The organism is Pseudomonas sp. St316 (assembly GCF_018325905.1).
In the GTDB taxonomy this organism is placed as follows: domain Bacteria; phylum Pseudomonadota; class Gammaproteobacteria; order Pseudomonadales; family Pseudomonadaceae; genus Aquipseudomonas.
The window spans coordinates 6,321,374-6,777,545 of the sequence record NZ_AP021901.1; the positions used below are offsets into that span (position 1 = coordinate 6,321,374).

The 456,172-nt window shown below is 61.5% G+C and carries 410 protein-coding genes, 1 other RNA gene, 9 pseudogenes and 1 riboswitch; of the genes and pseudogenes, 188 read left to right on the top strand and 232 right to left on the bottom strand.

What is annotated here, in order from left to right:
• Window positions 1-315 precede the first annotated feature (315 nt).
• From KI237_RS30835 to tkt, 7 genes and pseudogenes are all read right to left on the bottom strand, one after another.
• A pseudogene (locus KI237_RS30835) lies at window positions 316-429 on the bottom strand (nucleoid-structuring protein H-NS); the annotation flags it as partial.
• Window positions 430-686: 257 nt separating this feature from the next.
• Window positions 687-1,751, bottom strand: coding sequence for a class II fructose-bisphosphate aldolase (gene fba / locus KI237_RS28195; protein WP_003177554.1), 1,065 nt, complete (start codon window positions 1,749-1,751; stop codon window positions 687-689).
• 275 nt (window positions 1,752-2,026) lie between these two features.
• Complete coding sequence (locus tag KI237_RS28200) at window positions 2,027-2,359, bottom strand: MliC family protein (RefSeq protein WP_212797946.1); 333 nt, start codon at window positions 2,357-2,359, stop codon at window positions 2,027-2,029.
• A gap of 56 nt (window positions 2,360-2,415) precedes the next feature.
• Window positions 2,416-2,640, bottom strand: coding sequence for a YajG family lipoprotein (locus KI237_RS28205; protein ID WP_212797947.1), 225 nt, complete (start codon window positions 2,638-2,640; stop codon window positions 2,416-2,418).
• A gap of 31 nt (window positions 2,641-2,671) precedes the next feature.
• Window positions 2,672-3,835, bottom strand: coding sequence for a phosphoglycerate kinase (locus KI237_RS28210; RefSeq protein ID WP_212797948.1), 1,164 nt, complete (start codon window positions 3,833-3,835; stop codon window positions 2,672-2,674).
• Window positions 3,836-3,859: 24 nt separating this feature from the next.
• Window positions 3,860-4,915 carry an erythrose-4-phosphate dehydrogenase gene (gene epd, locus KI237_RS28215; RefSeq protein ID WP_092204914.1) on the bottom strand — a complete coding sequence of 352 codons (1,056 nt, stop codon included), beginning with the start codon at window positions 4,913-4,915 and terminating at the stop codon, window positions 3,860-3,862.
• Window positions 4,916-5,084: 169 nt separating this feature from the next.
• Complete coding sequence (gene tkt, locus KI237_RS28220; protein ID WP_212797949.1) at window positions 5,085-7,082, bottom strand: transketolase; 1,998 nt, start codon at window positions 7,080-7,082, stop codon at window positions 5,085-5,087.
• A 271-nt stretch (window positions 7,083-7,353) separates the two neighbouring features.
• Here tkt and KI237_RS28225 point away from each other — a divergent pair, with 271 nt between their 5' ends.
• Both KI237_RS28225 and metK read left to right on the top strand, forming a co-directional pair.
• On the top strand, window positions 7,354-8,349 hold the full coding sequence (locus KI237_RS28225; RefSeq protein WP_212797950.1) for an ArsR/SmtB family transcription factor: 996 nt from the start codon (window positions 7,354-7,356) through the stop codon (window positions 8,347-8,349).
• A gap of 19 nt (window positions 8,350-8,368) precedes the next feature.
• Window positions 8,369-9,559, top strand: coding sequence for a methionine adenosyltransferase (gene metK / locus KI237_RS28230; RefSeq protein ID WP_212797951.1), 1,191 nt, complete (start codon window positions 8,369-8,371; stop codon window positions 9,557-9,559).
• A gap of 99 nt (window positions 9,560-9,658) precedes the next feature.
• On the opposite strand, the gene KI237_RS28235 is transcribed toward metK, so the two are convergent.
• Window positions 9,659-10,279 carry a LysE family translocator gene (locus KI237_RS28235; protein WP_212797952.1) on the bottom strand — a complete coding sequence of 207 codons (621 nt, stop codon included), beginning with the start codon at window positions 10,277-10,279 and terminating at the stop codon, window positions 9,659-9,661.
• 204 nt (window positions 10,280-10,483) lie between these two features.
• Here KI237_RS28235 and ligB point away from each other — a divergent pair, with 204 nt between their 5' ends.
• Both ligB and KI237_RS28245 read left to right on the top strand, forming a co-directional pair.
• Window positions 10,484-12,157: an NAD-dependent DNA ligase LigB gene (gene ligB, locus KI237_RS28240; protein ID WP_212797953.1), complete on the top strand. Its 1,674-nt coding sequence runs from the start codon at window positions 10,484-10,486 to the stop codon at window positions 12,155-12,157.
• A gap of 90 nt (window positions 12,158-12,247) precedes the next feature.
• Window positions 12,248-12,643, top strand: coding sequence for a DUF1090 domain-containing protein (locus KI237_RS28245; protein ID WP_212797954.1), 396 nt, complete (start codon window positions 12,248-12,250; stop codon window positions 12,641-12,643).
• Between the two features lie 64 nt (window positions 12,644-12,707).
• Here KI237_RS28245 and KI237_RS28250 read toward each other — a convergent pair whose 3' ends face one another.
• The gene (locus tag KI237_RS28250) at window positions 12,708-13,157 is read right to left on the bottom strand and encodes a c-type cytochrome (RefSeq protein WP_212797955.1); all 450 of its coding nucleotides are present in this window, start codon (window positions 13,155-13,157) and stop codon (window positions 12,708-12,710) included.
• A gap of 125 nt (window positions 13,158-13,282) precedes the next feature.
• Here KI237_RS28250 and mltA point away from each other — a divergent pair, with 125 nt between their 5' ends.
• Window positions 13,283-14,470 carry a murein transglycosylase A gene (gene mltA / locus KI237_RS28255; protein ID WP_212797956.1) on the top strand — a complete coding sequence of 396 codons (1,188 nt, stop codon included), beginning with the start codon at window positions 13,283-13,285 and terminating at the stop codon, window positions 14,468-14,470.
• Between the two features lie 153 nt (window positions 14,471-14,623).
• Here the strand turns inward: mltA and KI237_RS28260 are convergent, their stop codons facing one another.
• Together KI237_RS28260 and KI237_RS28265 are read right to left on the bottom strand one after the other, a co-directional pair.
• A complete protein-coding gene (locus KI237_RS28260; protein ID WP_212797957.1) occupies window positions 14,624-15,007 on the bottom strand; it encodes an MAPEG family protein in 384 nt (127 codons plus the stop codon).
• Window positions 15,008-15,058: 51 nt separating this feature from the next.
• Window positions 15,059-15,892 (bottom strand): EamA family transporter, encoded by an 834-nt coding sequence (locus KI237_RS28265; protein ID WP_212800707.1) that lies wholly within the window; start codon window positions 15,890-15,892, stop codon window positions 15,059-15,061.
• A gap of 303 nt (window positions 15,893-16,195) precedes the next feature.
• Here KI237_RS28265 and KI237_RS28270 point away from each other — a divergent pair, with 303 nt between their 5' ends.
• Together KI237_RS28270 and KI237_RS28275 are read left to right on the top strand one after the other, a co-directional pair.
• Window positions 16,196-17,356, top strand: coding sequence for an MFS transporter (locus KI237_RS28270; protein WP_212797958.1), 1,161 nt, complete (start codon window positions 16,196-16,198; stop codon window positions 17,354-17,356).
• 240 nt (window positions 17,357-17,596) lie between these two features.
• Window positions 17,597-19,540, top strand: a complete 1,944-nt coding sequence (locus KI237_RS28275; RefSeq protein ID WP_212797959.1) for a patatin-like phospholipase family protein — start codon at window positions 17,597-17,599, stop codon at window positions 19,538-19,540.
• Between the two features lie 38 nt (window positions 19,541-19,578).
• Here KI237_RS28275 and KI237_RS28280 read toward each other — a convergent pair whose 3' ends face one another.
• Entirely contained in the window at window positions 19,579-20,460 is an 882-nt protein-coding gene (locus tag KI237_RS28280; protein ID WP_212797960.1) for a formate/nitrite transporter family protein, read from the bottom strand.
• 222 nt (window positions 20,461-20,682) lie between these two features.
• Window positions 20,683-21,087, bottom strand: coding sequence for an acyl-CoA thioesterase (locus tag KI237_RS28285; protein ID WP_210641722.1), 405 nt, complete (start codon window positions 21,085-21,087; stop codon window positions 20,683-20,685).
• A gap of 192 nt (window positions 21,088-21,279) precedes the next feature.
• Window positions 21,280-21,386, top strand: a riboswitch (S-adenosyl-L-homocysteine riboswitch).
• A gap of 23 nt (window positions 21,387-21,409) precedes the next feature.
• On the opposite strand from KI237_RS28285, the gene ahcY reads away from it, so the two are divergent.
• From ahcY to rhlE2, 4 genes are all read left to right on the top strand, one after another.
• Complete coding sequence (ahcY, locus tag KI237_RS28290) at window positions 21,410-22,819, top strand: adenosylhomocysteinase (RefSeq protein WP_212797961.1); 1,410 nt, start codon at window positions 21,410-21,412, stop codon at window positions 22,817-22,819.
• A gap of 181 nt (window positions 22,820-23,000) precedes the next feature.
• Window positions 23,001-23,846: a methylenetetrahydrofolate reductase [NAD(P)H] gene (metF, locus tag KI237_RS28295; protein ID WP_212797962.1), complete on the top strand. Its 846-nt coding sequence runs from the start codon at window positions 23,001-23,003 to the stop codon at window positions 23,844-23,846.
• Between the two features lie 200 nt (window positions 23,847-24,046).
• The gene (locus tag KI237_RS28300; RefSeq protein ID WP_212797963.1) at window positions 24,047-24,823 is read left to right on the top strand and encodes a substrate-binding periplasmic protein; all 777 of its coding nucleotides are present in this window, start codon (window positions 24,047-24,049) and stop codon (window positions 24,821-24,823) included.
• Between the two features lie 266 nt (window positions 24,824-25,089).
• The gene (gene rhlE2, locus KI237_RS28305) at window positions 25,090-26,970 is read left to right on the top strand and encodes an RNA helicase RhlE2 (RefSeq protein ID WP_212797964.1); all 1,881 of its coding nucleotides are present in this window, start codon (window positions 25,090-25,092) and stop codon (window positions 26,968-26,970) included.
• A 599-nt stretch (window positions 26,971-27,569) separates the two neighbouring features.
• On the opposite strand, the gene KI237_RS28310 is transcribed toward rhlE2, so the two are convergent.
• Both KI237_RS28310 and KI237_RS28315 read right to left on the bottom strand, forming a co-directional pair.
• Entirely contained in the window at window positions 27,570-28,166 is a 597-nt protein-coding gene (locus KI237_RS28310; RefSeq protein WP_212797965.1) for a YceI family protein, read from the bottom strand.
• 32 nt (window positions 28,167-28,198) lie between these two features.
• Window positions 28,199-28,750, bottom strand: a complete 552-nt coding sequence (locus KI237_RS28315) for a cytochrome b (protein WP_212797966.1) — start codon at window positions 28,748-28,750, stop codon at window positions 28,199-28,201.
• 555 nt (window positions 28,751-29,305) lie between these two features.
• Here KI237_RS28315 and KI237_RS28320 point away from each other — a divergent pair.
• Window positions 29,306-30,525, top strand: a protein-coding gene (locus KI237_RS28320; RefSeq protein ID WP_376741864.1) for an IS3 family transposase whose coding sequence is annotated in 2 segments (ribosomal slippage) — window positions 29,306-29,651 and window positions 29,651-30,525 — 1,221 coding nt in all. Because the reading frame shifts where the segments join, the coding sequence is not laid out codon by codon here.
• A gap of 114 nt (window positions 30,526-30,639) precedes the next feature.
• A complete protein-coding gene (locus tag KI237_RS28325) occupies window positions 30,640-30,927 on the top strand; it encodes a PQQ-binding-like beta-propeller repeat protein (RefSeq protein ID WP_212797967.1) in 288 nt (95 codons plus the stop codon).
• Between the two features lie 670 nt (window positions 30,928-31,597).
• Here the strand turns inward: KI237_RS28325 and KI237_RS28330 are convergent.
• Window positions 31,598-33,358, bottom strand: a complete 1,761-nt coding sequence (locus tag KI237_RS28330; protein WP_212797968.1) for a flavin monoamine oxidase family protein — start codon at window positions 33,356-33,358, stop codon at window positions 31,598-31,600.
• Window positions 33,359-33,605: 247 nt separating this feature from the next.
• Between KI237_RS28330 and KI237_RS28335 the strand changes: the two genes are divergently transcribed.
• Together KI237_RS28335 and KI237_RS28340 are read left to right on the top strand one after the other, a co-directional pair.
• Window positions 33,606-35,012, top strand: a complete 1,407-nt coding sequence (locus KI237_RS28335) for an adenosylmethionine--8-amino-7-oxononanoate transaminase (protein ID WP_212797969.1) — start codon at window positions 33,606-33,608, stop codon at window positions 35,010-35,012.
• Window positions 35,013-35,138: 126 nt separating this feature from the next.
• The gene (locus KI237_RS28340) at window positions 35,139-35,858 is read left to right on the top strand and encodes a 16S rRNA (uracil(1498)-N(3))-methyltransferase (protein WP_212797970.1); all 720 of its coding nucleotides are present in this window, start codon (window positions 35,139-35,141) and stop codon (window positions 35,856-35,858) included.
• A gap of 153 nt (window positions 35,859-36,011) precedes the next feature.
• Here the strand turns inward: KI237_RS28340 and trhA are convergent.
• A pseudogene (trhA, locus tag KI237_RS28345) lies at window positions 36,012-36,628 on the bottom strand (PAQR family membrane homeostasis protein TrhA).
• 196 nt (window positions 36,629-36,824) lie between these two features.
• Between trhA and KI237_RS28350 the strand changes: the two are divergent.
• Window positions 36,825-37,739, top strand: a complete 915-nt coding sequence (locus tag KI237_RS28350) for a LysR family transcriptional regulator (protein WP_212797971.1) — start codon at window positions 36,825-36,827, stop codon at window positions 37,737-37,739.
• A 119-nt stretch (window positions 37,740-37,858) separates the two neighbouring features.
• On the opposite strand, the gene madM is transcribed toward KI237_RS28350, so the two are convergent.
• The 15 genes from madM to KI237_RS28425 all read right to left on the bottom strand — a co-directional run bounded on the left by madM (window position 37,859) and on the right by KI237_RS28425 (window position 57,452).
• Window positions 37,859-38,623: a malonate transporter subunit MadM gene (madM, locus tag KI237_RS28355; RefSeq protein WP_135847602.1), complete on the bottom strand. Its 765-nt coding sequence runs from the start codon at window positions 38,621-38,623 to the stop codon at window positions 37,859-37,861.
• 5 nt (window positions 38,624-38,628) lie between these two features.
• Window positions 38,629-39,021: a malonate transporter subunit MadL gene (madL, locus tag KI237_RS28360; protein WP_212797972.1), complete on the bottom strand. Its 393-nt coding sequence runs from the start codon at window positions 39,019-39,021 to the stop codon at window positions 38,629-38,631.
• 67 nt (window positions 39,022-39,088) lie between these two features.
• On the bottom strand, window positions 39,089-40,009 hold the full coding sequence (mdcH, locus tag KI237_RS28365; protein WP_212797973.1) for a malonate decarboxylase subunit epsilon: 921 nt from the start codon (window positions 40,007-40,009) through the stop codon (window positions 39,089-39,091).
• Window positions 40,006-40,626 carry a malonate decarboxylase holo-ACP synthase gene (locus tag KI237_RS28370; RefSeq protein WP_212797974.1) on the bottom strand — a complete coding sequence of 207 codons (621 nt, stop codon included), beginning with the start codon at window positions 40,624-40,626 and terminating at the stop codon, window positions 40,006-40,008. Before KI237_RS28370 ends, mdcH begins: the two co-directional genes overlap by 4 nt.
• Complete coding sequence (mdcE, locus tag KI237_RS28375) at window positions 40,623-41,426, bottom strand: biotin-independent malonate decarboxylase subunit gamma (protein WP_212797975.1); 804 nt, start codon at window positions 41,424-41,426, stop codon at window positions 40,623-40,625. The genes KI237_RS28370 and mdcE overlap by 4 nt, the downstream gene beginning before the upstream one ends.
• Window positions 41,423-42,274, bottom strand: a complete 852-nt coding sequence (locus KI237_RS28380) for a biotin-independent malonate decarboxylase subunit beta (RefSeq protein WP_212797976.1) — start codon at window positions 42,272-42,274, stop codon at window positions 41,423-41,425. Before KI237_RS28380 ends, mdcE begins: the two co-directional genes overlap by 4 nt.
• Window positions 42,267-42,566: a malonate decarboxylase subunit delta gene (locus tag KI237_RS28385; RefSeq protein ID WP_003206454.1), complete on the bottom strand. Its 300-nt coding sequence runs from the start codon at window positions 42,564-42,566 to the stop codon at window positions 42,267-42,269. The genes KI237_RS28380 and KI237_RS28385 overlap by 8 nt, the downstream gene beginning before the upstream one ends.
• Window positions 42,566-43,441: a triphosphoribosyl-dephospho-CoA synthase gene (locus KI237_RS28390; RefSeq protein WP_212797977.1), complete on the bottom strand. Its 876-nt coding sequence runs from the start codon at window positions 43,439-43,441 to the stop codon at window positions 42,566-42,568. The genes KI237_RS28385 and KI237_RS28390 overlap by 1 nt, the downstream gene beginning before the upstream one ends.
• Entirely contained in the window at window positions 43,442-45,112 is a 1,671-nt protein-coding gene (gene mdcA, locus KI237_RS28395) for a malonate decarboxylase subunit alpha (RefSeq protein ID WP_092150706.1), read from the bottom strand.
• A gap of 2,076 nt (window positions 45,113-47,188) precedes the next feature.
• Complete coding sequence (locus KI237_RS28400) at window positions 47,189-47,671, bottom strand: chemotaxis protein CheW (RefSeq protein ID WP_212797978.1); 483 nt, start codon at window positions 47,669-47,671, stop codon at window positions 47,189-47,191.
• Window positions 47,664-53,597, bottom strand: a complete 5,934-nt coding sequence (locus tag KI237_RS28405) for an Hpt domain-containing protein (protein ID WP_212797979.1) — start codon at window positions 53,595-53,597, stop codon at window positions 47,664-47,666. Before KI237_RS28405 ends, KI237_RS28400 begins: the two co-directional genes overlap by 8 nt.
• 186 nt (window positions 53,598-53,783) lie before the next feature.
• Window positions 53,784-55,847 (bottom strand): methyl-accepting chemotaxis protein, encoded by a 2,064-nt coding sequence (locus tag KI237_RS28410; RefSeq protein ID WP_212797980.1) that lies wholly within the window; start codon window positions 55,845-55,847, stop codon window positions 53,784-53,786.
• A 211-nt stretch (window positions 55,848-56,058) separates the two neighbouring features.
• Window positions 56,059-56,598, bottom strand: coding sequence for a chemotaxis protein CheW (locus tag KI237_RS28415; RefSeq protein ID WP_212797981.1), 540 nt, complete (start codon window positions 56,596-56,598; stop codon window positions 56,059-56,061).
• A 10-nt stretch (window positions 56,599-56,608) separates the two neighbouring features.
• Complete coding sequence (gene pilH / locus KI237_RS28420) at window positions 56,609-56,974, bottom strand: twitching motility response regulator PilH (protein ID WP_003206465.1); 366 nt, start codon at window positions 56,972-56,974, stop codon at window positions 56,609-56,611.
• 49 nt (window positions 56,975-57,023) lie between these two features.
• Complete coding sequence (locus KI237_RS28425) at window positions 57,024-57,452, bottom strand: response regulator (protein WP_003206467.1); 429 nt, start codon at window positions 57,450-57,452, stop codon at window positions 57,024-57,026.
• Window positions 57,453-57,676: 224 nt separating this feature from the next.
• Here KI237_RS28425 and gshB point away from each other — a divergent pair, with 224 nt between their 5' ends.
• The 7 genes from gshB to KI237_RS28460 all read left to right on the top strand — a co-directional run bounded on the left by gshB (window position 57,677) and on the right by KI237_RS28460 (window position 63,684).
• Complete coding sequence (gene gshB / locus KI237_RS28430; RefSeq protein WP_003206468.1) at window positions 57,677-58,630, top strand: glutathione synthase; 954 nt, start codon at window positions 57,677-57,679, stop codon at window positions 58,628-58,630.
• A gap of 76 nt (window positions 58,631-58,706) precedes the next feature.
• The gene (locus tag KI237_RS28435) at window positions 58,707-59,603 is read left to right on the top strand and encodes an energy transducer TonB (protein ID WP_046063244.1); all 897 of its coding nucleotides are present in this window, start codon (window positions 58,707-58,709) and stop codon (window positions 59,601-59,603) included.
• A gap of 186 nt (window positions 59,604-59,789) precedes the next feature.
• Complete coding sequence (locus KI237_RS28440; protein ID WP_024618832.1) at window positions 59,790-60,359, top strand: YqgE/AlgH family protein; 570 nt, start codon at window positions 59,790-59,792, stop codon at window positions 60,357-60,359.
• The gene (gene ruvX / locus KI237_RS28445) at window positions 60,359-60,796 is read left to right on the top strand and encodes a Holliday junction resolvase RuvX (RefSeq protein WP_003177497.1); all 438 of its coding nucleotides are present in this window, start codon (window positions 60,359-60,361) and stop codon (window positions 60,794-60,796) included. The genes KI237_RS28440 and ruvX overlap by 1 nt, the downstream gene beginning before the upstream one ends.
• 84 nt (window positions 60,797-60,880) lie before the next feature.
• The gene (pyrR, locus tag KI237_RS28450; RefSeq protein ID WP_053126217.1) at window positions 60,881-61,387 is read left to right on the top strand and encodes a bifunctional pyr operon transcriptional regulator/uracil phosphoribosyltransferase PyrR; all 507 of its coding nucleotides are present in this window, start codon (window positions 60,881-60,883) and stop codon (window positions 61,385-61,387) included.
• Between the two features lie 24 nt (window positions 61,388-61,411).
• Window positions 61,412-62,416 (top strand): aspartate carbamoyltransferase catalytic subunit, encoded by a 1,005-nt coding sequence (locus tag KI237_RS28455; RefSeq protein WP_003177495.1) that lies wholly within the window; start codon window positions 61,412-61,414, stop codon window positions 62,414-62,416.
• A complete protein-coding gene (locus KI237_RS28460; RefSeq protein ID WP_212797982.1) occupies window positions 62,413-63,684 on the top strand; it encodes a dihydroorotase in 1,272 nt (423 codons plus the stop codon). Before KI237_RS28455 ends, KI237_RS28460 begins: the two co-directional genes overlap by 4 nt.
• Before the next feature lie 122 nt (window positions 63,685-63,806).
• Here KI237_RS28460 and KI237_RS28465 read toward each other — a convergent pair whose 3' ends face one another.
• A complete protein-coding gene (locus KI237_RS28465) occupies window positions 63,807-64,235 on the bottom strand; it encodes an NINE protein (RefSeq protein WP_212797983.1) in 429 nt (142 codons plus the stop codon).
• A 249-nt stretch (window positions 64,236-64,484) separates the two neighbouring features.
• Here KI237_RS28465 and KI237_RS28470 point away from each other — a divergent pair, with 249 nt between their 5' ends.
• Window positions 64,485-65,096 (top strand): C40 family peptidase, encoded by a 612-nt coding sequence (locus tag KI237_RS28470; RefSeq protein ID WP_212797984.1) that lies wholly within the window; start codon window positions 64,485-64,487, stop codon window positions 65,094-65,096.
• A 160-nt stretch (window positions 65,097-65,256) separates the two neighbouring features.
• On the opposite strand, the gene KI237_RS28475 is transcribed toward KI237_RS28470, so the two are convergent.
• The gene (locus KI237_RS28475; RefSeq protein ID WP_212797985.1) at window positions 65,257-66,291 is read right to left on the bottom strand and encodes a type IV pilus twitching motility protein PilT; all 1,035 of its coding nucleotides are present in this window, start codon (window positions 66,289-66,291) and stop codon (window positions 65,257-65,259) included.
• A 53-nt stretch (window positions 66,292-66,344) separates the two neighbouring features.
• Here KI237_RS28475 and KI237_RS28480 point away from each other — a divergent pair, with 53 nt between their 5' ends.
• The 10 genes from KI237_RS28480 to KI237_RS28525 all read left to right on the top strand — a co-directional run bounded on the left by KI237_RS28480 (window position 66,345) and on the right by KI237_RS28525 (window position 73,390).
• Window positions 66,345-67,031, top strand: coding sequence for a YggS family pyridoxal phosphate-dependent enzyme (locus KI237_RS28480; protein WP_212797986.1), 687 nt, complete (start codon window positions 66,345-66,347; stop codon window positions 67,029-67,031).
• Between the two features lie 35 nt (window positions 67,032-67,066).
• A complete protein-coding gene (gene proC / locus KI237_RS28485) occupies window positions 67,067-67,885 on the top strand; it encodes a pyrroline-5-carboxylate reductase (protein ID WP_212797987.1) in 819 nt (272 codons plus the stop codon).
• A gap of 10 nt (window positions 67,886-67,895) precedes the next feature.
• A complete protein-coding gene (locus tag KI237_RS28490) occupies window positions 67,896-68,486 on the top strand; it encodes a YggT family protein (RefSeq protein ID WP_212797988.1) in 591 nt (196 codons plus the stop codon).
• Between the two features lie 5 nt (window positions 68,487-68,491).
• Window positions 68,492-68,785 carry a DUF167 domain-containing protein gene (locus KI237_RS28495; RefSeq protein WP_212797989.1) on the top strand — a complete coding sequence of 98 codons (294 nt, stop codon included), beginning with the start codon at window positions 68,492-68,494 and terminating at the stop codon, window positions 68,783-68,785.
• Window positions 68,786-69,031: 246 nt separating this feature from the next.
• Window positions 69,032-70,171, top strand: coding sequence for a homoserine O-succinyltransferase MetX (gene metX / locus KI237_RS28500; RefSeq protein ID WP_212797990.1), 1,140 nt, complete (start codon window positions 69,032-69,034; stop codon window positions 70,169-70,171).
• A 7-nt stretch (window positions 70,172-70,178) separates the two neighbouring features.
• Window positions 70,179-70,799 carry a methionine biosynthesis protein MetW gene (gene metW, locus KI237_RS28505; protein WP_212797991.1) on the top strand — a complete coding sequence of 207 codons (621 nt, stop codon included), beginning with the start codon at window positions 70,179-70,181 and terminating at the stop codon, window positions 70,797-70,799.
• 25 nt (window positions 70,800-70,824) lie between these two features.
• Window positions 70,825-71,259 (top strand): DUF4426 domain-containing protein, encoded by a 435-nt coding sequence (locus KI237_RS28510; RefSeq protein WP_212797992.1) that lies wholly within the window; start codon window positions 70,825-70,827, stop codon window positions 71,257-71,259.
• On the top strand, window positions 71,256-71,852 hold the full coding sequence (rdgB, locus tag KI237_RS28515; protein WP_212797993.1) for an RdgB/HAM1 family non-canonical purine NTP pyrophosphatase: 597 nt from the start codon (window positions 71,256-71,258) through the stop codon (window positions 71,850-71,852). Before KI237_RS28510 ends, rdgB begins: the two co-directional genes overlap by 4 nt.
• The gene (gene hemW / locus KI237_RS28520; protein ID WP_249410674.1) at window positions 71,849-73,048 is read left to right on the top strand and encodes a radical SAM family heme chaperone HemW; all 1,200 of its coding nucleotides are present in this window, start codon (window positions 71,849-71,851) and stop codon (window positions 73,046-73,048) included. The genes rdgB and hemW overlap by 4 nt, the downstream gene beginning before the upstream one ends.
• Window positions 73,049-73,066: 18 nt before the next feature.
• Window positions 73,067-73,390, top strand: a complete 324-nt coding sequence (locus KI237_RS28525; protein ID WP_212797994.1) for a DUF3392 domain-containing protein — start codon at window positions 73,067-73,069, stop codon at window positions 73,388-73,390.
• A gap of 165 nt (window positions 73,391-73,555) precedes the next feature.
• Here the strand turns inward: KI237_RS28525 and trmB are convergent, their stop codons facing one another.
• From trmB to KI237_RS28545, 4 genes are all read right to left on the bottom strand, one after another.
• Window positions 73,556-74,281 (bottom strand): tRNA (guanosine(46)-N7)-methyltransferase TrmB, encoded by a 726-nt coding sequence (trmB, locus tag KI237_RS28530; RefSeq protein WP_014340682.1) that lies wholly within the window; start codon window positions 74,279-74,281, stop codon window positions 73,556-73,558.
• Window positions 74,282-74,290: 9 nt separating this feature from the next.
• Entirely contained in the window at window positions 74,291-75,085 is a 795-nt protein-coding gene (locus KI237_RS28535; RefSeq protein ID WP_003177480.1) for a thiazole synthase, read from the bottom strand.
• A 54-nt stretch (window positions 75,086-75,139) separates the two neighbouring features.
• Complete coding sequence (gene thiS, locus KI237_RS28540) at window positions 75,140-75,340, bottom strand: sulfur carrier protein ThiS (RefSeq protein ID WP_018609493.1); 201 nt, start codon at window positions 75,338-75,340, stop codon at window positions 75,140-75,142.
• Window positions 75,341-75,431: 91 nt separating this feature from the next.
• Window positions 75,432-75,812, bottom strand: a complete 381-nt coding sequence (locus KI237_RS28545) for a DUF423 domain-containing protein (RefSeq protein WP_212797995.1) — start codon at window positions 75,810-75,812, stop codon at window positions 75,432-75,434.
• Between the two features lie 73 nt (window positions 75,813-75,885).
• On the opposite strand from KI237_RS28545, the gene mtgA reads away from it, so the two are divergent.
• A complete protein-coding gene (mtgA, locus tag KI237_RS28550) occupies window positions 75,886-76,608 on the top strand; it encodes a monofunctional biosynthetic peptidoglycan transglycosylase (RefSeq protein WP_212797996.1) in 723 nt (240 codons plus the stop codon).
• A gap of 302 nt (window positions 76,609-76,910) precedes the next feature.
• On the opposite strand, the gene rpoH is transcribed toward mtgA, so the two are convergent.
• The 4 genes from rpoH to ftsY form a co-directional block, all read right to left on the bottom strand.
• Window positions 76,911-77,765, bottom strand: coding sequence for an RNA polymerase sigma factor RpoH (gene rpoH / locus KI237_RS28555; protein ID WP_003177476.1), 855 nt, complete (start codon window positions 77,763-77,765; stop codon window positions 76,911-76,913).
• A 114-nt stretch (window positions 77,766-77,879) separates the two neighbouring features.
• Window positions 77,880-78,902 carry a permease-like cell division protein FtsX gene (gene ftsX / locus KI237_RS28560; RefSeq protein WP_212797997.1) on the bottom strand — a complete coding sequence of 341 codons (1,023 nt, stop codon included), beginning with the start codon at window positions 78,900-78,902 and terminating at the stop codon, window positions 77,880-77,882.
• Window positions 78,899-79,570, bottom strand: a complete 672-nt coding sequence (gene ftsE, locus KI237_RS28565) for a cell division ATP-binding protein FtsE (protein ID WP_003177474.1) — start codon at window positions 79,568-79,570, stop codon at window positions 78,899-78,901. Before ftsE ends, ftsX begins: the two co-directional genes overlap by 4 nt.
• Window positions 79,567-81,000, bottom strand: a complete 1,434-nt coding sequence (ftsY, locus tag KI237_RS28570; protein ID WP_212797998.1) for a signal recognition particle-docking protein FtsY — start codon at window positions 80,998-81,000, stop codon at window positions 79,567-79,569. Before ftsY ends, ftsE begins: the two co-directional genes overlap by 4 nt.
• Before the next feature lie 344 nt (window positions 81,001-81,344).
• On the opposite strand from ftsY, the gene KI237_RS28575 reads away from it, so the two are divergent.
• From KI237_RS28575 to KI237_RS28590, 4 genes are read left to right on the top strand one after another with little or no spacing between them, the layout of a single operon-like run.
• Window positions 81,345-82,700, top strand: coding sequence for a M16 family metallopeptidase (locus tag KI237_RS28575; RefSeq protein WP_212797999.1), 1,356 nt, complete (start codon window positions 81,345-81,347; stop codon window positions 82,698-82,700).
• Window positions 82,693-84,183, top strand: a complete 1,491-nt coding sequence (locus KI237_RS28580) for a M16 family metallopeptidase (RefSeq protein WP_212798000.1) — start codon at window positions 82,693-82,695, stop codon at window positions 84,181-84,183. The genes KI237_RS28575 and KI237_RS28580 overlap by 8 nt, the downstream gene beginning before the upstream one ends.
• Window positions 84,183-84,794 (top strand): 16S rRNA (guanine(966)-N(2))-methyltransferase RsmD, encoded by a 612-nt coding sequence (gene rsmD / locus KI237_RS28585; protein WP_212798001.1) that lies wholly within the window; start codon window positions 84,183-84,185, stop codon window positions 84,792-84,794. Before KI237_RS28580 ends, rsmD begins: the two co-directional genes overlap by 1 nt.
• Before the next feature lie 34 nt (window positions 84,795-84,828).
• The gene (locus KI237_RS28590) at window positions 84,829-85,827 is read left to right on the top strand and encodes a hydrolase (RefSeq protein WP_212800709.1); all 999 of its coding nucleotides are present in this window, start codon (window positions 84,829-84,831) and stop codon (window positions 85,825-85,827) included.
• An 807-nt stretch (window positions 85,828-86,634) separates the two neighbouring features.
• Here KI237_RS28590 and KI237_RS28595 read toward each other — a convergent pair.
• Both KI237_RS28595 and KI237_RS28600 read right to left on the bottom strand, forming a co-directional pair.
• Window positions 86,635-87,489 (bottom strand): sulfurtransferase, encoded by an 855-nt coding sequence (locus tag KI237_RS28595; protein WP_212798002.1) that lies wholly within the window; start codon window positions 87,487-87,489, stop codon window positions 86,635-86,637.
• A 33-nt stretch (window positions 87,490-87,522) separates the two neighbouring features.
• Window positions 87,523-88,194: a TetR/AcrR family transcriptional regulator gene (locus tag KI237_RS28600; RefSeq protein ID WP_003206524.1), complete on the bottom strand. Its 672-nt coding sequence runs from the start codon at window positions 88,192-88,194 to the stop codon at window positions 87,523-87,525.
• Window positions 88,195-88,342: 148 nt separating this feature from the next.
• Here KI237_RS28600 and KI237_RS28605 point away from each other — a divergent pair, with 148 nt between their 5' ends.
• The 5 genes from KI237_RS28605 to KI237_RS28625 all read left to right on the top strand — a co-directional run bounded on the left by KI237_RS28605 (window position 88,343) and on the right by KI237_RS28625 (window position 93,074).
• Entirely contained in the window at window positions 88,343-89,773 is a 1,431-nt protein-coding gene (locus KI237_RS28605; protein WP_212798003.1) for a coniferyl aldehyde dehydrogenase, read from the top strand.
• 27 nt (window positions 89,774-89,800) lie between these two features.
• Window positions 89,801-90,346 (top strand): twin-arginine translocation pathway signal protein, encoded by a 546-nt coding sequence (locus KI237_RS28610; RefSeq protein ID WP_212798004.1) that lies wholly within the window; start codon window positions 89,801-89,803, stop codon window positions 90,344-90,346.
• Between the two features lie 147 nt (window positions 90,347-90,493).
• Window positions 90,494-92,089, top strand: coding sequence for a GMC family oxidoreductase (locus KI237_RS28615; protein WP_212798005.1), 1,596 nt, complete (start codon window positions 90,494-90,496; stop codon window positions 92,087-92,089).
• Between the two features lie 115 nt (window positions 92,090-92,204).
• Window positions 92,205-92,684 carry a pantetheine-phosphate adenylyltransferase gene (gene coaD, locus KI237_RS28620; protein ID WP_003177462.1) on the top strand — a complete coding sequence of 160 codons (480 nt, stop codon included), beginning with the start codon at window positions 92,205-92,207 and terminating at the stop codon, window positions 92,682-92,684.
• A gap of 138 nt (window positions 92,685-92,822) precedes the next feature.
• Window positions 92,823-93,074, top strand: a complete 252-nt coding sequence (locus KI237_RS28625) for a YfhL family 4Fe-4S dicluster ferredoxin (RefSeq protein ID WP_003206534.1) — start codon at window positions 92,823-92,825, stop codon at window positions 93,072-93,074.
• 166 nt (window positions 93,075-93,240) lie between these two features.
• Here the strand turns inward: KI237_RS28625 and KI237_RS28630 are convergent, their stop codons facing one another.
• The 3 genes from KI237_RS28630 to KI237_RS28640 are packed head-to-tail and all read right to left on the bottom strand — an operon-like array spanning window position 93,241 to window position 95,275.
• Window positions 93,241-93,561 (bottom strand): multidrug transporter, encoded by a 321-nt coding sequence (locus KI237_RS28630; protein ID WP_212798006.1) that lies wholly within the window; start codon window positions 93,559-93,561, stop codon window positions 93,241-93,243.
• A 55-nt stretch (window positions 93,562-93,616) separates the two neighbouring features.
• Entirely contained in the window at window positions 93,617-94,429 is an 813-nt protein-coding gene (gene mutM / locus KI237_RS28635) for a bifunctional DNA-formamidopyrimidine glycosylase/DNA-(apurinic or apyrimidinic site) lyase (RefSeq protein ID WP_003206537.1), read from the bottom strand.
• A 30-nt stretch (window positions 94,430-94,459) separates the two neighbouring features.
• A complete protein-coding gene (locus KI237_RS28640; RefSeq protein ID WP_212800710.1) occupies window positions 94,460-95,275 on the bottom strand; it encodes an HDOD domain-containing protein in 816 nt (271 codons plus the stop codon).
• 191 nt (window positions 95,276-95,466) lie between these two features.
• Between KI237_RS28640 and KI237_RS28645 the strand changes: the two genes are divergently transcribed.
• The 3 genes from KI237_RS28645 to ilvD all read left to right on the top strand — a co-directional run bounded on the left by KI237_RS28645 (window position 95,467) and on the right by ilvD (window position 100,218).
• Window positions 95,467-96,663 (top strand): class I SAM-dependent rRNA methyltransferase, encoded by a 1,197-nt coding sequence (locus KI237_RS28645; protein WP_003206543.1) that lies wholly within the window; start codon window positions 95,467-95,469, stop codon window positions 96,661-96,663.
• Window positions 96,664-96,912: 249 nt separating this feature from the next.
• The gene (locus KI237_RS28650; protein WP_212798007.1) at window positions 96,913-98,118 is read left to right on the top strand and encodes an MFS transporter; all 1,206 of its coding nucleotides are present in this window, start codon (window positions 96,913-96,915) and stop codon (window positions 98,116-98,118) included.
• Window positions 98,119-98,376: 258 nt separating this feature from the next.
• Window positions 98,377-100,218: a dihydroxy-acid dehydratase gene (ilvD, locus tag KI237_RS28655; RefSeq protein WP_212798008.1), complete on the top strand. Its 1,842-nt coding sequence runs from the start codon at window positions 98,377-98,379 to the stop codon at window positions 100,216-100,218.
• A 210-nt stretch (window positions 100,219-100,428) separates the two neighbouring features.
• Here ilvD and KI237_RS28660 read toward each other — a convergent pair whose 3' ends face one another.
• Entirely contained in the window at window positions 100,429-101,484 is a 1,056-nt protein-coding gene (locus tag KI237_RS28660) for an HAD family hydrolase (RefSeq protein ID WP_212798009.1), read from the bottom strand.
• A gap of 243 nt (window positions 101,485-101,727) precedes the next feature.
• Between KI237_RS28660 and KI237_RS28665 the strand changes: the two genes are divergently transcribed.
• The gene (locus tag KI237_RS28665; protein WP_212798010.1) at window positions 101,728-103,119 is read left to right on the top strand and encodes an L-cystine transporter; all 1,392 of its coding nucleotides are present in this window, start codon (window positions 101,728-101,730) and stop codon (window positions 103,117-103,119) included.
• 106 nt (window positions 103,120-103,225) lie between these two features.
• Here the strand turns inward: KI237_RS28665 and KI237_RS28670 are convergent, their stop codons facing one another.
• Window positions 103,226-103,738 carry a dihydrofolate reductase gene (locus tag KI237_RS28670; protein WP_212798011.1) on the bottom strand — a complete coding sequence of 171 codons (513 nt, stop codon included), beginning with the start codon at window positions 103,736-103,738 and terminating at the stop codon, window positions 103,226-103,228.
• 86 nt (window positions 103,739-103,824) lie between these two features.
• Between KI237_RS28670 and KI237_RS28675 the strand changes: the two genes are divergently transcribed.
• Entirely contained in the window at window positions 103,825-105,192 is a 1,368-nt protein-coding gene (locus tag KI237_RS28675; protein WP_212798012.1) for a DUF2868 domain-containing protein, read from the top strand.
• The gene (locus KI237_RS28680; protein ID WP_212798013.1) at window positions 105,185-106,558 is read left to right on the top strand and encodes a GTPase/DUF3482 domain-containing protein; all 1,374 of its coding nucleotides are present in this window, start codon (window positions 105,185-105,187) and stop codon (window positions 106,556-106,558) included. The genes KI237_RS28675 and KI237_RS28680 overlap by 8 nt, the downstream gene beginning before the upstream one ends.
• Before the next feature lie 145 nt (window positions 106,559-106,703).
• On the opposite strand, the gene KI237_RS28685 is transcribed toward KI237_RS28680, so the two are convergent.
• Window positions 106,704-107,195, bottom strand: coding sequence for a 2-thiouracil desulfurase family protein (locus KI237_RS28685; protein ID WP_212798014.1), 492 nt, complete (start codon window positions 107,193-107,195; stop codon window positions 106,704-106,706).
• Between the two features lie 2 nt (window positions 107,196-107,197).
• Complete coding sequence (locus KI237_RS28690) at window positions 107,198-107,830, bottom strand: 2OG-Fe(II) oxygenase (RefSeq protein WP_212798015.1); 633 nt, start codon at window positions 107,828-107,830, stop codon at window positions 107,198-107,200.
• Window positions 107,831-107,983: 153 nt separating this feature from the next.
• On the opposite strand from KI237_RS28690, the gene KI237_RS28695 reads away from it, so the two are divergent.
• Entirely contained in the window at window positions 107,984-108,727 is a 744-nt protein-coding gene (locus tag KI237_RS28695; RefSeq protein ID WP_212798016.1) for a DUF2059 domain-containing protein, read from the top strand.
• Between the two features lie 100 nt (window positions 108,728-108,827).
• On the opposite strand, the gene bipL is transcribed toward KI237_RS28695, so the two are convergent.
• Complete coding sequence (gene bipL / locus KI237_RS28700) at window positions 108,828-109,775, bottom strand: phospholipase BipL (RefSeq protein WP_212798017.1); 948 nt, start codon at window positions 109,773-109,775, stop codon at window positions 108,828-108,830.
• A gap of 108 nt (window positions 109,776-109,883) precedes the next feature.
• Here bipL and KI237_RS28705 point away from each other — a divergent pair, with 108 nt between their 5' ends.
• The 14 genes from KI237_RS28705 (at window position 109,884) to KI237_RS28770 (ending at window position 120,220) form a co-directional block, all read left to right on the top strand.
• Window positions 109,884-110,459, top strand: a complete 576-nt coding sequence (locus KI237_RS28705; protein ID WP_212798018.1) for a DUF6436 domain-containing protein — start codon at window positions 109,884-109,886, stop codon at window positions 110,457-110,459.
• 402 nt (window positions 110,460-110,861) lie between these two features.
• Window positions 110,862-111,785, top strand: a complete 924-nt coding sequence (locus KI237_RS28710) for a sigma 54-interacting transcriptional regulator (protein ID WP_212798019.1) — start codon at window positions 110,862-110,864, stop codon at window positions 111,783-111,785.
• A 93-nt stretch (window positions 111,786-111,878) separates the two neighbouring features.
• A complete protein-coding gene (locus KI237_RS28715) occupies window positions 111,879-112,088 on the top strand; it encodes a type III secretion system major pilin HrpA (protein WP_003177441.1) in 210 nt (69 codons plus the stop codon).
• Between the two features lie 59 nt (window positions 112,089-112,147).
• On the top strand, window positions 112,148-113,059 hold the full coding sequence (locus tag KI237_RS28720) for a type III secretion protein (protein WP_212798020.1): 912 nt from the start codon (window positions 112,148-112,150) through the stop codon (window positions 113,057-113,059).
• A 53-nt stretch (window positions 113,060-113,112) separates the two neighbouring features.
• Window positions 113,113-113,487, top strand: coding sequence for a type III secretion system inner rod subunit SctI (gene sctI, locus KI237_RS28725; RefSeq protein WP_212798021.1), 375 nt, complete (start codon window positions 113,113-113,115; stop codon window positions 113,485-113,487).
• Window positions 113,488-113,501: 14 nt separating this feature from the next.
• Entirely contained in the window at window positions 113,502-114,389 is an 888-nt protein-coding gene (gene sctJ, locus KI237_RS28730) for a type III secretion system inner membrane ring lipoprotein SctJ (protein ID WP_212798022.1), read from the top strand.
• A complete protein-coding gene (locus KI237_RS28735) occupies window positions 114,386-114,970 on the top strand; it encodes a hypothetical protein (RefSeq protein WP_212798023.1) in 585 nt (194 codons plus the stop codon). Before sctJ ends, KI237_RS28735 begins: the two co-directional genes overlap by 4 nt.
• Entirely contained in the window at window positions 114,948-115,541 is a 594-nt protein-coding gene (gene sctL, locus KI237_RS28740; protein ID WP_212798024.1) for a type III secretion system stator protein SctL, read from the top strand. Before KI237_RS28735 ends, sctL begins: the two co-directional genes overlap by 23 nt.
• Before the next feature lie 754 nt (window positions 115,542-116,295).
• The gene (locus tag KI237_RS28745) at window positions 116,296-116,568 is read left to right on the top strand and encodes a serine kinase (protein WP_212798025.1); all 273 of its coding nucleotides are present in this window, start codon (window positions 116,296-116,298) and stop codon (window positions 116,566-116,568) included.
• A complete protein-coding gene (locus KI237_RS28750) occupies window positions 116,555-116,992 on the top strand; it encodes a type III secretion system chaperone (RefSeq protein WP_212798026.1) in 438 nt (145 codons plus the stop codon). Before KI237_RS28745 ends, KI237_RS28750 begins: the two co-directional genes overlap by 14 nt.
• The gene (gene sctC / locus KI237_RS28755; protein ID WP_212798027.1) at window positions 116,985-119,135 is read left to right on the top strand and encodes a type III secretion system outer membrane ring subunit SctC; all 2,151 of its coding nucleotides are present in this window, start codon (window positions 116,985-116,987) and stop codon (window positions 119,133-119,135) included. Before KI237_RS28750 ends, sctC begins: the two co-directional genes overlap by 8 nt.
• Window positions 119,132-119,341, top strand: a complete 210-nt coding sequence (gene hrpT / locus KI237_RS28760) for an HrpT family type III secretion system protein (protein WP_024619913.1) — start codon at window positions 119,132-119,134, stop codon at window positions 119,339-119,341. Before sctC ends, hrpT begins: the two co-directional genes overlap by 4 nt.
• Window positions 119,342-119,347: 6 nt before the next feature.
• Window positions 119,348-119,725, top strand: coding sequence for a hypothetical protein (locus KI237_RS28765; protein ID WP_212798028.1), 378 nt, complete (start codon window positions 119,348-119,350; stop codon window positions 119,723-119,725).
• A 45-nt stretch (window positions 119,726-119,770) separates the two neighbouring features.
• Entirely contained in the window at window positions 119,771-120,220 is a 450-nt protein-coding gene (locus KI237_RS28770) for a type III secretion system chaperone (RefSeq protein WP_212798029.1), read from the top strand.
• 65 nt (window positions 120,221-120,285) lie between these two features.
• Here the strand turns inward: KI237_RS28770 and KI237_RS28775 are convergent, their stop codons facing one another.
• The 12 genes from KI237_RS28775 to KI237_RS28830 all read right to left on the bottom strand — a co-directional run bounded on the left by KI237_RS28775 (window position 120,286) and on the right by KI237_RS28830 (window position 131,439).
• Window positions 120,286-120,804, bottom strand: coding sequence for a type III effector (locus KI237_RS28775; RefSeq protein WP_212798030.1), 519 nt, complete (start codon window positions 120,802-120,804; stop codon window positions 120,286-120,288).
• Window positions 120,805-120,921: 117 nt separating this feature from the next.
• Window positions 120,922-122,022, bottom strand: coding sequence for a type III secretion system export apparatus subunit SctU (sctU, locus tag KI237_RS28780; protein WP_212798031.1), 1,101 nt, complete (start codon window positions 122,020-122,022; stop codon window positions 120,922-120,924).
• 15 nt (window positions 122,023-122,037) lie between these two features.
• Complete coding sequence (gene sctT, locus KI237_RS28785) at window positions 122,038-122,835, bottom strand: type III secretion system export apparatus subunit SctT (protein ID WP_212798032.1); 798 nt, start codon at window positions 122,833-122,835, stop codon at window positions 122,038-122,040.
• Window positions 122,835-123,089 (bottom strand): type III secretion system export apparatus subunit SctS, encoded by a 255-nt coding sequence (sctS, locus tag KI237_RS28790; RefSeq protein WP_003206603.1) that lies wholly within the window; start codon window positions 123,087-123,089, stop codon window positions 122,835-122,837. The genes sctT and sctS overlap by 1 nt, the downstream gene beginning before the upstream one ends.
• Window positions 123,090-123,098: 9 nt before the next feature.
• Window positions 123,099-123,752, bottom strand: coding sequence for a type III secretion system export apparatus subunit SctR (gene sctR / locus KI237_RS28795; RefSeq protein WP_063323918.1), 654 nt, complete (start codon window positions 123,750-123,752; stop codon window positions 123,099-123,101).
• Window positions 123,749-124,855 carry a type III secretion system cytoplasmic ring protein SctQ gene (gene sctQ / locus KI237_RS28800; protein ID WP_212798033.1) on the bottom strand — a complete coding sequence of 369 codons (1,107 nt, stop codon included), beginning with the start codon at window positions 124,853-124,855 and terminating at the stop codon, window positions 123,749-123,751. Before sctQ ends, sctR begins: the two co-directional genes overlap by 4 nt.
• A complete protein-coding gene (locus KI237_RS28805) occupies window positions 124,852-125,421 on the bottom strand; it encodes a type III secretion protein (protein ID WP_249410675.1) in 570 nt (189 codons plus the stop codon). Before KI237_RS28805 ends, sctQ begins: the two co-directional genes overlap by 4 nt.
• Window positions 125,414-125,833 (bottom strand): hypothetical protein, encoded by a 420-nt coding sequence (locus tag KI237_RS28810; protein WP_212798034.1) that lies wholly within the window; start codon window positions 125,831-125,833, stop codon window positions 125,414-125,416. The genes KI237_RS28805 and KI237_RS28810 overlap by 8 nt, the downstream gene beginning before the upstream one ends.
• Entirely contained in the window at window positions 125,820-127,178 is a 1,359-nt protein-coding gene (locus tag KI237_RS28815; RefSeq protein ID WP_212800712.1) for a FliI/YscN family ATPase, read from the bottom strand. The genes KI237_RS28810 and KI237_RS28815 overlap by 14 nt, the downstream gene beginning before the upstream one ends.
• A complete protein-coding gene (locus KI237_RS28820; protein ID WP_212798035.1) occupies window positions 127,178-128,071 on the bottom strand; it encodes an FHA domain-containing protein in 894 nt (297 codons plus the stop codon). The genes KI237_RS28815 and KI237_RS28820 overlap by 1 nt, the downstream gene beginning before the upstream one ends.
• Window positions 128,072-128,227: 156 nt before the next feature.
• Complete coding sequence (sctV, locus tag KI237_RS28825; protein ID WP_212798036.1) at window positions 128,228-130,315, bottom strand: type III secretion system export apparatus subunit SctV; 2,088 nt, start codon at window positions 130,313-130,315, stop codon at window positions 128,228-128,230.
• Window positions 130,312-131,439 carry a TyeA family type III secretion system gatekeeper subunit gene (locus KI237_RS28830; RefSeq protein WP_212798037.1) on the bottom strand — a complete coding sequence of 376 codons (1,128 nt, stop codon included), beginning with the start codon at window positions 131,437-131,439 and terminating at the stop codon, window positions 130,312-130,314. The genes sctV and KI237_RS28830 overlap by 4 nt, the downstream gene beginning before the upstream one ends.
• A gap of 310 nt (window positions 131,440-131,749) precedes the next feature.
• On the opposite strand from KI237_RS28830, the gene KI237_RS28835 reads away from it, so the two are divergent.
• Both KI237_RS28835 and KI237_RS28840 read left to right on the top strand, forming a co-directional pair.
• A complete protein-coding gene (locus KI237_RS28835; protein ID WP_212798038.1) occupies window positions 131,750-132,301 on the top strand; it encodes an RNA polymerase sigma factor in 552 nt (183 codons plus the stop codon).
• Window positions 132,298-132,893: pseudogene (locus KI237_RS28840) on the top strand (GNAT family N-acetyltransferase). Before KI237_RS28835 ends, KI237_RS28840 begins: the two are co-directional and overlap by 4 nt.
• Window positions 132,894-133,154: 261 nt before the next feature.
• On the opposite strand, the gene KI237_RS28845 reads toward KI237_RS28840, so the two are convergent.
• Window positions 133,155-134,369: a cytochrome P450 family protein gene (locus tag KI237_RS28845; RefSeq protein ID WP_212798039.1), complete on the bottom strand. Its 1,215-nt coding sequence runs from the start codon at window positions 134,367-134,369 to the stop codon at window positions 133,155-133,157.
• A gap of 144 nt (window positions 134,370-134,513) precedes the next feature.
• On the opposite strand from KI237_RS28845, the gene KI237_RS28850 reads away from it, so the two are divergent.
• On the top strand, window positions 134,514-135,671 hold the full coding sequence (locus KI237_RS28850; protein WP_212798040.1) for a serine hydrolase domain-containing protein: 1,158 nt from the start codon (window positions 134,514-134,516) through the stop codon (window positions 135,669-135,671).
• A 228-nt stretch (window positions 135,672-135,899) separates the two neighbouring features.
• Here the strand turns inward: KI237_RS28850 and KI237_RS28855 are convergent, their stop codons facing one another.
• Entirely contained in the window at window positions 135,900-137,024 is a 1,125-nt protein-coding gene (locus KI237_RS28855) for a transglycosylase SLT domain-containing protein (protein ID WP_212798041.1), read from the bottom strand.
• Window positions 137,025-137,211: 187 nt separating this feature from the next.
• Between KI237_RS28855 and KI237_RS28860 the strand changes: the two genes are divergently transcribed.
• The 4 genes from KI237_RS28860 (at window position 137,212) to KI237_RS28875 (ending at window position 143,031) form a co-directional block, all read left to right on the top strand.
• Window positions 137,212-137,700 (top strand): type III secretion system chaperone family protein, encoded by a 489-nt coding sequence (locus KI237_RS28860; RefSeq protein WP_212798042.1) that lies wholly within the window; start codon window positions 137,212-137,214, stop codon window positions 137,698-137,700.
• Window positions 137,701-137,711: 11 nt separating this feature from the next.
• Entirely contained in the window at window positions 137,712-139,823 is a 2,112-nt protein-coding gene (locus KI237_RS28865) for a type III effector (RefSeq protein WP_212798043.1), read from the top strand.
• A 357-nt stretch (window positions 139,824-140,180) separates the two neighbouring features.
• Entirely contained in the window at window positions 140,181-142,586 is a 2,406-nt protein-coding gene (locus KI237_RS28870) for a penicillin acylase family protein (RefSeq protein ID WP_212798044.1), read from the top strand.
• Window positions 142,587-142,689: 103 nt separating this feature from the next.
• Window positions 142,690-143,031: a carboxymuconolactone decarboxylase family protein gene (locus KI237_RS28875; protein ID WP_014340738.1), complete on the top strand. Its 342-nt coding sequence runs from the start codon at window positions 142,690-142,692 to the stop codon at window positions 143,029-143,031.
• A 442-nt stretch (window positions 143,032-143,473) separates the two neighbouring features.
• On the opposite strand, the gene KI237_RS28880 is transcribed toward KI237_RS28875, so the two are convergent.
• The 8 genes from KI237_RS28880 to KI237_RS28915 form a co-directional block, all read right to left on the bottom strand.
• On the bottom strand, window positions 143,474-144,361 hold the full coding sequence (locus tag KI237_RS28880) for an ABC transporter permease subunit (protein ID WP_212798045.1): 888 nt from the start codon (window positions 144,359-144,361) through the stop codon (window positions 143,474-143,476).
• Window positions 144,358-145,278: an ABC transporter permease subunit gene (locus tag KI237_RS28885; protein ID WP_212798046.1), complete on the bottom strand. Its 921-nt coding sequence runs from the start codon at window positions 145,276-145,278 to the stop codon at window positions 144,358-144,360. Before KI237_RS28885 ends, KI237_RS28880 begins: the two co-directional genes overlap by 4 nt.
• Window positions 145,275-146,417 (bottom strand): ABC transporter ATP-binding protein, encoded by a 1,143-nt coding sequence (locus tag KI237_RS28890; protein ID WP_212798047.1) that lies wholly within the window; start codon window positions 146,415-146,417, stop codon window positions 145,275-145,277. The genes KI237_RS28885 and KI237_RS28890 overlap by 4 nt, the downstream gene beginning before the upstream one ends.
• 61 nt (window positions 146,418-146,478) lie before the next feature.
• Window positions 146,479-147,576 (bottom strand): polyamine ABC transporter substrate-binding protein, encoded by a 1,098-nt coding sequence (locus KI237_RS28895; protein WP_212798048.1) that lies wholly within the window; start codon window positions 147,574-147,576, stop codon window positions 146,479-146,481.
• Between the two features lie 184 nt (window positions 147,577-147,760).
• Window positions 147,761-148,873, bottom strand: coding sequence for a polyamine ABC transporter substrate-binding protein (locus KI237_RS28900; RefSeq protein WP_212798049.1), 1,113 nt, complete (start codon window positions 148,871-148,873; stop codon window positions 147,761-147,763).
• 167 nt (window positions 148,874-149,040) lie between these two features.
• Complete coding sequence (locus KI237_RS28905) at window positions 149,041-150,405, bottom strand: aspartate aminotransferase family protein (RefSeq protein WP_212798050.1); 1,365 nt, start codon at window positions 150,403-150,405, stop codon at window positions 149,041-149,043.
• 58 nt (window positions 150,406-150,463) lie between these two features.
• Complete coding sequence (locus KI237_RS28910; RefSeq protein ID WP_018610575.1) at window positions 150,464-151,822, bottom strand: glutamine synthetase family protein; 1,359 nt, start codon at window positions 151,820-151,822, stop codon at window positions 150,464-150,466.
• Window positions 151,823-151,862: 40 nt separating this feature from the next.
• A complete protein-coding gene (locus tag KI237_RS28915) occupies window positions 151,863-152,639 on the bottom strand; it encodes a gamma-glutamyl-gamma-aminobutyrate hydrolase family protein (protein WP_212798051.1) in 777 nt (258 codons plus the stop codon).
• 278 nt (window positions 152,640-152,917) lie between these two features.
• Between KI237_RS28915 and KI237_RS28920 the strand changes: the two genes are divergently transcribed.
• Together KI237_RS28920 and KI237_RS28925 are read left to right on the top strand one after the other, a co-directional pair.
• Window positions 152,918-154,294 carry a glutamine synthetase family protein gene (locus KI237_RS28920; protein WP_014340747.1) on the top strand — a complete coding sequence of 459 codons (1,377 nt, stop codon included), beginning with the start codon at window positions 152,918-152,920 and terminating at the stop codon, window positions 154,292-154,294.
• Between the two features lie 243 nt (window positions 154,295-154,537).
• Window positions 154,538-155,173, top strand: coding sequence for a TetR/AcrR family transcriptional regulator (locus KI237_RS28925; RefSeq protein WP_212798052.1), 636 nt, complete (start codon window positions 154,538-154,540; stop codon window positions 155,171-155,173).
• A gap of 164 nt (window positions 155,174-155,337) precedes the next feature.
• On the opposite strand, the gene KI237_RS28930 is transcribed toward KI237_RS28925, so the two are convergent.
• The 7 genes from KI237_RS28930 to KI237_RS28960 form a co-directional block, all read right to left on the bottom strand.
• A complete protein-coding gene (locus KI237_RS28930) occupies window positions 155,338-155,553 on the bottom strand; it encodes a TOBE domain-containing protein (RefSeq protein ID WP_003177394.1) in 216 nt (71 codons plus the stop codon).
• Between the two features lie 25 nt (window positions 155,554-155,578).
• Window positions 155,579-156,385 (bottom strand): aliphatic sulfonates ABC transporter ATP-binding protein, encoded by an 807-nt coding sequence (gene ssuB, locus KI237_RS28935; protein WP_212798053.1) that lies wholly within the window; start codon window positions 156,383-156,385, stop codon window positions 155,579-155,581.
• Window positions 156,382-157,164 (bottom strand): aliphatic sulfonate ABC transporter permease SsuC, encoded by a 783-nt coding sequence (ssuC, locus tag KI237_RS28940; protein WP_212798054.1) that lies wholly within the window; start codon window positions 157,162-157,164, stop codon window positions 156,382-156,384. Before ssuC ends, ssuB begins: the two co-directional genes overlap by 4 nt.
• A 7-nt stretch (window positions 157,165-157,171) precedes the next feature.
• Window positions 157,172-158,320 carry an FMNH2-dependent alkanesulfonate monooxygenase gene (gene ssuD, locus KI237_RS28945; protein ID WP_018610594.1) on the bottom strand — a complete coding sequence of 383 codons (1,149 nt, stop codon included), beginning with the start codon at window positions 158,318-158,320 and terminating at the stop codon, window positions 157,172-157,174.
• A gap of 24 nt (window positions 158,321-158,344) precedes the next feature.
• Complete coding sequence (locus KI237_RS28950) at window positions 158,345-159,310, bottom strand: sulfonate ABC transporter substrate-binding protein (protein ID WP_212798055.1); 966 nt, start codon at window positions 159,308-159,310, stop codon at window positions 158,345-158,347.
• Between the two features lie 90 nt (window positions 159,311-159,400).
• Window positions 159,401-159,994, bottom strand: a complete 594-nt coding sequence (gene ssuE, locus KI237_RS28955; protein ID WP_212798056.1) for an NADPH-dependent FMN reductase — start codon at window positions 159,992-159,994, stop codon at window positions 159,401-159,403.
• 311 nt (window positions 159,995-160,305) lie between these two features.
• A complete protein-coding gene (locus KI237_RS28960) occupies window positions 160,306-160,944 on the bottom strand; it encodes a peroxiredoxin (RefSeq protein ID WP_212798057.1) in 639 nt (212 codons plus the stop codon).
• A gap of 334 nt (window positions 160,945-161,278) precedes the next feature.
• Here KI237_RS28960 and mntA point away from each other — a divergent pair, with 334 nt between their 5' ends.
• Together mntA and hepT are read left to right on the top strand one after the other, a co-directional pair.
• A complete protein-coding gene (mntA, locus tag KI237_RS28965; protein WP_212798058.1) occupies window positions 161,279-161,674 on the top strand; it encodes a type VII toxin-antitoxin system MntA family adenylyltransferase antitoxin in 396 nt (131 codons plus the stop codon).
• A complete protein-coding gene (gene hepT / locus KI237_RS28970) occupies window positions 161,664-162,098 on the top strand; it encodes a type VII toxin-antitoxin system HepT family RNase toxin (protein WP_212798059.1) in 435 nt (144 codons plus the stop codon). The genes mntA and hepT overlap by 11 nt, the downstream gene beginning before the upstream one ends.
• 64 nt (window positions 162,099-162,162) lie before the next feature.
• On the opposite strand, the gene KI237_RS28975 is transcribed toward hepT, so the two are convergent.
• The 3 genes from KI237_RS28975 to argE form a co-directional block, all read right to left on the bottom strand.
• Window positions 162,163-163,488, bottom strand: a complete 1,326-nt coding sequence (locus KI237_RS28975) for an OprD family outer membrane porin (RefSeq protein ID WP_212798060.1) — start codon at window positions 163,486-163,488, stop codon at window positions 162,163-162,165.
• A 474-nt stretch (window positions 163,489-163,962) separates the two neighbouring features.
• Entirely contained in the window at window positions 163,963-165,261 is a 1,299-nt protein-coding gene (argA, locus tag KI237_RS28980) for an amino-acid N-acetyltransferase (protein WP_212798061.1), read from the bottom strand.
• 138 nt (window positions 165,262-165,399) lie between these two features.
• A complete protein-coding gene (gene argE, locus KI237_RS28985) occupies window positions 165,400-166,557 on the bottom strand; it encodes an acetylornithine deacetylase (protein ID WP_212798062.1) in 1,158 nt (385 codons plus the stop codon).
• Between the two features lie 158 nt (window positions 166,558-166,715).
• Here argE and KI237_RS28990 point away from each other — a divergent pair, with 158 nt between their 5' ends.
• Window positions 166,716-168,083, top strand: a complete 1,368-nt coding sequence (locus tag KI237_RS28990) for a CYTH domain-containing protein (RefSeq protein WP_212798063.1) — start codon at window positions 166,716-166,718, stop codon at window positions 168,081-168,083.
• 112 nt (window positions 168,084-168,195) lie between these two features.
• Here KI237_RS28990 and KI237_RS28995 read toward each other — a convergent pair whose 3' ends face one another.
• Complete coding sequence (locus KI237_RS28995) at window positions 168,196-168,666, bottom strand: Lrp/AsnC family transcriptional regulator (protein WP_212798064.1); 471 nt, start codon at window positions 168,664-168,666, stop codon at window positions 168,196-168,198.
• Window positions 168,667-168,792: 126 nt separating this feature from the next.
• On the opposite strand from KI237_RS28995, the gene KI237_RS29000 reads away from it, so the two are divergent.
• The 5 genes from KI237_RS29000 (at window position 168,793) to KI237_RS29020 (ending at window position 173,030) form a co-directional block, all read left to right on the top strand.
• Window positions 168,793-169,131, top strand: a complete 339-nt coding sequence (locus KI237_RS29000) for an ACT-like domain-containing protein (RefSeq protein WP_212798065.1) — start codon at window positions 168,793-168,795, stop codon at window positions 169,129-169,131.
• 144 nt (window positions 169,132-169,275) lie between these two features.
• On the top strand, window positions 169,276-171,060 hold the full coding sequence (tfpB, locus tag KI237_RS29005) for a type IV pilus assembly ATPase TfpB (RefSeq protein WP_212798066.1): 1,785 nt from the start codon (window positions 169,276-169,278) through the stop codon (window positions 171,058-171,060).
• A gap of 204 nt (window positions 171,061-171,264) precedes the next feature.
• The gene (locus KI237_RS29010; protein ID WP_003206668.1) at window positions 171,265-172,185 is read left to right on the top strand and encodes an SPFH domain-containing protein; all 921 of its coding nucleotides are present in this window, start codon (window positions 171,265-171,267) and stop codon (window positions 172,183-172,185) included.
• Window positions 172,186-172,194: 9 nt separating this feature from the next.
• The gene (locus tag KI237_RS29015) at window positions 172,195-172,644 is read left to right on the top strand and encodes an NfeD family protein (RefSeq protein WP_212798067.1); all 450 of its coding nucleotides are present in this window, start codon (window positions 172,195-172,197) and stop codon (window positions 172,642-172,644) included.
• Window positions 172,645-172,709: 65 nt separating this feature from the next.
• Window positions 172,710-173,030, top strand: coding sequence for a DUF2388 domain-containing protein (locus tag KI237_RS29020; RefSeq protein ID WP_170846005.1), 321 nt, complete (start codon window positions 172,710-172,712; stop codon window positions 173,028-173,030).
• A 177-nt stretch (window positions 173,031-173,207) separates the two neighbouring features.
• On the opposite strand, the gene gcvH is transcribed toward KI237_RS29020, so the two are convergent.
• The 8 genes from gcvH to KI237_RS29060 form a co-directional block, all read right to left on the bottom strand.
• Window positions 173,208-173,591, bottom strand: coding sequence for a glycine cleavage system protein GcvH (gcvH, locus tag KI237_RS29025; protein WP_212798068.1), 384 nt, complete (start codon window positions 173,589-173,591; stop codon window positions 173,208-173,210).
• A 51-nt stretch (window positions 173,592-173,642) separates the two neighbouring features.
• Window positions 173,643-174,725, bottom strand: a complete 1,083-nt coding sequence (gene gcvT / locus KI237_RS29030; protein WP_212798069.1) for a glycine cleavage system aminomethyltransferase GcvT — start codon at window positions 174,723-174,725, stop codon at window positions 173,643-173,645.
• 155 nt (window positions 174,726-174,880) lie between these two features.
• Complete coding sequence (locus tag KI237_RS29035; protein WP_212798070.1) at window positions 174,881-176,497, bottom strand: ABC transporter permease; 1,617 nt, start codon at window positions 176,495-176,497, stop codon at window positions 174,881-174,883.
• Window positions 176,498-176,726: 229 nt separating this feature from the next.
• A complete protein-coding gene (locus KI237_RS29040) occupies window positions 176,727-177,731 on the bottom strand; it encodes an extracellular solute-binding protein (RefSeq protein WP_212798071.1) in 1,005 nt (334 codons plus the stop codon).
• A gap of 226 nt (window positions 177,732-177,957) precedes the next feature.
• A complete protein-coding gene (locus KI237_RS29045; RefSeq protein ID WP_212800713.1) occupies window positions 177,958-179,175 on the bottom strand; it encodes a 2-octaprenyl-3-methyl-6-methoxy-1,4-benzoquinol hydroxylase in 1,218 nt (405 codons plus the stop codon).
• Between the two features lie 67 nt (window positions 179,176-179,242).
• On the bottom strand, window positions 179,243-180,430 hold the full coding sequence (gene ubiH, locus KI237_RS29050; protein ID WP_212798072.1) for a 2-octaprenyl-6-methoxyphenyl hydroxylase: 1,188 nt from the start codon (window positions 180,428-180,430) through the stop codon (window positions 179,243-179,245).
• Window positions 180,427-181,761 (bottom strand): Xaa-Pro aminopeptidase, encoded by a 1,335-nt coding sequence (gene pepP, locus KI237_RS29055; protein ID WP_212798073.1) that lies wholly within the window; start codon window positions 181,759-181,761, stop codon window positions 180,427-180,429. Before pepP ends, ubiH begins: the two co-directional genes overlap by 4 nt.
• A gap of 25 nt (window positions 181,762-181,786) precedes the next feature.
• Window positions 181,787-182,341, bottom strand: coding sequence for a YecA/YgfB family protein (locus KI237_RS29060; RefSeq protein ID WP_058542287.1), 555 nt, complete (start codon window positions 182,339-182,341; stop codon window positions 181,787-181,789).
• Window positions 182,342-182,470: 129 nt separating this feature from the next.
• On the opposite strand from KI237_RS29060, the gene KI237_RS29065 reads away from it, so the two are divergent.
• The 4 genes from KI237_RS29065 (at window position 182,471) to KI237_RS29080 (ending at window position 183,924) form a co-directional block, all read left to right on the top strand.
• The gene (locus tag KI237_RS29065; RefSeq protein ID WP_003177365.1) at window positions 182,471-182,680 is read left to right on the top strand and encodes a TIGR02449 family protein; all 210 of its coding nucleotides are present in this window, start codon (window positions 182,471-182,473) and stop codon (window positions 182,678-182,680) included.
• Window positions 182,677-182,994: a cell division protein ZapA gene (locus KI237_RS29070; protein ID WP_003177364.1), complete on the top strand. Its 318-nt coding sequence runs from the start codon at window positions 182,677-182,679 to the stop codon at window positions 182,992-182,994. Before KI237_RS29065 ends, KI237_RS29070 begins: the two co-directional genes overlap by 4 nt.
• 30 nt (window positions 182,995-183,024) lie before the next feature.
• A non-coding RNA gene (ssrS, locus tag KI237_RS29075) (6S RNA) lies at window positions 183,025-183,204 on the top strand.
• A gap of 114 nt (window positions 183,205-183,318) precedes the next feature.
• Window positions 183,319-183,924 carry a 5-formyltetrahydrofolate cyclo-ligase gene (locus KI237_RS29080; protein ID WP_212798074.1) on the top strand — a complete coding sequence of 202 codons (606 nt, stop codon included), beginning with the start codon at window positions 183,319-183,321 and terminating at the stop codon, window positions 183,922-183,924.
• 35 nt (window positions 183,925-183,959) lie between these two features.
• Here the strand turns inward: KI237_RS29080 and KI237_RS29085 are convergent, their stop codons facing one another.
• Window positions 183,960-184,106 (bottom strand): hypothetical protein, encoded by a 147-nt coding sequence (locus KI237_RS29085; RefSeq protein ID WP_003206689.1) that lies wholly within the window; start codon window positions 184,104-184,106, stop codon window positions 183,960-183,962.
• A gap of 195 nt (window positions 184,107-184,301) precedes the next feature.
• Between KI237_RS29085 and KI237_RS29090 the strand changes: the two genes are divergently transcribed.
• From KI237_RS29090 to KI237_RS29105, 4 genes and pseudogenes are all read left to right on the top strand, one after another.
• Entirely contained in the window at window positions 184,302-184,751 is a 450-nt protein-coding gene (locus KI237_RS29090) for an EVE domain-containing protein (RefSeq protein WP_212798075.1), read from the top strand.
• Window positions 184,752-184,832: 81 nt separating this feature from the next.
• Window positions 184,833-185,798 (top strand): HlyD family secretion protein, encoded by a 966-nt coding sequence (locus KI237_RS29095; RefSeq protein WP_212798076.1) that lies wholly within the window; start codon window positions 184,833-184,835, stop codon window positions 185,796-185,798.
• Window positions 185,795-188,525: pseudogene (rbbA, locus tag KI237_RS29100) on the top strand (ribosome-associated ATPase/putative transporter RbbA). The gene KI237_RS29095 and the pseudogene rbbA overlap by 4 nt, the downstream one beginning before the upstream one ends.
• Window positions 188,525-189,643, top strand: coding sequence for an ABC transporter permease (locus tag KI237_RS29105; RefSeq protein ID WP_212798077.1), 1,119 nt, complete (start codon window positions 188,525-188,527; stop codon window positions 189,641-189,643). Before rbbA ends, KI237_RS29105 begins: the two are co-directional and overlap by 1 nt.
• 67 nt (window positions 189,644-189,710) lie before the next feature.
• Here KI237_RS29105 and KI237_RS29110 read toward each other — a convergent pair whose 3' ends face one another.
• A complete protein-coding gene (locus KI237_RS29110) occupies window positions 189,711-190,127 on the bottom strand; it encodes a flagellar basal body-associated protein FliL (RefSeq protein ID WP_079303453.1) in 417 nt (138 codons plus the stop codon).
• Between the two features lie 150 nt (window positions 190,128-190,277).
• Here KI237_RS29110 and KI237_RS29115 point away from each other — a divergent pair, with 150 nt between their 5' ends.
• Together KI237_RS29115 and glpT are read left to right on the top strand one after the other, a co-directional pair.
• On the top strand, window positions 190,278-191,255 hold the full coding sequence (locus KI237_RS29115) for an NADPH:quinone oxidoreductase family protein (protein WP_212798078.1): 978 nt from the start codon (window positions 190,278-190,280) through the stop codon (window positions 191,253-191,255).
• 209 nt (window positions 191,256-191,464) lie between these two features.
• A complete protein-coding gene (gene glpT / locus KI237_RS29120; protein WP_212798079.1) occupies window positions 191,465-192,814 on the top strand; it encodes a glycerol-3-phosphate transporter in 1,350 nt (449 codons plus the stop codon).
• Here glpT and KI237_RS29125 read toward each other — a convergent pair.
• The 7 genes from KI237_RS29125 to KI237_RS29155 form a co-directional block, all read right to left on the bottom strand.
• A complete protein-coding gene (locus tag KI237_RS29125; RefSeq protein WP_212798080.1) occupies window positions 192,790-193,458 on the bottom strand; it encodes a gamma-glutamylcyclotransferase in 669 nt (222 codons plus the stop codon). The genes glpT and KI237_RS29125 overlap by 25 nt on opposite strands.
• A gap of 321 nt (window positions 193,459-193,779) precedes the next feature.
• Window positions 193,780-194,748, bottom strand: coding sequence for a CDP-6-deoxy-delta-3,4-glucoseen reductase (locus tag KI237_RS29130; protein ID WP_212798081.1), 969 nt, complete (start codon window positions 194,746-194,748; stop codon window positions 193,780-193,782).
• Window positions 194,748-196,214, bottom strand: a complete 1,467-nt coding sequence (ubiD, locus tag KI237_RS29135; protein WP_212798082.1) for a 4-hydroxy-3-polyprenylbenzoate decarboxylase — start codon at window positions 196,212-196,214, stop codon at window positions 194,748-194,750. Before ubiD ends, KI237_RS29130 begins: the two co-directional genes overlap by 1 nt.
• A gap of 79 nt (window positions 196,215-196,293) precedes the next feature.
• The gene (locus KI237_RS29140) at window positions 196,294-198,249 is read right to left on the bottom strand and encodes an acyltransferase family protein (protein ID WP_212798083.1); all 1,956 of its coding nucleotides are present in this window, start codon (window positions 198,247-198,249) and stop codon (window positions 196,294-196,296) included.
• Window positions 198,250-198,390: 141 nt separating this feature from the next.
• Window positions 198,391-199,650, bottom strand: coding sequence for a transcription termination factor Rho (gene rho, locus KI237_RS29145; protein WP_017845130.1), 1,260 nt, complete (start codon window positions 199,648-199,650; stop codon window positions 198,391-198,393).
• Between the two features lie 241 nt (window positions 199,651-199,891).
• The gene (gene trxA, locus KI237_RS29150) at window positions 199,892-200,221 is read right to left on the bottom strand and encodes a thioredoxin TrxA (protein ID WP_212798084.1); all 330 of its coding nucleotides are present in this window, start codon (window positions 200,219-200,221) and stop codon (window positions 199,892-199,894) included.
• Between the two features lie 121 nt (window positions 200,222-200,342).
• Window positions 200,343-201,050, bottom strand: a complete 708-nt coding sequence (locus tag KI237_RS29155) for a FadR/GntR family transcriptional regulator (protein ID WP_212798085.1) — start codon at window positions 201,048-201,050, stop codon at window positions 200,343-200,345.
• Between the two features lie 254 nt (window positions 201,051-201,304).
• Here KI237_RS29155 and KI237_RS29160 point away from each other — a divergent pair, with 254 nt between their 5' ends.
• From KI237_RS29160 to ppx, 5 genes are all read left to right on the top strand, one after another.
• Window positions 201,305-202,090 carry a transporter substrate-binding domain-containing protein gene (locus KI237_RS29160; RefSeq protein ID WP_212798086.1) on the top strand — a complete coding sequence of 262 codons (786 nt, stop codon included), beginning with the start codon at window positions 201,305-201,307 and terminating at the stop codon, window positions 202,088-202,090.
• Window positions 202,091-202,111: 21 nt separating this feature from the next.
• Window positions 202,112-202,792, top strand: coding sequence for an amino acid ABC transporter permease (locus KI237_RS29165; RefSeq protein WP_212798087.1), 681 nt, complete (start codon window positions 202,112-202,114; stop codon window positions 202,790-202,792).
• Complete coding sequence (locus KI237_RS29170; protein ID WP_212798088.1) at window positions 202,789-203,439, top strand: amino acid ABC transporter permease; 651 nt, start codon at window positions 202,789-202,791, stop codon at window positions 203,437-203,439. The genes KI237_RS29165 and KI237_RS29170 overlap by 4 nt, the downstream gene beginning before the upstream one ends.
• Window positions 203,426-204,163, top strand: a complete 738-nt coding sequence (locus KI237_RS29175) for an amino acid ABC transporter ATP-binding protein (RefSeq protein WP_212798089.1) — start codon at window positions 203,426-203,428, stop codon at window positions 204,161-204,163. The genes KI237_RS29170 and KI237_RS29175 overlap by 14 nt, the downstream gene beginning before the upstream one ends.
• Before the next feature lie 201 nt (window positions 204,164-204,364).
• Window positions 204,365-205,867, top strand: a complete 1,503-nt coding sequence (ppx, locus tag KI237_RS29180) for an exopolyphosphatase (RefSeq protein ID WP_212798090.1) — start codon at window positions 204,365-204,367, stop codon at window positions 205,865-205,867.
• Window positions 205,868-206,051: 184 nt separating this feature from the next.
• On the opposite strand, the gene ppk1 is transcribed toward ppx, so the two are convergent.
• Both ppk1 and hemB read right to left on the bottom strand, forming a co-directional pair.
• Window positions 206,052-208,268 (bottom strand): polyphosphate kinase 1, encoded by a 2,217-nt coding sequence (gene ppk1, locus KI237_RS29185; protein WP_212798091.1) that lies wholly within the window; start codon window positions 208,266-208,268, stop codon window positions 206,052-206,054.
• Window positions 208,269-208,285: 17 nt separating this feature from the next.
• A complete protein-coding gene (gene hemB, locus KI237_RS29190) occupies window positions 208,286-209,299 on the bottom strand; it encodes a porphobilinogen synthase (RefSeq protein ID WP_212798092.1) in 1,014 nt (337 codons plus the stop codon).
• A gap of 205 nt (window positions 209,300-209,504) precedes the next feature.
• On the opposite strand from hemB, the gene KI237_RS29195 reads away from it, so the two are divergent.
• Complete coding sequence (locus KI237_RS29195; protein WP_212798093.1) at window positions 209,505-210,128, top strand: DedA family protein; 624 nt, start codon at window positions 209,505-209,507, stop codon at window positions 210,126-210,128.
• On the opposite strand, the gene KI237_RS29200 is transcribed toward KI237_RS29195, so the two are convergent.
• Window positions 210,109-211,356 carry a sterol desaturase family protein gene (locus tag KI237_RS29200; RefSeq protein WP_212798095.1) on the bottom strand — a complete coding sequence of 416 codons (1,248 nt, stop codon included), beginning with the start codon at window positions 211,354-211,356 and terminating at the stop codon, window positions 210,109-210,111. The genes KI237_RS29195 and KI237_RS29200 overlap by 20 nt on opposite strands.
• A 123-nt stretch (window positions 211,357-211,479) precedes the next feature.
• On the opposite strand from KI237_RS29200, the gene elbB reads away from it, so the two are divergent.
• On the top strand, window positions 211,480-212,148 hold the full coding sequence (elbB, locus tag KI237_RS29205; RefSeq protein WP_212798097.1) for an isoprenoid biosynthesis glyoxalase ElbB: 669 nt from the start codon (window positions 211,480-211,482) through the stop codon (window positions 212,146-212,148).
• 113 nt (window positions 212,149-212,261) lie between these two features.
• Here elbB and KI237_RS29210 read toward each other — a convergent pair whose 3' ends face one another.
• Both KI237_RS29210 and KI237_RS29215 read right to left on the bottom strand, forming a co-directional pair.
• On the bottom strand, window positions 212,262-212,717 hold the full coding sequence (locus KI237_RS29210; protein ID WP_212798099.1) for a YaiI/YqxD family protein: 456 nt from the start codon (window positions 212,715-212,717) through the stop codon (window positions 212,262-212,264).
• Between the two features lie 109 nt (window positions 212,718-212,826).
• Window positions 212,827-214,724 (bottom strand): annotated as a pseudogene (locus tag KI237_RS29215) (FTR1 family protein).
• Window positions 214,725-215,038: 314 nt separating this feature from the next.
• Between KI237_RS29215 and KI237_RS29220 the strand changes: the two are divergent.
• The 4 genes from KI237_RS29220 to KI237_RS29235 all read left to right on the top strand — a co-directional run bounded on the left by KI237_RS29220 (window position 215,039) and on the right by KI237_RS29235 (window position 218,387).
• A complete protein-coding gene (locus tag KI237_RS29220) occupies window positions 215,039-216,433 on the top strand; it encodes a COG3014 family protein (protein WP_212798100.1) in 1,395 nt (464 codons plus the stop codon).
• 18 nt (window positions 216,434-216,451) lie between these two features.
• On the top strand, window positions 216,452-216,823 hold the full coding sequence (locus tag KI237_RS29225) for a YcfL family putative periplasmic lipoprotein (RefSeq protein WP_003206754.1): 372 nt from the start codon (window positions 216,452-216,454) through the stop codon (window positions 216,821-216,823).
• A 229-nt stretch (window positions 216,824-217,052) separates the two neighbouring features.
• Window positions 217,053-217,640 carry a penicillin-binding protein activator LpoB gene (lpoB, locus tag KI237_RS29230; protein ID WP_212798102.1) on the top strand — a complete coding sequence of 196 codons (588 nt, stop codon included), beginning with the start codon at window positions 217,053-217,055 and terminating at the stop codon, window positions 217,638-217,640.
• Between the two features lie 3 nt (window positions 217,641-217,643).
• Window positions 217,644-218,387: a penicillin-binding protein activator LpoB gene (locus KI237_RS29235; protein ID WP_212798103.1), complete on the top strand. Its 744-nt coding sequence runs from the start codon at window positions 217,644-217,646 to the stop codon at window positions 218,385-218,387.
• Between the two features lie 147 nt (window positions 218,388-218,534).
• Here KI237_RS29235 and rhtB read toward each other — a convergent pair whose 3' ends face one another.
• The 3 genes from rhtB to KI237_RS29250 form a co-directional block, all read right to left on the bottom strand.
• Window positions 218,535-219,167 carry a homoserine/homoserine lactone efflux protein gene (gene rhtB, locus KI237_RS29240; protein WP_212798105.1) on the bottom strand — a complete coding sequence of 211 codons (633 nt, stop codon included), beginning with the start codon at window positions 219,165-219,167 and terminating at the stop codon, window positions 218,535-218,537.
• A 145-nt stretch (window positions 219,168-219,312) separates the two neighbouring features.
• A complete protein-coding gene (locus KI237_RS29245; protein ID WP_212798107.1) occupies window positions 219,313-219,894 on the bottom strand; it encodes a mechanosensitive ion channel family protein in 582 nt (193 codons plus the stop codon).
• Complete coding sequence (locus KI237_RS29250; protein WP_212798108.1) at window positions 219,894-221,804, bottom strand: ATP-binding cassette domain-containing protein; 1,911 nt, start codon at window positions 221,802-221,804, stop codon at window positions 219,894-219,896. The genes KI237_RS29245 and KI237_RS29250 overlap by 1 nt, the downstream gene beginning before the upstream one ends.
• Before the next feature lie 50 nt (window positions 221,805-221,854).
• Here KI237_RS29250 and KI237_RS29255 point away from each other — a divergent pair, with 50 nt between their 5' ends.
• Window positions 221,855-222,319 carry a TIGR02444 family protein gene (locus KI237_RS29255; protein WP_212798110.1) on the top strand — a complete coding sequence of 155 codons (465 nt, stop codon included), beginning with the start codon at window positions 221,855-221,857 and terminating at the stop codon, window positions 222,317-222,319.
• Here KI237_RS29255 and KI237_RS29260 read toward each other — a convergent pair.
• Entirely contained in the window at window positions 222,316-223,515 is a 1,200-nt protein-coding gene (locus tag KI237_RS29260) for an AlgP family protein (protein WP_212798111.1), read from the bottom strand. The two genes, KI237_RS29255 and KI237_RS29260, sit on opposite strands and share 4 nt — an antisense overlap.
• Before the next feature lie 191 nt (window positions 223,516-223,706).
• Between KI237_RS29260 and KI237_RS29265 the strand changes: the two genes are divergently transcribed.
• Complete coding sequence (locus tag KI237_RS29265; RefSeq protein WP_212798113.1) at window positions 223,707-224,372, top strand: FKBP-type peptidyl-prolyl cis-trans isomerase; 666 nt, start codon at window positions 223,707-223,709, stop codon at window positions 224,370-224,372.
• A gap of 61 nt (window positions 224,373-224,433) precedes the next feature.
• Here the strand turns inward: KI237_RS29265 and KI237_RS29270 are convergent, their stop codons facing one another.
• From KI237_RS29270 to KI237_RS31170, 8 genes and pseudogenes are all read right to left on the bottom strand, one after another.
• Complete coding sequence (locus KI237_RS29270; protein WP_003206770.1) at window positions 224,434-224,892, bottom strand: Rsd/AlgQ family anti-sigma factor; 459 nt, start codon at window positions 224,890-224,892, stop codon at window positions 224,434-224,436.
• 174 nt (window positions 224,893-225,066) lie between these two features.
• Window positions 225,067-225,609, bottom strand: coding sequence for a disulfide bond formation protein B (locus KI237_RS29275; RefSeq protein WP_212798114.1), 543 nt, complete (start codon window positions 225,607-225,609; stop codon window positions 225,067-225,069).
• Between the two features lie 389 nt (window positions 225,610-225,998).
• Window positions 225,999-227,246 carry a heme biosynthesis protein HemY gene (locus KI237_RS29280; RefSeq protein ID WP_212798115.1) on the bottom strand — a complete coding sequence of 416 codons (1,248 nt, stop codon included), beginning with the start codon at window positions 227,244-227,246 and terminating at the stop codon, window positions 225,999-226,001.
• Window positions 227,243-228,376 carry a uroporphyrinogen-III C-methyltransferase gene (locus tag KI237_RS30685; RefSeq protein ID WP_249410768.1) on the bottom strand — a complete coding sequence of 378 codons (1,134 nt, stop codon included), beginning with the start codon at window positions 228,374-228,376 and terminating at the stop codon, window positions 227,243-227,245. Before KI237_RS30685 ends, KI237_RS29280 begins: the two co-directional genes overlap by 4 nt.
• Before the next feature lie 36 nt (window positions 228,377-228,412).
• Window positions 228,413-229,159 (bottom strand): annotated as a pseudogene (locus KI237_RS30690) (uroporphyrinogen-III synthase); the annotation flags it as partial.
• Window positions 229,156-230,097 (bottom strand): hydroxymethylbilane synthase, encoded by a 942-nt coding sequence (hemC, locus tag KI237_RS29290; protein ID WP_212798118.1) that lies wholly within the window; start codon window positions 230,095-230,097, stop codon window positions 229,156-229,158. The gene hemC and the pseudogene KI237_RS30690, both read right to left, overlap by 4 nt.
• A gap of 137 nt (window positions 230,098-230,234) precedes the next feature.
• Window positions 230,235-230,981, bottom strand: a complete 747-nt coding sequence (locus tag KI237_RS29295; protein ID WP_060740100.1) for a LytR/AlgR family response regulator transcription factor — start codon at window positions 230,979-230,981, stop codon at window positions 230,235-230,237.
• A pseudogene (locus KI237_RS31170) lies at window positions 230,978-231,127 on the bottom strand (sensor histidine kinase); the annotation flags it as partial. The gene KI237_RS29295 and the pseudogene KI237_RS31170, both read right to left, overlap by 4 nt.
• A gap of 315 nt (window positions 231,128-231,442) precedes the next feature.
• Between KI237_RS31170 and argH the strand changes: the two are divergent.
• Window positions 231,443-232,837 carry an argininosuccinate lyase gene (gene argH / locus KI237_RS29300; RefSeq protein WP_053190070.1) on the top strand — a complete coding sequence of 465 codons (1,395 nt, stop codon included), beginning with the start codon at window positions 231,443-231,445 and terminating at the stop codon, window positions 232,835-232,837.
• Between the two features lie 344 nt (window positions 232,838-233,181).
• Here argH and KI237_RS29305 read toward each other — a convergent pair whose 3' ends face one another.
• Entirely contained in the window at window positions 233,182-233,841 is a 660-nt protein-coding gene (locus tag KI237_RS29305; RefSeq protein WP_212798119.1) for a glutathione S-transferase family protein, read from the bottom strand.
• A gap of 125 nt (window positions 233,842-233,966) precedes the next feature.
• Between KI237_RS29305 and KI237_RS29310 the strand changes: the two genes are divergently transcribed.
• The 3 genes from KI237_RS29310 (at window position 233,967) to KI237_RS29320 (ending at window position 237,795) form a co-directional block, all read left to right on the top strand.
• Window positions 233,967-234,251, top strand: coding sequence for a hypothetical protein (locus KI237_RS29310; RefSeq protein ID WP_060740097.1), 285 nt, complete (start codon window positions 233,967-233,969; stop codon window positions 234,249-234,251).
• 286 nt (window positions 234,252-234,537) lie between these two features.
• On the top strand, window positions 234,538-234,783 hold the full coding sequence (locus KI237_RS29315) for a TIGR02647 family protein (RefSeq protein ID WP_003206789.1): 246 nt from the start codon (window positions 234,538-234,540) through the stop codon (window positions 234,781-234,783).
• Between the two features lie 168 nt (window positions 234,784-234,951).
• A complete protein-coding gene (locus tag KI237_RS29320) occupies window positions 234,952-237,795 on the top strand; it encodes a class I adenylate cyclase (RefSeq protein ID WP_212798121.1) in 2,844 nt (947 codons plus the stop codon).
• 7 nt (window positions 237,796-237,802) lie between these two features.
• Here the strand turns inward: KI237_RS29320 and rnk are convergent, their stop codons facing one another.
• The 3 genes from rnk to cyaY form a co-directional block, all read right to left on the bottom strand.
• The gene (gene rnk, locus KI237_RS29325; RefSeq protein WP_212798122.1) at window positions 237,803-238,213 is read right to left on the bottom strand and encodes a nucleoside diphosphate kinase regulator; all 411 of its coding nucleotides are present in this window, start codon (window positions 238,211-238,213) and stop codon (window positions 237,803-237,805) included.
• A 211-nt stretch (window positions 238,214-238,424) separates the two neighbouring features.
• On the bottom strand, window positions 238,425-238,640 hold the full coding sequence (locus KI237_RS29330; protein WP_212798124.1) for a DUF1289 domain-containing protein: 216 nt from the start codon (window positions 238,638-238,640) through the stop codon (window positions 238,425-238,427).
• 4 nt (window positions 238,641-238,644) lie between these two features.
• The gene (gene cyaY, locus KI237_RS29335; protein ID WP_212798125.1) at window positions 238,645-238,977 is read right to left on the bottom strand and encodes an iron donor protein CyaY; all 333 of its coding nucleotides are present in this window, start codon (window positions 238,975-238,977) and stop codon (window positions 238,645-238,647) included.
• Window positions 238,978-239,161: 184 nt separating this feature from the next.
• Between cyaY and lptM the strand changes: the two genes are divergently transcribed.
• The 6 genes from lptM to KI237_RS29365 are packed head-to-tail and all read left to right on the top strand — an operon-like array spanning window position 239,162 to window position 243,766.
• A complete protein-coding gene (gene lptM, locus KI237_RS29340) occupies window positions 239,162-239,335 on the top strand; it encodes an LPS translocon maturation chaperone LptM (RefSeq protein ID WP_013694543.1) in 174 nt (57 codons plus the stop codon).
• 9 nt (window positions 239,336-239,344) lie between these two features.
• Window positions 239,345-240,592 carry a diaminopimelate decarboxylase gene (gene lysA, locus KI237_RS29345; RefSeq protein ID WP_018605421.1) on the top strand — a complete coding sequence of 416 codons (1,248 nt, stop codon included), beginning with the start codon at window positions 239,345-239,347 and terminating at the stop codon, window positions 240,590-240,592.
• A 4-nt stretch (window positions 240,593-240,596) separates the two neighbouring features.
• Entirely contained in the window at window positions 240,597-241,427 is an 831-nt protein-coding gene (dapF, locus tag KI237_RS29350; RefSeq protein WP_212798127.1) for a diaminopimelate epimerase, read from the top strand.
• A gap of 13 nt (window positions 241,428-241,440) precedes the next feature.
• Window positions 241,441-242,163, top strand: coding sequence for a DUF484 family protein (locus tag KI237_RS29355; protein ID WP_212798129.1), 723 nt, complete (start codon window positions 241,441-241,443; stop codon window positions 242,161-242,163).
• 2 nt (window positions 242,164-242,165) lie between these two features.
• Complete coding sequence (xerC, locus tag KI237_RS29360) at window positions 242,166-243,065, top strand: tyrosine recombinase XerC (RefSeq protein WP_212800714.1); 900 nt, start codon at window positions 242,166-242,168, stop codon at window positions 243,063-243,065.
• Window positions 243,062-243,766, top strand: coding sequence for an HAD family hydrolase (locus KI237_RS29365; RefSeq protein WP_212798130.1), 705 nt, complete (start codon window positions 243,062-243,064; stop codon window positions 243,764-243,766). Before xerC ends, KI237_RS29365 begins: the two co-directional genes overlap by 4 nt.
• A gap of 293 nt (window positions 243,767-244,059) precedes the next feature.
• On the opposite strand, the gene sutA is transcribed toward KI237_RS29365, so the two are convergent.
• The 4 genes from sutA to glnK all read right to left on the bottom strand — a co-directional run bounded on the left by sutA (window position 244,060) and on the right by glnK (window position 246,829).
• Entirely contained in the window at window positions 244,060-244,383 is a 324-nt protein-coding gene (sutA, locus tag KI237_RS29370; protein WP_007941277.1) for a dormancy-specific transcriptional regulator SutA, read from the bottom strand.
• Window positions 244,384-244,485: 102 nt separating this feature from the next.
• Window positions 244,486-244,911 carry a secondary thiamine-phosphate synthase enzyme YjbQ gene (locus tag KI237_RS29375; RefSeq protein ID WP_003206814.1) on the bottom strand — a complete coding sequence of 142 codons (426 nt, stop codon included), beginning with the start codon at window positions 244,909-244,911 and terminating at the stop codon, window positions 244,486-244,488.
• A 211-nt stretch (window positions 244,912-245,122) separates the two neighbouring features.
• Window positions 245,123-246,457, bottom strand: a complete 1,335-nt coding sequence (locus tag KI237_RS29380; RefSeq protein ID WP_212798131.1) for an ammonium transporter — start codon at window positions 246,455-246,457, stop codon at window positions 245,123-245,125.
• 33 nt (window positions 246,458-246,490) lie between these two features.
• On the bottom strand, window positions 246,491-246,829 hold the full coding sequence (gene glnK, locus KI237_RS29385) for a P-II family nitrogen regulator (protein ID WP_002555808.1): 339 nt from the start codon (window positions 246,827-246,829) through the stop codon (window positions 246,491-246,493).
• 413 nt (window positions 246,830-247,242) lie between these two features.
• Here glnK and KI237_RS29390 point away from each other — a divergent pair, with 413 nt between their 5' ends.
• Complete coding sequence (locus KI237_RS29390; protein ID WP_212798132.1) at window positions 247,243-247,503, top strand: accessory factor UbiK family protein; 261 nt, start codon at window positions 247,243-247,245, stop codon at window positions 247,501-247,503.
• 53 nt (window positions 247,504-247,556) lie between these two features.
• Here the strand turns inward: KI237_RS29390 and KI237_RS29395 are convergent, their stop codons facing one another.
• A complete protein-coding gene (locus tag KI237_RS29395) occupies window positions 247,557-249,197 on the bottom strand; it encodes a methyl-accepting chemotaxis protein (RefSeq protein WP_212798133.1) in 1,641 nt (546 codons plus the stop codon).
• A gap of 516 nt (window positions 249,198-249,713) precedes the next feature.
• Between KI237_RS29395 and KI237_RS29400 the strand changes: the two genes are divergently transcribed.
• From KI237_RS29400 to KI237_RS29410, 3 genes are read left to right on the top strand one after another with little or no spacing between them, the layout of a single operon-like run.
• Complete coding sequence (locus KI237_RS29400; RefSeq protein WP_212798134.1) at window positions 249,714-251,084, top strand: cytochrome c; 1,371 nt, start codon at window positions 249,714-249,716, stop codon at window positions 251,082-251,084.
• 15 nt (window positions 251,085-251,099) lie between these two features.
• A complete protein-coding gene (locus KI237_RS29405; RefSeq protein WP_249410676.1) occupies window positions 251,100-251,636 on the top strand; it encodes a sugar dehydrogenase complex small subunit in 537 nt (178 codons plus the stop codon).
• The gene (locus KI237_RS29410; RefSeq protein ID WP_212798136.1) at window positions 251,633-253,267 is read left to right on the top strand and encodes a GMC family oxidoreductase; all 1,635 of its coding nucleotides are present in this window, start codon (window positions 251,633-251,635) and stop codon (window positions 253,265-253,267) included. Before KI237_RS29405 ends, KI237_RS29410 begins: the two co-directional genes overlap by 4 nt.
• Before the next feature lie 7 nt (window positions 253,268-253,274).
• Here the strand turns inward: KI237_RS29410 and KI237_RS29415 are convergent, their stop codons facing one another.
• On the bottom strand, window positions 253,275-254,552 hold the full coding sequence (locus KI237_RS29415) for a sensor histidine kinase (protein ID WP_212798137.1): 1,278 nt from the start codon (window positions 254,550-254,552) through the stop codon (window positions 253,275-253,277).
• A gap of 252 nt (window positions 254,553-254,804) precedes the next feature.
• Between KI237_RS29415 and KI237_RS29420 the strand changes: the two genes are divergently transcribed.
• Window positions 254,805-256,301: a YifB family Mg chelatase-like AAA ATPase gene (locus KI237_RS29420; RefSeq protein WP_212798138.1), complete on the top strand. Its 1,497-nt coding sequence runs from the start codon at window positions 254,805-254,807 to the stop codon at window positions 256,299-256,301.
• Window positions 256,302-256,307: 6 nt separating this feature from the next.
• Here the strand turns inward: KI237_RS29420 and KI237_RS29425 are convergent, their stop codons facing one another.
• The 3 genes from KI237_RS29425 to KI237_RS29435 all read right to left on the bottom strand — a co-directional run bounded on the left by KI237_RS29425 (window position 256,308) and on the right by KI237_RS29435 (window position 260,852).
• Window positions 256,308-257,522, bottom strand: a complete 1,215-nt coding sequence (locus KI237_RS29425) for an aldose 1-epimerase family protein (protein ID WP_212798139.1) — start codon at window positions 257,520-257,522, stop codon at window positions 256,308-256,310.
• A gap of 245 nt (window positions 257,523-257,767) precedes the next feature.
• Complete coding sequence (locus tag KI237_RS29430) at window positions 257,768-259,744, bottom strand: methyl-accepting chemotaxis protein (protein ID WP_212798140.1); 1,977 nt, start codon at window positions 259,742-259,744, stop codon at window positions 257,768-257,770.
• Window positions 259,745-259,931: 187 nt separating this feature from the next.
• Window positions 259,932-260,852, bottom strand: coding sequence for a LysR substrate-binding domain-containing protein (locus KI237_RS29435; protein ID WP_212798141.1), 921 nt, complete (start codon window positions 260,850-260,852; stop codon window positions 259,932-259,934).
• Between the two features lie 158 nt (window positions 260,853-261,010).
• Between KI237_RS29435 and KI237_RS29440 the strand changes: the two genes are divergently transcribed.
• The gene (locus KI237_RS29440; protein WP_212798142.1) at window positions 261,011-262,405 is read left to right on the top strand and encodes a NorM family multidrug efflux MATE transporter; all 1,395 of its coding nucleotides are present in this window, start codon (window positions 261,011-261,013) and stop codon (window positions 262,403-262,405) included.
• Window positions 262,406-262,516: 111 nt separating this feature from the next.
• Here the strand turns inward: KI237_RS29440 and KI237_RS29445 are convergent, their stop codons facing one another.
• The gene (locus tag KI237_RS29445) at window positions 262,517-264,187 is read right to left on the bottom strand and encodes a putative bifunctional diguanylate cyclase/phosphodiesterase (protein WP_212798143.1); all 1,671 of its coding nucleotides are present in this window, start codon (window positions 264,185-264,187) and stop codon (window positions 262,517-262,519) included.
• Window positions 264,188-264,459: 272 nt separating this feature from the next.
• Between KI237_RS29445 and rep the strand changes: the two genes are divergently transcribed.
• Together rep and KI237_RS29455 are read left to right on the top strand one after the other, a co-directional pair.
• Window positions 264,460-266,469: a DNA helicase Rep gene (rep, locus tag KI237_RS29450; protein WP_212798144.1), complete on the top strand. Its 2,010-nt coding sequence runs from the start codon at window positions 264,460-264,462 to the stop codon at window positions 266,467-266,469.
• Between the two features lie 55 nt (window positions 266,470-266,524).
• Entirely contained in the window at window positions 266,525-267,097 is a 573-nt protein-coding gene (locus KI237_RS29455; RefSeq protein ID WP_018602593.1) for a xanthine phosphoribosyltransferase, read from the top strand.
• Between the two features lie 121 nt (window positions 267,098-267,218).
• On the opposite strand, the gene KI237_RS29460 is transcribed toward KI237_RS29455, so the two are convergent.
• From KI237_RS29460 to dadA, 6 genes are all read right to left on the bottom strand, one after another.
• Entirely contained in the window at window positions 267,219-269,141 is a 1,923-nt protein-coding gene (locus KI237_RS29460; RefSeq protein ID WP_212798145.1) for an acetyl-CoA hydrolase/transferase C-terminal domain-containing protein, read from the bottom strand.
• 136 nt (window positions 269,142-269,277) lie between these two features.
• A complete protein-coding gene (locus tag KI237_RS29465) occupies window positions 269,278-269,691 on the bottom strand; it encodes a c-type cytochrome (RefSeq protein WP_212800715.1) in 414 nt (137 codons plus the stop codon).
• A 183-nt stretch (window positions 269,692-269,874) separates the two neighbouring features.
• On the bottom strand, window positions 269,875-270,423 hold the full coding sequence (locus tag KI237_RS29470; protein ID WP_003206841.1) for a cupin domain-containing protein: 549 nt from the start codon (window positions 270,421-270,423) through the stop codon (window positions 269,875-269,877).
• A gap of 128 nt (window positions 270,424-270,551) precedes the next feature.
• Complete coding sequence (gene alr, locus KI237_RS29475) at window positions 270,552-271,625, bottom strand: alanine racemase (RefSeq protein WP_212798146.1); 1,074 nt, start codon at window positions 271,623-271,625, stop codon at window positions 270,552-270,554.
• Between the two features lie 97 nt (window positions 271,626-271,722).
• Window positions 271,723-272,076 (bottom strand): RidA family protein, encoded by a 354-nt coding sequence (locus KI237_RS29480; protein WP_212798147.1) that lies wholly within the window; start codon window positions 272,074-272,076, stop codon window positions 271,723-271,725.
• Window positions 272,048-273,352, bottom strand: a complete 1,305-nt coding sequence (gene dadA / locus KI237_RS29485) for a D-amino acid dehydrogenase (protein WP_212798148.1) — start codon at window positions 273,350-273,352, stop codon at window positions 272,048-272,050. Before dadA ends, KI237_RS29480 begins: the two co-directional genes overlap by 29 nt.
• Before the next feature lie 155 nt (window positions 273,353-273,507).
• Between dadA and KI237_RS29490 the strand changes: the two genes are divergently transcribed.
• Complete coding sequence (locus KI237_RS29490; protein ID WP_003177284.1) at window positions 273,508-273,996, top strand: Lrp/AsnC ligand binding domain-containing protein; 489 nt, start codon at window positions 273,508-273,510, stop codon at window positions 273,994-273,996.
• A gap of 122 nt (window positions 273,997-274,118) precedes the next feature.
• Here the strand turns inward: KI237_RS29490 and KI237_RS29495 are convergent, their stop codons facing one another.
• Window positions 274,119-274,472 carry a YkgJ family cysteine cluster protein gene (locus tag KI237_RS29495; RefSeq protein ID WP_018602566.1) on the bottom strand — a complete coding sequence of 118 codons (354 nt, stop codon included), beginning with the start codon at window positions 274,470-274,472 and terminating at the stop codon, window positions 274,119-274,121.
• Between the two features lie 145 nt (window positions 274,473-274,617).
• On the opposite strand from KI237_RS29495, the gene KI237_RS29500 reads away from it, so the two are divergent.
• On the top strand, window positions 274,618-275,931 hold the full coding sequence (locus KI237_RS29500; protein WP_212798149.1) for an NAD(P)/FAD-dependent oxidoreductase: 1,314 nt from the start codon (window positions 274,618-274,620) through the stop codon (window positions 275,929-275,931).
• A gap of 131 nt (window positions 275,932-276,062) precedes the next feature.
• Here the strand turns inward: KI237_RS29500 and KI237_RS29505 are convergent, their stop codons facing one another.
• Window positions 276,063-276,308: a DUF1127 domain-containing protein gene (locus tag KI237_RS29505; RefSeq protein WP_212798150.1), complete on the bottom strand. Its 246-nt coding sequence runs from the start codon at window positions 276,306-276,308 to the stop codon at window positions 276,063-276,065.
• Between the two features lie 179 nt (window positions 276,309-276,487).
• Between KI237_RS29505 and KI237_RS29510 the strand changes: the two genes are divergently transcribed.
• Window positions 276,488-277,921, top strand: coding sequence for an aminotransferase-like domain-containing protein (locus tag KI237_RS29510; protein ID WP_212798151.1), 1,434 nt, complete (start codon window positions 276,488-276,490; stop codon window positions 277,919-277,921).
• Between the two features lie 61 nt (window positions 277,922-277,982).
• Window positions 277,983-279,548 (top strand): phospholipase D family protein, encoded by a 1,566-nt coding sequence (locus KI237_RS29515; protein WP_212798152.1) that lies wholly within the window; start codon window positions 277,983-277,985, stop codon window positions 279,546-279,548.
• A 69-nt stretch (window positions 279,549-279,617) separates the two neighbouring features.
• Here KI237_RS29515 and KI237_RS29520 read toward each other — a convergent pair whose 3' ends face one another.
• Together KI237_RS29520 and KI237_RS29525 are read right to left on the bottom strand one after the other, a co-directional pair.
• A complete protein-coding gene (locus tag KI237_RS29520) occupies window positions 279,618-280,760 on the bottom strand; it encodes an MFS transporter (protein ID WP_212798153.1) in 1,143 nt (380 codons plus the stop codon).
• Window positions 280,761-280,949: 189 nt separating this feature from the next.
• Window positions 280,950-282,443: an aldehyde dehydrogenase gene (locus KI237_RS29525; RefSeq protein WP_057449428.1), complete on the bottom strand. Its 1,494-nt coding sequence runs from the start codon at window positions 282,441-282,443 to the stop codon at window positions 280,950-280,952.
• 234 nt (window positions 282,444-282,677) lie between these two features.
• Between KI237_RS29525 and KI237_RS29530 the strand changes: the two genes are divergently transcribed.
• Together KI237_RS29530 and KI237_RS29535 are read left to right on the top strand one after the other, a co-directional pair.
• Window positions 282,678-283,040, top strand: a complete 363-nt coding sequence (locus tag KI237_RS29530) for a cupin domain-containing protein (RefSeq protein WP_212798154.1) — start codon at window positions 282,678-282,680, stop codon at window positions 283,038-283,040.
• Window positions 283,041-283,207: 167 nt separating this feature from the next.
• Window positions 283,208-283,426, top strand: a complete 219-nt coding sequence (locus KI237_RS29535; RefSeq protein ID WP_212798155.1) for a peptidase inhibitor — start codon at window positions 283,208-283,210, stop codon at window positions 283,424-283,426.
• Window positions 283,427-283,494: 68 nt separating this feature from the next.
• Here the strand turns inward: KI237_RS29535 and rpmG are convergent, their stop codons facing one another.
• Window positions 283,495-283,650, bottom strand: a complete 156-nt coding sequence (gene rpmG, locus KI237_RS29540; RefSeq protein WP_003177274.1) for a 50S ribosomal protein L33 — start codon at window positions 283,648-283,650, stop codon at window positions 283,495-283,497.
• Between the two features lie 11 nt (window positions 283,651-283,661).
• Window positions 283,662-283,895: a 50S ribosomal protein L28 gene (gene rpmB, locus KI237_RS29545; RefSeq protein WP_003177273.1), complete on the bottom strand. Its 234-nt coding sequence runs from the start codon at window positions 283,893-283,895 to the stop codon at window positions 283,662-283,664.
• Window positions 283,896-284,332: 437 nt separating this feature from the next.
• On the opposite strand from rpmB, the gene KI237_RS29550 reads away from it, so the two are divergent.
• A complete protein-coding gene (locus KI237_RS29550) occupies window positions 284,333-285,919 on the top strand; it encodes an ABC transporter substrate-binding protein (RefSeq protein ID WP_212798156.1) in 1,587 nt (528 codons plus the stop codon).
• Between the two features lie 151 nt (window positions 285,920-286,070).
• On the opposite strand, the gene radC is transcribed toward KI237_RS29550, so the two are convergent.
• Window positions 286,071-286,745 carry a RadC family protein gene (gene radC, locus KI237_RS29555; RefSeq protein WP_212798157.1) on the bottom strand — a complete coding sequence of 225 codons (675 nt, stop codon included), beginning with the start codon at window positions 286,743-286,745 and terminating at the stop codon, window positions 286,071-286,073.
• Between the two features lie 145 nt (window positions 286,746-286,890).
• On the opposite strand from radC, the gene coaBC reads away from it, so the two are divergent.
• From coaBC to argB, 4 genes and pseudogenes are all read left to right on the top strand, one after another.
• Window positions 286,891-288,099, top strand: a complete 1,209-nt coding sequence (gene coaBC / locus KI237_RS29560; RefSeq protein ID WP_212798158.1) for a bifunctional phosphopantothenoylcysteine decarboxylase/phosphopantothenate--cysteine ligase CoaBC — start codon at window positions 286,891-286,893, stop codon at window positions 288,097-288,099.
• Between the two features lie 4 nt (window positions 288,100-288,103).
• Window positions 288,104-288,559 carry a dUTP diphosphatase gene (gene dut, locus KI237_RS29565; RefSeq protein WP_135847774.1) on the top strand — a complete coding sequence of 152 codons (456 nt, stop codon included), beginning with the start codon at window positions 288,104-288,106 and terminating at the stop codon, window positions 288,557-288,559.
• A 251-nt stretch (window positions 288,560-288,810) separates the two neighbouring features.
• Window positions 288,811-290,214, top strand: a pseudogene (locus KI237_RS29570) (phosphomannomutase/phosphoglucomutase); the annotation flags it as partial.
• Window positions 290,215-290,241: 27 nt separating this feature from the next.
• Complete coding sequence (gene argB, locus KI237_RS29575) at window positions 290,242-291,147, top strand: acetylglutamate kinase (RefSeq protein WP_003177267.1); 906 nt, start codon at window positions 290,242-290,244, stop codon at window positions 291,145-291,147.
• Between the two features lie 174 nt (window positions 291,148-291,321).
• Here the strand turns inward: argB and pyrE are convergent, their stop codons facing one another.
• Window positions 291,322-291,966, bottom strand: a complete 645-nt coding sequence (gene pyrE, locus KI237_RS29580) for an orotate phosphoribosyltransferase (protein ID WP_212798160.1) — start codon at window positions 291,964-291,966, stop codon at window positions 291,322-291,324.
• Window positions 291,967-292,049: 83 nt separating this feature from the next.
• On the opposite strand from pyrE, the gene crc reads away from it, so the two are divergent.
• A complete protein-coding gene (crc, locus tag KI237_RS29585) occupies window positions 292,050-292,829 on the top strand; it encodes a catabolite repression control protein Crc (RefSeq protein ID WP_013694557.1) in 780 nt (259 codons plus the stop codon).
• Between the two features lie 96 nt (window positions 292,830-292,925).
• On the opposite strand, the gene gltS is transcribed toward crc, so the two are convergent.
• From gltS to rph, 3 genes are all read right to left on the bottom strand, one after another.
• Window positions 292,926-294,134, bottom strand: a complete 1,209-nt coding sequence (gene gltS / locus KI237_RS29590; protein ID WP_212798161.1) for a sodium/glutamate symporter — start codon at window positions 294,132-294,134, stop codon at window positions 292,926-292,928.
• Window positions 294,135-294,495: 361 nt separating this feature from the next.
• A complete protein-coding gene (locus tag KI237_RS29595; protein ID WP_013694558.1) occupies window positions 294,496-294,864 on the bottom strand; it encodes a DUF4870 domain-containing protein in 369 nt (122 codons plus the stop codon).
• Window positions 294,865-294,895: 31 nt separating this feature from the next.
• Window positions 294,896-295,618, bottom strand: a complete 723-nt coding sequence (gene rph, locus KI237_RS29600; RefSeq protein WP_003177262.1) for a ribonuclease PH — start codon at window positions 295,616-295,618, stop codon at window positions 294,896-294,898.
• Between the two features lie 273 nt (window positions 295,619-295,891).
• On the opposite strand from rph, the gene KI237_RS29605 reads away from it, so the two are divergent.
• From KI237_RS29605 to KI237_RS29630, 6 genes are all read left to right on the top strand, one after another.
• A complete protein-coding gene (locus KI237_RS29605) occupies window positions 295,892-296,755 on the top strand; it encodes a YicC/YloC family endoribonuclease (RefSeq protein WP_018602491.1) in 864 nt (287 codons plus the stop codon).
• 12 nt (window positions 296,756-296,767) lie between these two features.
• Window positions 296,768-297,388, top strand: coding sequence for a guanylate kinase (gmk, locus tag KI237_RS29610; protein ID WP_053126561.1), 621 nt, complete (start codon window positions 296,768-296,770; stop codon window positions 297,386-297,388).
• Between the two features lie 167 nt (window positions 297,389-297,555).
• The gene (gene rpoZ / locus KI237_RS29615; protein WP_003177259.1) at window positions 297,556-297,819 is read left to right on the top strand and encodes a DNA-directed RNA polymerase subunit omega; all 264 of its coding nucleotides are present in this window, start codon (window positions 297,556-297,558) and stop codon (window positions 297,817-297,819) included.
• 60 nt (window positions 297,820-297,879) lie between these two features.
• Window positions 297,880-299,985, top strand: coding sequence for a bifunctional GTP diphosphokinase/guanosine-3',5'-bis pyrophosphate 3'-pyrophosphohydrolase (spoT, locus tag KI237_RS29620; RefSeq protein ID WP_053126562.1), 2,106 nt, complete (start codon window positions 297,880-297,882; stop codon window positions 299,983-299,985).
• 36 nt (window positions 299,986-300,021) lie between these two features.
• Window positions 300,022-300,402 carry a deaminase RidA gene (ridA, locus tag KI237_RS29625; RefSeq protein WP_003206880.1) on the top strand — a complete coding sequence of 127 codons (381 nt, stop codon included), beginning with the start codon at window positions 300,022-300,024 and terminating at the stop codon, window positions 300,400-300,402.
• 55 nt (window positions 300,403-300,457) lie between these two features.
• The gene (locus KI237_RS29630; RefSeq protein WP_212798162.1) at window positions 300,458-301,198 is read left to right on the top strand and encodes a hypothetical protein; all 741 of its coding nucleotides are present in this window, start codon (window positions 300,458-300,460) and stop codon (window positions 301,196-301,198) included.
• Window positions 301,199-301,256: 58 nt separating this feature from the next.
• On the opposite strand, the gene KI237_RS29635 is transcribed toward KI237_RS29630, so the two are convergent.
• Window positions 301,257-302,114 carry an SDR family oxidoreductase gene (locus KI237_RS29635; protein WP_212798163.1) on the bottom strand — a complete coding sequence of 286 codons (858 nt, stop codon included), beginning with the start codon at window positions 302,112-302,114 and terminating at the stop codon, window positions 301,257-301,259.
• A 188-nt stretch (window positions 302,115-302,302) separates the two neighbouring features.
• Here KI237_RS29635 and exbB point away from each other — a divergent pair, with 188 nt between their 5' ends.
• From exbB to KI237_RS29665, 6 genes are all read left to right on the top strand, one after another.
• Complete coding sequence (exbB, locus tag KI237_RS29640) at window positions 302,303-303,304, top strand: tonB-system energizer ExbB (protein ID WP_212798164.1); 1,002 nt, start codon at window positions 302,303-302,305, stop codon at window positions 303,302-303,304.
• Window positions 303,305-303,310: 6 nt separating this feature from the next.
• On the top strand, window positions 303,311-303,739 hold the full coding sequence (gene exbD, locus KI237_RS29645) for a TonB system transport protein ExbD (RefSeq protein ID WP_003206888.1): 429 nt from the start codon (window positions 303,311-303,313) through the stop codon (window positions 303,737-303,739).
• A complete protein-coding gene (locus tag KI237_RS29650) occupies window positions 303,736-304,491 on the top strand; it encodes an energy transducer TonB (protein WP_212798165.1) in 756 nt (251 codons plus the stop codon). Before exbD ends, KI237_RS29650 begins: the two co-directional genes overlap by 4 nt.
• A gap of 335 nt (window positions 304,492-304,826) precedes the next feature.
• Window positions 304,827-305,747 (top strand): hydrogen peroxide-inducible genes activator, encoded by a 921-nt coding sequence (locus KI237_RS29655; protein WP_072343175.1) that lies wholly within the window; start codon window positions 304,827-304,829, stop codon window positions 305,745-305,747.
• A gap of 9 nt (window positions 305,748-305,756) precedes the next feature.
• Window positions 305,757-307,832 carry an ATP-dependent DNA helicase RecG gene (gene recG, locus KI237_RS29660; protein ID WP_212798166.1) on the top strand — a complete coding sequence of 692 codons (2,076 nt, stop codon included), beginning with the start codon at window positions 305,757-305,759 and terminating at the stop codon, window positions 307,830-307,832.
• Between the two features lie 79 nt (window positions 307,833-307,911).
• The gene (locus tag KI237_RS29665) at window positions 307,912-309,309 is read left to right on the top strand and encodes an aminoacyl-tRNA deacylase and HDOD domain-containing protein (RefSeq protein ID WP_212798167.1); all 1,398 of its coding nucleotides are present in this window, start codon (window positions 307,912-307,914) and stop codon (window positions 309,307-309,309) included.
• A 36-nt stretch (window positions 309,310-309,345) separates the two neighbouring features.
• On the opposite strand, the gene KI237_RS29670 is transcribed toward KI237_RS29665, so the two are convergent.
• On the bottom strand, window positions 309,346-309,723 hold the full coding sequence (locus KI237_RS29670) for a helicase (protein WP_212798168.1): 378 nt from the start codon (window positions 309,721-309,723) through the stop codon (window positions 309,346-309,348).
• 525 nt (window positions 309,724-310,248) lie between these two features.
• Between KI237_RS29670 and KI237_RS29675 the strand changes: the two genes are divergently transcribed.
• On the top strand, window positions 310,249-310,632 hold the full coding sequence (locus tag KI237_RS29675; protein WP_212798169.1) for a DUF6124 family protein: 384 nt from the start codon (window positions 310,249-310,251) through the stop codon (window positions 310,630-310,632).
• A gap of 1,166 nt (window positions 310,633-311,798) precedes the next feature.
• On the opposite strand, the gene tagQ is transcribed toward KI237_RS29675, so the two are convergent.
• From tagQ to tagH (KI237_RS29735), 12 genes are all read right to left on the bottom strand, one after another.
• A complete protein-coding gene (gene tagQ, locus KI237_RS29680) occupies window positions 311,799-312,740 on the bottom strand; it encodes a type VI secretion system-associated lipoprotein TagQ (protein ID WP_212798170.1) in 942 nt (313 codons plus the stop codon).
• Between the two features lie 85 nt (window positions 312,741-312,825).
• Window positions 312,826-314,553: a formylglycine-generating enzyme family protein gene (locus KI237_RS29685; protein WP_212798171.1), complete on the bottom strand. Its 1,728-nt coding sequence runs from the start codon at window positions 314,551-314,553 to the stop codon at window positions 312,826-312,828.
• Window positions 314,546-315,742, bottom strand: coding sequence for an ABC transporter permease (locus KI237_RS29690; protein WP_212798172.1), 1,197 nt, complete (start codon window positions 315,740-315,742; stop codon window positions 314,546-314,548). Before KI237_RS29690 ends, KI237_RS29685 begins: the two co-directional genes overlap by 8 nt.
• Window positions 315,742-316,458, bottom strand: a complete 717-nt coding sequence (locus tag KI237_RS29695) for an ABC transporter ATP-binding protein (RefSeq protein ID WP_024619024.1) — start codon at window positions 316,456-316,458, stop codon at window positions 315,742-315,744. Before KI237_RS29695 ends, KI237_RS29690 begins: the two co-directional genes overlap by 1 nt.
• Window positions 316,458-319,556: a serine/threonine-protein kinase gene (locus tag KI237_RS29700; protein ID WP_283246280.1), complete on the bottom strand. Its 3,099-nt coding sequence runs from the start codon at window positions 319,554-319,556 to the stop codon at window positions 316,458-316,460. The genes KI237_RS29695 and KI237_RS29700 overlap by 1 nt, the downstream gene beginning before the upstream one ends.
• The gene (locus tag KI237_RS29705) at window positions 319,553-320,284 is read right to left on the bottom strand and encodes a PP2C family protein-serine/threonine phosphatase (RefSeq protein ID WP_212798173.1); all 732 of its coding nucleotides are present in this window, start codon (window positions 320,282-320,284) and stop codon (window positions 319,553-319,555) included. Before KI237_RS29705 ends, KI237_RS29700 begins: the two co-directional genes overlap by 4 nt.
• A complete protein-coding gene (tagF, locus tag KI237_RS29710; protein WP_212798174.1) occupies window positions 320,285-320,938 on the bottom strand; it encodes a type VI secretion system-associated protein TagF in 654 nt (217 codons plus the stop codon).
• The gene (gene tssM, locus KI237_RS29715) at window positions 320,935-324,435 is read right to left on the bottom strand and encodes a type VI secretion system membrane subunit TssM (RefSeq protein WP_212798175.1); all 3,501 of its coding nucleotides are present in this window, start codon (window positions 324,433-324,435) and stop codon (window positions 320,935-320,937) included. The genes tagF and tssM (KI237_RS29715) overlap by 4 nt, the downstream gene beginning before the upstream one ends.
• On the bottom strand, window positions 324,432-325,745 hold the full coding sequence (locus tag KI237_RS29720) for a DotU family type VI secretion system protein (RefSeq protein WP_212798176.1): 1,314 nt from the start codon (window positions 325,743-325,745) through the stop codon (window positions 324,432-324,434). The genes tssM (KI237_RS29715) and KI237_RS29720 overlap by 4 nt, the downstream gene beginning before the upstream one ends.
• A 6-nt stretch (window positions 325,746-325,751) precedes the next feature.
• Window positions 325,752-327,086, bottom strand: a complete 1,335-nt coding sequence (gene tssK, locus KI237_RS29725; protein WP_116833753.1) for a type VI secretion system baseplate subunit TssK — start codon at window positions 327,084-327,086, stop codon at window positions 325,752-325,754.
• A gap of 15 nt (window positions 327,087-327,101) precedes the next feature.
• Window positions 327,102-327,608, bottom strand: a complete 507-nt coding sequence (gene tssJ, locus KI237_RS29730; RefSeq protein ID WP_212798177.1) for a type VI secretion system lipoprotein TssJ — start codon at window positions 327,606-327,608, stop codon at window positions 327,102-327,104.
• Window positions 327,609-327,675: 67 nt separating this feature from the next.
• Complete coding sequence (gene tagH, locus KI237_RS29735) at window positions 327,676-329,181, bottom strand: type VI secretion system-associated FHA domain protein TagH (protein ID WP_212798178.1); 1,506 nt, start codon at window positions 329,179-329,181, stop codon at window positions 327,676-327,678.
• Window positions 329,182-329,598: 417 nt separating this feature from the next.
• On the opposite strand from tagH (KI237_RS29735), the gene tssA (KI237_RS29740) reads away from it, so the two are divergent.
• The 11 genes from tssA (KI237_RS29740) (at window position 329,599) to KI237_RS29790 (ending at window position 342,562) form a co-directional block, all read left to right on the top strand.
• A complete protein-coding gene (gene tssA, locus KI237_RS29740; protein ID WP_212798179.1) occupies window positions 329,599-330,636 on the top strand; it encodes a type VI secretion system protein TssA in 1,038 nt (345 codons plus the stop codon).
• Between the two features lie 81 nt (window positions 330,637-330,717).
• Entirely contained in the window at window positions 330,718-331,224 is a 507-nt protein-coding gene (gene tssB, locus KI237_RS29745) for a type VI secretion system contractile sheath small subunit (RefSeq protein ID WP_003206923.1), read from the top strand.
• A 2-nt stretch (window positions 331,225-331,226) separates the two neighbouring features.
• Complete coding sequence (tssC, locus tag KI237_RS29750; RefSeq protein WP_003206925.1) at window positions 331,227-332,723, top strand: type VI secretion system contractile sheath large subunit; 1,497 nt, start codon at window positions 331,227-331,229, stop codon at window positions 332,721-332,723.
• A gap of 222 nt (window positions 332,724-332,945) precedes the next feature.
• The gene (locus KI237_RS29755; protein WP_018611756.1) at window positions 332,946-333,434 is read left to right on the top strand and encodes an Hcp family type VI secretion system effector; all 489 of its coding nucleotides are present in this window, start codon (window positions 332,946-332,948) and stop codon (window positions 333,432-333,434) included.
• A gap of 81 nt (window positions 333,435-333,515) precedes the next feature.
• Window positions 333,516-333,971 carry a T6SS effector amidase Tae4 family protein gene (locus KI237_RS29760; RefSeq protein ID WP_212798180.1) on the top strand — a complete coding sequence of 152 codons (456 nt, stop codon included), beginning with the start codon at window positions 333,516-333,518 and terminating at the stop codon, window positions 333,969-333,971.
• On the top strand, window positions 333,968-334,393 hold the full coding sequence (locus KI237_RS29765) for a hypothetical protein (RefSeq protein WP_212798181.1): 426 nt from the start codon (window positions 333,968-333,970) through the stop codon (window positions 334,391-334,393). The genes KI237_RS29760 and KI237_RS29765 overlap by 4 nt, the downstream gene beginning before the upstream one ends.
• On the top strand, window positions 334,387-334,899 hold the full coding sequence (gene tssE / locus KI237_RS29770; protein WP_003206934.1) for a type VI secretion system baseplate subunit TssE: 513 nt from the start codon (window positions 334,387-334,389) through the stop codon (window positions 334,897-334,899). The genes KI237_RS29765 and tssE (KI237_RS29770) overlap by 7 nt, the downstream gene beginning before the upstream one ends.
• Entirely contained in the window at window positions 334,896-336,755 is a 1,860-nt protein-coding gene (gene tssF / locus KI237_RS29775; protein WP_212798182.1) for a type VI secretion system baseplate subunit TssF, read from the top strand. The genes tssE (KI237_RS29770) and tssF (KI237_RS29775) overlap by 4 nt, the downstream gene beginning before the upstream one ends.
• On the top strand, window positions 336,719-337,768 hold the full coding sequence (gene tssG, locus KI237_RS29780; protein ID WP_212798183.1) for a type VI secretion system baseplate subunit TssG: 1,050 nt from the start codon (window positions 336,719-336,721) through the stop codon (window positions 337,766-337,768). The genes tssF (KI237_RS29775) and tssG (KI237_RS29780) overlap by 37 nt, the downstream gene beginning before the upstream one ends.
• Entirely contained in the window at window positions 337,761-340,451 is a 2,691-nt protein-coding gene (gene tssH, locus KI237_RS29785) for a type VI secretion system ATPase TssH (protein ID WP_212798184.1), read from the top strand. Before tssG (KI237_RS29780) ends, tssH (KI237_RS29785) begins: the two co-directional genes overlap by 8 nt.
• A gap of 170 nt (window positions 340,452-340,621) precedes the next feature.
• Window positions 340,622-342,562, top strand: coding sequence for a type VI secretion system Vgr family protein (locus tag KI237_RS29790; protein ID WP_212798185.1), 1,941 nt, complete (start codon window positions 340,622-340,624; stop codon window positions 342,560-342,562).
• 149 nt (window positions 342,563-342,711) lie between these two features.
• Here KI237_RS29790 and KI237_RS29795 read toward each other — a convergent pair whose 3' ends face one another.
• The 3 genes from KI237_RS29795 to KI237_RS29805 are packed head-to-tail and all read right to left on the bottom strand — an operon-like array spanning window position 342,712 to window position 345,010.
• Window positions 342,712-343,245, bottom strand: a complete 534-nt coding sequence (locus KI237_RS29795) for a hypothetical protein (RefSeq protein ID WP_212798186.1) — start codon at window positions 343,243-343,245, stop codon at window positions 342,712-342,714.
• On the bottom strand, window positions 343,242-344,540 hold the full coding sequence (locus KI237_RS29800) for a PAAR domain-containing protein (RefSeq protein ID WP_212798187.1): 1,299 nt from the start codon (window positions 344,538-344,540) through the stop codon (window positions 343,242-343,244). The genes KI237_RS29795 and KI237_RS29800 overlap by 4 nt, the downstream gene beginning before the upstream one ends.
• Before the next feature lie 35 nt (window positions 344,541-344,575).
• Window positions 344,576-345,010, bottom strand: coding sequence for a DUF1795 domain-containing protein (locus tag KI237_RS29805; RefSeq protein WP_212798188.1), 435 nt, complete (start codon window positions 345,008-345,010; stop codon window positions 344,576-344,578).
• A gap of 248 nt (window positions 345,011-345,258) precedes the next feature.
• Here KI237_RS29805 and KI237_RS29810 point away from each other — a divergent pair, with 248 nt between their 5' ends.
• From KI237_RS29810 to KI237_RS29825, 4 genes are all read left to right on the top strand, one after another.
• The gene (locus KI237_RS29810) at window positions 345,259-347,190 is read left to right on the top strand and encodes a type VI secretion system Vgr family protein (protein WP_212798189.1); all 1,932 of its coding nucleotides are present in this window, start codon (window positions 345,259-345,261) and stop codon (window positions 347,188-347,190) included.
• A gap of 18 nt (window positions 347,191-347,208) precedes the next feature.
• Complete coding sequence (locus KI237_RS29815) at window positions 347,209-347,643, top strand: DcrB-related protein (protein WP_212798190.1); 435 nt, start codon at window positions 347,209-347,211, stop codon at window positions 347,641-347,643.
• A gap of 334 nt (window positions 347,644-347,977) precedes the next feature.
• Window positions 347,978-352,309, top strand: a complete 4,332-nt coding sequence (locus KI237_RS29820) for an RHS repeat-associated core domain-containing protein (protein WP_212798191.1) — start codon at window positions 347,978-347,980, stop codon at window positions 352,307-352,309.
• Window positions 352,306-352,971 (top strand): hypothetical protein, encoded by a 666-nt coding sequence (locus KI237_RS29825; RefSeq protein WP_212798192.1) that lies wholly within the window; start codon window positions 352,306-352,308, stop codon window positions 352,969-352,971. The genes KI237_RS29820 and KI237_RS29825 overlap by 4 nt, the downstream gene beginning before the upstream one ends.
• Window positions 352,972-353,218: 247 nt before the next feature.
• Here KI237_RS29825 and KI237_RS29830 read toward each other — a convergent pair whose 3' ends face one another.
• From KI237_RS29830 to tssA (KI237_RS29905), 16 genes are read right to left on the bottom strand one after another with little or no spacing between them, the layout of a single operon-like run.
• Window positions 353,219-354,151, bottom strand: a complete 933-nt coding sequence (locus KI237_RS29830; RefSeq protein ID WP_212798193.1) for a serine/threonine-protein kinase — start codon at window positions 354,149-354,151, stop codon at window positions 353,219-353,221.
• Entirely contained in the window at window positions 354,148-354,870 is a 723-nt protein-coding gene (locus tag KI237_RS29835) for a PP2C family protein-serine/threonine phosphatase (RefSeq protein WP_212798194.1), read from the bottom strand. Before KI237_RS29835 ends, KI237_RS29830 begins: the two co-directional genes overlap by 4 nt.
• Window positions 354,870-358,313: a type VI secretion system membrane subunit TssM gene (tssM, locus tag KI237_RS29840; protein WP_212798195.1), complete on the bottom strand. Its 3,444-nt coding sequence runs from the start codon at window positions 358,311-358,313 to the stop codon at window positions 354,870-354,872. Before tssM (KI237_RS29840) ends, KI237_RS29835 begins: the two co-directional genes overlap by 1 nt.
• 13 nt (window positions 358,314-358,326) lie before the next feature.
• The gene (gene icmH, locus KI237_RS29845) at window positions 358,327-359,190 is read right to left on the bottom strand and encodes a type IVB secretion system protein IcmH/DotU (protein WP_212798196.1); all 864 of its coding nucleotides are present in this window, start codon (window positions 359,188-359,190) and stop codon (window positions 358,327-358,329) included.
• A gap of 5 nt (window positions 359,191-359,195) precedes the next feature.
• On the bottom strand, window positions 359,196-360,527 hold the full coding sequence (tssK, locus tag KI237_RS29850; RefSeq protein ID WP_212798197.1) for a type VI secretion system baseplate subunit TssK: 1,332 nt from the start codon (window positions 360,525-360,527) through the stop codon (window positions 359,196-359,198).
• The gene (tssJ, locus tag KI237_RS29855; RefSeq protein WP_212798198.1) at window positions 360,524-361,027 is read right to left on the bottom strand and encodes a type VI secretion system lipoprotein TssJ; all 504 of its coding nucleotides are present in this window, start codon (window positions 361,025-361,027) and stop codon (window positions 360,524-360,526) included. The genes tssK (KI237_RS29850) and tssJ (KI237_RS29855) overlap by 4 nt, the downstream gene beginning before the upstream one ends.
• A 5-nt stretch (window positions 361,028-361,032) precedes the next feature.
• Window positions 361,033-361,878, bottom strand: coding sequence for a type VI secretion system-associated FHA domain protein TagH (gene tagH, locus KI237_RS29860; protein ID WP_212798199.1), 846 nt, complete (start codon window positions 361,876-361,878; stop codon window positions 361,033-361,035).
• A gap of 19 nt (window positions 361,879-361,897) precedes the next feature.
• Window positions 361,898-362,038, bottom strand: a complete 141-nt coding sequence (locus KI237_RS29865) for a type VI secretion protein (RefSeq protein ID WP_212798200.1) — start codon at window positions 362,036-362,038, stop codon at window positions 361,898-361,900.
• A gap of 57 nt (window positions 362,039-362,095) precedes the next feature.
• Window positions 362,096-363,613 (bottom strand): sigma-54 interaction domain-containing protein, encoded by a 1,518-nt coding sequence (locus KI237_RS29870; RefSeq protein ID WP_212798201.1) that lies wholly within the window; start codon window positions 363,611-363,613, stop codon window positions 362,096-362,098.
• Window positions 363,614-363,623: 10 nt separating this feature from the next.
• The gene (gene tssH / locus KI237_RS29875; protein ID WP_212798202.1) at window positions 363,624-366,209 is read right to left on the bottom strand and encodes a type VI secretion system ATPase TssH; all 2,586 of its coding nucleotides are present in this window, start codon (window positions 366,207-366,209) and stop codon (window positions 363,624-363,626) included.
• 11 nt (window positions 366,210-366,220) lie between these two features.
• Complete coding sequence (gene tssG, locus KI237_RS29880; protein ID WP_212798203.1) at window positions 366,221-367,225, bottom strand: type VI secretion system baseplate subunit TssG; 1,005 nt, start codon at window positions 367,223-367,225, stop codon at window positions 366,221-366,223.
• On the bottom strand, window positions 367,189-368,976 hold the full coding sequence (gene tssF / locus KI237_RS29885; protein ID WP_212798204.1) for a type VI secretion system baseplate subunit TssF: 1,788 nt from the start codon (window positions 368,974-368,976) through the stop codon (window positions 367,189-367,191). Before tssF (KI237_RS29885) ends, tssG (KI237_RS29880) begins: the two co-directional genes overlap by 37 nt.
• 6 nt (window positions 368,977-368,982) lie before the next feature.
• Window positions 368,983-369,393, bottom strand: a complete 411-nt coding sequence (gene tssE / locus KI237_RS29890; protein WP_212798205.1) for a type VI secretion system baseplate subunit TssE — start codon at window positions 369,391-369,393, stop codon at window positions 368,983-368,985.
• Window positions 369,394-369,401: 8 nt separating this feature from the next.
• Complete coding sequence (tssC, locus tag KI237_RS29895; RefSeq protein WP_212798206.1) at window positions 369,402-370,877, bottom strand: type VI secretion system contractile sheath large subunit; 1,476 nt, start codon at window positions 370,875-370,877, stop codon at window positions 369,402-369,404.
• A gap of 25 nt (window positions 370,878-370,902) precedes the next feature.
• Window positions 370,903-371,406 (bottom strand): type VI secretion system contractile sheath small subunit, encoded by a 504-nt coding sequence (gene tssB, locus KI237_RS29900; RefSeq protein ID WP_212798207.1) that lies wholly within the window; start codon window positions 371,404-371,406, stop codon window positions 370,903-370,905.
• 32 nt (window positions 371,407-371,438) lie between these two features.
• Entirely contained in the window at window positions 371,439-372,995 is a 1,557-nt protein-coding gene (gene tssA / locus KI237_RS29905) for a type VI secretion system protein TssA (protein ID WP_212798208.1), read from the bottom strand.
• Window positions 372,996-373,424: 429 nt separating this feature from the next.
• On the opposite strand from tssA (KI237_RS29905), the gene KI237_RS29910 reads away from it, so the two are divergent.
• The 4 genes from KI237_RS29910 to KI237_RS29925 are packed head-to-tail and all read left to right on the top strand — an operon-like array spanning window position 373,425 to window position 379,299.
• Window positions 373,425-375,488 carry a type VI secretion system Vgr family protein gene (locus KI237_RS29910; RefSeq protein WP_212798209.1) on the top strand — a complete coding sequence of 688 codons (2,064 nt, stop codon included), beginning with the start codon at window positions 373,425-373,427 and terminating at the stop codon, window positions 375,486-375,488.
• Window positions 375,485-376,339: a DUF4123 domain-containing protein gene (locus KI237_RS29915; RefSeq protein ID WP_212798210.1), complete on the top strand. Its 855-nt coding sequence runs from the start codon at window positions 375,485-375,487 to the stop codon at window positions 376,337-376,339. Before KI237_RS29910 ends, KI237_RS29915 begins: the two co-directional genes overlap by 4 nt.
• Window positions 376,336-377,106 (top strand): hypothetical protein, encoded by a 771-nt coding sequence (locus tag KI237_RS29920; RefSeq protein WP_212798211.1) that lies wholly within the window; start codon window positions 376,336-376,338, stop codon window positions 377,104-377,106. Before KI237_RS29915 ends, KI237_RS29920 begins: the two co-directional genes overlap by 4 nt.
• 12 nt (window positions 377,107-377,118) lie before the next feature.
• The gene (locus tag KI237_RS29925) at window positions 377,119-379,299 is read left to right on the top strand and encodes a lipase family protein (RefSeq protein ID WP_212798212.1); all 2,181 of its coding nucleotides are present in this window, start codon (window positions 377,119-377,121) and stop codon (window positions 379,297-379,299) included.
• A gap of 115 nt (window positions 379,300-379,414) precedes the next feature.
• On the opposite strand, the gene pdxY is transcribed toward KI237_RS29925, so the two are convergent.
• Window positions 379,415-380,287, bottom strand: coding sequence for a pyridoxal kinase PdxY (gene pdxY / locus KI237_RS29930; RefSeq protein WP_212798213.1), 873 nt, complete (start codon window positions 380,285-380,287; stop codon window positions 379,415-379,417).
• A gap of 119 nt (window positions 380,288-380,406) precedes the next feature.
• On the opposite strand from pdxY, the gene KI237_RS29935 reads away from it, so the two are divergent.
• Window positions 380,407-380,829 carry a DUF3301 domain-containing protein gene (locus KI237_RS29935; protein ID WP_212798214.1) on the top strand — a complete coding sequence of 141 codons (423 nt, stop codon included), beginning with the start codon at window positions 380,407-380,409 and terminating at the stop codon, window positions 380,827-380,829.
• A 12-nt stretch (window positions 380,830-380,841) separates the two neighbouring features.
• Here the strand turns inward: KI237_RS29935 and KI237_RS29940 are convergent, their stop codons facing one another.
• On the bottom strand, window positions 380,842-381,807 hold the full coding sequence (locus tag KI237_RS29940) for a CobW family GTP-binding protein (RefSeq protein WP_212798215.1): 966 nt from the start codon (window positions 381,805-381,807) through the stop codon (window positions 380,842-380,844).
• 27 nt (window positions 381,808-381,834) lie between these two features.
• Between KI237_RS29940 and KI237_RS29945 the strand changes: the two genes are divergently transcribed.
• A complete protein-coding gene (locus KI237_RS29945; RefSeq protein ID WP_212798216.1) occupies window positions 381,835-382,188 on the top strand; it encodes an NADH:ubiquinone oxidoreductase in 354 nt (117 codons plus the stop codon).
• Here KI237_RS29945 and KI237_RS29950 read toward each other — a convergent pair.
• Complete coding sequence (locus KI237_RS29950) at window positions 382,185-382,835, bottom strand: DUF1826 domain-containing protein (RefSeq protein ID WP_212798217.1); 651 nt, start codon at window positions 382,833-382,835, stop codon at window positions 382,185-382,187. The two genes, KI237_RS29945 and KI237_RS29950, sit on opposite strands and share 4 nt — an antisense overlap.
• A complete protein-coding gene (zigA, locus tag KI237_RS29955) occupies window positions 382,835-384,043 on the bottom strand; it encodes a zinc metallochaperone GTPase ZigA (RefSeq protein WP_212798218.1) in 1,209 nt (402 codons plus the stop codon). The genes KI237_RS29950 and zigA overlap by 1 nt, the downstream gene beginning before the upstream one ends.
• A gap of 144 nt (window positions 384,044-384,187) precedes the next feature.
• Between zigA and KI237_RS29960 the strand changes: the two genes are divergently transcribed.
• From KI237_RS29960 to KI237_RS29980, 5 genes are all read left to right on the top strand, one after another.
• The gene (locus tag KI237_RS29960) at window positions 384,188-384,580 is read left to right on the top strand and encodes a glutamine synthetase (protein WP_212798219.1); all 393 of its coding nucleotides are present in this window, start codon (window positions 384,188-384,190) and stop codon (window positions 384,578-384,580) included.
• Window positions 384,581-384,696: 116 nt separating this feature from the next.
• The gene (gene folE2, locus KI237_RS29965; RefSeq protein ID WP_212798220.1) at window positions 384,697-385,593 is read left to right on the top strand and encodes a GTP cyclohydrolase FolE2; all 897 of its coding nucleotides are present in this window, start codon (window positions 384,697-384,699) and stop codon (window positions 385,591-385,593) included.
• A complete protein-coding gene (locus KI237_RS29970) occupies window positions 385,590-386,258 on the top strand; it encodes a metal ABC transporter ATP-binding protein (protein WP_212798221.1) in 669 nt (222 codons plus the stop codon). Before folE2 ends, KI237_RS29970 begins: the two co-directional genes overlap by 4 nt.
• The gene (locus tag KI237_RS29975; protein ID WP_212798222.1) at window positions 386,258-387,124 is read left to right on the top strand and encodes a metal ABC transporter permease; all 867 of its coding nucleotides are present in this window, start codon (window positions 386,258-386,260) and stop codon (window positions 387,122-387,124) included. Before KI237_RS29970 ends, KI237_RS29975 begins: the two co-directional genes overlap by 1 nt.
• 11 nt (window positions 387,125-387,135) lie before the next feature.
• Window positions 387,136-388,011, top strand: coding sequence for a metal ABC transporter substrate-binding protein (locus KI237_RS29980; protein WP_212798223.1), 876 nt, complete (start codon window positions 387,136-387,138; stop codon window positions 388,009-388,011).
• Window positions 388,012-388,139: 128 nt separating this feature from the next.
• Here KI237_RS29980 and KI237_RS29985 read toward each other — a convergent pair whose 3' ends face one another.
• Window positions 388,140-388,661 carry a DUF3617 domain-containing protein gene (locus KI237_RS29985; RefSeq protein WP_212798224.1) on the bottom strand — a complete coding sequence of 174 codons (522 nt, stop codon included), beginning with the start codon at window positions 388,659-388,661 and terminating at the stop codon, window positions 388,140-388,142.
• Window positions 388,662-388,802: 141 nt separating this feature from the next.
• Between KI237_RS29985 and cls the strand changes: the two genes are divergently transcribed.
• Window positions 388,803-390,242: a cardiolipin synthase gene (cls, locus tag KI237_RS29990; protein WP_212798225.1), complete on the top strand. Its 1,440-nt coding sequence runs from the start codon at window positions 388,803-388,805 to the stop codon at window positions 390,240-390,242.
• Here cls and cfaB read toward each other — a convergent pair.
• The 5 genes from cfaB to hflK (KI237_RS30015) form a co-directional block, all read right to left on the bottom strand.
• A complete protein-coding gene (gene cfaB / locus KI237_RS29995) occupies window positions 390,239-391,426 on the bottom strand; it encodes a C17 cyclopropane fatty acid synthase CfaB (RefSeq protein ID WP_212798226.1) in 1,188 nt (395 codons plus the stop codon). The genes cls and cfaB overlap by 4 nt on opposite strands.
• 183 nt (window positions 391,427-391,609) lie before the next feature.
• Window positions 391,610-393,529: a heavy metal translocating P-type ATPase gene (locus KI237_RS30000; RefSeq protein WP_212798227.1), complete on the bottom strand. Its 1,920-nt coding sequence runs from the start codon at window positions 393,527-393,529 to the stop codon at window positions 391,610-391,612.
• On the bottom strand, window positions 393,526-394,578 hold the full coding sequence (hflK, locus tag KI237_RS30005; RefSeq protein WP_212798228.1) for a protease modulator HflK: 1,053 nt from the start codon (window positions 394,576-394,578) through the stop codon (window positions 393,526-393,528). The genes KI237_RS30000 and hflK (KI237_RS30005) overlap by 4 nt, the downstream gene beginning before the upstream one ends.
• Complete coding sequence (gene hflC, locus KI237_RS30010) at window positions 394,575-395,594, bottom strand: protease modulator HflC (protein WP_212798229.1); 1,020 nt, start codon at window positions 395,592-395,594, stop codon at window positions 394,575-394,577. Before hflC ends, hflK (KI237_RS30005) begins: the two co-directional genes overlap by 4 nt.
• Window positions 395,591-397,552 (bottom strand): protease modulator HflK, encoded by a 1,962-nt coding sequence (hflK, locus tag KI237_RS30015; protein WP_212798230.1) that lies wholly within the window; start codon window positions 397,550-397,552, stop codon window positions 395,591-395,593. Before hflK (KI237_RS30015) ends, hflC begins: the two co-directional genes overlap by 4 nt.
• Before the next feature lie 222 nt (window positions 397,553-397,774).
• Here hflK (KI237_RS30015) and lpdA point away from each other — a divergent pair, with 222 nt between their 5' ends.
• Window positions 397,775-399,175, top strand: coding sequence for a dihydrolipoyl dehydrogenase (gene lpdA, locus KI237_RS30020; RefSeq protein ID WP_212798231.1), 1,401 nt, complete (start codon window positions 397,775-397,777; stop codon window positions 399,173-399,175).
• A 201-nt stretch (window positions 399,176-399,376) separates the two neighbouring features.
• On the opposite strand, the gene KI237_RS30025 is transcribed toward lpdA, so the two are convergent.
• From KI237_RS30025 to KI237_RS30055, 7 genes and pseudogenes are all read right to left on the bottom strand, one after another.
• Window positions 399,377-401,527 carry a hypothetical protein gene (locus tag KI237_RS30025; RefSeq protein WP_212798232.1) on the bottom strand — a complete coding sequence of 717 codons (2,151 nt, stop codon included), beginning with the start codon at window positions 401,525-401,527 and terminating at the stop codon, window positions 399,377-399,379.
• Complete coding sequence (locus KI237_RS30030) at window positions 401,514-402,707, bottom strand: DUF3142 domain-containing protein (protein WP_212798233.1); 1,194 nt, start codon at window positions 402,705-402,707, stop codon at window positions 401,514-401,516. Before KI237_RS30030 ends, KI237_RS30025 begins: the two co-directional genes overlap by 14 nt.
• A 98-nt stretch (window positions 402,708-402,805) precedes the next feature.
• Window positions 402,806-403,618 (bottom strand): class I SAM-dependent methyltransferase, encoded by an 813-nt coding sequence (locus KI237_RS30035; protein ID WP_212798234.1) that lies wholly within the window; start codon window positions 403,616-403,618, stop codon window positions 402,806-402,808.
• Window positions 403,612-404,765: pseudogene (locus tag KI237_RS30040) on the bottom strand (acyltransferase family protein). Before KI237_RS30040 ends, KI237_RS30035 begins: the two are co-directional and overlap by 7 nt.
• Window positions 404,762-405,634: a class I SAM-dependent methyltransferase gene (locus KI237_RS30045; protein WP_249410677.1), complete on the bottom strand. Its 873-nt coding sequence runs from the start codon at window positions 405,632-405,634 to the stop codon at window positions 404,762-404,764. Before KI237_RS30045 ends, KI237_RS30040 begins: the two are co-directional and overlap by 4 nt.
• Window positions 405,631-406,923: a glycosyltransferase gene (locus KI237_RS30050; protein ID WP_212798235.1), complete on the bottom strand. Its 1,293-nt coding sequence runs from the start codon at window positions 406,921-406,923 to the stop codon at window positions 405,631-405,633. Before KI237_RS30050 ends, KI237_RS30045 begins: the two co-directional genes overlap by 4 nt.
• Window positions 406,917-408,545: a glycosyltransferase gene (locus tag KI237_RS30055; protein ID WP_212798236.1), complete on the bottom strand. Its 1,629-nt coding sequence runs from the start codon at window positions 408,543-408,545 to the stop codon at window positions 406,917-406,919. Before KI237_RS30055 ends, KI237_RS30050 begins: the two co-directional genes overlap by 7 nt.
• A 426-nt stretch (window positions 408,546-408,971) precedes the next feature.
• Between KI237_RS30055 and KI237_RS30060 the strand changes: the two genes are divergently transcribed.
• Genes KI237_RS30060 through KI237_RS30095 form a run of 8 tightly spaced genes read left to right on the top strand, consistent with a single transcriptional unit; the run spans window position 408,972 to window position 417,975 of the window.
• The gene (locus tag KI237_RS30060) at window positions 408,972-409,886 is read left to right on the top strand and encodes a GDP-mannose 4,6-dehydratase (protein WP_212798237.1); all 915 of its coding nucleotides are present in this window, start codon (window positions 408,972-408,974) and stop codon (window positions 409,884-409,886) included.
• Window positions 409,883-410,851 (top strand): GDP-mannose 4,6-dehydratase, encoded by a 969-nt coding sequence (gmd, locus tag KI237_RS30065; protein WP_212798238.1) that lies wholly within the window; start codon window positions 409,883-409,885, stop codon window positions 410,849-410,851. Before KI237_RS30060 ends, gmd begins: the two co-directional genes overlap by 4 nt.
• A gap of 3 nt (window positions 410,852-410,854) precedes the next feature.
• Window positions 410,855-412,297, top strand: a complete 1,443-nt coding sequence (locus tag KI237_RS30070) for a mannose-1-phosphate guanylyltransferase/mannose-6-phosphate isomerase (RefSeq protein WP_212798239.1) — start codon at window positions 410,855-410,857, stop codon at window positions 412,295-412,297.
• Window positions 412,297-413,094 (top strand): ABC transporter permease, encoded by a 798-nt coding sequence (locus tag KI237_RS30075; RefSeq protein ID WP_212798240.1) that lies wholly within the window; start codon window positions 412,297-412,299, stop codon window positions 413,092-413,094. Before KI237_RS30070 ends, KI237_RS30075 begins: the two co-directional genes overlap by 1 nt.
• Window positions 413,094-414,359 (top strand): ABC transporter ATP-binding protein, encoded by a 1,266-nt coding sequence (locus KI237_RS30080; protein ID WP_212798241.1) that lies wholly within the window; start codon window positions 413,094-413,096, stop codon window positions 414,357-414,359. Before KI237_RS30075 ends, KI237_RS30080 begins: the two co-directional genes overlap by 1 nt.
• Complete coding sequence (locus tag KI237_RS30085; RefSeq protein WP_212798242.1) at window positions 414,356-415,723, top strand: glycosyltransferase family 4 protein; 1,368 nt, start codon at window positions 414,356-414,358, stop codon at window positions 415,721-415,723. Before KI237_RS30080 ends, KI237_RS30085 begins: the two co-directional genes overlap by 4 nt.
• A complete protein-coding gene (locus tag KI237_RS30090; RefSeq protein ID WP_212798243.1) occupies window positions 415,714-416,844 on the top strand; it encodes a glycosyltransferase family 4 protein in 1,131 nt (376 codons plus the stop codon). Before KI237_RS30085 ends, KI237_RS30090 begins: the two co-directional genes overlap by 10 nt.
• On the top strand, window positions 416,845-417,975 hold the full coding sequence (locus KI237_RS30095; protein WP_212798244.1) for a glycosyltransferase family 4 protein: 1,131 nt from the start codon (window positions 416,845-416,847) through the stop codon (window positions 417,973-417,975).
• 170 nt (window positions 417,976-418,145) lie between these two features.
• On the opposite strand, the gene KI237_RS30100 is transcribed toward KI237_RS30095, so the two are convergent.
• Both KI237_RS30100 and KI237_RS30105 read right to left on the bottom strand, forming a co-directional pair.
• Window positions 418,146-418,772, bottom strand: coding sequence for a glutathione S-transferase family protein (locus tag KI237_RS30100; protein ID WP_212798245.1), 627 nt, complete (start codon window positions 418,770-418,772; stop codon window positions 418,146-418,148).
• A 125-nt stretch (window positions 418,773-418,897) separates the two neighbouring features.
• Complete coding sequence (locus KI237_RS30105) at window positions 418,898-419,800, bottom strand: LysR family transcriptional regulator (RefSeq protein WP_212798246.1); 903 nt, start codon at window positions 419,798-419,800, stop codon at window positions 418,898-418,900.
• Window positions 419,801-420,129: 329 nt separating this feature from the next.
• On the opposite strand from KI237_RS30105, the gene KI237_RS30110 reads away from it, so the two are divergent.
• Window positions 420,130-422,343, top strand: coding sequence for an LTA synthase family protein (locus KI237_RS30110; RefSeq protein WP_212798247.1), 2,214 nt, complete (start codon window positions 420,130-420,132; stop codon window positions 422,341-422,343).
• Between the two features lie 13 nt (window positions 422,344-422,356).
• On the opposite strand, the gene nudK is transcribed toward KI237_RS30110, so the two are convergent.
• Window positions 422,357-422,953 (bottom strand): GDP-mannose pyrophosphatase NudK, encoded by a 597-nt coding sequence (gene nudK / locus KI237_RS30115; protein WP_212798248.1) that lies wholly within the window; start codon window positions 422,951-422,953, stop codon window positions 422,357-422,359.
• A 189-nt stretch (window positions 422,954-423,142) separates the two neighbouring features.
• On the opposite strand from nudK, the gene KI237_RS30120 reads away from it, so the two are divergent.
• Window positions 423,143-425,032 carry a methyl-accepting chemotaxis protein gene (locus tag KI237_RS30120; RefSeq protein WP_212798249.1) on the top strand — a complete coding sequence of 630 codons (1,890 nt, stop codon included), beginning with the start codon at window positions 423,143-423,145 and terminating at the stop codon, window positions 425,030-425,032.
• A 7-nt stretch (window positions 425,033-425,039) separates the two neighbouring features.
• On the opposite strand, the gene nadE is transcribed toward KI237_RS30120, so the two are convergent.
• The 3 genes from nadE to KI237_RS30135 are packed head-to-tail and all read right to left on the bottom strand — an operon-like array spanning window position 425,040 to window position 427,764.
• On the bottom strand, window positions 425,040-425,876 hold the full coding sequence (gene nadE / locus KI237_RS30125; protein ID WP_212798250.1) for an NAD(+) synthase: 837 nt from the start codon (window positions 425,874-425,876) through the stop codon (window positions 425,040-425,042).
• A 1-nt stretch (window position 425,877) separates the two neighbouring features.
• Window positions 425,878-427,107, bottom strand: coding sequence for a nicotinate phosphoribosyltransferase (pncB, locus tag KI237_RS30130; protein ID WP_212798251.1), 1,230 nt, complete (start codon window positions 427,105-427,107; stop codon window positions 425,878-425,880).
• 9 nt (window positions 427,108-427,116) lie between these two features.
• On the bottom strand, window positions 427,117-427,764 hold the full coding sequence (locus tag KI237_RS30135; protein WP_212798252.1) for a nicotinamidase: 648 nt from the start codon (window positions 427,762-427,764) through the stop codon (window positions 427,117-427,119).
• A 169-nt stretch (window positions 427,765-427,933) separates the two neighbouring features.
• Here KI237_RS30135 and KI237_RS30140 point away from each other — a divergent pair, with 169 nt between their 5' ends.
• Window positions 427,934-428,491, top strand: coding sequence for an adenylyltransferase/cytidyltransferase family protein (locus tag KI237_RS30140; RefSeq protein ID WP_212798253.1), 558 nt, complete (start codon window positions 427,934-427,936; stop codon window positions 428,489-428,491).
• Window positions 428,481-429,188, top strand: coding sequence for an NUDIX hydrolase (locus KI237_RS30145; RefSeq protein ID WP_212798254.1), 708 nt, complete (start codon window positions 428,481-428,483; stop codon window positions 429,186-429,188). Before KI237_RS30140 ends, KI237_RS30145 begins: the two co-directional genes overlap by 11 nt.
• A gap of 79 nt (window positions 429,189-429,267) precedes the next feature.
• On the opposite strand, the gene KI237_RS30150 is transcribed toward KI237_RS30145, so the two are convergent.
• The 26 genes from KI237_RS30150 to rpmH all read right to left on the bottom strand — a co-directional run bounded on the left by KI237_RS30150 (window position 429,268) and on the right by rpmH (window position 455,805).
• Window positions 429,268-430,701 carry an FAD-binding oxidoreductase gene (locus KI237_RS30150; RefSeq protein WP_212798255.1) on the bottom strand — a complete coding sequence of 478 codons (1,434 nt, stop codon included), beginning with the start codon at window positions 430,699-430,701 and terminating at the stop codon, window positions 429,268-429,270.
• 19 nt (window positions 430,702-430,720) lie between these two features.
• Window positions 430,721-431,878 carry an L-talarate/galactarate dehydratase gene (locus KI237_RS30155; RefSeq protein ID WP_212798256.1) on the bottom strand — a complete coding sequence of 386 codons (1,158 nt, stop codon included), beginning with the start codon at window positions 431,876-431,878 and terminating at the stop codon, window positions 430,721-430,723.
• A gap of 80 nt (window positions 431,879-431,958) precedes the next feature.
• A complete protein-coding gene (locus KI237_RS30160) occupies window positions 431,959-433,479 on the bottom strand; it encodes a tripartite tricarboxylate transporter permease (protein ID WP_212798257.1) in 1,521 nt (506 codons plus the stop codon).
• 9 nt (window positions 433,480-433,488) lie between these two features.
• Complete coding sequence (locus KI237_RS30165; protein WP_212798258.1) at window positions 433,489-433,962, bottom strand: tripartite tricarboxylate transporter TctB family protein; 474 nt, start codon at window positions 433,960-433,962, stop codon at window positions 433,489-433,491.
• A 76-nt stretch (window positions 433,963-434,038) separates the two neighbouring features.
• Window positions 434,039-435,010: a tripartite tricarboxylate transporter substrate binding protein gene (locus tag KI237_RS30170; protein WP_212798259.1), complete on the bottom strand. Its 972-nt coding sequence runs from the start codon at window positions 435,008-435,010 to the stop codon at window positions 434,039-434,041.
• Window positions 435,011-435,520: 510 nt separating this feature from the next.
• Window positions 435,521-437,353 (bottom strand): glutamine--fructose-6-phosphate transaminase (isomerizing), encoded by a 1,833-nt coding sequence (gene glmS, locus KI237_RS30175; RefSeq protein WP_212798260.1) that lies wholly within the window; start codon window positions 437,351-437,353, stop codon window positions 435,521-435,523.
• A gap of 1 nt (window position 437,354) precedes the next feature.
• Window positions 437,355-438,131: a DeoR/GlpR family DNA-binding transcription regulator gene (locus tag KI237_RS30180; protein WP_212798261.1), complete on the bottom strand. Its 777-nt coding sequence runs from the start codon at window positions 438,129-438,131 to the stop codon at window positions 437,355-437,357.
• Window positions 438,132-438,340: 209 nt separating this feature from the next.
• The gene (glmU, locus tag KI237_RS30185; protein WP_212798262.1) at window positions 438,341-439,708 is read right to left on the bottom strand and encodes a bifunctional UDP-N-acetylglucosamine diphosphorylase/glucosamine-1-phosphate N-acetyltransferase GlmU; all 1,368 of its coding nucleotides are present in this window, start codon (window positions 439,706-439,708) and stop codon (window positions 438,341-438,343) included.
• Window positions 439,709-439,822: 114 nt separating this feature from the next.
• A complete protein-coding gene (locus tag KI237_RS30190; RefSeq protein ID WP_003207087.1) occupies window positions 439,823-440,248 on the bottom strand; it encodes a F0F1 ATP synthase subunit epsilon in 426 nt (141 codons plus the stop codon).
• Between the two features lie 45 nt (window positions 440,249-440,293).
• Window positions 440,294-441,670, bottom strand: a complete 1,377-nt coding sequence (atpD, locus tag KI237_RS30195) for a F0F1 ATP synthase subunit beta (RefSeq protein WP_003207089.1) — start codon at window positions 441,668-441,670, stop codon at window positions 440,294-440,296.
• A 27-nt stretch (window positions 441,671-441,697) separates the two neighbouring features.
• Window positions 441,698-442,558, bottom strand: coding sequence for a F0F1 ATP synthase subunit gamma (gene atpG / locus KI237_RS30200; RefSeq protein ID WP_014340988.1), 861 nt, complete (start codon window positions 442,556-442,558; stop codon window positions 441,698-441,700).
• 50 nt (window positions 442,559-442,608) lie between these two features.
• Window positions 442,609-444,153: a F0F1 ATP synthase subunit alpha gene (gene atpA / locus KI237_RS30205; protein WP_003207093.1), complete on the bottom strand. Its 1,545-nt coding sequence runs from the start codon at window positions 444,151-444,153 to the stop codon at window positions 442,609-442,611.
• A 21-nt stretch (window positions 444,154-444,174) separates the two neighbouring features.
• Window positions 444,175-444,711 (bottom strand): F0F1 ATP synthase subunit delta, encoded by a 537-nt coding sequence (locus tag KI237_RS30210; protein ID WP_003207094.1) that lies wholly within the window; start codon window positions 444,709-444,711, stop codon window positions 444,175-444,177.
• A gap of 12 nt (window positions 444,712-444,723) precedes the next feature.
• The gene (locus KI237_RS30215; RefSeq protein ID WP_003187193.1) at window positions 444,724-445,194 is read right to left on the bottom strand and encodes a F0F1 ATP synthase subunit B; all 471 of its coding nucleotides are present in this window, start codon (window positions 445,192-445,194) and stop codon (window positions 444,724-444,726) included.
• Between the two features lie 58 nt (window positions 445,195-445,252).
• The gene (atpE, locus tag KI237_RS30220) at window positions 445,253-445,510 is read right to left on the bottom strand and encodes a F0F1 ATP synthase subunit C (protein WP_003097235.1); all 258 of its coding nucleotides are present in this window, start codon (window positions 445,508-445,510) and stop codon (window positions 445,253-445,255) included.
• Between the two features lie 131 nt (window positions 445,511-445,641).
• Window positions 445,642-446,511: a F0F1 ATP synthase subunit A gene (atpB, locus tag KI237_RS30225; RefSeq protein WP_212798263.1), complete on the bottom strand. Its 870-nt coding sequence runs from the start codon at window positions 446,509-446,511 to the stop codon at window positions 445,642-445,644.
• Window positions 446,512-446,527: 16 nt separating this feature from the next.
• Entirely contained in the window at window positions 446,528-446,935 is a 408-nt protein-coding gene (locus KI237_RS30230; protein WP_212798264.1) for a F0F1 ATP synthase subunit I, read from the bottom strand.
• A 148-nt stretch (window positions 446,936-447,083) separates the two neighbouring features.
• Entirely contained in the window at window positions 447,084-447,956 is an 873-nt protein-coding gene (locus tag KI237_RS30235) for a ParB/RepB/Spo0J family partition protein (RefSeq protein WP_212798265.1), read from the bottom strand.
• Window positions 447,957-447,965: 9 nt separating this feature from the next.
• Window positions 447,966-448,763: a ParA family protein gene (locus tag KI237_RS30240; protein WP_212798266.1), complete on the bottom strand. Its 798-nt coding sequence runs from the start codon at window positions 448,761-448,763 to the stop codon at window positions 447,966-447,968.
• Window positions 448,764-448,781: 18 nt separating this feature from the next.
• Window positions 448,782-449,417, bottom strand: a complete 636-nt coding sequence (gene rsmG / locus KI237_RS30245) for a 16S rRNA (guanine(527)-N(7))-methyltransferase RsmG (protein ID WP_174599585.1) — start codon at window positions 449,415-449,417, stop codon at window positions 448,782-448,784.
• A 5-nt stretch (window positions 449,418-449,422) separates the two neighbouring features.
• On the bottom strand, window positions 449,423-451,315 hold the full coding sequence (gene mnmG / locus KI237_RS30250) for a tRNA uridine-5-carboxymethylaminomethyl(34) synthesis enzyme MnmG (protein WP_212798267.1): 1,893 nt from the start codon (window positions 451,313-451,315) through the stop codon (window positions 449,423-449,425).
• Between the two features lie 564 nt (window positions 451,316-451,879).
• Window positions 451,880-453,250: a tRNA uridine-5-carboxymethylaminomethyl(34) synthesis GTPase MnmE gene (gene mnmE, locus KI237_RS30255; protein WP_212798268.1), complete on the bottom strand. Its 1,371-nt coding sequence runs from the start codon at window positions 453,248-453,250 to the stop codon at window positions 451,880-451,882.
• A 79-nt stretch (window positions 453,251-453,329) separates the two neighbouring features.
• Window positions 453,330-455,012, bottom strand: a complete 1,683-nt coding sequence (gene yidC, locus KI237_RS30260; RefSeq protein ID WP_212798269.1) for a membrane protein insertase YidC — start codon at window positions 455,010-455,012, stop codon at window positions 453,330-453,332.
• A gap of 2 nt (window positions 455,013-455,014) precedes the next feature.
• A complete protein-coding gene (gene yidD / locus KI237_RS30265; RefSeq protein ID WP_010465488.1) occupies window positions 455,015-455,260 on the bottom strand; it encodes a membrane protein insertion efficiency factor YidD in 246 nt (81 codons plus the stop codon).
• On the bottom strand, window positions 455,253-455,654 hold the full coding sequence (gene rnpA / locus KI237_RS30270; RefSeq protein ID WP_212800718.1) for a ribonuclease P protein component: 402 nt from the start codon (window positions 455,652-455,654) through the stop codon (window positions 455,253-455,255). The genes yidD and rnpA overlap by 8 nt, the downstream gene beginning before the upstream one ends.
• 16 nt (window positions 455,655-455,670) lie before the next feature.
• Window positions 455,671-455,805 (bottom strand): 50S ribosomal protein L34, encoded by a 135-nt coding sequence (gene rpmH, locus KI237_RS30275; protein ID WP_003213577.1) that lies wholly within the window; start codon window positions 455,803-455,805, stop codon window positions 455,671-455,673.
• Window positions 455,806-456,172: the final 367 nt, after the last annotated feature.

Here is a 456,172-nt window from a genome sequence, read left to right on the forward strand (position 1 = left end):
GGGAGCGAGCCTGCTCGCGATGGGGTTGGTGCATGCGACATCTTCCTTGGCAGTGATATGGCCTAGCAATCTGCTGGTGGTCATTCAGTTCTGTAGAGGCTGGATTTGCTGCCGTCATCGCGAGCAGGCTCGCTCCCACAGGTGTTTTGTGTCGCCTAAAATCCATAGTCGAACGCAGAACCCACTGTGGGAGCGAGCTTGCTCGCGATGGCGGCGGATCAGTCGGTATCCATGTTGAATGTGAAACCGCAATCGCGAGCAAGCTCGTTCCCACAGGATAAACGCGGTCCACATCCAGAACCAGGTCGGCTCTAAGGCCGCCTCGGGCAGGCTTTTGATCTCGGGCGCCCCGTTAACCACGATGGCCGAACGCAGGTCTTGGGCCGTGGGCATCCCGGCATGGATGCCGGGATAGCCGCGCTGGGCCATGGATGGCCCTTCGCGGCGGCCCACGGCGCAAGACCGGAGTGAGGGCATGCCGAGCCTAGGCGAGGCACCGAGTGGTGGGGCAGAAGCGCTTTGGTTACTTTCGCCTGGGCCGGCATTCCGGCTTTTCGAAAGTGACCCGCTGTAAGAGCGGAACCGTAAGTAGCCGTGACAAAGAAAACGGATATACACACAAATACCCGAAACCCTACCTATAAAAAAACCCGCATAAATGCGGGTTTCTTTCAAAGCAAGAAGACTCAGTTGACCTTGGCGTTCAACTCACCCTTCAGATACCGCTGATACATTGCCTCCAGCGAGATCGGCTTGATCTTCGAAGCGTTGCCAGCCGTTCCGAAGGCTTCATAACGGGCGATGCACACATCGCGCATGGCCGTCACGGTGGCACCGAAGAACTTACGCGGGTCGAACTCGCTCGGGTTGGTTGCCATCAAGCGACGCATGGCACCGGTGGAGGCCAGGCGCAAATCGGTGTCGATGTTGACCTTGCGCACGCCGTACTTGATGCCCTCGACGATTTCTTCAACCGGCACGCCGTAGGTTTCCTTGATGTCGCCGCCGTACTGGTTGATGATCGCCAGCCACTCCTGCGGTACCGAGGACGAGCCGTGCATCACCAGGTGGGTGTTGGGGATGCGCTTGTGGATTTCCTTGATACGGTCGATGGCCAGCACGTCGCCGGTCGGTGGCTTGGTGAACTTGTAGGCGCCGTGGCTGGTGCCGATGGCGATGGCCAGGGCATCGACCTGGGTCTTCTTGACGAAGTCGGCGGCTTCTTCCGGATCGGTCAGCATCTGGCTGTGGTCCAGCACGCCTTCGGCACCGATGCCGTCTTCTTCACCAGCCATGCCGGTTTCCAGCGAGCCCAGGCAACCCAGTTCGCCCTCTACCGAAACGCCGCAGGCGTGGGCCATGGCCACGGTCTGCTGGGTGACGCGTACGTTGTACTCGTAGTCGGTCGGGGTCTTGCCGTCTTCGCCCAGGGAACCGTCCATCATCACCGAGCTGAAGCCCAGTTGGATGGAGCGCTGGCAGACGTCCGGGCTGGTGCCGTGGTCCTGGTGCATGCACACCGGGATGTGCGGGAATTCTTCGATTGCCGCCAGGATCAGGTGACGCAGGAACGGCGCGCCGGCGTATTTGCGGGCACCGGCCGAAGCCTGGACGATCACCGGAGAGTCAGTCTTGTCAGCGGCTTCCATGATGGCGCGCATCTGCTCAAGGTTGTTGACGTTAAAGGCTGGAACGCCGTAGCCGAACTCGGCTGCGTGGTCCAGCATCTGACGCATGCTGATAAGTGCCATTGTGTCTCTCTCCCGGTCGAGGGTCGTTAATCGTGCCAGCCTGCCGGAGCGGCGGCGGCTATTCAAGTCATAGCGGATCGGGGGTCGGCCCCGGCCTGCGTGTTCGGTATCGCTAAATCCAAATACTGACGCGATCCCTGTGGGAGCGAGCTCGCTCGCGATGAGGCCGGCACATTCAACATCACTGTCGCCTGATACACCGCTATCGCGAGCAAGCTCGCTCCCACAATGGTTCTGCTCCCACATTTGGATCTCTGTGGATCAGTTCAATCGTATTACTGCGCCTTGCAGCCACGCCCAATCAGGTCATTGGTGGCGACCCAATACACCAGGCCTTCCTCACCCTTGACGTGAAACGCCAGCATGTCATCGCTGTACAGTGAACCTTCAGCACCCGGCTCAAGCTTGAGGCGATAGACCTTATCGGCGCCGCCCAGGCGTACATCGACTTCCTTGTGGGCGGCATCGGTGTAGCGCCAGAGCACCTTGGCCTCGCTGTCACAGGTCCAGGTCGTCCAACCCTCAACAGGCTCGGACGTGTGCAAAAAGTCCAACTGCGCACAACCGCCCAGCAATGCCAACGCCACGACGGCGATCAAGCCTTTCATCCGTGTTCCTCGACTGACGGCACACGCCGCCAACCATGAGTTAAGAGTCAGACCCGTCAAGGACAACCATGTTCCTTGGCCGGGGTTTGCGTCTCGTATTTGTCCAGGCCGTCCGGCCCGGAGCGCTTGTTCAGCACCGGGTTGGTCTCGGCCTGCCAGTCGGCCTGGTAACAGCCGTCTTCAGGCGCCGGCGTGCCGGGTTGCGGGGCCGGAGCCTGCGGGCCGCTTGAGCAGGCCACCAGCATCGTCGCCGCCAACAGCAACGTGAACGTCTTGACCATCAGAACACTCCTTTGCCTGGTCAACGCAGCTTCAGGCCTTGGCCCGGCTTTCCAGGACTTCCACAGCAGGCAACACCTTGCCCTCGACGAACTCGAGGAACGCGCCGCCACCGGTAGAAATGTAGGAGATCTGCGAGGCCACGCCATATTTGTCGATGGCCGCCAGGGTGTCACCACCACCGGCGATGGAGAACGCAGCGCTGTCGGCGATGGCCTGGGCCAATACCTTGGTGCCGTTGCCGAACTGGTCGAATTCAAACACACCGACCGGGCCGTTCCACAGGATCGTCTGGGAGGATTTCAGCAGTTCGGCGAAGTTGGCTGCGGTTTGCGGGCCAATATCGAGGATCATGTCGTCCTCGGCTACGTCAGCGATCAGCTTGACGGTGGCGGTGGCGCTTTCGGCGAACTCCTTGGCCACAACTACGTCCACCGGCAACGGCACGCTGACCTTGGCGGCGATTTCCCGGGCGGTGTCCAGCAGGTCCGGCTCGTACAGCGATTTGCCAACCGGGTGACCCGCAGCGGCGAGGAAGGTGTTGGCAATGCCGCCGCCGACGATCAACTGGTTGCAGACCTGGCTCAGGCTGTTGAGCACGTCCAGCTTGGTGGAAACCTTGGAGCCGGCAACGATGGCAGCCATCGGCTGGGCCGGGGAGCCCAGGGCCTTGCCCAGTGCGTCCAGCTCGGCAGCCAGCAACGGGCCGGCTGCGGCGACCTTGGCGAACTTCGCCACGCCATGGGTCGAACCTTCGGCGCGGTGGGCAGTGCCGAACGCGTCCATCACGAACACGTCGCACAGGGCGGCGTACTGCTGGGCCAGTTCGTCGGCGTTCTTTTTCTCGCCCTTGTTGAAGCGCACATTTTCGAACAGCACGACATCGCCGGCCTTCACGTCCACGCCGCCCAGGTAGTCAGCGACCAATGGCACGTCACGGCCCAGGGCACGGCTCAAGTAATCGGCCACAGGCTTGAGGCTGTTTTCCGCCGAGAACTCGCCTTCGGTCGGACGACCCAGGTGGGAGCAGACCATCACGGCCGCGCCTTTTTCCAGGGCCAGCTTGATGGTCGGCAGCGAAGCCAGGATACGCGCGTCGCTGGTGACAACACCGTCCTTGACGGGGACGTTGAGGTCTTCGCGGATCAGTACGCGCTTACCTTGCAGATCGAGGTCGGACATCTTCAACACGGTCATGGGTCGCAATTCCTGGGTAACTGTTTAGAGAGCAGGTTTTTTAGAAGCGGTTTGCAGGTAATGCTCGGCAACGTCCAGCATTCGGTTGGCAAACCCCCATTCGTTGTCGAACCAGGCCAGGATGTTCACAAGCCGAGGCCCGGAAACACGGGTCTGGCTGGCATCGACAATGGCCGAATGTGGGTCATGATTAAAATCACAACTGGCATGAGGCAACTCGGTGTAGGCCAGGAGGCCTTTGAGCGGACCGCTGGTGGCGGCTTCGCGCAGGATCCGGTTGACCTCGGTGGCGTCGGTATCGCTCACGGTCTGCATCGTAATGTCGAGGCAGGACACGTTGACCGTCGGCACCCGCACGGCTTTGGCCTGAATTCGCCCGGCAAGTTCCGGCAGCAGCCGTTCAATGCCGCGCGCCAGACCAGTGGACACCGGAATCACCGATTGGAACGCCGAACGGGTGCGGCGCAAGTCCTCATGGTGGTAGGCGTCGATCACCGGCTGGTCGTTCATCGCCGAGTGGATGGTGGTGATCGACACGTATTCCAGGCCAATGGCCTGGTCCAGCAAGCGCAACAGCGGCACGCCGCAGTTGGTGGTGCAGGACGCGTTGGACACCAGCAGCTCTTCGCCGGTCAGGCAATCCTGGTTCACCCCGTAGACGATGGTGGCGTCGACATCCGCTTCACTGGCCATCGGCTGGGAGAACAGCACCCGTGGCGCGCCGGCCGCGAGAAAACGCTGGCCGTCTTCGCGGGTGTGGTAGGCGCCGGAGCATTCGAGCACCAGGTCGACGCCCAGGGACGCCCAATCGATGCCTTCGGGAGTGGCACTGCGCAAGACTTTCACGCAGTCGCCATTAATATGCAGACAATCGCCCTCGACCCGCACTTCGCCGGGAAACCGGCCGTGGGTGGAGTCAAAGCGTGTCAGGTATTCGATGCTGGCCATGTCGGCCAGATCATTGATGGCCACGATCTCGAACCCGGCCTTGGCCCCTCGCTCGAACAACGCACGCAAGACGCAACGACCAATCCGGCCGTAGCCGTTGAGTGCAACTTTGTAGGGACGCGGTTGGGGCATGGGGTTCTCTGACCAGGGTGAATCCATGGATTACAGCGCTGAATGTTCCGCAGTCATCGCGGGCAAGCCTTGCTCCCACAGGATGGCACTTTCCCTGTAGGAGCGTGCAAATTCTGTGGGAGCAAGGCTTGCCCGCGATGGCGTCAGAACAGGCGATGCACTCCTGGACTTAGTCTTCCAGCAGCTCTTCAGCCTGACCCAGGATGTTTTCCAGGGTGAAACCGAATTCCTCGAACAGCGCAGGCGCGGGCGCCGATTCGCCGTAGGTGGTCATGCCGATTACGCGGCCTTCCAGGCCCACGTACTTGTACCAGTAATCAGCGTGGGCAGCTTCGATGGCGATCCGCGCACTGACCTGAAGCGGCAACACCGCTTGCTTGTAGCCGGCATCCTGGGCGTCGAACACGCTGGTGCAAGGCATGGACACAACGCGCACGTTGCGGCCCTGCTCGGTCAGCTTGTCGTAGGCCTGGACGGCCAGGCCGACTTCGGAGCCGGTGGCGATCAGGATCAGCTCAGGCTCGCCGATGCAGTCCTTGAGTACATAGCCGCCACGCGCGATGTCGCCGATCTGGTCGACATCGCGGTTCTGGTGCTGCAGGTTCTGGCGGGAGAAGATCAGCGCCGACGGGCCGTCGTTACGCTCGAGGGCGTGCTTCCAAGCCACTGCCGATTCCACGGCATCGCATGGGCGCCAGGTGTCCAGGTTCGGCGTGCAACGCAGGCTCGCCAGTTGCTCGATCGGCTGGTGAGTCGGGCCGTCTTCGCCCAGGCCGATGGAGTCGTGGGTGAACACATACAGGATGCGCTTTTTCATCAGCGCCGACATGCGCACGGCGTTGCGCGCGTATTCCATGAACATCAGGAAGGTCGCGCCGTAAGGCACCAGGCCGCCGTGCAGCGCCACGCCGTTCATGATCGCGCTCATGCCGAACTCGCGAACGCCGTAGTACATGTAGTTGCCGCTGGCGTCTTCAGCACTGACGCCTTTGCAGCCTTTCCACAGGGTCAGGTTGGAACCGGCCAGGTCAGCCGAACCGCCCAGCAGTTCCGGCAGCAATGGGCCGAAGGCGTTCAGGGTGTTCTGGCTGGCCTTGCGGCTGGCGATGGTTTCGCCCTTGGCGGCGACTTCAGCGATGTACGCCGAGGCTTTTTCGGCGAAATCGGCTGGCAGCTCGCCGCTGAGGCGACGCACCAGTTCGTTGGCCAGCTCAGGGAATTCGGCGGAGTACGCGGCGAAACGCTGGTCCCACTCGGCTTCGAGCGCGCGGCCTTTTTCCTTGGCATCCCATTCGGCATAGATGTCGGCAGGGATTTCGAACGGGCCATGGTTCCACTTCAATGCAGCGCGGGTCAGGGCGATTTCCTCGGCACCCAGTGGCGCGCCGTGGCAGTCTTCCTTGCCTTGCTTGTTCGGCGAACCGAAGCCGATGGTGGTCTTGCAGCAGATCAGGGTCGGCTGGGCACTCTTGCGGGCCGTCTCGATGGCAGTCTTGATCTCTTCTGGATCGTGACCGTCGACGTTGCGGATCACCAGCCAGTTGTAGGCTTCGAAACGCTTGGGCGTGTCGTCGGTGAACCAGCCTTCGACTTCGCCATCGATGGAGATGCCGTTGTCGTCATAGAAGGCGATCAGCTTGTCCAGGCCCAGGGTGCCGGCCAGGGAGGCGACTTCATGGGAAATGCCTTCCATCATGCAGCCATCACCCAGGAATACGTAGGTGTGGTGATCAACGACGTTATGCCCCGGACGGTTGAATTGCGCCGCCAGGACTTTTTCTGCCAGTGCAAAACCCACGGCGTTGGCCAAGCCCTGGCCCAATGGACCGGTGGTGGTTTCCACGCCTGGGGTGTAGCCGTATTCCGGGTGGCCCGGGGTGCGGCTGTGCAGTTGGCGGAAGTTCTTCAGGTCATCGATCGACAGGTCGTAGCCGGTCAGGTGCAGCAGCGAGTAGATCAACATCGAGCCGTGGCCGTTGGACAACACGAAACGGTCACGGTCGGCGAAGGCTGGGTTGCTCGGGCTGTGCTTGAGGTAGTCGCGCCAAAGCACCTCGGCGATATCCGCCATACCCATAGGGGCACCGGGATGGCCGCTGTTGGCTTTCTGCACGGCATCCATGCTGAGGGCACGAATGGCATTGGCACGCTCACGACGGCTGGGCATCGCTGATCTCCTGCGGGTATTGAATCGAGAATGAATAAAACGAAACTGAAAAAGGCGAGCATTTTCCCTCACCCACCCGCCCCGGGGCAATGACAGATAGTCATCCTGGAGCGTTTTTCCGGTGGATAAAGTCGCATTCGCCAGGTGAAACCTTTCCGCTGATGGTTTGTAGAGTCAAGCACAGATCGGGAAGTGCCATTTATCCAGCAATATCAAAACTTTTTGATATTGAACTTGCGGTGATCCAAACCCCTCACTAGACTGCCGCACTATGAACTTACCCGCGCCTTCCATTCGCCATGACGACTGCGATGAGCTGGCGGCCCTTTGCAAGGCCGGCGGCGATCCGTTGCGGCTCAATGTATTGCGCGCCCTGGCCAACGATTCGTTCGGCGTGCTGGAGCTGGCGCAGATCTTCGGCATCGGCCAGTCCGGCATGAGCCACCACCTCAAGGTCCTGGCCCAGGCCGACCTGGTGGCGACCCGCCGCGAAGGCAACGCCATTTTCTATCGCCGCGCCCTGCCCCACACCGACCTGTTGGGCGGCAAGCTGCACGCGGCGCTGCTGGACGAAGTGGACGCGCTGAACCTGCCGACCGACGTGCAGGCGCGCATCGCCCAGGTACACGGGCAACGGGCCGCCGCCAGCCAGGATTTTTTCGCACGGGTTGCCGAGAAATTTCGCGCCCAGCAAGACCTGATCGCCGGACTGCCGCAATACCGCGAAAGCGTCGTGGCGCTGCTCGACAAACTAAGCTTCGAAGCCACGGCCACGGCGATCGAAGTCGGCCCCGGCGATGGCGCCTTCCTGCCGGAGCTGGCGCGACGTTTCAGCCAGGTGACGGCGCTGGACAACAGCCCGGCCATGCTCGAACTGGCGCGCCAGGTGTGTGAACGCGAAGCGTTGGCTAACGTCAGCCTGCAACTGGCCGATGCACTGGATGGCATGAGCCTGCAGGCCGACTGCGTGGTATTGAACATGGTGCTGCATCATTTCGCCGCGCCGGCCGATGCACTCAGGCACATGGCCGGCCTGCTGCAACCGGGCGGCAGCCTGCTGGTGACGGAGTTATGCAGCCACAACCAGAGCTGGGCCAGAGAGGCGTGCGGCGATCTCTGGCTCGGGTTTGAACAGGACGACCTGGCCCGCTGGGCCACCGCTGCGGGCCTCGTGCCCGGGGAAAGCCTCTATGTAGGCTTACGTAATGGTTTCCAGATCCAGGTTCGCCACTTCCAGCGACCCACTGGCGACACTCACCAACGGTAACTTGTAGGAAAACATCGAGATGAGCGAATACTCCCTTTTCACCTCCGAGTCCGTGTCTGAAGGGCATCCGGACAAAATCGCCGACCAGATTTCTGATGCGGTGCTGGACGCCATTATTGCTGAAGACAAGTTCGCCCGCGTGGCGTGCGAGACTCTGGTGAAAACGGGCGTGGCGATCATCGCCGGCGAAGTCACCACTTCGGCCTGGGTCGACCTGGAACAGATCGTGCGCGATGTGATCCTGGGCATTGGCTACAACAGCTCCGACGTCGGCTTCGACGGCGCGACCTGCGGCGTGATGAACATCATTGGCAAGCAGTCTCCCGACATCAACCAAGGCGTTGATCGGGCCAAGCCTGAAGACCAGGGCGCCGGCGACCAGGGCCTGATGTTCGGCTACGCCAGCAATGAGACCGACGTGCTGATGCCGGCCCCGATCACCTTCTCGCACCAGTTGGTTCAACGCCAGGCCGAGGCCCGCAAATCCGGCCTGCTGCCTTGGCTGCGCCCGGACGCCAAGTCCCAGGTGACCTGCCGTTACGAAGGCGGCAAGGTGGTGGGTATCGACGCCGTCGTGCTGTCGACCCAGCACAACCCTGATGTGTCCTACAAAGACTTGCGCGAAGGCGTGATGGAACTGATCGTCAAGCACGTGCTGCCTGCCGAGTTGCTGTCCAAGGACACCCAGTTCCACATCAACCCGACTGGCCAGTTCATCATCGGCGGCCCGGTGGGTGACTGCGGCCTGACCGGTCGCAAGATCATCGTCGACAGCTACGGCGGCATGGCCCGTCACGGCGGCGGCGCGTTCTCCGGCAAGGACCCATCGAAGGTTGACCGTTCGGCTGCCTATGCCGGTCGTTATGTCGCCAAGAACATTGTCGCCGCCGGCCTGGCCGAGCGCTGCGAGATCCAGGTGTCCTACGCCATCGGCGTGGCTCAGCCTACATCGATCTCGCTGAACACCTTCGGCACGGGCAAGATCGGTGATGACAAGATCGTCAACCTGGTCCGTGAAGTGTTCGACCTGCGTCCATACGCCATCACCACCATGCTCGACCTGCTGCACCCGATGTACCAGGACACTGCAGCCTATGGTCACTTCGGTCGTACGCCGCAAACCAAGACCGTGGGTAACGATACCTTCACCACCTTCACCTGGGAAAAAACCGACCGCGCCGACGCCCTGCGCGCCGCTGCCGGCCTGTAATACCCGCGTGTAAAGAAAAGCCCCTGGCGACTGGGTCGTCAGGGGCTTTTTTTATCAAGCATTGAAGCCAGGCATCGCCCTTGTGGACCTCCATCGAATTCAAGCCCGTCGTGCCACCAGCAAAAACGAAGCCGCACTCGCCAGCAATCCCGCGCACATCCGGTTGAAAAGACGCTTGCCACTTGGCCGGGCGAACAGCCGTCGCGCATGGATGCCCATGTAGCAATACAACGCGATGGCTACGCACTCCAACGCCAGGAACAACCCGCCCAGCACGGCGAACTGCTGGGTAACGGTGCCCGTGCGGTCGACGAATTGTGGCAAGAACGCGGTGAACAACAGGATCGCCTTCGGGTTACCGATCGCCACCAGGAATTCCTGGCGCGCCAGGTTCGCCACGCTCATCGAAGCGACCGTCGCTTGCCCCTGCGCCTCGGGTTGAGCCCGCCACAACTGCACGGCCAGGTAGAACAGATAACCCGCCCCGATAAACTTGATGCCCAGGAACAGCAGCTCCGAGGTGTGCAGCACGGCGGTCAGCCCCGCCGCAGCCAGGGCGATCATGATTGCGAAGGCCAGTAGGCGACCGATGCCGCCGCTGCAGGCCCGGACGAAGCCATGGCGCGAAGCATTACTGATGGACAGCAGGTTGTTCGGCCCTGGCGCCATGTTCAGCGCGAAGCAGGCTGGGATGAAAACAGCGAGTGTGGTCAGGTTCATCGGGGCACGCCTGGCGGAGCGGATCGAAGGTTCATTCTGCACCGGCCCGCGCGGGGTTCAAGGGACAGTTGCAAGGCTAAATCACGCCGCACTGTACCGCCGCGGCTTTGCTATCACGTCGGTAAAACCCGGTAAAGCTCCAGGCCTCGCGCCTGCTGTATCCATGACTAGCCTTCAAGGACACCCACGAGCAAGGATGCTTCGATGCTGCCGTTTTTGCCTCTACTCGCCTGCCTTACATTGATCGTCACCCCTGTCATCGCCGCGCCTTGCCCCGACTGGTCCGCCGAACACGCTCAGGCACGGGTCAGCGCCTTGCAACAAAGCATCGATAGCTGGGACGACAGCTATCACCGCCTCGGCCGGTCCCTGGTGGCCGACGAGCTCTACGATCAGTCTCGCGCAAGGCTTGACCATTGGCGCGCCTGCTTCGATCTCAAGGCACCGGACACATCGCTGCGTACGGCGGGCGGCAAGGTCGCCCATCCGATCCCCCACACCGGCCTGGATAAACTCAAGGATGCCGAGGCCGTGGGGGCCTGGTTGCAAGGCAAGGACGATGTCTGGGTCCAGCCGAAAGTCGATGGCGTGGCGGTCACCCTGATCTATCGCCAGGGCCACCTGCACCAGGCGATCAGCCGCGGCGATGGCATCAAGGGGCAGGACTGGACCTGGGCCGTGCGCAAGATCAACAGCATTCCCCAGCGATTGCGCCAGCCTGTGGACCTGCTGATCCAGGGCGAGCTGTATTGGCGATTGAACGACCATGTCCAGGCCAGCCGTGGCAGCCTCAATGCACGGGCGATGATCGCGGGCCTGATGACACGCTCCAGCTTGTCGCTCCAGGACGGTATCTACATGGGCCTGTTTATCTGGGACTGGCCCGAAGGGCCGCAGACCCTGCCCGAACGAATGGCACGGCTGGGCGAGCTGGGCTTTACCGGCACGCTGGACTACAACCAACCGGTGCAGACACTGGCCGACGCCCAATACTGGCGCGACCACTGGTATCGCTCGCCACTGCCGTTTGCCAGCGACGGGATCGTCCTGCGCCAGAGCCGCCGGCCACCCGCCGACCGTTGGCAGGCCAGGCCGCCATTCTGGGGCGTGGCCTGGAAGTACGCCCATGCCCAGGCGCTCGCCGAAGTGCGCAAGGTGCGCTTCAAGATCGGGCGCACCGGGCGCATCACGCCGGTGCTGGAACTCGAACCCATCAGGCTCGACGACCGCTGGATCCGCCGGGTGAGCGTCAGTTCGCTCAAGCATTGGGAGACGATGGACATCCGCCCCGGCGATCAGGTCGCCATCAGCCTGGCCGGGCTGACCATCCCGCGACTCGATAGCGTCGTCCTGCGCAACGTCGTGCGCCAGGAGATCGATGTACCGGCACCGGCCGATTATCACTTCTTGAGTTGCTGGCAACCGACAACCGGCTGTGAAAGCCAATTCCTCGCACGACTGGGCTGGCTCAGCGGCAAACAAGGGCTTGCCCTGCCCCACGTCGGCCCCGGCACCTGGGGAAAACTGCTGGCCGCCGGACGACTCGACGGATTGCTGGATTGGATGACCCTTGATGCCGCCGAGCTTGCTAACATTGCCGGCTTCGGCGAACACAGCAGCGCCCGCCTGCTCGCCAGCCTGGACAGCGCCCGGCAACGCCCTTTCGAGCAATGGCTCAAGGCCCTGGGCCTGCCGCCCGCTGGTGAGGCCCGGCTGGAGGGACCGTGGCAGGTGCTGGCCGAACGCACGACCGAACAATGGCAAGCCGAGGCCGGCATCGGACCGGGACGCGCCGCGCAACTGAGCGCATTTTTTCGCGATCCGCAGGTGCTGGCCTTGAGTGACGTATTACGCACTGCCGGGGTCGACGGTTTTTAATCCGGGCCCTGTATGGTTGAACCCAAGGGGCAAGCATGCGTTCCAACAGCGCATCTGTACCGACCGCTCGCGATTTTTTACGGAGTTGCTATGAATTTCCTGTCCCCCGTTGCCCTGCTGGTCTTATGCAGTGCCATGGCCGCCCCCTTGATGGCGGACGAGCAAACCCCCGAGCTCACTGGTTGCGCGGCCAAGCGCCAGGGCATCATCAACCAGATCGAACTGGCCAAGTCCCGTGGCAACCAGGACCAGCAGGCAGGCCTGGAAACCGCGCTGGACGAAGTCACCAGCCATTGCACCGATGCTTCCTTGCGCAAGGAGCGTGAAAACAAGGTGCTCGATGCCAAGCACGAGGTCAGTCGACGTCAGGCCGACCTGGAGAAGGCCATGAAAAAAGGCGACGCCGAGCGGATCAACAAACGCAAGGACAAGCTGGCAACCTCCCGCAAGGAACTGCAGGAAGCGGTGGATGAGTTGGACAAGTGAGCTTCAAGCCTCAAGCTGCAAGTACAAGCGCCTCACTTGCCGCTTGAAGCTTGAAGCTTACCCTTCAATGATCCCGAAACTCCTTATGACAGGCACTGCACGCATCCTCGACCTTTTGCACCGCCGGCCCCAAGTAACTGGCCTTGTAGGGTTGGACGTTGCTGGCGGTCACCAACTCACCGGTGGCGGCTTCAAGATTGCGGGCCAGTTCCTGGAAACGCGCCTGCTTTTGCCAGACTTCATCCCGGGCGCTGGTGTGGTCTTGCTCACGCACTGGCGGGAAGTGTTTCCACGGTTCATGGGAGAGTTGATCCAGTTGCGCCGCGCCTTCGGCAAATCGTGCGCCATCGAACGGGACTCGCCCACGCAACATGCCGCCCAACTCTTCGTTGGTCTTGAGCATCTGCTTGAAGATCGCCTTGCGCTGGCCAAGGGGAGAATTGGGATCGACGCCGCCACAGGCGGACAACATCAGGCAGGCCAGTACGGCCATGGAAAATCGTTTTACAAACATCTTGGCCTCGGGGCAGGAAACGGCAGTTAGTATCCTCGGGTCATCGGTAAAGACCAATGGCCCTATCAACAATACGGGTTGTTCGAGCGCCTGACAGCGTCCGAATGGCTGCAAAGGAAATCTTCATGAACAGCTGCATCAAGACCTGGCACAAAGGCCTGGCATTGACCCTACCGCTGATCGCACTGTTGGCCGGTTGTAATCGCGGCGAAAAGGTCGAAGAACCTCAGACCCATGCCCTCGCGACCTATGTCAGCGCACCGTGGGAGGCGTTGCCGTCGGTGTCCGATGCAGACCTGCTGGCCGGTTTCGGCTCCTGGCGCAGTGCCTGTACCCGGCTCAAGGCCGATGCGACCTGGGGCCCGACCTGCGCGGCAGCGGCCAATGTGCCGCAAACCGCACAGGCTGTACGCAATTTCCTGAAACAGAACCTCGATGTCTATGGCCTGCGCTCGGGGGACAACAGCCCCAACGGCCTGATTACCGGTTACTACGAGCCGGTCTACCCCGGCAGCCTCACCCAGACCGCTACGGCGAATATCCCGGTCTACGGTGTGCCGGAGGACATGATCATTGTGTCGCTGGACAGCATTTACCCTGAGCTCAAGGGCAAGCGCCTGCGTGGCCGCCTCGAAGGCCGGGTGCTCAAGCCATACGACGACGCAGCCACCATCGAAACCAACGGGGTGAAGGCGCCGGTCATCGCCTGGCTGACCGACCCCATGAACCTGCAATTCCTGCAAATCCAGGGTTCGGGACGTATTCGACTCGCCGATGGCCGCCAACTGCGTATCGGTTATGCCGACCAGAACGGCCACCCTTACCGTCCCATTGGGCGCTGGCTGGTTGAACAGGGCGAGCTGAAGAAAGAAGACGTGACCATGGGCGCCATCAGTGCCTGGGCCAAGGCCAACCCGAACCGTATTCCGCAATTGCTGGGCAGCAACCCCAGCTACGTGTTCTTCAACCGTAACCCCGACAGCAACGAAGGCCCGCGAGGCTCACTGAATGTTCCGCTGACCGCCGGCTACAGCGTGGCGGTGGACCGCAAGGTGATTCCGCTGGGCAGCCTGCTGTGGCTATCCACCACTCGACCCGACGGCAGCACCTTGAACCGGCCCGTCGCCGCCCAGGACACTGGCGGTGCGATTGCCGGTGAAGTACGGGCGGACCTGTTCTGGGGCACGGGCGAGGCTGCTGGGCAACTGGCCGGGGACATGAAGCAACAAGGGCAGATCTGGATGCTCTGGCCCAAGGGCATGGCGTTGCCGCAAGTACCACAGGTGGCGAATGCGGTTAGCGCCAATCCCTGAGGAATGGGCTGACTGTACCGACCCCATCGCGAGCAAGCTCGCTCCCACAGGGAATCTCAGTGAACACCTATTTTGTGTACACAGCCGATCCAATGTGGGAGCGAGCTTGCTCGCGATGGGGCCAGCACAGACCCAGGGATCCAACCGTCAGGCTCAGACCGAGATAAAGAAGAAACTCAAGACCAACCCCACCCCCACGAACCACACCAGCGAACGCAGAATCGCCCAGTCAGCCAGATAGCAAATGATATAGAGCAGGCGACTGGTGATGAACAGCACCGCCAGCACATTGATGGTCACCAGCTCGGCATTGCCGGCCAGGTGCGCGACGATCACGGCGGCGGCAAAAAACGGGCTGATTTCAAAGCTGTTCAGTTGCGCAGCGTATGCTCGTCGAGGAGCGCCTTCGAGTGTTTCCAGAAAGTCCCGAGGGTCGTGGTTATCTGCCAGCCTGTATCTTCCGCCGGCCTTGGCGATGGCGATGCACAGGTAAGGCAGGAGAAAGGCAATCAAAATACACCACAGGGCAACCGTCATTGACGCAGTTCCTTCTTTGAGTTTTATAGAAAATCGCGAGTCCAGCGCCAGTCAGAACTTCATCACCAGCATGCCAACCAACACCAGAGCGCAAGCTAAGAGCCGCGGCAAGCCGAAAGGTTCTTTCAGGTAACGCATGCCGAACAGCACCACCAGGATCACGCTGATCTCGCGCAGCGCCGCCGCTTCGGCGATCGAGCCCAGTTGCATGGCCCACAGCACCAGAGCGTAGCTGAACACTACGCAGAACCCGACCGCCAAGCCCAGCCGCCACTGCTCACGCCAGAACCCCATGAACGCCGGCCGCTTAGCGACCAACGCCAGCAACGGGAAAGGCCAGGCGCTGAGCAGTGTGACCCAGACCAGGTAATCCAGCGGATGGGGCCAACGCCGCAGGGCGTGGCCGTCGATAAAGGTGTAGCAGCCGATGCACAGGCCGATCAGCGCCACCACCGGCAGCATCGACCAGGGCAGCCGCTCGCCGCCACCGCCCTGCCACAACAGGCAAAGCATGCCGAACGGGATCAGCAAAATGCCGACGATCTGCTGCGCTGTCAGTGCTTCACCGGCAAATACAAATGTCAGGGCCAGCACCACCAGCGGCGACAGGCCGCGCATCAGCGGATAGACCAGCCCCAGGTCACCGACCCGATAAGCCTGGATCAGCAAATAGCGATAGAGCAGCTCGAACGCCGCCGACGCCAGGATCCACGGCCAGATCTGCGACGGCGGCAAAGCCACGAAACCCAGTGCCAACGCGACGAACAGCAAGGCGACGCTGTCCATGCACGCCACCACCAGCAAACGCTCGCCGCTGAACTTGATCAGCGTATTCCATGCGGCATGCAACAGCGCCGCTACCAACACCAAAGCCGTCGCAAGCACGACACACTCCTTGTCTGGCACCCCCAGCCCGTAGGAGCTGCCGAAGGCTGCGATCTTTTGATCTTTCACTCCAGACTCAATTGTCAGTGGAAAGATCGCAGCCTCGTTGCACTCGACAGCTCCTACGATCAGCGGGACTCATGAATTGATTGGCTATCGTTTATACTGCAAACCGACCACGCCGCACTCAGTTGCGCATAAGCCAATTCCAATAACTCTGCTGCCGCCCAGTTCGTTCGAGCCGGGGCGTCGGCCTGCGTATGCCTGATCAGAGCGTCAAGACTACAGACAGAGACCTTGCGCATGCCACTCGCCTTGCTTGCTTTGGCCGTCGCCGCTTTCGGCATCGGCACGACTGAATTCGTCATCATGGGGCTGTTGCCCGATGTCGCCCGGGACTTGGCCGTGAGCATTCCCCAGGCCGGGCTGCTGATCACCGGCTATGCCCTGGGCGTGGTGTTCGGCGCGCCGATCCTGGCGATTGGCACCGCCAACATGCCGCGCAAGGCCACGCTGCTGGGCATGACCCTGATGTTCATCCTCGGCAATGTGCTCTGCGCCCTGGCGCCGAACTACGCCACGCTAATGGCCGCCCGGGTCATTACTGCACTGTGCCACGGAGCGTTCTTTGGCATCGGTTCGGTGGTGGCGGCCGGGCTGGTGGCGCCGAACAAACGGGCCCAGGCGATTGCGATGATGTTCACCGGCCTGACCCTGGCCAACGTGCTGGGCGTCCCGCTGGGCACGGCCCTGGGTCAATACGCCGGCTGGCGCTCGACCTTCTGGGCGGTCTCGGTCATCGGCGTGATCGCGGCCATTGCCCAATGGGTCTGGCTGCCCAAGGAAATCCCCATGGACAAAGCCAACCTGGCCAGCGAGTTCAAGGTGCTGGGCAAGGTCAACGTGTTGCTCGCCCTGGGCATGAGCGTGCTGGCCTCTACCAGCCTGTTCAGCGTGTTCACCTATATCGCACCGATCCTGCAGGACATCACCGGCGTCAGCCCCCACGGCATCACCGTCATGCTGCTGTTGTTCGGCGTCGGCCTGACGGCCGGCAGTTTCCTCGGTGGGCGCCTGGCCGACCGACGCCTGCTGCCCTCGCTGGTGGGCATGGCCCTGGCCGTGGTGCTGGTGCTTGCCGCATTCAGCCAGACTAGCCGGTCGGTGATTCCGGCGGCCATCACCTTGGTGCTGTGGGGCATCTTCGCTTTTGCCCTGTGCCCGATCCTGCAACTGCTGATCATCGACCAAGCCTGTGATGCGCCGAACCTCGGGTCGACCCTCAACCAGAGTGCATTCAACCTGGGCAACGCGGCCGGGGCCTGGATGGGTGGTTTGGTCGTCGCCAGCGGTGCCGACCTGGCGGATCTGCCGTGGACCGGGGCCGCGGTCGGTGGCCTGACGGTATTGACCGCCTTATTCTTTATCCAACGACAACGACGCTTGGCAGCAGTCGCTGTTTGAGGGCCAGGGAAATCTGACCTGCACGTGAGCGAATAGGCGACGATTTCAGTAAGACGTTGGCCCCGCCCGTGCGGGCTGTTTTACCGACCGTCCAGAAGCCTTGTTCCAGAGCGCTTTCTATTGAGATTCGCTGACTGCTGTTTGCAGCCGGCGGATTGTTGTCTAATTGAGTCACAACGCAATTAGCCTTGCGATCTTGCTTACAGTTCGGCTCCTTCTCGGCACACGGAACGAACCAGAATGCTAGCAATCTCGCAAAACACCCCCTCCCGCCATTCTTCTGAAAACATTGACCCGCGCGCAAACCAAGCACCGCCTGAACGCCCCCGACAATTGGCATGCGGCGCGACAGACCGATCGATCACCCTCGTTCGAAATGAAGACGGTAGCGCCCAAGTCACAATGAATCGGCCGCCCATCACAGAACTGGTCCTGAGCGGCGGTGGCGCCAAGGGGGTGGCTTATTCAGGATTCGTCGATACGCTCGAGACCAGTGGCGTCATGGACAATATCAAGACGATTTCAGGCGCCTCTGCGGGAGCCATATCGGCCGCGCTGCTCGCCAGCGGCATGAATCATGTGGGCTTCGACAGGATCTCTGACGAGATCCCCCTCATTTCCTTGCTCGACAGCACCAACGCTACCGTTAAAACACTCCAGAACGGGTTGTCGAAGCTGGGCGAGAAACTGGCGAAACTCCCGCTGGCGCAGCTGCTGTGTGATTTGCTGCCACGCCTGGGCTCCAAAGGGATGCCACTGGAGGAACTGATCAGGGAAGAGGCCTGCTCGGCGCTTTTGCAGCGCTGCAGAGAACACCCAAAGCCGCTGTCCAAACAAGCGCAACAAGCCGTTGCCAATGTGGAAAAGAACCAATACGTCACCTTTGGCAACCTGGCAGTCCTGAGTGCAGAGATCTCGCAAATCAAGTCCGTGGAAATCACCGGCACCGCCATGTTCGAGGAAGGTACGCAGTTGGTGGTCTTCAGCGCGGGCCTGACCCCCGATATGGACATTGCCGTGGCCGCACATATCTCCGCGTCGCTGCCGCTGGTGTTCAGCAAGCCGACCCTGCATGGACAGCCGTTCCAACAGAAGGACACCACCACGGCATTCGCCGATGGTGGCATCCTGAACAACACACCGATACCTGCCCTCTATAACCCAGCGACCTCCATGAGTCCGATCCCGGAAAGCGAGCACTTGATCCTGATATTCGAGGCGCAAGAATCGGACCAGGAAAATCAGCGGGGTACGGGCATATCGGCCCTGATCGACAGAGTTCTCAAGGCCCCCCATACGGCCAGCTCTGCATGGAATGCCGAACAACTGAAGCAGTTTGTCGACCAGACCGTCGTCGTACCGCTGAAAACCGATAAAGGCGATTACCGTGGCCTGTTAAGTGGGACGGTCAATTTCAGCATGTCCAGGGACATCAAGAATCATCTCCAGGAAGAACTGCGCAAGGATGTCAAAACCCACCTGGACAAACGCAACGTCACGCAACAAACCTTTTCGTTTACCTCGATCGAGGCGGCCTTGTTGGCGTTGGGCGACAAGGATTTCAAGCAGCTAAGCGCAGAACTGGAAGACGACGAAGGCTGCGCCGAGGTGGTCGCCTTCAGACGACAGGCGCAGTGGGCACTGACGCAATTGAAGGAAGCGATCCGGGAGGCCAACAAGACGTCCACCGTGCTTGAACCCACGCCGCAGATGCACATGGCAATCTGGGCCCTCGATCAGCTTGCAGATCAACCCGGCAAGCTGGAATGGCTGGCCAAACGCCTCAATCACGGCAATGACCCGGACTTCATGCAATTCCTGCAAGCCGCCGCCGAGTGGGACAAAGGCGCGCCCGGCGCCCTTTCCGAGGTGACCCAGCAGGCTGCCGAGAAAATGCACCTGCAGGACATTGCCACGCGGATCTCCAACGTCGTGCAGCAGGTGCTCAATCCCGCACGCTTTCTCGGCGGCCAGCCCGATGGAAACATCAAGCTGATCAATGGGGCCATTCGGGAACTCCGGGAAGTGCAGGACCCGGGGAAGTCCAGCCATTCAAGCGAGCAAAAGGCCGCATTCAACCGATCGCTTGAACGGGTCGTCACGAACTACCGGTCTCGCTACACCGGCATGCCCAATCCGAAGTCGACAACCCGCCAGACGCTGCGCGACATGCAGTTCAAATAACCGCCGCTCAGGCCGGGAGCCCGGAATCAGGCTCCCGTTCACTCCGAGTCGCCGGGCCGCCTTGGCGGACCTGACGGCTTGGCGTTTGGTGGGCCTACTTCACTGCGAATCTGCGCATGGCTGATCAAGGCGAAAATGAAACTGCCGCCGATGATGTTGCCTGCCAATGTCGGCCCGGCGAACACCATCCAGAAGTCCTCCCACGACAACTGACCGGCAAATGCCAGGTAGGACACCTCTGCCGAGCCGACGACAATGTGGGTGAAATCGCCGAGCGCCATCAGGTAAGTAATGAGGATGATGATCCACATTTTGGCGCTTTCCATGGACGGGATCATCCAGACCATGGTGGCGATCATCCAGCCGGAAATGATGCCCTTGGCGAACATCTGGCCGGTGTCGTTCTCCATGACCTTGCGGCCGATCTCCAGGAAAGCCTGGTCGGTGCGCTGATCGAAGATCGGCAAGTGCAACATCACGTAGGCCACCAGCAAGGTGCCACACAGGTTTCCTACCAGCACCACACCCCAAAGTCGCAGTAACCGACCGAAGTTGCCCAATGTGGGCTTGCTCATGATGGGCAGCACGGCGGTCAGGGTGTTTTCGGTGAACAACTGCTGGCGGGCCAGGATCACCGCGAGAAAGCCGGCGCAGTAGCCGAAACTGGCGATTACCTTGAAGCCTTCGTGGTCCGGCAGCCGGGAGTTGAGCAACCCCATTGCCATCAGTGACAGGCCCATGGTCAAACCCGCCGCCAGGGCCGACCACCAGAGCGCGGCGATACTGCGCTCCAGCTCCTGATTGCCCTGGGTGCGGATGATTTCATGCAACACCGCGGCCCGCGGCGGCTGGTTGCGTTCGACTTCGTGCTGTTCCTGAGCTGAAAGGTCAGGGGTCTTGCCGTCTTCGTGAGTGTCCATACAGCTCCTGAGCCGGTGGCGTGATGTAGCTACGACACGCGGCGTTCAGAGCTGTTCAGTGGCGGGACCTGCTGTTCATCGCGACTTAAGACTTGAGGCGTCAGTAAAACCGCCATCGCGAGCAGGCTCGCTCCCACAGTGGTTTTGTGTCGTTTGCAGCATTTGTGGTCCAGACTCCACCCTGTGGGAGCGAGCTTGCTCGCGATGAAGACACTGCCAACCTCACTGACTGGTGATGTCGTCCTGGAACTGATCCTTGACGTACCTGATCTCGGTCCGCCCATGGGGTGCTGGCAAACCGTCTTCCCCAAGGTTGACGAAAACCATTTTCTCCACGGTCAGGATGCTCTTGCGGGTGATTTTGTTGCGCACCTCGCAGGTCAGCGTAATGGAGGTACGGCCAAACTCGGTGGCGGTGATGCCCAGTTCGATGATGTCACCCTGGCGCGAGGCACTGACGAAGTTGATTTCCGAGATGTACTTGGTGACCACGCGCTGGTTGCCCAGCTGGACGATGGCGTAGATCGCCGCTTCTTCGTCGATCCAGCGCAACAGGCTGCCGCCGAACAGCGTGCCGTTGGGGTTGAGGTCTTCGGGCTTGACCCATTTGCGGGTGTGGAAATTCATGATCACTCCTGAGTGTCTGGCCGTTGGATTGCTGCATCATGGCAGACCGCACGGTCAGGCTCTACGTCGCGACCCCTATAACGGTCATCGGCAATTTCGATTTGCCGACAGAAACCCTTTTGGAAGATCCGATTAGCCCGTTATAATCGCCACCGCTTTACCTCGGTCCACGCTTTGGACCGTTCCCGCCACCTGTCCGAGGGGCGCTGCAGCAGGCTCGACCTGTCAGGCTCGGATGGGGCGTTGTTCGTACGGGGCAACCTGCATGGACACTAAACGCACAACGGCGCCCATTCGCATACATTACGAATGGAGTCTCTTCATGAGCGCTGTTATCACGCCTGCCGATTTTACCGATTACAAAGTCGCCGACATGTCCCTGGCTGCCTGGGGCCGTCGCGAAATCATCATCGCCGAATCCGAAATGCCAGCCCTGATGGGCCTGCGCCGCAAGTACTCTGGCGAACAGCCATTGAAGGGCGCGAAAATCCTCGGCTGCATCCACATGACCATCCAGACCGCCGTGCTGATCGAAACCCTGGTTGCCCTGGGTGCCGAAGTGCGCTGGTCGTCCTGCAACATCTTCTCGACCCAGGACCAGGCCGCTGCCGCCATCGCCGCCGCCGGGATCCCGGTATTCGCCTGGAAAGGCGAGACCGAGCAGGAGTACGAGTGGTGCCTGGAGCAGACCATCCTCAAGGATGGCCAGCCGTGGGACACCAACATGATCCTCGACGACGGCGGCGACCTGACCGAGCTGCTGCACAAGAAGTACCCGGCCGTGCTGGAAAACGTCCACGGCGTTACCGAGGAAACCACCACGGGCGTGCATCGCCTGCTGGACATGCTGGCCAAGGGCGAACTGAAGATCCCGGCCATCAACGTCAACGACTCGGTGACCAAGAGCAAGAACGACAACAAGTACGGCTGCCGTCACAGCCTCAACGACGCCATCAAGCGCGGCACCGACCACCTGTTGTCGGGCAAGCAGGCGCTGGTGATCGGCTACGGTGACGTGGGCAAGGGTTCGGCCCAGTCCCTGCGCCAGGAAGGCATGATCGTCAAGGTGTCCGAAGTCGACCCAATCTGCGCCATGCAAGCCTGCATGGACGGTTTCGAGCTGGTTTCGCCGTTCATCGACGGGATCAACAACGGCACCGAAGCGAGCATCGACAAGGCGCTGCTGGGCAAGATCGACCTGATCGTGACCACCACCGGCAACGTCAATGTCTGCGATGCCAACATGCTCAAGGCCCTGAAGAAGCGCGCCGTGGTCTGCAACATCGGTCACTTCGACAATGAAATCGACACCGCCTTCATGCGCAAGAACTGGGCATGGGAAGAAGTGAAGCCCCAGGTGCACAAGGTTCACCGCACCGGCACTGGCAGCTTCGACCCACAGAACGACGACTACCTGATCCTGCTGGCTGAAGGCCGCCTGGTTAACCTGGGCAACGCCACCGGCCACCCAAGCCGCATCATGGACGGCTCGTTCGCCAACCAGGTCCTGGCCCAGATCTTCCTGTTCGGCCAGAAATACGCCGACCTGTCGCCGGCCCAGAAAGCCGAGCGCCTGACCGTGGAAGTACTGCCCAAGAAACTCGACGAAGAAGTGGCCCTGGAAATGGTCCGCGGTTTCGGCGGCGTGGTCACCCAACTGACCAAGCAACAGGCTGACTACATCGGCGTCACCGTCGAAGGCCCGTTCAAGCCGCACGCTTACCGCTACTGATCGGCGCTGCTCCCCTGTGGGAGCGGACCTGTGGGAGCAAAGCTTGCTCGCGATGCAGACACCTCGACCCCGCTATCGGACCGAGGCGATGCCAATCGCGAGCAGGCTCGCTCCCACATGAACCCGCTCCCACAAGGGATGTGCAAGCCTTACCGGCCTACGAGTTTCCAAGGATATGACCATGTCCCAAGACCGTCGCTACAGCTTCGAGTTCTTCCCGACGAAGACCGATGCTGGGCATGAAAAACTGATCGCCACTGCCCGTCAGCTGGCCAGCTACAACCCCGACTTCTTCTCCTGCACCTATGGCGCCGGCGGTTCGACCCGTGACCGCACCATGAACACCGTGTTGCAGCTCGAAAGCGAAGTCAAAGTCCCGGCCGCCCCTCACCTGTCTTGCGTGGGCGACAGCAAGGACGACCTGCGCAACCTGCTGACCCAGTACAAGGCCGCTGGCATCAAGCGCATCGTCGCCCTGCGCGGCGACCTGCCGTCGGGCATGGGCATGGCCAGCGGCGAGCTGCGCCACGCCAACGAACTGGTGAGCTTCATTCGTGAAGAAACTGGCGAGCATTTCCACATCGAAGTGGCTGCGTATCCGGAAATGCACCCCCAGGCGCGTAATTTCGAAGACGATCTGCGCAATTTCGTGCGCAAGGCCAACGCTGGCGCCAGCAGCGCGATCACCCAGTACTTCTTCAACGCCGACAGCTACTTCTACTTCGTCGAGCGCATACGCAAGTTGGGCGTCGACATTCCTGTCGTGCCGGGAATCATGCCGATCACCAATTACAGCAAGTTGGCGCGCTTCTCCGACGCGTGCGGTGCAGAAATCCCACGCTGGATCCGCAAGCAGCTGGAAGCCTACGGCGACGACTCCTCCAGCATCCAAAGCTTTGGCGAGGAAGTCATCACGCAGATGTGTGAGCGTTTGCTGCAAGGCGGTGCACCGGGGCTGCATTTCTATACCCTTAACCAGGCCGAACCCAGCCTCGCGGTATGGAACAACCTCAAGCTGCCACGCTGAATGATGCAATGCGGTTCGAACAAAAAAGGCCTTGGCAAACACCAAGGCCTTTTTCATTCAAGTGATCACAACGGCGCGCCCCTGCAATGCGCCGCATCGCTGAGCGCCGCCGAGCCATCCATGAATACCGGAGGCAGGCCACCAAGGCGCAGGCCAGAGCGCTCTAGCTATTTGATGAGTTCTCGTCGTAACCTCAGGCCATGCCCGTCATTGTCCAGCTGCTGACCGCCCTTCTTCTCTTGTGCCTGAGCATGGTTGCCCGGGCCGAGAAGTTGCGCATTGTCACCGAACCCTGGGCCCCGTATGTCTATGAAGAGAACAGCAAGATGCTGGGCCTGGACTACGAAACCACGGCCATCGTGTTCAAGCGCCTGGGCATCGACGTGGAATGGCAGTTCCTGCCGTGGAAGCGTTGCCTGGTGATGCTGGAGCAAGGGTTGGCGGACGGTGCGCTGGACATTTTCCACAGCGATGAGCGCGATGCCATGCTGCTTTACCCCAGCGAACCGCTGTCGGACGTGGAGTTCGTGATGTTCTACGCCAATGCCCGGCCCCATCCGTTTCGCACGCTCGATGACCTGGCCGGCCTGACCGTCGGCACCTCACCCGGTTATCTCTACAGCCAGGCCTTCAGTGAGTCGACCCTCTTCACCCGGGAAACGGCGCCCACCCACGAAGCCAATTTCGGCAAGTTGCAACTGGGACGGATCGACCTGCTCATCACCGACCGCAGGGTGGGCCGTTATGTCCTCGAACAGATGCAGTTGGGCGACCAGATCACCGAAAACCCGATGGTCGTGAGCCGCCAAAGCCAATACCTGGCGGTGCGGCGCAGCGCCGGGATGGACTTGCTGGTGCAGCGCTTCAGTGCCGAACTCAAGCGATTCAAGCGCGAACCGGCCTATGCCGAACTGAGCGCCCGCTACGGCGCCGGCCCGAGAGCCAAGGTCACCTCGCCCGGCCAGGATCAACGTTGAAATAAACCGTTGAGCAGCAGGAAAGCGGCGCACGGCGTTTGCTCTGTTATACTCCGGCCTTCCCGCCAGGCTCACGCCCGGACGCCCGGCCTTGCAAAAGGCATCCCGACACCGCTACAGCGCCGCCTACGGCCCGCGCGAGCCTTGTCCGGACACGCCTTCGAGGCCCGGCAGGACCGGACGGGATGACGTCTTTTTGTTGAACGTCATTCGCGCCAGGCAAGACTATCCCATTGGGCCAGGCCCTCACTAAAACAGGATTACTCATGTCCTTTGCTTCCCTCGGTCTCTCCGAGGCTTTAGTCGGCGCCATCGAAGCCGCCGGCTATACCCAGCCTACCCCGGTGCAACAGCGGGCCATTCCCGCCGTGTTGCAAGGTCGCGACCTGATGGTCGCGGCGCAGACAGGTACTGGTAAAACCGGCGGTTTCGCCCTTCCGATTCTGGAGCGGTTGTTCCCCAACGGTCACCCAGACAAATCCCAGCGTCACGGCCCGCGCCAACCGCGCGTACTGGTCCTGACCCCAACCCGCGAACTGGCAGCCCAGGTCCACGAGAGCTTCAAGATCTACGCTCGCGACCTGAAGTTCGTCAGCGCCTGCATTTTTGGCGGCGTGGGCATGAATCCCCAGGTCCAGGCCATGTCCCGCGGCGTCGATGTACTGGTCGCCTGCCCCGGTCGCCTGCTGGACCTGGCCGGCCAGGGCAGCGTCGATTTGTCCCACGTGGAAATCCTCGTGCTGGACGAAGCAGACCGCATGCTTGACATGGGCTTTGTCCATGACGTGAAGAAAGTCCTCGCTCGCCTGCCCGCCAAGCGTCAGAACCTGCTGTTTTCGGCGACGTTCTCCAAGGACATCACCGACCTGGCTGGCAAGCTGCTGCACAACCCGGAGCGCATCGAAGTCACGCCGCCGAACACCACGGTCGAGCGCATCGAGCAACGCGTTTTCCGCCTGCCGGCCAGCCACAAGCGTGCCCTGCTGGCGCACCTGATTACCGCCGGTGCCTGGGAACAGGTCCTGGTGTTCACCCGCACCAAGCACGGCGCCAACCGCCTGGCCGAGTACCTGGACAAGCACGGCCTGCCGGCTGTGGCGATCCACGGTAACAAGAGCCAGAACGCCCGCACCAAGGCCCTCGCCGACTTCAAGGCCGGCGAAGTGCGCATCCTGGTGGCCACCGATATCGCCGCCCGTGGCCTGGACATCGACCAGTTGCCTCACGTGGTCAACTTCGAGCTGCCAAACGTCGATGAAGACTACGTACACCGTATCGGCCGTACCGGCCGGGCCGGTCGTTCGGGCGAAGCGATCTCGCTGGTCGCACCGGACGAAGAAAAGCTGCTCAAAAGCATCGAGCGCATGACCAAGCAGAAAATTGCCGACGGCGACCTGATGGGCTTCGACGCCAGCACCATCGAAGCCGAGAAACCTGAAGTGCGCGAACGTCCGGACGTGCGTAATCCGCGCAATGCCCGTGGCCCGCGCGGCGACGGTCCGAATGGCGGCGGTGGCGGCGGCGGTCGTAAAGACAAAGGCAAGGACAAGGGCAAGGAAAAACCGGCCAGCAACAGCAATGGCCGTGGCGAACGCCCAGCCCGCGAGCAGAAGCCCCGCGAAGGCACTCCGGCCCGTGAACAGCAACGCCCGGCCCCGCGCGCCGCAGCCGATCGTGCCCCGGACGAGTTCCTGGATGACGATGTCGATAACTTCGGCAACCGCGTCGACTACGTGCCGCAGCAGAAACCGGCCCAGGGTCGCGGTCGCCGTCCGGGCGCCCCGGCACAAGGCGCTGGCGCAGCTGCAGGTGCAGGTGCACCGCGTAGTGGCCAGCCGCAAGGTCGCCAGAACGGTCCGCGCAACAGCAACGGCTCGTCCACCGGCACCCCGCCGGCCAAGCGCAGCGGCCCACGCAACGGTGCCCCACGTGACGGCCAGGCTCGTCGCGATGACACCCGCCCGCGCCGTCCGGCCCGTGACGACCAGCCGCGTCAGGAACCCGCCGTGCAGAACCCGCGCAGCAACCAGCCGAAGATCGTGCACAAGGAATCGAAAGCCGATCGCTTCCCGACGCCTGAACAGCTGGATCAACTGCCTAGCCGTCCACGGGGCGAAAAACCGGCATTGCTGACGCGCAATCGCTGAGTTTTTCCAAGCCTTGAAAAATGCCCCAGGTCTCGCGACCTGGGGCATTTTTTTTGGCCCAAGACAAATCCAAATGGGGGAGCGAGCTTGCTCGCGATAGCGGTACATCAGTCAACATCAAGTTGACTGGTAAGACCCCATCGCGAGCAAGCTCGCTCCCACAGGGGCCATCGTGTTGCCAAAATCCGAGCAATAAAAAAACGCCCCTGATCCCAAGACCAGGGGCGTTTTTTTGGCCCAACACAATTCCAAATGTGGGAGCGAGCTTGCTCGCGATAGCGGTACATCAGTCAACATCAAGTTGACCGGTAAGACGCCATCGCGAGCAAGCTCGCCCCCACAGGGGTCATCGTGTTGCCAAAATCCGAGTAATAAAAAACGCCGCTGATCGCAAGACCAGGGGCGTTTTTTGGCCCAACACAATTCCAAATGTGGGAGCGAGCTTGCTCGCGATAGCGGTACATCAGTCAACATCAAGTTGACCGGCAAGACGCCATCGCGAGCAAGCTCGCTCCCACAGGGGCCATCGTGTTGTCAAAATCCAAGCAATAAAAAACGCCGCTGATCGCAAGACCAGGGGCGTTTTTGTCAGGCGAAGGTTACTTCGCTTTGACACCTTCAAACGAGATGTACAGCTCAACGGCGTCGGATTGTGGACCCAGGTCCATCATCTTGCCGAAGTCAGAACGCTTGATGCTGGTGGTGCCTTCGAAGCCAGCACGGTAGCCGCCCCACGGATCCTTGCCTTCACCCAGGAACGTGGCCTTGACCACGATTGGCTTGGTCACGCCGTGCAGCGTCAGGTCGCCAGTCACGTCTGCGGTGTCTTTACCGTCAGCGTTCTTGCCGGTGGGCTTGACGCTGGTGGACACGAACTTGGCATCGGCGAACTTGCCTACGTCCAGGAAGTCCTTGCTGGCGATGTGCTTGTCGCGCTCGGCGTGGTTGGTGAAGACGCTGGCGGTACGTACGTTGAACTCGATCTTGCTGGCTTCAGGCTTGGCGGCGTCGAAGCTGAACTTGCCGTCGATGTCCTTGAAGGTACCGGTGATGTAGCTATAGCCCAGGTGGCTGATCTTGAAGTCGACGAAGGCGTGCTGGCCTTCCTTGTCGACAACATAGTCGGCAGCCATGGCCTGACCGGCCGACAGCAGGGCAGAACCGATTGCCAGGGCGGCGAGCGTCTTTTTCAACATGCTTTCTATTCCTTTGGAGTCGAGGTTGAACATCAGGCTTGGCGCCCCAGCATTCGCTTGAGGGTCGCGTCACGGTCGATAAAGTGGTGTTTCAAGGCTGCCAACGCATGAAGGCCGGAAAAAATCACCAGCGCCCATGCCAGGTAGAGGTGAATCTGGCCGGCGACGTCTGCCTGGTCGGGCAGTCCGGACACCAGCGCGGGTACTTCAAACAAACCAAACACCGGGATCCCGACACCGTCTGCGGTGGAAATCAGGTAACCGGCAATCATCACGGCGAACAACCCGAGATACAGGGCGCTATGACCGAGCTTGGCGCCGGCACGGGTGAGGCGGCCGTAGGTTGGCAGGGTCGGTGGTGGCGGGCTGACAAAGCGCCAGAGCACTCGCAGCAACATCACCGCCAGCAGCACCAGGCCAATGCTCTTGTGCAGGTCCGGCGCGTCTTTGCGCCAGGTGCTGTAGTAATCCAGGCCAACCATCCACAGGCCCAGGGCAAACAGCCCGTACACCGCCAGCGCAACGCCCCAGTGCACTGCGATACTGACCCAGCCATAGCGAGAAGAAGAGTTGCGTAGCTGCATTGCTCATATCCTGTAAAAACTGCGGTCAAGACTAGCGAGTTATCTATCGATTTAAAGCGGAAAATTTCGCTTTGAAATATCGAGAAATACGATCATCAGTCTGGAGGGGGTGGGTTAAGGAAAGATTAAAGCGAAACGGTGAGTGATGGCGAGGGGGTTAGGCAGCCTTTAGGGGCCTGCATGGACCTCATCGCGAGCAGGCTCGCACACACGAGACCGCGCAGAGGCTACCACCGCCGTCCAACTATTTTTTGCCATGCAATATATATATATCGCCATTTCCACTTTTACCCTTGATCAAATGAGCGCTCAACAACTCATTGAACAAGGTGAACAAAATGGCTGTTCCTTATACTCCTTTCAAAGCTAGCGGTTCGCCGCAATTACCCCCTAACCAGACGATGTCGGAGGGGCAATACCTAAAATCAAGCAATGGTCGGTTCCGATTAATATTGCAGGCCGATGGAGACTTGGTAATCAAGGAGTGAACGAGCCCCATGAAAGACAGGACACCGTTTCCCCCTTACGATAAGGGATAGGCAAACGGTTATGTTTATGACTAATAGCAACGATAAGAGTGGGGAGCTTTTGGGCCAGGAGCGGCGACGCCGCTGGAGTCCAGAGCAAAAGCTGGCCATGGTTCGCGAGAGCCTTGAGCCAGGGCAAAGTGTGTCGGTCGTCGCTCGACGCAACGGCATCAATGCCAACCAGTTATTCCTGTGGCGCAAGCTGTATCAGGACGGCAGCCTGTCGGCGGTCAGTGCTGGCGAAGCCGTGGTGCCGGCCTCCGAGCTGAGCGATGCGCTCAAGCAGATCCGTGAACTGCAACGGATTCTGGGCAAGAAAACGATGGAAGCCGAAATCCTCAAAGAGGCCGTGGAGATCGCCCGGTCGCGAAAATGGATTGCGCACTCACCCTTGTTGCCGGGGGACGACCAGTGAAGCTGGTCAGCGAATGTCTCGGTGTGGCGCGCTCGCAATTAACGGTTCGAATCAAGCAATCGGTATCGCCCAAGACACGGCGAAGCAGACCTGTGGACGACGCTGAGTTGGTGGTTGAAATCCAACAGCAGGTCAGCGAGTTGCCCAGCTATGGCTACCGTCGTGTCTGGGGATTACTGCGTCGGGAACGTGAAACCCATTCGCTGCCGGCGATCAATGTGAAGCGGGTTTACCGGGTCATGCGTGATCACAACTTGCTGCTGGAGCGTCGACTCAAACAGCCCGGCGTGCCGCGTCGGCACGAAGGCCGTATTGCCGTGAAAACCAGCAATACGCGTTGGTGCTCGGACGGCTTTGAGTTCCGCTGCGAGGACGGCGCCAAACTGAGCGTGACCTTCGCCCTCGATTGCTGTGATCGCGAAGCCATCGGCTGGGTGGCAAGCCCGACCGGGTACAGCGGCGATGATATCCGCGATTTGATGCTGGAAAGCGTGGAGAAGCGCTTCGGTGATCAATTGCCCACCACGCCGGTGCAATGGCTAAGCGACAACGGCTCGGCGTACACCGCCGAACAGACACGCCTGTTTGCTCGGCAGATCGGTTTGCAGCCGGTGACCACGCCAGTTCGCAGCCCGCAGAGCAACGGGATGGCGGAGAGCTTCGTGAAGACGATCAAGCGTGACTACGTGGCGCACATGCCCAAACCGGATCGGGAAACGGCGTTGCGTAACCTGGCAATTGCCTTCGAACATTACAACGAGCAGCATCCGCACAGCGCTTTGAAATATCGCTCGCCGAGGGAGTTCAGGCGCTTGGCGGCAGCATCAATTTAACAGGGAGTTGGTGTCCGGTTTTGTAGGGGCAAGTCCAAGGAGGGCGAAAAAATCATTTGGACGGCAAATGAGAAACAGCCTTACAGTGCCACGTTGTATCCAAGGAGGAGGAGTGTGCGTTTGCAATTCGTTGTCAGCAACAGCGGCTTTCTTCATGATCCGTTCAGACGGCGATTGTGGATCGCCGAAAGCACCCACAGCACAGACAAATCTTTATGGTACAACACTTATATGACCATGCAGGACGATGGAAACCTGGTCATTTTTGACATGCGAACAGGCAACCTCTGCTGGGCCCGCTTTGGCTTCGTTCCGGGACGTATGTCGAAGCCGAAGCGGGTGAGGATCCTGTTTGAGGACGTCCCAATTCATACGTGGTATTTTTCGTTACCTCGCCTCTAAAAACTTAGGTAATGTTGCTTAATGGACACTTGAAACTAAGAATCCATATCGCATCTGTATGCCAATGGAGGGCCATTTTTAAGTGTCTTACGACCGTTGGTACAGCCGCTACGGGCGAGCACTATCAAAAATATTAAAGCCGCCATCGGTTTCATATTTGCTCCAGTTCGTACGAGCCTGATACTTTGAATTATTAGTTCACCGAGCATTCAGGCTTGTATGGATCGATGGAGCATTTGTGTGCTAGCTGCGGATCTCTTTTTGGAATCATCGGAATCGTCAAAGGATCTCGGCATTCGCCATACACACATCCATATATTGAAACCAGTACAACCACTGCCATTAGTATTTTCATACACGCTCCTGTTTTTCGGAGAGCCTAGACCCATGGCTTGCCGCGCTCTATCGCCTGCTTCCGGTTAAAGGGTGGGACGTTTCTGATATATCACCGAGGCATGTAGGACGTCAGCAATCCGTGGCGAGGGAGCTTGCTCCCGCTCGGCTGCGAAGCAGTCGTAAACCTGCGGGTGCGGTGTGTCTGATGTTCCGCATCTGGCAGGTTTGGGGCCGCTTCGCGGCCCAGCGGGAGCAAGCTCCCTCGCCACGGGTTTGTCGATTGCCTTGAGTGGGCAGTATTAGGTTGTTGAGCCGCGTCTTTTCTACCTGACTGTTACTGAGTCTTTGTCTCAGTAGTCGCCGCCGGCTTGGCGGCGGATTTTTTCACCGGTTCAGCCTTTTTCACCGGCGCCTTGGCCGGGGCTTTTTTTGCCGGGGTCTTGGCTGCCGGTTTCTTTGCCGCTGGTTTGGCCGCCGCTTTCTTGGCTGGCTCAACCTTCGCCGGGGCTGGTGCAGGTGGTTCCACCGGTGCAGGCGCAGGAGCGGGAGCAGGCGTCGGTGCTGGCGGCGCAACCGGCTCTGGTGCCTTCGCTGGCTCCGGCTTCTTGTCGTCATCCGAACCACCAAACAGGTTGGTGAAGAAGTTGCCCTTCTTCGCTGCCACCGCGCCCGCCGCCGCTGCCGTTGCAGCCGGAACGACCTTGGCCGGTTCGAACGACTTGCCTGCCGCCAGGTCTTCAACCTGGCTGGCCGCCCGCTGGCCGCTGCGCAACGCGCCTTCCAGGGTGCCCGGGTACAGGGTGTCGGTGTGTTCGCCGGCAAAGGCTACGCGCTGTAATGGCTTTTCCCACAGGCGCCAGTACTTGCTGATCTGGCCCGGACCGAAGGCCAGGTACGCGCCGCCCATGGACGGGTCGGTGCTGTAGCGGCGGATTTCATAGCCAGTGAACGCACCACGGGCCTGTGGATAAAACGCGTGCAAGCGGATCAGTACCTGATCGACCATCTGCTTGTCGCCGAACGCCTGCATCACCCGGGCGTTGTCGCCGGACAGGTTGATGACCACGTTGGCACCGCCCTTCAGGGCCGGCTCGATCCACATCATGCCCAGGCCAGCGTTGCTGTAGATCTCGCCGGACATGCGCGCCTTGCTGTCCCAGACCGGGGTCTTGAACTTGAGCATGATCTGGTCGCGCCAACCGTAGTTGGTGCCCTTGATCGCACCCTGGTGCTGGGCATCGAGGGCCGGGGTCAGTTGGATCTTGTTCAGTGCCCGCAACGGCACGGCCAATACCACGTAGTCGGCCTGGTAGCCGACGCTGCCGACCTTGACGGTCACGCTGTCCTTGTCCTGGGAAATCGCCGATACCGGCGAGTTGGTCTTGATGGTCTTCAGTTGCTTGACGAACGCCTGGGCCAGGGTAGGACTACCGCCCAGCAGGCGCGAGGCTCGCAGGTCGCGGTCGGACACGCCGCGATAGACGCGGTTCTGCTGGGCGAAATACAGCAGCGACAGGCGCGAAGGCTCGTCATAACGGGTGCGAATCTCCTGGTTCACCAACTGCCGCGCCGTCGCCGGCAGTTGCAGGCGGTCGAGCCAGTTGGACACGGTGATCTGGTCCAACGCGTGCAGCGTGCTGGTCGCCGCCGGGTTCTGCGGGTCTTCGATGGAGCGCGCCAGGTCGTCCAGGGTGGTTTCGTAGCGTTTGAGGGCTTCGGCGGTGGCCGGCTGCTTGGTCGCCAGGTCCGCGGCGGTGAAGTAGGTGCCGTCGATCAGATAGCTGGGGGTACGCACGAATTCCGGGGCCGGCGTGGTGCTCAGCTTGAAGGTAGAGACGTATTTGTTCAGCACCGGCTGGGTTTTCTCGTTGCCGATCCACTCGCTGGTGGCCATGCCCGACCGACCGCCCAGGTCCGGCTTGGCTTCCAGCAGCGTCACGCCCCAGCCTTTGTTCTGCAACTCATAGGCCGCCGTGAGCCCCGCCAGGCCGCCGCCAATGACGATGGCCGTCGGTTGTTTGTCCTTGGCCAGCGCCGAAACGCTGAACAGCCCTATCATCACCAGCGCACAGGCGCGCAGCCAACCAGCAGACATTCAACGAACTCCGGATTAAAACGTAGGAAATTTCAGTTTTCGAGCCAGGCGGCTCTCGGTTTTTCGAGCCAGTCGGCTCAGGGAACGGCGAAGAATACGTCAGCCATCAAAACGCCGCCAGCGACGTCTATCGCCTCGTTCAAAGTCGTGGGAATGACACAATGGGTTGTCCGCAGGGCCGCCATTGCATAGGCTTGCGCGATTGTTTTGCCCGCGCCCGCCGCGAGCCGCCTCGAGGAGACTGTAAATGGGCCTGAATAACCAGTGGATGCAACGCGACCTCGCGGTGCTATGGCATCCCTGCACCCAGATGAAAGACCACGAACAGCTGCCGCTGATCCCCATCAAGCGCGGTGAAGGCGTGTGGCTGGAAGATTTCGAAGGCAAGCGCTATCTCGATGCCGTCAGCTCCTGGTGGGTCAACGTGTTCGGCCACGCCAACCCGCGCATCAACCAGCGCATCAAGGACCAGGTCGATCAGTTGGAGCATGTGATCCTCGCCGGTTTCAGTCATCAGCCGGTGATCGAGCTGTCCGAGCGCCTGGTGAAGATGACGCCCGAAGGCCTGACCCGGTGCTTCTACGCCGATAACGGCTCGTCCTGCATCGAAGTGGCGATGAAGATGAGCTTTCACTACTGGATCAATCGCGGTCGACCGGATAAAAAGCGCTTCGTCACCCTGAGCAACAGTTACCACGGCGAAACCATCGCGGCGATGTCGGTGGGTGACGTGCCGCTGTTCACCGAAACCTATAAAGCGTTGCTGCTGGACACAATCAAGGTGCCGAGCCCCGACTGCTACCACCGCCCTGAAGGCATGGGCTGGGAAGAACATTCGCGCAACCTGTTCGTGGCCATGGAACAGACCCTGGCCGAGCACCACGACACGGTGGCGGCGGTGATCGTCGAACCGCTGATCCAGGGCGCTGGCGGCATGCGCATGTACCACCCGGTGTACCTGAAGCTGCTGCGCGAGGCCTGCGACCGCTACGGCGTGCATCTGATCCACGATGAAATCGCCGTCGGCTTTGGCCGTACCGGGACGATGTTCGCCTGTGAGCAGGCCGGCATCACGCCGGATTTCCTCTGCCTGTCCAAGGCCCTGACCGGCGGTTACCTGCCGCTGGCCGCATGCGTGACCACCGACGAGGTCTACAGCGCGTTCTACGACGACTACCCGACCCTGCGCGCCTTTCTGCATTCCCACAGCTACACCGGCAACCCACTGGCCTGCGCGGCGGCCCTGGCGACGCTGGACATCTTCGAAGAAGACAACGTCATCGAAAACAACCAGGCCCTGGCCCAGCGCATGGCAAGCGCCACCGCGCACCTGGCCGACCACCCGAATGTGGCCGAAGTGCGCCAGACCGGCATGGTGCTGGCGATCGAGATGGTCAAGGACAAGGCCAGCAAAACCGCTTATCCGTGGCAGGAACGGCGCGGCCTGAGCGTGTTCCAGCATGCCTTGGAGCGCGGTGCCTTGCTGCGACCGCTAGGCAGCGTGGTGTATTTCCTGCCGCCGTATGTCATTACCCCCGAGCAGATCGATTTCCTCGCCGAAGTGGCCAGTGAAGGCATCGACATTGCCACCCGGGACAAGGTCAGCGTGGCGGTGCCGAAGGACTTCCACCCGGGTTATCGCGATCCGGGCTAAGCCAGGGCCACCGCCATCGCGGGCAAGTCTTGCTCCCACAGTTGATTCGCATACGCCTGGGAGCAAGGCTTGCCCGCGATGAGGCCATCAGCCTCAACCCTCCTCTTTTTCTTTCAGAGACTCCACATGAGACTGTCCCGCTTCTTCATCGACGCGCCCCTGAGCCTCGGCGACCACGAACTGCCTGAAGCCCAGGCCCACTACATCGGCCGAGTGCTGCGCATGGCCGAAGGCGATGCGGTGCAGGTGTTCGACGGCTCGGGCCAAGAGTTTCGCGGCACCCTGGCCGAAGTCGGCAAGAAACGCGTGCGGGTGCAATTGGACGAGCAGTTCGCCGGACAGGCTGAGTCGCCGCTGCGCATTCACCTCGGCCAAGGCCTGTCCCGAGGCGAGCGCATGGATTGGGCGATCCAGAAAGCCACCGAGCTTGGGGTCAGCGAGATCACGCCGATTTTCAGCGAGCGCTGCGAAGTGCGCCTCAAGGACGAGCGCGCCGACAAGCGCCTGCTGCACTGGCGCCAGGTGGCAATCAGCGCCTGCGAGCAGTGCGGGCGCTCGAGCGTGCCGCTCATCCACCCGCCGCTGTTGCTGGCTGACTGGCTGAAGCAGACCGAGGCCGAACTGAAGCTGGTGCTGCATCCGGTGGCCGAGCCGCTGCTCAGCCATGACAAACCGTCGACACTGGCGTTCCTGATCGGTCCCGAAGGCGGCTTGTCAGACACCGAAGTCGAACAGGCCAAGGCCGCCAGCTACCACGCCGCCCGCCTCGGCCCTCGCGTGCTGCGCACCGAAACCGCGCCGGTGGTGGCGCTGGCGGTGGCGCAGCAGTTGTGGGGGGATTTCTAAGTCAACTGCAGGCCCCCTGTGGGAATCAACTGCAGGCCCCATGTGGGAGCGAGCTTGCTCGCGATTGCGGTTTAACACTCAACATGGATACCGACTGATCCACCGCCATCGCGAGCAAGCTCCCTCCCACAATGGATCAACGGCGTCCAGGCGTCAGAGCACATAGAACAAAATCGCCACGAAGTGCAACAGACTGCCGGCCATGACAAACAGGTGCCAGATGCCATGGGCGTGGCGCAGCCGCTGATCGAGGGCAAAAAAGACTATGCCGACGGTGTACAACACGCCCCCGAGGCCAACCAGGCGAACCCGGCGCTGCCCAGGGCCGCCAGCAGCGGCTTGACCGCCACCAACACGATCCAGCCCATCACCGCGTAGATGACGATCGACAGGATCCGCGCTTCGGAACGCGGCTTGATCTCCTGCAAGATCCCGATCAGCGCCAACCCCCAGACGATCCCGAACAAACTCCAGCCCCACGGCCCGCGCAGGGTCACCAGGCAGAACGGGGTGTAGCTGCCGGCAATCAACAAGTAGATCGAAAAATGATCGACCTTCTGCATGATTGCTTTTTTGCGCCCGCGCACGCTGTGGTAGACCGTCGAAGCGCTGTATAGCACCAACAAGGTGAACCCGTAGATCGCCACGCTGACGATCTTCCACGGATCACCCGCCATCCCGGCGATCACCAGCAACCACACCGCCCCGATAAAAGCCGCCACCGCACCGACCAAGTGGGTCCAGGCGTTGAGTCGTTCCCCGTGATACATCCACTACCACCTCACATTTCGAAACAGGTGCCAAGGCTCAGGCCTGGCGCTTGAAAGTGCAATGCTTTGCTTCCTGTGAGAGCAAGGCTTGCCCGCGATGCAGGTCACTCGGTTTCTGCAAACCGAGTCGCCTGTTTCGCGAGCAAGCTTTGCTCCCACAGGGCACAATCGGGCAATACGAATAAGAGTCCGCCCCATGCTGATCGACGAAGAATTGACCCTGAAAAAGCTCGAGGTGTTCCTGGCCTTCATGCGCACCGGCAACCTGGCGCGGGCGGCGGCCGAGTTGCAGACCAGCAACGTCAGCGTGCACCGGGCCATTCACTCGCTGGAAAGCGCCTTGCGCTGCCCGCTGTTCAAGCACGAAGGCCGCAACCTCACGCCGCTGGAGAGCGCCTACGTACTGGAAGAGCGGGCACAGAAGCTGATCCAGGACGTGGTCGAAAGCGTACGCCTGACCCGCGAAGCCGCCGGGTTCTCTGCCGAACGCTTCAAGCTGGGCTCGCTGTATTCGCTGACGGTCAAGACCGTGCCGCAGTTGATCATGGGCCTGAAAATCCGCCGCAGCGAACTCAATATCGACCTGATCCTGGGATCGAACATCGACCTGCTGTACAAGCTCAAGAACATGGAGGTGGACGCGATCCTGATTTCCCTGGACGAAAGTGTGAACGACCCGGATTGTGAGCATATCGAGCTGTTTTCCGACGACATCTTCCTCGCCACGCCAGCTGACTCACCCTTTGCCCAACGCACTGAAGTCGACCTGGCCGAGGTGCGCGGCGAGACGTTCATCACCTTGACCCAGGGTTTTGCCACGCACCAGGACGGTATTCGGGTGTTCAAGCAGGCGGGGTTCGAGCCGAAGGTGGCGATGCAGGTCAACGACATCTTCACGCTGCTGAGCATGGTCAGCTCAGGGGTGGGTTATGCGCTGCTGCCGGGCAGGATTGCGGCGGTGTATGAAAACCGGGTGAAACTGATCCCGTTGCAGGAAAAGTATCGATTGCAGCAGCACATTGGCGTGGTGTTCCTGAAGGCCAAGGAGCGGGATCCGAACCTGTTGGCGTTGTTGGCCGAATGCAGGATGTACGCCAATCGCCAGGTTTGAAACCGAGTCGCCCTCATCGCGAGCAAGCTCGCTCCCACAGGGGATTTGTGAACACCGATCCAATGTGAGAGCGAGCTTGCTCGCGATGAGGACAGCCCACTCAGCGAAAATCCAAAGCCTTAGCCCATCAACCCCCGCATGATCAGGAACAACAACGAAGGCCCCAACAAGCATCCAAGTGCCGTATAGAACGCCGCCGTCAGGCAACCATAGGGCACCAGCTTCGGATCGGTGGCCGCCAGCCCGCCAGCCACGCCGCTGGAGGTGCCCATCAGGCCGCCAAAGATCACCGCGCTGCGTGGATTGTTCAGGCCAATCAACGGCGCCACGAACGGCGTCGCGACCATCACCAGGATCGCCTTGATCAACCCGGCGGCAATGGACAGCGCCATGACCTCGGAACTGGCGCCGATCGCCGCGCCGGTGACCGGCCCGACAATGTAAGTCACCGCCCCCGCGCCGATGGTGGTCAGGCTCACCGCATCGGTGTAACCAAAGGCCATTGCGACTCCGACACCGGCAATGAACGAGGTACCCACCCCGACAAACAGCGCCAGCACCCCGACGAAACCGGCGCGCTTGAGTTCTTCGACACTCACGCCAAACGCCGTGGCGACAATGGCAAAGTCCCGCAGCATGGCGCCGCCGAGCAAACCAATCCCGGACAGCAACGGAATGTCCACCACGCCTTTCTGCCCGCCAGTCATCGCACCGCCGATGTACGACAGCACCAACCCCAACAGAATGGCGATGGCCGAACCGTGCAATCGGCCTTTAGTGAACGTGTTGCTGATCCAGTAGGACACCCACATGGTGATGCCGACAATCGCAAAACCACTGATCAGGCCGTAACCGGTGATGACTTTCATCATGGATTCGTACATGGCAATCACCCGACCGTCTTCACGGAAACATCAGCTTGGGGATCTTTGTTGCCAATGCGCACCAGCACCGGCACCAGCGCAAAGGCAATTACCACCGCCAGGGTCCCGGCCAGGATCGCCATCGGCCCGCCTTTAAGGGCGCCGTAGACGTTTTGCTGCGCGGCCATCGCCACTACGATCGGGATGTAGATTGCGCTCCAGAATTCCACACCGGCCTCGGACTTGCCCTTGAACAGGCCGCGCTTGCTCAGGTAACTGCCCAGGCCGATCAACAGCAGCATCGCAATGCCGACACCGCCGACATTAGCGGGTACGCCGATCAATTTGCCCAGCAGCTCGCCGATAAAAATACCCGTCAGGGTACAAAAGGCCAAAAATGCCACACCGTAGATAATCATTGTTGTAGTCCTCAAAGTGCATCGTCGAAGTTGTTGTTTTTGTGCTTCGCCAGCTTGAGTCGGTGGTCTAGGGTTGGCGGCTTCCCTCCTCACGCAACAGCGCCTGCAAGGTATCGAGCCGGGCACCGTCGAAGGCCATGACAGTGCCTTGCTCGAACACCCGGCGCGCCAGAGCGGTCAGCACCGCACCGGGCGGCAGTTCGATTTGCAGCCTGACGCCGCGCTCATAGGCGCTTTGCACCGTGCCGCGCCAATCGACGACGCGGCACATGTTGAACGCCAGGTCGTCGCGCAAGGCCTCGGTGTTGATGACCGGGCGGGCGCGGCTGCCGCTGAGATAGCCCAAGGCAGGTACTTTCAACGTCACATCAGCGAACGCTTGGGCCAATAACCGCGCAGGGATCTCCAGCAACGGGCAATGGGACGGCACGCTCACCGCCAGCCGGCACGCCTTCCCGGCACCCAGGCTTCGCGCTTGTTTGGCAACGTTGCTCATTGCCTCGTCGCTGCCGGCAATGACCACCTGGTTATCGGCATTGATGTTGGCCAGATAGACCGGTGTGCGGTCGCTGTGCACCTGGGCCAGCAAAGCTTCCACTGCCGCGAGGTCCAAGCCGATGATCGCGGTCATGCCGTAGCCTTGCGGATACGCCTGCTGCATCAACTCGCCGCGCAGGCTGACCAACCGCAACGCATCGTCAAACTCCAGCGCACCGGCCACCACCGCCGCCGGATAGGCACCGATGGACAATCCCGCGACGTAATCCGGCGCGGGGGCCTGTTGCAACAATCGACGGGCCGCCGCCACGCCTGCGATCAGCAGGCACAACTGCACGGCGCGGGTCGATTGCAAGGCCTCGGCACTGTCCAGTTGCAAGACGTCTTCGCCCAGGACCTCCCCCGCCTCAGCCAGGATCTGTGGCGCCAAGCCATGGAGCATGCCCACGCGCTGCGCACCTTGGCCGGGAAAGACCAAGAGGCTGCTCACGCGACCTGCTCCGATGAAGGCTGCCAAGGATCGTTCACCAGCCGGGCCTGAACCTCATCCTTGAGCAAGACCCGCCGCGACGAACCCGCCCATTCACGCAGGGCCACCGCGCCCCAAGGCGTTTGCAACTGCATGTCCACGGCGCATCCCGAGGTCTCCAGTTGCGCCAGCAAATCCCTGGCCTGGAGACGATCCAAAAAGCGCGGCGTACGCAGGATCAAATCCAGGTCACTGCGTTCATGCAGCGCCTCGACACCGGTGGCGAGCTCGAACCCGGCGCTGCCGCTGACACCCCAGGTCCAGCCACTGGCATCGAGCAGCGGACGCAGTCGGGACAGCGCTTGCAGGGCTGGCAATTCGCGAGTCGAGGCAACGTGACAAAGGTCTTCTGGCCTGACGCGATGGGAAATCGCCGCGATCGCCATCGACGTCGCATAACGCTGCTCGCGCAAGCGACCACGCACGCCGACCGCGATTCGATCCGGTGCTGTCAGCGAGCGCCGAACCACCACCGGTTGGCCGGCAGTGATCGACTCGACCACCCATGCCGGCGCATCCGCCGCCAACTGCTGCGGGGTCATCCCCCACAGCAGATCATGGGCCAGAAACGCGGTCACCACTGCGCTCTCAGCAGTTGGCGAACCCTGCTCGACGCGACGCGGTTGTACGCACCCAGACGTCCGCTCAGATCTCGCGGCCCCGCCTCTACATCTTCAATCGCCTGGAGCAGACACTCCGTCACCCGCGCCAGATCCTCCGCCAACGGCTGTTCAACCTGCTCCACCGACAAGGTTTCCCAGAGCAAACCCAGGCTGGCAAAACTGTCGATGTCATAGGCCATCGGCGGCACGCTGGCGGCCAGGGCTTCAAGTTCCTCGACGCTGCGCAGGGTCACACGTGCCGCTGAGGCCTTGCCCATGGCGTGGACCATCACGCCCGGGTCGCGCAGGGCGATCAGTCGGTTGGCCTGATAACCGTGGGCCAGGAACGCCCCCGACATGGCCTTGCCTACCAGCAAGCCGATCACCGGATGCCCGGCCAATCGGGCGCGGGCATAGCTGTCGGCCGCCCCGGCCAAGGCCTGATGAATGCCCAACGCTTCTTCGCGTCGGCCATAGGCCTGGCTCGGTACATCGACAATGGCGATCAACGCACGCTTGTGGGGAGCATCGCGGTCGGCGTCGATGGCCTCGTCCACCGCCTTGGCCAGGCCCCAGCCCTCCAGCAAACCGACTTCGCCGTTGCGCGCACGGGGAAACCGACTCTCGGGATCCGCCACCACCGCCAGCAGGCGCACGCTCTGCTCACCCAACCTGACGTCAGCGACTTTCAACGAAGCCGGCAAGCCTTCCAGCGGTTTGGCGTCGCCACCCAAGGCCTCGAACCAGCGCAAGCCTCTCAATGAATAAGAACTCATGGGCGTTCTCCCTGATACAGCTGACGAACCGTCGCCGGTTCGATTTGCACGTCAGTGTCCAATCGGGCCAGGCGCTGCAGGAACAGCTCGGCCTGGCCACTGCGGTGTTGCGCGGGAACGCCCAGGTGCATCAACTGGCCGACCTGTTGGCGGATCTGCGCCACATCATCGGCGACGTAACGGTCCACCAGCCCACTGGCGAAACGTTGTTCACCGCCAGTCAGGCTCCAAATGAACGGCCGGTCGCGGGAGTCGTATTCATCGATCCCGGCCTCCTGTTCGATCACCTGTGGGCCGTTCAGGCCCAACCGCGCTTCCTGGGTCACCAGCAGATAACTGCACAGCCCGGCGGCGATGGACATGCCACCAAAACAGCCAACGCTGCCGGCCACCACGCCGACCACCGGTTGGTATTGGCGCAAGTCGACAATCGCCGAATGAATCTCGGCAATCGCCGCCAACCCGAGGTTGGCCTCCTGCAAACGCACGCCGCCGGTTTCCAGCAGCAATACGGCGCGGGTCGGGATGCCCTTGCGGTTGTCCTCGGCGGCCAGTTCCAGCGCACCGGCAATCTTCGCCCCGCCGACTTCGCCGAGGCTGCCGCCCTGGAACGCGCCTTCGATGGCGGCGATCACCACGGGCAGGCCATCGAGCGTGCCCTTGGCGATCACCACGCCGTCGTCGCTTTGCGGCACCACGCCCTGACGCAACAGCCACGGCGACATGACTCGCTGGAACGGGTCGAGCAGTTCACGGAACGTGCCGTCATCGAGCAAGGCCTTGGCCCGTTGCCGGGCGCCGAGTTCGACGAAGCTGTGCTTGTTGAGCAACGCTGCACTGTCAGTCATGGCCGATCTCCTCGAAGCCTTGCTCCAGGCGCAAACGCACCACGCCGGGGGTGGCGCCGAAATCGTGGATGTCGATAGACAAGGCCGGCGGTGTCTGGCCGTCGAACATGCGGGCGAACAGATGCTGCCAACGTTGTTCACTGCCGTTGACCGAGGTCTGCACCTGGATGGTCAGCTTGCCCGCCAGCCCTGGTTCGATCAGCACTTCCAGGTCACCCGAGCCGACACAGCCCACCAGCGCCCGGCCCCGTGGCGGCTGCCCGGCGGGGAATTCAAAGGATAAGGTTTCCATCAGCACACTCCAGGGAAGAGGCCATCGCCGCGTTCGATACGGTCGAGAAACAGGCAGGCGGCGAGCAAGTCGGCAGCGCCGCCGGGCGAGGCGTTCAAGGCAATCAGTTGTTGGTCCAGCGCGTGCAACTGGCGGCGACCGCTCAGGCTCGCACTGCCGCCCGCATCGAGTACCGCTTTGGCACCGTGCTGCATGGCCAGCAGGCCTTTTTCACCCGCACGGTAAAGCACGCAGGTGTCGGCCAACGTGGTCATGATCGCCAGCAGGGCATCGAGCCGAGCGTTCTGCTCACCCGCGCCCGCCGCGCGGCTGCGCTTGAGTTGCGGCAAGCCCAGGCCGGTGACGGCCGGGAACGCCAATTGCGCTTCTTCCCGGGCACCGCGCACGCCGTAGCGTTGGGCTACCTGGGCGCCATGGCTCAAAGGTTGCGGCGCGTAGCGGTCGTTGAGCAAGGCCAGGCGGGCAGCACGTAAAGTCACGGCACCCGCGACGCTGGATTCAGGTTCCAGCGCGGCCGCAGCGACCAGCAGGCCCAAGGCCCAGATCGCCCCTCGGTGGGTGTTGACGCCGCCAGTGGTGGCGAGCATCGCCGCTTCCCCCTCACGGCCAATCCGCCCAAGGGCTTCGCGCAGCGGCAAGCCGATCTCGCCACAGCCAAGGGCGACTTCGGCCATTTCCTTGAATGCGGGCCACAGCGACAGCGCCGAGGCATGCATCAGGCCCAGGTGCAGATCGGTGTGGGCGCCATTGCCGCGCCGGTCCACCAAGGCTGGCTTGGGTGACAGGTCGGCTTCGTCGATCAGCGCATCCACCGCCATATCCGCCAGGCGCTCAGCCAAGGACAGTTTTTTCGGTTGCAGGTTGAAGGCGTGCATTTACCAGCTCCTGAACTTGGCGGGCGGGTTGTAGAGGCCACCGGACCACTCCACCAGATCGGCCACGCTCTTGGCCGCGAGCAGCTCGCGGGTGGCGTCGGTGCGGCGGATACCGAGGTCTTCGGGCAAGGCGATCAGCCCTTCGCGGCGCATGCGCGCGGTGTCTTTCGGGTTGTGGCGCAGGCCGATGGCGGTGACGCCGGCCACGGCGGCGATCATTGCCTGGCGCTCCTCCAGGGAGCGGGCCTTGTACAGGTAGGCGATACCCTCTTCGGTCAGCAGGTGGGTGACGTCGTCGCCGTAGATCATGATCGGCGCCAGGGGCATGCCGGCCTTCTTCGCCACGTCCACCGCGTCGAGGGTCTCGACGAACGTCGGCTTGCCGCCCTCCTGAAAGGTCTCGACCATCTGCACCACCAGCTTCTTGCCACGCTCCAGCAGCGGCGCCTCGCCGTCGCCGTGACGCATGTCGAGCCAGGCCGGCGTGCCGTGACGACGACCGCGTGGGTCGTGGCCCATGTTTGGCGCACCGCCGAAACCGGCCAATCGGCCACGGGTGACGGTGGAGGAATGGCCGTCACCATCGACTTGCAGAGTCGCGCCGATGAACAGGTCCACCGCGTATTGCCCGGCCAGTTGGCAGACCATGCGGTTGGAGCGCAGCGAACCGTCGCGGCCGGTGAAGAACACATCCGGCCGCGCGGCGATGTAATTTTCCATGCCCAGTTCAGTGCCAAAGCAATGCACGCTTTCGACCCAGCCGCTTTCGATGGCCGGGATCAGGGTTGGGTGGGGATTGAGGGTCCAGTTGCGGCAGATCTTGCCCTTCAGGCCGAGGGATTCGCCGTAGGTCGGCAGTATCAGTTCGATGGCGGCGGTGTTGAAGCCGATGCCGTGATTGAGGGACTGGACGTTGTGTTTTTCGTAGATTCCACGGATCGCCATCATCGCCATCAGCACGTGCACAGGCTTGATGTGACGCGGGTCGCGGGTGAACAGCGGCTCGATGTAGAACGGCTTGTCGGCCACCACCACGAAATCGACCCAGGACGCCGGAATATCCACCCGTGGCAAGTCGCTGACGTCGTCCACCAACTGGTTGACCTGAACGATGACGATGCCGTCGCTGAAGGCCGCCGGCTCAATCAGCGCGGGGGTGTCTTCGGTGCTCGGGCCGGTGTAGATATTGCCCGCGCGGTCGGCCATGAAACCGGCCGAGAGCACCACGTTGGGAATCAGGTCCACCACCAGCCGGGCATAGAGTTCGATGTAGGTGTGGATCGCGCCGATTTCCAGCAGGCCATCTTCGAGCAACTGGCTGATGCGCAGGCTCTGGGTGCCGGCGAAGGAAAAATCGAGTTTGCGGGCGATGCCACGTTCGAACAGGTCCAAGTGTTCGGAGCGGCCGACACTGGGCATGATCATGTGCAGATCATGCAGCTTCGAAGGGTCGACCTTGGCCAGTGAGCGCGAGAGAAAATCCGCCTGCTTCTGGTTGTTACCCTCCAGCACCACACGATCGCCCGGCAGGATCAACGCCTCCAGCGCGGCAACGATCTTGTCGGTGGGCAACACCACACCGTCGGCAAGCCCCTTCACCAGCTCGAGACGCCGCTGCTTTTCGCTGCGCCGCCGCGTCCAGCGCGAGTCGGGGGATATTGTTGTTGTCATGACCACTCCACGGGTTCGCTGTCGTGAGGGTCACATTAGGAGTGTTGGGGAGAGGCATCAATCAAGCTTAGCGGCGGATCGTTACGGTTGGAGTAATGGTTTGCGAACCCGGCCCTTGTGGCTGGATTCGAATTCTGTGGCGAGGGGATTTATCCCTTCGCCACAAGAGTGCGTTCGACTTTAGCGCGGGTCGACAATGTCCAGCGCCCGATGGGCCGAACCTTCAAGGTCGAAAGCCAACTCGTTGAGCATGACGGGTGGCAGCCGTACGCAGGTTGGAACCGGGGTAAACGAGCCCGACAGACCCGAAGATCTCCCGCGCACAGCGGCCATAACGAAAGCATGGTCAAAAAACGACCGCAAGCATACGAAGGGCGCTTTCGCGCCGTCTACTTATCGGTTTTCCAAGCCCGGCCGCTGAATTTGCAACGACGGGAACGGTTAGCGATAGCCCTTCCCACCCGGCAACCGCCAGAGCTCGTCGGAAAAATCTGCTTGAACCTGGAAGGGTGTCCGACCATTCCCACAAACCCTGGTCGGCTGTCAGGCCGCCATCGCGAGCAAGCTCGCTCCCACAGAGGTTTTTGGTCGTTTATAAGGTCAGTGTCCACCGCCGATCCCTGTGGGAGCCGAGCTTGCTCGCGATAGCGGCGGGCCTGCTTGCATCAATGCTGAATGTGCCGCCGCCTTCGCGAGTAAGCCCGCTCCCACAGAGGTTTTTGGTCGTTTATAAGATCAGTGTCCACCGCCGATTCCTGTAGGAGCCGAGCTTGCTCGCGATAGCGGTGGACCTGCCTGCATCAATACTGAATGTGCCGCCGCCTTCGCGAGCAAGCCCGCTCCCACAGAGGTTTTTGGTCGTTTATAAGATCAGTGTCCACCGCCGATCCCTGTGGGAGCCGAGCTTGCTCGCGATAGCGGTGGGCCTGCTTGCATCAATCCTGAAGGTGCCGCCGCCTTCGCGAGCAGGCTCGCTCCCACAGAGGTTTTTGGTCGTTTATAAGATCAGTGTCCACCGCCGATCCCTGTGGGAGCCGAGCTTGCTCGCGATAGCGGTGGGCCTGCTTGCATCAATCCTGAATGTGCCGCCGCCTTCGCGAGCAGGCTCGCTCCCACAGAGGTTTTTGGTCGTTTATAAGATCAGTGTCCACCGCCGATTCCTGTAGGAGCCGAGCTTGCTCGCGATAGCGGTGGACCTGCCTGCATCAATGCTGAATGTGCCGCCGCCTTCGCGAGCAAGCCCGCTCCCACAGAGGTTTTTGGTCGTTTATAAGATCAGTGTCCACCGCCGATTCCTGTGGGAGCCGAGCTTGCTCGCGATGGCGGTGGGCCTGCCTGCATCAATGCTGAATGTGCCGCCGCCTTCGCGAGCAAACCCGCTCCCACAGAGGTTTTTGGTCGTTTATAAGATCAGTGTCCACCGCCGATCCCTGTGGGAGCCGAGCTTGCTCGCGATAGCGGTGGATCTGCTTGCATCAATGCTGAATGTGCCGCCGCCTTCGCGAGCAAACCCGCTCCCACAGAGGTTTTTGGTCGTTTATAAGGTCAGTGTCCACCGCCGATCCCTGTGGGAGCCGAGCTTGCTCGCGATAGCGGTGGGCCTGCTTGCATCAATCCTGAATGTGCCGCCGCCTTCGCGAGCAGGCTCGCTCCCACAGAGGTTTTTGGTCGTTTATAAGATCAGTGTCCACCGCCGATCCCTGTGGGAGCCGAGCTTGCTCGCGATAGCGGTGGGCCTGCTTTCAATGCTGAATGTGCCGCCGCCTTCGCGAGCAGGCTCGCTCCCACAGAGGTTTTTGGTCGTTTATAAGATCAGTGTCCACCGCCGATTCCTGTAGGAGCCGAGCTTGCTCGCGATGGCGGTGGGCCTGCCTGCATCAATGCTGAATGTGCCGCCGCCTTCGCGAGCAAGCCCGCTCCCACAGAGGTTTTTGGTCGTTTATAAGATCAGTGTCCACCGCCGATTCCTGTGGGAGCCGAGCTTGCTCGCGATGGCGGTGGGCCTGCCTGCATCAATGCTGAATGTGCCGCCGCCTTCGCGAGCAAGCCCCCTCCCACATTGGAACTTCGTATGTCTCAGGGTTTGTGGGGCTGTACCAGCCCTGCAGCCAACACCAACTCTTCCAACGCCAACAAATCCGGCACTTTCGCCACATGCTCACCCACTTGCACCGCCGCCTGTTCCAACCCGCACAGCGGCACGTCGACGTAGCTCAATTGGCTGTCGAGCTTGTAGGAGCGCGGGATGCCCTGCACCAGCAGGGCAATGAAACGCAGCTCCGGCCGTCCGCCCAGGGCGTTGAGCACGACGATGCGCACTCGCTCGCCAATCACGGTCTTCTGGCCGCAGGCCGATTCGAAGCTCAGCAGCGGGATTTGCCGTTCGCGCCAGCTCACCCAACCCAGGAACCACGGCGGGGTATCTATATCGAAGGCGCTGCTCTGGTAGTCGATCAGTTCGGCCACGGCCACGTTGGGCAACACCAGATGCCGGTCGGCCAATGGCAACAACAGGCCGGTGAGCGGGCTGGTGCGCGAGTGAAGATGCAGGTCATGCATGGGTTTTGCTCCAGTACGCGATGCTGTCGAGCAATACCGATTCCTGGTATGGCTTGCCCAGGTAGTCGTTGACGCCGATGGCCATGGCGCGGTCGCGGTGTTTCTGGCCGGTGCGGGAGGTGATCATGATGATCGGCAGGTGCGCCAGGCGCGGGTCGTTGCGCACTTGGGTGGCCACTTCGAAGCCGTCCATGCGCGGCATCTCGATGTCCAGCAGCATCAGGTCCGGGGCGTGCTCGGCCAGCAGCGCCATGGCATCCACGCCGTCCTTGGCGGTGAGGACGTGCATGCCATGGCGTTCCAGCAAGCGGCTGGTGACCTTGCGCACGGTCACTGAGTCGTCCACCACCAGCACCAGCAACGGCCGTTGCGGTTCGCCCTCGCCTTCGGCCGGCACCTGGCGGCGCGGGACCTGGTGGGGCAAGGCGCGGATCGGCGCCAGCAGGTCGAGAATCAACACCACCCGGCCGTCCCCCAGGATCGTCGCCCCGGACAGGCCCTGTACCGCCGAGAACTGCGGGCCGAGGCTCTTGACCACGATCTCCCGGGTCCCGGCGGTAGCGTCCACCTGCACGGCGACATGCCGCTCGTTGCACTGCACCAGCAGCACCGGCAAGGGCTGGCTCTGGCCCAGCAGTTTCGGCCGGGTGCCGGTTTTCAATAGCTCACCGAGGTAGCACAACTCGTAACGCTGCCCGGCGTAGGTGTAGGTCGGCGGATCGAGCTGGTAATAGCCCTCCAGCTCGGCGGGCAACACCCGGACAATGCTCTCGATGGTGTTCAGCGGGATCGCGTACTGGTCTTCGTGACAGTGCACCATCAACGCCCGGTTCACCGCCACCGTAAACGGCAGGCGAATGCGGAAATGCACGCCCTGCCCCGGCGTGGAATCGATGATCATGCTGCCGCCCAATTGCCGCACTTCTTCGTGGACCACGTCCATGCCGACGCCGCGCCCGGAGATCTGGGTGATTTTCTCGGCAGTGGAAAACCCTGGTTGCAAGATGAACTGCAGCACATCGCGGTCGCTGATGTCGCTGTCCGGCGTCAGCAAGCCACGCTTGATCGCCTTGCTGCGCACGGCCTCCAGCGGCACGCCGGCGCCGTCGTCGCGGATGTCGAATATGATGTCGCCGCCTTCCCGGGACAGGTCGAGGCTGATACGTCCTCGTGCCGGCTTGCCGGCGGCAATGCGCACATCGGCCGCCTCCAGACCGTGGTCGACGGCGTTGCGCAGCATGTGTTCCAGGGGCGCAGCCATGCGTTCCAGCACGTTACGGTCCATCTCGCCGTCGGCATTGCCGACCACGAATTCCACGTCCTTGCCCAGCTCCTGCGCCACTTGCCGGACGATGCGCTTGAGCCGTGGCAGCATGCGCTCGAACGGCACCATGCGCGTACGCATCAGGCCTTCCTGGAGCTCGGTGTTGACACGCCCCTGCTGTTGCAGCAGGACCTCGGCATCGTGATTGCTGCGATCAAGGGTTTCCTTGAGCTCGAGCAAGTCCGAGGCAGACTCGAACAGTGCCCGGGACAACTGCTGCAACTGGGAATGGCGGTCCATCTCCAGTGGATCGAACTCTTCATAGCCCAAGCGCTCGGCCTCGACCTGCTGGCGGCTGAGAATCCGCCCCTGGGTTTCGGTATCCAGGCGCCGCAACTGATCGCGCATGCGCTCGATGGTGGTTTCCATTTCGCCCAGGGCCACGCGCGCGTCGTTGACCTGTTGTTCGATACGCCCACGGAAGATCGACGTTTCACCCGCCAGGTTCACCAGGTCGTCGAGCAGTTCGGCGGAGACCTTGACCATGTCCGCGCCGTCGCCCGCTGCGCTGGGGTCCGGTCTTGCAGGCGCCGCGGGCGGGCTGACGATGGGCGTGGGCGCTGGTTCCGGCGCCGAGACAGCCTGCGGCGCGGCATGCGCCTGGGGATGATTCACCGCCTGGATCTGCGCGATCAGCCGGTCCGCCAGCGGGCACGGGTGGCCGGCGCGCACCGCATCGAGCATCTGCGCCAGACGGTCATGGCTGCTTTGCAACAAGGTGAACAGCGCCGGGGTCGGCTGGAGCAGGCCAGCCGACAGACCTTCGTAGAGGTTTTCCAGCTCGTGGGCCAGGTCGCCGATGGGCACGATTTCCACCATGCGCGCACCGCCCTTGAGGGTGTGCAAGTCCCGCAGCAAGGTTTCCACGGCTTGTCGATTCGACGGTTCTTCCTGCCAGCGCAGCAGCGCCGCGCCCGAGCTGTCGAGGATATCGAAGCCTTCCTCAAGGAAGATTTCCAGCAACTCGGGATCATGGCCGGCACCGTCGGCCTGAGCCGCTGCGCTCGTCTCAATGGCGTTCGGCTTGTCTTGGCGAAACCGTCGAATGGCGTCGATCAGCGCAACGGGATCGCCCAACGGCTGGCCCTGCTGCAACTGCCCGAGCAACAGGTCGAGGCGTTCGTGACTGCTGGCGAGCAGTTGCGCCAGTTCCTCGCTGTAGCTGTAGCGCCGGTCCACCAGCCCTTCGTAAAGGTTTTCCAACTCCTGGGCCAGGTCGCTCACTGGCCGGATGCCGGCCATTCGCGCACCGCCCTTGAGGGTGTGCAAGTCACGTTGCAGCGAGGACAGCGGCGCGCCGTTATCCGGATCGGCCAGCCAGCGTTGCAAGGCCTGGGCGGCGCTTTCAAGGATGTCCTGGGCCTCTTCGAGGAAAATCGATGCGAGGTCATCGTCCATCGAGGTATCGACGGGTGCGTCACGCTCCATTTCAGCCGTCGCGTGGCCCAGTTCGCGGATGCTCAGGGTGCGGCTACCGTCGCTGCGGATCAAGCCGGTGGCCGACGGGTCGAGGCTCTCCTGGAGCAGGCGGCGCAAGGCATGTACCCGTTCGGGCTGCGCATGCACATGCTGCCCGGCCGCGAGCTCATCGAGCATGTCGATCAGCGCTTCATGGGCGCGTTGGGCCTCCTGGAAAAATTCATCGCTAACCGCCAGGCTGCTTTCTTCTACCGCGCCGTAGAGGTCGAGCAAGGCTTCGCAGAGTTCGTCCACCGGGTCCAAGTCGGCCAGGTGCGCGCCTTCACCGAGGGTGGTCAGCTCATCGAGCAGCGCACTCAGCTCCTGGCCTTCGCCGGGGTGCTGCTGCCAGCGCTGCAAGAGGCTTTCGGCGTCCAGCAGAATGTCCATGCCCTGGGCGAGGAAGTTGTTGATCAGTTGTGGGTCGCGCTTGGTCCGCAGCGCTTTGTCTGGGGCGCTGTCGGCGGCGTGCAGGCGCTCGGCCAGCAAGGCCTGGGCGCGCTGGATCAGATCCTCGGCGCCGGGGATCGCGGCCAGCGGCTCGCTGTGCAACTGGCGCAAGCCACGACGCAGCAGCCCCTCGGCCTCCAGCAGCAATTCAACCTCGTCCAGGTCGAGGGCAATCAGATGCGCCCGGTATTCCCGGGCCAGCTCATCCATCACCCCGGCCAGCTCGGCGATCGGCAGCACGCCGGCCATCGAAGCGCTGCCCTTGAGCGTATGCAAGGCCCGCTGCAATTCATCACTGGCCTGCAAGGGCAGGTGGTCGGCCGACTGATCGAGAAAGCGATTGAGGCTGGCGAGGTGGCCCTGGGCTTCGTTGTCGAAGATCTTCAACAACAGCGGATCGAGGGCGGCCACGTCCTGCTCGTCTTCATCCTCCTCATCGCCGCCCTTGGCCAGGACATGGGCGCGGGCGGCCAAGCGGTCGACGTCGTCGCGCTGGCGCTGGTGATTGGCGGCGAATTCGGCCACCAGGGCCGGCAACAACTGCACCGTGTCGTCGATCAACTGGCGGACCGAGGCCTGCGGCTCGACACTGCGCTCCAGGACCCGGTTGAGCAGGTTTTCCACAGCCCAGGCCAGTTCACCCAGCACCAGCGCCCGGACCATCCGGCCGCTGCCCTTGAGGGTGTGGAAGGCCCGGCGCAGTTCGCTCAGGGCGCCGTGGTCGTCGGGGTGCGCACTCCAGCGCGGCAGGTACTCACGCAGGACATCCAGCACCTCGGCGGCTTCCTCCAGGAAGACCTCGCGCAATTCGTCGTCCACCGGACTTTCACCCAACGGTGGCGGCAACAGGCTGCCCGGTGTGCTCCTGGCCGGCGGATTGACCGCCGAGACCGGGCTGGCCAGCACCTCGGCCAAGGACTGCACCGTCTGCGGGTCATCCAGCTCCTGCAAGTCCTGCATGACCTGGGCTTCGTTGGGGCTCAACACATCGTCGAGCACCGGCACCCGCGCTTCGTCAGGGAAATAACCGAGCGCGGCCAGGCTCCGCTCGACCCCATCGAGCAACGGCTCGCCGGGGGTTTCCGGGTCCTCGCTCAAGCGCTCCAGGTAGTATTCGAGGCCGGTGATCACGTCGGCCAGGTGGTCGAGTTCTTCCCAACCCGGCTGGGCCTGGTCCAGCAACAGGTGGTCGCGGATGAATGCGTTGCAGGCCTCCACGAGGCTGGCGGCACGGCTCAGGGGAATCATCGCCAGCGCGCCGCGTACTTGGGTCAGCAGCGCCGGCAAGGGCTGCAGTTGCTCGCTGTTCCAGTCCGCGTCGATGTAGTCGACGATCATGTCCTTGGCCTGTTGCAGGCAGGTGTGGGCTTCCTTGATGACGATCTGGTGGATCTGGGTCAGGTCGGTGGTAGGCAGGTGGGTGTCTTCGCGGCTCTCGGGCTCGACGGTGCCGACCATGCCGGCCAGGGTCGCCTCGACGTAGAGCAAGGCACCGGCGACGTCCATGAGGATCGCGTCATCCGGCTCGCGCTGGCCTTGGGCGAGGCTCAAGACCACCGCCAATTGATCGATGATGACCTTGCGCGGCTGGCCGAAACCCAGCACCGCCAGGGTGTCGGCGATCTGCCGCAGCGGCGCCAACAGGCTGTCCAGCTCCGAGGCGTGCTGGCGATCGCTGCGCACGAACAGGTCCAGGCGCTCCTTGACCCGTACCAATTCCTCGCACAGCGCGGCAAGCACCGAGCGCATGGCATCGCGGTCGGGCCCGGCCAGGCGCGCGCGTTCTTCGTCGACCATGGCGCTGTCGGGCAGCGCGTCGTCCAGTGAGTAGCGTTCTTTCATGATCTGCATCTGCCCGCTGGGGTGTTCGGCCTTGGCAATATAGAACAACAAACTCTTGAGCAGGTGGGGCGGTGCCGGCTGATTGATGCCAGGCATGCCTTGGTCCAGCAGGCGCTTGAGTTCCTTGTCGGCTTCCTTGAACAGGCTGCGCAGCGCCGGGCTGTTGGCGATACGTGCGTCACGCATGCCTTCGACCAGCGCCGAGGCTATCTGCCATAACGCATTGAGCGGTGCCCCGGTACACAAGGTTTCCAGGCGATGGAAGACCTTGGCCAGGTAACCGAGGTGGGTCGCGTCATCCTGTTCGCGCAGCAGGCCCACCAGGGCCATTTGCAGGGTCTGGCGCAATTTGCGCAAGGTATTTGGCAGGTCAGCGGGTTCGAGGCGCTGCAAGGCCTCATCGCTGAGCGGCGCAATATCGGGCAACTCGGGGCTGAACAGGCTGGTTTCCGACAACAGGCTCTCGCCCCTGGCACTGCGCAGGTCGTTGATCAAGGGCAGTACCACCAGCGGCAGGTCGCGACGGGCACCTTGGACGCGGTCCAGGTAGATCGGCAACTGCCCCAGGGCCTGGCTCAACAGGCTGATGGCTTCGTCGCGATGGGCGACGCGGTTGTCCTGCAGGGCGGCGCACAGCTGCTCCATCTCCTCGGCCAACAGCGCCGCGCCGTAGAATTCGACCATCTGCAGGCCGCCGTGGACCTGGTGAATACAGGCCAGGCATTGCCCGAGGGCATCTGACGCCTGCGGATCGTCCACCAGGCGGTTGAGGGCCAGATGAGCCTGCTTCAGCGTTTCGGCAATCTCGCCCTTGACCCATTCCAGGGCCACGTAGTCGTGCCGATCACCCATAACCACTCCAATCAGGAGAACACACCACGCCTGCGGGGAAGGGATTTACCTGTGGGAGCAAAGCTTGCTCGCGATGCAAACACCTCGGTGCCCGAAGTACCGCGTTATCTTCATCGCGGGCAAGCCTTGCTCCCACAGAAACATCCTCGCCCCAAAAAGCCTTTTCCAACAGATGGATCCGGTTGGTCACCCTTTTTCCTCATCGCCAGCCGCTGCCGCCGCCGGCAACGTGAACCCCGACACCGAACGACGCAGCTGGCTGGCCATTTTCGCCAGGTTGCCGATGCTTTCGGCGGTGGCGGTGGAACCGGATGAGGTCTGCGAAGTGATCTGTTGGATCACGTTCATGGTCAAGGAAATCTGCCCCGCCGAGGTGGTCTGTTGCTGCGCCGCGTTGGAAATGCTCTGGATCAGCGCCGCCAGGGTCTTGGACACGCCTTCGATTTCCTCCAGGGCAACGCCGGCGTCCTGAGCCAATCGCGCGCCGCGCACCACCTCGGTGGTGGTCTGCTCCATGGAAATCACCGCCTCGTTGGTATCGGCCTGGATCGCCCGCACCAGGGTCTCGATTTGCCGGGTGGCCGCCGAAGAGCGCTCGGCCAGGCGCTGCACTTCATCGGCCACCACCGCGAACCCGCGTCCGGCATCACCGGCCATGGACGCCTGGATGGCGGCATTGAGAGCCAGGATGTTGGTCTGATCGGCAATGTCGTCGATCAGGCTGACAATGTCGCCGATTTCCTGGGATGACTCACCCAGGCGCTTGATGCGCTTGGCGGTGTCCTGGATCTGCTCGCGAATGTTGTCCATGCCATGAATGGTGTTGTGCACCACCTCGTTGCCCTTGTTGGCGATCTCCACCGAACGCTCGGCCACCGCCGACGACTCGGCGGCATTGGCCGATACCTGGTCGATGGACTGGGCCATTTCATTAATTGAAGTCGAAGCTTCGGAAATTTGCTGGGCCTGGTGCTCGGAAGCCTGGGCCAGGTGCATCGCCGTGGCCTGGGTTTCCTGCACGGCGGCGGCGACCTGTCCGGCGGTGAGGTTGATGGTCGCCACCAGATCGCGCAGTTGGTCCACCGAGTAGTTGATGGAGTCGGCGATGGTGCCGGTGAAGTCCTCGGTGACCGAAGCAGTGACGGTCAGGTCGCCATCGGCCAAGTCTTCGATTTCATCCAGCAACCGCATGATCGCGTTCTGGTTGCGTTCGTTCTTTTGTGCGGTTTCGTGCAACTGGCGATTGGTTTCACGGACCATCACCAACCCGATCAGGATGATCGACATCAGCGCCAGCAGGCCCAGCACATAGCCGCCAATGGTGTTGATGGAACGCCCGCCGGCGAGGTTTTCGAAGGCCGTGGCCAGGTGCGAAGCCTCGTCGAGCAGGGTTTGCGAGAGGTTGAAGATGTTGCCGGCCGACTCGCGGACCTTGAACAGCTCCGGGGAGGTCTCAAGGATTTCATCCACCGAGCCGGAGACGAACTCGAAGAGTTCGCTGATTTCGCTCAGGCGTGCCCGGGCATCGCGGTCCTGGACTTGGGAAATCTTCAGGGCCGCGTCACCTTGCAACATGCCATTGAGCACCTGGCCAAAACGCGCGGCGTCACGACCGAAGGTGTCCGCGGCCTGGCTGGCGTTTTCGTCCCCCGCCAGCACGGTATTCACCGCGCCGAGGATCCGCTCGGCCAACAGCGACTGGCGCTGGGCCATGGCCACCTGGGTGGCCGGCGCGCCGCGTTGCAGCAGGATCTCGACGACTTTTTCGTACTCGACCTGCAACTGCGGCACGGTTTCGGCCAGGGTCGCCGCCACCTGGTGCAGCGACAGCACGGTCTGTTCGCTGGAGAGGATGGCATCGGTGTTCTTGAGCAGGCGTTCCCAATCCAGCTGCACGGCACGCATCTGCGGACGCAGGGTGGCCGGCGCGGGGGGCAGGCCGGTCACCGGGTCGCCCTGTTTCAGGGAGCCCCAGTGCTGGGCGAAGTCATTGCGCGCATCGCTCAGCAGCTTGAACGCCGCGGGCTTGCCGGCGGCGGCCTCGGTGGCGTTCTTGGCGATGCGCTGGGACAGCACACGCAGCTCACCGGCATGGCCGATGTACTGTTTGTCATAGGTGGATTGGGTGTTGAGGTAGGCGAAGTTGGCGAACAGCAGCATGATGAAGACGATCAGCGCGACGAACAGCACGATGATCTGCGAACGACTGCGCGACGCTTCCAGTGGCTTGCCTGCTTTTGCTTTGATCATCGGTTCTCGCCTGTACTGCCCAATCCAACTTACAGCTATTAACTGTAAGCAAACCTCTGTCGTGCAGCCTGCTCAACCCGTGCGGCTCTGTGGGAGCAAGGCTTGCCCGCGATGAGAACGACACAGTTCTCTCGCCAACCGAGGCACCGCCATCGCGAGCAAGCTTTGCTCCCACCGGCTCCCTCCCAAAAGGGGCCTGCGCTGCATCTCGTTAAATTGCCACATCCATGAACCCCGGCGACCGCGTCAATGCAAACGGGCTGAACACATGCCACTCGCGCTCGCCGCCAAACCGACCCTTGACGAAAGCCGCCTCCGGGCCGTCGAGGTCATCCACCAGCGTCGGTTCCAGGCTGTCCTGGGCAAAATGCTGCAGCCCAAGGACCTCGTCCACCAACAACCCGGCGAACACCTCGTCGTGATCCACCACCAACACGCGCCGCTGCTTGCGCACGGTCGACAGCTCGTGGCCAAAGAACCCGCACAAGTCCATCAACGGCAACAAGCGCCCGCGCAGGTTAGCCACGCCACACACCCACGGCTTGACCCCGGGCAAATGCGTGTGACGTGGTTCGTGCAGCACTTCGCTGACTTCGCCCATCGGCGCCACGTACCAGTGCTCGCCCAAACGAAAGCCGATGCCGCTCCAACCGGCGCGATGGGTCGGTTGGGAGGGCAGGCCCGCCCCCAGCAACCGGCAGCGCCGGTCGATTTGCAGCAGCAGTTCGAATGCGGTCAGGGATTGGCTCATGGCCGTGCCGTCAACCCGCCAGTACTTTGTTCAGGGTCGCGATCAGGGTTTCTTCGTCCACCGGTTTGGTCAGGTAGTCCTTCGCCCCTTGGCGCGTGCCCCAGACCTTGTCGGTGTCCTGATCCTTGGTGGTGATGATGATCACGGGGATGTGGCCGGTGTCCGGGTCCTTGGTCAGCTGGCGCGTGGCCTGGAAACCGTTGAGGCCGGGCATGACGATGTCCATCAGCACCGCATCGGGTTTTTCCTGGCGGGCCAGGGCCACGCCATCGGCGCCATTCTCGGCCTTCAGGACCTGATGGCCGTGCTTTTCCAGCATGCCGGTCAGTTTGTACATTTCAGTCGGCGAATCATCGACGATCAGAACTCGTGCCATGGTGTTCCCCATTCTTTTTGTTGACTCCAGGCCCGGTGGCCGAGTGTCATTAATGTGCCTGGTGCGGCTGGACAGCGGCAAAGCCCGGAACATGGGCCTGTATCGCGCCCAGCAGTTCTTCCTTGCTGAACGGCTTGGTCAAAAACTGATCGGAACCGACGATGCGTCCCTTGGCCTTGTCGAACAACCCGTCGCGCGACGACAACATGATCACTGGCGTGGCCTTGAACGCGCTGTTGTTCTTGATCAGGGCACAGGTCTGGTAGCCATCCAGGCGCGGCATCATGATGTCGACAAAAATGATGCCCGGATGATGGTCGGCGATCTTGGCCAGGGCATCGAAACCATCGACGGCCGTGATCACCTCGCAGCCCACGTTGCGCAGCAAGGTTTCGGCGGTGCGGCGGATGGTCTTCGAGTCGTCGATGACCATGACCTTCAAGGCGCTGGGTTGCTGCTGCGTGAGATGCTCTGCCATTGCCACTGCGAACCGGTTTTTAACGCGTAAGTGTGATCGACAGCGCAAACCCTTGATGTTCAAGGCCCGCACGTCACATGGCAGCCTTTTTAGCACAGTCTCCATCGCCGATCTATCGGCCGCTCGGCGCGGTGGTTTTTCCTTGACCGCCAATCTTCCGGGCGCCACTCTGACGCCACTTTTTCGCACCAATATGTGCCCATCACATTTCGAGGAACCAAGCCATGAGCGTACGCGTCGGCATTGTCATGGACCCTATCGCCAGCATTTCCTACAAAAAGGATAGCTCGCTGGCCATGTTGCTGGCCGCTCAGAAGCGCGGCTGGGAGCTGTTCTACATGGAACAGCGCGACCTCTACCAGGCCGAAGGCCAGGCTCGAGCGCGGATGAAGCCGCTGAAAGTCTTCGCCAATCCCGAGAAGTGGTTTGAGCTGGGCACCGAAAGCGATGCACTGCTCAGCGACCTTGACGTGATCCTGATGCGCAAGGATCCGCCGTTCGACATGGAGTTCGTGTACTCCACCTACCTGCTGGAACAGGCTGAAAACGCCGGCGTGCTGGTGGTCAACAAGCCCCAGAGCCTGCGCGACTGCAACGAAAAGCTGTTCGCCACGCTGTTCCCGCAGTGCACGCCGCCGACCATCGTCAGCCGTCGCCCCGACGTGTTGCGCGAATTTGCCGACCATCACGGCGACGTGATCCTCAAGCCCCTGGACGGCATGGGCGGCTCCTCGATCTTCCGGCACACCGCCGGCCACCCGAACCTCTCGGTGATCCTGGAAACCCTGACGTTGCATGGCAAGCAGCAGATCATGATCCAAGGCTACCTGCCGGCCATCGTCGATGGCGACAAGCGCATCCTGATGATCGACGGCGAACCGGTGGACTATTGCCTGGCACGCATCCCGGCAGCCGGCGAAACCCGCGGCAACCTGGCCGCTGGCGGGCGTGGCGAGGCGCGTCCGTTGACCGACAAGGATCGCTGGATCGCCGCCCAGGTCGGCCCGACCCTGCGCGAAAAGGGCCTGCTGTTCGTCGGCCTGGACGTAATCGGCGAGCACCTGACGGAAATCAACGTCACCAGCCCGACCTGCATCCGCGAGATCGACAATGCCTTTGGCACCGACATCGGTGGCATGCTGATGGATGCCATCGATCAGAAGCTCAAGGCTCGTTGATCCAGATCTGCTGAAGGAAACCCACATTGCGTTATCATGCCCGGCCTGAAAAAAACGCGATGTTGGTTTCCTTGTCATGACACTCCCGTCCGATCTGCCCCAAGAGCTCGCCCATCGTGGCGTGCGCCCGGCTGATCGCCTCGGTTTTACCCTGTTCCTGGCGGCGTTGATCCACCTGGCCCTGCTGCTGGGCGTCGGTTTTGCCACGGTCGAGCCCAAGCAGATCAGCCAGACCCTGGAAATCACCCTGGCCACCTTCAAGAGCGAGACCAAGCCCAAGAAGGCCGACTTCCTCGCCCAGGAAAACCAGCAAGGCAGCGGCACCCTGGAAAAAAAGGCGATCCCCAAGACCACCGAGATCGCGCCGTTCCAGGACACCCAGGTGCAGAAAGTCACCCCGCCGCCAGCCGCCAAGCCCGAGGTGCAGGAAACGGCGCCAAAGGCAGCCGTGACCACCGTGGCGCCGAAGCCGAAGAAGGCCCCGGTCAAGGAAGAGGTCAAGCCTGATCCCAAGCCCAAGGCCCCCGAACCCACCTTCGACAGCTCACAGTTGTCCAGCGACATCGCCAGCCTGGAAGCCGAACTGGCCCAGGAGCAACAGCTCTATGCCAAGCGCCCGCGTATCCACCGCCTGAGCGCCGCCTCGACCATGCGCGACAAGGGTGCCTGGTACAAGGACGAATGGCGCAAGAAGGTCGAGCGCATCGGCAACCTCAACTATCCCGACGAAGCGCGGCGCAAACAGATCTACGGCAACCTGCGGCTAATGGTCTCGATCAACCGTGACGGCTCGCTGTATGAAGTGCTGGTGCTTGAGTCTTCCGGCCAGCCGCTGCTGGACCAGGCCGCCCAACGAATCGTGCGCCTGGCCGCACCTTTCGCGCCGTTTACCGGGGATTTGTCGGACATCGACCGACTGGAGATCATCCGCACCTGGAAATTCGCCCGGGGCGATCGCCTCTCCAGCAACTGATTAACCACCCCATCCCCTGTGGGAGCGAGCTTGCTCGCGATAGCGGTTGATCATTCAACATAGGCGTCGACGGTCAGTCCACCATCGCGAGCAAGCTCGCTCCCACAAGGGATCGGGGTCAATTTCAGGTACTTCCTGCACATCCCCAGCTTGTCAGTTCGCCCCTGCCCCGCCACACTAGCGTCTATGAAAAACGTCAGCCCCACCTACCTCAAGCATCACTTCCTGATTGCCATGCCGCACATGGCCGATCCGAATTTTGCCCACACCTTGACCTACATCGTCGAGCACACGGCCAATGGGGCCATGGGGCTGGTAATCAATCGCCCGCAGGAACTGAACCTGGCGGACATCCTGGAGCAGTTGCGCCCCGACGTGGAACCGCCACTCCTGTGCCAGCACGTGCCGATTTTCATCGGCGGCCCGGTGCAGACCGACCGCGGTTTCGTGCTCCATCCGTCGGGCCCCAAATACCAGGCCACCGTGGATCTGGACGGGGTGTCACTGTCCACCTCCCAAGACGTGCTGTTCGCCATCGCCGACGGCGTCGGCCCGCAAAAGAGCCTGATCGCCCTCGGCTATGCCGGTTGGGAACCCGGGCAACTGGAAGCCGAACTGGCCGATAACGCCTGGCTGACCTGCCCGTTCGACGCCGACATCCTGTTCAACACCAGCAGCGAACTGCGCCTGGAAGCGGCGGCCAGCCGGTTGGGGGTCAACCTCAGCCTGCTCACCAGCCAGGCAGGACACGCCTGATGGCCCTGCGCTTGCTGCTGGGCTTCGATTACGGCACCAAACAGATCGGCGTGGCGGTCGGCCAGGTCATTACCGGCCAGGCCCGCGAGTTATGCACGCTGAAAGCCCAGAATGGCGTGCCGGACTGGAACCAGGTCGAAGCGTTGATCAAGGAGTGGAAACCCGATGCCGTGGTGGTCGGCCTGCCGCTGAACATGGACGGCACACCCAGTGACATGTGCCTGCGCGCCGAAAAGTTCGCCCGCCGGCTCAATGGCCGCTACAACCTGCCCTTCTATACCCATGACGAGCGCCTGACCACTTTCGAGGCCAAGGGCGAGCGCCTGGTGCGCGGCGGGCAGAAAGGCAGTTACCGCGACAACCCGGTGGACGCCATCGCCGCGGCCCTGCTACTGCAAGGCTGGCTCGACGCCAACGCCGCCCTGTTCGAAACCTGATTTTTTGAAAGCGCCGCCAAGGCGCTTTCTCTTAGCGATAGACCGCGCCACTCACCACCGGCCCGGGAACCTGAAGGAGCCAGCATGAGCCTGCCCAATCCTGCCGAACTGATCAGCCAGATGGCGATCCGTCTCACGGCACACCTGGAACAACGCGGCATCAGCGAACCGCGCTACATCGGTATTCGCACCGGTGGCGTCTGGGTCGCCCAGGCCTTGCTTGAAGCACTGGGCAGCCAATCGCCGCTGGGCACCCTGGACGTGTCCTTCTACCGCGACGACTTCAGCCAGAACGGCCTGCACCCGCAGGTGCGCCCCTCGGCGCTGCCGTTCGAGATCGAAGGCCAGCACCTGGTGCTGATCGACGACGTGCTGATGAGTGGCCGGACCATCCGCGCCGCCATGAACGAACTGTTCGACTACGGCCGCCCGGCCAGCGTGACGCTGGTGTGCCTGCTGGACCTGGACGCCGCGGAACTGCCGATCCGGCCGAACGTGGTCGGTGCGACGCTGACGCTGGCCGCCCACGAGCGGGTCAAGCTATCCGGGCCGTCGCCGCTGCAACTCGAACTGCAAGACCTTGCCCTTTAACTGCCCTTGTAAGAGTCCATCGCGATGACGCCTCTCGAAACCAAGCGCCCGCTGCAGCTCAACGATCAGGGCCAGCTGCGGCACTTCCTGTCCCTCGACGGCCTGCGCCGCGAGCTGCTGACGGAAATCCTCGACACAGCCGACTCGTTCCTCGAAGTCGGTGCCCGGGCGGTGAAGAAAGTCCCGTTGCTGCGCGGCAAGACCGTGTGCAACGTGTTCTTCGAAAACTCCACCCGCACCCGCACCACCTTCGAGCTGGCGGCCCAGCGGCTGTCGGCAGACGTGATCACCCTCAACGTGTCCACGTCCTCGGCGAGCAAGGGTGAAACCCTGCTCGACACCCTGCGCAACCTCGAAGCCATGGCCGCCGACATGTTCGTCGTGCGCCACGGCGACTCCGGCGCGGCGCACTTCATTGCCGAACACGTCTGCCCGCAAGTGGCGATCATCAACGGCGGCGATGGCCGTCATGCCCACCCGACCCAAGGCATGCTGGACATGCTGACCATCCGTCGGCACAAGGGCAGCTTCGAGAACCTGTCGGTGGCCATCGTCGGCGACATCCTGCACTCGCGGGTGGCCCGTTCGAACATGCTGGCCCTCAAGACCCTCGGCTGCCCGGACATCCGCGTGATCGCGCCGAAGACCTTGCTGCCCATCGGCGTCGAACAATACGGCGTGAAGGTCTACACCGACATGACCGAGGGCCTCAAGGATGTGGACGTGGTGATCATGTTGCGCCTGCAGCGTGAACGCATGACCGGCGGCCTGCTGCCCAGCGAAGGCGAGTTCTACCGGCTGTTCGGCCTGACCACCGCCCGCCTGGCCGGGGCCAAGCCGGACGCTATCGTCATGCACCCGGGGCCAATCAACCGCGGCGTGGAAATCGAGTCGGCGGTGGCCGACGGGCCGCACTCGGTGATCCTCAACCAGGTGACCTACGGCATCGCCATCCGCATGGCCGTGCTGTCCATGGCCATGAGCGGGCAAACGGCCCAGCGCCAATTCGACCAGGAGAACGCCCAGTGAAGCTCAGCATTCTCGGCGCACGCGTGATCGATCCAGCCAGCGGCCTGGATCAAGTGACTGATATCCATATCGATGCCTGCAAGATCGTCGCCCTGGGCGTCGCGCCCGCCGATTTCATCGCCGTCGAGACCCTCGACGCCCAAGGCCTGGTGGCCGCTCCCGGCCTGGTGGACCTGAACGTCGCCCTACGTGAACCGGGCTACAGCCGCAAAGGCAGCATCGTCAGCGAAACCCGCGCCGCCGCTGCCGGGGGCGTGACCAGCCTGTGCTGCCCGCCGCAGACCAAACCCGTGCTGGACACCTCGGCCGTGGCCGAACTGATCCTCGACCGGGCCCGCGAGGCCGGCAATACCAAGGTCTTCCCAATTGGCGCACTGAGCAAGGGCCTGGACGGCGAGCAACTGGCCGAGCTCATCGCCCTGCGTGACGCTGGTTGCGTGGCGTTCGGCAACGGCCTGAACAGTTTCCGCAACACCCGTACCCTGTGCCGCGCCCTGGAATACGCGGCAACCTTCGACCTGACGGTGATCTTCAACTCCCAGGATCACGATCTGGCCGAAGGTGGCTTGGCCCATGAGGGCCCGACCGCCAGTTTCCTCGGCCTGCCGGGCATCCCGGAAACCGCCGAGACCGTGGCCCTGGCCCGGGACCTGCTGTTGGTCGAGCAAAGCGGCGTGCGCGCGCACTTCAGCCAGTTGACCAGTGCCCGCGGTGCGGCACTGATCGCCCAGGCCCAGGCCCGCGGCTTGCCGGTGACCGCCGATGTGGCGCTGTACCAGTTGATCCTGACCGACGAAGCGCTGATCGATTTCAACAGTGTCTATCACGTCCAGCCGCCACTGCGCACCCGCGCCGACCGCGAGGGCTTGCGCGAGGCGGTGAGGTCCGGGGTGATCTCGGCCATCTCCAGCCATCACCAACCTCACGAGCGCGACGCCAAGCTGGCACCGTTCGGTGCCACCGAGCCGGGCATCAGCAGCGTCGAACTGCTGCTGCCCCTGGCCCTGACCCTGGTGGAAGACGGCTTGCTCGACCTGCCGACCTTGCTGGCACGCCTGAGCGCCGGCCCGGCCCAGGCACTGCAATTGCCGGCAGGTAAACTGGCGGTTGGCGCGGCGGCGGACCTGGTGCTGTTCGACCCTGCGGCGTCCACCGTGGCCGGTGAAGCCTGGCGTTCCAAGGGTGACAACTGCCCGTTCCTGGGCCATAGCTTGCCAGGGGTCGTGCGCTACACCCTGATGGATGGGCGGATCACTCACCAGGCCTGATACCGCGCCGTTCCTATCGCGAGCAAGCTCGCTCCCACAGGGGATTTTCGGTGAACACATGATGCGTGAACACCTCGATCCAATGTGGGAGCGAGCTTGCTCGCGATGCAGCCGACTCGGTCTTACTGGAAAGCCCCTCGCTTCTGCGCATTACGAATCGAAACCTGATCGTTCAACGTCCAGAAGTCATACAGCACCCCCAGGAAAAACACCCCGCCGGTCAGCAGGTAGAGAATCCCGCTGAGCCATTTGCCCTGGTACATGCGGTGTACGCCCAGCACCCCGAGAAACGTCAGCAGAATCCACGCCACACTGTATTCGATAGGCCCCGGAGTGAAACGCAGGTCCGCTTCGCGATCCATGGCTGGAATCAGGAACAGGTCGATCAGCCAGCCAATGCCCAGCAGCCCGAAGGTGAAGAACCAGATCGTGCCCGTGACCGGCTTGCCGTAATAGAAACGATGGGCCCCGGTGAAACCGAAAATCCACAGCAGATACCCAATGACCTTGCTGTGGGTATCGTGGCTGGCGTCCTGCTGATAGCTGTTCATGAATGGCCTCTTTTGCCTCGATAGATAAATTTTTTCGGACTTTTTGTGACTTTTTCGTGTCTGGCCGACAAGCGGTCCTTGGCGACTCGGACCGGCGAAACCCCCGTGGTATAGGGGTTCTGTCGGACAATCGGGTCAATTTGTCGCATTTTGCCGGGTTTTGCGCTGCGTTTCGAATCGACAAACGGCCTCGGAAACGCGAAAAAAGCTGTTATAAAGTTGCGCGCTAACCTTTAAGAGCCCTGCCTAATGCGTCCATTTTTCAAGACATGGCTAACCATTTGCCTTTTATTGCCGCTGGCCGCCCACGCCACCAATCGTGAGCAACGTCTTCCCAACGTCAACGGCTATACGCCGAAGTCCCACGTTTCTGCTTCCTCGAGCAAGAACACGCCAAGCGTCCAGCGCGTGAGCACAGCCAACAGCAAGCTGGTCCCGCCGATGGCGACCAAAGCGAGCAGTAACGTGTTGAGTCGCGCCGTGAATGTACTCGGCACACCTTATCGTTGGGGCGGCAGTAGCCCAAGTAAAGGTTTCGATTGCAGCGGGCTGGTGAAATACGCCTTCAACGACGCCACCTTCGACCTGCCGCGCACCTCCAACGCCATGGCCGCCGGTCATGGCGATAAAGTCGAGCGCAAGGACCTCAAGCCCGGCGACCTGATCTTCTTCAAGCTCAAGAGCCGCCGGGTCAACCACGTGGCCATCTACCTGGGCAACGACCGCTTCATCCACGCCCCGCGCCGTGGCAAGTCGGTGACCATCGACACCTTGAACAAGCCGTACTGGGACACCCACTACGTGGTTGCCAAGCGCGTGCTGCCGAAAGAGCCTGGAGCAATGCGCGTGGTTCAGCGCTGATTCAAGGTATACATGGCCCCTGTGGCGAGGGAGCTTGCTCCCGCTTGAGTGCGCAGCGCTCACAAAATGCTTGAGCCCCAGAGATCATTGGTCAGTTTGGGGCGGCTGCGCCACCCAGCGGGAGCAAGCTCCCTCGCCAAAGGGGCCGAACCACCTCCCCTCAGATGTTATCCGGCGTACGCGCCCGCTCCCGAGCATGTTCGCGACTGATCAACCCCTTGTTCACCAAATCCTTCAAACACATGTCCAGCGTCTGCATCCCCAGCGAACCGCCGGTCTGGATAGCCGAGTACATCTGCGCCACCTTGTCTTCGCGGATCAGGTTCCGAATAGCCGAGGTGCCCAGCATGATTTCATGCGCCGCGATCCGGCCGCCGCCGATTTTCTTGACCAGCGTCTGGGAAATCACCGCCTGCAATGATTCCGACAACATCGAGCGAACCATGGACTTCTCGTCACCGGGGAACACGTCCACCACCCGGTCAATGGTCTTGGCCGCCGACGTGGTGTGCAGGGTGCCAAAGACCAGGTGCCCGGTTTCCGCGGCGGTCAGCGCCAGGCGAATGGTTTCCAGGTCGCGCATCTCCCCCACCAGGATCACGTCCGGGTCCTCCCGCAGGGCCGAACGCAGGGCCGTGGAGAAACCCTGGGTGTCACGGTGCACCTCACGCTGGTTGATCAGGCACTTGCGCGGTTCGTGAACGAATTCGATAGGGTCTTCGATGGTTAGGATGTGATGGTGCTTGTGGCTGTTCAAGTAGTCGATCATGGCCGCCAGGGTGGTGGACTTGCCTGAACCGGTCGGCCCGGTCACCAATACCAGCCCGCGTGGCGATTCGGTCACCTTGCGAAACACCTCGCCCATCCCCAGGTCTTCCATGGTCAGGACTTTCGACGGAATGGTGCGAAACACCGCCCCTGCGCCGCGATTCTGGTTGAAAGCGTTGACCCGGAACCGCGCCACGCCCGGCACGTCGAAGGAAAAATCGGTCTCCAGAAACTTTTCGTAATCTACTCGTTGCCGGTCGTTCATGATGTCGTAGATCAGTTCATGAACCTGCTTGTGGTCCAGCGCCGGCAGGTTGATGCGCCTGACATCGCCATCGACGCGGATCATCGGTGGCAGCCCGGCGGACAGGTGCAGGTCCGACGCGCCCTGCTTGGCGCTGAACGCCAGTAACTCAGTGATATCCATAGCGCTCCTCAATTCCAGTAGAATGCCGCGAACCTCACCGCTGGCGCTTCTTTATGTCCACGATAGCAGACAACATCGCTCAGGTTAGTTCGCGCATCCGCGCTGCGGAGCAGGCCGCCCAGCGTGCCGAACACAGTGTCCAGCTGCTGGCCGTGAGCAAGACCAAACCCGTCCAGGCCCTGCGCGAAGCCTATGCCGCCGGCCTGCGGGACTTCGGCGAGAACTACCTGCAAGAAGCCTTGGGCAAACAGCTCGAACTGACCGACCTGCCCTTGATCTGGCACTTCATCGGCCCCATTCAATCGAACAAGACGCGCGCTATCGCCGAACATTTCGACTGGGTGCATTCCGTGGATCGCTTGAAAATTGCACAGCGCCTGTCCGAGCAGCGTCCGGCCGACTTGCCACCGCTGAACATCTGCATTCAGGTCAACGTCAGCGGTGAAGCCAGCAAATCCGGCTGCACCCCAGCGGACCTGCCTGCCCTGGCCAGCGCCATCAACGCCCTGCCCCGCCTGAAACTGCGCGGGTTGATGGCGATTCCCGAACCCACCGAAGACCGCGCCGCCCAGGATGCTGCCTTCGCCGCTGTCCAACGCCTGCAAGCCAGCCTGGCACTGCCGCTGGACACCCTTTCCATGGGCATGAGCCACGATCTTGAGTCGGCCATTGCCCAGGGCGCCACCTGGGTTCGCATCGGTACGGCCCTGTTTGGTGCCCGCGACTACGGTCACCCCTGAAACATGGCCGACTCATCTCTTTATAAGGACCTGTCATGAGCAACACGCGTATTGCCTTCATCGGCGCCGGCAACATGGCCGCCAGCCTGATCGGCGGCCTGCGGGCCAAGGGCCTGGACGCTTCGCTGATCCGCGCCAGCGATCCGGGGGAAGAGACCCGCACCCGGGTGAGCGCCGAACACGGCATCGAAACCTTCGCCGACAACGCCCAGGCCATCGACGGCGCCCACGTCATCGTACTGGCGGTCAAGCCGCAAGCGATGAAAACCGTCTGCGAAGCCCTGCGTCCAAGCCTCAAGCCTCATCAACTGGTGGTCTCGATTGCCGCCGGCATCACGTGCGCCAGCATGAACAACTGGCTCGGCGAGCAGCCGATCGTACGCTGCATGCCCAACACCCCGGCACTGCTGCGCCAGGGTGTCAGCGGCCTGTTCGCCACGGCCCAGGTGTCCACAGCACAACGCCAGCAGGCCGAGGAGCTGCTGTCAGCTGTCGGCCTGGCACTGTGGCTGGACACCGAACAGCAACTGGACGCCGTCACCGCCGTCTCCGGCTCCGGCCCGGCGTACTTCTTCCTGCTGGTGGAGGCCATGACCGCCGCCGGCGAGAAACTCGGCCTGCCCCGTGAGATCGCCGCGAAGCTGACGGCGCAGACCGCCCTTGGCGCGGCCCACATGGTGGTGTCCAGCGACGTCGATGCGGCCGAGCTGCGTCGCCGCGTAACCTCGCCGGCCGGCACCACCGAAGCGGCCATCAAATCGTTCCAGGCCGGGGGCTTCGAAGCCCTGGTGGAAAAAGCACTCGGCGCCGCCGCGCACCGCTCGGCCGAAATGGCCGAACAACTGGGTCAATAAGGAGCCATTCATGATTGGATTGAACACCGCAGCGGTCTACGTGCTGCAAACCCTTGGCAGCCTGTACCTGCTGATCGTGCTGCTGCGCTTCGTGCTGCAACTGGTGCGCGCCAACTTCTACAACCCGCTGTGCCAGTTCATCGTCAAGGCCACCCAGCCGCTGCTCAAGCCCCTGCGCCGGATCATCCCGAGCCTGTTCGGCCTGGACATGTCGTCGCTGGTGCTGGCGATCCTGGTGCAACTGGCGCTGATGGCCCTGACCCTGCTGCTGACCTACGGCACCACCGGCAACCCGCTGCAACTGCTGATCTGGTCGATCATTGGCGTGACCGCGCTGTTCCTGAAGATTTTCTTCTTTGCCATGATCATCAGCGTGATCCTGTCGTGGGTCGCGCCAGGCAGCCATAACCCGGGCGCCGAGCTGGTGAACCAGATCTGCGAGCCGGCCCTGGCGCCGTTTCGCCGCATCGTGCCGAACCTGGGCGGCCTGGATATCTCGCCGATCCTGGCGTTCATGGTGCTCAAGCTGATCGACATGCTGGTGATCAACAACCTGGCGGCGATCACCATGATGCCGGAAATCCTGCGCCTGCTGATCTGACCCACGTGAGCTACTTTCGCTGGGATGGCGACGACCTGGTCCTGGAGTGTCACCTGCAACCGGCAGCCCGCAGCGATGATTTCGCCGGGCTGCACGGTGACCGCCTGAAGATCCGCCTCACCGCCCCGCCAGTCGAGGGCAAGGCCAACGCGTACCTGATGGGGTTCCTGGCCAAGGCGTTTGGCGTGTCCAAGAGCCAGGTCAGCCTGGTCAGCGGCGAATTGAACCGGCAGAAACGGGTGCGCATTCATTCGCCGAAGAAACTGCCGGAGTTGCCGGGCCTCGTCCGGCCAGCCTGATCCGGCTTGGATCGGGGCATGGTCAACCTGTGGCGAGGGAGCTTGCTCCCGCTGGGTTGCGAAGCCGCCCCAAACAGGCAACGCACAATGACTGGCAGCCCCCCCTGCTTTCAGGGCCGCTTCGCGCCCCAGCGGGAGCAAGCTCCCTCGCCACAAAAACAACGGCGGACAATCAGCGGCGCCTTTGCTTGCTGCCTGCCACAGCGGTCTTTAGACTTACGCCTCATTTCAACGCGAGCAGGGTCGATGCCAGCTGCCTTTCCCCCCGATTCCGTTGGTCTGGTGACGCCGCAAATGGCGCATTTCAGCGAGCCCCTGGCCCTGGCCTGCGGCCGTTCGTTGCCAGCCTATGACCTGATCTACGAGACCTACGGTACCCTCAATGCCACGGCGAGCAATGCCGTGCTGATTTGCCACGCCTTGTCGGGGCATCACCACGCCGCCGGCTACCACAGCATCGACGACCGCAAGCCCGGCTGGTGGGATAGCTGCATCGGCCCGGGCAAGCCCATCGACACCAGCAAGTTCTTCGTGGTCAGCCTGAACAACCTGGGCGGTTGCAACGGCTCCACCGGCCCCAGCAGCCTCAACCCGGACACCGGCAAACCTTTCGGTGCCGATTTCCCGGTGCTGACCGTGGAAGACTGGGTTCACAGCCAGGCACGCCTGGCCGACCGCCTCGGTATTGGCCAGTGGGCAGCCGTGATCGGTGGCAGCCTGGGGGGCATGCAGGCCCTGCAATGGACCATCACCTACCCGGACCGCGTGCGCCACTGCCTGGCAATCGCCTCGGCGCCCAAGCTGTCGGCGCAGAACATCGCCTTCAACGAAGTGGCGCGCCAGGCGATCCTCACGGACCCGGAATTCCATGGCGGCTCGTTCCAGGAACACGGCGTGATCCCCAAGCGCGGGCTGATGCTGGCGCGGATGGTCGGGCACATCACCTACCTGTCCGACGACTCCATGGGCGAGAAATTCGGCCGTGGCCTCAAGAGCGAGAAGCTCAACTACGACTTCCACAGCGTCGAGTTCCAGGTCGAGAGCTACCTGCGTTATCAGGGCGAGGAATTTTCCGGGCGTTTCGACGCCAACACCTACCTGTTGATGACCAAGGCGCTGGACTACTTCGATCCGGCGGCAAACTTCGACGATGACCTGGCGAAAACCTTCGCCAACGCCACCGCCAAGTTCTGCGTGATGTCATTCACCACCGACTGGCGCTTCTCCCCGGCGCGCTCGCGGGAGCTGGTGGACGCGCTGATGGCCGCGCGCAAGGACGTCTGCTACCTGGAAATCGACGCGCCCCAGGGTCACGACGCCTTTTTGATCCCGATCCCGCGCTACCTGCAGGCGTTCGGCAACTACATGAACCGTATAACGCTGTGAGGACGCCATGAGAGCCGATCTGGAAATCATCCAGGAATGGATCCCCGCCGGCAGCCGCGTGCTCGACCTGGGCTGCGGCAACGGCGAACTGCTGACCTGGCTGCGGGACAACAAGCAAGTCAGCGGCTACGGCCTGGAAAACGACCCGGACAACATCGCCGAGTGCGTCGCCAAGGGCATCAATGTCATCGAGCAGGACCTGGACAAAGGCCTGGGCAACTTCGCCAGCAACAGTTTCGACGTCGTGGTCATGACCCAGGCGCTGCAGGCGGTGCACTACCCGGACAAGATCCTCGACGAAATGCTGCGGGTCGGACGCCAATGCATCATCACCTTCCCCAACTTCGGCCATTGGCGTTGCCGGTGGTACCTGGCGAGCAAGGGCCGCATGCCGGTGTCGGATTTCCTGCCCTACACCTGGTACAACACGCCAAACATTCACTTCTGCACCTTTGAGGACTTCGAGGCGCTGTGCCGCGAACGCCAGGCCAAGGTCATCGATCGCCTGGCGGTAGACCAACAGCACCGCCACGGGTGGGCCAGCAAGCTATGGCCTAATCTGTTAGGTGAAATAGGCATCTATCGGGTCAGCAGCCCAGGCCTTGCCGATCATCAGGTCGCGGTGTGAACCCGGCCTTATCCAGGAGCACGACATGAAACGTCTAGCGTTGTTTCTCATCACCGCTTGCCTGAGCGTTGGCGCCATGGCCGCCGATGTCATCAAGGCTGAGCGCAAGGAAGTGTTCGGTGATGTCACCGTGCACTACAACACGTTCAACTCCACCTTCCTGACACCGGACATCGCCAAGGCCGCCGAGCTGATTCGCAGCAAGCAGCAGGGCGTGATCAACATCTCGGTGCTCAAGGATGGCAAGCCCTTGATGGCCCAGGTCAGCGGCACGGTGAAAGACCTCACCAGCCAGAGCGTCCCCCTGCAATTCAAGCAGGTGACCGAGCAAGGCGCGATCTACTACATCGCCCAGTACCCGGTGCCCCAGCAGGAAACCCGCACCTTCGAGATCAAGGTGCAAACCGGCGACAAGATCAACACCATCAACTTCAACCAGGAACTGTTCCCGGGCCAATGATCAATTTCACCCAACTTGTACTGGCCAGCCACAACGCCGGCAAACTCAAGGAACTGCAGGCCATGCTCGGCGGGTCTGTGCAGTTGCGCTCGATTGGCGAGTTCAGCCAGGTGGAACCGGAAGAGACCGGCCTGTCGTTCGTCGAGAACGCCATCCTCAAAGCCCGCAATGCCGCACGCATCTCGGGCCTGCCGGCGCTGGCCGACGATTCCGGGCTGGCGGTGGACTTCCTGGGCGGCGCGCCGGGCATTTACTCGGCCCGCTACGCCGACGGCAAAGGTGACGCGGCGAACAACGCCAAGCTGCTCGACGCCCTCAAGGACGTACCTGAGGCCGAGCGTGGCGCGCAGTTCGTGTGCGTGCTAGCCCTGGTGCGCCATGCCGACGATCCGTTGCCGATCCTTTGCGAAGGCTTGTGGCACGGGCGCATGCTCACCGAAGCCCGCGGCGAGCACGGTTTCGGCTATGACCCGTTGTTCTGGGTGCCGGAGCGCAATTGCTCCAGCGCCGAGCTGGGGCCGGTGGAAAAGAACCAACTGAGCCATCGCGCCCGCGCCATGGCCCTGCTGCGTCAACGCCTGGGCCTGCAATGATCGATGACGCTCCCGCGCCGCTGATTCATGGCGGTGTACAAACGCCTCGGGCGCCGCTGCCGGTGCTGCCGCCCCTGGCGCTGTACATCCACATCCCGTGGTGCGTGCGCAAATGCCCGTATTGCGACTTCAACTCCCACACCGCCAGCCCGCAGTTGCCGGAAGAGGAGTATGTCGACGCCTTGCTGGCCGACCTCGACCAGGATTTGCACGCGGTTTATGGTCGCCCGTTGAGCTCGATCTTTTTCGGTGGCGGCACCCCGAGCCTGTTCAGTGCCCAAGCCCTGGGGCGATTGCTCAAGGGTGTGGAAGCGCGGATACCGTTCGCCCAGGACATTGAAATCACCCTGGAAGCCAACCCCGGTACCTTCGAGCAAGAAAAATTCGTCGCTTACCGGGCCTTGGGCATCAATCGCCTGTCCATCGGCATCCAGAGTTTCCAGCAAGCCAAGCTCGAAGCCCTGGGCCGGATCCACAACGGCGACGAGGCGGTGCGCGCCGCCGGCATGGCCCGCCAGGCCGGTTTCGACAATTTCAACCTGGACCTGATGCACGGGTTGCCCGACCAGTCCCTGGAAGACGCCTTGAGCGACCTGCGCCAGGCCATCGCCTTGAAGCCGACCCATTTGTCCTGGTACCAGCTGACGCTGGAACCGAACACGGTGTTCTGGAACCAGCCGCCGACATTGCCCGAAGACGACACGCTGTGGGACATCCAGGAGGCCGGGCAAGCCTTGCTGGCCGAACACGGCTACGCCCAATACGAGGTTTCGGCCTACGCCCAACCCGGCCGGGCGGCGCGGCATAACCTCAATTACTGGAGCTTCGGCGACTTCATCGGCATCGGTGCCGGCGCCCACGGCAAGCTCAGCCATCCGGACGGGCGCATCGTGCGCACGTGGAAGACCCGCCTGCCCAAGGACTATCTCAACCCGGCAAAACGCTTCTTGGCTGGCGAGAAAACCCTGGCCAATGAAGAGCTGCCGTTCGAGTTCCTGATGAACGCCCTGCGCCTGACCGCAGGTGTTGAAGCGCGGCTGTACCCGGAGCGCACCGGCCTGCCCCTGCAAAGCCTGGTCGAAGGCCGGCGCGAGGCCGAACAAAGCGGGTTGTTGCAGGTCGAACCGTCACGTCTGGCGGCGACCGAGCGCGGACAGCTGTTTCTCAACGACTTGCTGCAGACATTTCTGAGCTGATCAACACAAGGAAATCGAATGGATCTGGTACTCGACCTGCTGGCCACCGTGTCCCGCTGGAGCCGCAGCAACCTATCGGAAATCTCCCTGGCATTGGTAGGCTGCCTGCTGGTGCTGTTTGGTGCCGATCTCAAGGGCTGGGTCGAACAACGCCTGGGCAGCATCGCCGGCGCCTTGCGCGTCCCGCTGATCGCCCTGCTGTGCATGATAGGCAGCGGCGCGGCACTGATCTACGCCACGCCGTGGGTCGTCAGGGGCTTGAGCCAGTTCAATAACTACAGCCTGGCGCCGGTTTTGTTGGTGGTGCTGGTGTTGATTGGCGTAGTCGCGGATCGTCGCTGAACTTCAATACGCCGCAAACCGAAATGTGGGAGCACGGCTTTGTGGGAGCAAAGCTTGCTCGCGATGCAGGCAACTCGGGGTTCAAGTGGGTGCCGAGGCGCTGCTATCGCGGGCAAGCCTTGCTCCCACAGAAGCTCAGCTCCCACATTGAGTATTGCGTGATGCCTACGCCACCTTCTCGAACTTCAAATCCCAAACCCCATGCCCAAGGCGTTCGCCACGGCGCTCGAACTTGGTGATCGGCCGCTCGGCCGGGCGAGGGACGCATTTGCCGTCCTCGGCCAGGTTGCGATAGCCCGGGGCGACGTTCATCACTTCCAGCATGTATTCGGCGTAGGGTTCCCAGTCGGTGGCCATGTGCAGTACACCGCCGACCTTCAACTTGCTGCGCACCAGTTCAGCGAACGACGCCTGGACGATACGGCGCTTGTGGTGACGGCTTTTGTGCCAAGGATCCGGGAAGAACAGCATCAGCCGGTCAAGGCTGTTGTCGGCCACGCAGCGGTTGAGCACTTCGATGGCGTCGCAATCGTAGACCCGCAGGTTGGTCAGCCCTTGGGTCAGCACGCCGTTGAGCAGTGCACCGACACCGGGACGGTGGACTTCCACCCCGATGAAATCCTGCTCCGGCGAAGCGGCGGCCATTTCCAGCAACGAATGGCCCATGCCGAAGCCGATTTCCAGCGAGCGCGGGGCCGAGCGGCCGAAGACCTGGTCAAAATCCACCGGTGCATCGGCAAGCGGCAGGACAAACAGCGGCGCGCCCTGCTCCAGGCCGCGCTGCTGGCCTTCAGTCATACGCCCGGCGCGCATCACGAAACTCTTGATGCGGCGGTGCTGGCGCTCTTCGCCTTCTTCCGGCAGGACCGGCGTGTCGTTCGATTCAGTCATCAATGGCTCTTACTTGATCAGACCATCCAGCGGCGAGGAGGCGCTGGCGTAAAGTTTTTTCGGCATGCGGCCGGCCAGGTACGCCAGGCGACCAGCGACGATGGCGTGCTTCATGGCTTCGGCCATCAGGATCGGCTGCTGGGCGTGGGCGATGGCCGAGTTCATCAGCACCGCTTCGCACCCCAGTTCCATGGCGATGGTGGCGTCGGAAGCGGTACCAACACCGGCATCCACCAACACCGGGATCTTGGCTTCTTCAAGGATGATCTGCAGGTTGTACGGGTTGCAGATCCCCAAGCCTGTGCCGATCAGCCCGGCCAGTGGCATGACCGCGATGCAGCCGATTTCCGCCAATTGACGGGCGATGATCGGGTCATCGCTGGTGTAGACCATCACGTCGAAGCCTTCCTTGACCAAAGTTTCAGCGGCCTTGAGGGTTTCGATCACGTTGGGGAACAGGGTTTTCTGGTCGGCCAGCACTTCCAACTTCACCAGGTTGTGGCCATCGAGCAGCTCACGGGCCAGGCGGCAGGTGCGCACGGCCTCGATAGCATCGAAGCAACCAGCGGTGTTCGGCAGGATGGTGTAGCGGTCCGGCGGCAGGATATCCAGCAGGTTCGGTTCGCCCGGGTTCTGGCCGATGTTGGTCCGGCGCACAGCGACGGTCACGATTTCGGCGCCCGAGGCCTCGATGGCCAGGCGGGTTTCTTCCATGTCGCGGTACTTGCCGGTGCCTACCAGCAAACGCGACTGGTAGGTACGACCGGCCAGGACGAAGGGCTTGTCGCTACGAACGATGCTCATGGGAAATCCTCTGTTGGGGTGAGGTTCTTGCGAAATGCTGCGAAACCGAGGCGACTAGCCGCCGCCGATGGCGTGGACCACTTCAACGCTGTCGCCATCGTTCAACGTGGTTTCGGCGTGCTGGCTGCGCGGGACGATATCCAGATTGAGCTCCACCGCGACGCGGCGTCCGGTGAGTTCCAGACGGGTCAGCAGGGCCGCAACGGTTTCACCGTCGGGCAGATCAAGGGGTTCGCCGTTCAACTGAATGCGCATGCCGGATGCCGCCATCATTTTTAGGGGCTGGCATTCTAGCCCGATCGGTCCGGGTGACCCAAGCCCCTTGGTCAGCTACAAGTGGCAAGCTTCAAGCGGCAAGTTGTAGGCGCCACGCCGCAAGCCCCAGGCACAGCCAGCCGATCAGGAACGCCACACCGCCAAACGGCGTGATGATGCCCAGCTTGCTGACACCCGTGAGGGTCAGCAGGTACAGGCTGCCGGAGAACAACAGGATGCCAACCACAAATGAAATTCCGGCCCAGGTGACGATGCGCCCGGGAATGTGCGTGGCCAGCAGCGCAACGCCCAGCAGGGCCAATGTGTGCACCAGTTGATAGGTGACGCCGGTGTGGAAAATCGCCAGGTAATCGGCGCTCAGACGGTTTTTCAGGGCGTGGGCGGCAAACGCCCCCAGTGCCACGCCGGTGAAGCCGAAAAAAGCAGCCAGCATCAGAAAGCTACGCAGCATGAGAACTCCAATCAGACGCGGTGGACAGGGTCTGTATAATGGCCCGCTCGACCGGTTCGGCCAAGCCATCTCTATGCTGCGTTCATTGTTTCGACGATTCCTTAAAGCCCTGCTCTGGTTCGCCGTTGGCAGCGTTGTGCTCGTGCTGTTGTTTCGAGTGGTGCCGCCGCCGTTCACGGCGCTGATGATCGAGCGCAAGGTTGAATCCTGGTTCGGCGGCGAGCCGATCGACCTGCAACGCACCTGGCAGCCCTGGGACCAGATCTCCGACAACCTCAAGGTGGCGGTGATCGCCGGCGAGGACCAGAAATTCCCTGAACATTGGGGTTTCGACATCGGCGCGATCCAGGCCGCGTTCGCCCACAATGAACGTGGCGGCTCGATTCGCGGCGCCAGTACCCTCAGCCAGCAAGTGTCCAAGAACCTGTTCCTGTGGTCGGGCCGCAGCTGGCTGCGCAAGGGCCTGGAAGCCTGGTTCACCGCGCTGATCGAAGTGTTCTGGCCCAAGCAGCGCATCCTGGAGGTGTACCTCAACAGTGTCGAGTGGGATGACGGTGTGTTCGGGGCTGAAGCCGCAGCGCGCCACCATTTCAGGGTCAGCGCAGACGGCCTGTCCCGGCAACAGGCGAGCCTGCTGGCGGCAGTCCTGCCGAATCCGCGCAAGTGGAGCGCCAGCCGGCCGAGCCCTTACGTACTGCGGCGGGCGAGTTGGATTCGCCAGCAGATGAGCCAGTTGGGCGGCGACAGTTATCTGCTGGAACTCAACGATTCGCGGCGTGCGCCCTGGGCCCAGTAGCTGCAACACTGAAAGCCCCCTGTGGGAGCGAGCTTGCTCGCGATAGCGGTGGATCAGTTTGCGGTGCTGTTGGCTGTGCCGACGCCATCGCGAGCAAGCTCGCTCCCACAGGTTTTTGTGTCGTGCCCAGATGCCGCACCCGCGACCCCATGCGGGAGCGAGCTTTCTCGCGATAGCGGTGGGTCAGTTTGCGGGGCTGCAAGCTCGCTCCCACAGGGGGCTGCATCGAATCCAATATAGCGTACACATGAAAACGCCCCGATCATCGCTGATCGGGGCGCTTTTCATTGCCGTTGCGCCGGTCAAGCCGCAATCGATACCTTGAGCTTGTTCATCGCGCTCTTCTCAAGCTGACGAATCCGCTCGGCCGACACGTTGTACTTCTGCGCCAGGTCGTGCAGCGTGGCTTTTTCCTCGGCCAGCCAGCGCTGGTAGAGGATGTCACGGCTGCGTTCGTCCAGCACTTCCAGGGCTTCGTGCAGGTTGGTGTTGGAGTTGTCGCTCCAGTCGGCGTCTTCCAGTTGACGCGCCGGGTCGTACCGGTGGTCTTCCAGGTAGTTGGCCGGCGATTGGAAAGCGCTGTCGTCGTCCGCTTCGGCGGCCGGGTCGAAGGCCATGTCATGGCCGGTCAGGCGGCTTTCCATCTCGCGCACTTCCCGAGGCTCTACACCCAGGCTTTCGGCAACACGATGGACTTCTTCGTTGTTCAGCCAGGCCAGGCGTTTCTTCTGGCTGCGCAGGTTGAAGAACAGCTTGCGCTGGGCCTTGGTGGTCGCGACTTTCACGATGCGCCAGTTGCGCAGGATGAACTCGTGGATTTCCGCCTTGATCCAGTGCACCGCAAACGACACCAGGCGCACGCCCATTTCCGGGTTGAAACGCTTGACCGCCTTCATCAGGCCGACGTTGCCTTCCTGGATCAGGTCGGCCTGGGCCAGCCCGTAGCCGGAATAGCTGCGGGCGATATGTACGACAAAACGCAGGTGGGCGAGCACCATCTGCCGAGCCGCCTCAAGATCCTGCTCATAATAGAGACTCTCGGCCAGTTCACGCTCCTGCTCGGGGGTCAGCAATGGAATGCTGTTCACCGTGTGCACGTAGGCCTCCAGGTTCGCACCCGGGACCAGAGCATAAGCAGGTTGCAAAGAAGTGGTCATACGAAAAAACCTCCGACTCACATAACTCGTGCAGTTCAGCACTGCGAAAATTGACCGGGAACCCTAGGACAAGTTCCCACAAAAAATGAAAGGTCAATACACGCAAAAAAACACTTATTTTGGCGCAAGCTCACGTAAGTGGCGTGCGACCGCAATCCATGCACCGATATAACCCAACAGCACCGCGCCAAGCAAGAGCGACAGACCGTCGGCGACTGGCACGCCAGCCAGCGAGAAATCACTGCCGTACAAACCGGCCAGCCCCGTTACCGCATCGTTCAGCCAGTCCAGGCCGAACGCCAATACACCCCAGGACAGAATCCCGGCACCGAAGCCATACAGCGCGCCCATATAAAGGAAGGGCCTGCGTACATAACTGTCCGTACCGCCGACGAGTTTAATCACTTCTATCTCGGTGCGGCGGTTTTCAATATGAAGACGAATGGTATTGCCTATCACCAAAAGTAATGCAGAAACCAGCAGCACCGTCAGACCGAAGACAAACCGGTCGCCGAGCTTGAGGATCGCCGCAAGACGCTCGACCCAGACTAGATCAAGTTGCGCCTGTTGTACCTTCGGCAACTCGGAAAGTCTTTGTCTTAATGCTTCAAGGGTCGGCTTGTCGACTTCATTTGGCGTCACCAGCACCACGCCCGGCAGCGGGTTCTCCGGCAGCTCCTTGAGGGCTTCGCCCAGGCCGGACTGCTGCTGGAACTCTTCAAGCGCCTGCTCGCGCCCGATGTATTCGGCATCGGCCACGCCCGGCATGGCCTTGATCTGCTCGCGCAACGCCTGGCCTTCGCCGGGGCTCGCGTCCATCTGCAGGTACAGGGAAATCTGCGCCGCGCGCTGCCAGGAACCGCCCAGGCGCTCCACATTATTTAGCAATAATGACAGGCCCATGGGCAGACTCAGGGCAACCGCCATCACCATGCAAGTAAAGAAGCTGCCAATGGGTTGCTTGCCCAGGCGCCGCAGGCTGTCCAGCAGACTGGCGCGATGGCTTTCGATCCAGGCGCGCAGCAGCGTGGAGAAGTCCGGGCCGTCGTCATCGTCGCGTTTTTTCTTTTGCGGCTGCGGATCGGAGGCCTTCGGAGCCACGCGTTCGGCCACTTTCGGGCTGCGAGTCGCACTCATACGCCAGCCTCCCCGTCACCGATCAATCGACCGCGCTGCAAGGTGAGCATGCGGTGACGCATGCGCGCGATCAACGCCAGGTCGTGACTGGCAATCAGCACGCTGGTGCCCAGGCGGTTGATGTCTTCGAATACGCCCATGATCTCCGCCGCCAGGCGCGGGTCGAGGTTACCGGTGGGTTCGTCCGCCAACAGCAAGGCCGGGCGATGGACGATAGCGCGGGCGATGCCGACGCGTTGTTGCTGGCCGGTGGACAGGTCGCCCGGGTACAAGTCGGTCTTGTCCGACAGGGCCACACGCTCCAGGGCCGAGTCCACACGCTTGATGATCTCGGCCTTGGACAGGCCAAGGATCTGCAATGGCAACGCCACGTTGTTGAACACCGTGCGATCGAACAGCAACTGGTGATTCTGGAATACCACGCCGATCTGCCGGCGCAGGTAAGGGATCTGGGCATTGCTGATGGTGCTCAGGTCCTGGCCGGCCAGCAGCAGTTTGCCGGTGGAGGGCCGCTCCATCGCCAGCAGCAGGCGCAGCAAGGTACTTTTACCGGCGCCGGAATGGCCGGTGACAAACAGAAACTCGCCCCGACGGACCCGAAAGCTCAGCTCATGCAAGCCGACGTGACCGTTCGGATAGCGTTTACCGACCTGTTCGAAACGAATCATGAATGCTCCCGCTCGGCAAACAGTGCCTGGACAAAGGGCTCGGCTTCAAAGGTGCGCAAGTCGTCGATGCCTTCACCCACGCCGATATAGCGAATGGGCAGGCCGAACTGCTTGGCCAGGGCGAAAATCACCCCGCCCTTGGCGGTGCCGTCGAGCTTGGTCAGCGCCAGCCCGGTCAGTTCGACGGTCTGGTTGAATTGCTTGGCCTGGTTGATGGCGTTCTGGCCGGTACCGGCGTCCAGCACCAGCAGCACTTCGTGAGGTGCGTCGGCGTCGAGCTTGCCGATCACCCGGCGCACCTTCTTCAATTCTTCCATCAGGTTGTCTTTGGTGTGCAGGCGACCGGCCGTGTCGGCGATCAGCACATCGATGCCGCGGGCCTTGGCGGCCTGCACGGCATCGAAGATCACCGAAGCGGAATCGGCGCCGGTGTGCTGGGCGATCACTGGGATCTTGTTACGCTCGCCCCACACTTGCAGCTGTTCGACCGCGGCGGCGCGGAAGGTGTCGCCCGCGGCCAGCATGACTTTCTTGCCTTCGAGCTGCAGCTTCTTGGCCAACTTGCCGATGGTAGTGGTCTTGCCAGCACCGTTGACACCGACGACCAGAATCACGAACGGCTTGTTCTGCGAGGCGATCACCAGCGGTTTTTCCACCGGCTTGAGCAGACTGGTCAGCTCGCCTTGCAGGGATTTGTACAGCGCATCGGCGTCGGTCAGCTGTTTACGCGCGACCTTCTGGGTCAGGCTCTGGATGATCACCGAGGTGGCCTCGACACCGACGTCGGCGGTCAACAGGCGGGTCTCGATGTCTTCGAACAATTCGTCATCGATGACTTTCTTGCCCAGGAACAGGCTGGCCATGCCTTCGCCGATGCTGGCGCTGGTCTTGGACAGCCCCTGCTTGAGGCGGGCGAAGAAGCCGACCTTGTTTTCTTCGGCGCTACGGACGGGCTCGACGGGGGCGATGGTTTCCAGCAGGGCAGGTGTCGGCTCGGGGGCGGATTGCGCAACCACGGGCTCAACCACGGCGGCTGGCGGCTCAATGACCGCGTCGACGACTGGCGCCTCGACAACCTGCATCGGTGCTGGAATCGGCGGGGTGATATGGGGCGCCGTTTCCTCGACCAACGCGACCGGCTCTTCCGCCACCGGCAAGGTCAGCCAGGGGGTATGCTCGGCAGGCGGGGTCAGCGGCGGCTCGACCACCGGCTCAACAACAGTCTCAGCCTCGACCGGTTGCAGCACCGGCTCGGCAATCGGCAGGACGATGGGCGCGGTTTCTTCGGCCACTGCCTCGGCGGCGGGTTCAGGTAGCGGTTGAGGCTGCTCGACGGCGGTTTCCTGCGACTTCTTGCGCAGCCATCCGAACAGGCCTTTTTTCTCGCCAGCCGCAGCTGGGGTCTTCTTGTCGTCGTTGGAACCAAACATGGAGGACGGCTATCTCACGGTAGCGACGCGCCACAAGGGCGCCTCGGTGATAAATATTCAATGCTGAACAGACTGCGTTTCATCCAGCTTGTTCACGCGCAACATTTTGTCGAGGCGTCCCAAGGACACCCCAAAGTCGATTTTTTCGAAGGACTGGTACGGCATCATCGGCGAAAACGCCGGGATCAACGAGCAAACCCGACATTTCTCCGGGGAACCCAGACAACCCCGGGCCGATAAAAGGCCCGATAGGCGTGGCCGCCAGTAAAACGGACCGTTATCCTAGCACCCTCTCGCCCGCCGACGCTAAGACCTAGCGGGCAACCCAACAGGTTTAAACACGAATGAATGCTCTTGCCCGCCGCGCCGCAGGCCTGCTGCTCAGCACAGTTTGTCTGCCCTTTTCAGCCTTGGCTGCCGACCCACAACCCACCCACGAATTTACCCTCGACAACGGCCTGAAGGTCGTCGTGCGCGAAGACCATCGTGCGCCGGTGGTGGTCTCCCAGGTCTGGTACAAGGTTGGCTCCAGCTACGAAACGCCAGGCCAGACCGGTTTGTCCCACGCCCTTGAGCACATGATGTTCAAGGGCAGTGAAAAAATCGGTCCCGGCGAAGCTTCGCTGATCCTGCGCGACCTCGGTGCCGAAGAGAACGCCTTCACCAGCGATGACTTCACCGCCTATTACCAGGTACTGGCCCGAGACCGCCTGGGCGTGGCTTTCGAACTGGAAGCCGACCGCATGGCCAGCCTGCGCCTGCCGCCGGAGGAGTTCAGCCGCGAGATCGAGGTGATCAAGGAAGAGCGCCGCATGCGCACCGACGACAAGCCCATGTCCAAGGCCTACGAACGCTTCAAGGCCATGGCTTACCCGGCCAGCGGCTACCACACGCCGACCATCGGCTGGATGGCCGACCTGGACCGGATGACTGTCGAGGAGCTGCGTCACTGGTACGAATCCTGGTACACCCCGAACAACGCGACCCTGGTGGTGGTCGGCGACGTGACGCCGGACGAGGTCAAATCCCTGGCCCAGCGCTATTTCGGCCCGATTGCACGGCGCAAGGTGCCCGTCGCGAAAATCCCCCTGGAGCTGGCCGAACCCGGCGAGCGCCAGATCACCCTGCATGTGCAGACCCAACTGCCCAGCGTGATGCTGGCCTTCAATGTGCCCAGCATCGCCACCGCGACGGACAAGGGTTCAGTCAACGCGCTGCGGCTGATCTCGGCCCTGTTGGACGGCGGCTACAGCGGGCGGATCCCAACGCAGCTGGAGCGCGGCGAAGAGCTGGTGTCCGGCGGTTCGTCGGGCTACGACGCCTACACTCGTGGCGACACGCTGTTCACGTTGTCGGCGACGCCCAACACGCAGAAAAACAAAACCATTGCCCAGGCCGAAGCCGGTCTGTGGCGCTTGCTCGAACAGTTGAAAACTACTGCGCCGACTGCCGAAGAGCTGGAGCGCGTCCGCGCCCAGGTCATCGCCGGCCTGGTGTATGAGCGCGACTCGATCACCAGCCAGGCCACCGCCATCGGCCAGCTGGAGACCGTCGGTTTGTCCTGGAAGCTGATGGACACCGAACTCGCTGAACTGCAAAGCGTGACCCCGCAAGATATCCAGAAGGCAGCCCAGCTATATTTCACCCGCTCGCGCCTGAGCGTTGCGCATGTCCTGCCCGAGGAGAAAGCTCATGAGTGAGCGCAAATCACGGCGCCCGGTGCTGATCGGCCTGGCGCTCATCGCCCTGACCGGCTCCCTGGCGTTCTATCTGTCGCCGACCAACGACGTCACCGCCAGCCAGGCATTGGATAACGCCAAGTCCGGCAACAAGCTGCAATCGTTGGCGGAACTGGACGGTAAAGCCCCCAGCCACCGCCAGCTCGACGTGCAAACCTGGAAAACCGCTGACGGCGCCAAGGTGCTGTTCGTCGAAGCCCGGGAATTGCCAATGTTCGACCTGCGCCTGACCTTCGCCGCCGGCAGCAGCCAGGACGGCGATGCCCCCGGCCTTGCGCTGCTGACCAACGCCATGCTCAACGAGGGCGTGGCCGGCAAGGACGTCAGCGCCATTGCCCAAGGCTTCGAAAGCCTCGGCGCGGACTTCGGCAACGGCGCCTACCGGGACATGGCCGTGGCGTCCCTGCGCAGCCTCAGCGCCGCCGACAAGCGGGAGCCGGCCTTGAAGCTGTTCGCCGAAGTCGTCGGCAAACCGACCTTCCCTGCCGACTCCTTCGCCCGCATCAAGAACCAGATGCTCGCCGGCTTCGAATACCAGAAACAGAATCCCGGCAAACTGGCCGGCCTGGAACTGATGAAGCGCCTGTACGGCGATCATCCTTATGCCCATTCCAGCGACGGCACCGCCGACAGCATTCCACCGATCACTCTGGCCCAGGCCCGGGCTTTCCACGCCAAGGCCTACGCCGCCGGCAACGCCGTGATCGCACTGGTGGGGGACTTGTCCCGCGCCGAAGCCGAAGCGATGGCCAACCAGGTATCCGCTGCGCTACCCAAAGGCCCGGCCCTGGCGAAAACCCCGCCGCCAGTGGAGCCGAAGGCGAGCATCGGCCACATCGAATTTCCGTCCAAGCAGACCAACCTGATGCTCGCGCAACTGGGCATCGACCGCGACGATCCGGACTATGCCGCAGTGTCCTTGGGCAACCAGGTCCTCGGCGGCGGTGGCTTCGGCACGCGGCTGATGACTGAAGTTCGCGAAAAACGCGGCCTGACCTACGGCGTCTATTCCGGCTTCACGGCGATGCAGGCTCGCGGTCCGTTCATGATCAACCTGCAAACCCGTGCAGAGATGAGCGAGGGCACCTTGAAACTGGTGCAGGACGTGTTCGCCGACTACCTCAAGAACGGTCCGACCCAGAAAGAACTCGATGACGCCAAGCGTGAGTTGGCCGGCAGTTTCCCGCTGTCCACCGCCAGCAATGCCGACATCGTCGGCCAGCTCGGCGCCATGGGTTTCTATGACTTGCCGCTGAGCTACCTGGAGGACTTCATGCGTCAGTCCCAGGAACTGACGGTCGAGCAGGTCAAGGCCGCGCTGAACAAGCACCTGAGCATCGACAAAATGGTCATCGTCACCGCTGGCCCGAGCGTGCCGCAAAAGCCGCTGCCGCCCCCCACTGACAAACCTGCCGAGCAGCCGCTCGGGGTTCCGGAGCACTAATGGCCCGCCCATCGACTTCCAGCAAGAAACCTGTGCACAACGGGGTGAACCAGTTGCGCATCATCGGCGGCGAATGGCGCAGCCGGCGCCTGAGCTTCCCGGATGCCCCGGGCCTGCGCCCCACCCCGGACCGCGTGCGCGAAACCCTGTTCAACTGGCTCGCACCCTATGTAGCAGGCGCCCGGGTGCTCGACCCGTTCGCCGGCAGCGGCGCGCTGTTTCTCGAAGCCCTGTCCCGTGGCGCCGCCATGGGCCAGGCGCTGGACGCCAGCAACCTGGCAGTCTCCAGCCTGAAAGAACACCTGGGCACACTGCGCTGCACCGTCGGTCAGGTGCAGACCGCCGACGCACTGCGCTACCTGGACAGCCAACCGGCGACGCCTTTCAACCTGGTGTTCCTCGACCCGCCTTTCAACCAGAACCTGTTGCCGACGGTTTGCGCTTTACTTGAGGAACGTCAGTGGCTGGCCGAGGATGCCTGGGTCTACACTGAAAGCGAGGCTGCCCCGTCCACCCTGGGCTTGCCGGGCAACTGGCGCTTGCACCGCGAGCAGAAATCCGGACGGGTGTATTACGCGTTGTGGCAGCGTTTGCCAAAGGACATTGGCTGAACCGCTGACCAGTGCATCGAGAATAATAATAATGATGTCCGCCGCATCCGAACGTTTCGTCCCGGCCCCGGGCCTTGGTAACCCGCACCTGCAAACCCTGTGGGGCCCCTTGTGGCGCCAGACCACCCACATCGAGCGCCAACGTGAGCGCTTGTGGCTCGAAGACGGTGACTTCCTCGACCTTGACTGGCACGGCCCCCACAGCGCCGAGGCACCACTGGTGCTGGTGCTTCACGGGCTGACCGGCTCTTCCAACTCGCCTTACGTGGCCGGGCTGCAACAGGCTCTCGGTCGCCAGGGCTGGGCCAGTGCGGCCTTGAACTGGCGTGGCTGCTCCGGTGAGCCGAACCTGTTGCCCCGCAGCTACCACTCGGGCGTCAGTGAAGACCTGGCCGCCGCCATCACCCACTTGCGCAACCGACGCCCCCTGGCACCGCTGTTTGCGGTGGGTTATTCACTGGGCGGCAATGTGCTGCTCAAGCATCTGGGTGAAACCGGCCACGACAGCCAGTTGCAAGGAGCGGTGGCGGTCTCGGTGCCGTTTCGCCTCGACCAGTGCGCCGATCGCATCGGCCAGGGATTCTCCAGGTTCTACCAGGCGCATTTCATGCGCCAACTCGTGGCCTATGTGCGCAACAAGCAACGCCAGTTCCTGCACGACGGACGCCACGAAGGCCTGGCGACCCTGGCGGCGCTTGGCCCATTGGAAAACATGCGCACGTTCTGGGACTTTGACGGCCGGGTGACGGCGCCGTTGCACGGGTTCTCCGATGCCGCGGATTACTACCGCCGTGCCTCAAGCCGTTATTTCATGGCGGGTATCAGCACGCCGACCCTCGTCATCCAGGCCGCCGACGATCCTTTTGTGTTCCCTCACAGCCTGCCCGAACCGGGCGAATTATCCGCTACGACCCGAATTGAACTGCACGCCCGCGGCGGGCATGTGGGATTTGTCGACGGAACCCTGCGGCGCCCGGGTTATTACCTGGAGCGGCGGATTCCCGATTGGCTGGCCAGCCTGGGTCACGGCTGAGCGCAAGAAAGTTTGCAGCCCACACAAATCCCCTGTGGGAGCGAGCTTGCTCGCGATAGCGGTGGGTCAGCGGCATTGAAGCTGACTGACATACCCTCATCGCGAGCAGGCTCGCTCCCACAATTGGATCAGCGTTCAGCCGCGGATTTGCAGGCGACAAAAAAACCTGTGGGAGCGAGCCTGCTCGCGATAGCGGTAGGTCAGCGGCATTGAAGCTGACTGACACACCCTCATCGCGAGCAGGCTCGCTCCCACAATTGGATCGGCGTTCAGCCGCGGATTTGCAGGCGACAAAAAACCTGTGGGAGTGAGCTTGCTCGCGATAGCGGTAGGTCAGCGGCATTGAAGTTGACTGACACACCCTCATCGCGAGCAGGCTCGCTCCCACAATTGGATCAGCGTTCGGCCGCGGATTTGCAGGCGACAAAAAAACCTGTGGGAGTGAGCTTGCTCGCGATAGCGGTAGGCCAGCGGCATTGAAGTTGACTGACACACCGCCATCGCGAGCAGGCTCGCTCCCACAATTGGATCAGCGTTCGGCCGCGGATTTGCAGGCGACAAAAAACCTGTGGGAGTGAGCTTGCTCGCGATAGCGGTAGGTCAGCGGCATTGAAGTTGACTGACACACCGCCATCGCGAGCAGGCTCGCTCCCACAATTGGATCAGCGTTCAGCCGCGGATTTGCAGGCGACAAAAAAACCTGTGGGAGCGAGCTTGCTCGCGATAGCGGTGGGTCAGCGGCATTGAAGCTGACTGACATACCGCCATCGCGAGCAGGCTCGCTCCCACATTGACGCCAGGTGGTGGTTACTCGCCCTTCGCCACGCCGCGCTGGGGATCATTGATCCATTCACTCCACGAGCCAGCGTACAGCCTCCCCAGCGGATACCCTGCCAGGCACAAGGCAAACAGGTTATGGCACGCCGTCACGCCGGAGCCGCAATAGGCCACCAGCTCGGTCGGCGAACGCTCGCCCAGTTTTTCGGCGAAGCGCTGCTTGAGCTGGTCGGCCGGCAAGAAGCGGCCATCGGCGCCCAGGTTGTCGGCGAACGCCGCGCATTGGGCGCCCGGGATATGCCCGGCTATCGGGTCGATCGGCTCGACTTCCCCTTTGAATCGCGGCAACGCCCGGGCATCCAGCAGGGTCATGTCCGATTGGCCGAGGCGTTGTTGCAGCGCTTGAGCACTGAGCAGCAAGCTCGCATCCGGTGCCCCGCTGAAGGTCCCGCGACTGTTCTGCGGCGGATCCAGGCTCAAGGGCAAGCCAGCGGCATGCCAGGCCTTGAGCCCGCCGTCGAGGATGTACACGCCATCGCGCTTGCCCAGCCAGGCCAGCAACCACCAGGCCCGCGCGGCATAGGCGCCGGGACCGTCGTCATACAGCACGACATCGCTGTCGTTATCGATCCCCCAGGCCTTGAGGCGCTCGATCAAGGCCCCCGGCTCCGGCAGCGGATGACGTCCGGTCACACCTTTGGTCACCGGCCCGCTCAGGTCGCGCTCAAGGTCTGCGAACGACGCACCGGCGATGTGGCCCTCGGCATAACTGCGCTGACCGTAATCCGGGTCTTCCAGGGCAAAACGGCAATCGAGGATGACCAGCCCGGACTGTGATCGCCGCTGTTCGAGGGCTTGAGGGCTGATGAGTTGCGCAATGGGCATGGTGAACTCCTGTGGCTAAGTCGGGGGTCGGTCCTACTGCCCTTCCTCCAGGGTCTGGGCCAGGGGGACGTAATACTCTTTGAACAGTGCATCCACCTCTTCGCGGGCCTGATCGGTCACGAAACCGGCCTCCAACACCAGTACCTGGTATACGCCACGCTTGATGGCCTGCTCGCTCAGGTGGCTGAAGTTTTCCCGCGTGGTGCACAAAAACCGCACCCAGGACGTGAGGATGATCCAGGCATTGAGGGTCAGGGACTCGATCTGCACCCGGTCCATCTTCAGGATGCCGGCGGCAACGAAGCCTTCATAAATAGCGGTGCCGTGGATCAGGCTGCGCTGGGAAAACCGTCGATAGCGCGCCGCAAGGTCCGGGTCGCTGTCGAGCAGATGCTCCAGGTCCCGGTGCAGAAAACGGTAGCGCCACATGGCCGCCAGCAGCTCCTGCAAATAGAAGCGCTTGTCCTCCACCGTGGCCGCACGGCCCTGGGGCGGGCGCAAGAAACTGTCCACCAGGTTCTCGTATTCACTGAACAACACGGCGATGATCGCCTGCTTGTTGGGGAAGTGGTAATAGAGGTTGCCTGGGGACATGTCCATGTGGGCGGCAATGTGGTTGGTGCTGACGCTACGCTCGCCTTGCTGGTTGAACAGCTCAAGGCTGTTTTGCACGATGCGCTCGCTGGTTTTCATTCGTGGGGCCATGGTTTGGGCTTTAATTCGACGAAGGCATTGATCGGCATCTTACGACCTATCGGTCACAGGAAAAACCCATCGCCGTTACGGATGCCATTGACTTTTTAGAGTACAAGCTCTAGAAAACAGCCACTCTAATAATATTCGGTGCCTGACGATGCCTGCCGACGTTGCCTACCTGCACGAGTCTCAACAACAACTGGACGAGCTGCGGTCGCTCTTCGATGCCCAGCGCCAGGCCTACGCCGCCCATCCAATGCCTCCGGCCGAACAGCGCCGGCAATGGCTCAAGGCACTGCGCGAGGTATTGAGCAACGAACGACAAGCCTTGATCGACGCCATCAGCCAGGATTTCAGCCACCGCAGCGCCGACGAAACACTGCTGGCCGAGTTGATGCCGAGCCTGCACGGCATCCATTATGCCAGCCGCCATCTCCAGGGCTGGATGAAACCCTCCCGGCGCAAGGTAGGCATGGCCTTTCAACCGGCATCAGCCAAAGTGATCTATCAGCCGTTGGGCGTGGTCGGCGTCATCGTGCCGTGGAACTACCCGCTATTCCTGGCCATTGGACCGCTGACGGGAGCGCTGGCGGCGGGCAACCGGGTGATGCTCAAGCTCAGCGAATCGACACCGGCGACCGGCTTGCTGCTAAAGCAGTTGCTGGCCCGGGTCTTCCCCCAGGACCTGGTCTGCGTGGTGCTTGGCGAGGCGGAAATCGGCATGGCGTTCTCCAAGCTGCCCTTCGATCACCTGCTGTTCACCGGCGCCACCAGCATCGGCAAGCATGTCATGCGGGCCGCCGCCGAAAACCTGACCCCGGTCACCCTCGAGCTGGGAGGAAAGTCGCCGGCCATCGTGTCGACCGATGTGCCGCTCAAGGACGCCGCCGAACGCATCGCTTTCGGCAAGACCCTGAATGCCGGGCAAACCTGTGTCGCCCCGGACTACGTGCTGGTGCCGCAGAACCGCGTCGGCGAGTTCGTTGAGGCCTATCGCGAGGCGGTTCGCGGGTTTTATCCGACCCTGGCGGACAACCCGGACTACACCGCAATCATCAACGAACGACAGCTGGCGCGGCTCAACGGCTACATCAGCGACGCCACCAGCAAGGGCGCGCTGCTGATCGAACTGTTCGACCAGGGCCAGGACCGTCGCATGGCCCACAGCCTGCTGCTCAACGTCAGCGATGAAATGACCGTCATGCAGGACGAAATTTTCGGTCCGCTGCTGCCCATCGTGCCCTATGACAATCTGGACCAGGCGTTTGCCTACATCAATCAGCGACCCCGCCCGCTGGCGCTCTACTACTTCGGCTACAACAAGGCCGAACAGCATCGGGTGCTCCACGAAACCCATTCAGGCGGTGTCTGCCTGAACGACACGCTGTTGCATGTTGCCCAGGATGACATGCCGTTCGGCGGCATTGGCCCCTCGGGAATGGGGCATTACCACGGGCATGAGGGTTTCCTGACCTTCAGCAAGGCCAAGGGCGTGCTGACCAAGCAGCGCTTCAACGCGGCGAAGCTGATTTATCCGCCCTACGGCAAACCTTTGCAGAAACTGATTCAGAAGCTGTTTGTCCGCTGACGCGCCTCTTCCCGGGTAATCACAATAATGAACCCAAGCCCCACCGATGCACCCGCGCTGTCACGGCGCGGCCTGCTGACGTTCAGCCTCGGGGCCAGCGCCTTCCTGGCCACCGTCGGCCTGGGCGCCAGCCTGAGCGGTTGTTCGCCAAGCCAACCGGCCAATGGCCTGGCGGCCTTGCGCGACAGCGACCTGCCATTCTTACGCAGCGTCATTCCCGTGATGCTGGATGGCGCAGTGGCCGTCGGACAGATGACCGCCGCCACTGACGCGACCCTGCGAAGCCTGGACAGCAGCCTGGCCCACCTGTCCCCTGCCATGCTCAAGCTCACGCGCCAGCTGTTCGACGTGCTCACGCTGGGCATTACCCGCGGGCCGCTGACCGGGGTCTGGGGCCCGTGGGAAAACGCCAGCGCCGATGACATCCGCCAGTTTCTCCGGCGGTGGGAAAACAGTTCTCTGGACCTGCTGCGACAAGGCCACAGCTCGTTGCTGCAACTGGTGATGATGGCCTGGTACAACCGACCCGAGGCCTGGGCGCATTGCGGGTATCCAGGGCCGCCAGCCGTTTGAAGCCAGCCTTAAACCCAGTGGGAGCGAGCTTGCTCGCGATAGCGTCACATCAGCAATCTATCCATTGGCTGACACACGGCTATCGCGAGCAAGCTCGCTCCCCCAAGGGGACTATCACAACCTCATAACAACAAGAGAACCCTGAACATGCCCGTACCCGATCCCTTCCACGAAGGCCTGGCCCGTGGCTGGACCACCTACAACGGCGCGCGGCTGACCCAGGACCTGACCCTGGAAGCGGACGTGGCCATCGTCGGCAGCGGTGCTGGCGGCGGCACCACGGCAGAAATCCTCAGTGCTGCCGGCTACCGGGTGCTGCTGATCGAGGAAGGTCCGCTCAAGACCAGTCATGACTTCACGCTGCTCGAAGACCAGGCCTACAGCAGCCTGTATCAGGAAGGCCTCGGGCGCATGAGCAAGGACGGCGCCATCACCATTCTCCAGGGCCGGGCCGTCGGTGGCACGACGCTGATCAATTGGACTTCCAGCTTCCGCACGCCCGACCAGACCCTCGACCACTGGGCCGCCGAGCACAACGTCAAGGGCCACGGCCGCGCTGAAATGGCGCCCTGGTTTACGCAGATGGAACAACGCCTGGGCGTGGCGCCGTGGCTGATTGCGCCCAATGCCAACAACGACGTGATCCGCAAAGGCTGTGAACAATTGGGCTACGCCTGGCACGTCATCCCACGCAACGTACGCGGCTGCTGGAACCTGGGCTATTGCGGCATGGGCTGCCCGACCAACGCCAAGCAGTCGATGCTGGTCACCACCATCCCGGCCACGCTGGACAAGGGCGGCGCGCTGCTTTACCTGGCGCGAGCCGAGCGTCTGACGATCAAAAACGATGCCGTCATCGGCCTGGAGTGCCAGGCCATGGATGAACGCTGCGTAGCACCGACCGGGCGGCGCATCACCGTCAAGGCGCGGCATTATGTGCTGGCGGGCGGCGGCATCAATAGTCCCGGATTGCTGCTGCGCTCCGATGCGCCAGACCCGCATGAACGCGTGGGCAAGCGCACCTTCCTGCACTTGGTGAACATGTCCGCCGGGCAATTCGACGAGGTCATCAACCCGTTCTACGGCGCGCCGCAATCGATTTATTCCGATCATTTCCAATGGCAGGACGGAACCACCGGCAAAATGTCCTACAAGCTTGAAGTCCCGCCCTTGCACCCGGCCCTGGCCACCACGCTATTGGGCGGGTTCGGCCCCGAGAACGCTTTGCACATGTCCCGACTGCCCCATACCCACGCCATGCTAGCGCTGTTGCGCGACGGTTTTCATCCGGACAGCCCTGGCGGCAGCGTCGAGTTGCGCAGCGACGGCACGCCCGTGCTCGATTATCCCGTTACGCCGTATGCCTGGGATGGCTTGCGTCGGGCCTTCCACAGCATGGCCGAGATCCAGTTTGCCGGCGGCGCCCAGGCAGTCATGCCTTTGCACAGCGATGCCCGCTACGTAAAGACCCTGGCCGAAGCCCGCACACTGATCGACGGGCTCGACCTGGCTTTGTATCGCACACGCCTGGGCAGCGCCCACGTAATGGGCGGTTGCGCCATGGGTGAAGACCCGAAAACCGCGGTCACCGACAGCCTTGGCCGCCATCACCAACTGGGCAACCTGTCGATCCATGACGGCTCGTTGTTCCCCACCAGTATCGGCGCCAACCCGCAATTATCGGTGTACGGGCTGACCGCGCAATTGGCGACGGCCCTGGCCGAGCGCCTGAAAAATCCATGAATAGCCGAATTATTCGCACCGTCTATAGTGCTTTCTTACGCAACAGCCGACTTGGCCGACCGAGAAGGCTGCGATACCATCCGACTCCCCAACGGACTCCCGCCAGGACGACGCGATGAACCGAGTGTTGTACCCAGGTACCTTCGACCCTATTACCAAGGGCCATGGCGATCTGGTCGAACGCGCCGCGCGCCTGTTCGACCATGTGATCATTGCCGTCGCCGCCAGCCCGAAGAAAAACCCGCTGTTCCCGCTGGAGCAACGTGTGGAGCTGGCCCGCGAGGTCACCAAGCACCTGCCCAACGTGGAAGTGGTCGGCTTCTCGACGCTTTTGGCGCACTTTGCCAAGGAAAAGAACGCTAACGTGTTCCTGCGCGGCCTGCGTGCGGTCTCGGACTTCGAGTACGAGTTCCAGCTGGCCAACATGAACCGCCAGCTGGCACCGGACGTCGAGAGCCTGTTCCTGACGCCGTCGGAGCGTTACTCCTTCATTTCCTCGACGCTGGTGCGGGAAATCGCGGCGTTGGGTGGAGATATCACCAAGTTCGTCCACCCGGCCGTGGCCGATGCGCTGACCCTGCGCTTCAAGAAATAACCCGCGGGCTGCGACCCGCTTCGCAGCCTGCGCACAGCGCAGTCCATCGCGCCCGCGTGCACTGCGCTCGCCAATGCGGCACAATTGCGCCCATACGTTTTTCATATGCCCGGGCCCAACGCCCCGGCAGGAGCCCGCATGTCCCTGATCATCACCGACGACTGCATCAATTGCGACGTCTGCGAACCCGAATGCCCGAACGAGGCCATTTCCCAAGGCGAAGAGATCTACGTCATCGACCCGAACTTGTGCACCCAGTGCGTCGGCCATTACGACGAACCCCAGTGCCAGCAGGTCTGCCCGGTGGATTGCATCCCTCTGGACGAGGCTCATCCGGAAACTGAAGAACAGTTGATGGCGAAGTATCGCAAGATTACTGGCAAGGCTTGAGCCAAGTCGTTTTGTAGTGTTTTTGCCGGCCCTATCGCGAGCAGGCTCGCTCCCACAGGAATTCGCTGTGCTCACCACATTTGTGTCTTGAGCAAAACGCTTGTGGGAGCGAGCCGGCTCGCGATAGGGCCATCAGACCACGCCAAAAACACACATGCTTGACGCCTCACTCCTGCCGTTCAAACCCCTCCCCGATACACCCCAGGCACCGCACGAACGTGGCCTTCGCCGGGTCCACCACCAGCGCCTTGCCCGCATCGCCGACCCCACCGCCAAGCGCGGTAAAGGGCAACGACACCACGAATGCCCCGGTGCCAATCACCGTGGCCGCCAGCAGCAACGGACGAGCGATCAGCAAGTCGCCGAGCATGGCGAAGGCCGGCGGGTTCTGGATGGTGTAGCGCGGGTCGCCGCTGCCGTCGCTTGCCAGAGCAGGCAAACCGACACTCAGCAGCAGCGCTAGTGCGAAAGGTCGAAACAGTTTCATCGGGCGATCCTTCGGCTAAATCAGTATGACTACTGACTATAGACCGTAGGACAAATCAGCTCTGACAGCGTGGACACCAGACACTGGCGCGCTGACCCAGGCGGATTTCCCTCAGCCCCGTGCCACAGACTTTGCACAGTTCCCCGCCCCGGCCGTAGACGAACAGCTCCTGCTGGAAATAGCCGGGCTGGCCGTCCCCGCCGATAAAGTCCCGCAACGTCGTGCCACCGCGCTCGATGGCATGGGCGAGGATGCGCTTGATCTCGATCGCCAGCTTCAAGTAACGCGCCCGGGAAATGCCTCCGGCGGCCCGGCGCGGGTCGATCCCGGCGGCGAACAGCGCCTCGGTCGCGTAGATATTGCCCACGCCCACCACCACCGCGTTGTCCATGATGAATGGCTTGACCGCCATGGACCGCCCCCGCGAGAGCTGGAACAGCCGCTCACCATCGAACAGGTCGGTCAACGGCTCGGGGCCAAGGCGAATCAACAGTTCATGATTGAACGGGTCGAGGCTCCAGAGCATCGCGCCAAAGCGTCGCGGGTCGGTGTAGCGCAAGGCCAGGCCGGACTCCAGCTCGATATCCACGTGCTCGTGCTTGGCCGCAGGCATGCCGACCTCCACCAAGCGCAGGTTGCCGGACATGCCCAGGTGGCTGATCAACGTGCCGACCTCGGCATTGATCAACAGGTACTTGGCCCGCCGTTCCACCTGCACGATGCGCTGGCCCGAAAGTCGCACGTCGAGATCTTCCGGGATCGGCCAGCGCAGGCGGCGATCACGCACCACCACGCGGCTGACCCGCTGGCCTTCAAGATGGGGCGCGATGCCGCGACGGGTGGTTTCGACTTCCGGCAGTTCTGGCATGAGGTTCTCGAGTCAGGCGAAGCCGCGCACTCAACGAGAGGCGAGGTCGCGAATTTCCTGTTTCTGGGTCTGGAAGTCGTATTCCGACAAACCGATGTAATCGAGCACCAGGCTGCCGACGCCATTCCATTCATGGTCTTCGGCCTGATTGCCGAGCACCCGGTGGGACGCACAGATGTTCTCGGACATCTTCAGGATCGCCAGCAGGTTTTTCAGTTGGCTGTTGTTGCGTGAAGACTCGTCGCTGAAGATCGCCAGGGCATTGTGGTGGTTGGCGATGGCCTGGCTGACGTGATCCGGCAGGCGCCAGGACTTGGAGGTGTAGTAACCGACCACCGCATGGTTGGTGTTGAACACGCGGTTCTCGGTGTCCACCACCCGGCACTCGGCGCTGGCACTGGCGTAGGCCTCCTCCAGCACGCTCATGTAGTTGGGAAACTGCTTGAGCATCAACGGCACGCCGCAATCGTGGAACAAGCCCATCGCATAGGCTTCGTCGCCATTCTCCAGGCCGACGCGCTTGGCCAGGGTCAGGCAGGTCATCGCCACGTCCTGGGCGGTATCCCAGAAGCGGTTCAGGGTGACGATGGCGTCATCGTGCAACTCGCCCTTGATCGACTGCGCATTGATCAGGTTGATGATCGAACGACTGCCCAGCAGGTTCACCGCGCGCTGGATCGAGGTGATCTTGTTGCGCAGGCCGTAATACGGCGAGTTGACGATCTTGAGCAAGGCCCCCGAGAGGCCCGGGTCCTGGGAGATCAACTTGGCGATGGTCTCCAGGTCCGGGTCGGGCATGTACTGTTCCATCTGCAGATCCACCATGATCTGCGGCTGGGGCGGCACACTGATCCCTTGCAGGGACTGTTGGATCTGTTCGGCGGAAAGTTCTTGGGACATGAGTACACACTCCGGGTCAGGCGGGGATTCTAACCCTTAAAGATGGATCCGATACACCGCTGGGCCATCGATCGTCCTTCAAGCACGCCAATCATTGCAACACGGTATACTCCCGCTCTTTTTTCCGGAGCGACGTCATGTCCCTGCCTAGCCTGCGCCTCAAAGCCAACGCCGACCGTCGCCTGCGCGCCGGCCACCTGTGGGTCTACAGTAACGAAATCGATGTAGCCGCCACCCCGCTGCACGGCTTCAAGGCCGGCGACCAGGCCATCCTCGAAGCCGCCGGCGGCAAGCCGCTGGGCATCGTTGCGATGAGCCCCAACAACCTGATCTGCGCCCGGCTGCTGTCCCGTGACGTGAAGCTGCCGCTGGACAAGTCCCTGCTGGTGCATCGCCTCAACGTGGCGTTGTCCCTGCGCGAGCGGCTGTTCGACAAGCCGTTCTATCGCCTGGTCTATGGTGACTCCGACCTGTTGCCAGGCCTGGTGGTCGACCGTTTCGGCGACATTCTCGTGGTGCAGATCGCCTCGGCCACCATGGAAGCCCACAAGGACGACGTGATCGCCGCCCTGACCCAGGTGCTCAAGCCCAGCGGCATCCTGTTCAAGAACGACTCCGCGGCCCGCGACGCCGAAGGCCTTAACCGTTACGTCGAGACCGTGTTCGGCCTGGTGCCGGAATGGGTCGCCCTGGAAGAGAACGGCGTGAAGTTCGAAGCGCCGGTCATGGAAGGCCAGAAAACCGGCTGGTTCTACGACCACCGCATGAACCGCGCGCGCCTGGCTCCGTATGCCAAGGGCAAGCGTGTACTGGACCTGTTCAGCTACATCGGCGGCTGGGGCGTGCAAGCCGCGGCGTTTGGCGCCAGTGAAGTGTTCTGCGTCGATGCCTCGGCCTTCGCCCTCGACGGTGTCGAGCGCAACGCCGCGCTGAACGGCTTCGCCGAGAAGCTGACCTGCATCGAAGGCGACGTGTTCGAAGCCCTGAAGGAGCTCAAGGCCAGCGAAGAGCGTTTCGACGTGATCGTGGCCGACCCACCCGCTTTCATCAAGCGCAAGAAAGACCTGAAAAACGGTGAAGGCGCCTATCGCCGTCTCAATGAGCAAGCCATGCGCCTGCTCAGCAAGGACGGCATCCTGGTCAGTGCGTCGTGCTCGATGCACCTGCCCGAAGACGACTTGCAAAACATCCTGCTGACCAGCGCTCGCCACCTGGACCGCAACATTCAATTGCTCGAACGCGGCGGACAGGGGCCAGACCATCCGGTACACCCGGCCATTGCCGAAACCCGCTACATCAAGAGCATTACCTGCCGGTTGTTGCCCAACAGCTGAGTCTCCGACGGGGGCATGGCCACGGCTCTGTCCCGTCCGTCAATAGTGACCGACATCCTGATCGCAGCCTTGGCTGCGATTTTTTTTGCGCGCCTGTCGAGCTTGGACATGAAAGTTAACGAATAGCAAAAGCCTGTAGGAGACCCCTCACGTCATTACCAGAGCCTTCCTACTCAATCTCCCCGTATCGGGTGGGGATTACGCATTAGGATTGAAAGGTGCCATTCAGGTACACCCTGGGACTCGTCGATGATTGATCCGCAAAATCGCCTGGTTAACCGAAAGCCTGCCACCATTGGCTTATTGATGACGCTGACGTTGCTCGGCGTCTTTCCTATCGATGTCGTGCTGCCGTCCTTTCCTGCCCTTTCCGTGCAATTCGAACGCCCGTCGTCAGACATCGCCCTGTCGGTCAGCCTGTTCGCAGTGGGCATCGCCCTTTCCCAACTGTTCGTCGGCCCGCTCTCCGATGCCATGGGGCGAAAGAACCTGCTGCTGATCGGGATCAGCGTTTGCGCCGTCGGGGCAGCAGGTTGCTTGCTCGCCGACGGCTATGGGTCCTTTCTGTTTTTCCGTGTCGTCCAGGCCTTGGGGTGCGGTTCTTTCGTACTGTCCCAGGCATTGATCCAGGACCTGTTCACGGGCAGGGAACAGCAGCGACTGCGTATTTTCCTCGTCACCTGCGGCGGCATTTTCATTTCCGTTTCCCCCCTGGCCGGCACTGGCCTACAAAGCTGGATGGGCTGGCGCGGCAGTTTCCTGGTGTTCGTTGCCCTGGCAGTCGGTGTGTTTGTGGGCGTGGGCCTTTTACTCAAGCCTTCTCCGGTGGGTCACCCACGCCGGCGCCTGGACTTCATTGCGTCCTATCGAAAGGTCTGCGGTGACTTCAGCTTCATGGCCTATTGGCTGACATCGGCATTGGCCTTTTCCTGCCATTTTTCGTTTATCGTCATTTCACCGCTGGTGCTCATCGATCAGTTGCGACTCTCGCCCGAGGCCTTTTCGTGGACACTGCTGGGCTACGGGCTGGCGTATATCGGCGGCGGCGCGGTGGCGACCGTGCTGAGCAATCGAATCGACCCACAGACGCAAATCATCACAGGCCTGGGCCTGATCCTGGCGGCGGGTGTCTTGATGCTTGGGCTCTCCAGCCAATTGGGATTGTCGGTCACCACCCTGCTGCTGCCCATGATCGTGTGCACCGCCGGAACGACCATTGCCCGGGCGGCGGCCCATACCCTGGCAATGAATAGATTCCCGGAGCAAGCCGGCACGTCCGCCTCGGCCGGCAGTGTGCTGATCTTCATCGTCGGCGGGCTGAGCAGTGCAACCATCAGCCTTACCCCGCTGGATATGCAGATCACGCTGGCCCTGTGCCTGACGTTACTCAGCCTCCTGGGGCTGGGGCTCAATACCCTGGTCCGGCACCGTGACAACGGGTTGTTGGTCGGCTGAACCCTGCCAGTCGTCATCCCAAGGGCGACATTGGTCTGCGATCAGCGCTTTGCGTCATTTCATCCTGGCGCCAGCGGTGTAGAATCGCGACATTCATCGCCATTCATCCCCGGCGGGTTTATGAGCTCATGCTGAGGCGCGCAGTGATCCTGCAAAGTCATCGGCCACTTCCGGACACTCGGCCAATCCCCGGTGTTCCAGAACGTCAACAGAAGCTCACTTCCCCTTTGATATCTGATTAGCCGCCCGGAGTGCTCCATGCCTGATTACCGCTCGAAAACATCCACCCATGGCCGCAACATGGCCGGCGCCCGTGCCTTGTGGCGCGCCACGGGGATGAAGGATGACGACTTCAAGAAGCCGATCATCGCCATTGCCAACTCCTTCACCCAGTTCGTACCGGGCCACGTTCACCTCAAGGATCTGGGCCAACTGGTCGCCCGGGAAATCGAGCGCGCTGGCGGCGTGGCGAAGGAATTCAACACCATCGCCGTGGACGACGGCATCGCCATGGGCCACGACGGCATGCTCTATTCGCTGCCGAGCCGCGAGATCATCGCCGACTCCGTCGAATACATGGTCAACGCCCATTGCGCCGACGCCATCGTGTGCATTTCCAACTGCGACAAGATCACCCCAGGCATGCTGATGGCCGCCCTGCGCCTGAACATCCCGGTGATTTTCGTGTCCGGCGGCCCGATGGAAGCCGGCAAGACCAAGCTCGCCAGCCACGGCCTCGACCTGGTGGACGCCATGGTCATCGCCGCCGACTCCAGCGCGTCCGACGAGAAGGTCGCCGAGTACGAGCGTAGCGCCTGCCCGACCTGTGGTTCGTGCTCCGGCATGTTCACCGCCAACTCGATGAACTGCCTGGTCGAAGCCCTGGGGCTCGCATTGCCCGGCAACGGTTCGACCCTGGCCACCCACAGCGACCGCGAACAGCTGTTCCTGCAGGCCGGCCGGACCATCGTCGAGCTGTGCAAGCGCTACTACGGTGAGAACGACGAATCGGTGTTGCCGCGCAACATCGCCAACTTCAAGGCGTTCGAAAACGCCATGACCCTGGACATCGCCATGGGCGGTTCCACCAATACCATCCTGCACTTGCTCGCGGCCGCCCAGGAAGCCGAGATCGATTTCGACCTGCGCGACATCGACCGCCTGTCCCGTCATGTGCCACAACTGTGCAAGGTCGCGCCGAACATCCAGAAGTACCACATGGAAGATGTGCACCGTGCCGGCGGGATCTTCAGCATCCTCGGCTCCCTGGCCCGTGGCGGCCTGTTGCACACCGACCTGCCAACCGTGCACAGCAAGAGCATGACCGAGGCCATCGCCAAGTGGGACATCACCCAGACCACCGACGAGGCCGTGCATCACTTCTTCAAGGCCGGCCCGGCAGGCATTCCGACGCAAACCGCGTTCAGCCAGTCGACGCGCTGGGAAACCCTGGACGACGACCGTGAAAACGGCTGCATCCGCAGTGTCGAGCACGCCTACTCCCAGGAAGGCGGCCTGGCCGTGCTGTACGGCAACATCGCCCTGGATGGCTGCGTGGTGAAGACCGCCGGCGTCGACGAGTCGATCCATGTGTTCGAAGGCAACGCGAAGATTTTCGAAAGCCAGGACAGTGCCGTACGCGGCATCCTCGCTGACGAAGTGAAGGCCGGCGACATCGTGATCATTCGCTACGAAGGTCCGAAAGGCGGCCCGGGCATGCAGGAAATGCTCTACCCAACCTCTTACCTGAAGTCCAAGGGCCTGGGCAAAGCCTGTGCCTTGCTGACCGACGGCCGGTTCTCTGGCGGCACCTCGGGCCTGTCCATCGGCCACGCCTCGCCGGAAGCTGCGGCGGGCGGCGCCATCGGCCTGGTGCGGGACGGTGACAAGGTGCTGATTGATATTCCGAACCGCTCGATCAACCTGTTGGTCAGCGACGAAGAACTGGCCGGGCGCCGCATCGAGCAAGACAACAAGGGCTGGAAGCCGGTGGAAGTGCGCCCACGCAAAGTCACCACCGCGCTCAAGGCCTATGCCCTGCTCGCCACCAGCGCCGACAAGGGCGCAGTGCGTAACAAGGCGATGCTCGACGGCCTGTAAGCGTTCTTAGCCACCATAAAAATGCCCCGCCAAGTGCGGGGCATTTTTTTGGATCAACGACATCCCTCGCCACGGGTTCATCCATTTTCGAGTCCCTGATACTCCTGTAGGAGCGAGCTTGCTCGCGATGAGGGCGTCACATTCAGCATCACTGCTGACGGATACGCCACCATCGCGAGCAAGCTCGCTCCCACAGGAGGTCGAGGGGTCTTATTGAATGTCTTCGGGCTTGACGATCACCCAGTTCTTGTCCGCCGTCACCGGCAATCCTTCCTTGGCCTGGGCGGCGGCGTGCTTGGCCATCATGCCGTTAATCTGGGTCATGTATTTGTCCTTGCGGTTGACCCACAGGTGAATGCCCCCCTTGGCCACGTCCACATCGTGGAACAGCATGTAGCCGTCACTGCTCGGCGTGTCGCCGCCCACCAGTACCGGTTTTTTCCATTCGTCGATGTAGGTCAGGATCGCCGCGTGCTTACCGGCCATCCAGGTCGCCGGGGTCCACAGGTAGGGCGTGTACTCCAGGTCGAGGTTGGCTTTCTCGTCATATTTACCGGCGGTGATTTGCTTGCGGGCGGTGGTCAGTTCGCCACTCTTGCGGTCCTTGAGCAACGTGGTCACGCCGATCACGTTCTGCGGCTTGAGGTTGTAGCCATACTTCGGATCGGAGGCGACCATGCGCACCAGCTCTTCGGAAGCGGCGGTCATGACATAGACCTCGATGCCATTTTCCATCAGCTTGTTGTACAGCTCGGCCTGGCCGGTGAAGATTTTCGGCGGGTTGACGTTGTACTGGACCACCTTGTCGCCGTCGTAATATGTGGTGGGTACCGGCTTGCCGGACGCCATCAACTCATCCACATACCCTTTGAGCTCCTTGAGGGTAAAGCCGGAAAACACCTGGGCCACCCACGGGTAGCAGACCATGTCATCGACTTCGCACAGGCGGTAGTAGTAGCTGAACAGGCTTTCCTTGTGGTCGGCCGTATCCTTGAACGGCATCAGCTTCAAGGACGGGTCCAGGGTTTCCCGGGTGATGAGCCCCTTGTTCTCCATGAACGGCAGCAACGACTCTTCCAGATCGTAGCGGTAACTGGTGTTGTCCATGTCGAACACCGCGTAGTTACCCTTGTTGGCGTTGGCCGCGATCATCGCTTCCAGGGCCTTGGCCTGTTCCGCCGGCCAGTGTTTGAGATCAGTGGCGAGTGCCTGGCCGGCGAGACCAAGACTCAAGGCAACAGCGAGAAAACGAGGTACGAGCTTCATCGGCATTTCTCCCAGGGTCAAAGAACTCGACGCTAACAAATGCTTGTGACAGTCCTCGCCTGCCCGCGACCGCTTGCGTCTTGATAGCGCCAGCGACATGTCCGTAAACGTCGTTGCCTTATTCCATAAACGACAATCTACATGCGTTTTTAGTATTAATTCATTAGTTATCAGCCTGTTAGGCTCCCCGGTTCGCAGTCGCGGCTTCAGGCGACTGGCACCTGCCTTATCGGAGCTTTTTTGATGAATCTGCCGCTGATCCTCAATCTTCTGGTATTCCTCGCCCTGCTGTTCGGCCTGGCACAAACCCGTCAACGCACCTGGAGCCTGGCCAGGAAAGTGCTGTTGGCACTGGTGCTGGGCGTGGTGTTCGGTCTCGCCCTGCACACGATTTACGGCGCCGGCAACCCGGTGCTCAAGGCCTCGATCGGTTGGTTCGACCTGGTGGGCAACGGCTACGTACAGTTGCTGCAAATGATCGTGATCCCGCTGGTCTTTGCCTCGATCCTCAGCGCCGTGGCCCGCCTGCATAACGCCTCGTCCCTGGGCAAGATCAGCTTCCTGACCATCGGTACGCTGCTGTTCACCACCGCCATCGCCGCGCTGATCGGCATTGGCTTGACCAACCTGTTCGGCCTCACCGCCGAAGGCCTGGTGGCCGGCACCCAGGAACTGGCGCGCCTGCAAGTGATCCAGAACGACTACGCCGGCAAGGTCGCTGACCTGAACATCCCGCAATTACTGCTTTCGTTCATCCCACAGAACCCCTTTGCCGACCTGGCCCGGGCCAAGCCGACCTCGATCATCAGCGTGGTGATTTTCGCCGCGTTCCTCGGGGTCGCGGCGTTGCAGTTGCTCAAGGACGACGTGGAGAAAGGCCAGAAAGTGATCAACGCCATCGACACCCTGCAAAGCTGGGTGACACGCTTGGTGCGCCTGGTGATGAAGTTGACGCCTTACGGTGTACTGGCGCTGATGACCAAGGTGGTGGCCGGCTCCAACCTGCAGGACATCATCAAGCTCGGCAGTTTCGTGGTGGTGTCGTACCTGGGGCTGGGCCTGATGTTCGTGGTTCATGGCCTGCTGGTGTCCGCTGCCGGGATCAACCCGTTGCGCTTTTTCCGCAAGATCTGGCCGGTGCTGACCTTCGCCTTCACCAGCCGCTCCAGCGCGGCCACCATCCCGTTGAGCATTGAAGCCCAGACCAGCCGCCTCGGCATCCCACGGGCGATTGCCAGCTTCAGCGCCTCGTTCGGCGCCACCATCGGCCAGAACGGTTGTGCCGGCCTTTATCCGGCCATGCTGGCGGTGATGGTCGCGCCGACCGTGGGCATCAACCCGCTGGATCCGGTGTGGATCGCGACGCTGGTGGCGATCGTGACGTTGAGTTCGGCCGGGGTGGCCGGGGTCGGTGGTGGCGCGACGTTCGCCGCGTTGATCGTGCTGCCGGCCATGGGCTTGCCGGTCTCGCTGGTTGCCTTGCTGATTTCCGTCGAACCGCTGATCGACATGGGCCGTACGGCGTTGAACGTCAGTGGTTCGATCACCGCCGGGGCGATTACCAGCCAGGTGATGCAGCAGACTGACAAGGCGTTGCTCGATGCCGAGGAGCATGGGGAGTTGGTGCACGCTTGATCGCCTGATACCTGTGGGAGCAAAGCTTGCTCGCGAAGAACGATGATGCGGTCCGACTGAAGCACCGCGTCGTCTGAATCGCGAGCAAGCTTTACTCCCACATGGCTTACAGTTTTTCCCACACCTCAAAGCTGTAGGCCGGCTTGTCCCCTTCGGCCGGATTCGGCTGGTTCGAGACCAGCGTCCACTGGCTCGCATCAAATGCCGGGAACCACGCATCCCCTTCCGGGCTCAGCGCCACGCGGGTCAGGTACAGTCGATCCGCTTGCTCCAGGGCCTGGGCGTACAATTGGGCGCCGCCAATCAACATCAACTCGTCGACGCCCTGCTCCAATGCCCACGCCTCGGCCCGCGCCACCGCAGCCTCCAGGGTGGAAAACACTTCTGCGCCTTCTAGCACCAGGCCAGGCTGACGGCTGACCACGATGTTCAGCCGCCCCGGCAGCGGCCGACCGAGGGAATCCCAGGTCTTGCGCCCCATGATGATCGGCTTGCCCAGGGTGGTGGCCTTGAAGTATTTGAAATCCCCCGGCAAGTGCCAGGGCATGCTGTTGTCGATGCCGATCACACGGTTTTCACCGAGGGCTGCGATCAGGCTTAAAGGGAGAGTTTTGTTCATGGCCGCGAGGATACCAGAGGCTCGGCGTACCCCGACAGGCATCACAGCGGTTATGCTCAACCCTCATTCGAGCAACGGAAACACTCGTGACAGTACTGCAGAACCTCTGGTTGACCGAGACGATACGCCTGCGTGAAGAACACGCCGGCCCGCTCCAAGACCAGGAAGCCAATCGCCTGGCCCGTGCGGCCGGCGGCGACTTATCCACTCGCATCCACCACCGCGCCCGCTGGCTGGCCGAGCGCGATGGCCTCACCGAGGCCCTGCGCCATTGGCTGCAAGGGGCGCGCCTGGCGCTGCTCGCATTGGCGCTGCTCGCCGTCATCAGCGGCGCCGGCCTCGGCTTTGCCGCCCTCGGCGACGGACAAACACCGGTCAACGTGTTCTGGGCCTTGGGCAGCCTTTTAGGACTGAACCTGATCCTGCTCCTCTCTTGGGCCCTGGGCCTGATCTTCGCTGGCGAGCAAGGTGCCGCGCTGGGACGCCTGTGGCTGTGGCTCAGCGAAAAACTCGCCCGCGACGCCAAGGCCGCCCAACTGGCACCGGCCCTGCTGCTGTTGCTGCAACGGCACAAGCTCAATCGCTGGGCCCTCGGCGTGTTGGTCAATGGCCTGTGGCTGCTGGCGATGCTCAGCGCGCTGGTGATCGTACTGATGTTGATGGCGACCCGGCGCTACGGCTTCGTCTGGGAAACCACGATTCTCGGTAGCGAAACCTTCGTCGCCATGACCCAAGCCCTCGGCGCGCTGCCCGCCTTGCTGGGTTTCAGCGTGCCAACGGTGGAAATGATCCGCGCCAGCGGCGACACCGCGCTGAACATCGAGAGCGCCCGTCAGGCCTGGGCCGCCTGGCTGGTCGGCGTGCTGCTGGTCTATGGCCTGTTGCCGCGCCTGGGCCTGGCACTGCTGTGCCTGTGGCGCTGGCGGCGCGGCCGCACCACCCTGCGCCTGGACTTGAACCTGCCGGGCTACGCCCAATTGCGTGAACGGCTGATGCCCAGCAGCGAGCGACTGGGCGTCAACGATGCCGCCCCCGCGCAATTGCATCCCATCGAACATGCCGTCAGTGCCATGAACAGCGACGGTGCGCTGCTGGTGGCAATCGAGTTGGACGATCGACCCTGGCCGCCCCAACTGCCCGAAACCGTGAAAAGCGCCGGCATTCTCGACAGCCGCGAGTCGCGCCACAAACTCCTCGAACAGCTGTCGCGCTTTGCGCCAGCACGACTGGCCATTGCCTGCGACCCACGCCGTTCACCGGACCGCGGCAGCCTGGCGCTGATCGCCGAGCTGGCCCGCAGCGCCAGCGCCACCCGCGTCTGGTTGTTGCAGGCACCGCCCGGCGAAGCGCTGGACGCCGAGCGCTTGGGCGACTGGCACACCGCACTGCAACAGTTGCAGTTGCCCTTCGCCGACTGCATGCCCTTGAACTGGCTGGAGACCGGCCATGACTGAACCCATGAAGCCGCTGAAGCTGGCCGTGGTCGGCCACACCAATGTGGGCAAGACCTCGCTGCTGCGTACCTTGACCCGCGACGTCGGCTTCGGCGAAGTGTCCCATCGCCCGAGCACCACCCGGCATGTCGAGGGTGCACGCTTGTCGGTGGATGGCGAAGCGCTGCTGGAGCTGTATGACACGCCAGGCCTGGAGGACGCCATCGCCCTGCTCGATTACCTCGAACGCCTGGAACGCCCGGGTGAACGCCTGGACGGTCCGGCGCGCCTGGCACGCTTCCTCGAGGGCAGCGAGGCGCGCCAACGCTTCGAACAGGAAGCCAAGGTGCTGCGGCAACTGCTCGCCAGCGACGCCGGGCTTTATGTGATCGATGCCCGGGAGCCGGTGCTGGCCAAGTACCGGGATGAATTGGAAGTCCTCGCCAGTTGTGGCAAGCCGCTGCTACCGGTGTTGAATTTCGTCAGCAGCGCCCACCATCGCGAGCCTGACTGGCGCGAAGCCCTGGCGCGATTGGGGCTGCACGCCCTGGTACGTTTTGACAGCGTGGCGCCGCCCGAGGACGGCGAGCGACGCCTGTATGAGAGCCTCGCGCTGTTGCTGGAAAGCGCCCGTGGGCAACTGGAACGCCTGGTCACCGACCAACAGGCCCAACGCCTGGCCCGCCAGCAGAGCGCGGCGCGTTTGATCGCCGAACTGCTGATCGACTGCGCCGCCTGCCGACGCAGCGTCGCCAGCAACGCCGAACAGGAACGCGAGGCCATCAGTGAGCTGCGCAGCGCAGTGCGTCAACGCGAGCAACGCTGCGTCGAGGCCTTGCTCAAGCTTTACGCTTTCCGGCCTCAGGACGCCGCCGCCAGCGATCTGCCGCTGCTCGACGGGCGTTGGGGCGATGACCTGTTCAACCCCGAGACCCTCAAGCAACTGGGCGTGCGCGTCGGTGGTGGGATCGCGGCGGGCGCAGCGGCCGGGGCCGGCGTCGATTTGCTGGTGGGCGGCCTGACCCTTGGCGCCGCCGCCCTGGCCGGGGCCATCGTCGGTGGCACCCTGCAAACCGCCCGCAGTTATGGCAACCGGCTGATGGGCAAGCTCAAGGGGCAGCGGGAATTGACGGTGGACGACAACGTGCTGCGCCTGTTGGCCCTGCGCCAACGCCAACTGCTGCAAGCCCTCAACCAGCGTGGCCATGCGGCGATGGACAGCATCCGCATCGCCACGCCCCAGGACAAGACCTGGCGCGAGGGCAAGCTGCCCGAAGCCTTGAACAAGGCGCGGGCGCATCCGCAATGGTCATCCCTGAATACTCAACCGCGATTGAGCCAGGCAGAACGCCAGGAGCAGATCGAGCAATTGGCCGAGCAGCTATAAACCCAGTAGCCAGGGATTTTTGTGGGCGCAAGGCTTGCCCGCGATGCAATCGATGCGGCTTTCCAGAGACCGAGGCGCCTGTATCGCGGGCAAGCCTTGCTCCCACAGAGTGTTCCTTGCCGCAGAAAACTGCGCGGCTCAAAGGTTATTCGTTGATCAAGGCCTTGAGGGCCGCCGCCGCTTCAGGCAACTCCAGCTCACTGAACACCTTCACGCCATGGCGCTTGAGCAACGCCGCTGTCACGCCTTCGCCGCTGACCTTCACCCCGCTGAACGTGCCGTCATAAGTCAGCACGTTACCGCACGACGGGCTGTTGGCCTTGAGCACGGCGATGCGGATGCCGTGTTCACGCACCCGTTCCAGCGCTTGATAGGCGCCTGACAAAAACTGTGTACTCACATCCTCGCCGTCGGTGGTGATCACCAGTGCCTGGCCGTCGAGCACTTGCCCGCCCTGCCCGCCAGGAATCTCCGCCGCCGCCCGGGGCGTAGGCAAGCCGCCGGCGACTTCCGGGCACAGCGGCACGATCCGGCCTTCGTCGAGCCACTGCTGAAGTTGATCGAACGGCCCGCTGGCACCGCCGTCGTAACGCACGCGATGCCCGAGCAGGCAGCGACTGACCAGGATCTTTTCCATCGTCAGAACAACTCGTTGCCGCGACGGCGGAACCAACCGGTCAAGGACAGGCGATCGCGCGTGGCCGGCAGCACTTCATGAGGAATGTCCCCCGACAGGAATACCACCAGGCAACCGCCAATGGGCACCACGTCCTGTTCCAGGCTTTCGTCCAGGTACATGCGCAACTGGCCGCCGTGTTCCGGCAACCAGTCGTCATTGAGGTAGAGCACAGCCGAGACCATGCGTCGGTCGTCATCGCGGAAGCGGTCGACGTGCCTGAGGTAGAACGCACCGGGTGGGTAGAGGGCAAAGTGACTTTCGAAGTCTTCCAGGCCCAGGAACAACCCGCGATTCATCGCCTCGCGCAGGCTGTCCATCAGCGCCAGATAATGGTCGCAGGCTTGCGCCTGGCCCGGTTCGATCCACTGGATGTGATCACCTCGGATCCCTTCGCGGATCTCCGAAAACGGCCCGCGCCCGACCGCTGCCGGGGCCAGTTCGCCCTCGGCGGCACGCTGGCGGCATTCGGCCGCCAACGCGCGGGTCAGCGCATCCGGCAGGAAGAGGTTCTGCTGCGACCAGCCGCGCTCGGCCAGGTCGTCGACGATACGTAACAGCAGCGGGTGATCAGAAGGTATTTGCATGGCGCGCATAGTATGCCTGTGCCTGCAAAACCGACAGCGCCACGCAGCGGGTTCGCGGCGTCAGTTCGCGGCGTCAAATTGCACCGCCGTACGAACTCGATACGAATTCTCGACAAGACCCCACACCCCACGGAGAATAGTCGGCTGCTGACAGGAGTCCCTATGCGCCGTTTGCTTTTCTCACTGTTGATGTTCTGCGTTTTGCCCGCCTGGGCAGACAGCTACGACCAGTTGTACAAGGTCGCCGGCTGGCCGGAACAGCGGGCGCATTTCAATGACGCCTTGAGCGCTGCCCAGCAGCGCTATCAGAGCAGCCTGCCGCCGGCGGTGTTCCAGGCCCTGGTGAACAACAGCAATCAACGTTTCGCCCCCCAGGCCATGGACCAGCGGGCCGAGACGCAAATGCGCAAGAATCTGCGTGACCCGAACCCGGCCCTGAGCTTTTTCCAGTCGCCCCTGGGCCGCAAGGTCGTGGCGGCCGAGTTGCTGGCGACCCGGCGTGATCAATTGGCGAAAAACGCCAAGGGCCTGCCGAAGATGCCAGCCAGCGACAACCGCCTGTTGATCATCGGCCACCTGGCCCAGGCCTTGCCTGCCCGCGAGGCCGGCGCCGAAGTCAGCCTGGCAATCGCCGGCGTGGCGGCCGACAGCCTGAGTTCGATGATTCCGGGGCTCTTGGGCGCCGGCCAGGCCCAGGGCATGCTCAACGGCCAGCGCCAGCGACTGATGGAGCAGATCGGCGCGGACCTGAACAACACGCTGCTCTACGTCTACCGTGACCTGAGCGATACCGAGCTGGAAGAGTTCGCCACCTTCGCCGAATCAGCCGAGGGCCAGGCGTACTATCAAGCCGCGCTGGCGGCGATCCGGGCGGGGTTGGCGGTGGGGCAGAATCTGGGGCAGTAGTTCAGCGCCGCCATCGCGAGCAAGCTCGCTCCCACAGAGGTTGTGTGATTGACGCAAATCCATTGTGGCAGCGAGCTTGCTCGCGGTGGCTATTTCAACGTCACCGCCGCAACCGGCTCATCCGCTTGGTCAAGAACCCAAACATCTCCTGCCGCATCGCCAGCGCCTCATTCGCCAAATGATGACGCCCCTCGGGCAGCATCAACACCTGCGGCCGGTCGAACTTGCTGCGCAGCACTTGCAGGTTGTGCGCCCAATCCACCGTCATATCCGCCTGCCCCTGTACGATCAACGGTTGGCGCGGGCTGCTCGGGGCGGCTTCGATACGCTTGATCCATTGCCCCAACGCGCCCACCCAGGCGGTGGGCAGGCGCAGTGGTTGCAGCGGGTCGGCTTGCAGGAACGGCAGGAACTGCGGGTCGGTGGAGTTTTCGCTGAAACGCCGGGCGATACCGGTCACGAAAGGCTTGAGCAGGTAATAACTCAGGCGCGACCAGCCCCAGGCCCGCGGTCGCACCAGGGGCGACAGCAGGATGACCTGGCCCTGGGCCGGGCTCTGCGCGCCCTGGTTGAGCAGGTGATCGACGACGATGGCTGCGCCGGTGCTTTGTCCGCACAGATGCCAGGGTTGCGGCAGGTCCAGCGTCGCGGCCTCGGCCAACAGGCCCTGCAAGGTGGCCTGATACTCGGCGAAATCCTTGATGCTGGCGCGTTCGCCACTGGACAGACCGTGGCCCGGCAGGTCACAGGCAATCACTGCGAACTTCTGCTCCAGGGCCCACTCGATCAAGTGGCGGTACAGCCCCATGTGATCGTAGTAGCCGTGGAACACAAACAAGGTTGCCACGGCCTTTTCCGGCCACCAGACCTGGCCGACCAACTCATACCCACCCACCTCGAAACGCCCCAATCCCTTGCGCACGCTGCGCTGGGGAAAGTCCAGGCCATAGAACCGCTGGTAGGCCTGGGCTTGCTCGGACAGGGCTTGCCACTGGGCCAGCGGCTGCAGGCTTGCACGCAGGAGATCGGGGTCGAAAGTGGCAGGCATCAAGATTTCCAGGCATGGGCGCATCGCGCGAAACAGACTTTGTAGGCCTGCGATATTCATCTGTCGCGGCAGGCATGGCAAGCTACGCGACTTCAGAGGATCGACTCCATGCGCCCGTCCCACCGCACGACCTTGCTCGCCAGCCTGCTCGCCCTCGGATGCGCCGTCGTATTGTGGATGGCCTATGACTGGTTCCAAGGCCGTTTCCTGCGGGCTTTCAGCCAACACACCGCGGTGTTTTCCGGCGACCCGCTGCGCCTGCCTGCCGATCTGGCCGGCCCCGGCGCAATACGCCTGGTGCATTTCTGGGACCCGGCGTGCCCGTGCAATGTCGGCAACCAGCAACACCTTGCCGAGCTGGTCGATAAGTATGCACCGCAAGGCGTCGAGTTTTATGCGGTACAGAAAGCCGGCAGCCAAGGTCATCTGCCGGCCACGTTAAGCCACTTGAAAAACCTCCCGACGCTCCCGGGTTCAAGCCAGATTCCTGCAAGCCCGGCCGTGGCGATCTGGGATCGCAGCGGCAAACTGGCGTACTTCGGCCCCTACAGCGAAGGCCTGACCTGCAACTCGAACAACAGCTTCATCGAGCCGATTCTCGAGGCATTGAGTGTCGGCCGGGAAGTTGGTGCGACTCACACGTTGGCGGTGGGCTGTTATTGCCCATGGTCGGTTTCAAACTGACGAATTAACTACAACACGTATTGCCCCCCCCTCTTGGGCGGCAACACAAAGTTGAGAGTAGTGCTGGCCTCTAGAGTTCTTACTCAAAGTAAGGGCCTGAGCTGAACCGTTTGTCGGATCCAATTTTTCCAAAGGACGCCATCCTCGCTCCTTTTCCGCCTGTGCCCCGTGCCAGGCGGGTTGTGCAGGGCATTTGAGCCTTGCTGACCGTTTAGCTGAATCGATTAACAGTGGCCGCGCAGCATGAACTTTTTTTTAATCTCTTCTCTAAACCTCGTGACCAGCAAAATGTTCATTACTCGTGCAGTCGCGCGGCGGCGCTAACTAGAGGAAGTTTTACACGCCTTTTCATCGTTCAACTTGTCGACCCTCCTAACCAAACAAGAAATGGAATCGTCAGTGATGCAAAAGCTGCTATGCGCTGCACTTTCCAATCCCTATAAAGAAGATGCCCTCAACCTCGAGGCGTTTGTCCAATCCGTCGCTCCGCTCATGATCGACGTGTTGCTACGCGGCGAAACCGGCACCGGTAAAGACACGCTGGCAGAAAAGATCCATCGCATGTCCGGCTGCTCCGGCAAGTTCGTTGCCATCAACTGCGCGGCCATTCCCGAAACCCTCGCCGAGAGCCAGCTTTTCGGGGCCAACACCGGCGCCTTTACCGGGGCCAGCCAAAATCGCGCGGGGTTCGTCGAAGCCGCGCATAACGGCACGCTCTACCTGGATGAAATCGACAGCATGCCGTTGGGCCTGCAAGCCAAGCTGCTGCGAGTCCTGGAATCCAGGACGGTCCAGCGCCTGGGCTCGACCCAGAACATCCCGGTGAACATGCGGGTGATCGCCTCCGCCCAGTGTGCGCTGGGAGAAATGGTCGAACGTGGTGAGTTTCGCAGGGACCTTTATTTTCGCCTGAACATCATCAGCCTCAAGCTGCCCCCACTGCGCAGCCGCAAGGAGCGCATCGTACCGCTGTTCCAGTCGCTGGTGCGCCGGGAGGCCCAGGCACTTGACCGGCCCTACGTCGCACCCTCGCCAGCGCTGTTGCGCCAACTGCTCGGCTACGCCTGGCCTGGCAACATCCGCGAGCTGCAGTCCGCCGCCAAGCGGTACGTGCTCGGCCTGCCGGCACTGCCTCGCGCCGAGCAACTGGAAAACAGCAGCTCGACGCTCAAGTTGAAAGAACACCTGCAGCAGTTCGAAAAAATCCTCATCGAGGACTGCATGCGCCGCCACCATCATTGCATCGACAAAGTCATCGCCGAACTGGGTATCGCCCGGCGCACGCTGTATTACCGGATGAAGTGCCTGCAAATATCGACGAGTTGAGTGGGATCGGTGGAACCGTTTACGCAACGGTCGCCACTTAACCAGCGAGACGCTCACGATCGTCTCGCCATTCCACAACCCGGAGATACGACTATGAGTTTTGGTGGACTTTCTCTCGCGGCTTCCACGGCTGCCATGCAGCAGATGGACGCGACCTCGGCTGCGATGACAACCATGAAATCCGAATTCGACCAGAAAAAACTGGTCGCCGACACCATGAACGCAATCGCGGCAGGGTCGATGGACACCGCAACCAAAGCCATCACCGCCATGGGGGAGGCCTCGAAAAACATACGATTCTGACCCTCTCGCTCCAGCCCCGCTCCGGCGGGGTAACCTCAAGCGCGATGCGAGGAGGCGCTATGCACATCGACTTGCCAGACAGCCTTCGAGCTCTCAGAGACCTGTCCCATGACGAGCCCACGCTGCGTCCTGCGCCGACTCCGCCAGGCCTGCACCTGGCGCTGCACGGAGCCGGCGACCGGTTAAGGGAATCGCTCATCCAGTGGGGCGACGAAAAGGGTTCGGCCGGCGGACAGTCTCGGTCCGGCTGGCCGAGCCCTCAGGACAGATTCGCCGCGGAGACCGAAGACCCTTTGCGCCTGGTACTGGAAGACATCCTGGAAGAGATCAACAGCGGCACCGGCTCCAATCTCGACGTCGATATCGATGACGCCTATTCCAACGAGGACCTGTTCAACGACCTGGCGCAAATGTTCGCCCATCGCCGGCAGCCCATCGGTGACAACGATGTCGACAGCCAAAGCGATTTCGGCAATGCCAACAACCCCTTCTGTGGCGCGCTGTTCGGCGCCTGGGAGATGGAAGGCGATCACGCCACGCGGCGTAGTCGTCATGACGCGAGCCTGTCGCTGCTGCTCAAGATCATCGCGGTCCTGGGTCGAAGGAAACTGCTGACGCTGCTGGACATCGACGAAGGCGACGGCCAGGCGCGGTATGAACCAGACGACCAGGACCTGTTGTTCGAGATTGCCGCCTTCATGGATCAGCACCCGACGCGCTATCCCCCACCGGCGACCCTCGACGCAGAACGGTGGACATGGACCGAACGCATTGCCCGCGGCACAGCGCTGGACGCTCGCGAAACCCGGTTGTTCCAGCTTGCCCTGGAAGAGCTGGACTTCGCCCTCGCCCGCCTGGCCGGCCAACAGGCCCCGTTGCGCCAGCGTGCCCGGCGCAACCGGGCAGAAATCGAGTTTCACCTGAGCGTCACGGGTAGCGCTCGCAACGTCTTGAGGCTGATGTGCGCCTGAAGGCGCCCAGCCCTTTGAGTTTTCAAACCGACCGTTGAAACAGGAGACATTCCGTGGACATACACGCCATCGACCCCAGCAACCTCGCCTCCACGTCCACCCAAACGAGCGCCAGGCCACAAGCGAGCGCCGAGACCAGCGATGTCAGTTGGTTCAACGCACAAATGCGCGAAAAAGCCCCCGCCCCGGACAGCGAAAACAATGTCGCAGCACGCATCATTGACTCGCTGTCGAGCCGCTCCGGTGAACTGCAGCGCCTGGACGACCGCGCCAACCGGGACATGCTCAAGGCTATCCGCACTGCCGACCCGCAGGACATGTTGCAGTCCAACCGCTCGTTGTCGTCCTTCCACCTGGAAAGCCTGATGACCGCGAAAGTGGTCAGCAAAGGCTCCCAGGCCATCGAGAAGCTCACCAATCTTCAGTAAAGGGAAGCCCGGTCATGTCCATGCGCGCGCTCTCAACACTGTTGCTATGCCTGCTGCTCACCGGTTGCAACGAACGGACGGTGTTGCACAGCCATCTTTCCGAGCAGGATGCCAACGAAGTGATCGCCGAGCTGGCGAACAAGAACGTGGAGGCGAGCAAGCAAGTCGACAAAGAGGGGCTGACCGTGCTGGTCGAGCCTGCCGACATGAACAGCGCCGTCCAGGTCCTCGAAGCCGCCGGCCTGCCGCGTCGTTCACGCTCCAGCCTGGGGGAGATCTTCCGCAAGGAAGGGGTCATTTCCACGCCGATGGAAGAGCGTGCCCGCTATATCTATGCGCTGTCCCAGGAGCTCGAATCGACGCTTTCACAAATCGATGGCGTGGTGCTCGCCCGGGTCCATGTGGTCCTGCCGGAGCGGGTGGCCCCGGGAGAGCCGGTCCAGCCGGCATCGGCCTCGGTGTTTATCAAGCACACCAGTGCCCTGGACCCCGACAGCATTACCCCGCGCGTGCGCAACCTGGTCGCCAGCGGGATTCCCGGCATGGCCGACGCCGCTCAGAACCCGGCCAAGTTATCGGTGGTATTCGTTCCCGCCGCGCCGTATCAGGAGCGGCGCAAGATGGCGTATTTCGGCCCCTTCCTCATGCAAGCCGACGACATTGGCTATTGGCGGGCGGTGACCGTGACGGCAAGCATCACCTTGCTCGCCATCCTGATGGGCATCTTGTATGGCCTCTACCGGCTATGGCGCAACGGCGTGTTGGTGCTGCCACGATTTCTCGATCGCACGCTCACCCAACCAGCCGGGACACCCGCCGCCCCCCAAAGCCACGCGACACCTGGGCTGTTTGCCGTGAAAAACCCAGGGGCCAAACCCGACAGTAACGGGACCGCCGCATGACGGCGCAAATTGCATGGGTTCGCTGGTGGAGCCTCGCGTGGCGCGAAGCAGACCGGGGCTGGTATTCATCGGCGCTTTGCCGGCTGACCGCGCCACAGGTCGACGCCCTCGCCCGGGGGCAGCATGCCGCGCTTGCCCGCAGCTTCGGTATGACGCCGTGCACGCCACCACAACCCAGCCCGGCGCTGCAATCGTTGTTCTGCGGCACGCCCCGGACCTTGGCCCTTGCCTGCGAACTGGTGGCGAGCACTTGCGCACCGTTAACACCAGCACAAGCACTTTCGGCGCAAGACCGAGCCTGGTGCGAGCGCACCGCCAAAGCCCTGCGCCCGGGGCACTGGCTCGAAAAAGACCAGGATCCACTCGCCCTGCTGCGCGCCTGGTTGGGCGAACGGGCTTGGGAACGAGCGCGCCTGGCGTTCCCACGCGACAGAATCCTCGCCATCGAATCGGCACCCGCTCCTCTACCGCCAGCCGCCAAGCTGAACACGCTTTGGCAGTCGGCCTGCTGGAAGGCTGAGCAAAGCTTGGCAGCCCCTATCCAAACGGAGAGACACGATGCTCGCTCGGCGTTCGCTTGAACTGCGCCCCGATGGCCAAGGCCTGGCGCAGCCCTATATCGCACGCGAAACCCTGGTGGACTGTGCCCGCGCGCAGGTCGTCCTCGAACAGGCCCAGGCGCAGGCTGCGCAATGGCTTGAACGCGCCAGCGCAGAGGCGGACGCGACCGTGCTCGAAGCTCAAGCGCAATTCTGGGAAAAGGCCGAAACCTTGCTCGCCGCGTGGGAAACCCAGCGTCAAGCCATGTGGGAGCGAATCGAGACGAGTGCTGCACACCTGGTCAACGAGGCCCTGGGGACGCTGTTGAACGAGGTCCCGGAGCAGGCACGCATCGATGCGCTCGTCCGCCAACTGGCGTCGCGCCAGGATGACCCGGTCAGCGCCACCCTTCGCTGTCATCCTGAAGACCTGCCAAACCTGACCCAGAGCCTGGGCACCGACGGCCGACGCCCCTGGACGCCGATGGCCGATGCCGACATGGAACGACATCAATTGAAGCTGGAAACGCCAGGCGGTACATACCTGCTCGACTGGTCCACCGCCGTCGAAGCCCTGTGCCTGCCCGAACCACAACACACCACCGCAAGCTGACCCACCGCCATCGCGAGCAAGCTCAGCTCCCACAAGGGATGCTGGGTGACTGTGATGCTTGTGAACACCCCGAAAAAACTGTGGGAGCGAGCTTGCTCGCGATGATGGCGGCACAGCCAACACCTTCATCAACTGACCCATCGCCATCGCGAGCAAGCTCAGCTCCCACAAGGGATGCTGGGTGGCTGTGATGCTTGTGAACACCCCGAAAAAACTGTGGGAGCGAGCTTGCTCGCGATGATGGCGGCACAGCCAACATCTTCATCAACTGACCCACCGCCATCGCGAGCAAGCTCAGCTCCCACAAGGGATGCTGGGTGACTGTGATGCTTGTGAACACCCACAAATGGATCAAAGTACGACCGGAAGAGCCAGGCCGGCTGTCAGGCCGCCTCGGCGTGGACGTTGATCTCGGCGCCCCGTTAACCACGCTGGCCGAACGCAGGCATTGCGTAGTGGGCATCCCGGCATGGATGCCGGATAGCCGCGCTGGACCATGGATGGTCCTTCGCGGCGGGCCCACGGAACAATGCCGGAGTGCGGGCATGCCGAGCCTAGGCGAGGCACCAAGTGGTGGGGCAGAACGGTTTTGGTTACTTTTGCGCTTCTCAAAAGTGACTCGCCGTCAGGGCGAAACCCTAAGTGGCCGTTACCGCAGCAAAGGATATGTACTCGATCAAAAAATCCTGGCCAGCTGTCAGACCACCATCACCCCGCCGGCTTTTTTCCTCATTTGCGCGGAACCGCCAACGGCATGACCACCACTCACATCGTGAACATGCCCAACCCAGAGGAACCGCCCATGTCTTCCACCGATGCCGTCCAGCGCCGCCTCGATACCTACTTCCAACGCGCGACCGACAACGTCAACAACGCTGCGATGAACGCGGCAGAAAGCCAGTCACTCGACGACATGCACTCATTCCTGACCAGCATGAACGGCATGTCCGTCGCGGTTAACGCAGCGACTCAACAGACCACGGCCCATCACAACCTCGCCAAGGCGATCATCGATGCAATGCCATGAGCTGCGCGCACAGCTCACCCGCTGGAACGCCGACGTCGATGGCCCGGAGCACTTCACCGTGGTCATCGACGATGGCGAAGCAACGTTCAGCAAGCTCGACGAAGGCCTGCTGGCATCGGTCGAACTGACCGTCCCGGTGACCCACGAGGTGGCTCTGGAAGAGCTGCTTCGGTTGGCGCACCCAAGCCTCTCGCGATTTCCCGGCGCGCTGGCCCGTTCGCCGCAAGACGGCCGGTTGTGGCTGCTGGCGCAGCTGCCGCTGGACGGGCACATCGACGACGTGATCGAGGTGCTCGAAGCACTGCTCAACCAGCGTGACACCTGGCAATCCATTCTCAATAAAGACCAACGTGCCGTTGCCGCGCCCGTGGCGCGAAGCCTCTCGCACTCTCACTTGCTCGGAACAGGAATCCGCCATGCCTAACAGGTGGCTTGCACCGTACCGCTTGATGACCGCAGGCAAGGTAAACCTTCGCCAGTTGATCGCACGCCGCTGGGCGAAACCATCGCTGATCGCACTGGCATTGGCCGGCGCGCTTGGCGCTGGCATGCCGGCAGAGGCGGCCATACCGACCGACTGGAAGAACACGCCTTACGCCTACGACGCCCAGAGCACACCGCTGGCCAAGGTACTCGGCGACTTTGCCAATACCTTCGCGGTGCAACTGGTGATCGACGGCACGGTGAAAGGCACCGTCGAGGGGCGGATGCGTGCCGAAAGCCCCCAGGCGTTCCTCGACAGGCTCGGCCTGGAAAATCGCTTCCAGTGGTTCATGTACGGCAACACGTTGTACGTCAGCCCCTTGCAGAACCAGGACTCCACGCGCCTGGAAGTGTCCGCCGATGCCGTGCCGGACATGAAGCAAGCCCTGACCGACATCGGCCTGCTGGATCCGCGTTTCGGCTGGGGTGAATTGCCCGATGAAGGCGTGGTCCTGGTCTCCGGCCCGGAGCGCTATGTGCGCTTGGTGACGCAGTTTGCCGAAGCACGCAAGACCCCCGAGGAAAAGCAGGAAGTGATCAGCTTCCCGCTGCGCTATGCCACCGCCGCCGACCGCAACGTCAAGTACCGTGGTGAAACGCTGGTCATTCCGGGGGTCGCCAGCATCCTGAAAGGTTTGCTGGAAAGTCGCAGCGCCGTGTCAGGGGGCATGCAGACGGCCTCGCCCCAAGCATCGTTCCAGAACATGCAGGCCCAGCAGTCCACGACCATGGGCAACATCGAACAGCTGGCACTCAACGGCATGGGTCGGCCGAACACCAGCCGTGTGCCGTCTGGCGCGAACAGCAGTGGAGGCGGCCGGGGCAAGATCCGCGTCGAAGCCGACGTGCGCAACAACGCGGTACTCATCTACGACGCGCCCAAGCGACGGGAAATCTACACGCCGCTGATTCGTGATGTGGACGTGCCGCGCAAGCTGGTGGAGATCGATGCGATCATCCTCGACATCGACCGCACGCAACTGGCCGAACTGGCCTCGAACTGGAACGTCGAGAGCGGCGACCTGATCGGTGGAGCGTCGATGATTCGTCCCGGCGCCAGCTCGACGGTGTTCATTCAGGACTACGGTGATTTTTCCGCGCAACTGCGGGCGCTGGAGGGCCGTGGCCTGGCCTCGGTGGTGGCGAACCCGTCGGTACTGACCCTGGAGAACCAGCCGGCGGTCATCGACTTCAGCCGGACCGAGTACATCTCGGCCATCGGCGAGCGCGTAGCCACCGTCGAGCCCATCACGGCAGGCACCAGCTTGCAGGTCGTGCCCCATGCCATCGAGACCGGGGGCCGCAACCAGATCCAGATGTCCCTGGACATCGAGGACGGTCGCATCGAACCCTCGGAAGTCGGCCAGCAGACACCCAGCGTGCGCCGGGGCGTGGTCAGCACCCAGGCTGTCATGGGGGAAAGCCGGTCATTGGTGGTAGGCGGTTTTCATACCGAAGAAACCGGCGATAACCTCGAACGGGTGCCATGGCTGGGTCGCATCCCGCTGATCGGACCGCTGCTGTTTTCCTCGACCACGCGCGAAACCAGTCGCCGCGAACGGGTGTTCATCCTGACGCCTCGCCTGATCGGCGACCAGGTCGACCCGGCCCGCTACATCTCCGCCCTTGACCGCGAACAGGTCGACAGCGCCATGGCCCGCCTGGAAGAGCGTCGCAACGGCACCCGCCCCGTCGGTCGTATCGAGGTCAGCGACGTCCTCGCCCAACTCGCCGACGGCAACATTCCGGCCACGTTCAAGCAAGCGGCCTCGATTCCTTATTCGCCCGACACATTGTGCGCGTTGCAACCCGGGCTATCGCTGGATGCTGCCCGGGCCCAATGGTTCGCCGGCCCCGATTACGGCATCGCCGTGGGCGTGGTACGCAACGATGGCCAGCAAAGGTTGCGCTTCGATGAAGCGAGCTGCGGCAGCCGCTGGGCCCTGGCCACTTCCGCCTGGCCCAAGGTATGGCTTGAGCCCGGCGAGGAAACGGAAGTGTTCGTGGTCATGAAACAACCCACACGCACGCCAGGCGGCGAGCGCCCTTCTCTTCTGCAAACCAGCGCGAGGACCTTGCCATGAGTCGCACGCCACTGTTGCTCGTTTTATTGCTGAGCCTGCCGGTGTTCGCCGGCTGCGCGAACCGCTCGGGCTGCCAGGGCGATGCCTGCAGCCGCGCCGAACCGGACAACGGTCGGCTGGTGATCTGGTGGTCACCCGGCATGCGCGGCGGCCTTGGCTCCCCCGAACACCCACTGGACCATACGGTCGTCCCATTGGAGAACTGAAACGCTATGTCTTTTTCGGTACACAGCGTAAGCACTCGCCAGGCCTTCCAGAAGAACATCATCGCCGGCATCGCGACGTATTGGGAAATAGCCCCAGGCATTGAGTTCTGTCTGCGACGCGAGCCTCACAGCGTGGGGCTCGCCTTACAAATTCAAAGCCAGGCGCTGCGTGCAAACCAGATCCAGCATGCGCTTGAACGGCGCTTCGCCCACCCGACCGACTACGCGCAAGTGTTCGTTTTTCTCGATCCGCAGCGAGCACTCGTGGTCTGGCAGGCGCTGCCCGATGCGCCGCTGTCCACTGAACTACTCGATGAAATCCAGTCCCGTCAGCTATCGCTGCTGGGCCTGGAAGACCTCGATGATTACTCGGCCACTTATTGAGCGAAACACAGTGATTCATACCGGCTTTATTCAGGGAGGTTTTCCATGACCGTCGCCCCGCTTGCCCAGCGCTTGATCTCGGCCCTCGCGGAACATTTGCATGCGCACTTGCAGTTGGAAGGTGGCGTGTGCGCGCTGTATGACGCGAGCAACCGCGAAGCCGTGGTCATCGAGTTGCCCGATCACGGCGATGTCGCCATCCTCCATAGCTCGATCGATGTACCTGCCCACGCGCCCGGCTTACACAAGCGCTTGCTGGAACTCAACTTTCGACTGGATCTGCTCGGCGGCAGCTGGCTGGCCCTGGACGATAAGGGCAGCGTTCGCTTGTGTGCCCATTGTCCGCTGGCGATGCTCGACGAGGCGCGGTTCTGCCATTGGATCGTCGGTTTCATCGCCCAGGTCGGCGACGTTCGGGCGCGCTTGGCGGTGCCTGCAACGCCGGGCAGCCCTCGTCCGGCCTCGCTCAACACAAGCCGCACCCGACTGGGATAGGCGATCGTGGTGCAGATGCACATCGGCCCGGACACCACGCCCGGGGTCGATGTACACCCTGCACCTTATCGAAGCTTCATCGCCTCGCCACCCTCCTGCATGACTTTCCTTGCGCTGTCCATGAAGCCCTTGGTGACTTCCGTCACTGTATCGCTCATCAACTTGGCCATGTCGGCGGAGCTTTTGACGAGCAGCATGGCGCTCTGGCGTTCTTCCATGCCCATTTGCAGCTGGAACTGCTTTTCCATCAACTGCTTTTGACGGGTTTCCATCTCGCTCATGAAAGAGTCCGGCGTGCGAGACTCCGAAGTGCGGTTGGACGTTTGCGCGTCATCCAGCGGTTGCGTGTCATTCGGCGCCGCCGCGTGGCTGGCGTCCCGCGTTCGGGTGCGGCCACGCTGATGCACCGCCGGTGGCGTCGAGGAGGAACGTCCCCGGCCATGCAGGCTTTGGGTGCCTTCGCGCTGCTGCGCCTCGCGGGGTCGTTGGCTCAGCGAGGGTGAGCGCGATGGCGATAAGCTGTCGGTGCCATGCAGGGCACCTGTGCCCCTTAAGGGGCTCGTCAGGGAACTGGGTTCGGGCATGGGAATCCTCCACGAATCGATGTCTGTGTAGTGGGCACTGTCGGCAGACCGGTATCCTGCGGACGAGCCTGGCTCACTCCCTGAGTGGCAACCGGGTGTGCATCGGTTCCATCGACCTCAACGCTGGTTCAATTCCGGAATCTCGATCACCTCGCCCTTGGCCTCATCATCCAGTTCGCGCAACACCCGATAAATATGCGCAACCGCCTGGAGCGTTTCCCGGGGGATGTAACCGCCGACGTCTTCACGGTAGATCGTGCGCGCCAGCCAGATGCACTGGATGACCGGAACCCGCGCCGCCTTGGCCCGCTCGATCAGCGCCCGGGCCTCGGCATCGACACCTTTGACGATCAACTGCGGCAGCGGTGTTTCCTCGGGGCGATACAACAGCGCGACGGCAAAGTGGGTGGGGTTGACCACCAGCATGTCGGCGTCTTCCACCGGCTTGGTCTCTTTGTTGACGGGCTGGTCGACCAATTGCCGGGCCAGGCTGCGGCGATGCATTTTTACGTGGGGGTCGCCTTCCATTTCCTTGAACTCTTTACGCACCTCTTCCTCGCTCATGCGCAGGCGCTTGGCGAAGAAATATTTCTGCAGGCCGAAGTCGAGGATCGCCAGCACCAGCAATACACCCAGGCAAATGTGCATGATGTGCCGAAACAGACTGGCCAGCCCGCGCCAATAGCTGTGCAGGTCGCCGTTGACCAGGCTGATCAACGAACCGAGCGCCGGCAGGGTCACCAGATAGATCACGGTGCCGATAAACACAGCCTTGACCAGCCCCATGAACAGGTTGATCAGCGCCTGGCCGGAGAACATCTGCTTGGCCTGGTTCATCGGGTTCAACCGGTTCGGATCCGGCTGCAGGGCCTCGGGGGCGAACAGGAAACCGAACTGTATCCAACCGGCCACCAGGCGCGTGACGATCGCCAGCCCCACGGTCATCAAGGTGAAGTTGAGCAGCACGCCACCGGCATGGGCCAAGGTCTCCTCGAAGGCACGCACGAAGTCGACATCCAGCCGATGCAGCGGGAATGTCACCATGTCTCCCAAGGCCTGCATGCTGTCGTCGGCCTGGGTCAATGCCACTTCGGTGATCGCCGCCAGCACCAGCAGGCTGCTCAAGTCCTGGCTTTGGCCGACCTGGCCTTTGTTGCGTGCATCGCGAATCTTCTTCGGCGTCGCCCGCTTGGTCTTTTCGCCACTGTCTTCGCTCATGGGCGAAGCCCTCCTTCAGGGCGCCTGCAACAACAGGTGAAGCAGATGCCGGATTTCGCCATAGCGACCAAGACGGCCGGTCATCGCGTCCCACATCGTGGGCAGGTAGAACAGCAGGAAGCCCAGGCCAATCAGGCTCTTGGCCGGCATGGCGAGGACGAACACCTGCAATTGCGGGCTATACAGGCTGAGCAGCGCCAGGCTGAACTCCACCAGCAACAGCAAGCCTATAAAGGGCGCCGCGTAGAGCATCATGTGCATGAACATTTCGGCGAGCAGCCCGAGAAACACACCGAAGCCATCCGCGCCAGGCAATGGAAACCAAACGGTGGGTGACCACACCAGGTAGCTGTCCCAGATCACTTGGGTCAACGTGCCAATGCCCAAGGTGGTGACCAGCAGCAAGATCGTCATCTCCTTGAACAACAGGCCCAGAGGCGTGGTGTCGGTGCCGAGCGCCGGGTTCAACTGGCCACCGATGAGCGCACCGCGCTGGTTGTCCAGCAAGGCGCCCACCGATTCGTACAACCAGAACGGCATCGCCAGCAGCACCCCGAGCAAGAAGCCCAGCACCAGTTCCTTGAACATCAACCCGGCCAGCGACAGCCAATTGACCTGGGCATCAATCAGCGCCTGGCGAATACCCGGCGCCGGCAACATGCCCAGGGCAAACACAACGGCATGGCGCGGCAAGCCTCGCAGGTGCTGGAAGCAAAACACCGGGACCAGGTAAGCGACCGGGTAAATGCGCGCCATGCCGAGCGCGATCGACAGCAGCAAGTCGAAATACGGGACAAAAGCCTGGGCCGTCATCAGGTGTTGGCCATCATTTCAAATGCCCGACGCAGCAGCCCCAGCAATTCCACGCCGATCCAGCGGCCCGTGACCAGCAAGGTCAGCCCGACCGCCACCAGCTTGATGCCAAAGGGCAAGGTCTGGTCCTGGATCTGCATCAAGGCCTGCACCAGGGACGTCAGCACACCGACGATCACCGCCACGATCAAAGGTGGTGCGGAGAGCAGGACCACCAGCAGCATGCCTTCCTTAAACAACGTCAGCGCGTCCATCGCACGTCCTCAAAGATAGGAATAGAAGAGGCTGTCGAGCAATTGCGTCCAGCCCTGCACGAGGACAAAAATCAGCAGCTTGAGCGGCAACGAAATGGTCATGGGCGCGACCATCTGCATGCCGAGCGCCAGCAGCAGGTTGGACACGATCAGGTCGATGACAATGAACGGGATATAGATCAAAAATCCCATCTGGAAACCGGCCTCGAGCTCCGACAGCATGAAGGCCGGGATGAGCAGCATCAGGTCGTCGCGGCTGGCCTGCTCGGCGCGCTCCTTGGGCCACATCCGCTGGGTGTTTTCCAGCAGGTGGGCAAGGATGTCCGGGTTGGTATTGCGCGACATGAAGGCCTGCAACGGTTTTACCGCGTTCAGCGCAGAACCTTGCAACGCCTCGGTGCTGCTGAAATCCAGCGGCTGTTCCTTCAGCTGTTCGGCGATGTTGTGGCCCACCGGCGCCATGATGAACAGCGTCGCGGCCAGGGCAATGGCATACAAGGCCATATTGGGTGGCACCTGCTGCACGCCGATGGCGTTACGGGTGATGGTCAACACGATGGCTATCTTGAGAAAGGCGCTGCAGATGATCAGCAGCAGGGGGACCAACGAAATCCCACCAATGAACAGCGCCAGCAGAAAGGGGTCGACCCCCTGGAAGCTCATCCAGCCACATCCACGCGAGCGATTTGCAGGCCCAGTCGGCCATCGACCTCGACCAGCTCGCCATGGGCCAGGGATCGTTCGCCATAGAACAGCGCCGCTGTCCCGGGTGTCACGCCTTGCACTTGCAGCACCGCGCCGGGCGCCAGGTTGCGCAGCTCGCCCAGGGTCAGGCTCAAGTGACCGCAGCGTATCGTGAGCGCCAGCGGCAGGTCGTCGAAGCGTTCGGGGAGATCGGCAGCGACCGGCTCCGTCATTGGCGCCTCTTGGGTTTCAGCGGCGGCATAGGCCGACAGCGGGTGCTCGGCCGCTTCGGCGGCTTGGGCGTCAGGTTCGTAGCCGGTGCTATCGTCCCAGTCCGGCGTCAGGATGTCGGTGTCGGCGGTGGTGCTCATAATGGTCTCCTCCAGAGCGAGCAAGGTCAGGCGCAACGGCGCGGCACGGCTGTGTACCCGCACCTGCAAACAATGCCGGCCCAGGCGAATCAGCCCCTGGCCGGATGAATCGAACAGAGCGGTTTGCGGCACCAACACATCACCGGGGCGCAACATCGCCAACTGCCCGGCGGCCAGCGCCAGGTGTCCCAGTTCCAACGGCACATGCAGCGCAAAGTCTGCGATCCCCGGCGCGGCTCGCCGTTGCCAGGGCGCGGCGCGAAGCAGCCCCAGCAAGGTCGCACTGGGCATTTCCAGATGGCTGGTGACGCGGGCCGCGCCCACCTTCACGTCGAGCCGGCAAGCAATGCCCTGCACCGCGGGTCCGGCCGCTGGTTTGATAAAACCGAATGCCTGGCGCAGGGGCTCGCTCAGGGTTTGCTGGAACAGCGACCAGAACCACGCGTCATCCGGTCCAGGTTCGGCAGGCAGGACCACCGGGCATTCACCGAATAGGCTGAGCACCGCGCCGGGTTCGTCCAAGGTAAAAACACCATGGGCACACGCCAGCACACACGGTGTGCTCCCAGCCGCAGCGCCGCCCGGAATCAGCTCCAGCAGGCCCGTCTCGCCCGCCACCTCGAAGGACAACCGGACGCCAATTCCCAATAGTCGCCGGGTGGTGGCGTCCTCGCTGCCCACAGTCGGCAGCACCAATGCATGGACTGTCATGTCGCGCTAACCTCCTCTTCGCGCCCCACGCGCACGCTCACCGGCTGGCCCAGGCTTTGGGTCAGTGCCTCTTCGAGGCGGCCGGATCGACTCGACAGCCGCGCCTGTACATCTGCACTTTCGCAGCTCAAGCCGATGTCCCACCCGGACGCCTCGCCTAGCCGCCGGGCGGATACCTTGATGCGGCCCAGGTTGGGAAGATGCAGCAGCAGGTCCAGTTGCTGGTCGAGCGTGGCGCGCAAGCGTGGCGTGAGCTGGTCGACAAACGCCTCCTCTTCGCCGCTCGACAGATTCACCAGGCCCGACAGTGAACCGGTGCCGGCGCTGTCATCCTGCGCACCGCCCCGTGGCGCATCGACCCACTGGCGGAACCAGTAACCGTCACTGCTTCCTGCCGTCATGTCGGGGTCGCGCCCGGTGGCAGGGGCACACTCGCGTGCCACCGCACGGCTTGCCCGACTCACCTGGGCAGGCGGTTGCTCATACGCCCGAGGCGGATGCCGAACGGGGGGCGCCGAGGGGTTGCTGTGCGATGTCGGCCCACCGCGCACGCTGCGTTCATTCATCGCCAGGGGTCTCCACCAGGTACTCCATCATTGCGCTGAGCTTTTCCAGATCTCGCCGGCGCCCTTGTAGCCGCTGCTGGGCAGCAGCTGTTTGCTGTGCCTGTTGCGCCTGTTCATCGTCCAGTGCCTGCACGGCCCGCGCTTGCTCGGCCAGCTCGCCGATCAAACGACGCTCCTGGGTACTCCAGGCATTCAGTTCGCACACGCTCAACGCCCGGCCACGGTGCTCGCCGTACAATGCCTCGCGCTGCACCGCCTGTTGCTCACGGGTCGCCTGCATCTGCGCGCGCGCGGCGGCAACCGCAGCTTGGCGCTCACGCAAAAGCTCGCGCTGCTGGCGCCAGGCCCGCTCGGCTTGCGCTTCGCGGTGGCGGCGTATCGGCGCCAGGGCGTCCAGATCAACCCGGGACATAGGCGGTCAACTGCTGCAGGTGGGCGAGCGTAGATGCAAACAGCTCCGGCTCACGCAGGTCCTGGCGCAGAAAGGCGTCCAGGGCGCCACGCGATTCCACCGCCAGGTCGGTCAAGGGGTCGGCGCCGGCCTGGTATTCGCCCAAGCGCAACATCAGTTCGATTTGCTCATAGGCCGACAGCAATCGACGCAGATTGATGCCCGCCCGCAGGTGCTCCGACTCGGCCACGTTGGCCAGGGTTCGCGACAGGCTGGCCAGCACATCGATTGCCGGGTAGTGGCCGCGCTCGGCGAGCTTGCGCGATAGCACGATGTGACCGTCGAGCAGCGAACGCACTTCATCCGCCACGGGATCGTTCATGGAGTCCTGCTCGATGAGCACCGTATAAAACGCGGTGATAGCGCCCTCGTTGGTCAGCCCGGCCCGCTCGACCAGGCGCGGCAGCAGGCTGTAGACGGACGGCGGCAGGCCGCCGCGCCCCAACGGCTCGCCGGCGGCCAGGCCGATCTCACGCTGGGCCCGGGCGAAGCGGGTCAGCGAGTCGATGAGCAGCAGGACGCGCTGGCCCCGGGCACGAAACCCCTCGGCCAATGCCGTTGCGGTGAACGCCGCACGGGCGCGTTCCATGCTGGAGCGGTCGGAGGTGGCGCACACCAGCACCGCACGGGCACGCAGTTCATCATCCAGCTCATGGTCGAGGAATTCGCGCAGTTCGCGCCCACGCTCGCCGATCAGGCCGAACACGATGACATCGCAATCAACGTTCCGGGCAATCTCCGCCAGCAGCGTGGTCTTGCCGCAACCGGCGCCGGCGAACAACCCCACACGCTGGCCTTCGCCGAGCGTCAGCGGGCCGTCGATGGCGCGTACGCCGGTCATCAAGGGCCGTTGGATACGCGGTCGCGCGGTGGGTGCCGGGGCCTCGCCAATCACCTGCGAAGCTTGCAGCACGTGGGGTCCGGCAAACGCCCCGGCACCACCGTCCACCAGTGGCCGACCGAAGCCATCCAGCACCTGGCCCAGCAACTGCGGCCCCACGCACACCCGATGGGGCATGCCCAGCGGCTCCACCGCCGCACCGACCCGAACGCCCTCCAGGCCGCCCAAGGCGCTGAGCAAGGCATCGTGCTGGTCGAAGCCGACAATTTCGGCGAGCAGCGGCTCACGTGCGTCGCGCTCGACCCGGCAGAGGTCGCCGATCTGCGCCCCTGGCAATCGGCACTGCAACAGAATGCCGCTGACTCGCTGCACCCGTCCGCGCACCATGACCGGCGCGAAGCGACGCAAGTGCGCCAATTGCCCGGCCTCCCAGGCCTCCAGCCGCGCGATGGCCGCCTGCGTCATCACCAGGTGACCTCGTAGCGTTGGTCGCCCTCGAAGGTGACCTTGCCGCTGTCGATGGCGGTCAAGCGCAGGCCATCGATCTGGTCGCCCAGGAACAACCGACGTCCATCGGCGGTGACCACGTGACCATGCTTGCCGCCCACGATCTGGGCGATCTGGAACGGCAGTTTCGTCAGTCGTTCCTTGACGCTGGCCGTGATCCCGACTGGCGTTTCATAGCGGTCGTGGAAGCGCTCGATCAGCCGTTCGACCATCGCCAGGCGTTGACGCGGCAGCTCACCCACCAGAACCAGCTGGTCGCCCTGGCTCTCGACCCGTACACCGGCGCCCAAATCACGCTCCTGGAGCATGCGATCAAGCTCCAGGCGGACCGCCTCGACATTGTCCAAGGCCACCTTGGTCTGCTTGAGCTGCTGGGCCGGGCTACGCGCCACGGTCTGCGCCGGCTGGCTGGTAAAGGCCCAAGCGCTGGAGGCAACGGTGATCACCGCCGCCGCAATGGCCAGGCGCTTGGGCCACGACGGCCGCACGGCGGGCTTCGGGGTTTCCCGGTCCACCACCCGCTGCGCCGCGTCATCCAGCGCCGCCTCTTCGGGCCAGGGTTGATCGGCCGGGGCCAGGCACAGCCAAACGCCTGCCACGGCAAACGGGGCATTGCTCTGCAAGGGCTCGGCCGCTGCCCAAGGCTGGCCTTGTCCATCGCAAACCGCACCCTCCAGCCGTTCCAGCAGCCATTGGCCCTGCACCTGTCGCAGGCCTACGTGACGCCCGCAGATGCCCGGATCGTAAAGCGCCAGGTCGGCCTCCTCCGACGCCCCGACCACCCATTGCTCGCCAACCAGCGGCAACGCCGCACCTCGGTGCAGACCACTCAAAACTCGCAGCTCGAACATGGTCAATTCCTCAAGGGGCGACAGACGTTCGCCCACGCTCCAGTTGTACGACTGGGCACCCGCGGCGCCCGTCCTCTGTCACAGCCAGGCCATCGACTGCGCCTGGATTGCATCGTTACGTGGAGGCTGCGCTGCCGACGCGCCAAGACCGGCCCATCACGCGGCATCCTCCACCTGTAGTTTTTCCTGCTCGAGGTCAAAACGCCCCAGCACGGTGACCTGGGCGTTGCTGTGCAACTCGCTGAAGGCGAGCACGGGGACGTGATTGAATTCGTCGCGCAACAAATCACGCAGCGGAGCCCGCAGGTCTTGCGCCACCAGCAGCACGGCCACGCGCTTGGCGCGCAACGGAAAGCCCTCGCGCAATTGCATGACCAAGGCGCGGGTATGCAGGCTTTCCAGGGCAAAGAAGGTTTCCGTCTGGGTCTGGCGCAGTGCATCGCGCAACAGGCCTTCGGTTTCCGGGGTCAACAGCCACACGTGCAGGCCGTCTTCGTCGCGGTACTGGTGATAGATCTGCGACTTCAGGGCAATGCGCGCGTAGTCGGTCAGCGCACCGACGTCACGCTCGTGCTGCCCATGTTCGATCAAGGACTCGGCGATCAGCCGCACCGCGCGCAGCGGGACACCTTCGCCGGCCAGGCGCTGGAGCACGGCGGCGAAACGGGCCAATGGCATGGTCCGCTGAAGCTCCTGCACCAGCTCTGGCTGGCCCGCTTCGAGCCAACTGAGAATCGACTTGCTCTCCTGAAGCCCCAAGAATTGCGGGCCCGTGGCGAACATGGCGCGACTCATGCGCTCCACCAGCAATTCGCCGGCAGACACGGCCTCCACGCGCTCGTCCGCCAACAGCGGATCGTCAGGCGTCAGCCATAGCCACTGATGCTCGTCACGCACTTCGCTGCCCACCTGGCCGTCGCGCGGTTCGAACGGCAGCGGCCCGCGCGCCACGGCCACGCGCTCGCCGAAAGTGGCCCGCAACATCGGCACTTCGTGCACGCAGAAGCGGAACTCGTCGTCTTCCAGCAACGCGCTGTATTCGATCTCAAAGGGCGGCAAGGTCAGGCCAAAGCCGGCCACCAGCGCGTTACGCTTCTTGCGGATCGCCTGGATGACGTCCTCGGCCGCCGCGTTGCCTTCCATGGCTTTGGAAAACTGCAATAGATAGGCACGGGTCGGGTCGAAGCTGCGCAGGTCTTCAGCGCCGTTCTGCGCCGGGGCTACAACTTCCGCTGGTTGGTCGCCTTGGCGTGCCTGCCGGGCGCGCGAGTACAACTGGAGGATGCCCGTGGTACCGGTGATCAAGGCGATGACGATGAACACCAGCGTGGGCATGCCGGGCAACGCTGCAAAGCCGAGCATTCCCACCGAAGCGATCACCCAGGCCTTGGGTTCGGCGGTCAACTGCTGGGCGATTTCCTTGCCGACGCTACTGCCCGCCGGCTGCCCTTCCGGCGACACCCGGGTGATGATCATGCCCGCGGTGAGGGAAATCAGCAGGGCCGGAATCTGCGCGATCAGACCGTCACCGATGGTCAACACGGCGTACAGGTGCATCGATTCGGACGCGCCCATGTCGTGCTGCATCATACCGACCGAAAAGCCGCCGATGAGGTTGATCACAACGATCACCAAACCCGCGATGGCATCGCCCTTGACGAACTTCATCGCCCCGTCCATCGCACCGAACAGCTGGCTTTCCTTGTTCAGTTCCTCGCGCCGCCGCCGGGCTTCGCTGACATCGATCAGGTTGGCGCGCAGGTCGCTGTCGATGGACATCTGCTTGCCCGGCAGTGCATCGAGCGTGAACCGCGCCGCCACTTCGGCGACACGCTCCGAGCCCTTGGTGATTACCAGGAAGTTGACCACCGTCAGGATGAGGAAGATGACCAACCCGACCGCCAGGTTGCCCCCCACCACAAAATCGCCGAACGCCTGGACGATATGACCGGCATCGCCCTGGAGCAGGATCAACCGGGTGGTTGCCACCGACAACGCCAACCGAAACAGCGTGGTCAGCAGCAGCACCGCCGGAAACGAGGAAAACGCCAACGGGCGCGGCAGGTACAGCGAGAGCACAATCAGCAGGCAGGAGATGCAGATGTTGATCGCGATCAGCGCATCGACCACCGAGGTCGGCAAGGGCAGGATCAGCATGAACACGATGCCGAGCACCACGAACGCCCCGACCACCTCGATGCGCCGCACCGCTTCGTTGGCGACTTTGTTCAACAGGGCGATCATGAGCGCGCTCCAATCACCGGGGCAGCGGTCTGGCTTCGCGGCTCGCCACGGGAGCGCTCATCGAGCAGCACCAACAGGTTCTTCAGCGCGGTCTGTCGGCTTTTGCTATCGCGCCAGAGTGGCAGCGGCAAACGCTTGAGCAAGGGGTACAGGCCATTTAGCGACACCAGTTGGTCCCGCTCCTCTTCTCCACCCAATTCACGCCCGATGCGCCGTACTTCCGCCGCCGACAGGCCACTGCTGACAAACCCCAGCATGCGTTGGAGCAACAGCACCGCCGTGAGCCGGCTGGCCGGGCAACTGTAGGCCAGTTGCTCGAGCAAACGGCGGCAGCTGTGCAGGACACTGCCCAGTTGCGTCGAGGCAGCCAGGCCGATCAACAACGTGCGCAACAGCGCGGTAGGGCGTGACGGGGTGTGCGCAGCGATGTCATCAGCCAGTGCCCGGCGCATCATGTCCAGCCCCGGCACGAACGCCGCCTCGCCGAACAGGCCTAGCAACGCCTGCATCATGGTGGGCAACGATTGCTTGAGCACCACGGTGTCGTAATAGAGCCGTCGTACCGCCTGGCGCAGTTCGGGGTCGCCGCCCGCAGCGCGCAAGGCCTCGGCGATGTTCATGCCCGCCTGGATCTGCGCGCCATAACGCTCGCGCAATAGCTGCAGGTAGTCGCGAGCACGCTGGGCTTCAACGAGACGACCTTGCACCTGGGCCTCGCGCAACGCTTGCTGCAGGATCAGGTCGGTACGGGCCGGGTCACCACCGGTGGACTGCACCACCTCTTCAAGCACCGGCTCGCCACACAACAACAAACCCGCCTGGGCGGCCATTGCCCCCAGGCTCTGCTTGCCTGGATGGCCGAGTTGGTCGTACCACTCCTCCAACTGCTCGCGCGTCTCGACCCGCACCTGGCCCACCTCGCTGCGGGCATTGCGGATGCGCCGCTGGCTCAGCGCCTTGGTATTGCGCTCCACATGATGGCTGAAGGTCATGCCGACCTCCTCCATCGAATTGGACTGCACGGCCTGAAACGATTCGACAGGCTTGCCTATGCCCACGACGGCCGAAGCGGCCTGGGCAAGGTTGGCGGCAATATGCGCATTTGTCGGGGCTTCTACTTTCATGATGGCCGTGAGCGTGGTTTCGGACGCTCAGTGGGTGGCGGCGATCCAGCATTCAGTTCCATCAGCGGCCATGGCTCTTTCTGAGTGGTCCGCAAGGGTTTCCTGACCGAGCATTCGCTCGGTGCAATTTCATGCAGTGGCGCTTGGGACGGCTGTGCATGCTCTTGCACAAATAGAGCAAAAGCACTAGATAAAAGTACTTACTTATCAAATAGATAAATCATTAATCTGGCTTGGCACAGGTCCTGCTGATAGGGGAATCGTCGATATTTGGATCGGCGCTATGGAACCTACCCAGAGGGATTTATTAATGAACAGCCTGAATCTCATGGCCCCCGCGCAAACCTCCCCTGCCCCCACAGGCGCACCAGACATCTGCTTCGGCGAGGAACGCAAGCTGCGTCTGTTTGTGCAAAAACGTGTACTCAATCAAGACGACGCCGACGACATCATCCAGCTCACGTACCTGGAAGCCTGGCGCAACCAGCAGAAGTTCAAGGGGCTGGCAAAGCAGGACACTTGGTTGTGTGGCATCGCCCTCAACCTGATCCGCAACCACTTCCGCCGCTTCTATGCGCAGCCGCCGCTGAGCACTTTCGATGAAAGCGAGTTCAGCGAGTCCAGTGACGACATTGACCTGAGCGAACTGTGCGACAACCGTCGGCTGTTGGACCGTACGCTGTTAGCCATGGACGCGCTGCCCAAGGACATGCGCGATACCCTGTGGACCGCCGTGGATACCGAGAGCAGCTACCGCGATGCCGCCGAGCGGCTGGGCGTCCCCATTGGCACCGTGCGCTCACGGTTGTTTCGTGCGCGTGAACAACTCAAGCGAAGCGTCTATGGAGAAGCCCGGCCATGACCCACAATCGTTTGAACAGCCGGCTCGACTTGCCACGCGGCGTGCGCCGCTACACCCCCGACGACTTGCCGGTGATGACAGATATCTTCAACGAAAGCGCTCTGGGAGGTACCAGCTCCCCGGTGCTCAGAGCGTTTTCCCTGAAGGAAATGACGTTTTTCGTCGAATGCTTCGTCAAGGAGGGTGATCCCATCTACGTGCTCGAACGCGCTGGCGAAGTCGTCGCCTGGTTGATCGTCAACCGCTTCTGTTGGGGGCCCAGGCCTGTCGATTGACCGGCGAGGTGTCGATCTACGTACGCGGCGACCACATCGGCAGCGGCGTCGGCATCCGCCTTGGCCAAGCCGCAGTAGTGCTGGCCAGGCAGTATGGTTTCGAGACGCTGGTGGCCTGGATCATCGAGCACAACGAGGCCAGCAAACGCGGCGTACAAGGGCTTGGCGCGACCCAATGGGGACGCTTTCCAGGGATTGCCCGGTTCGCGGATAACCGTGCCGACGTCGTGCTCTATGGACTGCACCTGACGCCAGGCGACACGGCACCTGCCACCCTTTCAGCGCTGGCGCAAAACGAGGAGGCCAGCCTGGCGTGAGCCCACGGCTCGTCCGGCTGGACGTCGGGCGAGCCGCTGCTTTTTCAGGCATGGGCCGGTGCTCATTCGAGCCGATGCCATTTTTTGCACAGCCCTGTGCTCCCACTGGAGCAGCTATGCACGAGCTATGTAGGAGCTGTGTAGGAGCTGTCGAGTGCAACGAGGCTGCGATCTTTCCCCAGACACTTGAATCTCAAGCGAAAGATCGAAAGATCAAAAGATCAAAAGATCGCAGGCTTCGCCAGCTCCTACGCATTCTCCTCAGTCCACCGACCAGCACACCGGCAACGCTTCCGGCCCCCTGAAGTTGGGCACATAGCGCCAGCGTACCGCGCCGGGATCGACCGCCAATTGCAGCCCAGGGCAGCACCGAAGAAGTGTATTCAATGCAATTTCCAATTCCTGCCGGGCCAACGAGGCGCCCAGGCAATAGTGCGTGCCTTTGCCGAACGACATGTGCGGGCAGGTCGGGCGAGTGATGTCGAGCGTGTCTGGATTCGCACACAGCGTTTCGTCACGATTGGCCGAGCCCACCACCGCGATCAGCAGTTGTCCGCGCAACAAGCGTTGCCCGGCCAGTTCGGTGTCCCGGGTGACGAAGCGGACCATGGCCCGCTCCACCGAGGAGTCATAGCGCAGCAACTCCTCGACCGCGCCAGGCATCAATGCCGGCTCGTCACGCAATCGCGCCAGCGTCTTCGGATGCTGCACGAGCATGTGCACCGCATTGCCGATCATCGACGCCGACGTTTCGTGCCCGGCGATGATCAGCAGCGCGATCATGCTGCACAGCTCACTTTGGCTGAGCATGCTGCCCTCTTCCTCGACCTGCACCAACGCCGAAACCAGATCATCGCCCGGCTGTGCTCGACGCAGGTCGATCAACGCGAGCATGTAGCCCGCGAATTCGTTGTAGCAACGCTGCAACTCGCTCAGGTCGTGCCCCACCTGCTGGACGATCATGTGGGACCAGCGGCGGAAATCGTCGCGGTCCTGTGCGGGAACGCCAAGCAGCTCAGCGATGACGGTGATCGACAACGGGAATGCATATTGACTCACCACGTCCATTTGCCCGCTCGACCGCACGGGCTCCAGCAACGTCTCGGCGATCTGTTCGATGCGCGGCCGCAGGGCGTTCACTGCCTTCAACGTGAAGGCCTTGTTGACCAGGCGACGCAAGCGGCGATGACTGTCGCCATCACGGTTGAGCATGTGGTCGTTAAGAAACGCAATGGATTGTTCGCCACCGAGCATCGCGGCGAATTGCGCATCGATCCGCGACGGGTCACGGGCGAAGCGCTCGTTGTCCAGCAGCACCTCCTCGACTTCCCGCGCACCGGTGACGTACCACATCGGCAACTGCCCTTGGGCCTGGCTGAGGAACACCGGGGACGCTTGGCGCAGCGCCGCATAATGCCGATAAGCCTCGCTGCGAAACGCGTCGCTGTTCAAATCAAGGGTACGCTCGTAAGCCATGAACACTCTCCAAGGGTATGAATCGTTGCTCCTTGAGTGGCAGGGCGCGCCAAAAAAGATCCCTGTGGGGGTCTACCTGTCGGTGAACCGTTTGCACGGTCACGGTCACTCAAGGGAAAACACCAACCCTTGCGTGGAGCTGACATGACGCGTGCACTTGCTATCCATGGCCAATGCGACACTCGTTTCGAACCGGTCAAAGAGGCGTTTATCCGGCTGATGCAAAGCCCCTTCGAACGCGGCGCGGCCCTTTGCATCCAGATTGACGGCGAAACCGTCATCGACCTGTGGGCCGGCGTTGCCGGGCCGGAACCGGACAGCCATTGGCAGCGCGACACGCTGCTCAATCTGTTTTCCTGCACCAAACCCTTCACGGCGGTGGCGATCATGCAGCTGGTCGGCGAAGGACGCCTGGACCTGGACGCGCCGGTCTGCCACTACTGGCCGGCCTTCGCCAACGCCGGCAAAGCGTCGATCACCCTGCGCCAGGTGCTTTGCCACCGTGCCGGGCTGCCGGCGCTGCGCACGCCCTTGGCACCGGAAACCCTCTATGACTGGCACACCATGACCGACCTGATCGCCGAGGAAACTCCCTGGGCCGCTGCCGGGGAGCAACAGACCTATTCGCCCTTGCTGTTCGGCTGGATCCTCGGCGAACTGCTACGCCGGGTCGATGGCCTGACACCGGCGCAAAGCATTCACCAACGCGTGGCGGTGCCGCTCGGGCTGGACTTCCACCTCGGCCTGGACGACGCGACCATCGCGCGCTGCGCCTACATGGCGCGCACCAAAGACGAGATCGACGACGAAGCGTTTGGCCGGGTGCTGAACGACGTGCTCCACGCACCGACCGCCATGAGCGCACTGGCCTTCGCCAACCCGCCCATGGTGCTGGGACGCAGCAACGAAGCCGGCTGGAAACGCATGACTCAACCGGCGGCCAACGGACACGGCAATGCCCGCAGCCTGGCGGCGTTCTACGCCGGCCTGCTCGACGGGCAACTGCTGGAGTCACCGCTGCTCAACGAAATGTTGCGCGAGCACAGCGCCGAATACGACCCGACCATCCAGACACCCACGCGTTTCGGCCTGGGCATCATGCTCAACCAACCGGACGTGGCGAACGGCAGTTATGGCATGGGCAACGAGGCGTTCGGCCACATGGGCGCCGGTGGCACCATCGGGTTTGCCGACCCTGAACGCGGCGTGGCGTTCGGCTTCGCCTGCAACACCATTGGTTCCTACGTCTTGATGGACCCCCGCGCACGCGGCTTGGCCAATGTCGCGATGGGGTGCCTGTAGACGATCAGCTCAATGCTGCTTCATGCCCAGCGATTGCTCCAGCTGGCCCGTAAAAGCCTTGTAGGAGCTGTCGAGTGAAACGAGGCTGCGATCTTCCCCCAGACACCTGAATCTCAAGCGAAAAATCAAGATCAAGATCAAAAGATCGCAGCCTTCGGCAGCTCCTGCACAAGCCCAGCGTGAGCAATCCCTGTCATGGATCTAACAGCAGCATGGCGGCTGATCGACTCACACCCCCGGCGGCGCGCCCACCTCCGCCACCTGCGGCTCGGCCGCGCCGGTATCGGGTGCGGCAACCACCTGTTCTTCGCTACCGGCCACGCGGGGCAGCGCCGCCTTGGCGATCATGTCCGGTTGGGCGAGCAACCTGCGCGACGCGTCCAGGGGCATCAGCAAGCGTCCCCTGGCCCGGCCACGTGCGGCAGGGTTGAGCATGCGCAATTCCCGCTCATGAACACCGGACAACTGTGCCAGGTGCGCCAAGTCCACGGGCTGCGCCAAAGCGACCATCTGGAAATACGGCTGGTCGGCGATGGGCGCCAGGCTCACGCCATAGTCGGCGGGCGCATTGACCAGTTGCGACAGCGCCAGCAGTCGCGGCACATAGTTCTGGGTCTCGCCGGGCAACGACAGGTTCCAATAGTTGGTCGCCAGGCCGCGGGCGCGATTGCGCGTAATGGCGTCGCGTACGCGCCCTTCCCCAGCGTTGTAGGCGGCCAGCGCCAGCAGCCAGTCGCCGTCGAAGTAATCGTGCAGGTAGGACAAATAGTCCAGGGCGGCCCGCGTCGATGACGGAATGTCCCGGCGCTCGTCATAGTCGCCCCGCTGCTGCAATTGATAGCGGCGCCCCGTGGCGGGAATGAATTGCCAGAGGCCCAGGGCCTGGGCCGGCGATTGGGCGTTCGGATTGAACCCGCTCTCGATGGCCGGCAACAGCGCCAGCTCCAGCGGCATGTTGCGCTTGTTCAGTTCACCGACGATGAAGTGCAAGTAGCGGCTGCCAGCGCGCCCGGTCTGGGTGAGAAAAGCCGGGCGATCCATCAGCCAGCGGCGCTGCTCATCGATGCGCGCCACCCCCTGGGTCTTGGCCTGCAAGGAAAACCCCTGGCGCATGCGCGTCCACAGGCTGCCGCCGCTTTGCGGGGATGACTCGCCGATCTGGATGATCGTGTCCGTAGGCGCCGGCTCAAGCCAGCGCAGTTGCGAGCGGTAAGGCTCGTTGGCGAACGGATCGCCGATGGTCAGCTGCGGTTCGAGGTGCTGGCAGCCATACAGCAAGGTCCCCATGGCCAGCATGGACAACCCTTTGGGGACGAATCGAAGGGCCGGCAAAGGTGCAAGTGATCGGGACATGGGCGGTCAACCTTGAGTGAGGTGGCGCCATTGGGTGGCAGATCGCAGGGCAGCGGTTCCACACAGGTCGCCCGGCGCGCCGGCATTGGGCGGCAACGGCGGTCGGTTGGAACCGAAATGCCGCAGGCGTCACTCACCATGGGCAGCAGGCGCTCGTCGGCGCCTGGATGACAATGCGAGGTCACTCATGGCGTCACCCACCTATTGCAAGCTGATCGACCAGCTCTGCGCACTCACGATGATTCCTACCCCGTCAGCGTTCTACGAGCAGGCGAACCTGTCGGTCAAGGATGTGGACTTTTCCCTCAAGCACACCCCCGGCGTGGGTGAGGGAGACGTCTTTATCTACTGCAGCTTCGGGCCATTACCTGTGGCGAATCGGGAGGCGGTCCTGCAACGGCTGCTGGAAACCAACCTGTACCTGCTGAGCGGCGCGTTCTGTCCTTCCCTGTCTTACAACCGCGACAGCGAACAGGTGATCCTGATCGGCCACGTCCCCCTGGAAACCCTTACGGCCGAGCGCCTGCTCGGGCTGATGGGCGGTGCCGCCGACATGGCGTTGATTTGGCGCGATGGCTACTTCTTCGATGGCGCCAGCCCAAACGACGCCGCCAAGACCACCCAACACAAACCCACCCCCCGTAGCACCGGGCTCAACAGCGCCCTGTCAATCTAGGAGAGCACGACATGCCAGATTTATCAGTAGGACGAAGCACCAGCTCGGCGGCGTTGCACGCGCAAGACGATCGGATCACGCCGGTGGGGACCAGCCTGTCCGGGCAGGTTCGGCCCTCCACCAATCCGCTGGTGCCTTATCACTTCGAAGGAAAACCGACCGAGCAGACCCAGCAAGCGCTCAAGACCAGGCAGCAGCGCCTGACAGGGTTGGTCAACAGCCTCGGCAAGAAAAACCCTGATAGCGACCCCATCGGCTATGCACGTGAGCATATGAGCGTGGAAGGCAACATATTGGGCTACGCGCCAGGCACAAGTTATCAAGATGTACAGAAGCATCTCACCGAACTCGGCGGCACGCCGCACCCGATGCTGTCGGGCCACGAAGAAACCGAGGCATTCGTCAAGGATTTCAACGAGTACCTGAGCAAGAACGACAAGGACAGGAAAGACAGCGGTGGCTTCGGCGCGGTCTGGGACAAACACTGCGCACGCGTGGGCGATACCCTCGGCGCCTACCATTCGTTGTGCCAGGAAGTGATCGACAACACACCGGAAGGTGATCGCCAGCCTCTGCAAAACAGTCATGACGCCTTCCGCGGTTACGCAAAAGGCGTCATGCAAGCCATGACGCAAGACCTGCCCACGCGCTTGAATACCTTCATGGAAAGCCGGATCGAGCATACGCGCAGTGCAATGAACAACGAGAGCCTTTCCCAGCCTGAACGAGACCAGGCGGCCACTGACCTGAACCAGTTGCTCAAGGTTCAGGAGGAGTTTGACGACTTTCAGGAAAATGAGGACAGCAAGCCTAGCGAGCTGACGAAAGCGACGAAGGAAAACGAAACGTTGGACACCGCGCTGAAGAACGTCGGACGCCAGGACTATGTCGCCGACCTCAAGACCAAGAGCGGCTTTGTAACCGGCCTGGCGGTGTTCGCCGGGGCGGGGATCCCGCAGGGCGTGGCCTCTGCGGGTCACTTTGGCGCAATCACTGCGTCGATCGATGAGAAAATGGCCGACGCCTCCTACGGTAAGCATGTCGCGGCGACCTCGACTGTCCTTGGCGCCGCACACAAAGTGATCAGCGACGGCATCCGTCCATTCGTCCAGGTCGTGGTCGACAAGACCATCGGCGCGGGTCTGGCAAAGGTCGATCCGCTGGCGGTGTACCCCAAGGCCTTGCAAGTCGTCACGCAGAATGGGCGTCGGGTCGCCAACCCTGCACTCGATGCGCGCAATCTTGCGCAGGAGCAACAGCGCAACGAATTCACGCTCAAGCAGAACGCGAACAACTTCGGCACAGCGAGCGGCGACTTCACCGGCTACCTCGCCTTCGGTGCCGCTCACGCAGTGCGGGACACCATCGACCAGTTCACCTCAGTCAACGCTGGTGGCATCGTCGCCCGCACAGCGGCCTCCGCAGTGGGTGGCACCTTCATGGCGGGTGGCCAGGCAGTGGCGAAATATGCGCAAACCCACGGTGACGAGGAGATTCCCACCTACCGGGTGACAAAGGAAAACCGCAACTGGGGCGAACTGTTACCCAAGGCGTTTTCCGAAGCGACAGGAAAGCTCAACCCGCTCAACATGGCCAATGTCAGCGACCTCACCAATCGGATCGTCGGCGTGGGCGAAGGGGTCGCCATGCGTACAGCCGTGGGCGACGCCGCCGCGGTGGGTGAAAACCCGGAAGTGCGGGAAAAAATGGAGCAGATTGTCACAACCTTCTTCTCCTCCGGCCTGACGCTGCTTCCGTTCTTTGCCAACAGTGTGGCGGCACCGCTCGAAAACAAGGCGCTGAGCGGCACAGACGACCTGACCAAGCGAGCCAACGTACCGCTGCAGAACGTGACAAGTCCAAACCGAGACGGCCTGCCCCACACCCAGCCGGAAGGCTGGCGGCGCGACCTCGAAAATACCTACCACGTGACCCGCGGCCTTACCCAGGTCGTTCCGCAAACCGCTATCGCGGGGCTTAACCTGGGCACCGAATGGGCTCAGAGCCTGGCAACAAGGCCCAAAAAAGCCTCTGGCGATGACATTCAACTGGCAGAGCGAGGCGAGCCGAGACCCCAGGGCGGGCCGTCCAACGAACCAGCACCCACCACTCGGCCAAGCTGATGAAGCCGTCGAGCCATCCTTCGCCAGCTTGACGATCACCGGTTGAAACCGTCCCTCTACGCCGGCCGCAGGAGCCTCCTGTGGCCGGCCCTCGCGACACACGCCGACTCACATCCCCTTGCGCTTCGACGACGACCAACGTGATTGCCGGGCCGATCAACGATAGCCTTGCGATTCGCGGCGCCAGCCTCCAAAAGCCCAGCCGCTGCCCGAAACCTTCCACCGCCTATACTCCTGCCCGCGAGGCGACTTGGAGTAAATCCCTCCGACGGACGATGCGCCGGGCAGCGGCCATGTGCTAAACAGGGAATCAACAGCGAAACCATGGGACCGCTGTCACCAGAATAAGGAATCACCATGAAACGCACCCTCGTCGCCTTCCTGTCATTGGTCGTCACCGCGATCATCGTCGCGGGCGGCTACCTCTACAGCAAGCAGCCCACCCGCCAAGGCACGGTGCAGTTGCAAGGGCTGCATGGCTCGGTGACGGTGCGCTACGACGAACGCGGTGTGCCGCATATTCGCGCAGAGAACGAAACCGACCTGTACCGCGCCCTCGGCTATGTGCATGCCCAGGACCGGCTGTTCCAGATGGAGATCCTGCGCCGCCTCGCCCGGGGTGAGCTGGCCGAGGTGCTGGGGCCGAAACTGCTCGACACCGACAAGCTGATGCGCAGCCTGCGCATCCGCGAGCGCGCCGCGACCTATGTGACCGAGCAAGACCCGCAATCCCCGGCCTGGCTCGCCATGCAAGCCTACCTGGACGGCATCAATGCCTACCAGGACAGCCACACCCGGCCCGTGGAGTTCGATGTGCTGGGCATTCCCAAGCGCCCCTTCACCGCCGAAGACACCGTGAGCATTACCGGCTACATGGCCTACAGCTTCGCCGCCGCCTTTCGCACCGAGCCCCTGCTGACCTACGTGCGCGATGTGCTGGGCGCCAATTACCTGAACATTTTCGACCTCGACTGGCAGCCTCAAGGCGTGCTGGCCGAAGGTCGCAAGGGCGGCCTGCCACTGGCCGCCGCCGACTGGAAAGACCTCAATGCCCTGGCCCGTCTGAGCGAACAGGCACTGGCCGATAACGGCCTGCCACAGTTCGAGGGCAGCAATGCCTGGGCGCTCTCCGGCAGCCGCACCCAAAGCGGCAAGCCGCTGCTGGCGGGTGACCCGCACATCCGCTTTTCCACGCCTTCGGTGTGGTACGAGGCGCACCTGTCCGCGCCGGGTTTCGAACTCTACGGGCACTACCAGGCGCTGCTGCCCTTTGCGACCCTGGGCATGAACAAGGATTTTGGCTGGAGCATCACCATGTTCCAGAACGACGACCTGGACCTGGTCGCCGAGAAGGTCAACCCGGACAATCCCGAACAGATCTGGTATCGCGACAAATGGGTGGACATGACCCGCAGCGAACAGCAGATCGCCGTCAAGGGCCAAGCGCCGGTGACATTGGTGCTGCGCCAGTCGCCCCACGGTCCGATCGTTAACGATGCCCTCGGCGCGAACGCCGGCAAGACCCCGGTCGCCATGTGGTGGGGATTCCTGGAAAGCCGCAACCCGATCCTCGAGGCTTTTTACCAGCTCAACCGCGCAGATACCCTCAGCAAGGCCCGTGCCGCCTCGGCCAAGATCCACGCACCGGGGCTGAACGTGGTGTGGGCCAACGCCAAGGGGGACATCGGCTGGTGGGCCGCCGCGCAACTGCCCAAGCGGCCGGCCGGCGTGAAGCCCGGCTTCATTCTCGATGGCAGCCGTCCGGAGGCGGAAAAGGAAGGTTTCTATCCGTTCACCAGCAACCCGCAGGAAGAGAACCCGACGCGGGGCTACATCGTCTCGGCCAATTTCCAGCCGGTGCCGGCCAGCGGCATCGAGATCCCCGGTTACTACAACCTCGCCGACCGTGGCCAGCAACTCAACCACCAGCTCAGCGACAAGCAGGCGAAGTGGGACATCGAAACCACCCAGAAACTGCAACTGGGCACCACCACCGCCTACGGCCCTCGCCTGCTCGCGCCTTTGCTGCCGGTGCTGCGTGAGGTGGTCAGCGACCCACAGGAACGCAAATGGGTGGAACAACTGGCCCAGTGGCCGGGCGATTACCCGCTGGACTCCACCAGCGCCACGCTGTTCAACCAGTTCCTGTTCAACCTGGCCGACGCCGCCCTGCACGATGAACTGGGCGATGGCTTCTTCGAAACCGCGCTGTCGACCCGGGTGATCGACGCAGCCCTTCCACGCTTGGCGGCCTCCGGGGACTCACCGTGGTGGGACGACCGCACGACCCTTGGCACGGAGTCCCGCGCCGACATCGTGAAAAAGGCTTGGGACAAGAGCCTGGCGCACCTGAAAGTCACCCTCGGCGACGATGCCACGCAATGGCAATGGGGCCAGGCCCACACCCTCACCCATGGCCACCCGCTGGGCCTGCAAAAGCCGCTGGACCGGATCTTCAACGTCGGCCCCTTCGCGGCACCGGGTACCCACGAGGTGCCCAACAACCTCTCCGCCAAAATCGGCCCGGCGCCGTGGCCGGTGACCTATGGGCCCTCGACGCGGCGCATCATCGACTTCGCCGACCCGAGCCACAGCGTCACCATCAACCCCGTCGGCCAGAGCGGCGTGCCGTTCGACAAGCATTACGAGGACCAGGCCGAAGCGTACATAGAGGGGTTGTATCACCAGGCGCACCTGGCCGAGGAAGAAGTGACGGCCAATACCCATGGCACCTTGAAACTGTTGCCGGCCCGGGCGCCCTGAAGCGGGCGCACAAGTCTTTTTCATCGCCACCCGAGCTTGATCGTCATTGATGGTCAAGACTACAAGGGCGCAATCCCACCCTCCCCATTAGGAGTCAAACGCTATGTTCAATAACTGGTCCGAGCTGCTGCCTACCATCAAGAGCGCCTTTGGCGCCCTGGGCAAAAGCAATCCGAAGATGGTCAAGGCCTACATGGCCCTGGATGAAGCCGCCGCCGAGAACAACGTGCTCGACGCCAAGACCCGCGAGCTGATCTCCATCGCCGTGGCAATCACCACCCGCTGCGACGGTTGCATCGGCGTGCACACCGATGCCGCCATCAAGGCCGGCGCCACCCGCGAAGAAATCGCCGCCACCCTGGCCACCGCGGTGTCCCTGAACGCGGGCGCGGCGTATATCTACTCCCTGCGCGCGCTGGAGGCCCATGACGCGTTGAAGAAATGAGAAAGTGGCGGGACAGCCTCTTCGACTGCCCCGCCGCCATCGCGAGCAAGCTCGCTCCCACACTGGGATCTGCATCAGGCTGCAGATTTGTGGGCTACACAAACACCTGTGGGATCTGCACCCGGCCGAGGATTTGTGGGCTACACAAACACCTGTGGGAGCGAGCTTGCTCGCGATGGCGACCCGGCATTCAACATCTTCATTGACTGCCACACCGCTATCGCGAGCAGGCTCGCTCCCACACTGGGACCTGCATCAGGCCGCGGATCTATGGGCTACACAGACACCTGTGGGATCTGCACCCGGCAGTGGATTTGTGGGTTTCACAAACACCTGTGGGAGCGAGCCTGCTCGCGATGGCGGCCTGGCAGTCAACATCTGCGCCAACTACCACACCGCTGTCGCGAGCAGGCTCGCTCCCACATTTGGCACCAATGCCGGGTCAGACCGGTGCGGTTTCGGCCCGGCGTACTTCCGGTTGTTTCCAGGAGTCGGCGGCGCTTTCTTCGATGGCTTGCTGGATCGCTCGCTTGCGGTTTTCTTCGGCGCGGCGGCTGAAGTACCAGACCAGGAACGTCACCAAAGACACCGCCAGCAGGATCAAGCTCGCCACGGCGTTGATTTCCGGTTTTACCCCCAGGCGCACCGCCGAGAACACTTCCATCGGCAAGGTCGTCGAGCCGGGGCCGGAGACGAAGCTTGCCAGTACCAGGTCATCCAGGGACAGCGCGAACGACATCATGCCCCCCGCTGCCAGTGACGGCGCGATCATCGGGATGGTGATCAAAAAGAACACCTTCCACGGCCGCGCACCGAGGTCCATGGCCGCCTCTTCGATGGACAGGTCCAGTTCACGCAAGCGCGCCGAGACCACCACCGCCACATAAGCGGCGCAGAACGTGGTGTGGGCAATCCAGATGGTGACGATGCCACGCTCCTGGGGCCAGCCAATCATCTGGGCCATGGCCACGAACAGCAGCAACAGTGACAGACCGGTAATCACTTCCGGCATCACCAACGGCGCGGTGACCAGGCCGCCGAACAGCGTGCGCCCCTTGAAGTGGGTGATACGGGTCAGCACGAAAGCCGCCAACGTACCCAGGGCCACCGCAGCAATCGCCGTGTAGCAGGCGATTTCCAGCGAACGCAGCACCGAACCCATCAACTGGCTGTTGTCCAGCAGGCCGACGTACCACTTGATCGACCAACCGCCCCACACCGTCACCAGTTTCGAGGCGTTGAACGAGTAGATCACCAGGATCAGCATCGGTGCGTAGATGAACAACAAACCCAGCACCAGCATCAGGCTTGAAAAACTGAAGCGCTTCATTCCTTGCCCTCCATTTCTTTGGCCTGACTGCGGTTGAACAGGATGATGGGCACGATCAGGATCGCCAGCATCACCACCGCCAGGGCGGATGCCACCGGCCAGTCACGGTTGTTGAAGAATTCCTGCCACAGCACTTTGCCGATCATCAGGGTTTCCGGGCCGCCTAGCAGTTCCGGGATCACGAACTCACCCACCACGGGAATGAACACCAGCATGGCGCCCGCGACGATGCCGTTCTTGGACAGCGGCACGGTGATTTTCCAGAAGCTGTTGAAGGTGCTCGAGCCCAGGTCGGACGCGGCCTCCAGCAAGCTGGCATCATGTTTTACGAGGTTGGCGTACAGCGGCAGGATCATGAACGGCAGGTAGGAGTAAACGACCCCGATATAGACCGCCAGGTTGGTGTTGAGAATCTGCAGCGGTTCGCTGATCCAGCCCATGCTCAGCAAGAAGCCGTTGAGCAGGCCGTTGTTGCTGAGGATGCCCATCCACGCATAGACACGGATCAGGATCGCGGTCCAGGTCGGCATCATGATCAGCAGCACCAGCACCGTCTGCATCTCTTTGCGGGCATTGGCGATGCCGTAGGCCATCGGATAACCGATCAGCAGGCACAAGACGGTGCTGATCAGCGCCATCTTCAGCGAGCCAAGGTAGGCGGCAATGTACAGCTCGTCCTCGCTCAGCATCGCGTAGTTGGCGAGGTTAAGCAGCACCTGCAGCTTCTGGTCGACATAGCTGTAGATCTCGGTGTACGGCGGGATGGCGACGTCGGCTTCGGCGAAGCTGATCTTCAGGACGATGAAGAACGGCAGCATGAAGAACAGGAACAGCCAGATGAAGGGCACCCCGATGACCAACTGGCGGCCACCGGGCGTTATTCGATCGAGTCGGCGTTTGAGTTTGCGCATGTTCATGAGCGAAGTACCACGCCGCTGTCGTCTTCCCACCAGACGAATACCTGGTCGCCCCAGGTCGGACGCTGGCCGCGGCGTTCGGCGTTGGCGACGAAGGACTGCACCAGCTTGCCGCTGGGCAACTCGACGTAGAACACCGAATGACCACCCAGGTAAGCGATGTCGTGGACCTTGCCGCTGGACCAGTTGTGCTCGCAGGTCGGCTGCTGGGAAGTGACCAACAGTTTTTCCGGGCGAATGGCGTAGGTCACGGACTTGTCCTGCACCGAGGTGCTGATGCCGTGGCCAACGTAGATGTTGCGGTCCAGGTCCTTGCAGGTCAGCACCGCGTGGCCTTCGGCGTCGTCCACCACTTCGGTCTCGAAGATGTTGACGTTGCCGATGAACTCGCAAACCAGCCGGCTGGTCGGGGTTTCGTAGATGTCGATCGGGCTGCCGATCTGGGCGATCCAACCCAGGTGCATGATCGCGATGCGTTCGGCCATGGTCATGGCCTCTTCCTGGTCGTGGGTCACCATGACGCAGGTCACGCCAACCCGCTCGATGATCTCCACCAGCTCAAGCTGCATTTGCGAGCGCAGTTTCTTGTCCAGGGCACCCATCGGTTCATCGAGCAGCAACAGCTTCGGCCGCTTGGCCAGGGAACGGGCCAGGGCTACGCGCTGGCGCTGGCCGCCGGAAAGCTGGTGCGGCTTGCGCTTGGCGTATTGGCTCATCTGCACCAGCTTGAGCATTTCAGCCACGCGGGCATCGACCTCGGCTTTCGGGATCTTGTCCTGCTGCAAGCCGAAGGCGATGTTCTGCGCCACGGTCATATGCGGGAACAAGGCGTAGGACTGGAACATCATGTTGATCGGCCGCTCGTAGGGCGGCATGTCGGTGATGTCTACACCGTCGAGGAAAATCCGCCCTTCAGTGGGCCGCTCGAAACCGGCCAGCATGCGCAGCAAGGTGGATTTGCCCGATCCCGAACCGCCGAGCAAGGCGAAGATTTCGCCTTTCTTGATTTCCAGGGACACGTCGTCCACGGCAATCGTCTCGTCGAACTTCTTCGTGACCCGGTCGATTTTGACCAGCACCTGCTTGGGTGTCTGGTCGCCCTCGAGGGCTTTCTTATAGGCGCCGGAGGCAACTGCCATTTACGAAACTCCCACAGAATTTGCAGTTCGCCCCACGCGGACGAACCTAAGAGTGTTGACGTTATTTACCCGACTTGACCTTGGTCCAGCTACGGGTCATGAGTCGTTGGATCTTGGGCGGCAACTCGGAGTTGACGTACAGCTTGTCGACGACCGCTTGCGGTGGGTACACCGCTTCATCGGTGCGCACTTTCTGGTCCATCAGCTCGCCAGCCTTCGGGTTCGGGTTCGCATAACCAACGGTGTCGCTGACCTGGGCGATCACTTCAGGCTTGAGCACATAGTTGATGAAGGCGTGCGCTTGCTTGACGTTGGTAGCGTCACGCGGGATCGCCAGCATGTCGAACCAGAGGTTGCCGCCTTCCTTGGGGATCACGTAGGCGATTTCGACGCCCTTGCCGGCTTCGCTGGCACGCGAGCGGGCCTGGAAGATGTCGCCGGAGAAACCGGCGGCCACGCAGATCTCGCCATTGGCCAGATCGGAGATGTACTTGGAGGAATTGAAGTAGGTCACGTATGGCCGGATCTTGAGGAGCTGGGCCTCGGCCTTCTTGTAGTCTTCAGGGTCTTCGCTGTTGGGATTCAGGCCCAGGTAGTTGAGCATCGCCGGGATCATCTCGTCGCCCGAGTCGAGGAACGACACGCCGCAGCTGGAGAGTTTCTTGATGTTTTCCGGTTCGAACAGCATGGCCCACGAATCGATCTTCTCGACGCCCAGGACTGCCTTGATCTTCTCGACGTTGTAGCCGATGCCGTTGGTGCCCCATAGGTAAGGCACGGCGTACTGGTTGCCCGGGTCGTTCTTTTCCAGGCGTTTGAGCAGCACAGGGTCCAGGTTGGCGTAGTTGGGCAACTGGGCCTTGTCGAGTTTCTGGAACGCCCCGGCCTTGATCTGCTTGCCCAGGAAGTGGTTGGACGGCACGACCACGTCGTAGCCGGTACGACCGGCCAGCAACTTGCCTTCCAGGGTTTCGTTGGAATCGAACACGTCATACACCGGCTTGATGCCCGTGGCTTTTTCGAAATCCGCCAGGGTGGTCTCGCCGATGTAGTCCGACCAATTATAAATATGCACGGTGGAGGCAGCCTGGACGCTGACGGCGAGCGTCAGGCCGGCACCGACCAGCAAGGCGTTGCGTAACAAAGAAAAGACTGGCACGTGGAGGTCCTCTTAAATAGTTGGGCCCAAGTTGCCCCCGTTAGCTGGCCACGATGGGCCCTGCAACAAAACCGGCGCGCAACTTACCCTCGATAAACCGATCCAGCAAAACTTTTAATTATTCAGGGCTTCCCGTTGTCGCCGCCTCGATGGCGACGACAACAGGAAAGTACTTCAGGCCGGCTTACTTGCCGGATTTGATCTTGGTCCAGCTGCGGGTCAGGATCCGCTGGGTGGCCGGCGGCAAGTCGCTGATCGCGTACAACTTGGCTTTCACTTCATCCGATGGGTAGATGTTCGGATCACCGGAGATATCTTTTTCCACCAACGCCGTCGCGGCTTTGTTGCCGTTCGGGAAGCGGACGTTGTTGGTGATCTCGGCCATGATTTCCGGCTTCAGCAGGAAGTTCATGTACTGGTAGGCCGCGTCGACGTTTTCGGCATCCTTGGGAATGGCGACCATGTCGTAGAAGGAACCGGCGCCTTCTTTTGGAATGGCGTAGGCCACCTTGACCTTGCCACCGGCTTCGGCGGCGCGGGACTTGGACTGTTCGATATCGCCCGAGTAACCCACGGCTACGCAGATGTTGCCGTTGGCCAGGTCAGAGATGTACTTGGACGAGTGGAAATAGCTGATCGAAGGACGGATCTTGAGGAACAGCGCCTCGGCGTCGGCCAGTTGCTTCTTGTCCTGGCTGTCGGTCGGGTAGCCCAGGTAGTGCAACGCCACCGGGATCATTTCGGTTGGCGAATCGAGGAAGCTCACGCCGCAGCCCTTGAGCTTGGCAATGTTTTCCGGCTTGAGCAGGGTGTCCCACGAGTCGATCTTGTCGATGCCCAGTGCGGCCTTGACCTTCTCGGGGTTGTAGCCAATGCCGATGGTGCCCCACATGTAGGGGAAGGCATGCTGGTTGCCCTTGTCGCTGGCGTCGCCAACGGCCTTGAGCAGGTCGGTGTCGAGGTTCTTCCAGTTGGTCAGCTTGGACTTGTCCAGTGGCTGGTAGACGCCGGCCTTGATCTGCTTGGCCAGGAAGTTGTTCGACGGCACCACGATGTCATAACCGGACTTGCCGGCCAGCAACTTGGCTTCCAGGGTTTCGTTGCTGTCGAACACGTCGTAGACGACCTTGATCCCCGATTCCTTCTCGAACTTGGCGACGGTGTCCGGCGCAATGTAGTCAGACCAGTTATAGACGTGCAGCACTTTGTCGTCCGCCTGAACAGCGCCCGCCATCACGCCCATCAGGGACATGGCGAGGAGGGTCTTGCCAGCTATCTTCATACCTAATGCCTTCATGAAAAAATGCTCCAGTTATTCTTCTTAGCCACAGTTCAGTAGCCGACTCGCGGACAACTTGAACGGTCGGTAGTCTGGCAAGTTACAGGCCAGGCTTTCAACACAAGCCCAGCCTTTTATTCTCGCTGGGCGGAGCCCTTGCAGGCACCTCGCTCAGAGCCTAGCACTTAGCCTTGCAACGCACTGAGCGTCAGGTCCAGGCACTGCCGTGCCGTGGTCACCAATTCATCGATCTCGGCCTTGCTGATCACCAGCGGCGGCGCAATGATCATGGTGTCACCCACCGCGCGCATGATCAGCCCGTTATCAAAACAGAACTGCCGGCAGATCATGCCCACGCCCTTGCCTTCGTAGCGCTTGCGCGTGGCCTTGTCCTGAACCAGCTCGATCGCCCCCAGCAAACCGACACCGCGCACTTCACCCACCAGCGGATGATCGTTCAGTTCCCGCAAACGCTTCTGCAAATAGGGTGCCGTTTCAGCATGGACGCGCTCGATGATCTTTTCGTCGCGCAGGATGCGGATGTTTTCCAGGGCCACTGCCGCGGCCACCGGATGACCGGAATAGGTAAACCCGTGGTTGAAGTCGCCGCCTTCGTTGAGCACCGCAACCACATCGTCACGCACGATCAGCCCGCCCATGGGGATGTAGCCGGAGGTCAGGCCCTTGGCGATGGTCATCATGTGCGGTTTCAACCCGTAATGGTCGGTACCGAACCACTCACCGGTACGGCCGAAGCCACAAATCACTTCGTCGGCCACGAACAGGATGTCGTACTTGGCGAGGATTTCCTTCATGCGCGGCCAGTAGCTGTCCGGCGGCACGATCACGCCGCCAGCGCCCTGGATCGGCTCGGCGATGAAGGCGCCGACGTTGTCCACGCCGATCTCCAGGATCTTTTCTTCCAACTGGTTGGCCGCCCACACACCGAACTCTTCGGGGCTCATGTCGCCGCCTTCACCGAACCAGTAAGGCTGGGCGATATGGACAATACCCGGGATCGGCAAGTCGCCCTGCTCGTGCATATAAGTCATGCCGCCCAGGCTCGCGCCGGCCACGGTCGAGCCGTGATAACCGTTCTTGCGGCTGATGATGACTTTCTTGTTCGGCTGGCCCTTGATCGCCCAATAGTGGCGGACCATGCGCAGCATGGTGTCGTTGCCCTCGGAGCCGGAACCGGTGAAGAACACGTGGTTCATGCCTTCAGGGGCGATGTCGGCGATGGCTTTGGACAATTCCAGCACCGGCGGGTGGGCCGTCTGGAAGAACAGGTTGTAGTACGGCAGCTCGCGCATCTGCTGGCTGGCGGCATCGGCCAGTTCCTCGCGGCCATAACCGACGGCCACACACCAGAGGCCGGCCATGCCGTCGAGGATCTTGTTGCCTTCGCTGTCCCAGAGGTAGACACCCTTGGCGTGGGTGATGATGCGTGGGCCTTTCTCTTTGAGCTGCTTGAAGTCGCTGAACGGCGCCAGGTGGTGATCGTTGCTCAGGGCCTGCCATTCACGGGTTTGCGGGTTGTTGCCGGTCATGCCAATTCTCCTTTTATCGGTGAGGGCGAAGCTGCCTGAAGCAGCCCCGCCCGGCGCTTCAGACGGCGAAGAGCAGGAATTCCCGCTCCCACGAACTGATGACGCGCTTGAAGTTTTCATGCTCGGCCCGCTTGACCGCGACGTAGCCTGTGATGAATTTCTTGCCCAGGTATTTCTCGATGGTGGTGCTGTTTTCCATGCGCTCCAGGGCGTCTTCGATGGTCAGCGGCAAACGCAGGTTGCGGCGTTCGTAGCCTCGGCCCACCACCGGCGCGCTCGGGTTGATGCCTTCGACCATGCCGATGAAGCCACACAGCAGGCTGGCGGCAATCGCCAGGTACGGGTTGGCATCGGCGCCCGGCAAGCGGTTTTCCACCCGGCGGTTCTGTGGCCCGGCATCCGGCACGCGCAGGCCGACGGTGCGGTTCTCCTCGCCCCATTCCACGTTCACCGGCGCCGAGGTGTCCGGCAGGAAGCGGCGGAACGAGTTGACGTTGGGGGCAAACAGCGGCAACAGCTCGGGGATGAATTTCTGCAGGCCGCCGATGTGGTGCAGGAACAGATCGCTCATGGTCCCGTCTTCATTGGAGAAGACGTTCTTGCCGGTTTCCTTGTCGATGATGCTCTGGTGCAGGTGCATCGCACTGCCCGGCTCGCCGGTCATGGGCTTGGCCATGAAGGTGGCCGCCACGTCGTGCTTGAGTGCCGCTTCGCGCATGGTGCGCTTGAACACCAGGATCTGGTCGGCCAGGGACAGGGCATCGCCATGACGGAAATTGATTTCCATCTGCGCCGTGCCGTCCTCGTGGATCAGGGTATCGAGGTCCAGTTCCTGCAGTTCGCACCAGTCGTAGACGTCTTCGAACAGCGGGTCGAATTCATTGGCCGCTTCGATCGAAAAGGACTGCCGGCCGGTTTCCGGGCGGCCGGAGCGGCCAACGGGCGGTTGCAGCGGAAAGTCCGGGTCGTCGCTGCGCTTGGTCAGGTAGAACTCCATTTCCGGCGCGACGATCGGCTGCCAACCCTTGTCGGCGTAGAGCTTGAGTACTTTCTTGAGCACGTTGCGCGGCGACAGCTCGATGGGGTTGCCCTGCTTGTCGTAGGCGTCGTGAATGACCTGGGCAGTGGGCTCGATGGCCCAGGGCACAAGGAATACTGCGTTCTCGTCCGGGCGGCAGATCATGTCGATGTCGGCGGGGTCGAGCAGTTCGTAATAGATGTCGTCTTCGACATAGTCGCCGGTAACGGTCTGGAGCAGAACGCTCTCGGGCAGGCGCATGCCTTTCTCGGCGATGAACTTGTTGGTCGGCGAGATCTTGCCCCGGGTGATACCGGTGAGGTCGCCAATCATGCATTCGACTTCTGTGATCTTGTGGTCTTTCAACCAATCGGTGAGCTGGTCGAGGTTGTTACTCATAAATGCCTCTAGGCGTGAGTTTCCTGACGGCTATTAGTCGTCAGGCGTTGTTTGACGCATCGGCGTCGCGTTGTGTTGCCCTTGCTCGGCAGGCATCGCCAAATGCCTGGAAAATCGCAAGGTAGTGCGGGTGAGAGCTTACCTCCCATTCGGGGTGCCATTGCACACCTAAAGCAAAAGCCTTGCCTTTTGGCACCGAAACAGCCTCGATCAGGCCATCGGGCGCCATCGCTTCGGCCCGCAACCCAGGCGCCAGGCGCTCGATACCCTGGCTGTGGATCGAATTGACCGCTATCTGTCGAGGCAGCCCCAGGCCTGCCAGTACACCACCAGGCTGGATATTCACGGCGTGGGCAGGGCCGTATTGAACATCCACCGCTTGAGTATCGTCTTCACGATGATCGATGAACGTTCCGACTTCATGAACGCTCTGATGCAGGCTGCCGCCAAAGGCTACGTTCATCTCCTGGAAACCTCGGCAAATGCCCAGCACCGGGATGCCCGCCTCGACAGCGGCGCGGATCAGCGGCAAGGTGGTGGCGTCCCGTGCAGGATCATGAGCAGTGCCTGGCGCACTGGCCGGGCCCTGGTAATGAAAAGGTTCTACATTGGAAGGAGAGCCGGTAAAAAGAATGCCGTCCAGGGCGTCCAGAATATCGGACGGCGGGAACAGATCCGCCAGGGACGGGAGCAGCACTGGCAAGCCCTTGGCGGCTGTCGCGACAGCCCGGGAATATTTATCGCCACTGATGTGATAAGCATGCAGACCAATCTGCCTGGAGCAGGTGGTGACGCCGATTAACGGCAGGCGAGACATGAAGCACCCCGATATTATTGCTGTTATGGGTTTGAATCGAGCTTAGCCTTGTTCATTTTTTTACACAACACCCCCGTAAAAAATACAACACGCCCCGCTCAAGCCCGCGGTCGGCAAGACCCTTAAAGGGAAAAAAACGCCCTAAATTGCCTCAAAAAAGCCCTGCAGGTGCTTTTTTAGGGCAAAAAAGGCCCTGCTTGACTTCGGCATGCCGTTCGGGTTGACTGGCTTTCGAAGAGATCAATGATTGATATTTTTAACAACAAAGGTGTTGCATCATGTCGGTACCCCCGCGTGCCGTTCAGCTTAACGAAGCGAACGCGTTCCTTAAGGAACATCCTGAGGTTCTGTACGTTGACCTTCTGATTGCGGATATGAATGGTGTGGTGCGCGGCAAGCGCATAGAACGCACCAGCCTCCACAAGGTTTACGAGAAAGGCATCAACCTGCCGGCCTCTTTATTTGCCCTGGATATCAATGGCTCTACGGTGGAAAGCACCGGCCTGGGTCTGGACATCGGCGATGCCGACCGGATCTGTTATCCAATCCCTGACACCCTGTGCAACGAGCCTTGGCAGAAGCGCCCCACTGCGCAACTGTTGATGACCATGCACGAACTCGAAGGCGAGCCTTTCTTCGCCGACCCACGGGAAGTCCTGCGCCAGGTCGTGACCAAGTTCGACGAATTGGGCCTGACCATCTGCGCCGCATTCGAGCTGGAGTTCTACCTGATCGACCAGGAGAACGTGAATGGACGCCCACAACCGCCTCGCTCGCCGATCTCCGGCAAACGCCCGCACTCGACCCAGGTCTACCTGATCGATGACCTCGACGAATACGTCGATTGCCTCCAGGACATTCTGGAAGGGGCCAAGGAGCAAGGCATTCCCGCCGACGCCATCGTCAAGGAAAGTGCCCCGGCGCAGTTCGAAGTGAACCTGCACCACGTGGCCGATCCGATCAAGGCCTGCGACTATGCGGTCCTGCTCAAGCGTCTGATCAAAAACATCGCCTACGACCATGAAATGGACACCACCTTCATGGCCAAGCCTTATCCGGGCCAGGCGGGTAATGGTCTGCACGTCCACATCTCGATTCTTGATAAAGATGGCAAGAATATTTTTGCCAGCGAGGATCCCGAGCAGAACGCCGCACTGCGTCACGCGATCGGCGGTGTGCTCGAGACCCTGCCCGCGCAGATGGCGTTCCTCTGCCCTAACGTCAACTCCTACCGCCGCTTCGGCGCACAGTTCTACGTGCCGAACTCGCCGACCTGGGGCCTGGACAACCGCACCGTGGCTTTGCGCGTCCCTACCGGCTCGGCCGATGCCGTGCGCCTGGAACACCGCGTCGCCGGTGCCGATGCCAACCCGTACCTGCTGATGGCTTCCGTGCTGGCAGGCGTGCACCATGGCCTGGTCAACAAGATCGAGCCCGGTGCGCCGGTGGAAGGCAACAGCTACGAGCAGAACGAGCAAAGCCTGCCGAACAACTTGCGCGATGCCCTGCGCGAGCTGGACGACAGCGAAGTCATGGCCAAGTACATCGACCCGAAATACATCGATATCTTCGTGGCCTGCAAGGAGAGCGAGCTGGAGGAGTTCGAACACTCCATCTCCGACCTTGAATACAACTGGTACCTGCATACCGTGTAAGTGGTTGCAGTAAAGAGAAACGCCGCAGCCCCAAAGGCTGCGGCGTTTTTTTATGGATGCAGGTTGGATGGCCGCCTTCGGCGGATCGCGAGCAAGCTCAGCTCCCACATTGGATCGAGGGTGATCAACTGGCCCAGGCTCATCACCGTTCCCTGTGGGAGCAAGGCTTGCCCGCGATGACGGCTTGGCAGACAACACAGAAACCGGCTCGTACAATGCCCGGCAACCCCGCAGGAGACGTCCATGACGCGCATCGCCACCCCCCGCAAACCCCGCGCACGCAGCCAGGCCCGGATCGACACCATTCTCGATGCCGCCCGCACGCTGCTTGCCGCCGAAGGCGTGGCCAGCCTGTCGATCTACAGCGTCGCCGAACGCGCCGGGATCCCACCCTCCTCCGTGTATCACTTCTTCGCCAGCGTCCCGGCCCTGCTCGAAGCCCTGACCGCCGATGTCCACGCCGCCTTTCGCGCCTGCCTGCAAGCGCCGATCGACCATGGCGCGTTGAACCACTGGCACGACCTGTCACGGCTGGTGGAACAGCGCATGCTCGTCATCTACGGCCAGGATGCCGCCGCCCGCCAGTTGATCCTGGCCCAGCACGGCCTGACCGAAGTCACCCAGGCCGACCGCCAGCACGACCTCGAACTGGGCGACCTGATGCATAAGGTGTTCGACCACCATTTCGAGCTGCCGACCTTGCCCAAAGACGTCGACGTGTTCGCCCTGGCCATGGAACTGGGCGACCGCGTCTACGCCCGCTCGGTACAACAACACGGCCAGATCACCCCGCGCATGGCCGAAGAAGGCATGCGGGTGTTCGATGCGTATCTGGGGCTGTATCTGCCGCCGTACCTCCCCAAGCGTGAAGCGCCCTGAGCCAAGAGTCGCCTCATCGTGGCGAGGGAGCTTGCTCCCGCTGGGCCGGTCCGACGCCTCGGGCGCAGCAGCCCCAAACCTCACCCAAGCGTGTTCACACGCCAGCAGAAAGCCAAAAAGCCCCGAAGGGCTCACGCCGTCCGGGGCTGTGGGTGATGCATCGTTCACAACTTGGCGATCGACACCTCGGTGGATTTGACGAAGGCGATCACTTCGCTACCGATCGCCAGTTCCAGCTCCTTGACCGAGCGGGTGGTGATGACCGAAGTGACGATGCCCGACGCGGTCTGCACGTCGATTTCCGACAACACGTCGCCTTCGACGATTTCCTTGATGGTGCCTTTGAACTGGTTGCGTACATTGATGGCTTTGATAGTCATGGTGTCGATTCCTGTTTGGATGAGGTTATTGCGCCCAACGCAATTGCGTGGGCAAGGGTGAAACGGGTTCGGGTTCCGGCGGTTGGCCGGGCAAGGACAGCACACGGTTGAGGACTTCGGTTTCCAGGCTCGCCAGGCGATGAGAGCCGCGAACCCGCGGGCGCGGCAGGTCGATGGACAGGTCGAGGCCGATCTGGCCGTCCTCGATCAGGATCACCCGGTCGGCAATCGCCACCGCCTCGCTGACGTCGTGGGTCACCAGCAACACGGTGAAGCCGTGCTGCTGCCAGAGGTTTTCGATCAGTTGCTGCATCTCGATACGGGTCAGGGCGTCCAGCGCTCCCAACGGTTCGTCGAGCAGCAACAGGCGTGGCTGATGAATCAGCGCGCGGGCCAGGGCCACCCGTTGTTTCTGCCCGCCGGACAACGCCGCCGGCCACTCATGGGCGCGGTCGGCCAAACCGACAGCTTCCAGTGCCTGCAGCGCCTGCGGGCGCCAGTTGCCCTTGAGCCCGAGGCCGACGTTGTCGATGATTTTTTTCCAGGGCAGCAAACGCGCTTCCTGGAACATCAGCCGCGTGTCTTCCCGTGCAGCGCTCAGGGACGCGGAGCCAGCCAGCAACTCTCCTGCCGTGGGCTGGTCGAGGCCGGCCAGCAAACGCAACAAGGTACTTTTGCCGCAGCCACTGCGACCGACCACGGCCACGAACTGCCCGGCCGGGATATGCAGGTCGATGTCGCGTAATACCTGGCGCGTGCCGAAGGTTTTTTGCAGCTTGCGCACCGCCAGCGGGATGCCACGCAGCAAGCGCGGAGGTTGTTGGGCGGTCATGCGACACCTCCCTTGTTCACTTGGTACGCCGGGTGCCAGCGCAGCCAGACCCGCTCAAGCCCACGGGCGGCAAGATCGGCCAATTTTCCCAGCACCGCGTACAAAAGAATCGCCAGCACCACCACATCGGTCTGCAGGAATTCCCGGGCATTCATCGCCAAATATCCAATACCGGAACTGGCCGAGATGGTTTCCGCCACGATCAGCGTCAGCCACATGAAACCCAGGGCAAAACGCACGCCCACCAGGATCGAAGGCAAGGCGCCCGGCAGGATCACCTGGCGAAACAAGCTGAAGCCGGACAAGCCGTAGCTGCGGGACATTTCCACCAGCGCCGGGTCGACGTTGCGGATGCCGTGGTAGGTGTTGAGGTAGATCGGGAACAACGTACCCAGCGCCACCAGGAAAATCTTCGCCGACTCATCGATGCCAAACCACAGGATCACCAGCGGAATCAGCGCCAAGTGCGGGACGTTCCGAACCATTTGCACGGAACTGTCCAACAGGCGCTCGCCCCATTTCGACAAACCGGTGATGAAGCCCAGGGCCAGGCCGATGCCGCCGCCGATCAAAAAGCCCACCGCCGCGCGCCAACCGCTGATCGCCAGGTGCGTCCAGATCTCGCCGCTGCGCACCAGGTTGACCCCGGCCTCGATGACGGCCACGGGTGCCGGCAGGATCCGGGTGGACAACCAACCGGCCGACACCGACAGTTGCCATACCGCCAGCAACAGCAGCGGCACCGCCCAGGGCGCAAAGTTGTGGATGATTTTCTTCATGGCCGCCTCAGCTCTGGGACGCGGCTTTGGGAAGAATATCGTTGGCGACCATTTCACCGAACGGGCTCACATAGCCCTGGCTCTTGGGCAACTCCGGGCGCTCCACGTCCAGGTGTGGGAACAGCAGTTCCGCCACGCGATAGGACTCTTCCAGGTGTGGATAACCGGAGAAGATGAACGTGTCGATGCCAAGGTCGGCGTATTCCTTGACCCGCGCCGCCACGGTCGGACCATCGCCCACCAGCGCCGTACCGGCCCCGCCGCGAACCAGGCCGACACCGGCCCAGAGGTTGGGGCTGACTTCCAGCTTGTCGCGACGGCCACCGTGCAGGGCGGCCATGCGTTGCTGGCCCACCGAATCGAAGCGCGCCAGGGAAGCCTGGGCACGGGCGATGGTGTCGTCGTCCAGGTGAGAGATCAGCCGGTCGGCCGCTTGCCAGGCTTCGGCGTTGGTTTCCCGCACGATCACATGCAGGCGGATGCCGAAGCGCACGGTACGGCCGAGCTTCGCGGCCTTGGCCCGCACTTGTTCGATCTTTTGCGCCACGGCTGCGGGCGGTTCGCCCCAGGTCAGCACCATTTCCACCTGCTCGGCCGCCAGGTCCTGGGCCGCTTCCGACGAGCCACCAAAATACAGGGGTGGACGCGGTTGCTGGATTGGCGGATAGAGCAGCTTGGCGCCCTTCACACTGATGTGCTCACCGTCGTAATCCACGGTTTCACCTTCCAGCACCCGGCGCCAGATGCGGGTGAATTCCACCGACGCCTGGTAGCGTTGCTCGTGATCGAGGAACAGGCCGTCGCCGGCCAGTTCGTCCGGGTCGCCGCCGGTCACCAGGTTGAACAACGCACGTCCGCCGGACAACCGGTCGAGCGTCGCGGCCTGGCGCGCCGCCACCGTCGGGGAAATGATCCCGGGGCGCAGGGCGACGAGGAATTTCAGGCGCTGGGTCACCGGAATCAGCGAAGCGGCCACCAGCCAGGAGTCCTCGCAGGAACGCCCGGTGGGGATCAACACGCCGCCGAAACCCAGTCGGTCCGCCGCCTGGGCAACCTGCTGCAGGTAACCGTGATCAACGGCGCGGGCGCCTTCGGCAGTGCCAAGGTAATGGCCGTCGCCGTGGGTAGGCAGGAACCAGAAAATATTGAGGCTCATGGAGTGGTCTCCTAAGGGATCGAATTACTGCGCTTTCGCAACGGCCGCCGGCGGCGTCCAGATCACGTCCTTGATGCTCAAGGGCTTGGGAATCAATTTGAGCTGGTAGAAGCTGTCGGCTATTTTCTGCTGCGCCGCCACCACTTCCGGCGTGAGGAACAACGCCCCGTAGCCTTGGCGTTTCACCGAGGTCAGGGTGATGTCCGCCGGCAGGCCGAGCAACGGCGAGACCTGCTGGGTCACGTCTTCAGGATTGGCCTTGGACCACTCCCCCACTGCGCGCACTTCTTCCACCAGCGCCGTGATGACCTGGGGATTTTTTTGCGCATAGGGTTTGGTGGCGAGGTAGAACTGGTGGTTATCGACGATGCCTTTGCCGTCACGCAGAGTGCGTGCCTGCAACTGCTGTTCGGCGGCAGCCTGGTACGGATCCCAGATCACCCAGGCGTCGACGCTGCCACGTTCGAACGCGGCGCGGGCGTCGGCCGGCGGCAGGAAAACGGTCTGGATGTCGGAATACTTCAAGCCAGCATCTTCCAGCGCCCGCACCAGCAGGTAGTGGACGTTGGAGCCTTTGTTCAGCGCGACTTTCTTGCCCTTGAGGTCTTGCACCGACTGGATCGCCGACCCCTTGGGCACCAGGATCGCCTCGCTGGTGGGCGCCGGTGGCTCGTAAGCGACGTAGAGCAGATCGGCGCCTGCGGCCTGGGCAAACACCGGCGGGGTTTCACCGGTCACGCCGAAGTCGATGGAACCGACGTTCAAGCCTTCAAGCAGCTGCGGGCCGCCGGGGAACTCGGTCCATTGCACGTCCACCCCTTGGGCTGCGAGGCGTTTTTCCAAGGTTCCCTTGGCTTTGAGCAGCACCAGGGTGCCGTACTTCTGATAACCGATCCGCAAGGTCTCGGCTTGAGCTTGAGTAATGACGCCGAGGGACACAGCCGCAGCAAACAGAGCGACCAGCCCGCGACGCAAAATGACAGTGCGCATGGCGCCTCTCCTTTTTGCTGTGGGGTTTTGGCTGCACCTGCTTGGCCGTTGGCGGCTGAGTAAGGTGAGTTGAATCAGGGTGTTCGGGGTTCAAATGCTCCAGCGAGCACTCAACAAACGTTCGTTCAATACACGAGGGTCCAGCGGCTTGGGCCGACGGGCCATGGCGCTGAAAAACTGTTCCAGCGCCTCGTCCAGGCGCTGTTGCAGGGCCGGCACCAATTGCGCCTGGGCGCTGCCTTCGCCATAAGCGATCTGGCTGTCTTCGGCAAAGATCCCGTGGAGCATTTCCTGGGCCTTGAGCGCCGACAACACCGGCTTGAGGGCGTAATCCACCGCCAGCATGTGGGCGATGCTGCCGCCGGTTGCCATCGGCAACACCACTTTATGGGCCAGGGCCCGTTCAGGCAGCAGGTCCAGCACGGTCTTCAACGCACCGGAAAAAGACGCCTTGTACACCGGCGTGGCAATCAACAGGCCATCGGCATTTTCGATCTGCTGGAGCAGGTCGACCACCTTCGGGCTGTCGAAACGGGCATGGAGCAGATCTTCGGCCGGGAAGTCGCGCACCTGATAGCTCACTACCTCCACACCTTGTTGCTGCAACCAGCGTTGCGACCGCTCCAGCAGCACCCCGGAGCGGGAGCGTTGGCTGGGACTGCCACCGAGTAAGACGACCAACATGCCTGCGATTCCTTAACTGTCACGTGCGATTCGCGGTGGGCGATCTCGCTGCATGGGTCAAACCATAACAGGGGATTATTATATCTTTAAATCATATTTATTCATTTGGTTATGCAATTTAGAGATATAAAATTCACTTTCCCAAATGCAATAAAAAAGGCCGTCGAAACGGCCAAAACCCTTAGTGCACAGCTATTTCCCTGTGGGAGCGAGCTTGCTCGCGATGGCGTCGGATCTGCCAGCGGCGATGTCGACTGATAGACCGCTATCGCGAGCAAGCTCGCTCCCACAGGTTCAGGTCAGGTTTTGCGTCAGCGATTGGGCTGCGGGGTCAGGCGCAGATAAGGTTTCACAGCGCGGTAGCCCTTGGGAAAACGCTGCTTGAGCTCCTCTTCATCCTTGAGCGACGGTACGATCACCACCTCGTCACCGTCCTGCCAGTTGGCCGGGGTGGCGACTTTGTAGTTGTCGGTCAATTGGAGCGAGTCGATCACCCGCAGGATCTCATTGAAATTGCGTCCGGTGCTGGCCGGGTAGGTAATGGTCAGGCGGATCTTCTTGTTCGGGTCGATCACGAACAAGGAACGCACCGTCAAAGTGTCACTGGCGTTGGGATGGATCAAGTCGTACAGGTCCGACACCTTGCGATCGGCATCGGCCAGGATCGGAAAATTGACCACGGCGTTCTGGGTCTCGTTGATGTCCTCGATCCACTTGTGGTGCGAGTCCACCGGGTCGACCGAAAGGGCAATGGCCTTGACCCCGCGCTGGGCGAACTCGTCCTTGAGCTTGGCGGTCAGGCCCAACTCGGTGGTGCACACGGGCGTGAAATCCGCCGGATGGGAAAACAGCACACCCCAGCTGTCACCGAGCCACTCGTGAAAGCGAATCTTGCCGGCGGTGGAATCCTGTTCGAAGTCGGGGGCGATGTCGCCGAGTCTGAGGCTCATGGTGCGGCTCCTGGATGAGGTTGTTGTGAGCCCAACTTTGCACCGGTTTCGTTTGCTTTAAAAAGAATAAATATCCATTTATTTAGATCTCTAGTGAATATAAAAAACTGTTCACTGGCACCACAACGCATAGCGGCCCAAGATCATTTCCGAGGTTTCGAGAAGGCCTCGAGTTGCTGAAAAGAGGAGAAGGTTCGGGGAAGGCTACAGGGGTGGGCCAGACCCGAAACGCAAAAGCCCCGCCCGGCGTATTGCCGGGCGGGGCTTTTTTGTTTTGTATTCACATGACGAAATTATTGACGCGGTTTCAGGACGAGCGGCTAGGATAGGCAACATGAACACTCAAGCCTTGTTGACTCACCTGCAAAACCATCTCCCCGGCCTGCTCGCGGTTTACCTGTTCGGGAGCCATGCACAGGGCACCGCGGGGCCTGGCAGTGATGTCGATCTGGCTGTGCTCTTGTCCGGCGAGGTTGACCCTGTGTCGTTATGGCAGCTTTCAGGTGATTTGGCGGATATCGCGGGCAGTCCGGTAGATCTGATTGATCTGCGCGGGGCAACGACCGTCATGCAATACCAGATTGTGACCCGAGGCCAGAGACTCTGGGCCAGAGACGTACAGGCGGGGTTGTTCGAGTGTTTCATTCTCAGCGAAAAAACCGCTCTCGATGAGGCTCGGGCGGGATTGCTCAAGGATATCCAGGAAGAAGGCAGCGTGTATGGCCGATGACGTACTGATCAATAAGGCAGCAAGTATCGAGCGCTGCGTCGCCAGAGTACGGGAGGAATATGAGAAGGATCCTGCTACGTTTGCCACCGATTTCACTCGCCAGGATTCGGCCGTCCTGAACATCCAGCGTGCGTGTGAAGCGGCCCTGGATATGGGACAGCATTTGATTCGACGTGAGCGATTGGGTGTCCCGCAAAGTGCTCGCGATACATTCGAGTTGCTTTTCCAAGGGGGCTGGGTGCAAGAGGGCCTGGTGAAGAACCTGAAGAACATGGTGGGCTTCAGGAATATCGCCGTGCATGACTACCAGGCGCTGCAATTGCCGATCATGGTTGCCATCATCACCGGGCATCTGGATGATTTCCTGGCGTTCAGCGCGTTCATACTGCGTAAGGACGCGATAGAGTCCGCACCACAACGCTGAGTCGGTCAACAAAAAAGCCCCGCCAGACGCAATGTCGGGCGGGGCTTTTTAACGCGACTACGTCTTACATGAAGTTGTAAGTGTAGTTGAAGATCAGGCGGGTCTGATCCTGGTCGGCAATACCGGTGCCGCTGCCACGGTAGGCGCCGTGACGCAAGGTGGTGCCGAAGCCTTTCAGAGGGCCTTGCTGGACGACGTAGTCCAGGCGCATGTCACGTTCCCACTCGGACGTGTCGCTGCCGCCGGTAGCCGACTTGATGTCATCACCGTGCAGGTAGGCAATCGAAGCCTTCAGGCCTGGAGCACCCAGGGCCGTGAAGTCGTAGGAGTATTGACCGAAGGTGGTGTTTTCACCGGCACGGACAAACGCGTTGATCATGCTATCGGTGAACAGGTAGAAGCTGGAACCACCCGCGCCTTCGTTACGACCGGCGTCATTGAGCAGGCTGCCCTGGTTCAGGTAGACGAAGCCACCATCATCGCCGACTTGTTGGTGACCCAACAGGAACGCGCTGCCGCCCAGGGTGTAAGTGAACATGGCACTCCAGGTCTTGTTATCGACCTCGCCCGGGTTCTTGGCATAGCCACCGTTGTTGTTGAAGCGATAGCCAGCATCACCGTTGCGGCCATCCGAGCTGCTGTCGAAGTAACGCAGGTCAGTCTTGAACGACTGGCCCTCGCTGATCGGGAAAACGTGTACGGCGCCCAGGAAGTGCTGCTTGTAGTAATCCTGCAAGTTGGCGTAGTAGTACTGCAGCGTCAGGTCCTTGGTGACCTTCCAGTCGGCACCGCCGTAACGGAACTGATTGCTGTCTTCAGTACCGCCGTTTACTGACATGCCGGTGCTGTTGCTCCCGGCACGACCAACAACGTGTTCCAACTGACCGGCGTTGAACGTCACATTGTCGATTTCCTTGGAGGTGATGGTGCCACCTTCAAAGGTTTGCGGCAGCAGACGACCGTCGCTGGCGACCAGGATCGGCAGGTTAGGCGCCAGGGCGCCACCCAGATGGGCCTCGGTCTTGGAGAACAACGCCTTGACGTTACCCGACAGACGGCTCCAGTCGTGTACGGCGGAACCATCGGAATCACTTGGAACGAAAGAGTTGGTATCCGGGTGATGGCCTTTACCGCCATCGAGGTGGATACCCACCAATGCCTGGGCATCGATACCAAAACCAACGACGCCTTGAGTGAAGCCGGACTTGTAGTCGAACTTCAGACCAGTGGCTGTCTCACGCTGATCATTGCCGCCTTCGCGGTTATCGTTATCGAAGTACAGCGTACGAGAACTGACAGACGCCTTGCTGTCTTCAATAAAACCGGCGGCGCCTGCCTGCTGCGCCAAAACCCCAACGGCCACAGCAATGGCCAAGGTGGACTTCTTCATGCTTAGCTCCTCTCGTTTTCTAATTCTTGTGTGTCTTTGGTTCCGGATCGAACGCCCGGATTCCGCGGATGCGCGATTAGCGCCAGACCGTGACTGACAAGTCAATCGTAACCATTTATGACTACGACTATGGTCTAACCCCCTCTACACCGGCCCGCAGGATAATGGATTCTTTATAATTCCAAAAAGAATTGTTTCAACAGTTTTCAGCTCGTTTCGACATATGGCCATCATCACAGCACCATCAGGCCGTGACATGACTTATCGGCGACGCAGGAAATTACTGAACGATAATTCGTCGGGGATTTACGAGGCCCGCGAATTCTTGGCGACGAGCTCTGTTTGCGCGCCTCCTGCGCCTTCGATTCCTGTTCAAGACAGTTCGCGCATGCCGCGATCTTGACGTGTTCCAGACTAGCCGCTCATTGTCTGAAATCAAGAAAATCGCGACAGGGCAAGTTTTTCGACGGCCGCCTACAAGGTTTTTTCGAAGATTTTCGAATTGCGCTGGTAGTTGTAGAGCGAAGCCCGCGCCGCCGGCAGGCGCTCGACAGTGCTGGGTTCAAAACCACGTTCACGGAACCAGTGGGCAGTCCGCGTCGTCAGCACGAACAGCGTCTTGAGCCCTTGGGCGCGAGCCCGGGTTTCGATCCGTTCCAGCAGCTCATCGCCGCGGCCACCGTGGCGGTACTCCGGGTTCACTGCCAGGCAGGCCAGCTCCCCGGCATCCGAATCGGCGATCTGGTACAGCGCCGCGCAAGCGATGATCATGCCTTCGCGCTCGACCACGCTGAACTGTTCGATCTCGCGCTCCAGCACTTCGCGGGAGCGACGCACCAGGATTCCCTGTTCCTCCAGCGGACTGATCAGGTCAAGCAGGCCGCCGACATCCTCGATGGCCGCCTCGCGTACCACTTCGAATTGTTCCTGGGCCACCAGCGTACCGCTGCCATCGCGGGTGAACAGCTCAGCCAGCAACGCACCGTCCTCGGCATAGCTGACGATATGGCTGCGCGCCACGCCGCCACGACAGGCCTGGGCCGCCGCATCCAGCAGTTCGGCCTGATAGTCGCTGCCCAAGCGTTGCATATGACCCGGAACCTGTTGCGGACGCAGTTCGCGAACCAGCCGTCCGTCCTCGCCGATCAGTCCCTGCTCAGCCCCGAACAGCAGTAGCTTGTCGGCCGCCAGGTCGATGGCCGCGCGGGTGGCGACGTCTTCACAGGCCAGGTTGAAGATCTCGCCGGTGGGCGAATAACCCAACGGCGACAGCAATACGATGGAGCGCTCGTCCAGCAGGCGATTGATGCCCTTGCGATCGACCCGGCGCACTTCACCGGTGTGGTGATAATCCACGCCTTCGAGCACGCCGATGGGACGCGCGGTGACCAGGTTGCCGCTGGCGACCCGCAGCCGCGAGCCCTGCATGGGCGAGGACGCCATGTCCATGGACAGACGGGCCTCGATGGCGATGCGCAACTGGCCGACCGCGTCGATCACGCACTCCAGGGTCGCGGCATCGGTGATGCGCATGCCGTGGTGGTAATGCGGCGTGAGGCCCCGCGCGGCGAGGCGGGTCTCGATCTGCGGGCGTGAACCATGGACCAGTACCAGGCGCACGCCGAGGCTGTGCAGCAATACCAGGTCATGGACGATGTTGCCGAAATTAGGGTGTTCCACCCCATCGCCGGGCAGCATGACGATGAAGGTGCAATCGCGGTGGGCGTTAATGTAGGGCGAAGCGTGACGAAGCCAGTTGACGTATTCGGGCATGAACCTGGACCTGTAATAAATAACAGCCAAAAAAAGACGAAACAGAACGCACAAACGGGCTGGTGGTTATCGTCGGAACAGGCTTGGCGACACGCGCGCTCTCCTCATGTGATGAATACGGACCCGCGAGGGGGCAATTTAACCGGCCGTGGCCGGCGTCAGGCAATAATGGCCGATCAACTGTCGCAACAGCTGTACGGTAGGTTGCAAACGTGACATTTCAAGGTACTCGCCCGGCTGGTGGGCGCAGGCGATATCGCCAGGGCCAAGCACCAGGGTTTCGCAGCCAAGGCGCTGAAGATAAGGTGCTTCGGTGCCGAACGCTACTGCTTCGGCGCGATAGCCGGTGAGTCGCTCGGCTACCCGCACCAGTTCGGCATCCTCGGCCTGTTCGAACGGCGGGACCTCGGGGAACAGCGGCGCATAGTCGATCTTGACCTTGTGCCGCTCGGCAATGGGCTCGAGCTTCTGCCGGATCGCTGCTCGCAACACTTGTGGATCCATGCCCGGCAAGGGCCGCAGGTCGAACTCCATGGAGCACTGGCCGCAGATGCGGTTGGGGTTGTCGCCACCATGGATGCAACCGAAGTTCAGCGTCGGTTGTGGCACGCTGAACTGCGGATTACGGAACTCACGCTGCCATTGCAGGCGCAGGCCGCGCAGTTCGCCCATGGCATCGTGCATGGCCTCCAGCGCGCTGTGGCCCAGGCTCGGATCGGAGGAGTGGCCGCTGCGCCCGAGAATGTCGATGCGTTCCATCATCACGCCTTTGTGCAGGCGAATCGGCCGCAGGCCGGTCGGCTCGCCGATCACCGCCGCGCGTCCCAGCGGTCGCCCGGCATCAGCCAGGGCCCGGGCACCGGCCATGGAGCTTTCTTCGTCGCAGGTCGCGAGAATCAGCAGCGGTTGCTTGAACGGTTGGTCCAACAGCGGCTTGACCGCTTCAATGACCAAGGCAAAAAACCCCTTCATGTCACAACTGCCCAGGCCCACCCAACGGCCATCGACCTCGGTGAGCTTCAACGGATCGGTCTGCCACAACGCGCCATCGAACGGCACGGTGTCGCTGTGGCCCGCCAACACCAGGCCGCCAGGACCACTGCCAAAACTGGCCAGCAAATTGAACTTGCCAGGGTTGACCTGCTGGATATCACAGGAGAACCCCAGCTCCGTGAGCCAGCCTGCCAGCAGCTCGATCACGGCACTGTTGGACTGGTCCAGCCCAGGTTGGGTGCAACTGACCGAAGGTGCGGCGATCAGGGCAGCGAATTGATCTTTCATGGACGGCAAAGGCATCGCTGACTCCGGGCTTACAGATTGACGTTCATCATAGAACCATCTGGCGCCAGGAATAAACCGCCGCAGCACCTAGGGCGAGTGAGTCCTGTACACTGCACGACCTTGGCAGCCACACCTTCCCCCGGCTGCGCACCCGATCCCTGGATTTTCCGGCCATGCAGAAAGAAACCGAAATCAAACTCCGCGTCAGCCGCGAGACCCTGGCAGCCTTGCGCGAGCATCCGCTGCTGAAAAAACGCAACAAGAGTGGCTGGGAACGCCACGAACTGATGAACCAGTATTTCGACACACCGGAGCGTGACCTGGCCCAGGCCAAGGTCGCCCTGCGCCTGCGTCGCGATGGCGAAGAGGTGATCCAGACCCTCAAGACCCGCGGCCAGAGCGTCGCCGGCCTGTCCGAGCGCAACGAGTACGATTGGCACCTGCCCAAGGCCAAGCTCGACCTGAAGAAGCTCGACGGCGAATGCTGGCCCGAGGCCTTGGCCGAACTGGACAAGAAAACCCTCAAGGCCATCTTCACCACCGATTTCGTTCGCGAACGCGCTGAGATTGCTTGGGGCCGTGGCAAAAGCAAGGTAGTCATCGAAGCCGCCCTGGACCTGGGCCACGTGGCGGTCGGCAAGCAGAAGGAAGAAATCTGCGAACTGGAGCTGGAACTGCGCGAAGGCGAACCCGCCGCCCTGCTGGAACTGGCCGCCGAGCTGGCCGCGACCCTGCCCCTGATGCCCTGCGACATCAGCAAGGCCGAGCGCGGCTATCGCCTGCATGACGCGGGCAGCTACGCTCTCAGCCTGCCGGCCCCGCAACTGACCGCCGAAACGCCGCTGGATGACGCCTTCGCCGCGCTGAGCTGGCATCTGCTCGGCAGCAGCCAACGCCTGGCCGAGCAATACCGTTTCAACGGCCACTGGCGCCTGCTGCAGGACTGGGTGGAAAATCTCGCCGAACTGCGCGCCCTGCTCAGCAGCCTCGGCCAGGCCGCGCCGCGCCAATCGACCCACGACTTGCGCCTGGCCCTGGACGCGTTGCTGGAAGACTGGCGCCCACTGGTCCAGGCCGGCCTGGATGACGAAGACGTGCGCAAGGCGGCGCCGGAACAGTTCCTTGAAGAGCTGCAAGACCCGCGCTGGGGCCTGTTTTCCCTCAACACTTCACGCTGGCTGCTGGCGCGCAGCTGGGCCGCCGAGCGCAACACCCGTGGCAATCGCCAGGGCGCGGCGCAACTGGGCAGCTGGCTGCCGCGCCTGCTGGGCGAAGAATCCTCGGCCCTGCAGCTGCAACGCTACCAGCAGCAGCCGGAAGACCTGGCCGAGCAACTGCCGCGTATCGAACGCATCCAGGCCTGGCTGCACCACGCTCGCCATGTGCTGGAGATTCCGGAAATGGATCGCCTCTACGGTGAATTGAACAAACTGGCGCAACTGGCCAACCAACCGATCACCGACGAAACGCTGGATGCGCGCAAGCAGCAGGCGATTGCGGTTTACCAGAATCGGGCTTGGAAGACTTTGTTGCGCCTGTGATACCGCCATCGCGAGCAAGCTCGCTCCCACACCGGATCTTCAGGGAACAGAGATCCCCTGTGGGAGCGAGCTGGCTCGCGATGAGGCCAGCACAAACACCGCAAGAACCAGCTCAGCGCAGTACCGGCAAGCTCGTCGTCGACTTGATCTCGGACAGCGCCACGATCGAGTTCACTTCCTGGATCCCCGGCACCATCGACAGCTTTTCGAAAAAGAATCGCTCATACGCCTCGATATCCGCCGTGACGATGCGCAGCAGGAAATCCACCGCCCCCATCAGCACGTAACACTCCAGCACTTCGGGGAAGCCGCGGATTGCCTCGGTGAATTCGGTGAAGTTCGAACGACCGTGAGCGTTGAGTTTGATTTCGGCGAAGATCTGCGTGTTGAGGCCGATTTTTTTGCGATCCAGCAGGGTCACCTGCCCGCGAATGATGCCCTCGTCCTTCATCCGCTGGATCCGCCGCCAACATGGCGATTGAGACAAGCCGACCTGTTCGGCGATCTGCGCACTGGACAGCGAGGCATCCTCCTGCAGCAGCGCCAGTATCTTGCGGTCGTAGCTATCCAGCTCGCTATGCATAATCAAACCCGAAATGAATGATTCAGAGAATCAAGCGATTCGAAATATCGCCAGAATCACTCATCTTAGATAAGAAATACCCCGAGGCGCATGTAAATATTTCTCCCGCCGCCCAGGAGACCGAACATGCCCCCACACGAAGCCGTTGCCATCACCCCGACCCGCGCCGACGTCTGGCACGTCGCCAATACCCATTGCCGGGTGCAGTACCAGATATTGGCCGAAGCCGAGCCGGATTTACTCTGCCGGGCGTTGAACCTGTTCGCCTTGCAGGGCCTGACGCCCCGGCAGGTTCAGGTCGAGCGCCTCGACGATGTGTTGTCGCTGGACATCGTCATGGACGGGCTGAGCTGGCACCGTGCCCAGGTCATCGCAGAAAAATTACGTAACTTGATCAGCGTCTGCTCGGTGGACCTGCAAGACGCTGATATAGCGCGGGTTGGGTCGGCCCACGCAGCGGGATGAGGGTCCACGGGCAAGATTTCGCAACGCATTGGTCGGGTAGTGGCCCAACGATCTACAGCGTCGGGACTATTCTTTTGCAGACCGAGCGAGGACGCCGAGGCGTCTGTATCGCGGCTTTGCTGCAATTGTCCAATAGGAACCCGCATGTCCACCAAACACGCCACTCAGGACCGCTGGCTGGACCTCAACGATCTGCTGCGCCAACTGGTCACCCAGGGCCTCATCAGCCAGGATTCAGCCGAAACCGCGCTGAACGCCCGTCGACGCCACAGCGCCAATAGCCAGTTGCATCCGCTGGAGTTCATCGCCAACCAGCATCTGGATGACCTCAGCCGGCCCGGCAAGCGCCTGGACCTGGAGAACCTGACCCTGTGGTTGTCTCAACAGGCCAGCCAGCCGTACATGCGCATCGACCCGTTGAAAATCAATGTCGCCGCCGTGACGCCCTTGATGTCCTACGCCTTTGCCCAGCGCCACAAGATCCTTGCGGTGGCGGTCGATCGTGACGCCGTCACCGTCGCCAGCGCACAGCCCTACGTCAATAGCTGGGAAGCCGACCTGACCCACGTGCTCAAGCTGCCGATCAAGCGGGTGGTCGCCAATCCGGTGGACATCCAGCGCTTGAGCGTGGAGTTCTATCGCCTGGCCAAATCGGTCAGCGGCGCCACCACGGTCGATCAGCAACCGAGCAACCTGAGCAATTTCGAACAGTTGCTCAACCTCGGCGCCAGCGACCAGGAGCCGGACGCCAACGACGCCCACATCGTCAATATCGTCGACTGGCTGTTCCAGTACGCCTTCCAGCAGCGCGCCAGTGATATCCACATCGAACCGCGCCGCGAGCAGGGCACCGTGCGGTTTCGCATCGACGGGGTGCTGCACACCGTCTATCAGTTCCCGCCGCAGGTCACGATGGCAATCGTCAGCCGTCTCAAGAGCCTGGGGCGGATGAATGTCGCGGAAAAACGCAAACCCCAGGACGGCCGGGTCAAGACCAAGACACCGGACGGTGGTGAAGTGGAATTGCGCCTGTCGACATTGCCCACCGCGTTCGGCGAAAAAATGGTCATGCGGATCTTCGACCCGGAAGTGTTGCTCAAGGACTTCGACCAACTCGGCTTCTCCGCCGACGATCTGCGTCGCTGGCAAGACATGACCCGCCAACCCAACGGCATCATCCTGGTGACCGGACCCACCGGCTCCGGCAAGACCACCACCCTCTACACCACGCTCAAGAAACTGGCGACGCCGGAAGTGAACCTCTGCACCATCGAGGACCCGATTGAAATGGTCGAGGCCTCCTTCAACCAGATGCAAGTCCAGCACAACATCGACCTGACCTTCGCCGCCGGGGTACGGGCACTGATGCGGCAAGACCCGGACATCATCATGATCGGTGAAATCCGCGACCTGGAGACCGCCGAGATGGCAATCCAGGCGGCGCTCACCGGGCACCTTGTGCTGTCGACGCTGCACACCAACGACGCGCCGAGCGCCATCAGCCGCCTGCTGGAGCTGGGTGTGCCCCATTACCTGATCAAGGCCACCGTGCTCGGGGTCATGGCCCAGCGGCTGGTGCGCACCCTGTGCCCGCAATGCAAGGCCCCCCTGGCCCTGGATGACGATGACTGGCAAACCCTGACGAGGCCCTGGCAGGCGCCGCTGCCAAGCAATGCCCAACAGGCCGTCGGTTGCCTGGAATGCCGTGACACCGGTTACCGCGGCCGCGCCGGCGTCTACGAAATCATGCAACTGACCGACAGCGTCAAGGCCTTGATCCACCCCGACACCGACCTGCTGGCGGTGCGCCGCCAGGCATTCAAGGAAGGCATGCGCAGCCTGCGGCTGTCGGGGGCGCAAAAGGTGGCGGCGGGCTTGACCACGGTCGAGGAAGTGCTGCGGGTGACGCCGCAGAGCGAGCAGAAGTAGCGCCAGCGGGTGGGAGCAAGGCTTGCCCGCGAAGAAGACGACGCGGCCTCTCGGGGAAGCGCGGTGCCTGCATCGCGAGCAAGCTTTGCTCCCACAAACATGGGCTTGCTCTCACATAGGTTTGCTCCCACAGAATGATGATAATGGCCGCGTGCCCTACACTCAGGGCTCGCAGGTCTATCTCAATTCGCACAGGGAACCGTCATGCAGATCGGTAGCGTACTTTTACTTTTCATCGGCCTCGTGGTCGCCATCCTGTTCATGGGTTTCAAGGTCGTGCCCCAAGGCTACCAATGGACCGTCGAGCGGTTCGGGCGCTACACCAACACGCTCAAGCCCGGCCTGAACATCATCATCCCGGTGATGGACCGCATTGGGCGCAAGATCAATGTCATGGAAAGCGTGCTGGACATCCCACCCCAGGAAGTCATTACCGCCGACAACGCCACAGTGCAGATCGACGCCGTGTGCTTCTTCCAGGTGGTCAATACGGCCCAGGCCGCCTACGAGGTCAACAACCTCGAGCACGCCATCCGCAACCTGCTGCAAACCAATATCCGTACCGTGCTGGGGTCCATGGAGCTGGACGCGATGCTCAGCCAGCGCGACGGTATCAACGAAAAACTGCTGCGCACCGTCGATGAAGCCACAGCGCCGTGGGGCATCAAGATCACCCGGATCGAGATCAAGGACATCAGCCCGCCAGCCGACCTGATGGCCGCCATGTCGGGGCAGATGAAAGCCGAACGTATCAAGCGTGCCCAGATCCTCGAAGCCGAGGGCCTGCGAGCGTCGGCGATTCTCACCGCCGAAGGCAAGAAGCAGGCGCAGATCCTCGAGGCCGAAGGCAGCCGCCAGGCCGCGTTCCTGGAGTCCGAGGCCCGCGAGCGCCAGGCACAAGCCGAAGCGCTGGCCACCCAGGTGGTGTCCCAGGCGATTGCCGACGGCAACGTCCAGGCCGTGAACTACTTCGTCGCGCAGAAATACATCGATGCGCTGGGCAAACTGGCTTCGGCCAACAACAGCAAGGTGATCCTGATGCCACTGGAAGCCAGCCAGGTCATCGGTGCGGTCGGCGGCATTGGCGAGATCGTCAAGGCCACCTTCGACAGCAAGAAAGCCTGAGGCGCGCGTATGTGGATGTTCCTGCAACACATGTCGTACTGGGACTGGCTGGCGCTGGGCGTCATCCTGCTGATCCTCGAAGTGTTCGGCGCCGGCGGCTACTTGCTGTGGATCGGCATGGCCGCAGCGGCAGTCGGCGTGCTCACGTTCATCCTGCCGCAGCTGCCGTGGGAGCTGCAGTTCCTGTTGTTCGGCCTGTTCGCCATCGCAACAGCACTGTACTGGTGGCGGCGCCAGCGCAGCGCGGTGCGCCAAAGCGATCAACCGCACCTGAACCTGCGCGGGCAAGAGCTGATCGGCAAGGTCTTCCAGGTTCATGAAGCGATTGTCGATGGCCGCGGCAAGATCAAGGTGGCCGACAGCGTCTGGATCGCCAAGGGGCCCGAGTCGTCCGTGGGCACGCGGGTCAGGGTGGTGGCGCAGGAAGGCGCGGTGCTGCAGGTGGAAAGGGCTGACTGAGAAGTCATGGAACTGAATAGAGGCGCAGGTAATCCAACGTCATAGTTAACCCAGTGGAGTCACCCATCATGCGTCTCAAACTTGCTGTCGCTACCCTAGCCTTGCTGTCTCTTCCTGTTGGCTCGGCAATGGCCGACACGTTTTGGCGTAACGTCATCTCATCCGGTGCGACCACCGGTTCCACCTACCTGACTTTCAAGGATCACAAGCTGATCGTCGCCGCCCAGGACGACGCCGGCAGTTTCGTCGCCAGTGACGGCGGTATTCGTGGCCCCTACCTGGAAGCGGCGATGCAGAAAGTGCGTGCCGACAACCCAGGCCTGCAAGCCACGGACATGGAACTGGCCAACGCAATCCTGGCGAAAAACGCCGTCGCCCAGGACTGATTCCCGGCCCATAAAAAATGCCGCTCGATGGAGCGGCATTTTTTTGCCCGGTGAACACCCCGAGGCCGTCCCCCCTGTGGGAGCGAGCTTGCTCGCGATAGCAGTGTGTCAGTCAACATCAATGCTGCTGGTCCACCGCTATCGCGAGCAAGCTCGCTCCCACAGGTGCAGTCGTCCTTATTCGCCGATAGCAGCCTTATAGCCTGCCGCATCGAGCAACGTGCCCACCTCGGCCTTGTCGCTTGGCTTGAGCTTGAAGATCCAGGCACCGTACGGATCGGAGTTCAGCAGTTCCGGCGAACCGCCCAACTCTTCGTTGACCGCAATCACTTCACCCGCAACTGGGGAGTAGATGTCGGAAGCGGCTTTGACCGACTCGACCACACCGGCCTGGTCACCTGCGCCAAAGACCTTACCGACTTCAGTCAGCTCGACGAATACCACATCGCCCAAGGCTTCCTGCGCATGATCGCTGATGCCCACGGTGACGGTACCGTCAGCTTCCAGGCGTGCCCACTCATGGCTTTCGGCAAAATGTAAATCGGTAGGGATAAAACTCATACTCTGTGTCCTCAAGAGAAGTGTCAGCGGCCAGCGGCCCGCCGCAAAAGGTTAGATCAGGGTTTTGCCATGGCGGACGAAGGTCGGTTTGACCACCCGTACCGGATACCACTTGCCGCGAATTTCTACCTCGGCACGGTCGGCGGTAGCCATCGGAACACGTGCCAGGGCGATCGACTTGCTAAGCGTAGGAGAAAAACTACCACTGGTGATCTCCCCTTCGCCAACATTGGCGATGCGAACCACCTGATGGGCGCGCAAAACACCCCGTTCTTCCAGCACCAGCCCGACCAGTTTGTGCTGCACACCGCTGGCAAGCTCGGCTTCCAGCGCACTGCGCCCGATGAACTGGCGGCTCAGCGGTTCCCAGGCGATGCTCCAGGCCATGTTCGAGGCCAGCGGCGAAACGTCCTGGTTGATGTCCTGGCCGTAGAGGTTCATGCCAGCCTCCAGGCGCAAGGTATCGCGGGCGCCGAGGCCGATGGGCGAAATGCCGGCCCCTACCAGGTCGTTGAAGAAACTCGGGGCCTCTTGGGCAGGCAAGACGATTTCCAGGCCATCTTCACCGGTGTAGCCGGTCCGGGCGATGAACCATTCGCCATCGGCGCGACCTTCGAAAGGTTTGAGTTGCTGGATGATTTGCCCACGCTGCTGGGTCACCAGTTCGGCAATCTTCTGCCGGGCCTGGGGGCCCTGGATCGCCAGCATCGCCAGCTCGGGGCGTTCATGCAGTTGCACGTCGTAGTCACCGATCTGTGCCTGCATCCAGGCCATATCCTGATCGCGAGTCGAGGCGTTGAAGACCAACCGATAACCGTCCTCGACACGGTAGATGATCATGTCGTCGACGATGCCGCCGCGCTCGTTGAGCATCGCGCTGTACAAGGCACTGCCTGTGTCCTGCAAACGATCGACGTCATTGGCCAGCAAGCGCTGCAGCCAGACCTTGGCCTGGACGCCGGCGACATCGATCACGGTCATGTGGGATACATCGAACACTCCACAGTCGCGACGCACCTGATGGTGTTCTTCGACTTGCGAGCCGTAGTGCAAAGGCATATCCCAACCGCCAAAATCGACCATCTTCGCGCCAAGGGCGAGATGAAGGTCATACAGAGGCGTACGCTGTCCCATGGGTTTCTCCTTCCGGGCTTGGCGAAGGTGCGGACGGGCACTGCGTAGCGTGAGCGTCTGAAAAAAGGAGTTTTCTGACGTTCTCAGTTGCCCGGTCCGACAGACGGACCGCACCGAATGCCGCGCATTGTAGCCGCATGAGGTAGGACTGACACCTAGCTGTTTCGATGGGCCGAACGTCGTATCAATCCGATGACCGGCAACAACCCCACCAGCACCAACGTCAGGGCCGGCAGCGCGGCCCGGGCCCACTCGCCTTCGCTGGTCATCTCGAAGATCCGCACCGCCAGCGTGTCCCAGCCGAACGGGCGCATCAGCAGGGTCGCGGGCATTTCCTTGAGCACGTCAACGAACACCAGCAACGCCGCGCTCAAGGTGCCGGGCAACAGCAAGGGCAGATACACTTTGAAAAACAGTCGTGGCCCACTGACCCCAAGGCTGCGTGCAGCCTCGGGCAAAGACGGACGAATTCGCGCCAGGCTGCTTTCCAATGGACCGTAGGCCACGGCCAGGAAGCGCACCAGATACGCCAGCAACAGCGCCGACAGGCTACCCAGCAACAACGGCTTGCCTGCGCCGCCTAGCCAACTCGACAGCGGGATGACCAGCTCACGGTCCAGATAGCTGAATGCAAGCATGATCGACACCGCCAGCACCGAACCGGGCAAGGCATAGCCCAGGTTCGCGAGGCCGACGCCGGCACGAATCGGACGGGTTGGCGCCAGTCGTCGGGCGAACGCCAGCAGCAAGGCCACGCAAACGGTAATCAGCGCGGCCAGGCCGCCCAGGTAGAGGGTGTGGACGATCAGCCCGGCATAACGTTCGTCCAGGTCGAAACGACCGCGTTGCCAGAACCACACCACCAACTGCAGCACCGGAATGACAAAGGCACAGGCGAACACCAGCAAGCACCAACTGCTGGCTGCCACGGCCTTGAGACCGCGCAACGTATACAAAGCCTTCGCTCGGGGCCGCTCGTTACTGGCTCGATGGGCACCGCGGGCCCGGCGTTCGCCGTAGAGCACCAGCATCACCGCCAGTAACAGCAGGCTGGCCAGTTGGGCAGCGCTGGAGAGGCTGAAGAAACCGTACCAGGTCTTGTAGATCGCGGTGGTAAAGGTGTCGAAGTTGAACACCGACACCGCGCCGAAATCCGCCAGGGTCTCCATCAGCGCCAACGCCACGCCCGCCCCGATGGCCGGTCGGGCCATCGGCAACGCCACGCGCCAGAACGCCTGCCACGGCGATTGCCCGAGCACCCGGGCAGCTTCCATCAAGCCCTTGCCCTGGGCCAGGAACGCACTGCGCGCCAGCAGATAGACGTAAGGGTAAAAGACCAGTACCAGGACCAGGATCACCCCGCCAGTGGAACGGACCCGGGGCAGGCGCAGGCCGCTGCCGAACCATTCACGCATGAGCGTCTGTACGGGGCCTGCAAAGTCCAACAGGCCGACGAAGACAAACGCCAGCACGTAGGCCGGAATCGCAAACGGCAGCATCAACGCCCAGTCGAGCCAGCGTCGCCCGGGGAACTCACACAGGCTGGTGAGCCAGGCGAGACTGACACCCAGCAGCGTCACCCCGACACCCACGCCAAGGATCAACGTGAGGGTGTTGCCCAACAAGCGCGGCATTTGCGTGCCCCACAAGTGGGACCAGATCTGTTGGTCGATGCTCTGCCAGGACAGCAGCAAGACGCTCAAGGGCAACAGGACCAGCGCGGCGATGGCGAAGACCAGGGGATACCAGCGGCGTTGGGCGGGGTGGGCCAAGGAATACTCTCGTTAAACAAACAGGACTTGCTACCGCTGGACTCTGTAGGAGCTGGCGAAGCCTGCGATCTTTTGATCTTTTGATCTTTTGATCTTTTGATCTTTTGATCTTTCGCTTGAGATTCAAGTGTCTGGGGAAAGATCGCAGCCTCGTTGCACTCGACAGCTCCTACACAGCGCCTACACAGTTCCGACAGGCCCGGTGGGAGCGAGCTCCCTCACCACAGGTTCAGTTCCAGCCAGCGCGATCCATCATGCGAATGGCTTCGGCCTGGCGTTTACCCGCGACTTCCACCGGCAGGGTATCGGCCTTGAACTTGCCCCAGGCCGCCACTTCCTTGGACGGCTCGACTGTCGGGTTGGCCGGGAATTCCTGGTTCACGTCGGCAAAGATGTTTTGCGCTTCTGGCGTGGTCATCCACTCCACCAGCTTCTTCGCGGCGTCCGGGTGCGGTGCATGCTTGGTCAAGCCAATCCCCGAGAGGTTGATGTGCACGCCGCGGTCGGCCTGGTTCGGCCAGAACAGCTTCACCTTCAGGTCCGGCTTCTGCTGGTGCAGGCGGCCATAGTAGTAGGTATTGACGATGCCGACATCACACTGCCCGGCGTTGATCGCCTCAAGCAGCGCCGTGTCATCGGAGAAGACGTCGGTGGACAGGTTCTTGACCCAGCCCTTGAGGATGGCCTCTGCTTTTTCCGCCCCGTGGGTTTCGATCAGCGTGGCGGTCAGCGACTGGTTATAGACTTTCTTCGACGTACGCAGGCACAGGCGACCTTCCCATTCGTCACCCGCCAAGGCCTCGTAGGTGCTCAGCTCCGCGGGTTTGACCCGGTCGGTGGAATAGACAATGGTCCGCGCCCGCAGGCTCAAGCCGGTCCAGGCGTGGGAAGAAGCGCGGTATTGAGACGGGATGTTGGCGTCGATCATCGACGAGGTGAACGGCTGGAGGATGCCCATCTGCTCGGCTTGCCAGAGGTTGCCGGCGTCGACGGTGAGCAGCAGGTCGGCGGTGGCGTTCTCGCCCTCGGCCTTGATCCTCTGCATCAATGGCGCTTCCTTGTCGGTGATGAACTTCACCGACACGCCGGTCTTCCTGGTGTAGGCATCGAAGACCGGCTTGATCAGTTCATCGATGCGCGAAGAGTAGACCACCACCTCATCGGCGGCCTGGGCGGCAGTGGTACCGATCAGGGTCAAGGCGAGGGCGGACAGCAGGCGCTTGGATGCCGACATGGTAGCGGTCTCTGGATTGTGAACGAGGCGCAAATGATAAGGACTCACATTTGGCATCTCAATCGAACAATGGTCGGACACATTTCCAAATGTTGCCGCTTGAAATGTGCTGTGTTTTTGCGTCCGCCATCGCGGGCAAGCCTTGCTCCCACAAAAGCTCGTCCCACATTGCACACCTGTGGGAGCAAGGCTTGCCCGCGATGAGGCCTTTGCCCCCGACAAAAATCTAGGCCTTGGCCAGATCCGGCAAATCCCCAATCAACCCCAGCGCCTCGCGCACGAACAACGCCTTGGCCTCAGGCATGCGGTCCACCAGTTTCAAGCCGGTGTTACGCAACCAGCGTACCGGCAATGGATCGGCCTGGAACAACCGCTCGAAACCCTCCATCGCCGCCATCAACGCCAGGTTATGGGGCATGCGTCGCCGCTCGTAGCGGCTCAGCACCTTCACGTCTGCCAGTCGTTCGCCACGTCCGGCCGCCTGCAACAGCACTTCGGCCAGCACGGCGGCGTCGAGGAAGCCCAGGTTCACGCCCTGCCCGGCCAACGGATGAATGGTATGGGCCGCGTCGCCGATCAGCGCCAGCCCTTCGGCCACATATCGCTTGGCATGCCGTTGGCGCAGCGGCACGCACAGGCGCGGGTCGGCACTCAGCACCGTACCGAGCTGGCCTTCGAAGGCCCGTTCCAGTTCGCTGCAGAATTGAGTTTCATCGAGCGCCATCAAACGCTGCGCTTCACCGGGGGTGGTGGACCAGACGATCGAGCACCAATCATGCTGACCGTCACGCTCAAGTGGCAGGAACGCCAGCGGACCGTTGTCGGTAAAACGCTGCCAAGCCGTCATTCGATGCGCCCGGGCGCTGCGCACGCTGGTGACGATAGCGTGGTGCAGGTAATCCCATTCGCGCGTGGCGACGCCGGTCAGGCGGCGCACAGCGGAATTCGCACCGTCAGCCGCGATGACCAGGGGCGCGCGCAACGTGCGTCCATCGGCCAGGGTCAGCAGCCAGTCGTCACCGGAACGACGCATCTGTTCCAGCCGGGCATTGGCCAGCAGGCCCAGGTCGCAGTCATGCAGTCGATCCAGCAAGGCGTCCTGCACAACGCGGTTTTCAACGATGTGCCCAAGCACCTCGGCGTGCAGGCTGGCGGCCGAGAAATGGATCTGCCCGGTGCCGCTGCCGTCCCAGACGTGCATGTCGGTATAGGGGCTGGCGCGTCGAGCGGTAATGCCGTCCCAGACACCCAGGCGATCGAGGATCCGCTGGCTGGCCGTCGACAAGGCACTGACCCGGGGCTCGAACGCGGCCTGGGGATCGAAGGGTTTGACGCTCATCGGGCTGCCGTCGAGCAACAGCACTTGCAGGCCACTGCCCTGCAACGCCAGCGCCAGGGCGCTGCCGACCATACCGGCGCCGACAATCAGCAGATCTGCACGCAATTCCATGCTCTAAGCCTGTTTTGCTGGCGACATCGGTCGCCCATGAAAAGAAATGACAGCCCCGGCCTCAAGCATCGGGACGCGTCCCCAGCCCCATGGCCTGGCGGGCGAACCAGCGCTTGGCCGGCGGCAGCAAGTCGAGACCCAACAGGCCGAGGTTGCGGCCCAGGGACACCAACGGCAGACTGCTGGCGAACAGGCGTGTGACCTGGTCGGAGAAGCCTACGGTCAGGGCCTGATCCATTCGCTGGCGTTCGCGATAGGCTTGCAACACGGCAAAATCCCCAGGCGCGCTTTCGCTGTCGAGCAGGGCATCGGCCAGAGCCTGGGCATCGCGCAGGGACAAGTTGAACCCCTGCCCGGCAATCGGGTGCAGGCTGTGGGCGGCGTTGCCCAGGATCGCCAGGTGCGAACGGACCTGTTCTTCGGCCTCCACCAGCGCCAGCGGGTACAGATGTCGTACGCCCACCTGTTTCAGGGTGCCCAGGCGATAGCCGAACACGCCCTGCAATTCACTGAGGAAACTGCGCTCGTCGAGGGCCGCCAACCGTTGTGCGTCCATGCCCTGGCGGGTCCAGACCAGCGCGCAACGATTCTCCGGCAGTGGCAACAAGGCCATCGGGCCGTCATCGGTGAAACGTTCGAAGGCCATGCCGTTGTGGGCTTCGCTGGGGGTGATGTTGGCGATCAAGGCGCTCTGGTCGTAGGGTCGACTGCGCACACCGATACCCAACTGCTCGCGCAGACCGGAGCGGCCGCCATCTGCCAGTACGGCAAGGTCGCATTCCAGGGTGGTTTCGTCGTCGAGGGTCAGGCGATAACCGCCGACCAGCGGTTCCATCCGGGTGACCTGCGCCGGACAGCGCCAACTGACCACCTCCGGGTCCAGGCCTTGCCACAGGCACTGGCCGAGCCAGGCGTTTTCCACCACGTAACCCAGCGCCGGTACGCCCTCTTCCATGGCCGACAAGCGCGCCGTGGAAAACCGCCCGCGGTCGGACACATGGATCTGCTTGATCGGCTCGGCGCGGCGGGAAATCTCCTGCCAGACACCCAGGCGTTGATAAATTTGCCGGGCACCGTAGGACAATGCCGAAGACCGGGCATCGTAGCTTGGCTGCCAGGCGTCGCCGGGGGCGAAGGGCTCGATCAGCATGATCTTCCAGCCCCGGGCCTTGGCACCGGCCTGCAGGGCCAGCGCCAGGCTCGCGCCGACCAGGCCGCCGCCGACGATCGCCAGATTGACCCGGCTCATGCCGCTTGCGTCCGGGCTGCGGCCATCAGGGCCTCGATGTCGGCGACCGCCTTCGGTACGCCATGGCTCAGGATTTCACAACCGGTTTTGGTCACTACCACGTCATCCTCGATGCGCACGCCAATGCCGCGCCATTTTTTCGCTACGCTGCGGTTGGTCGGGCTGATGTAGATGCCCGGCTCCACCGTCAGCGTCATGCCGACCTCAAGTACCCGCCACTCACCACCCACCCGGTATTCACCTACATCGTGCACGTCCATGCCCAGCCAGTGGCCGGCGCGGTGCATGTAGAACGCCCGGTAGGCCTCGCTGGCGATCAACGCATCCACCTCACCCTCCAGCAGCCCAAGGCGCACCAGCCCCTCGGTAATCACCCGCACCGTCGCTTCGTGGGCCTGGTTCCAATGTTTATCCGGCGCGATCTGGGCAAACGCGGCTTCCTGGGCAGCCAGCACCACTTCGTAGATCGCCTTCTGCTCGGGTGAAAACTTGCCACTGACCGGCCAGGTTCGGGTGATATCGCTGGCGTAGCAGTCGATTTCACAGCCGGCGTCGATCAGCACCAGGTCGCCGTCCTTGAGCAGCGCGTCGTTCTGCTGGTAGTGCAGGATGCAGCTGTTGCGACCCGCCGCGACGATCGAGCCATAGGCCGGCATCTTCGCCCCGCCCTTGCGGAACTCATAATCGAGCTCGGCTTCCAGGCTGAATTCATGCAGCCCCGGGCGCGCGGCCTGCATCGCCCGGATATGCGCCTGGGCGGAAATCCGCGCCGCTTCGCGCATCACTTTCACTTCTGCCGCCGATTTATACAGGCGCATGTCATGCAGCAGATGATCCAGGGCAACGAATTCGTTCGGCGGCTGGGCGCCGAGGTGGGCTTTGGAGCGAATCACGTTGATCCACTCCATCAGGTGCCGGTCGAACTCCGGGTTGCTGCCCATGGCCGAATACACCCGGTCGCGGCCTTCGATCAGGCCCGGCAGGATGTCGTCGATGTCGGTAATGGGAAACGCGTCGTCGGCGCCATAGTCACGGATCGCTCCTTCCTGGCCGGCGCGCAGGCCATCCCACAACTCACGTTCGGCGTTGCGCTCGCGGCAAAAGAGGATGTACTCGCCATGGGCGCGACCCGGCATCAGCACCAGCACCGCTTGCGGCTCGGGAAAGCCGCTGAGGTACTGGAAGTCGCTGTCCTGGCGGTAGACGTGCTCGACGTCGCGGTTGCGGATCGCAACGGCGGCGGCGGGCAGGATTGCGATGCTGTTGGGTTCCATCTGCGCCATCAGGGCCTTGCGGCGACGGCTGTATTCCGATTTCGGGATATGAATCATGGGCAGACGGTGTTCCCTCTAAAAATTAATGCAAGGACGGCTTGGGGGCCGCTGCATCGGTTTTCTTGGTCTCGGTGAACAGCAGCAATGGCGCGACCCGCAGGTACTCCATCACTTCCATGTAGTCGCTTTCGCCGTCATCGGATTCTTCCAGGGCATCCTGGACCTGGGAGATCGCGGCCAAGTCCTGCAACACTTCCTTGGCCTCTTCGCTCAAGGCGTATTCGCGGCGGGTCAGGCCGAAGCCGGCGAGGAAACCCTGGCACCACTGGCCCAGCGCCGCGGCGCGTTCAGCCAAGGGCGCGTCGTCCGTGGGCAGCAGCAGGACGACAGTCATGTCGTCGCTGGTCAGCTCGCCCTTGACCATTTCCTGCAGGCCGATAAGCGCGTTGCGCACGTTGTCCGCCGGCTCGCCTTCCAACAGTTCGGCGGCGTCGGCCAACCAGCCGTCGGCCTCGAAACCGGCGCCGGCGCAGCTGCGACCGAGCAGCAGGCCATGCAGTTCGGCAGGCGAGACAGGATGACCGCTGGTGCTCAGCAGGGTGGCGAATGCTTGATACGGGGAATTCTGAATGGGCATGGGCAGCTAGGCGCCAGACGGCGCTATGTCTAGAATGGAGGCCTTGTATCCTACATCGACAGACTCGCCAAGACTATCAGAGGCTGTGCGACCCATACCCTCCATCAGACACAATCTTCAGTGGACACAATGGAAGACACCGACCTGCAAGCGCTGATGGCCAGACTCGAACTGCTAATTGACCGGGTCGAGCAACTTAAGAGCCAAAACGGACTCCTATTAGCTCAGGAAAAAACCTGGCGCGAGGAACGCGCGCACCTCATTGAAAAAAACGAAATCGCCCGGCGTAAGGTCGAATCGATGATTTCGCGCCTCAAGGCCCTGGAGCAAGACTCATGAGTTCAAGCAATAGCGTTACCGTGCAGATCCTCGACAAAGAATATTCGATCATCTGCCCCCAGGAAGAGCGTAGCAACCTGGTGAGCGCCGCCCGTTACCTGGACGGCAAGATGCGCGAGATCCGCAGCAGCGGCAAAGTCATCGGCGCCGACCGCATCGCCGTGATGGCTGCATTGAACATCACCCACGACCTGCTGCATCGCCAGGATACGCCTGACCTGCAGGTCAGCGGCTCGACCCGCGAACAGGTGCGCGACCTGCTCGATCGGGTGGATCTGGTGCTCGCCACCGATCCAGACGTCAGCAAAGGCTGATTCGCGAGACTGCCTGAGGTATACTCGCCTCACTCCCTGGGGTGCTTGCCAGTTGGTGATGTCCCTGAGCCGATACGCACAACCACGGGGGTTGCACGTTGGGGCCGGTGTGCATGTCCGCTTGACGGAAAGCCTTAACGCCCCCTGCAACTTCCACCTTGAACTTTCGGGTTCAAGGGCTAAGCCGACAGCGGTTCATCCGGGGAGCCTGATTCCAGACAATGCCAGTCCATGTGGACTGGCATTGTCGTTTCTGGCGCAGGCATTTCTGGCCAGCCTGTTTTGCGGTTACGCTGAGGCATCGCCACTGCGTGAAGCACGGATATGACCGAACCTGCACTGCTGCCCCGCCCGCAACTTCGACGCCTGCTGCGCCAGGCCCGTCGCGCCCTGACGCCGGCCCAGCAACGGCAAGCCGCCCGCGGGCTGTACAAACAACTGGCCCAGCATCCGCTGTTTCGCCGCGCGAAACACATCGCCCTGTACTTGCCCAACGATGGCGAGATCGACCCGCGCCTGCTGCTGCGCGCGGCCCAGCGCCGAGGCAAGGCCACTTACCTGCCGGTGCTCAGTCCGTGGCCGCAGACCAAGATGGTGTTCCAGCGCATCCACCCCGGCGAAAAAATGCAGCCCAACCGGTTTCGTATTCCTGAACCGCGCAAGAACATCGCCCGGCAACGCAAGGTCTGGACGCTAGACCTGGTGTTGTTGCCATTGGTGGGGTTTGACGATGCGGGTGGTCGACTGGGCATGGGCGGCGGCTTTTATGACCGCAGCCTGGCGTATCTGGCGCGACGCAAGCAGTGGCGCAAGCCGACGCTATTGGGGCTGGCCCATGAATGCCAGAAAGTCGAACGATTGGCGCAGGCAAGCTGGGACGTACCGCTGCAGGGAACGGTCAGCGACAGGCATTGGTATATCGCGCGATAGACGCCGCGCTCATCAGCGGCGCCAGAAAAGCGGGTTCAGCGTTTGAACGATGACGCGGGTTGGGTGATTTCCACCGGCGCGTCGGTCTTGTTGGCCCACAGGCTTTGGGCGTAACCCGTGGTCACGACACCCAGACCGAACAGAATGACCAAGATCCACAACAAATCCGGTTTGCGTTTCATCGATTGCCCCCCTCAAGGCATATCACACACGATGACAGCAGCGGTTTTCTTATTGGCCGTGCAGCAGCGTCAAGCTTGGAAGGCCGGCATTTTGCGGCAACCGGCCGCGACACGCAAACTCTGGCGTCAACCGACTGTCGGTTTGTCATAAAATCGCTGAACTATTTTTTTCAACACCGCCAAGGAGTAGCAATCATGGCCTATTGGCTGATGAAGTCCGAGCCCGACGAATTATCCATCCAAGGCTTGGAAAAGCTCGGCCAGGCACGCTGGGACGGGGTTCGCAACTACCAGGCGCGTAATTTCCTGCGGACCATGGCGGTGGGCGACGCGTTCTTTTTCTACCACTCCAGTTGCCCCGAGCCAGGCATTGCCGGGATCGGCCGGATCGTCCGCGCGGCCTACCCCGACCCGACAGCGCTGGAACCCGACAGCCATTACTTCGACCCCAAGGCCGGCCCCGACAAAAACCCCTGGACCGCGATCGACGTGGCCCACGTCGAAACGTTCCCCCGCGTGCTGAAGCTCGACTACCTCAAGCAACAGACCGCCCTGGCTGAGATGCCGCTGGTGCAGAAAGGCTCGCGACTCTCGGTGATGCCGGTGACGGCCGAACAATGGGCAACGGTCATGGCCCTGCGCTGATCGCCGATGAGTTGATGGATATCAAGTGAGGTCCGTCGTTGATCCTGCAGACTCTGGTGTTATAGCCGCAGGATGCCGGACATGTCGACAAACCATCGTACCTCTCGCTTTTTTGCCCTCGCCTTGATGACGGTGCTGCTGGCCGCCGGCGGTTTTGGCTATTGGAAATCGCGCCACGATCGCCTGCCCGAAGGCTTGAGCATGGGCAACGGCCGCCTTGAGGCCACCGAGGTCCAGATCGCCAGCAAGACACCCGGGCGCCTGGCCGAAGTTCATGTCGAGGAGGGCGACAACGTCATCAAGGGCCAAGTGCTGGCGCGCATGGACACCCGCACCCTGGAGGCCCAGCGCAACCAGGCCGAGGCCGAAGTCGTGCGGGCCCGGCAGAACCTCGCCGCCACCGAAGCCAACGTGCAGTTGCGCCAGAGCGAACAATTGCTCGCCCATCAGGAACTCAAGCGGACCCAGGAACTGTTCAAGCGCGGTTACGCCAGCGGCCAGGTCATCGACCAGCAACAAGCCCGCGTCGACACCGCCAACGCCGCGGTCAACGCCGCCCGGGCCCAGGTATCGGCAGCGAATGCGGCCATCGGCGCAACCCTGGCCCAAGTTGCCCAGCTCACCAGTGAAATAGATGACAGCACGTTGCGGGCGCCGCTCGACGGCGTGATCCAGTTGCGCCTGGCCGAACCCGGTGAAGTACTGGGCGCCGGCGGCCGGGTGTTGCTGATGATCGACCCGAACGACCAATACATGAATCTCTACCTGCCGGCCTCTGTGGCCGGAAAACTGGCGGTGGGCGATGAGGCACGACTGTTGCTCGACGCCCTGCCCGAGCGGCCGCTGCCGGCCAAGGTCAGCTTCGTCGCGGCCAAGTCCCAGTTCACCCCGAAAGAAGTCGAGACCCGTGATGAGCGCCAGAAACTGGTGTTCCGCGTCAAAGTACGCCTGATCCAACCCGGCGAAGTGCCCCAGGCCAAACCCGGCATGCCTGGCGCCGGCTATGTGCGCACGGCCCCCATCGACTGGCCGGCCAACTTGCAATGAGCGCCCCCACCGGCGAGACATTGCACGCCTCGGGTCTCGAACACCGCTACGGCCAGCATGTGGTGCTGAGCGACATCGCCTTCAGCCTGCCCGCCGGTACTCGCTGCGGCCTGATCGGCCCGGACGGCGCCGGTAAATCGAGCCTGCTGGGGCTGATTGCCGGGGTGAAGAAGCTCCAGCACGGCCAACTGGACGTGCTCGGCGCCTCGATCGACGATCGACGCCATCGCAAGAGCCTCTACCGTCGCATTGCCTTCATGCCCCAAGGGTTGGGGGGCAATCTTTATCCGGACCTGTCGATACGCGAGAACATTCGCTTTTTCGGCACGCTGTTCGGGCTATCGCGAGCAGAATGCGAACAACGCATGGGCACTTTGCTGCTGGCCACCGATCTGCAGCGTTTTGCCGATCGCCCGGCGGGCAAACTGTCCGGCGGCATGAAACAGAAGCTCGGCCTGTGTTGTGCACTGATCCATGAACCGGACCTGCTGATTCTCGACGAACCCACCACCGGCGTGGACCCGCTGTCCCGGCGTCGCTTCTGGGAACTGATAGAAGACGTGCGTCGACAGCGCCCGCAGCTGACCCTGCTGGTCGCCACCGCGTACATGGAAGAGGCCGAACAATTCGAGCATTGCCTGATGCTCGACAACGGTCGTCTGATCGCCAAGGGCTTGAGTGCAGAGCTGGCCAAGATCACCCCGGATGGCAAGCTCGACTCGGCCTTCACCCATTTCCAGGGCGGCAGCGGCCACGACGCCGAACCGCTGGTGATTCCCCCCAGGAGCGCCAACACCACCGATATTGCCATCCAAGCCCACGACCTCACCTTGCGCTTCGGTGATTTCACTGCTGTCGACAACGTCAGCTTCGCGATTGGTCGCGGTGAAATCTTTGGTTTCCTGGGTTCCAACGGTTGCGGCAAGACCACCACCATGAAGGTGCTTACCGGGCTGATCCCCGCCAGCGAAGGCAGTGCCCGGCTGTTGGGCAACCCGGTCAACGCCAAGGACCTCGCCACCCGCAAGCGGGTGGGTTTCATGTCCCAGAGCTTTTCGCTCTACGGCGAACTGAGCGTGCGCCAGAACCTGGCACTGCATGCCAAGCTATTCGACCTGCCCACTGCGGACAGCCATCAGCGCATCGACGAACTGATCCAACGCTTCAATCTGCAGGCGCTGGCGGATCAACCTTGCGGCGCGCTACCACTGGGCCTGCGCCAGCGTCTGTCCCTGGCGGTGGCGGTGTTGCATCGCCCGGAAGTACTGATCCTCGATGAGCCGACCTCAGGTGTCGATCCGGCCGCGCGGGATGATTTCTGGCGACTGTTGATCGAGTTGTCTCGTGGGCAAGGCGTGACCATTTTCCTTTCCACGCACTTCATGAACGAGGCCCAGCGCTGCGATCGCATTTCGCTGATGCACGCCGGCAAGGTCCTGGCCTGCGACACGCCGGCGGCCTTGCAGGCGCAGTTCAACGGTCAGACGCTGGAAGCCGCATTCGTCACCTGCCTGGAAAAAGCCCAGGGCCAAACGCAGCAAGACACCGCCCCCCCGTGACCCTCGACAGCGCCGACGCTGGCGCTCCCCGGGACCGTCGAGGCCTGAGTCTGGGACGCCTGTGGGCCGTTGCCAGCCGGGAGGGTAAGGAGTTGCTGCGCGACAAAGTGCGGATGGCCTTCGCCCTGTTGGGGGCATTGTTCATGATGGTGGTCTTCGGCTTCGGTATTTCCCTCGATGTGGAGAAACTGGCCTTCGCCGTGTATGACCAGGATCAGAGCCCACAAAGCCGTGCCTACCTGGAAGCGTTTCGCAGTTCGCGCTACTTCGAAGAACAACCGATCATTCGCGATGCAAAGACGCTACATCGACGCTTGCAGCGCTCGGAGATCAAGCTGGCCTTGGAAATCCCCCCGGTTTCGGTCGCGATCTCTACGCCGGCCGCCAACCGACGGTGGGCGCCTGGCTGGACGGCGGCATACCGTTTCGGGCCGAAACCAGTCGCAACTACGTCCAGGCGGTGCACCAGGCCAACCTTGAACAACTGGCTGAATCCAGCAGCCACAAGCCCACCCGACAACCCAGTGCGAAGCTGGAAACGCGCTTTCGTTATAACCAGGACGTGGTCAGCGTCAACGCCATCGGCCCTGGCGTCATGGCGCTGATCCTGGCGTTCATTCCGGCCATGTTGACGGCGCTGGGCATCGTGCGAGAGAAGGAGCTGGGATCGATCACCAATTTCTACGCCACGCCACTGACCCGCCTGGAATTCCTGCTGGGCAAACAAGCGCCCTACCTGGCGATCAGCCTGATCAACCTGGCCCTGCTGACCGCGATGAACCGCTGGCTGTTCGGTGTGCCGTTCAAGGGCAGCGGCCTGACGCTGGCGTTAGGCGGCTTGCTCTATGTACTGGCGACCACCAGCATGGGGCTGCTGATTTCGGCATTCACCCGCACCCAGATCGCGGCGATCCTCGGCACCATGATCATCACCAGCCTGCCGACCATCCAGTTTTCAGGGTTGATCGTGCCGCGTTCGTCCCTGGAGGGCGCAGCCTCGGTGATGGGGCAGTTGTTCCCCGCCGGGCACTTCCTGGATATCGCCGTCGGCACCTTCACCAAGGCCCTGGATCTGCGCCAGCTATGGCCGCAATGCCTGGCATTGTCCGGGTTCTTCCTGGGTTTCACCGGGCTCAGCCTGATCATGCTGAAAAAGCAGGAGGCCTGATGCACACGCTCTCACATATCTGGCGTCTGGGGCTCAAGGAACTGACAAGCCTGAGGTACGACTCCGTGCTGCTGCTGTTTTTGGGCTACGCCTTCACGGTGGCGATCTACATGCCGGCCGCCGGTTCGGTGATCGGCGTCCACAACGCCAGTGTCGCAATCGTGGACGAAGACCAGAGCCATCTTTCGCGCCAATTGGCCCAGGTCCTGCAACCGCCGCAGTTCCAGAACCCGGTAGCCTTGCCCTACGCCGAACTGGACAAGGTCATGGACAGTGGCCGCTACACCTTTGTCATTAACGTGCCCGCCAACTTCCAGGCCGACCTGCTCGCAGGACGCGAACCGACGCTGCAACTCAACGTCGACGCCACGGCCATGAGCCAGGCGTTCATGGGCGCTGGCTACATCGGACGGATTTTCCAACAGGAACTGACGACCTACGCCGGTCTGGCACAAACGAGCGAAGCTCCCCCCGTGAGGCTGACCACGCGTTCGCTGTTCAATACCAATCTGGAAGGTGGCTGGTTCCTGGCGGTGATCCAGATCGTCAACAACATCACGATCCTGGCCATCATCCTGACGGGTACCGCGCTGTTGCGCGAGCGCGAGCACGGCACCCTCGACCACTTGCTGGTGCTGCCGCTGACGGCATTAGAGATCATGCTGGCGAAAATCTGGAGCAACCTGTTGGTCGTGGTGCTGTGCACTTGGGCGTCGCTGGAAATCATCGTCAAGTTCGCACTGGGCGTTCCACTCGCCGGCTCCATGGTGCTCTTTCTACTGGTGACCGCACTCTACCTGTTCGCCAGCACCTCACTGGGCATCTTCCTCGCCACCCTCGCCCGTTCGACGCCGCAATTCGGTTTGCTGGCGATCCCGGTCATCATCCCGATGCTGCTGTTGTCGGGCGGCAGTACACCGCTGGACAGCATGCCGCAATGGTTGCAATGGGTGATGCAAGGCTCGCCCTCGACGCATTTCGTCAGCCTCAGCGCGGCGATCCTGTTCCGGGATGCCGGCCCTGGCGTGATCTGGCCGGACCTGCTGGCGCTGACGGCCATTGGGCTATTGTTCTTTGCAATCGCCCTGGCCCGGTTTCGCAAAAGCCTGGCGTCTTGACGAAAAAAAGCAGCCTTGGGCAGCGCCAGGAGATCCGGGCACTGCCAAAGGCTGCGATCGAGCGGGTTTACTGAATGATCAGGTTGTTGAACAACAGGTCATCGACCATCGGCTTGCCGGTTTCGTCGTTCATCACCTGCTGGGTCTGCTTCAACGCTTCCTGGCGCAGCTTTTCCTTGGCTTCAAGGTTATTCATGGCCTCGGTGGTCTGCTGGGCGAACAGCGCCACCAACTGGTTGCGAATCAACGGCTCATTGGCCTTGACCGCCGCAGCGGCGGCGTCACCGGTCACGCGCAGGGCCACATCGGCCTTGTAGACCCTCAGTTTCGCCGTACCGTCGAGCCCATAGTTGCCGACAAAGGGCGGGCTGAGGGTGATGTAGCTGACCTTCGGCGCCTCGCCTTCCTTCGCTTCCTTGCCCTCTTCGGCCATCGCTGCCACAGGCAACGACAGGGCCAGCATCAACATGATCCACGCTTTCACAATTGATTCCTCATCCGGTTTGCGGCCCAGCATACCGCCCCGCCGTTCAAGCACAAGCTTATGGCCGGCTATCAGGGCGGGGCATGCTCGTTGACCCGTTGTCTCTCACACCTACACTTATCGGCCATCACTCCCAAAGGAATAGCCCTGATGAAAGCCGTGCTGTGCAAAGAATTCGGCCCCGCCGAATCGCTGGTGCTGGAAGACGTCGCCAGCCCCGTCGCCAAGAAGAACGAAGTGCTGTTGGACGTGCATGCCGCTGGGGTGAACTTCCCTGACACGCTGATCATCGAGGGCAAATACCAATTCAAGCCACCCTTCCCGTTCTCCCCCGGCGGCGAAGCCGCTGGCGTGGTCAGCGCGGTGGGAGAGAACGTCAGCCACTTGAAGGTCGGCGACCGGGTGATGGCGCTGACCGGCTGGGGCAGCTTTGCCGAACAGGTGGCGGTACCTGGCTACAACGTGTTGCCAATCCCTGCGTCCATGGACTTCAACACCGCCGCCGCCTTCAGCATGACGTACGGCACCTCGATGCACGCCCTCAAGCAACGTGCCAACCTGCAACCCGGTGAAACCCTGCTGGTGCTCGGCGCCTCCGGGGGCGTTGGCCTGGCGGCCGTGGAAATCGGCAAGGCCTTGGGCGCCCGGGTAATCGCCGCCGCCAGCAGCGCGGAAAAACTCGCCGTGGCCAAGGCGGCCGGCGCCGACGAACTGATCAACTACAACGAAACCAGCCTGAAGGATGAAATCAAGCGCCTCACCGACGGCCAGGGTGCCGATGTGATCTACGATCCGGTGGGCGGCGACCTGTTCGACCAGGCCATCCGCGCCATCGCCTGGAACGGCCGGCTGCTGGTCGTGGGCTTTGCCAGCGGACGCATCCCCGAACTGCCGGTAAACCTGGCCCTGCTCAAGGGCGCCGCCGTGGTGGGCGTGTTCTGGGGCTCCTTCGCCCAGCGCCAGCCACAAGACAACGCCGCCAACTTCCAGCAATTGTTTGGCTGGTTCGCCGAAGGCAAGCTCAAGCCCCTGGTGTCGCAGGTGTACCCACTGAGCAATGCCGCCCAGGCGATCAACGACCTGGGGCAGCGCAAGGCGGTGGGGAAGGTGGTTGTGCAGGTGCGTTGAATGCGCCAGGGCTGCGTAATACGGGGTCGCGCTCAAAGTCTGGGCCGACACCTCCTACAACGTCTTGAGCTTTATCTGAACGAAATGTTCGTTTAAGAACATCTAATCAGAGAAATTTCTCTGTTTAAGCGATAGGAACCAATGCTATTTTCGGTAACGAAACTGTAACATTCGCATCCGCAGTCATAACAAGAACCTGGAGCCCTTGAATGTTTGCTTTCTTTCGTCCTGCCGCCCATCAGGCATCCCTGCCTGAAGAAAAAATAGACAGCACCTACCGACGCCTTCGCTGGCAGATCTTCGCCGGGATCTTCATTGGCTACGCCGGCTATTACCTGCTGCGCAAGAACTTCTCCCTGGCCATGCCCTACCTGATCGACGAGGGTTACACCCGTGGCCAGTTGGGCCTGGCCATGTCGGCCATCGCCATCGCCTATGGGCTGTCGAAATTTCTGATGGGGCTGGTGTCCGACCGTTCCAACCCACGCTATTTCCTGCCTTTCGGCTTGCTGGTCTCGGCGGGGGTGATGTTCGTGTTCGGTTTCGCGCCTTGGGCAACCTCCAGCGTGACCATGATGTTCATCCTGCTGTTCATCAACGGCTGGGCCCAGGGCATGGGTTGGCCGCCCAGCGGACGGACCATGGTGCATTGGTGGTCGCAGAAAGAACGCGGCGGCGTGGTATCGGTGTGGAACGTGGCGCACAACGTCGGCGGCGGCCTGATCGGCCCGTTGTTCCTGCTGGGGATGGGCTGGTTCAATGACTGGCACGCGGCATTCTATGTGCCCGCCGCTGTAGCGCTTGCCGTTGCAGTGTTCGCCTTCGTGACCATGCGCGATACCCCACAATCGGTGGGCCTGCCGCCGATCGAGAAATACAAGAACGACTACCCGGAAGGCTACGACGCCAGTCACGAGAACGAATTCAGTGCCAAGGAAATCTTCGTCAAATACGTGCTGCGCAACAAAATGCTCTGGTACATCGCCATGGCCAACGTGTTTGTCTATCTGCTGCGCTACGGCGTGCTGGACTGGGCGCCGACCTACCTCAAGGAAGCCAAGGGCTTCACGGTAGATAAGAGCTCCTGGGCGTATTTCTTCTACGAGTGGGCGGGCATTCCCGGCACGCTGCTGTGCGGCTGGATGTCGGACAAGATCTTTCGCGGCAACCGCGGCCTGACCGGCATGGTGTTCATGGCCCTGGTGACCGTGGCAACGCTGGTGTACTGGCTGAACCCGGCCGGCAACCCGACCGTCGACATGATCGCCCTGGTTTCCATCGGTTTCCTGATCTATGGCCCGGTGATGTTGATCGGTTTGCAGGCACTGGAACTGGCGCCGAAGAAAGCCGCCGGTACCGCCGCCGGCTTCACTGGCTTGTTTGGTTACCTGGGTGGTTCAGTCGCGGCCAGTGCCGCCATGGGCTACACCGTGGACCATTTCGGCTGGAACGGTGGTTTTGTGCTGTTGGTCGGTGCTTGCCTGCTGGCGATGGTCTTCCTCGCGCCAACCCTGTGGCACAAGCAAACCGCCAGTCAGAGCCGCGAAGCGGTCGCCTGATCCAGCGCTGATCTGCAGCGCTTGAGCCGCGCCTCCAGATTCCGGTCTGGCATGGCGTGGCTGCGCAGGGCGTGGATGGTCTGCTCGACGTAGTCGCGAGTAGTGCCATAACGCCCGCAGGCGCTTTCGAACACCTGGCTCAGCACATGGTCCGGCAGGTTGCCGGCATAGCTGGGCAGGTGTCGCTCCAGGACAAACCCCAAGGCTTGCACCCGGCTGCCATCCTCGAGACGGCAACTGAGCCAATGCGGGCGATAGGACGGGACCGGCATCTCGCGCTGCCAGAGGGCCAACAGCGAATCCTCGAGATTCTCCTGCGGCAACCGGTAGGCGAAACCGCTGCACGAACCGCCGCGATCCAGCCCGAACACCAACCCCGGCAACTCCGGCGTACCGCGATGTTCATGGGACCACAAGTACAAACCACGATGATAACCATGGACCCGGCCGCGCATCCGCTCCACCGCCGTGCATTCGGGCCGCCAGATCAGTGAGCCGTATGCGAATAGCCAGACCGGACCGCCCTGGTGAAGGCTCATGGTCGATTGCATCGAGGCGAGCAATTGCTCACGGGTCAGTTGTGGCCCCAGGTCGAGTCGTGGCGGGTACAAGGCACAGGTAATGGCGGATTCGATAGCGGTCATGGCCGGTAGCGTTTGGCTCCTCGCGGGTCAAAGAGTTAGGTCGCGCGCCGTCATGATGCTGGCGCATATAGAGATCAAGGCAAGTTGAATGCCACTCCTGCCGATGATGTTGGCATATACCTTAACGACATCCAGTGCGCGCGCTAAATATCGAATCGATATATCGTCAGACTTATAACCCTGTGGGAGCAAGGCTTGCCCGCGATGAAAGCGATGCGGTCTTTCAAAGATCGAGGTGCCTGTTTCGCGAGCAAGCTTTGCACCCACAAAGCGGAAATTCCCTCGCCACAAAGCAGACCTCAATCAGGTTTCAAGAGTGGCTCAAGCCCGCGGCGCATATGCAAACACATCGGCGCGCATCTGGTGGGCGTCCATCCCGGCTTCCACCAGCGCATCGAGGGTGGCGTAGATCATGGCCGGCGAACCGCTGGCGTAGACGTGCACGCCGCAGAGATCGCTGATGTCCTCGCACACGGCTTCGTGGAGCATGCCGCAGCGCCCTTCCCAGCCGCACAAGTCGCTGACAACTTTATGCAGAAACAGGTTCGGCAGTTTCTTCCATTCATCCCAATGCTCGATTTCATAGAAATCTTCCGGCCGCCGCACGCCCCAATACAGATGCACCGGGTGCTTGAAACCCGCTGCCCGGCAATGCTCGATCAGGCTGTGCATCTGCGCCATGCCGGTTCCGGCGGCGATCAGCACCAACGGGCCATCGGGCAGTTCGGACAAATGCGTATCGCCAAAAGGCATCTCGATACGCACGCTGGGGTTGCGCCGCAGTTGCTCCAGCAGGGTTTGTGCACTGCTTTCGCGCACCAATACGTGCAATTGCAGCTCGCGCCCCGAATGCGGTGCCGAGGCCAGGGAGAAGGCCGATTTTTCGCCGTTTTCCCGTTCGATCATCAGGTACTGCCCGGCGTGATAGCGTGGCGGCTTGCCGGCCGGCGCACGCAGGCGTACTCGCCAGACATCGCCCCCCACGTCAGCGCACTCGACCACCTGGCACGCCAGGTTGCGTACCGGTAGCTCACCCGGCGACAGCACGCCATCCCATAACACCACGCAGTCCTCCAGCGGCTCGGCGATGCAGGTGAAAATCTCACCGTGATCGCGCACCTCGCCTGCCTGCTCCACGCGGCCCTCCACCAACAACGCACCACAGACATGGCAGTTGCCGTTGCGGCAGCTTTGCGGGCATTCATAGCCCAGGCGCCGCGCGCCATCGAGAATCCGCTCGGCGGGCCGGATCTCCAGCACCGCCCCGGAAGGCTGCAAGGTTACACGCATCAATCTATTCCTAACTGATTCCAGATGGCATCGATCCGTTGGGTAACGGCTTCATCCTTGACGATAACCCGGCCCCACTCACGAGTGGTTTCACCGGGCCATTTATGCGTGGCATCGAGCCCCATCTTCGACCCCAGGCCAGACACCGGCGAGGCGAAGTCGAGGTAGTCGATCGGCGTATTCTCGATCATCACCGTATCGCGCTTGGGGTCCATGCGCGTGGTGATGGCCCAGATCACGTCGTTCCAGTCCCGTGCGTTGATATCGTCGTCGGTGACGATAACGAACTTGGTGTACATGAACTGTCGCAAAAACGACCAGACCCCAAGCATGACCCGCTTGGCGTGCCCCGGATACGACTTCTTCATGGTCACCACGGCCATCCGATACGAGCAGCCTTCCGGCGGCAGGTAGAAGTCGGTGATTTCCGGAAACTGCTTCTGCAGGATCGGCACGAACACTTCATTCAGCGCCACGCCGAGAATGGCTGGCTCATCGGGTGGACGGCCGGTGTAGGTGCTGTGGTAAATCGGCTTGATCCGATGGGTGATGCGCTCGACGGTGAACACCGGAAAGCTGTCGACTTCGTTGTAGTAGCCGGTGTGGTCGCCGTACGGGCCTTCATCGGCCATTTCGCCAGGATGGATCACGCCTTCAAGGATGATCTCGGCGGTGGCCGGTACTTGCAGGTCGTTGCCGCGGCATTTCACCAGCTCGGTACGGTTGCCCCGCAACAGGCCGGCGAACGCATATTCGGAAAGGCTGTCGGGCACAGGCGTGACGGCGCCGAGGATGGTCGCCGGATCCGCACCCAGGGCCACTGCCACCGGGAATGGTTGGCCAGGATGTTTTTCACACCACTCACGGTAGTCCAGCGCACCGCCGCGATGGCTCAGCCAGCGCATGATGACCTTGTTGCGGCCAATCACCTGCTGGCGGTAGATGCCCAGGTTCTGGCGGTCCTTGTTCGGGCCCTTGGTGACGGTCAGGCCCCAGGTGATCAGTGGCCCCACGTCGCCCGGCCAGCAGGTCTGCACCGGGAGCATGGCCAGGTCGACATCGTCGCCCTCGATCACCACTTCCTGGCAAACCGCGTCCTTGACGACTTTCGGCGCCATGGCAATGATCTTGCGGAAAATCGGCAGCTTGGACCAAGCGTCCTTCAGGCCTTTCGGCGGCTCGGGCGCCTTGAGGAACGCCAACAGCTTGCCGATTTCGCGCAGCTCGCTGACGGCTTCGGCGCCCATGCCCATGGCCACGCGCTCCGGCGTGCCGAACAGGTTGCCCAAGACCGGAATGTCGTACCCCGTCGGGTTTTCGAACAACAGCGCCGGGCCTTTGGCCCGAAGCGTGCGGTCGCAGACTTCCGTCATCTCCAATACTGGAGAAATAGGAACCTGGATGCGTTTCAATTCGCCGCGCTGCTCAAGCTGCTGCACGAAATCCCGAAGATCCTTGAATTTCATTGAGATGCCACCCCGAAAATAGGCGTACATCCTACCTGCTCCAGCGCCCAAACAGCAGCCCGCGCATGCACGGTGGCGATCAATTATCGGTTGAACCCAGCAGCACCGGGGTAAACAGCGGGCTTAGTCGGGCGCTACCGAGATCGGAGAGATGATCCTCGTCCTTGTACTGTGAGTAACCGTTGACTTCGATGCTGCAGACCTGCCCCGCGCACATCAATGGGGTCGGATCGATGACATGTATGCCTGGATCGGCGGCGCTCATAGAGTCGAACAAAGCACTGAGAAAACGCTGGCGGGTCAAGTGCTCCTGGAGTGGGCGTCCCAATCCTTCGGCCGAACGCCCAACCCGGGCCAGGCTCGTCAATCGATTGATGGTGCTCTTGCGCTGCAGCGGCACTTCCTTGAACAACCACACCTGCACGCCCGCCGCCCTTAACATCGCCACCCGGGCCTTGAGCGCCGCGGCCATGCGCGCCTCGGCCTCGGCCGTATTGTCATGGGGGTTGAGCAGTACTTTGTTGTCGCCGCCCTCACGACCGTAGACGTAAAGACTCCAATTGGAGGCCAGCACCACATCCTTGATCTGCAGGCTGCGAACCCGCTCCATGGTCCTTGCGTTGAAGTCCTTGCAACGCTGGCGCAGGTCGTCGCTCAGGACAGGCGGACAGCCGCTCATGCTGTAAAGCCATACCGGACGCCCTTCTCGCGTCGCATTGCCTTCAATCGCCGGCAACAACGCCGCGGCATGGCTGTCGCCCCAGAACAGTTGAGTCGCCGGGGCCTCTTTGCTCTCGCCAACCAGACACGCCTTGTCCAAACCCTGGTCTGAGGGCACCAGCATGCATTTCATCTGCCCGGCCTTCCAATCCCGTGCCTGTGCATACTCCAACGCCTTGCCGGTAAGGCGTTGAGGAAAGCCATCCGCCGAACGCACCACCGACCCCGTCACCGCCAGGGCGACCATGGCCAGCAAGCCTCCCACCAGCACCGGCTTACGTCCGGGCAGCAAGCGTTTCTCACGAAACGGCAGCTCGACGAAGCGCCAGCTCAGCCAGGCAAGACTCAACGCCAGCGCTATCCAGCCCACGGCCTCCAGATGTTCGATACCGTCGATGGAAATCGCATTGGCATAGACGTAGACCGGCCAATGCCACAGGTAGAAGGAATAGGAAATCAAGCCTATCCAGACGAGCCCCCTGGCACCGAGCAGTTGAGCGACCCAGGTCGAACCCTGCGCGCCGGACCAAATCAGCGCGGTGGCACCGAGAACAGGCAGCAAAGCAGCCCAACCCGGGAACGTCGTGGTTCTGTCAAAGGTGAAAACAGCCAGCAGTACCGCCGCCAACCCGGCCACGCCCGCCAGCTGGTAGAGCCACGGCCTCACAGGGTGTCTGGAGGAGGGCAATACCGCGAGCATCGCACCACACAACAACTCCCAGGCGCGTGTCGGCAAGGAAAAAAAAGCGACGTCAGGCTTACGGTCGATATAAGCGATGTTCAGCCCGAAAGAAATCAGCAATACGGCAAACAGCATCCAGCGCCAATGACGAACATGGCGCATCAGCAACACCATCAGCAGCGGAAAGAAAATGTAGTACTGCTCCTCAACAGCCAGCGACCACGTATGAAGCAACGGCTTCAAATCCGACGCTGGCTCGAAGTAGCCGTCTTCACGCATGAACAAGATGTTTGAAATGAACAGCGATTGGTAACGAACCGTCCGGCCAAGTTCGGAAAAATCCTTGGCCGTCAGCAGTAACCAACCCAGGACCAACGTTGCCAGCAGCACCAGGCTCAAGGCCGGAAGGATGCGTCGCGCACGCCGAGCCCAGAAATCGACGAAGCTGAAACGCTGCGCGCTGATCTCACGGAACAGGATGCTGGTGATCAGGAACCCGGAAATGACAAAGAAGACGTCGACCCCAACGAAACCACCGCTGAACGTGCTGAAACCGAAGTGAAATAGCACCACCGGAATAACAGCCAAGGCCCTCAAGCCGTCGATGTCGCGGCGATTGCCAAATGTGTGCATAACGCTCCTTGTCGTTTAAAAAATACACAATGCCAACAGCAGGGACCTTACTGCTCTTCGAAAGTTGTCTGTTTTGATACAAATTCAGCAAAAAAAAGAGCGCCCTGTAACGGGCGCTCTTTTTTGAAGCGTTGCTTCGTGTTACTTGCGCTTCATCGACAAGAAGAACTCATCGTTGGTCTTGGTCGTCTTCAGCTTGTCGATCAGGAACTCGATGGCAGCGACTTCATCCATCGGATGCAGCAGCTTGCGCAGGATCCACATGCGCTGCAACTCGTCGTCGGCCGTCAGCAACTCTTCGCGGCGCGTGCCGGAACGGTTGATGTTGATCGCCGGGAACACACGCTTCTCGGCGATACGGCGATCCAGGGGCAGCTCCATGTTGCCGGTGCCCTTGAATTCCTCGTAGATCACTTCGTCCATCTTCGAACCGGTTTCAACCAGCGCGGTGGCGATGATGGTCAGCGAACCGCCTTCCTCGATGTTGCGCGCGGCACCGAAGAAACGCTTCGGTTTTTCCAGCGCGTGGGCATCGACACCACCGGTCAGCACCTTGCCGGAGCTTGGGATCACGGTGTTGTAGGCACGGGCCAGACGGGTGATGGAGTCCAGCAGGATCACCACGTCTTTCTTGTGTTCGACCAGGCGCTTGGCCTTCTCGATCACCATTTCGGCAACCTGCACGTGGCGGGTTGGCGGCTCGTCGAATGTCGAGGCGACCACTTCGCCGCGCACGGTGCGCTGCATCTCGGTCACTTCTTCCGGACGTTCGTCGATCAGCAGCACGATCAGGTGAACTTCAGGGTTGTTACGGGCGATGTTGGCTGCGATGTTCTGCAGCATGATCGTCTTGCCCGCTTTCGGCGGCGCCACGATCAGGCCACGCTGGCCTTTGCCGATGGGTGCGCACAGGTCGATGACACGACCGGTGAGGTCTTCGGTGGAACCGTTGCCGGCTTCCATCTTCATGCGCACGGTCGGGAACAGCGGGGTCAGGTTCTCGAAGAGAATCTTGTTCTTCGCGTTTTCCGGACGGTCGAAGTTGATCGTGTCGACCTTGAGCAGCGCGAAGTAACGCTCGCCTTCCTTCGGAGGGCGGATCTTGCCAACGATGGTGTCACCGGTGCGCAAGTTGAAGCGACGGATCTGGCTCGGCGAGACGTAGATATCGTCTGGGCCGGCGAGATAGGAAGCGTCTGCGGAGCGAAGAAAGCCGAAGCCGTCCTGGAGAATCTCCAGCACGCCATCACCGGAGATTTCCTCGCCGCTTTTCGCGTGCTTTTTGAGCAGGGAGAAAATCACGTCCTGCTTGCGCGAACGGGCCATATTTTCTATGCCCATCTGTTCGGCCAATTCGAGCAGTTCGGTAATCGGCTTTTGCTTGAGTTCAGTCAGATTCATATAGGAATGACGTAATCATTTATGGAGGGGGGAAATTAAGCTTTTGGCTTAATGAGGCCGCGCCGCAGAGAAGGCGACAGGATCGCGTACTTATTCGAAAGGAGAGCGTCGGCGACGGCTTGCAGGGGGCAATGGAGAAACCAGTGCGGGGCCGAATGTACCACCTGGTTTTGCAAGCGTCTAGCCCCGAATAACGAAAAAGCCCCGCGATTTGCGGGGCTTTTCCAGTGGCATTCGGCGCTTAGATGTTGGCGTCGAGGAAAGCAGCCAGTTGCGACTTCGACAGCGCACCCACCTTGGTGGCTTCGATGTTGCCGTTCTTGAACAGCATCAGGGTCGGGATACCACGTACGCCGTGCTTGGCCGGAGTTTCCTGGTTTTCGTCGATGTTCAGCTTGGCAACGGTCAGCTTGCCTTTGTAGGTCTCGGCAATCTCGTCCAGGACCGGGGCAATCATTTTGCAGGGACCGCACCACTCAGCCCAATAGTCGACCAGTACCGCGCCTTCGGCCTTGAGTACGTCAGCCTCGAAGCTAGCGTCGCTAACGTGTTTGATCAGATCGCTGCTCATGGAAATCTCCGGGGTTGTCAGCAAAAAAACGTGGCCCATCATAGCGGTCCTTCCCGGGTTCAGGAAGCCGCAGTTGATTGAGTCTCGCTATGGCGGTCGATGGCTTTGAGTATGGCCGACGTCACGAAGCCGTGGGGGCGACGAAGGAGATCCCGGTACGCAGTGCAGCGTTACGTACATGTTCCTGCATGGCTTTTTGCGCAGCGCCTGTAGCCCGACGGGCCAGGGCGCGAAGGATCTTGCGGTGCTCCTGCCAGGTTTCCATCGCACGCTCCGCCCTGATGAACGGTAGTTTCTGGCTTTCCAGGAAGATGTCGGCGCTGGCAGTGAGGATGTTCAGCATCGCCTGGTTGCCGCTGGCCAACAGGATTCGCCGATGAAATTCGAAATCCAGCCGCGCGGCGGCGTCGAAATCGCCGATCTTCAATTCCCGGCGCATGGCTTCGACATTGTCTTGCAGCATGTCCAGTTCATCGGCGCTGAGCGTCACCGCCGCCAACCCCGCCGCGAAACCCTCCAGGGCGTAGCGCAATTGGAAGATATCCACTGGCGAGGCCTGGGCCGCGAACGGCCAGCCCGGCGTCGACTCGCTGCGTGGGGCCTCTGCCGGTGCCTGCACGAACACCCCCTTGCCCGGCTGCACGCTGATCATGCCCAGGGCACTGAGGGATGACAGCGCTTCGCGCAGCGACGCCCGACTCACCCCCAATTGCAGCGCCAGGTCCCGTTGCGACGGCAGCGCATCGCCCGGGCCGAAGCCCTCATCAATGATCAGTTTGCGAATGGCTTGCAGGGCCACTTCAGGAACGGCGCGAGCGATGGAATTCATGATTTTCAAGACGAACCGGGCCAGTGAGCGGCTAGTTGTAAAGCTATTCGCCGCGCCCGGCAAGTCGTGCCCCAGCGGGGTTCGGCGACAAATACCGACGCCCGATAACGGTGCGAAAAACGCCACGACTGTTCAGACCAGTAAGACCGCTCCCCACCAGCAAAACCGCGGCTTGGGCCGCTGAAAAGTCGCCTTGGCATGGCCTGTGCTCTGTCCCAACGCAGAAATCACATCACCGATTGCGGAGATTCGCCATGATTCAGCGTTGCAGCGCCCTGCTCACAGCCCTGTTTGCCAGCCTGATGCTCTGCCAGCTACCCGCCCACGCCGACGGCCTGGAAGACGTGGTCAAGCGTGGCACCCTCAAGGTCGCCGTGCCACAGGACTTCCCGCCCTTCGGTTCGGTAGGCCCGGACATGAAACCTCGTGGCCTGGACATCGACACCGCAAAACTGCTGGCCGACCAGCTCAAGGTCAAGCTCGAGCTGACGCCGGTCAACAGCACCAACCGCATCCCCTTTCTGACCACCGGCAAGGTCGACCTGGTGATTTCCAGCCTGGGCAAGAACCCGGAGCGGGAAAAGGTCATCGATTTCTCCAGCGCCTATGCGCCGTTCTACCTGGCCGTGTTCGGCCCGCCTGATGCCGCCATCAACAACCTGGATGACCTCAAGGGCAAGACCATCAGCGTCACCCGTGGCGCCATCGAAGACATCGAGCTGACCAAGGTCGCCCCCGAAGGCACCACCATCAAGCGCTTCGAAGACAACAACTCGACCATCGCCGCCTACCTGGCCGGCCAGGTGGACCTGATCGCCAGCGGTAACGTGGTGATGGTCGCCATCAGCGAACGCAACCCCAAGCGTGTTCCGGCGCTGAAGGTAAAACTCAAGGATTCGCCGGTTTACGTGGGCGTGAACAAGAACGAGCCGGCGCTGCTGGACAAGGTCAACCAGATCCTCGCTACCGCCAAGACCGATGGCAGCCTGGAGAAAAACGCCCAGACCTGGCTCAAGCAGCCGCTGCCGGCCGACCTCTGACCGTCGCTTGAGAGGCTGAGCATGGCTTATCAGTTCGATTTTCTACCGGTGGTGCAAAACACCGAGCTGCTGTTGCGCGGTGCGCTGTTCACCCTGGAACTGACGGCCATCGGCACGTTGCTCGGGGTCAGCCTGGGCATCGTCGGGGCCGTGGTGCGGGCGTGGAACATTCGCCCGTTCGCGGCGATCTTCGGCGTGTACGTGGAGTTGATCCGCAACACGCCGTTCCTGGTGCAACTGTTTTTCATCTTCTTCGGCTTGCCGTCCCTGGGCCTGCAGATTTCCGAATGGCAGGCGGCGGTGCTGGCGATGGTGATCAACCTCGGCGCCTACTCCACCGAGATCATCCGCGCCGGCATCCAGGCCATCCCTCGAGGACAACTGGAAGCCGCCGCAGCCCTGGCGATGAGCCGCTTCGAGGCCTTTCGCCATGTGGTGCTACTGCCGGCGCTGGGCAAGGTCTGGCCGGCGTTGAGCAGCCAGATCATCATCGTGATGCTCGGCTCGGCGGTCTGTTCGCAAATCGCCACCGAAGAGTTGAGCTTTGCCGCCAACTTCATTCAGTCGCGCAACTTCCGCGCGTTCGAAACCTACGCGCTGACCACGCTCATCTACTTGTGCATGGCGCTGTTGATCCGCCAATTCCTGAACTGGGTGGGTCGCCGCTGCCTGTACAAGAGCAGCACCGGGGGCCGTCCATGAGTGATTTCACTTTCTGGGACGTGGTGCGCAACCTGCTCACCGGCCTGCAATGGACCCTGGCGCTGTCGCTGGTGGCCTTTATCGGCGGCGGCGTGATCGGCTTGCTGATCATGGTGTTGCGCATTTCCAAGAACGCCCTGACCCGCAACATCGCCCGTACCTACATCGAGCTGTTCCAAGGCACGCCGTTGTTGATGCAACTGTTCCTGGTGTTCTTCGGCGTGGCCCTGGCCGGGGTGGAGATTTCCCCGTGGATGGCGGCGGCGATCGCCTTGACCCTGTTTACCAGCGCCTACCTGGCCGAAATCTGGCGCGGTTGTGTCGATTCGATTTCCCACGGCCAGTGGGAGGCCTCGGCGAGCCTGGCCCTCAACCCCCTGGAGCAGTTGCGCTACGTGATCCTGCCCCAGGCCCTGCGCATCGCCGTGGCGCCGACCGTGGGCTTTTCGGTGCAAGTGGTCAAGGGCACGGCCGTAACCTCGATCATCGGCTTCACCGAACTGACCAAGACCGGCGGCATGCTCGCCAATGCCACGTTCGAGCCATTCATGGTGTATGGCCTGGTCGCCCTCGGTTATTTCCTGCTCTGCTACCCCTTGTCCCTCAGTGCGCGCTACCTGGAAAGGAGACTGCATGCCTCTGCTTAGAATTACCGCCTTGCATAAATACTACGGCGATCATCATGTGCTCAAGGGCATCGACCTGAGCGTCGAGGAAGGCCAGGTGGTGGCGATCATCGGCCGCAGCGGCTCGGGCAAATCCACCTTGCTGCGCACCCTCAACGGCCTGGAATCGATCAATGACGGCGTGATCGAAGTCGACGGCGAATACCTCGATGCCGCCCGTGCCGACTTGCGCAGCCTGCGGCAGAAAGTCGGGATGGTGTTCCAGCAGTTCAATCTGTTCCCGCACCTGACCGTTGGCGAGAACGTGATGCTCGCGCCGCAAGTTGTTCAAAAAGTGCCCAAGGCCAAGGCGGCCGAGCTGGCGCGACAGATGCTCGAACGGGTCGGCCTCGGCGAGAAGTTCGATGCGTTCCCGGAGCGCTTGTCCGGCGGCCAGCAGCAACGGGTGGCGATTGCCCGGGCGCTGGCGATGTCGCCGAAAGTGCTGCTGTGCGACGAAATCACCTCGGCCCTGGACCCGGAGCTGGTCAATGAAGTGCTCGGCGTGGTGCGCAAATTGGCCCAGGAAGGCATGACGCTGATCATGGTTACCCACGAAATGCGTTTTGCCCGGGAAGTCGGCGACAAACTGGTGTTCATGCACCAGGGCAAGGTGCATGAGGTGGGCGATCCCAAGGTGTTGTTCGCCGCGCCGCAGACAGCGGAGCTGGCGAATTTTATCGGGATGGTCGAGCCCGCAGCCTGAGTATCTGCGTTACCCGCTCAGGCCTCATCGCGAGCAAGCTCGCTCCCACAGGTTTATCGGTTGCCTGCGATTGTGCACACGACGCAGAACCCATGTGGGAGCGAGCTTGCTCGCGATTGACCGCAAAGCGGTCGCCTTTGCGTTGGCGTAAGCGGTCGATCGTGGCAGGATGGCAAGGTTATCGACCGAGACTTTTTGCCCATGCCGCCATCCCAAGCCAAGAATCTATCCCTGATCGCTGCCATCGACCTGGGCTCCAACAGCTTTCATATGGTCGTTGCCAAAGCCCAGAACGGAGAAATCCGCATTCTTGAGCGGCTCGGAGAGAAGGTCCAACTGGCCGCCGGTATCGACGAAGAGCGCAAGCTGAGTGAAGAATCCATCCAGCGCGGCCTCGATTGCCTCAAGCGCTTTGCCCAACTGATCAACGGCATGCCCCTGGGCGCCGTGCGGATCGTGGGCACCAACGCCCTGCGCGAAGCGCGCAACCGTGGCGAGTTCATCCGTCGCGCCGAAGAAATCCTCGGCCATCCGGTGGAAGTCATCTCCGGCCGGGAAGAAGCCCGCCTGATCTACCTGGGTGTCTCCCACACCCTCGCCGACACCCCGGGCAAGCGCCTGGTGGCGGACATCGGCGGCGGCAGTACCGAATTCATCATTGGCCAACGCTTCGAACCGCTGCTGCGCGAAAGCTTGCAGATGGGCTGCGTCAGCTACACCCAGCGCTATTTCCGCGACGGCAAGATCACCCCGGCCCGCTACGCCCAGGCCTATACGGCGGCGCGCCTGGAAATCATGAGCATCGAACACGCCCTGCACCGCCTGACCTGGGACGAAGCCATCGGCTCCTCAGGCACCATTCGCGCCATTGGCCTGGCCCTCAAGGCCGGCGGTCACGGCACTGGCGAGGTCAATGCCGAGGGCCTGGCCTGGCTCAAGCGCAAGGTATTCAAGCTCGGCGAGTCGGACAAGATCGATTTCGAAGGCATCAAGCCCGACCGCCGGGCGATTTTCCCGGCGGGCCTGGCCATCCTCGAGGCGATTTTCGACGCCCTCGAACTGCAACGCATGGACCACTGTGAAGGCGCCCTGCGCGAAGGCGTGCTCTACGACCTGCTGGGGCGTCATCACCACGAAGACGTCCGTGAGCGCACCCTGGGCTCGCTCATGGAGCGTTATCACGTCGATCAGGAACAGGCCGCGCGGGTCGAGCGCAAGGCGCTGCATGCCTTCGACCAGGTGGCCGATGACTGGGACCTGAATGACGGCGTCTGGCGCGAACTGCTGGGTTGGGCCGCCAAGGTCCATGAAGTGGGCCTGGACATCGCCCACTATCACTACCACAAGCACGGTGCCTACCTGATCGAGCACTCGGACCTGGCCGGTTTCTCCCGGGAAGACCAGCAAATGCTCGCGCTATTGGTACGCGGCCATCGACGCAACATTCCCAAGGATAAGTTTGCCGAATTCGGCGATGACGGCATCAAGCTGATTCGCCTGTGCGTGCTGCTGCGTTTTGCGATCCTGTTCCACCACATCCGTGGCACCCAGGAAATGCCCCAGGTGGCCCTGCACGCCAAGGGCGATCAGTTGGATGTACTGTTTCCCGCAGGTTGGCTGGAAGAGAATCAACTGACACAGGCCGACTTCGCCCAGGAAGCCGACTGGCTGACTCGGGTCGGGATTGTGTTGAACATTCACTGATTGCTTGCCGATGGCTCTGCAATTGCGCTTGCTTGCGCTGGGTCTGTAGGAGCTGCCGAGCGAAGCGAGGCTGCGATCTTTCCCCTGACGCTTGAGTCTCAAGCGAAAGATCAAAAGATCAAAAGATCAAAAGATCGCAACCTTCGGCAGCTCCTACAGTACACAAGCTCTCCCGCCGCAGACCTTAACGAACCGCCAACACCGGGCTGCTCAAGCGCTCCAGCAAGGTCGCCTGGGCGCTGCGCGGGTTCTGGTTGCCGGTCGGGGTGTTGCGGATGTAACGGCCATCCGACTGCAAGCTCCAGCTGTGGGTGTTGTCGGTGAGGTAGCTTTCCAGCTCCTTCTTGACCCGCAGGATCAACTTCTTGCCTTCCACCGGGAAGCAGGTCTCGACCCGCTTGTCGAGGTTGCGCTCCATCCAGTCGGCGCTGGACAGGAACATCTGTTCCTCACCGCCGTTGAGGAAGTAGAACACCCGCGTATGTTCCAGGAAACGCCCGATGATCGAGCGGACGTGGATGTTATGGGACACCCCCGCAATGCCTGGCCGCAGGCAGCACATGCCACGCACCACCAGGTCGATGCGCACGCCTGACTGGCTGGCCTTGTACAACGCGCGGATGATCTTCGGGTCGGTCAACGAGTTGAACTTGGCGATGATGTGGGCCGGCTTGCCATCCAGGGCGAACTGTGTCTCCCGAGCGATCATGTCGAGCATGCCCTTTTTCAGGGTAAACGGCGCATGCAGCAATTTCTTCATGCGCAACGTTTTGCCCATGCCGATCAACTGGCTGAACAGCTTGCCAACGTCTTCGCACAAGGCATCGTCAGAGGTCAGCAGGCTGTAGTCGGTGTACAGACGGGCGTTGGCGGCGTGGTAGTTGCCGGTGCCCAAGTGGGCGTAACGCACGATCTCACCGGCTTCGCGGCGCAGGATGAGCATCATCTTGGCGTGGGTCTTGAAGCCGACCACGCCATAGATCACCACCGCACCGGCCGCTTGCAGGCGGCTGGCCAGTTGCAGGTTGGACTCCTCGTCGAAGCGCGCGCGCAGTTCGATCACTGCCGTGACTTCCTTGCCGTTGCGCGCCGCGTCCACCAGGGCGTCGACGATTTCCGAGTTGGCGCCGCTGCGGTACAGGGTCTGGCGCACGGCCAGGACGTGAGGGTCCTTGGCGGCCTGGCGCAGCAGGTCGACCACCGGTGTGAACGATTCGAACGGGTGCAGCAGCAAGATGTCCTGCTTGCTGATCACGCTGAAAATGTTTTCGCTGTTTTGCAGCAATTTCGGGATCTGCGGCGTGAACGGCAAGTATTGCAGTTCCGGATGGCTGTCCAGGCCGGTGATGCTGAACAACCGGGTCAGGTTGACCGGACCGTTGACCTGGTACAGCTCGGTCTCATGCAGGTTGAACTGCTTGAGCAGGTAATCGGACAGCTGTTTCGGGCAGGTATCGGCCACCTCCAGACGCACCGCATCACCGTAGCGGCGGGAGAACAGCTCGCCGCGCAGGGCGCGGGCCAGGTCCTCGACGTCCTCGGTGTCCACCGACAGGTCAGCGTTACGGGTCAGGCGGAACTGGTAGCAACCCTTGACCTTCATGCCCTGGAACAGGTCATCGGCATGGGCGTGGATCATCGACGACAGGAATACGTAGTTGTCGCCAGCGCCGCCCACGTCTTCCGGCACGCGGATGATGCGCGGCAGCAGGCGCGGCGCGGGAATGATCGCCAGGCCGGAGTCGCGACCGAAGGCGTCGATACCTTCCAGCTCGACGATGAAGTTCAGGCTTTTGTTCACCAGCAACGGGAACGGGTGCGTCGGATCGAGGCCGATGGGAGTGATGATCGGCGCGATCTCGTCGCGGAAATAGCGGCGCACCCAGGTCTTGATCTTGGTGTTCCAGTTGCGCCGACGGATGAAGCGCACCTGATGCTTCTCCAACTCAGGCAACAGGATGTCGTTGAGGATCGCGTACTGCCGGTCCACATGGCCGTGGACCAGCTCGCTGATGCGCGCCAGGGCCTGGTGCGGCTGCAAGCCGTCGGCACCGGCCTGTTCACGGGCGAAGGTGATCTGCTTCTTCAGGCCGGCGACACGAATCTCGAAGAACTCATCCAGGTTGCTGGAGAAGATCAGCAGGAACTTCAAGCGCTCCAGCAATGGATAGGACTCGTCCAGCGCCTGCTCCAGCACGCGGATGTTGAACTGCAGTTGCGACAGCTCCCGGTGGATGTACAGGCTGCTGTCATCCAAGTTGGGAATGGCAATCGCCGGGGCCGGGGCTGGCTCGGCGACCGCCACGGGAGCGGGCTCCACTTCCGGCGGCGTTTCGGCGATTTGCTCGACCACGGGTTGAGCTTCTTTTACGGCAACTTCGGAGAGTCCTTCGGTATTCATCGCAAGTTCCTGGGAGGCTATTTCTGCTCTCGTAACAATTGGGCGGCGCGTACAGCAAAGTAAGTCAGGATGCCATCGGCCCCTGCGCGCTTGAAAGCGGTCAAGGACTCCAGGATCACCCCTTCGCCCAACCAGCCGTTCTGGATCGCGGCCATGTGCATCGCGTACTCGCCGCTGACCTGATAAACAAAGGTCGGCACTTTGAATTCGTCTTTGACCCGGCAAAGAATGTCGAGGTAGGGCATGCCAGGCTTGACCATGACCATGTCTGCCCCTTCTGACAAGTCAGCCGCCACTTCGTGCAAGGCTTCCTGACTGTTGGCCGGGTCCATCTGATAAGAGGCCTTGTTGGCCTTGCCCAGGTTCAGGGCCGAGCCGACCGCGTCGCGGAACGGACCGTAATAGGCGCTGGCGTACTTGGCCGAGTAGGCCATGATCCGCACGTTGACGTGACCGGCCACCTCGAGGGCTTCGCGGATCGCCTGGATGCGCCCGTCCATCATGTCCGACGGTGCCACCACCTGGGCGCCGGCCGCGGCGTGGGACAGGGCCTGCCTGACCAGTGCATCGACGGTAATGTCGTTCTGCACGTAGCCTTCTTCATCGAGGATACCGTCCTGCCCGTGGGTGGTGAACGGGTCCAGCGCCACGTCGGTGATCACCCCCAGCTGCGGGAAGCGCGCACGCAGGGCACGGGTCGCGCGTTGGGCAATGCCCTCCGGGTTCCAGGCCTCGGCGGCGTCCAGGGACTTGAGCGCCGGTGGCGTGACCGGGAACAGCGCCAGTGCCGGAATGCCCAGCTCGACCCACTGAGCGGCCTCTTCGAGCAGCAGATCGATGGTCAGGCGTTCCACCCCGGGCATCGACGCCACCGCTTCGCGACGGTTCTCACCGTCCAGCACGAATACCGGCAGGATCAGGTCATTGGTGGTCAGCACGTTTTCACGCACCAGCCGACGAGAGAACTCATCACGGCGATTGCGACGCAGGCGGGTGGCAGGGAACAGACGATTGGCGGGGGTAAAGCTCACGGCAGACTCCTGAGCCCGTGCTGACGGGCGAGCGTGACAGTTATAAGCGCCCATTATGACGAAGACATTACAGTTATGTGCACCTGCGTCCTGTCGTCGCAGTTATTGTTATTGTAGGAATTGTTCACGTCGAGACACATTTCGATACTTTCCTGAATGTGTCTGAAGGGTTAGGCTGCGCGTTCATTTCGCCAGCACCCAGACAATGCTCCAACAATTTCTGCATGACTTCGGCTACTTGGCCCTGTTTATCGGCACGTTCTTCGAAGGCGAAACTATCCTCGTGCTCGCAGGTTTCCTGGCGTTCCGTGGCTATATGGACATCAACCTGGTGGTAGTCGTGGCGTTCTGCGGCAGCTACGCGGGCGATCAGCTGTGGTATTTCCTGGGACGCAAGCACGGGCGCAAGCTCCTGGCCCGCAAGCCCCGCTGGCAGTTGATGGGCGATCGCGCGCTGGAGCACATTCGCAAGCATCCGGACATCTGGGTCCTGAGCTTCCGTTTCGTCTATGGCCTGCGCACGGTGATGCCGGTGGCCATCGGCCTGTCGGGCTATCCGCCGGGCCGCTACCTGTTGCTCAACGGCATCGGTGCGGCGATCTGGGCCACGGCATTGGCCGCAGCCGCGTACCACTTTGGCGCAGTGCTCGAGGGCATGTTGGGCAGCATCAAGAAGTATGAATTGTGGGTACTCGGCGCACTGCTGGTGCTGGGCCTGGTCTTGTGGCTGCGCCGACGCATCAAGAATGCACGCCTGGCCAGGAAAGTCCTCGAAGCCGAGCGCCTGGAGCAAGCCAGGTCCGGCGAACCTACGACGCCAACCGAGTAAACCGGGTACGGCAGCAATACAGCCCGATGCCGCTGAGCAGGCTGTAGCTGAGCAGACCGGCCCAGGCCCCATGGCTCATCACGGCGCTGGCCGGCCACAACCCGGCCAAGGGCGCCAGCCATACCAGCGGCAGGTTCGAGGCCAGCCGCAACAGCTCCAGCCGCAACGCCCACGGGCGACTCTCCAGGGCCACGCCCAACACGAACAGACCGAACGCCACCGCGCCCCAACCCAGCACCAGGGCGGCGACCGGCAGGCTGGCTTCCAGGTTCATCAGATAACTGCCCAAGGCAATGTAGGCGCAGAACTGCAGCCCCACATACCACTGCTGGCGAGCATCCAACGCTACTTCGAATTTGCGGAACAGGCTCAAGTGCGGCTTGTTCAGGGGGTACTTGGCCGCGACGTCCGCCGGACGCCAACCGGTGGGCATGAACCAGATCCGCAGCTTGTCCCACCAACGCCCGGCCCGCCGGGCATCGGCCCATAGCTGCGCATAGAACTGCAGGTTGGCCCACAACGGATTCCAGCTCGCCAGCGGCGTGGTCACGCCGAAAATCACCGGTTCGTTGACGTCTTCTTCCTGGAAGGTGCCAAACAGACGATCCCAAATAATGAACACCCCGCCGTAGTTGCGATCCATGTAGAGAGGGTTCTGTGCATGGTGGGCACGATGATTGGAAGGCGTAACGAAGCACCACTCCAGCCAGCCGAGCTTGGGAATGTGCTGGGTGTGGACCCAGAACTGGTACAGCAGATTCAACGCCGCGACGCTGACGAAGACCACCAGCGGCACGCCCAGTACGGCGAGCGGGACGTAGAAGATCCAGCTCAGCAGGAACCCGGTGCTGGTCTGGCGCAACGCAGTAGAAAGGTTGTAGTCCTCGCTTTGGTGGTGCACCGAATGAGCGGCCCAGAGGATGTTGCGTTCATGGCCCATGCGGTGCAGCCAGTAATAGCAGAAGTCGTAGAGCACGAAGGCAAACACCCAGGTCCAGGCCCGGTCGCCAGGCAGCTCGATGACGGCCAGGTGCTTCAACGCAAAGGCGTAGGTCACCAGCCCCACGCCTTTGGTCAAAAGGCCCGTGGTGGTCGACAGCACCCCGGTGCTCAAGCTGTTGATCGCGTCTGCCACACGGTAGTGGCTCACGCCCCGCCAGCGATCGGCCAGCAACTCGACGGCGATCAGCACGAAGAAAAACGGCACGGCATACAGGATGAAGTTCATGACGCAACCCGGGCATGCAAGGCAGGGAGATAGTCGGCAGATTAGGTGTAGCTGCCCGATCCCCCTATGGCAACGAGTGACAAATTAGTAGACATTTAACGCCATGAATCTGGAGAAAAGCCCATGAGCAAAAAAATTGCAGTGATCCTTTCCGGCTGTGGCGTGTATGACGGCGCCGAGATCTACGAAAGCGTGATCACCTTGCTGCGTCTTGATCAGCGTGGGGCTCACGTCCAGTGCTTCGCCCCCAACATCGCACAGCTGCATGTGATCAATCACCTGACCGGCGAGGAAATGCCCGAGAGCCGCAACGTGTTGGTGGAGTCGGCACGGATCGCACGGGGCAACGTGAAGGACGTGCGTGAAGCCAGGGCCGAGGATTTCGACGCCCTGATCGTACCCGGTGGTTTTGGCTCGGCGAAAAACCTCTCCAACTTTGCCACTGAAGGCCCGGGTTGCACCGTCCAGCCAGACGTCCTGGCGCTGGCCGAAGCCTTTGCCGAAGCCGGCAAACCGGTGGGGCTAATCTGCATCTCCCCGGCCCTGGCGGCAAAAATCTATGGTCCGGGTGTGGTCTGCACCATCGGCAACGACGCCGACACCGCCGCCGCCGTGGTCAAGATGGGCGGCACTCACGAGGAATGTACCGTGACCGACATCGTCGAAGACACCGCACGCAAATTGGTCAGCACCCCAGCCTATATGCTGGCGCAGAACATCAGCGAAGCGGCTTCAGGCATCAACAAGCTGGTGGACCGGGTGTTGGAGCTGACCCACGAAAACGACGCCTGACCGCCGTTGTGGGAGCGAGCTTGCTCGCGATGGCGTCAGTTCAGTTGCATAGGTATTGGCTGACACACCGCTATCGCGAGCAAGCTCGCTCCCACAGGGAATCGGGGTAAAACTCAAGACTTGCGGGCCAACCGCGTCAGGATCCGATCCAGCGCATTGGCAAACCCTTGCTTGTCCCGCTCGCCATACGCCGCCGGGCCGCCACCCATGTGGCCCTGTTCACGCAAATCGGTGAACAGGTTGCGTACCGCCAGCCGATCGCCCATGTTCTGGGCATCGAACTCTTTGCCTCGTGGGTCCAGGGCGGCAACGCCCTTCTTCACCAACCGGTCGGCCAAGGGCACGTCGCTGCAGATCACCAGTTCACCCGGCTCGGCGTGTTCCACCAGGTAATCGTCCGCCGCATCAGGGCCACTGGGCACCACGATCAGTTTCACACAAGCCAGGGCTGGCTTGATCTGCGGCTGACCAGCCACCAGCACCACCTCGAACTGGCGCCTCAAGGCGAACTTGACCACCAGTTCCTTCGCCGCCTTGGGACAGGCATCGGCGTCGATCCATACGCGCATTGAGTGGTTTGCTCCAAAATTAAAAGCATCGCGGGCAAGCCTTGCTCCCACAGGCGAGTGCTGACTGTGGGAGCAAGGCTTGCCCGCGATTATGAGCGCAGCGAATGCTTCAGGAAACCTGAACCCGACGCTTCTCCGCCACCCAACTACGCCCATACAGCACCACGATCGCCAGGATCGCCACCACTTGAGCGGCCAGTGAATAGGCATCGGCATGAATACCCAGCCAGTCGAAGTCGAAGAAAGCCACCGGACGGGTGCCGAAGATCCCGGCTTCCTGCAACGCCTTCACGCCATGGCCGGCGAACACCACCGAGAGTGCACACAACAACGCGGCATTGATGCTGAAGAACAGCGCCAGCGGCAGTTTCGCCGAGCCGCGCAGGATCACCCAGGCCAACCCGACCAGCAATACCAGCGCCGTCGCGCCGCCGGCCAGCACCGCGTTGTGCCCAGCAGGGCCTGCTTGCAACCACAGGGTTTCGTAGAACAGGATCACTTCGAACAGTTCGCGATAGACCGAGAAGAACGCCAGGACCGCGAAACCAAACCGACCCCCGCCACCCACCAGGCTGCTCTTGATGTAGTCCTGCCAGGCGGCCGCATGGCGTCGGTCGTGCATCCACACCCCCAGCCACAGCACCATCACGCTGGCAAACAACGCCGTCGCACCTTCGAGCAATTCGCGCTGGGCGCCGCTGACGTCGATCACATAGGCGGCCAACCCCCACGTCGCCAAGCCGGCCAACAGGGCCAAGCCCCAACCGACGTTAACGCTACGCACCGCCGATTGCTGGCCGGTGTTGCGCAGGAACGCCAGGATCGCCGCCAACACCAGAATCGCTTCCAACCCTTCGCGGAGCAGGATCAACACCCCTGAGAAATAACTCAGCGACCAGCTCAAGCCATCGCCGCCCAGCACGCCGGCGGACTCTTTCAACTTAGCCTTGGCCGTCTCCAGACGCTGTTCGGCCTGCTCGATCGGCAAACCGTCCTGCAAAGACTGACGGTAGGCCATCAGGGACTTTTCAGTGTCTTTGCGCACGTTGGCATCGACGTTATCCAGCGAGCTTTCCACCAGCTCGAAGCCTTCCAGATAAGCGGCTACCGAAAGATCGTAGGCCTGGTCGTGGTCACCGGCACGGTACGCCGCGATGCTTTTATCCAGGGTGGCCGCCGTGTAGTCGAGCAACTGCGCCGGACCGCGTTGGACCTGCGGCGGCTGGGCACGCTGGGCACGGAACGTCGCCGCCGCTGCCGGGCCTTGCGCGGCGAGGACTTCGGCCGGGGTCTGGCGCGCCAGATCAGCGAGGTTGAAGACTTGTTCACTTTTGGCGGCGGCCGGGTCGGCGCTGAAGCTGGCGATGTAGGTCGCCAGGTCCCAGCGCTGACGGTCGTCGAGCTGATCGGCGAAGGCCGGCATGTCGGTGCCTTCGATGCCCATGCCGACGGTGTTGTAGATCGCATAGAGACTCAGGCGATCCAGGCGCTGAGCGTCCCGCATGTTGGCGGGCGGCGGTTCCAGGCCGACACCGGCAGGACCGTCGCCGGCACCGTTGGCCCCATGGCACACCGAGCAATTCTGGGCATACAGCGATGCGCCGCGGGAGGGATCCGGGGTGATGACCGGCGCCTGGCTGACTTCATACGCCACTGCCAACCGGGCCCCCAGTTGCCGCGTCAGGCGGGCGACATCGCCGCCGTCCTGGCGCTGGGCGATCGCACTGCGCAGGGTGTCGACACCCTGGGTCAATTCAGCCTTTTCCGGCTTGGCCGGCAGCCCGGCGATCAACCCTGCCAGCAGCTGGGTGAATTCCAACTGCTCGTGGTATTCCCCCTCCTCGATGACCTTGCCTGCCTCGACCGTCGCCGGGTAATCCGCGCCGATGTAATCCAGCAAATGTAGCGCCTGGGGGCGCCCTCGACGGTGTTGGCCAGCAACGGAGTGCTGCACAGAGCAAGCAATGGCAGCACTAGCCAGGCCAGGAAACGGAACGGCGCAGTCATGAATGACTCTCGGTTGGTAATAAGAAGTAACACATTGTTCACTTCCAATGACTTTGGCTCAAGAGCCGATGTGCTTTCACGTCGATTTTTCATCGGATATATGTGCTTTGGAGGTGATGTCACAAAAAAGGCATTTAGAGATTGAAAAGCCATTACATAGCCAAGCGCCATGTTTATAATCGCGCCGCCTTCTTATTGTTAGATGGCATAAAAGCTCCTTTTTTTATGAGGAACCGGCAGCGTCCCGACGCATGTCCGTGGGATCGTTCCAGCCCGACCCGCACACCCCGGCTGTTACTCAGGGAAGAATATTCATGGCATCCCGTGCCGTTTTTTCGCTCGCCCTCGGCGCGATCACCTTGTTGTCCGGCTGTTCGGCCTTTCGCAACTACGACAGTGAATTGGCCCAGACCAACCAGCAGTTGGCTTCCGGCAACGTCGACGCGGCATTGACGCTGCTGGAAAAGAACAACACCAGCCAGGACAAGGACCTGCTGTATTACTTCGAGAAAGGTGAGTTGCTGCGCGCCAAGGGCGATTTGTCTGGTAGCCAGGTGGCCTGGACCAGTGCCGATCAGCAGGTTGGCCAGTGGGAAGACGCGGTCAAACTCGACACGGCCAAGTACTTGGCCCAGTTCGGCAGTTTCCTGGTCAACGACAAAGTCCGCCGCTACGAAGGCTACGACTACGAAAAGGTCATGCTGACCACGCAGATGGCGCTGAACCTGTTGGCCGTGAATGACTTCGACGGTGCGCGGACCCAGATCAAGAAGACCCACGAACGCGAAGCGGTGATCGCCGACCTGCGGGACAAGGAATACCTCAAGCGCGAGGAAGACGCCGAGAAGCAAGGGGTCAAGACCGAATACAAGGACCTCAAGGGTTACCCGGTGGCCAGTCTCGACGCCCCGGAAGTGGTCAGCCTGAAAAACAGTTACCAGAGCGCGTTCAGCCATTACCTGGCCGGCTTCGTCTATGAAGCCCTGGGTGAAAAGGACCTGGCCGCACCGGGTTATCGCAAGGCCGCCGAACTGCGTCCCAACACGCCGTTGCTGGAACAAGCCCTGCTCAACCTCGACAAGCCTGCCGCCAAGAACGATGACAGCGACATCCTGATCGTGGTGCAGAGTGGCCTGGCACCGTCCCGGGACTCGATCCGCATTCCCCTGCCCTTGCCAATCAGCGGCAATCTGGTCATCACGCCTTTGTCGTTCCCTGTGATCAAACCTGATACCTCCACTGCCCCCGTCGGCCAGATCGGTGTCGACGGTCATCAGTTGGACCTGACCCAGCTCAATAGCACCACCGCCATGTCCCGCCGCGCCCTGCGCGACGACATGCCGGGCATCATCCTGCGCACCACCGTGCGCGCCGTCACCCGTGGCGTGGCACAAAAGCAGATCAACGACACCAACCCCTTGGCCGGCCTGGCCGTCGGCCTCACCTCGGCCGTACTCGAAGGTGCCGACACCCGAACCTGGCGCACCCTGCCCGACTACACCCAAGTGGTGCGCCTGCGCCTGAAGAAAGGCGAACACCAGGTCACCTTGCCAAGCTCGGTGGGCGGCTCGGTGGTCAAGATCACCGTGGACCAGCGCTACCAGGTCATCAGCCTGCGGGCGGTGGGTAACCAGGTGTTCGCCGGCGGCCTGGCTGCCCAGGTGGTACCAAGCGCCAACCCGACCGCCATTGCCCTCAAGCAACCTTAAGAACGGAGTCTTGTTCACATGCGTTTAAAACTGATCGCCGTCGGCGCCCTGGCCTTGCTGGCCGGTTGCGCCACCCCGCCGCCACCGGAGCCTGGCAGCGCCGCCAGCAAAGTCGTGGCAATGGGCAAGACCAAGAACATCGTGGTCGGCGCGATGCGCGTGGCCCGGGAAAACGGCTACATGACCGTCAATGTCCAGTTGAGCAACACCAGCTACAACAACAAGACGATGTATTACCGCTTTGCCTGGCTGGGGCCGGAAGGCTTTCCCATCGCCGAGGAAGAAACCTGGAAAAGCCTGACGCTGTACGGCGAACAGACCAGTTTCCTGCCGGCCATCGCACCGACACCCAAGGCGGTGGATTTCCGACTGGAAATCAATACCCCTTGAACCTGGCACCGCTGGGCCATTGGAGCTGATGTAGGAGCTATGTAGGAGCTGACGAGTGCAACGAGGCTGCGATCTTTCCCCAGACACTTGAGTCCCAAGCGAAAGATCAAAAGATCAAAAGATCGCAGCCTTCGGCAGCTCCTACAGTGCGCAGCCCAGCGGGACGGTGCGACGATTCGCTAAATCCCCTCGCCACAAAACCTTTTATACAGTTATTGAGAGCACCCACATGTTCGTACGCATTTCATCCCTCGCCCTCGCCGCCGTGCTGGTCAGCGGCTGTGCCAACAACTCGCCGGTCCTGGGCAACAAGAACATCAGCTACGGCGATACCAAGGCCGTGGAAACCGTGACCAACGAGTTCGGTTCCACCGACCTGCAAATGATCGCCGAGTCCATGACCCGCTCCCTGGCCCAGTCCGGCATCCTGCAGGGTCGCCCGGTGGTCCAGGTCTATGACGTGAAGAACAAGACCAGCGAATACATCGACACCCGCGAAATCACCACCAGCATCAAGACCCAGCTGATGAAGACCGGCGCAGCCCGTTTCGCCAGCGACAACACCGCCATGGACAGCCAGGTCGACCAGCTCAAGCTGCAGAACCAGAGCGGCCTGTACAAGAAGAGCACCGTGGCCAAGACCGGCAACATGATCGCTGCCAAATACCGCCTCGAAGGTTCCATCAGTTCGATCGTCAAGCGCAGCAGCGACTACAAGGACGTCTTCTACAAATTCAGCCTGCAATTGATCGACGTCGAAAGCGGTCTGGCCGAGTGGATGGACGAAAAAGAAATCCGCAAGACCACGGAGCGTTAAGCCATGCGCACATGGATAGGTATCATGGCCCTGGCCTGCGCATTTGGCGCGCAGGCGGCCCCCAAAGTCGCGGTGACCGACCTTGCGTTCCAGGAGCGGGTGGAGGAATACATCCACACGGTTTCGGCGCAGAACAACTTCCAGGCGAACCCTTACAGCGCCAGCGCTTCCTCGAGCTACGACGAGATGGAAGCCACCAGCAGCTACATCGAGCAGGGCGAACTGCGCAAGTTCACCGGCGACATCAAGGGCGAGATCCTGCGCAGCGGAATGTTCCAGCTGACCCAGGGCACGCCCTACACAGCGGCGTCCAAGGGCGACGTCTATGACGTGATCAAGCGCATCAAGGCCGGGAACTTCAAGGGTGCCGACTACGTGCTGTTCGGCACGGTGTCGGACATCGACTTCACCCGCGACATCAACGAGCTGGCCAATACCGACAGCTACTCGGCCGTGCTGGCGCTGACCCTGGTGGCAGACTTCAGCCTGATCAACACCAAGACCTACGAAATCACCTCGGCCTTTACGGCCATGGGCGAAGGCCAGGACACCAAGCTGTTGAACCACCGGGACGTGCACATCAGCCTCAACCGCCCGCGGGTAGTGCGCGATGTGTCCAAGGCGTTGGGTGAAGACGTGGCGCGGCAGCTGAGCGAACAGCTTGGCGGGCCGAGCTACCAGCAACCTGGTGAGCCGGTACAGCGCAACAATCTGCCCCGTGACACGGCGCCGGTGATTTTGCGCTGAATAACTGAGCGAATACTCTGTAGCGCAGAGGTCTTGTAGGAGCAAGGCTTGCCCGCGATGCAGGCGATGAGATCTTCCAGAAATCGAGTCGCCTGCATCGCGGGCAAGCCTTGCTCCCACAAAGTAACTTCGCCAAAAGGTTTTGCTTTATGCAGCGGCCTTGCGAATCGTCGCGAGTAAACCCGCCGCGCCAATGAACATCCCCGCGAAGGCACGGTTCATTCGCCGTTGCTGTTTCGGGGTGCGCAACAGCCGCAGGACCTTGGACGCCAGCCCGGTGTACCCGGCCATGACGATGAGATCGACGACGACCATGGTGACGCCCAGGATCAGGTATTGCTGGATCAACGGTGCATGGGGATTGATGAACTGCGGCAACACCGCCAGCATGAACACCAGCGCCTTGGGGTTGCTGATGTTGACCAGGAAGCCGCGAAACACCAGCGCCAGGGGCTTGCCGATGGGCCGCGGACCTGTATCGTCAGCCATTTCACCGGGAATGGCGCGCCACTGTTTGACACCCAGGTAGACCAGGTAGGCCACGCCGAACCATTTGATTGCATAGAACGCAGTGGCCGATGCCGTAAGGATCGCGCCAACACCGGCGGCGACGATCACGATTTGCACCGCCAGGCCCAATTGCAGGCCCAAGGCGTTCCAGTAACCGCGCCAGAAGCCGTATCGCAGCCCGCTGGACATCGATGCAATAGCGCCGGCACCCGGCGAAAGACTGATCACCCAGCACGCAGCGAAAAACGCCAGCCATGTTTCCAGCACCATTGCACTCCCCGGCTCGAATTCGTCGAAACGAATAAGCTAATGCGCCGCCAGGCCGTTGACCACCGTTTTTTTTTGCACAAGCACTCAAGCCGGCATGAACAGCGTGGTGAGGGAGCTTGCTCCCGCTGGGCTGCGTAGCAGTCCTTTACTCGACGAAACCACCCACCGGAAACGCCTCGCTGCCGCGCCAACGTCGCACCGAACGCTGGAAGAACAGGCTGTTGGGCACTTGCACCATGGCGCTGCCGGTGCCGAGTTCCTCGGGTTCGATCAGCGTGGTGTACAGCAGGTTGATCGCCACCACGCGCCCCTTGATGCCGGGCTTGTCGGTGGTGTCCACCAGCTCGACCACATCGCCCAGGCGAAACGGTCCGACGGTGTAGATCAATACGGCGCAGAACAGGTTCGACAGCACGCTCCAGATGGCAAAGAACGCCACCGCTGCCACCGCGACGAAACCCGACAGTGCGGTCCATAGCACCGTGGCCGAGACGCCCAGGCGCTCGAGCACCACCAGCACCGCCGTGCCCATGATCAGCCAGCGCAGCACGCCCCGCAGGATAATGACCAGTTGAGGTGGAAACGGGTAACGCTCACCCAGGCCTGTAAGGGTCCGCGCCACGACACGCTGCGCGACATAACCGGCCAGCAGGATCAGCAGGATTTGCACACCCAGCCAGATCGGCTCGATCCACATGACAGGTACAGGCAACGCCAACGCTTCCATCAGGACAACGCCTCCAGCTCCGCTTGCAGGTTTTCCAGCAGTTCCAGCGCTTGCATCCACGCCTCCTCGAGCTCCGCTTCCCGAACCTTCAGCTTGGCCTGCTCGGCCAGCAGGTCGCGCAACTCATCTTTGCGCGCTGCCTCGTAGAGACCACTGTCGCCAAGGCTGGTTTCGATTTTTTGCAGTTTTTCATGCAGCTTGCCCAACTCGACTTCGAGCTTGTCGGCCTCGCGCTTGTGCGGCGCCAATTGCTGGCGCAATGCGGCGGCGGCCTGACGCTGGGCTTTCTTGTCGGTCTTGTCCGGGTTGACCGGTGTGTTGCTGACCGGCGCGTTGCGCTGGCGGTACTCCACCAGCCAACGGGCGTAGTCTTCCAAGTCGCCGTCGAACTCCTCGACCTTGCCGTCGGCGACCAGGTAGAAATTATCCGTGGTGCTCTTGAGCAAATGCCGATCGTGAGACACCACCAACACAGCCCCGCTGAACTCCTGCAAGGCCATGGTCAGGGCCAGGCGCATTTCCAGGTCCAGGTGGTTGGTCGGTTCGTCGAGCAGCAGCAGGTTCGGCCGGTCCCAGGCGATCAGCGCCAGGGCCAGGCGGGCCTTTTCGCCACCGGAGAAATTCAGCACCGGCTCGTCGATGCGCGCCCCGCGAAAATCGAAACCACCGAGGAAATCGCGCAGGGCCTGCTCGCGCTCGGTCGGTGCCAGGCGTTGCAGGTGCAACAGCGGGCTGGCCTTGGAGTCCAGGGAGTCGAGCTGATGCTGGGCGAAGTAACCGACCACGGTGTTCTCGCCCCGGGTCAGGCGCCCGGCCAGAGGTTGGAGTTCGCCGGAAAGGTTCTTGATCAGGGTCGACTTACCGGCACCGTTAGGCCCCAGCAGACCGATCCGCGCACCCGGGGTCAGTTGCAGCTTGACCTTCTCCAGCACGGTCTTGTCGCCGTAACCCAGGCGTGCGTCGGACAGGTCGATCAACGGGCTGGAAATCTTGGTCGATTCGCGGAAGACAAAATCAAACGGCGAATCGACATGGGCCGCCGACAACTCTTCCATCCGCTCCAGCGCCTTGATCCGGCTCTGGGCCTGGCGGGCCTTGGTGGCCTGGGCCTTGAAGCGGGCGATGTAGCTTTCCATGTGCGCACGTTGCGCCTGTTGCTTCTCGTAGGCCTGTTGTTGCTGGGCCAGGCGTTCAGCACGAGCGCGCTCGAAAGCACTGTAGCCGCCACGGTACAAAGTGAGCTTGCGCTGGTCGACATGGGCCACGTGATCCACCACCGCGTCGAGGAAATCACGGTCGTGGGAAATCAGCAGCAGCGTGCCCGGGTAACTCTTGAGCCAGTCTTCGAGCCAGATGATGGCGTCGAGGTCCAAGTGGTTGGTCGGCTCATCGAGCAACAGCAGATCCGAAGGGCACATCAAGGCCTGAGCCAGGTTCAGACGCATCCGCCAGCCACCGGAGAAGTCCCCGACCTGGCGATCCATTTGCTCATTGGTAAAGCCCAGGCCGGCGAGCAATTTGCGCGCACGGGCATCGGCGGTGTAGCCGTCGGCACTGTCGAGCTCCGCGTGCAGGCGGGCCTGTGCGGCACCGTCGTGGGCCGCTTCGGCCGCAGCCAGGTCACGTTGCACCTGGCGCAGGCGCAGGTCGCCATCGAGCACGTAGTCCACCGCCAGGCGCTCAAGGGTGTCGACCTCCTGGCGCATGTGGGCGATGCGCCAATCAGCCGGCAACAGGCAATCACCCGAGTCCGGGTGCAGCTCGCCTCGCAGCAAGGCGAACAGGCTCGATTTGCCGGCGCCGTTGGCACCGATGAGGCCAGCTTTGTGGCCGGCGTGCAGGGTCAGCTCGGCGTCTTCTAGCAGACGTTGCGGGCCACGCTGTAAAGTCAGGTTCTGAAGTCGGATCATAATGGCGGCGGAGTCTACCAGCTTCGCTCGCAACTGGCGCGAGTAGCACGATGTCCCCTGACCTGTGGAGTTTTTCCCTCGACCTCTATGCCAAGCTTGGCGTAGAGCCTGCCTGCCTGGCATCACAAGACGCCGGCGCCAACGTCTGCCTGCTGCTGTGTGGCCTGTGGCTGGCGCAGCGCGGCGTGGCCTGCAATGAATACAGGCTACAGCAGCTTCGACTACTGGCCGAGCCTTGGGATGCCGAGGTGGTGCAGCCACTGCGCACGCTTCGCAGCCAATGGAAAACCAGCGCCCTCCAGGACACGGCCCTCAATAGCCTGCGCGAGCAGGTCAAGCAACTGGAGTTGGCAGCCGAACGGCGATTGCTGGAGCGATTGGAAGCGCTGGCCAAGGATTGGCCTGGGACACAACAGAACGATTCAGCACAATGGCTGCAAGGGCTGACGGCGAATGCCGGGCCCGCAAGCCGCGACGCGCTGCATCAGCTGCGCGTCGCGGTGTCCGGCACTTAGGAAGCGCTGGTTGGGGTGCTGCTGGTGCTCGGCGCAACGGCGGCGGATGGGCTGGTCGCCGCGGCCGGAGTGCTGGCGGTTGGAGCCGATGCCGTGGTCGGAGCCGGGGCCGGCGTCGCTGGCTTGGCGGCTGGCGCAGTCGCAGGTTTTGCAGCGACTGGCTTTTTCACGGCCGGTTTCGCTGCGGGCTTGGCGGCAGCTGGCTTCACGGCGGCTGGTTTGGCAGCCGTTGGCTTGGCCGCAGCAGGCTTGGCCGCAGCCGGTTTGGCAGCGGGTTTAGCCGCCGCTTTGGCGGGGGCTTTGGCAGTCACTGGCTTGGCAGCCGCTTTCGCAGCGGGCTTGACCGCAGCCGTTTTGGTCGCCGCAGGCTTCGCGGCTGGTTTGGCAGCAGGCTTAGCGGTAGCAGGTTTTGCAGTGGCTTTTACCGCCGCTTTGGCAGCCGGTTTTGCGGCAGCGGTTTTCGTCGCGGCTGGTTTTGCGGCGGCGGTTTTAGCGGCAGGTTTGGCTGCAGCTTTTGCCGCAGGTTTAGCGGCTGGTTTAGCAGCAGCTTTTACAGCAGGCTTGGCGGCAGCAGGTTTAGCGGCCGCCGTTTTTGTCGCGGGCTTGGCCGCAGCTTTGACGACTGGTTTTTTTGCCGCAGGTTTTGCAGCACTGGCAGCGACCGCTTTGGCAGCAGGCTTGCCGGCAGCTTTGGCCGGTGCTTTCGCTGCTGGCTTGGCAGCAACTTTGGCCGCAGCTTTTGCCGCGACGGGTTTAGCCGCCGGCTTCTTGGCCGATACAGCGGCAGGCTTGGCAGCACGAAGCGTCAGCGCCTTGCCTGCGGCTTCTTGCACGCGACCGACACCCTGGGCCAGTTTCAGGCTTTCCTGGGCATCACGCTTGAGTTGCAAAATGTAGGTGCGGGTCTCGGACTGACGATCCTTCAAGGCATCGAGCAGGTCTTCGAGTTCTTTCACGACATCTTTGGCCTTGGCTTGTGCCTTGGCCTTGCCAGCGGTGGCTGCGTCTTGCAATTTGGTGCGCGATTTGTGCAGTTTTTCCTGCGCTTTGCCGCGTTGTTTTTCAAGTTTGGCGAGCAGTTTTTCAGCATCAGCCAGCGCTTGGGAGCAGGCATTTTCCAGATGTTCGAGCAGGCTGCCCGAGAGTTGTTGGAGCAAGTGCAACGGAGTGTTTACAGGCTTCTTGGTGGCCGACATGGTTTACCTCCTGACTGACGTGAGTGCGGCTCATACTAGACCTCTGCTTCAACCGCCGCTAGGGCATGTTGACAGTACACAAGACGTTGCGTTGCAAGGGACGAAAAATCTTCTGCGCCAGTGCCTTGGCAATCCACCTCTATAGATATCGGCACTGGCATAATTCCTCGATTCGAGGCCGGAGAGCACACATGTCGCGTCACCTGTTTTTATTCCTGTGCATGGTTTGCTCCACGGCCCAGGCCGTTGAAAAAACCAGCGCAAACGATGCCCACGATTTGGCTTACAGCCTGGGCGCAAGCCTGGGCGAACGCCTGCGCCAGGACGTGCCGGACCTGCAGATCAAAGCCTTGGTCGAAGGCTTGCAACAGGCCTACCTGGGCAAGCCGCTGGCCCTCAAGGATGAACGCATCGAACAGATCCTGGCCGAGCACCAGGCACAACTGAGTTCGCAATCGACAACGCCGCAGATCGAAGCCGCGCTGAAAACGGAACAGACGTTTCTCAACGAAGAAAAGAACCGTCCCGGCGTCCAGCAACTCGCAGACGGCATCCTGCTGACCGAGATCAAGCCAGGCCATGGCGCGAAAGCCGGTCCTCACGGCAAGGTCCAGGTGCTGTATACCGGTCGATTGCCGGACGGCACCGTATTCGATTCCAACCATCAGGCGCAGTGGTTCAATCTCGACAGCGTGATTGACGGCTGGCGCAGTGCATTGCCGCAAATGCCGGTAGGCGCAAAATGGCGGTTGGTGATTCCATCGACCCTGGCCTATGGCGCCGAAGGCGCGGGAGATGTGATCCCGCCGTTCACGCCACTGGTGTTTGAAATCGAGTTGCTGGGCGCGACGACCTGACCCTGGCCCAATAAAAAACGGTGCGCAATGCGCACCGTTTTTTCATGACCGCGAAATCCTCTCAGGCCTGGACCGCAGCTTCTTCCTTGTGGGCGTTGTGCAGCACTTCGATCAGGCAGTCTTCCAGTTCGAAACGTTCGTGCAGCAAGCCGCCCAGCTCCTTGAATTTTTCCGCTACGCACTTGCCTTCATCGCACAGGTCGTTGAACGCCAGCAGCTTTTCGGTGATGACATCGATGCGCGGGTAGATCTGCTCGGCGAGTTCCAGGCCACGCTTGTCGTTGAAAGCCTTGGCCTCGCCCGTTAGTTGTTCGTAGATCTCGAAATGACCGGCAGACACATAGTCGACCAGCACACCGCAGAATTCCTGCAAGGGTTTGCGGCTTTCGCTCAGTGCTTCAGGCTTATCGCCGAGGGCATCATAGGCCCGAACCAGTTCGTGACGCTCCTGCAACCAGCGATCGATCAGCAGATGCACCCCACCCCAGCGTTCCTGCGCATTCTGACAACTTTCGAGCATGGTGATTTCTTCCCTTGTGAGTCATGCCCCTCGCAGCCTGTGCACGCCTGATGATCAGGGACAAGCCAGACACAACATGAGCGAGTGGCACAATTCCAATAACACGTGCGGGCCAGATTATGCCCGCACGACAATGGCTTCAAGGTACGCAGGAGATAAAGTTCATACAAGTGTTTAATCCAGGGCCCGGAGCATCTGCGACGTATCGCCGCGAAGCGGTCGTACCAGAGCACTCCAGGCAAGGCGCAGCAGCAGATAGCTCAGCGCGCTGGACACCGCGAGAAAAAACAACAGGCTCCACTCGGGGATGCTCAGGTCGAACAGCGTCCAGGTGATGTTCGCGCAATCGACCGCGCCGTCGAGGACGCGATGCAACGCGCACCACCACGAATCCATGAGCCCGGGCTGGGCAATACAATCAGCAAACGGCTCGAACGAATGGCTTTGCATCAAGACCTGACGCCATGCCAGGGCCAATCCCGCCGTCGCAAAAACCAACCCTGTCGCGCCATAGAAGAGACTGCCTCTTTGGCCTGGACCGTGTACGCATGCCACAAGGTTGTTCACCAGGAACAGCATCAGGCACAACCGCTGCAAGACACACAAGCTGCACGGCGTCAGGCCGACCGAATACTCCAGATAAGTGGCGATGCCCAAAGCCAGGGCTGCGGCGATGGAAGCCATGAAAAACAAGAAGCGTGAGCTGGCCAAAGACATGGCGGTTCCGTAACAGAAGAGACAAGCAGTTACGGTAGAGGAAAGCCCTCGGGCCTTTCAAGGCAGGCCCGCGCAGACACTTCACCAAGGGTGTAGGGAATTCCCGACAGGCCAAAGAGGATTCAGCGCGATGAACTGTAGGACTTTACTGACGGCATGACCAAAGCCCCAAAACCGGGGCGGTATCGGCAACCGCGAATTTGAGGTTTCAACCAACCCGTGGCGAGGGAGCTTGCTCCCGCTGGGCTGCGCAGCAGCCCCATACCATTCAACCCGGTGCACCCGGCAAAAACCGTTGCAGGCTCGTTACGACTGCTGCGCAGCCGAGCGGGAGCAAGCTCCCTCGCCACAATGATTCATACCATTTTCAAGAATGAGTCATGCCCCTCTCAAGGGGTCAACACCTGAGCCGGAACCGGCAACGGCGCGGCCAGCAGGCGCTCGTCCAACAGCCCCAACCCCTCCTGGAACAACTGATTGCTACGCTCGGCATCTCCCAGTTGCGCCAGCAATCGCGCCAGTTCTGCGCAGGCTTCGGGATTGCGTTGGACGCGCAAGCTGCTTTCCAGATAGTCCCGCGCCTTGCCCCACAAACTGTTCTGCAAGCATAGGCGCCCCAGGGTCAGCAGCAGGCTTGGATCAGCCGGATGATCCTTGAGCCAGCCTTCGGCCGTTTGCAACTGACGGATCGGATCATTGCCCCGAACCAACCCGTAAAGGCGTGCCAGATGGCTGTCATAGTGACGCTTTAGCGCACTTCGCAGCACCTCTTCAGCCTCGACCTGGGCCCCCAACTGGCGCAACTGCTCGGCATAGGCCAGCACCAGCGCCGACTCCTGGCGCTGCGCAGAAGTCAGTTGTTGCCAGGCGCGATTGAGCGATTGCAAACCGACGCTGCCGTCCTCCTCACGGTGGGCTGCCAGGGTGAGGTTTTCGCCCCAGGCACGACGTTCCAGTTCCGCCAGTTCAGCCGGCGGCAGGACCTTGTCCTTGCGCAGTTCCGGCAACAGCCGGATCAATGCCGACCAGTCGCCGCGCTGCTGATGCAGTCGTTGCAGTTGGCGCAGGACTTGGACGTTATGGGGATGACGCTCATGCATGGCCTGCAGCGTGGTCAAAGCGCCGTCCGTGTCGCCTCGGTCCGTCTGCAGTTGCGCGTGACTCAGGGCAATGGCCAGTTCCGCCTGGGGCTGACGCTCCAGCGCACGCTCCAGCAAACTGTCGCTCTGTTCGTAAAGACCTTGTTCGTTGGCCGCACGGGCGGCACCGAGGTAATACAGCAGCGGCTGGCGCTCGGCTTCGGCGGCACGATGCAGGTGTCGTTGGGCACTGGCCCAACGACCTTCGGCCAGATCCAACTGGCCGTGCTCGATCGCCACTTGCACCCGCCGGCTGCGGTTGCGCCGCGACCACGGGTTGACCACGCCGCTCGAGGTAGTCACCAGTCCGATCAGCGCCCTCAGGCCTCGCCACACCAGCCAGAGCACCGCCACCAGTGCCAGGGTGACCCACAGGCCAGCTTCATAACGGAAGTTCTTGTACGCCACCAGCACGTAACCCGAATGCTCGGCAATCGCCACGCCCAACAAAGCAGCGGCAGCGATGACCACGAACAGAATCACGTAGAGACGCTTCATGGCGTGGCCTCCTGCGCGCCAGAGGCGGGCAGCGGCTTGACCGATTCCTGGGCATTGAGGTTGCGACGCTCAAGATAAGCCTGGACGCTGCTCAGCGTGCCGGTCAGGTCCGGGGTGACCACCGTCACCGGTTGCTTGGACAGCTCACCCACGCGCTCGAGCATGATCCTGCTTTGCGGGTTGTCCTGGTTGAAGTTGTTCTTCAACACGTCCCGAGCCTCGGTCAGCGCCTGGGTGTAGACCGGCGCCTGACCATTGAGGGCGGCCCATTGAGCCTGCTCCAGCGCCAGGCTCAAGGCCAGGCGCACTTGCACGAGGCTTTGCCCGGCCAGCAACGGACGGACATTTTCATCCGCATTGAAGTCGATACGGATATAGCGCGAGATCTGGTCCCACCACTGCGCCCAACGACTGGCGCCATCGCCGTCGGCGGTCAGGCCCAGCAGGGATTCACCGCGGTCCTTGTACTCGGGCGCCAGCTCGGTCAGCTCCAGGACCTGGTCACGCAAGGCGCCCAGTTGCAGGAACAGCCCGGTGCGATCCGGTTGCTCGGTGCTGCGCAACGCGGCGAGGGTCTTGGCCAGTTGCTCGCGAGCGGCGAACGAACCGGGGTCGTTCTGCTCGCGCAGGATTTCGTCAGCTCCCTGGACCAGCGCCTGGGCACTGTTGATGTCCTGCAGGGCAGAAAGACGCAGGCTGGCCAGGCGCAACAAGTGTTCGGCCTCAGCCAGGCGCCAATCCTTGCGGCTGGCACCGAGCACGGTTTCCAGGCGCTGGTTCAGGTGCTGCTGGTCACTTTGCAACTGGGCCACCAGGCGCCGCCGCTCCTCCAGCTCTTCGGCCGGAGGCAATTGCGCCAGGCGCTCGCTCAGGCGTTGCTCGTTGAGCTTGAGGCTCTGGGCCTGGTCATTCAGTGCCTGGACCTGGGCGGACTGCTGCTGGTTATTGGTTTGCAGGTGACGCACCTGCCACACGCCCCAACCGCCCACGGCCACGCCGGCAGCCCCGAGCAGCAAGGCAACAATGGCCAACCCGTTGCCGCGACGCGGCGCCACCGGGGGCGGAGTTTCAACCGGCGCATCGATCGCTGGCAGGTCTTGATCTTCTTTTGGCAAGGCTGTTTCGCTCACGTATCCATCCTTTGCATTAGAAAACGGCACGGAGTGTTCCCGTAACGCCGCCAGCAAAGCCGCGGCATTGGCGCCACGACAATCCACAACTGTTCGGGCTCCGGCGGCACGCGCCATCTCGGCAACCCTTGGGCTTGGAACAAACAACGGTAACCGCGCCAGGGCCGGCCACGCATCGCCGGCCAGCCGCTGCAGATGCTCGAAGCCCTGCCCACTGCTGACCACCAGTGCGTTCAAGCGTTCCGCTTCGACTTTCGCCGGCAACGCCCCTTCGCCGTAATCGGGCAAGTGGCGGCGGTACAATTCCAGATAATCGACACTAGCACCTTGCTCGCGCAAACGCTCTGCCAGCAAGCCACGCCCGCCTTCACCCCGCACGATCAAAACCTTGGGGTCGGGCCGCGCAACAGCCTGGCGCAAGACCAAGTGGTCCAGCAAGGCTTCGCTGTCATCGCCGTTATCGGGATAAAACACCGTGAGGCCGGCATCGACGAGAATCTGTCCGGTGGCCGCGCCCACGCTGAACCATGGTTGGTCTGGAGGCTGGGGCCAGTATTGGCGCAGCAACTCGACGCACAGGCGTGCGGCCGGTTTGCTGACGACGATCACGGCAGAGTATTGGTCCAGCGCCTGGAGTATCGCCCGCCCGGCGTCGGACAGCGGGACCGGCTCGATATCCAGCAAGGGCAGGCTGCTGCTATAGACCCCCGCTTCGGCCAGCACAGCCTCCAGCGCCGACGACTCGTCCGCCGGCCGGGTGAGCAGCAGCCGCCAACCCGTCACGCGTGGCCGGCCTCGCCGTAGACCGCCTTGAGAATGTCGGCGGCACCCTGGCTCAGCAGGTCTTCGGCCACCCGCACGCCCAACGCCTCGGCATCGTGGCGCGGCGCCCGGGCTTCGGCACTGAGCAGCCGGCCACCATTGGGATCCCCCACCAGCCCGCGCAACCAGACCTGTTCGCCTTCCAGCACGGCGTAACAGGCAATCGGCACTTGGCAACCGCCATTGAGGTGTTTGTTGAGGGCGCGCTCGGCGAATACCCGCGTGGCGGTGTCTTCATGGTGCAGCGGTGCCAGCAGGGCGTGGATTTCGCTGTCGGCGCTGCGGCACTCGATGCCCACCGCCCCTTGCCCACCGGCCGGCAGGCTGTCGTCGACGCTGATGGCCGAGGTGATGCGCTCTTCAAAGCCCAATCGAATCAAGCCGGCGGCAGCGAGGATGATCGCGTCGTACTCACCGGCATCGAGCTTGGCCAGGCGCGTATTGACGTTACCGCGCAGGAAGCGGATTTGCAGATCCGGGCGGCGAGTCAGCAACTGTGCCTGGCGACGCAGGCTGGAAGTGCCGACCACGCTCCCGGCAGGCAGTGCTTCAAGACTGGAAAATGTGTTGGAGACGAACGCATCGCGCGGGTCTTCCCGCTCACAGATGCAAAACAGGCCCAGGCCTTCAGGGAAGTCCATGGGCACGTCTTTCATCGAATGCACGGCGATGTCGGCTTCGTTGTCCAGCAACGCGGTTTCCAGTTCCTTGACGAACAAGCCCTTGCCGCCGATCTTCGACAGCGGCGAATCCAGGAGCTTGTCACCACGACTGACCATCGGCACCAGGGTCACGAGCAGGCCGGGATGGGCCGCTTCCAGGCGGGCTTTGACGTATTCGGCCTGCCAGAGGGCCAAGGCACTTTTACGGGTGGCGATGCGGATCTCGCGAGGGGACATGGATCAATCCGTACTTAAAAGATACGGCAGATAATAACAGCTCAGCCAAAACCGCTTTGATTTGAATCACGACCCCAAGGCCTCCCTGGCCGCCAGATCCTCGAAATGAACCGCATCGAACGCTTTGGACCGCCGCGTCAAAGCTGCTGCATCATCTTGCGCACGCCGGCCACATGCCGTCGGCTGACAATCAGCGCATCGCCATTAAGGCCCTTGAGGAACAGTTGGAAATGCCCAAGGGGGGTGCGTTGCAAACGCTCGATACGCTCGCGGGCCACGAGGGCGTTGCGGTGGATGCGTACGAAACGCTCGCCGAACTCGTCCTCGAGGGCCTTGAGTGGCTCATCCAGCAACACCTCGCCACTCTCATGGCGCAAGGTCACGTATTTGTGGTCGGCAATGAAATAGACCACCTGATTCAACGGGATCAGCTCGATGCCCTTGCGGGTGCGCGCACTGATATGACTGCGCGGACCGCTGCCGCTTTCGGCGGCCGGACGGGTCAGCGCTGCCAGCTGCACGCGGTTGGGTCGCTCGGCCTTGCGCAAGGCTTCGAGCAACGCCTCGGACGCCACCGGCTTGACCAGGTACCCCACGGCACCGGCCTGCAGCACCTCGGGAGGGAAGTCGTCCCGGGTGGTACAGAACACCACGGCGGGCGGCGACTCTCGTTCGCACAACTTCGCCGCAACCTGCAGACCGTCCAGGCCAGGCATGCGAATGTCGAGCAGCACGATATCCGGCTTGTGGCTGTCAATAAGGGCCAATGCCTCGTCGCCATTGGTGGCGCTCGGCTCCAGGACACTGTAACCCTCGAGTTCGCCAACCATTCGGCTCAGGCGCTCGCGGGCCAGTGGTTCGTCATCAACGATCAGGACATTCATATTGCGCTGGATTCCTGCGTGAGTCTCGCACAAGGATAGCGTAGACAGGGGAAGTGACATCCGTCACCGCGATCCACGCTAAGACTCGTTCGAGGGCCAAAAAGTGCCGCGAGGCGGTTGCCTATCTTTACCAGCGCTTGCCGACCGATGCCCGAGGCCCGTTGTCGCACGGCGTCGCCGTAGGGATTATTAACTGTCGATCTGACCAATATGAGCACCCCCTTCTTATCTATATCCGCTGCGCCATGGGTGGAAAAGCAAAAGTCCTACAGTCCACTGTAGACGGTTGCCACGACGATATTGCTCAATCGAAAAATATCGTTGCGGGAAAACCCGGTTGGATCCCAGGCTTGTATCGAAAAAACCTGCCGACCAGTGCCAGCGCCAGTCCCGGCAACCCTGCTATCATCCGCCGCAGCCTTTAACCGCTACTTTTTCCACAGCCGATCACGAGCGAATTCATGAGCACTGACAAGACCAATCAGTCCTGGGGCGGCCGCTTCAGTGAACCCGTCGACGCCTTCGTCGCCCGCTTCACCGCCTCCGTCAACTTTGACCAGCGCCTGTATCGCCACGACATCATGGGCTCGATCGCCCACGCCACCATGCTGGCCAAGGTCGGCGTGCTGACCGATGCCGAGCGCGACAGCATCATCGACGGCCTGAAGACCATCGAGACTGAAATCGAGGCCGGCCAGTTCGACTGGCGCGTCGACCTTGAAGACGTGCACATGAACATCGAAGCGCGCCTGACCGACCGCATCGGTGTGACCGGCAAGAAACTGCACACCGGCCGCAGCCGCAACGACCAGGTCGCCACCGACATCCGCCTGTGGTTGCGCGATGAGATCGACCTGATCCTGGCCGAAATCACCCGCCTGCAAAAAGGCCTGCTGGAGCAAGCCGAGCGCGAGGCCGAGAGCATCATGCCGGGCTTCACGCACCTGCAAACCGCCCAACCTGTAACGTTTGGGCATCACATGCTGGCCTGGTTCGAAATGCTCAGTCGCGACTACGAGCGCCTGGTGGACTGCCGCAAGCGCACCAACCGCATGCCCCTGGGCAGCGCCGCGCTGGCTGGCACCACGTACCCTATCGACCGTGAATACACCGCGCAGTTGCTGGGCTTCGACGCCGTGGGCGGCAACTCGCTGGATAACGTCTCGGACCGCGATTTCGCTATCGAATTCTGCGCCGCCGCGAGCATCGCGATGATGCACCTGTCGCGCTTCTCCGAAGAGCTGGTGCTGTGGACCAGTGCGCAATTCCAGTTCATTGACCTGCCGGACCGTTTCTGCACCGGCAGCTCGATCATGCCGCAAAAGAAAAACCCCGACGTGCCGGAACTGGTGCGGGGCAAGAGTGGCCGAGTGTTTGGCGCATTGATGGGCCTGCTGACCCTGATGAAAGGCCAGCCGCTGGCCTACAACAAGGACAACCAGGAAGACAAGGAACCGCTGTTCGACGCCGCCGACACCTTGCGCGACTCGCTGCGGGCCTTCGCCGACATGATCCCGGCCATCAAGCCCAAGCACGCGGTGATGCGCGAAGCGGCCCTGCGCGGTTTCTCCACCGCCACGGACCTGGCCGATTACCTGGTGCGCCGTGGCCTGCCGTTCCGCGACTGCCATGAGATCGTCGGCCATGCCGTGAAGTACGGTGTGGACAGCGGCAAGGACCTGGCGGAAATGAGCCTGGACGAACTGCGCCAGTTCAGCGACCAGATCGAACAGGACGTGTTTGCCGTGCTGACCCTCGAAGGCTCGGTCAATGCCCGTGACCACATCGGCGGCACCGCGCCGGCGCAGGTCAAGGCAGCCGTAGTGCGTGGCCAGGCCCTGATCGCCAGCCGCTAAAAGCATCGCGAGCAAGCTCGCTCCCACAGGGGATCTTCAGTGGCACAGATTCTGTGAACATCTGGAGATCAGTTGACCTTCAATGAACACAAGCTCTGTGGCCATCTGGAGATCAGGGGATCTTCAGCGGTGGCACAGATTCTGTGAACGTCTGGAGATCAGTGGACCTTCAATGAACACAAGCCCTGTGGCCATCTGGAGATCAGTGGACCTTCAATGAACACAAGCCCTGTGGCCATCTGGAGATCAGGGGATCTTCAGTGGGCACAGATTCTGTGAACAGGTGGAGATCAACTGTGGGAGCGAGCTCGCTCGCGATGACTCACTTCAAAACAGCACAAACCTCACTTCTTGGCGGCTATCATCGCCAAAAACGCTGGCATCTCTGCCTCCCTGTCCGCCGCGATGCGCTGCACGTTCGGGTTTTGCGCCAAGCGTTCCATCAGCGCCTTGGCTGCGGACATGTCCGCCAGAAAATCGAGATCGAAGAGCTTCTTGCCCACTTGCAAGGCCAGCAAAAGACTGTAGTAGAAATACAGGTCGGCGATGCTCAGGCTTTCGCCCGCAACGTAGGGCGAGAATTTGCCGTGCCTTCCGAGCGAGGCAAACCCCAGCAGCAATTCAGCCTTGGACTTTTCCTTGATGGCATCGGCGACCGACATACCGAAAAACGCCTCGGCATAGCAGGCTCGTCCCGGCAGCTCGATGTAGAGCTCGATTTCCCGGCACAAGGCCAACACTTGGGCGCGCTCGAACGGGTCGGCCGGCAGCAGGGCCTTGCCCGGTTGGGTTTGCTCGATGTATTCGAGGATGACGCTGGTCTCGTTGACAAAACCCTGCTCGGTCTTCAGCACCGGTACTTTGCCGCGCGGGCTGATGGCCAGGGCTTGCGGAGTCTGGTTGCCGAAGAACGGCACTTCTTCGAAGGGCACACCCTTTTCCAGCAGCGCCAACTTGACCATGTTGTAATAATTACTGACAGAGAAACCATAAAGCTTGAGCATTACAAATGCCTCCAGGCCGTGCGGGGTTGGCAGCCTTGCGTTATAGACTGTCGAGACGTTTCTCGCCAGGCGCATCACAGCGCTGAATGCGGGTAAACTGGCGACCTTTCTCACAGGAGCCTGCCATGAGCGAGCCAACCGACATCGACAACGACGAAGAAGAATTCGTCGAGAACACGCTGATCCAGGCCATCGAAAACCAGATCGAAAGCGACAATCCGCCTGCGGCCAAGGCCACGTTCAACAAGTTGACCCTGGTCGGTTATGAGCGCGAAGAAATCCTCAACCTGATGGCCCATGTGCTGGCGGTGGAGATCGATGCGATCCTGGAAGAAGATCGCCCGTTCGATACCCAGTGGTACGAAGCCGCCTTGCGCGCCTTGCCTGAGTTGCCGCCGGAAAAGAACTGAACCGTTCTTGCCCCCGCTCGGCTGCGCCCTGCAGGCGCTGTGTAGGAGCTGCCGAAGGCTGCGATCTTTTGATCTTGCACTTCAAACTCAATTGTCAGGGGAAAGATCGCAGCCTCGTTGCACTCGACAGCTCCTACACAGCTTCTACACAGCGCCTACACAGCCCCTGCCGACCACAGAGAATCGCTTTAAACAAAAAAGCATGACACTGAGACTGGACAGCTCGGCCGAGTGCGCTCACCTTAGTGTCGCTGTCGACCAAATTCCTAGAAAGTCTGGAGTCCTTATGTCGCTTACCCCTGAGCTGGTTGCCGAACTGGAAATCCTTGCACTCTTCAACCTGGACAGTTCCCAGGAAGGCCTGAAAATTCATCAGACCGCTGCCCCTAAAGCGATTGCCGCTGCCCAACGCCTGTTCGAAAAAGAACTGATCACCCAGCCCGACGGTGGTTACCTGACAAGCCTGGGCCGAGATGCTGCCCAAAACGTACAAACCGTCCTGACGATACTCAGCGTGCAAGAAGCCGCCTGATCCCCCCTGTCGCCCACGGAAATCTCCTTTACGGGATTTCCGCAGGCGCGCGGGTGCCCTGCGTAAAAACTGGCATCCAAGTTCTGTTTTCAGCTTAAGAATTCCCAAGATCGGGCGCTAACCTGCCATCACCCCCACGTTCGACGCCGCGAGCCGGTTTGAGCTGACATGACCCGCAATCACGAAATACGCCCCGATCTGGACGAGGGAATCGACCGCAAGGTCTTGAGCCAGTTGCGCGCACGTTTTCTCAAGCTCAACACCGTGCGGATGGAGCGCGCCCTCGAAGGCCTGTCGCCGCGCCAGCAAGGCGTGCTGACGTTGCTGCCGCTGTTCTTCCACGTCAACCATCCGCTGCTGCCCGGCTACGTTTCCGGCAGCACGCCTGCCGGGTTGTCGAATTACGAGCCTGACGCCAATATCCTTGCCGAAGCCCAGCGGCTGACCCGTTCGTTTTCCTACAAGCCCCGGCACGGCAGCAACCCGCCGCGGCCAATCCTTGGCCTGTTCCTGATGGGCAGCCTCGGCACCCTGGCCCAGGCCGACCAGAGCGACATGGACTTTTGGGTGTGCCACGGGCCGGACCTGAGCGATGACGAACTGGCCGAGCTGCGCAAGAAATGCCAGTTGCTGGAGATCTGGGCCGCGACCCAGGGCGCCGAAGCGCACTTTTTCCTGATTGACCCGGCGCGTTTCGTAAGGGGTGACCGTGACAACCAGCTCAGTTCCGACGATTGCGGCACGACCCAGCATTACCTGCTGTTGGACGAGTTCTACCGGACCGCGATCTGGCTGGCCGGGCGCACGCCGATCTGGTGGCTGGTACCGGTCTATGAAGAAGAGAACTATGAGCAGTACACCCACACGCTGATGTCCAAGCGTTTCATCCGCGCCGATGAAACCCTGGACCTGGGGCACCTGGCCTACATTCCACCGGGCGAATTCGTCGGTGCCGGGCTCTGGCAGTTGTTCAAAGGTATCGAGTCGCCCTACAAGTCCGTGCTCAAGCTGCTGCTGACCGAGGTCTATGCCAGCGAGCACCCGAATGTCCGCTGCCTGAGCCTGCGCTTCAAACAGGCCGTGTTTGCCAATCGCCTGGACCTCGAAGAGCTGGACCCGTACATGCTGGTCTACCGCCGTATCGAGGAATACCTCAATGCCCGTGGCGAATCCGAACGCCTGGAGTTGATCCGCCGCGCGCTGTACTTGAAGGTCAATCGCAAACTCACCGGCCAGGCACGCAGTAGCGGCTGGCAACGGGTGCTGCTCGAGCGACTGGCTCGGGAATGGGGCTGGGACCAGCGTCAATTGGCGCTGCTGGACAGCCGCAGCCAATGGAAAGTCCGCCAGGTCAGCCACGAGCGACGGGCGCTGGTCAACGAACTCACCCACAGCTACCGCTTCCTGACCCAGTTCGCCCGCACCGAGAAAACCGTCAGCCTGATCAACAAGCGCGATCTCAACGTGCTTGGCCGGCGGTTGTACGCCGCCTTCGAGCGCAAGGCCGACAAGGTTGAGTTCATCAACCCTGGCATTGCGCCGGACCTGGCCGAAGACACCCTGACGCTGGTCCAGTCACCGAACAAGAAAGAACCGGGGCAGAACCAGTGGGGGCTGTACAACGGCAGCCTCAACGCCCTGGAGTGGGATAACTTCGCGCCGATCAAGCGCTGCCGCGAGCTGCTGGAACTGCTGACCTGGTGCCATCGCAACGGCGTGATCGACAGCAGCACGCGCCTGGCGCTGCACCCTGGCGACAGCGACCTGAGCGAGTTCGAACTGTTCAACCTGCTGGGCAGCCTGCAACAGTCCATCGCCCTGCCCTTGACCACGGTGGATGAAGCACAACTGCTGCGCGCCAGCGTGCCCAGCGAAGTGCTGATCCTGGTGAACGTCGGCGTCGACCCGCTCAAGCACCACCGCGACCTGAATATCCTGATGACCACCGAGCGCACCGACTCCCTGAGCTATGCCGGGGTCCGGGAAAACCTGGTGCTGACCCTCGACCAGGTCACGCTCAACAGTTGGAATGAAGTGCTGGTCAACCGTTTTGACGGCGAACACGCCCTCCTCGACTGCCTGCGCGATTACCTCAACGACCTGCCCATCACCCAGCACCAGCCACGCTTGCAGGTGCGCTGCTTCTGCCACAACCGCGCCCAATTCATTGCGCGGCGCGTCGAAGAAGTCATCGAGACGGCGCAGACCCTGCTGCTGAGCAGGCTCAATCACCGCTACCTGCTTCAGGTCCAGCAGCACTATCACGTATTGGAACTGGTGCCCGGCCAGGTCAATCACGTGGCGCTGGGCAGCCTGTCGGCACTGATGGATTACCTGGGCGAGGAACTGACGGCCTACAGCCCCCTGCACCTGGACCCGATGGCCCTGGAGGTCCACGACCTGGCGCTGATCCTGCCCATGGGCCAGCCCGAGTGCATCCAGGTGTTCTACCGCGTCGACGAAGACGAAGCCGATCTGTACGTGCTCGATGAATTCAACGCATTGTGGCAACAGCACGTGCCTTATCACGACGAACAAAGCCTGCTGGTGCCGCTGCAACGCTTTTTGCAATCGGTGCTGTACCGTCGCGACGCCCTGCTGCCGCTGGATGCTGCCCAGCCGCTGACCCTGGAAACCCTGTACTACCAGTTATTGCCCTCAGGCGGCAGCCGGGCACGACGGATCGAAGCGCGGCAAGCCCCGCAGACGCTGGTCAACAAGCCGTTCTACGACGTACAGGCGATCATCGGCAAAGCGGCGCACGGGCAGGTGCACGTCACTCTGTATTGCGATCAGCAGGAGTTTTCCGAACTGGAGCATGGCGACCAACTGTTCCGCGTGGTCGCCAGGGAGATCATCGAACAGCGCCGCGAAGCCCAGCGCTATCGCTGCTACATCACCGACCTGGACCTCTCGGGCCTGGTGGGCGACGGCGCCTGTTCAAGCAATTTTTACCTGCGCTACAAGGCCGACCTGGAACGTGCCCTGAACGAGGCACTGAACCAGGTCTGAGACGGGTTCAGAACGCGCAGTCGCCGCCATTGACCGGCTGCGACTCGACCTCCAGCAACGTCAGCTTCAGCGTCTTGCCACCCGGGGCCGGCCAGTCGATGTGCTGCCCGACCTTCAGGCCCAGCAACGCGCTGCCCACCGGCGCCAGGATCGAGATCCGGCCTTCGTCGGCGTTCGCGTCCTGTGGATAAACCAGTGTGAGGTGATAATCCTTGCCGCTGCTTTCTTCGCGGCAGTGCACGCGCGAGTTCATGGTCACGACATCGGCAGGCACGTCTTCGTGGCCCACCACGTTCTCGGCGCGATCCAGTTCGGTTTGCAGCGCAATCACGCCCGGCAGCGTTTCATCAAGGCTGTCGATCAGGCGCTCCAGACGCTGTACGTCCAGACGGGTAAGGGTGATGGAAGGTGCGGTCATGATCCTGGCAGACTCCTTTCTTCTGCACAAAAAAAGCAAAACCCCGCCACAAAAAGGCGGGGTTTTCACGGGCCTCGATGGATTGAGGCGTAACCGGACACTATCAGTAGGAGCTGACGAGTGCAACGAGGCTGCGATCTTGACCCGGGCAATTGAGCTTCAAGCGCAACCGCAAAGACCAAGATCAAAAGATCGCAGCCTTCGGCAGCGCCTACGAAGATCTGCGCTTGAGCGCCTCGGCACAGATAACCCGCCGGCGCTCGTCGTCGGCCGAGCGCCATTCGCGGATATCTTCCACGTGGCGCAAACAGCCGAGGCAGACCTTCTGTTCATCCAGCTTGCACACGCCGCTACACGGCGACGGCACGGCCGGGCTGACGTTGCTGTAGAGCGGCTTGGGTGGGCGCGCCGGGGCTGGCTGGCTCACGCCGTCACAGGCCTTCGAAATCGAGTTCCACGCCCGCCTGCTGCTTGACGATGCGCTCGAGCATTTCGCCCAACTGCTCTTCGCTCTTGTCGCACATCCAGCGTTCGCTTTCTTCGTCGTAGTCGAAGTGAAAGCCACCGGAGACCGCCGCCAGCCACAATTGCCGCAACGGCTCCTGGCGACTGAAAATCAACTGGCTGGCGTTTTCGAACTTGACGGTGAGTACACCGGCGGAGATTTCCAGGTCAAGGTCCAGGCCACTGTCATCGAACACATCCTCCAGCGTTTGCTGGGTCGCATCGACCAGATCGTGGAAACGGGCTTCAGTCAAACTCATTGCGGCAACCTCGAAAATGTCTGCTCATGCTCAAGCGCCGCAAGATACGGACGCCGCCCGGCGATTGCAAAGGATATACCGATCAGCGACCACAGTGCCGCCGGACGGGCGGTCCGTTGCATAGGCAAGCTGCCGGGTGGCCGGTATACTCCGGCGCAATTAAAGCATTTTCAAGGATTTCGCCATGAAGCGCCTGATCTCTTCCCTTGCTGCGCTCGTCGCGGTTGCCTGCCTCGTGACAGCCTGTGGTCAAAAAGGTCCGCTGTACCTGCCTGATGACAGCAAGTCCCCTGAAGAACAGGCCAAGTCGTCGCAAGCCAAATCCCACTCGCACGACACCCACACCACCACTTACTAAGGGAACGCCATGGACGCTTTTAACTACCGTGGCGGGGAGCTGTTCGCGGAAGGGGTTGCCCTGTCCGCGATCGCCGAACGTTTCGGCACGCCGACCTACGTCTATTCCCGTGCCCACATCGAAGCCCAGTACCGGACGTTCGCCGATGCCCTCGAGGGCATGCCGCACCTGGTATGTTTCGCTGTAAAAGCCAACTCCAACCTGGGTGTGCTCAATGTCCTGGCGCGCCTGGGCGCCGGTTTCGACATCGTCTCCGGCGGTGAGCTCGAGCGCGTGCTGGCCGCTGGCGGCAGCGCCGACAAGATCGTGTTCTCCGGCGTCGGCAAGACCCGTGAAGACATGCGCCGCGCCCTGGAAGTCGGCGTGCACTGCTTCAACATCGAATCCACCGATGAACTCGAGCGCCTGCAAATCGTCGCCGCCGAGCTGGGTGTCCGCGCGCCGGTCTCCCTGCGCGTGAACCCGGACGTCGACGCTGGCACCCACCCGTACATCTCCACCGGTCTCAAGGAAAACAAGTTCGGCATCGCCATTGCCGACGCCGAAGACGTGTACGTGCGCGCCGCCCAACTGCCGAACCTGGAAGTATTGGGTGTCGATTGCCACATCGGCTCGCAACTGACCACCCTGGAACCCTTCATCGATGCCCTCGACCGCCTGCTGGCGCTGGTCGACCGCCTCGGCGATTGCGGCATCTACCTGCGCCACATCGACCTCGGTGGCGGCGTCGGCGTGCGCTATCGCGATGAAGAGCCGCCGCTGGTGGCCGACTACATCAAGGCCGTGCGCGAGCGTCTCGACGGGCGTGACCTGGCGCTGATGTTCGAGCCGGGCCGCTACATCGTCGCAAATGCCGGCGTACTGCTGACCCAGGTCGAATACCTCAAGCACACCGAGCACAAGGATTTCGCCATCGTCGATGCAGCGATGAACGACTTGATCCGCCCGGCGCTGTACCAGGCCTGGATGGACGTCACCGCCGTGCGCCCTCGCGACACCGCGGCCCGCAGCTACGACATCGTCGGGCCGATCTGCGAAACCGGTGATTTCCTGGCCAAGGGTCGGGAGCTGGCGCTGGAAGAGGGCGATCTGCTGGCCGTGCATTCGGCCGGTGCCTACGGGTTTGTCATGAGTTCCAACTACAACACCCGCGGCCGTTGCGCCGAGGTGCTGGTGGACGGTGATCAGGCATTCGAAGTGCGTCGCCGCGAGACGGTAGCCGAGTTGTTTGCCGGCGAAAGCCTGCTGCCGGAGTAAAACCATGCTGCTGCGTTTTACCAAGATGCACGGCCTGGGCAATGACTTCATGGTCCTCGACCTGGTCAGCCAGCACGCGCACATCCTGCCCAAGCATGCCAAGCAATGGGGCGACCGGCACACCGGTATCGGTTTCGACCAGTTGCTGATCGTCGAGGCACCCAACAATCCGGACGTGGATTTCCGTTATCGGATCTTCAACGCCGACGGTTCGGAAGTGGAGCAATGCGGCAACGGCGCGCGCTGCTTCGCCCGCTTCGTGCTGGACAAGCGCCTGACCGCCAAACGGCAGATCCGTGTCGAGACCAAGAGCGGCATCATCGAACTGGATGTGCGCAGCGATGGCCAGATCGGCGTCAACATGGGCGCCCCGCGCCTGGTACCGGCGGACATTCCCTTCCAGGCACCGGCCCAGGCCTTGAGCTATCAGGTGGAGGTCGACGGCACCCCGGTGGAACTGGCGGCGATCTCCATGGGCAACCCCCACGCCGTGCTGCGAGTGGCCGATATCAACAGTGCCCCGGTGCATGAACTGGGGCCGAAAATCGAGCACCATCCGCGCTTCCCCGCGCGGGTGAACGTCGGTTTCCTGCAAGTCATCGACCGCCACCGCGCACAATTGCGCGTCTGGGAACGCGGCGCCGGGGAAACCCAGGCCTGCGGTACCGGCGCCTGTGCCGCCGCAGTCGCTGCGATCAGCCAGGGGTGGATGGATTCGCCATTGTTGATCGACCTGCCCGGCGGGCGCCTGTCCATCGAATGGGCAGGCCCTGGCCAACCGGTGATGATGACCGGCCCGGCAGTGCGCGTATACGAAGGACAAGTTCGTCTTTGAGTGAGCCAAACCCATGACCGACCAGCCACAGGTTCCAGCCCCACAGCCCGACGAATCTCCCAGCCTCCCGGAAGCCGCGGCCGTGGCGGCTTACCTGGAGACTCATCCGGACTTCTTCGTCGAGCATGAAGAACTGCTTGCGACGATGCGCATCCCCCACCGGCGCGGCGATACCGTGTCGCTGGTGGAGCACCAGATGAAAATCCTGCGTGAGCGCAACATCGAAATGCGCCATCGTCTTTCGCACCTGATGGACGTAGCCCGGGACAACGACCGACTTTTCGACAAGACCCGTCGGCTGATCCTGGCCCTGATGGACGCCAGCACCCTCGAAGACCTGGTGATGAGCGTCGAAGACAGCCTGCGCCAGGATTTCCAGGTGCCCTTTGTCAGCCTGATCCTGTTCGGCGACAACGCCATGCCGGTGGGCCGCTGGGTGACCCACGCCGAAGCGCAGACGGCCATCGGCGGCCTGCTCACGGAAAACAAAAGCGTCAGCGGCAGTCTGCGCGAACATGAGCTGGATTTCCTGTTCGGCGAAGAACAACGCAAACAGATCGGCTCCACCGCCGTCGTCGCCATCGCCCACCAGGGCGTGCACGGCGTGCTGGCCATCGCCAGTCGCGATCCGCAGCACTACAAGAGTTCGGTGGGCACGCTGTTTTTGAGCTACATCGCCGAAGTCACCGGCCGGGTGTTGCCAAGGGTCGCTGGCTCGCTGCGCTCGGTACGCTGATGATGGAACGGCAACTGGACGCCTACTGCGAACACCTGCGCAGCGAGCGCCAGGTGTCGCCCCACACCTTGTCGGCCTATCGCCGCGACCTGGAAAAAGTCCTGGGTTGGTGCCAGAAGCAGAACATCGACAGTTGGTCGGCCCTGGATATCCAGCGCTTGCGCAGCCTGATCGCCCGCCTGCATCAACAAGGGCAATCCTCCCGCAGCCTGGCGCGCCTGTTGTCGGCGGTGCGTGGCTTGTATCACTACCTCAACCGCGAAGGCTTGTGCGATCACGACCCGGCCACCGGCCTGGCGCCGCCCAAGGGCGAACGCCGGTTGCCCAAGACCCTCGACACCGACCGCGCCCTGCAATTGCTCGAAGGCGCCGTCGAGGATGACTTCCTGGCCCGGCGTGACCAGGCGATTCTCGAGCTGTTCTATTCTTCCGGCCTGCGGCTTTCCGAGCTGACGGGGCTTAACCTGGATCAACTGGACCTGGCCGACGGCATGGTCCAGGTGCTCGGCAAGGGCAGCAAGACACGCCTGCTGCCCGTCGGCCGCAAGGCCCGTGAAGCCCTGGAGCAGTGGCTGCCACTGCGGGCGTTGACCAACCCCGCCGACGATGCGGTCTTCGTCAGCCAACAAGGGCGGCGCCTCGGCCCACGGGCGATTCAGTTGCGGGTCAAGGCTGCCGGCGAGCGCGAGCTGGGACAGAACCTGCACCCGCACATGCTCCGGCACTCCTTCGCCAGCCATCTGCTGGAATCCTCCCAGGACCTGCGCGCCGTTCAAGAGCTGCTGGGGCACTCGGACATCAAGACCACCCAGATCTACACCCATCTGGATTTCCAGCACCTGGCGACGGTCTATGACAGTGCCCACCCCAGGGCCAAACGCATCAAGGGCGACGAATCATGACCATCGAGCTCATCACTTTCGACCTGGACGACACCCTGTGGGACACCGCCCCGGTGATCGCCAGCGCCGAAGCCACACTCCGCCAATGGCTGACCGACCACGCACCGAACCTGGGCAGCGTACCGGTGGAACATCTTTTTTCGATTCGCGAGCAAGTGTTGCGTGAAGAGCCCGGCCTGAAGCATCGCATCAGTGCGTTGCGTCGACGGGTACTGTTCCGTGCCTTGCAGGAAGCCGGCTACGACCAGTGGCAAGCCTGCGAACTGGCGGACCAGGCCTTCGAGACGTTCCTGCACGCCCGCCATCAACTGGAGATTTTTCCCGAGGTGCAGCCCACCCTGGAGATCCTGGCCAATCATTTCGCCCTCGGCGTAGTCACCAATGGCAACGCCGACGTGCGGCGCCTGGGGCTGGCGGACTATTTCAAATTCGCCTTGTGTGCCGAAGACATCGGCATCGCCAAGCCTGACGCCCGGCTGTTCCAGGAAGCCCTGCAACGCGGCGGCGCCACGGCACAGACTGCCGTGCACATTGGCGATCACCCGGGCGACGACATCGCCGGGGCCCAACAGGCCGGCCTGCGCGCCGTATGGTTCAACCCCACGGGCAAGGCCTGGGAGGCCGAGCATGCGCCGGATGCAGAAATCCGCAGCCTGACCGAACTGCCAGGGTTATTGGCAGGATGGCATCGCCAGCGTTGAACCCCGCCCTGTAGCCACTACAACCTCTGTGGGAGCAACTGTCTTGGATGGTTTATCTAGCCATCCTTTTCAGGGGGCAGCAAAACCCTCACAGCTCTGCGCCAGGCACAAAACCCTGTGGGAGCGAGCTTGCTCGCGAAGGCGGCGGCACATCCAGCATTGATGTGACAGATAGACCGCTATCGCGAGCAAGCTCGCTCCCACAGGGACTGCGCATGGCCCGGGGATGGAATCGCGCCCATGAAAAAGCCCGCAGCGACGGCGGGCTTTTTCAGCAAGCAAGAAGCAGAAGCTCAGATAGGGCGGCTGCCGTACTTGTTGTCAGGCTTCTTGGGCGGATCAGCGACCACGTTGGCTTCCACTTCCTGCACCTTACCGCCCCTGGCCAGGAATTCCTCCATGGCCTTGGCGAGCGCATCACGCTCCTTGTTCTTGGCCTCTACGCTCGGCAACTCGTCGACCGACACCGCAGCCTTGGCCTTGCCTTTGGCGGTAGGAACCGGAACATCGGCCCCATCATCGTCGGCAACGTCTTCAGCCGCCGCTTCAAGGCCTTCTTCGGCCTCGTCTTCGTCGCCTACTTCGAGGTCGTCGTTTTCCAGATCATCGTCGCTCATGTTCTACCTCATGACTTGCGAAAAGCAGATTAGTTATAGCCCAGCTTCGCCATCTGTTCGAAGGCTGCCAGAAAAAATTCAACATCCGCCGGCCATCAGCGGTTACGCCCCGTCACCGTACAAGGTGGCGAGGACTTTACGAGCACCGCCGTGATCACGGTGCTCGCCCAGATAAACACCTTGCCAGGTACCCAATGCCAGCCGTCCTGCCGTGACCGGCAGGCTGATCTGACAACCGAGCACACTGGCCTTGAAGTGCGCCGGGAGGTCGTCCAGGCCTTCGTCGTTGTGCTCATAATCGGCGGTTCCTTGTGGGATCAGCCGATTGAAAAATCGTTCGAAGTCCCGACGTACCGCCGGATCGGCGTTCTCGTTGATGGTCAACGAAGCCGAGGTATGCTGCAGCCACAGATGCAACAGACCGACACGACACGCCTGGAGTTCAGGCAGGCCGGCGAGCAACTCGTCCGTCACCAGATGAAAGCCCCGAGGCCTTGCCCGCAGCGTTATCAGCGTCTGTTGCCACATACACATCTCCGCACGTTCGGCGCGCATTCTAGCGCGCTCTGGGAAAAAACAAAGGGCCTAATATTCTTGCTTCGGTGTAAGCCTTTGGCGGTATAAAAACCCATGTCGCATCCACAACAAAAGGCGTCGGAAAAACCACTGCACCTTGTGAGCAATGACAAATTCCAGACAAAAAAATGCCCGGCGAACCGGGCATTTTTTTTGCGTGTGCCTACAGGTTGTAGCCACGTTCGTTGTGCTGGGCCAGGTCCAGGCCCACCGCTTCTTCTTCCTCGGTGACACGCAGACCCATGACGGCGTCCAGGACCTTGAGGATGATGAAGGTGACGATCGCGGTGTAGACCACCGTGAAACCCACGCCCTTGAATTGAATCCACACTTGCGCACCGATATCGGTCACGGTGCCGAAGCCACCCAGGGCCGGTGCCGCGAACACACCGGTCAGGATCGCGCCGAGGATACCGCCGATGCCGTGCACGCCGAAGGCGTCCAGGGAGTCGTCGTAGCCGAGTTTGCGCTTGAGGGTAGTGGCGCAGAAGAAGCACACCACGCCCGCTGCCAGGCCGATGACCAGGGCGCCCATCGGGCCCACGGTGCCGGCAGCCGGGGTGATGGCAACCAGGCCCGCCACGACGCCCGAGGCGATGCCCAGTGCGCTTGGCTTGCCGTGGGTGATCCACTCGGCAAACATCCAGCCCAGCGCCGCCGCAGCGGTCGCGATCTGGGTCACTAGCATCGCCATGCCGGCGGTGCCGTTGGCGGCGACAGCGGAACCGGCGTTGAAACCGAACCAGCCGACCCACAGCATGGCCGCGCCCATCAGGGTGTAACCCAGGTTATGCGGCGCCATTGGCGTGGTCGGGAAGCCTTTGCGCTTGCCCAATACCAGGCACGCCACCAGGCCTGCGACACCGGCGTTGATGTGCACCACGGTGCCGCCGGCGAAGTCCAGCACGCCCCAGTCCCACAGCAGGCCGCCGTTACCGGACCAGACCATGTGCGCAATCGGCGCATACACCAGGGTGAACCACACGCCCATGAAGACCAGCATGGCGGAGAACTTCATCCGCTCGGCAAATGCGCCGACGATCAGGGCCGGGGTGATGATGGCGAAGGTCATCTGGAAGGTGATGAACACCGCTTCAGGGAACAGCGCCGCCGGGCCGGTCAGGCTGGCTGGCGTGACGCCCGCCAGGAAGGCTTTGCCGAAACCGCCGATGAAGGAATTGAAGTTGACGACGCCCTGCTCCATGCCGGTGGTGTCGAACGCAATGCTGTAGCCATAGATGACCCACAGGATGCTGATCAGACCGGTAATGGCAAAGCACTGCATCATCACGGAAAGAAGGTTTTTCGACCGAACCATGCCGCCGTAGAACAGCGCCAGGCCAGGAATGGTCATGAACAGTACAAGAATCGTGGCCGTGAGCATCCAGGCGGTGTCGCCGGAGTTCAGGACTGGGGCTGCCGCTTCTTCTGCCATGGCCAGGCCAGGCATTGCGAAGGACAACAGGGCTCCTAGCCCTGCGAATTTACGCAGAGTCATATTGTTTTCTCCTGGGGCGTTGGGTTTGGCGGCTTAGATGGCGTCGGTATCGGTTTCGCCGGTACGGATGCGGATAGCCTGTTCCAGATTGACCACAAAGATCTTCCCGTCACCGATCTTGCCGGTGTTGGCGGCCTTGGTGATAGCCTCGATCACCCGATCAAGATCCTTGTCGTCAATGGCGACATCGATCTTCACCTTGGGCAGGAAATCGACCACGTACTCCGCGCCGCGATACAGCTCGGTGTGACCTTTCTGCCGGCCGAAGCCTTTGACCTCAGTAACGGTAATGCCCTGCACGCCGATCTCGGACAACGACTCGCGCACGTCGTCCAACTTGAACGGCTTGATGATGGCAGTGACTAGCTTCATGAAACTTTCTCCCGAATTGGTGGACTTGCCCCAGGAAAACAAACCCGACTCAAGTCTAAGCGCAGTGCCTGGCTTTGTAACGCGTCGTCGGCCCAAGTTGCCCGACAGGTGCCAGTTAACCGATCCCGACGAAACTCCCCGTTCCGCCTGCTGCACTGCATTCGTCACAGCGACTGCATCAGTGCGTGGGTCATCAGCCACTAAGCAGAAACCTTGCCATCTGCACCAAACCCTCTGATTTCAGTCTCTTGGCCACCTGTTCAACGCGCGTTGCGCCATGAACCGCAGCGATACGCACAACAACAGTGCAGCACTGCCCAGCCCCCTGCGCGAAAAGCGTGCATCCCTGGCTTGCGAATTGACTATAGACACTGCGTGATACACTGCCCGCCATTGTTTTCAGGACACCTGCCATGCTTGCGCCCAAAGACCTCCTCGACGCCCTGAGCGGCCACGCCTCCCGCATCTTGAGTGGCGACACGCCGCTGCCCAAAAGCGAAATCGAAAGCCAGTTCAAAGCCCTGCTGCAAAGCGGCTTCAGCAAACTGGACCTGGTGAGCCGGGAAGAATTCGACAGCCAAATGGTCGTGCTGGCCCGGACCCGGGCGCGGCTGGAGAGCCTGGAGGCGAAGGTGGCGGAGTTGGAAGCGCGACTGGCTCCGGTAGCGGAATAAGCCGCGAGCCGGCGCCATACGCCCGGTCACCCAGGCGTATTCAACCCGACGGGTCAGAGACGGAAACGGCCGACCAGGGTATTGAATGACAGGGCCAGGTTGGACAGCTCCTGGCTCGAAGCATTGGTCTGGTTCGCCCCAGCCGCAGTCTGGGTCGAGAGATCCTGGATATTCACCAGATTGCGATCGACCTCACGGGCCACATGGGCCTGTTCCTCGGACGCCGTGGCAATCACTAGGTTACGGTCATTGATCTGCGAAATACCGTCGGCAATCAGCTCCAATGCCTCGCCAGTGGCGCGGGCCAGACTTTGGGTCTCGGTCACCAGCGTCTGGCTCTTGCCCATGGCATCAACCGCACTGTCGGCACGGTCCTGCACCGAGTGGATCATGCTCTCGATTTCACCGGTGGACGCCTGGGTCCGCGCCGCCAGGGCGCGAACCTCATCGGCCACCACGGCGAAGCCGCGACCCTGCTCCCCGGCGCGGGCCGCCTCGATGGCCGCGTTGAGCGCCAACAGGTTGGTCTGTTCGGCGATCCCGCGGATCACATCCAGCACCTTGCCGATATCGCGGACCTGCACGGCAAGGTCCCTGACCAGTCCGGTGGATGAGGTAATTTCCTGGGTGGCGTTGTTGATCGCCTGCACCGCGCTACGAGCCTGATCACGTCCTTCACTGGCCTGCGTGCTGGTCGATTGCGAAGCCTGTGAAGTGGAGACCGCGTTGCGAGCCACTTCCTCGACCGCCGAAGTCATCTCGGTCACGGCCGTGGCGGCCTGCTGGATCTCGTCATTCTGCCGGATCAAGGCACGACTGCCATCATCGGTGACCGCCGTCAGTTCCTCGGCGGCAGAAGCCAACTGGTCCGAAGCGTTGGCAATCTGCTGGATGGTGGACTTCAAGCTCGTCTGCATGTCACCCAAGGCCTTGAGCAATTGACCGGCCTCGTCGCGACCGCGGCTGGTGATGTGCTGGGTCAGGTCGCCCTGGGCGATGCGTTGCGCGCAATCGACCGCCGTGGCAATGGGTCGGCTGATCAGGCGGCTGATAAACACGCCCAACAGCAGCGCGGCAATGAAGGCCACGACGATGCCGCTGTACAACACGGTCTTGGCCGTCACCTCCTGCTGCGTGGCGGCCTTGGCGTCTTCGCTGATCTGGCGGTCATTGGAGTCGATCATGATGGTCAACTGGTCCATCACCTTGCGATAGGTTTTCTGCAGGTCACCCAGCAGCAGGGCGCGGCCGTTCTCCAGATCGCCAGCCGCCATCATCGCCACGTACTGCTGAACCATGGCCTGGTAGACCGGCCAATCGCGGGCCATCTGGTCGCCGGCCAGGCGCTCGTCTTCAGCCAGGATCCCTTTACGGTAAGCGGCGAAGGCCTGTTCACTGGCCAACTGATTGGCTTTCATCGAGGCAAGAAACTCATCCTTCATGCTCTGCGGGGCGTTGCCGGCGGTAGCGACATACAGCCGGTACATGTCGCGCGTCTGGCCAACCGCCTTGGTCTTGGTCTGCGACGTGTTGGCGACCGAAACCAGGTTGTTGTTGAACACCCCCAGCAAGCGTGTCGACAGCGCGGAAACACCACTGACGCCCAGCATGCCCACGGCGAGCGTGATCAAGGCACAGAGGAAAAACGAGGTGATCAGTTTGGTCGATAATTTTGCATCATTGAGCCAGTTCATCGGTGGATCCTCATGGGATGCTGGTCCAGCAGCCCTGTTATGTGTGCATTTCCCTGCCCCGCGTAACGCCAGGTAAAGGGCCTGTGTCCGGATTCCATCGCCGCTCGGGTCCGCCTGCCGACAGGACACTGTTGGCGCGACGCTTGATAGTTTTTTCGTCATGACGTCGTACAACATCACAAACATACAAGCAAAAACCCCTGTTAACCCTCAAGCTGGATGGAGCGATCTCCTTTCTTTCCTGCCCATTGCGCTCGCGACGCTTTTGGTCAGAACCCTTCTGAAACACCTTAAATAGAGCCGTTTCATAAAAAAAAAAAATGATGGCCCTTGGCCATTTTCATTGAGAAATGTTACATCATGTGACATATTCATCGCAACGTAAGACATCGTACGACCGTGCAAGCCTTAACGAACCGAGCCAACGGCAACGCGTCGAACCCCAACCGTGAGGAGTTACACATGCATCCGCAGAGGAGGGACTCGCCATTGCCCGGCGTGCGCAAGGCGAAGCCCATGAGGAATATGCTCGCGGGCGCCTTGGCCCTGATGACGGTCAGCCTGGCGACCCACGGCGAGACACTCGACACCAGCGCCTCGCCCGGCAAGCGACTGGCCGTGGCCGCCGATTGCGTGGCCTGCCATAGCACCCGCGACGGCAAGCCTTTTGCCGGCGGTTACCCGCTCAACTCGCCGATGGGCGTCATCTACTCGACGAACATCACCCCTTCCAAGAGCGCCGGCATCGGCCGTTACAGCCAGGCAGACTTCGCCCGAGCCGTGCGCGACGGCGTGACCCCGGACGGCACCCACCTGTACCCGGCGATGCCCTACACCTCCTACGCGAAGATGACCGACAGCGACGTCGCAGACCTGTACCGGTACTTCATGGATGAAGTCGCGCCGGTGGATACGCCCAGCCCCAAGACCGAGCTCGATTTCCCGTTCAATATCCGCGCCTCGATGCTCGGCTGGAATGCCTTGTTCCATAGCCAGAAACGCTTCGAGGCGGATCCGGGCAAGTCCCCGCAGGTCAATCGCGGCGACTACTTGGTCAATGCACTGGCCCACTGCGATACCTGCCATACCCCGCGCAACAGCCTGATGGCTGCAGAGAACGCCAAGGCGCTTGCCGGTGGTTCGCTGGGGGGCTGGTACGCCCCGAACATCACCTCGGACAAGACCAGCGGAATCGGCGCCTGGTCGAGCGAAGAGCTCGTTGCCTACCTGCGCAGCGGCCATATGGAGGGCAAGGCGCAGGCAGCCGGGCCCATGGCCGAGGCGGTCGAGAACAGCCTGCAATACCTCGGCGAGGATGATCTCAAGGCCATCGCCGCCTACCTGCTGCAGACCCCGCCAATCGCCACCGGAGAACGCCAGGCCCGCCATACCTTCGGCCAGGCGTCGAACGACGAACTCAGCCTGCGCGGCGGCAAGCCGCAGGACAATCCGGGCTGGCACATCTTCAGTGGCACCTGCGCCAACTGCCACCAGGCCAACGGCGAGGGCACCCGCGAGTACCCCTCGCTGTTCCACAACACCGCGACCAGCCGCCGCGACAACCTGATCGCGACCATCGTCCATGGCGTACATCGCGAAGTCGACGGCGTGGCAATCGACATGCCGGCCTTCGGTCCCGATGCACTGTTCACCGATCGCCTCGACGACCAGCAGATCGCCGATGTCAGCAACTACGTCCTGTCCCGCTATGGCAATGCCGAATTGAACGTGACCGCTGCGGATGTGGCACAGGTGCGCGAAGGCGGACCCAAGGCCCCCATCGCCGTGCTGGCACGCTACAGCGGACCGACGCTAACGGTGCTCGGCCTGCTGATCCTCCTGGTGCTTTACAGGCTCAAGGCTCGTCGCCGGCAACAGGAGGCCTGAGCAATGGAGACTTCAATGACCGACCCACACATGCCCGTTTCATCCGCCCCCACCAACCGGTTGTCCCGCCGCAGCCTGCTGCGCGGGTCGGTCACCCTGGGCCTGGCGGCCCTGGTCGGCGGCCTCGGCCCCTGGCAATCGGCGATGGCCGAGGACGACCAGGACTTTATCGTCCTGTCGCAATTTCTCGTCAGTCGCCCAGTCAACCCGCTCCTGGCGGCGCGCTACTACCGCGCCCTGAGCCGCCGCGCACCGAACTTCAGGGGCAATGTCGGTGCCCTCAGGCAGATGATCGACGGGCAAGGCTTCAAGCATGTGGATGAATACCTGGCCCAGGCCAACCCCGACCCATCGTTGAAGGCGACTGCCACCAGCATCATCTCGGCCTGGTACCTGGGCATCGTCGGTGAGCTCGCCGATGCCGAACTGATCAGCTACCGCGAAGCGCTGATGTATCGCCCGACCCACGGCATTCTCATCATTCCAACCTACGGTGGCGGCCCCGACTCCTGGGGTGCCAAGCCAGCCAGCACGCAGGATTTCAAACTATGAGCAGCGTTGTTTACGACGCCGATGTGGTCGTCATCGGCTCCGGCGTGATGGGTGGCCTGATCGCCAGCGGCCTGGCCAAGGCGAACAAATCCGTGATCGTCCTCGAAGCGGGCCCGCGCGTGAACCGCCGCGACATCGTCGAGGCTTTCCGCAATGCGCCGGTCAAGCTCTCGCTGGCCAACGCCAAGCTGCAGGGTGCCGGCTCGCCCTATCCAAGCCTGCCCCATGCGCCCTCCACCTATGGCGACTACCTGCAACAGGTTGGCCCGGTGAAGTACAACACCTCCTACCTGCGGGTGGTTGGCGGCACCACTTGGCACTTCGGTTCCTCGCTGTGGCGCATGTTGCCCAATGACTTTCGCCTCAACGCCCTCTACGGGCGCGGGCGCGACTGGCCGATCAGCTACGACGAATTGGAACCCTTCTATGCCCGCGCCGAGACCGAGCTGGGCGTGTCCGGGGTCGACGGCCAGGATGAAAGCGGCCAGGGCGGTGCGGCCTATCCACCGCGCTCGATCCCCTACCCGATGGAAGGCCTGAAGCCCAGCTACATGTTCAAACGCCTCTCGACCCTGTTGAGCAAGGGCGGCTACAACCCGATCCTCGAGCCCAATGGTCGCGCCACCCGCCCTTATGGCAAACGCCCACCGTGCGCGGGCAACAACAACTGCAACCCGGTTTGCCCGATCGCCGCCAAGTACGACGGCTCGATGCATATCGACGAGGCCGAGCGCCACGGCGCCAAGGTCCTGGACAACTCGGTGGTGTACAAGATCGAGGCCGGCGACGACGGCAAGATCAGCGCGATCTGGTACATGCGCCCCGACAAGACCCAGCATCGCCTGACCGCCCGCTACTTTGTGCTGGCGGCCTATGGCATCGAATCGCCGAAGCTGTTGTTGATGTCCACCTCCGAGAAATACCCCAACGGCATCGCCAATACTTCCGACCAGGTCGGCCGCAACCTGATGGACCACACCGGCGTGAGCATGAACGTGATGACCAAGGAGGACATGTGGCCCGGCGAGGGACCGACCCAGCTGCTGGTCTACTTGAACAGCCGCGACGGCGCGTTCCGCAAGGACTACCCGAGCTACAAGATCAAGGTCCGCAACACAGTGCCCACCTCGCAGATCACCACCAACCTGATCGCCAAGGGCGTGCTGGGCTCCAAGCTCGACGAACAGATCCGCTTGCAGTCGGCGCGTTCCTTGAACTGGGCAGTGGACTTCGAAACCCTGCCACTGCCGGAAAACCGCGTCACCCCAAGCAAAACCCACTTCGACGCAATCGGCCTGCCAGTACCGGAAATCTACTACAGCGTTCCCGACTACTGGCATGCCGGCAAGGAAAAGGCGCTGGAGGACCTCAAGCAGTTCGCCCACCTGCTCGACGCCGACATCCTCAGCACCGACGTCAACTTCCAGAACCGCCAGCACATCATGGGCACTACCATCATGGGCGACGATCCGAAAAACTCGGTGGTCGACCGCGACTGCCGTAGCCACGACCACGCCAACCTGTTTATCGCCGGGACCAGCGTGATGCCGTCATCGTCCTGCGTGAACCCCACCTTGACGGGTGCCGCGCTGAGTATTCGTATCGCCGATCAGTTGCTAAGGGAGGTATAGGGCCTGCTCAACCCTGCGCCGCCCGCTGAGAGGGGGCCGGGGTCTGTGCCAGCGGCAGCTCCAGGATAAACAGCGCGCCCCTGCCCAGCCCGGCGCTCTGCACGGTCAGATCGCCACCCATCTCGTGCGCCGCCAGAATGCAGCTGTGCAGGCCAAAGCCATGGCCGTTGGTCCGCGTGGTAAAGCCATGCTCGAATACCCGCGCAAGATTGTCCGGCGAAATTCCCTCGCCATTGTCCTCGACCTCGACCCGCACGCGCCTGTCGTCAACGACCTTCAAGCGCAGGATGATCTGCGGCGGCCGGTTCGCACCCGCCTCCAGCGCCTGCTTGGCGTTGTTGATCAGATTGACCAGGATCTGCAGCACTCGGTGCTTGTCCAGCGGCATTTGAGGGACATCGCTGAACGCCTTGACCAGCGTGATGTGGTGACGGGCCAGGGACACATCGCAAATGCGCACGACATCCTCGACCAACTCTCGCAACGAGCCCGGCTCCAGTACGCTGGAGTTGCCCGCGTAGGACTGCTGGGTGGCGACGATGTCCTTGATATGGTCGATTCTGCTGGTCAACTGCGCCAACTCGGCGATCATCGCCTGCTGCTCGATTGCCAGCGCGTCGGCCAGCTTGTCGAGATAGTCGGGTAGCGCGCGACCTTTCGGGTCGCTGCTGATGAAATCACCGAGATCGTCGGGATGCGCCTTCATCAACTGGACGACCTTGGCCACTCCGGGTCCCTTGGATGTATTCACCTTCTCGTACAGGACCTGGGCTGACACATTGACGCTATTGAGCACATTGCCCACGTTGTGCAGCACGTTGGTGGCGATCTCCGCCATACCGGCCCGGCGCGCGGTGGTGACCAGCTCGGCCTGCGCCTCGCGCAACTCGTCATTGACCTTGGCCAGTTGCTTCGGGCTGGGGATCTTCAGCGCCGCCGGCACCAACCGAACCAGCAGGATGGCGGTAATCACCGAGGCAATCGCGGTGATCACCTTGACCAGCGCCGACAGCCAGTAATAGGGCTGCCAGATGGTCAGGATCTCCATCACATGGCTGGTCCCGCAGGCCAGGATAAACACACCAAAGGCCGCCAGCATCCAATCAAACGGCACATCCTTGCGCTTGTGGATAAAGTACAGGAGGGTGAAGGGGATGGTGACGTACGACAGGGTGATCAAGCCGTCGGCGATCACATTGGTCCACAGCAGGTCCGGACGCCACATGTAGCAATGCCCGTGAGGCATGAAACGCTTGTCGGTTAACAGAGCCAGCAGATCGTTCATGGCCACTTCCTCGCTGTGCCGGTGATACCACCCAGCGCCGACTGGGCAAAATCGAGTCTAGCAGAGGGTGGTTACCGGGCATTTCGGGTGACGCCCGCTGAACAGCATCGCGTTTACCGCCCTTCGGCTATCACTGGCTGTCGTAACATCCTGCCAAAATTTCTCCTTTCAATTGCCGCGCCCAAGCGCATCCCCACGACTAATCTTCAAGAGCCGCAGGACGCGGCGTCCTATTCACTCAAGGAATGATTCATGTCGCTCGCCATCGTCCACAGTCGCGCCCAAGTAGGGGTCGAGGCTCCTGCCGTTACCGTTGAAGTCCACCTGGCCAATGGCTTGCCATCGCTGACGATGGTTGGCCTGCCGGAGGCGGCGGTGAAGGAAAGCAAGGATCGGGTGCGCAGCGCGATCATCAATTCGGGGCTGAACTTCCCGGCACGGCGCATCACCCTGAACCTGGCACCGGCAGATCTACCAAAAGACGGCGGGCGCTTCGACCTGGCCATTGCCTTGGGGATCCTGTCGGCCAGCGTGCAGGTGCCAACCCTGACGCTGGACGACGTGGAATGCCTTGGTGAGCTGGCATTGTCCGGCGCGGTACGGCCGGTGCGCGGGGTATTGCCCGCGGCCCTGGCGGCGCGCAAGGCCGGGCGCATGCTGGTGGTGCCGCGGGCCAATGCCGAGGAGGCCTGCCTGGCCTCGGGGCTGAAGGTGATCGCCGTGGACCATCTGCTCGAAGCGGTGGCGCACTTCAATGGGCACACACCGGTCGAGCCTTTCGTTTCCAATGGACTGCTCTCGGCCAGCAAGCCCTACCCCGACCTGAACGAAGTACAAGGCCAGGCCGGGGCCAAGCGGGCCTTGCTGATTGCCGCCGCGGGGGCTCATAACCTGTTGTTCAGCGGGCCACCGGGAACTGGCAAGACACTGCTGGCGAGCCGACTGCCGGGGCTGTTGCCCCCCCTGGCCGAGAGTGAGGCCCTGGAGGTCGCGGCCATCCAGTCGGTGGCCAGTTGCGTGCCGTTGAGCCATTGGCCGCAACGGCCGTTTCGCCAGCCGCACCATTCGGCTTCCGGGCCCGCGCTGGTGGGTGGCGGGTCAAAACCGCAACCGGGGGAGATCACCCTCGCTCACCATGGGGTGCTGTTTCTGGATGAACTGCCGGAATTCGACCGCAAGGTGCTGGAGGTCTTGAGAGAGCCACTGGAGTCTGGGCACATCGTGGTTTCTCGTGCCCGCGACCGAGTGCGTTTCCCGGCGCGTTTCCAGTTGGTGGCGGCAATGAATCCCTGCCCTTGTGGATATCTTGGCGAGCCCAGCGGCCGCTGCTGCTGTACACCGGACATGGTGCAGCGCTACCGCAACAAACTCTCCGGCCCGCTGCTGGACCGCATCGACCTGCACCTGACCGTCGCCCGGGAAGCCACGGCGTTGACCCCCAAGAACGAACCTGGGGACGATACGGCCACGGTCGCCGAGCAGGTGGCCGAGGCCCGTGAGCGTCAGCACAGGCGCCAGGGTTGCGCCAACGCCTTTCTTGATCTGCCGGGGTTGCGCCGGCACTGCAAGTTATCCACAACCGATGAAACCTGGTTGGAAACCGCCTGTGAACGGCTGACCCTGTCGCTGCGCGCCGCTCACCGCTTGCTCAAGGTCGCCCGGACGTTGGCAGACCTGGAGCAAGCGGGGGGCATCCGCCGCGAGCACTTGGCCGAAGCGTTGCAGTATCGGCCAGCTACGACACCCTGAATCGCCTCATGGTTTGCTCAGGTCCACCAACGGTGTTTCCCGGACCTCGGTTTTTTGACCGTTCTGGATGGCGTCGATGCGCTTGAGCGCCTTATCCACAGCGCCCTTGTCCGCCAACAAGCTGTAGTGGATCTGGAACTGCTTGTGCTCTTTCGGCCCGATGGTAGGGACCAGGCCCAGGGGGCGTTGATACCGGCGGTTATAGGAAAAACTGGTGCCTGGCTCCAGGCCGGTCACGTAACCCTGGCCTTGGGTGTCGGTGTTTTTCCACAGGGAGAACACCGGAAGCGTGCTGGTGTTGAAGCCCACCGACACACCGAGGCTACCGGCCTTGTTGTGCAACACGGTGAGGGTGTCGCCCTTGGCGTCGGCGTATGGCACGACGTTATAGACAGTTTCGTCGTAATCCTTGGTGGGGCCCCGGTAGGTTTGCCAATCGGACAAATCGCCCTTGGCCTTGTCGTTGAACGGCGAAACCTGCTTGACCGGTGCCACGAAACGAGCGCCCTGCTCCAGGAACGGCGTGCTGAAGTTACTGTGGTAGAGCGCTTGGTATTCCTTCGGATAATCGCCGTTGTTGGTCAGCGTATCGCTGAGCGCGAACGTTACACTGCCGGGCTCGGTGAGCAGTTCGGTCTGCACCGAGAAGTCGACCTTCTTGAACGCCTGCTCCTTCAACTCACCCCGCAGGGTGATGGCGTAAGGCGGTTTTTCATCAATGTGCAACGTGACTTTGTTGGCAGGAATGTTGGCGGCGCGACCATGCAGGGTCAGCAGCTCACCGTTGTCCATACCGGGATGGCCGACCCACTCGTAGCCGCAACGGGTGACCAGCTCGTTGAACCCTTCGAGCCAGCCCAACCCACCTCGGCCATTGAGTTCGATGAACGCCGGATTGACCACTTCCTTGACGGGCGAATCCCAACCCATGCGCACATTCCCGACCGAAGCCTGCAGCACGTTCATGCCGCGGGTCGGGACGACCGAAAGTTTCAGGGTGCCATTGTCGATGTCGACGATGCTGACGCCTTCCTGCCGGCCGCCGTGCAGGGTGCGCATCGTCACGGAAAAGGGCTTGCCGGTCTTCACGCCCAGTTGCTGGCTGGTGATTTGCCAGGGTTGAGCGGCTTTATCCGTATCCAGCAGGACGTAGTCCCAAGCCATCGCATGGGAGGCAGCGCCCAGGGCGCCAAGGGTAACGAGGAGTTTGAGCGGAGTCATGGTCACGACCTTTTATTGGAGTTGTGCGGTTTTTATAGACTTGAAGAAACGTTTCAGCAAGCTTAAAAACAGCAATAACCTTAAAAAGGCACGCTTACAAGATCGGGGGCTTTTGTGGGAGCGAGCTTGCTCGCGATGGCGGTGGGTCAGGGTGAAAGATATTGACTGGGCTGCCGTCATCGCGAGCAAGCTCGCTCCCACAGGGGTTGTGGGTGAGCTTGCTCGTGACGGTGGCGCAGGACGCTTCAGCGGAACCGATCAACCTCTTGGCGCAGGTCCTGGGCCAGTTTTTCCAGTTCCTTGGCGGTGAGCGCCAGGTTCGAGACCACTTGGCGCTGTTCGCTGTTGGCCATGGCAATGCTTTGCAGGTTACTGCTGAGCAAGGTCGCGGTGCTGCTTTGTTCCTGGGTGGCGGTGGTGATCGCCGCAAATTGCTGGCCGGCCGAGCGGCTCTGCTCATCGATGCGCGCCAGGGCGGTGGCCACGTTGGCATTGCGCGACAGGCCTTCCTGCATCAACAGGTTGCCCTGCTCCATCGTGCTGATGGCATTGCCGGTTTCCTGCTGGATGCTATTGATCATGCTGGAAATTTCGTCAGTGGCCTGGCGGGTGCGGGAAGCCAGGCTGCGGACTTCATCGGCCACCACGGCGAAACCACGGCCCTGCTCGCCGGCGCGGGCAGCTTCGATGGCGGCGTTCAAGGCCAGCAGGTTGGTCTGCTCGGCAATCGAGGTGATCACACCCACGATGCCACCGATTTCCTGGGAACGCTGGCCCAAGGTATTGATGACCGTGGCCGTGCTGTTCAGCGCACCGGCAATTTGTTCCAGGGACGACGACGCTTCGTCCATCGAGGTCCGGCCAATACGGGTTTGTTGAGCGTTTTCCTGGGCCAGGCGCTCGGTATTGCCCATGTTGTCGGCAATATTCAATGAGGTGGCACTGAACTCTTCCACCGCACCGGCCATGCTGGTGATTTCGCCGGATTGCTGCTCCATGCCTTCATACGCTCCGCTGGACAACCCGGACAGCGCCTGGGCACGGCTGTTGACCTCCTGGGAGGCCTTGCGGATGTGCTCGACCATGGTCGACAAGGCCTGGCTCATCTGGTTGAAGGCACGAGCCAACTGACCGATCTCGTCATGGCTCGACACGTTCAGGCGCACGCTCAGGTCGCCGGCGCCCAACGCTTCGGCCTGGCGCACCAGGTCCCCAAGCGGCGCCAGTTTGCTGCGCAGCAACCACATCGCCGACCCGACTGCCAACAACATCGCCAGCAGGCTGCCAATGGCCAGTTGCGTACCGACGCTCCAGGTCACGGCGCGAATCTCGGCTTTCGGCATGCTCGCCACCACCGCCCACGGCCCACCTTCGAACGGTACGGCAACGCTGTAGAAATCTTCGGCGGTATCTGTCCAGAACGCGCCCTTGCCCGGCTTTTTGATCAGAGCCGTAATGGTCGCGGTAGCGTTGTCCAGCGCCTGCACACCGGCCGGCGGTACCAGCCATTTGTTTTGTTCGTCCAGCAGCGCCAGGGAACCGGTCTGGCCGATCCGGAAGCGCTTGAGGTTCTCGAACTGCGCGTTCTGCGCATCGGTGTAGTCGAAGCCTACGTAAAGCACGGCAATGATCTTGCCGCTGCTGTCGCGTACGGGCGTGTACTGCGACATGTAGAAGCGTCCGAACAGCAGGGCTCGACCAATGTAGCTCTGCCCGCTGATCACCGGACCATAGGCAGGGCCGGCGCGATCGAGCACGGTACCAATGGCCCGCGTGCCGTCCTGCTTACTGACTGAAGTACTGACGCGGATGAAATCATCGCCGCTGCGCACGAATACCGTGGCAACCCCGGCGGTCATCGCTTTGAAGTCATCCACTTCCTTGAAGTTGTTGTTCAACACTTCGCCGCCCAGGCTCAAGCCCGGGGTTTGTACGCCCGCCACCGTCACCGGCTGGTCCGGATGCACGCTCAGGCCCGCGCTGAAGCGCTTTTCGAACAGGCCGGCCAACCGCTGAGTACTCTCGCGCAAGGTGCTGTGGAAGGTATTGAGCTGGTCGGCCATCAGACGCGCTTCGCTGGCCAGATGTTCTTCACGGGTGGCAAGGTTCGCAGCGTCCAGCGAACGCAAGGCGAAGACGGTACTGCCGGAGATCACGACCGCCAGTATCACGGCGAGGGCAAGGCCTAGCTGTGAGGCGATCCGGGCACGGGGTTGAGACATGACGGCTCCTGGCCGAGAGACCGGATCATCCTGATCACGCTCGCACGCTCGGCATTTTATTCAAGTGAGGTATAAGTAGACCCTTTCTGAACGAGGGTTCCATCTTCACGGATTCGGCGGCAAAGCCAAATACTTGAGCGGTTCGCAAGGATTAATATCAAGTGGCTATCACGCCAACTTCAACGTTTCAGCCCAGACGCTGTACAGCGGGCAATTGCATGGCTTTGACCTCGCCCTGGAGAAAGTCACTGAGCCGGCGCAAACGTTCACCTCCCGGCCGGGTTTTCGGCCAAACCAGATAGTAATGTTCACCGCTGGCGACAGCCGTCGGCCATGGCAGGCTCAGGCGTCCCTGGGCAACGTCCTCGGCCACCATCAACAGGTCACCCATGGAAACCCCATAGCCGCGTGCTGCCGCGATCATGCCCAGCTCCAAGGTATCGAACACCTGGCCCCCTTTGAGCGAGACCTTGTCGGACAGGCCCATGCGTTGCAGCCAGTTACGCCAGTCCCGGCGATCCGGCGTGGGGTGCAGCAATTCAGCGCTGGCCAACCGCGCCACATCCCAAGGCTGGTCGTTCAACAGGTTCGGCGCACCCACCGGGATCAGTTCCTCGGGAAACAGCAAACTGGCCTCCCAGTCCGCCGGAAAATGGCCGTTGCCCAACAACACGGCGCAATCGAAGGGTTCGACGTTGAAGTCCACCGAGTCGATGTCCATCCAGGCACTGGTCAGTTGCACCTCGTTGCCGGGTTGCAAATGGCGGAAGCGACTCAAGCGCGCCAACAACCAGCGCATCGTCAACGTGGAGGGCGCTTTCATGCGCAGGATGCCATCCTCGCCATGCAAGGTATGGCAGGCCCGCTCCAGCGCCATGAAGCCCTCGCGTACGCCCGGTAACAGCAAGCGCGCCGCCTCGGTCAATTGCAGGTTGCGGCCGCTGCGCAGGAACAGCCGACAGGCAAAGTGATCTTCCAGCGTGCGAATGTGCCGGCTGACAGCGCTCTGGGTGATCGACAGCTCTTCAGCGGCCCGGGTGAACGAGCTGTAGCGAGCCGCGGCTTCGAATGCCCGCAGCGCATAAAGAGGAGGAAGACGACGAGACATCACAAAAGCTCCATGGCGTTGTTCGCAAACCCTACCAGAAACACATCCTGCATGAGTTTTAATCATGCCAGCGATCTTTTTTATCCCTTTGTGCAATCCGCCGAGAGCACCGAGAATCGTTGCTTTACTGCCTTGTTTGAACATGGAGCGTGATGATCATGCGGCATCCAGCGCGTACCGAACTCTGGGCCATCCTGCGGCTGGCGGGACCGTTGATTGCCTCGCAGTTGGCGCACATGCTGATGGTGCTCACCGACACCGTGATGATGGCACGCCTGAGCCCCGAAGCCCTGGCCGGCGGTGGGCTTGGGGCGGCCACCTATTCGTTCGTGTCGATCTTCTGCATCGGCGTGATCGCTGCGGTGGGCACCCTGGTCGCGATCCGCCAGGGCGCAGGCGATGTCGAAGGCGCCACCCGGTTGACCCAGGCCGGGTTATGGCTGGCCTGGCTGATGGCGCTGATGGCCGGGTTGCTGCTGTGGAACCTCAAGCCGGTGCTGCTGATGTTCGGCCAGACCGAAACCAACGTGCTTTCCGCCGGCCAGTTCCTGCTGGCGCTGCCGTTCGCCCTGCCCGGCTACTTGAGCTTCATGGCCCTGCGCGGCTTCACCAGCGCCATCGGCCGGGCCACACCGGTCATGGTGATCAGCCTTGGCGGCACGGTGGCCAACTTCCTGCTCAACTATGCGCTCATCACTGGCATGTTCGGCCTGCCGAAACTCGGCTTGATGGGGATCGGCCTGGTCACGGCCATCGTCGCCAACTGCATGGCCCTGGCGCTGGCCTGGCATATCCATCGGCACCCGGCCTACCGTGCCTATCCATTGCTCGATGGCCTGTCGCGGCCCAATCGCCAATACCTCAAGGAACTGTGGCGCCTGGGCCTGCCGATCGGCGGCACTTACGCGGTGGAGGTCGGGCTGTTTGCGTTTGCCGCACTGTGCATGGGCACCATGGGCAGCACACCGTTGGCCGCCCACCAGATCGCGCTGCAAATCGTCTCGGTGGCGTTCATGGTGCCGGCGGGGATGTCCTACGCCATCACCATGCGCATCGGCCAGCACTACGGCGCCGGGCAGTTGCTGATGGCGCGCCTGGCCGGTCGGGTCGGGATTGGCTTTGGCGCGGCGGCCATGCTGGCGTTCGCCATGGTGTTCTGGCTGCTGCCCCACCCGTTGATCGGCTTGTTCCTGGACCACAACGACCCGGCGTTTCGCGACGTGATCAACCTGGCCGTGAGCCTGCTGGCGGTGGCGGCGTGGTTCGAGCTGTTTGACGGCACGCAAACCATTGCCATGGGCTGCATTCGCGGGCTCAAGGACGCCAAGACCACCTTCCTGGTAGGCCTGGGGTGCTATTGGCTGATCGGCGCGCCGGCGGCGTGGTGGATGGCGTTTCACCTGAACTGGGGGCCGACCGGCGTCTGGTGGGGCCTGGCCCTGGGGCTGGCCTGCGCGGCCGTGAGCCTGACGCTGGCGTTTGAATGGAAGATGAAGCGGATGATCAGGCGTGAGCCTGGGCAGCAAGGTTTTCAAGCTATCCAAGCCAAGTGAAATCTATCCCCCTGTGGGAGCGAGCTTGCTCGCGATTGCGATAGACCTGTCACATCGATTCTGACTGACACACCGCTATCGCGAGCAAGCTCGCTCCCACAAGGTTTTGTGTCAGCTGATTTCCAGCATCGATTGCTGATCACCTTCGAACGTCAAGTACTCAACCAACTCCGACAACGGCAACGGCTTGCTAATCAGGAAGCCCTGCACCTGGTCGCAACCAAAGCCGCGTAGCAGGTCCAGTTGTTCCTGGGTTTCCACACCTTCGGCCACCACTTCCAGGTTGAGGTTGTGCGCCAGGTTGATCATCGCGTGCACCAGCTTGCGGTTCTCTTCGCGCTGCTCCATGCCACCGACGAAGCTCTTGTCGATCTTGAGCAAGGCGATCGGCAGGCTGTTGAGGTGCACAAACGAGGAGAAACCGGTGCCGAAGTCGTCCAGGGAGAAGCGCACCCCCAGGCGGCCCAGGGCATCCATGGTCTGCTTGACCAGTTCGCTACGGCGCATGACGGCGGTTTCGGTGAGTTCGAACTCCAGCCATTGCGCCTCGACGCCCCGCTCAGCAATCAGCCGGCTCAAGGTCGGCAGCAACTGGCTGTCCTGGAACTGTCGGAACGACAGGTTGACCGCCATGTGCAACGGCGCCAGCCCCCGCTCGCGCAAAGCCTGCATGTCCCGCAGCGCCCGGGAAATCACCCAATAGCCCAGCGGCACGATCAGGCCACTCTGTTCGGCCAGCGGCACGAACTCACTCGGTGGCAGCAAGCCACGTTCGCCGTGACGCCAGCGGACCAACGCTTCGAGGCCGACAATGTGGCCGCCATCGAGGTTCAGCCGTGGCTGGTAATGCAGCTCCAGCTCGTCACGACGCAGTGCCCGGCGCAGTTCGCTTTCCAGGTCGGCGAGGCTGCGGGCATTGCGGTTGATGCGCTCGTTGAAGATATGAAAAGTGCAGCCCTGGGTGCTCTTGGCCTGCTGCATGGCAATGTGGGCATGCCACATCAGCGGATCGGCGCCGGCCTGGGCGCGGGCGTGGGCAACGCCCAGGCTGCAGCCGATCAGCAGGCTTTCACCGTCCACCCAATAGGGTTCGGCCAAAGCTTCGGTAATACGCTCGGCCATCCACTCGGCCCGCTGTGGTGCGCGGCGGGTGTCGATCAACAGGGCGAATTCATCACTGCCCAACCGCGCCAATTGATCGCCGGCCTCGAGCGAGTTCTTGAGCCGCGACACCACTTGCAGGATCAAGCGGTCACCGGCCTGGTGGCCAAGGGCGTCATTGGCGTGACGAAAGTTGTCCAGGTCCAGGTGACCGAGCGCCAGTCCACGGCCGTCGTTTTCCGCCAGGCGCGCCGCCAGCAGCGTCTGGAAACCCTGGCGATTGGCGATGCCCGTCAATGGGTCCTGTTCGGCAAGGCGCTGCAAGGTGTTTTCCAGCACGCCGCGTTCGCGCACATGGCGCAGGCAACGACGCAGGGTCGCGCTGTCGAGGACATCACGCACCAACCAGTCGCTGACACCGTCGGGGGCAACTGCCGGCTCGTGCTCAAGCAACAGGATCGTCGGCAGGCTGCAACGACCCGGTGCCGGCTGCAACGCCGCAACGGTCAGCAACACCGCGTTGCGATTATCTTCGAACAGGCTGCTGACTGACTCCCAGCTCGGGGCGCTGATCAACACGACCAAGGGCCCCAAGGGCGCCAGGCACTCGCGCAATATTGCTGACCACGCAGGCTCTTGGGCCAATAACAGCAAACGCAAGGGTTCGACAGGCGTTGACAAGCTGACTCCCTAGACTCTGCAAGGTGGTAGGCGCCGGGCATTATGACGTGCCGATGGGCAATGACCAATGCCAATGGTTCTCAAACACGCGGTTTCGGTGGTTTTTTCCACTCCAAATCCTGCGCTGGACGCAATTGGCCCCACATCCTGCGTGAAAGTAACAGAAGCGGCAAATGACAATGCGCTGTGCGTCACAAGTCGGACAGAGCAGCACAATTCTCTGAGCCTGTTAAAATGCCGGCCCATTTCGCAAACGACTCCCTGACTCTGTCATGTCCCGACTCAATCCCCGGCAGCAAGAAGCCGTGAACTATGTCGGCGGCCCTCTTTTGGTGCTCGCCGGTGCAGGCTCCGGCAAGACCAGCGTAATCACCCGCAAGATCGCGCACCTGATCCAGAATTGTGGCATCCGCGCCCAGTACATCGTCGCCATGACCTTCACCAACAAGGCCGCCCGGGAAATGAAGGAACGGGTTGGCACGCTGCTGCGCGGCGGCGAAGGTCGCGGCCTGACGGTCTGCACCTTCCACAACCTGGGCCTGAACATCATCCGCAAGGAACACGCGCGGCTGGGCTACAAGCCGGGCTTCTCGATTTTCGACGAGACCGACGTCAAGGCCCTGATGACCGACATCATGCAGAAGGAATACTCGGGCGACGACGGCGTGGATGAGATCAAGAACATGATCGGCGCCTGGAAAAACGACCTGATCCTGCCGCCACAGGCCCTGGAAAACGCCCGCAACCCCAAGGAGCAGACCGCCGCCATCGTCTACGCCCACTACCAGCGCACGCTCAAGGCGTTCAACGCGGTGGACTTCGACGACCTGATCCTGTTGCCGGTCAAGCTGTTCCAGGACCACGCCGACATCCTCGAAAAATGGCAGAACAAGGTCCGCTACCTGCTGGTGGACGAATATCAGGACACCAACGCCAGCCAATACTTGCTGGTGAAGCTGCTGATCGGTACGCGCAACCAGTTCACCGTGGTGGGTGACGATGACCAGTCGATCTATGCCTGGCGCGGCGCGCGGCCGGAAAACCTGATGCTGCTCAAGGACGACTATCCGTCGCTCAAAGTGGTGATGCTGGAGCAGAACTACCGCTCCACCAGCCGCATCCTGCGCTGTGCCAACGTGCTGATTTCCAACAACCCCCACGAGTTCGAAAAGCAGCTGTGGAGCGAGATGGGCCACGGCGACGAGATCCGCGTGATCCGTTGCCGCAACGAAGACGCCGAAGCCGAGCGCGTGGCCATGGAGATCCTCAGCCTGCACCTGCGCACCGACCGGCCGTACAGCGACTTTGCGATCCTGTACCGCGGCAACTACCAGGCCAAGCTGATCGAGCTGAAACTGCAGCACCACCAAATCCCGTATCGCCTGTCGGGGGGCAACAGCTTCTTCGGCCGCCAGGAAGTGAAGGACCTGATGGCCTACTTCCGCCTGATCGTGAACCCGGACGACGACAACGCCTTCCTGCGGGTGATCAACGTGCCGCGCCGGGAAATCGGTTCCACCACCCTGGAAAAACTCGGCAACTACGCCACCGAGCGCAAGATCTCGATGTACGCCGCCACCGACGAAATCGGCCTGGGCGAGCATCTGGACAGCCGTTTCACCGACCGCCTGGGGCGGTTCAAGCGCTTCATGGACAAGGTCCGCGAACAGTGCGCCGGGGAAGATCCGATTTCAGCGCTGCGCAGCATGGTGATGGACATCGACTACGAGAACTGGCTGCGCACCAACAGCTCCAGCGACAAGGCGGCCGACTACCGCATGAGCAACGTCTGGTTCCTGATCGAGGCGTTGAAGAACACCCTGGAAAAAGACGAAGACGGCGACATGACGGTCGAGGACGCCATCGGCAAACTCGTGCTGCGCGACATGCTCGAGCGCCAGCAGGAAGAGGAAGACGGCGCCGAAGGTGTGCAGATGATGACGCTGCACGCCTCCAAGGGCCTGGAATTCCCCTACGTGTTCATCATGGGCATGGAAGAAGAAATCCTGCCGCACCGCTCCAGCATCGAGGCCGACACCATCGAGGAAGAACGGCGCCTGGCCTACGTCGGGATTACCCGGGCCCGTCAGACGCTGGCCTTCACCTTCGCCGCCAAGCGCAAGCAATACGGCGAAGTGATCGACTGCGCCCCGAGCCGCTTTCTCGATGAGCTGCCGCCGGACGACCTGGCCTGGGAAGGCAACGACGACACGCCGACGGAAGTCAAAGTGGTTCGCGGCAACAGTGCCCTGGCCGATATACGCGCGATGTTGAAGCGTTAGAATCGACTACTTTTTACTGACCCCAGGCGCCAAAGGCGTCACCAGAGGAGGCTTCATGGAAGCCCTGCACCAGAAAATCCGCGAGCAAGGCATCGTGCTCTCCGATCAGGTCCTGAAAGTCGATGCGTTCCTGAACCACCAGATCGACCCGCAGTTGATGAAGCTGATCGGCGACGAATTTGCCGCGCTGTTCAAGGATTCGGGCATCACCAAGATCGTCACCATCGAAGCCTCGGGCATTGCCCCGGCGATCATGACGGGGCTGAACCTGGGCGTACCGGTGATCTTCGCCCGCAAGCAACAGTCCCTGACCCTGACGGAAAACCTGCTGTCGGCCACCGTGTATTCGTTCACCAAGAAAACCGAAAGCACCGTCGCCATCAGCCCGCGTCACCTGACCAGCAGCGACCGGGTGCTGATCATCGATGACTTCCTGGCCAACGGCAAAGCCTCCCAGGCGCTGATCTCCATCATCAAGCAGGCCGGCGCGACCGTGGCCGGGCTGGGGATCGTGATCGAGAAGTCATTCCAGGGCGGTCGTGCGGAACTGGATGCCCAGGGCTATCGCGTCGAATCCCTGGCGCGGGTGAAGTCGCTGGCCGGTGGGGTCGTGACCTTCATCGAATAACCCCGATGTCTCCCTGTGGGAGCGAGCTTGCTCGCGATAGCGGTCTGTCAGACACATTTTATGTAACAGACACACCGCTATCGCGAGCAAGCTCGCTCCCACAGGGGTTCTAGATGGGTCGCTAAGACGCGGTGGCCTTAAGCCCCGCCAGCAACAACCGCTGGTACAGATCCTCCTTCAGCCCGTCAGTGCTCGCCAATTGCATCCGCTCCAGGTGTTCTGCAAAAGCCGAAGGCTCCGGCGCATCCAGCGCCGCCTTGCCCAGCTCCAGGATCTCGGTGAGCTTGAACTTGCTCTTGAGCCAGTTCAGCGCACGCAACAAGTCCCGCTCAATGGCATCGAAGTCGCAGCCCAGCGGGTATTCGGGGAACAGGTTCGGGTGGCGCGCCTGGATCGCCTGCAAGCGTTCCGATGTGTTGTCGGCGAACCGTGGATCGAGGCGGAAGTCCTTCGGCAATTTGCCGGCATTCTGGGCCTGTTCGATCAGCCCCGGCTGGAAGCGTGAGTCACTGATGTTCAGCAACGCCTCGATCACCGCCGCGTCGGTCTTGCCTCGCAGGTCGGCGATGCCGTACTCGGTCACCACGATGTCCCGCAGGTGCCGGGGAATCGTGCAATGGCCGTACTCCCAGACGATGTTCGAGCTGATCTCGCCCCCGGCCTCACGCCAACTGCGCAGCAGCAGGATCGAGCGCCCGCCCTCCAGCGCATGGCCCTGGGCGACGAAGTTGTACTGCCCGCCCACACCGCTGAGCACCCGTCCGTCCTCCAACTGATCGGCCACCCCGGCCCCCATCAGGGTCATGGTGAAGACCGTGTTGATAAAACGGGCATCCAGGCGCTGCAGGCGCTTGAGCTGTTCCTGGCCGTACAGCTCGTTGATGTAACTGATGCGCGTCATGTTGAATTCGAGAAGACGGCTTTGCGGCAACTCGCGCAGGCGCTCATAAAAACTGCGCGGCCCGAGGAAAAACCCGCCGTGTATGCAGATGCCGTCAGGTTGCGCCGCCTCGTCGAGGGTCCCGGCGTTGGCCCGTTCCTGGGTCGGTTCGTCGGGATAGACCTTGCGCCGGATGATCCCGGCCTCGGCCAGTACCAGCAAACCGTTGACGAACATTTCACTGCATCCGTACAGCCCTTTGGCAAACGGCTCGACGCCACCCTCGCGCTCGATCAGTTGCGCCCACTGGCTAAGGTTCAGGTCCGCCAGCAGCGCCTGGTAACCGGCGTTATCGGCCTGGCGCGCCAACAGCGCTGCCGTCAATGCATCGCCCATGGCGCCGATGCCGATCTGCAGCGTGCCGCCGTCGCGCACCAGCGTACTGGCGTGCAGGCCGATCAGATGGTCCTGGAACCCCACCGGCATGTTCGGCGTGGAAAACAACGTGTGGCTGTCCTTTTCGTCGATCAACAAGTCGAAAGCGTCGATGCCGACTTCCGCGTCGCCCGGCATGTAGGGCAAATCGTTGTGTACCTGGCCGACCAGGAGAATGGTCTCCCCGACCGCCCGGCGCTTGGCGATCATCGGCAGCAGGTCGAGGGTGATGTCCGGGTTGCAGCTCAGGCTCAGGCGATCCGGGTGCCGTGGGTCGCTCGCCACCAGTTGCGCCACCAGGTTCAAGCCGGCGGCGTTGATGTCCCGGGCCGCATGGCTGTAGTTGCTGCTGACGTAATTCTGCTGGGCCGAGACGCTGTGCAGCAGGCTGCCGGGCTGCATGAAGAACTGCTCGACCCGTATGTTGGGTGGCAAACTGTCCTGATGCAGGTCGGCCAGGTAATCCAGTTCGGGGTAATCACCGAAGACCCGTTCGACAAAGGGCTCAAGGAAGCGCTTCTGCAAACCATCGCCCAGGTTCGGCCGGCCCAGGCTCAGGGCGGTGTAGATGGTCAGCTGTCGCTCGGGCAGCTGTGCGATACGCCGGTACAGCGCGTTGGCGAACAGGTTGGGTTTGCCCAACCCCAGGGGCATGCCGAGATGAATATGCGCGGGCAGGCGCTCGAGCACGTCATCCACCGCCTGTTCGATTGAACACAACTGCACCATCGGACCCTCCAGGACATTCCATGAATGTGGGTTGGACCGAGCTTGCCGGGTCTTGGTTGCGATGAACAGCCCTGGAAAAAAACCGGGCACAAAAAAGCCGCTCGTAAGCGGCTTTTTGCTGAAAGATACCGGCGTATTACAGGCCGGACATCTCTTTGATGGCGCCCTTGAGGTCGTCATCCGAGCAATCGGCGCAGGTGCCTTTAGGCGGCATGGAGTTGATGCCGGTAATGGCCTTGGCCAAGATACCGTCGAGACCGCCCTGGTGGTCGGCGCGTTCTTTCCAGGCAGCTTTGTCACCAATTTTCGGCGCACCCAGCAGGCCCGTGCCGTGGCAGGCGTTGCAGTGTTTTGCAATCACGTCAGCCGGCTCCTTGGCACCACCAGCGCCGCCCGCGGCAGTGGCAACTTCCATGCCTTTGCATTCTTTCCCCTGGACGCAGACCTGGCCGACCGGTTCAAGGCGCTTGGCGATTTCGTCGGTGGTCGCCGCTTGGGCACTGACTGCCCAAAGGGCCAATACGGTTGCTGGTGCAGCCAGCATTTTCATAATTAGGTTCACGCGTACACCCTCAATGGTGGCTAGTCACGCCTGCGGCCACGGTTTGCAGGCGGGCGCAAGTATAGCGGTAAGCCCGTCACACTGAAACAACCCCAAAGTCGCAAGGGTCTTGTTTGCAACGACAGCTCATTCCTTGGGCGCCTTTGCCCTACAGGGCCGACGCCTCTTTTTCTAGAAATTGGCCGGTGTGGCTGCGCTGATCAGTCGCGCCGGCACGTCGAACGGATTACGGAAACGGTGGGGCTTGGTGCTTTCGAAATAGTAGCTGTCGCCGGCTTCGAGCACGAAGGTTTCGACACCGACCACCAGTTCCAGCCGGCCTTCCACCAGGATCCCGGTTTCTTCGCCCTCATGGGTGAGCATCTCTTCACCGGTGTCGGCGCCAGGCGGATAGATTTCGTTGAGGAAGGCAATCGCCCGGCTCGGGTGTGCCCTGCCCACCAGCTTCATGGTCACGGCGCCGTCGGAGATGTCGATCAGTTCGTTGGCTTTATAGACGATCTGGGTCGGTTTCTCCTGAAGGATTTCTTCGGAGAAAAACTCGACCATGGACATGGGAATCCCGCCAAGGACCTTACGCAGCGAGCTGATCGAGGGGCTGACGCTGTTCTTCTCGATCATCGAAATAGTGCTGTTGGTGACGCCCGCGCGCTTGGCGAGTTCACGCTGGGAAAGGCCTTTGAGTTTACGAATGGATTGCAGTCGTTCACCGACGTCCAATGCTGGAGCCTCCAGGGAATCAGGTTGTGAGGAAAGTGAGCGTTATCATGGCGACAGCGTTCAGTATTTACAACACTTTGACCCGAATCCTGTGCGGTGAAGCGACTTTCGGTAGGTGGCGCTTCGTGTCAGCCCCCGGAATAGAGCCGTGGCACTCGCCGCAGGTTGCAAAAAATCTGATAAGGAATTGTGTCGGCGGCCTTGGCGACATCGCTGGCGAGGATGTGCTTGCCCCACAGCTCCACGGTCGAACCGAGCCCGGCCTGGGGGACATGGGTCAAGTCGACACACAACATGTCCATCGACACTCGCCCGACCAGTTGGCTGCGCTGCCCATCCACCAGCACTGGTGTACCGGTGGGCGCCTGGCGCGGGTAGCCGTCGGCATAGCCCATGGCGACCACGCCGACCCGGGTCGGTTGCGTCGTCACGAAGCGGGCACCGTAGCCCACCGGTTCGCCGGCGGGCAATTCGCGCACGCAGATGATCTTCGATTCCAGGGTCATCACCGGCTGCAGGCGCGAGGCGACGGCGTTGGGCTCGTCAAAGGGTGTGGCCCCGTAGAGCATGATGCCTGGGCGCACCCAGTCGCTGGGTATCTGCGGCCAGCCCAGCACAGCCGGGGAGTTGCGCAGGCTGATCTGCGCCGCCAGCCCTTGGCGGGCCGCTTCGAACACCGCCAACTGGTGGGTGCTGCTGGGATCGTGCAGCTCATCGGCACGGGCGAAGTGGCTCATCAAGACAATCTTCGCCACCTTGCCGCTGGCGAGCAGGCGCCGGTAGGCCGCCTGGTAATCCGCCGGATGCAGGCCGACCCGGTGCATGCCGGAATCGAGCTTGAGCCAGACCGTGATCGGTTGGCTCAGCACAGCTTTTTCAATCGCTTCGAGCTGCCACAACGAATGCACCACGCACCAGAAATCGTGCTCGACGATCAACGGCAGCTCACTGGCCTCGAAAAAACCCTCCAGCAGCAGGATCGGCCCACGGATCCCGGCGGCCCGCAGTTCCAGGGCTTCTTCGATACACGCCACGGCATAGCCGTCCGCCGTGTCCTGAAGCGCCTCGGCGCACCGCACAGCACCATGCCCATAGGCATCGGCCTTGATCACCGCGAGGGCCTTGGCCCCCGTGACTTCGCGGGCCAATTGGTAGTTGTGACGCAGGGCTTGAAGGTCGATCAGGGCACGGGCAGGACGCATGGCGGCAGGCTTCTAGGCGGTCATGAATAAAAAACCGGTGCTGGCTGACAGCATGAACCACCAACAGCACCGGGAGAGGGATCGTTTGGGCCGGTATTTAAGGCAGCGCGGCCACGACGGACAGCTCCACCAGGATCTGCGGTTCGCACAGCTTGGCTTGCACCGTGGCGCGGGCCGGGGCGACACCCTTGGGCAACCATTTGTCCCAGACCGCGTTCATGCCCTCGAAGTGGGCATCGATGTCCTTCAAGTAGATCGTCACCGATAGCAAACGATTCTTGTCGGTTCCGGCCAGGTCCAGCAAGCGCTCGATATTGGCCAGGCTCTCGCGGGTCTGCTGTTCAATACCGGCGTTCATGTCGTCGCCGACCTGTCCGGCCAGGTAAACGGTGCCGTTGTGCACGACAACCTGGCTCATGCGGTCATTGGTGAGCTGGCGCTGGATTGACATGTTTTGCAGACTCCTGGTGTTTGCTGCCATAACGGGAAATATCGAGGCCTTCGGCGCTGATCTGCGGCTTTTTCTTCGCCATCAGATCGGCCAACAGGCGACCGGAACCACAAGCCATGGTCCATCCGAGAGTGCCATGGCCGGTGTTCAGGAACAGATTCTTGAAGGGCGTGGCCCCCACGATTGGCGTACCGTCCGGGGTGGTCGGGCGCAAGCCGGTCCAGAAACTGGCCTGGGCCAGGTCGCCGCCCTGAGGATAAAGGTCGTTGACGATCATCTCCAGGGTTTCGCGCCGGCGCGGGTTGAGGGACAGGTCAAAACCGGCGATTTCCGCCATGCCGCCCACCCGGATGCGGTTGTCGAACCGGGTGATCGCGACCTTGTAGGTTTCGTCGAGAATGGTCGACGTCGGCGCCATCGCCGGGTTGGTGATCGGCACGGTCAGGGAGTAGCCCTTGAGCGGATACACCGGTGCACGGATCCCGAGGGGCTTGAGCAGTTGCGGCGAATAGCTGCCCAGGGCGAGGACGTAGCGGTCGGCGGTTTCCAGCTTGCCGTCGATCCAGACACCGTTGATGCGATCACCGGCGAAGTCCAGGCGCTGGATGTCCTGGCCGAAGCGGAATTGCACACCGAGCTTCTCGGCCATTTCCGCCAGGCGCGTGGTAAACATCTGGCAGTCGCCGGTCTGGTCGTTGGGCAGGCGCAAGGCACCGGCCAGAATGTCGGTGACATTGGCCAGGGCCGGTTCGACCCGGGCAATGCCCTCGCGGTCGAGCACTTCGAACGGTACGCCGGACTCTTTCAACACCGCGATGTCTTTCGCCGCGCCATCGAGCTGGGCCTGGGTGCGGAACAGCTGGGTGGTGCCCAGGCTACGGCCCTCGTAGGCAATGCCGGTTTCGGCGCGCAGCTCGTCGAGGCAGTCACGGCTGTACTCGGACAGGCGCACCATGCGCTCCTTGTTGATGGCATAGCGGCTGGCGGTGCAGTTGCGCAGCATCTGTGCCATCCACAAGTATTGGTCAATGTCGGCAGTGGCCTTGATCGCCAGCGGCGCGTGGCGCTGCAGCAGCCACTTGATGGCCTTGAGCGGTACGCCCGGTGCGGCCCATGGCGAGGCATAACCCGGCGACACCTGGCCGGCGTTGGCGAAACTGGTTTCCATGGCTGGCGCCGGCTGACGGTCGACCACCACCACTTCAAACCCGGCACGGGCCAGATAGTAAGCACTGACGGTACCGATGACGCCGCTACCCAAGACCATAACGCGCATGTTGATGCCCTCATCGCGGATAACCGCTGACGTTTGTTGTACACAGCTTTGATGGTCGCAGTGTAAAAAAGATCAGCCAGTGCTTTTCACTATATAAACACCTATATTTGGCGAGAATTCTCGGCAAAAACCCTTTTCACGGAGGCGCATCACCTGTGCGTACCAACACCCAGACCAAACGTGAGCTGGACAAGATCGACCGCAATATCCTGCGCATCCTCCAGGCGGACGGACGCATCTCCTTCACTGAGCTGGGGGAAAAGGTCGGCCTCTCCACCACGCCCTGCACCGAGCGGGTACGGCGCCTGGAGCGCGAGGGCATCATCATGGGCTACAACGCCCGGCTCAATCCGCAGCACTTGAAGGGTAGCCTGCTGGTGTTTGTCGAGATCAGCCTCGACTACAAATCCGGCGACACGTTCGAAGAGTTCCGACGCGCCGTGCTGAAACTGCCTCACGTGCTGGAATGTCACCTGGTGTCAGGGGATTTCGACTATCTGGTGAAAGCACGGATTTCCGAGATGGCTTCGTACCGCAAGCTGCTGGGGGACATCCTGCTCAAGCTGCCCCATGTGCGCGAATCCAAGAGCTATATCGTGATGGAAGAAGTGAAGGAAAGCCTGAGCCTGCCGATTCCGGATTGATGACGGTCTCCAAGGCAAGGGTCGTCTGGACGGCCGCTTTCGCGAGCAAGCTCGCTCCCACACAGAGATCCATTGTGGGAGCGGGCTTGCTCGTGAAGGCCGTGACTCGGTATCCCTGCCTGCTAGACCAACACCTGCCGGGTGCTGGCCATGTACTCATGAATCTGCTTCTCGACCCGCGGATGAATCAGTTCCACCGGTCGCCGCCCATTCGGACACGGCAAGGTCGCCGTGGTGCCGAACAGCCGGCAGATCAGCGGGCGCTCGTCGTAGACGGTGCAACCGTTGGGCCCCAAGTGCACGCAGTCGAGCGCGTCCATGGCCGCGTCCTGTTCAGCGCGGGTCTTGCGGGGCAAGCGGGCCATTTCCTCCGGCGAGGTGGTCACCGGACCACAGCAGTCATGGCAGCCCGGAACACATTCGAACGAGGGAATCTGCTGGCGCAGCGTGCGAATTTTTTGACTGTTGCAGCTCATCGAGGCGATTACCGAAGGAGATGGTCCAGGATTCTGCCTTAAAAGCCGCGCACCAGACAGCGTCAGCCGACCGGTGTTGCCCAGTAAGGAATCGCCGGCTTATGCTCCGTAAAATTTCTCAAACACAAAAATCAGGATTACGCACATGAACGCCCGTGTTCAGCAACCTGTTCCGAGCCACGCGCACGCCGCCTCTTATTACGCCGCCAGCAGCCTGCCGCAACCGGACCATCCGCTGCTGCAGGGTGAATTGCTGGCCGATGTCTGCGTGGTCGGTGGTGGGTTCTCCGGGTTGAACACGGCGATCGAACTGGCCGAGCGCGGCATGAGCGTGGTGCTGCTGGAAGCGCACCGGGTCGGCTGGGGCGCCAGCGGGCGCAACGGCGGCCAATTGATTCGTGGCGTCGGCCATGGCCTTGATCAGTTTGCGCCGATCATCGGTGCCGACGGCGTGCGCCAGATGAAGCTCATGGGCCTTGAGGCCGTGGAAATCGTCCGACAGCGCGTCGAGCGCTTCCAGATCCCTTGCGACCTTACTTGGGGCTATTGCGATCTCGCCAACAAGCCGAGCGACCTGGAAGGTTTCGCCGAAGACGCCGAAGAACTGCGCAGCCTGGGTTATCGCCACCCGACCCGATTGCTGCAAGCCAACGAAATGCACAGCGTCGTGGGTTCGGATCGTTACGTCGGTGGGTTGATCGACATGGGCTCGGGGCATCTGCATCCGCTGAACCTGGCCCTGGGCGAAGGCGCCGCCGCGCAGCAACTGGGGGTCAGGCTGTTCGAGCAATCGGCGGTCACGCGTATCGACTACGGCCCTGAAGTGAAGGTGCACACCCGGCAGGGCTCGGTCCGCGCCAAGACGCTGGTGCTGGGCTGCAACGCCTACCTCAATGGGCTCAATCGGCAACTGGGCGGCAAAGTGCTGCCGGCCGGCAGCTACATTATCGCCACCGAACCCTTGAGCCAGGCCCAGGCACAGGCGTTGTTGCCACAGAACATGGCGGTCTGCGATCAACGCGTGGCCCTGGACTACTACCGGCTATCGGCGGATCGACGCTTGCTGTTTGGTGGGGCCTGCCACTATTCCGGCCGCGACCCACAGGACATCGGCGCGTACATGCGGCCGAAGATGCTCAAGGTCTTCCCGCAATTGGCGGATGTGAAAATCGATTACCAGTGGGGTGGGATGATTGGCATCGGCGCCAACCGTTTGCCGCAGATCGGCCGACTCAAGGACCAACCCAATGTGTATTACGCCCAGGCCTATTCAGGCCATGGGGTGAATGCCACGCACCTGGCCGGCAAGTTGTTGGCCGAAGCCATCAGTGGGCAGCACAGCGGCGGTTTCGATCTGTTCGCCCAGGTCCCGCACATGACGTTCCCTGGCGGCAAGCACCTGCGCTCGCCGCTGTTGGCGCTGGGGATGTTGTGGCATCGATTCAAAGAGTTGGTTTAACCCAAAAACCGTGGCGAGGGAGCTTGCTCCCGCTGGGTTGCGCAGCGACCGCAAAATCTTGGGGTTGCTACGCAACCCAGCGGGAGCAAGCTCCCTCGCCACAGGGACTGCGCTGGTGACTTCCTGTCGCTTCAAAGCCGCCAGAACGGTTTCAGCCCCTCCTCCCGCGCCTGCTCCAGACTCAGCCCGATATCACGCAACTGTTCGGGTGTAAGTTCCAACAAAGCTCGGCGTGTATGCAGACGATGCCAGAGCAGGGCCCAACGGCTCAGGCCGGATGGCGGATTGCGCAACATCGCGCTACGCAGCCCCTTCTCCTGCCCTGCCGCCAGTTCCTGACTGTGTAACGTCAGCCGCACATCGCTCAAGCCGTTCATTTTGATCGCTCCTGTTTACTTGGGTAGCCAGAGGTTTCATGATGCGTGGACGATCAAAAGCGATACAGATTCAACTCATTTTTTTTATAAGCATACAGATTCGGTATTTCCGCCACTGAATTGTCATTTTCCACCCCAACTGTATCGGTTGCAGTGGTCCATCTCATCGGGAGCGCGCCATGACCCTCTACGTGAACCTCGCCGAATTGCTCGGTACCCGCATCGAACAGGGCTTCTACCGCCCCGGCGATCGGCTGCCGTCAGTGCGGGCATTGAGCACGGAACATGGGGTCAGCTTGAGTACGGTGCAGCAGGCCTATCGCGTGCTGGAGGACAGTGGACTGGCGATGCCGAGGCCCAAGTCCGGCTATTTCGTCCCCGTGGGCCGCGAACTGCCGGACCTGCCGGTGGTAGGCCGGCCAGCCCAGCGTCCTGTGGATATTTCCCAGTGGGACCAGGTGCTGGAGCTGATCCGCGCCGTACCGCGCCCGGACGTGGTGCAACTGGGACGCGGCATGCCAGATATCAATTCGCCGACCATGAAACCGTTGCTGCGCAGCCTGGCGCAGATCAGCCGCCGACAAGACATGCCCGGCCTGTATTACGACAACATCTACGGCAACCTCGCATTGCGCGAACAGATCGCCCGGCTGTCGCTGGACTCCGGCTGCCAACTGGGGCCCAACGACTTGATCGTCACCACCGGCTGCCACGAGGCCCTGTCGGTCAGCATCCGCGCCACCTGCGAACAAGGCGATATCGTCGCGGTGGACTCACCCAGCTTTCACGGGGCCATGCAAACCCTCAAGGGCCTGGGCATGAAGGCCTTGGAAATTCCCACCGACCCACTCACCGGTATCAGCCTGGATGCACTGGAACTGGCGCTGGAGCAATGGCCGATCAAGGCCATACAGTTGACCCCCAGCTGCAATAACCCGCTGGGCTACATCATGCCCGACGCTAACAAACGCGCGCTGCTGACCCTGGCACAACGCTTCGACGTGGCGATCATCGAAGATGATGTGTATGGCGAGTTGGCCTACACGTACCCTCGCCCGCGCACCATCAAGTCCTTCGATGAAGACGGCCGCGTCCTGCTCTGCAGTTCATTTTCCAAGACCCTGGCGCCCGGGCTGCGCATTGGCTGGGTTGCGCCGGGCCGGTATTTGGAGCGAGCGCTGCACATGAAATACATCAGCACCGGCTCCACCGCCCCACAACCGCAGATCGCCATCGCCGAATTTCTCAAGGGCGGGCATTTCGAACCCCATTTGCGCAGGATGCGTACGCAATACCAGCGCAATCGCGACGTGATGATCGATTGGGTCAGCCGCTATTTTCCACCGGGTACCCGGGCCAGTCGCCCGCGGGGCAGCTTCATGCTGTGGATCGAATTGCCCGACGGTTTCGACACGCTGAAGCTCAATCGGGTCCTGCTCGACCAAGGCGTGCAGGTCGCCGTCGGCAGCATTTTTTCGGCCTCGGGCAAGTACCGCAACTGCCTGCGGATGAACTACGCTGCCAAGCCAACGGCCCAGATCGAAGAGGCCGTACGCAAGGTCGGAACTGCCGCTATCGCATTGTTGAACGAAACCCAACACGACATCGTCTGAACTTTACCCAGGGAAGCAGCACCCAACGCCCGATCAACGTGAACAAGCGGAACGATCCTACGTGAGATCCAGACCGATCCTGCCTGCGCTGCTGCTAATCGCCTCACTGCTGAGCGGCTGCGCCAGTCTTGATGTCACCCGCGAGCCTTCCCAGGCCTTGCCGGCCGCCGAATCCTCGTTCGGCCGCTCGGTCCAGGCCCAGGTTGCCACCCATGAAGGGCGCTCGGGCTTTCGGCTGCTGTCGGACAGCACCGACGCGTTCATCGCCCGGGCCGAGTTGATTCGCCACGCCCAAGGCAGCCTGGACTTGCAGTACTACATCGTCCACGACGGCATCAGCACACGGATGCTGGTGGATGAATTGCTCAAGGCCGCCGACCGGGGCGTGCGCGTGCGCATCCTGCTGGACGACACCACCAGCGATGGCCTTGATCAGATCATCGCGACCCTCGCCGCTCATCCGCAGATCCAGATTCGCCTGTTCAACCCGCTGCACCTGGGACGCGCCACCGGCGTGACCCGCAGCCTCGGGCGCCTGCTCAACCTGTCACAGCAACACCGCCGAATGCACAACAAATTGTGGCTGGCGGACAACAGCATGGCCATCGTCGGCGGCCGCAACCTGGGCGACGAGTATTTCGACGCCGAACCCAACCTGAACTTCACCGACATCGACCTGCTCGGTGTCGGCCCGGTGGCCGAACAATTGGGGCACAGCTTCGACCAATACTGGAACAGTGCCCTGAGCAAACCCATCGAACAGTTTCTGTCCCATCGCCCCACGCCCAAGGACCTGGCCAACAGTCGCCAGCGCCTGCAAGAGTCCCTGGAGCAGACCCAAAAGGAGAATCACGCGCTCTACCAGCAGTTGACCGCCTACAAGACCCAACCGCGCCTGGACACTTGGCGCGGCCAGTTGATCTGGGCCTGGAACAAAGCGCTGTGGGACGCGCCCAGCAAGGTGCTGGCCAAGGACGAGCCCGACCCACAGCTGTTGCTGACCACGCAACTGGCCCCCGAGCTGACGGGCGTCAGCAAAGAATTGATCATGATTTCCGCCTACTTCGTCCCCGGTCAGCCAGGTTTGGTGTACCTGACCAGTCGCGCCGATGCCGGTGTATCGGTGAGCCTGCTGACTAACTCCCTGGAAGCTACCGATGTGCCAGCGGTACATGGCGGCTATGCGCCGTATCGCAAGGCACTGCTGGAACATGGTGTGCGCCTGTTCGAGTTGCGACGGCAACCGGGCGACAAAGGCAGCAGCCCACACCTGTTCTACAGTAAATCCTACGGTGAATCGGACTCCAGCCTGCACAGCAAAGCGATCATCTTCGACCAGCAGAAATCATTCATCGGCTCGTTCAATTTCGACCCGCGCTCGGTCCTGTGGAACACCGAAGTCGGCGTGCTGGTGGACAGCCCCGAACTCGCCGGCCAAGTGCGCGAACTGGCCTTGCAGGGCATGGCACCGGCCCTGAGTTATCAGGCCAGGCTGGAGAATGGAGCGCTTGTATGGACCACCGAAGACAACGGCCAGACCCACGACCTGGACCGCGAACCGGGCAGTTGGTGGCGCCGGTTCAATGCCTGGTTCAGCACGACGATCGGGTTGGAGCGGATGTTGTAGAACTGCAAAACCTCTGTGGCGAGGGGATTTATCCCCTCGCCACAGGTTCACCACACCTCCAGCAGGCGTTCAGGCGGCCTCGGTGGTCCCGAATGCCCCTTGGCGCAACAGCAGGATCACCAGGCCAAACGCCCCTGCCGCCATGAACAAAGGCAGTGCATGCCCGCTGATCCACTGGCTTCCCGCTCCCGCCGCCAAGGGGCCGATCAGGCAACCAAGGCCCCACAGTTGCGCGACATGGGCGTTGGCCCGCACCAGCGCATCGTCGCGGTAACGCTCGCCGATCAGAATCAGCGACAAGGTGAACAAACCGCCGGCGCTGGCGCCGAACAGCACCCACAGCGGCCAGATCAACAGGGTATCGATCAAAAGCACAACGGCCAGGCTCGACAACGTCAGCGCCACCGCACAGCCCATCAACAGCGCCCGGCGAGACACGCGATCGGCCAGGGCGCCAATGGGCAACTGCAACAAGGCATCACCGACCACCACGGTGCTGACCATCGCCAGCGCGATGTCGGCAGTGAAGCCCTGACGCAGGCAATACACCGGCAGCAGCGTGAGGATCATGGCCTCGAACGCGGCGAACAACGAGACCGCCCAGGCAATCGCCGGCAAGCCTCGGCAAAAGACCCACAAATCCCCGAACGTCACGCTGCCGGCCTCGCTGCTCGGCGCACCGCTACGGCCCAGCAACAGCAAGGGTGCAATCAGCAGCAAACCGACGCCCACCCAGAACCCGTAGTCATGATCGGTCCCCAGTGCGCCCAGCAGCAGCGGGCCAGACAACTGACTCAGGGCGTAGCTGCTGCCGTACAGCGCCACCAGTCGCCCACGCCATTTCTCAATGACCAGTTGATTGATCCAGCTTTCACCCAGAATGAACACCAGGGTCAGGACCACGCCAATCACCAGGCGCAGCAGCAACCAGACCGGATAGCTGGGCAACAGCGCCAGCAACCCAATGGACACCGCGCCGCCCCACAGGCACAGACGCATCAACACCGCCGTGCCAAACCGCGCCGCCAACCGGCTGGACACCTTGGCCCCGAGCAGCACCCCCACGGCCGGCATGGCGGCCATCACGCCAATGGCGAACGAGCCATAGCCCCAGCCCTCCAGGCGCAGCGACACCAGCGGCATGCTCACGCCCAAGGCCAGGCCGACACTCAGGACAGACGCCAACACGGCGAAATAGGTCGCCCAACGCATTTCCACGCTCCTGTGGAGGGTTATCAATCTCAGCCATCCCCCAAAACACTGTGGGAGCGAGCTTGCTCGCGATGACGGAGCAACATTCAACAGAGTCGTCGACTGTCGTACCGCTATCGCGAGCAAGCTCGCTCCCACAGGGGGCTCGGCGCTGCTCGAAGCCCCGGACAGGGTCCGGGGCCTAAGGTGTCAGAGCTTGATCCAGGTCGACTTCAGCTCGGTGTATTTGTCGAACGCATGCAGCGACTTGTCGCGACCGTTGCCCGATTGCTTGAAGCCACCGAACGGCGCGGTCATGTCGCCGCCGTCGTACTGGTTGACCCATACGCTACCGGCACGCAGGGCCTTGGCGGTCAGGTGGGCCTTGGAGATGTCCTTGGTCCACACCGCTGCGGCCAAGCCGTACGGTGTGTCGTTAGCGATCTCGATGGCCTGCTCGGCGGTGTCGAAGGCAATGACCGACAACACCGGGCCGAAAATCTCTTCCTGGGCGATTTTCATCGCGTTGCTCACGCCATCGAAAATCGTCGGTTCGACGTACGTACCGCCCGTTTCCTCAAGGATGCGCTTGCCGCCGGCCACCAGTTTGGCGCCGTCGCTGTGCCCGGCCTCGATGTAGGACAGCACGGTGTTCATCTGCTGTGTATCGACCAAGGCACCGACATTGGTGGCCGGGTCCAGGGGGTTGCCAGGCTTCCAGCCCTTGAGGGCTTCGATCACCAGTGGCAGGAACGTGTCCTTGATGGAGCGTTCCACCAACAGCCGCGAGCCGGCGGTGCAAACTTCGCCCTGGTTGAAGGCGATGGCGCTGGCGGCGGATTCGGCGGCGGCTTGCAGGTCCGGGGCATCGGCGAACACGATGTTCGGGCTCTTGCCGCCGGCTTCCAGCCAGATACGCTTCATGTTGGATTCACCGGAGTAGATCATCAGTTGCTTGGCGATCTTGGTAGAGCCGGTGAACACCAGTGTATCGACGTCCATATGCAGGGCCAGGGCCTTGCCGACGGTATGGCCATAGCCTGGCAGCACGTTCAGCACGCCTTTCGGAATGCCGGCCTCGATCGCCAGTGCGGCAATGCGGATGGCGGTCAACGGGGATTTTTCCGACGGCTTGAGCACCACCGAGTTACCGGTGGACAGCGCCGGGCCGAGTTTCCAGCAGGCCATCATCAACGGGAAGTTCCAGGGCACGATAGCGCCCACGACACCCACTGGCTCACGGGTTACCAGGCCCAATTGGTCGTGCGGCGTGGCCGCCACTTCGTCGTAGAGTTTGTCGATAGCTTCGCCGCTCCAGCTCAAGGCTTGGGCCGCGCCGGGAACGTCGATATTCAAGGAATCACTGATCGGCTTGCCCATGTCCAGGGTTTCGAGCAGGGCCAGCTCTTCGGCATGCTGCTTGAGCAGGCCGGCAAAACGAATCATGGTGGCTTTGCGCTTGCTGGGTGCCAGGCGCGACCAGACGCCGGAACTGAAAGTGGCGCGGGCGTTTTCGACAGCACGCTGGGCGTCGGCGACGTCACAGCTGGCGATCTTGCCCAGCAGGCGGCCATCGACCGGGCTGAGGCAATCAAAGGTTTCGCCGGACACCGCATCGGTGTACTCGCCGTTGATGAAGGCGCGGCCTTCGATCTTCAGGTCGCGGGCGCGTTGTTCCCAGTCGGCACGAGTCAGGGTGGTCATGCGTGTGTCCTCCTCTTATTGAGTACGAACGCCGCGCGGTGCGCAACGCCCAAAAGAATTCTGCCCAACCAGCCTGTTTTCGGCGCTATTTTCGGCATAGGGCACCCGCCACCCTAAACCAGCGGCTGGTCATGTTTCAATATATTTGACACAAGGCTGGCAAACGACCTTGCGATGTTCGTTTTAATAAACATAGACTCGGGGCCTTCCAAGCGATCGCTGAGGATCACCCGCATGAGCATTCAGGACATCGTCGATTTCAGCCAGGCCAATACCACCGCCGAACGTTATCGCCCGGACCCGGCCAAGGTGTTCAAGGGCGATCCCGAGCAAACCGTGTTCAACCACTACAGCAGCCCCTGCGGGCAAATGAACGCGGGCGTATGGGAAGGCGCCATCGGGCAGTGGACGGTCAATTACACCGAGCATGAGTATTGCGAGATCGTCCAGGGTGTTTCCGTGCTGCGGGACGACGATGGCAATGCCAAGACTTTGCGAGCCGGCGACCGCTTCGTGATTCCAGCAGGGTTCAAGGGCACTTGGGAGGTGTTGGAGCCGTGCCGCAAGATTTATGTGATCTTCGAGCAGAAGGCTTGAGCCCCACTGAAAAAGCAGCTGACACTCTAACGCTGGTCAATGACCCGCCAAGCAGATGAGACTGCTCGCGGGCGCCACATTGTTATCGTCGCATCGGCTACGCACAGGACGTGCGGCCAACCCGACAGGTGAGCGCCCCGACCTATCAATAGTTGCAAGGAGGCAACATGCCCGTCCTACCCGATCAATGCGATCTGGCCATCGCCCAGTACACCATCGGCCAAAAATGCACCCCCGAACTGCTTGAAGAGGTTCGCGCCCTGGCCGATGGAGCTCCCGTGCGCGCCACGGGCCCGAAGTATCCTACGGGCTGGGATCTGCGCCCGCGACGCATCAACCTGCACACCAACGCCGACAGGATCATTGTCAGCATCAACTGCGGCTGATCGACACGTAAACAAAAAAGGCCCGTATCTCGCGATACGGGCCTTTTTCGTAAGAAGGGAAAAATCAATTACTTGATTTTGCCTTCCTTGTAGATCACGTGCTTGCGAACAACCGGATCATATTTCTTGATCTCGATTTTGTCCGGGGTAGTACGCTTGTTCTTGTCGGTAGTGTAGAAGTGACCAGTACCGGCGCTCGAGATCAAACGAATCAATTCACGCATGATTAGCTCCCTTAAACCTTGCCATCGCGACGAAGTTCGGCCAGCACGACACTGATGCCACGCTTGTCGATGATGCGCATGCCCTTGGCAGATACGCGCAGACGCACAAAACGTTTCTCTTCTTCAACCCAGAAGCGGTGATGCTGCAGGTTCGGCAGGAAACGACGACGGGTTTTGTTGTTTGCGTGGGAAATGTTATTCCCAGTCACCGGACCCTTACCGGTAACTTGACAGACTCTCGACATGCCTCAGCCCTCTAAAACCACATGCCCAACCCGGCATGGGTTGGCCGCTTAATCTCTCAGTCATTTGGCGCCAGGCGCCGCGTTTCTTTAAGGGTCTTACCGGCTACACCTACAGTGAAGGAACCGGGCCCCTAGAAAAGAGCGCTGCTTTATACCAGAAAGACCACAGTGCAACAACAGCCGATGCGATTTGTCTTCAGGGCGAATCATCGAGCAACCGCCCCGGACGGCGGGGACAGAGGCTGGCACAGCCCCTTACCGCTCGTCGCTGGACGCAGATTTTTTTCACCCGCGGCGACTTTCAGCCCATCAAAGTGCCGGCGCAGAGTGCCGGAAAATGCAAAAAGGGGATAGTCATTTAGCGGCGAGCCCACTAGGGTAGGCCTTTTCCAGACTGCACTCGCAGATGGGCCTTCGACTTGCACAGGAAACCGACCATGCGCCTCGCTGCCCTACCATTGTTGCTCGCCCCTCTGCTGATCACCCCGCAGGCCATGGCCGCTGCCCTGAGCGTCTGTACCGAGGCCAGCCCGGAAGGGTTCGATGTCGTCCAGTACAACTCCCTGACGACCACCAACGCCTCTGCCGATGTGCTGATGAACCGCCTGGTGGACTTCGACACCGCCAGCGGCAAAGTGGTCCCCAGCCTGGCCGAGCGCTGGGAAGTCTCCATCGATGGCCTGGCCTACGTGTTCAAGCTGCGGCCACAGGTCAAGTTTCACCACACCGACTATTTCACGCCGCGCCGCGACCTGACCGCCGAGGACGTGAAGTTCAGCTTCGAGCGCATGCTCGACCCGGCAAACCCATGGCACAAGGTCGCGCAAAGCGGCTTCCCCCACGCCCAGTCCATGCAATTGCCGGCGCTGATCAAGAAAATCGACGCGCTGGACCCGCTGACCGTGCGCTTCACCCTCGATCACGCCGACTCGACCTTCCTGGCGACGCTGAGCATGGGTTTTGCCTCCATTTATTCGGCCGAATACGCCGATCAGTTGATGAAGGCCGGTACGCCGGAAAAGCTCAACAGCCTGCCGATCGGCACCGGCCCGTTCATTTTCAGCCGGTTCCAGAAGGACGCCTCGATTCGCTACAAGGCCAACGACGCCTATTTCGGCGGCAAGCCCCAAGTGGACCCGCTGGTCTTCGCCATCACGCCGGATGCCAACGTGCGCCTGCAGAAACTGCGCCGCAACGAATGCCAGATCGCCCTGTCGCCCAAGCCTTTGGACGTACAAGCCGCCAGGCAAGAACCCACGCTGAAGATCGAGCAGACCGACGCCTTCATGACCGCCTTCGTGGCGATCAACAGCCAGCATCCGCCGCTGGACAAGCCTGAGGTGCGCCAAGCCATCAACCTGGCCTTCGACAAGACCAGCTACCTGAAGACCGTCTTCGAAGGCACCGCCGAAGCCGCCAATGGCCCCTACCCGCCCAACACCTGGAGCTACGCCAAAAACCTGCCCGGCTACGCCCATGACCTGGCCAAGGCCCGCGACCTGCTGGCCAAGGCCGGCTTGAAGGAAGGCTTCCAGACCACCATCTGGACCCGCCCCTCCGGCAGCCTGCTGAACCCCAACCCCAGCGTCGGCGCACAACTGCTGCAGTCGGACCTGGCACAGATCGGCATCCAGGCCGAGATCCGGGTGATCGAATGGGGCGAACTGATCCGTCGCGCCAAGGCCGGCGAACATGATTTGCTGTTCATGGGTTGGGCTGGCGACAACGGCGACCCGGACAACTTCCTCACGCCGCAGTTTTCCTGTGCGGCGGTCAAGTCCGGCACCAACTTCGCCCGCTACTGCAACGCCGACCTGGACAAACTGATCAGCGCCGGCAAGACCACCGGCGAACAGGGCGTGCGTGCCAAGCTCTACGAGCAGGCCCAGGCCCAGATCCAGCAACAGGCCCTGTGGCTGCCCCTGGCGCACCCAACCGCGTTCGCCCTGACCCGCAAGGATGTCCAGGGTTATTCGGTCAGCCCGTTTGGGCGCCAGGACTACGCCAAGGTCAGCCTCAAGTAACCCCAACCCCACCACAGCACCCCCTTCGGGAGCCTGTGGGAGCAAAGCTTGCTCGCGATAGCGGTTCTACAGCCAACAGAAGTGTTGTATGTGACGACGTCATCGCGAGCAAGCTTTGCTCCCACAAGGGAGGGTTCAAGCTTAATCGCGTTTACATCCACCCACGCTCCGCCATCGACAACGGCTCCCCATCGCCAACGATGAAGTGGTCGAGCACCCGCACATCGATCAGCTCCAACGCCTCCTGAAGCCGCTCAGTGAGCATCCGGTCAGCCTGGCTGGGCTCGGTATTGCCGGAGGGATGGTTGTGGCACAGGATCAGCGCGGCGGCGTTGTGGGCCAGGGCGCGCTTGACGACCTGCCGGGGATGGACACTGGCGCTGTCGATAGAGCCGCGAAACAGCGCCTCGAAGGTCAGCACCTGGTGCTTGGAATTGAGAAACAGGCAACCGAACACCTCGTGGGGTTCGTGACGCAGCATCGATTTGAGGTACTCACGCACCGCGAACGGGCTTTCCAGCGACGTTTTTTCCCGTGCCCGTTCAGCCAAATGCCGACGGCTCATTTCCTGAACCGCTTGCAACTGGGCAAACTTCGCCGGCCCGAGCCCCATATGATTACTGAATGTGATCTGATCGGCCTCAAGCAGCGCGCGCAGGCTGCCAAATTGAATCAATAGCTGTCGCGCCAGATCCACCGCACTTTTGCCCGACACGCCGGTGCGTAAAAAAATCGCCAGCAGCTCGGCGTCCGATAGACTCCCCGCCCCTAGCGCCAATAACCGCTCCCGTGGCCGCTCGGCCGCAGGCCAATCGCGAATACTCATGGCATCTCCCTGATTGTGGGCGCCGCTGTTCCGTAGCGGTCGCTGTGATATCGTAGCCCATCTTTTTTGCAGGCGTTTTGCACCCTGGCAGGCTGCTGCCAAGGGGTTCGCCCTGCACTGACCACTGAAATCGAAAGGCAGGCCTATGCAGCGGCTGTATCGGAAACGCATCGTTCTGGGCGTCGGCGGCGGCATTGCCGCCTACAAGAGCGCCGAGCTGGTTCGCAGGCTTATCGACCAGGGCGCGGAAGTACGGGTCGTCATGACCCGCGGTGGCAGCGAGTTCATTACCCCGCTGACCATGCAAGCCCTGTCCGGGCACCCGGTCCACCTGGATTTGCTCGATCCGGCGGCCGAAGCCGCCATGGGCCATATCGAACTGGCCAAGTGGGCCGACCTGGTGCTGATCGCCCCAGCCACGGCCGACCTGATCGCCCGTTTGGCCCAAGGCATCGCCGACGACCTGCTGACCACCCTGGTGCTCGCCACCGACGCGGTCGTCGCCGTGGCGCCGGCCATGAACCAGGCCATGTGGCGCGACCCGGCCACCCAGGCCAACCTGCAACTGCTGGAAAGCCGCGACCTGAAAGTCTTCGGCCCGGCCTCTGGCAGCCAGGCCTGCGGCGATGTCGGCATGGGCCGCATGCTCGAAGCCACCGACCTGGCCCAATGCGCCGCCGACTGCTTCCAGCGCCAGGCCCTGACCGGCAAGCACGTGCTGATCACCGCCGGACCGACCCAGGAAAACATCGACCCGGTGCGCTACATCACCAACCACAGCTCCGGAAAAATGGGCTTCGCCCTGGCCGAAGCCGCCGTGGAAGCCGGCGCCCGGGTGACGCTGATCACCGGCCCCGTGCACTTGCCGACTCCAGACCGGGTCACCCGCATCGACGTAGTCAGCGCCCGGGACATGCTCGCGGCCTGTGAAGCAGCCATCCCCTGCGACCTGTTCATCGCTTCGGCAGCGGTAGCGGACTACCGCCCGGAAGTAGTCGCCCCGCAAAAATTGAAGAAAGACCCTACAAGCGGCGACGGCCTGCTACTGCAAATGGTGCGTAACCCGGACATCCTGGCCAGCATCGCCACCCGCCCCGACCGCCCGTTCAGTGTCGGCTTCGCCGCCGAGACCGAACACCTGCTCGATTACGCCGCACGCAAGCTCAAGGACAAGAACCTCGACTTGATCGTCGCCAACGACGTGGCCAACCCGAGCATCGGCTTCAACAGCGAAGAAAACGCCTGCAGCGTGATCGACCGCCAGTTGCACGCCACACTTTTCGCCCAGACCAGCAAGAGCAAGATTGCCCGCCAGCTGATCACTTTTATCGCCGAACGTCTGAACCAGGTTTAATGTCATGCACGCCCTACAAGCCAAGATCCTCGACCCACGCATCGGCAACGAATTCCCGCTGCCACAATACGCCACACCGGGCTCCGCCGGCCTCGACCTGCGGGCGATGCTCAAGCAGGACACGATCCTGGAGCCGGGCCAGACCCTGCTGATCCCTACCGGTCTGTCGGTGTACATCGGCGACCCGGGCCTGGCCGCGTTGATCCTGCCGCGCTCGGGCCTGGGCCACAAGCACGGCATCGTGCTGGGCAACCTGGTGGGCCTGATCGACTCCGATTACCAAGGCGAACTGATGGTGTCGTGCTGGAACCGCGGCCAAACGGCCTTCAACATTGTCGTGGGCGAACGCATCGCGCAGTTGGTGCTGGTGCCGGTGGTCCAGGCCCACTTCGAACTGGTCGAAGAATTTGACGAAAGCCAGCGCGGCGCGGGTGGTTTCGGGCATTCCGGCAGCCATTGACCGGCGGTTGCAGGCCGGGCGTCCTGCCCGGCCCGTTTGTGAAGCTTGTGTTTCAGGACAAAAAATGCGCAATGGCTTTCTGCTAGGTTTCCCACCCGGAATCAATGTATTAGGCGAGCGAGGCCGGGGTAACGCTGTCTCATGGCACTTTCCCACCACGAACTCTCTGTCAAAAACGCCGTCATACCCTTCAGCTTGAGCCTGCCGACGCCCATCGTCGGCCTGTCCAGTCACTTTCCTGATAGAGCGCCCCGCCCATGAACACCCCAGCCGCAATCGCCCCGATCTTCCCTGACAGCATCTTCCGCGCCTACGACATCCGTGGCGTGGTACCGGAAACCCTCACCGCCGAAACCGCCTACTGGATCGGCCGCGCCATCGGCTCCCAGAGCCTGGCCCAGGGCGAACCGAACGTGTGCGTCGGCCGTGATGGCCGTCTGTCGGGCCCTGAGCTGGTCGAACAACTGATCAAAGGCGTTGCCGACAGTGGCTGCCACGTCAGCGACGTGGGCCTGGTGCCGACCCCGGCGCTGTACTACGCCGCCAACGTGCTGGCTGGCAAGTCCGGGGTGATGCTCACCGGCAGCCACAACCCCTCGAACTACAACGGCTTCAAGATCGTCATCGCCGGCGACACCCTCGCCAACGAGCAGATCCAGGCCCTGCATACCCGCCTCAAGACCAACGACCTGAGCAGCGGCCAGGGCAGCATCACCAAGGTCGATATCCTCGAGCGCTATAACGACGAAATCGTAAAAGACGTGAAACTCGCCCGTCGCCTGAAAGTGGTTGTCGACTGCGGCAACGGCGCGGCCGGCGTGATCGCCCCGCAACTGATCGAAGCCCTGAACTGCGAAGTCATCCCGCTGTTCTGCGACGTCGACGGCAACTTCCCCAACCACCACCCGGACCCGGGCAAGCTGGAAAACCTCGAAGACCTGATCGCCAAGGTCAAGGAAACCAACGCCGACCTGGGCCTGGCCTTCGATGGCGACGGCGACCGCGTGGGCGTGGTGACCAATACCGGCAGCGTGGTGTTCCCCGACCGCCTGCTGATGCTGTTCGCTCGTGACGTGGTAGCGCGCAATCCGAACGCCGAAATCATCTTCGACGTCAAATGCACCCGTCGCCTGGTGCCACTGATCAAGGAATATGGCGGTCGTCCACTGATGTGGAAAACCGGTCATTCGTTGATCAAGAAGAAAATGAAACAAAGCGGCGCCCTGCTGGCCGGCGAAATGAGCGGCCACATCTTCTTCAAGGAACGCTGGTTCGGCTTTGACGACGGCATCTACAGCGCCGCGCGGCTGCTGGAAATCCTCAGCAAGGAGAAATCCACGGCCGAAGAGCTGTTCGCAACCTTCCCGAACGATATTTCTACGCCAGAAATCAATATCCATGTGACCGAAGAGAGCAAATTCAGCATCATTGATGCACTGCACGACGCTCAATGGGGCGAAGGCGCCGAACTGACCACCATCGATGGTGTACGGGTCGACTATCCCCACGGCTGGGGCCTGGTTCGCGCATCCAACACCACACCGGTGCTGGTACTGCGTTTCGAGGCCGACAACGAAGCCGAACTGCAGCGCATCAAGGATGTGTTCCACGCCCAACTCAAACGTGTCGCACCTGATCTCCAACTACCGTTTTGATTTTTTGAAGCACTACCGGAGCCCTGAATGACCCTCGAACGCGAAGCCGCCGCCAACACCGCCAAGGTCCTGTCCGAAGCGTTGCCTTATATCCGACGCTACGTCGGCAAGACCCTGGTGATCAAATACGGCGGCAACGCGATGGAAAGCGAGGAGCTCAAGACCGGCTTCGCCCGCGACATCGTGCTGATGAAGGCCGTGGGCATCAACCCGGTGGTGGTGCACGGCGGTGGCCCGCAGATCGGTGACCTGCTCAAGCGCCTGTCGATCGAAAGCCACTTCATCGATGGCATGCGCGTGACCGATGCGCAGACCATGGACGTGGTGGAAATGGTCCTGGGCGGCCAGGTCAACAAGGACATCGTCAACCTGATCAACCGTCATGGCGGCAGCGCCATCGGCCTGACAGGCAAGGACGCCGAGCTGATCCGGGCGAAGAAACTCACCGTCACCCGCCAGACACCGGAGATGACCCAGCCGGAAATCATCGACATCGGCCAGGTGGGCGAAGTGGTCGGCATCAACACCGACCTGCTGAACCTGCTGGTCAAGGGCGACTTCATCCCGGTCATCGCGCCCATCGGCGTGGGCGCCAACGGCGAGTCGTACAACATCAACGCCGACCTGGTGGCGGGCAAGGTTGCCGAAGCACTGAAAGCTGAAAAGCTGATGCTGCTGACCAACATCGCCGGCCTGATGGACAAGTCGGGCAAAGTCCTGACCGGGCTGTCGACCCAGCAGGTCGATGACCTGATCGCCGACGGCACCATCTACGGCGGCATGCTGCCGAAGATCCGTTGCGCGCTGGAAGCGGTACAGGGCGGCGTCGGCAGCTCGCTGATCATCGACGGCCGGGTACCGAATGCGATCCTGCTGGAGATCTTCACCGACACCGGCGTGGGTACGTTGATCAGCAATCGCAAGCGTCCCTAACCGATACCGGTAAAAAAAGACCCCACTCAACCTGGTTGAGCGGGGTCTTTTTTTGCCTTACTCCCTGTGGGAGCGAGCTTGCTCGCGAAGGCAATCCATCATTCAGCATCAATGCTGGCTGACACACCGCTATCGCGAGCAAGCTCGCTCCCACAGGGGGATTGCGCAGCTCTCTTAGACGCCAAACTGCGCCCGATAAGCCTCGACCGCCGGCAAATGCTGCTTGAGCTGCGGATCGTCGGCCAAAAATTCCAGCACCTGGTTCAGCGACACGATGCTGATCACCGGGATCCCGAAGTCGTGTTCCACTTCCTGGATCGCCGACAGCTCGCCGTTGCCGCGCTCCTGGCGGTTCAGGGCAATCAGCACGCCGGCGGCCTTGGCGCCGTCCTGGGAGCCGATGATCTGCATCACTTCACGAATGGCGGTGCCGGCAGTGATCACGTCGTCGATGATCAGCACTTCGCCGGTCAGCGGCGCGCCTACCAGGCTGCCACCTTCACCGTGGGCCTTGGCTTCCTTGCGGTTGAAACACCAGGGCAGGTCGCGGTCGTGGTGCTCGGCCAAGGCAACGGCCGTGGCGGCGGCCAGCGGGATGCCTTTGTAGGCTGGACCGAACAGGACGTCGAACGAAATACCGCTTTCGACAATGGCCGCGGCGTAGAAACGACCCAGCTGCGCCAGGGCCGAACCGCTGTTGAACAGGCCGGCATTGAAGAAGTACGGGCTGGTGCGCCCGGACTTGAGGGTGAACTCACCGAAGCGCAAAACGCCGCGATCGATGGCAAAGCGAATGAAATCGCGCTGATACGCCTGCATGAAAAAAAGCCTCAAATACCGCGGATTTAGCTAAATAGGTACACGGCGTGTATCATACACGCACGTGATTTTTGGGGCCATTTATGCGGATCATCAGTGTGAACGTCAATGGTATTCAGGCTGCAGTGGAGCGAGGTTTGCTCAGTTGGCTGCAAGCACAGAATGCCGACGTCATCTGCCTGCAGGACACCCGCGCCTCCGCCTTTGAACTGGACGATGCAGCCTTCCAACTGGATGGTTACTTCCTTTATGCCTGCGATGCCGAAGTCCCCGCCCAGGGTGGCGTGGCTTTGTACTCGCGGCTGCAACCGAAGGCTGTCATCAACGGTCTCGGTTTCGAGACGGCGGACCGCTACGGGCGCTACCTGCAAGCCGATTTCGACAAGGTCAGCATCGCGACCTTACTGCTCCCTTCGGGGCAGAACGGCGATGAAGATTTGAATCAGAAATTCAAGTTGATGGACGACTTCGCCCGTTATCTGGATAAACAGCGGCGCAAACGTCGCGAGTACATTTATTGTGGCTCGCTGTACGTGGCGCAACAGAAGCTGGATATCAAGAACTGGCGCGACAGCCAACAATCTCCTGGCTTCCTGGCGCCGGAACGGGCCTGGATGGACGAGATCATTGGCAACATGGGTTATGTCGACGCCCTGCGCGAAGTCAGCCGTGAAGGCGACCAGTACAGCTGGTGGCCGGACAACGAACAGGCCGAGATGCTCAACCTTGGCTGGCGCTTCGACTACCAGTTGCTGACACCTGGGCTGCGCCGCTTCGTACGCAGCGCCCGCCTGCCGCGCCAGCCACGGTTCTCGCAGCATGCGCCGCTGATCGTGGATTACGACTGGACGCTGACCATCTAAGCGTACCGGCGACATCCCCCAGGTCGACCGCCCAAGGAAAATGCCCGTATCGCAAGATACGGGCATTTTTCATGGAACACGCTACCGCTCGGACCATCAAGTCGCGGCAAAAAACGGCAGGGCAAGGTACAACTTGATGACGATGACGTTAATGATATCGATGAAGAACGCGCCCACCATCGGCACCACCAGAAACGCTATCTGTGAAGGCCCATAACGCTGCGTCACTGCCTGCATGTTGGCGATGGCCGTCGGCGTGGCACCCAACCCAAAACCGCAATGCCCTGCCGCCAAGACTGCCGCATCGTAATGACTGCCCATGAGCCTGAACGTCACGAAAATCGCAAACAACGCCATGACCAATGTCTGGGCCGCCAGGATAATGAAGATCGGCAAGGCCAGTGACGCCAGGTCCCACAACTTGAGTGACATCAAGGCGATCGCCAGAAACAATGACAGGCTCACATTGCCGAGCACGGACACTTCTCGCTCAAACACCTGATACAAGCCAAGCGCCGAAAGTCCATTGCGCAAGACCACCCCCACGAACAAGACGCAAACGAACGTCGGCAACTCGAATGCGGTGTCGTGGAGCTGCCCATTCAAGAGGGTACCGACCAACAGGCTGACTGCAATCAGGGCGAGCGTCTCGATAAACGAAAACGGCGTAATCGAGCGCTCTTTGTTCGGCTGTTCGAAACCCTTGGGTATCCGGGGCTTTTCTGATTCAAGGCCGCCGGGTAACTGGACACGCTTGATGAGCAGGCGCGCAACCGGTCCACCGATCAAGCCACCCAACACCAAACCAAACGTTGCGGAAGCCATCGCCAGTTCGGAGGCCGAAGCCAGGCCGAACTTCTCACTGAACACCGTCCCCCACGCCGCGCCCGTGCCGTGACCGCCCGCCAGGGTGATCGAGCCTGTCAGCAACCCCATCAACGGATCGAGCCCCAGCGCTTTTGCGAGCCCGATGCCCATGGCATTCTGGACCACCAACAGGCCGACGACCGCCAGCAGGAAAACCCCAACTACGCGCCCGCCTTTCTTCAGGCTGGCGAAGTCTGCATTCAGGCCAATCGTGGCAAAAAATGCCAGCATCAACGGTGTCTGTAGTGAAGTATCAAAGCGAACCTCAACTTCAAGCCCCCGCAAAGCCAGGAGTGCCAAGGCAACTACCAGTCCGCCTGCTACAGGTTCAGGGATATTGTAGGCGCGCAGAAAACCAACACGCGCAACAAGTCCGCGCCCCAATAAAAGTACTAGAGAAGCGGCAACAAGTGTTCCATAGAAATCTAACTGAAACATGAGTGTTTATTCTTTGAACATATATTCAGGGGCGAACCTTTTACCCGGACACGCCTCTTGAACAGGTTGATTGGCTCAACACTGATTGGCTTTGAATTCAAGGACCTTCAATGGTCTGAATATATCGAAATATTTCTGAAGGAATATAACTTGGCGCAACTCTATCAATCGAAGCGTCTTATTGCCAAGCATAGAGGCCGCACTGGAACTGTGCAGTTGTGACTAGACGTGTAAGAGCGGTATAGCCGCACAATAACTCGCCACGTAATGGAAGACCGCACATAAAGAGAAACATTCATGACTTCAAAAAAGACAATGCCCCGATAAGCCGGGGCATGTCCTTGAATTGCAGCGCTGATCGTTATTTAACCAACCGCCAGGTAAACGGATACCGATACGGCTGCCCCTCATTGGCCTTCACGCCACCGATGATGGTCAGCACCAGCGCACCGATGGCCACCAGGCCGAACAGGAAAAAGCCGATCACCACGACCATCAGCAGCAGGCTGATCGCCGAGGCAATCGCCACGGTGATCTGGAAGTTCAGCGCTTCCTTGCCCTGGGCATCGATGAACGGGTCGGACTCACGCTTGAGCTGCCAGAGCACCAGCGGCCCAATCAGCGTGCCGAACGGAATCCAGATCCCCAACAAGGCGGACAGGTGACAAAACATTGCCCATTGACGCGCCTCTTTGCTCGGCTGGGGCAGCAGGATTTGCTCATCACTCATGACGCTCTCCTTGTCTTGAAGCGGAAATCGATCAGTCAGCCAAGGCGGCCTTTTGCAGTTCGAAGATTTCGTTCATGCCTTTCTTCGCCAACTCCAGCATAGCGTTCAATTCTTCCGGCTGGAACGGCGCGCCCTCGGCAGTGCCCTGGACTTCGATGAAACCGCCGGCGCTGGTCATGACCACGTTCAGGTCGGTCTCGGCGGCGGAGTCTTCCAGGTAATCCAAGTCCAGCACCGGCTCGCCCTGGTACATGCCCACGGACACAGCGGCGATCATTTGCTTGAGCGGGTCGCCGCCCTTGAGGCCGCCGCGCTTCTTGATCACTTTCAAGGCATCGACCAGGGCGACCATGGCCCCGGTGATGGAGGCAGTACGGGTACCGCCGTCGGCCTGGATCACGTCGCAATCGACATACAGCGTCACGTCGCCCAACTTGGACATGTCCAGTGCAGCACGCAGCGAACGGCCGATCAGGCGTTGGATCTCCAGGGTACGGCCGCCCTGCTTGCCACGGCTGGCCTCACGCTGGTTCCGCTCACCGGTAGCACGCGGCAGCATGCCGTATTCGGCGGTCAACCAACCCTGGCCTTGGCCCTTGAGGAACCGTGGCACGCCGTTCTCGACACTGACGGTGCAGATGACCTTGGTATCACCGAATTCGACCAGTACAGATCCCTCGGCGTGTTTGGTGTAGTTGCGGGTAATGCGGATCGAGCGAAGCTGATCGGCAGCGCGACCACTTGGACGTTTCATAGGGAATACCTGTACAGGGGACGGAAAACTGCCGAGCATTATAGAGCCGTGAACCGTCATAGGGCAGTTAAACGTAGCGCAGTGCTAAAAAGCCGACGCGAGCGAAGCCGCGCAAAGACCCGCCCGACGGGCTGCCACGCTTTGTCGCAAGCGCGGTTGGGGCATACGCCTCACTGCGCTACAATCCTGCGCCTCTGCTGCCCTTGGGCTTTTAATTTACCTATTCCAGGCCCACGACCACCGTCGCGCCGGCCTGCATCGCGAGGAACCTCCATGGTGCACAGCATGACCGCCTTCGCCCGCGTCGAAAAAGCCGGGGCCCAAGGCACGCTGAGCTGGGAACTGCGCTCGGTCAACAGCCGTTACCTGGAACCGCACCTGCGCCTGCCCGAGTCCTTCCGCGACCTGGAAGGCGGCGTGCGCGAAGCGCTGCGCCAGGGCCTGTCCCGGGGCAAGCTGGAATGCACCCTGCGCTTCACCGAAGAAAGCACCGGCAAAGCCTTGCAAGTGGACCGCGAGCGCGCCGCGCAGCTGGTCGCCGCGGCCGAAACCGTCGCCAGCCTGATCAAGCACCCAGCAGCCCTGAATCCATTGGAAGTCCTGGCCTGGCCCGGCGTGCTGGTGGGTGACGCGAGCGACCCGCAGGCGCTGAACGCCGAGGCGATGGCGCTGTTCAATGAAGGTCTCAAGGAACTCAAGGCCGGCCGCGAGCGCGAAGGCGCGGAGCTGGCCCGGCTGATCAACGAGCGCCTGACCTCCATCGAAGAAGACGTCAGCACCCTGCGCGAACTGGTCCCGCAGATGCTCGCCACCCAGCGCCAGAAAGTCCTCGACCGCTTCACCGACATGAAGGCCGAGCTGGACCCGCAACGCCTGGAACAGGAAATGGTCATGCTCGCGCAAAAGAGCGACGTGGCCGAAGAACTGGATCGCCTGAGCACCCACATCATCGAAGTTCGCCGGGTGCTCAAGTCCGGCGGTGCGGCCGGTCGCCGCCTGGACTTCCTGATGCAGGAACTCAACCGCGAAGCCAACACACTGGGCTCCAAGGCCTTCGACCCGCGCAGCACCCAGGCGGCGGTCAACCTCAAGGTGTTGATCGAGCAAATGCGCGAACAAGTGCAGAACATTGAGTAAGGCAAACCCGACATGACCCACAGCACCGGCACTCTCTACATCATTTCCGCGCCTTCGGGCGCCGGCAAGACCAGCCTGGTCAAGGCACTGATCGACGCCGAGCCGCAAATCCGCGTTTCGGTCTCGCACACCACCCGCGCCATGCGCCCGGGCGAAGTGAACGGCGTGAACTATCACTTCGTCGACCGCGAAGAGTTCGTCAAGATGGCCGAACACGGCGACTTCCTGGAGCGCGCCGAAGTTTTCGGCAACCTCTATGGCACTTCGCAAAGCTATCTGCAGCAGACCCTGGATGAGGGCCACGACCTGATCCTGGAAATCGACTGGCAAGGCGCCGAGCAGGTGCGCAAGCTGATGCCCCAGGCCCGTTCGATCTTCATCCTGCCACCGAGCCAGCAGGCCCTGCGCCAGCGGCTGACCAACCGTGGCCAGGACAGTGACGAAATCATCGAAGGCCGGATGCGCGAAGCGGTCAGCGAGATGAGTCACTACGTCGACTATGATTACCTGATCATCAACGACGATTTCGCCCACGCGCTGGACGACCTGAAGGCGATTTTCCGCGCCAGCCAGCTGCAGCAGAAACGCCAGCAGCAACGTTTCGGTAAATTATTGGCCGAATTGTTGGGCTGAACAGCCCTTCCCAAAACCGCTGCGACGGCTTTACATTGGTAGTCGCAGCGCGCCGAGGGGTTTGGTTAAAAAATCAGCGCTTCCCTAAACGCTGGTGTTTTTTTAAACTGTCGAGTCCGCTCGCCCAACCGGGCAGCGCGCATATTGCATTCGCTCCGAGGAATACCATGGCCCGCGTAACCGTTGAAGACTGCCTAGAACACGTGGAAAACCGCTTTGAGCTGGTCATGCTCTCTACCAAGCGTGCCCGTCAACTGGCCACCGGTGGCAAAGAGCCGTTGGTCCAGTGGGAAAACGACAAGCCTACCGTAGTAGCGCTGCGTGAAATCGCCGAAGGCCTGATGAGCTACGAGTTCATCGCCAACGCTGAAATCGTCGAGGACGAACCGCTGTTCGCAGCGTTCGAGGACGAGTCCAACGAGGCGGTCTAAGCCTATGCCTGGTCGACGTAGCACGGCGCGGGGTCACAGCAAACGGCAGGAGTCATCATCATGCCGAGCATAGACGCCCTCGCCGATCGCTTATCGGCCTACCTCGGCACGGACCAGGTCAATCTGGTCCGCCGAGCCTATTTCTACGCCGAACAAGCCCACGACGGCCAGCGCCGCCGCAGCGGCGAGGCGTACGTCACGCACCCGCTTGCGGTGGCGAATATTCTTGCCGACATGCACATGGACCATCAGAGCCTGATGGCGGCGATGCTCCATGACGTGATCGAAGACACCGGCATTGCCAAGGAAGCGCTGCAAGCGCAGTTCGGCGAAACCGTGGCCGAACTGGTCGACGGGGTCAGCAAGCTGACCCAGATGAACTTCGAGACCAAGGCCGAGGCCCAGGCTGAAAACTTCCAGAAAATGGCCATGGCCATGGCCCGCGATATCCGCGTGATCCTGGTCAAGCTCGCCGACCGCCTGCACAACATGCGCACCCTGGAAGTGCTGTCCGGCGAAAAACGCCGGCGCATCGCCAAGGAAACCCTGGAAATCTACGCCCCCATCGCCAATCGCCTGGGCATGCACGCGATCCGCATCGAGTTCGAAGACCTCGGCTTCAAGGCCATGCACCCGATGCGTTCGGCGCGGATCAACCAGGCCGTCAAGCGCGCCCGGGGCAACCGCAAGGAAATCGTCAACAAGATCGAAGAGTCCCTGAGCCACTGCCTGGCCATCGACGGCATCGAAGGCGAAGTCAGCGGGCGGCAGAAACACCTCTACGGCATCTACAAGAAAATGCGCGGCAAGCGTCGGGCCTTCAACGAGATCATGGACGTCTACGCGTTCCGGATCATCGTCGACAAGGTCGATACCTGCTACCGCGTGCTGGGCGCTGTACATAATTTGTACAAACCGTTGCCGGGGCGCTTCAAGGATTACATCGCGATCCCCAAGGCCAACGGCTATCAGTCGCTGCACACCACGCTGTTCGGCATGCACGGCGTACCGATCGAAATCCAGATCCGTACCCGTGAAATGGAAGAGATGGCCAACAACGGCATCGCCGCCCACTGGCTGTACAAATCCAGCGGTGACGAACAACCCAAGAGCACCCACGCCCGCGCCCGACAATGGGTCAAGGGTGTGCTGGAAATGCAGCAGCGCGCCGGCAATTCCCTGGAATTCATCGAGAGCGTGAAGATCGACCTGTTCCCGGACGAGGTCTACGTCTTCACGCCCAAGGGCCGGATCATGGAGCTGCCCAAAGGCTCCACGGCCGTGGACTTTGCCTATGCGGTGCACACCGACGTCGGCAACAGTTGCATCGCGTGCCGGATCAACCGCCGCCTGGCGCCGTTGTCCGAACCGCTGCAAAGCGGCTCCACGGTGGAAATCGTCAGCGCCCCGGGCGCGCGCCCCAACCCGGCGTGGCTCAATTTCGTGGTCACCGGCAAGGCCCGCACCCATATCCGCCACGCCCTGAAACTGCAACGCCGCTCCGAATCCATCAGCCTGGGCGAGCGCCTGCTGAACAAGGTGCTGAACGGCTTCGACAGCTCGCTGGACAAGATCCCGGGCGAGCGCGTGCAGGTGATGCTCCACGAATACCGCCTCGAATTGATCGAAGACCTGCTCGAAGACATCGGCCTGGGCAATCGCATGGCCTATGTCGTCGCCCGCCGCCTGCTCGGCGAAGGCGAACAATTGCCAAGCCCCGAAGGCCCGCTGGCGATTCGCGGCACCGAAGGCCTGGTGCTCAGTTATGCCAAGTGCTGTACGCCGATCCCGGGCGACCCGATTGTCGGCCATCTGTCCGCCGGCAAAGGGATGGTGGTGCACCTGGACAACTGCCGCAACATCAGCGAAATCCGTCATAACCCGGAAAAATGCATCCAGCTTTCCTGGGCCAAGGATGTCACCGGCGAATTCAACGTCGAGCTGCGGGTCGAGCTGGAACACCAGCGCGGCCTGATCGCACTGCTGGCCAGCAGCGTCAATGCCGCCGATGGCAACATCGAAAAAATCAGCATGGACGAACGCGATGGCCGCATCAGCGTCGTTCAATTGGTGGTCAGCGTGCACGACCGCGTGCACCTGGCCCGCGTGATCAAGAAACTGCGCGCCCTGACCGGGGTTATCCGCATCACCCGCATGCGCGCATAGCTCCCCAAGTAGCCACCTCATTATCAGGAGTCATCAATGACCAAGACTGTTATCACCAGCGACAAGGCCCCGGCCGCCATCGGTACTTATTCCCAGGCGATCAAGGCCGGCAACACCGTGTACATGTCGGGCCAGATCCCGCTGGACCCGAAAACCATGGAACTGGTGGAAGGCTTCGAAGCCCAGACCGTGCAGGTGTTCGAAAACCTCAAGGCCGTAGCCGAGGCAGCCGGTGGTTCGTTCAAGGACATCGTCAAGCTGAACATCTTCCTCACTGACCTGAGCCACTTCGCCAAGGTCAACGAGGTAATGGGCAAGTACTTCGACCAACCTTACCCTGCCCGCGCCGCCATCGGCGTGGCGGCCCTGCCCAAGGGCGCTCAGGTTGAGATGGATGCCATCCTGGTCATCGAGTAATAAGGCCGGCGCAGCCTCCCCCGCTGCGCCGTTTTCGTCTTGAAAGGATTCCACCATGCGCAAAGCGCTTGCTCTCTCGTTGGCAGCCCTGCTTCTGGGCGGCTGCGCCAGCGACCCTGCCGACCGTGACATCAGCGGTACCTGGATCAACCAGGCAGCCATCGACGCTGCCGCCAAGGGCGGCCCGCTTCGCGAAGCGCTGCAGGGCTATGGCCCAAACCTGGAATGGGACATCAACACCCGGGCCGGTCAGGCACGCTACACCAACGGTTTTGAGAACGTCGAAGGCAAACTGCTGGGCGAAGAAGACGGCGCCTGGAAAGTCGATTTCTACGGCAGTTCGGCCAGCGAACTCAAGCGCGATGGCGACCAGTTGAGCCAGGCTGCTACCGAAAACGAGCCACAGCAAGTGTTCGACCGCGCACAAGTCCAGGTCCCGGAAGGCGCGCCAATCGGCGCCAGTTTCGAGCGGGCGCTGTATGCCGCCTACCTTGGCGGCACCTGGGACATCGCCAGCGGCCCCGGCCAGGGTGCCAGCGTGCAATTCCAGCCCGACGGCCAGGTCAGCGGCCTGCCAGGTGCCGATCGCTACGCCTTGTGCCTGGCCGGCGATTGCGCCTCCATGAGCGGCGGCAACGACAACATCTGGTTGCAACAGAATGGCCAGGGCAACACCTGGATCTTCGCCCGCGACGGCAAGAAGCTGGAAATTTTCCAGACCGTGAATGCGGCGCTGGCCGATGAAATGCCGTCGTTCACGCCGGGCACTCGGCAGTGGGTGCTGGAGAAACAGTAATTTCCCCGTGGAGACCTGTGGGAGCAAAGCTCCCACAGTTGTTTGAGGGGCAGGCGAATCAGCAGCGCCCTTCCAGGATCGCCGCATAACCTTCGCGAAAACTCGAATAACGCGGCGTCCAGCCCAAGGCCTTCGCCCTGGCATTGCTGCAGCGCTTGCTGCCGGCGCGACGCACGCTGGCATCGTCGGCCCATTGGGTAACGCCCATGTATTCGCGCAACCAGCCCACCACTTCGGCCAGCGGCGCAGGGGCGTCGTCGACGCCGATGTAGCAATCGTCCAACACCTTGCCCTGGCGATCGGCCTCCAGCAGGAATGCCAGCAGGCCGGCGGCATCGTCGGCGTGGATGCGATTGGCGTAGAGCGGCGGGTCGATCACCACGCGATAACCCTGGCGCACCTGGCTCAACAGCCATTCACGACCCGGGCCATAGATGCCGGTCAGGCGCACGCGGCTAGCCGGGATGCCGCTGTCCAGGGCTACTTGCTCGGCTTCGAGCATCAGTCGACCGGAATAGCCGCCGGCCACGGTGGGCGAGGTTTCATCCACCCATTCGCCCTGCTGTTGCCCATAAACACTGCTGCTGGACACAAACAGCAGACGCTTGGGCCTCTGGCCATGCTGCTTCAACCAGCCCAACACATGCTGCAACCCTTCGACGTAAGCCGTGCGATAGCCCGCTTCGTCATGGTCGGTGGCGGCGGCGCTGTACACCAGGTAATCCAGTGGCCCGGTGGGCCAGTCGGCGGGACATTGGTCGCTGAACAAATCCCCCGCCACCCCGATGACGCCCGCAGGCAGCTTCGAAACCGTGCGGCGCAGGCCATGGACTTGCCAATGTTCGGCCACTAACTGGCTGGCCAGGCGGCCGCCGATATCACCGCAGCCGGCGATCAAAACAGAAGGCGCGGACATCAAGAACTCCTCTGGCAAAGCCGCAGACTAGCCTTCGCAGGGGACAAGCGGCTAGCCATGCGACAAAAAAAGTAACTGTATTACTTTTGTTAACAAGAATTAATTGCAATAATACCCACCACTTTTGTTCTCGGCCTCACGAGGCCTGGAAGAACATCAACCTTCTTTTCCTCTCAGGTCCGGCCAGCATGAAACGCTCTCTATCCCCCGCTTCGCCAACCAATCGACCTCGTGCCTGGAGCACAGTAGCCGCCCTGCTGTTCAGCCTGCTGCTGGCCCCTGCCGCCGCGTTCGCGGATCAAGCCTCCGCTCCCGCAGCCGTCAACGAACCCGCTGCAAACGCCACGCCGGACGTGCCGCGCAACCCGGACGGTAGCGTCGACACCTCGTCACTCCCTCCGGAAGTCCAAAAGGCATTGGCTGAGTTCGGCGACGCGGCGAAACGGATGGAAGAAGAACAGCAAGGGGCCGACAACACCCTGGGCATGGCCCACGACCTGTCGCCCTGGGGCATGTACAAGAACGCCGACATCATCGTGAAAATCGTGATGATCGGCCTGGCCATCGCCTCGATCATCACCTGGACCATCTGGATTGCCAAAGGCTTCGAGCTGCTGGGTGCCAAGCGTCGCTTGCGCGGTGAAATCGCCGCCCTGAAAAAAGCCACCACCCTCAAGGAAGCCAGCGCCAGCGCCGCGAAGGCAGGCACTCTTGCCAACCTGCTGGTGCACGACGCACTCGAAGAAATGCGCCTGTCGGCCAACAGCCGCGAGAAGGAAGGCATCAAGGAGCGCGTGAGCTTCCGCCTCGAACGCCTGGTCGCTGCCTGTGGCCGCAACATGAGCAGCGGCACCGGCGTACTCGCCACCATCGGCTCTACCGCGCCATTCGTCGGCCTGTTCGGCACCGTGTGGGGCATCATGAACAGCTTCATCGGCATCGCCAAGACCCAGACCACCAACCTCGCCGTCGTTGCGCCCGGCATCGCCGAAGCCCTGCTGGCAACGGCCTTGGGCCTGGTCGCAGCGATCCCGGCCGTCGTGATCTATAACGTCTTCGCCCGCTCCATTGCCGGCTACAAGGCCCAGGTCTCCGACGCTTCGGCCGAAGTCCTGCTGCTGGTCAGCCGCGACCTCGACCACCTGCCGCCCGAGCGCGGCTCGCAACCGCACATGGTGAAAGTGGGGTAATCGGCCATGGGCCTGCATTTGAAAGAAGGCGCAGACGACGATCTGGCCGAGAACCACGAAATCAACGTCACGCCGTTCATCGACGTGATGCTGGTGTTGTTGATCATCTTCATGGTGGCCGCCCCGCTCGCCACCGTGGACATCAAGGTGGACCTGCCGGCGTCGACGGCCAAGCCTTCGCCCCGGCCGGAGAAACCGGTGTTCCTCAGCGTCAAGGCCGACCAGCGCCTGTTCCTGGGTGAAGACGAGGTCAAGGCCGAAACCCTCGGCGCGACCCTCGACGCCAAGACCCAAGGCAAGAAAGACACGACGATCTTCTTCCAGGCCGATAAAGGCGTGGACTACGGCGACCTGATGAGCGTGATGGACGCGCTGCGGGGTGCCGGCTACCTGAAGGTCGGTTTGGTCGGACTCGAGACGGCGCCCAAGAAATGATCACGACGCGCCAAAAGCTGACGCGTTACAGCGGTAGCCTGGCAGTGGTGCTGGGCGTGCATGCGCTCGCCATCGCCCTGGCGCTGAACTGGACATCGCGCGCGCCCATCGAATTGCCTCCCCAGGCGATGATGGTCGAGTTGGCGCCGGTACCAGCCCCGCCACCACCGGCACCGCCAAAAGTCGTCACACCGCCGCAACCTCCCGAGCCGGTCGAAGAGCTGCCGCTGCCCAAGCTGGCCGAAGCGCCGAAGGCCGAGATTTCCGTGCCCAAGCCGGTCAAGCCAAAGCCTAAGCCTCAACCGCCCAAGCCCAAGCCGGTGGAAAAAAAGCCGGAGCCGCCCAAGGAAGAGCCGTCGGAGCACAAGCCCAGCGACACCCCGCCAACCCAGGCACCGGCCGAGAAGTCCGCGCAACCGGCTCCCGGCCCGTCGCCCGCGCAAGCGGCGGCCAAGGCCAATTGGCAAGGCACGCTGCTGGCGCACTTGGGCAAGTACAAGAAGTACCCGCTCAGGGCCCGGCAGATGAACAAGGAAGGCACCAACCGCCTGCGCTTCGTGGTGGATGCCAATGGCAACGTGTTGTCCTTCGAACTGGTGGGCAGTGCTGGTACGGACTCCCTGGACCGGGCCACCCTGGAAATGATCCGCCTCGCCCAACCGCTGCCCAAGCCACCGCCGGAGCTGCTGAGCAACGGCACCATCGAGCTGACGGCACCGTTTGTGTACTCCATCGACAAGCGTCGGCGTTGACCTGAACCTGGCAGCCCGACGGCCGGGTAAATTCCGTTGGGCCCGTAGGAGCTGCCGAGCGAAGCGAGGCTGCGATCTTTGCGCTGATACTTGAGCCTCAAGCGAAAGATCAAAAGATCGCAGCCTTCGGCAGCTCCTGCAGCGCAGGCCAGCGGGAGCAAGCGCCCCTCGCCACAATGGGTACAGCCGACAAAAAGGCATCGAAAGATGCCTTTTTCATACCCGGCAACGACCCAACAGACATTAGACAGTGTCACACCGCACCCCCAGTCTGATAACGTGCGTCTATCGATTGCAGCCGGTATGCTTGGCTCGCAACTTCACGGACGCTCGCCATGACCCTCACAGAATTACGCTACATCGTGACCCTCGCCCAAGAGCAGCATTTCGGCCATGCGGCCGAGCGTTGCCACGTCAGCCAGCCGACGCTGTCGGTGGGCGTGAAAAAGCTTGAAGACGAACTCGGTGTGCTGATTTTCGAGCGCAGCAAAAGCGCCGTGCGCCTGACCCCAGTGGGCGAAGGCATCGTGGCCCAGGCGCAAAAGGTCCTGGAGCAGGCCCAAGGTATTCGCGAACTGGCCCAGGCCGGCAAGAACCAACTGACCGCCCCGCTGAAAGTCGGCGCGATCTATACCGTCGGCCCCTACCTGTTCCCACACCTGATCCCACAACTGCACCGGGTCGCCCCGCAGATGCCGTTGTACATCGAAGAAAACTTCACCCATGTGCTGCGCGACAAGCTGCGCAACGGCGAGCTGGACGCGATCATCATCGCCCTGCCCTTCAACGAAGCCGACGTCCTGACCCTGCCGCTCTACGACGAACCGTTCTACGTCCTGATGCCGGCCCAGCACCCCTGGACCCAGAAAAAAACCATCGACGCCGCCCTGCTCAACGACAAGAGCCTGCTGTTGCTGGGCGAAGGCCACTGCTTCCGCGACCAAGTGCTCGAAGCCTGCCCGACCCTGACCAAGGGCAGCGAAGGCGCCAAGCACACCACGGTGGAGTCCAGCTCCCTGGAAACCATCCGCCACATGGTCGCGTCGGGCCTGGGCATTTCGATCCTGCCGCTGTCAGCGGTGGACAGCCATCATTATTCCCCGGGCGTGATCGAAGTCCGCCCGCTGACACCGCCCGTGCCGTTCCGCACCGTCGCCATCGCCTGGCGCGCCAGTTTCCCGCGGCCCAAGGCCATCGAGATCCTCGCCGACTCGATCCGCCTGTGCTCCGTGGCCAAGCCGCCCGCTGGCAAGTAAGCCACGGCCATGACTGAGCTGTCGAAAGTGCCGGTCACGGCACTCAAGGGTGTCGGTGAAGCCATGGCCGAGAAACTGGCCAAGGTCGGCCTGGAAAACCTTCAGGACGTGCTGTTTCACTTGCCGCTGCGGTACCAGGACCGCACCCGCGTGGTGCCCATCGGCCATTTGCGCCCGGGACAGGATGCGGTGATCGAAGGCACCGTCAGCGGCGCCGACGTGGTCATGGGCCGCCGTCGCAGCCTGGTGGTGCGCCTGCAGGACGGCACCGGCGGGCTCAGCCTGCGCTTCTACCATTTCAGCAATGCACAAAAGGAAGGCCTCAAGCGCGGCACCCGCGTGCGCTGCTACGGCGAAGCGCGGCCCGGAGCGTCGGGGCTGGAGATCTATCATCCGGAATATCGCAGCATCACCGGTGACGAACCGCCGCCGGTGGATGAAACCCTGACCCCGGTCTATCCGCTCACCGAAGGCCTGACCCAACAACGCCTGCGCCAGCTCTGCCAGCAAACCCTGACCTTGCTCGGCCCCAGCAGCCTGCCCGACTGGCTGCCCACCGAACTGGCCCGGGACTATCAACTGGCGCCGTTGGCCGATGCGATCCGCTATTTGCACCATCCGCCCGCCGATGCCGACGTGGATGAACTCGCCCTCGGCCATCACTGGGCCCAGCATCGCCTGGCGTTCGAAGAACTGCTGACGCATCAACTGTCCCAGCAACGCCTGCGCGAAAGCCTGCGTTCCCTGCACGCCCCGGCCATGCCCAAGGCCAGGGACCTGCCGGCCCGCTACCTGGCCAACCTCGGTTTCGCCCCCACGGGCGCCCAGCAACGGGTCGGCAACGAAATCGCCTACGACCTGAGCCAGCCCGAGCCGATGCTGCGGCTGATCCAGGGCGATGTCGGCGCCGGCAAGACCGTGGTCGCCGCCCTGGCGGCGCTACAGGCCTTGGAGGCCGGTTATCAGGTGGCGCTGATGGCGCCCACCGAGATCCTTGCCGAACAACATTTCATCACCTTCCAACGCTGGCTCGAACCGTTGGGCATCGAAGTCGCGTGGCTGGCTGGCAAGCTCAAGGGCAAGAACCGCGTCGCCGCCCTGGCACAGATCGCCGAAGGCGCACCGATGGTGGTGGGCACTCATGCGCTGTTCCAGGACGAAGTGCGGTTCAAGAACCTGGCCTTGGTGATCATCGACGAACAGCACCGCTTCGGCGTGCAACAGCGCCTGGCCCTGCGGCAGAAAGGCGTGGGGGGGCGGATGTGCCCTCATCAACTGATCATGACCGCCACGCCGATCCCGCGGACCCTGGCGATGAGCGCCTACGCCGACCTCGACACCTCGATCCTCGACGAACTGCCGCCCGGCCGCACACCGGTCAATACCGTGCTGGTCACCGACACCCGGCGGGTGGAAGTGATCGAGCGCGTGCGCAGCGCCTGCGCCGAAGGGCGGCAGGCCTATTGGGTGTGCACGTTGATCGAAGAGTCGGAAGAACTGACCTGCCAAGCGGCCGAAACGACTTATGAAGACCTCACCGCCGCCCTCGGCGAGTTGAAGGTCGGGCTGATCCACGGCCGCATGAAACCCGCCGAAAAAGCCGCCGTCATGGCTGAGTTCAAGGCCGGCGCCCTGCAACTGCTGGTCGCCACCACGGTGATCGAGGTCGGCGTCGACGTGCCCAATGCCAGCCTGATGATCATCGAGAACCCCGAGCGCCTGGGCCTGGCGCAGTTGCACCAACTGCGCGGCCGGGTGGGCCGGGGCAGTGCCGCCAGCCATTGCGTCTTGCTGTACCACCCGCCGCTGTCGCAGATCGGGCGCCAGCGGCTGGGCATCATGCGCGAAACCAACGACGGTTTCGTCATCGCCGAAAAAGACCTCGAATTGCGCGGCCCCGGTGAAATGCTCGGCACGCGCCAGACCGGTCTGCTTCAATTCAAGGTAGCCGACCTGATGCGCGACGCCGACCTGCTCCCCGCCGTACGCGACGCCGCCCAGGCGCTGCTGGAACGCTGGCCCGACCACGTCAGCCCGCTGCTGGATCGCTGGCTGCGTCATGGGCAGCAATACGGCCAAGTGTGAGCACGCGCTCAGTTTTCCGGACGCGCGTACCGGACAAGCTGGTTATACTGACCAACTTGTAGGAAAACGGATACAGACCATGACAGAAGCTGCCCTCGTCCCCGAATCCCCGCACGCTCCGTCTGTAATTCGGCTGTTGCTCGAGAAATTGGGCATCAGCTTTGACGAAGTGCTCGAACGCCCCGGCCTGAACCCTGCCCGCAAAGTGCAGGCGGTGTTGCTGCACGATGCCGTTGGCGCGCTCATGGTGCTGTTTCCGCAAAGCCAGCTGCTGGACCTCAACCGCCTGGCCGAACTCACCGGTCGCAAACTCACGGCAGTGCCGACCGAACGCCTGGAGCGCATGCTCGGCAAACACAGCTTGAGCCTGCTGCCCGGCCTGCCGGCGCTGACCAGCTCGCCGTGCCTGTACGAAGAAAGCCTGCTGCGTGAACCCAAGCTGTTGATCAATTCCGGCGAACCGGGGCTGTTGCTGGAAGTCACCAGCGAAGCGTTCAAGAGCATGCTCACCAAGGCCAGCGCCGCGACGTTCGGCGAAGCCGTGAGCAACATCACCCCCAACCTGGACCGCCCGCACGACGACCGCGCGGAAATCACCCAGGCTGTGCAGGCGTTCACCGCCCGGCGTATCCAGCAACGGCTGGAAGAAACCATCGAGATCCCGCCGCTGGCTGAAACCGCGCAAAAAATCATCAAGCTGCGGGTCGACCCGGACGCCACCATCGACGACATCACCGGCGTGGTGGAAACCGACCCGGCCCTGGCCGCGCAAGTGGTGAGCTGGGCCGCATCGCCCTACTACGCATCACCCGGCAAGATTCGCTCGGTGGAAGACGCGATCGTGCGGGTATTGGGCTTCGACCTGGTGATCAACCTGGCCCTGGGCCTGGCGCTGGGCAAGACCCTGAGCCTGCCCAAGGACCACCCGCAACACACCACGCCGTACTGGCAACAATCGATCTACACGGCTGCCGTCATCGAAGGCCTGACCCGCGCCATGCCCCGCGCCCAGCGCCCGGAAGGCGGCCTGACCTACCTGTCCGGCCTGCTGCACAACTTCGGCTATTTGCTGCTGGCCCACGTGTTCCCGCCGCACTTCTCGCTGATTTGCCGACACCTGGAGGTCAACCCGCACCTGTGCCACAGCTACGTGGAACAGCACCTGCTGGGCATCAGTCGCGAGCAGATCGGGTCATGGCTGATGCGCTATTGGGACATGCCCGACGAACTGGCCACCGCCCTGCGCTTTCAGCACGACCCACACTACGACGGCGAATACGCCGCCTACCCGAACCTGGTGTGCCTGGCCGTGCGCCTGCTGCGCTCGCGGGGTATCGGCTCCGGTCCGGACGAGGAAATTCCCGATGCACTGCTCGAACGCGTAGGCCTGTCTCGGGACAAGGTCAACGATGTAGTCAGCAAAGTGCTTGAGGCTGAAGTGCTGCTGCGCGAACTGGCTTCGCAGTTCAGTCATTGATACAAGCAGGCTGGCTTTTGTGGCGAGGGTGAGTCACTAGGCTTTCGCCTTCTTGGGCTTCAAATACTTGGTCAACCCCTGGAACCAGATCACCAGCGCCGGATTGCCCTTGATCTGGATCGACTTGTCCTGAATCCCCGTCATGAACGCCAGTTGCTTGTTCTTGGCCTGCATCGTGGCAAAACCATAGGCCGCGTCCTTGAAGGCAATGGCGAACGCAGGCTCCGGGTAGGTGCCGGACTGGCTGGTGATACGCTGGTTTTTCACTATGAAATGCCGCGCGACCTTGCCGTCCAGGGTTTGCAGTTGAAACACCAACTCCTTGTCGCCCAACTGCTGCTGGAACGCCGGATTGGTCCGGCTGGCCTTGCCCATCAACAACCCCAGCATCCACAGCAGAAAACGAAATTTCATGGGCACAGCCTCGTGAGAAAAGATCAATGGCTGGCAGTTTAGCGATTCTTCGGCGCAACGCCATCATCGGATCGCTTTGTCGGAAGATAAGCTATTTTTCGCGAAAGATGACCGCCAAGTCACGAAACCAAAAAATCAAAAGATCGCAGCCTTCGGCAGCTCCTACACCCATTTCCGTAGGAGCAGCCGAAGGCTGCGATCTTTTGATCTTTTTGCGCTCCTGTTCCTCGGACATTTCCTTCAAAACGCCGGGCTGTTCATGAACTAGGCAGGGCCCTGAGGCACCGCTAACCTCTGTTCGTCATCGCAAAAAACGGTGACACGGACGTGCAAGTCCGGACTGGTACGCAATTGCTTATGGCTATTGACCGAGCATTTTTTTATGCTCGCGTCCGTTATGGCAATTGTGCGTGGGAGACCTTCGGGTCTGCCGGCGGTACCGGACCGGTCTTGCACACCTACGTACAGTTGCCACCTCTTCGAATGCAAGCGAAAGGACGGCGACTCCAACTCTGGTACATAAATATGATCAAGCATTCACCGAATCCGCCGCAAAGCGGCCACAAATCCCGTGTCGAAGTGCAGGAAGAAAAAAAGCTCGAAGACGCCACCAACCGCGCCCTCGACTACTACCTCAACCCCAAGCCCGCCTCACCGCCCGAACCCGACAGCACCAAGCTGTTCATCGTCGCCCCCCACATCGACACCGAAACCCTGCTGGCCAACGCCTCCGAAGACCTGCTGTCCATCAGCACCATCGCCGCCGACCTGGCTGACGACGTCGACGACTCACGCCGCTGCGTCGCCCTGGCGATCAGCCGTATGGCCGATGGGGTGCAGTTGCTGGTCGAGCGGGCGTTGGATCATTTGGAGGCCAAGGAGGCGGTGGCGCCCCGCGCCAAGATGTAGAGCTTTGCATTGATGCAGGCTGAACCGGCGCCATCGCGAGCAAGCTCGCTCCCACAGGGTTCTGTGTCGAACCGAATCTCCAGTTCAACGCCAATCCATTGTGGGAGCGAGCCTGCTCGCGAAGCGGTGTATCAGTCCCTATCAATGCCAACTGAGCCGACGCCATCGCGAGCAGGCTCGCTCCCACAATTGGATCGGGGTACAGCCGGGAGAGACAGGCCGGCTATCAGGCCGCCTCGCGAGCAAGCTTTGCTCCCACAGATATCCCACAGGGTTCTGTGTCGAACCGAATCTCAAGTTCAACGCCAATCCATTGTGGGAGCGAGCCTGCTCGCGATAGCGGTGCATCAGTCCCTATCGATGCAAGCTGAACAGACGCCTTCGCGAGCAGGCTCGCTCCCACAGTTGGATTGGGGTAAAACCGGAGAATCAGGTCGGCTATCAGGCCGCCTCGCGAGCAAGCTTTGCTCCCACAGATCCTGCTCAAACAGATCTGAGAGGTGTACGACCGAGAGAGCCAGGTCGGCTATCAGGCCGCCTCGCGAACAAGCTTTGCTCCCACAGGTCCTGCTGAAACAGATCTGAGAGGTGTACGACCGAGAGAGCCAGGCCGGCTATCAGGCCGCCTCGCGAGCAAGCTTTGCTCCCACAGGTCCTGCTCAAACAGATCTGAGAGGTGTACGACCGAGAGAGCCAGGTCGGCTCTAAGGCCGCCTCGTGAGTTTTTGATCTGGAGGCCCCGTTAACCACGCTGGCCGAACGCAGGTATTGCGCAGTGGGCATCCCGGCATGGATGCCGGGATAGCCGCGCTGGGCCATGGATGGCCCTTCGCGGCGGGCCCACGGAGCAATGCCGGAGTGAGGGCACACCGAGCCGTAGGCGAGGTGCCGAGTGGTGGGGCAAAGACCTTTTGGTTACTTTTGGCTGGGCCGGCATTCCGGGCGTTTGCCAAAAGTGACACGCCGTAAGGGCGTAACCGCCAGCCGCCGTCACCGCAGCAATGGATATGCCCCTAGAAACAACTGTGGGAGCGAGCTTGCTCGCGATGGCGCAGTGTCAGTCGACATTAATGCCAACTGAACGGACGCTATCGCGAGCAAGCTCGCTCCCACAGGTTTCACGCAGCGATCACTCCATGAAGAAGTGATCAACAACCATCACTCAATCAAACATTCGGGCAAGGCACCGGTGCCCAGTCGCCCAGGTCCGGGTTTTTGCACATGCTGTTGACCTGAGTGGTACCAGCGCTGGCAACCTGCTTGCTTTCATCCTGCTTGGCCTTGGCGGTCTGCAGGGTTTTCTCGGTGGTCACCGCTTCTTTCGGCACGACCGGCAGGTCTTTCTTCTTCGCCGGTTGTACGACCTTGTTCTTTTTCTTGGTGCTGGTCTGAGCCACGACCGGCGTGGTGTCGGCAGTGGCCACGGTCACCACGTCAGTACGCTGTACACCCACTTGCTGCAGGTCTTTCTCGTAGGCCTGGGTGTAGTTGTTCAGGTCTTCGGACGCTTTGCCGTTGACCGCGACAATCAGGTCGTTCGACTCTTTCAGGCCGGCGACGATTTCTGCCAGGCGCTTGCGACCTTCAGTGTCGTTGACAGTCTTGGCCTTGCGGTCGGCAACCAGTTTGCTGAACGCGTTCTGGTAGCACTGCTGCGACGTCTTGGCGTAGGCGGTGCTGCGGTCGATGTCGGAGACGCTTTTGTTGACGTCGGCGGCGTAGGACGCGATGCGCTGGTTGTCATCGGCGATCTGCTTCTGGCGCTCGGTGTAGTAACCGGCTGCACCACCGGCCAGGGCGCCGCCCGCGGCACCGATGGCGGCGTTGCGGCCACGGTCTTCCTTATCGGCGGTCAGGGCGCCCAGCAGTGCACCACCAACCGCGCCGACGGCAGCGCCGGTGACCACGGACTTGGTCATGTTGCCTTCGGTGGAGCGCAAGTGCTGCACCGGCTCGTAGCAGTTAGGGTAGTACTCGACCTTGGTGCTCGAGGCGACCTTGGAGGTCGGCGACGTGGCGCAGCCGGTCAGTACGGTGCTGAAGCCGACAGCGACCATCAGCAAGTGACGCTTGGAAACCGAAGCAAAGGGTTTACGGGAGAAAAGCATAGTTGTGTTCTCGTTTAAGTGTTGACCAGCTCAGCGCGGCGCTATCGCCGCCTGAGTCCCTTCCAAGCTCGCTGACAACGAACACTCAAGACCGCTGAGCGCTCGATGCGAGCAATTCCTTCAATATCGCCGCCGGGTCGGCTCGTTTTTGCTGACGATAATCCCCGACATGACGAACGAATAACGTTGCACGCGCCACCAGGCTCTTGCCCAGAACCGGTTTGCGCTCCAATTCTTCCTTGACGCGCTGGAACTGCGCCTGGATCACGGCATCGGTGTAGCGCGTGCCGGTCGCCAGGTTGTCGATGTAGATCGCCACCGCGCCATCCAGCGCGCTGCGGCCGTTGTCGATGGCCGTCGCGAACAACGTGGCGCTGGCCTCGTCCTTGGCGTCCAGGGCGGCTTGCCGGCTGTTTTGCAGATTGGTCAGGCGAATGTTGTAGTTGTTGACGGTCTCGGCCACCAGGGCCGACGACTGAATCAAGTTGCCCGCCGCTTCCTCGCGCTGCTGGGCGATGAGCGAGACGTTGCGCTTGAGCTCTTCATTGACCAGACCCAGTTCGGCTTGCAGGCGCGGGTCGACGCTGGCGGCGATGATGCTGTCCAGGCGCTTGGTCGGGTCGTCGGCGTCATCGATGGCGTCGGTCAGCGACGCGAGCCGCCCTTCCTTCTGCCACTGGGCAAACAATTCCTTGTAGCGCGAACGTGGCGCCGACAAGGCACCGACGGCCACGCGAAAACCGGTGGTTTCGTTGCTTTGCTCGGTGCCGTCGGCGGCGAACAATGGGTATTCGCGGCGCATGCCGGTGAACAGCGTGCCCTCGCCTTCCAGGTAGTTGCCGCCCTTGACCACGAAACCGCCATAGGCGCCCTGGCGGCGACCGGCGTGCACCAACTGGAAGGATTCCTGGACCATCTCGGCGGCGTTGCCCACCACGTCGAACAGGCCGATGGGGTTCGGCAGCTTGGTGCCGATGGGCATCAGCCGTGCCGCCTGGCCGGTGCCGCCGGCAACCTGGTTGAACACCGCCCAATCGGCCAGCGGTCCGTCGCTTTCACTGCCTTCCAGGCGCCGAGGGAACAGGCGCCCTTCCAGGTCCTGGCGACTCACCGCCTGGCCGCCACGAGCAGCGAATTCCCACTCCACTTCAGTGGGCAGGCGTACGAAACCCAACCCGCCGTCTTCGGCGGAGGTGCCGCGACCGCTCACCGGCAGCAAGTCCTTGTGGTATTTCATCAGCCAGGCGCTGTACACCGCCGAGAAACGTTCAGCCTCGAACTTCGACAGTTTCACCTTGGGCAAACGCCCGGCCACGCCTTGGGGCCAATCGGCTTGCAAGGTTTCACAGGCCGGCGCCGGCTCGCCGCTGGCAAGCGATTGCGCCTGGGCCATGACCTGGGCGTATTGCCGGGCCGTGACCTCGTACTTGCCGATGAAGTACAGCATCGGTTTGAGCGGCGTCTTGGCGTCGGTCTTGGGCATCAACGGCGTGATGGTCTTGTTCCAGTCCTTGGGCAAGTCCTTGAGGGTGAACTGGCCATTGATGAAGTCGCGCCGGTAGCCGGAAATGAACGACTGCTGGTAACCGGCCTCGTCTTCGCTGAACGGATAACCAAGGCTGATCTCGCGATCGTCCAGGGTGCCCTGGGCGAGGATGTAGACGTAGCGGAACACCATCTGGCCTTCGCACGGCAGCGGCAGGCTGACGTCGTCGGGCAACGGCTTGGGGTTGTCCAGCTTGTCCGTGCCTTCGTCGGCCCAGACCAAACCGGCCAGGCTCAGCGCCACGGCGGCGCCCAATAACTTATACATCGCGAATTCCTTCACACGCCTGGATGCGCGCCACCCGCCAGCCGCCGCATGCCGCCGCGACAGCACTGACGCCGAGCACGGCCACCAGGGCCAAGGTGTAGTGACGCACCAACAGATGACTGGCGTATTCGCCGGGCATCTGTGCAAATAAATAATTCAGGCCCGACTGCGCCAAGCCGTACAGGCCGGCACTCAACAGGGCCGCAAAGGTGGCGCTGTAGAGCGCCTGCAACACCACGAACAACAACAGCGCCGCGGTGGAAACCCCCAGCAGGCGCAACACCGACAGCTCCCGGCGCTTACGCTCGACCGCCGCCAGGGCGCCGGCAAAGATCGCCGCGAATGCACCGGCCAAGGCCAACCCGGCAATGATCCAGAACACGATCGACAGGTTGCGACTCAGCGATTGCACTTGTGCAATGGTCTGGGCCTGGGTCGATACCAACAGGTTTTGCCCAGCGAAATACTGCCGCAGCGGCTCGACATCGCCAAGGCTGCGGGCATACAAACGAAACGCCGGGTAGACCCGTTGCCCACTCACGGCCACCGCATCGCCTGGCCAGCCGAATACGGGCACGGCACGGCCGTCGCGATAATCCTCGGCGGCCTCCAACAGCGCCAGCGGTGCAAACAGGCCGTCCCGGGCGAAGGCTTCCAATGGCAGCACGTGCAGCACCTGCACGCGGGTGCGCTGCGCCTCGCTGCGACCGGCCACCTGCCGGCCGAAACTGGCCTGCAACCAATCGCCGGCCTTGGCGCCGAGCTTTTCGGCGGCGGTCTGGCTGAGCACCACTTGATCCAAGCCTTGGGGCACCGGCAAGTGCTCGAACAAGGGATCGGCGGCGGCAGTGGGAATCATCTCGACCGTGACGACCGAAGCATCGCCGCTCAAATCCGCCGTGGCGGCGATCTGCCGGGTGCGCGGCAAGGCAAAGGCCACGTCGCCGCGTTGGCTCAATTGTTCGACGAACTCGGCACTGAAGCGACCACCGCCCAAGGGGATGATTTCCCGGGTGGCCGGGTCGTTCTGCAAGCGTTCGGTGAGGCTGCTGACCAAGCCGAACTTCAGGCCAAACAGCACCAGCAACGGCGCCACCACTGCCACCAGGGCCAGCACCGAACAGGCCGACAGCCAGGCATCGTTGCGGTAATCCTGCCAGGCCAGGGAAGCCACCAGCGCGCCGCGCATCAGCAAGCCTCCCCGAGGGTGGCGGTGACGCCGCCGTCGACGTCGCGACGGCAACTGATGCGCCGCACCTGCAGACCACTGGCGCGGGCCAGCGCTTCGTCGTGGGTGGCAACCACACAGCAGACACCGTGTTCGCGAGCCTGGGCCACCAGCAACTGCATGACGCGTTCGGCGTTCAGCGGGTCGAGGGCGGCGGTCGGTTCATCGGCCAGCAACAGGCGCGGCCCATGGGCCAACGCCCGGGCACAGCTGACCCGCTGGCGTTGGCCGACGGATAAGTCCGCCGGTTTCTTGTCCAGTTGATCGGCAATGTCCAACTGCCCAGCCAGGCGCGTCACGCTTGCGTCATCCTTCAAGCCCAGCAATTTGCGCGACAACGCGATGTTGCCGCGCACATCCAGGAAGCCCAACAGGCCACCGGTTTGCAGAACATAACCCAGGTAACGGCTGCGCAGCTCGGCCAAGGTGCCCTGTTGCGACGCACGCCACAATTTGGCGATGTCCAGCGGCGTGTTGGCGGGCGTGAAGTCGAACTGCCCGGCCTGATCCGGCGCCAACACCAGCGCCAGCAGGTCCAGCAACGTGCTCTTGCCACAGCCACTGGGGCCGACCACCGCCAGTTGTTCACCGCCGCGCAAGTGCAGCCGTGGAATCACCAGGCTGTAGCGCTGGCTGCCGGCGCCCCGGCTTTTGTGCACGGCGTTCAGGGTCAGCATCACGGCAGCGTCGACAACGGAACGCGGTACAAGGCGTCACCCGGCTCGGCATCACCGAAGCGCACCCAGTTGGCGAGGTCGTTGTGGAAGGTTTCGTAGAGGCGGATTTTCGAATCCAACTCGTCGATGAAATCTTCCTGCTCGGCCACGCTCAAGGACAGCCACAAATCCTGGGTCATGTTCAGCGACTTGCTGCGGTACGGCAGCCCTTCGAGGTACTCGCCGAGAATCCCGCCGTCGGCCAGGTTGCCGCCCTTGCGCAAGGCCGACGGATCGCGGCTCATGTAGGCACTGGCGCTGGCGATTTCCTGGAAGAAATCCTTGGGTGAGCTCTGGGTCTTGCGAGCCGCGTCGACGATCAGCTTGAGCGATTGCTGCAAGTCGTTGAGTTGCAGCTTGGTCAGCATCACGCAGACCTGGAACGCCGGCAGTGCCGGGTTGGTCAGGTCGCGGTCGGCGGTCCAGGCGCTGACCAGTTGCGGCGCCTGGCTGGCGGATTTACGCCCCAAAAAGTCCATGTGCATCGCGTAACCGACTGCGGCCGACTTGTCGGCCAGGCTCGGCGCGGCACTGAGCAGCGGCACGCTTTGCGCTTTGTTGCTGCGCACCTGATGGACCAGGTCGGCGAACACCGAACCGATCTCGTCGACGCGCTCGCCGAACTTGCGCACATCGGCGCCCGGCACCGGAATGTACAGGTCGCCGATCTGCGGGTTGGCGTCGGCGGTCAGGGTGCGGTACTGGCTCTGGGCGCCGGCATGGGTTTTCTTGCCGGCGTCGCTGAGCAGGTGCAAGGCGTAGATCTTGATCTGCTTGCCCAGCGCCGCCTGGCGCACTTCGGCCTCGTTCATTTGCGTGGCGGCAAAGGGATCGTTCTTGCGCAGGGCCCCGGCGTCGGTGACCAACAGGATCAAACGCCCACCGTAACCGGACCAGTCCATGCCTTCGACGGCTTCCATGACCCCGGCAAACGCATCTTCGTTGAACGAATGGCTCGACACCGTCGATGCCTTGACCTGCCGCGCCAGCTCCATGAAGCGTTGTGGGTCGCGGCCCTGCTCCAGGGTGATCAAGGTCTTGGCGACGTATTCCAGGCCTGGGGTTTTCTTGATGCTGCTGCGGAAACCCACCATGCCAAAGCTGACACTGTCCAGCTCGCCACGCTCGGCAATACGGGTTTGCAACTCGTGGACCACGTCGCGCACCTGGTCGATGTAGGGCTGCATCGACACGGTGGTGTCCACCACCAGCACCACGGCGGTACGGAACGCGTCGGCGTTGGCGGTGGTGATCGGCGTGTTGGTCGCAGCCCTCGGCGTGCTGCCCGGGTCGATGGACGCCACGTTCAGCAACTGCACCGGCTGGCCGTTTTCATCGAGGCTCTCGCGGGAATCGAAGATCGGCAACAGGTAGAACTGGCTCTGCGGTACGGCGCTGGCGGCGGGCTCCAGGGCCAGCACTTGCTGGTCCTCCTGCGGGCTCTGCTGGGCCTTGAGCAACACGTTCTTGGCCGCCGAAGGGTTGGCCAGCAGCTTTTCCACGTCGCCAGGCTGACGCAGGAACATCACCGGCGCACGGCCGGAACGTTCGGTGAACTTGAGCACCAGGCTTTGCTTCCAGTCGCTGACTTGGGCGGCGGGCAACCAGCCGTCGCTGCGCCCGTCGGTGGCCGCACCGACCCGCACCCACGAACCGCCGTCGACGTCCTTGCGCTGGTACACGTACAGCACGGAAAACGCCGGCAGCGCCTTGCCCGGTGCGGCGCCCGGTGCGTCGGCGAGCTTCGCCCCCGGTTTGCTGAGCACGCGCTGGAACAAGGTTTTCTTGCCGGCCATCAACAGTGGACGCTGACCGCCATCGGCCTCGGTCGCCACGGGCGGCTGAGCCGCAGGGGTAACGGGCGGCTTGACCGTCGGCACTTCCGGGGCCTTCGGCGGCTTCACTTGCGGTGGCTTGACCGAGGTGGTCGTGGCCACTGGCGTCTTCACTTCTTTGCCGTCATCACCGGCCAACCACCAATAACCCGCCCCACCCAACGCCAATGCCACGGCGACCGCAACGGCAGCCAGGGCGAACACCGGCCCCTTGCGTTGCTCCGACACCGAGGATTGCACCGAAGACTTTATCGGCGGCGCAACGGGCTTGGGCTGCGATTGTGGCGGCGGTGGTGAGTAAGCCGGGCCGCTGGGAATGTTGATGGACATGGGCGTCAGGCCCGCCAAGTCATCCACCGCAGGCGGCGTGACCGGCAGTTCAAACGACAACGGCCGGATCAGCGTCGCTTGCGCCGATTCCTCTGGCAGGTTATCCAACGCCCGCAACAACGCCGCCGCATCCGGGAAACGCTCCCCCGGATCCTTCGCCAGCAGCTTGCGCAACACGTCCTGGTAGCGGCCGTGGTGCACCGGCAGTTCCGGCAACGGCTCGGTCAGGTGCGCCAGGGCCGTGGACAGTGCGTCGTTGCCGGTATACGGCAGTTTGCCAACAAGGATTTCGTAGAGCACCACGCCCAGGGCATACAGGTCGGCGCGGCCGTCGATGTCTTGCCCACGGGCTTGTTCCGGGCTCATGTAGCTGGGCGTGCCGACGGCGAAACCGGCCTGGGTGAACTGGGTGCGGTCGTCCAGGGACTTGGCGATGCCGAAGTCCGAAAGCACCGCCGTGCCATCGGCGCGGAACAGGATGTTGGCCGGTTTGACGTCACGGTGGACCAGGCCCAACCCGTGGGCATAACCCAGGGCCGAGGCGATCTGGCGGATGTAGGTCAGGCCCTGCTCCGGCGTCAGGCCCGCGGCGATGCGTTCCTTGAGCGTGCCGTTGGGCAGGTACTCCATCGCCATGTAGTACAGCTCACCGACGTTGCCGATGTCATGGATGGTGACGGTGTGCGGGTGCGACAGGCGCGCCAGGGTCTTGCCTTCGCGCAGGAAACGCTCGCAGAAGGTCGGGTCGGCTGCCAGCGCGGCGGCCATCACTTTCAACGCCACCTTGCGTTCCAGCGAACGCTGCGTCGCCAGGTACACGCTGGCCATCGCGCCTTCACCGATCGGCCCTTCGATGTCGTAGCCGGGGATGACAATGTTCAGGGACAAGCTCATGACGGCACCTTCACGACCACCACGGTGATGTTGTCCGGCGCGCCACGCATCAGGCCCAGGGACACCAGGCTGCTGGCGATTTCGCCGGGCTCGTCGTGGCTCAATACCTCGCGGATTTCTTCGTCCTCGACGGTCTTGGTCAGCCCGTCGCTGCACAACAGGTAACTGTCGCCGGGTACCAGCAACAATTCGGTCAGCGCCAGGTTCAGTTGCGCCTCGACGCCAATGGCCCGGGTAACGATGTTGGCCCGCGGATGCACCCGCGCCTCGGCTTCGCTGAGCAGGCCGCTGTCCTGCAGATCCTGAACGTAGCTGTGGTCCCGGGAGATGCCTTCGAGCATGCCATCGCGCAGGCGATACAACCGACTGTCACCGGCCCACAGGCACATGCCGCGCAGGTCGCGGGCGGCCAGCACCACCACGGTGCTGCCCATCATCGTCACGCCACGGTTGGCGGTTTCTTCACGCACGGCGGCGTTGACGCGCAGCAGGTCGCTTTGCAGCGCCGCGACGTATTCGTCCAGCGAACGACCCACGGCAATATTGCGCAAACTGTCGACGATCAGGCTGCTGACGTAGTCGCCCGCCGCGTGCCCGCCCATGCCATCGGCCACGACCCACAGGCCGTTTTCCGGCAGGTCCAGGCAAGCGTCTTCGTTGACCTGGCGGACCATTCCGACATGGCTCTTGCTTGCAGACTTGATTGCTTTTCCGGCACTTGGACGCATCTACACAACACCTTCTTGGCCGAGCAAAAATTGCGCAAAATCAGCGGCTGCCGGCAATCCCTGGCAGCGCATCAAACCCGGGGCAATGCGCTCCGATCCCTGGCCCCACCACAGGCTCGCACCTTCGCAAGCCGCCTCGGCCAGGGCGCTCATGCGCCGCTGCGGGTCGGTGGCATCGAAGCGATGCAGGCTGGCAAAACGGCTGCTCGGCGTGCGCGGCAAGTACATCGGGCTGCCCAGGGTCTCCAACTGTTCGTTGAATGCCTCGAAACTGGCCTCCACACTCAACGTGCTCAGCAACAGGTTCTCGACCCGTTCAAACCACTCGTCCGCACCGCCCACCACCGACGCCGGGTCCGCGTCGGGCTCCAGCAGCACCGCGACGGTCAGCGGAAAATAACGGCCGACCCGGTCGATGCTCGGCATCACCACCCCGACTGCGGCGTCCGGGCCGCACACCCCGGGCGCGACCATGAAGCGCCACAGCGGGCTGACCAGGTAGGCGTCCAGCCAACGCTCGCCAAGGCTGGTCTGGCTGGCGAGCAAACCCGCCGCCAGCCAGGAATCCCACGGGCCGATGAAGCTCTGGGGCAAACCACGGCTGACGAAGTCCCCACGGCTGGCCAACTTTCCATAGAAGCCCGCTGTACTCATAGCCGCTCCGGCAGGCTGAAGCCGCTGAGCACCCGGCTCTTGAACGGGTTGAAGGCGCTGTTGGCGCGCAACTCATAAGAGGCGCTGGCGCCATCGACCCGCAGCCGCAGGTTGAAGCGATCCGGCGAGTTGCCGGCGGTCAGGTCCGATTGCTCCAGCAGCCGGAACCAGGCCCACGGCCCATCCAGGGTGATGCCGGAGCGACCGCTGGACGACGGCGGCATAATCGAGATCCGCACCACGCCGATGCTGCCTGGGTTGGGCCACTGCATGGCGGTCGGGCGGCTTGGGCCGTGGTCGTAGCTCAATTGTTGGCCGTCGAGGTCGAGCAGGAACTGGGTGATGGTCGAGTCCATCGCCACCGGTTTGAGCTCAAAACGGACCATCGGCTGCGTGCCGCCGGAACGGAAGAACGCATCGCGGATGGTCGCCGCGCGCTGGAAGGTCTGCAGCACGCCAGGGGCGATGCCGAGCTTCTGCGCCGCGCCCGGTTGCCAACGCCAGGTCGGTGTGGAGGTGTCGACGTAGGGTTGCAGGTACTTGCGGAAGTAGTTGTCCATGACCCCGCCGACGCCAAAGAACTGGCCGAAGTCATCCAGGGTCGCGTCCCGAGCACTGCCTGGCGACATCGGATAGCGCCCGGCCAGGGACTGGCGATAGATATTCACCACTTCGCTGGTCCAGGCGGCGTTCAGTTGGTTGCGCACCCCGCCCATCATGCTGTTGGTGGTGGAGTTGACCACCGACTTGACCAGGCCTTGCACCAGCGGCGGCTGGCGTTCGGCATTGAGGCTGACGCGCGTAGCGGCGGCCGTTGCCTGGTTCTTGGCTTCGCCGAGCAAGGCATCGCCGCTGGCACCGACCATGGCGCTGACCTGCACGTACAAAGCGTTCATGTCCGCCAACAGACCGTCGATGGCCGCCGGCTCGCCTTCGCTTTTGCTGACGATGCTGTTGAGTTCGGCGAAGTGCGCGGTGATCGGGTCATCGCTCGCCGCCGGCGCGTTGGACGTCGCCTGCTCCTGGCCGAGCAAGCTGCCCAGGCGCTCCTTGAGCTTGTCCACGCCGCCTTCCACCGGCGCACCCTGGGCGGCCAGCAGGCGTTCATCCTGTTGCAGGTCGGTTTCCTTCGCCACCGCCACCAGCAGTTTTTTCAACGGCGAGGTCGGGCCGGAAATCACCCGCAGCACATCGGCGGCCTGGGCCACGCTGGTGATCGGCACGAAGTCGATGTCGGCGAGCAAGGCGTCCCATTGGCGCAGGTAGTCCTGGAAGTACAGGCGACGCACATCGGCGGCCAGGCTGGCGACGTTCTGCTGATCGGCCTGTTCGTGGCCCAGCACCCATTGTTCTTCGGCCAGGGTGCCGGTCTGGCTCAGGCTGGTGAGCAGGAAGCCCTGGCGGTAGCCCTTGACGGTGAAGAACCCGCTCAGCGGCTCACCCAACGGCTTGCCACTCTTGCGGCTGAACACCAGCGCCGCATCACGCCCGGCGGCTTCGTTGATGCGGAAGTCCGGGATGCCATCTGGCAGCTTCTGGCGCTTGATCCGGTCATAGACGCGCTGGGCCACCGGCAATTGCTGCAATTGGCGGCGCAGGTCTTCGACCAGGCGAGGGTCGAGGCGCGCGAGGGGCGGACGCCGCTCGAACAGCGCCTGCAAATGCGCGGTCAGGGCCTGGCGCTGCTCGGCGGGCAAATCGCGCGGCAGGCTGCGGTCCCAATCCAGGGCGATCCAGGCCTTGATGAAGTCGGCATCGTAATGCTCGGTGTCGGCGAGCATCAGGTAGGCCTTCAAGCCTTCGTAGAGGAAATCCGAATTGCCGCCGCTGTGCAGCTGCTCTTCGATGCGCGTCAGCAAGCGCGGCGCGAACACCGCGATCAGCAGCTTGCGGTAGACACTGCCGGACTCGGCTTCGAGCATGTCGCCCTGGTACAGGCCCAGGCCTTCGGCCCAACTCGGTGAGTCGTCGGCCAGGTGCTTCACGGCGTTGAGCAACGGCAACACGGCGAGAACGTCGCGTTGCGCCGGGCTGAGGTTCTGCACGGTTTGCCCCAATGGCGCGACCTTCTGGTCGACCTGGGCGATGTAGGCCTGGTTGGCACGGTAGCTGACCCACCACAACGTGCTGACCACCAGCACCAATACCACGGTGGAGGCCAGAACGCCGCGGGCGATCCACCTGCGCCGCCGCTCGACTTTCGGATCGACGCCCACCAGCCCACGCTCGGCGAAGGCCACGGCGGTGAAGAGTTTCTCGATGAAGTAGCTGCGCCCGGTGCCGGTCTGGCGCGCCAGGTGCTGACGGTCCAGGTTCATGCTCTGGGCCATGGAGCCGATCAAGCGATCGATCGGACTGCCTTCCTGGGTGCCGCTGGTGAAATACACCCCGCGCAGCAACACGCGCTCTTCGAAGGCGTTGGGTTTGAACACGCCTTCGAGGAAGCTTTGCAGGCAATCTTTCAAGGCGCCGAACTGCTGTGGGAAGCCGTAGATCAGATCGCGCCGCGCCGGGTCGCGCTCTTGTTGCAGGCGTTCCACCAGGCGGTCGTTGAGGCGCTGCTCCAGGCCGGTGAACTCGCTCTGCAGGTGCGCCAGCGGGCTGTCGCTGCTCTTGCCATCGTCCAGGGCGAAGGTCATGCCCCAGACCTGGGCGCGTTCTTCCTTGCTCAGGGTATCGAAATACTCCATGAACCCGGGCACCAGGTCGAGTTTGGTCAGCATCAGGTAGATCGGGAAACGCACGCCCAGTTGGGTGTACAGCTCCTGGATCCGCAAGCGAATCGCCGCGGCATGGGCGGCACGCTCGGCGTCGCTGCCCAGCAGCAGGTCGGACAGACTGATGGCGATGAACGCCCCGTCAATCGGGCGTCGGGCCCGTTGTTTTTTCAACAGGCCCAAAAAGCCCAGCCACGCGGCCTTGTCGATGGTCGCGTCGCTGTCCTGGGTGGTGTAGCGGCCGGCGGTGTCGAGCAGGACCGCCTGGTCGGTGAACCACCAATCGCAATTGCGCGTACCACCGACACCGCGTACCGCACCGGCACCCAGTTGCGCGGCCAGCGGGAAATGCAGCCCGGAGTTGACCAGCGCGGTGGTCTTGCCCGAACCCGGCGGGCCGATGATCACGTACCACGGCAGCTCGTAGAGGTTACGACGCTCGTCGCCGCCCAGCTTGGCTTTCTTGAGCAAGGCCAGGGCTTCGTCCATGCGCTGGCGCAGGGTTTCGAGTTCCTCGGCGGTGGCGATGCTGGTGGGATCGGGTGGGGTTTGCGCGGCCAGGCTGCGCATCACTTCGGCGGCCTGACGGCGCGCCTGGATGATGCGCAATACGCGGTAGGCTATCCACACCGCGAACACCAGGATGATCAACGCCCAGCGGCGGCCTTCAGGCACCAGCCAATCGAGCAGCGGGCCGACGAACCAGATGATCAGGCTCAGGGCGATCAGCCCCAGCAACGGAATGACCCAGCGGGTCATAAAACTGAAAAACGCCTTCACTCGACCCCCTCCGCCAATACTGTGATTTCAACCCGACGATTGCGCGCACGTCCTTCTGTGGTGGCGTTGGACGCCAACGGCTCGGTGTCGCTGCGGCCTTCGGCGCTGAAGCGCTCGGGCTGGCCGGTCTTGGCCGAAAGAATTTGCAGCACCGATTGCGCCCGCGCTTCGGACAACGCCCAGTTGGACGGGAACCGCAGGGTGGCGATCGGGCGATTGTCGCTGTGCCCGGTGACCAGGACCTGGCCCTTGACCTTGCGCACCGCATCGGCGATTCGCAGCATCAGCGGCTGGAAGTCGTCCTTGATGCTGGCGCTGCCCGAGGCGAACAGTTCATCGCCGCGGATGGTCACCACCGAGCGGTCGACGGCGTCTTCCACGGCAATCCGGTTGGCCCGGATTTCATCGGCGAGGAAGCCGGCCAGGCGTGGGCGCTCGATCACTTTGGGCTGCACCACGGGACGGTCGATGGTCTGTACCGGAATTTCACCGAGGAAATGAATATTCTTGAACACCGGCTCGGCATCGGACGCCAGTTTCATGCGCAGGCCGAACAGCAGTGCCAGCAACAGGGCTGCACCGATGGCCACGGCGATCCATGGCGGCATGAATTGCGCCAGTCGATCGCGGGCCACCGTGACACCGCGCCAATGCGGCGACAGCTCGCGCTCGTAGTCGCCACGGGCGCTGCGGATGACGGCGGCGGTGCGCTCACGCAACGCTTCCAGTTGGCTGCGACCGTCGTTCATCACCCGGTAGCGCCCTTCGAAACCCAGGCACATGCACAGGTACAAAAGCTCCAGCAGATACAGGCGCTCGCGCGGGCTTTGCAGGCAATGCTCCAGCAACTGGAACACCTTCTCGCCGCCCCAGGCTTCGTTGTGCACGGTGATCAACAGGCTTTGCTTGCCCCAGTCGCTGGTGCCGCCCCACGGCGTGCTCAACACCGCTTCGTCCAGCGCGGTGCACAAGGCGTAGCGGGCCAGCAACACATCGTTACGCACCACGCCAGCGGCCTCGGCACGCTCTTCGAACTGGCGCAGGTAGGCCAGCAGTTGCGCGCGCAGACTGGCCGGCGCCGGGTGGGCAATGGTGTTGCGCAGGCGCGTCAGCAGCGCCAGCAGCGGGCCGGCGGCGCTTTCCAGCGGGTTGAGCCCCTCGGCCTTGCCGGTCAGCACCGGCGCGGCCGGCATCGACAGCGGTGCAGGCTGCGCACGACCAGGGTCCGGACGGCCAGCGTCCGGGCGGAATGGGTCGGCGCCGCGGCCACCGGGCGTTGGCATGAACTGGGTACGATCGTCGTTGCTCATCGCGGTTTATCCTCGGATCGCCCAGAAGGCCAGGTTCAGCCCCGGGAACTGGCCAGCGATGTGGAACGCAAAACCGCCGGAGTTGCTCAGTTGCTGCCAGTGATCGCTGCCCCGATCGAGCTCGTAGTAAGTGGAGCCGGCGTGGTACGGCAGCTGCCGTGGTGCCACCGGCAATGGCAGCAGGCCAATGCCCGGCAGTTGCAGGTTGACCAGGTCGCGGATGTGTTCCACCGAACCGACTTTGCTCTGCTGGCCGAAACGGCTGCGCAGGGTTTCGGCCGGCACATCGGCACGCACCACCAGGATGAAACTGGCGCTGTCGAGCAGGGTCTTGTCGGCCAGCATCGCCACATGGATGCCGTAGGCTTTTTCGACAATCGGAATCGGCGTCGCCTTGCTGTCGATCAGCATCGACAGGGCTTCGCGCAGGGCCTGCATCACGGGCGCGTAGCTGAGCGCCAGGTCATCGTGCTGGTAAGGCGGGTATTGCTGCGGTCGTCGTCCGGAAGCGGTGAACGTGGAGAACTCCCCGGCCAGGCTCACCAGTTCGCTGTAGAAGCGTTCCGGGTGCAGCGGGCTCAACTGGCTCAGGTGCTGGATCAGCGGCTGGGCGCGGTTGACCAGTTGCAACAACATGAAATCGGCAATTTCCGAGGCGCCACCGGCACCGGACGCTACCACCCGCCCGGCCAGGGCTTCGCCGCGTTGATGCAGCAGGCCCAGCAGTTCACTGCGAAACGCCGCCAGTGGCTTGGAGGCGATCACATCCAGCAGCGGCGGGATGTAGGCGTCGTCGAGCACCAAGGCGCGGTCGGCACGTTTTTCCTTGATGCGCACCACACCGATGGCGGCGTAGTCGCCAATGCCATCCTGTTCGGTCAACAACCGCAAGGCCCGGGAGCCGAGAGCGACTGGCGCGCGATTTTCGAACGGGGCGTTGTCGTCGCGCACTTCGCACACCTGGCTCACATAACGCGCCGCGCCGAGGTCTTCGCCTTCATCCACGGTGTCCCTGGCGCCAGCGCGCTTGAGCGGCAGGGCCAGGTACACCAGGCCATCGCGCAGGTTGTCGTCGACATTCAATGGGGTCGGCGCCAGGTCATCCTGGGGAATGTTGAAGGGCGTACCGTCCGGCAACAGGCCGCGCGCCGAGATGATCGCCAGCTTGCCCTGGGCCAGCAGGCCCTGGTCGATCAGCAATTCGGAAAAACCCCAGGCGCCGGCCGACAGGGGGCGGCTGCGTGCGTCGATGAGGTTTTCCAGGTAACGGTCATGCTGTTGGAAATGCTGCGTTCCGATGAACATGCCTTCCGACCAGACCACGCGATTGTTCCAGGACATGGGGGCTCCGATTGCTTATTGGGCAGGGCTGGATGGGGGAACGACGACGGCGCTGCGCACGGCGCGCACATCGAGGCTGATCTGGTATTCGGTGTATTCGCGCGCCGGGACATTCATCACCGTGCGCCACAGCGACTGGTCCAGTTCGCGATAGCCCACCAGTATTCCGATGTGCCGCGTGGCGGGGTCGAGGTCGCGTTGCAGGCTCAATTGCTGGCCGGGCTGGATGAGCACCTCGTCCTGGTCGATCAGGTCGGCGCCCAGTGTGGCCTGGGCCCGTTCGGCCAAGGCGAAATAATCGGAACGGCCAAAGACCGCGGCATTTTTCAGTTCGAAAATGCGCACCCGGACCGGGGCCGGCTGGCCGGTGGCGCCGGGGTTGAGGCCGGCAATGGCGTGGAAATGCAGCTCGACGGCGGCGGTGTCGGCCTCAGCTTCTTCGGGCTGGGGACTGGCCGCATCCTTGGCGCACGCCGTCAGCAGAAGCGCGGTGGCGACTGCGAGTAAAAACCTGGGAATCATCCTGCGTCCTCAATGACGTTTGAGCTATCCGTTGTGAGCGATCGGTATTGTTATAGGACAGCGCCGCTCAACGGCGTCGCTGTCGTGTGCTGTGTTCTTCGTAGGCGCGACTGAACTCGCGACCGAACAAGTCCTGGAAATCCTCCTGGGCTTCCCGGGAAATGTTGCTGTAGAGCTCGGTGAATTGCTGCCAGTACTGGGCCTGTCGCGAGCCACTGAAAATACCCGAGAGTCCTCCGGGCTTGGCCATGCGCTCTTCCAGCTGCGCCGGTTCGAAGCGCCCCAGCAAATGCTTGATGGCCGCTTCCACCCCGGCCATCACCGCCAGTTGGTGGGCCCGCAAGTCATCGAAACTGTCCCGCACCGCCGCGTCCGGGGCCATGAACGCCTGGTTGCCGTGGCGCAACAGCAACAGCAGGGCTTCATCGACATTGGGGGCGAATTTCAGCGGGTTGTTCTCCACCGGCTGGATCATTGTCTGCTGGATGCGAAACTCACCCTTGAGGCTGCTGCGGGCACGCAAGACATCGATCAGGCCTTCGACCATCAACCGATAACTGCGCCCGATACTTTCCATCTGTGCTTCGGCGTTGGCCTTGTCCAGGCGCAACTGGTCCAGCCCGGCACCGCGCAGGAACGCTTGCAGCAAGTCGGGTTGAGCGGCATCGACTGCAGCAACAGGTGCAACAGGCGCGACGGGTGCAGCTGGAGCGACTGGCGGAGCGACCTGTGGCTCGACGCAGGTCACTGGCGCTTCCCGCACGGGCGCCGGCGGCGGTGCAATGATGTCTGCAAAGATGTCGGTAAGCGGAGCCTGCGCAACAGGTGTCGCGACCGGCTCAACCACCGGCGGTGGCGGCACAGGCAGCGGGGCCACAGGCAGCGGGGCAACCGCCACCGGCGCAGGCTTGTCGCTGAACGGGTCCCAGTCGTCCGGAATCACCGAGGCAGACGGCGGTATCACCGGCTCGACCACGGGTGGCGGGCTCGGCCGGGGAATCGGTGTCGGTGGGCGGAAATCGTGTTGCTCGGCCGGAACATGGTCAGGCTGGGTGGCCGGCGGGATGCTGCTCGGGGCCAAGAAGTCGAACAGATCCGGCAGGGTGTCCATGGCCGACACGCCCTGGAAATGCGCAGGCGAGGCCACCTGAATTGGCGATGGCGAATGCACGGCGGCACCCTGCTGCCCCATCAAGGCCTCGAAACTGCTGGGCGATTCGGCAAACGGGTTGCTGTCGGTAACCGGCAGGCTGAAATCGACGCGCGCCTGGATTTCATAATCACCGATGCGGATCACTTCACCGTCTTGCAGGGGTTCGCTGTTGCCCTTGCGCAGGCGAACGCCGGCCTTGACCAATTCCACACCATTAGTACTGTTATCAGTTAAGTAATAACGCCCATCTTTGTATTGGATGATGCAATGTTTTCCGGAAACCAGGCGCTCAGGGTCCGGCAATACCCAGTCATTATCGGAATTACGGCCAATTGCCATCACCCCCTGGTCCATGGACTTCTCCGAACACTGGCCTGGGGTAATCTTGTGATAACTAGTGATAGTCAAACACAGTGGCATCTTGCCTCCTTGCTGAATACATCGCGCGCGGGCGGGTGAAGTGAGGATTGAGGCCCTGACTACCCATCCACAACCTTGCCAACCACCGCGAAACGGCTTTTTGCCAGCATGATTGCTGATCATAACCGGCTTGCGTGACAAAAACCCCACGTCAGTTGCCGCTTCGACCCATGGGTCGGGCAGCCTGTTAAGCGCATCACAACTGTTACATGGGGGCTACACTGGTGAAATAGCTTACCTTGACAAGCGATAAGTACTACACCAAAAATGCACAACTTCTTGAATATACATGATGGCACTTTAAGATCATTGCAGATCTAAAGGGCCATTACCGTCAAGGAACATGTGAAGTTTCATCCGAAACTTGCGTGTGAACTGCCCGACTTCTTCAAGCGGGTGATAGGGAGATCGATCCAAGTGGATGTGCCTTTGCTGCTCGCCGCCGTTTCCGCGACTTCGCCGTGCGGTGAAGACCTGGAATATGACGCGGATTTCTTGCGCCTGGAACGCGACTCCCGGGGCCAACCCGAGCGCAGCATGGGCGATTCGATCCTGCCTGCCGAACCTCCCGAGTGGCGCAGCATCCAGCAGCAGAGCCTGGACTTGCTGCAACGCAGCAAAGACCTGCGCATTACCCATTTCCTGATGCAAAGCTCCCTGGCCCTCGAAGGCCTGCCGGGCATGGCCCGTGTACTGACGCTGATCAGCGAACTGCTCAAGCAGTACTGGGCCGAGTTGCATCCGCGCCTGGACGCCGATGACGACAACGACCCCACTGTGCGCATTAATGCCCTCGCCGGCCTGACGTCTGACATCACCATTCGCCTGCTGCGCGAGAGCATCCTGGCCCGTTCGCGGACGTTCGGTGCCGTCAGCCTGCGCGCCGCCGCCAACGCCAGCGGCCTGCAGAGTTTCCCGGATGAAAACCTCGGCGCCGAACAGCTCGCCGGGGCCCTGCTCGACAGCGATCCCGAGCAGTTGGAAATCACCCGCGCCGCCCTGCTCGAAGCGCGCGGCGCCGCCGAAGCCATCGAACAGCAAGTCAGCGACCAGGTCGGTTCCGCCCAAGGCGTGGACCTTGGCCCGCTCAAGCAACCGCTGAAGATGGCCCTGCAGATTCTCGGCCAGTTCGCCCCGCAGAGCGGCGACAGCGCCCTGTCCGATCCGGTCGGCGACGACAGCGCCGCGACCACGGAATATGCGAGCGCGCCAAGTGCACCGCGCAACACCAGCACGAGCACCGTCAGCGGCGACATCAACAACCGCGACGACGTGCTGCGCAGCCTGGACCGGATTCTCGCTTACTACACCCGTCATGAGCCCTCCAGCCCGCTGCCGGTGCTGTTGAACCGGGCCAAGAACCTGGTGCACGCCGACTTCGCGGCCATCGTGCGCAACCTGATTCCCGACGGCATGAGCCAATTTGAAAACCTGCGCGGCCCAGACAGCGAATAAAAAGCGAGCGGATCACGCAGTCACGTCACCGGTACCCCCGATGACGCCAACACCGTCGCTCAAGCGACCAGGAGCAGCAACGTGGCGAAGCAAAGTTCTCAGAAATTCATCGCGCGCAACCGCGCGCCTCGAGTGCAGATCGAGTACGACGTCGAGCTCTACGGCGCCGAGAAAAAGGTCCAGTTGCCCTTCGTCATGGGCGTGATGGCCGACCTCGCCGGCAAGCCGGCCGAGCCTCTGGCAGCGGTGGCTGATCGCAAGTTCCTCGAGATCGACGTCGACAACTTCGACTCGCGCCTCAAGGCCATGCAGCCGCGCGTGGCGTTCCATGTGCCTAACGAACTGACCGGCGAAGGCAACCTGAGCCTGGACCTGACGTTCGAAAGCATGGACGACTTCAGCCCGGCGGCCGTGGCCCGCAAGGTCGACTCGCTGAACAAGCTGCTCGAAGCGCGCACCCAGTTGGCCAACCTGCTGACCTACATGGACGGCAAGACCGGTGCCGAAGAAATCATCATGAAGGCGATCAAGGACCCAGCGCTGTTGCAGGCCCTGGCGAGCGCGCCGAAGCCAGCACAGGACCAATGATCATGACTGACAATACAGCTCGCGAAGGCGTGCAAAACTTGGGCGCAACCGAAGAAACCAGCGAGTTCGCGTCCCTGCTGCTGCAAGAATTCAAACCCAAGACCGAGCGCGCCCGCGAAGCCGTCGAAACGGCCGTGCGCACCCTGGCCGAGCAGGCCCTGGCGCAGACCGACCTGGTGTCCAACGACGCCATCAAGTCGATCGAGTCGATCATCGCCGCCATCGACGCCAAGCTCACCGCCCAGGTCAACCAGGTCATCCACCACCCCGACTTCCAGCAACTGGAAAGCGCCTGGCGTGGCCTGCACTACCTGGTCAACAACACCGAGTCCGATGAGCAGCTCAAGATCCGTGTGCTCAACATCTCCAAGACCGACCTGCACAAGACCCTGAAGAAATTCAAGGGCACGGCGTGGGACCAGAGCCCGATCTTCAAGAAGATGTACGAAGAAGAATACGGTCAGTTCGGCGGCGAGCCTTACGGCTGCCTGGTAGGCGACTACTACTTCGACCAGTCGCCACCGGATGTCGAGCTGCTGGGCGAACTGTCGAAAGTCTGCGCGGCCATGCACTCCCCGTTCATCGCTGCGGCTTCGCCGACCGTGATGGGCATGGGCTCGTGGCAGGAACTGTCGAACCCGCGCGACCTGACCAAGATCTTCACCACCCCGGAATATGCCGGCTGGCGCTCGCTGCGTGAATCGGAAGACTCGCGCTACATCGGCCTGACCATGCCACGCTTCCTGGCGCGCCTGCCGTACGGCGCCAAGACCGACCCGGTGGAAGCCTTCGCCTTCGAAGAAAACACCGACGGTGCCGACAGCTCCAAGTACACCTGGGCCAACGCCGCTTACGCGATGGCGGTGAACATCAACCGTTCGTTCAAACACTTCGGCTGGTGCTCGCGCATCCGTGGCGTGGAATCGGGCGGTGAAGTGGAAAACCTGCCAGCCCACACCTTCCCGACCGACGACGGTGGCGTGGACATGAAGTGTCCAACCGAAATCGCCATCTCGGACCGCCGTGAAGCGGAACTGGCGAAGAACGGTTTCATGCCGCTGCTGCACAAGAAAAACACCGACTTCGCCGCGTTCATCGGCGCCCAGTCGTTGCAGAAACCGGCCGAATACGACGACCCGGACGCCACCGCCAACGCCAACCTGGCCGCGCGCCTGCCGTACCTGTTCGCCACTTGCCGTTTCGCCCATTACCTCAAGTGCATCGTGCGCGACAAGATCGGTTCCTTCAAAGAGAAGGACGAGATGCAGCGCTGGTTGCAGGACTGGATCCTCAACTACGTCGACGGTGACCCGGCGCACTCCACCGAGACCACCAAGGCCCAGCACCCATTGGCTGCCGCCGAAGTGATCGTCGAAGAAGTCGAAGGCAACCCGGGGTACTACAACTCCAAGTTCTACCTGCGCCCGCACTATCAGCTCGAAGGGCTGACCGTGTCGCTGCGCCTGGTATCGAAACTGCCGTCGGCCAAGGGCGCGTAAACGTTTACTGAGCGGTGCACGGTAAAAATGTGGGAGCGAGCTTGCTCGCGATGGCGGTGGTTCAGTTGTCATGCGTATGTCTGACACTCCGCTATCGCGAGCAAGCTCGCTCCCACAGGGATCTTCAGTGGGTTGGAGTTCATCGGAGCCGTTCGGCACAGGTAATTTCGCAAGGTCAGCGTCAACCAAACAATGTGGTTAGAAACCACACAGGGAGAAAACATGGCTGTTGATATTTTCATCAAGATTGGCGACATCAAGGGCGAGTCCATGGACAAGGCCCACAAGGACGAGATCGATGTCCTGAACTGGAGCTGGGGCATGTCCCAGTCCGGCAACATGCACGTAGGCAGCGGCGGCGGTGCGGGCAAGGTCAACGTCCAGGACCTGTCCCTGACCAAGTACGTCGACAAGGCGTCGCCGAACCTGATGATGCACTGCGCCAGCGGCAAGCACATCGACAAGGTCAAGCTGACCGTGCGCAAGGCCGGCGGTGAAAGCCAGGTCGAGTACATGATCATCAACCTGGAAGAAGTGCTGGTCACGTCCCTGAGCACCGGCGGCTCGGGCGGTGATGATCGCCTGACCGAAAACGTCACCCTGAACTTCGCCAAGGTGCTGGTGGACTACCAGCCACAGAAAGCCGACGGCACCAAGGAAGGCGGTCCGGTCAAGTTCGGCTGGAACATCCGTCAGAACATCAAGGTGTAATCGAACACGCCCCCGGTGCCACGCGCCGGGGGTGTTTGGTGCTTGCTCGAATCCAATTCTTTCCCACGTGGTATCTGAGTCATGGCCAAGCCTGCGTTTATCAATTTGTGGAAAGCGTATTCCGATCTGCTGGCGACCTATCCCGACGCAAAACCCTGCGACGGGCCGTGGCCGAACCAGTGCGCTATCCGCATGAGCATCGCGCTCAATGCCGAGCTCACCATCAAGGTCAACAAATCCACTTATACCGAACCCAAGTGCGCGCACGAACACGCCAGGGGCGCCGAATCGCTGGCGAACTGGCTGTGGAAACATCACTTGGGGCGTCCATTGATTCTCGGCGGCAGCGCAGCAGAACGCCGTAAGTTGGTGGACAAGAAAGGGCTGATCTTTTTCAAGGATTGTTTCCAGCAACTGGGCGAGTCTTCGGACAGTCGTACCGGCGATCATATCGATCTCTGGAACCGCGGCCTGACCCTCGGCTATGACGACCCCGGCTATCGCGCACGAGCGATCTGGTTCTGGGAGCTCTTATGACCAAGGTTCACTGCGCGATATTGGCTGGCTGCCTGTTATCGAGCCTGAGCGCCTGCGCCGAGCAGGCCGCGACGCCGACGACCCAGGCCGTTTTCGTCGGCCAACCACTCAGCTTGGTTGACGATCAGGGTCAATGCACCTTGGTCAAACCCGACCAGAGCCGCATGAAGCTGGACATGGAATGGCCGTGCGGCTTCAGCCTGGATAAACAGCAAAAACTGCGCGTAGAAATGTTCAACAACACCCCCATATTTGCGGTCTGGCGTAGCGAACACATGCCGGCCCCCAGCCGTGATTGCCTGAGCAAAATGCAGGCTATTCGTCAGATGCCGACAGGTTTTGAGGCAGGACCGGTCAGCCGATATGCGTCTTGCGGCTCCGGCGGAGACCAGAAAATGTACGTAGCACCCTTTACGTGGTAACCGAAATCGCCACCCGCGATCGCCTGCAACCGTCCCTGCTGGACCGGTTGACCGACGACGATCCGACCAACCCCAAGGAAAGCGCCGACAAGCGCGTGCTCTCCCTGACCCAATTGAAAGCCTCGGTGCTGCGTGACCTGGCGTGGCTGCTCAACACCACCTCCTTGCTCAGCGCCGATGCCACGCTGCATACCCCAGCGGGCACGTCGGTGGTTAATTTCGGCCTGCCGGCACTGGCCGGCAACAGCGCGTCGAACGTCGACGTCTCGGCCCTGGAAACCTTGATCCACCAGGCCATTGCCACCTTCGAACCGCGCATCCTGCGCCACACCCTGCGGGTGCGGGCCCGGGCAACGGCCGAGATGAACCACAACGCGTTGAGTTTCGAGATCGAAGGCGATCTCTGGGCCCAGCCAGTGCCGCTGCGCCTGATGCTGCAAACCGACCTGGACCTGGAAACCGGCCATGTGCGCGTGGTCAACGCCGACCAGCGGAGACGCTCATGAACCCACGCCTGCTGGAGCTGTACAACCAGGAACTGCACCACGTGCGCGAAAGCGCGGCGGAGTTCGCCAAGGAATACCCGAAGATCGCCAGTCGGCTGACCTTGTCCGGCATGGACTGCGCCGACCCGTATGTCGAGCGTCTGCTGGAAGGCTTCGCCTACCTGACGGCACGGGTGCAGCTCAAGCTCGACGCCGAGTACCCGACCTTCACCCACAACCTGCTGGAAATCGCCTACCCGCATTACCTGGCGCCGACGCCGTCGATGACCGTGGTGCAATTGCAGGCCGACCCGGACGAAGGCTCGCTGAGCAGTGGTTTCCCGCTGCCGCGCGATACCGTCCTGCGTGCCGCCCTGGGGCGTGAAACCCAGACCTGCTGCGAGTACCGCACCGCCCACGCGGTGACGTTGTGGCCGTTGCAGGTCAGCCAGGCCGAGTACTTCGGCAACCCGTCCGCCGTGCTCGGGCGCCTGGCCGCCAGCGAGCCGAAAGCCAAGGCCGGCCTGCGCCTGACCCTGCGCACCGGCGCCGAACTGCCGTTCAACAGCCTGGCCCTGGACAACCTGCCGCTGTACTTGAGCGGTGCCGACGAACAGCCTTTCCGCCTCTACGAACAATTGCTGGGCAATGCCTGCGCGGTGTTCGCCCGCAAGCCCGGCGGCGACTGGGTGGAGCGGCTGCCACAGGATGCGCTGCGCTCGCGCGGCTTCGACGATGCCGACGCCGCGCTGCCGGTGGTGCCGCGAGCCTTCCAGGGCTATCGCCTGTTGCAGGAATACTTCGCCCTGCCCCACCGTTTCCTGTTTGTCGACTTCACCCAGCTGAGTCGCGCGGTCAAGCGTTGTGACGGTCAGGAACTGGAGCTGATCGTGCTGTTCGACCGTCACGATCCGAGCCTGGAAGGCAGCGTCGGCGCTGCGCAGTTCCTGCCGTTCTGTACCCCGGCCATCAACCTGTTCCCCAAGCGCCTGGATCGCATTCACTTGTCGGATCGGGTCAACGAACACCACGTGATCGCCGACCGCACCCGGCCGATGGATTTCGAAGTGCATTCGCTCAACGGCCTCACCGGCCACGGCACCGGGCCGGAACAGCCGTTCCTGCCGTTCTACGCCGTGCGCGATCCGTCCCGTTATGGCCGCGACCAGGCCTATTACACGGTACGGCGCGAACCGCGCGTGTTGTCCAGCGACCAGCGTCGCAACGGCCCGCGCTCGACCTACATCGGCAGCGAAACCTTCGTCAGCCTGGTGGACAGCCAGCAAGCGCCTTATCGCCACGACCTGCGCCAACTGGGCGTGACCGCGCTGTGCACCAACCGCGACCTGCCGCTGTTCATGAGCGTGGGCAATGGCAAGACCGACTTCACCCTGGCCGACAGTGCCCCGGTGGGCGCGGTGCGCTGCGTGGCCGGGCCGAGTCGCCCACGGGCCAGCCATGCCCACGACGCCAAGGCCTGGCGCTTGATCAGCCAGCTCTCGCTGAATTATTTGTCCCTCAGTGAGCAAGGCCAAGGCGCCGCTGCCCTGCGTGAACTGCTGCGCCTGTACGGCGACAGCAACGACGCTGCACTGCAATTGCAGATCGAAGGCCTGCGCGAAGTCAGCAGCAAAGCCTGCACCCGGCGCCTGCCGATGCCCGGCCCGATCGTGTTTGGTCGTGGCCTGGAAATCACCCTGGAATTCGATGAAAACGCGTTTCGCGGCACCGGGGTGTTCCTGCTCGGCGCCGTGTTCGAACGTTTCCTGGCACGCTATGTGTCGATCAACAGTTTTACCGAGACGGTGATCCGTACCACCGAACGCGGCGAGATCATGCGATGGAAAGCCAAGCCCGGACGTCGTCCGACCCTGTGAGTACCCTGGAGGCGATGCACCAGGAACCCTGGGAATACGATTTCTTCCAGGCGTTGCGGCGCATCGAGTGCGAATCCCCCGAGCTGCCGCGCCTGGGCCATTCCCTGCGCCTGGCCGACGACCCGCTGCGCCTCGGGCAACGGGCCGAATGCACCTTCGCCCCGGCCACCCTCGCCTCGGTGCAACCGGGCAGCGATGGTACGCCGGCACGCCTGGAGCAATTTTTCTTCGGCCTCGGCGGCCCCAACGGCCCGATGCCGTTGCACATCACCGAATACGTGCGCGAACGCCAGCGCAACAACGCCGACAGCACCAGCAAACGCTTCCTCGATGTGTTTCACCATCGCCTGCTCAGCCTGTTCTACCGGGCCTGGGCCGAAGCACGACCCACGGTCAGCCACGACCGCCCGGACGATGACTATTGGTCGGCGCGCCTGGCGGCACTCAGCGGCCGGGGCATGCCGAGCCTGCTCAACCAAGGGCTGATTCCCGATACGGCGAAGCTGCACTACAGCGGTCACCTGGCCGCACAAACCCGCTACCCGGATGGTTTGAAGGCCATCCTCGGCGAGTACTTCGGCCTGCCGGTGGAGATCGAAGAATACGTCGGCCAGTGGCTGGAACTGCCGGAGCGCAGCCGCGTCGGTGTCAACGCCCAGCTGGGTGTGGACTTCTGCCTGGGCCGCTTCGTGTGGGATCGCCAGCACAAATTCCGCATTCGCCTGGGGCCACTCAAGCTCGTTGACTACATGGGGATGCTGCCCGGCAGCCAACCGTTCAACGAGCTGGTGGCCTGGGTCGCCGAATACTTGGGCCATGAACTGGACTGGGACCTGAACCTGGTCCTGGAACAGCCCGAAGTCCCGGCACTGCAACTCAATGGTCGTTTCCGCCTGGGTTTCAACACCTGGCTGGGCCGCCCCGAAACAGATGCCAACGATTTAATACTGGCCCGGCATTACGCCGAACAGGCCAACACCTCACAGACCTCAAGGAGCCATGAGCATGGGTGAAATCAGTCGCGCCGCGTTGTTCGGCAAACTCAACAGCGTGGCCTACAAAGCCATCGAAGCCGCCACCGTGTTCTGCAAGTTGCGCGGTAACCCCTATGTGGAGCTGGCCCACTGGTTCCACCAGTTGCTGCAACTGCAGGACTCGGACCTGCACCGCATCATCCGCCAGTTCAACATCGAGCCGGCGCGCCTGGCCCGTGACCTGACCGAAGCCCTGGATCGCCTGCCACGGGGCTCGACCTCGATCACCGACCTGTCCTCCCACGTGGAAGAAGCCGTGGAACGCGGCTGGGTCTACGGCAGCCTGATGTTCGGCGAAAGCCAGGTGCGCACCGGTTACCTGGTGCTGGGCATTCTCAAGACGCCGAGCCTGCGCCACGCGCTGCTGGGCTTGTCGTCGGAGTTCGACAAGGTCAAGGCCGAAGCCCTGAGTGAACGCTTTGACGAATACGTCGGCGACTCGCCGGAAAACGCCCTGACCGCCAGCGACGGCTTCAATGCCGGTGCCGTGCCGGGCGAAGCCAGCGGCGCCATGGCCCCTAGCGCCATGGGCAAACAGGAAGCCCTCAAGCGCTTTACCGTCGACCTCACCGAACAGGCCCGCAGCGGCAAGCTCGACCCCATCGTCGGCCGTGACGAAGAGATCCGCCAACTGGTGGACATCCTCATGCGCCGCCGGCAGAACAACCCGATCCTGACCGGTGAAGCCGGCGTGGGCAAGACCGCCGTGGTCGAAGGCTTTGCCCTTCGCATCGTTGCCGGTGACGTGCCGCCAGCCCTCAAGGACGTGGAACTGCGCAGCCTCGACGTGGGCCTGTTGCAGGCCGGCGCGAGCATGAAAGGCGAGTTCGAACAGCGCCTGCGCCAGGTTATCGAAGACGTCCAGGCCTCGCCCAAGCCGATCATCCTGTTCATCGACGAAGCCCACACGCTGGTGGGTGCCGGTGGCGCCGCCGGCACGGGCGACGCGGCCAACCTGCTCAAACCGGCGCTGGCCCGTGGCACCTTGCGTACCGTGGCCGCCACGACCTGGGCCGAGTACAAGAAGCACATCGAAAAAGACCCGGCCCTGACCCGTCGTTTCCAAGTGGTGCAGGTGGCCGAGCCGTCGGAAGACAAGGCCCTGCTGATGATGCGCGGCGTGGCGTCGACCATGGAAAAACACCACCAGGTGCAGATCCTCGACGAAGCCCTGGAAGCCTCGGTCAAGCTGTCCCACCGCTACATTCCCGCGCGCCAGCTGCCGGACAAATCCGTGAGCCTGCTGGACACCGCCTGCGCCCGCGTCGCCATCAGCCTGCACGCCGTACCGGCCGAAGTGGACGACAGCCGTCGGCGCATCGAAGCGCTGGAAACCGAGCTGCAAATCATCGCCCGTGAACACGCGATTGGCGTGGTCATCGGCAGCCGCCAGACCCAGAGCGAAAACCTGCTCAGCGCCGAGCGCGAGCGCCTGGCCGAGCTGGAAAGCCGCTGGGCCGAAGAGAAAACCCTGGTGGACGAACTGCTCGCCACCCGCGCCACCCTGCGCGAGCGCGTCGGCGTGGTGGACAGCGAAGACAACAGCGAAGCGTCCAACAACGAAAGCCACGCCCTGCGCGAGAAACTGGTGGACCTGCAACAGCGCCTGACCGCCCTGCAAGGCGAAACCCCGTTGATCCTGCCGACCGTGGATTACCAGGCCGTGGCCTCGGTGGTTGCCGACTGGACCGGTATCCCGGTGGGCCGCATGGCCCGCAACGAACTGGAAACCGTGCTCAACCTCGACCAGCACCTGAAAAAACGCATCATCGGCCAGGACCATGCCTTGCAGATGATCGCCAAGCGCATCCAGACCTCCCGCGCCGGCCTCGACAACCCGAGCAAGCCAATTGGTGTGTTCATGCTTGCCGGTACTTCCGGCGTGGGCAAGACCGAAACCGCCCTGGCCTTGGCTGAAGCCATGTACGGCGGCGAGCAGAACGTCATCACCATCAACATGAGCGAGTTCCAGGAAGCCCACACTGTGTCCACCCTCAAGGGCGCGCCACCGGGCTACATCGGCTATGGCGAAGGCGGCGTGCTGACCGAGGCCGTGCGGCGCAAACCGTACAGTGTGGTGTTGCTGGACGAGGTGGAAAAGGCCCACCCGGACGTGCATGAGATCTTCTTCCAGGTGTTCGACAAAGGCGTGATGGAGGACGGCGAAGGCCGGGTGATCGACTTCAAGAACACCTTGATCCTGCTGACCACCAACGCCGGCACCGAGTTGATTGCCAAGGTCTGCAAAGACCCGCAGAACGTGCCCGAGCCAGAAGAAATCGCCAAGGCCCTGCGCCAGCCGTTGCTGGAAATCTTCCCGCCGGCCTTGTTGGGTCGTCTGGTGACGATTCCGTACTACCCGCTCAGCGACGAGATGCTCAAGGCAATCACCCGCCTGCAACTCAACCGCATCAAGAAGCGCGTGGAGAGCACCCACAAAGTCGCCTTCGACTACGACGACGCGGTGATCGACCTGATCGTCTCGCGTTGCACCGAAACCGAAAGTGGCGGACGCATGATCGACACCATCCTGACCAACAGCCTGCTGCCGGACATGAGCCGCGAGTTCCTGACCCGCATGCTCGAAGGCAAGGCCTTGGCCGGGGTGCACATCCGCGCCGTGGATAACGAATTGCAATACGACTTCAGCGACGCGGCCTGACGGTAGGGAACACTGTAAAACCCTGTGGGAGCGAGCTTGCTCGCGATAGCGGTAGGCCATTCAATTTGATGTTGAATGATCGGCAGCCATCGCGAGCAAGCTCGCTCCCACAGTTGTTCCAGTGTCTTCAGGCAATCAGCGGCGCAGCCATTACAACGATGAGATAACCGATGCTATTCAACCAAGCCACACGCCTGGCCAAGATCACCAGCCCCCTGGGACCTGAGGTGCTGCTGCTCAAGGACATGGGCGGCGGCGAAGAGTTAGGCAGGCTGTTCAACTACGAGTTGCAACTGCACTCGCTGGACAACGCCATCGACCTCAACAAGCTGCTCGGCAAGCCCATGTGCGTGAGCCTGCAGCTCGATGGCGGTGGCGAGCGGTATTTCCATGGCATCGTCGCCCGTTGCAGCCAGAACGTCGACCAAGGTCAGTTCGCCAGTTATCAGGCCACGCTTCGGCCGTGGTTGTGGCTGCTGACCCGCACCTCCGATTGCCGGATTTTCCAGAACCTGACCATTCCGCAGATCATCAAGCAGGTGTTCCGCGACTTGGGCTTTTCCGATTTCGAAGACGCCCTGAGCCGGCCTTATCGCGAGTGGGAATACTGCGTGCAGTACCGCGAGACCAGTTTCGATTTCGTCAGCCGCCTGATGGAGCAGGAAGGCATCTATTATTTCTTCCGCCACGAACAAGGCCGGCATGTGCTGGTGCTGGCGGACGCCTATGGCGCCCACACCAAGGCCCCTGGCTATGCCTCGGTGCCGTACTACCCAAAGAATGAGCAGCAGCGCGAGCGCGACCACATCCACGACTGGCACCTGGCCCAGGAAGTCCAGCCCGGTTCGCTGGAGCTCAACGATTACGACTTCCAGCGCCCCAGCGCACGCATCGACGTACGCTCGGCCATGCCACGCCCACACACGGCTGGCGACTATCCGCTCTACGACTACCCCGGCACTTACGTGCAAAGCACCGACGGCGAACACTACGCCCGCACCCGCATCGAAGCGTTGCAGACCCTGCATGAACAAGTCGAACTGGCCGGCAATGCCCGAGGCCTGGGCTCGGGGCATCTGTTCAGCCTCACCGGCTTCACGCGCCAGGACCAGAACCGCGAATACCTAATCGTCGGCGCTCGCTACTACATTTCCCAGGAAAGCGGCGAAACCAGCGGCGGCGCGCCTTCGGCACAATTCGAAAGCAGCCTGACTTGCATCGACGCCCAGCAAAGCTATCGCCCGCTGGCGACGACTCATCGCCCGATCGTCAAGGGTCCGCAAACTGCCCTGGTGGTCGGCCCCAAGGGCGAGGAAATCTGGACCGACCAATTCGGCCGAGTGAAGGTGCATTTCTACTGGGACCGGCACGACCAATCCAACGAGAACAGCTCATGCTGGATTCGTGTGTCGCAGGCTTGGGCCGGCAAGAACTGGGGCTCGGTGCAGATCCCGCGCATTGGCCAGGAAGTGATCGTCAGCTTCCTCGAAGGTGATCCGGACCGACCCATCGTCACCGGTCGCGTGTATAACGCCGAACAAACCGTGCCCTATGCGTTGCCCGCCAATGCCACTCAGAGCGGCACCAAAAGCCGTTCGAGCAAGGGCGGCACACCGGCGAATTTCAATGAAATCCGCATGGAAGATAAAAAAGGCGCCGAGCAGTTGTACATCCACGCCGAGCGCAACCAGGACATCGTGGTCGAGGTGGATGAGAGCCATTCGGTGGGTCACGACCGCAACAAAAGCATCGGCCACAACGAAACCGCACGGATTGGCCAAGACCGACTGCGGGCAGTGCAGCGCAACGATGCCCTGATCGTCGGCGGAACCAAGAGCGACAGCGTCGCGAGCCAGTACCTCATGGAGGCGGGCTCGCAGATTCGACTGGTGTGCGGCAAAAGCGTGCTGGAGTTCAATGCCAGTGGCGAGATCAACATCTCGGGCACCGCGTTCAACATCTACGCCAGTGGCAATGGCAACATCGACACCGGCGGGCGTTTGGACCTCAACTCTGGAGGCGCCGGCGAAGTGGATGCCAAGGGCAAGGGTATCAAGGGTGTTATCGATGCGGCAGTAAAAGCGTTGTTCCCGACCAAGGCCAAGCACTGATTGCCCAGTCGAATCATCCGTGGCGAGGGAGCTTGCTCCCGCTTGAGTGCGAAGCGCTCACCAAAAGGGGCTGCTACGCAGCCCAGCGGGAGCAAGCTCCCTCGCCACGGGTTTGTCGACTGCCTTAGCTGATCAGCAGCTCGTCCAGCTTAGAGATTGGCCGGCACGAAGTCAGGGCCGCCCAGCTTATCCCGGACGACCAGGGCCGTGCGCATCAGCGGGCTCCACAGGCCGTTCTGGCTGTTCCAACTGGCGCCCGCCCACCGTGTGTCCTGAACAAGCTCAGCCTTGTTGAGCTCAAGCTGCCGCTGGAGGGCCAGCGCCACGGCCCCCATATCGATCTCGAACAGGTCGGCATAAAGCCCCTCGGGTTGTGCCTGCTTTTTGCTTAGGCAAAACCGGTAGTACCAGACCCACACCGCCGCGACATAAATTGCCCGATTACGATCAGGGTAGGTCGCGAGGATCTTGAGCAAAGCCGCGACAAAGCGCCCAGGAAACTGGGGGTCGCGGGTCTCTTGCCAGTAACGCAGCACCAGTTGATCGAACGCCGCGACGACGTTCTGCGGTTCTGCGTTGTCGTTCTGGGCTTCTTGAAAGTAGAACGGCTCGCCGACGAGGAATTTATCCAGCTCGTCGTTGGCCAGGGCCAGCAGTAATACGTTGTCCAGGTTGGCACTCATTGGATTCTCACTACATCCGGGTTCGCGAGCAGGAAATTGATGTCGTTCTGATGCGGGATGCCCACATTGTCCATGACCGCTTCGCGCATACCGCCAGGATGGGTCAGGCCGCCAGGACGCCAGAGCGGGTTCGCCCCATATTCGTTGCCGGTTGGCATGACCACCTTGGGGTTGCTCAAGTCCATCATGTAGACCTCCTTGCCGGCCAGGCTGCCCGGGTCATAGCCCAAGGCAGACTCCAGAAGTGAAACGTCGCCGGTCTTTTTGAATTCAGCCACCACACCGTGCAGATCTGACTTTGCCATGACGTATTTATTAGGGCTGAAGGTCTGATACATGGGGTTGGCGATATCATCGGGCGTAAACAGGAACGCGCCGCCTTCATCCTGGAAGACTTTGAGGTGCTTGTCGATATAGGACGCCTCGAGGTAATCGGCAGGGTCCTTCGGGCGGCTGAACTTGGGTATCCCGGCGATATCGTCCGACGTGTGGCCCGGTTTGAAGCTCACCGTGCGGGGTTTCGGCGCAGCCCCGATTTTCGCCATCTTCGGCCCCAGGCCCAGAAGCGCCATTCCCGCGACGCCCTGCAGCAGATCCCGGTAACCCGGCCCCAAGCGATCCCCCAGATCCCCCAGCAAGGCCATGCCTGCCATCATCGTGCCGCCGATCACCACGAAACCGACTAAAGCGGCCACGCCAGCCATGGCGGCAAGAATCGCTGCGCCCCCCATGGCCAACATTCCCAACGCTTCCAACCCGGTATGCATCCACCCTTCAAGATCCAGGACAAACGCCACCGACACCGTCGGCCCACCGATGAACGTATTCGGGCTGCCGGTCTTGATGTGGGCACCGCAGACCATTTTGCTGTGCAAGCGCGCCGCCGGTTTGCCGTTGATGAAGACCGTGGCGCTGCCTTCGGCGATCAGCACCGGGAAAGGCCAGATCGGATGGTTCATCGGCAGCCCGGTGCAGGAAGACGAAACGTCTTCGCCCGCCCTCATGGCGTTGCGGTCGTTGATGTAGACGTTGAAGCTGCCCATTATCAACGCCCCCGTGGTCGGCTCGGGCAGGTTGAAGATGGTGGAAAGGCCCTTGACGATCTGGAACATCGACAAGCCGCCAGCCGCAATCGAGCCGGCCATGATCGCCAGCGCAACGCCGCCCGTGGCGACGGTCGCGGCAACGACCGCGGCGCCGATCAAGGCACCGGCCACGGCTCCGGCGACCATCGCGGCCAATCCGAAGCCATGGGCTATTTCGTCACCCAGACGTGCTGCTGCCTGTGCATCCATGATGTGTATGAGTACTCAGTGGGATGTATCGATGCTCAGGCGATGGGCGGCTGTGGCTTGAACGAATGCATCGCCAGCTTCCAGGCCGGCTCATGATGGGCGAAATCACTCGGTGTGGTGGTCAAGGTGGTGATCAGCACCGACGGCTTACGCTCGATGAACACCTGGCGCAGCATCAGTTCGCGCCCTTCGCGTTGCCAGGTGTAATCCAGCAACGTGGTGGTGTGGCCCTGCAGCACCGTGTCCCAACGCTGAACCAGCTTGAAGCCCGGCAATTGCTGCTCTGCGCTTTTGAGCTGGCGGTCGACGTATTCTGCAAAGGGAGCATCGCCCTGGCTGGCATCGCGGCTGATGACGAAACTGGCTTCTTTAGCAGGACCGACTGCCGGCAGCTTGAAAATATTGATGCTCTGGTCCTGCCAGGCATCGGGGATTTCGAGATCGGCTTCTTGAATGCGGTAAGAGGTCACAGTAATCGCTTTCCATGGACGTGAGGTGACGCGCGAAGGAGCAGATATTCAAGTAATGCCTGGTAACAATCAAGAACCGGGTTCCTCTACCCCAAGTAACGAACTACATTATGCGATCAGCGTCACTACTCTGGCGATTTCATGCCTGTGCACGCGCTGTCAAAGGGCGCGATCGCTTGATCTTCAACGTCAAAAGCCGGCAATCTTGCGCAGCGTCAAATGGACTGCGGCAGCGATAAGGACAACCGATGCTATTCAACCAAGCCACACGCCTGGCCAAGATCACCAGCCCCCTGGGACCTGAGGTGCTGTTGCTCAAAGACATGGGCGGTGGCGAAGAATTAGGAAGGCTGTTCAACTACGAGTTGCAACTGCACTCGCTGGACAACGCCATCGACCTCAACCAGTTGCTCGGCAAGCCCATGTGCGTGAGCCTGCAGCTCGATGGCGGTGGTGAGCGGTATTTCCATGGCATCGTCGCCCGTTGCAGCCAGAACGTCGACCAGGGCCAGTTCGCCAGTTATCAGGCCACGCTTCGGCCGTGGTTGTGGCTGCTGACCCGCACCTCCGATTGCCGGATTTTCCAGAACCTGACCATTCCGCAGATCATCAAACAGGTGTTCCGCGACCTGGGTTTTTCCGATTTCGAAGACGCCTTGAGTCGCCCCTACCGCGAGTGGGAATACTGCGTGCAGTATCGCGAGACCAGCTTCGATTTCGTCAGCCGCCTGATGGAACAGGAAGGCATCTACTACTTCTTCCGCCATGAACAGGGCCGGCATGTGCTGGTGCTGGCGGATGCCTATGGTGCCCACACCACGGCCCCCGGCTACGGCTCGGTGCCGTACTACCCGAAGAACGAGCAGCAACGCGAGCGCGACCACATCCACGACTGGCACCTGGCCCAGGAAGTCCAGCCCGGTTCGCTGGAGCTCAACGACTACGACTTCCAGCGCCCCAGCGCGCGCATCGACGTGCGTTCGGCCATGCCGCGCCCACACACCGCTGGCGACTATCCGCTCTACGATTACCCCGGCACCTACGTGCAAAGCGCCGACGGCGAGCACTACGCCCGCACGCGCATCGAGGCCTTGCAGACCCTGCATGAGCAAGTCGAACTGGCCGGCAATGCCCGAGGCCTGGGCTCGGGGCATCTGTTCAGCCTCACCGGCTTCAGCCGCCAGGACCAGAACCGCGAATACCTGATCGTCGGCGCTCGCTATTACCTGTCCCAGGAAAGCGGCGAAACCGGTGGCGGCGCGCCAACCGCGCAATTCGAAAGCAGCCTGACCTGCATCGACGCCCAGCAAAGCTATCGCCCACTGGCGACGACTCATCGCCCGATCGTCAAGGGCCCGCAGACTGCCTTGGTGGTCGGCCCCAAGGGCGAGGAAATCTGGACCGACCAATTCGGCCGGGTGAAGGTGCATTTCTACTGGGACCGGCACGACCAATCCAACGAGAACAGCTCATGCTGGATTCGGGTGTCGCAATCCTGGGCCGGGAAAAACTGGGGCTCGATGCAAATTCCGCGCATCGGCCAGGAAGTGATCGTCAGCTTCCTCGAAGGCGACCCGGACCGGCCAATCATCACCGGCCGCGTGTACAACGCCGAACAGACCGTGCCCTACGACCTGCCCGCAAACGCGACCCAGAGCGGCATGAAAAGCCGTTCGAGCAAGGGCGGCACGCCAGCGAATTTCAACGAAATCCGCATGGAAGACAAGAAAGGCGCCGAGCAGTTGTACATCCATGCCGAGCGCAACCAGGACATCGTAGTCGAGGTGGATGAGAGCCACTCGGTGGGCCACGACCGCAACAAAAGCATCGGCCACAACGAAACGGTGACCATCGGCAACAACCGCCTGCGCATCGTCAAGCAGGAGGACATCCTCTCGGTGGGCCAGCGCAAGACCGACAGCATCAGCCAGAGTTACGTTATCGAAGTGGGCGAGAACCTGCGCCTGGTGTGCGGTGAAAGCATCCTGGAGCTCAACGCCAGCGGCCAGATCAACCTGACCGGCGTGCAGATCAGCTTCTACGCCAGCGGCGATGCCGAGTTCAACACCGGCGGCGTGCTGCACCTGAACAACGGCGGCGGCCCCGGTGCCACGCCGGACGGCCAAGGCGTCAAGGGCAGCATCGATGCCAACATCAGCGCCGCGTTCCCCAAGGGCTAACTTCGAGATTTATGCGCCATGACTTATCGCCTCAATGAATTCCAGCTCCAGCTGCCGCCAAGCGAGTTGCTGGACGCGACGATCAACATTCTCAAGTTCCCCGAGTTGGGCACCTCCTTGATCGTCAGCCGCAGCCTGCTGGCCGAGGGCGAAACCCTGCAAAGCAACCTCGACGACCAGCTCAAGCGCCTGGAAAAACAGGTCCAGCAACTGCGCTGCCAACCGGGCGCCACCGTGCGCGTGGGCGCCCACCAGGAAGTCGAGGCCATCGAGTTGCGCAGCCAATTCAACAAGGGCAACGAAAAGGTTTTCCAATATCAGCTCGCGCTGGTACTGCCCGGCACTCGCAAGATGCTTGCCCTGAGCTATGTCAAAGCCGAGAAACTGGGCGATGCCGAAGCGGCGCATTGGGCGACGATCAAGGGTTCGCTGGTGTTTGACACCCCATCCTGACAGCCACCACACATCCCTGTGGGAGCGAGCTTGCTCGCGATAGCCGTGGGCCAATCACTGATGAGGTCGGTTGATCGGGCCCCATCGCGAGCAAGCTCGCTCCCACAGGGTTTGCGATGGTTGGGAGGTTGAAGAAGGGCCGTGGGGAGGGAACAAAAAGCGCCCGCTCTGGGTAATATGTCCCGCCGACTGTCTGAACAAACCGAAGCTGATCAAGCGCCTGAAAATGGCATTAATGAGCATGCCGTAACCCACAAGGACATTGGCGCAATGGAAGGCATCAAATTGCTTGAACCCACGGCCCCCAGTCACTCTGCCAGCCTGAGCACCCTGCATGTCTGACGCGCTCTGGGCCGCCCGCCTGGGCGATGCACTGAACCACACCTCGATGATGGCCGACATCCTTGGCGGCGTATTGGAGGTGGCGGCCAACATTGCGATCACCGCCCTGGCGACCGCCGCCGTGGTCGCGGCCACGGGCATCACCGTCGTCACCGGCGGCCTGGGCTGCTTCGTCCTCGGCCTGGTGGTGGGCACCGTCGTCGGCCTTGCGATGAGCAAGACCGGGGCCGACAAAGGCCTGAGCAATTTATGCGAGGGCATCGGCAACGCCCTCTTTCCGCCCACGGTGCAGGCCAACATCCTCACCGGCTCCAAGGACACCCTCACCAACAACATTCCGGCCGCCCGCGCCGCCGGAGCGATTGAATCCCACGTTGCCCCGGCCGGCACCGAGCTGCAAGCGCCCACGCCTGAAGAAGAACCCAGCTACCTGGACATGGCCGGGGAGTTCTTCTCGCAGATGTGGCGCCCTACCGTCGCCGTGCCCGCTCCCGGCGCCGTGCCCAAGCCGGAAGACCTGGTCATCTGCACCAAGCATCCGCCGATGCCACCGCAGTTCATGGCCGAAGGTTCGGACAAAGTCACCATCAACGGCCAGCCCGCCGTACGCAGCGGCGACCGCAGCACCTGCGATGCGACGGTGGTCTCGGCCGGGCTGATCTCGCCCAACGTGACCATTGGCGGCGGCTCGGTGGTGGTGCGCGAGATTCGCAGCGGCAAGACCCCGGGCGTCGGCCTGGCGGTCACCGCACTGCTGATGCTCAAGGGCGGCAAGGGCAAGTTCTTCAGCAAGTTGCCGTGCATGCTGGTCGGCGGCGCGGTGTCCATGGCCGCCAGCAGCGCGGCGAACGCGGCCGCCAACGCCGCCATGGGTTCGTCGAACCCGGTGCATGCCGCCACGGGCGCCAAGGTACTGGGCGGTGACGAGGACCTGGATTTCGTTTTGCCCGGCCTCCTGCCGATTGACTGGCAGCGCGTGTACAACAGCCGCGACGAACGCCGCGACACGTTGTTCGGCGCCGGCTGGAGCGTGGCCTACGAAGTCTGCGTCGAGATCCTGCCCCACCCGGAGGGCGGCGAAACCCTGGTCTACACCGACGAACAGGGCCGGCCCATCGACATGGGCTCCATCCCCTTGGGCGGCGCGGTGTTCAGCGCCGGCGAAGGTTTGGCCGTGCGCCGTCATGTGAGCGGGCAATTGCTGATCGAAAGCGACGACGGCCTGTACCGTTTGTTCGAACCGTCGCCCACCAACCCATCACACCTGCGCCTGAGCCAACTGGGTGACCGCAACGACAACCGCATCCACCTCGACTACGACGACGCCGGACGCCTGGTGCGGCTGCGCGATACGTTCGATCTGGTGCAGGTCGAGCTGGTGCGCGAACAGGAACGCGTCACCCAGATCGAACGCCTCTACCCCGACCAACCCCGGGAAGTGCTGGTCAGCTACACCTACGACGCCTTGGGCAGCCTGACTGAAGTACGCGACGCCACCGGCCAGGTGCAACGGCGCTTCCGCTATGACGCCGGGCAAAGGATGGTCGAGCACCAGTTGCCCACCGGCCTGCACTGCTTCTACGAATGGGCCTTGATCGACGACCAGGAATGGCGCGTGGTGCGGCATTGGACCGACGAAGGCGACGCCTACCAGTTCGACTATGACCTCACCGCCGGCACCACCCGCATCACTGACAGCCTGCAGCGGGTCAGCACCCGGCAATGGAACAGCCAGCACCAGATCACCCAATTCAGCGACAACCTCGGCCAGACGTGGCTGTTCCAGTGGAACGATGAGCGCCAGTTGCTCAGTGCCACCGATCCACAGGGCGGGAGCTACGCATATGCTTATGACGAGGCTGGCAATCTCAGCCAATCCAGTGACCCGCTCGGGCGCATTGAGTCCGTCTTATGGCTCGATCATTGGTCGTTACCGCTAGTAGAAACCGACGCCGCCGGCAACAACTGGCGATACGAATACAATCGCCGTGGCAATTGCATTCGCGAAACGGACCCTTTGGGCCTCGTCACCCGCTATCGCTACAACGCTCACGGCCAGATCACAGAAATTGTCGACCCCGCCGGCAAAAGCAACACCTTGCGCTGGAACACCCTGGGGCGTCTGGCTGAACATATTGACTGCTCCGGGTATTCGACAAAGTTCAGCTATGACCATCGCGGCTATCTACAAGTCATCACAGATGCGCTTGGCGAACGCACAGTCTATGAACATGACTCCCGTGGCCGCCTGCTGCGTTACCAGTTGCCCGATGGCCGCGTCGAGCAATACGTGCGCGACGCAAGCGGCCAACTCTCCCACTACATTGATGCGTCCGGCCACACCACCGTCTATCAGCGTGATGGTCGCGGGCAAGTTCGCCAACGCATCGACACCCTCGGACGGTCGGTTCAATTCAGCTACGACGCTTATGGACGCCTCCAGGCCCTAACCAACGAAAATGGGGAAAGCTATCGATTCGCCTGGGACGCTGGCGACAGGATGATCGAGCAACAAGACCTGGATGGCAGCGCTCGACGTTATGCCTACGATGGGCTGAATAACGCCATTGCCGAGGCCCACCACCCTGCCCCTTTTGGCAACGGTATGGCGCTGGTATCCAACGTACCGATAGAGCCCATCATTCATCACCTTGAACGAGATGCTGCCGGGCGGCTGATTGGCAAAGTGACGGTAGACGGCCGAACCGAGTACACCTACGACGCAGTGGACCAACTCATTGCCGTCACCTTTACAGACCCTCAGGGCAACCAACAGAACCTGAGCTTCGCCTACGACGCCCTCGGCCAACTGCTGGAAGAGCAAAGTTCGGCTGGCCGCTTGCGGCATCAATACGATGAGCTGGGCAGCCTGATACAAACGCAGCTACCTGACGGTCGTCAACTCAATCGGCTTTATTACGGCAGCGGCCATCTGCACCAGCTCAACATTGACGGCCAACTGATCAGTGATTTCGAGCGCGATCGATTGCACCGTGAAGTCCTTCGCACTCAGGGACGACTCATCACCCGTAGCGAATATGACCGGGGCGGACGTGTGCGTTCGCGCCTGCTACGTCATGCGGACCAGTCGACACTATTGCCGCCCGTGGCGCAGAAAAAATTCAACTACGACCCCAACGACAATCTGATCAGTCGCCTCGAGCAGACGCCCAGCGGTGATCGCCAACGGCTGCTGCACTACGATGCGACGGGGCGCATTCTCGCCAGCCAAGACAATGTCCAAGGCCCGAGCGAAACCTTCGCCTACGATGCTGCCGCCAACTTGCTAGATGGCCCACAACTCGGCGCCGGGCTGGTGGTGCATAACAAATTACTGACCTATCAGGACAAGCGTTATCGTTACGATGCCTTTGGCCGGATGATCGAAAAACGCAGCGGTGGCCATCTGGTGCAACGCTTTGCCTACGATGCCGAACACCGTTTGATCGAGGTGCATAACCGCAGTGGTTCTCGAGATACGGTCGTCAGGATGACCTATGACCCACTGGGTCGTCGGACGGCAAAAATCGAACATGACAGTCGTGGTTATCCACTGGGTGAAACACGCTTCATATGGGACGGTTTGCGGCTGCTTCAAGAACAAAAAAACAGCCAGCGCAGCGTCTATCTCTATGACACGAACAGCCACGAGCCCATCGCCCGAGTGGATGGCATCGGTGCTCAACAGAATATTCACTACTATCACAATGATCAGAACGGGTTACCCGAGCAGCTCTCGGACGCCAAGGGCGACATCGTTTGGCAAGCGCGCTACCGCGTGTGGGGCAACACCTTTGAGGAAATACGTGAGCCTCACTACGTCGAAGAACAGAACCTGCGCTTCCAAGGCCAGTACCTGGACCGAGAGACAGGCCTGCACTACAACACGTTTCGTTTTTACGACCCGGATATCGGGCGATTCACGACACCCGATCCCATTGAACTGCTGGGCGGAGTCAACCTCTATCAATTCGCTCCCAACCCGCTCGGCTGGATAGACCCGTGGGGCTGGTCCTGCCACGGCAACTCGAAAACCAGTCGCAAACCGCAACATGGTTACGAGATCGTGGACACGCGCACGGGTAAAGTCGCCAAAACCGGCGTGAGTGGCGGCAAGATAAAAACAAACGGAAAATCCGTTCGCGCCGAGACCCAGGTGAGGAAATGGAACAACGAACCGGGGAACACGGGACGTTACGAATCCAGAGTCATCAAAAAAGTGCCGGCCGGCCCAGGTGCTCGTTGGAAAATCGAGCATTGGGAGCGAAGAAACGCGAATAGACGCAGGCAGGAACTAGACCCAGCGAGGCATTCAAGACCATGATCTTAAAAGAAATCTACCTGTACCCCGACTTGGGCGAATTCAGCGACGAAATTATTCATCCGTTTCGCGACCAAAGCCGCTCGATCTGCAATTTTCTTGAGCGCCACCTGAGTGCAGAAAAATTCGAAACGCCGAACTTCAAGAAAATCTGCTTTGTCGGCACCCGCCAAGCCGTCGATGAGCCCTATGTAAACTCCAGCGGCGCGCTCATCGTCAATGTCAGCCTGGATACCGAACAGTATAAAAAATGCACATCGGTCAACGAGCTCAATGAGTTCTTTATACAACTGTTGCTGGAAGGCCTGGAAAAATGCCGCCCACACATTGCCTTGCCCCTTGATGTGCTGAAAAACGCAATGGATGAGTTCCGCCGCAACCACTATAAAAACGAGTGGACCTTCAAGCAGAAAAAAATAAAAGGGTCTGACTATGTCTGCGCCCTGGAGTGCCAGTTAACCATCGACTGCTTCCTCATGAACCTTAAGGTCTTGAGGAAAGACACAGCAGTACTCGACAAAGAAATTCTGCGAACCGCACCCGACGAAATAGCGTTCGGTCCGTACCTCAAAGACCTCAAGGAAGAAGGCGGCAGAATCAAGGTCATCGACAAATCGGGCGTGGCCTTCTACACCACGACGGTTTCTAGCTTGGACAAGCTTTGACAGCTGTCCAAAGGGCGAAATGCCGATCGAGCCAACACCACAGGGCCTGATCCGAAACACAGATCACGTGGCGAGGGAGCTTGCCCCGGCTGGGCCACGCCTGGAGCTGTCGAGCGAAGCGAGCCTGCGATCTTTCCCCAGGCACTTGAATCTCAAGCGTAATATCAAAAAATCGCAGGCTTCGCCAGCCCCTACAGAAGCGGCGAGGCGATGGATTCGATAAATTCCCAGATGCAATGCATACCCTTTACCACCAGGACGAAACACCACCCAAAGCATCACGCAACCGAGCCGCACCCATGCGCCGCTGCCCCGGATCAAACGTCAGTGCCATTCGCAGCGCCGGCCAGCAACGCCTGGGCAGACTGCGCGGCGCCTTGAGTGAGCGTTCCAACCGGGCATCGCGCGCCTGGGTGGAAGGTAAGCGTCGGAATGGGTGTTTGCCGCTCGCCAGTTCATATAGAACGCAAGCCGCGCCATAGACGTCGGCAGCCGCTGACAGAGGCGCACCTTCAAGCAGTTCAGGCGCCGCATAACCGGGCGTCCAAGCGTTAAGACGTTCACGATTCAGATTTGGCAGACGCTGCGAATGCCCTTCCTCGGTCAGGCCCAAACCGAAATCGAACAGGCGCAGGCCTTCTTCGCTCAACATGATGTTGCTCGGTTTCATGTCGCCGTGCAGTACGCCACGGCTGTGGGCGTAAGCCAGGGCATCGAGCAGCGGCACAGCTATAGCTTTCAGCTCAGGCCAAGGTAACCCGAGGGGGCGTTCGCACAGTAGTTTGTCCAAGGTCAGGCCACGCATCAGCTCCATGGTGATGAAGGCCCGTCGTTGGGGTGCATCCACTTCGAAGGCGTAGGGGCGCAAAATATTCGGATGATGCAATCGTCGCGTCAGAGCGAATTCGCTATAGAGCAGCGCACTCGCATCGGGTGACTCGTCGAATGCTTCACTGAGCATTTTCAAGGCAAGGTACGGGTCAGGATCAGCGTACTGTTCATGCAGCAGATCCCGCGCGCGGTAAACAACACCCATGCCGCCAGCACCAAGCAAGCGCTCCAGGCGATAGCGCCCTGCGAGTATATCCGGTGTTTCGCTGATGCAACGCTGGGTGGATGTCACCACGGACGCAGCGTTGGCGAAGGCGAAATACGTGGGGTGGCTACCCTCCTCACTCACGGGCGAACCACCACGGCCGTCAGGTTATCCCGCGCCGCGCCGCTCAGAACGTCGTCAAAGAGACGCTCCAACACCCTACGGGGCGAAGCCAGGCCCAAGGCTCTGCAAAGGGTTTCTGTGCCAAGGCCTTGGTACAAGCCGTCACTGCACAGCAAAAACGTATCACCCGGGTGAACATCCAACTCCAGTACCTCCAGCGTCAACTCCGGCGCGGCACCGACCGCGCGGGTCAGTGCCTTGGCCGCAGGGTGGGCACAGGCCTCATCTCGGCTGATGTGTTGCCTGTCGATCAGTTGCTGTTGCAGTGAGTGGTCTTTGGTCAGTTGGTACAATCGTCGATCGCGCGAAAGGTAACAACGGCTGTCCCCAGCCCAGATGCAGACCCCGCGGTTTCCTTCCAGCAGCAGTGCTACCACTGTGCTGCCGATAATGCCGGAATGCTCTTCGGTGACGGTAAGCTCCTGGCTCAGTCTTCGGTTGGTCCAGCGCAGGCATTGACGCACCGCTTTCGAACGTTCTCCCAAGTCCCGGTACAATGGCAGTTCCGTCAGGTTGGCAACGATCATCTGGCTGGCGATGTCACCGCCAAAGTGGCCCCCCATGCCGTCGGCCACCGCCCACATTCCCTGTTGTGGACAGTCGAGAAAAGCATCCTCATTTCGTGACCGGGCCTTGCCAGGGTCCGTACGTGCGGCGCTGTACCAGGGACAGGCCTCCATTAAAGCTGCACCGGCAGGCGAAATGTGCGGAGCACGCTCATGTCGAAAGGGTTCGGTGTGCGCTGGCTCGTCAGCAAATAATTGGCACGCAGGCCACCCAGGTCCGCCTTCAACACGCGTACATCGCGCCCGGTCAGGTATTCGCTCTGCATCAAGTCGAACAACCGAAACAGCGACCACGGCCCGGTATTTTTCTCGACGCCCACGCCTCGCCCCACCATTTTTTCCAGCACCAGGGCGGTTCGACCATTCTGCGCATCGCTTGGCCAGACAAACGCCTCCGGCAGTATCGGCCCGTGGCGGTATTCAAGCCTCTGGTCACCAAAGCGAAATTCAGAACGGCTTACTGCCGGGTCCAGGGTGTACGGCTCAAGCTTGAAATGCACTTGCGGCTCGGCCGGGTTTTCGGCGAAAAAGCTCCGGCGAATGGTATGCGCTGTCGCCATCTGCTCGAGATAGACCCGGGACATCGGCAAGCTCTGACCGTCGATGCTGCGCAGACGGTAGTGTCCCGTAGAGCCGCTGACGAAGGGCTGCATGTAATTGTCGAAGAATCGATCGGCGATACCCTGGTCCTTGAAGAACTCCCGGAAATCATTGAGCGCGACGTCGCTGGCACTGTGGGCACTGAACGGGTATCGCTTGTCGATCGCCTTGCCGTAAAAGCTGTACAGCTCGCTTTGATAACGCTGGTTCAGATAACGATAAGAATCATTGAGCACTAAGCGCCAGCTGTCCTCGGCCATCACGTTGAACCAAGCACTGATCGGCCGCGGCAGGCGGGTAGACGCGTCGCGCAGGTGACTCAACGCATCGCGCTGGCCGCCCATGCGGTGCCTGGCCAGTTCGAACGCCGCTTGTTCCGGTGCACTGGCTCGGGCCAGGTTCGCCAGTTGCAATTGCACCTCATCAAGGGCCCGCAAGGCCTGGATCAGATCAGCCGTGGGCCCACCCTCTCCATCCAGCAGGCGATGCAGCGGCTCGAAACGCCGTCGCAAGGATTTTTGCGCGGTGTCCGGCAGATGTTCGGTTAGGGACGCAGAGGCTTTCCCTGCCACAGCCGCGAGCTTTGTAACGGCATGCTCGCCCTTCCCGGCCGCCTGCGTCAGTTCGTCGAGTTGCTCGGCAACCGCCCGTAGTTGAGTGTTTTCGCGCACTTGCACCAGCATCCGCAAAATCGGTGAATGAGCCGAAGTCAGCCCCGCGAGTTGCTCGGCGCCCTCAGCCGCATGGCTGATGGTTTGCAGGGTGACCTGGCCAACCGCTTCGCTCCAATGGTCGGCATAGTCACGAAAATACAGCTGTTCGAGTTCGACCATCAGACGACGCATGTCCATGCCGCTGAGGCCCTCACCTTCACCCAGGACCCAGTTGTCCCGCAGCAATTCGGTGACCAGTGCCGCACCTTGGACCGAAAAGTAGCGTTCGTAACCCTCGCGGGTATAGAAACCAGGGATCACACGATCAGTGCCGACCAACAGCACGCCTTGTGAGCCCAGGTGTTGGCCGAGTCGATAGTGCGGCAGATGGCTGGCCTGTTCGTGCAGCATTCTGTACACGACGGCAGCCAAGGACTCACGACGAAGGGCCTCCCGGGCCTGGGCTACCAGCGGTTCGTTGAGAGCATGGATAAAGGGCAGTTCCAACAGGCGCCCGAAGTGGGCATTCAGGCTCTCCTGTAGTGCCGCGTTGCCGGGGTAACGAAGTGCCCCATCGTTGGCCAGCCAATCCTTGAGCCAGACAATATCGCGGCGTTCTTGCAAGCCCAGCATCAAGTACGCGCGCAAGCCGTTGAGCAGTTGCCCACGGTCATCCCAGTTGTTGCGGACATGCGCTTCCAGCCTCTGCGCAACCTTCGGCAACAGTCGCTCCTGTAATTCACGCTCGTAGGCGTCGGTCACCGCAAGGTTGCTCGCCTCGCCCTGGTACAGGCCGACGCGTTCATGCAAAGACACCGCCCTGTAGGGTGGGAAAACCTGGGTGGCCTCGAAACGGATATCCAGTGATTCGAGCATCGCGGTCCAGTCATCAGCATTCGCCTGGACTGATTGCCGCTGGTCCCAGCGTTGCGCCAGCGTACGCAAGCTATCCAGTCGCTCGAGGTTGGCCGAAAAACCGTTCGCCCACAACAGCCCACACAGGCCAATGACCGTCAGCGCCCCGAAATACAAGGCTCGTTGCCCCAAACGGAGACGACGGCGCTCGCGCTGAACGAGGTCGGTCAGATCGGCCTCCGGAAAAATTACCCGACTGATCAAATGATGAATGAACCGCGAGCGCCCACCGGGCGCGGTTTTGGTTCGGTCTGGCGACGATGCGCAGGTCAGATAGAAGCCCCGCAACGTACCGACGTTGCCGGTAAATGCCTGTTCGACCAGCAGGCACAAGCCGGCGCCGAGTTGTCCAAGTTGGTGAGGAAAATCAAGCATGCAGCTACGACGCAGCGGATCGCGCTCCGGATGCATGCGCATGATCACCTGGCTGTTGAGGCGATGCAGCAGCGCCTCGAACTCGGCACGTAACACCGCCACATCACTGCCACGCTGCCCCCGACTGAAACTTGCACCCAGTACCTGGTCGTTTTCTTCGCGAGTCAACGAATCAAAGAACTCATTGAAACCTGGCACGCCATCCGCTTTGCTTAAGACCAGATAAACCGGGACATCGACGTGCAGTCGCTGTTGCAGTTCCTGCAGGCGGCCACGAATCTGGCGGGCCAGCGTAGTCAGTTCATCCTCGCTGCCGAGCAACAGGACCTCGGTCGGTACCGTCACCAGTACACCGCTCAACGGACGACTGCGGCGACGCTTGCGCAGCAGTTCGAGCAATACGGCCCAGGCGCCGCTGTCGACATCACTGTCCGTTTGGGTCAGGTAGCGCCCGGCAGTGTCGACCAGCACGGCGTGCTCGGCAAAATACCAATCGCAATAACGGGTGCCTGACGTGTCGACGATTGGCTTGCGCTCAAGCCTGTTGAGAGGGAACTCCAAGCCTGAGCAGTCCAGCAGATGGGTCTTGCCGCTGGCAGGCGGGCCGATCAGCAGATACCACGGCAGATCGTTGCGCCAGCGTTCGCTGCGGCCGGGATAAAGGTTCGAGGACCTTAGCGTGGATAATGCCTGCTTGAAGCGCGAGCGCACTTCGCGCTGCTCATCATCAATCCTGGCCTGATGCAAGACCCGGACCCGCTCGGGGGCGTCTTGCTGGAGATTCGCGCTTGAGCCGCCGCGCCCATTGACGAAAACCATGGCCAGGCCCCAGCCCAGCAGAAGCACGCTGACGGTCAGCAACCGCGCCGTCGGGCTTGCCCAGAACTTGTAGTCATCGACGGCCAGGAGTGGCCCGGCGAACCACACCAGCAACGCGATGCAAAGCACCGCCAGCAGCGTCAAAACCCACGTCTGGCGCACCCAGGCACCGGTTTTCCTGAAAAGCAATTTCATGACACTTCCCTGTTTACGGCAGCGGCTGGGCGGCAACCGACTCTGACAGTTGATAAGGTTGCAGTACGCTTCGGCGTTGCTCGTCCAATACCCAGGCGAAACTCGAGTACATCACCCCCAGACAGACCAGCGTAAAAACCGCCACCGTCCAGGCCGGGACAATGCGTACCGGGCTGCGTCGCGCGCCATCGAAACCTTCCCAGCGAGGCGACAGCTCACGAGGGATGTCGCCACGTGCCTGACAGATCAGGCGATACAGGGCATCGCGCAGACTTTCGAGCTCGAGCATCCCACGGGTCTGCACCCGATACTTGCCCTCGAAGCCCAGGGACAGGCACAGATACAACAACTCAAGCATCGACAGGTGCTTGATGGGGTTTTTCGACAAGCGCTCAAGCAATTGAAAAACCTTCTCGCCGCCGAAGGTTTCGTTGTGGAAAGTGCTGAGCAGGCTTATCTGTGACCAACCACCTCCATGCCCCCACGGCGTAGTGACGATCGCCTCATCGATCGCTGAGCAGAGCACGTAACGCGCCGCGATCAACTGACTGTTTTCAACACCGCCCTGCAAGGCACAGGCTTCGAACTGCTCCAGGCCTCGCCTCAATTCCCCTTTAAGGGCTTGCAGGTCCTCGCGTTCGCGGCCGTGCTTGAGTTGCACCATTTGCGACAACATTCCGGACGCCGCCGCGACCAGCGGATTAAGGCTGACATTGAAGGCCTGGGACCGCGGCAGGTGCGCGGCGTAGATCATTCGCTCTTGCAACTGTTCGAAACGCGGCGGCGCAGCCGCATCGGTCAAGGGCCCGGAAGCAGGACGTTGTCCATGATGGTCGAGCAGGACAGTTGTTTCGTCCTGAGGATTTTCCTTATCCATTTCGTTCAATTCCTGATGGCCCAAAAATTCAGCTCAAGCTCGGCGAAATCCCCGCAAACATGGAACGCGAAGCCTGCCGAGCGCTTCAGTTGCGCCAGGTCTTCGGCGCTGGGCTCAAGGATGAAATAGGTCTTGTTGGCATGAAATGCGATCTGCCGAGGAGCCACGGGCAGAGGCCGGATCTTGATACCGGGCAGATGCAGGTTGACCAACTGGCGGATACGCTCCACCGAGCCAACCTTGAGGTTCGACGGTAATCGATGGCGCAGTTCTTCGCTGTCGCAGTTGGCACTCGCCGCCAATACGAATGAAGCCGTATCCAGCAGCGAAAGATCCTGCATAGGCGAGACGGTGATTCCATACTGGCGCGCCTGTAATTGCAGCTCGATAGCATGCTGCTCGAGCACCATCGACAGCACCTGGCGGATCGCTTGCATCAGGCTTCGAAAACAAGCGCCCTGGTCGCTGTGCTGGTAGCGGTTGGTGAGGGGTGGGCGCTTGCTGTCACGGGAGAAAGTCGCCAGTTCACCCAACAGGGCCAGCAGCATTCGGTAGAGCGTTTCGGGATGTACTTGCTCCAGATCCAGATAATGACGCAGCAACAGTTCGCTACGGTTGATCAGTTGCAGCATCATGAAATCGCCTACTTGCGCGCCACCTGCCTTGCCATTGAAACGGATCCGCTCGGCAAGACTGTCACCCCGATGGGCAAGCATGCCGATGATCTCCTTGAGACACGACAGCAAATAATGGGATGAACGAGCCTGGAGGAAGGTCGGCACAAAGTCCGGGTCGAGCCTGATCACTCCATCGGCAGTGGTATCAAGCACCTCACAGAGCTTGAGCTTCACAAACGCATGGTCGCTCTGTTGCTCGCCCAACAGCAGGCGCAGGTCCGGCCGGCCACAACTGATCTGGCTCCCGCCGGAATCTCCGGCGTTGGAGTCGGTCACCTGCGCGTCGTAGATGGTGTAGCGCGCCAGCACGTCAGATTGCTCCGGGCGACGGGACTCGATGTGATTGCCGGTCACCAATGGCAGCGCGAGGTAGATCGGCGTATTGCTGGTATTGGACGGTACTTCCAGGGCCAACGGTTCGGCGTTGCCACCGAGCTCGAACAGACTGCCGTCGGGCAGGACCCCGCTGGCCTGGCTGATCACCAGTTGGCCCATGTTGAGAAATTGCAGATCGATTTCCAGCGCCAGGAATCCCCAGGCGTAGCTGGCCAGCAACCGGGTACGAACCTTCAACTGGTGGTCGAAGTAACGATCGTTGTGTTGCAGATGCTGTGGGCGCAACAACATGCCTTCTTGCCAGATGACTTTATCGTGATTCATCGGTCATCTACCTTGGCCTGTCTTTCAAGCGTGTTGGCGATCCCACCCTGGTCGAGGGCCAGGTTCGCTTCGGTCAACTGAGCCGCAGCCACGGGCAGTGTGTAGCGCCAGCGGGCGTGTGGCAGGTCCCGGTACGCCGCGAGTATGCCGACGTAACGGCCATCCCCAGTGAGACCGAGCCTGAGCTCGACGGTCTCACCTGGGCGCAGTTCCAGCTCTTCGCTGGAAACCAGATCGGGAGCGAGCGTTTCCCTCCCGCGCTCATAGAGGCTGAAGAAGTCCGAATTTTCAAAGGCTACCGGATGCCTGAGTTCGAACAACCGCACCACCACTGGCGATGGCCGTCCATTGAGATCGGGGTTGAGCTGATCACTGGCCATCAGGGTGAGGTTGAGCTTGGTCATCGTCGAAAATGGCGACAGCGTGGTGCAGCCGCCCAGCAGCAGGGTCATGGCCAGCGCCGTCAAAGTCTTGAATAAGTGCATTGTGCAGTGCGACATGAACGTCATCCGTGGTGATCGTTTTGCAGGCTGGCAATCAGACGAACCTGTTCTTCATAGGTCTGGGCCAGGCGCAGTTCGCCGCTCAACTCCGAGCGAGTGCGCAAGCTCTGCTGCAAACCATGGATGCTTTGCTTGAGCAGCAGCGCGGCGTTGATCGCCAGGGTTTCGCGGGCCTCGCTATCAAGGCTTTCGAGATCCATGCCCAAGGCCATAGCAAAACGCTCCCAAAAATCTTCGTGCGGGTGATCAATAGCGTCGGCGGACGGGATGGGCGCGGGCCTTGGTTCAACGACCTCTTCAACCAACTCCGGCAACAGCAAGCTTTCCATGTCGATACGCGCATAATCTGGGCGCCCAAGGGCGTCTGGTAGTACGGCAATGGGATTTATCAGCTCATCGATGTCCAGCAAGCCCCGCTCCTGTTGGTCCAGTGCTTTCAGCGGGTCGAGCTCCAGAAAGGCATCGTCTGGAATGAGACTGTCGACCGGCGTTGAGCGACCGGCTTCGGCAAAGCTGCTCGACGGCCCGACGACCAGCCGCGCCAGGACCTCGAATTCGCCCATGATGTAGGCATCTCCGTCCTGTATCCGTACCGGTGCACCCTTGGGCAAGCGTGCGCCGCTTTCGCGGTGGGTCGTACCGTTGCCACTGGTATCGGTCAGGAAAAACGCGCCCTCACGGAAGCTGACATGGGCGTGACACTTGGACAGCAGGCGGTCGCGGTCGGGGATCATCCAGTGGCAACCCTCGCCGCGACCAATCACTCCGCCAGCCGGCCCGAAGGTCTTGTGACACAGTCGTATAGGGACGAACTGGTTGGCGTTCAGCATTTCGAAAACAAGATCCATCTATAAAAGGTTCCTTGGGTCACTTACCGCGATTGACCGCTTGTGGATCACCCAGAGGGCGATAATCACTGTCGTTGAATTTGTAGTTGCCACTACAACCGCCGAGGACAAATGACACGAGGAGCGTCAGCAGAACGGCTCGCCAGAAAAAAGCAGGCATCGAAATCTCTCCAGAAATGAAAGGGCCGGGCTGGAATGGCTACGAACAAGGCAAGGATCAATCATTGAAATCACTACGCTGAACGTTCAGGCGCGTAAGGCGATAGACCAGCGTGCGTAGCGGCAAGCCAAGTTCACGGGCGGCACGCGCCTTGTTGCCCGAACTCTCGCGCAGGCCATCGATCAGCAGGCCACGTTCGATCTGCTCCATCCGTTCACGCAGGCTCACGCGGCCACGCTCGGCTGGGGTCTGAATGTGTAGCGCAAAGTGCTCGACGAGCAGTTCGCCGCCCTCGCACAAGAGCACGCCCCTTTCTACGATGCTCTTGAGTTCACGGACGTTTCCCGGGAAGTCGTAGGCAGACAGGTGGTCGAGCGCCGCGTCTGACCAGCGCACCGGATCGCACTGCAGAAGTGTGCAGGCCTTGTCGGCAAAGTGCCGCGCCAGCTCAATGATGTCGCCGTCGCGCTGGCGCAACGCCGGCAACGGAATTGGAAACTGCGCAAGGCGGTAATACAGGTCTTCGCGGAATTTGCCCTCCTCCATCAGCTGCTTCAGGTCGCGGTGGGTGGCGGCAATGATGCGCACGTCGACATGGTGAGTGTCGTTGGACCCCAACGGCCGGATTTCACCTTCCTGCAACACTCGCAACAACTTGGCTTGCAGGGATAACGGCATATCGCCGATCTCATCGAGCAACAGCGTGCCGCCATTGGCCGCGTCGAACAGCCCGGCGCGGTCCCGGTCGGCACCGGTGAACGCGCCCTTGCGATAGCCGAAAAGCTCACTCTCCAGCAAGTTCTCGGGAACCGCGGCACAGTTCTGCACGACAAACGCCTTGGATCGACGCGGGCCGTAATCGTGAATGACCCGGGCCACCACCTCCTTGCCGGTACCGGTCTCACCCCGCAGCAGGACGGTATAAGGGCTCTGCAGCACTTTACTGAGTAATGAGCAGGTCTTGCGCATGGCCATGCTCTTACCAATCAGGCCGTAGCTGATGGCGCTCGGCAGGCTTGTGGTACCAGGCACAGATTCGTCGACAGGGCCGCGCAGGCGCTGTAACAGATGCATCTGACCAAGCGCGAAGCTCCCAAGATGCCCCAGGGACTCGGCGATCCCATGCAGGTCGAGGTGTTGATTGCTGGCGCATAGCAGCAAGCCTCCGACCCCATCCTGCGGATCGCCCAGGGGAACGCAAAGCAGCGACTGCCATGGTGTGGCCCGCGACGGCAGGAAACCGGTTTCGTGCACGCTGTCGCTTAACGCGCCGAGGCACACCACACGATTCTGGCACAGGGAAAATTGCAACAGTTGCTCAGCGTGGTAGTCGGAGGGCAGGCTTTGCGGGTCACGAAATTGCAACTGGCCTTCCAGACACTCGGTGTTCATTTCCAGGCGGGTGCGAGTGGCATCGAGCAGGTACAACTGCACCAGTTCACAGCCACTGAGCTGCGCTACGCCCTGGATGAACTTCCCCACCAGCTCAGCACCGTCCGCCAAACGTGAAAGGTCGGAAAACAGCGCCAGAAGCACTTCAGCATAGTCCAACGGTTGCGAGACTTTCTTGAACATGGCGCCCACCTCAGGAGAACTCACACGCGAGACTGGCGTCGCCGTCAAGCACGGCGTGTACATGCCGTAGCTGTTCGCCACCGGCCATGGCGGCGAGCAACCGGTTGGCAACCAGCGGCATCAGGTGCAGGTCAAGCAGTTGGTCAATCAGTCGTGCGCCACGATCATTACGACTGCAACACTCAACCAGGTGGTTCACAAGGTGCCCGCAATAACTGAAGCCCAATTGACGACGGTGCAGACGCTCACCCAGGCGGTCGAGTTTGACTTCCACCAATTCACGTAACACCGGCCCACTGACCGGGTAGTACGGCACCACGCACATCCGGGCCAAGAGCGCGGGTTTGAAATGTTGACTGAGTATTGGGCGAATGGATTCTTCAAGGCATTCGGCATTTGGTTTTGCGCCGTTTTCGCACAACTCGTTGATGCGTTCACTGCCCAGGTTCGACGTCATCAGGATAAGGGTGTTGCGAAAATCAATCTCCCGCCCTTCTCCGTCGTTGGCCAGGCCCTTGTCGAAGATCTGGTAGAAAAGATTCAACACATCCGGGTCGGCTTTTTCGACCTCATCGAGCAATACCACTGAATAGGGCTTTTGCCGCACGGCTTCGGTGAGCATGCCGCCTTCGCCAAAACCGACGTAGCCCGGCGGCGCGCCGATCAGCCGGGAAACCGTATGCTTCTCCTGGAATTCGGCCATGTTGAGCGTGGTGATAAAGCGATCACCACCATAGAGCAGGTCGGCCAATGCATGCGCCGTTTCAGTCTTGCCGACGCCACTGGGCCCCACCAGCAGAAACACGCCCACCGGGGCGTCGGGTTTGTTCAGGCCCGCAGCGGCAGCACGCATCGCGCGATCAAGCGCCCGCACAGCCGGCTCCTGACCACGAATACGAGCACGCAGATCCGTCGCGAAACTGGCGACTTTCAAACTGTGCTCCCGTGCCAGTTGTGCCAGCGGCACACCGGTCCAGGCACTGATGACTTCGGCAACCAGTCGCGGGCAAACTTCGAAGCTAACCAGGCGCTCATGGACTTGCGCAGCCACCAACGTGCCGTATGTTTCATGCAACGCCGCTTCCAGGGCTTCGACGCCGAGGGGGTGATCCACCGAGGCTTCCCGTGCCTTGGCCAATTGCTGACGAAGCGACAACAGGCGTTGCGCAAGAATGCGTTGCTCGGTCCATTGGATTTCCAGCGTTTGGCGCTCGTCTTCGATGATCGCCAGGCGTACCTCCAGCGCTTGCAGCGCCTGAAGATCAATCGATAGGCCTGCCTGCGCATCACGACGCAGCGCTTGGCGCTGGCGCTCGCCTTCGGCCAACTCGCCGCGCAATCGCTCCAGGCTTTGCGGCGCAGCAACCAGGCTGATGCGCACGCGAGCACAGGCAGTGTCCAGTACATCCACAGCCTTGTCTGGTAACTGACGACCAGCCAGGTAGCGGGCCGACAATTGCGCCGCCGCGACCACCGCATCATCACGCAGGTAGATGCCGTGACTGTTCTCGTAGACGCGAGCCAGGCCACGCAGGATGGTCGCCGCCTCGCTGACGGTCGGCTCATGCAACTGCACCGGTTGGAAACGACGGGCCAAGGCCGGGTCTTTCTCAAAGTATTTTTTGTACTCGATCCAGGTGGTGGCCGCGATAGTACGCAGCTCGCCCCGGGCCAAGGCCGGCTTGAGCAGGTTAGCCGCATCGGCGCCCCCCGCGCTGCTGCCCGCACCAACCAAGGTGTGGGCCTCGTCGATGAACAGGATGATGGCTTTTGGCGAGGTCTTGACCTCGTCAATCAGCCCCTTGAGACGACGCTCGAATTCACCCTTGATGCTGGCACCAGCCTGCAGTAGCCCCATATCCAGCGAAAGCAGCTCGACATCTTCGAGCACTGACGGTACTTCCCCAGCGGCGATGCGCAACGCCAGCCCCTCGACGACGGCGGTCTTGCCCACGCCTGCCTCACCGACCACGATTGGATTGTTCTTGCGGCGACGAACGAGGATATCGATCATCTGCCGGATTTCGCCGTCGCGACAAAGCACTGGGTCGAGCTGGCCTTCGCGGGCCAGCCGGGTCATGTCATGGGTAAAGCGCGCCAGCAGGGAGTCGCCCGGTCTGACGGACTGATCGACGACCGGTTGGGTCTGTTGCGCCAAGGCGAAATCTTTCAACCGATCAACATTCAGCTGGGTGAGCAGCGCATGGTAAGCACTCCCTGCGTAGCGAAGCGGGTTGCGCAGCAACGCCAGGATCAACGCGGCTTGTCCGACCTGGCTAAGGCCTAGCTCGAGATTGGCCACCAGCAGAGCATCCTGTAACCATTGCACCAGCGCTGGGGCGAATACCGGGTTGCGCGAATTACTGTGCCCCATACGTGGTTGCAGCGCGGCGCTCAGTTCACCCGCGCTGACCTGGGCGTCTTGCAGGGCCCGCGCGAGCAGACCTTGCGGACGCTCCAGCATGCCCAGCATCAAGTCTTCCACCAGGACTTTGTCCGCGCCACGAGCGACGCATTGCTCGGCCGAGCGCTCCAGATCGCTCCTGGTTTCGGCGTCCAACGCCTGAATCAGTTGCTGAAGGTCTACGTTGATCATGTCATCCATTCCTAATGAATTTTGCCGCCAAGGATCACTACGCCATCGGCGCGCTCGTGTCCCAGCCAACTGGTCCATCCCAGGCGACAGGTGTTCTGTTCACCTATGCACAGCTCACGAATTTGCTGCTGGCGAAGGACCAGGCGAATGTCATATTCGAGGGGATCACCCAGGGTGAATCGCACCAGCGAGCACAACGGCTGGTAACCGATGCCGATGGGCAAGAACTCGTGAAAACGCTGCCAGTCCAGTTCGCTGATATGGATCCGGAACTTGCCGCTGCGGTCGCGCACCTGCTCACCCAGCACCAGGTCTTGGCTCAGCAGGCTATTGGCGCTTCCCAGGCGATTGCGCTGTTCGTCAAGGATGTCCACACTCCGCTCGATGCACTGCTCAAGATTCAGTGCGGCGTGCTTGAAGTAATAACGCAGCACGGCCTCGATCAGAGCAGCCGAATGAGCACGAAGGCTCAGCAGGCCCAGATACGGCAGCAGACGCTTCCAGTTCAGTTGACTGGCCTTGCGAATGTCTTCGCCGCCCAGGCCGATCAGCGCAAACAACAGCTCGGAAAACGGGTCTTTCGCACCGCTCTGAAAACTTGCGCAGTAACGATACTTGCGCCAAATCGGCAGCATCAGCCGTTGAAGACGGTGGTGGAAAACGTCGAGAAACTCGCGCGTCGGATTGCCATTTTCCTCCCCCAGAGCCTGCTCACCATAGAACGCCGGTAGCGGCGACCCTGCCCCTACCAGGCTGATCAAGTTCATGCCCAGGCGCGCTCGCAGCTGGCCGTGCTCTTCGAAAAACTCCACACGATCAATGTCGCTGGCGGGGAACCCCAGGCTTGGGTTGGCCTGGAACTCCAGCCGGTCATACAGCGCCTCATCATCCAGGTCAGGGTGGGCCTCGCGCAGTCGATCAACGACCAACAACACGGCCTGAAATAGCGAGTACTCGCGTATCCCTCGCGTCAGCACGCTTATAGGAGCGGCTGCTGGCCCATTCGGGGTGTCCATTGATAGACCTCTCCTTGTGTGCTGTTTACCCGCAGTTCGTGGTACGAATTGAGGCTGGCATAAAGCGCGAAGAATTCGTTGAGGACCGAAGCGAAGACGAACAGGTCGCCCTCGCCGATGTAGCCCTGGGGATCGATGGTCAGTTCGGTGCGCAAGCCACGAACCGGCAAGCCTCGATGCAGGCGGTCGACATGTTGGTGCCTGATCGACTTGAGCCCGTCCAGCAAACGCTTGCTGACCTTCTCTGTCTGCTCGTCGTAGTAGCGCGGAAAATCATAGGTTTCGAGGATCACCTTGAGTGCATTGACGTCCGCCAGCGACAGGTAGTTGAGTGACATGTTGCTGATCAGCTTCCAGAGAAAATCGCGATTGAGCGGGGGAGCGAAGCTCGAAGTGACCGGCCCGATGTTGCGGAAACTCAGCGACTCGGGGCTTTTTTCACCGGGCTGGTCGATGTCACCCGGCTTGAGCTGGCGCGGCAGGTTCTGGTTGGTGCACATCAACTCGATCGACAGGGTTTCATGAGGGTGAGTGTGCCGGACACCGAAGCCCAGGCAGGTGTCCAGACCACCGTGCAGCAATGAAGGGCGCTGACGAACGCTGTAATAGGGTCGGCTGTGGGGCACATCGAAGCTTGAATCGTGCTCGAAGGATTCGAACGGCACATAGGCCTGATAACCCAGGCCACCAGGGTTCCAGCCGGTGACACTTTCGACCGAGAACACGCCGCAGTGCTCCTGGGCATAATCGGCCGGCAGCAACAGGTATTCGTCCTGTTTGCTGTCCAGGCGGATTGGCTGGGCGTCATGCTTGAACAGATTGACGATCGGCGTGCAGTGGAGCTTTATGTTGTCCAGTGTCGGGCGCATCCGCTGGATACCGCTTTTGCCAATATCGAAGCGCAGTTCCAGGCCCCGCATCTGTTCGACGCTGCCACGCGGAGCAGCATTGATCACGTCCAGGCCATTGACGTCGACGAACAGAAACTTGTCCTGGAAGGCGAAGTATTCCTGCAGGTAGCGATAGCCACGAAAGGTATTCAGCGGATACGGGATCAGCGCTTCCTCTTCGGCAAACCCTACCGGCTGGACACGACCGGCTGGAATCCTGAACACCATAGGGCTGCCATCTGCAGCCCGCAGGGCCCCGCCGGTGCCGTCCAGCGGGATCAGTTCGATACCTTCAAGATTGCGCAAGAGGCTGAGGTAGAGCATCTGGCTGATGTAACGCTCGCCGGTCAAGTGCAGACGCAATTGGCTCAGTTGCAGTTCGCCCAAATGGCCGTCGCAACACATCTCCAGGCGCAGGCTCAACAGCGACCCATCCCCTTTCACTGAATAACTCAACCTGGTCAGATCAAGCGCCAGCACCTCGGTTGAGTAGCACGTCAGAAAACGGCAACGCACCTGCTGCACAGGCTTGCTTTCGACCGGTGTGTCACGTTCCACCCGCAGTGCGGGGCCAGACCGCTGTAGTGGATCGAACTGCAAGATGCTGAAGGCCGGCAACGGCCGCATGTAGTTCGGCCACAACAGCTGCATCAGAGAATGGCTCAGCTCCGGCAATTGGTCATCGAGCTTCTGGCGCAGCCTCCCGGTCAGGAATGCAAACCCCTCCAGCAGCCGCTCCACATCCGGGTCCCGTCCGGCCTGCCCCAGAAAGGGGGCCAACGCCGGGTTACGCTCGGCGAAACGTCGACCTAACTGGCGGAGTGCCGTCAGTTCGCTCTGGTAATAATGATTGAACGACATGTATGGCTATCCTTGTCTGACCTTGACTTGGCCGCTGCCATCCAGGCACGCGGAAAAACTGACCTGTCGCCTGACCCCCTCCACATCCAGCAAGGCGTCGATGCTGAAGGACAGGCGAAGCGGATCGGCATGACTTGGTATTGAAACGACACAGACGTTCCTGAGGCGTGGCTCGTAGGCCTTGATAAACGCCTCGATCGCCTTGCGGGCCTGGCTCCCTGCATCGTGCAGGCTCAAGCGCATGTCATTGAGATCCGGTAGCCCATAATCGGATAGCGTCTGCACGCTACCCGCCCGGGTGCTGAGCATTTTGGCCAGATGGGCAGCCACCGATGTCACGACACACATCTCACGGCTCAAACCCGCGCGCTTTTCTGAATAACCGGCCAGGCGCTCGAAAAGGCTGCCATACATCATGAGCGCGCCTACGCCTTGTCCAGCTTGCCAACCAACGACAGCGTGAAATCGGCGCCCATGTACTTGAAGTGAGGCCTTACGTTCAGGCCTACGCGATACCAACCTGGCTCACCTTCAACGTCGCTGACAATGATCTTCGCTGCACGCAGCGGACGGCGGCCACGAACTTCGGCACTCGGGTTCTCCTGGTCGGCCACGTATTGGCGAATCCAGTTGTTGAGTTCACGCTCCAGGTCCGTGCGCTCCTTCCATGACCCTAATTGCTCGCGCTGCAGAACCTTCAAGTAGTGAGCCAGTCGATTGACGATCATCATGTAGGGCAACTGAGTGCCAAGCTTGTAGTTCAGCTCGGCAAGCTTGTCCTCGGCGCCGTTACCAAAGAACTTCGACTTCTGCACGGAACTGGCGGAGAAGAACGCGGCGTTGTCACTACCTTTGCGCATGGTCAGGGAGATGAAGCCTTCCTCGGCTAATTCGTACTCGCGTCGGTCGGACACCAACACTTCGGTCGGGATCTTGGTTTCGATCTCACCCATGCTTTCGAAGTGGTGCAACGGCAGGTCTTCAACTGCGCCACCGCTTCGAGGACCCACGATATTCGGGCACCAGCGGAATTTGGCAAAGCTGTCGGTCAGCCGTGTACCGAACGCATATGCCGTGTTGCCCCACAGGTAGTGCTCGTGACTGTTGGCAACGGTTTCCTTGTAGACGAATGACTTGACCGGGTTCTCTTGCGGATCGTAGGGGGTGCGCAACAAGAAGCGCGGTACGGTCAGACCAAAATAGCGGGCATCTTCCGATTGACGGAAGCTCTGCCACTTGGCGAATTGCGGACCTTCGAAGTGGTCCTTCAGATCCTTGAGGTCCGGCAGGCCAGTAAAACTTTCCAAGCCAAAGAATTTCGGACCTGCCGCGGCGATGAACGGCGCATGGGACATGCAGGCGACACTGGATACGTACTGCATCAACTTCACGTCCGGCGCGCTTGGAGACATGAAGTAGTTAGCGATGATTGCACCCACCGGCTGCCCACCGAACTGCCCGTATTCAGCGGTGTAGATATGTTTGTACAGGCCTGACTGCATGACTTCTGGCGAATCCTCGAAGTCATCCAGCAAATCGTCCTTGGAGGCATTGAGCATTTCTATCTTGATGTTCTCGCGGAAGTTGGTGCGATCCACCAGTAACTGCAAACCGCGCCATGCCGACTCCAAGGCCTGGAATCGCGGGTGGTGGAGGATCTCGTCCACCTGGCGACTGAGTTTGGCGTCGATCTCGGCGATCATGCGGTCGACCATGGCCTTCTTGACCGGCTCACCGCTGTTTTGCGGCTTGAGCAACTCCTCGATGAACGCAGACACGCCTCGCCTGGCAATGTCGTAGGCGTCATCGTCCGGGGTCAGGCGAGTCTGGGCGATAATGCTCTCAAGAATGCTGTAATCAGCGTTGTCCGGGCTTTGCTGCTGTACGGCATGGGTACTCATGTTTCGGCTTCCTTGGCTGAAAGAATCAAGCGTTCTTCGCTGTGGTGTTCAGACCCAGCTCATCCAGTACGCGGCGGCGGGAGTCGTCATTGCCGAGTACGCCTTCGATGGCCTTGCGAAACGCCGGCGCGTTACCCAATGGCCCTTTGAGCGCCACCAAGGCGTCGCGTAGCTCCATCAGTTTGCTGAGCTCCGGCACTTGCTCGACCAGGCTCGCCGGGTTGAAATCCTTCATCGAGTTCACACGCAGCTGTACAGCCAACTCTTCAGTTTCGCTTTCTTCCTGGAGACAATTCGGTACGCTCAGGGTCAGATTCAGCTCTTGCTTGGCCAACACTTCGTCGAAGGTCATCTTGTCGATGCCAATCGGCTTGCGGTCCTCAATCTTGCGTTCATCCCTGCGGTGGGTGTAATCACCGATCGCCAATAGTTTCAACGGCAGTTCAATTTCTTCCTGGGCACCGCCGGTGGCAGGTTTGAAGGTGACGTTGATACGTTCCTTGGGGGCGATCGAGCCTTCTTTGGCCATGACTTTCTCCTGACAATTTTTGACCCGGAGGCCTATTCAATGACCCGTTCCAGGTCGAGATGACACAACCTGCGATAGGTCTCTTCCTTGCACTCGCGTATGACGTGGTTCTGAGGCAATAACTCGCAGCAGCTGTGCAACAAATGCAGCACCTGTAACTCCAGGGTGGGCTCCCAGGTATTCAGGCCGGCGTGTTGCAGCGTCTGGTCGAGAACCTCCAGCTGGACTTTGGCGAGTTCATATTTCCTCGCCGAGAAGCACAAGCGGGCCATCGCGAACCGCCAGAGGAAACACTCGCGTGCCCCAAGAGCGTTTTTCATGCCTTGCCTGAGTAGCTGGACAGCGGGTTTGAGGCCATCCTTGGACAGGATCGACTGGGCCTCTTCCAGCGTCAGCTCCCAAGGCGCATCGTTGTGGGTGGTATCGATTTCGGGCGCCGCGCCGGGGCTTTGCAGGTGAGGCATGACCTGGGACGCAATCCACGTCCGCGTGGCAGGATCGGCGAACGGCGTACCGTCATGCCAGCGCAATTCGATAACCCCCGGCAGACGCTGGATGAATAGCGCGAAATGGACCTCCACTTCACGCATGGCCAACTCGGCGTTCAGCCCTTGCAAGCACTCCCAGGCAAGCCTCTGGCCATCGAGCCAGAACGGAGCCTTCGCCAGGCTGGTCTCGATCTCCACCAGCAGGTTCGCGTAATCGTCTTGGTGGAGGCTGTCCTGATAAGCCTTGAGCTTGTCCACCGGCAACCCACGCAACTGCGTGATCTGCTCGGCGTTACGCTCGGGCATGACGTCAATGGTCAGCCAGGTCAAAGTACGGTTCAGGCGCAGGGCCCGAACGTCGGTCGCTTTTTGTTTGAGCCACCAGATGCATAACGGCCCCGCGCTTTCCTGCTGGGTGCGCAGGGCCTTGTGGGCTTCTTTTTCGCTTTCGATCGGAGCGCCGGGCATGAGCAGTTGGGTGGCAACTTGCTTCACCTGAGCCACTACCGTCCCAATGGCACCTGCCTGCGGCTGATTGTCAGTCGCACGTTGAATCATAGTGTTGAGGCGCCGACGCAACGGGAGCAGCAGAGGTGCGTCATCACCCAAGTGGGCGGTGCAAGCGGTATCGAGTCCTTCAAGTTGTTCTGTCAGATGGCGGAACAGCGGCAACTGCTCCTTGATCGCAACGTCATCGCCCAACGCCTGCTCCAGGCGAGGCACCAACCAATTGATGCTGGCGGCACGGGTTCGATTTTTGATCGGATGAAGGTCTGGCCAATGGTTTTTACACAAGTGGTGAAAAAGACAGAGACCTGCGAGCAGCCCCTGGAAAGATTCGCGCTGATACAGCGCCCAAACCAGCCAGGCCGCCACCCGCAAGTCTTTCGACTGGCTACGCAGCAACGCTTCACTTCCTTCACGGATCTTCAGCCAGTCGACCTGACCGCTTTCGTGCATCGACTGGGCTTTGCCCAGCTCGCTTTCCAACGCCTCGTATTCATTCGAAAAACGCACGTCCGCACCCGCAAAACCCTCGTTGGAGATAGGCGTTTTGGCGAGAGCCAGATAATGGGCGGACAATTTTCCGGAATACGACATTCACGACCCTGTTAAATAATTCAGTCTGTGACATGGGCAGTTTTGGTGACATGGTTATTCAAGGAAATATTCGGTTTCGCTTGTAGGAGGTTTCACCAAATACAATCCAGCAAACTCCAAAAACTCACATCATCCCCAACCAGCGGAACGCAGCAAAGAATGCCAAAGTTTTAAAAACAAAAAAGTAGGACCTTTCCTTTTTTCAAAAAAATTATCCCTCCCGAGACTCCCAATACAGATTTTTCTCTGTCAAGTTCTAACCACCATCGAGCTAACTAAAATTCACTTCAAATCATTTCATTCTCAGTTCTTACTTTCTTCGAAGGAAACTCCTACATCCTTTTCTTTTTTTACGGATCTCTGCGCGCGCCTCTCCCAAGACTGCTTCAATGTGATCAGGAGTCAAAGCCAACGCCCAAGGACCCGCGAATGTTCCACACCCCTGATCTACACAACTTTCATCTCACAATTCCTGACCTCGAACATGACCTCCAAGTGACGGCCTTCGAAGGCTGCGAAGCCATCAGCACGCCTTATTCGTTCGATATCGAGCTCGTCAGCGAACAAAGTGATATGGATTTGGAATATCTGTTAAACCGGCAGGCATTTCTTGCATTCAACAAACAGGGAAACGGTGTTCACGGGCTGATCTATCGTGTTGTACAAGGCGACACTGGCAAACGTTTGACGCATTACAAAATAAGACTGGTTCCGCGATTGGCTTACTTGGAACACCGCACCAACCAGCGCATTTTTCAACACGTCAGTGTTCCGCAGATCATTACATCGATCCTCAAGGAGCATGGTATTCTCACCGACGCCCATCGCTTCCAGTTGAGTGCAAGTTACTCGCCTCGTGACTACTGCGTGCAATATCGTGAAAACGACTTGCACTTCATCGAGCGCCTGTGTCACGAAGAAGGTCTGCATTATCACTTCCAGCACAGCGAGTCCGGTCATCAACTGGTATTTGGTGATGACCAGACCGTATTTCCCCTGCTTGAACACCGCACTGTTTATAAACACGGCAGCGGCATGGTTGCCGACGAGCCGGTTATCCATCGATTTGGCCTGCGACTGGAGACCCGGACCAGCCGCGTCACGCGCCGTGATTACGATTTCAAGAGGACAACATTCCTGCTGGAGAGCAGCTGTCAGCCCGGCATCGAGAACATCCGACCAGACTTGGAGGCCTATGATTATCCGGGCGACTTTACCCAGGAAAAACGTGGCAGGTTGTTGAGCCGGCGAGCCCTGGAACGCCATCGCATCGACTACCGCCAGGCCGAAGGAAAGGGTGATCAGCCGGCACTGACGACGGGGCACTTCCTGACATTGAGCGGGCACCCTCGCCAGGAATGGAATGATCTATGGCTCCTGACCGAAGTGCATCACGAAGGCAAACAGCCGCAGGCGCTGGAGGACATCACCCCCAGCGACACTGGCAGGGCTGAAGGCCACTTCAATCAAGGCTATCGCAATCACTTCGTTGCCACGCCTTGGGATGCAATCTTTCGTTCGCAACGGGTTTACCAAAAACCACGTGTATGGGGCAGCCAGACGGCAATCGTCACGGGGCCCAAGGGTGAAGAGATCCACTGCGACCCGTATGGCCGGGTCAAGGTCAGGTTTTTCTGGGATCGGGCGGGACACTTCGACGACGGCAGCAGCTGTTGGTTACGCGTCGCTTCCAACTGGGCGGGCAACAGCTACGGGGGCGTCACGATTCCGCGGGTGGGCATGGAGGTGTTGGTGACCTTCATGGAAGGCGATCCCGACAAGCCCTTGATCAGCGGATGCCTGACCAACAGCGCCAACGCTCGGCCCTACCCGTTGCCTGCGCACAAGACCCGCACCGTTTTTCGTTCTTGCAGTTCGCCGGGCAACAAAGGCTTCAACGAGCTGCATCTTGAAGACCGCGCCGGTCAGGAGCTGATCTATCTGCGGGCCCAGCGTGACATGGAACAGAAGATCGAAAATGACAGCCGACTGGAGATTGGCAACGAGCGGCGGGAGACCATCCAGGGCAACAGCATCAGCGTCCTGCACGCCGAGGAACATCGGACCACCGCCGCCGACCGTACGGTCCAGGTCGAAGGCAATGACTACCTGCGCGTCACCAACCGACATACCCGTGTCGATCAGACACTGGCCGTCGAGGCCGGACAGCAAGTACATATCAAGGCAGGCGCTCATGTGGTCCTTGAAGCAGGTGCAACCCTCAGTTTGAAAGCCGGGGGCCAGCACATCCTGATCGACCACAACGGTATCTACAGCAGCAGTGAAATCCAGCTCGGCGGCGCCCCCATGGCCGGCGCAACCGCCTCATCATTCACGCCTGGCTTGACGGATCCTTTGGTGGCCCCAGCCCCAGTACTCGCCCCCACTCAACGCGCTCTGATAACGGCCAGCAAAGCAGCAGGATTGGACTTTTGTCCGATCTGCGAGACCTGCCGCGAGGGCCTCTGCCCAACGGGAATCGCCGCTGCATGACTCACTCACTCCCGTACCAATGGTTGATCGAACAGCAACGCCTCGGCCACACCCTGTGTGTCGTCCTGGACGCAGAACAGGAGCACCACACGCGCCAGGCATTGCTCAAGAGCAGTCGTCCCGACCAGTACCGCAGCGTGTACGGCCGAACGCTGGTTGCTGACCTCGCTGACGCCGGGCCATTCGTATTCACCTTCGATCGGCCCGACGACGAACACATCAATGAATTGTTTAACCGGCCGGACAGCCACTGGGGATGGCTTGCCAGTCTTCCCAAGGGCGGCCTGCCAACGCTGGTAGACCACTGGTGTGAACGGCTGATCATCGGAGAACGCCCCCATCAGGCGTTGTACCGCTTCCATGACAACCGTGTCCTGGCCCGGGCGCTCAAGCACCTGCCCGTTGAAGCCTATCCGGCCTATCTCGGGCCAGCTATCAGTGTCTGCTACTGGCAGGGCACTCGCTGGGCAAGCACCTATAACCCGGCACCTGGGACATACCCGGTGCCCGATTCGCCTCTTTGGTTGCAGGTGCCCGTTACCCCTCAGCAAGCGATGCAGACTCGGCTCCTCAATGCCCGCCGCTTCCTGTTGGCCAAGCATGTCCAGGCCTTCGCCACACTGGCCGAGCAACAGGACCCGGAGGCGTGGTTGCGTGCCACGCTCGACCAGGCCGAGACCTGGCACTGGCAGGCGCCTGAGCAGCTGGAGTTTTTACTGACCCAGCGCCTGCAGGCACTCGCCGATACGCCGGAGTCTTACTGGCAAGTACGCCCCGCTGAAGAACCCGACGAGCATTTTGAACGGGTGCGCCTGATGGCGGCGTTTTGGCGAGGAGACGTGCCGCTATGAAACAGGCTCTGCGCATTGCAAGTTTGAGCGGCCTGGCGATGACGGCGGGGTGCGCCAACACACAGTCGAACACGTTTATTTTTACGGCAGATTTGCCGCTCGATTTTGCCTACGAAGCGGCGGTGTACTACGTACCCGCCCCAGGCGAAACGTGCACCGTCGAGACCCGGTATAACAAGGCACCGGTGTTCAATAGGGAGTGGCGTAAGGCATACAAACCTGATTCTGAAATCGTTATTCGCCGAACCCGTATGGGTTGCCCCCTGGTGATCAGCCGCATTGAGCTCGAAATCAACTCCGCCTATGGCAAGGACTGGAGCGATATCAGTCAAGATTCAGCCAACGTCGTGATTCGCGATGAGCTGGATGCGCAATACAAAGGTACGTTCAGCGAAGCGGGTGAAAGCACTTTTTACGGCCAATGCCAATGGTTGTTCCGTACTGCTGGGTCCAAACGACGCATCGTAAAAATCCTCGATTGCAAAAAAACCAACCCACAGGGCGAGCTTGGGCGTGGGCGCCCTTTCTCGGCGTACGACCTGGATCAGCTGCCAGGTAAAACCGTGAAGATGAGGATCAAGTTGGCGGACGAGGAAAGACCCGCCATTGGAGACACTTGGGTGAAGGTGCCTAACGGTTGGAAACGCTGCATGGGCAAGCACTTTGAGGACCCATTTGCATTTTGTTATGGCAATTACCAGGACTTCAGCGGCTTTCAAATGCCCGACGGACAGAAATGCACTATTTACCCCGGTTGTACGGAATAAGGAGATCCGCGTATGACGTCATTGCAAAAAGAACTGGAGTCACGGCTGAGCCATCGCAATCTGACCTGCCCTGTGGGAGGTAAGTGGAGCAGTTTTCAGCTCGTCGATGAGTTTGGCTCTGGTGAGCCTTATGCAGGGCTGGCTTATATCGCTACCGATTCAGAAGGACAAAAATACCCCGGCAACCTGGATGTCATGGGTGTCGGCAAGATCGCCAACCACCATGCTGGGCCGATTGCCCTGCTTTTTGATCAGAAGTATCAAGGGTTCGAAGAGGTCTACTCATTTCTAAAGACAAGACCACACTACCCCCTCCAAATCACCGAACTACAAGTCCGCGCCGAGCAAACTCGCTACCTGAACCCAAACGCCACGCGCACCCGGGAAAATCCCGCACAAGCCTGCGCAGACGATTTTTTCCAAGTGGAAGTACGGCACCTGGTCAAGCACGGCGCGCATTTGCCACCCGAGGTGTACCGCCATTATCCACTCCCTGCAGGGCCGGCACGGCTGATGGGCGAACATGGCAAACACGGTGTAGTCCTGATGCCGCAAAAACACACCGTGCTGGAAGTTCGCCCGTTGCGCGCCTTGCGGCCCATGCTGTCCACCGCCCCCGAATTTTGTGCGCTCAACTTGTACCAATTGGCGCTCATGTCGACCTTGACCTATTGCCCCTTAGGGCAGACACCTGACAAGGCTCCGATAAAAACGCCGCTGAGCTTCACCGAGCAACCAAGCGTGGGTAACTGGTTCGCGGACGCATTGGCCAAGTTCGAAGAACTCGGGGAGCTCTATCCGGAGCAGACAAAACCCTATTACCCGCTGTATGAAGACGTGCCCTACTCCAAACGCCTGGAGATCGTGCCGTTCGACCCGGCCCTCTACGCGGTTAACGATCCGGAACTAGGTGTACGCCAGGAACATCCTGCCAAAGTCCACTTTCTCGACGACACCGACAAGGAAGAAAGCACTGATACCCAGGCCTACATCACCCACAATGACGAGTTGGTCCTGATCGCAGTACGTGGCACCCAACAATCCGCCGACTTCCTGCGCGACGCCGATGCTCTCCAAGTGCCGTTTGAAGAAGGTGTCGGCCGGGTGCATCGAGGGTTCTATGGCGCCGCCAAAAAAACCGCAGCCTTCGTGACAAGCTATCTGGACAGGTTCCATGCGGGGCAAAAATTGCTGATTTGCGGTCACAGCCTGGGAGGAGCCGTGGCACTGTTGCTCTCGGAGATACTGCGACGCAGAGCAGGCTTCGATTACACCATCCAACTCTACACCTACGGCGCACCCCGCGCCGCCGACGCCACCTTCACAAAAAACGCCGAAGCTCTGGTGCATTACCGAATGGTCAACCACAACGACCCGATTCCCAGCGTGCCCGGCAGTTGGATGAATACCAAGAGCGGTGTTTATGGCACAGGGTTGGCCCTTACGTTCGCCAACGTACCGGTCGGCCTTTCCGTGTTCGTGGCGGGCATCACTAACCTGACGGGCGAGTCCTACGAACACCACGGTATCTTGCGGCACTTCCTGCCGGTGGAGTTCGATCGCAAGGAGCGCTCTTCGATCCTGTGGCTACCCCATTGCGACACCATCACCCAACACGCCGCCTGCGAGGTCGCCCTCGAGCATAAACATGGCCTACCGAACCGTCCGGCATTACTGTCCCAACTCATCCAGACCGGTGATCACTTCATGGTCCCCAGCTACATTCCTGCTTGCTGGGCGACCTTGCGCCGCTGGCAGGAAGCGCACATCAACGGGAGCACATTGGCGACAAAACGCGAATATCAGTGGATCGATGATGCTCTGACACGGATTACCCAACAATTGCGCGATGAGGAGCGCTACGTGGCAGGACGGGGTGCGCCCAATGGTCGTAGCGAAAGATCAATCAACATTGCACTCATTCGTGAGGTCGACAAGATGCACAGCACGCGTGCGCGCCTGGCTACGCTGCGCACTGCGTCGGTTGGTGAGAAAGACGTTTACGGAAGTTGTTCGGGACAACCCGAACAACTGGCACAAAGCCTGGCTCGCTGGCAGGCACACCCGGAAAACAGAGTGGCCGAGCCGTTGGCTATGGCACCGCCCCTGGATGACGACAGTGAATTGATCTGCGGTGCTCACGGGTACACCGTCGGTAAACCCTACGCGCTGGACCTCGACTCCATCAGTTGACCGGCAAAGGCCAACCGGTTTGACGCACTTTTTCCAGGCACACCGCGTCTATCGGTTTACGACGGCTGCGTCGCCGAGCGAGAGCAGCTCGCACACAAGGGTTAGCCCTGTTTGATCAAATATTGATCGGCACAGCCTCGAACCGCACCCGTGGATGGGCGATCCGGTCTTGGGCGCGGATCAGTTGCAGCTCGTAGCTCGTGCAGGCCTGGGTTTCGAGCAGCACTTCATGCACCGCTGCGGCGGTGAACTCGAACGCCGCCACCAGGCTGTCCCCCAACAGTATCCGCGCCAGGAACAACCCTGACGTGAGGTCACCCACGCCCACCGGCTGACGCGGGAACGCCAGCAGTGGACGGCGCAGGTGCCAACTGCCCTCGGCGGTCACTAACAGCATTTCGAAGCTGTCATCGGGTTTGCCCGGGTAGGCCAGGTGCTTGACCAGGACCGCCTTCGGTCCACGGGCCAGCAATGCCCGGGCCATGGCCAGGCAATCGAGCAAAGACAGCGCCTTGCGCCCCGAAAAACTGTCCAGCTCCAGTTGGTTCGGGCACATGATGTCCGCCACGGCTGCGGCCTCTTCGAGGAGAAATTTGCTCACCTCCGGCGCTACGATGCAGCCCTTTTCTGGATGCCCCATGACCGGGTCACACAGGTACAGCGCCTTGGGGTTGGCAGCCTTGATCCGCGCCACGCCCGTCAGAATCGCTCGCCCCTGGGCAGCGCTGCCCAAGTAACCGGACAACACCGCATCGCAATGCCCCAGCTCACCGATAGCCGCAATGCCTTCGACCAAGGCGGGTATCTGCTCTGGTGCCAGCACCTCCCCGGCCCATTGCCCGTATTGGGTGTGGTTGGAGAACTGCACGGTGTTGAGCGGCCATACGTTCACCCCGACCCGCTGCATCGGAAATACGGCAGCGCTGTTGCCGGCGTGACCGAATACCACGTGAGACTGGATGGCAAGCAGATGAGGTGTACGTTTCATGCGGGAAGTTTCCGTAAAACGATTGAAATTCAAGCCGCGCAGTATGCGACTAAACGCAGCCTGTACGACAGACCGGCGAGGCAGTTAAGCTGGCAGCAACTTGTTGGAGCACTTCGTTCATGCTGACCCTTGGAAACATTTTCGTGCTGATGCTGCTGGCTACCGGCGGCGCCTGGCTGTGGCACAACCATGGCTTGCGCGAACGGGCCTTGGCGAGGGTCATGCAGCACTGCGCCAACCTCAAGATCGAGCTGCTGGACGGCAACGTGGCGCTGAAAAAAATCGGTTTGGTGAAAGACGCCAGCGGACGACGACGCCTGGCGCGCGTCTACACCTTCGAGTTCACCGTCACCGGTGAAAGCCGCCATTCGGGCACCATCACTCAGTTCGGTGCCCACAGCGCACAAATAGAACTGGCGCCCTACCCGATGCCCTTCGAAGAAACACCGCCAACCCCCATTGAACCGGTCCAAGCCAGGCCCAGGGCTGAGGTCATCGAGTTGAGCCAGTGGCGCCAGGAACACAACAAGTGGAAGCCTTGAAACACGGCTGACTCAGCGATGCCGACAATTCGCCAGCCCGGCTTGCAGGCAATCGACGTCTTGCGGCTGATCGAAAATCAGCTCGATCCGAGAGTCCTGGCGCCACTCACTGGTTTGCCAACCCAGCACCGCGCCCTCCAGCGCATTGGCTGAGACCCAACCGTCGAGGCTGTGGATAACCATCTTCGCCCTTTTCCAGTCTTGGCCTTGTAGCCATCGCGTCAGCGCCGCGACGTCGAATGGCTGGCTCGGGTGCCAGCGCCAACCAATGCTCCAGCCACCTTCCTGCTGCTGATACAGGCAGATCGGTTGCTTCGGGTCGGGCCAAATGGCCGGTATCTGGCCCAAGCTCTTGGGCAGATTCAAGTTATCCACAGCCCCGCTGCCCCGCGCCGAATGGCCTGGCAATAGCTCGATTGGCAGCGCAGCCTGTTGCGCCCAGTACAACGCACGCCCAGGCAATTGCGCCGTCAGCCGTTCGCGATCGGCGTGTGTGAGGGTCTCGGACTTGTTCAGCACCAGCAGTCCGGCATCCGCCAGGGTTTGTTGCTGCGCGTCGGGCAAGGGCTTGCCGTCCGCCATCGCCCGGGCATCCAACACCAGCACACAAGGTTGCACCGCCAGCACGCCAAGCCATGGCGCTTCACTCAGTTGCGCAAGCAACTGTGCCGGATGACCCAGGCCCGAGGGTTCGATGAACAACCGATCCGGCCTGGCTTTGCGCAACAAACGCCCAAGACCGATCTGAAATGGCGCGCCGTTGACGCAGCACAAGCAGCCGCCGGCCACTTCGCCCAGTGCTATACCATCGCCAGCCTGGGTCAACAACGCGGCATCCAGGCCGATCTGACCGAACTCATTGATCAACACCGCCCATCGTTCATTGGCCGGTCGCTGCGCCAGCAGATGCCTGATCAGGCTGGTCTTGCCGGCGCCCAAGGGACCGGCGATGACATGGGTAGGAATGTGCTGCAACATAATCGACGGCTTTTGATGGAGGTGAACATGCGAATGATCGGCTGGTTGTTACTGGCACTGACTTCGAACCAGGCATTGGCCCAGGCTTGCATGGTTCACAGCCAGGCGGAGCGGCTGGATGTGAAAGTCTGCCAGCAGAACCGCAACATTCCGCAGAAGCTGTTTGCCGACGGTTTCTGCCAGCCAAACCTTGCCGGCCAGAAGGTCGAGGTGCAATACGTCGATCAATGCCCAGGCGGCGCGTTCGGCGTTTGCAGCAACGCTCAGGTCGCCAATATGCCTTATCGCCAGGATATTCACTATTACGGCGTGGCGACCGATGCCGCTTACCTGCAGCCATTTTGCGAAGGGCAAAGCCAGGGCACCTGGCTCAAGCCTTAAGCCAGCCAATCGAGCGTGAGAATCAATCGACGCGCTCCCGGCGCGGGCTCCGGTGATCGATGGATCAGGCCAAGCCCTTCGTTACCGTGCCATTTTTCGCCTTTGAGCAAACCCACATCACCGCAACGAAACTGCTGGATGACCTGCGGATCGACGGGTTCTGCCTCAGGTTGTAACCGTTCCTGGCGGTCCATGGCACCGTCCTTGAGCCACTGGCTGCCGACGCCCGCATAGGTGGTCAACAGCCGCACCGGTACGTGGTCAACGTGAAAGCGCGGGCACATCGCCTTGTCCAGCACGCGCAGGCGCAGGCCCACACGTTGGGCACCCAACAAGCAGGCAAATGCACTGACCAGCCAGGAGACATCAGCGATAAAACCTTCATAGCCTTGCAGGTCGCTGAAACCTGCGGCCAGGCCCTGCAGCGCTGACTGGGTGTCTTCTTCCGGCAAGTCGAGCACCCGTGATTCGGCCAGCGGCTGGTCCATTGCCAGCACCATGGCCGCAAAATCGCTGATGTGAGGGGGAAGCTGACGCTGCCAGACCGCCAGGTTAGTGCCATCGTCCAGGATCTGCGTGAATACCCCTGGGGTGTCACCTTGGACCTGTCGTGTCTGCGCTGCCCTTTTCAGATTGGGCGCCAGCATCACGCCGCGACCTCGTCATGCCACGGGCCGAACGGGTCCGGCAACAGCCGCCAACTTTCAACACCGAGGGCCATTTCCGCGTCGGTGAGCAAGCAGGCGTCCAGTTCGGCGGTGAGCTGGCTGAAGTCGATGTTCTGACCAATGAAGACCAGCTCCTGACGGCAATCGCCTGTGGCAGCAAGCCAATTTTTCATGATCGCCGCGGTACTTTCCTCATCCTGCGGCCATTGGTTTTTCGGCACGAATCGCCACCAGCGGCCGGCGAAGCCATGCCGCATCAAGCCTCCGGCCTGGGACCAACTGCCCGCCTCCTCAGGTTTGCTGGCCAGCCAGAAAAAACCTTTCGAACGCAGGAGTTTGCCGTTGGGCCACGGACGGTCGATAAAGTTGAAGAATCGCTCCGGGTGAAACGGCCGGCGTGCCCGATAGGCGGTCGAGGCGATGCCATACTCCTCGGTTTCTGGCACGTGCTCACCACGCAATTCCTGTAGCCAGCCAGGCGCTTGGGCAGCGCGCTCGAAGTCGAAAAGGCCCGTGTCGAGGATTCTGCCCAGTGGCACCTGCCCCATGACCATGGGGATGATCTGCGCCTGGGCGTTGAGGCGCCGCACAATCGCGATCAATTCTTCCCGATCATGCTGGCTGATCAGGTCAATTTTGCTGATCAAAATCACGTCGGCAAACTCGATCTGTTCGATCAGCAGATCGGTGATCGAGCGTTCATCGTCCTCACCCAGGGTTTCACCCCGTGACGCAAGGCTTTCGGCAGCCTGGTAATCCAGCAGGAAATTCACCCCATCGACCACCGTCACCAGGGTGTCGAGCCGCGCAACATCGGCCAGACTTCGGCCTTCTTCATCACGAAAGGTGAAGGTTTCAGCCACTGGCAACGGTTCGGAAATGCCTGTGGATTCGATCAACAGATAATCGAAACGCCCTTCCCTGGCGAGTTGCCCGACTTCTTCGAGCAAGTCCTCGCGCAACGTGCAGCAGATGCAGCCGTTGCTCATTTCCACCAGTTTTTCTTCGGAACGACTCAGGGTGACATCTCGCTGGACTTCGCTGCCATCGATGTTGATTTCGCTCATATCGTTGACGATCACGGCTACCCGCAGATTGTCGCGATTGCGCAAGACGTGGTTGAGCAACGTGCTTTTACCGGCACCGAGGAATCCGGAAAGGACGGTTACGGGAAGACGATTGGGCATCAGGTATATCCTCATCGGGCGGCCGCTTCGACTGCAGCTCGTTTCCAGGGGTTGGCTTGGTTCAGGGTTTGGGTGTTTTTATGTTATAGTATAACAACACCATTCAACCAGCCCCGCCGTTCCTCATTGGTCTGAGATCCATCCATGCGCAATCATCTGAAATTGGTATTGGCGAGCCCGTTGCTGCTGTGGGTGTTAGGTGCTTCGGCCCAAAGCACGCTCCTGGCGAACTGCACCCGTAGTGCGAATCTGCTGGCTTGCGTGGATGTTCAAGGCAATGCATACAGCGTCGCGACGGCGGGAAACACCATTTATTTGCGGGGTTTTGAAGCAGCCAGTCGTCGTTACTGGGCGCAAACGAACAGCCGTTACGGTCAACTCACCTTCTTTACCGGTTTGGCATCGGATGGAGAAAGTTGGGTCGGATACAGCCGGCGTGTGGGCTGGACGACCCTCAATCGTTTCTCGAGCTCTGGCGGTAGTTCGAGTGCATTTGTATGTGGACGTATGAACGGTTGCCAGGATTCATCGCGCTGATGTTTCACGTGGAACGTGAACATTGGGGGAGATGAAACTCCTTTCATGGAAAAGGGTTCTCCAAATCAGTTGTTATACTATAACATCTGTTTTTGAACCTTCGATGGACCTTGACCATGAACGCGTTAACCCTGCCCGACATCGCTGCGCAGGCTTCACGTCAAACCCTGCCCCTTGATTGGGTGGGTATGTGTGGCATCGCAACGCCGGTGTTGATTGACGGCCAGCGTCTAAGTGCATTGGCCGACGCGGGTGTCAGCCTCGATGATGGTGAGGCGCGCGGCATTCACATGTCACGCTTGTACCTAGCGCTGGAGCTGCTCGAAGAGACGACGCTTTCGCCAACGTTGTTGCGCCGAATCCTGCAGCAATTTCTCGATAGCCATGAGGGTTTGTCCCACGCGGCATCACTCAGTGTGCATACCGATCTGCTGCTAAAGCGTCCGGCGTTAATCAGTCCGTTGGCAGGTTGGAAACGCTATCCGGTGAGCATCGAAGCCCATCTGAAAAACAAAATGTTCCACGTGGAACTGAAAATTCAGATTGCCTACTCCTCGACTTGTCCTTGTTCAGCCGCACTTGCTCGACAGTTGATCCAGCAGCAATTCGTCGACGACTTCGCTAACAAAAAACTCGAGCACGCCGAAATCCTGTCCTGGCTGGGTTCATCGAACGGCATTGTCGCGACCCCGCATAGCCAACGCAGTACCGCGACCGTGACCCTACGCCTGAACACCAACGCAGACGAATTGCCGTTGCTGTCTTTCATCAATGAAGCCGAAGCAGCCCTCGGCACCGCTGTGCAGACCGCCGTCAAGCGCGCCGATGAACAGGCCTTCGCTCTGGCCAACGGCCAGAACCTGATGTTCTGCGAAGACGCCGCGCGGCGGTTAAGCACGGCCCTCAGCCGCTCACCCGACATCGTTGCCCTGGATGTACGCGTCGTTCACGCCGAAAGCCTGCACGCCCATGACGCCGTGGCGCAAAGCTGCTGGACCCGGGACGCGTCATGATCAACTGCCAAGCGCTGCGCTGGGGCGCCCCCGGACAACCCCTCACACCGCCGCTCGCCATGCAGCGACCGGCCGGCAGTCTCACCGCCATTATCGGTGCCAACGGCTCGGGCAAAAGCAGCCTGTTGAAAGTGCTCGCGGGGCTGCAAAAACCGCTCTCCGGCAAAGTCACCCTGGATGTTCCACGGCGTGGTGGGGTTTCGTTCATGCCACAGCAGCAACATCTGGATCGGCAATTCCCCATCAGTTTGCAAGAGTTAGTGGCCGCCGGTTCCTGGGGTAATCGACACACGCCAGCCATGCGAAGGCAGTTGCTCCAGACCGCCATCGCCGACTGGGCGCTGACCGGCCTTGAGCATCGCCCCTTAATGGCGCTGTCTGGAGGGGAGCTGCAACGCGCACTGCTCGCTCGCCTGAGCCTGGCCGAAGCGCCACTGCTATTGCTCGACGAACCCCACGCCGCCCTCGACGAACAGGGCCAAGCGCTGCTGTGGAAACACCTCCACCACTGGCATGCCCAGGGCCGAACCGTCGTGGTGGTGTGCCATGATCTGGCAGCGGTCCGCCAACATATTCCCCATACGCTGCTGATCAGCAACACCGGCTGCGTGCTGGGCCGTAGCGTCGACTTGATCGCCCAACAGCCCCACACGTGGGTGGCCTGATGCTTGCGGCCACTCATCTCTGGGAACCGTTTCAAGAGTTTGTCTTCATGCGCAGGGCCTTGCTTGGCGCTCTGGTGCTGGCGTGCAGCACGGCGCCGTTGGGCGTGTTCCTGATTCTTCGGCGCATGAGCCTGATTGGTGACGCCGTGGCGCACGGCATTCTGCCTGGCGCTGCCCTGGGTTTCTGGTTTGCCGGGCTGAGCCTGCCCGCCTTGACCGTTGGCGGCCTGGGCGCGGGCTTGAGCATGGCCGGGCTCGCCGCCTGGATTACCCGGCGTACCGGTCTTAGGGAGGACGCCAGCCTCGCGGCGATTTATCCCATTTCCTTGGCGGCCGGCGTATTGATCCTCGGCATGGCCGGCAAACGCCTGGACTTGCTTCACTTGCTGTTCGGCTCGGCCCTGGCGGTAGACGGCCCGACACTCACCGGCATGCTCTGGGTGTCCGGCGCCAGCCTGTTGGCGATGGCGTTGATTTACCGACCGTTACTGCTCGATACGCTGGACCCACTGTTCCTACAAACCGTCAGTCGTCTCGGCCCGTTGGCCCATGGTGTGTTCCTGGCCCTGGTGGTGTTGAACCTGGTGATCGGCTTCCAGGCCATCGGTGCGCTGATGGTGGTCGGCCTGATGATGTTGCCGGCCGCCGCATCGCGATTCTGCAGCCGCCGCCTGCCGCTCCTGATGCTGATTGCGGCGCTGCTCGGCTGCCTCTCCGTGTGGCTTGGTCTGTTGTTGTCCTTCTATTACTCACTGCCCAGCGGACCGTCCATCGTACTGGTGGCGGGCGCGTTGTACCTGCTGTCGGTGGTATTCGGTCCGGTGCACGGCTTGCTGCGCCGCCCGCCTTTGCTCACATCCCAATGAGGTGTTTCCCGATGCGCGCTCTGCTCGTGCTAATCAGTCTGATGCTGTCCATGTCCCTGTCCGCCGCCGAAAAGCTCCAGGTGGTGACCAGTTTCAGCATCCTCGACGACATGACCCGACAGGTCGGTGGTGAGCATGTCCACATCACCAACATGGTCGGACCGGACGCCGATGCACACACCTACGAACCCACGCCAGACGACGCCAAGGCATTGCTCGGGGCAAAACTGATCATCAAGAATGGATTGGGTTTCGAGCCATGGCTGGATCGCCTGGTGACCAGCACCGAAACCAGCGCCCCGGTAATCAGCGCCAGCCACGGTGTAATCCCGCGGTCACTGGATGAGGATGGCGAGACCATCCCCGACCCGCACGCCTGGCACAACCTGGCGAACGCCGAGCTGTATGTCAGCAACATCACCAAGGCACTGGAAGCTGCCGACCCGGCCAACAAGGCCGACTACGAACGCAACAGTCAGGCGTACCTGAAGAAAATCTATGCCCTGCTCGCCGAAGCCAAGGCCAAGCTCGGTGCATTGCCACCAGGCAATCGCAAGATCGTGACCTCCCACGACGCATTCGGTTACCTGGGCCAGGCCTATGGCATCGAGTTCATGGCACCGCAAGGTTTATCCACCGAGCGTGAACCGTCGGCGGCAGAAGTCGCGGCGCTGATTACCCAGATCCGTCAGTCAAAGGTCAAAGCGGTGTTCATGGAAAACATCAAGGACGCACGCCTGCTCAAACAGATCGCCGACGAGAGCGGCGCCCAAATCGGCGGTACGCTGTACTCCGATGCACTCGCGGCCAGCGGACCGGCCAGCACCTTTACAGGGCTTTTCGAATACAACCTCAATACGTTGTATGAGGCGTTGAGTCGGCCTTGAGCCGGCATTTTGGAAGCAAGCTTGCCCGCGAAAGAACGGTGACGCGTTATGCAATTCACCGAGTCGTCTGCATCGCGAGCAAGCTTTGCTCCCACAGATTGCCCCAGGCCATTACTTCAAAATGAGGTTCAAGCCCTCGGCTTGACCGTTCCGCAATCCTGCCCCAGCCACACTGCACGAGTGTCGAGGCTGCCGTTCTGCTGGATGCCGGTGGCATTGAACGTGCCGTTGACCTTGGTGGTGAATTCACGATCGCTCTGGAACGTCGCTACCCCGTTACCCTGGGCTTTGGGGCAACTGAAGCGAAACTTCCACTGATTGCCGGTGCGTTCGGTGATCTGCTGCTTGCAACCCGATTGCGGGTCTTGCAGCGGTATGTCATTGGTTTGTACCTGCGCTGGAGTCAGGCAGACACGAATGCCTTTACCGCCCATGGTGATGCCCTGTTTTTCCAGCATCGCCCGTTGCTCCGGGGTCATCTGGGTTTGCAACTGGCCGAGGATCAATTGCAGATCCGGCAGGTTCTGGTTATCGACCTTCATGTTGCTGGTGGTCAGTTCCCACAAACCTGGCTGGAGCATCTGCGCCTGAGCCGCCATCGGAACCGAAAAGCCAATCGCCAAGGCCATACCCAGCAGACGAACATTCATTGCATAAACTCCAGAGGACAAGTGGCCGTTAGACGCCGCCCGTGCGCTTCGGTTCAGGCCCGGGACGGGTGAATTAAATAGCGACATTCGCCATGGAACATGGTCTGTTAAGCATTGAAACTTCCGGAGCAAGAATGCCCCATGGATTATTTTGGCCCGCATGTTTTCGGTTACCTGATCGCGCTGCTCCACACCCTGGGTGCCATCGCCGCCGTCCACGCCGTGTTGACGGTGCGCACGGCCCAAGGGTCGATTGCCTGGGCCCTTTCGCTGCTGTTCATTCCTTACCTGACGTTGATTCCTTACCTGGTTTTCGGGCGCAGCACCTTTGATGGCTACATCAAGGCGCGCCGACAAGCTAACGAAGAGATGCGCAAGGCGATCTCCGAGCTGAACTGGCGGCCGTGGGTCGAAGAGGCTTTGACCGCCCGCGCATCCCAGGCCTACAACTCGCTACGGGCCATGCCCAAGCTGGGGCGCACACCGTGCCTGGCGAACAATCAGGTGCGCTTGCTCGTCAATGGGCAGGCCACGTTCGAGGCAATCTTGCAGGCCATCGATAACGCGCGGCAGGCCGTGCTGATTCAATTTTTCATCATCCACGACGACCGCCTCGGCCTACGCCTGCAGACACTGCTGCTGAAAAAAGCCGCCGAAGGCGTGGCGGTGTATCTGCTTTATGACCGCATTGGTAGCCACTCCCTGCCCCACCGCTACGTCCAGGCGCTGCGCGACGGGGGTGTCCACGTGAAAGCCTTTGCCACCCGCAGCGGCTGGCTCAATCGGTTCCAGGTCAACTTTCGCAACCACCGCAAGATCGTAGCGGTGGATGGCGTTCTAGGTTTCGTCGGCGGGCACAACGTGGGCGATGAATACATGGGCGAAAAGCCGCCCCTGGCGCCGTGGCGCGACACCCATGTCGAAGTCCGCGGCCCGGTGGTGGGGAGCATGCAAGAGTCGTTTGCCGAGGACTGGTTCTGGGCGGCCCGTTCTCTGCCACCGCTGATCCTGCCAGACACCTACCCGGACGACGGTGTGCTCTGCCAGTTGCTGACCAGCGGCCCAGCCGATGCCTACGAAACCTGTTCGCTGTTTTTCGTCGAAGCTATCCACGCGGCCAGCGAGCGAGTCTGGATCACAACGCCTTACTTCATCCCTGACGAAGCAGTGTTCGCGGCCTTGCGCCTGGCGGTGCTGCGCGGGGTGGATGTGCGCATCCTGCTGCCCTCGCGGCCGGACCACAAGGTCGTCTACGCCGCGTCCAGCCTGTATGCGTTTGAAGCGGTGCGGGCCGGTGTGCGGATATTCCGTTACACGCCGGGCTTCCTGCATCAGAAAGTGGTGCTGATCGACGGGGAAATCAGCGCCATCGGCAGCGCGAACCTGGACAACCGTTCGTTCCGCTTGAATTTCGAAGTCATGCTGCTCACGGTGGATGTCCCATTCGCCACCGAGGTCGAGCAGATGCTTGAGCAGGACTTCGCCCAAGCCGTGGAAATCGACAAACAGGAAAGCCGGGAGACCCACCGCCTTCAAAAGATAGGCATGCGGATCGCCCGGCTTATTTCCCCGATTCTCTAAGGGGTGTAGATGTCGTCGCGAGTCCAGGGCAACTCATGGCTGCCGTCGGCGTGAGCCTTCACCGCCAGGATCTGGTGCAGATTGATCCAGCCCTTGGCGAACGCGTAGGCACAGCCGGCCAGGTACAGACGCCAGATCCGCAGCGCCTGTTCCGGCACTTCCTTCGCGGCGGCCTCGAGATTGTCTTCCAAGCGTTCACTCCAATGATCGAGCGTGCGCGCGTAATGCAGGCGCAGGCTTTCCACGTCGACGATCTCCAGCCCCGCTTCGCTGATCTGGGCAGAGATCATCGACAGGTGCGGCAGCTCGCCATTGGGGAAAACATACTTCTCAATGAATTCACCGGCGCCACGACCGACTGGACGACCGTCGGTGTGCTTGGCGGTGATGCCATGGTTCATCACCAACCCGCCCTCACGAACCGCGCCGAATAGCGTCTTGCAGTACTGCTCGAGGTTAGCGTGGCCAACATGCTCGAACATGCCAACGCTGACCACTTTGTCGAAGCGACCATCCTGGGGCAGGTCGCGGTAGTCCAGCAATTGCAGCTCGACCAGATCCTCCAGGCCTTCGGCCTTGACCCGTTCCCGAGCCAATGCCAGCTGCGCCTTGCTCAGGGTAATCCCGAAGACTTTGGCACCAAACTCACGTGCAGCGTAACGGGCCAGGCCGCCCCACCCACAACCGACATCGAGCAGGTAATCACCTGGCTGTAATCGCAGCTTGCGGCACAAGTGACGGAATTTGGCTTGCTGGGCCTGTTCGAGGGTTTCGCTGCCCGTCTCGAAATAGGCGCAGGAATAGGCCATGTCACTGTCGAGCCACAGCTGATAGAACGCGTTGGAAAGATCGTAGTGATAGGAGATCGCCTTGGCGTCGGTTTCCTTGTCGTGGAGTGAGCGGACCGGCGGGTTGTCGGCGTCATCCTCGACCAAGGCCTGGCTCAATTCATCGCAGACACGAATGACTTCGTGAATCGAACCTTCGAGTTCCAGTTTGCCTTCGACGAAGGCCGCTCCTAGCGCATCCAGGCTGGGATGGGTGAATTGCGCGACCATTTGTGGGTCCTTGACCACGATCGTGACACTGGGGTCGTCACCCAGTGAAAACTCATGGCCATCCCAGAGCCTCAGCCGAAGCGGTAGATGCAGATTCTGTAAGGCCGGTGGAAGTTGCGCGAGCATGAGTAATCCCCCTTGTTTCAGACGTCTGAAATGAGGGTAGACCATCATAGAAAAATAGCAGGCTATCGAATTTATAGCCTTTCTCTATCACTGTCCCAAATTCACTCCTTGTGCCGGGTAACGCCAGTATGGGTACGCCCTCTCCAACAGAGACTGCAAGGGTGACGTACAGTTCGCCAACGGTTATCCAACGGTTCCCTTCTCTTGGATTTTCAGGAGTGGCTCCTGGAACCGCAGCAATCGCCCTGCATTACCTAACACTAGCAGGGTACTGAGATTGTGCAGCAATGCAGCGATCATCGCCCCTGCCGCGCCGAGCCAGCCGAAGGCGGCGAAAGCGACGATTGCCAGCGTCCAACCCAAGCCAATGACCACGTTGACCTGCAATGTGCGCCTGCATTGGCGGCTCAATCGTACGCAGGTGCCAAGGCGCCGCAGGTCGCTGCCGATCAGCACGATGTCTGCCGACGCCAGGGCGATATCGGCGCCGCCGGCGCCCATTGCAACGCCGACCACCCCGGCCTTGAGCGCCAGGGAGTCGTTGATGCCATCGCCCACCACCATGGGGCGGAACCCATGGTCGATTTCAGCCATGACCCGTTTGAGTTTGTCTTCCGGGAGGGCCTGGGCTTGCAGATCGCCGATGCCGACATCCCGGGCCAGGGTCGTGGCCACGCTCTGGCGGTCGCCGGTCAACAGCAACTGGCGTCCCAGCCCCAGCTCGCATAGCTCGGCCATGGCAACCCGTGCCTCCGGCTTGACACTGTCGGCCAGCAACAGCCAAGCGATGAACTGCCCGTCCAGGGCCAGACCGGCAATCGGGCCGTCGTGCTCCGGGACCGCTGACGTTTGAATGCCCAGTTGTGCAAACAACTCCGGCCGACCGAGCGCCGCCTCACCCTGGGCGGTCATCGCGACTACACCCAACCCCTGGCGCTCATGGATATCCGTCAGCGGCAGGCAGTTTTCCTGTTCCACTAACCCTGCCAACGCACGGCTGACCGGATGACTGCTGGCCGAACCGAGGCTGGCAGCCAAAGGCAGCAGCAACGATGCATGAGCATCGTTGGCCTGTTCAATGGATTGCAGGCGCAGGACACCGTAGGTCAGGGTTCCGGTCTTGTCGACAACCAACGATGTCAGGTCCGCCAGTTCTTCCAGGAAGGCCGAGCTACGGATCAGGATCCCGTGGCGCGCCGCCACCGCGATCCCGGCAATGGCGGTGGCCGGCGCCGACAGCACCAACGCACAAGGACAGGCGGCGACCAGGACCGCCAGCATCGCCTGGGCATCGTTGGTCACGAACCAGGTCACCGCCGCCAGCAGCAATACCAATACCAGGTAACTGCCGGCGTAGCGTTCCAGCAGGCGAGTGATGGGCGGCTTGGAGCGTTCGGCGTTTTGCATCAGGGCGATGACCTTGCCCAAGGTGGATTCTTCGCCGGTACGGGTCACTTCCAGGCGTAGCAGACCATCGAGGTTGATCGCGCCATCAAAGACTTCAGTGCCGACCACGGCCTCCAACGGCACCGACTCACCCGTGATGGGCGCGGTGTCGAGGCTAGCCTGGCCGGACAATACCCGACCATCGGCCGGCACCCGGTCACCGGCGCGCACCTCCACGACATCGCCGGGCTGGAGCGTCGCGTTGTCGACATCGATGATCGAACCGTCGGCCTGCACCTTGCGACCTTGGCTGCGGGTCAGTTGGCCAAGGGCGTGGATCGCCTCCTGGGAACCGATGACGCTGCGCTCTTCCAGCACATGCCCGAAGATCATGATGATTGGCAACAACGCGGCCGTCAGCAGATCGCCGGTGGCCCAGGCACCGAGCATCGCCAGGGCGATGAGTTGGTCAGTAATCCCGTGCAGGCTTGGGTAACGCAAGCTGTACCAGGCCGAACGCATCACCGGCACCGCCACCAACAGCGAGGCGACCCCCAACAGCAGTTGACTGACGCCGCTCTGCTCCGGCGACCAACCGCGCCATACCAGGCCCAGTGCGAGCAAGCCGAGGGCGAGCATCGCCAAGGTCAGTTGCCGAGCGGCGACGCGTTGTTCCGTCGAAGACAACATCGGTGCAGCGCTGGTTTGGGCTGTCATTGTCCGGCTCCCTGGATGATCAGGCGGGAATCGTCTTTCGGATCGACCGTGGTGACTGAAGCGGCCTGGCGAAGGATGGCCGGCATGCGCTCGCGGTACAGGCGCAGCAGCATTTGCGGATCACTGCCTTGGGTCTTCGCCAAGCCGAGCACGGTGGCCGTGTCGGCCGACGCCTTGGCGAGGCGTTCGCTGGCCTGGGCATGAGCGACTTGCACGGCACGGTCGGCATCTTGGCGGGCAGCTTGGGTGAGTTTTTCGGCTTCGGTACGCGCGTTGGCCACGGCTTTATCGGCCTGTTGGCTGGCCGTCAGCACTGCGTTGAAGGCACTCACCGCCGGCCCCGGCAAACTCGATTGCACATCGACCCGCACGACCTCGATACCTAACCCCTGCCCCGTCGCCGCCAGGTCAGCCAGGCGTCGGTTGAGACCCTGCACCAGATCACCACGCAAGCGTTCACGACGCTCGGCTGCCTGATTGTCGCTGCCCATCAGTTCGGGGCGAGCCACCAGGATGGTGTCCAAGTCCCGAGCCGCGGTCAGTGCCACGGCACTACGGGTCGCCAGCCGGTCCAGTGCCGGCAGGACATGTTCACCTTGCAAGACAAAGGCGTAAGGGTCGGTCACTTTGTAGAACACCCGCACATCCAGTTGCACCACCCCGGCATCACCGGTCAATAAATAGCCAGAGCCAGCCAACGCATCGCTAACGGGCGTGGCGAAACTGGCCACACGGTCGGCTTGCAAGGCCGCGTCCGAGCGCAGCAGATTTTCCACCCGCCGTTCAAGCACCCGATCCGCCGCTGGCAGCAGGATCACCTGCTCCACAGGACGCGGCCACGCCAACAAGAGGCCGGCATTCTGGATGCGATCCAAGGCGCCAAAGTGCAGCACCACTGCACGATTCTGCGGATCAATCTGCCGTACGTTGGAAAAGAGCCAGGCCAATGCGGCCAACACCGTGACGGCGTAAAGCGCCAGAAACGCCAAACGCCCAGCCTGGATCCACGGACTGGATAACTCGTTTGTTCCACGTGGAACCAAACTCATGGTTGTGTTCCACCTTTGCCTTCCACGGAAACAGGACCGTCCACCAGCACACGGAATGGCGCTGCATCGGTGCGCAAAATCAGCTTCGTGCCTGGGCTGACAATAGTGCCCAAGGTGTCCAGTGAACGAAGCAGGTTGTACAGCTGCGGAGAGCCGGCGTATGCCCGGCCATAGATCTCCGCCGCTTCTACCCGCGACTGCGCTTCGATGTCCGCGGCTTTTACCGTGGCATCAGCTTGCAAGACTCGCGCATCACGCTCTGCGGCGGAGCGAATCTGCGCCGCTTCGCGCTTGCCGATGGCGGTGCGTTCGGTGGCGATGGTCTCGCGCTCGGCGCGCATGCGATCCACCGTTGCCGTCAGCGTCACCGACGGTAAAGTCAGGCGTTCAATGCCAACTTGCAACACACGCACACCATAGGTGGTGAGCAACTGTTGATCGATCTGCTGACGCAGCTGAGCTTCGAAATCGGCGATGCGCACCTGGCTGGCATCGGTGTTGACCAGGTTCGCCAGGTCAAAACTGGCGGCTGTGGTTTCCAGCGCCGAGCCGACGAAGGTGCGGATCTGCCGTGCCGCTTCGTCCGGTTGGTTCTGCACCGCGCGCATGAAGCGCTGCACGTTTTCGGGGTCACCCTGCACCTGCCAAGCCACGTAGGCCTGGACGATGATCCGCAGCCCATCACGGGTGCCGACATCCTGCAGACCGCTGGAGGTGGTGCGTAATCGCAGGTCGACCGGAATCGCCGCTTCGAACGGTGCCGGCCAGCGCCAACCCAAACCCGGTTGCAGCAGCACCCGCGCCGGATTGCCGAAACGGGTGATGACCGTCGCCTCCCCCGAACGCACCTGCACCAGGCTCGCCGCCGCAACGGCAAACGCCACCAGCAGAACCGCCCAGCCCATCCGCCGCCAGGGGAACGGACCGGCTTGCTGCGGATCGCCATGATGGTGGTGATGATGACCGTGATCGTGACCGGCGTGGTCGTGGTGATCGTGTGTAGAGGACTGGCTCAATGGGCAGCTCCTGGCGGGACAGGGTTACGCGGCGACGCGGGGTCTGCCGGCAGCGTGAAGGTACGCAAGTCGATGGTCGGCGCGTTGCCGCTGCCGCCCAGGCGATGGTCGAGAATCAGCAACCGGGCGTTGGCAAGGCCCTGGCTCAGTTGGCCCAGGTAATGCTCCAGCACAAAAGCGTGTCCGGCCGTGGCGTAGGCTTTGCGGTCGGCATTGAAGCGCAGGTCGGCGGCCTGGGCAGTCGCATTGATTTCCCGGGCGGTGGCAGTGGCTTGGTCATGGGCGACGCTTGCTTGCAATTGCGCCTGGTTGGTCTGTTCCGCCGCCGCGCCACGCTCTCGGGCGATCAACGCCTGCGCGCCGATCTGCGCCGCCTGCACACCGTGGTAAGCATTGGCCGCGCCGGCCGGCGGATGAATCGCCTCCACGACCGTCGCCAGGATTTGCACACCGCTATCGAGCGATTGCAAATCAGCCTGGACGGCGCGACCGATTTCGTCGGCGAGGCTGACACGGTCCGCGCCCAACAACCCGTCCAGTGTGCGCGACGCAAACTCATGCACCAGGATGCGGCTGGCGGTGCTGCGAATCAGCGTCGGCACATCGGCACTGTTGTAGGTCGCCGCCAACGCCGCAGAGTCCGTCAGGCCGATGCGATAGACAAAACGCACGTCCATGTTGACGATCTGGAAGCTCTGCTGGTCGGCACGACGACTGGCAATGACCTGGGACTTGTCGTTCACATGGCTGGCGTCCCACAACCGATTGGCGATTTCCGGCGCCGGCCCCTCCGCCGGTTCCGCTTCGACCACTGCTCGACTCTGCGCGACACTGGTCGCCAATTCATGCACAACGCCATTCTCGACGTTGAGCACCCTGCCCCATGGCCAAGGCAACGCGACATGCAAACCCGGGCCGAACACCTCCACCGGTTTGCCAAAACGCTCATAGATGCCACGCCCCTGCAGCGGCACTTCGTGCACGCCCGTCAATAACCAGCCCACCAGCACCACCAGCGCCAACACCGGCAAAAAAGCCCGGCGCATGTAGCTGAAGGCCCAGATCTGGCGCAAGTCGATGCCAAAACGGTTGTGCAGTTCATGTTGCAAAGCCAGCAACGGTTGCGGCGGCCAGCGCAGCAGATCGGCGACGACACTGCGGCCCAGCAGCGTCGGCTCCAGGGCGTCCCGACGCGGGATGAATAACGACAACACGGCGCGCAACAAAAACTCGGCCGCCACCACACCCGGCAACAGCCCTATCAACACCGCCAGGCGCATCGGCCAGATGGACGTTTCTGCGGCGAACAACAAGCACAAAGCGCCGAGCACCAGCACGATGATCGCCACTCGCGTCAGTTGCGCCAGCGACGGCGCTTCCGGCCATTCAACGGGGGATTGCTGGGCCAATTGCCGCTCGAAGACTAATAACCCGAACGCCAATACCAACGACAACACCGCCCCCACACTGGCCGAGACCCCGAGGGCGGCAGCCGGCAGTTGCAAGTTCCAGGCGTGTTCAAGGCCCAGCAATACCAGCACTGCCCAACCGGCCAGCCACAACGCAGGCGCACCGATTTGCTTCAGCAAGCCGAGCCAGCGTGCGCCGATTCGCTCCAGCAGCCGCTCATACCAGCCCAGGTTATCAACAGGCTCGCTTTGTGCCGGCAAGTTATCCACAGCAGGCAGCAGCGCCCTGCTACGCCATTGCGTCACCCACCAGGCCGATTGCAAACCCGCTACCAACACCAAGAGTCCCGCACCTTGGCTGACCAGCAGAGCCGGCCACAGCGATTGCGGCGAAAACACCCCAATAAAAAAAGCCAGTAGCAGACCCAAACCCGCCACGCTTGCCAGGGCGAAGGCGGTCTGTTTCAAACGGCGCCCTTGGAACGACGCTCGTTGAAAACGCGGCCATTCGGCCACCTGTGCCCCCTCGACATCAAGATCGACTTGCATACCACCCCAGCACTCGTGGCGATCAAAATCCGGGCCCGTGGACAACCCCACCGACGCTCCGCTATGTATACCGTTACCTTATAACGATTCCTGTGAAATTTCCGTTTCGAATTCTTCATGACAAGGCCTGCCCTGGCCTCTTGACTTAAGCCTTGACCGAAATCTCTGGAAACGCTCATATTACGAACATAATTTTTTATCAGGCCAAGCGGGAGAACAGCGATGAGCAACTACGACGTGGTCATTTTGGGCGGCGGGCCCGGCGGGTATAACGCGGCGATTCGGGCCGGGCAGTTGGGGCTCAAAGCCGCCTGTGTCGAAGGCCGAGCCACCCTGGGTGGCACCTGTCTGAACGTCGGCTGCATGCCCTCCAAGGCATTGCTGCATGCCTCGGAGCTGTACGAAGCCGCCACGGGAACGGAGTTCGCCAACCTGGGCATTGAAGTCAGCCCCACCCTCAACCTTGCGCAAATGATGAAGCAAAAGGACGAAAGCGTAGCCGGCCTGACCAAGGGCATCGAATTTCTGTTTCGCAAGAACAAGGTCGACTGGATCAAAGGCTGGGGCCACATCGACGGACCGGGCAAGGTGACCGTCACCGGCGACGATGGCGCCAAGACCGAACTCAGCGCCAAGGACATCGTCATCGCCACCGGCTCGCAACCCATGCCCCTGCCAGGCGTGACCATCGATAACCAGCGCATCCTCGACTCCACCGGCGCCTTGTCCCTGAGTGAGGTGCCCCGACATCTGGTGGTGATCGGCGCTGGCGTCATCGGCCTCGAACTGGGCTCGGTCTGGCGGCGCCTGGGGGCCCAGGTGACCGTGGTGGAATACCTCGATCGCATCTGCCCAGGGGTGGACGGCGAAGCCGGCAAGACCCTGCAGCGGGCCCTGAGTAAACAGGGCATCCAGTTCAAGTTGAGTTCGAAGGTCACCGGAGCCATTCCCTCGGCCAGCGGCGTGCAGCTGCAGATAGAGCCGGCGGCGGGCGGCGAAGCACAAACCCTGGACGCCGATTACGTGCTGGTCGCCATCGGCCGTCGGCCTTACACGCAAGGATTGGGGCTGGAGAACGTCGGGCTGAGTCCTGACAAGCGCGGCATGCTCGTCAACCAGCATCACCGGACCGAAGCGCCCGGCGTCTGGGTCATCGGTGATGTGACGTCCGGACCGATGCTGGCCCATAAGGCCGAAGACGAAGCCATGGTTTGCATCGAACAGATCGCCGGCAAAGCCGCCGAGGTCAACTATGCGCTGATCCCCAGCGTCATCTACACCCGTCCGGAACTGGCCAGCGTCGGCAAGACCGAAGAACAACTCAAGGCCGAAGGCCGTGCCTACAAAGTCGGCAAGTTCCCCTTCACCGCCAACAGCCGGGCCAAGATCAACCACGAGACCGAAGGGTTCGCTAAAGTCCTGGCCGATGAACGTACCGATGAAATCCTTGGCGTGCACCTGGTAGGCCCGAGCGTCGGTGAGATGATCGGGGAATACTGCGTGGCCATGGAGTTCAGCGCCTCGGCCGAGGACATCGCCCTGACCTGCCACCCCCACCCTACCCGCTCGGAGGCGTTGCGCCAGGCGGCAATGAATGTGGAGGGGATGGCGACACAGATGTAGGGAGATGCCCCACTGGCGATAACACCCGCCCCTGTGGCAATGCTGTTCACTTAAGGCGTGCCCGATTCATTGTGGCGAGGGGATTCATCTTGCGCCCCTGTGGGAGCGAGCTTGCTCGCGATGGCGCCATTGCAGGCGCTACAAAGGCATCTGTGATGGCCTCATCGCGAGCAAGCTCGCTCCCACAATGGGTTCTGCATCTCAGGAGGTCGACATCCGCGCCTTGCGCCGGCGCCGACTGATCAATCCCAACGCCACGGCCACCACCAGCACGGCACCGCCCACTTGCAGCCAAACCTTGTAGGGGCGCAGCGTCGAACGAATCGGGTCCAGGGCCTGGGTCACGTAGCGTTTGTTCGCGTTATCGAAGTCCGGTTCCTGGCATTGATGACCGAAATCCCCGGCCCAATCCACATACGGACCTTCCTTCACATAGCGTTGATACAGCGCGCTTTGCTCCTCAAGACTGGAGTTGTACCCCACCGCTTTGCACAGCACCGCCGCAAATGCCTGGCTGGTATGCGGCAAATGATCCGCTGCCTGGCTCGCCAGCGCCGTGGCGACAAAGCGATAGTGATAACGCACATCCGGCTGCGCCGCGCTGGCCTGCTGGCGTTGCACTTCGCCTTCGGCCACCAGCGGCCCGACGTTCAGCGCGACCGGTTCCAGGCTGTAGCTGCCTCCCAGGCTGGCGTAATCCGGCGCCATCTCATAGCCCAGCAGTTCCATGCCCCATTTACGCGCCAACAAGGACGCATTGAAATAGGCCTCGGCCCGCCGGGTTGGCCACCATTTGGACTGCGCGTCCTGGCGCAATTGCCCATAGGTGCGGGCCTTGTTCTGCAGGTCCGCGTTATCGAAATAAGCCGGCGCTTCATCAAAGCGCCCTTCCCTCAGCAAGCGACGACCCAGCAGATTGCGCAGGCTCGCGGCCACCGGCAGCGGCACGTAGTTGTCCCGATCCTCCTGGCTCAACGCCGGTGGCGCCGGGACTTGGGCGTCGACGTACTGCTTGAGCTCATCCACCGTGAGCACACGCTCGGCCACTGCGGCCGCGTCGTACCAATAGTTGCTCTGGCCGCGATAGAGCTGATCGAAGGCTTGCAGGTAATCACCTCGTTGCAAGGCCAGGATCGCGCTTTCCCCTTCGACCCGGCACTTGGGCTGCACCGACTCGTAATTCCAATCCGCTGTGCGCCGGGAGCCCCAGGACTCATCGTTCGGAAAGGCTTGGGCGGCCTTGGCATAAGCCGCGGCCGCGGCCACCTTGTCGCCGTCGCGCAAGGCCAGCTTGGCACGCACCCACCAGGCCAGGCCGGTGTCGGAAGCCTTTTGCACAAACGCCTGGGCGTTGGCGTAATCGCCGTGCTGGTAACTCACCGCCGCCAAACGGTCGGCATCGTCCAGGTTGTCCCGGGCATTGGCTTGCAACCGTTCGAACAGCCTTTTCTCGCCAGCGGGTTCTTCACCGTCCCACCAGCCGACGCGGCTGAGCAGGTAGGCGGTGACCAATCGCTGCACCGCCTTAGTCTTGAGCAGCTCGTTCAAGCGTTCATCCGGCTGGACGCTCAAATCACCGGCCAATTGCAGCAACGAGCTGTAGCCGACCGCAGACCCTTGCAGGTTCTGGATCGCATACAGGCCGATGGCACTGTCCCAGTCGTCAGCGGTGTAGGCCACCCGGGCTTCTTCGCCAAGGCTGGCGATACCCAGCTCCAGCGGATCGCTGAAGCCGGCAACACTCATTTCCCGGGCCTGGCGAAACGCAGCCCGCGCCTGGTCCTGCAAGACCACAGGGTCACCGCTGCCGGCCTCGGTGCTCACGGCGAACAATGCCCGCCCCAGGGAGTACGCGGCCCAGGTGCTGCGCAACCGCCGTTGGTCGGCCGGTAACGCCAGCAACTGCTGGAACGCTTCCACGGCGCGCTGATGCTCACCGATGTTGAAAGCCGCCGCGCCAATGGCATACAGACGCAGCTCATCGGGCAGGTTGGCCGCTTCGGCTGCCACCTGGTCGACATCGGTCAGGGTCCGCAGGCGCTCCACCACCGCTTGCTGCGGTGGGGTCAGGCCAAGCTGCTCGGCCTTGGTGCGTTGTTCAACGTAAGAGGACGGGTCGTCATAGCTGTAGTCCGGGTTGCGCGTCGCCTCGGTAGCCGGCTTGAGCCCGGCAATCGCCTGGCCGAGGCGGCTGACCTCGAAGCGAAAGCTGCCTTCGGGCAATTCGGCCAGCGACTGGGCACGGTTATCCAGCAGGCGCATCGGGAAATCCGGCCCGCAAGCCAGCACCGGGCCCAGCGGCAGGCAAAGGCTCAGGCACAGCAAATGACGAGGCCACTTACGGGTAAACATTGAAACCTCCTTGATCAATTTTCGTACAGCGCGCCCAGCCGATTGCCCGTTGGCTGCCAGCAGCCAAGCGGCCTTCCTGAATGCGGGTGAAGGTAAGCAGTCCGGGGGTTTGTTGCAACGTATAACCAGCCAAGGCATCGACGCCGTCACACGCGCCCACGGCAAGCGTCAGGCGCTGGGGCCAGGGGCTGTCCAGGTTGCCCTGGTTAACCAGGCGGATATCGTACAAACCACCCTGCTCTCCCCACTGCAACGCCAGGCGACTGTCCAGGTTATCTCCCCGGGCGACGGCGCCGAGCGTGGTCAGGCTCCACGCTCGTCGGTCGCCGGCCAGCGGCAGGCGAAACCAGATCAACCCAGCGAGATGTTTCGGCGGATCGGCACGCAAATTTGCCGCAAGCCCGGCCACTTGTTGCGGATCGGCCAGCAACTCCCGCCGCTCGCCACCACGATCGATCGGCACTTCGCTTTCCACCACCGGCGCGCCACTCTCCTGGGTCAGCAGCGCCACGCCGTAGGCCGGCAGGGCCAGATAAAATGGCCTCTGGGTGACCTCGCTCCAACGTTGCGCCCAGTGCCGGGCCTGTTTCGGATCGAACAATCCCTGCCGCGGATCGCTCACCGCGTGGACCTGCAGCACGCTGCTGTCCACCGTTTCCAGCAGCCCCGGCAGTGCCGGGCTGTCGAGCCAGGCCGGCAGCGCCGTGATGCTTAGCCGCAGGTTGGCGGGCAGCACATGCCGCAGTTGGCCGAGAAATTTCCCATAGGCCGGCAACCGTGCATTGCCGGCATCGTGGTCGATTTCTATCCCTATCGGCGCCAAGCCTTGGGCCTGCCAATCACTCAGCACTTGCTGGATGTGCGCGATCACCTCGTCCTGGTCCAAGGCCTTGAGCTGGCCGTCCAGGCGAATCACGGCGATCAGCGGACGACCGTCCGCCTTGAGCATCGCCGGATCGATCCGCGCACGGCTCCAGCCCGCTCCGGGAAAAGCCTGCAGCGCCAGGACCCGCAGGCTGGAGAAGTCCGCCTGGCTTTGGCGCAGCGCCGACTCATGGGCGGGCGTCCACTGACGCTGCCAGATATAGACCTGTTGATCGAGGGCCGGGGTTGGAGGCTGTTCGCAGCCCCCCAAAAGCAACATGGTGAGGGCCAGGGATAGCCGGAAAAGAACAATCATGAAGCCTTATCACCCCGAAAAAGATGTGCAGATTACCGCCGTGCACAGGTGGGAGCGAGCAAGCTCGCTCCCACAGGGTTGGGTTCTTTAACCGCCCATCAAGGCTTACGCGCAATAATCACCTGACTCTTGGCCACCACCGCATCCAGCGCCTGCTTGATCTGCGCGCCACGGGGCGAGTTCAGCACGGCTTGCCAGGTGTCGGCCCAATGATTGAGCAACGGGTGGTCGGCGTTGCTGAAATCCACCTTGGCCTCCCAGAACAACAGCATCCACATCGACCAGTAGAAACCGTATTGGCTGTGGCTCAACACCGTAAGCCCCGCCTCACTGACCATCGCCTTGAACTGCTCTTCGCTGATGACGCGAATGTGGTTGGGTTTGCGAAAGTACTCTGGCGCGGCGATGTCCTTTTGCAGGTCTTCGGAGCTGGGGTGCGGCACGCTCAACAGGTACAGCGCACCGGGCTGGCCGACCCGTACCAGTTCGGCGAGGAACTGTGCCGGGTCGTCCACATGCTCGATGACTTCGGTGGACACCACCCGGGTGGCCGTGGCGTCGGCAATGGGCAGCGGGTTGCAGTCGGTCACGTGGCACTCGACTGCACGCGCGGGGGTGTCGCTCAAGCGCTGGCGAGTGGCCTCGACCTTGGCCGCGTCGATGTCCGCGATGATGATCTTCGCCCCGCGCATCGCACAAAAATGCACGTTGCCGCCGTCGCCGCACCCCACGTCCAGCAGCGTGTCTTCAGGCGTCACTGGGAAACCGGTGAACAGTTCGCCGGTTTGCTGGTTGAACCAGCCGCTGAGCATCGCATCGTGCAGCCCGAGCATATACGGGTCGACTTTGTCGGCGACCGGCGCGACGGGCGCGGGCGTGCCCGTGGTGAGTTTCTTCAAAAGGCTCAGCATGACGGGGCTCCAGAGACAGGAAGGACGGTTCGGGCGGCGGCCAGGCGTTCAACCAGTTGGGCGCCACGATTGCGCATGGGCATTTCGACCCAGCGGTAGTTGAGTTCGCTCAACAGCCCGATCAGCGACAGGGCGCAAGCCAGGGCCAGCCAGGGATGGCTTGCCGGATCTGGCGAGCCCAAGGGCGCGAAACGAAACCACAACTCGCGCAACAGGAAAAATACCGGGATGTGGATCAGGTAGATCCCATAGGAGCGACTGCCCACCCAGGTCAGCGCCGTTTTAAAACGGCTGCGAGGCAGCAGGTAATCCCGATCATACGAGGCCACCCAGACCAGCACGGCACTGAGCACGGCAATGACCCCGAGACGGTAGAACGACAAATTGAAGTGCTCGGTCGCGATCCAGGCCATCACGCTGCCAAGGCCCACCACCAACAGCCCCCCAAGGGCGGGCGGCGCAACCACGTGGGCTCGAAGCGCCAATAGCTGGACCGTAGGCTCCAGATCGACAACAACACCCCCAGCGCCAAGGCATCGGTACGGATCACCGACAGCCACAGCGCCCGCCAAGTGAAAAACTGCACCAGCACCACCGCCAACAGCACCCAGACCAGATAGCGGCGCGAGACGAACACCAGCAGCGGCAGGATCAAATAGAACTGCTCTTCCAAGGAAAGCGTCCAGTACACGAAGCTTGCGCCGTATTCATAGTGCATGAACGCATCGGCAAAACGCAGGTTGGCGAACTGCAGGAAACCGGCCAGGGTCGCCTGCAGGTTGGCCTGCACACTGCCGAACGCACCGGAGCGGTTCAGGAAGAACACCGCCAGCAGCACCAGCAGCAGCCAGAGCCAGGCCGACGGCAACAGGCGAAACGCCCGGCGAATCCAGAATTCCCGGGTGACGGCCCAGAATTGCCGAGGGCTGTCGCAGCGACGCAATTGCGGGATCAGGCTGCGTCCGATGACGAACCCGGATATCGCGAAGAACAGATCCACGCCCCACCACAGCTGGAAGCTGTCGGCCAGGGCTGCCAGGGCCGGCCATCCGCCAGGAAACGGCATGCCTTGCAGGTGGTGGAACAACACGCCCATCACCGCTACGGCGCGCAGCAACTCGATGTCCATGATCCGCTTGCTGCTCATGAAGTGCTCCCGGAGAAAGGATCGGGTTTACGCGCGATGATGACCTGGCTCTTGGGCATGAACCGGTCCAACACCTGCTTGATCGCCAGGCCGTCGGGTTGCGTCAGCAAGTCCTGCCAGAGGCTCGCCCAGCGCTCCATCAACGCGGGATACGGCGCCTGGATACGGTCGCGCACGGCCCCCTTGAGGTCCCGGCCAGCGGCCTGTTCGCTGGCCCAGAAGAAAATCATGCCCATGACCCAGAAAAATCCGCTGGCCTGGCGGTGCTCGATCACCAGTCCCGCCTCCTCCACCAGCGCGGCAAATCGTTCGGTACTGAAAATCTGCACGTGGTTGGGCGCTCGGAAGTAGCCCGGCGGCGCGATGCCTTGCTGCAAATGCTCGCCCACCGATGCGGGCACGCTGAGCAAGTACTGCGCCCCTGGCCGGCCCATGCGCACCAGTTCAGCCATGAACGGCTCCGGCTCCTGGATATGTTCGAGCACCTCCATGCAGACAATCTTGTTCGCGCAGCCATCGGCCAGGGGCAGCGGCAAGCTGTTGCTGACCAGGCCCAGGAAAGGCGCACTGGCCTGGGCCTCGACCTGACGGGCCAGGTCGCGCACCTTATCCTGTTCGCTGTCGGTAAAGATCACAGACGCACCCTGGCGCATTGCAAACAGGGTCGCCACGCCTTCGCCGCAGCCGACATCCAGCAAGGTATCGTCGGCCGTGATGGCGAAGCCTTTGAGCAATTCGCCGGTTTCACTGCGAAACCAGCCGTCGAGCAGCGCGTCGTAGAGACCGGCATCACGGGGCGAAACGGCCACCGCCGGCGGTAGCGAAGGTTCCACCGCAGGCCTGAGCCCGGCCAGCCATCGGCGGATCATGGTTGCTGTGCGTTCCGACGCCGCTCAGGTATGGCTTCGAAAAAACCCCGTAGACGCTGCTCGGCGTTGGCCTGGCTGCAGAACTTCTCCAGGCTGCGCACGGCGTGGGCCGACATGCGGCGGTAACGCTCAGGGTCGTTTTTGGCCACGTCATAACTGGCGCGGTAGGCCGAACACAGCGAGTCCCAATCGGTGACATAACGCAGGGTCCGGTACGCGGCACGCGGGTCGTGGGGCCAGGCGGTCAGCTCCTCGGTTGAATCCACCACGAAGGCATTGTCGTGGTCGATGTAGTCGGCCATCGCCGTGTTCAGCGGCGCAATCGCCGGGCGACCGCAAGACATGAACTCCATCAACGGCAGGCACTGCCCTTCGCCATAGGAACTGTTGACCACATACCGGGTGGCTTCCACCAGCCGCTCGTAGTCCGCATCCGCCAGGTAGCCATGTATCAGCACGATGCGGCAGCGGTACGACTGGTTCTTGTAGACGTGATGGAGCATGTCGGTGAGCGCGGCAGTGACATCGTGATGCGTCAGCTTGAGCACCAGGGTCGCGTCGGCAACGTCGCGGAACGTCGTGCAAAACGCGCTGATCATATCCTTCCAGTTCTTGCGGCCGTCGTAAGGGTTGAACACGGAGGTATAGATCACGCCGTCCAGGAGCAACTCGCAATCCTGCGCCGGGCCGTCCAGCACCAGCGGCGTACCCGCCTGGTGCGCTGGCGGGCCATAAGGCCGCAGGTCGGTGGTACGGCTGTCGATCAACAGGCCACGCAATTGCAGGCGCATGTGATCCACCGTCGGTCGCTGGGCCAGCACCGCGCCGCGCGCCGCAAAGCGGTCCCACACCGGCGCCGCGATGGCAGTGATGGGGAAGTCATCTCCCATCACTTCACGAACGGTTTTAACGGTGAAGCTGGAGTGGGTAATCGCCATGCCGGTTGCGCCCAGGACCATCCGCCAGTCGTGCCGAGGCTCGCCCTGCCAGCTTTCGGTAGGAATGGTGCTGAATTCCCAGGCGAACACTGCAATGGTCGGGCAGGCGTAGTGGGGGGCGGTGCGATGAGGGGGTGAAAACGACAGGAATACGCAATCTTCGCCACGCTCCTGGCAATCGGTGTACAGCTGATCGACCTCGTCGTCCGGCCGGGTCACTTCGACGACCCGCCCCAACCGCTCCAACACCGGGCGAAACTCCTTGAGCACGAAGTAATAGCTGTACTCGGGCTTGCCGAGGTTCTCCAGAATGTTGCTCTGGTTGGTTTCCGAATAAATGATGATCAACATGAGGCGGTACCTGCCTGGAGCACCAACGGCAGCCCGTCGTCACAGCCGGGCAGCGCCAGGAAGTCCGCCAGGCGCTGCTGCACCGGGGTGAAGGCGCAATAGCGGCGCATCCGCTCGTTCGCAGCGGCGGCCATGGCCTGGTAGGCCTGCGGCTGATGTTTGGCCATGGCGTAGCTCTGCTGGTAGGCGAGTTTCAATGAGCCCCAGTCGGGCCGATGGCGCAGGGTGCGGTACAAGATGCGCGAGTCTTCCGGCCAGATGGTCGGTTCGCGGCTGGACTTGACGATGAAGGCCACCTCGGCGTCGATGTAGTCGCGCATCGCCGTGTGGTCCGGCGCGATGACCGGGCGGGCGCAGGACATGAACTCCATCAACGGCAGGCACAGGCCTTCGCAGCGGGACGCATTGACGTAGAAACTCGCCGCGCCATACAGCCGGGCGAATTGTTCGTCCTCCAGGTAACCGTGCATCACCACCACCCGGCAACTGAACGGCGACAGCTGGGACAGCAGCGTCAGCAGCTCGACGTAGTAGGTCGACAGGTCGTTCTGAGTCATTTTCAGCACCAGCGTGGCGTCCTCGACGTCGCGCAGTGCCCAACAGAATGCAGTGATCAAGTGGTGCCAGTTCTTGCGACCGTCATCGGGGTTGAACACGCTGACGTACACCACCCCGCTGACGTCGGTCTCCACCACCTGGCTGGTGTCCGGCAGGACGGCCTGGGGATGTTCCGGGGCGGGCTCTGGAATGGGTATTGGAACAGGCTCTGGAACGACCTCGACGATCACCTGCGGCGGTACCGGCCCCCTCAGGACCCTGCTGACCCCAACGCGTACAGGCATCGGTACCAGGTCGCGGACCGCTTCGCGATACCAGCACAACAGGTTGTGCTTGAACAGCCACACAGGGCCCTGCTCGGTCTTGCCGGTAAACGCGCGAATCATTTCACGCAGGTAATGGCGGGAAATGAATGCCCGCCGCCGCCAAGTCAGGGGCGGCGGCTCGATGATTGGTTCTGGCTCCGGTTCTGGCTCCGGCGCTTCTTCGATGATCGGCGCGATCAAGCCGTCAGCCGAAAGCCCGAGAGGCCGGCTGTCGATGATGCAGCCCTTGATCTGCAAGGTCGTTCCCGGGTTCACCGGCAAGCTTGGGTATTGCTCACGAACCGTCGCGAAACGCTCCCATAGCGGCGTGGGCAATACCAACACCGGGAAGTCCTCGCCCAAAGTTCGACGGATCGCCTCGGCCGTGTGGCTGGACAGGGTAATCACCCGACCATGACGGGCAAGCGTGCGGCTCCAGTCATGGCGCAGGTCGTCGTCCCAGTGCTCGGCCGGGATCGAATCGAACTCCCAGGCCACCACGCAGACCATCGGACAAAGCAGGTCCAGTGGCGTCTTGTGCGGAGGTGAAAACGATAGGAACAAACAGTCCTGTCCGGCCTGCTGCAACGTTTGATAAAGCGGATCGACCTCGGCGACAGACGACACCACATGCACCGGCCCCAGGCTTTCCAGTACGGGACGATAGGCCTTGAGCACGAAGTAATAGCTGTACTCAGGGCGACCGAGGCTCTGGCTGATGGAGTGATCGTTTACGTCCGAGTAAAGAATGAAATTCATGGCATCCCATCATGCGCGCCGCCATCCCGGCAGCCCCACTTGATGACGGTCGAGTCACGCACAGAGCCGGCCCAGGGGGCGCCGCTCGTCGTTCGTCTTGCTACCCGTCTCGTTCTTGTTTTTTTGTGGCCAGGCCCCTGGGGTTCGACCCGAAGATCGGCGCCATGGGCAGCGTGACGAGGGCATTCTAAACACATCCGCCAAGGGTTCGTGAACCGCCTGGCGAGAATAAACCGGCTATAAATATGAGAACTGACCGGTCACGGTGCGCGCTGTTGAAATTGCTGCAAAATTGGCACAGATTGGCAACCAAACAACTACAACAAACGCTTCTCCAGGCTGAACGTTGAGTGATTTTTCCCCGATCTTACGGAAATTTCCCACTCAGTTCGCACTAGACGAAGCAACCGCAAAGGGGGCTGGTGCTTGAAAAAACGTCTGTTCGTTACAGGCCTCAGCGGTTTCGTGGGACGTCACATCAAATCTCGACTGAACGGTCATGATTCGGCGTGGCAGGTGATGCCTGTTGCTGCCCGCTACGACCTGACGGATGCCAAGACCCTGGAAGGCCTTTGGCCCGAGGTTCCCGACGCCGTGATCCACCTGGCGGGACAGACCTTTGTCCCTGAAGCCTTTCGCGATCCGGCGCGTACCCTGCACATCAACCTGCTGGGCACCTTGAACCTGCTCCAGGCCCTCAAGGCCCGGGGTTTCACCGGAACGTTCCTGTATGTCAGCTCCGGTGATGTCTATGGCCAGGTCAGCGAAGACCAACTGCCAATCACCGAACTGCAACCGCCCGCCCCGCGCAACCCGTATGCCGTGAGCAAGCTGTCGGCCGAACTGCTGAGCCTGCAATGGGGCATGAGCGAAGGCTGGCCGGTGCTGGTGGCCCGCCCGTTCAATCACATCGGGCCCGGTCAGAAGGACAGCTTCGTCATTGCCAGCGCCGCCCGGCAAATCAGCCGGATCAAGCTGGGCCTGCAACCGGCCCGGCTACAGGTGGGCGACATCGACGTGACGCGCGACTTCCTTGATGTCGGCGATGTGATTTCGGCCTACCTGGCCCTGCTCGACAAAGGCATGCCGGGGCAGGTCTACAACATCTGCTCGGGCCGCGAGCAGAGCATTCGCAGCCTGATCGAACAACTGGGCGATATCGCCCAGGTCGACGTGCAACTGATCCAGGACCCTGCGCGTCTTCGTCGCGCAGAACAGCGTCGCGTCTGTGGTAGCCCAGCCAAGCTACGACAGGCCACCGGATGGACGCCTGAAACAACAACACAACAATCCTTGCGGGCGATCCTGTCCGACTGGGAGATACGGGTACAACAAGAATGAAAAGTGCACTGATCACAGGGATCACCGGCCAGGACGGCGCGTATCTGGCCAAGTTGCTGCTCGACAAGGGTTACAGAGTCCACGGCCTGGTGGCGCGACGAAGCAGCGACTCGCGCTGGCGGCTGCGAGAGATGGGCATCGAACAGGACATCGTTTACCTGGACGGTGACATGGCCGATGCCTGCTCGGTGCAACGGGCCGTGATCAAGTCGACGCCGGACGAGGTGTACAACCTGGCCGCGCAGAGTTTCGTCGCGGCTTCCTGGGACCAACCGGTGACCACCGGCATCGTCGATGGACTGGGGGTCACCCACCTGCTCGAAGCCATTCGCCAGTTCAGCGTGCATACGCGCTTCTACCAAGCATCCACCAGCGAGATGTTCGGCCTGATCCAGGCCGAGCAACAGGACGAACACACCCCGTTTTATCCACGCAGCCCCTATGGCGTGGCGAAACTGTACGGCCACTGGATCACCGTCAACTACCGGGAAAGCTTCGGCCTGCATGCCAGCAGCGGCATCCTGTTCAACCACGAATCACCGCTGCGTGGCATTGAGTTCGTGACCCGCAAGGTCACCGACGCCGCTGCGCGCATCAAGCAGGGCAAGCAGCAGGAATTACGCCTGGGCAATATCGACGCCAAGCGCGACTGGGGCTTTGCCGGCGATTACGTCGAGGCCATGTGGCTGATGCTGCAACAGGACAAGCCCGACGATTACGTGGTGGCCACCGGCGTCACCACCACCGTGCGCGAGATGTGCAGGATTGCCTTCGACCACGTGGGCCTGGACTACCGTGACTTCGTCAAGATCGACCCGGCGTTTTTCCGCCCGGCCGAAGTCGAGGTGTTGCTCGGCAACCCGGCCAAGGCACAACGGGTCTTGGGCTGGAAGCCCAGGACCGACCTCGACACCCTGATCCGCATGATGATGGATGCGGACATGAAACGCGTTGCCAAGGAGTAGGCCATGCTCATTCCCGTAATTCTCTCCGGCGGTGCCGGGACGAGATTGTGGCCGGTGTCCCGCGAGGGCCATCCCAAGCCCTTCATGCTCTTGCCCGACGGCCAGTCGCTGCTGGGCAAGACCTATCGACGTGCCGCAGGGTTGTTCGACGGCCGTGGCGACATCGTCACCGTTACCAATCGCGAGTATTACTTCCAGAGCCGCGACCATTATCAAAGCGCCCACCTGGAGCGTTATCGCGGTCATTTCGTGCTCGAACCGACAGGTCGCAACACCGCGCCGGCCATTGCCACGGCCACCCTCGCGGTGCAGGCCCAGCATGGTGACGACGCGATCCTGGTGGTCATGCCTGCCGACCACCTGATCCAGGACGAGGCGGCCTTCAAGGCCTGCGTGGAACACGCGGTCGAACTGGCTAAAAACGGCCACCTGGTAACCTTCGGCATACTGCCCTCGGCGCCGGAAACCGGCTTCGGCTATATCGAACGGGGCAAGCCCCTGGATACCAAGGGCGCGGCCAAGGTCGTACGCTTCGTGGAAAAACCCGACCTGCAGACCGCCACGCAATACCTGGAAAGCGGCCGCTTCCTGTGGAACTCGGGGATGTTCTGCTTCTCGGTCAAGACCCTGCTGGCAGAGCTGCAAGCCCACGCCCCCGAGCTGCTGGAACAGGCGCGCGCCTGTGTCGCGGCCAGCACGGCGGTGGAGACCTCAGGTTGTGTGCAGCAGGAATTGTCCGCAGCGCATTTCGCCGAAATGCCAGACATCTCCATCGACTATGCCCTGATGGAGCGTTCCGCCAATGTCGTGGTGATTCCGGCCGCATTCGACTGGAGCGATATCGGTTCCTGGAGCGCCGTTGCCGACCTGGTACCGGCCGATGCGCAAAACAACCGCGCCACTGGCGAGGCCCTGTTTATCGACAGCCAGAACAACTTCGTCCAGAGCGACGGCCGCCTGGTGGCTGCCCTGGGCGTGGAAAACCTGATCATCATCGACACCGCCGATGCCGTACTGGTGGCCCATGCCGACCGCGCCCAGGATGTGCGCCGCGTTGCCCGGCAACTCAAGGACAAGGAGCACGAAGCCTATCGCCTGCACCGTACGGTCAGCCGCCCATGGGGCAGTTATACCGTGCTCGAAGAAGGTCCACGCTTCAAGATCAAGCGCATCGTGGTCAAGCCTGGCGCGTCGCTGTCGCTGCAAATGCACCATCACCGCAACGAACACTGGGTGGTGGTCGAAGGCATGGCCAAGGTCACCAACAACGGCTCGGGTTCGCACCTGGTCGCCAAGAACGAATCGACTTTTATCCCGGCCGGCCACAAGCACCGCCTGGAGAATCCCGGAGTCATCGACCTGGTCATCATCGAGGTCCAGAGCGGCGAATACCTGGGGGAAGACGACATCGTCCGTTTCGAAGATCACTATGGCAGGGCCGTCTGATGCTGCTGGCCTTGCAACGCACACTGTGGAGCTACCGCGGCTTCGTCCTTGGCAGCGTCAAGCGCGAGTTCCAGGCACGGTATCGCAACTCGTTGTTCGGCGCGTTGTGGACGGTGCTCAATCCGTTGTCGATGATCCTCGTCTACACGGTAATTTTTTCCCACATCATGCGTGCCCGCCTGCCCGGGGTGGAAGACGGCATGGCCTACAGCGTCTACCTCTGCGCCGGGCTGCTGACCTGGGGGTTGTTCGCGGAAATCACCACCCGCAGCCAGGGCATGTTCCTGGAAAACGCCAACCTGCTGAAGAAAATCAGCTTCCCCCGGATCTGCCTGCCGGTGATCGTGCTGTTCAACGCCGGGATCAACTTCGCGATCATCCTCGGGTTGTTTCTCGGTTTCCTGTTGATTACCGGGCGCTGGCCGGGCATGGCTTTGCTGGCCTTGGTGCCGTTGCTGGCCCTGCAAGTGATGTTCGCCGCCGGGTTGGGCATGCTGCTGGGGATTCTCAATGTGTTTTTCCGTGATGTCGGGCAGTTGTTCGGCATTTGCCTGCAATTCTGGTTCTGGCTCACGCCGATCGTGTACCCGATGACGATCCTGCCGCCGCCGATCCAGCAACTGCTCGCCTGCAATCCCATGACCGCCCTGATGCAGAGCTACCAGAACCTGTTTCTCTATAACCAATGGCCGGTGTGGAGCTCGCTGGTGCCGTTGCTGGTGGTCGGCCTGCTGTTATGCACCTTGGGCTTGCGCATGTTTCGACGGCGTGGCGGTGAAATGGTGGACGAACTCTGATGGGACATTTGCGCGTCAGCGGCCTGGGCAAGGCCTACAAGCAGTATCCGAACCGCTGGAGCCGGCTGTTCGAATGGTTGATCCCCTTTTCCCGCCCGCGTCATCAATTGCACTGGATCCTGCAAGGAGTGGATTTCGAGATCCAGCCCGGGGAAGCCGTCGGCATCGTCGGGGTCAACGGTGCCGGCAAAAGCACGTTGCTCAAGATGATCACCGGCACCACCCAACCCACCTGCGGGCACATCCAGTTGCAAGGCCGCGTCGCCGCGTTGCTGGAATTGGGCATGGGCTTTCATCCGGACTTCACCGGCCGCCAGAACGCGTTCATGGCCGGTCAGTTGCTGGGTATGCAGGTGGAGGAAATCGAAGCCTTGATGCCCGAGATCGAGGGGTTTGCCGAAATCGGTGAAGCCATCGACCAGCCGGTGCGCACCTATTCCAGCGGCATGCAGATGCGCCTGGCGTTCAGCGTCGCCACCGCCCGGCGCCCGGACATCCTGATCGTCGACGAGGCGCTGTCAGTGGGCGACGCCTACTTCCAGCACAAGAGCTTCGAGCGCATCCGCAGCTTCCGCAAGGCCGGCACCACGCTGCTGATCGTGTCTCATGATCGCTCGGCGATCCAGTCGATCTGCGACACCGCCATCCTGCTTGAACACGGGCGCATGGCCATGCGCGGCAAGCCCGAAGAAGTGATGGATTACTACAACGCAATGCTGGCCCAGCGCGAAGGCCAGGTGGTCCGCCAGGAAATGCTCGCCAACGGCCAGGTGCGCACGATTTCCGGCACCGGCGAAGCCGGCATCATCGATGTGCAACTGCTTAACAGTCAGGGGCAATCGGTGGAAGTAGCCGAAATCGGCCAGCCGATGGTGTTGCAAGTGCGGGTTGAAGTCCGCCAGGACATCGAGCGGCTGGTGCTGGGCTTCCTGATCAAGGACCGTCTTGGCCAGCCCATGTACGGCATCAACACCCATCGCCAGGACAAAGCCGTGACCGACCTCAAGGCCGGTGAACAAATCACCTTCCGCTTCAGCTTCGACATGCGCCTGGGCAAGGGCAATTACTCCGTTGCGCTCAGCCTGTCGCGGCTGGACTCGCACCTGGACCGTAATTTCGAATGGCGCGACTACGGGTTGGTGTTTCACGTGATCAATAATCGCCAGGAAGATTTCGTCGGCTGTTCCTGGCTCCAGGCCGAGACCTGCATACGGCGTTCGAGCCAGCCTGCCGTCGAGGCGCAGCCGCAAAAGGAGTTGCCATGAGCCGTCTGTTGGTGGAGTGCACCTACGTGTTCGAACACCCGGAAATCAATTCCGGTATCCAGCGCGTCGTGCGCAATGTGATCCGCGAACTGCCGGCCAAGGATGGCGAGCGTGAATGCATTCCCGTGGTCATGCTGCAGGGCAAATTGTACGAGGCCAAGAGCCTGGCACCGCTGTCGACCCATAAATTGGATCTGGTCAGCCTGCGGATCCGCTGGGAACAGATGGCCAACCGGTTCTGGTTCTGGCACCGGACGCTGGCACGGCAATGGCCTTTCAGCCGATCATTGTGGGCCCGTCGCCTCCTGTATGTTGGCTGCCGACTGTTCGCCTTCGGCTCCTTGAGCATACCGATACGCTTGTTCGATCGCGCCCTCAACGGCCAGGAACTGCCGCAACGTTGCGTACCGCTGGAGCATCGGGCCGGCGATCAGCTGGTCTTGCTCGATTCATCCTGGCACTCGGATATCTTCCCCTTGGCCGAACGGCTCAAGCGCGATGGCGTCGGGATCATCTCGGTGGTCTACGACCTGATTCCCCTGTCCCATCCGCAATTCTGCGACGCCGGGCTGGTCAAGGTGTTCAACCATTGGTTCGACTGGATTGCCCGCACCGCCGATGGCTACATCGCCATCTCCGCCACTATCCGTGACCAGTTGCGCCAGGAAATGGTCCGGCGCATTGGCGAGCAGCAAGTGCAGAAACGCTGGTTCGACTATTTCCACCTGGGCAGCGAACTGGACCAGATCAACGCCGCCCACGCCGTCGACTCGAAGTTGCTACGGTTGTTCAAGCGCCCTGAACCGGTGTTCCTGATGGTCAGCACCATCGAACCGCGCAAGAACCATGCTTATCTGCTCGATGCATTCGAGCGGGCCTGGGCCGCCGGCTCCAAGGCACGGCTGTGCATCGTCGGGAAAATCGGCTGGAAGTGCGAGGCGCTGATCGAACGCATCGAGCGTCATCCACACCTCAATAGCCGCTTGTTCATGTTCAACAATCTGGCGGACCAAAGCCTGGAACATGCCTATCGACACTCCACTGCGCTGGTGTTCCCGTCCTACGTGGAGGGCTTCGGCTTACCGTTGGTGGAGGCCATGCAACGCGGCTTGCCGGCAATGGGCAGCGATATCGAAGTGTTTCGGGAAATCGGCGCAGACTTCATGGCCTATTTCGATCTCGACGATCCTCAAAGCCTGGCGAACCTGGTCATCGACATGGAACATACTGGGGTATTCCCGGCCAAGCGCAACCTGGAGCACTGGCAATGGCTGAGTTGGCGCCAGGCCAGTGCGCAACTGGTGGAGCGCATCGAGCGACACGTCGACGAAGTCATAGTCGACAGGGAAACAGCATGCGGATAGCCCTCAACGCGCGCATCCTCCAGGCGCCACGCACTGGCATCGGCCACTACGTCGCGGAACTCGCTAGCGCCTTGGCCCGGGAGCCGGATGTACAGTTGTCACTGTTTCACGGCTGGGGCTGGAGTTCGCAATTACCGCAAACAGCCAAGCCGGGTTATTCAAAGCTAAGCCCCTTGCTGCGACGGGTTCCGGGCGCCTATCAGGCGCGGCGCTGGCTGGAGCAGAAACGTTTCGACCAAGGCCGTTCAAAGGCCATCGACCTGTATCACGAACCCAGCCTTTGGCCGCTGGCCTTTGAAGGGCCGACGGTGATCACCCTCCATGACCTCACGCACCTGCGTTACCCCGAAACGCAACCACCGGCACGCCTGAAGGAAATCGAGCGACGGCTCAGTCGCGCGGTGGAACAGGCACAGCTGATTCTGACCGACTCGCAGTTCATCGCCGATGAAACCCAGCAGTATTTCGGCCTCCCCGCCGAGCGTCTGCGGGTCGCGCCGTTGGGGGCATCAGCGCGTTTCCACCCGCGTGAACCCGAAGCCATCGACGCCGTACTCAAGGCCCATGGCCTGGAGGCGGGTCGTTATTTCCTGTGTGTCGGTACCCTGGAACCGCGCAAGAACCTGTCACTGGCCCTGCGCGCCCACGCCGGGCTTCCTGAATCCGTACGTCAGACCTTTCCTTTGTTCATCGTAGGAATGAGCGGATGGCAACAGGCACAGCTCAATGATGAGTTGAAAGGCGCCCTGGCTGGCGGTCATGTTTGTCTGGCGGGTTACCTGCCTGACGAACAGGTCGCCCAGCTATTGGCGGGGGCACGGGCACTGATTTTCCCGTCCTATTACGAAGGCTTTGGCCTGCCGGTGCTTGAAGCCATGGCCAGTGGCACACCGGTGATTACCACCCGCTGCTCGGCGATGCCCGAGGTGGCGGGGCCCGCCGGTAACTACTGCGCGCCGGACGATGCGCAAGGCATGCGCGAAGCCATGGTCCGATTGATGGAAGATCGCCTGCACTGGCAAACGTGTCGCGAAGCGGGGCTGCAACAAGCGGCGCTTTTTTCCTGGGAACGCTGTGCAAAGGTCACCGCTCAAGCGTATCGCCAGGTCTTGGGAGGTTGAATGCGAGTCCTGCACTTTTACAAAACCTATTTGCCAGACTCCATGGGCGGCATCGAACAGGTCATCTTCCAGCTGTGCGACAGCACTGACCGGTTGGGTATCGATAACACCGTGTTGACCCTGAGCACGCAGCCGGCGCCTGGGCCGATCAAGATCCGACAGCATGTCGTTCATCAGGCGCGAATGGACTTCCAACTGGCGTCCACCGGCTTCTCCTATAGCGTGTTCAAGAAATTCCGTGAGCTGGCCGCCGAAGCGGACGTGATCAACTACCACTTCCCCTGGCCGTTCATGGACCTGGTGCATTTTTTCACCTCCCTGAAAAAACCCTACGTCGTGACCTACCATTCAGACATCGTTCGCCAGCGGCACCTGCTCAAGCTTTACCGTCCCTTGATGCGGCGCTTTCTCGACGGCGCCGAGCGCATCGTCGCGGCGTCGCCGAACTATGTTCATACCAGCGATGTGCTCAAGGAATACCCCGCCAAGACCCGGATCATCGCCTACGGCCTGAACAAGTCCAGTTATCCACAGCCTGACGCCGAGCGCATGGCGGGGTGGAAGGCAAAACTGGGCGAGCGTTTCTTTTTGTTCGTGGGGGTGATGCGTTACTACAAAGGCCTGCACATTCTGCTCGACGCCCTCAAAGGCGTGGATTACCCCGTGGTCATCGTGGGTGCCGGCCCGCTGGAAAGACAACTGCACACCCAGGCCGAGGCACTGGGCCTGCGCAACCTGCATTTCCTCGGACGCCTGGGGGATGAAGACAAGGTCGCGCTGCTGGAGCTGAGTTACGCCATCGTCTTCCCTTCGCACTTGCGCTCCGAAGCCTTTGGTATCTCGTTGCTTGAAGGCGCAATGTTCGGCAAGCCGATGATCTCCAGCGAAATCGGCACCGGCACCAGCTACATCAATATCCACGAAGAAACCGGCCTGGTGGTACCACCGAGCAACCCCGAAGCTTTTCGCGAGGCGATGCGCACCCTGTGGGAAAACCCGGCACAAGCCCAGGCGATGGGCACCAGGGCCGAAGCCCGTTACCGACAGTTGTTCACGTCTGAAGAGATGGGCCGCAAGTGGGTGCGGCTATACGAGGAACTGCTGGAGGAAAAGGCGCTTTCTTATGCATAGGCCTACTACTGGAGCGATGTATTCGCTGTGGTGGAGGACCTATCTGCTGTGTGGGAGCAAAGCTTGCTCGCGAAATAGACGCCTCGATCTCTGAAAGACCGCAGTGCCTTCATCACGGGCAAGCCTTGCTCCCACAGTGCAGATAACCCCCCTCGCCACCGGGTTCCGCTTCAGGGATGCTTTTGCAACCCGGCAACCGTACGCGGCATGCCCACGAACCCCGGCAAGGCTTCGATCCGCGCCAGCCAGGCCCGCACATTGGCATAGTCCTCCAACGACACATTGCCTTCCGGTGCGTGGGCGATGTAGCTGTAGCCGGCGATGTCCGCGACGGTCGCAGCGTCACCCGCCAGATAAGCGCGGCTGCTCAACTCCTGATCGATGACTTTCAGCACGGTGTGGGAACGGGCAATCACGTCCTCGGCGTTATAGGTCGCGCCGAACACCGTAATCAGCCGCGCCGTGGCCGGCCCCGCATGAATCGGCCCGGCCGCCGCCGACAACCAGCGCTGCACCTGGGCGGCGCCAACAGGATCGGTCGGCAGCCAGCGGCCCTTGCCATATTTGTGCGCCAGGTACACCAGGATCGCGTTGGAGTCCGCCAGCACCACGCCGTCATCGTCAATGACCGGTACTTGGCCAAAAGCATTGAGCGCCAGGAAATCCGCCTGTTTGTGCGCGCCCTTGGCCAAGTCGACGAAGACCTCTTCGACAGGCAGCCCGAGCAACGAAAGCATCAGTTGAACGCGGTGGGAATGGCCGGAAAGCGGGAAGTGATAGTGCTTGATAGGGTTCATGGTCGACTCCGCTGCAAATGACGCCATCAGCACAACGGCGTCGATGGGGTCATCTTCCGCTCCAGACAAAAACAAGAGAATCACCGAGAAATGCAATCCATTGTTTCAGCCAGAGAAACAATGCTTCAACCGCTCAAGGCCGGATGTTCGCGCAACGCACTGACGACAAAATCGACAAAACTGCGGACCCGCGCCGGCGCATTGCGCCCGCCCTGGTACACCACATGGATTGGCAGCGGCGGCAATTCGAAATCGGCCAGGACGATTTCCAGTTCCCCGGCCGCCACGTTGCCTGCCACTTGGTAAGACAGGACTCGCGTCATCCCCAGCCCCAGGCAGGCCGCCGTGATCGCGGCCTGGTTGGCCGTCACCACCAGCCGAGGCACGGGCCGGACGGTCAACGGTTGACCTGAATCGATGAAGGTCCAGCTTTTGACCTGGCCAATGGCCGATGACGCCACCACGGGCATTCGCTCCAAGTCTTCCGGATGCCGGGGCCGTCCGTGGCGCGTGAAGAAATCAGGAGCCCCGCACACCACCCGCCGAACTTCACCGACACGCACGGCGTGCAGGTTGCTGTCCGGCAGCTCGCCAATGCGCAGGGCAACGTCGATGCCCTCCTCCACCAGGCTGACCGTACGATCCAACAACAAAGCGTTGATGCTGACCTCGGGGAACCGGTGCAAGTAATCCACCAGCAGCGGCGTGACGAACAACTGGCCGAACAGCACCGGCGCGGTAATCGTCAACTGGCCACGGGGCTGGACGTGGCTGCCGGCCGCCGAATCCTCGGCTTCCTGTAAATCGCTCAGGATCCGGCGACAGTCCTCGAGAAAGCGCTGGCCGGCTTCGCTCAGGTACACATTGCGGGTGGTGCGCACCAACAATGGCGTGCCGATGCGTTGCTCCAACGCCGCCACCGCCCGCGTGACGCTGGCCGCCGACAGCCCCAGGCGTCGCGCTGCGGCCGAAAACCCCGACTCCTGGGCCACGGCGAGGAAAACCTGCATTTCCTGGAACCTGTCCATCCATCCCCCGATGAGAAATCCTGATACAAGTTTTCTGCGCGTCTCAAAGCAGCGCTACGCGGCCATTGTAGAGGCCTGGGCCAGTGAACCACAGCGTAGCGCAACCAGACACCGGGACATTGGCCCGGCCAGGGGCGATTGCCCTTGGTACCATCCCTGCACATGACAGTTTCATGACCAAATAACCCCCTCTGTGGGAGCGAGCTTGCTCGCGATGACGGTGTGTCAGCCGAGATGAATTCAGCTGATCCGACGCTATCGCGAGCAAGCTCGCTTCCACAGGGTCGTGTCCGTTCAGTGGATTGGTTTCAACCGAAAGGCCTGCTTTTGTGAACGTTCTTTATCGCGCGTCAACCCACCCCAACGCCGCCCTTATCGCCCTGGTCGGATGCGTATTACTCATCCCGATGATCCTGCGCCTGGCCCTCGGCTGGTCCGATCCGCTGGGCTATCTCTCGGACCTGGGTATCGGCGGGTTGCTGATCGTGCTGCTCCATCGTCGGCCCGGGTGGCTGGCGTTCCCGGTATTGCTGGCCTGGAGCGCGTTGACGCTGGCCAGCATCGAGCTGGTCGGCGCGGTCGGGCGGATGCCCAATCCTTCGGACATTCTTTATCTGACCGACCCGCAATTCGTTGAAAACTCCACCAGCGGCGGCTTTGCCCATCCCTGTCTGGCCGCGATCCAGTTGTCCGCGCTGGCGTTCTGGCTGATGACTCAATGGACCGGCCGCCCCCGCCAGGCGCCACGCTTGCCTCGCCACGCCTGGGCCGTGCCCGTGTTGCTCCTGCTGAGCCACGGCGCGCTGCAAGCCTGGCGCCCCAGCGAGGCGGACCAATGGAACGTGTTCAACCTGCCTCACCAACTCATCACCGCCAGTATCGCCGCCGGCCAGGACCAGGCCCGGCAATGGCTCGACGGCGATGCGGTGGACCCAGCCCCGCCGATGGAGGGTCTGACCCGGCTGGACCTCGATGGCAACAGACTGCTGGCCGAACCGGGCCGGGCGCGCAACGTCCTGGTCATCGCCCTGGAGGGCATTCCCGGTGCCTACGTGGGCGCCAACCGCCAGGCCTTGAAAAGCAGCTATCAGGAGAACCTGATGCCGCACCTCAGTGCCTGGGCCGAGCGCGGCATGAACACACCCGATTACGTCCTGCACAGCCACCAGACCATCCGCGGCTTGTACGCGATGCTGTGTGGCGACTACGACAAGCTCGACAACGGCACGCCCAAAGGCGTCGAAATGCTCAACCAGACCCAGCGCAACCAGGCCTGCCTGCCGGCCCAGTTGCGCCAGAACGGCTTTTCCACGCATTTCCTGCAGGGCGCGGGCCTGCGGTTCATGGCCAAGGACCGGATCATGCCGCACATCGGTTTCGACACAACCTTGGGCATGGAATGGTTCACTCGCCCCGCCTACCTGGAGTTCCCTTGGGGCAAGGACGACAAGACCTTCTTCGAAGGTGCGCTGGACTATGTCGGGCAACTGCAACAAACGGACAAACCCTGGATGCTGACCCTGTTGACCGTGGGCACGCACCAACCCTACTCGGCACCGGATGACTACCTGCAACGCTACGACACCGCCAAGCAGGCAGCGGTGGGTTACCTGGACGATGCACTGGCAAACTTCCTGGCGGGCCTGGAACGCCAGGGCATCCTGGACAACACCCTGGTGGTCATCACCTCGGACGAATCCCATGGCATCGACGACGTGCGGCTGGCGTCGTCCTGGGGGTTCAACCTGACCCTGGCGCCGGAGCCGTTGCCCAGGATCAAGTCAGGTACCTATGGCCATGTCGACCTGACCGCCTCGATCCTCGATTACTTCGGCTTTGCGGTGCCCGCGTCGTTGTCCGGCCGCTCGATGTTCAGGGACTACCCGACGGGTCGGGAAATCATGTCGTTCACCAACGGTAAGCTGCGCTATCACAACGGCAAGGGCACCTTTACCGAGTGCGACTTCCTCCAGCATTGTCGTGACTACTCCAGCGCAGGCTTCATTGCCGACCGCGCAACCTACGGCGGGCAATACAGCGGCCAGCGCGCCAGGCTGATCGGCGCCCGGGCCACGGCCCTGGACCAGACCCTGCTGCGCACCCCCTTGAACCAGCATTATCAGTTCGGCAGCGCGGATAAAATCCCGCTGCCGGCCCAGGTCACCAACGACTGGACCGACAACCTGATCGGTGCCCAATACCTGGAAATGCCCAAGGGTTCACAGACCCGCGTCAGCCTGACCATCCGCACTGTGGAGGCTGACCATGCCGCCTACATTTCCCTCAAGGCCAAGGAGTTCGAACAGGATGTATCGATGGACCTGCCCACCGACGTGGCGGTGACACCCGACCAGCCGCTGGTGATGAACATCAGTTTCGACAACCCGCAGCAGCGCAAGGCGTTTTCCTTCCATCTGCTCGGTCACGGGGTCGGCGCCATCGAGATCAGCGACTTCAGCGTCGTGACCGAACTGCCTGAGCAGGCGGACCAGCCGCAATACCTGGACGATATGCAGGAAGACGGCGAGGCCCAATCCAGCTGAACAAAAAACGCGGCTAATCCAGCAACCGATGCAGCTTGGCGTATTGCAACAGCATGATGGTCTTGCCGTCGCAAATCTCCCCGGTCTCGATCATGCCCAAGGCCTGGTCGAGGGGCAGCTCCAGCACTTCGATCTCTTCGCCCTCGGCTTCCAGGCCGCCGCCTTCGTGCAGCTTGTCTTCATCGAAGTACTCGCCGACGAAAAAATGCACCCGTTCCGTCACCGAGCCCGGGCTCATGAAGGCGTCGAATACCTTGCGCACGTCCTGGATGATATAGCCGGTTTCCTCCTGGGTTTCCTTGCGGATGCAGGTGTGCGGGTCGTCGTTGTCCAACAGGCCAGCGCAGGTTTCTATCAACAGGTCATCGTGGCCGTTGACGAAGGCCGGGAAGCGGAATTGCCGGGTCAACACCACGGTCTGCTTGGCCTTGCTGTACAGCAGGATGGTGGCGCCGTTGCCACGGTCGTAGGTCTCGCGCGTCAGTTCGCGCCATTGGCCGTTGCGCCCGAGGTAGTCATAGGTGGTCTTGCGCAGCACGTACCAATTGTCCGAGAGGACTTCGACGTGCTTGATGCGTACGCGATCCTGGATGCCAATTGCCTGTGTCATTGCCCACTCCGTTCGGAACCCGGGGTCCCCTTTGAAAAGTCCATCCGCACCTCTTTCATGCTCACAAAAAAAATCACGATGCCCGATCGTTTTTTCTAGTTCGACAAAACCTGCCCGCTCATTAAATCTTCGACCAGCCCTGAGCCTGCGGGGATTGCACCCATAAAAAAAACCAGACGAGAACTCCTCATGGGCATCAACCTGAAATTCGGCCACAAGATTCTTCTGGGTGCCTGCGTCATCGTGATGGCGGTATTCCTGTCTTTCTCGTTGTTCAACGACCATCGCCAGCAAGCAAGCACCCGCCAAGCACTGCACCGCAACTTACAGGCCACCGGCCAGTTGCTGGGCGCCAACCTCGACAGCTGGCTGGCCGGCCGGATCCTATTGATCGAAGGTGCCGCCGAAACCATCGCCGCCAACCCCACCCCGGAAACGATCGGCGCAATTCTCTCCCAGGACATCATTACAAAGACCTTCATCGCCAGCTACGTCGGCCTTGAAGACAGTCATTTCTTTATTCACCCCGAACGGGTAATGCCCGATGGGTATGATGTTCGCCAGCGTGCCTGGTACAAAGACGCGGCTCGCACCCTTGAACCGGTGCTGACCGAACCCTACATCGGTGCCGGTATTGATTATCTGATCATGACCCAAGCGGCTCCGCTCAAGGTCGATGGCAAGGCCGTGGGTGTGCTGGGTGCAAGCCTGAGCCTGGAACAACTCGCCAAAATCATCAATGCCGTGGACCTCAACGGCATAGGCTATGCCTTCCTGGTCAGCGACGACGGCAAGGTCCTGGTGCACCCGGACAATACAAAAGTGACCAAGACACTCGCCCAAGCGTTCCCCGAAGGCCCGCCAGGCATCAACAGCGCCTTGAATGAAGTGCAGGAAAACGGCCGAACGCGGATCGTCACGTTTACACCGATCAACGGCCTGCCCTCGCTGCACTGGTCCATCGGACTTTCCGTGGATAAAGACAAAGCCTACGCCGCACTCCACGAATTTCGCACTTCGGCGCTGGTCGCCACATTGATCGCCATGCTGGTGACGGTCGGTTTGCTCGGCCTGTTGATCAATGCCCTGATGCGACCATTACGCAGCATGGGCTCGGCCATGCAATCCATAGCCGATGGCGAAGGCGACCTGACCCAGCGCCTGCACAGCCTGTCCCGGGACGAGTTCGGCATGATGGCCGGGGGGTTCAACCGCTTCGTCGAACGTATCCAGCAGTCGATCCGAGAAGTCCTGGCGTCCAGTGTCCAGCTCACCCAATTGGCGGCACAGGTCAGCCAGGCGTCAAACGCTTCCCTGAAAAGCTCTGACACCCAAGCGGCGCTGACCCATAACGTCGCCACGGCGATCAATGAGCTTGGGGCCGCAGCCCAGGAAATCGCCCGCAGCGCCGCTCATGCTTCAAGCCGCGCCTCTGATACCAGGGATCAGACCCAGGAAGGCCAATCGGTGGTGCAACGCAGTATCAGCGCCATGTCGCAACTCTCCTCGCAGGTGGTCAATACCCGCCAGGACATCGAAAGCCTGAATGAGAAAACGCTGAAGATCGGACGTATTCTCGACGTCATCAAAGGCATCTCCGACCAGACCAACTTGCTGGCCCTTAACGCTGCCATCGAGGCCGCCCGCGCCGGAGATGCCGGGCGCGGTTTTGCCGTGGTCTCGGACGAAGTGCGTACGCTCGCCCATCGCACCCAACAGTCCGCCCAGGAAATCCACAGCATGATCGAGGAACTGCAAGCAGGTGCCGGCAGCGCCGTAAGCGCCATGCTCGAAAGCCAGCGTCACAGCGACGACAACGTCACGACCGCCAGGCTCGCGGGGGAGCGACTCAATCGGGTGCTGCTGGGCATCGGCGAGATCGACGAGATCAACCTGTCGGTAGCCACCGCCACCGAAGAACAAACCTCAGTGGTGGACAATCTGGATCGCGACATCAGCCACATCAATGACCTGAACCAGGAAATGGTCGGCCATTTGCAATCCACCTTGCAGGCCTGCACAGAACTGGAAAACCAGTCACGCCGCCTGCAACAAATGGTCAACACCTTCAAGATCTGAGCGTCATTCACAACCGGGTAGGCGGGACGCGGGGCAATGCTCGCTTGTGGGCCGTCTTGAGGTAGGCGCGTTCAATGATCTGTCGCGCCTGCGGCGACACCTCTTCGCCCATCAGATACCCATCGATTTCCTCATAGCTGCAGCCATACGCCACTTCATCCAGCTTACCGGGTGCCAGGTCCTCCAAATCAGCGGTCGGAGCCTTGTGCACCAGAGAGCCGGGGGCGCCCATCGCATCGGCCAACATTCTCACCTGAGTCTTCGTCAACCCGGACAGCGGGGCCAGGTCGCACGCGCCGTCGCCAAATTTGGTGAAAAAACCCATCACCGCCTCCGCCCCATGATCGGTGCCCACCACCAACCCGTTGCTCAGATTGGCAATGGCGTATTGCGCCAGCATCCGCGCCCGGGCCTTGGCGTTGCCTTTGGCAAAGTCGATGAGCTCGGCCGAAGGCTGCAAACCGTCGATGGCGACACTGCCCATCAGCCCGTCGACACAAGCGGCGATGTTGCTGGTGGTGATCAAGTCCGGTCGGATGAAATCCAGGGACGCCTGGGCGTCTTGCTCATCTGCCTGAGCCTTGTAGGGCAACCGGACGGCGATAAAACGCGCCTCGTAGTCTTCATCCCGCAGTTGTTCCACCGCCAACTGGCACAGGCGGCCGGCGGTGAGCGAGTCGACACCGCCACTGATCCCCAGGACCAGGGACTGGCAACCCGATTCGCGCAGGATCTGCTTGATGAATTCGATGCGGCGGGCAATCTCGGTTGCTTCGCCACCCCGTGTGAGTTGACGGTCGATGCCCAGGTCCTGGGCAATGCGTTCTTGCGCAAGCGTAGTCATATCAGGCTCCCAGCTGTGGATTGATCAGGGCGACGTTGAACACTTGGGCGGCGTAGCGCAGAAACGAGGCATCCTCGCAGACGTTCTTGATCGGGTCGTCGGAGAACTTCACGACCGGCTCGCCGTGGACCCGCACCAATTTCATGACGATGCTCAGCGGCTCGACACCGTCGACATCACAGGCCAGGCTGGTGCCCATGCCAAACCCGAATTTGGCCTTGCCGCGAACATGACGCAGGATCGGCAGGCACTTTTCGAAATTGAGGCCATCGGAGAACATCAGGTCCTTGGTGCGCGGATCGATGCCCAGCTCCTGATAGCGCCCCAGCACTTTGTCAGCCCAGACGATGGGGTCACCGGAGTCCTGGCGCAGGCCGTCGTAGAGCTTGGCAAAGTACAGGTCGAAATCCTTGAGGAAGAAATCGGTGCTGATGCAGTCCGTGAGGGCGATGCCCAGGCGGCCACGGTACTCGCGCACCCAGTTCTCCAACGCGGCGTTCTGGCTCTCGCGCAAGCGCCCGAGTTGCTGGTGCACCATCAGCCATTGGTGGGCCATCGTGCCGATCAGGGGAAGATCGAACTCATAGGCCAGGTGCGCGTTGCTGGTGCCGACAAAGACCCCGGGGAAATCGCTGCGCATGACGTTCACCACTTCGCGCTGGGCCCTGAACGACAACCGGCGCCGGGTGGAGAAGTCCGACACACGAAACTCGGCGAGCTCTTCACGGCTGGCGTTTTTCTCCAGCCATTCGAACTTCTGGTACAGCTTGCGGGTGACGTCGGCCAACTCGACTTCGGGGTATTTCTCGCGGTTGCGCAACTCGCTGACCATCGCCAGTACCGGTTGCTCGAACATGATGCAATGCAACATCGGACCACGGACGCGGATGTGCAGTTGGCCGTCGACCTCCGAAACGTGGATGTAGCGCAGATTGAAGCGAAACAGGCCGAGGAACTGTTCGAAGTCCGGTGTCAGGTACTCGCGGAAACGCTTGCTGAACAAGAACCGCTGCTCACCCTCGCGCAGCTGCAACCCGGCCAGTTTCTCCAGCTCGTCCCGAATCTGCGGGATCAGGTGACCGAGCCGCTCCTTGGAACGCACGATGAACTGGTATTCCACTTCTACATTCGGGTGCTGGTGCAAGACCGCCTGCATCATGGTGAAGGTGTAGTAGTCGGTATCCAGAAGACTCTGGATGGTGCCGCTGTTTGAATCGAATGCACTGTCCATGGCTCTTCCTTATGCGTTCGCCAACTGGAGGGTTTCTTCGCGCGTCGCGGTAACCGAGACGCCCGCTTGCCGCATGTCGTGAATGGCTTGAATGGCCCCCTCTTCACTGATGGCCCGGCAGGCCGGGAGGTGAATGATCACCTTGAAGCCAGCGGCAGCCAGTTGCAGAGCGGTGGTCTTGACACAGAAATCCAGCGCCAGCCCGCCAACAATCACCTGCTGCACACCCAGGCCGTTGAGGTACTCGATCACCCCGGTGGACAGCTTGCCGTGCAGGTCGTGATAGCACGCGCCGTAGGGGTGCAAATCCGGCTCGACCCCCTTCCAGACGAAATAGTCGTAGTCGTAGGGAGTCGGCAGTTGGTCCAGCAGGGCGAAACCTTCGGTGCCGGGAACGCAGTGGCTGACCCAGGTGATGTCGGCGTGCTCGAGCCCGGTTGGCACGAACATCTGTGCGTGATCGGCGACCACCCACGGGGCCAGGGGCGAATGGGCGTCCTTGCTGCCGATACGGAGGCTGGCCAGGGATGCGATGAAATTCAGCTCACCGGCAATCTGGTCGCCGCCCGGCACCGGAAGCTCATCGGGGCATAGCGGCGTAAAGCTCTTTTGCGCATCGACATCGAAGGAAGCGGTTTTCCGGGTCAGGCTGTTCATACTGGGTTTCTCCTCTTCATGGCTGCAACAGTACACGTCATGTACTTTAACGACAAGCCTCGTTTGCGAAATATTTTCACGCATACATTCAAAAAATAAGGAAAGCATGGATATGTCGCTACAGATTTCGATGCTAAAGTACACGTCACGTACCAAATGAGGATAAGCCATGTTCGAGATTGCGCTTTATGGCGGTGCCTTCAATCCCCCGCACGCCGGCCATGCCCAGGTGATGATCGAAGCCTCCCGCCAGGCGCGGCGCGTGCTGGTGGCGCCCAGCTTCAGGCACCCTTGCGGCAAGCGAATGGTCGACTATGAAGTTCGCCTGAACTGGCTGGAAGCGATCGTCGAAAACATCCAGCCGCTGTGCCATGCCGAAGTGCGCGCCAGCCGGGTGGAGCAGATCGTGGCCCGTGGCGTCGAAGGCGCCATCTACAGCTACACCCTGCTCGCCCACCTCGCCGACAGCCTGGCGCTGGACGGCAAGCGCATCGCCTTGGTGGTGGGAGAGGATGTGGCGGACCAGTTGCCGAGGTTCTATCGCGGCCAGGCATTGCTGGAGCGTTTTTCCATCCTGTGCGTGGAGGAAAGGATCCATGTACGCAGCACGTTGCTTCGCGAACGCCTGGCGTTGGGCGAACCGTTGCCCAGCCACTGGATGGCACCCGGCATGGACCCGTTAAACTATGACCTTTATGCGACCCACGGAAACCGACATGCCGAATAGCCCAGCTCCCGCGCGCGATTATCTGCACACCATCGACCTCTGCGTGCTGCGCTTCAATCGGCAAGCCCAGGCCATTGAAATCCTGCTGAACCGCAGGGAAGCCGAACCGTTCACCGGGCATTGGGCGTTGCCTGGGATCGTGGTCAATGGAGGGGTCGAGGATCTCACGCTGAACGACGCCGTTGAGCGCCTGCGCCACTCGAACAAGGTGGGGATGCCACTGGCCTGGATCGAACAGGTCGGCACCGTCGGCGACGCCTTCCGCGATCCGCGCTGCTGGTCGTCCTCGACGTTCTACCTGGCGATTGCCAGTGATGCGGTCGAGCTCGCCGAACACCAGGGATTTTTCCCGCTCAAGGACGTGGCGGATGCGTCGATAAAACTGCCCTTCGATCACAACAGCCTGGTGGCGGCGGTCCACGAGCGGCTGTTGTCCAAAGCCCTCTATAGCAGCCTGCCACTGATGTTCCTGGGCCCGGAATTCAGTGCGCCGGAAGCGGTGGGCATTTTCTCGGTGGTGCTTGATCGCCCGGTGCTCAAGACCAGCATGCGCCAGCGTCTGCTGAAGATGACCGAGGCAGGCTACCTGCAAGAGACCGGTCGCAAGAAAAGCGGCGACGGCGGCCGCCCGCAACGCACGGTGGAAAACCTCAAGCCGGGTAGCGTTTACCTTTTCGATCGTTGTTTTCTGGAGTAGCGCCTAGTGGGCAAACGCAAATGCTGGCGCCCTCCACTGCACCGAGTATCGGAGCGGAGGCTAGCAGCGGCCGACTCGATCACTCCAACCCGGCCGTGAAGACCTTGCCGGGGTTCATCAGCCCGGTCGGGTCCAACGTGCGTTTGATGGCACGCATCAACTCGATCTCCAGAGGGTCTTTGAAGCGGACCGCCGCCTCTGGTTTGGCCTGTCCCAGCCCATGTTCGGCACTGATGCTGCCGTTGAAGGCCGTCGTCATCCGGTAGATGACTTGCATGATCGCGTGCTCCCGGGCCTTGAACGAGGCGTCCGTGTCGCCAAGCGGTTTGCTGATGTTGTAGTGCAGGTTGCCGTCGCCCATGTGGCCATAGGAAACAATGCGCACGCCCGCAAAGTCCTGTTGCAGCGCGCAATCGGTGCGCTCGATGAATTCCGGTATCCGGCTCACGGGCACACTGATGTCGTGCTTGAGACTAGGGCCTTCATGATTCTGCGCCTCGGAAATACCTTCGCGCAGTGCCCACAGCGCTGCGGCCTGTGCCTGGCTGCTGGCCAATACCGCATCGAGGACCCAACCCTGCTCGAAGGCATGGGCCAGGCCGTTTTCAAGCAACAGCGTCAAGGGCGCGTCGGGCACCGTGTCGCGCAACTCGATCAAGGCGTACCAAGGGTGCTGCGCTTCCAGGGGGTCACTGCAGCCAGCCACATGGTCCAGGACAAAGTCCAGACTCTGGCGCGACATCATCTCGAAGCCCGTCAAGCGGTCGGCGCACAGGCTGCGAACATGGCCGATCAAGTCCACCGCCGCCTGCGGCGAAGGCAGCGCGACCCAGGCGGTCGCCGTGCTGTGGGTCGCCGGGAACAGTTTGAGCACCGCCGCGGTGATGATACCCAGCGTACCCTCCGAGCCCATGAACAAATGTTTGAGGTCATAGCCGGTGTTGTCTTTACGCAAGCCCCGCAGCCCATTCCAGACGCGACCGTCGGGTAGTACCACTTCCAGGCCGAGGGTCAGCTCACGCATGTTGCCGTAACGCAGCACCGCCGTGCCGCCGGCATTGGTGGCCAGATTGCCGCCCACCGTGCAACTGCCCTCCGCCCCCAGCGACAGCGGAAACAGGCGACCGGCCTGGCTGGCGGCCTCCTGTAGTTGCTGCAGTATCACCCCGGCCTCGACCGTGATGGTTTCATTGGCCAGGTCGATTTCACGGATGCGCTTCATCCGGGTCAAGGACAACACCAATTGGTTGCCAGAGGCATCAGGGATCGAGCCGCCACATAACCCGGTGTTGCCGCCCTGCGGCACCAAGGCAACCTGGGCTTCATGGCAGATGCGTACAACCTGCGCCACTTCGTCGGTCGTCGCCGGGCGCACCACCAACGCCGCCTGGCCTTGATAGGCGTTACGCCAGTCCGTCAGATAGCGCTGCATCAACTGCGGGTCACGCACCAGCCCGGCCTGCCCGACCACCCGCTCGATGCGCTGGAGTACTTCATCACTCAAGGATGACATCCCGCTCTCCTCATCCGGTTTACGGACGCTGCCCGAACGTTGCCTGACCCGCGGTCCAACCCGCCACGCGCTCACTCAAGGACAGCCCAAGGCCAGGCCGGGTGGGCACCAACATGCGGCCATCACGGGTTTGCATGCGTTCGTTGAACAGCGGCTCCAGCCATTCGAAATGCTCCACCCAAGGCTCGCGGCTATAGGTGGCGGCCAGATGAATGTGCAGTTCCATGGCAAAGTGCGGTGCGATCATCAGCCCCGCTTGCTCGGCCAATGCCTGGACCCGCAGGTAAGGGGTGATGCCCCCCACACGGGGCGCGTCGGGCATCAGGTAATCGGCCGCGCGCAGCTTGATGAACTCCCAGTGCTCGGCGACGCTGGTGAGCATTTCACCGGTCGCGATCGGCGTATCGAATTGCAGCGCCAGCGCAGCATGGCCTTCGGCGTCATAGCAATCGAGCGGCTCCTCGATCCAGACCAGGTTGAACGGCTCGAGGCGCCGGCACATACGCTGCGCAGTGGGTCGGTCCCACTGCTGGTTGGCGTCGACCATCAAGGGGAAGTCATCGCCCAGGTGTTTGCGGATGGTACTGACCCGGTGCAGATCCAGCGCCTGGTCAGGCTGGCCGACCTTGAGCTTGATCCCTCCGATGCCCTTTTCCCGAGAAAGGTCCGTATTGATCATCAATTGATCAAGCGGGATGTGCAGGAATCCACCCGAGGTGTTGTAGCACTGGACAGAATCACGATGGGCGCCAAGCAAGCGCGCCAGGGAAAGATTGGCCCGCTTGGCTTTCAGATCCCACAAGGCGACATCGAACGCACCGATTGCCTGGGTTGCCAGGCCGCTGCGCCCCACCGAGGCACCCGCCCAGCAGAGCTTGTCCCACAGTTTGGAAATGTCGCTGGGGTTTTCGCCGATGAGGCTGGGGGCGACTTCCTGGGCGTGGGCGAATTGCCCCGGGCCACCGGCGCGCTTGGAATAACTGAACCCCAGGCCACGGTGGCCGTCCCTGGTTTCGATTTCAACAAACAGAATGGCGATTTCGGTCATTGGCTTTTGCCGACCGGTCAGTACCTTGGCATCGCTGATGGGGTTGGCCAATGGCAGGAAAACCGAGGCCACGCGCACCCAGGCAATGCGGTCGTCGTCGGCGGAAGACGTTTGAGGCGTGTCTTGCATGGCTATGCTCCGAATGTTTGGGTTCGGCTGCCGCAACACGGGATCGTGTTGCAGCAACGAATGCGGACAAAAGCAGGGGGCTAGCTGCGCATCAATTCAATAGCAGCACTTTTGCGGTTGCGAATCACCGTCACCAAGTGCCAGGAGATGGAGGCGGCGGCCAGGATGAGGAAGCCCGCCGAGATGGGATTGCTCAGGAAGCCGCTGAAGTTGCCATCGGACAGCATCAAGCCACGGCGCAAGTTGGTTTCAGCCATGGGGCCGAGGATGAAACCGATGATAAACGGCGCAATCGGCAAACCGGCCTTGACGAAACCGTACCCCAGCAAGCCAAACAGCAGCACTGCCCAGACGTCGAAGATCCGGCTGTTCAGGCCAAAGGCGCCGACCACACAGAGCACCAGGATAATCGGCAACAGAATGTGCTTGGGCACCGCCAGCAACTTGATGAACATGCGCAGGCCGTAGAACTCGAGCACCAGCATCAGCACCGAAGCGAGGATCAGCGCGGCGAAAATCGTGTAGACCAAAGGTGCCTGGCTGATGAACAGCAGCGGCCCGGGCTGGATGCCATGGATCATGAACCCGCCGAGCATGACCGCCGTGGTGGTATCACCGGGAATGCCCAATGTCAGCAGCGGAATCATTGCCCCGCCGATGCCGGCATTGTTGGCCGTTTCGCTGGCGACCACGCCATCGATCTTGCCTTTGCCGAACTCCTCAGGCGTCTTGGAACGTTTCTTCGCCACGATGTAGGAAACAATATTCGAGGTACCGGCCCCGATACCGGGCAAGATGCCGATGCCCAGACCGATCAGGGATGAACGGGTGGCGTTGGGCAGTTGGCCGACGAACTCCTTCATCGAAAAGCCAAACCCTTTCACACCTTTCATACTGACGTGCTGCGGTTTTGCCCGGTGGCTCAAGCGTGCGCTTTCGGCGAACTTCAGCACTTCGGCGACGGCGAACATACCAATCATGACGGTGAGCATGGCGAAGCCGCCATTGAGGCTTGGCAAGCCAAAGGTGAAGCGGCGAATAGCCTCGACCGGCGCGATTCCCACGGTGGAGAAGGCAAAGCCCAGGAAACCGGCAAACAAGCCTTTGACCAGCGAGCCGGTGGACAGCGTGGCGATCAACGTCAACGAGAAGATCGCGATGGAAAAGTACTCGTGCGGGCCAAAACTCAATGCCAGCTCCGCCAGGATCGGGGCAATGAACATCAGCGCGGCAATACTGAAAATCGTGCCGAGGAACGAGAACACCACGCCAATCCCAAGGGCCTTGACGCCATGGCCTTGTTTCATCAGCGGCCAACCATCGAACGTCGTCGCGATGGAGGCCGGCGTTCCCGGTATGTTGAGCAATATCGCCGATATCAGCCCTCCCGAGGTGGCGCCGACGAACAGCGCGACCAGCAGCGCCAAGCCCGGGCCTGGCCCCATCGAGTACGTCAGCGGCAAGCACAGCGCGATAGCCATGGTGGCCGAGAGGCCGGGCACCGCGCCAAAAACGATCCCCACCGCAACACCGAGGGTGATCAGGAGAAAGACGTAGGGTGTAAGTACGGCCGCGAAGCCTGTTTGCATGAGTTCAATCATGGCCGTCCCCTAGAAATCCAATAAACCGACAGGCAAGAGCAAGTCGAAGCCATGGCGAAAAATGTAAAAAATCAGGACTGACGAAACGGCCGCTATCAACGCGTATTGAAGGTGCTTGACCTTTTGTTCCGCCGGGGTCAGCACGATGAACTGGGCATAGAGATAAAGCACCGTCATGATCACGAAACCCACCGTCTCCAGCAGCGCTGTAAAAAGCAGCACCAATGCCAGGGATTTGAAGACCGTCGGGTAATCGATCGACTCCGGCTTTTCCGCCGGTTCAGGGCTCTTGTCCGGCAGCTTTCGCCACGCCCACAATTGCAATGCTCCCAACAGGCACAGCGCGACGGCGAGTACCCAGGGTACAAACGCGGCGTCGATGAAACCGCGATGCGGCAGCTTCAGGGTCAAGATCAGATAAGCCACGCCGGCGCCGAGCATGGCCAGCCCGGCTATCAGCTCGTTTCTTTTATAGGAATCCATACAGGCTCCTCTTGCTGGAAAAGACGGGGGATCGGGCGCTTGCCAATGCGGCGCACACCCGAGCCGTTACGTAAAATTATTTGGCTTTACGCATCTCGTCCTTGAACTGCATGAAGCTGTCGCGGGTTTTATTCAATGTCGCGACGGCTTCTTCGGTGCCCTGGAAGCTGACCGGCTGCTTGAAGGACTTCTTCAATTCCTCGGCATATTCCGGCTCTTCGGTGATTTTCTTCATGGTGTCAGCCATTTTCTTGACGATGGCCGGGTCCGTGCCTTTCGGGAAGGCGACGACGTAAGGCTTGTCCAGAATCAAATCCACGCCTTGTTCCTTGAAGGTCTTCACATCGCCCAGCAACGCGTTGCGCTCGGCGTTGGGCTGGCCCAGGGCGGTCATCTTGCCGCTGGAAATGTAATCCTGGACCGAGCCATAGCTGATGGCACCGAGGTCGATGCGCTTGCCCAGCAAGGCAACGATTTTTTCGGAGACCGTGCCGCTGTCGACCATCTTCAGTTTCACGCCGGCGAGCTTCTCGAACATCAAACCCTGCAGGTGAGAGAAGTTGCCCATCTCGGTGCCGTAGGTGACGGTGCCGGGCTTGGCCTTGGCTTTTTCCAGCAGTTGGTCGAGGCTGTCGATGCCCGAGCTTTTCGCCGAGACGAACACCGCGCCTTTGTCGACGCCGGCGATGCAGGAGATATCAAACGCGTCGAAGCGGTCCTCCGACAGGCCCGCGACTTCGTTGACGATCAACTGGCCGGTATGAGTGAACAGGATGGTATTGCCATCCGGCGCCGCGCTCTTGACCGCATCGGCGGCAATTGTCCCGCCCCCGCCGGCCATATTGGTCACCACCATGGATTTGCCGGTGAGCTTGGTAAAGTACTTGGCCATCATTCGTGCGTTGAAATCAGTGTCACCGCCGGCGTTGGCAATCACCACCACCTGCACCGGACGATTTGGCCAATCGCTAGCGTCGGCGGCCATCGCCGTGCCAGCGGTCAAGCTCAGAAAAGAGGCGATCAAAGAGGCGCAGAGTGTTTTCTTCATTATTGTTCTCCAGGTGCTGCCATTCATTATGGGATTGAAACTAAGCAGGGAATGACCACGCCCAGCGCTGACGCTTGGCGAGACAGGCGAGGATGCTTGGACGTCGAGATCGGGGAATTCGAATGCACGGGCGAGCCCCTACGGGGCTTTTCGTGAGGAAAAGAAGGTAGCTGGCGCACTGCGATAACGCGCGGGGCCGATGGACTGTAAATTCGCTGGGCGGCAATTGCAGAAGACATGACTGCGCCTTTCGTTTTTATTATTTTTTATGTCATACGTTGTCGTATGACTCGATATCACCACCTATGCGCCATGTTGTCAACGCGTTGTTCAGCGGCTCGCTGTGAATACGACGAACAGGGCCCAGCTGCCGTTGAATGCTCCGCTCCTGGCCAACAGGGACATGACATTGCGTTGAATCCAAAAAAACCCCCTGAATTCAGGGGGTTGTTTTCTTGGAACGTTTTGGTTCCGAGCCGACAAGCTGGATTTGTCGTCCGCGCTACAGCCTTATTCGACCGTGACCGATTTCGCCAGGTTACGCGGCTGGTCCACGTCGGTGCCCTTGAGCACGGCGACGTAGTACGACAACAACTGCAGCGGAATCGTGTAGAGAATCGGCGACAGGATGTCGTGGATGTGCGGCATGTGCACCACGTGGGTGCCTTCGCCATTGGTCATGCCGGCCTTCTCGTCGGCGAAGACAATCAACTGGCCGCCACGGGCGCGCACTTCCTGCAGGTTGGACTTGAGCTTTTCCAGCAGCTCGTTGTTCGGCGCGACGGTGACGACGGGCATGTCGTTATCCACAAGCGCCAATGGGCCGTGCTTGAGCTCACCAGCCGGGTAGGCCTCGGCGTGGATGTAGGAGATTTCCTTGAGCTTCAGGGCCCCTTCCATCGCCACCGGGAATTGCGCGCCACGGCCCAGGAACAGGGTGTGGTTTTTCTCGGCGAACAGCTCGGCGATTTTTTCCACGGTGCTGTCCATGGCCAGGGCCTCGCCCAGGCGGGTCGGCAGGCGGCGCAGTTCTTCCACCAGCTTGGCTTCGACACCCTCGGCCAACGTCCCGCGCACCTGGCCCAACGACAGGGTTAACAGCAACAGGCCGACCAATTGGGTGGTGAAAGCCTTGGTCGACGCCACGCCGATTTCGCGGCCGGCCTGGGTCAGCAGGGTCAGGTCGGATTCACGCACCAGGGAGCTGATGCCGACGTTGCAGATCGCCAGGCTGGCGAGGAACCCCAGTTCCTTGGCGTTGCGCAGGGCGGCCAGGGTGTCGGCGGTTTCGCCGGACTGGGAAATGGTGACGAACAGCGAATCGGGTTGCACCACCACTTTGCGATAGCGGAACTCGCTGGCGACTTCGACCTGGCACGGAATACCGGCCAGCTCTTCCAACCAGTAACGGGCGACCATGCCGGCGTGATAACTGGTGCCGCAAGCGACGATTTGTACGTTGCGGACCTTGGCGAACAACTCGGCCGCCTGTGGACCGAACGCCTGGACCAGCACCTGGCTCTGGCTCATGCGGCCTTCGAGGGTGCGTTGCACCACGGCCGGCTGTTCGTGGATTTCCTTAAGCATGAAGTGGCGGAACTCGCCCTTGTCGGCGGCTTCGGCGCCGTCGCGGTACTGGACGGTCTCACGCTCTACGCTTTTGCCATCGAGGTCCCAGATCTGCACGCTGTCGCGGCGAATTTCAGCGATATCGCCTTCTTCCAGGTACATGAAGCGGTCGGTCACCTGACGCAGCGCCAACTGATCGGAGGCCAGGAAGTTTTCCCCCAGGCCCAGGCCGATGACCAATGGACTGCCGCTGCGGGCCGCCACCAGGCGATCAGGTTGTTTCGCGCTGATGACCGCCAGGCCGTAGGCACCGTGCAGTTCCTTGACGGTGGCCTTGAGGGCGACGGTCAGGTCCAGCAGGTCCTTGAGCTTGTGGTTGAGCAAATGGGCGATAACTTCGGTGTCAGTGTCCGAAGTGAACACATAACCGAGCGCCTTGAGTTGTTCACGCAGGGCTTCGTGGTTTTCGATGATGCCGTTGTGCACCACCGCCAGGTCACCGGAGAAGTGCGGGTGAGCGTTACGCTCGCACGGTGCGCCATGGGTGGCCCAACGGGTGTGGGCGATGCCCAGGCGGCCGAGCAGCGGTTCGGCGTCCAGCGCCTGCTCAAGCTCGCTGACCTTGCCCGGACGACGCATGCGTTCGAGCTTCTCGTCATTGGTAAACACCGCCACACCGGCGCTGTCATAACCGCGGTACTCAAGGCGCTTGAGGCCTTCGAGCAAGATTGCTGTGATGTTGCGTTCAGCAACGGCGCCAACAATTCCACACATGCTATTTCTCCTGGCTGACAGGCGCGCAGATCACGGTGATGCCGCGGGCCTGAATCTGATCGCGGGCCTCTACGGGCAGGCGATCATCGGTAATGAGGGTATGGACGCTGCTCCACGGCAGCTCCAGGTTGGGGATCTTGCGGCCGATCTTGTCGGCCTCCACCATCACGATCACTTCCCGGGCAACCTCAGCCATCACACGGCTCAAGCCCAGCAGTTCGTTGAAGGTGGTGGTACCTCGAACCAGATCGATGCCGTCGGCGCCGATGAACAGCTGGTCGAAATCGTAGGAACGCAGAACCTGCTCGGCCACCTGGCCCTGGAACGACTCGGAGTGAGGGTCCCAGGTGCCGCCGGTCATCAGCAGCACCGGCTCGTGCTCCAGTTCGCTCAAGGCATTGGCGACATGCAGGGAATTGGTCATCACCACCAGGCCTGGCTGCTGGCCGAGTTGAGGAATCATGGCCGCCGTGGTGCTGCCGCTGTCGATGATGATGCGCGCATGTTCGCGAATTCGTTTCACGGCGGCCCGGGCAATGGCGAGCTTGTACTTGGAAACGGCCTGCCCGTTATCGGCCACCAACTCCTGCGGCATCGAGACTGCGCCACCGTAGCGACGCAGCAGCAGACCGTTGGTTTCCAGGGCGGCGAGGTCTTTGCGAATCGTAACTTCCGAGGTTTCGAAGCGCTTGGCCAACTCATCCACACTGACCTCACCCTGCTCCTGGAGCAAGGCAAGGATGTTGTGACGGCGTTGGGGCGTGTTGCGTTTCGACATGGCGGTATAAGTTTCGATTCGAAAGATAACGTAAGCAATCAAAACCTATTGAAGGGATGTCGTCAAGCCAGCAGAAGAAAAATTCAGAAACTCCCTAAATCACTGTGGGAGCGAGCCTGCTCGCGAAGCGGCCAAGTCAGGCAATGCTGCGTTACCTGATACACCGCTATCGCGAGCAAGCTCGCTCCCACAGGGGGTTGTGGATAACTTTAGGGCTTCTTGATTTTTTCCGGGCGTTTCCAGCCGTCGATGTTGCGTTGACGGGCGCGTCCGACTGCCAATTGACCTTTATCCACATTCTGGGTAAGGGTCGAACCGGCTGCCGTGGTCGCACCACTGGAGATATCCACAGGTGCCACCAAAGAGTTGTTGGAACCGATGAACACATCTTCACCCAACACGGTTTTCCACTTATTGGCGCCATCGTAGTTGCAGGTGATGGTCCCGGCACCAATGTTGGTGCGGGCGCCGACTTCAGCGTCACCGAGGTAGGTCAGGTGCCCGGCCTTGGCGCCTTCACCCAGATGAGCATTCTTCAGTTCAACGAAGTTACCCACATGGGCACGGGCTTCGAGCACCGAACCTGGGCGCAGGCGGGCAAACGGGCCAGCATCGCTGCCCTCCCCCATGACCGCACCGTCGAGATGGCTGTTGGCCTTGATCACCACGCCTTTGCGCAGGGTGCTGTCCTTGATTACGCAGTTCGGGCCGATGACCACGTCGTCTTCGATGACAACCTTGCCTTCGAGGATGACGTTGATGTCTATGAGCACATCGCGGCCCACGCTGACTTCACCGCGCACGTCGAAACGGGCCGGATCGCGCAGGGTCACGCCTTGGGCCATCAGGCGGCGGGCGGCGCGCAATTGATAGTGGCGCTCCAGTTCGGCCAGTTGCCGGCGATCATTGGCGCCCTGCACTTCCATGGCGTTCAGCGGCTGCTCGGTGGCGACCACCAGCCCATCGCTGACCGCCATGGCGATCACGTCGGTCAGGTAGTACTCGCCCTGGGCGTTGTTGTTCGACAGACGACTCATCCAGTCACCCAGGCGCTCAGCCGGTACGGCCAGAATCCCGGTATTGCCTTCAGTGATCGCGCGCTGGGCTTCGTTGGCGTCCTTCTGCTCGACAATGGCGGTCACTTGGCCGTCGACGTTACGCACGATGCGGCCATAACCGGTGGGGTCGTCCAGCTCGACGGTCAACAGGCCCAACTGTTGTGGCGCCACATGCTTGAGCAGGCGCTGCAAGGTATCGACTTCGATCAGCGGCACATCGCCGTAAAGAATCAGCACCGTATCAGCCGTGATGAACGGCACAGCCTGGGCCACTGCATGGCCGGTACCCAGTTGTTTGTCCTGCAGGACGAAATTCAGGTCATCGGCGGCCAGGCGTTCGCGCACCGCATCGGCACCGTGGCCGATCACCACGTGAATGCGCTGTGGATCAAGTTGCCGGGCGCTGTGGATAACATGGCCAAGCATGGAATTACCGGCTACCGGGTGCAAGACCTTGGGCAGCGCCGAACGCATGCGAGTGCCTTGACCGGCCGCGAGGATAACGATTTCGAGAGACATGACTGGCTACCAATCCTGGGTGGTCAGCGGCTGCGACCAGATGATGAGTATCGGGAAAAGAAAAAGGGTAGCCGAGGCTACCCTTTTTAATCAATCGCACAGGAAGCAGACGGCTTAACCGCCGAACTTCTTGCGGATCTGCTGGACGGTGCGCAGCTGGGCTGCGGCCTCGGCCAGACGTGCAGCAGCAGAACCGTAATCGAACTCCGCGCCACGCTCGTGCAGGGCCTTCTCGGCAGCCTTGACGGCTTCCTGAGCGGAGGCTTCGTCCAGGTCGGCAGCACGTTGCACAGTGTCGGCAAGGACCTTGACCATGTTCGGCTGAACCTCGAGGAAACCACCGGAGATGTAATACACCTCGGCTTCCCCGCCCTGCTTGATCAAGCGGATCGGACCCGGTTTAAGATTAGTGATCAGCGGTGCGTGACCCAGGGCGATACCAAGATCACCCAGCTCACCATGCGCAATCACCATCTCGACCAGGCCGGAGAAGATTTCCCCTTCCGCACTGACGATATCGCAATGGACTGTCATAGCCATCTGATTGCCTCAACCTAAATTAGCGCCCGTTGCCGGGCGCCGGGATTACAGTTTCTTGGCTTTCTCGATCGCTTCTTCGATGCCGCCGACCATGTAGAACGCTTGTTCTGGCAGGTGGTCGTAGTCACCGTTGAGGATGCCTTTGAAGCCAGCAATGGTGTCTTTCAGGGAAACGTATTTACCCGAGGCACCGGTGAAGACTTCAGCCACGAAGAACGGCTGCGACAAGAAGCGCTGGATCTTACGAGCGCGGGATACCAACTGCTTGTCGGCTTCCGACAGCTCGTCCATACCCAGGATCGCAATGATGTCCTTCAGCTCTTTGTAGCGCTGCAGCACGTACTGGACGCCGCGAGCGGTGTCGTAGTGCTCCTGGCCGATCACGTTCGGGTCCAGCTGGCGCGAAGTCGAGTCCAGTGGGTCAACCGCTGGGTAGATACCCAGGGAAGCGATGTCACGGGACAGAACGACGGTGGCGTCCAAGTGGGCGAAGGTGGTCGCTGGCGACGGGTCGGTCAAGTCATCCGCAGGTACGTATACCGCTTGGATCGAAGTGATCGAACCTTCCTTGGTCGAAGTGATACGTTCTTGCAGAACGCCCATCTCTTCAGCCAGGGTCGGCTGGTAACCTACTGCCGAAGGCATACGGCCCAGCAGTGCGGATACTTCGGTACCGGCCAGGGTGTAACGGTAGATGTTGTCGACGAACAGCAGAACGTCGTTACCTTCGTCACGGAACTTCTCGGCCATGGTCAGGCCGGTCAGGGCTACGCGCAGACGGTTTCCCGGCGGCTCGTTCATCTGGCCGTAGACCAGTGCCACTTTGTCCAGAACGTTGGAATCCTTCATCTCGTGGTAGAAGTCGTTACCCTCACGAGTACGCTCACCCACACCGGCGAACACGGAATAACCGCTGTGCTCGATGGCGATGTTACGGATCAGTTCCATCATGTTTACGGTCTTGCCCACACCGGCACCACCGAACAGACCGACTTTACCGCCCTTGGCGAACGGGCAAACCAGGTCGATAACCTTGATGCCGGTTTCCAGCAGGTCGTTGCCGCCTGCCTGTTCAGCGAAGGATGGCGCAGGACGGTGAATGCCCCAGCGCTCTTCGGTATCGATCGGGCCCGCTTCGTCGATCGGGTTACCCAGTACGTCCATGATCCGGCCCAGAGTCGCTTTACCGACCGGTACGGAGATGGCTGCGCCGGAGTCGATAACGTCCAGACCGCGCTTCAAGCCTTCGGTAGAACCCATCGCAATGGTACGAACGATGCCGTCGCCCAGCTGCTGCTGAACTTCCAGGGTAGTTTCCGCGCCTTGTACTTTCAGCGCGTTGTAGATGCTCGGTACGCTGTCGCGTGGAAATTCCACGTCGATAACGGCGCCGATGATTTGAACGATACGTCCGCTACTCATAGCTGGATCCTCTGAATATTTGAACCGTTAAACCGCGGCAGCGCCGCCGACGATTTCCGAGATCTCTTGGGTGATCGCAGCCTGACGCGCCTTGTTGTAGATCAGCTGCAAATCGCTGATCAAATCACCGGCGTTGTCGGTAGCGTTCTTCATCGCGATCATCCGCGCTGCTTGTTCAGCTGCGTTGTTCTCGACCACCGCCTGGTAAACCTGCGACTCCACGTAGCGGACCATCAAGCCGTCAAGCAGCTCCTTGGCATCCGGTTCGTAGAGATAGTCCCAGTGGTGCTTGAGTTCCTGTTCCGGGGTCGCCACCAGTGGGACCAATTGCTCCACGGTTGGCTGTTGCGTCATGGTGTTGATGAACTTGTTGGATACCACGGACAGGCGGTCAATCCGGCCTTCCAGGTAAGCATCCAGCATCACCTTGACGCTGCCGATCAGGTCATTGATCGACGGTTCTTCACCCAGGTGGCTGATAGCTGCGACGACGTTGCCGCCGAAGTTGCGGAAGAAAGCCGCACCCTTGCTACCAATCACGCACAGATCGATCTCGACGCCTTGTTCGCGGTTTACAGCCATGTCCTTGACCAGGGCCTTGAACAGGTTGGTGTTCAAGCCACCACACAGACCACGGTCACTGCTCACCACGACGTAACCGACGCGCTTGATAGCACGGTCGATCATGAACGGGTGGCGATATTCCGGGTTGGCGTTGGCCAGATGACCAATAACCTGGCGGATGCGCTCCGCATAAGGGCGGCTAGCAGCCATGCGCATTTGTGCCTTGCGCATTTTGCTGACCGCCACTTTTTCCATGGCGCTGGTAATTTTTTGCGTGCTTTTGATGCTCGCAATCTTACTGCGAATCTCTTTTGCGCCTGCCATGTAACACCTATCAGGTTAGCAAGCGGGAGCCTTGCGACTCCCGCTGCGGCTTACCAGGTTTGGGTGGCCTTGAACTTCTCGATACCGGCTTTCATGCCAGCGTCGATTTCGTCATTGAAGTCACCCTTCACGTTGATCTTGGCCAACAAGTCGGCGTGATCGCGGTTGAAGTAAGCAATCAGCGCTTGTTCAAAGCTGCCGACCTTGGCGATTTCAACGTCAGTCAGGAACCCACGCTCAGCGGCATACAGCGACAGCGCCATGTCAGCGATCGACATTGGTGCGTATTGCTTCTGCTTCATCAGCTCGGTAACGCGCTGACCATGCTCAAGTTGCTTACGGGTCGCTTCGTCCAGGTCAGAAGCGAACTGGGCGAATGCCGCCAGTTCACGGTACTGGGCCAGGGCGGTACGGATACCACCGGACAGCTTCTTGATGATCTTGGTCTGAGCGGCACCACCCACACGGGATACCGAAACACCGGCGTTCACAGCAGGACGGATCCCGGAGTTGAACATGGCCGATTCCAGGAAGATCTGACCGTCGGTGATGGAAATCACGTTGGTCGGAACGAACGCGGAAACGTCGCCAGCCTGGGTTTCGATGATCGGCAGAGCGGTCAGGGAGCCGGTCTTGCCGGTCACTGCGCCGTTGGTGAACTTCTCTACGTACTCTTCCGAAACGCGGGATGCGCGCTCCAGCAGACGGGAGTGGAGATAGAACACGTCGCCTGGGTAGGCTTCACGACCTGGTGGACGGCGCAGCAGCAGGGAGATCTGGCGGTAAGCCACTGCCTGCTTGGACAGATCGTCATAAACGATCAGCGCGTCTTCACCGCGGTCGCGGAAGTATTCGCCCATGGTGCAACCGGAGTACGGTGCCAGGAACTGCAGTGCTGGAGATTCCGATGCGCTGGCCGCCACGATGATCGTGTTGGCCAGGGCGCCGTTTTCTTCCAGCTTGCGAACCACGTTGGCGATGGTCGATTGCTTCTGACCGATGGCTACGTAGACGCAGAAAATGCCGCTGTTCTTCTGGTTGATGATCGCGTCGATCGCCAGAGCGGTCTTACCGATCTGACGGTCACCGATGATCAGCTCACGCTGGCCACGGCCGACAGGGATCATGGCATCGACAGCCTTGTAGCCAGTCTGTACAGGCTGGTCTACCGACTTACGCCAGATCACGCCAGGAGCAACTTTCTCGACCGCGTCGGTCTCGGTGTTGTTCAGCGGACCTTTGCCGTCAACAGGGTTGCCCAGTGCGTCGACAACGCGACCCAGCAGTTCCTTACCAACCGGAACTTCGAGGATGCGGCCGGTGCACTTGGCGCTCATGCCTTCGGCCAGCGACTGGTAGGAACCCAGTACAACGGCACCTACGGAGTCTTGCTCCAGGTTGAGGGCCATACCGTAGACGCCGCCCGGAAACTCGATCATCTCGCCGTACATGACGTCGGCCAGACCGTGAATCCGCACGATACCGTCAGATACGCTGACGACAGTGCCTTCGTTACGGGCTTGGGAGGTCACATCGAGCTTATCGATGCGGCCCTTGATAATTTCACTTATTTCGGAAGGATTGAGTTGCTGCATTGCTCTGCTGCCCCTTCAAACTCAAGATTTCAATGCTTCGGCAAGTTTCGCGATTTTGCCGCGAATCGAGCCATCGATAACCAGGTCGCCGGCGCGGATTACAACGCCCCCTATCAGGGACTTGTCTTCCTCGACTTGCAGGCGCACTTCCCGGTTGAGTCGTGCACTGAGAACCTTGGCGAGTTTGTCTTGCTGTTCTTGGTTCAATGCGAAAGCACTGGTCACTTCCACGTCTACCGACTTCTCTTGCTCGGCCTTGTACAGGTCAAACAGAGTGGCGATCTCCGGCAGAAGCAGGAGACGGTCGTTTTCGGCAACGACGTGAATGAAATTCTGTGCCTTGGCATCGAACTTGTCGCCGCACACGTCAATGAACGTGGCGGCCTTTTCTGCGCTCGTCAGTCGCGGGGCCTTGAGCACGCGCTGCATGGTGTCGTCTTGCGACACCGCTGCAGCCAGGCCGAGCATGGCTGACCAATTGGCCAGTTGCTGGTGGGCCTGAGCGTGCTCGAAGGCCGCCTTAGCGTAAGGTCGGGCCAACGTGGTCAGTTCTGCCATGATCGCCCTCGCTTAGATTTCAGCAGCCAGTTGGTTAACCAGCTCTGCGTGCGCGTTTTGATCGATTGTGGCACCCAGGATCTTCGAAGCACCGCCAACGGCCAGAGCACCCACTTGGGCACGCAGCGCGTCTTTGACACTGTTGAGTTCCTGTTCGATCTCGGCTTGAGCCTGAGCCTTCACACGGTCAGCTTCGACGCGAGCCTGTTCACGGGCTTCGTCGACAATCTGGGTACCGCGTTTCTTGGCTTGCTCGATGATTTCAGCTGCCTGAGCTTTCGCTTCGCGCAGTTGCTGACCCACTTTCTCATGGGCCAACTCCAGGTCGCGAGCTGCACGGCTGGCAGCGTCCAGACCATCAGCGATCTTCTTTTGACGTTCGTGCAATGCCGCAATGACCGGAGGCCATACGAACTTCATGCAGAACAGTACAAAAATCAGGAACGCAACGGACTGGCCAATCAGGGTCGCATTAATGTTCACGCCAACACCTCGCAGTTACGTTGTCCATCACACCAATCTACTCGAGACATCCGAGTAATTAGCCAGCGATTTGACCAACGAACGGGTTCGCAAAGGTGAAGAACAGAGCGATACCAACACCGATCATGGTCACGGCGTCGAGCAGACCGGCCACGATGAACATTTTGACTTGCAGCATTGGAACCATTTCTGGCTGACGCGCTGCGCCTTCCAGGAACTTGCCGCCCAACAGGCCGAAACCAATTGCGGTACCCAGTGCGCCCAGGCCGATCAACAGTGCAACAGCGATAGCGGTTAGACCAACTACAGTTTCCATCTTTCCTCCCGACTTTTACGTCGTATGGTTTAGGTTTTTTAGATTAAAGCGGTAAAACAAATCGTTTCTCAGCCCGGTTCGGGCTCCTTCCCGTTTGACCGGGAAGGACATCAGACTAGTCGAGACTGGCCTTAATGGTTTTCTTCGTGCGCCATCGACAGGTAGACGATGGTCAGCATCATGAAGATGAACGCCTGCAGGGTGATGATCAGGATGTGGAACACAGCCCACGCCCACTGCAGAACTACACCCAGGCCGCTGAGCCACAGCAGGCCGCTGCCGAACATCACAGCGATCAGGATGAACACCAGCTCGCCGGCATACATGTTGCCGAACAGACGCAAGGCCAGGGAAATTGGCTTGGCAATCAGGGTCACGAACTCCAGGAGGAAGTTCACCGGGATCAGCAGGGCTTGAACCAGAACGTTCTTGCTGCCGAACGGGTGCAGGGTCAGTTCGCCGATGAAACCGCCGATGCCCTTGACCTTGATGCTATAGAAAATGATCAGTGCGAAAACCGAGAGCGCCATGCCCAGGGTCGCGTTCGGGTCGGTGGTCGACACGGCGCGGAATGGGATGTGGTGGTCACCGGAGATCAGGATGGCCAGCTGAGGAATCCAGTCGACCGGTACCAGGTCGACGGCGTTCATCAGGAACACCCAGACGAAGATGGTCAGTGCCAGCGGTGCGATCACCGGGCTACGGCCATGGAAGCTGTCTTTCACGCTGCCATCGACGAATTCGACCAGTACTTCAACGAAGTTCTGCAGTGCACCAGGCTGACCGGAAGTCGCCTTCTTTGCCGCCATGCGGAAAAGAAGAACGAAGATCAGACCCAATGCGACCGACCAGCCGAGGGTATCGACGTGGAAAGCCCAGAAGCCCATTGCCTTGGCTTCTGCTGCGGAGTGGGCAAAGCCCCAGCCGCCGTTGGGTAGCTGACCGAAGGTCAGGTTCTGCAAGTGGTGCTGGATATAGCCCGAAGCGGTTGTCTCTGCCATGGTTGCCTCAAACGCCCTAAGGTCTCGAAAGTCTTGTTCTCATTAGCAGGGGAGCGAACCAGCTAACCAGTTGGGTCAGCACGAAGACGCTGAATACAGCCAGCGGCGCCAGTGGCTTCACACCTGCGAACGTCAATGCAAACAGCACTGCCGTCAAAATCAGTTTCCCCGCCTCGCCGGCATAAAAAGACCGGACGATAGCCTGGGCTGCTCGGGCGCCGGAAAACCGAAAGGCCCTGTGAGCAAAGTAAACATTGGGAAGCAAGGCTATCAGGCCTCCGCAAAGCCCTGAGTATCCGGCGACGACTCCTTTGCATTGCCAGAGCGCCAATGCGGCGATCAGGACAACGGTGAATTGGGCCATCAAAACCGGGAAAACTGCCAGACGATGGAACGGCAAGCGGTTTGGCGTGCGGGTTTCCATCGCTTTTGCTCTCCAATAGTCGGCCGCCATAATTCAATAACTTGGCATAATTTGTGCCGACAAAATGCGCGCAGAGTATAGGGGCGGTTCTGCCCCTATTCAACTGCCGGGTAGTGATTTCCGACTGCGCGCTACAAGAGCAATTGTTTCAGCGAATGTGTGCAAGGACACCTTGCAGCTCATCGAGGGAGTTGTAGCCAATCACCAATTGCCCCTTGCCCTTCTTTCCGTGGCGGATCTGCACCGCAGAGCCCAGGCGCTCGGCCAGGCGCTGTTCCAGGCGAGCGATATCCGGATCGGTCTTGGGTGCCTCGACAGGGGCCGGTTTGCCGCTCAGCCACTGGCGAACCAGTGCTTCGGTTTGGCGCACGGTCAGACCGCGTGCGACAACATGTCGCGCCCCTTCAACTTGTTGATTTTCCGGCAAACCGAGCAATGCCCGGGCATGACCCATTTCCAGGTCGCCATGAGACAGCATGGTCTTGATGACTTCCGGCAACGCAATCAGGCGCAGCAGATTGGCCACGGTCACGCGGGACTTGCCCACGGCCTCGGCAACTTGTTGCTGGGTCAGCTGGAATTCCTGCTGCAAGCGCTGCAGGGCCACGGCTTCCTCGATCGGGTTGAGGTCTTCGCGCTGGATGTTCTCGATCAGCGCCATGGCGATGGCCGTTTCATCCGGCACATCGCGGACCATGGCCGGGATGGTTTCCTGGCCAGCCTGCTGGCTGGCACGCCAGCGACGTTCGCCGGCAATGATCTCGAAGCGCCCATTGGCGATCGGCCGGACCACGATCGGCTGCATCACGCCCTGGCTCTTGATCGACTGGGCCAATTCTTCCAGCGCCTGCGGATCCATGTCCCGGCGCGGCTGGTATTTACCGCGCTGGATCAGATCCAGCGGCAAATGCTGCAACTCACGCTGATCGGCCTGCACGGCCGCCTCTTCCAGCGAGCTGACCGTGGGACCGCTGAGCAGTGCATCCAGTCCACGTCCGAGACCTCGTTTCTTGACGGCCATGGGGTTTCCTTAAGTTGGCTGGGCTGCAGCGGTGCGTGGATTGCGGCGCTGACGGCGAACCATCTCGCCCGCCAGGGCCAGGTAAGCCAGCGCACCACGGGATTGTTTGTCGTAGGCCAGGGCCGGCATGCCGTAGCTCGGTGCTTCGGCCAAACGGATGTTACGCGGGATGACCGTGTCGTAGAGCTGCTCGCCGAAGTGTTCCTTGAGCTGGGCTGAAACATCGTTCATCAGGCTCAGGCGCGGGTCGTACATGGTCCGCAGCAGGCCTTCGACCTTCAGCTGCGGGTTCAACAGTTCGGCGATGCGCTTGATGTTATCCACAAGGTCGCTCAACCCTTCCAATGCGAAGTATTCGCACTGCATGGGGATAATGACCCCATCGGCCGCCACCAGGGCGTTGAGGGTCAGCATCGACAGCGACGGCGGGCAGTCGATCAGGATGTAATCGTAGTTTTCCCGGATCGGTGCCAAGGCGCTGCGCAGGCGGCTTTCCTTCATCTGCATTTCCAGCAGCACCACTTCAGCCGCCGTCAGGTCACGGTTGGCCGGCAGCAGTTGATAACCGCCGTGTTCGGAGAAGTGCATGGCCTGGCCCAGATCGCATTCGCCGATCAGGACGTCGTAGATGGAGTTTTCCAGGCCATGTTTATCCACACCACTACCCATGGTGGCGTTGCCCTGTGGATCGAGATCGATCAACAGCACCCGACGCTTGGTCGCGACCAGGGATGCTGCGAGGTTGATACAGGTGGTGGTCTTGCCCACACCACCCTTCTGGTTCGCTATCGCGAATACCTTAGCCATTCTTGCTTGTGTTCCCAATCATGCCGTGCGGCGCAGTATCAGCAGATGGCGTTGGCCTTGGCAACCGGGTACGGCCAAGGCGTGTTCGCTATCGAGGTGGAAGTCTGCCGGCAATGCTACCAGCTCATCGGCCGGATGAACGCCCTTCATTGCCAGCCAGCGCGTATCGGCATCGCCCAGGTGGCGAGTCCAGTTACTGAAGTTCTCCATGCTGCTGAACGCCCGGGAAATGATCCCGTTGAACGGCTCGGCAGGCTGGAACGCTTCGACGCGGCTGTGGATAACTTGCAGGTTATCCAATTTGAGTTCGAGTTTGACCTGGGTCAGGAAGCGGGTTTTCTTGCCGTTGCTGTCCAGGCAGGTCACTTGCGAGTCGGGAAACAGGATCGCCAGCGGGATTCCGGGCATGCCCCCGCCGCTGCCGACATCCAGCCAACGACCGTTTTCGATGAAGGACATGACGCTGAGGCTGTCGAGCAAATGGCGCGAGACCATTTCATCCGGATCGCGCACGGCGGTCAGGTTGTAGGCCTTGTTCCATTTGATCAACAGCGCCAGGTAACCCAGCAGCTGGGCGTGCTGGGCTTCGGTGAGGCTGACGCCGAGCTGACGGGCACCTGTGGATAACTCTTCAGCGTGTTGCGAGGTGACCATCGAACTCAAGCGCTTTGCTCCAACTGGCGGCCCGCGCCGCGTTTTTTCAAATGAATCATCAACAGGGAAATCGCCGCCGGCGTGACGCCTGGAATGCGCGAGGCCTGGCCCAAGGTCTCTGGACGGGTCGCACCAAGCTTGCTCTGGATTTCTTTCGACAACCCGGAAATGCCGGTGTAATCGATATCCACAGGCAGCTTGGTGTCTTCACTGGCGCGCAGACGGACGATTTCGTCCTGCTGGCGGTCGATGTAACCGGCGTATTTGGTCTTGATCTCGACTTGTTCGGCCACCTGTGGATCTTCGGCGCCCTGGCCGGTCACTTCCACCAACCCGGCATAGTCGATTTCCGGACGGCTCAAGAGGTTGAGCAGGTTGTATTCGTGGGTCAGCGGTGTGCCGAATTTTGCCGCAATGGCATCGCCCTGTTCGGTACCGGGACGAACCCAGGTGCTTTTCAGGCGCTGCTCTTCCAGCTCGATACTCTCGCGTTTCTTGCAGAACGCGGCCCAACGCACGTCGTCCACCAACCCCAGTTCGCGACCTTTCTCGGTCAAGCGCAGGTCGGCGTTGTCTTCACGCAGGATCAGGCGGTATTCGGCGCGGGACGTGAACATCCGATACGGTTCCTGGGTACCCAGGGTAATCAGGTCATCCACCAGCACCCCGATGTAGGCCTCATCGCGACGCGGGCACCAACTGTCCTTGCCCTGGGCGCGCAGTGCGGCGTTGGCACCGGCCAACAGCCCTTGGGCACCGGCCTCTTCGTAACCGGTGGTGCCGTTGATTTGCCCGGCAAAGAACAGGCCGCCGATGACTTTGGTTTCCAGGCTGTACTTCAGGTCACGCGGGTCGAAGTAGTCGTACTCGATGGCGTAGCCCGGGCGAACGATGTGGGCGTTTTCCATCCCGCGAATCGACTGCACGATCTGCAATTGCACATCGAACGGCAGGGAGGTGGAAATCCCGTTCGGGTACAGCTCATGGGTCGTCAGGCCTTCTGGCTCGATGAAGACCTGGTGGCTTTCCTTGTCGGCAAAGCGATGGATCTTGTCTTCGATCGACGGGCAATAACGCGGGCCGATACCTTCGATCACCCCGGAGTACATGGGCGAGCGATCCAGGTTGGCGGCGATGATTTCGTGGGTACGGGCGTTGGTGTGGGTGATCCAGCAACTCACCTGTTTGGGGTGCTGTGCTTTCGAACCCATGAACGACATCACCGGAATCGGCGTATCGCCCGGTTGCTCGGTCATCACCGAGAAATCCACAGACCGACCGTCGATACGCGGTGGCGTACCGGTTTTCAGCCGACCAACGCGCAGCGGCAATTCACGCAGGCGCTGGGCCAAGGCGATCGAAGGTGGATCGCCGGCGCGGCCGCCGGAATAGTTCTGCATGCCGATGTGGATAAGTCCGCCGAGGAAGGTCCCGGTGGTCAACACCACGGAATCGGCGAAGAAACGCAGGCCCATTTGCGTGACGACACCGCGTACCTGGTCCTGCTCGACGATCAGGTCATCGGCCGCTTGTTGAAATATCCACAGGTTCGGCTGGTTTTCCAGGATTTCGCGGACAGCGGCCTTGTACAGGACGCGGTCGGCCTGGGCGCGAGTAGCGCGCACGGCTGGGCCTTTGCGACTGTTCAAAACGCGAAACTGGATACCACCTTTATCGGTGGCCATGGCCATCGCGCCCCCAAGGGCATCGATTTCCTTGACCAGGTGGCTTTTGCCGATCCCACCAATGGCAGGGTTGCAACTCATGGCACCGAGGGTTTCCACGTTATGCGTCAGCAACAGGGTTTTTGCCCCCATGCGTGCTGATGCAAGTGCTGCCTCGGTACCGGCATGACCGCCGCCGATGACGATCACTTCAAAACGGGAAGGGAAATCCACCACGCACCTCGTGCCTGCTTAATTCAGGTAATTCGGAAATAGGTCTTGAGCCTGGCCAGAGCGTTTTTCGAGCCAGGTCGGCAAGTATAGGGACTTCCCCTTTCCTAAAGAACCCTTTGCACAAAATTTAACCAGCTGTGGAAAACTCGGGGTTAAAGAAATTAAAAAGAAAGAAATTTATAAAATCTTTGTTTTTATGTTTATTCTTACTGAGCCACCTATCTGTGGATAAAGTTACACAGGCCTTTATTTATAATGTGTACAGAGATTTGAAACCCTGTGGTCAGGTGGCAATGAGGGGGTTGGATAACCGGTGTAAGCCTGTGGATGAATGGGCCTGTTATCCACAGAGGCTGTTATCTTCAGTTTTGAAGGGGGTTTATCAACCGACCTTAATGGCAGTTATTCACAGGGCTTAATCCACAGAAAACCACCGCAGTGGACCGCCGCAGCGTCCACAGGCAAGCCGCCATCAGGGGCAATCGTTGCAAAAACAACGGGGAGGAACCGGGTTTGCGTTGGACTCGAGAGGCTTCGAGGACAAACCCGGTTTGAAAGGCGGGGTTATTTACCGATGCAGAAGCTGGAAAAGATCCGTCCCAACAGGTCATCGGAGCTGAAGGCGCCGGTAATTTCCCCAAGGGAATGTTGGGCCTGGCGAAGGTCTTCGGCCAACAACTCACCCGCCCCCGCCAAGGTCAGCTGCGCGCGACCGTGTTCCAGGGCTGCGCTGGCATGGCGCAAGGCTTCAAGATGCCGTCGGCGGGCGCTGAAGCTGCTTTCCGAGGTCTGCTCGTAGCCCATGCAGGCCTTGAGGTGTTCACGCAGCAATTCCAGGCCTTCGCCCGCCGCCTTCGCGCTCAGACTGATGGTCACATGGCCGTCGTGGCTGACCTCAAGCACAATTGCTTCCCCAGTCAGGTCGGCCTTGTTACGGATCAAGGTGACTTTTGCCGGATCCGGGCGGACTTCGAGGAATTCAGGCCACAAGGCAAATGGATCGTCCGCTTCCGGTGCGGTGGCATCTACCACCAGCAGGACCCGATCGGCTTCACTGATGGCCTTGAGCGCCCGTTCAACGCCGATTTTTTCCACCTGGTCATCGGTGTCGCGCAAACCAGCGGTATCCACTACGTGCAGTGGCATGCCATCGATGTGGATATGTTCACGCAGGATGTCCCGGGTGGTGCCGGCGATCTCGGTGACAATCGCCGCTTCACGACCAGCCAGGGCATTCAACAGGCTGGACTTGCCGGCATTCGGCCGCCCGGCGATCACCACGGTCATCCCATCGCGCAACAAGGCACCCTGCCCGGCTTCGCGCAGCACTGTGGATAACTCATCGCGCACTTTATCCAGCATGCTCAGCACGTGGCCATCGGCGAGGAAATCGATTTCCTCTTCCGGGAAATCAATCGCGGCCTCGACGTAAATCCGCAGGCCGATCAATTGTTCGGTGAGGTTATGCACACGCTGGGAAAACGCACCCTGCAAGGAACGCAATGCGTTGCGTGCCGCTTGTGCAGAACTGGCTTCGATCAAATCGGCAATCGCCTCGGCCTGGGCCAGGTCGAGCTTGTCATTGAGAAATGCCCGTTCGCTGAACTCACCCGGCCGCGCCAGGCGACAGCCCAGTTCCAGGCAACGCTTGAGCAGCATGTCCAGCACGATGGGTCCGCCATGGCCCTGCAGTTCCAGCACGTCTTCGCCGGTGAACGAATTCGGCCCCGGGAAGTACAAGGCCAGCCCTTCGTCGAGGACCTGCTGGTCGTCACTGAAAAATGGGCCGTAATGAGCAAACCGCGGCTTGAGTTCGCGACCGCTGATGGCCTTGGCCGCGGCACTGGCCAAGGGCCCCGAAATACGGACGATGCCGACACCGCCGCGACCTTGGGCGGTGGCAACGGCGGCGATGGTTTCACGCGGAGCGCTCATAAACCGGTATCCAGACAAAAGTGGCAGATAGCAAAACGCCCCACTAGGGGGCGTTTTGTGTGGTTATCCACAGAGCAAGTTACGCCTCGGCTTTTTTCGTAGCCGCTTCGATTTTACGCGTGATGTACCACTGCTGAGTGATGGACAACACGTTGTTCACAACCCAGTACAGCACAAGGCCAGCCGGGAACCACAGGAAGAAGAAGGTGAAGATGATTGGCATCATTTTCATGACCTTCGCCTGCATCGGATCCGGAGGCGTTGGGTTCAGCTGCTGCTGGATGAACATGGTCGCGCCCATGATGATCGGCAGGATGAAGAACGGATCCTTGATCGACAGGTCGGTAATCCACAGCATGAACGGTGCCTGACGCATCTCCACGCTTTCCAGCAATACCCAATACAGCGACAGGAACACCGGCATCTGCACAAGAATTGGCAAGCATCCACCCAGCGGGTTGATCTTCTCTTTCTTGTACAACTCCATCATGGCCTGGGACATTTTCTGCCGGTCATCGCCATGTTGCTCTTTCAGCGCGGCCAGTTTCGGGGCCACAGCGCGCATGCGAGCCATGGATTTGTAGCTGGCGGCCGACAATGGGAAGAACAGACCCTTGATCAGCATGGTCAGGAAAATGATCGACCAGCCCCAGTTACCAACGATGCTGTGGATATGTTGCAGCAGCCAGAAGATCGGCTGGGCAATGAACCACAGGAAACCGTAGTCCACGGTCAGTTCCAGGCCTGGGGACAACTCTTTCAGCACGGCCTGGCTTTTAGGGCCGGCATACAGAATGGCGCTGGTTTCGGCTTTCGCACCTGGCGCGGCAGTCAATGTCGGGCCGGTGTAACCGATGATGAAGTTGCCTTTGCTGTCTTTACGCGTCTGCACGACATTGCTGTCGCCTTTCTGCGGGATCCATGCTGTTACAAAATAATGCTGCAGCCAGGCAACCCAGCCACCTTGGACGGTTTCCTTGAGCTGGCCCTTGTCCATGTCCTTCATGGACACTTTCTTGTACGGCTCCGAACTTGTCCACAGGGCAGCGCCCAGGTAAGTCGCGGTGCCGGTGGCGGTGCTCGACGACGGATCGGAGCTGGCGTCACGCTTCAATTGCGCGAACATCGCACCGGACCAGGGCTGTGCGCTCTGGTTGTCGATCAGGTAAGAGACGGTTACGTCATACAGGCCACGTTTCAAGGTGAAACGCTTGATGTAGTTGACCCCATCCTTGCTGAACTTCAGGTCCACGACCAGTTGGTCCTGACCGTCAGCCAGTTGATAAGTCTTCTTCTCGGCGGAGTACACCGGGCGACCGGCCGGGTTCGAATCCGGGCCGTTGCTACCGATCAGGCCACTTTGGGCCAGATAGGTGCGCTCGTTACCGTTGTCGAACAACTGGAACGGGATTTCCGGATGATCCTGGCGACGCGGGTACAGCGGCAGCTTCAGCTGGGCGACGTCACCGCCTTGTGGATCGATTGCCAGCTCGAGCACGTCCGTCTTGATCTGGATGAGATCTTTGCTTACGGCCACGGGGGCTTCGGCGGGAGCGCTGGTATCGCTTGCCGTGCGCGGGATGTCGTCATTGCTGGCAGCGTTGTTGCCAACTGGGGCATCCGGCAGGCTCGGTGCGGTATTGCTGGCTGCAACATTCTGAGTCGGCAGGGCAGCCTGGCCGTAGTCCTGGTTCCATTTAAGGACCATGACGTAGGACACGATTGCCAGGGCGACGATCAGGATCGTGCGTTTGATATCCATGATTACTCGGCCATCGAAGAAGAACGGGAGGTAGGGATAGGCGGAACCGGGTCATAACCGCCGGGATTCCACGGATGACAGCGACCTAAACGACGAAAGGTCAGCCAGCCACCGCGCAGTAGGCCATGATTTTCTATGGCTTCGTACGCGTAGCAGGAACAACTGGGGTAGAAACGACAGTGACTGGCCATCAAAGGACTAATGGCATAGCGGTAAAACTGGATCGGAACGAGTGCCAGTTTACGCATCAGGACTGTCTACCCCTACAGTTTCGGTGTTGACTGCTGGTACTGGCTTGTTGCGGGCCAGACGCTTCCAGAGCTTGCCGAAATGCTGAATCAATTCGGGGCTTTCTACGTCACCCAAACCTTTGCGCGCGACGATAACAATGTCCCATCCAACCAGTGAATCCTGGTTCAGGCGAAACGATTCGCGCATCAGACGTTTGAGGCGATTGCGCTGAACAGAGAGCTTGACGCTCTTTTTCCCGATAACCAGCCCTAGTCGGGGGTGATCGAGATCGTTACTGCGCGCAAGGAGCAGGAGATTTTTCCCCGGAACCTTGCCGGTAGGGGAGTCAAAGACTGCCTTGAAATGCCGGGGTGTAAGCAGACGCTTTTCCCGACTGAAGTCCTGACTCACCTCCAGTGCCGGATTATCAAACTGCCAGACGCGCACGACCTTTGGCGCGACGACGCGACAGGACGGCACGACCGTTCTTGGTAGCCATGCGAGCACGGAAACCGTGGGTACGAGCGCGTTTGATAGTGCTTGGTTGGAAAGTACGTTTCATGTCGTGTTACCTGGTTCGTCCACAACGGGCCGGAATGGCCCCCGTTTTAAGAGACCGGGGATTCTAGAGAAAGCAAGCCTCTAGGTCAATTTCCAACCAGCGTTTCCTTCAAATAGATATCCAGCCGCTTTCGGCGGATTCATCACCCAGCGCTTGATATAGAAATAAAGAAGTGAATTATTTAAAGCTTTTCTGTAAAGCTTATAAAAGCAAGGCAACCACCTCTCTGTGGATAACCACGTTCAGGCCTTGTAATCCGCTGTGTACAGAGAATGACAACTACGCGGGAAAGCGGTGGCCAGCCTGTGCTGCGCTGTCGGATAAGCTGTGTGTGGAATGCCTGGTTATCCACAGGCCGGTTATCCAC

Coding starts and splice junctions, on each gene's coding strand:
- fba (WP_003177554.1), bottom strand. CDS start 1,751: ATGGCACTTATCAGCATGCGTCAGATGCTGGACCACGCAGCCGAGTTC.
- KI237_RS28200 (WP_212797946.1), bottom strand. CDS start 2,359: ATGAAAGGCTTGATCGCCGTCGTGGCGTTGGCATTGCTGGGCGGTTGT.
- KI237_RS28205 (WP_212797947.1), bottom strand. CDS start 2,640: ATGGTCAAGACGTTCACGTTGCTGTTGGCGGCGACGATGCTGGTGGCC.
- KI237_RS28210 (WP_212797948.1), bottom strand. CDS start 3,835: ATGACCGTGTTGAAGATGTCCGACCTCGATCTGCAAGGTAAGCGCGTA.
- epd (WP_092204914.1), bottom strand. CDS start 4,915: ATGCCCCAACCGCGTCCCTACAAAGTTGCACTCAACGGCTACGGCCGG.
- tkt (WP_212797949.1), bottom strand. CDS start 7,082: ATGCCCAGCCGTCGTGAGCGTGCCAATGCCATTCGTGCCCTCAGCATG.
- KI237_RS28225 (WP_212797950.1), top strand. CDS start 7,354: ATGAACTTACCCGCGCCTTCCATTCGCCATGACGACTGCGATGAGCTG.
- metK (WP_212797951.1), top strand. CDS start 8,369: ATGAGCGAATACTCCCTTTTCACCTCCGAGTCCGTGTCTGAAGGGCAT.
- KI237_RS28235 (WP_212797952.1), bottom strand. CDS start 10,279: ATGAACCTGACCACACTCGCTGTTTTCATCCCAGCCTGCTTCGCGCTG.
- ligB (WP_212797953.1), top strand. CDS start 10,484: ATGCTGCCGTTTTTGCCTCTACTCGCCTGCCTTACATTGATCGTCACC.
- KI237_RS28245 (WP_212797954.1), top strand. CDS start 12,248: ATGAATTTCCTGTCCCCCGTTGCCCTGCTGGTCTTATGCAGTGCCATG.
- KI237_RS28250 (WP_212797955.1), bottom strand. CDS start 13,157: ATGTTTGTAAAACGATTTTCCATGGCCGTACTGGCCTGCCTGATGTTG.
- mltA (WP_212797956.1), top strand. CDS start 13,283: ATGAACAGCTGCATCAAGACCTGGCACAAAGGCCTGGCATTGACCCTA.
- KI237_RS28260 (WP_212797957.1), bottom strand. CDS start 15,007: ATGACGGTTGCCCTGTGGTGTATTTTGATTGCCTTTCTCCTGCCTTAC.
- KI237_RS28270 (WP_212797958.1), top strand. CDS start 16,196: ATGCCACTCGCCTTGCTTGCTTTGGCCGTCGCCGCTTTCGGCATCGGC.
- KI237_RS28275 (WP_212797959.1), top strand. CDS start 17,597: ATGCTAGCAATCTCGCAAAACACCCCCTCCCGCCATTCTTCTGAAAAC.
- KI237_RS28280 (WP_212797960.1), bottom strand. CDS start 20,460: ATGGACACTCACGAAGACGGCAAGACCCCTGACCTTTCAGCTCAGGAA.
- KI237_RS28285 (WP_210641722.1), bottom strand. CDS start 21,087: ATGAATTTCCACACCCGCAAATGGGTCAAGCCCGAAGACCTCAACCCC.
- ahcY (WP_212797961.1), top strand. CDS start 21,410: ATGAGCGCTGTTATCACGCCTGCCGATTTTACCGATTACAAAGTCGCC.
- metF (WP_212797962.1), top strand. CDS start 23,001: ATGTCCCAAGACCGTCGCTACAGCTTCGAGTTCTTCCCGACGAAGACC.
- KI237_RS28300 (WP_212797963.1), top strand. CDS start 24,047: ATGCCCGTCATTGTCCAGCTGCTGACCGCCCTTCTTCTCTTGTGCCTG.
- rhlE2 (WP_212797964.1), top strand. CDS start 25,090: ATGTCCTTTGCTTCCCTCGGTCTCTCCGAGGCTTTAGTCGGCGCCATC.
- KI237_RS28310 (WP_212797965.1), bottom strand. CDS start 28,166: ATGTTGAAAAAGACGCTCGCCGCCCTGGCAATCGGTTCTGCCCTGCTG.
- KI237_RS28315 (WP_212797966.1), bottom strand. CDS start 28,750: ATGCAGCTACGCAACTCTTCTTCTCGCTATGGCTGGGTCAGTATCGCA.
- KI237_RS28330 (WP_212797968.1), bottom strand. CDS start 33,358: ATGTCTGCTGGTTGGCTGCGCGCCTGTGCGCTGGTGATGATAGGGCTG.
- KI237_RS28335 (WP_212797969.1), top strand. CDS start 33,606: ATGGGCCTGAATAACCAGTGGATGCAACGCGACCTCGCGGTGCTATGG.
- KI237_RS28340 (WP_212797970.1), top strand. CDS start 35,139: ATGAGACTGTCCCGCTTCTTCATCGACGCGCCCCTGAGCCTCGGCGAC.
- KI237_RS28350 (WP_212797971.1), top strand. CDS start 36,825: ATGCTGATCGACGAAGAATTGACCCTGAAAAAGCTCGAGGTGTTCCTG.
- madM (WP_135847602.1), bottom strand. CDS start 38,623: ATGTACGAATCCATGATGAAAGTCATCACCGGTTACGGCCTGATCAGT.
- madL (WP_212797972.1), bottom strand. CDS start 39,021: ATGATTATCTACGGTGTGGCATTTTTGGCCTTTTGTACCCTGACGGGT.
- mdcE (WP_212797975.1), bottom strand. CDS start 41,426: ATGAGTTCTTATTCATTGAGAGGCTTGCGCTGGTTCGAGGCCTTGGGT.
- KI237_RS28380 (WP_212797976.1), bottom strand. CDS start 42,274: ATGACTGACAGTGCAGCGTTGCTCAACAAGCACAGCTTCGTCGAACTC.
- KI237_RS28385 (WP_003206454.1), bottom strand. CDS start 42,566: ATGGAAACCTTATCCTTTGAATTCCCCGCCGGGCAGCCGCCACGGGGC.
- KI237_RS28390 (WP_212797977.1), bottom strand. CDS start 43,441: ATGCACGCCTTCAACCTGCAACCGAAAAAACTGTCCTTGGCTGAGCGC.
- mdcA (WP_092150706.1), bottom strand. CDS start 45,112: ATGACAACAACAATATCCCCCGACTCGCGCTGGACGCGGCGGCGCAGC.
- KI237_RS28400 (WP_212797978.1), bottom strand. CDS start 47,671: ATGCATGACCTGCATCTTCACTCGCGCACCAGCCCGCTCACCGGCCTG.
- KI237_RS28405 (WP_212797979.1), bottom strand. CDS start 53,597: ATGGGTGATCGGCACGACTACGTGGCCCTGGAATGGGTCAAGGGCGAG.
- KI237_RS28410 (WP_212797980.1), bottom strand. CDS start 55,847: ATGATCAAAGCAAAAGCAGGCAAGCCACTGGAAGCGTCGCGCAGTCGT.
- KI237_RS28415 (WP_212797981.1), bottom strand. CDS start 56,598: ATGAGCCAATCCCTGACCGCATTCGAACTGCTGCTGCAAATCGACCGG.
- pilH (WP_003206465.1), bottom strand. CDS start 56,974: ATGGCACGAGTTCTGATCGTCGATGATTCGCCGACTGAAATGTACAAA.
- KI237_RS28425 (WP_003206467.1), bottom strand. CDS start 57,452: ATGGCAGAGCATCTCACGCAGCAGCAACCCAGCGCCTTGAAGGTCATG.
- gshB (WP_003206468.1), top strand. CDS start 57,677: ATGAGCGTACGCGTCGGCATTGTCATGGACCCTATCGCCAGCATTTCC.
- KI237_RS28435 (WP_046063244.1), top strand. CDS start 58,707: ATGACACTCCCGTCCGATCTGCCCCAAGAGCTCGCCCATCGTGGCGTG.
- KI237_RS28440 (WP_024618832.1), top strand. CDS start 59,790: ATGAAAAACGTCAGCCCCACCTACCTCAAGCATCACTTCCTGATTGCC.
- ruvX (WP_003177497.1), top strand. CDS start 60,359: ATGGCCCTGCGCTTGCTGCTGGGCTTCGATTACGGCACCAAACAGATC.
- pyrR (WP_053126217.1), top strand. CDS start 60,881: ATGAGCCTGCCCAATCCTGCCGAACTGATCAGCCAGATGGCGATCCGT.
- KI237_RS28455 (WP_003177495.1), top strand. CDS start 61,412: ATGACGCCTCTCGAAACCAAGCGCCCGCTGCAGCTCAACGATCAGGGC.
- KI237_RS28465 (WP_212797983.1), bottom strand. CDS start 64,235: ATGAACAGCTATCAGCAGGACGCCAGCCACGATACCCACAGCAAGGTC.
- KI237_RS28470 (WP_212797984.1), top strand. CDS start 64,485: ATGCGTCCATTTTTCAAGACATGGCTAACCATTTGCCTTTTATTGCCG.
- KI237_RS28475 (WP_212797985.1), bottom strand. CDS start 66,291: ATGGATATCACTGAGTTACTGGCGTTCAGCGCCAAGCAGGGCGCGTCG.
- KI237_RS28480 (WP_212797986.1), top strand. CDS start 66,345: ATGTCCACGATAGCAGACAACATCGCTCAGGTTAGTTCGCGCATCCGC.
- proC (WP_212797987.1), top strand. CDS start 67,067: ATGAGCAACACGCGTATTGCCTTCATCGGCGCCGGCAACATGGCCGCC.
- KI237_RS28490 (WP_212797988.1), top strand. CDS start 67,896: ATGATTGGATTGAACACCGCAGCGGTCTACGTGCTGCAAACCCTTGGC.
- metX (WP_212797990.1), top strand. CDS start 69,032: ATGCCAGCTGCCTTTCCCCCCGATTCCGTTGGTCTGGTGACGCCGCAA.
- metW (WP_212797991.1), top strand. CDS start 70,179: ATGAGAGCCGATCTGGAAATCATCCAGGAATGGATCCCCGCCGGCAGC.
- KI237_RS28510 (WP_212797992.1), top strand. CDS start 70,825: ATGAAACGTCTAGCGTTGTTTCTCATCACCGCTTGCCTGAGCGTTGGC.
- rdgB (WP_212797993.1), top strand. CDS start 71,256: ATGATCAATTTCACCCAACTTGTACTGGCCAGCCACAACGCCGGCAAA.
- hemW (WP_249410674.1), top strand. CDS start 71,849: ATGATCGATGACGCTCCCGCGCCGCTGATTCATGGCGGTGTACAAACG.
- KI237_RS28525 (WP_212797994.1), top strand. CDS start 73,067: ATGGATCTGGTACTCGACCTGCTGGCCACCGTGTCCCGCTGGAGCCGC.
- trmB (WP_014340682.1), bottom strand. CDS start 74,281: ATGACTGAATCGAACGACACGCCGGTCCTGCCGGAAGAAGGCGAAGAG.
- KI237_RS28535 (WP_003177480.1), bottom strand. CDS start 75,085: ATGAGCATCGTTCGTAGCGACAAGCCCTTCGTCCTGGCCGGTCGTACC.
- thiS (WP_018609493.1), bottom strand. CDS start 75,340: ATGCGCATTCAGTTGAACGGCGAACCCCTTGATCTGCCCGACGGTGAA.
- KI237_RS28545 (WP_212797995.1), bottom strand. CDS start 75,812: ATGCTGCGTAGCTTTCTGATGCTGGCTGCTTTTTTCGGCTTCACCGGC.
- mtgA (WP_212797996.1), top strand. CDS start 75,886: ATGCTGCGTTCATTGTTTCGACGATTCCTTAAAGCCCTGCTCTGGTTC.
- rpoH (WP_003177476.1), bottom strand. CDS start 77,765: ATGACCACTTCTTTGCAACCTGCTTATGCTCTGGTCCCGGGTGCGAAC.
- ftsX (WP_212797997.1), bottom strand. CDS start 78,902: ATGAGTGCGACTCGCAGCCCGAAAGTGGCCGAACGCGTGGCTCCGAAG.
- ftsE (WP_003177474.1), bottom strand. CDS start 79,570: ATGATTCGTTTCGAACAGGTCGGTAAACGCTATCCGAACGGTCACGTC.
- ftsY (WP_212797998.1), bottom strand. CDS start 81,000: ATGTTTGGTTCCAACGACGACAAGAAGACCCCAGCTGCGGCTGGCGAG.
- KI237_RS28575 (WP_212797999.1), top strand. CDS start 81,345: ATGAATGCTCTTGCCCGCCGCGCCGCAGGCCTGCTGCTCAGCACAGTT.
- KI237_RS28580 (WP_212798000.1), top strand. CDS start 82,693: ATGAGTGAGCGCAAATCACGGCGCCCGGTGCTGATCGGCCTGGCGCTC.
- rsmD (WP_212798001.1), top strand. CDS start 84,183: ATGGCCCGCCCATCGACTTCCAGCAAGAAACCTGTGCACAACGGGGTG.
- KI237_RS28590 (WP_212800709.1), top strand. CDS start 84,829: ATGTCCGCCGCATCCGAACGTTTCGTCCCGGCCCCGGGCCTTGGTAAC.
- KI237_RS28595 (WP_212798002.1), bottom strand. CDS start 87,489: ATGCCCATTGCGCAACTCATCAGCCCTCAAGCCCTCGAACAGCGGCGA.
- KI237_RS28600 (WP_003206524.1), bottom strand. CDS start 88,194: ATGGCCCCACGAATGAAAACCAGCGAGCGCATCGTGCAAAACAGCCTT.
- KI237_RS28605 (WP_212798003.1), top strand. CDS start 88,343: ATGCCTGCCGACGTTGCCTACCTGCACGAGTCTCAACAACAACTGGAC.
- KI237_RS28610 (WP_212798004.1), top strand. CDS start 89,801: ATGAACCCAAGCCCCACCGATGCACCCGCGCTGTCACGGCGCGGCCTG.
- KI237_RS28615 (WP_212798005.1), top strand. CDS start 90,494: ATGCCCGTACCCGATCCCTTCCACGAAGGCCTGGCCCGTGGCTGGACC.
- coaD (WP_003177462.1), top strand. CDS start 92,205: ATGAACCGAGTGTTGTACCCAGGTACCTTCGACCCTATTACCAAGGGC.
- KI237_RS28625 (WP_003206534.1), top strand. CDS start 92,823: ATGTCCCTGATCATCACCGACGACTGCATCAATTGCGACGTCTGCGAA.
- KI237_RS28630 (WP_212798006.1), bottom strand. CDS start 93,561: ATGAAACTGTTTCGACCTTTCGCACTAGCGCTGCTGCTGAGTGTCGGT.
- mutM (WP_003206537.1), bottom strand. CDS start 94,429: ATGCCAGAACTGCCGGAAGTCGAAACCACCCGTCGCGGCATCGCGCCC.
- KI237_RS28645 (WP_003206543.1), top strand. CDS start 95,467: ATGTCCCTGCCTAGCCTGCGCCTCAAAGCCAACGCCGACCGTCGCCTG.
- KI237_RS28650 (WP_212798007.1), top strand. CDS start 96,913: ATGATTGATCCGCAAAATCGCCTGGTTAACCGAAAGCCTGCCACCATT.
- ilvD (WP_212798008.1), top strand. CDS start 98,377: ATGCCTGATTACCGCTCGAAAACATCCACCCATGGCCGCAACATGGCC.
- KI237_RS28660 (WP_212798009.1), bottom strand. CDS start 101,484: ATGAAGCTCGTACCTCGTTTTCTCGCTGTTGCCTTGAGTCTTGGTCTC.
- KI237_RS28665 (WP_212798010.1), top strand. CDS start 101,728: ATGAATCTGCCGCTGATCCTCAATCTTCTGGTATTCCTCGCCCTGCTG.
- KI237_RS28670 (WP_212798011.1), bottom strand. CDS start 103,738: ATGAACAAAACTCTCCCTTTAAGCCTGATCGCAGCCCTCGGTGAAAAC.
- KI237_RS28680 (WP_212798013.1), top strand. CDS start 105,185: ATGACTGAACCCATGAAGCCGCTGAAGCTGGCCGTGGTCGGCCACACC.
- KI237_RS28685 (WP_212798014.1), bottom strand. CDS start 107,195: ATGGAAAAGATCCTGGTCAGTCGCTGCCTGCTCGGGCATCGCGTGCGT.
- KI237_RS28690 (WP_212798015.1), bottom strand. CDS start 107,830: ATGCGCGCCATGCAAATACCTTCTGATCACCCGCTGCTGTTACGTATC.
- KI237_RS28695 (WP_212798016.1), top strand. CDS start 107,984: ATGCGCCGTTTGCTTTTCTCACTGTTGATGTTCTGCGTTTTGCCCGCC.
- bipL (WP_212798017.1), bottom strand. CDS start 109,775: ATGCCTGCCACTTTCGACCCCGATCTCCTGCGTGCAAGCCTGCAGCCG.
- KI237_RS28705 (WP_212798018.1), top strand. CDS start 109,884: ATGCGCCCGTCCCACCGCACGACCTTGCTCGCCAGCCTGCTCGCCCTC.
- KI237_RS28710 (WP_212798019.1), top strand. CDS start 110,862: ATGCAAAAGCTGCTATGCGCTGCACTTTCCAATCCCTATAAAGAAGAT.
- KI237_RS28715 (WP_003177441.1), top strand. CDS start 111,879: ATGAGTTTTGGTGGACTTTCTCTCGCGGCTTCCACGGCTGCCATGCAG.
- KI237_RS28720 (WP_212798020.1), top strand. CDS start 112,148: ATGCACATCGACTTGCCAGACAGCCTTCGAGCTCTCAGAGACCTGTCC.
- sctJ (WP_212798022.1), top strand. CDS start 113,502: ATGTCCATGCGCGCGCTCTCAACACTGTTGCTATGCCTGCTGCTCACC.
- KI237_RS28735 (WP_212798023.1), top strand. CDS start 114,386: ATGACGGCGCAAATTGCATGGGTTCGCTGGTGGAGCCTCGCGTGGCGC.
- sctL (WP_212798024.1), top strand. CDS start 114,948: ATGCTCGCTCGGCGTTCGCTTGAACTGCGCCCCGATGGCCAAGGCCTG.
- KI237_RS28745 (WP_212798025.1), top strand. CDS start 116,296: ATGACCACCACTCACATCGTGAACATGCCCAACCCAGAGGAACCGCCC.
- KI237_RS28750 (WP_212798026.1), top strand. CDS start 116,555: ATGCAATGCCATGAGCTGCGCGCACAGCTCACCCGCTGGAACGCCGAC.
- sctC (WP_212798027.1), top strand. CDS start 116,985: ATGCCTAACAGGTGGCTTGCACCGTACCGCTTGATGACCGCAGGCAAG.
- hrpT (WP_024619913.1), top strand. CDS start 119,132: ATGAGTCGCACGCCACTGTTGCTCGTTTTATTGCTGAGCCTGCCGGTG.
- KI237_RS28765 (WP_212798028.1), top strand. CDS start 119,348: ATGTCTTTTTCGGTACACAGCGTAAGCACTCGCCAGGCCTTCCAGAAG.
- KI237_RS28770 (WP_212798029.1), top strand. CDS start 119,771: ATGACCGTCGCCCCGCTTGCCCAGCGCTTGATCTCGGCCCTCGCGGAA.
- KI237_RS28775 (WP_212798030.1), bottom strand. CDS start 120,804: ATGCCCGAACCCAGTTCCCTGACGAGCCCCTTAAGGGGCACAGGTGCC.
- sctU (WP_212798031.1), bottom strand. CDS start 122,022: ATGAGCGAAGACAGTGGCGAAAAGACCAAGCGGGCGACGCCGAAGAAG.
- sctT (WP_212798032.1), bottom strand. CDS start 122,835: ATGACGGCCCAGGCTTTTGTCCCGTATTTCGACTTGCTGCTGTCGATC.
- sctS (WP_003206603.1), bottom strand. CDS start 123,089: ATGGACGCGCTGACGTTGTTTAAGGAAGGCATGCTGCTGGTGGTCCTG.
- sctR (WP_063323918.1), bottom strand. CDS start 123,752: ATGAGCTTCCAGGGGGTCGACCCCTTTCTGCTGGCGCTGTTCATTGGT.
- sctQ (WP_212798033.1), bottom strand. CDS start 124,855: ATGACAGTCCATGCATTGGTGCTGCCGACTGTGGGCAGCGAGGACGCC.
- KI237_RS28805 (WP_249410675.1), bottom strand. CDS start 125,421: ATGAATGAACGCAGCGTGCGCGGTGGGCCGACATCGCACAGCAACCCC.
- KI237_RS28810 (WP_212798034.1), bottom strand. CDS start 125,833: ATGTCCCGGGTTGATCTGGACGCCCTGGCGCCGATACGCCGCCACCGC.
- KI237_RS28815 (WP_212800712.1), bottom strand. CDS start 127,178: ATGACGCAGGCGGCCATCGCGCGGCTGGAGGCCTGGGAGGCCGGGCAA.
- KI237_RS28820 (WP_212798035.1), bottom strand. CDS start 128,071: ATGTTCGAGCTGCGAGTTTTGAGTGGTCTGCACCGAGGTGCGGCGTTG.
- sctV (WP_212798036.1), bottom strand. CDS start 130,315: ATGATCGCCCTGTTGAACAAAGTCGCCAACGAAGCGGTGCGGCGCATC.
- KI237_RS28830 (WP_212798037.1), bottom strand. CDS start 131,439: ATGAAAGTAGAAGCCCCGACAAATGCGCATATTGCCGCCAACCTTGCC.
- KI237_RS28835 (WP_212798038.1), top strand. CDS start 131,750: ATGAACAGCCTGAATCTCATGGCCCCCGCGCAAACCTCCCCTGCCCCC.
- KI237_RS28845 (WP_212798039.1), bottom strand. CDS start 134,369: ATGGCTTACGAGCGTACCCTTGATTTGAACAGCGACGCGTTTCGCAGC.
- KI237_RS28850 (WP_212798040.1), top strand. CDS start 134,514: ATGACGCGTGCACTTGCTATCCATGGCCAATGCGACACTCGTTTCGAA.
- KI237_RS28855 (WP_212798041.1), bottom strand. CDS start 137,024: ATGTCCCGATCACTTGCACCTTTGCCGGCCCTTCGATTCGTCCCCAAA.
- KI237_RS28860 (WP_212798042.1), top strand. CDS start 137,212: ATGGCGTCACCCACCTATTGCAAGCTGATCGACCAGCTCTGCGCACTC.
- KI237_RS28865 (WP_212798043.1), top strand. CDS start 137,712: ATGCCAGATTTATCAGTAGGACGAAGCACCAGCTCGGCGGCGTTGCAC.
- KI237_RS28870 (WP_212798044.1), top strand. CDS start 140,181: ATGAAACGCACCCTCGTCGCCTTCCTGTCATTGGTCGTCACCGCGATC.
- KI237_RS28875 (WP_014340738.1), top strand. CDS start 142,690: ATGTTCAATAACTGGTCCGAGCTGCTGCCTACCATCAAGAGCGCCTTT.
- KI237_RS28880 (WP_212798045.1), bottom strand. CDS start 144,361: ATGAAGCGCTTCAGTTTTTCAAGCCTGATGCTGGTGCTGGGTTTGTTG.
- KI237_RS28885 (WP_212798046.1), bottom strand. CDS start 145,278: ATGAACATGCGCAAACTCAAACGCCGACTCGATCGAATAACGCCCGGT.
- KI237_RS28890 (WP_212798047.1), bottom strand. CDS start 146,417: ATGGCAGTTGCCTCCGGCGCCTATAAGAAAGCCCTCGAGGGCGACCAG.
- KI237_RS28900 (WP_212798049.1), bottom strand. CDS start 148,873: ATGAAGGCATTAGGTATGAAGATAGCTGGCAAGACCCTCCTCGCCATG.
- KI237_RS28905 (WP_212798050.1), bottom strand. CDS start 150,405: ATGACCGGCAACAACCCGCAAACCCGTGAATGGCAGGCCCTGAGCAAC.
- KI237_RS28910 (WP_018610575.1), bottom strand. CDS start 151,822: ATGAGTAACAACCTCGACCAGCTCACCGATTGGTTGAAAGACCACAAG.
- KI237_RS28915 (WP_212798051.1), bottom strand. CDS start 152,639: ATGTCTCGCCTGCCGTTAATCGGCGTCACCACCTGCTCCAGGCAGATT.
- KI237_RS28920 (WP_014340747.1), top strand. CDS start 152,918: ATGTCGGTACCCCCGCGTGCCGTTCAGCTTAACGAAGCGAACGCGTTC.
- KI237_RS28925 (WP_212798052.1), top strand. CDS start 154,538: ATGACGCGCATCGCCACCCCCCGCAAACCCCGCGCACGCAGCCAGGCC.
- KI237_RS28930 (WP_003177394.1), bottom strand. CDS start 155,553: ATGACTATCAAAGCCATCAATGTACGCAACCAGTTCAAAGGCACCATC.
- ssuB (WP_212798053.1), bottom strand. CDS start 156,385: ATGACCGCCCAACAACCTCCGCGCTTGCTGCGTGGCATCCCGCTGGCG.
- ssuC (WP_212798054.1), bottom strand. CDS start 157,164: ATGAAGAAAATCATCCACAACTTTGCGCCCTGGGCGGTGCCGCTGCTG.
- ssuD (WP_018610594.1), bottom strand. CDS start 158,320: ATGAGCCTCAATATTTTCTGGTTCCTGCCTACCCACGGCGACGGCCAT.
- KI237_RS28950 (WP_212798055.1), bottom strand. CDS start 159,310: ATGCGCACTGTCATTTTGCGTCGCGGGCTGGTCGCTCTGTTTGCTGCG.
- ssuE (WP_212798056.1), bottom strand. CDS start 159,994: ATGTTGGTCGTCTTACTCGGTGGCAGTCCCAGCCAACGCTCCCGCTCC.
- KI237_RS28960 (WP_212798057.1), bottom strand. CDS start 160,944: ATGAGCCTCAGACTCGGCGACATCGCCCCCGACTTCGAACAGGATTCC.
- mntA (WP_212798058.1), top strand. CDS start 161,279: ATGAACACTCAAGCCTTGTTGACTCACCTGCAAAACCATCTCCCCGGC.
- hepT (WP_212798059.1), top strand. CDS start 161,664: ATGGCCGATGACGTACTGATCAATAAGGCAGCAAGTATCGAGCGCTGC.
- KI237_RS28975 (WP_212798060.1), bottom strand. CDS start 163,488: ATGAAGAAGTCCACCTTGGCCATTGCTGTGGCCGTTGGGGTTTTGGCG.
- argA (WP_212798061.1), bottom strand. CDS start 165,261: ATGCCCGAATACGTCAACTGGCTTCGTCACGCTTCGCCCTACATTAAC.
- argE (WP_212798062.1), bottom strand. CDS start 166,557: ATGCCTTTGCCGTCCATGAAAGATCAATTCGCTGCCCTGATCGCCGCA.
- KI237_RS28990 (WP_212798063.1), top strand. CDS start 166,716: ATGCAGAAAGAAACCGAAATCAAACTCCGCGTCAGCCGCGAGACCCTG.
- KI237_RS28995 (WP_212798064.1), bottom strand. CDS start 168,666: ATGCATAGCGAGCTGGATAGCTACGACCGCAAGATACTGGCGCTGCTG.
- KI237_RS29000 (WP_212798065.1), top strand. CDS start 168,793: ATGCCCCCACACGAAGCCGTTGCCATCACCCCGACCCGCGCCGACGTC.
- tfpB (WP_212798066.1), top strand. CDS start 169,276: ATGTCCACCAAACACGCCACTCAGGACCGCTGGCTGGACCTCAACGAT.
- KI237_RS29010 (WP_003206668.1), top strand. CDS start 171,265: ATGCAGATCGGTAGCGTACTTTTACTTTTCATCGGCCTCGTGGTCGCC.
- KI237_RS29015 (WP_212798067.1), top strand. CDS start 172,195: ATGTGGATGTTCCTGCAACACATGTCGTACTGGGACTGGCTGGCGCTG.
- gcvH (WP_212798068.1), bottom strand. CDS start 173,591: ATGAGTTTTATCCCTACCGATTTACATTTTGCCGAAAGCCATGAGTGG.
- gcvT (WP_212798069.1), bottom strand. CDS start 174,725: ATGGGACAGCGTACGCCTCTGTATGACCTTCATCTCGCCCTTGGCGCG.
- KI237_RS29040 (WP_212798071.1), bottom strand. CDS start 177,731: ATGTCGGCATCCAAGCGCCTGCTGTCCGCCCTCGCCTTGACCCTGATC.
- ubiH (WP_212798072.1), bottom strand. CDS start 180,430: ATGAGCCGGGTCAATCTGGCGATCGTCGGCGGCGGCCTGGTCGGCGCG.
- pepP (WP_212798073.1), bottom strand. CDS start 181,761: ATGATTCATATCCCGAAATCGGAATACAGCCGTCGCCGCAAGGCCCTG.
- KI237_RS29060 (WP_058542287.1), bottom strand. CDS start 182,341: ATGCCCATTCAGAATTCCCCGTATCAAGCATTCGCCACCCTGCTGAGC.
- KI237_RS29065 (WP_003177365.1), top strand. CDS start 182,471: ATGGAAGACACCGACCTGCAAGCGCTGATGGCCAGACTCGAACTGCTA.
- KI237_RS29070 (WP_003177364.1), top strand. CDS start 182,677: ATGAGTTCAAGCAATAGCGTTACCGTGCAGATCCTCGACAAAGAATAT.
- KI237_RS29080 (WP_212798074.1), top strand. CDS start 183,319: ATGACCGAACCTGCACTGCTGCCCCGCCCGCAACTTCGACGCCTGCTG.
- KI237_RS29085 (WP_003206689.1), bottom strand. CDS start 184,106: ATGAAACGCAAACCGGATTTGTTGTGGATCTTGGTCATTCTGTTCGGT.
- KI237_RS29090 (WP_212798075.1), top strand. CDS start 184,302: ATGGCCTATTGGCTGATGAAGTCCGAGCCCGACGAATTATCCATCCAA.
- KI237_RS29095 (WP_212798076.1), top strand. CDS start 184,833: ATGTCGACAAACCATCGTACCTCTCGCTTTTTTGCCCTCGCCTTGATG.
- KI237_RS29105 (WP_212798077.1), top strand. CDS start 188,525: ATGCACACGCTCTCACATATCTGGCGTCTGGGGCTCAAGGAACTGACA.
- KI237_RS29115 (WP_212798078.1), top strand. CDS start 190,278: ATGAAAGCCGTGCTGTGCAAAGAATTCGGCCCCGCCGAATCGCTGGTG.
- glpT (WP_212798079.1), top strand. CDS start 191,465: ATGTTTGCTTTCTTTCGTCCTGCCGCCCATCAGGCATCCCTGCCTGAA.
- KI237_RS29125 (WP_212798080.1), bottom strand. CDS start 193,458: ATGACCGCTATCGAATCCGCCATTACCTGTGCCTTGTACCCGCCACGA.
- KI237_RS29130 (WP_212798081.1), bottom strand. CDS start 194,748: ATGCGTGTAACCTTGCAGCCTTCCGGGGCGGTGCTGGAGATCCGGCCC.
- ubiD (WP_212798082.1), bottom strand. CDS start 196,214: ATGAAATTCAAGGATCTTCGGGATTTCGTGCAGCAGCTTGAGCAGCGC.
- KI237_RS29140 (WP_212798083.1), bottom strand. CDS start 198,249: ATGCACACATTTGGCAATCGCCGCGACATCGACGGCTTGAGGGCCTTG.
- rho (WP_017845130.1), bottom strand. CDS start 199,650: ATGAATCTGACTGAACTCAAGCAAAAGCCGATTACCGAACTGCTCGAA.
- trxA (WP_212798084.1), bottom strand. CDS start 200,221: ATGAGCAGCGATCTGATCAAACACGTTAGCGACGCTAGCTTCGAGGCT.
- KI237_RS29155 (WP_212798085.1), bottom strand. CDS start 201,050: ATGAATTCCATCGCTCGCGCCGTTCCTGAAGTGGCCCTGCAAGCCATT.
- KI237_RS29160 (WP_212798086.1), top strand. CDS start 201,305: ATGATTCAGCGTTGCAGCGCCCTGCTCACAGCCCTGTTTGCCAGCCTG.
- KI237_RS29165 (WP_212798087.1), top strand. CDS start 202,112: ATGGCTTATCAGTTCGATTTTCTACCGGTGGTGCAAAACACCGAGCTG.
- KI237_RS29170 (WP_212798088.1), top strand. CDS start 202,789: ATGAGTGATTTCACTTTCTGGGACGTGGTGCGCAACCTGCTCACCGGC.
- KI237_RS29175 (WP_212798089.1), top strand. CDS start 203,426: ATGCCTCTGCTTAGAATTACCGCCTTGCATAAATACTACGGCGATCAT.
- ppx (WP_212798090.1), top strand. CDS start 204,365: ATGCCGCCATCCCAAGCCAAGAATCTATCCCTGATCGCTGCCATCGAC.
- ppk1 (WP_212798091.1), bottom strand. CDS start 208,268: ATGAATACCGAAGGACTCTCCGAAGTTGCCGTAAAAGAAGCTCAACCC.
- KI237_RS29195 (WP_212798093.1), top strand. CDS start 209,505: ATGCTCCAACAATTTCTGCATGACTTCGGCTACTTGGCCCTGTTTATC.
- KI237_RS29200 (WP_212798095.1), bottom strand. CDS start 211,356: ATGAACTTCATCCTGTATGCCGTGCCGTTTTTCTTCGTGCTGATCGCC.
- elbB (WP_212798097.1), top strand. CDS start 211,480: ATGAGCAAAAAAATTGCAGTGATCCTTTCCGGCTGTGGCGTGTATGAC.
- KI237_RS29210 (WP_212798099.1), bottom strand. CDS start 212,717: ATGCGCGTATGGATCGACGCCGATGCCTGTCCCAAGGCGGCGAAGGAA.
- KI237_RS29220 (WP_212798100.1), top strand. CDS start 215,039: ATGGCATCCCGTGCCGTTTTTTCGCTCGCCCTCGGCGCGATCACCTTG.
- KI237_RS29225 (WP_003206754.1), top strand. CDS start 216,452: ATGCGTTTAAAACTGATCGCCGTCGGCGCCCTGGCCTTGCTGGCCGGT.
- lpoB (WP_212798102.1), top strand. CDS start 217,053: ATGTTCGTACGCATTTCATCCCTCGCCCTCGCCGCCGTGCTGGTCAGC.
- KI237_RS29235 (WP_212798103.1), top strand. CDS start 217,644: ATGCGCACATGGATAGGTATCATGGCCCTGGCCTGCGCATTTGGCGCG.
- rhtB (WP_212798105.1), bottom strand. CDS start 219,167: ATGGTGCTGGAAACATGGCTGGCGTTTTTCGCTGCGTGCTGGGTGATC.
- KI237_RS29245 (WP_212798107.1), bottom strand. CDS start 219,894: ATGGAAGCGTTGGCGTTGCCTGTACCTGTCATGTGGATCGAGCCGATC.
- KI237_RS29250 (WP_212798108.1), bottom strand. CDS start 221,804: ATGATCCGACTTCAGAACCTGACTTTACAGCGTGGCCCGCAACGTCTG.
- KI237_RS29255 (WP_212798110.1), top strand. CDS start 221,855: ATGTCCCCTGACCTGTGGAGTTTTTCCCTCGACCTCTATGCCAAGCTT.
- KI237_RS29260 (WP_212798111.1), bottom strand. CDS start 223,515: ATGTCGGCCACCAAGAAGCCTGTAAACACTCCGTTGCACTTGCTCCAA.
- KI237_RS29265 (WP_212798113.1), top strand. CDS start 223,707: ATGTCGCGTCACCTGTTTTTATTCCTGTGCATGGTTTGCTCCACGGCC.
- KI237_RS29270 (WP_003206770.1), bottom strand. CDS start 224,892: ATGCTCGAAAGTTGTCAGAATGCGCAGGAACGCTGGGGTGGGGTGCAT.
- KI237_RS29275 (WP_212798114.1), bottom strand. CDS start 225,609: ATGTCTTTGGCCAGCTCACGCTTCTTGTTTTTCATGGCTTCCATCGCC.
- KI237_RS29280 (WP_212798115.1), bottom strand. CDS start 227,246: ATGAAGCGTCTCTACGTGATTCTGTTCGTGGTCATCGCTGCCGCTGCT.
- hemC (WP_212798118.1), bottom strand. CDS start 230,097: ATGTCCCCTCGCGAGATCCGCATCGCCACCCGTAAAAGTGCCTTGGCC.
- KI237_RS29295 (WP_060740100.1), bottom strand. CDS start 230,981: ATGAATGTCCTGATCGTTGATGACGAACCACTGGCCCGCGAGCGCCTG.
- argH (WP_053190070.1), top strand. CDS start 231,443: ATGAGCACTGACAAGACCAATCAGTCCTGGGGCGGCCGCTTCAGTGAA.
- KI237_RS29305 (WP_212798119.1), bottom strand. CDS start 233,841: ATGCTCAAGCTTTATGGTTTCTCTGTCAGTAATTATTACAACATGGTC.
- KI237_RS29310 (WP_060740097.1), top strand. CDS start 233,967: ATGAGCGAGCCAACCGACATCGACAACGACGAAGAAGAATTCGTCGAG.
- KI237_RS29315 (WP_003206789.1), top strand. CDS start 234,538: ATGTCGCTTACCCCTGAGCTGGTTGCCGAACTGGAAATCCTTGCACTC.
- KI237_RS29320 (WP_212798121.1), top strand. CDS start 234,952: ATGACCCGCAATCACGAAATACGCCCCGATCTGGACGAGGGAATCGAC.
- rnk (WP_212798122.1), bottom strand. CDS start 238,213: ATGACCGCACCTTCCATCACCCTTACCCGTCTGGACGTACAGCGTCTG.
- cyaY (WP_212798125.1), bottom strand. CDS start 238,977: ATGAGTTTGACTGAAGCCCGTTTCCACGATCTGGTCGATGCGACCCAG.
- lptM (WP_013694543.1), top strand. CDS start 239,162: ATGAAGCGCCTGATCTCTTCCCTTGCTGCGCTCGTCGCGGTTGCCTGC.
- lysA (WP_018605421.1), top strand. CDS start 239,345: ATGGACGCTTTTAACTACCGTGGCGGGGAGCTGTTCGCGGAAGGGGTT.
- dapF (WP_212798127.1), top strand. CDS start 240,597: ATGCTGCTGCGTTTTACCAAGATGCACGGCCTGGGCAATGACTTCATG.
- KI237_RS29355 (WP_212798129.1), top strand. CDS start 241,441: ATGACCGACCAGCCACAGGTTCCAGCCCCACAGCCCGACGAATCTCCC.
- xerC (WP_212800714.1), top strand. CDS start 242,166: ATGGAACGGCAACTGGACGCCTACTGCGAACACCTGCGCAGCGAGCGC.
- KI237_RS29365 (WP_212798130.1), top strand. CDS start 243,062: ATGACCATCGAGCTCATCACTTTCGACCTGGACGACACCCTGTGGGAC.
- sutA (WP_007941277.1), bottom strand. CDS start 244,383: ATGAGCGACGATGATCTGGAAAACGACGACCTCGAAGTAGGCGACGAA.
- KI237_RS29375 (WP_003206814.1), bottom strand. CDS start 244,911: ATGTGGCAACAGACGCTGATAACGCTGCGGGCAAGGCCTCGGGGCTTT.
- KI237_RS29380 (WP_212798131.1), bottom strand. CDS start 246,457: ATGACTCTGCGTAAATTCGCAGGGCTAGGAGCCCTGTTGTCCTTCGCA.
- glnK (WP_002555808.1), bottom strand. CDS start 246,829: ATGAAGCTAGTCACTGCCATCATCAAGCCGTTCAAGTTGGACGACGTG.
- KI237_RS29390 (WP_212798132.1), top strand. CDS start 247,243: ATGCTTGCGCCCAAAGACCTCCTCGACGCCCTGAGCGGCCACGCCTCC.
- KI237_RS29395 (WP_212798133.1), bottom strand. CDS start 249,197: ATGAACTGGCTCAATGATGCAAAATTATCGACCAAACTGATCACCTCG.
- KI237_RS29400 (WP_212798134.1), top strand. CDS start 249,714: ATGAGGAATATGCTCGCGGGCGCCTTGGCCCTGATGACGGTCAGCCTG.
- KI237_RS29405 (WP_249410676.1), top strand. CDS start 251,100: ATGACCGACCCACACATGCCCGTTTCATCCGCCCCCACCAACCGGTTG.
- KI237_RS29410 (WP_212798136.1), top strand. CDS start 251,633: ATGAGCAGCGTTGTTTACGACGCCGATGTGGTCGTCATCGGCTCCGGC.
- KI237_RS29415 (WP_212798137.1), bottom strand. CDS start 254,552: ATGAACGATCTGCTGGCTCTGTTAACCGACAAGCGTTTCATGCCTCAC.
- KI237_RS29420 (WP_212798138.1), top strand. CDS start 254,805: ATGTCGCTCGCCATCGTCCACAGTCGCGCCCAAGTAGGGGTCGAGGCT.
- KI237_RS29425 (WP_212798139.1), bottom strand. CDS start 257,522: ATGACTCCGCTCAAACTCCTCGTTACCCTTGGCGCCCTGGGCGCTGCC.
- KI237_RS29430 (WP_212798140.1), bottom strand. CDS start 259,744: ATGTCTCAACCCCGTGCCCGGATCGCCTCACAGCTAGGCCTTGCCCTC.
- KI237_RS29435 (WP_212798141.1), bottom strand. CDS start 260,852: ATGTCTCGTCGTCTTCCTCCTCTTTATGCGCTGCGGGCATTCGAAGCC.
- KI237_RS29440 (WP_212798142.1), top strand. CDS start 261,011: ATGCGGCATCCAGCGCGTACCGAACTCTGGGCCATCCTGCGGCTGGCG.
- rep (WP_212798144.1), top strand. CDS start 264,460: ATGTCCCGACTCAATCCCCGGCAGCAAGAAGCCGTGAACTATGTCGGC.
- KI237_RS29455 (WP_018602593.1), top strand. CDS start 266,525: ATGGAAGCCCTGCACCAGAAAATCCGCGAGCAAGGCATCGTGCTCTCC.
- KI237_RS29460 (WP_212798145.1), bottom strand. CDS start 269,141: ATGGTGCAGTTGTGTTCAATCGAACAGGCGGTGGATGACGTGCTCGAG.
- KI237_RS29465 (WP_212800715.1), bottom strand. CDS start 269,691: ATGAAAATGCTGGCTGCACCAGCAACCGTATTGGCCCTTTGGGCAGTC.
- alr (WP_212798146.1), bottom strand. CDS start 271,625: ATGCGTCCTGCCCGTGCCCTGATCGACCTTCAAGCCCTGCGTCACAAC.
- KI237_RS29480 (WP_212798147.1), bottom strand. CDS start 272,076: ATGTCAATCCAGCGCCAGCTCACCAATGACCGCATGAGCCAGGTTGTC.
- dadA (WP_212798148.1), bottom strand. CDS start 273,352: ATGCGCGTTATGGTCTTGGGTAGCGGCGTCATCGGTACCGTCAGTGCT.
- KI237_RS29495 (WP_018602566.1), bottom strand. CDS start 274,472: ATGAGCTGCAACAGTCAAAAAATTCGCACGCTGCGCCAGCAGATTCCC.
- KI237_RS29500 (WP_212798149.1), top strand. CDS start 274,618: ATGAACGCCCGTGTTCAGCAACCTGTTCCGAGCCACGCGCACGCCGCC.
- KI237_RS29505 (WP_212798150.1), bottom strand. CDS start 276,308: ATGAACGGCTTGAGCGATGTGCGGCTGACGTTACACAGTCAGGAACTG.
- KI237_RS29510 (WP_212798151.1), top strand. CDS start 276,488: ATGACCCTCTACGTGAACCTCGCCGAATTGCTCGGTACCCGCATCGAA.
- KI237_RS29520 (WP_212798153.1), bottom strand. CDS start 280,760: ATGCGTTGGGCGACCTATTTCGCCGTGTTGGCGTCTGTCCTGAGTGTC.
- KI237_RS29525 (WP_057449428.1), bottom strand. CDS start 282,443: ATGACCACCCTGACTCGTGCCGACTGGGAACAACGCGCCCGCGACCTG.
- KI237_RS29530 (WP_212798154.1), top strand. CDS start 282,678: ATGAGCATTCAGGACATCGTCGATTTCAGCCAGGCCAATACCACCGCC.
- KI237_RS29535 (WP_212798155.1), top strand. CDS start 283,208: ATGCCCGTCCTACCCGATCAATGCGATCTGGCCATCGCCCAGTACACC.
- rpmG (WP_003177274.1), bottom strand. CDS start 283,650: ATGCGTGAATTGATTCGTTTGATCTCGAGCGCCGGTACTGGTCACTTC.
- rpmB (WP_003177273.1), bottom strand. CDS start 283,895: ATGTCGAGAGTCTGTCAAGTTACCGGTAAGGGTCCGGTGACTGGGAAT.
- KI237_RS29550 (WP_212798156.1), top strand. CDS start 284,333: ATGCGCCTCGCTGCCCTACCATTGTTGCTCGCCCCTCTGCTGATCACC.
- radC (WP_212798157.1), bottom strand. CDS start 286,745: ATGAGTATTCGCGATTGGCCTGCGGCCGAGCGGCCACGGGAGCGGTTA.
- coaBC (WP_212798158.1), top strand. CDS start 286,891: ATGCAGCGGCTGTATCGGAAACGCATCGTTCTGGGCGTCGGCGGCGGC.
- dut (WP_135847774.1), top strand. CDS start 288,104: ATGCACGCCCTACAAGCCAAGATCCTCGACCCACGCATCGGCAACGAA.
- argB (WP_003177267.1), top strand. CDS start 290,242: ATGACCCTCGAACGCGAAGCCGCCGCCAACACCGCCAAGGTCCTGTCC.
- pyrE (WP_212798160.1), bottom strand. CDS start 291,966: ATGCAGGCGTATCAGCGCGATTTCATTCGCTTTGCCATCGATCGCGGC.
- crc (WP_013694557.1), top strand. CDS start 292,050: ATGCGGATCATCAGTGTGAACGTCAATGGTATTCAGGCTGCAGTGGAG.
- gltS (WP_212798161.1), bottom strand. CDS start 294,134: ATGTTTCAGTTAGATTTCTATGGAACACTTGTTGCCGCTTCTCTAGTA.
- KI237_RS29595 (WP_013694558.1), bottom strand. CDS start 294,864: ATGAGTGATGAGCAAATCCTGCTGCCCCAGCCGAGCAAAGAGGCGCGT.
- rph (WP_003177262.1), bottom strand. CDS start 295,618: ATGAAACGTCCAAGTGGTCGCGCTGCCGATCAGCTTCGCTCGATCCGC.
- KI237_RS29605 (WP_018602491.1), top strand. CDS start 295,892: ATGGTGCACAGCATGACCGCCTTCGCCCGCGTCGAAAAAGCCGGGGCC.
- gmk (WP_053126561.1), top strand. CDS start 296,768: ATGACCCACAGCACCGGCACTCTCTACATCATTTCCGCGCCTTCGGGC.
- rpoZ (WP_003177259.1), top strand. CDS start 297,556: ATGGCCCGCGTAACCGTTGAAGACTGCCTAGAACACGTGGAAAACCGC.
- spoT (WP_053126562.1), top strand. CDS start 297,880: ATGCCGAGCATAGACGCCCTCGCCGATCGCTTATCGGCCTACCTCGGC.
- ridA (WP_003206880.1), top strand. CDS start 300,022: ATGACCAAGACTGTTATCACCAGCGACAAGGCCCCGGCCGCCATCGGT.
- KI237_RS29630 (WP_212798162.1), top strand. CDS start 300,458: ATGCGCAAAGCGCTTGCTCTCTCGTTGGCAGCCCTGCTTCTGGGCGGC.
- KI237_RS29635 (WP_212798163.1), bottom strand. CDS start 302,114: ATGTCCGCGCCTTCTGTTTTGATCGCCGGCTGCGGTGATATCGGCGGC.
- exbB (WP_212798164.1), top strand. CDS start 302,303: ATGAAACGCTCTCTATCCCCCGCTTCGCCAACCAATCGACCTCGTGCC.
- exbD (WP_003206888.1), top strand. CDS start 303,311: ATGGGCCTGCATTTGAAAGAAGGCGCAGACGACGATCTGGCCGAGAAC.
- KI237_RS29650 (WP_212798165.1), top strand. CDS start 303,736: ATGATCACGACGCGCCAAAAGCTGACGCGTTACAGCGGTAGCCTGGCA.
- KI237_RS29655 (WP_072343175.1), top strand. CDS start 304,827: ATGACCCTCACAGAATTACGCTACATCGTGACCCTCGCCCAAGAGCAG.
- recG (WP_212798166.1), top strand. CDS start 305,757: ATGACTGAGCTGTCGAAAGTGCCGGTCACGGCACTCAAGGGTGTCGGT.
- KI237_RS29665 (WP_212798167.1), top strand. CDS start 307,912: ATGACAGAAGCTGCCCTCGTCCCCGAATCCCCGCACGCTCCGTCTGTA.
- KI237_RS29670 (WP_212798168.1), bottom strand. CDS start 309,723: ATGAAATTTCGTTTTCTGCTGTGGATGCTGGGGTTGTTGATGGGCAAG.
- KI237_RS29675 (WP_212798169.1), top strand. CDS start 310,249: ATGATCAAGCATTCACCGAATCCGCCGCAAAGCGGCCACAAATCCCGT.
- tagQ (WP_212798170.1), bottom strand. CDS start 312,740: ATGCTTTTCTCCCGTAAACCCTTTGCTTCGGTTTCCAAGCGTCACTTG.
- KI237_RS29685 (WP_212798171.1), bottom strand. CDS start 314,553: ATGTATAAGTTATTGGGCGCCGCCGTGGCGCTGAGCCTGGCCGGTTTG.
- KI237_RS29690 (WP_212798172.1), bottom strand. CDS start 315,742: ATGCGCGGCGCGCTGGTGGCTTCCCTGGCCTGGCAGGATTACCGCAAC.
- KI237_RS29695 (WP_024619024.1), bottom strand. CDS start 316,458: ATGCTGACCCTGAACGCCGTGCACAAAAGCCGGGGCGCCGGCAGCCAG.
- KI237_RS29700 (WP_283246280.1), bottom strand. CDS start 319,556: ATGAGCTTGTCCCTGAACATTGTCATCCCCGGCTACGACATCGAAGGG.
- KI237_RS29705 (WP_212798173.1), bottom strand. CDS start 320,284: ATGCGTCCAAGTGCCGGAAAAGCAATCAAGTCTGCAAGCAAGAGCCAT.
- tagF (WP_212798174.1), bottom strand. CDS start 320,938: ATGAGTACAGCGGGCTTCTATGGAAAGTTGGCCAGCCGTGGGGACTTC.
- KI237_RS29720 (WP_212798176.1), bottom strand. CDS start 325,745: ATGAGCAACGACGATCGTACCCAGTTCATGCCAACGCCCGGTGGCCGC.
- tssK (WP_116833753.1), bottom strand. CDS start 327,086: ATGTCCTGGAACAATCGCGTGGTCTGGTCGGAAGGCATGTTCATCGGA.
- tssJ (WP_212798177.1), bottom strand. CDS start 327,608: ATGATTCCCAGGTTTTTACTCGCAGTCGCCACCGCGCTTCTGCTGACG.
- tagH (WP_212798178.1), bottom strand. CDS start 329,181: ATGCCACTGTGTTTGACTATCACTAGTTATCACAAGATTACCCCAGGC.
- tssC (WP_003206925.1), top strand. CDS start 331,227: ATGACTGACAATACAGCTCGCGAAGGCGTGCAAAACTTGGGCGCAACC.
- KI237_RS29755 (WP_018611756.1), top strand. CDS start 332,946: ATGGCTGTTGATATTTTCATCAAGATTGGCGACATCAAGGGCGAGTCC.
- KI237_RS29760 (WP_212798180.1), top strand. CDS start 333,516: ATGGCCAAGCCTGCGTTTATCAATTTGTGGAAAGCGTATTCCGATCTG.
- KI237_RS29765 (WP_212798181.1), top strand. CDS start 333,968: ATGACCAAGGTTCACTGCGCGATATTGGCTGGCTGCCTGTTATCGAGC.
- tssF (WP_212798182.1), top strand. CDS start 334,896: ATGAACCCACGCCTGCTGGAGCTGTACAACCAGGAACTGCACCACGTG.
- tssG (WP_212798183.1), top strand. CDS start 336,719: ATGGAAAGCCAAGCCCGGACGTCGTCCGACCCTGTGAGTACCCTGGAG.
- tssH (WP_212798184.1), top strand. CDS start 337,761: ATGGGTGAAATCAGTCGCGCCGCGTTGTTCGGCAAACTCAACAGCGTG.
- KI237_RS29790 (WP_212798185.1), top strand. CDS start 340,622: ATGCTATTCAACCAAGCCACACGCCTGGCCAAGATCACCAGCCCCCTG.
- KI237_RS29795 (WP_212798186.1), bottom strand. CDS start 343,245: ATGAGTGCCAACCTGGACAACGTATTACTGCTGGCCCTGGCCAACGAC.
- KI237_RS29800 (WP_212798187.1), bottom strand. CDS start 344,540: ATGGATGCACAGGCAGCAGCACGTCTGGGTGACGAAATAGCCCATGGC.
- KI237_RS29810 (WP_212798189.1), top strand. CDS start 345,259: ATGCTATTCAACCAAGCCACACGCCTGGCCAAGATCACCAGCCCCCTG.
- KI237_RS29815 (WP_212798190.1), top strand. CDS start 347,209: ATGACTTATCGCCTCAATGAATTCCAGCTCCAGCTGCCGCCAAGCGAG.
- KI237_RS29820 (WP_212798191.1), top strand. CDS start 347,978: ATGTCTGACGCGCTCTGGGCCGCCCGCCTGGGCGATGCACTGAACCAC.
- KI237_RS29825 (WP_212798192.1), top strand. CDS start 352,306: ATGATCTTAAAAGAAATCTACCTGTACCCCGACTTGGGCGAATTCAGC.
- KI237_RS29835 (WP_212798194.1), bottom strand. CDS start 354,870: ATGGAGGCCTGTCCCTGGTACAGCGCCGCACGTACGGACCCTGGCAAG.
- tssM (WP_212798195.1), bottom strand. CDS start 358,313: ATGAAATTGCTTTTCAGGAAAACCGGTGCCTGGGTGCGCCAGACGTGG.
- icmH (WP_212798196.1), bottom strand. CDS start 359,190: ATGGATAAGGAAAATCCTCAGGACGAAACAACTGTCCTGCTCGACCAT.
- tssK (WP_212798197.1), bottom strand. CDS start 360,527: ATGAATCACGATAAAGTCATCTGGCAAGAAGGCATGTTGTTGCGCCCA.
- tssJ (WP_212798198.1), bottom strand. CDS start 361,027: ATGTCGCACTGCACAATGCACTTATTCAAGACTTTGACGGCGCTGGCC.
- tagH (WP_212798199.1), bottom strand. CDS start 361,878: ATGGATCTTGTTTTCGAAATGCTGAACGCCAACCAGTTCGTCCCTATA.
- KI237_RS29865 (WP_212798200.1), bottom strand. CDS start 362,038: ATGCCTGCTTTTTTCTGGCGAGCCGTTCTGCTGACGCTCCTCGTGTCA.
- KI237_RS29870 (WP_212798201.1), bottom strand. CDS start 363,613: ATGTTCAAGAAAGTCTCGCAACCGTTGGACTATGCTGAAGTGCTTCTG.
- tssH (WP_212798202.1), bottom strand. CDS start 366,209: ATGATCAACGTAGACCTTCAGCAACTGATTCAGGCGTTGGACGCCGAA.
- tssG (WP_212798203.1), bottom strand. CDS start 367,225: ATGGACACCCCGAATGGGCCAGCAGCCGCTCCTATAAGCGTGCTGACG.
- tssF (WP_212798204.1), bottom strand. CDS start 368,976: ATGTCGTTCAATCATTATTACCAGAGCGAACTGACGGCACTCCGCCAG.
- tssE (WP_212798205.1), bottom strand. CDS start 369,393: ATGATGTATGGCAGCCTTTTCGAGCGCCTGGCCGGTTATTCAGAAAAG.
- tssC (WP_212798206.1), bottom strand. CDS start 370,877: ATGAGTACCCATGCCGTACAGCAGCAAAGCCCGGACAACGCTGATTAC.
- tssB (WP_212798207.1), bottom strand. CDS start 371,406: ATGGCCAAAGAAGGCTCGATCGCCCCCAAGGAACGTATCAACGTCACC.
- tssA (WP_212798208.1), bottom strand. CDS start 372,995: ATGTCGTATTCCGGAAAATTGTCCGCCCATTATCTGGCTCTCGCCAAA.
- KI237_RS29910 (WP_212798209.1), top strand. CDS start 373,425: ATGTTCCACACCCCTGATCTACACAACTTTCATCTCACAATTCCTGAC.
- KI237_RS29915 (WP_212798210.1), top strand. CDS start 375,485: ATGACTCACTCACTCCCGTACCAATGGTTGATCGAACAGCAACGCCTC.
- KI237_RS29920 (WP_212798211.1), top strand. CDS start 376,336: ATGAAACAGGCTCTGCGCATTGCAAGTTTGAGCGGCCTGGCGATGACG.
- KI237_RS29925 (WP_212798212.1), top strand. CDS start 377,119: ATGACGTCATTGCAAAAAGAACTGGAGTCACGGCTGAGCCATCGCAAT.
- pdxY (WP_212798213.1), bottom strand. CDS start 380,287: ATGAAACGTACACCTCATCTGCTTGCCATCCAGTCTCACGTGGTATTC.
- KI237_RS29935 (WP_212798214.1), top strand. CDS start 380,407: ATGCTGACCCTTGGAAACATTTTCGTGCTGATGCTGCTGGCTACCGGC.
- KI237_RS29940 (WP_212798215.1), bottom strand. CDS start 381,807: ATGTTGCAGCACATTCCTACCCATGTCATCGCCGGTCCCTTGGGCGCC.
- KI237_RS29945 (WP_212798216.1), top strand. CDS start 381,835: ATGCGAATGATCGGCTGGTTGTTACTGGCACTGACTTCGAACCAGGCA.
- KI237_RS29950 (WP_212798217.1), bottom strand. CDS start 382,835: ATGCTGGCGCCCAATCTGAAAAGGGCAGCGCAGACACGACAGGTCCAA.
- zigA (WP_212798218.1), bottom strand. CDS start 384,043: ATGCCCAATCGTCTTCCCGTAACCGTCCTTTCCGGATTCCTCGGTGCC.
- KI237_RS29960 (WP_212798219.1), top strand. CDS start 384,188: ATGCGCAATCATCTGAAATTGGTATTGGCGAGCCCGTTGCTGCTGTGG.
- folE2 (WP_212798220.1), top strand. CDS start 384,697: ATGAACGCGTTAACCCTGCCCGACATCGCTGCGCAGGCTTCACGTCAA.
- KI237_RS29970 (WP_212798221.1), top strand. CDS start 385,590: ATGATCAACTGCCAAGCGCTGCGCTGGGGCGCCCCCGGACAACCCCTC.
- KI237_RS29975 (WP_212798222.1), top strand. CDS start 386,258: ATGCTTGCGGCCACTCATCTCTGGGAACCGTTTCAAGAGTTTGTCTTC.
- KI237_RS29980 (WP_212798223.1), top strand. CDS start 387,136: ATGCGCGCTCTGCTCGTGCTAATCAGTCTGATGCTGTCCATGTCCCTG.
- KI237_RS29985 (WP_212798224.1), bottom strand. CDS start 388,661: ATGAATGTTCGTCTGCTGGGTATGGCCTTGGCGATTGGCTTTTCGGTT.
- cls (WP_212798225.1), top strand. CDS start 388,803: ATGGATTATTTTGGCCCGCATGTTTTCGGTTACCTGATCGCGCTGCTC.
- cfaB (WP_212798226.1), bottom strand. CDS start 391,426: ATGCTCGCGCAACTTCCACCGGCCTTACAGAATCTGCATCTACCGCTT.
- KI237_RS30000 (WP_212798227.1), bottom strand. CDS start 393,529: ATGACAGCCCAAACCAGCGCTGCACCGATGTTGTCTTCGACGGAACAA.
- hflK (WP_212798228.1), bottom strand. CDS start 394,578: ATGAGTTTGGTTCCACGTGGAACAAACGAGTTATCCAGTCCGTGGATC.
- hflK (WP_212798230.1), bottom strand. CDS start 397,552: ATGCAAGTCGATCTTGATGTCGAGGGGGCACAGGTGGCCGAATGGCCG.
- lpdA (WP_212798231.1), top strand. CDS start 397,775: ATGAGCAACTACGACGTGGTCATTTTGGGCGGCGGGCCCGGCGGGTAT.
- KI237_RS30025 (WP_212798232.1), bottom strand. CDS start 401,527: ATGTTTACCCGTAAGTGGCCTCGTCATTTGCTGTGCCTGAGCCTTTGC.
- KI237_RS30030 (WP_212798233.1), bottom strand. CDS start 402,707: ATGATTGTTCTTTTCCGGCTATCCCTGGCCCTCACCATGTTGCTTTTG.
- KI237_RS30035 (WP_212798234.1), bottom strand. CDS start 403,618: ATGCTGAGCCTTTTGAAGAAACTCACCACGGGCACGCCCGCGCCCGTC.
- KI237_RS30045 (WP_249410677.1), bottom strand. CDS start 405,634: ATGATCCGCCGATGGCTGGCCGGGCTCAGGCCTGCGGTGGAACCTTCG.
- KI237_RS30050 (WP_212798235.1), bottom strand. CDS start 406,923: ATGTTGATCATCATTTATTCGGAAACCAACCAGAGCAACATTCTGGAG.
- KI237_RS30055 (WP_212798236.1), bottom strand. CDS start 408,545: ATGAATTTCATTCTTTACTCGGACGTAAACGATCACTCCATCAGCCAG.
- gmd (WP_212798238.1), top strand. CDS start 409,883: ATGAAAAGTGCACTGATCACAGGGATCACCGGCCAGGACGGCGCGTAT.
- KI237_RS30070 (WP_212798239.1), top strand. CDS start 410,855: ATGCTCATTCCCGTAATTCTCTCCGGCGGTGCCGGGACGAGATTGTGG.
- KI237_RS30075 (WP_212798240.1), top strand. CDS start 412,297: ATGCTGCTGGCCTTGCAACGCACACTGTGGAGCTACCGCGGCTTCGTC.
- KI237_RS30080 (WP_212798241.1), top strand. CDS start 413,094: ATGGGACATTTGCGCGTCAGCGGCCTGGGCAAGGCCTACAAGCAGTAT.
- KI237_RS30085 (WP_212798242.1), top strand. CDS start 414,356: ATGAGCCGTCTGTTGGTGGAGTGCACCTACGTGTTCGAACACCCGGAA.
- KI237_RS30090 (WP_212798243.1), top strand. CDS start 415,714: ATGCGGATAGCCCTCAACGCGCGCATCCTCCAGGCGCCACGCACTGGC.
- KI237_RS30095 (WP_212798244.1), top strand. CDS start 416,845: ATGCGAGTCCTGCACTTTTACAAAACCTATTTGCCAGACTCCATGGGC.
- KI237_RS30100 (WP_212798245.1), bottom strand. CDS start 418,772: ATGAACCCTATCAAGCACTATCACTTCCCGCTTTCCGGCCATTCCCAC.
- KI237_RS30105 (WP_212798246.1), bottom strand. CDS start 419,800: ATGGACAGGTTCCAGGAAATGCAGGTTTTCCTCGCCGTGGCCCAGGAG.
- nudK (WP_212798248.1), bottom strand. CDS start 422,953: ATGACACAGGCAATTGGCATCCAGGATCGCGTACGCATCAAGCACGTC.
- KI237_RS30120 (WP_212798249.1), top strand. CDS start 423,143: ATGGGCATCAACCTGAAATTCGGCCACAAGATTCTTCTGGGTGCCTGC.
- nadE (WP_212798250.1), bottom strand. CDS start 425,876: ATGACTACGCTTGCGCAAGAACGCATTGCCCAGGACCTGGGCATCGAC.
- pncB (WP_212798251.1), bottom strand. CDS start 427,107: ATGGACAGTGCATTCGATTCAAACAGCGGCACCATCCAGAGTCTTCTG.
- KI237_RS30135 (WP_212798252.1), bottom strand. CDS start 427,764: ATGAACAGCCTGACCCGGAAAACCGCTTCCTTCGATGTCGATGCGCAA.
- KI237_RS30140 (WP_212798253.1), top strand. CDS start 427,934: ATGTTCGAGATTGCGCTTTATGGCGGTGCCTTCAATCCCCCGCACGCC.
- KI237_RS30145 (WP_212798254.1), top strand. CDS start 428,481: ATGCCGAATAGCCCAGCTCCCGCGCGCGATTATCTGCACACCATCGAC.
- KI237_RS30150 (WP_212798255.1), bottom strand. CDS start 430,701: ATGTCATCCTTGAGTGATGAAGTACTCCAGCGCATCGAGCGGGTGGTC.
- KI237_RS30155 (WP_212798256.1), bottom strand. CDS start 431,878: ATGCAAGACACGCCTCAAACGTCTTCCGCCGACGACGACCGCATTGCC.
- KI237_RS30160 (WP_212798257.1), bottom strand. CDS start 433,479: ATGATTGAACTCATGCAAACAGGCTTCGCGGCCGTACTTACACCCTAC.
- KI237_RS30165 (WP_212798258.1), bottom strand. CDS start 433,962: ATGGATTCCTATAAAAGAAACGAGCTGATAGCCGGGCTGGCCATGCTC.
- KI237_RS30170 (WP_212798259.1), bottom strand. CDS start 435,010: ATGAAGAAAACACTCTGCGCCTCTTTGATCGCCTCTTTTCTGAGCTTG.
- glmS (WP_212798260.1), bottom strand. CDS start 437,353: ATGTGTGGAATTGTTGGCGCCGTTGCTGAACGCAACATCACAGCAATC.
- KI237_RS30180 (WP_212798261.1), bottom strand. CDS start 438,131: ATGTCGAAACGCAACACGCCCCAACGCCGTCACAACATCCTTGCCTTG.
- glmU (WP_212798262.1), bottom strand. CDS start 439,708: ATGTCTCTCGAAATCGTTATCCTCGCGGCCGGTCAAGGCACTCGCATG.
- KI237_RS30190 (WP_003207087.1), bottom strand. CDS start 440,248: ATGGCTATGACAGTCCATTGCGATATCGTCAGTGCGGAAGGGGAAATC.
- atpD (WP_003207089.1), bottom strand. CDS start 441,670: ATGAGTAGCGGACGTATCGTTCAAATCATCGGCGCCGTTATCGACGTG.
- atpG (WP_014340988.1), bottom strand. CDS start 442,558: ATGGCAGGCGCAAAAGAGATTCGCAGTAAGATTGCGAGCATCAAAAGC.
- atpA (WP_003207093.1), bottom strand. CDS start 444,153: ATGCAGCAACTCAATCCTTCCGAAATAAGTGAAATTATCAAGGGCCGC.
- KI237_RS30210 (WP_003207094.1), bottom strand. CDS start 444,711: ATGGCAGAACTGACCACGTTGGCCCGACCTTACGCTAAGGCGGCCTTC.
- atpE (WP_003097235.1), bottom strand. CDS start 445,510: ATGGAAACTGTAGTTGGTCTAACCGCTATCGCTGTTGCACTGTTGATC.
- atpB (WP_212798263.1), bottom strand. CDS start 446,511: ATGGCAGAGACAACCGCTTCGGGCTATATCCAGCACCACTTGCAGAAC.
- KI237_RS30230 (WP_212798264.1), bottom strand. CDS start 446,935: ATGGAAACCCGCACGCCAAACCGCTTGCCGTTCCATCGTCTGGCAGTT.
- KI237_RS30235 (WP_212798265.1), bottom strand. CDS start 447,956: ATGGCCGTCAAGAAACGAGGTCTCGGACGTGGACTGGATGCACTGCTC.
- KI237_RS30240 (WP_212798266.1), bottom strand. CDS start 448,763: ATGGCTAAGGTATTCGCGATAGCGAACCAGAAGGGTGGTGTGGGCAAG.
- rsmG (WP_174599585.1), bottom strand. CDS start 449,417: ATGGTCACCTCGCAACACGCTGAAGAGTTATCCACAGGTGCCCGTCAG.
- mnmE (WP_212798268.1), bottom strand. CDS start 453,250: ATGAGCGCTCCGCGTGAAACCATCGCCGCCGTTGCCACCGCCCAAGGT.
- yidC (WP_212798269.1), bottom strand. CDS start 455,012: ATGGATATCAAACGCACGATCCTGATCGTCGCCCTGGCAATCGTGTCC.
- yidD (WP_010465488.1), bottom strand. CDS start 455,260: ATGCGTAAACTGGCACTCGTTCCGATCCAGTTTTACCGCTATGCCATT.
- rpmH (WP_003213577.1), bottom strand. CDS start 455,805: ATGAAACGTACTTTCCAACCAAGCACTATCAAACGCGCTCGTACCCAC.